At 64.0% G+C, this 452,399-nt stretch carries 445 protein-coding genes, 13 tRNA genes, 1 other RNA gene and 2 pseudogenes (2 of these 461 running past the window's edge); 208 read left to right on the forward strand and 253 right to left on the reverse strand.

Annotated elements, in window-relative coordinates; all coding sequences use genetic code 11:
* The 3 genes from LDL28_RS02890 to LDL28_RS02900 all read right to left on the reverse strand — a co-directional run.
* Window positions 1–835: the 5' end (the start) of a class I SAM-dependent DNA methyltransferase gene (locus LDL28_RS02890; protein WP_233057132.1), read on the reverse strand. It extends 902 nt beyond the left edge of the window; the window shows 835 of its 1,737 coding nt (coding positions 1–835); it begins with the start codon at window positions 833–835; its stop codon lies beyond the left edge, outside the window.
* Window positions 822–1,874 (reverse strand): AI-2E family transporter, encoded by a 1,053-nt coding sequence (locus LDL28_RS02895; RefSeq protein WP_255663187.1) that lies wholly within the window; start codon window positions 1,872–1,874, stop codon window positions 822–824. The genes LDL28_RS02890 and LDL28_RS02895 overlap by 14 nt, the downstream gene beginning before the upstream one ends.
* Window positions 1,875–1,971: 97 nt before the next feature.
* Window positions 1,972–3,123: a restriction endonuclease subunit S gene (locus tag LDL28_RS02900; protein ID WP_233057134.1), complete on the reverse strand. Its 1,152-nt coding sequence runs from the start codon at window positions 3,121–3,123 to the stop codon at window positions 1,972–1,974.
* 179 nt (window positions 3,124–3,302) lie between these two features.
* On the opposite strand from LDL28_RS02900, the gene LDL28_RS02905 reads away from it, so the two are divergent.
* Window positions 3,303–4,661, forward strand: coding sequence for an MATE family efflux transporter (locus tag LDL28_RS02905; RefSeq protein WP_233057135.1), 1,359 nt, complete (start codon window positions 3,303–3,305; stop codon window positions 4,659–4,661).
* Window positions 4,662–4,669: 8 nt separating this feature from the next.
* On the opposite strand, the gene LDL28_RS02910 is transcribed toward LDL28_RS02905, so the two are convergent.
* The 4 genes from LDL28_RS02910 to LDL28_RS02925 form a co-directional block, all read right to left on the reverse strand.
* Window positions 4,670–5,176 (reverse strand): hypothetical protein, encoded by a 507-nt coding sequence (locus tag LDL28_RS02910; protein ID WP_025813395.1) that lies wholly within the window; start codon window positions 5,174–5,176, stop codon window positions 4,670–4,672.
* Window positions 5,177–5,422: 246 nt separating this feature from the next.
* A complete protein-coding gene (serA, locus tag LDL28_RS02915; RefSeq protein ID WP_233057136.1) occupies window positions 5,423–6,688 on the reverse strand; it encodes a phosphoglycerate dehydrogenase in 1,266 nt (421 codons plus the stop codon).
* A gap of 86 nt (window positions 6,689–6,774) precedes the next feature.
* Window positions 6,775–7,590, reverse strand: a complete 816-nt coding sequence (locus LDL28_RS02920; protein WP_233057137.1) for an inositol monophosphatase family protein — start codon at window positions 7,588–7,590, stop codon at window positions 6,775–6,777.
* Window positions 7,590–8,093 (reverse strand): cytochrome c family protein, encoded by a 504-nt coding sequence (locus LDL28_RS02925; protein ID WP_233057138.1) that lies wholly within the window; start codon window positions 8,091–8,093, stop codon window positions 7,590–7,592. The genes LDL28_RS02920 and LDL28_RS02925 overlap by 1 nt, the downstream gene beginning before the upstream one ends.
* A 139-nt stretch (window positions 8,094–8,232) precedes the next feature.
* Here LDL28_RS02925 and LDL28_RS02930 point away from each other — a divergent pair, with 139 nt between their 5' ends.
* The 4 genes from LDL28_RS02930 (at window position 8,233) to smpB (ending at window position 11,329) form a co-directional block, all read left to right on the forward strand.
* Window positions 8,233–8,985, forward strand: a complete 753-nt coding sequence (locus LDL28_RS02930; RefSeq protein ID WP_233057139.1) for a 3-deoxy-manno-octulosonate cytidylyltransferase — start codon at window positions 8,233–8,235, stop codon at window positions 8,983–8,985.
* The gene (locus tag LDL28_RS02935) at window positions 8,982–9,827 is read left to right on the forward strand and encodes a prephenate dehydratase (RefSeq protein WP_233057140.1); all 846 of its coding nucleotides are present in this window, start codon (window positions 8,982–8,984) and stop codon (window positions 9,825–9,827) included. The genes LDL28_RS02930 and LDL28_RS02935 overlap by 4 nt, the downstream gene beginning before the upstream one ends.
* 124 nt (window positions 9,828–9,951) lie before the next feature.
* Window positions 9,952–10,830, forward strand: a complete 879-nt coding sequence (gene dapA, locus LDL28_RS02940) for a 4-hydroxy-tetrahydrodipicolinate synthase (RefSeq protein ID WP_233057141.1) — start codon at window positions 9,952–9,954, stop codon at window positions 10,828–10,830.
* A gap of 4 nt (window positions 10,831–10,834) precedes the next feature.
* Window positions 10,835–11,329: an SsrA-binding protein SmpB gene (gene smpB / locus LDL28_RS02945; RefSeq protein ID WP_102323604.1), complete on the forward strand. Its 495-nt coding sequence runs from the start codon at window positions 10,835–10,837 to the stop codon at window positions 11,327–11,329.
* Between the two features lie 278 nt (window positions 11,330–11,607).
* On the opposite strand, the gene LDL28_RS15655 is transcribed toward smpB, so the two are convergent.
* Window positions 11,608–12,294, reverse strand: a complete 687-nt coding sequence (locus tag LDL28_RS15655) for a cold-shock protein (RefSeq protein ID WP_305069280.1) — start codon at window positions 12,292–12,294, stop codon at window positions 11,608–11,610.
* A 376-nt stretch (window positions 12,295–12,670) separates the two neighbouring features.
* Here LDL28_RS15655 and LDL28_RS02960 point away from each other — a divergent pair, with 376 nt between their 5' ends.
* Window positions 12,671–13,402, forward strand: coding sequence for a TetR/AcrR family transcriptional regulator (locus LDL28_RS02960; RefSeq protein WP_233057142.1), 732 nt, complete (start codon window positions 12,671–12,673; stop codon window positions 13,400–13,402).
* On the opposite strand, the gene recG is transcribed toward LDL28_RS02960, so the two are convergent.
* Window positions 13,341–15,503 (reverse strand): ATP-dependent DNA helicase RecG, encoded by a 2,163-nt coding sequence (gene recG / locus LDL28_RS02965; RefSeq protein ID WP_233059165.1) that lies wholly within the window; start codon window positions 15,501–15,503, stop codon window positions 13,341–13,343. The two genes, LDL28_RS02960 and recG, sit on opposite strands and share 62 nt — an antisense overlap.
* Window positions 15,504–15,604: 101 nt before the next feature.
* Between recG and LDL28_RS02970 the strand changes: the two genes are divergently transcribed.
* Both LDL28_RS02970 and mfd read left to right on the forward strand, forming a co-directional pair.
* On the forward strand, window positions 15,605–15,916 hold the full coding sequence (locus LDL28_RS02970) for a succinate dehydrogenase assembly factor 2 (RefSeq protein WP_025812949.1): 312 nt from the start codon (window positions 15,605–15,607) through the stop codon (window positions 15,914–15,916).
* Window positions 15,913–19,395 (forward strand): transcription-repair coupling factor, encoded by a 3,483-nt coding sequence (gene mfd / locus LDL28_RS02975; protein WP_233057143.1) that lies wholly within the window; start codon window positions 15,913–15,915, stop codon window positions 19,393–19,395. Before LDL28_RS02970 ends, mfd begins: the two co-directional genes overlap by 4 nt.
* Before the next feature lie 99 nt (window positions 19,396–19,494).
* Here the strand turns inward: mfd and LDL28_RS02980 are convergent, their stop codons facing one another.
* Window positions 19,495–20,433, reverse strand: coding sequence for a hypothetical protein (locus tag LDL28_RS02980; protein ID WP_233057144.1), 939 nt, complete (start codon window positions 20,431–20,433; stop codon window positions 19,495–19,497).
* An 88-nt stretch (window positions 20,434–20,521) separates the two neighbouring features.
* Here LDL28_RS02980 and LDL28_RS02985 point away from each other — a divergent pair, with 88 nt between their 5' ends.
* A complete protein-coding gene (locus LDL28_RS02985) occupies window positions 20,522–21,493 on the forward strand; it encodes a bile acid:sodium symporter family protein (RefSeq protein ID WP_233057145.1) in 972 nt (323 codons plus the stop codon).
* A gap of 169 nt (window positions 21,494–21,662) precedes the next feature.
* The gene (locus tag LDL28_RS02990; protein ID WP_233057146.1) at window positions 21,663–23,096 is read left to right on the forward strand and encodes a pyridoxal-dependent decarboxylase; all 1,434 of its coding nucleotides are present in this window, start codon (window positions 21,663–21,665) and stop codon (window positions 23,094–23,096) included.
* Between the two features lie 15 nt (window positions 23,097–23,111).
* On the opposite strand, the gene LDL28_RS02995 is transcribed toward LDL28_RS02990, so the two are convergent.
* The 3 genes from LDL28_RS02995 to LDL28_RS03005 form a co-directional block, all read right to left on the reverse strand.
* Window positions 23,112–25,004 carry a cobaltochelatase CobT-related protein gene (locus LDL28_RS02995; RefSeq protein ID WP_233057147.1) on the reverse strand — a complete coding sequence of 631 codons (1,893 nt, stop codon included), beginning with the start codon at window positions 25,002–25,004 and terminating at the stop codon, window positions 23,112–23,114.
* Window positions 25,005–25,024: 20 nt separating this feature from the next.
* The gene (gene cobS / locus LDL28_RS03000; RefSeq protein WP_233057148.1) at window positions 25,025–26,050 is read right to left on the reverse strand and encodes a cobaltochelatase subunit CobS; all 1,026 of its coding nucleotides are present in this window, start codon (window positions 26,048–26,050) and stop codon (window positions 25,025–25,027) included.
* 131 nt (window positions 26,051–26,181) lie between these two features.
* The gene (locus LDL28_RS03005; RefSeq protein WP_233057149.1) at window positions 26,182–26,802 is read right to left on the reverse strand and encodes a J domain-containing protein; all 621 of its coding nucleotides are present in this window, start codon (window positions 26,800–26,802) and stop codon (window positions 26,182–26,184) included.
* 79 nt (window positions 26,803–26,881) lie between these two features.
* On the opposite strand from LDL28_RS03005, the gene LDL28_RS03010 reads away from it, so the two are divergent.
* Window positions 26,882–27,196, forward strand: a complete 315-nt coding sequence (locus tag LDL28_RS03010; RefSeq protein WP_233057150.1) for a BolA family transcriptional regulator — start codon at window positions 26,882–26,884, stop codon at window positions 27,194–27,196.
* Window positions 27,193–27,819: an outer membrane lipoprotein carrier protein LolA gene (locus LDL28_RS03015; protein ID WP_233057151.1), complete on the forward strand. Its 627-nt coding sequence runs from the start codon at window positions 27,193–27,195 to the stop codon at window positions 27,817–27,819. Before LDL28_RS03010 ends, LDL28_RS03015 begins: the two co-directional genes overlap by 4 nt.
* A 21-nt stretch (window positions 27,820–27,840) precedes the next feature.
* On the opposite strand, the gene lipB is transcribed toward LDL28_RS03015, so the two are convergent.
* Window positions 27,841–28,533: a lipoyl(octanoyl) transferase LipB gene (gene lipB / locus LDL28_RS03020; protein WP_233057152.1), complete on the reverse strand. Its 693-nt coding sequence runs from the start codon at window positions 28,531–28,533 to the stop codon at window positions 27,841–27,843.
* A gap of 60 nt (window positions 28,534–28,593) precedes the next feature.
* Between lipB and LDL28_RS03025 the strand changes: the two genes are divergently transcribed.
* From LDL28_RS03025 to moaA, 5 genes are all read left to right on the forward strand, one after another.
* Window positions 28,594–28,679, forward strand: a tRNA-Leu gene (locus tag LDL28_RS03025).
* Window positions 28,680–29,133: 454 nt separating this feature from the next.
* On the forward strand, window positions 29,134–30,003 hold the full coding sequence (gene galU, locus LDL28_RS03030) for a UTP--glucose-1-phosphate uridylyltransferase GalU (RefSeq protein ID WP_233057153.1): 870 nt from the start codon (window positions 29,134–29,136) through the stop codon (window positions 30,001–30,003).
* Window positions 30,000–31,409 (forward strand): phosphoglucomutase/phosphomannomutase PgmG, encoded by a 1,410-nt coding sequence (pgmG, locus tag LDL28_RS03035; protein WP_233057154.1) that lies wholly within the window; start codon window positions 30,000–30,002, stop codon window positions 31,407–31,409. The genes galU and pgmG overlap by 4 nt, the downstream gene beginning before the upstream one ends.
* Before the next feature lie 141 nt (window positions 31,410–31,550).
* Window positions 31,551–31,733 (forward strand): DUF3553 domain-containing protein, encoded by a 183-nt coding sequence (locus LDL28_RS03040; RefSeq protein ID WP_233057155.1) that lies wholly within the window; start codon window positions 31,551–31,553, stop codon window positions 31,731–31,733.
* A gap of 9 nt (window positions 31,734–31,742) precedes the next feature.
* Window positions 31,743–32,762 (forward strand): GTP 3',8-cyclase MoaA, encoded by a 1,020-nt coding sequence (gene moaA / locus LDL28_RS03045; protein ID WP_233057156.1) that lies wholly within the window; start codon window positions 31,743–31,745, stop codon window positions 32,760–32,762.
* On the opposite strand, the gene LDL28_RS03050 is transcribed toward moaA, so the two are convergent.
* The gene (locus LDL28_RS03050; RefSeq protein ID WP_233057157.1) at window positions 32,759–33,628 is read right to left on the reverse strand and encodes a methyltransferase domain-containing protein; all 870 of its coding nucleotides are present in this window, start codon (window positions 33,626–33,628) and stop codon (window positions 32,759–32,761) included. The genes moaA and LDL28_RS03050 overlap by 4 nt on opposite strands.
* 56 nt (window positions 33,629–33,684) lie before the next feature.
* Here LDL28_RS03050 and LDL28_RS03055 point away from each other — a divergent pair, with 56 nt between their 5' ends.
* The 5 genes from LDL28_RS03055 (at window position 33,685) to LDL28_RS03075 (ending at window position 37,164) form a co-directional block, all read left to right on the forward strand.
* On the forward strand, window positions 33,685–34,452 hold the full coding sequence (locus tag LDL28_RS03055) for a ComF family protein (protein WP_233057158.1): 768 nt from the start codon (window positions 33,685–33,687) through the stop codon (window positions 34,450–34,452).
* 70 nt (window positions 34,453–34,522) lie between these two features.
* Window positions 34,523–34,783, forward strand: coding sequence for a glutaredoxin 3 (grxC, locus tag LDL28_RS03060; protein WP_233057159.1), 261 nt, complete (start codon window positions 34,523–34,525; stop codon window positions 34,781–34,783).
* 22 nt (window positions 34,784–34,805) lie between these two features.
* Window positions 34,806–35,267, forward strand: a complete 462-nt coding sequence (locus LDL28_RS03065) for a DUF1178 family protein (RefSeq protein ID WP_233057160.1) — start codon at window positions 34,806–34,808, stop codon at window positions 35,265–35,267.
* Between the two features lie 69 nt (window positions 35,268–35,336).
* A complete protein-coding gene (locus tag LDL28_RS03070; protein WP_233057161.1) occupies window positions 35,337–35,876 on the forward strand; it encodes a DUF2147 domain-containing protein in 540 nt (179 codons plus the stop codon).
* Window positions 35,877–35,934: 58 nt separating this feature from the next.
* Window positions 35,935–37,164 carry a lactonase family protein gene (locus tag LDL28_RS03075; protein ID WP_233057162.1) on the forward strand — a complete coding sequence of 410 codons (1,230 nt, stop codon included), beginning with the start codon at window positions 35,935–35,937 and terminating at the stop codon, window positions 37,162–37,164.
* Window positions 37,165–37,239: 75 nt separating this feature from the next.
* Here the strand turns inward: LDL28_RS03075 and ubiG are convergent, their stop codons facing one another.
* A complete protein-coding gene (ubiG, locus tag LDL28_RS03080) occupies window positions 37,240–37,989 on the reverse strand; it encodes a bifunctional 2-polyprenyl-6-hydroxyphenol methylase/3-demethylubiquinol 3-O-methyltransferase UbiG (protein WP_233059166.1) in 750 nt (249 codons plus the stop codon).
* Between the two features lie 155 nt (window positions 37,990–38,144).
* On the opposite strand from ubiG, the gene LDL28_RS03085 reads away from it, so the two are divergent.
* From LDL28_RS03085 to prfA, 6 genes are all read left to right on the forward strand, one after another.
* A complete protein-coding gene (locus LDL28_RS03085; protein ID WP_233059167.1) occupies window positions 38,145–39,398 on the forward strand; it encodes an aspartate kinase in 1,254 nt (417 codons plus the stop codon).
* Between the two features lie 47 nt (window positions 39,399–39,445).
* The gene (locus LDL28_RS03090) at window positions 39,446–40,495 is read left to right on the forward strand and encodes an NAD(P)H-dependent flavin oxidoreductase (RefSeq protein ID WP_370636358.1); all 1,050 of its coding nucleotides are present in this window, start codon (window positions 39,446–39,448) and stop codon (window positions 40,493–40,495) included.
* On the forward strand, window positions 40,492–41,577 hold the full coding sequence (locus tag LDL28_RS03095; protein ID WP_233057164.1) for a helix-turn-helix domain-containing protein: 1,086 nt from the start codon (window positions 40,492–40,494) through the stop codon (window positions 41,575–41,577). The genes LDL28_RS03090 and LDL28_RS03095 overlap by 4 nt, the downstream gene beginning before the upstream one ends.
* 129 nt (window positions 41,578–41,706) lie before the next feature.
* Entirely contained in the window at window positions 41,707–42,867 is a 1,161-nt protein-coding gene (gene ispG / locus LDL28_RS03100) for a flavodoxin-dependent (E)-4-hydroxy-3-methylbut-2-enyl-diphosphate synthase (protein ID WP_233057165.1), read from the forward strand.
* Between the two features lie 83 nt (window positions 42,868–42,950).
* Window positions 42,951–44,207, forward strand: coding sequence for a histidine--tRNA ligase (gene hisS / locus LDL28_RS03105; protein WP_233057166.1), 1,257 nt, complete (start codon window positions 42,951–42,953; stop codon window positions 44,205–44,207).
* 2 nt (window positions 44,208–44,209) lie between these two features.
* Complete coding sequence (gene prfA / locus LDL28_RS03110; RefSeq protein ID WP_233057167.1) at window positions 44,210–45,271, forward strand: peptide chain release factor 1; 1,062 nt, start codon at window positions 44,210–44,212, stop codon at window positions 45,269–45,271.
* Between the two features lie 21 nt (window positions 45,272–45,292).
* Here the strand turns inward: prfA and LDL28_RS03115 are convergent, their stop codons facing one another.
* On the reverse strand, window positions 45,293–45,757 hold the full coding sequence (locus LDL28_RS03115) for a hypothetical protein (protein WP_233057168.1): 465 nt from the start codon (window positions 45,755–45,757) through the stop codon (window positions 45,293–45,295).
* Between the two features lie 31 nt (window positions 45,758–45,788).
* Between LDL28_RS03115 and prmC the strand changes: the two genes are divergently transcribed.
* Both prmC and LDL28_RS03125 read left to right on the forward strand, forming a co-directional pair.
* Window positions 45,789–46,652, forward strand: a complete 864-nt coding sequence (gene prmC / locus LDL28_RS03120) for a peptide chain release factor N(5)-glutamine methyltransferase (RefSeq protein ID WP_233057169.1) — start codon at window positions 45,789–45,791, stop codon at window positions 46,650–46,652.
* Window positions 46,653–46,932: 280 nt separating this feature from the next.
* Complete coding sequence (locus tag LDL28_RS03125) at window positions 46,933–47,490, forward strand: DUF4167 domain-containing protein (RefSeq protein ID WP_233057170.1); 558 nt, start codon at window positions 46,933–46,935, stop codon at window positions 47,488–47,490.
* A gap of 104 nt (window positions 47,491–47,594) precedes the next feature.
* Here the strand turns inward: LDL28_RS03125 and LDL28_RS03130 are convergent, their stop codons facing one another.
* A complete protein-coding gene (locus tag LDL28_RS03130) occupies window positions 47,595–47,852 on the reverse strand; it encodes a hypothetical protein (RefSeq protein ID WP_233057171.1) in 258 nt (85 codons plus the stop codon).
* Between the two features lie 32 nt (window positions 47,853–47,884).
* On the reverse strand, window positions 47,885–49,171 hold the full coding sequence (locus LDL28_RS03135) for an adenosylmethionine--8-amino-7-oxononanoate transaminase (protein WP_233057172.1): 1,287 nt from the start codon (window positions 49,169–49,171) through the stop codon (window positions 47,885–47,887).
* A gap of 61 nt (window positions 49,172–49,232) precedes the next feature.
* Here LDL28_RS03135 and LDL28_RS03140 point away from each other — a divergent pair, with 61 nt between their 5' ends.
* From LDL28_RS03140 to bioD, 3 genes are read left to right on the forward strand one after another with little or no spacing between them, the layout of a single operon-like run.
* Window positions 49,233–50,423, forward strand: a complete 1,191-nt coding sequence (locus LDL28_RS03140) for an 8-amino-7-oxononanoate synthase (protein WP_233057173.1) — start codon at window positions 49,233–49,235, stop codon at window positions 50,421–50,423.
* 2 nt (window positions 50,424–50,425) lie between these two features.
* Complete coding sequence (locus LDL28_RS03145) at window positions 50,426–51,085, forward strand: alpha/beta fold hydrolase (protein WP_233059168.1); 660 nt, start codon at window positions 50,426–50,428, stop codon at window positions 51,083–51,085.
* Window positions 51,082–52,491 carry a dethiobiotin synthase gene (gene bioD, locus LDL28_RS03150; protein ID WP_233057174.1) on the forward strand — a complete coding sequence of 470 codons (1,410 nt, stop codon included), beginning with the start codon at window positions 51,082–51,084 and terminating at the stop codon, window positions 52,489–52,491. Before LDL28_RS03145 ends, bioD begins: the two co-directional genes overlap by 4 nt.
* Here bioD and lexA read toward each other — a convergent pair.
* Both lexA and glp read right to left on the reverse strand, forming a co-directional pair.
* Window positions 52,485–53,162: a transcriptional repressor LexA gene (gene lexA / locus LDL28_RS03155; RefSeq protein WP_233057175.1), complete on the reverse strand. Its 678-nt coding sequence runs from the start codon at window positions 53,160–53,162 to the stop codon at window positions 52,485–52,487. The two genes, bioD and lexA, sit on opposite strands and share 7 nt — an antisense overlap.
* Window positions 53,163–53,279: 117 nt before the next feature.
* A complete protein-coding gene (gene glp / locus LDL28_RS03160) occupies window positions 53,280–54,488 on the reverse strand; it encodes a gephyrin-like molybdotransferase Glp (protein WP_233057176.1) in 1,209 nt (402 codons plus the stop codon).
* A 158-nt stretch (window positions 54,489–54,646) separates the two neighbouring features.
* On the opposite strand from glp, the gene rpmG reads away from it, so the two are divergent.
* On the forward strand, window positions 54,647–54,814 hold the full coding sequence (gene rpmG / locus LDL28_RS03165) for a 50S ribosomal protein L33 (RefSeq protein ID WP_025813389.1): 168 nt from the start codon (window positions 54,647–54,649) through the stop codon (window positions 54,812–54,814).
* Between the two features lie 82 nt (window positions 54,815–54,896).
* On the opposite strand, the gene LDL28_RS03170 is transcribed toward rpmG, so the two are convergent.
* Window positions 54,897–55,226 carry a septum formation initiator family protein gene (locus LDL28_RS03170; protein ID WP_233057177.1) on the reverse strand — a complete coding sequence of 110 codons (330 nt, stop codon included), beginning with the start codon at window positions 55,224–55,226 and terminating at the stop codon, window positions 54,897–54,899.
* 71 nt (window positions 55,227–55,297) lie between these two features.
* Window positions 55,298–56,578, reverse strand: coding sequence for a phosphopyruvate hydratase (gene eno, locus LDL28_RS03175; protein ID WP_233057178.1), 1,281 nt, complete (start codon window positions 56,576–56,578; stop codon window positions 55,298–55,300).
* A gap of 140 nt (window positions 56,579–56,718) precedes the next feature.
* Here eno and LDL28_RS03180 point away from each other — a divergent pair, with 140 nt between their 5' ends.
* Complete coding sequence (locus tag LDL28_RS03180) at window positions 56,719–57,204, forward strand: DUF3429 domain-containing protein (protein ID WP_233057179.1); 486 nt, start codon at window positions 56,719–56,721, stop codon at window positions 57,202–57,204.
* An 88-nt stretch (window positions 57,205–57,292) separates the two neighbouring features.
* On the opposite strand, the gene LDL28_RS03185 is transcribed toward LDL28_RS03180, so the two are convergent.
* The 5 genes from LDL28_RS03185 to LDL28_RS03205 form a co-directional block, all read right to left on the reverse strand.
* Window positions 57,293–59,614: a molybdopterin cofactor-binding domain-containing protein gene (locus tag LDL28_RS03185; RefSeq protein ID WP_233057180.1), complete on the reverse strand. Its 2,322-nt coding sequence runs from the start codon at window positions 59,612–59,614 to the stop codon at window positions 57,293–57,295.
* Window positions 59,607–60,080, reverse strand: coding sequence for a (2Fe-2S)-binding protein (locus LDL28_RS03190; protein WP_233057181.1), 474 nt, complete (start codon window positions 60,078–60,080; stop codon window positions 59,607–59,609). Before LDL28_RS03190 ends, LDL28_RS03185 begins: the two co-directional genes overlap by 8 nt.
* Window positions 60,081–60,101: 21 nt before the next feature.
* Complete coding sequence (locus tag LDL28_RS03195) at window positions 60,102–61,430, reverse strand: c-type cytochrome (protein WP_233057182.1); 1,329 nt, start codon at window positions 61,428–61,430, stop codon at window positions 60,102–60,104.
* Between the two features lie 378 nt (window positions 61,431–61,808).
* On the reverse strand, window positions 61,809–64,199 hold the full coding sequence (locus tag LDL28_RS03200; protein WP_233057183.1) for a glucose/quinate/shikimate family membrane-bound PQQ-dependent dehydrogenase: 2,391 nt from the start codon (window positions 64,197–64,199) through the stop codon (window positions 61,809–61,811).
* A gap of 140 nt (window positions 64,200–64,339) precedes the next feature.
* Window positions 64,340–65,824, reverse strand: coding sequence for a mannitol dehydrogenase family protein (locus LDL28_RS03205; protein WP_370636217.1), 1,485 nt, complete (start codon window positions 65,822–65,824; stop codon window positions 64,340–64,342).
* A gap of 251 nt (window positions 65,825–66,075) precedes the next feature.
* On the opposite strand from LDL28_RS03205, the gene LDL28_RS03210 reads away from it, so the two are divergent.
* The 4 genes from LDL28_RS03210 to LDL28_RS03225 all read left to right on the forward strand — a co-directional run bounded on the left by LDL28_RS03210 (window position 66,076) and on the right by LDL28_RS03225 (window position 70,760).
* Entirely contained in the window at window positions 66,076–67,173 is a 1,098-nt protein-coding gene (locus LDL28_RS03210) for a glycosyltransferase family 4 protein (RefSeq protein ID WP_233057185.1), read from the forward strand.
* 57 nt (window positions 67,174–67,230) lie between these two features.
* The gene (locus LDL28_RS03215) at window positions 67,231–68,745 is read left to right on the forward strand and encodes a replicative DNA helicase (RefSeq protein ID WP_233057186.1); all 1,515 of its coding nucleotides are present in this window, start codon (window positions 67,231–67,233) and stop codon (window positions 68,743–68,745) included.
* A gap of 358 nt (window positions 68,746–69,103) precedes the next feature.
* Entirely contained in the window at window positions 69,104–70,615 is a 1,512-nt protein-coding gene (locus LDL28_RS03220; RefSeq protein ID WP_233057187.1) for a YifB family Mg chelatase-like AAA ATPase, read from the forward strand.
* A 70-nt stretch (window positions 70,616–70,685) separates the two neighbouring features.
* A tRNA-Val gene (locus tag LDL28_RS03225) sits at window positions 70,686–70,760 on the forward strand.
* Window positions 70,761–70,799: 39 nt separating this feature from the next.
* Here LDL28_RS03225 and LDL28_RS03230 read toward each other — a convergent pair.
* The 3 genes from LDL28_RS03230 to LDL28_RS03240 all read right to left on the reverse strand — a co-directional run bounded on the left by LDL28_RS03230 (window position 70,800) and on the right by LDL28_RS03240 (window position 74,188).
* Entirely contained in the window at window positions 70,800–71,183 is a 384-nt protein-coding gene (locus tag LDL28_RS03230; protein ID WP_233057188.1) for a hypothetical protein, read from the reverse strand.
* Window positions 71,184–71,297: 114 nt separating this feature from the next.
* The gene (locus LDL28_RS03235) at window positions 71,298–73,187 is read right to left on the reverse strand and encodes a hypothetical protein (protein ID WP_233057189.1); all 1,890 of its coding nucleotides are present in this window, start codon (window positions 73,185–73,187) and stop codon (window positions 71,298–71,300) included.
* 50 nt (window positions 73,188–73,237) lie between these two features.
* Window positions 73,238–74,188 carry a mitochondrial fission ELM1 family protein gene (locus tag LDL28_RS03240; RefSeq protein ID WP_233057190.1) on the reverse strand — a complete coding sequence of 317 codons (951 nt, stop codon included), beginning with the start codon at window positions 74,186–74,188 and terminating at the stop codon, window positions 73,238–73,240.
* Window positions 74,189–74,300: 112 nt separating this feature from the next.
* On the opposite strand from LDL28_RS03240, the gene LDL28_RS03245 reads away from it, so the two are divergent.
* The 3 genes from LDL28_RS03245 (at window position 74,301) to LDL28_RS03255 (ending at window position 76,633) form a co-directional block, all read left to right on the forward strand.
* Window positions 74,301–75,404, forward strand: coding sequence for a DEAD/DEAH box helicase (locus LDL28_RS03245; RefSeq protein WP_370636360.1), 1,104 nt, complete (start codon window positions 74,301–74,303; stop codon window positions 75,402–75,404).
* Between the two features lie 66 nt (window positions 75,405–75,470).
* On the forward strand, window positions 75,471–75,617 hold the full coding sequence (locus LDL28_RS03250; RefSeq protein WP_233057192.1) for a hypothetical protein: 147 nt from the start codon (window positions 75,471–75,473) through the stop codon (window positions 75,615–75,617).
* Window positions 75,614–76,633, forward strand: coding sequence for a succinylglutamate desuccinylase/aspartoacylase family protein (locus tag LDL28_RS03255; RefSeq protein WP_233057193.1), 1,020 nt, complete (start codon window positions 75,614–75,616; stop codon window positions 76,631–76,633). The genes LDL28_RS03250 and LDL28_RS03255 overlap by 4 nt, the downstream gene beginning before the upstream one ends.
* Window positions 76,634–76,683: 50 nt before the next feature.
* Here LDL28_RS03255 and glyA read toward each other — a convergent pair whose 3' ends face one another.
* Window positions 76,684–77,970, reverse strand: a complete 1,287-nt coding sequence (gene glyA / locus LDL28_RS03260; RefSeq protein ID WP_233057194.1) for a serine hydroxymethyltransferase — start codon at window positions 77,968–77,970, stop codon at window positions 76,684–76,686.
* 189 nt (window positions 77,971–78,159) lie between these two features.
* Between glyA and LDL28_RS03265 the strand changes: the two genes are divergently transcribed.
* The 3 genes from LDL28_RS03265 (at window position 78,160) to LDL28_RS03275 (ending at window position 81,656) form a co-directional block, all read left to right on the forward strand.
* Window positions 78,160–79,641: an amino acid permease gene (locus tag LDL28_RS03265; RefSeq protein WP_233057195.1), complete on the forward strand. Its 1,482-nt coding sequence runs from the start codon at window positions 78,160–78,162 to the stop codon at window positions 79,639–79,641.
* An 83-nt stretch (window positions 79,642–79,724) separates the two neighbouring features.
* Complete coding sequence (gene hemB, locus LDL28_RS03270) at window positions 79,725–80,717, forward strand: porphobilinogen synthase (RefSeq protein ID WP_233057196.1); 993 nt, start codon at window positions 79,725–79,727, stop codon at window positions 80,715–80,717.
* A 147-nt stretch (window positions 80,718–80,864) separates the two neighbouring features.
* Window positions 80,865–81,656, forward strand: coding sequence for an arginyltransferase (locus LDL28_RS03275; RefSeq protein ID WP_233057197.1), 792 nt, complete (start codon window positions 80,865–80,867; stop codon window positions 81,654–81,656).
* A gap of 3 nt (window positions 81,657–81,659) precedes the next feature.
* Here the strand turns inward: LDL28_RS03275 and parC are convergent, their stop codons facing one another.
* From parC to rpsB, 4 genes are all read right to left on the reverse strand, one after another.
* Window positions 81,660–83,876, reverse strand: coding sequence for a DNA topoisomerase IV subunit A (gene parC, locus LDL28_RS03280; protein ID WP_233057198.1), 2,217 nt, complete (start codon window positions 83,874–83,876; stop codon window positions 81,660–81,662).
* A 101-nt stretch (window positions 83,877–83,977) separates the two neighbouring features.
* Window positions 83,978–84,769 carry a DNA repair protein RecO gene (recO, locus tag LDL28_RS03285; protein ID WP_233057199.1) on the reverse strand — a complete coding sequence of 264 codons (792 nt, stop codon included), beginning with the start codon at window positions 84,767–84,769 and terminating at the stop codon, window positions 83,978–83,980.
* 46 nt (window positions 84,770–84,815) lie between these two features.
* Window positions 84,816–85,721 carry a translation elongation factor Ts gene (gene tsf / locus LDL28_RS03290; protein WP_233057200.1) on the reverse strand — a complete coding sequence of 302 codons (906 nt, stop codon included), beginning with the start codon at window positions 85,719–85,721 and terminating at the stop codon, window positions 84,816–84,818.
* 102 nt (window positions 85,722–85,823) lie between these two features.
* Window positions 85,824–86,609: a 30S ribosomal protein S2 gene (gene rpsB / locus LDL28_RS03295; protein WP_034959472.1), complete on the reverse strand. Its 786-nt coding sequence runs from the start codon at window positions 86,607–86,609 to the stop codon at window positions 85,824–85,826.
* Between the two features lie 283 nt (window positions 86,610–86,892).
* On the opposite strand from rpsB, the gene LDL28_RS03300 reads away from it, so the two are divergent.
* Window positions 86,893–87,324 (forward strand): OsmC family protein, encoded by a 432-nt coding sequence (locus LDL28_RS03300; protein WP_233057201.1) that lies wholly within the window; start codon window positions 86,893–86,895, stop codon window positions 87,322–87,324.
* A gap of 21 nt (window positions 87,325–87,345) precedes the next feature.
* Here LDL28_RS03300 and aroC read toward each other — a convergent pair whose 3' ends face one another.
* Both aroC and fabI read right to left on the reverse strand, forming a co-directional pair.
* A complete protein-coding gene (gene aroC, locus LDL28_RS03305) occupies window positions 87,346–88,422 on the reverse strand; it encodes a chorismate synthase (RefSeq protein WP_233057202.1) in 1,077 nt (358 codons plus the stop codon).
* Window positions 88,423–88,441: 19 nt separating this feature from the next.
* Window positions 88,442–89,281: an enoyl-ACP reductase FabI gene (gene fabI / locus LDL28_RS03310; RefSeq protein ID WP_233057203.1), complete on the reverse strand. Its 840-nt coding sequence runs from the start codon at window positions 89,279–89,281 to the stop codon at window positions 88,442–88,444.
* Window positions 89,282–89,494: 213 nt separating this feature from the next.
* Here fabI and pdxH point away from each other — a divergent pair, with 213 nt between their 5' ends.
* From pdxH to LDL28_RS03370, 12 genes are all read left to right on the forward strand, one after another.
* Window positions 89,495–90,100: a pyridoxamine 5'-phosphate oxidase gene (pdxH, locus tag LDL28_RS03315; RefSeq protein ID WP_233057204.1), complete on the forward strand. Its 606-nt coding sequence runs from the start codon at window positions 89,495–89,497 to the stop codon at window positions 90,098–90,100.
* 89 nt (window positions 90,101–90,189) lie between these two features.
* Window positions 90,190–91,074: a universal stress protein gene (locus tag LDL28_RS03320; RefSeq protein WP_233057205.1), complete on the forward strand. Its 885-nt coding sequence runs from the start codon at window positions 90,190–90,192 to the stop codon at window positions 91,072–91,074.
* Window positions 91,075–91,240: 166 nt separating this feature from the next.
* The gene (locus tag LDL28_RS03325) at window positions 91,241–91,933 is read left to right on the forward strand and encodes a phosphoadenylyl-sulfate reductase (protein WP_233057206.1); all 693 of its coding nucleotides are present in this window, start codon (window positions 91,241–91,243) and stop codon (window positions 91,931–91,933) included.
* 84 nt (window positions 91,934–92,017) lie between these two features.
* A complete protein-coding gene (cysD, locus tag LDL28_RS03330) occupies window positions 92,018–92,812 on the forward strand; it encodes a sulfate adenylyltransferase subunit CysD (RefSeq protein WP_025813855.1) in 795 nt (264 codons plus the stop codon).
* Window positions 92,813–92,837: 25 nt separating this feature from the next.
* A complete protein-coding gene (cysC, locus tag LDL28_RS03335; protein ID WP_233057207.1) occupies window positions 92,838–94,721 on the forward strand; it encodes an adenylyl-sulfate kinase in 1,884 nt (627 codons plus the stop codon).
* 145 nt (window positions 94,722–94,866) lie between these two features.
* The gene (locus LDL28_RS03340) at window positions 94,867–95,196 is read left to right on the forward strand and encodes a DUF2849 domain-containing protein (protein ID WP_233057208.1); all 330 of its coding nucleotides are present in this window, start codon (window positions 94,867–94,869) and stop codon (window positions 95,194–95,196) included.
* Window positions 95,186–96,874: a nitrite/sulfite reductase gene (locus LDL28_RS03345; protein WP_233057209.1), complete on the forward strand. Its 1,689-nt coding sequence runs from the start codon at window positions 95,186–95,188 to the stop codon at window positions 96,872–96,874. Before LDL28_RS03340 ends, LDL28_RS03345 begins: the two co-directional genes overlap by 11 nt.
* Window positions 96,861–97,349 (forward strand): DUF934 domain-containing protein, encoded by a 489-nt coding sequence (locus LDL28_RS03350; protein WP_233057210.1) that lies wholly within the window; start codon window positions 96,861–96,863, stop codon window positions 97,347–97,349. Before LDL28_RS03345 ends, LDL28_RS03350 begins: the two co-directional genes overlap by 14 nt.
* Window positions 97,350–97,517: 168 nt before the next feature.
* On the forward strand, window positions 97,518–98,828 hold the full coding sequence (locus LDL28_RS03355) for a 3-deoxy-D-manno-octulosonic acid transferase (protein WP_233057211.1): 1,311 nt from the start codon (window positions 97,518–97,520) through the stop codon (window positions 98,826–98,828).
* Window positions 98,828–99,817, forward strand: coding sequence for a tetraacyldisaccharide 4'-kinase (gene lpxK, locus LDL28_RS03360; protein ID WP_233057212.1), 990 nt, complete (start codon window positions 98,828–98,830; stop codon window positions 99,815–99,817). Before LDL28_RS03355 ends, lpxK begins: the two co-directional genes overlap by 1 nt.
* The gene (locus LDL28_RS03365) at window positions 99,814–100,746 is read left to right on the forward strand and encodes a lauroyl acyltransferase (RefSeq protein ID WP_233057213.1); all 933 of its coding nucleotides are present in this window, start codon (window positions 99,814–99,816) and stop codon (window positions 100,744–100,746) included. The genes lpxK and LDL28_RS03365 overlap by 4 nt, the downstream gene beginning before the upstream one ends.
* A 154-nt stretch (window positions 100,747–100,900) precedes the next feature.
* Window positions 100,901–101,251, forward strand: a complete 351-nt coding sequence (locus tag LDL28_RS03370) for a hypothetical protein (protein ID WP_370636218.1) — start codon at window positions 100,901–100,903, stop codon at window positions 101,249–101,251.
* 41 nt (window positions 101,252–101,292) lie between these two features.
* Here LDL28_RS03370 and LDL28_RS03375 read toward each other — a convergent pair whose 3' ends face one another.
* On the reverse strand, window positions 101,293–102,591 hold the full coding sequence (locus tag LDL28_RS03375; RefSeq protein WP_233057214.1) for a penicillin-binding protein activator: 1,299 nt from the start codon (window positions 102,589–102,591) through the stop codon (window positions 101,293–101,295).
* Window positions 102,592–102,656: 65 nt separating this feature from the next.
* On the opposite strand from LDL28_RS03375, the gene rsmI reads away from it, so the two are divergent.
* The gene (gene rsmI, locus LDL28_RS03380; RefSeq protein WP_233057215.1) at window positions 102,657–103,616 is read left to right on the forward strand and encodes a 16S rRNA (cytidine(1402)-2'-O)-methyltransferase; all 960 of its coding nucleotides are present in this window, start codon (window positions 102,657–102,659) and stop codon (window positions 103,614–103,616) included.
* 10 nt (window positions 103,617–103,626) lie between these two features.
* Here rsmI and LDL28_RS03385 read toward each other — a convergent pair whose 3' ends face one another.
* The 4 genes from LDL28_RS03385 to LDL28_RS03400 form a co-directional block, all read right to left on the reverse strand.
* The gene (locus tag LDL28_RS03385) at window positions 103,627–104,271 is read right to left on the reverse strand and encodes an outer membrane lipoprotein carrier protein LolA (protein ID WP_233057216.1); all 645 of its coding nucleotides are present in this window, start codon (window positions 104,269–104,271) and stop codon (window positions 103,627–103,629) included.
* Window positions 104,272–104,345: 74 nt separating this feature from the next.
* On the reverse strand, window positions 104,346–105,302 hold the full coding sequence (gene mbfA / locus LDL28_RS03390; protein ID WP_233057217.1) for an iron exporter MbfA: 957 nt from the start codon (window positions 105,300–105,302) through the stop codon (window positions 104,346–104,348).
* Between the two features lie 197 nt (window positions 105,303–105,499).
* Window positions 105,500–106,912 (reverse strand): glutamate--cysteine ligase, encoded by a 1,413-nt coding sequence (locus LDL28_RS03395; protein ID WP_233057218.1) that lies wholly within the window; start codon window positions 106,910–106,912, stop codon window positions 105,500–105,502.
* Window positions 106,913–106,992: 80 nt separating this feature from the next.
* Complete coding sequence (locus tag LDL28_RS03400; RefSeq protein ID WP_233057219.1) at window positions 106,993–107,733, reverse strand: 16S rRNA (uracil(1498)-N(3))-methyltransferase; 741 nt, start codon at window positions 107,731–107,733, stop codon at window positions 106,993–106,995.
* 174 nt (window positions 107,734–107,907) lie between these two features.
* Here LDL28_RS03400 and ubiA point away from each other — a divergent pair, with 174 nt between their 5' ends.
* The gene (ubiA, locus tag LDL28_RS03405; protein WP_233057220.1) at window positions 107,908–108,825 is read left to right on the forward strand and encodes a 4-hydroxybenzoate octaprenyltransferase; all 918 of its coding nucleotides are present in this window, start codon (window positions 107,908–107,910) and stop codon (window positions 108,823–108,825) included.
* Here ubiA and LDL28_RS03410 read toward each other — a convergent pair.
* Complete coding sequence (locus LDL28_RS03410) at window positions 108,815–109,564, reverse strand: dienelactone hydrolase family protein (protein WP_233057221.1); 750 nt, start codon at window positions 109,562–109,564, stop codon at window positions 108,815–108,817. The genes ubiA and LDL28_RS03410 overlap by 11 nt on opposite strands.
* A 205-nt stretch (window positions 109,565–109,769) precedes the next feature.
* Between LDL28_RS03410 and LDL28_RS03415 the strand changes: the two genes are divergently transcribed.
* Entirely contained in the window at window positions 109,770–111,113 is a 1,344-nt protein-coding gene (locus LDL28_RS03415) for a gluconate:H+ symporter (RefSeq protein ID WP_233057222.1), read from the forward strand.
* A gap of 12 nt (window positions 111,114–111,125) precedes the next feature.
* On the opposite strand, the gene LDL28_RS03420 is transcribed toward LDL28_RS03415, so the two are convergent.
* The 5 genes from LDL28_RS03420 to LDL28_RS03440 form a co-directional block, all read right to left on the reverse strand.
* Complete coding sequence (locus LDL28_RS03420) at window positions 111,126–111,725, reverse strand: nicotinamidase (RefSeq protein WP_233057223.1); 600 nt, start codon at window positions 111,723–111,725, stop codon at window positions 111,126–111,128.
* A 52-nt stretch (window positions 111,726–111,777) separates the two neighbouring features.
* On the reverse strand, window positions 111,778–113,211 hold the full coding sequence (gene der, locus LDL28_RS03425; RefSeq protein ID WP_233057224.1) for a ribosome biogenesis GTPase Der: 1,434 nt from the start codon (window positions 113,209–113,211) through the stop codon (window positions 111,778–111,780).
* A gap of 14 nt (window positions 113,212–113,225) precedes the next feature.
* Complete coding sequence (locus LDL28_RS03430) at window positions 113,226–114,599, reverse strand: PQQ-binding-like beta-propeller repeat protein (RefSeq protein WP_233057225.1); 1,374 nt, start codon at window positions 114,597–114,599, stop codon at window positions 113,226–113,228.
* A 25-nt stretch (window positions 114,600–114,624) separates the two neighbouring features.
* Window positions 114,625–115,320: a hypothetical protein gene (locus LDL28_RS03435; protein WP_233057226.1), complete on the reverse strand. Its 696-nt coding sequence runs from the start codon at window positions 115,318–115,320 to the stop codon at window positions 114,625–114,627.
* Between the two features lie 210 nt (window positions 115,321–115,530).
* Window positions 115,531–116,445, reverse strand: coding sequence for a glycosyltransferase family 9 protein (locus LDL28_RS03440; RefSeq protein WP_233057227.1), 915 nt, complete (start codon window positions 116,443–116,445; stop codon window positions 115,531–115,533).
* A gap of 86 nt (window positions 116,446–116,531) precedes the next feature.
* On the opposite strand from LDL28_RS03440, the gene LDL28_RS03445 reads away from it, so the two are divergent.
* From LDL28_RS03445 to LDL28_RS03455, 3 genes are all read left to right on the forward strand, one after another.
* Entirely contained in the window at window positions 116,532–117,365 is an 834-nt protein-coding gene (locus tag LDL28_RS03445; RefSeq protein ID WP_233057228.1) for a folate-binding protein YgfZ, read from the forward strand.
* Between the two features lie 72 nt (window positions 117,366–117,437).
* On the forward strand, window positions 117,438–117,854 hold the full coding sequence (gene hisI / locus LDL28_RS03450; RefSeq protein ID WP_233057229.1) for a phosphoribosyl-AMP cyclohydrolase: 417 nt from the start codon (window positions 117,438–117,440) through the stop codon (window positions 117,852–117,854).
* 8 nt (window positions 117,855–117,862) lie between these two features.
* The gene (locus LDL28_RS03455; RefSeq protein WP_233057230.1) at window positions 117,863–118,084 is read left to right on the forward strand and encodes a hypothetical protein; all 222 of its coding nucleotides are present in this window, start codon (window positions 117,863–117,865) and stop codon (window positions 118,082–118,084) included.
* On the opposite strand, the gene lpxB is transcribed toward LDL28_RS03455, so the two are convergent.
* From lpxB to rpmI, 6 genes are all read right to left on the reverse strand, one after another.
* Complete coding sequence (gene lpxB / locus LDL28_RS03460; protein WP_233057231.1) at window positions 118,044–119,243, reverse strand: lipid-A-disaccharide synthase; 1,200 nt, start codon at window positions 119,241–119,243, stop codon at window positions 118,044–118,046. The two genes, LDL28_RS03455 and lpxB, sit on opposite strands and share 41 nt — an antisense overlap.
* A 78-nt stretch (window positions 119,244–119,321) precedes the next feature.
* Window positions 119,322–120,374: a phosphate ABC transporter substrate-binding protein PstS gene (gene pstS / locus LDL28_RS03465; protein WP_233057232.1), complete on the reverse strand. Its 1,053-nt coding sequence runs from the start codon at window positions 120,372–120,374 to the stop codon at window positions 119,322–119,324.
* Complete coding sequence (pheT, locus tag LDL28_RS03470) at window positions 120,355–122,817, reverse strand: phenylalanine--tRNA ligase subunit beta (RefSeq protein ID WP_233057233.1); 2,463 nt, start codon at window positions 122,815–122,817, stop codon at window positions 120,355–120,357. The genes pstS and pheT overlap by 20 nt, the downstream gene beginning before the upstream one ends.
* A gap of 3 nt (window positions 122,818–122,820) precedes the next feature.
* Entirely contained in the window at window positions 122,821–123,891 is a 1,071-nt protein-coding gene (gene pheS, locus LDL28_RS03475; protein WP_233057234.1) for a phenylalanine--tRNA ligase subunit alpha, read from the reverse strand.
* A 203-nt stretch (window positions 123,892–124,094) separates the two neighbouring features.
* A complete protein-coding gene (gene rplT / locus LDL28_RS03480; RefSeq protein ID WP_025813127.1) occupies window positions 124,095–124,451 on the reverse strand; it encodes a 50S ribosomal protein L20 in 357 nt (118 codons plus the stop codon).
* 14 nt (window positions 124,452–124,465) lie between these two features.
* Window positions 124,466–124,669 (reverse strand): 50S ribosomal protein L35, encoded by a 204-nt coding sequence (rpmI, locus tag LDL28_RS03485; protein WP_007400447.1) that lies wholly within the window; start codon window positions 124,667–124,669, stop codon window positions 124,466–124,468.
* Window positions 124,670–124,895: 226 nt separating this feature from the next.
* Between rpmI and LDL28_RS03490 the strand changes: the two genes are divergently transcribed.
* Window positions 124,896–125,624 (forward strand): SDR family oxidoreductase, encoded by a 729-nt coding sequence (locus LDL28_RS03490; protein ID WP_233059170.1) that lies wholly within the window; start codon window positions 124,896–124,898, stop codon window positions 125,622–125,624.
* Between the two features lie 87 nt (window positions 125,625–125,711).
* Here the strand turns inward: LDL28_RS03490 and LDL28_RS03495 are convergent, their stop codons facing one another.
* Entirely contained in the window at window positions 125,712–126,203 is a 492-nt protein-coding gene (locus tag LDL28_RS03495) for a YaiI/YqxD family protein (RefSeq protein ID WP_233057235.1), read from the reverse strand.
* 314 nt (window positions 126,204–126,517) lie between these two features.
* On the opposite strand from LDL28_RS03495, the gene LDL28_RS03500 reads away from it, so the two are divergent.
* Window positions 126,518–126,724: a hypothetical protein gene (locus LDL28_RS03500; RefSeq protein WP_233057236.1), complete on the forward strand. Its 207-nt coding sequence runs from the start codon at window positions 126,518–126,520 to the stop codon at window positions 126,722–126,724.
* 413 nt (window positions 126,725–127,137) lie between these two features.
* On the opposite strand, the gene LDL28_RS03505 is transcribed toward LDL28_RS03500, so the two are convergent.
* Window positions 127,138–127,211, reverse strand: a tRNA-Gln gene (locus tag LDL28_RS03505).
* A 165-nt stretch (window positions 127,212–127,376) separates the two neighbouring features.
* Here LDL28_RS03505 and LDL28_RS03510 point away from each other — a divergent pair.
* Entirely contained in the window at window positions 127,377–128,507 is a 1,131-nt protein-coding gene (locus LDL28_RS03510) for a Ppx/GppA phosphatase family protein (RefSeq protein WP_233057237.1), read from the forward strand.
* Window positions 128,508–128,519: 12 nt separating this feature from the next.
* Complete coding sequence (locus LDL28_RS03515) at window positions 128,520–129,284, forward strand: RlmE family RNA methyltransferase (RefSeq protein ID WP_233057238.1); 765 nt, start codon at window positions 128,520–128,522, stop codon at window positions 129,282–129,284.
* A gap of 31 nt (window positions 129,285–129,315) precedes the next feature.
* On the opposite strand, the gene LDL28_RS03520 is transcribed toward LDL28_RS03515, so the two are convergent.
* Complete coding sequence (locus tag LDL28_RS03520) at window positions 129,316–130,227, reverse strand: ROK family protein (RefSeq protein ID WP_233057239.1); 912 nt, start codon at window positions 130,225–130,227, stop codon at window positions 129,316–129,318.
* A 120-nt stretch (window positions 130,228–130,347) separates the two neighbouring features.
* Here LDL28_RS03520 and LDL28_RS03525 point away from each other — a divergent pair, with 120 nt between their 5' ends.
* The 10 genes from LDL28_RS03525 (at window position 130,348) to LDL28_RS03570 (ending at window position 139,540) form a co-directional block, all read left to right on the forward strand.
* Window positions 130,348–130,632 (forward strand): sulfurtransferase TusA family protein, encoded by a 285-nt coding sequence (locus LDL28_RS03525; protein WP_233057240.1) that lies wholly within the window; start codon window positions 130,348–130,350, stop codon window positions 130,630–130,632.
* An 83-nt stretch (window positions 130,633–130,715) separates the two neighbouring features.
* Complete coding sequence (locus LDL28_RS03530; RefSeq protein WP_102323502.1) at window positions 130,716–130,946, forward strand: exodeoxyribonuclease VII small subunit; 231 nt, start codon at window positions 130,716–130,718, stop codon at window positions 130,944–130,946.
* Window positions 130,947–131,002: 56 nt separating this feature from the next.
* Entirely contained in the window at window positions 131,003–131,890 is an 888-nt protein-coding gene (locus LDL28_RS03535) for a polyprenyl synthetase family protein (RefSeq protein WP_233057241.1), read from the forward strand.
* A 5-nt stretch (window positions 131,891–131,895) separates the two neighbouring features.
* The gene (gene dxs, locus LDL28_RS03540) at window positions 131,896–133,887 is read left to right on the forward strand and encodes a 1-deoxy-D-xylulose-5-phosphate synthase (protein WP_233057242.1); all 1,992 of its coding nucleotides are present in this window, start codon (window positions 131,896–131,898) and stop codon (window positions 133,885–133,887) included.
* A 32-nt stretch (window positions 133,888–133,919) separates the two neighbouring features.
* The gene (locus LDL28_RS03545) at window positions 133,920–134,663 is read left to right on the forward strand and encodes a TlyA family RNA methyltransferase (RefSeq protein WP_233057243.1); all 744 of its coding nucleotides are present in this window, start codon (window positions 133,920–133,922) and stop codon (window positions 134,661–134,663) included.
* Window positions 134,664–134,768: 105 nt separating this feature from the next.
* The gene (gene rlmN, locus LDL28_RS03550) at window positions 134,769–136,010 is read left to right on the forward strand and encodes a 23S rRNA (adenine(2503)-C(2))-methyltransferase RlmN (protein ID WP_233059171.1); all 1,242 of its coding nucleotides are present in this window, start codon (window positions 134,769–134,771) and stop codon (window positions 136,008–136,010) included.
* 115 nt (window positions 136,011–136,125) lie between these two features.
* Entirely contained in the window at window positions 136,126–137,355 is a 1,230-nt protein-coding gene (locus LDL28_RS03555; RefSeq protein ID WP_233057244.1) for an argininosuccinate synthase, read from the forward strand.
* Between the two features lie 46 nt (window positions 137,356–137,401).
* Entirely contained in the window at window positions 137,402–137,899 is a 498-nt protein-coding gene (locus tag LDL28_RS03560; protein WP_233057245.1) for an FKBP-type peptidyl-prolyl cis-trans isomerase, read from the forward strand.
* 208 nt (window positions 137,900–138,107) lie between these two features.
* Window positions 138,108–139,103 carry a tryptophan--tRNA ligase gene (gene trpS / locus LDL28_RS03565; protein ID WP_233057246.1) on the forward strand — a complete coding sequence of 332 codons (996 nt, stop codon included), beginning with the start codon at window positions 138,108–138,110 and terminating at the stop codon, window positions 139,101–139,103.
* A 17-nt stretch (window positions 139,104–139,120) separates the two neighbouring features.
* Window positions 139,121–139,540, forward strand: coding sequence for a secondary thiamine-phosphate synthase enzyme YjbQ (locus LDL28_RS03570; protein ID WP_233059172.1), 420 nt, complete (start codon window positions 139,121–139,123; stop codon window positions 139,538–139,540).
* Between the two features lie 18 nt (window positions 139,541–139,558).
* Here LDL28_RS03570 and fghA read toward each other — a convergent pair whose 3' ends face one another.
* Both fghA and LDL28_RS03580 read right to left on the reverse strand, forming a co-directional pair.
* Window positions 139,559–140,419 (reverse strand): S-formylglutathione hydrolase, encoded by an 861-nt coding sequence (gene fghA / locus LDL28_RS03575; RefSeq protein ID WP_233057247.1) that lies wholly within the window; start codon window positions 140,417–140,419, stop codon window positions 139,559–139,561.
* Window positions 140,420–140,423: 4 nt separating this feature from the next.
* A complete protein-coding gene (locus LDL28_RS03580; protein WP_233057248.1) occupies window positions 140,424–141,539 on the reverse strand; it encodes an S-(hydroxymethyl)glutathione dehydrogenase/class III alcohol dehydrogenase in 1,116 nt (371 codons plus the stop codon).
* Window positions 141,540–141,790: 251 nt separating this feature from the next.
* Here LDL28_RS03580 and LDL28_RS03585 point away from each other — a divergent pair, with 251 nt between their 5' ends.
* From LDL28_RS03585 to LDL28_RS03595, 3 genes are all read left to right on the forward strand, one after another.
* Complete coding sequence (locus LDL28_RS03585) at window positions 141,791–142,666, forward strand: bestrophin family protein (protein ID WP_233057249.1); 876 nt, start codon at window positions 141,791–141,793, stop codon at window positions 142,664–142,666.
* Window positions 142,667–142,746: 80 nt separating this feature from the next.
* The gene (locus LDL28_RS03590) at window positions 142,747–143,343 is read left to right on the forward strand and encodes a CarD family transcriptional regulator (RefSeq protein WP_233057250.1); all 597 of its coding nucleotides are present in this window, start codon (window positions 142,747–142,749) and stop codon (window positions 143,341–143,343) included.
* 126 nt (window positions 143,344–143,469) lie between these two features.
* The gene (locus LDL28_RS03595; protein WP_233057251.1) at window positions 143,470–143,823 is read left to right on the forward strand and encodes a zinc ribbon domain-containing protein YjdM; all 354 of its coding nucleotides are present in this window, start codon (window positions 143,470–143,472) and stop codon (window positions 143,821–143,823) included.
* A 29-nt stretch (window positions 143,824–143,852) separates the two neighbouring features.
* Here the strand turns inward: LDL28_RS03595 and LDL28_RS03600 are convergent, their stop codons facing one another.
* Genes LDL28_RS03600 through LDL28_RS03610 form a run of 3 tightly spaced genes read right to left on the reverse strand, consistent with a single transcriptional unit; the run spans window position 143,853 to window position 151,253 of the window.
* Window positions 143,853–145,037 carry an MFS transporter gene (locus tag LDL28_RS03600; protein WP_233057252.1) on the reverse strand — a complete coding sequence of 395 codons (1,185 nt, stop codon included), beginning with the start codon at window positions 145,035–145,037 and terminating at the stop codon, window positions 143,853–143,855.
* Between the two features lie 49 nt (window positions 145,038–145,086).
* On the reverse strand, window positions 145,087–149,313 hold the full coding sequence (locus tag LDL28_RS03605) for a translocation/assembly module TamB domain-containing protein (protein WP_233057253.1): 4,227 nt from the start codon (window positions 149,311–149,313) through the stop codon (window positions 145,087–145,089).
* Complete coding sequence (locus tag LDL28_RS03610) at window positions 149,313–151,253, reverse strand: autotransporter assembly complex family protein (protein ID WP_233059173.1); 1,941 nt, start codon at window positions 151,251–151,253, stop codon at window positions 149,313–149,315. Before LDL28_RS03610 ends, LDL28_RS03605 begins: the two co-directional genes overlap by 1 nt.
* A gap of 471 nt (window positions 151,254–151,724) precedes the next feature.
* On the opposite strand from LDL28_RS03610, the gene miaB reads away from it, so the two are divergent.
* From miaB to LDL28_RS03640, 6 genes are all read left to right on the forward strand, one after another.
* Window positions 151,725–153,086, forward strand: a complete 1,362-nt coding sequence (miaB, locus tag LDL28_RS03615) for a tRNA (N6-isopentenyl adenosine(37)-C2)-methylthiotransferase MiaB (protein WP_233059174.1) — start codon at window positions 151,725–151,727, stop codon at window positions 153,084–153,086.
* Window positions 153,087–153,172: 86 nt separating this feature from the next.
* Entirely contained in the window at window positions 153,173–154,228 is a 1,056-nt protein-coding gene (locus LDL28_RS03620; RefSeq protein WP_370636361.1) for a PhoH family protein, read from the forward strand.
* 73 nt (window positions 154,229–154,301) lie between these two features.
* The gene (gene ybeY, locus LDL28_RS03625; RefSeq protein WP_233059175.1) at window positions 154,302–154,793 is read left to right on the forward strand and encodes an rRNA maturation RNase YbeY; all 492 of its coding nucleotides are present in this window, start codon (window positions 154,302–154,304) and stop codon (window positions 154,791–154,793) included.
* The gene (locus tag LDL28_RS03630) at window positions 154,790–155,698 is read left to right on the forward strand and encodes a hemolysin family protein (protein WP_233057255.1); all 909 of its coding nucleotides are present in this window, start codon (window positions 154,790–154,792) and stop codon (window positions 155,696–155,698) included. Before ybeY ends, LDL28_RS03630 begins: the two co-directional genes overlap by 4 nt.
* Before the next feature lie 138 nt (window positions 155,699–155,836).
* Window positions 155,837–156,460 (forward strand): thioredoxin domain-containing protein, encoded by a 624-nt coding sequence (locus LDL28_RS03635; RefSeq protein WP_233057256.1) that lies wholly within the window; start codon window positions 155,837–155,839, stop codon window positions 156,458–156,460.
* Between the two features lie 31 nt (window positions 156,461–156,491).
* The gene (locus LDL28_RS03640) at window positions 156,492–161,033 is read left to right on the forward strand and encodes an AAA family ATPase (RefSeq protein ID WP_233057257.1); all 4,542 of its coding nucleotides are present in this window, start codon (window positions 156,492–156,494) and stop codon (window positions 161,031–161,033) included.
* A gap of 45 nt (window positions 161,034–161,078) precedes the next feature.
* Here the strand turns inward: LDL28_RS03640 and LDL28_RS03645 are convergent, their stop codons facing one another.
* Window positions 161,079–162,596 (reverse strand): acetyl-CoA hydrolase/transferase family protein, encoded by a 1,518-nt coding sequence (locus LDL28_RS03645; RefSeq protein WP_233057258.1) that lies wholly within the window; start codon window positions 162,594–162,596, stop codon window positions 161,079–161,081.
* Window positions 162,597–163,249: 653 nt separating this feature from the next.
* On the opposite strand from LDL28_RS03645, the gene LDL28_RS03650 reads away from it, so the two are divergent.
* The 4 genes from LDL28_RS03650 to gltA all read left to right on the forward strand — a co-directional run bounded on the left by LDL28_RS03650 (window position 163,250) and on the right by gltA (window position 166,373).
* Window positions 163,250–163,939, forward strand: coding sequence for a metallophosphoesterase (locus LDL28_RS03650; protein WP_233059176.1), 690 nt, complete (start codon window positions 163,250–163,252; stop codon window positions 163,937–163,939).
* A 43-nt stretch (window positions 163,940–163,982) separates the two neighbouring features.
* The gene (locus tag LDL28_RS03655) at window positions 163,983–164,297 is read left to right on the forward strand and encodes a chorismate mutase (RefSeq protein ID WP_233057259.1); all 315 of its coding nucleotides are present in this window, start codon (window positions 163,983–163,985) and stop codon (window positions 164,295–164,297) included.
* 8 nt (window positions 164,298–164,305) lie between these two features.
* A complete protein-coding gene (locus LDL28_RS03660; RefSeq protein ID WP_233057260.1) occupies window positions 164,306–164,854 on the forward strand; it encodes a histidine phosphatase family protein in 549 nt (182 codons plus the stop codon).
* 220 nt (window positions 164,855–165,074) lie between these two features.
* On the forward strand, window positions 165,075–166,373 hold the full coding sequence (gene gltA / locus LDL28_RS03665; protein ID WP_233057261.1) for a citrate synthase: 1,299 nt from the start codon (window positions 165,075–165,077) through the stop codon (window positions 166,371–166,373).
* Between the two features lie 215 nt (window positions 166,374–166,588).
* Here gltA and LDL28_RS03670 read toward each other — a convergent pair whose 3' ends face one another.
* Window positions 166,589–166,852, reverse strand: coding sequence for a hypothetical protein (locus tag LDL28_RS03670; RefSeq protein WP_034959128.1), 264 nt, complete (start codon window positions 166,850–166,852; stop codon window positions 166,589–166,591).
* Window positions 166,853–167,078: 226 nt separating this feature from the next.
* Between LDL28_RS03670 and LDL28_RS03675 the strand changes: the two genes are divergently transcribed.
* On the forward strand, window positions 167,079–167,840 hold the full coding sequence (locus tag LDL28_RS03675; protein ID WP_116702581.1) for an orotate phosphoribosyltransferase: 762 nt from the start codon (window positions 167,079–167,081) through the stop codon (window positions 167,838–167,840).
* A gap of 15 nt (window positions 167,841–167,855) precedes the next feature.
* Window positions 167,856–168,713 carry a glutamate racemase gene (locus LDL28_RS03680; RefSeq protein WP_233057262.1) on the forward strand — a complete coding sequence of 286 codons (858 nt, stop codon included), beginning with the start codon at window positions 167,856–167,858 and terminating at the stop codon, window positions 168,711–168,713.
* 21 nt (window positions 168,714–168,734) lie between these two features.
* Here the strand turns inward: LDL28_RS03680 and LDL28_RS03685 are convergent, their stop codons facing one another.
* Window positions 168,735–169,739 carry a polyprenyl synthetase family protein gene (locus LDL28_RS03685; RefSeq protein WP_233057263.1) on the reverse strand — a complete coding sequence of 335 codons (1,005 nt, stop codon included), beginning with the start codon at window positions 169,737–169,739 and terminating at the stop codon, window positions 168,735–168,737.
* A 118-nt stretch (window positions 169,740–169,857) separates the two neighbouring features.
* Here LDL28_RS03685 and LDL28_RS03690 point away from each other — a divergent pair, with 118 nt between their 5' ends.
* Window positions 169,858–170,694 carry a methyltransferase gene (locus tag LDL28_RS03690; protein WP_233057264.1) on the forward strand — a complete coding sequence of 279 codons (837 nt, stop codon included), beginning with the start codon at window positions 169,858–169,860 and terminating at the stop codon, window positions 170,692–170,694.
* 20 nt (window positions 170,695–170,714) lie between these two features.
* Here LDL28_RS03690 and LDL28_RS03695 read toward each other — a convergent pair whose 3' ends face one another.
* The 7 genes from LDL28_RS03695 to uvrC all read right to left on the reverse strand — a co-directional run bounded on the left by LDL28_RS03695 (window position 170,715) and on the right by uvrC (window position 177,903).
* Window positions 170,715–171,722 carry a ribonucleotide-diphosphate reductase subunit beta gene (locus tag LDL28_RS03695; protein WP_233057265.1) on the reverse strand — a complete coding sequence of 336 codons (1,008 nt, stop codon included), beginning with the start codon at window positions 171,720–171,722 and terminating at the stop codon, window positions 170,715–170,717.
* Window positions 171,723–171,815: 93 nt separating this feature from the next.
* Window positions 171,816–173,675, reverse strand: coding sequence for a ribonucleoside-diphosphate reductase subunit alpha (locus LDL28_RS03700; protein WP_233057266.1), 1,860 nt, complete (start codon window positions 173,673–173,675; stop codon window positions 171,816–171,818).
* Between the two features lie 279 nt (window positions 173,676–173,954).
* Window positions 173,955–174,443: a molybdenum cofactor biosynthesis protein MoaE gene (locus LDL28_RS03705; RefSeq protein ID WP_233057267.1), complete on the reverse strand. Its 489-nt coding sequence runs from the start codon at window positions 174,441–174,443 to the stop codon at window positions 173,955–173,957.
* Window positions 174,444–174,448: 5 nt separating this feature from the next.
* Window positions 174,449–174,703 (reverse strand): molybdopterin converting factor subunit 1, encoded by a 255-nt coding sequence (gene moaD, locus LDL28_RS03710; protein ID WP_233057268.1) that lies wholly within the window; start codon window positions 174,701–174,703, stop codon window positions 174,449–174,451.
* A 49-nt stretch (window positions 174,704–174,752) separates the two neighbouring features.
* Window positions 174,753–175,274 carry a hypothetical protein gene (locus tag LDL28_RS03715; protein ID WP_233057269.1) on the reverse strand — a complete coding sequence of 174 codons (522 nt, stop codon included), beginning with the start codon at window positions 175,272–175,274 and terminating at the stop codon, window positions 174,753–174,755.
* Window positions 175,275–175,324: 50 nt separating this feature from the next.
* Window positions 175,325–175,924 carry a CDP-diacylglycerol--glycerol-3-phosphate 3-phosphatidyltransferase gene (gene pgsA / locus LDL28_RS03720; protein ID WP_233057270.1) on the reverse strand — a complete coding sequence of 200 codons (600 nt, stop codon included), beginning with the start codon at window positions 175,922–175,924 and terminating at the stop codon, window positions 175,325–175,327.
* A gap of 92 nt (window positions 175,925–176,016) precedes the next feature.
* Window positions 176,017–177,903 (reverse strand): excinuclease ABC subunit UvrC, encoded by a 1,887-nt coding sequence (uvrC, locus tag LDL28_RS03725; RefSeq protein WP_233057271.1) that lies wholly within the window; start codon window positions 177,901–177,903, stop codon window positions 176,017–176,019.
* Window positions 177,904–178,283: 380 nt separating this feature from the next.
* On the opposite strand from uvrC, the gene LDL28_RS03730 reads away from it, so the two are divergent.
* Window positions 178,284–179,078, forward strand: coding sequence for an exodeoxyribonuclease III (locus tag LDL28_RS03730; RefSeq protein WP_233057272.1), 795 nt, complete (start codon window positions 178,284–178,286; stop codon window positions 179,076–179,078).
* 86 nt (window positions 179,079–179,164) lie between these two features.
* Here the strand turns inward: LDL28_RS03730 and LDL28_RS03735 are convergent, their stop codons facing one another.
* A complete protein-coding gene (locus LDL28_RS03735; RefSeq protein ID WP_183479290.1) occupies window positions 179,165–179,884 on the reverse strand; it encodes a response regulator transcription factor in 720 nt (239 codons plus the stop codon).
* 205 nt (window positions 179,885–180,089) lie between these two features.
* On the opposite strand from LDL28_RS03735, the gene LDL28_RS03740 reads away from it, so the two are divergent.
* A complete protein-coding gene (locus LDL28_RS03740) occupies window positions 180,090–180,545 on the forward strand; it encodes a L,D-transpeptidase (protein WP_233057273.1) in 456 nt (151 codons plus the stop codon).
* Here LDL28_RS03740 and LDL28_RS03745 read toward each other — a convergent pair.
* From LDL28_RS03745 to LDL28_RS03790, 10 genes are all read right to left on the reverse strand, one after another.
* Window positions 180,532–182,382: a sodium:proton antiporter gene (locus tag LDL28_RS03745; protein ID WP_233057274.1), complete on the reverse strand. Its 1,851-nt coding sequence runs from the start codon at window positions 182,380–182,382 to the stop codon at window positions 180,532–180,534. The two genes, LDL28_RS03740 and LDL28_RS03745, sit on opposite strands and share 14 nt — an antisense overlap.
* 90 nt (window positions 182,383–182,472) lie before the next feature.
* Window positions 182,473–183,768 (reverse strand): RsmB/NOP family class I SAM-dependent RNA methyltransferase, encoded by a 1,296-nt coding sequence (locus LDL28_RS03750; protein WP_233057275.1) that lies wholly within the window; start codon window positions 183,766–183,768, stop codon window positions 182,473–182,475.
* 37 nt (window positions 183,769–183,805) lie between these two features.
* Window positions 183,806–185,308 (reverse strand): IMP dehydrogenase, encoded by a 1,503-nt coding sequence (gene guaB, locus LDL28_RS03755; protein WP_233057276.1) that lies wholly within the window; start codon window positions 185,306–185,308, stop codon window positions 183,806–183,808.
* 157 nt (window positions 185,309–185,465) lie between these two features.
* The gene (locus LDL28_RS03760) at window positions 185,466–186,251 is read right to left on the reverse strand and encodes an MBL fold metallo-hydrolase (RefSeq protein WP_233057277.1); all 786 of its coding nucleotides are present in this window, start codon (window positions 186,249–186,251) and stop codon (window positions 185,466–185,468) included.
* A gap of 4 nt (window positions 186,252–186,255) precedes the next feature.
* Window positions 186,256–187,053, reverse strand: a complete 798-nt coding sequence (locus LDL28_RS03765; RefSeq protein WP_233057278.1) for a TatD family hydrolase — start codon at window positions 187,051–187,053, stop codon at window positions 186,256–186,258.
* Window positions 187,050–188,588 carry a methionine--tRNA ligase gene (gene metG, locus LDL28_RS03770; protein ID WP_233057279.1) on the reverse strand — a complete coding sequence of 513 codons (1,539 nt, stop codon included), beginning with the start codon at window positions 188,586–188,588 and terminating at the stop codon, window positions 187,050–187,052. The genes LDL28_RS03765 and metG overlap by 4 nt, the downstream gene beginning before the upstream one ends.
* A complete protein-coding gene (locus tag LDL28_RS03775) occupies window positions 188,585–189,547 on the reverse strand; it encodes a DNA polymerase III subunit delta' (RefSeq protein ID WP_233057280.1) in 963 nt (320 codons plus the stop codon). The genes metG and LDL28_RS03775 overlap by 4 nt, the downstream gene beginning before the upstream one ends.
* Window positions 189,540–190,193 carry a dTMP kinase gene (gene tmk, locus LDL28_RS03780; RefSeq protein ID WP_233057281.1) on the reverse strand — a complete coding sequence of 218 codons (654 nt, stop codon included), beginning with the start codon at window positions 190,191–190,193 and terminating at the stop codon, window positions 189,540–189,542. Before tmk ends, LDL28_RS03775 begins: the two co-directional genes overlap by 8 nt.
* A gap of 3 nt (window positions 190,194–190,196) precedes the next feature.
* Window positions 190,197–191,420: a D-alanyl-D-alanine carboxypeptidase family protein gene (locus LDL28_RS03785; RefSeq protein ID WP_233057282.1), complete on the reverse strand. Its 1,224-nt coding sequence runs from the start codon at window positions 191,418–191,420 to the stop codon at window positions 190,197–190,199.
* A 60-nt stretch (window positions 191,421–191,480) separates the two neighbouring features.
* The gene (locus LDL28_RS03790) at window positions 191,481–192,482 is read right to left on the reverse strand and encodes a lytic transglycosylase domain-containing protein (protein ID WP_233057283.1); all 1,002 of its coding nucleotides are present in this window, start codon (window positions 192,480–192,482) and stop codon (window positions 191,481–191,483) included.
* 258 nt (window positions 192,483–192,740) lie between these two features.
* Here LDL28_RS03790 and LDL28_RS03795 point away from each other — a divergent pair, with 258 nt between their 5' ends.
* On the forward strand, window positions 192,741–193,319 hold the full coding sequence (locus tag LDL28_RS03795; RefSeq protein WP_233057284.1) for a DedA family protein: 579 nt from the start codon (window positions 192,741–192,743) through the stop codon (window positions 193,317–193,319).
* Complete coding sequence (locus LDL28_RS03800) at window positions 193,316–194,410, forward strand: D-alanine--D-alanine ligase (RefSeq protein WP_233057285.1); 1,095 nt, start codon at window positions 193,316–193,318, stop codon at window positions 194,408–194,410. The genes LDL28_RS03795 and LDL28_RS03800 overlap by 4 nt, the downstream gene beginning before the upstream one ends.
* Window positions 194,411–194,434: 24 nt before the next feature.
* Here LDL28_RS03800 and LDL28_RS03805 read toward each other — a convergent pair whose 3' ends face one another.
* Window positions 194,435–194,893: an MlaD family protein gene (locus tag LDL28_RS03805; RefSeq protein WP_025812534.1), complete on the reverse strand. Its 459-nt coding sequence runs from the start codon at window positions 194,891–194,893 to the stop codon at window positions 194,435–194,437.
* Window positions 194,894–195,016: 123 nt separating this feature from the next.
* On the opposite strand from LDL28_RS03805, the gene LDL28_RS03810 reads away from it, so the two are divergent.
* Window positions 195,017–195,856 carry an undecaprenyl-diphosphate phosphatase gene (locus LDL28_RS03810; protein WP_233057286.1) on the forward strand — a complete coding sequence of 280 codons (840 nt, stop codon included), beginning with the start codon at window positions 195,017–195,019 and terminating at the stop codon, window positions 195,854–195,856.
* Between the two features lie 34 nt (window positions 195,857–195,890).
* Here the strand turns inward: LDL28_RS03810 and LDL28_RS03815 are convergent, their stop codons facing one another.
* The gene (locus tag LDL28_RS03815; protein ID WP_233057287.1) at window positions 195,891–197,120 is read right to left on the reverse strand and encodes a mechanosensitive ion channel family protein; all 1,230 of its coding nucleotides are present in this window, start codon (window positions 197,118–197,120) and stop codon (window positions 195,891–195,893) included.
* Between the two features lie 178 nt (window positions 197,121–197,298).
* On the opposite strand from LDL28_RS03815, the gene LDL28_RS03820 reads away from it, so the two are divergent.
* Window positions 197,299–197,373: transfer RNA gene (locus LDL28_RS03820), tRNA-Met, on the forward strand.
* Window positions 197,374–197,709: 336 nt separating this feature from the next.
* Here the strand turns inward: LDL28_RS03820 and LDL28_RS03825 are convergent.
* Both LDL28_RS03825 and LDL28_RS03830 read right to left on the reverse strand, forming a co-directional pair.
* Window positions 197,710–198,474 carry a hypothetical protein gene (locus LDL28_RS03825; RefSeq protein ID WP_233057288.1) on the reverse strand — a complete coding sequence of 255 codons (765 nt, stop codon included), beginning with the start codon at window positions 198,472–198,474 and terminating at the stop codon, window positions 197,710–197,712.
* A 334-nt stretch (window positions 198,475–198,808) separates the two neighbouring features.
* Window positions 198,809–199,765, reverse strand: a complete 957-nt coding sequence (locus tag LDL28_RS03830; protein ID WP_233057289.1) for an alpha/beta hydrolase — start codon at window positions 199,763–199,765, stop codon at window positions 198,809–198,811.
* Window positions 199,766–200,169: 404 nt separating this feature from the next.
* Between LDL28_RS03830 and LDL28_RS03835 the strand changes: the two genes are divergently transcribed.
* Both LDL28_RS03835 and LDL28_RS03840 read left to right on the forward strand, forming a co-directional pair.
* Window positions 200,170–200,358 (forward strand): CsbD family protein, encoded by a 189-nt coding sequence (locus LDL28_RS03835; RefSeq protein WP_233057290.1) that lies wholly within the window; start codon window positions 200,170–200,172, stop codon window positions 200,356–200,358.
* Between the two features lie 114 nt (window positions 200,359–200,472).
* Entirely contained in the window at window positions 200,473–200,712 is a 240-nt protein-coding gene (locus tag LDL28_RS03840) for a hypothetical protein (protein ID WP_233057291.1), read from the forward strand.
* Between the two features lie 7 nt (window positions 200,713–200,719).
* Here LDL28_RS03840 and LDL28_RS03845 read toward each other — a convergent pair whose 3' ends face one another.
* Window positions 200,720–201,976 (reverse strand): DUF2075 domain-containing protein, encoded by a 1,257-nt coding sequence (locus LDL28_RS03845; RefSeq protein WP_233057292.1) that lies wholly within the window; start codon window positions 201,974–201,976, stop codon window positions 200,720–200,722.
* A gap of 162 nt (window positions 201,977–202,138) precedes the next feature.
* Here LDL28_RS03845 and LDL28_RS03850 point away from each other — a divergent pair, with 162 nt between their 5' ends.
* Window positions 202,139–202,390 carry a hypothetical protein gene (locus LDL28_RS03850; RefSeq protein WP_233057293.1) on the forward strand — a complete coding sequence of 84 codons (252 nt, stop codon included), beginning with the start codon at window positions 202,139–202,141 and terminating at the stop codon, window positions 202,388–202,390.
* An 87-nt stretch (window positions 202,391–202,477) separates the two neighbouring features.
* Here the strand turns inward: LDL28_RS03850 and LDL28_RS03855 are convergent, their stop codons facing one another.
* Window positions 202,478–202,693 carry a hypothetical protein gene (locus tag LDL28_RS03855; RefSeq protein ID WP_233057294.1) on the reverse strand — a complete coding sequence of 72 codons (216 nt, stop codon included), beginning with the start codon at window positions 202,691–202,693 and terminating at the stop codon, window positions 202,478–202,480.
* A gap of 170 nt (window positions 202,694–202,863) precedes the next feature.
* Here LDL28_RS03855 and LDL28_RS03860 point away from each other — a divergent pair, with 170 nt between their 5' ends.
* Window positions 202,864–203,541, forward strand: coding sequence for a PAQR family membrane homeostasis protein TrhA (locus tag LDL28_RS03860; protein WP_233057295.1), 678 nt, complete (start codon window positions 202,864–202,866; stop codon window positions 203,539–203,541).
* A 5-nt stretch (window positions 203,542–203,546) separates the two neighbouring features.
* Here the strand turns inward: LDL28_RS03860 and LDL28_RS03865 are convergent, their stop codons facing one another.
* A complete protein-coding gene (locus LDL28_RS03865) occupies window positions 203,547–204,977 on the reverse strand; it encodes a sugar porter family MFS transporter (protein WP_233057296.1) in 1,431 nt (476 codons plus the stop codon).
* A 148-nt stretch (window positions 204,978–205,125) separates the two neighbouring features.
* On the opposite strand from LDL28_RS03865, the gene LDL28_RS03870 reads away from it, so the two are divergent.
* Together LDL28_RS03870 and LDL28_RS03875 are read left to right on the forward strand one after the other, a co-directional pair.
* Entirely contained in the window at window positions 205,126–206,496 is a 1,371-nt protein-coding gene (locus LDL28_RS03870; RefSeq protein WP_233057297.1) for a DUF6056 family protein, read from the forward strand.
* A gap of 134 nt (window positions 206,497–206,630) precedes the next feature.
* A complete protein-coding gene (locus LDL28_RS03875) occupies window positions 206,631–206,819 on the forward strand; it encodes a hypothetical protein (RefSeq protein WP_233057298.1) in 189 nt (62 codons plus the stop codon).
* Window positions 206,820–206,972: 153 nt separating this feature from the next.
* Here the strand turns inward: LDL28_RS03875 and LDL28_RS03880 are convergent, their stop codons facing one another.
* From LDL28_RS03880 to LDL28_RS03895, 4 genes are all read right to left on the reverse strand, one after another.
* Window positions 206,973–207,269: a hypothetical protein gene (locus LDL28_RS03880; RefSeq protein ID WP_233057299.1), complete on the reverse strand. Its 297-nt coding sequence runs from the start codon at window positions 207,267–207,269 to the stop codon at window positions 206,973–206,975.
* Between the two features lie 98 nt (window positions 207,270–207,367).
* Window positions 207,368–208,402, reverse strand: a complete 1,035-nt coding sequence (gene adhP, locus LDL28_RS03885) for an alcohol dehydrogenase AdhP (protein WP_233057300.1) — start codon at window positions 208,400–208,402, stop codon at window positions 207,368–207,370.
* Between the two features lie 146 nt (window positions 208,403–208,548).
* The gene (gene metC / locus LDL28_RS03890) at window positions 208,549–209,808 is read right to left on the reverse strand and encodes a cystathionine beta-lyase (RefSeq protein WP_233057301.1); all 1,260 of its coding nucleotides are present in this window, start codon (window positions 209,806–209,808) and stop codon (window positions 208,549–208,551) included.
* Between the two features lie 15 nt (window positions 209,809–209,823).
* On the reverse strand, window positions 209,824–210,672 hold the full coding sequence (locus tag LDL28_RS03895; protein WP_233057302.1) for a sulfurtransferase: 849 nt from the start codon (window positions 210,670–210,672) through the stop codon (window positions 209,824–209,826).
* Window positions 210,673–210,789: 117 nt separating this feature from the next.
* Here LDL28_RS03895 and LDL28_RS03900 point away from each other — a divergent pair, with 117 nt between their 5' ends.
* Complete coding sequence (locus LDL28_RS03900; protein WP_233057303.1) at window positions 210,790–211,866, forward strand: AI-2E family transporter; 1,077 nt, start codon at window positions 210,790–210,792, stop codon at window positions 211,864–211,866.
* Window positions 211,863–212,576, forward strand: coding sequence for an endonuclease/exonuclease/phosphatase family protein (locus LDL28_RS03905; protein WP_233057304.1), 714 nt, complete (start codon window positions 211,863–211,865; stop codon window positions 212,574–212,576). Before LDL28_RS03900 ends, LDL28_RS03905 begins: the two co-directional genes overlap by 4 nt.
* On the opposite strand, the gene LDL28_RS03910 is transcribed toward LDL28_RS03905, so the two are convergent.
* A complete protein-coding gene (locus LDL28_RS03910) occupies window positions 212,567–213,985 on the reverse strand; it encodes a phospholipase D-like domain-containing protein (RefSeq protein WP_233057305.1) in 1,419 nt (472 codons plus the stop codon). The genes LDL28_RS03905 and LDL28_RS03910 overlap by 10 nt on opposite strands.
* A gap of 115 nt (window positions 213,986–214,100) precedes the next feature.
* Between LDL28_RS03910 and LDL28_RS03915 the strand changes: the two genes are divergently transcribed.
* The gene (locus LDL28_RS03915; RefSeq protein WP_370636221.1) at window positions 214,101–214,496 is read left to right on the forward strand and encodes a YraN family protein; all 396 of its coding nucleotides are present in this window, start codon (window positions 214,101–214,103) and stop codon (window positions 214,494–214,496) included.
* A 3-nt stretch (window positions 214,497–214,499) separates the two neighbouring features.
* Here LDL28_RS03915 and LDL28_RS03920 read toward each other — a convergent pair whose 3' ends face one another.
* From LDL28_RS03920 to purB, 10 genes are all read right to left on the reverse strand, one after another.
* Window positions 214,500–214,826 carry a hypothetical protein gene (locus tag LDL28_RS03920; RefSeq protein WP_233057306.1) on the reverse strand — a complete coding sequence of 109 codons (327 nt, stop codon included), beginning with the start codon at window positions 214,824–214,826 and terminating at the stop codon, window positions 214,500–214,502.
* Between the two features lie 143 nt (window positions 214,827–214,969).
* Window positions 214,970–215,305, reverse strand: a complete 336-nt coding sequence (grxD, locus tag LDL28_RS03925) for a Grx4 family monothiol glutaredoxin (protein ID WP_233057307.1) — start codon at window positions 215,303–215,305, stop codon at window positions 214,970–214,972.
* Between the two features lie 38 nt (window positions 215,306–215,343).
* Window positions 215,344–215,583 (reverse strand): BolA family protein, encoded by a 240-nt coding sequence (locus LDL28_RS03930; RefSeq protein ID WP_025812728.1) that lies wholly within the window; start codon window positions 215,581–215,583, stop codon window positions 215,344–215,346.
* An 18-nt stretch (window positions 215,584–215,601) separates the two neighbouring features.
* On the reverse strand, window positions 215,602–217,812 hold the full coding sequence (gene purL, locus LDL28_RS03935; RefSeq protein ID WP_233057308.1) for a phosphoribosylformylglycinamidine synthase subunit PurL: 2,211 nt from the start codon (window positions 217,810–217,812) through the stop codon (window positions 215,602–215,604).
* Window positions 217,809–218,513, reverse strand: a complete 705-nt coding sequence (gene purQ, locus LDL28_RS03940; RefSeq protein WP_233057309.1) for a phosphoribosylformylglycinamidine synthase subunit PurQ — start codon at window positions 218,511–218,513, stop codon at window positions 217,809–217,811. Before purQ ends, purL begins: the two co-directional genes overlap by 4 nt.
* On the reverse strand, window positions 218,510–218,896 hold the full coding sequence (locus LDL28_RS03945) for a Rap1a/Tai family immunity protein (RefSeq protein WP_233057310.1): 387 nt from the start codon (window positions 218,894–218,896) through the stop codon (window positions 218,510–218,512). The genes purQ and LDL28_RS03945 overlap by 4 nt, the downstream gene beginning before the upstream one ends.
* A complete protein-coding gene (gene purS, locus LDL28_RS03950) occupies window positions 218,893–219,135 on the reverse strand; it encodes a phosphoribosylformylglycinamidine synthase subunit PurS (protein ID WP_233057311.1) in 243 nt (80 codons plus the stop codon). Before purS ends, LDL28_RS03945 begins: the two co-directional genes overlap by 4 nt.
* Window positions 219,132–219,896, reverse strand: a complete 765-nt coding sequence (gene purC / locus LDL28_RS03955) for a phosphoribosylaminoimidazolesuccinocarboxamide synthase (RefSeq protein WP_025813963.1) — start codon at window positions 219,894–219,896, stop codon at window positions 219,132–219,134. The genes purS and purC overlap by 4 nt, the downstream gene beginning before the upstream one ends.
* 147 nt (window positions 219,897–220,043) lie before the next feature.
* Window positions 220,044–220,775 (reverse strand): NRDE family protein, encoded by a 732-nt coding sequence (locus LDL28_RS03960; protein ID WP_233057312.1) that lies wholly within the window; start codon window positions 220,773–220,775, stop codon window positions 220,044–220,046.
* A gap of 43 nt (window positions 220,776–220,818) precedes the next feature.
* Window positions 220,819–222,171 (reverse strand): adenylosuccinate lyase, encoded by a 1,353-nt coding sequence (purB, locus tag LDL28_RS03965; RefSeq protein WP_233057313.1) that lies wholly within the window; start codon window positions 222,169–222,171, stop codon window positions 220,819–220,821.
* A 221-nt stretch (window positions 222,172–222,392) separates the two neighbouring features.
* Here purB and LDL28_RS03970 point away from each other — a divergent pair, with 221 nt between their 5' ends.
* From LDL28_RS03970 to LDL28_RS03985, 4 genes are read left to right on the forward strand one after another with little or no spacing between them, the layout of a single operon-like run.
* Entirely contained in the window at window positions 222,393–222,995 is a 603-nt protein-coding gene (locus LDL28_RS03970) for a YjbE family putative metal transport protein (RefSeq protein ID WP_233057314.1), read from the forward strand.
* Entirely contained in the window at window positions 222,995–224,986 is a 1,992-nt protein-coding gene (locus tag LDL28_RS03975) for a lytic transglycosylase domain-containing protein (protein WP_233057315.1), read from the forward strand. Before LDL28_RS03970 ends, LDL28_RS03975 begins: the two co-directional genes overlap by 1 nt.
* A 5-nt stretch (window positions 224,987–224,991) precedes the next feature.
* Window positions 224,992–225,450, forward strand: a complete 459-nt coding sequence (locus LDL28_RS03980) for a phosphatidylglycerophosphatase A (protein WP_233059178.1) — start codon at window positions 224,992–224,994, stop codon at window positions 225,448–225,450.
* 34 nt (window positions 225,451–225,484) lie between these two features.
* The gene (locus LDL28_RS03985; RefSeq protein ID WP_233057316.1) at window positions 225,485–225,988 is read left to right on the forward strand and encodes a CinA family protein; all 504 of its coding nucleotides are present in this window, start codon (window positions 225,485–225,487) and stop codon (window positions 225,986–225,988) included.
* Between the two features lie 87 nt (window positions 225,989–226,075).
* On the opposite strand, the gene LDL28_RS03990 is transcribed toward LDL28_RS03985, so the two are convergent.
* The 13 genes from LDL28_RS03990 to LDL28_RS04050 all read right to left on the reverse strand — a co-directional run bounded on the left by LDL28_RS03990 (window position 226,076) and on the right by LDL28_RS04050 (window position 239,818).
* Window positions 226,076–226,357 (reverse strand): hypothetical protein, encoded by a 282-nt coding sequence (locus tag LDL28_RS03990; protein ID WP_233057317.1) that lies wholly within the window; start codon window positions 226,355–226,357, stop codon window positions 226,076–226,078.
* Between the two features lie 35 nt (window positions 226,358–226,392).
* Window positions 226,393–226,875, reverse strand: coding sequence for a type II toxin-antitoxin system RatA family toxin (locus LDL28_RS03995; protein ID WP_233057318.1), 483 nt, complete (start codon window positions 226,873–226,875; stop codon window positions 226,393–226,395).
* A complete protein-coding gene (lipA, locus tag LDL28_RS04000; protein ID WP_233057319.1) occupies window positions 226,875–227,867 on the reverse strand; it encodes a lipoyl synthase in 993 nt (330 codons plus the stop codon). The genes LDL28_RS03995 and lipA overlap by 1 nt, the downstream gene beginning before the upstream one ends.
* A gap of 107 nt (window positions 227,868–227,974) precedes the next feature.
* The gene (lpdA, locus tag LDL28_RS04005) at window positions 227,975–229,384 is read right to left on the reverse strand and encodes a dihydrolipoyl dehydrogenase (protein ID WP_233057320.1); all 1,410 of its coding nucleotides are present in this window, start codon (window positions 229,382–229,384) and stop codon (window positions 227,975–227,977) included.
* A gap of 13 nt (window positions 229,385–229,397) precedes the next feature.
* Complete coding sequence (locus LDL28_RS04010; protein WP_233057321.1) at window positions 229,398–230,672, reverse strand: pyruvate dehydrogenase complex dihydrolipoamide acetyltransferase; 1,275 nt, start codon at window positions 230,670–230,672, stop codon at window positions 229,398–229,400.
* Between the two features lie 11 nt (window positions 230,673–230,683).
* Window positions 230,684–232,039, reverse strand: coding sequence for a pyruvate dehydrogenase complex E1 component subunit beta (locus tag LDL28_RS04015; protein ID WP_233059179.1), 1,356 nt, complete (start codon window positions 232,037–232,039; stop codon window positions 230,684–230,686).
* Between the two features lie 6 nt (window positions 232,040–232,045).
* Window positions 232,046–233,005: a pyruvate dehydrogenase (acetyl-transferring) E1 component subunit alpha gene (gene pdhA, locus LDL28_RS04020; protein WP_233059180.1), complete on the reverse strand. Its 960-nt coding sequence runs from the start codon at window positions 233,003–233,005 to the stop codon at window positions 232,046–232,048.
* 117 nt (window positions 233,006–233,122) lie between these two features.
* Complete coding sequence (gene moaC, locus LDL28_RS04025; RefSeq protein ID WP_233057322.1) at window positions 233,123–233,614, reverse strand: cyclic pyranopterin monophosphate synthase MoaC; 492 nt, start codon at window positions 233,612–233,614, stop codon at window positions 233,123–233,125.
* The gene (gene trpC / locus LDL28_RS04030) at window positions 233,611–234,489 is read right to left on the reverse strand and encodes an indole-3-glycerol phosphate synthase TrpC (RefSeq protein ID WP_370636224.1); all 879 of its coding nucleotides are present in this window, start codon (window positions 234,487–234,489) and stop codon (window positions 233,611–233,613) included. The genes moaC and trpC overlap by 4 nt, the downstream gene beginning before the upstream one ends.
* A gap of 3 nt (window positions 234,490–234,492) precedes the next feature.
* Complete coding sequence (trpD, locus tag LDL28_RS04035; protein ID WP_233057323.1) at window positions 234,493–235,608, reverse strand: anthranilate phosphoribosyltransferase; 1,116 nt, start codon at window positions 235,606–235,608, stop codon at window positions 234,493–234,495.
* Between the two features lie 6 nt (window positions 235,609–235,614).
* A complete protein-coding gene (locus LDL28_RS04040; RefSeq protein ID WP_233057324.1) occupies window positions 235,615–236,211 on the reverse strand; it encodes an aminodeoxychorismate/anthranilate synthase component II in 597 nt (198 codons plus the stop codon).
* A gap of 101 nt (window positions 236,212–236,312) precedes the next feature.
* Entirely contained in the window at window positions 236,313–237,827 is a 1,515-nt protein-coding gene (gene trpE, locus LDL28_RS04045; RefSeq protein WP_233059182.1) for an anthranilate synthase component I, read from the reverse strand.
* Between the two features lie 56 nt (window positions 237,828–237,883).
* A complete protein-coding gene (locus LDL28_RS04050) occupies window positions 237,884–239,818 on the reverse strand; it encodes a peptidylprolyl isomerase (protein ID WP_233057325.1) in 1,935 nt (644 codons plus the stop codon).
* A 256-nt stretch (window positions 239,819–240,074) separates the two neighbouring features.
* Here LDL28_RS04050 and tpiA point away from each other — a divergent pair, with 256 nt between their 5' ends.
* The 4 genes and pseudogenes from tpiA (at window position 240,075) to kdsA (ending at window position 243,759) form a co-directional block, all read left to right on the forward strand.
* Window positions 240,075–240,818 (forward strand): triose-phosphate isomerase, encoded by a 744-nt coding sequence (tpiA, locus tag LDL28_RS04055; protein WP_233057326.1) that lies wholly within the window; start codon window positions 240,075–240,077, stop codon window positions 240,816–240,818.
* Between the two features lie 37 nt (window positions 240,819–240,855).
* Window positions 240,856–241,186: pseudogene (gene secG, locus LDL28_RS04060) on the forward strand (preprotein translocase subunit SecG); the annotation flags it as partial.
* Between the two features lie 92 nt (window positions 241,187–241,278).
* Window positions 241,279–242,910 (forward strand): CTP synthase, encoded by a 1,632-nt coding sequence (locus LDL28_RS04065; protein WP_233057328.1) that lies wholly within the window; start codon window positions 241,279–241,281, stop codon window positions 242,908–242,910.
* Entirely contained in the window at window positions 242,911–243,759 is an 849-nt protein-coding gene (gene kdsA, locus LDL28_RS04070) for a 3-deoxy-8-phosphooctulonate synthase (RefSeq protein ID WP_233057329.1), read from the forward strand.
* Window positions 243,760–243,785: 26 nt separating this feature from the next.
* Here kdsA and LDL28_RS04075 read toward each other — a convergent pair whose 3' ends face one another.
* Together LDL28_RS04075 and LDL28_RS04080 are read right to left on the reverse strand one after the other, a co-directional pair.
* A complete protein-coding gene (locus tag LDL28_RS04075; protein ID WP_233057330.1) occupies window positions 243,786–244,868 on the reverse strand; it encodes a glycosyltransferase family 4 protein in 1,083 nt (360 codons plus the stop codon).
* 60 nt (window positions 244,869–244,928) lie between these two features.
* Entirely contained in the window at window positions 244,929–246,089 is a 1,161-nt protein-coding gene (locus tag LDL28_RS04080; protein WP_233057331.1) for a hypothetical protein, read from the reverse strand.
* Between the two features lie 384 nt (window positions 246,090–246,473).
* Between LDL28_RS04080 and sodC the strand changes: the two genes are divergently transcribed.
* Window positions 246,474–247,004: a superoxide dismutase[Cu-Zn] gene (gene sodC / locus LDL28_RS04085; RefSeq protein WP_233057332.1), complete on the forward strand. Its 531-nt coding sequence runs from the start codon at window positions 246,474–246,476 to the stop codon at window positions 247,002–247,004.
* Window positions 247,005–247,141: 137 nt separating this feature from the next.
* On the opposite strand, the gene LDL28_RS04090 is transcribed toward sodC, so the two are convergent.
* The 13 genes from LDL28_RS04090 to LDL28_RS04150 all read right to left on the reverse strand — a co-directional run bounded on the left by LDL28_RS04090 (window position 247,142) and on the right by LDL28_RS04150 (window position 258,985).
* Entirely contained in the window at window positions 247,142–248,920 is a 1,779-nt protein-coding gene (locus tag LDL28_RS04090) for an AMP-binding protein (RefSeq protein ID WP_233057333.1), read from the reverse strand.
* 14 nt (window positions 248,921–248,934) lie between these two features.
* A complete protein-coding gene (locus LDL28_RS04095) occupies window positions 248,935–250,182 on the reverse strand; it encodes an MSMEG_0569 family flavin-dependent oxidoreductase (RefSeq protein ID WP_233057334.1) in 1,248 nt (415 codons plus the stop codon).
* Between the two features lie 16 nt (window positions 250,183–250,198).
* Window positions 250,199–250,486: an MSMEG_0570 family nitrogen starvation response protein gene (locus LDL28_RS04100; RefSeq protein WP_233057335.1), complete on the reverse strand. Its 288-nt coding sequence runs from the start codon at window positions 250,484–250,486 to the stop codon at window positions 250,199–250,201.
* Window positions 250,474–251,652, reverse strand: a complete 1,179-nt coding sequence (locus LDL28_RS04105; RefSeq protein WP_233057336.1) for an MSMEG_0565 family glycosyltransferase — start codon at window positions 251,650–251,652, stop codon at window positions 250,474–250,476. Before LDL28_RS04105 ends, LDL28_RS04100 begins: the two co-directional genes overlap by 13 nt.
* Window positions 251,649–252,623 (reverse strand): sll0787 family AIR synthase-like protein, encoded by a 975-nt coding sequence (locus tag LDL28_RS04110; RefSeq protein WP_233057337.1) that lies wholly within the window; start codon window positions 252,621–252,623, stop codon window positions 251,649–251,651. The genes LDL28_RS04105 and LDL28_RS04110 overlap by 4 nt, the downstream gene beginning before the upstream one ends.
* Complete coding sequence (locus tag LDL28_RS04115) at window positions 252,620–253,183, reverse strand: MSMEG_0567/Sll0786 family nitrogen starvation N-acetyltransferase (RefSeq protein ID WP_233057338.1); 564 nt, start codon at window positions 253,181–253,183, stop codon at window positions 252,620–252,622. The genes LDL28_RS04110 and LDL28_RS04115 overlap by 4 nt, the downstream gene beginning before the upstream one ends.
* The gene (locus LDL28_RS04120) at window positions 253,180–254,289 is read right to left on the reverse strand and encodes an MSMEG_0568 family radical SAM protein (RefSeq protein ID WP_233057339.1); all 1,110 of its coding nucleotides are present in this window, start codon (window positions 254,287–254,289) and stop codon (window positions 253,180–253,182) included. The genes LDL28_RS04115 and LDL28_RS04120 overlap by 4 nt, the downstream gene beginning before the upstream one ends.
* Window positions 254,286–255,260 (reverse strand): Nit6803 family nitrilase, encoded by a 975-nt coding sequence (locus tag LDL28_RS04125; RefSeq protein ID WP_233057340.1) that lies wholly within the window; start codon window positions 255,258–255,260, stop codon window positions 254,286–254,288. Before LDL28_RS04125 ends, LDL28_RS04120 begins: the two co-directional genes overlap by 4 nt.
* A 25-nt stretch (window positions 255,261–255,285) precedes the next feature.
* Window positions 255,286–255,768: an MSMEG_0572/Sll0783 family nitrogen starvation response protein gene (locus tag LDL28_RS04130; protein ID WP_233057341.1), complete on the reverse strand. Its 483-nt coding sequence runs from the start codon at window positions 255,766–255,768 to the stop codon at window positions 255,286–255,288.
* Window positions 255,769–256,107: 339 nt separating this feature from the next.
* Complete coding sequence (locus LDL28_RS04135; RefSeq protein ID WP_233057342.1) at window positions 256,108–257,511, reverse strand: PLP-dependent aminotransferase family protein; 1,404 nt, start codon at window positions 257,509–257,511, stop codon at window positions 256,108–256,110.
* A gap of 137 nt (window positions 257,512–257,648) precedes the next feature.
* Entirely contained in the window at window positions 257,649–257,999 is a 351-nt protein-coding gene (locus LDL28_RS04140; protein WP_233057343.1) for a response regulator, read from the reverse strand.
* Window positions 257,996–258,505 carry an NUDIX hydrolase gene (locus LDL28_RS04145; protein WP_233057344.1) on the reverse strand — a complete coding sequence of 170 codons (510 nt, stop codon included), beginning with the start codon at window positions 258,503–258,505 and terminating at the stop codon, window positions 257,996–257,998. The genes LDL28_RS04140 and LDL28_RS04145 overlap by 4 nt, the downstream gene beginning before the upstream one ends.
* A 96-nt stretch (window positions 258,506–258,601) precedes the next feature.
* The gene (locus tag LDL28_RS04150; RefSeq protein ID WP_233057345.1) at window positions 258,602–258,985 is read right to left on the reverse strand and encodes a hypothetical protein; all 384 of its coding nucleotides are present in this window, start codon (window positions 258,983–258,985) and stop codon (window positions 258,602–258,604) included.
* Between the two features lie 260 nt (window positions 258,986–259,245).
* Between LDL28_RS04150 and guaA the strand changes: the two genes are divergently transcribed.
* Window positions 259,246–260,850: a glutamine-hydrolyzing GMP synthase gene (gene guaA / locus LDL28_RS04155; RefSeq protein ID WP_305069281.1), complete on the forward strand. Its 1,605-nt coding sequence runs from the start codon at window positions 259,246–259,248 to the stop codon at window positions 260,848–260,850.
* 265 nt (window positions 260,851–261,115) lie between these two features.
* Here guaA and LDL28_RS04160 read toward each other — a convergent pair whose 3' ends face one another.
* Complete coding sequence (locus LDL28_RS04160) at window positions 261,116–262,579, reverse strand: glycosyltransferase family 39 protein (RefSeq protein ID WP_233057346.1); 1,464 nt, start codon at window positions 262,577–262,579, stop codon at window positions 261,116–261,118.
* Entirely contained in the window at window positions 262,576–263,046 is a 471-nt protein-coding gene (locus LDL28_RS04165; RefSeq protein WP_233057347.1) for an Lrp/AsnC family transcriptional regulator, read from the reverse strand. Before LDL28_RS04165 ends, LDL28_RS04160 begins: the two co-directional genes overlap by 4 nt.
* Window positions 263,047–263,186: 140 nt before the next feature.
* Between LDL28_RS04165 and trxB the strand changes: the two genes are divergently transcribed.
* Window positions 263,187–264,143, forward strand: coding sequence for a thioredoxin-disulfide reductase (gene trxB / locus LDL28_RS04170; protein WP_233057348.1), 957 nt, complete (start codon window positions 263,187–263,189; stop codon window positions 264,141–264,143).
* Window positions 264,144–264,248: 105 nt separating this feature from the next.
* Window positions 264,249–265,133, forward strand: a complete 885-nt coding sequence (locus LDL28_RS04175) for a LysR family transcriptional regulator (RefSeq protein ID WP_233057349.1) — start codon at window positions 264,249–264,251, stop codon at window positions 265,131–265,133.
* 82 nt (window positions 265,134–265,215) lie between these two features.
* Here the strand turns inward: LDL28_RS04175 and LDL28_RS04180 are convergent, their stop codons facing one another.
* The 4 genes from LDL28_RS04180 to LDL28_RS04195 form a co-directional block, all read right to left on the reverse strand.
* A complete protein-coding gene (locus LDL28_RS04180) occupies window positions 265,216–265,512 on the reverse strand; it encodes an integration host factor subunit beta (RefSeq protein ID WP_233057350.1) in 297 nt (98 codons plus the stop codon).
* 27 nt (window positions 265,513–265,539) lie between these two features.
* On the reverse strand, window positions 265,540–266,469 hold the full coding sequence (gene sppA, locus LDL28_RS04185) for a signal peptide peptidase SppA (protein ID WP_233057351.1): 930 nt from the start codon (window positions 266,467–266,469) through the stop codon (window positions 265,540–265,542).
* 65 nt (window positions 266,470–266,534) lie between these two features.
* The gene (locus LDL28_RS04190; protein ID WP_233057352.1) at window positions 266,535–266,993 is read right to left on the reverse strand and encodes a MucR family transcriptional regulator; all 459 of its coding nucleotides are present in this window, start codon (window positions 266,991–266,993) and stop codon (window positions 266,535–266,537) included.
* A gap of 188 nt (window positions 266,994–267,181) precedes the next feature.
* Window positions 267,182–267,592, reverse strand: coding sequence for a helix-turn-helix transcriptional regulator (locus LDL28_RS04195; RefSeq protein WP_233057353.1), 411 nt, complete (start codon window positions 267,590–267,592; stop codon window positions 267,182–267,184).
* Window positions 267,593–267,790: 198 nt separating this feature from the next.
* Between LDL28_RS04195 and LDL28_RS04200 the strand changes: the two genes are divergently transcribed.
* The 4 genes from LDL28_RS04200 (at window position 267,791) to guaD (ending at window position 273,536) form a co-directional block, all read left to right on the forward strand.
* A complete protein-coding gene (locus tag LDL28_RS04200) occupies window positions 267,791–268,579 on the forward strand; it encodes a sulfite exporter TauE/SafE family protein (protein WP_233057354.1) in 789 nt (262 codons plus the stop codon).
* 41 nt (window positions 268,580–268,620) lie between these two features.
* The gene (locus LDL28_RS04205; RefSeq protein WP_233057355.1) at window positions 268,621–269,844 is read left to right on the forward strand and encodes a UdgX family uracil-DNA binding protein; all 1,224 of its coding nucleotides are present in this window, start codon (window positions 268,621–268,623) and stop codon (window positions 269,842–269,844) included.
* A gap of 106 nt (window positions 269,845–269,950) precedes the next feature.
* Window positions 269,951–272,152: an FUSC family protein gene (locus LDL28_RS04210; protein WP_233057356.1), complete on the forward strand. Its 2,202-nt coding sequence runs from the start codon at window positions 269,951–269,953 to the stop codon at window positions 272,150–272,152.
* 43 nt (window positions 272,153–272,195) lie between these two features.
* Entirely contained in the window at window positions 272,196–273,536 is a 1,341-nt protein-coding gene (guaD, locus tag LDL28_RS04215; RefSeq protein WP_233057357.1) for a guanine deaminase, read from the forward strand.
* Window positions 273,537–273,561: 25 nt separating this feature from the next.
* On the opposite strand, the gene LDL28_RS04220 is transcribed toward guaD, so the two are convergent.
* A tRNA-Ser gene (locus LDL28_RS04220) sits at window positions 273,562–273,651 on the reverse strand.
* A 250-nt stretch (window positions 273,652–273,901) separates the two neighbouring features.
* Between LDL28_RS04220 and rplU the strand changes: the two genes are divergently transcribed.
* From rplU to proB, 4 genes are all read left to right on the forward strand, one after another.
* On the forward strand, window positions 273,902–274,216 hold the full coding sequence (rplU, locus tag LDL28_RS04225; protein WP_025812244.1) for a 50S ribosomal protein L21: 315 nt from the start codon (window positions 273,902–273,904) through the stop codon (window positions 274,214–274,216).
* A gap of 66 nt (window positions 274,217–274,282) precedes the next feature.
* Window positions 274,283–274,552, forward strand: coding sequence for a 50S ribosomal protein L27 (gene rpmA, locus LDL28_RS04230; protein WP_025812243.1), 270 nt, complete (start codon window positions 274,283–274,285; stop codon window positions 274,550–274,552).
* Window positions 274,553–274,707: 155 nt separating this feature from the next.
* Window positions 274,708–275,745 carry a GTPase ObgE gene (gene obgE, locus LDL28_RS04235; protein WP_233057358.1) on the forward strand — a complete coding sequence of 346 codons (1,038 nt, stop codon included), beginning with the start codon at window positions 274,708–274,710 and terminating at the stop codon, window positions 275,743–275,745.
* Window positions 275,742–276,893, forward strand: coding sequence for a glutamate 5-kinase (gene proB / locus LDL28_RS04240; protein WP_233057359.1), 1,152 nt, complete (start codon window positions 275,742–275,744; stop codon window positions 276,891–276,893). Before obgE ends, proB begins: the two co-directional genes overlap by 4 nt.
* 34 nt (window positions 276,894–276,927) lie before the next feature.
* Here the strand turns inward: proB and LDL28_RS04245 are convergent, their stop codons facing one another.
* The gene (locus LDL28_RS04245) at window positions 276,928–277,587 is read right to left on the reverse strand and encodes a hypothetical protein (protein ID WP_233057360.1); all 660 of its coding nucleotides are present in this window, start codon (window positions 277,585–277,587) and stop codon (window positions 276,928–276,930) included.
* 69 nt (window positions 277,588–277,656) lie between these two features.
* Window positions 277,657–277,932 (reverse strand): DUF2312 domain-containing protein, encoded by a 276-nt coding sequence (locus tag LDL28_RS04250; protein ID WP_010509284.1) that lies wholly within the window; start codon window positions 277,930–277,932, stop codon window positions 277,657–277,659.
* A gap of 251 nt (window positions 277,933–278,183) precedes the next feature.
* On the opposite strand from LDL28_RS04250, the gene zwf reads away from it, so the two are divergent.
* Together zwf and LDL28_RS04260 are read left to right on the forward strand one after the other, a co-directional pair.
* Window positions 278,184–279,665 carry a glucose-6-phosphate dehydrogenase gene (gene zwf, locus LDL28_RS04255; protein ID WP_233057361.1) on the forward strand — a complete coding sequence of 494 codons (1,482 nt, stop codon included), beginning with the start codon at window positions 278,184–278,186 and terminating at the stop codon, window positions 279,663–279,665.
* A gap of 8 nt (window positions 279,666–279,673) precedes the next feature.
* A complete protein-coding gene (locus tag LDL28_RS04260) occupies window positions 279,674–280,132 on the forward strand; it encodes a hypothetical protein (protein ID WP_233057362.1) in 459 nt (152 codons plus the stop codon).
* On the opposite strand, the gene LDL28_RS04265 is transcribed toward LDL28_RS04260, so the two are convergent.
* On the reverse strand, window positions 280,050–281,099 hold the full coding sequence (locus LDL28_RS04265; protein WP_233057363.1) for an alpha/beta hydrolase: 1,050 nt from the start codon (window positions 281,097–281,099) through the stop codon (window positions 280,050–280,052). The genes LDL28_RS04260 and LDL28_RS04265 overlap by 83 nt on opposite strands.
* A 171-nt stretch (window positions 281,100–281,270) precedes the next feature.
* On the opposite strand from LDL28_RS04265, the gene rnpB reads away from it, so the two are divergent.
* From rnpB to LDL28_RS04390, 25 genes are all read left to right on the forward strand, one after another.
* Window positions 281,271–281,684, forward strand: an RNA gene (rnpB, locus tag LDL28_RS04270) — RNase P RNA component class A.
* A 328-nt stretch (window positions 281,685–282,012) separates the two neighbouring features.
* A complete protein-coding gene (gene mraZ, locus LDL28_RS04275; protein WP_233057364.1) occupies window positions 282,013–282,486 on the forward strand; it encodes a division/cell wall cluster transcriptional repressor MraZ in 474 nt (157 codons plus the stop codon).
* The gene (gene rsmH / locus LDL28_RS04280) at window positions 282,483–283,478 is read left to right on the forward strand and encodes a 16S rRNA (cytosine(1402)-N(4))-methyltransferase RsmH (protein ID WP_233057365.1); all 996 of its coding nucleotides are present in this window, start codon (window positions 282,483–282,485) and stop codon (window positions 283,476–283,478) included. The genes mraZ and rsmH overlap by 4 nt, the downstream gene beginning before the upstream one ends.
* Window positions 283,475–284,233, forward strand: a complete 759-nt coding sequence (locus tag LDL28_RS04285; protein ID WP_233057366.1) for an ABC transporter permease — start codon at window positions 283,475–283,477, stop codon at window positions 284,231–284,233. The genes rsmH and LDL28_RS04285 overlap by 4 nt, the downstream gene beginning before the upstream one ends.
* 41 nt (window positions 284,234–284,274) lie before the next feature.
* The gene (locus LDL28_RS04290; RefSeq protein WP_370636227.1) at window positions 284,275–286,290 is read left to right on the forward strand and encodes a peptidoglycan D,D-transpeptidase FtsI family protein; all 2,016 of its coding nucleotides are present in this window, start codon (window positions 284,275–284,277) and stop codon (window positions 286,288–286,290) included.
* 5 nt (window positions 286,291–286,295) lie between these two features.
* Window positions 286,296–287,768, forward strand: a complete 1,473-nt coding sequence (locus LDL28_RS04295) for a UDP-N-acetylmuramoyl-L-alanyl-D-glutamate--2,6-diaminopimelate ligase (protein ID WP_233057367.1) — start codon at window positions 286,296–286,298, stop codon at window positions 287,766–287,768.
* Entirely contained in the window at window positions 287,765–289,159 is a 1,395-nt protein-coding gene (gene murF, locus LDL28_RS04300; protein WP_233057368.1) for a UDP-N-acetylmuramoyl-tripeptide--D-alanyl-D-alanine ligase, read from the forward strand. Before LDL28_RS04295 ends, murF begins: the two co-directional genes overlap by 4 nt.
* Window positions 289,159–290,250, forward strand: a complete 1,092-nt coding sequence (gene mraY / locus LDL28_RS04305) for a phospho-N-acetylmuramoyl-pentapeptide-transferase (RefSeq protein WP_233057369.1) — start codon at window positions 289,159–289,161, stop codon at window positions 290,248–290,250. The genes murF and mraY overlap by 1 nt, the downstream gene beginning before the upstream one ends.
* Window positions 290,247–291,647 carry a UDP-N-acetylmuramoyl-L-alanine--D-glutamate ligase gene (murD, locus tag LDL28_RS04310; RefSeq protein WP_233057370.1) on the forward strand — a complete coding sequence of 467 codons (1,401 nt, stop codon included), beginning with the start codon at window positions 290,247–290,249 and terminating at the stop codon, window positions 291,645–291,647. The genes mraY and murD overlap by 4 nt, the downstream gene beginning before the upstream one ends.
* A complete protein-coding gene (locus tag LDL28_RS04315) occupies window positions 291,644–292,810 on the forward strand; it encodes an FtsW/RodA/SpoVE family cell cycle protein (protein ID WP_233057371.1) in 1,167 nt (388 codons plus the stop codon). Before murD ends, LDL28_RS04315 begins: the two co-directional genes overlap by 4 nt.
* Window positions 292,807–293,922 carry an undecaprenyldiphospho-muramoylpentapeptide beta-N-acetylglucosaminyltransferase gene (murG, locus tag LDL28_RS04320; protein WP_233057372.1) on the forward strand — a complete coding sequence of 372 codons (1,116 nt, stop codon included), beginning with the start codon at window positions 292,807–292,809 and terminating at the stop codon, window positions 293,920–293,922. The genes LDL28_RS04315 and murG overlap by 4 nt, the downstream gene beginning before the upstream one ends.
* A 32-nt stretch (window positions 293,923–293,954) precedes the next feature.
* Window positions 293,955–295,403 (forward strand): UDP-N-acetylmuramate--L-alanine ligase, encoded by a 1,449-nt coding sequence (murC, locus tag LDL28_RS04325; protein WP_233057373.1) that lies wholly within the window; start codon window positions 293,955–293,957, stop codon window positions 295,401–295,403.
* Window positions 295,404–296,378 (forward strand): UDP-N-acetylmuramate dehydrogenase, encoded by a 975-nt coding sequence (gene murB / locus LDL28_RS04330; RefSeq protein ID WP_233057374.1) that lies wholly within the window; start codon window positions 295,404–295,406, stop codon window positions 296,376–296,378. It begins immediately after the preceding gene.
* Entirely contained in the window at window positions 296,375–297,316 is a 942-nt protein-coding gene (locus LDL28_RS04335; protein ID WP_233057375.1) for a D-alanine--D-alanine ligase, read from the forward strand. The genes murB and LDL28_RS04335 overlap by 4 nt, the downstream gene beginning before the upstream one ends.
* On the forward strand, window positions 297,313–298,245 hold the full coding sequence (locus LDL28_RS04340; RefSeq protein ID WP_233057376.1) for a cell division protein FtsQ/DivIB: 933 nt from the start codon (window positions 297,313–297,315) through the stop codon (window positions 298,243–298,245). Before LDL28_RS04335 ends, LDL28_RS04340 begins: the two co-directional genes overlap by 4 nt.
* Window positions 298,242–299,645, forward strand: coding sequence for a cell division protein FtsA (gene ftsA / locus LDL28_RS04345; RefSeq protein ID WP_233057377.1), 1,404 nt, complete (start codon window positions 298,242–298,244; stop codon window positions 299,643–299,645). Before LDL28_RS04340 ends, ftsA begins: the two co-directional genes overlap by 4 nt.
* Before the next feature lie 77 nt (window positions 299,646–299,722).
* Window positions 299,723–301,216: a cell division protein FtsZ gene (ftsZ, locus tag LDL28_RS04350; protein WP_233057378.1), complete on the forward strand. Its 1,494-nt coding sequence runs from the start codon at window positions 299,723–299,725 to the stop codon at window positions 301,214–301,216.
* Between the two features lie 161 nt (window positions 301,217–301,377).
* Complete coding sequence (gene lpxC, locus LDL28_RS04355; RefSeq protein WP_233057379.1) at window positions 301,378–302,346, forward strand: UDP-3-O-acyl-N-acetylglucosamine deacetylase; 969 nt, start codon at window positions 301,378–301,380, stop codon at window positions 302,344–302,346.
* Window positions 302,347–302,428: 82 nt separating this feature from the next.
* On the forward strand, window positions 302,429–303,313 hold the full coding sequence (locus tag LDL28_RS04360) for an outer membrane protein assembly factor BamD (RefSeq protein ID WP_233057380.1): 885 nt from the start codon (window positions 302,429–302,431) through the stop codon (window positions 303,311–303,313).
* Window positions 303,314–303,349: 36 nt separating this feature from the next.
* Window positions 303,350–305,071 carry a DNA repair protein RecN gene (recN, locus tag LDL28_RS04365; RefSeq protein ID WP_233057381.1) on the forward strand — a complete coding sequence of 574 codons (1,722 nt, stop codon included), beginning with the start codon at window positions 303,350–303,352 and terminating at the stop codon, window positions 305,069–305,071.
* Between the two features lie 53 nt (window positions 305,072–305,124).
* A complete protein-coding gene (gene ligA, locus LDL28_RS04370; RefSeq protein ID WP_233059185.1) occupies window positions 305,125–307,224 on the forward strand; it encodes an NAD-dependent DNA ligase LigA in 2,100 nt (699 codons plus the stop codon).
* Window positions 307,225–307,393: 169 nt separating this feature from the next.
* Complete coding sequence (locus LDL28_RS04375; protein ID WP_233057382.1) at window positions 307,394–308,524, forward strand: BMP family ABC transporter substrate-binding protein; 1,131 nt, start codon at window positions 307,394–307,396, stop codon at window positions 308,522–308,524.
* A gap of 19 nt (window positions 308,525–308,543) precedes the next feature.
* The gene (locus LDL28_RS04380; RefSeq protein ID WP_233059186.1) at window positions 308,544–310,103 is read left to right on the forward strand and encodes an ABC transporter ATP-binding protein; all 1,560 of its coding nucleotides are present in this window, start codon (window positions 308,544–308,546) and stop codon (window positions 310,101–310,103) included.
* Window positions 310,103–311,167, forward strand: a complete 1,065-nt coding sequence (locus LDL28_RS04385) for an ABC transporter permease (protein WP_233057383.1) — start codon at window positions 310,103–310,105, stop codon at window positions 311,165–311,167. Before LDL28_RS04380 ends, LDL28_RS04385 begins: the two co-directional genes overlap by 1 nt.
* Window positions 311,164–312,102, forward strand: a complete 939-nt coding sequence (locus LDL28_RS04390) for an ABC transporter permease (RefSeq protein WP_233057384.1) — start codon at window positions 311,164–311,166, stop codon at window positions 312,100–312,102. The genes LDL28_RS04385 and LDL28_RS04390 overlap by 4 nt, the downstream gene beginning before the upstream one ends.
* Window positions 312,103–312,121: 19 nt before the next feature.
* Here the strand turns inward: LDL28_RS04390 and LDL28_RS04395 are convergent, their stop codons facing one another.
* Window positions 312,122–313,207 (reverse strand): ABC transporter substrate-binding protein, encoded by a 1,086-nt coding sequence (locus LDL28_RS04395; RefSeq protein ID WP_233057385.1) that lies wholly within the window; start codon window positions 313,205–313,207, stop codon window positions 312,122–312,124.
* A gap of 141 nt (window positions 313,208–313,348) precedes the next feature.
* Here LDL28_RS04395 and LDL28_RS04400 point away from each other — a divergent pair.
* Window positions 313,349–313,424 (forward strand) — tRNA-Asn (locus tag LDL28_RS04400).
* A gap of 236 nt (window positions 313,425–313,660) precedes the next feature.
* On the opposite strand, the gene LDL28_RS04405 is transcribed toward LDL28_RS04400, so the two are convergent.
* Complete coding sequence (locus LDL28_RS04405; RefSeq protein ID WP_233057386.1) at window positions 313,661–314,185, reverse strand: heme-binding protein; 525 nt, start codon at window positions 314,183–314,185, stop codon at window positions 313,661–313,663.
* A 422-nt stretch (window positions 314,186–314,607) separates the two neighbouring features.
* On the opposite strand from LDL28_RS04405, the gene LDL28_RS04410 reads away from it, so the two are divergent.
* Window positions 314,608–315,834 (forward strand): cation:proton antiporter, encoded by a 1,227-nt coding sequence (locus LDL28_RS04410; RefSeq protein WP_233057387.1) that lies wholly within the window; start codon window positions 314,608–314,610, stop codon window positions 315,832–315,834.
* Between the two features lie 66 nt (window positions 315,835–315,900).
* On the opposite strand, the gene LDL28_RS04415 is transcribed toward LDL28_RS04410, so the two are convergent.
* Window positions 315,901–317,169, reverse strand: coding sequence for an MFS transporter (locus LDL28_RS04415; protein ID WP_233057388.1), 1,269 nt, complete (start codon window positions 317,167–317,169; stop codon window positions 315,901–315,903).
* Window positions 317,170–317,276: 107 nt separating this feature from the next.
* Here LDL28_RS04415 and LDL28_RS04420 point away from each other — a divergent pair, with 107 nt between their 5' ends.
* The 5 genes from LDL28_RS04420 to LDL28_RS04440 all read left to right on the forward strand — a co-directional run bounded on the left by LDL28_RS04420 (window position 317,277) and on the right by LDL28_RS04440 (window position 318,768).
* Window positions 317,277–317,642: a tRNA-binding protein gene (locus LDL28_RS04420; protein WP_233057389.1), complete on the forward strand. Its 366-nt coding sequence runs from the start codon at window positions 317,277–317,279 to the stop codon at window positions 317,640–317,642.
* On the forward strand, window positions 317,642–318,124 hold the full coding sequence (gene gpt, locus LDL28_RS04425) for a xanthine phosphoribosyltransferase (protein WP_233057390.1): 483 nt from the start codon (window positions 317,642–317,644) through the stop codon (window positions 318,122–318,124). Before LDL28_RS04420 ends, gpt begins: the two co-directional genes overlap by 1 nt.
* 135 nt (window positions 318,125–318,259) lie before the next feature.
* Window positions 318,260–318,336: transfer RNA gene (locus tag LDL28_RS04430), tRNA-Pro, on the forward strand.
* A gap of 22 nt (window positions 318,337–318,358) precedes the next feature.
* Complete coding sequence (locus tag LDL28_RS04435; protein WP_233057391.1) at window positions 318,359–318,664, forward strand: ETC complex I subunit; 306 nt, start codon at window positions 318,359–318,361, stop codon at window positions 318,662–318,664.
* Window positions 318,665–318,691: 27 nt separating this feature from the next.
* Window positions 318,692–318,768, forward strand: a tRNA-Arg gene (locus LDL28_RS04440).
* 309 nt (window positions 318,769–319,077) lie between these two features.
* Here the strand turns inward: LDL28_RS04440 and LDL28_RS04445 are convergent.
* Window positions 319,078–319,914: a hypothetical protein gene (locus LDL28_RS04445; protein ID WP_233057392.1), complete on the reverse strand. Its 837-nt coding sequence runs from the start codon at window positions 319,912–319,914 to the stop codon at window positions 319,078–319,080.
* Window positions 319,915–320,073: 159 nt separating this feature from the next.
* Here LDL28_RS04445 and LDL28_RS04450 point away from each other — a divergent pair, with 159 nt between their 5' ends.
* The gene (locus tag LDL28_RS04450) at window positions 320,074–320,529 is read left to right on the forward strand and encodes a hypothetical protein (RefSeq protein WP_233057393.1); all 456 of its coding nucleotides are present in this window, start codon (window positions 320,074–320,076) and stop codon (window positions 320,527–320,529) included.
* A 238-nt stretch (window positions 320,530–320,767) separates the two neighbouring features.
* Here LDL28_RS04450 and LDL28_RS04455 read toward each other — a convergent pair whose 3' ends face one another.
* Complete coding sequence (locus LDL28_RS04455) at window positions 320,768–322,159, reverse strand: lipopolysaccharide biosynthesis protein (RefSeq protein WP_233057394.1); 1,392 nt, start codon at window positions 322,157–322,159, stop codon at window positions 320,768–320,770.
* Window positions 322,160–322,294: 135 nt separating this feature from the next.
* A complete protein-coding gene (locus LDL28_RS04460) occupies window positions 322,295–323,581 on the reverse strand; it encodes an O-antigen ligase family protein (protein ID WP_233057395.1) in 1,287 nt (428 codons plus the stop codon).
* 275 nt (window positions 323,582–323,856) lie between these two features.
* On the opposite strand from LDL28_RS04460, the gene LDL28_RS04465 reads away from it, so the two are divergent.
* Window positions 323,857–324,543, forward strand: a complete 687-nt coding sequence (locus LDL28_RS04465) for a phosphoribosyltransferase (protein WP_233057396.1) — start codon at window positions 323,857–323,859, stop codon at window positions 324,541–324,543.
* An 86-nt stretch (window positions 324,544–324,629) separates the two neighbouring features.
* Here LDL28_RS04465 and LDL28_RS04470 read toward each other — a convergent pair whose 3' ends face one another.
* Together LDL28_RS04470 and LDL28_RS04475 are read right to left on the reverse strand one after the other, a co-directional pair.
* Complete coding sequence (locus tag LDL28_RS04470) at window positions 324,630–325,484, reverse strand: OBAP family protein (protein WP_233057397.1); 855 nt, start codon at window positions 325,482–325,484, stop codon at window positions 324,630–324,632.
* 277 nt (window positions 325,485–325,761) lie between these two features.
* On the reverse strand, window positions 325,762–326,265 hold the full coding sequence (locus tag LDL28_RS04475) for a ferritin-like domain-containing protein (RefSeq protein WP_233057398.1): 504 nt from the start codon (window positions 326,263–326,265) through the stop codon (window positions 325,762–325,764).
* Between the two features lie 616 nt (window positions 326,266–326,881).
* On the opposite strand from LDL28_RS04475, the gene LDL28_RS04480 reads away from it, so the two are divergent.
* From LDL28_RS04480 to LDL28_RS04495, 4 genes are read left to right on the forward strand one after another with little or no spacing between them, the layout of a single operon-like run.
* Window positions 326,882–327,388, forward strand: coding sequence for a (2Fe-2S)-binding protein (locus LDL28_RS04480; protein WP_233057399.1), 507 nt, complete (start codon window positions 326,882–326,884; stop codon window positions 327,386–327,388).
* On the forward strand, window positions 327,385–328,395 hold the full coding sequence (locus LDL28_RS04485; protein ID WP_233057400.1) for a xanthine dehydrogenase family protein subunit M: 1,011 nt from the start codon (window positions 327,385–327,387) through the stop codon (window positions 328,393–328,395). Before LDL28_RS04480 ends, LDL28_RS04485 begins: the two co-directional genes overlap by 4 nt.
* 12 nt (window positions 328,396–328,407) lie before the next feature.
* The gene (locus LDL28_RS04490) at window positions 328,408–330,642 is read left to right on the forward strand and encodes a xanthine dehydrogenase family protein molybdopterin-binding subunit (RefSeq protein ID WP_233057401.1); all 2,235 of its coding nucleotides are present in this window, start codon (window positions 328,408–328,410) and stop codon (window positions 330,640–330,642) included.
* Between the two features lie 34 nt (window positions 330,643–330,676).
* Window positions 330,677–331,288, forward strand: coding sequence for a cysteine hydrolase family protein (locus tag LDL28_RS04495; protein ID WP_233057402.1), 612 nt, complete (start codon window positions 330,677–330,679; stop codon window positions 331,286–331,288).
* Here the strand turns inward: LDL28_RS04495 and LDL28_RS04500 are convergent.
* The gene (locus LDL28_RS04500; RefSeq protein WP_233057403.1) at window positions 331,264–331,485 is read right to left on the reverse strand and encodes a hypothetical protein; all 222 of its coding nucleotides are present in this window, start codon (window positions 331,483–331,485) and stop codon (window positions 331,264–331,266) included. The two genes, LDL28_RS04495 and LDL28_RS04500, sit on opposite strands and share 25 nt — an antisense overlap.
* 171 nt (window positions 331,486–331,656) lie before the next feature.
* Here LDL28_RS04500 and LDL28_RS04505 point away from each other — a divergent pair, with 171 nt between their 5' ends.
* Window positions 331,657–331,983: a hypothetical protein gene (locus LDL28_RS04505; RefSeq protein ID WP_233057404.1), complete on the forward strand. Its 327-nt coding sequence runs from the start codon at window positions 331,657–331,659 to the stop codon at window positions 331,981–331,983.
* Between the two features lie 145 nt (window positions 331,984–332,128).
* Here the strand turns inward: LDL28_RS04505 and LDL28_RS04510 are convergent, their stop codons facing one another.
* On the reverse strand, window positions 332,129–333,787 hold the full coding sequence (locus LDL28_RS04510; protein ID WP_233057405.1) for a hypothetical protein: 1,659 nt from the start codon (window positions 333,785–333,787) through the stop codon (window positions 332,129–332,131).
* Window positions 333,788–333,938: 151 nt separating this feature from the next.
* Complete coding sequence (locus LDL28_RS04515) at window positions 333,939–334,175, reverse strand: phage major capsid protein (RefSeq protein ID WP_233057406.1); 237 nt, start codon at window positions 334,173–334,175, stop codon at window positions 333,939–333,941.
* 527 nt (window positions 334,176–334,702) lie between these two features.
* On the opposite strand from LDL28_RS04515, the gene LDL28_RS04520 reads away from it, so the two are divergent.
* On the forward strand, window positions 334,703–334,957 hold the full coding sequence (locus LDL28_RS04520; RefSeq protein WP_233057407.1) for a type II toxin-antitoxin system HicA family toxin: 255 nt from the start codon (window positions 334,703–334,705) through the stop codon (window positions 334,955–334,957).
* On the forward strand, window positions 334,954–335,286 hold the full coding sequence (locus tag LDL28_RS04525; RefSeq protein ID WP_233057408.1) for a type II toxin-antitoxin system HicB family antitoxin: 333 nt from the start codon (window positions 334,954–334,956) through the stop codon (window positions 335,284–335,286). Before LDL28_RS04520 ends, LDL28_RS04525 begins: the two co-directional genes overlap by 4 nt.
* 368 nt (window positions 335,287–335,654) lie before the next feature.
* Here the strand turns inward: LDL28_RS04525 and LDL28_RS04530 are convergent, their stop codons facing one another.
* The 7 genes and pseudogenes from LDL28_RS04530 to LDL28_RS04560 form a co-directional block, all read right to left on the reverse strand.
* Window positions 335,655–335,855, reverse strand: a complete 201-nt coding sequence (locus tag LDL28_RS04530) for a hypothetical protein (RefSeq protein ID WP_025811569.1) — start codon at window positions 335,853–335,855, stop codon at window positions 335,655–335,657.
* A gap of 1 nt (window position 335,856) precedes the next feature.
* Window positions 335,857–336,213, reverse strand: a complete 357-nt coding sequence (locus LDL28_RS04535; RefSeq protein ID WP_233057409.1) for a hypothetical protein — start codon at window positions 336,211–336,213, stop codon at window positions 335,857–335,859.
* Between the two features lie 11 nt (window positions 336,214–336,224).
* Complete coding sequence (locus tag LDL28_RS04540; protein WP_233057410.1) at window positions 336,225–336,569, reverse strand: hypothetical protein; 345 nt, start codon at window positions 336,567–336,569, stop codon at window positions 336,225–336,227.
* Window positions 336,556–336,906 (reverse strand): hypothetical protein, encoded by a 351-nt coding sequence (locus tag LDL28_RS04545; RefSeq protein WP_233059187.1) that lies wholly within the window; start codon window positions 336,904–336,906, stop codon window positions 336,556–336,558. Before LDL28_RS04545 ends, LDL28_RS04540 begins: the two co-directional genes overlap by 14 nt.
* 102 nt (window positions 336,907–337,008) lie before the next feature.
* Window positions 337,009–337,335 (reverse strand): annotated as a pseudogene (locus LDL28_RS15695) (cell wall hydrolase); the annotation flags it as partial.
* Window positions 337,293–337,667: a hypothetical protein gene (locus LDL28_RS04555; protein WP_233057411.1), complete on the reverse strand. Its 375-nt coding sequence runs from the start codon at window positions 337,665–337,667 to the stop codon at window positions 337,293–337,295. The pseudogene LDL28_RS15695 and the gene LDL28_RS04555, both read right to left, overlap by 43 nt.
* Window positions 337,667–337,978: a hypothetical protein gene (locus LDL28_RS04560; protein ID WP_233057412.1), complete on the reverse strand. Its 312-nt coding sequence runs from the start codon at window positions 337,976–337,978 to the stop codon at window positions 337,667–337,669. Before LDL28_RS04560 ends, LDL28_RS04555 begins: the two co-directional genes overlap by 1 nt.
* Before the next feature lie 79 nt (window positions 337,979–338,057).
* Between LDL28_RS04560 and LDL28_RS04565 the strand changes: the two genes are divergently transcribed.
* Both LDL28_RS04565 and LDL28_RS04570 read left to right on the forward strand, forming a co-directional pair.
* Window positions 338,058–338,357, forward strand: a complete 300-nt coding sequence (locus tag LDL28_RS04565) for a HigA family addiction module antitoxin (RefSeq protein ID WP_370636230.1) — start codon at window positions 338,058–338,060, stop codon at window positions 338,355–338,357.
* 29 nt (window positions 338,358–338,386) lie between these two features.
* Complete coding sequence (locus LDL28_RS04570) at window positions 338,387–338,818, forward strand: type II toxin-antitoxin system PemK/MazF family toxin (protein ID WP_025811563.1); 432 nt, start codon at window positions 338,387–338,389, stop codon at window positions 338,816–338,818.
* Between the two features lie 157 nt (window positions 338,819–338,975).
* Here LDL28_RS04570 and LDL28_RS04575 read toward each other — a convergent pair whose 3' ends face one another.
* A complete protein-coding gene (locus LDL28_RS04575) occupies window positions 338,976–339,242 on the reverse strand; it encodes a hypothetical protein (protein WP_233057414.1) in 267 nt (88 codons plus the stop codon).
* Window positions 339,239–340,075, reverse strand: a complete 837-nt coding sequence (locus LDL28_RS04580; RefSeq protein ID WP_233057415.1) for a phage antirepressor — start codon at window positions 340,073–340,075, stop codon at window positions 339,239–339,241. Before LDL28_RS04580 ends, LDL28_RS04575 begins: the two co-directional genes overlap by 4 nt.
* A 296-nt stretch (window positions 340,076–340,371) precedes the next feature.
* Here LDL28_RS04580 and LDL28_RS04585 point away from each other — a divergent pair, with 296 nt between their 5' ends.
* From LDL28_RS04585 to LDL28_RS04615, 7 genes are all read left to right on the forward strand, one after another.
* Window positions 340,372–340,743: an Arc family DNA-binding protein gene (locus LDL28_RS04585; RefSeq protein WP_233057416.1), complete on the forward strand. Its 372-nt coding sequence runs from the start codon at window positions 340,372–340,374 to the stop codon at window positions 340,741–340,743.
* A gap of 15 nt (window positions 340,744–340,758) precedes the next feature.
* Window positions 340,759–341,091 (forward strand): hypothetical protein, encoded by a 333-nt coding sequence (locus LDL28_RS04590; RefSeq protein ID WP_233057417.1) that lies wholly within the window; start codon window positions 340,759–340,761, stop codon window positions 341,089–341,091.
* 443 nt (window positions 341,092–341,534) lie between these two features.
* A complete protein-coding gene (locus tag LDL28_RS04595) occupies window positions 341,535–342,053 on the forward strand; it encodes a Panacea domain-containing protein (RefSeq protein WP_233057418.1) in 519 nt (172 codons plus the stop codon).
* A 15-nt stretch (window positions 342,054–342,068) separates the two neighbouring features.
* Window positions 342,069–342,491 carry a hypothetical protein gene (locus tag LDL28_RS04600; RefSeq protein ID WP_233057419.1) on the forward strand — a complete coding sequence of 141 codons (423 nt, stop codon included), beginning with the start codon at window positions 342,069–342,071 and terminating at the stop codon, window positions 342,489–342,491.
* A 335-nt stretch (window positions 342,492–342,826) separates the two neighbouring features.
* Window positions 342,827–343,090: a BrnT family toxin gene (locus LDL28_RS04605; protein WP_233057420.1), complete on the forward strand. Its 264-nt coding sequence runs from the start codon at window positions 342,827–342,829 to the stop codon at window positions 343,088–343,090.
* Between the two features lie 7 nt (window positions 343,091–343,097).
* Window positions 343,098–343,376, forward strand: a complete 279-nt coding sequence (locus LDL28_RS04610) for a BrnA antitoxin family protein (protein ID WP_233057421.1) — start codon at window positions 343,098–343,100, stop codon at window positions 343,374–343,376.
* A 12-nt stretch (window positions 343,377–343,388) separates the two neighbouring features.
* Complete coding sequence (locus LDL28_RS04615) at window positions 343,389–343,544, forward strand: hypothetical protein (protein ID WP_233057422.1); 156 nt, start codon at window positions 343,389–343,391, stop codon at window positions 343,542–343,544.
* A gap of 391 nt (window positions 343,545–343,935) precedes the next feature.
* Here the strand turns inward: LDL28_RS04615 and LDL28_RS04620 are convergent, their stop codons facing one another.
* On the reverse strand, window positions 343,936–346,506 hold the full coding sequence (locus LDL28_RS04620) for a hypothetical protein (protein ID WP_233057423.1): 2,571 nt from the start codon (window positions 346,504–346,506) through the stop codon (window positions 343,936–343,938).
* Window positions 346,499–347,710, reverse strand: coding sequence for a hypothetical protein (locus tag LDL28_RS04625; RefSeq protein WP_233057424.1), 1,212 nt, complete (start codon window positions 347,708–347,710; stop codon window positions 346,499–346,501). Before LDL28_RS04625 ends, LDL28_RS04620 begins: the two co-directional genes overlap by 8 nt.
* 279 nt (window positions 347,711–347,989) lie before the next feature.
* On the opposite strand from LDL28_RS04625, the gene LDL28_RS04630 reads away from it, so the two are divergent.
* Complete coding sequence (locus LDL28_RS04630; RefSeq protein WP_233057425.1) at window positions 347,990–348,256, forward strand: hypothetical protein; 267 nt, start codon at window positions 347,990–347,992, stop codon at window positions 348,254–348,256.
* 26 nt (window positions 348,257–348,282) lie between these two features.
* On the opposite strand, the gene LDL28_RS04635 is transcribed toward LDL28_RS04630, so the two are convergent.
* The 23 genes from LDL28_RS04635 to LDL28_RS04745 form a co-directional block, all read right to left on the reverse strand.
* On the reverse strand, window positions 348,283–351,105 hold the full coding sequence (locus LDL28_RS04635; RefSeq protein ID WP_233057426.1) for a transglycosylase SLT domain-containing protein: 2,823 nt from the start codon (window positions 351,103–351,105) through the stop codon (window positions 348,283–348,285).
* Window positions 351,105–351,704: a hypothetical protein gene (locus tag LDL28_RS04640; RefSeq protein ID WP_233057427.1), complete on the reverse strand. Its 600-nt coding sequence runs from the start codon at window positions 351,702–351,704 to the stop codon at window positions 351,105–351,107. Before LDL28_RS04640 ends, LDL28_RS04635 begins: the two co-directional genes overlap by 1 nt.
* A 1-nt stretch (window position 351,705) precedes the next feature.
* A complete protein-coding gene (locus LDL28_RS04645) occupies window positions 351,706–352,143 on the reverse strand; it encodes a hypothetical protein (RefSeq protein WP_233057428.1) in 438 nt (145 codons plus the stop codon).
* Between the two features lie 17 nt (window positions 352,144–352,160).
* The gene (locus LDL28_RS04650) at window positions 352,161–354,206 is read right to left on the reverse strand and encodes a hypothetical protein (RefSeq protein ID WP_233057429.1); all 2,046 of its coding nucleotides are present in this window, start codon (window positions 354,204–354,206) and stop codon (window positions 352,161–352,163) included.
* A 91-nt stretch (window positions 354,207–354,297) separates the two neighbouring features.
* On the reverse strand, window positions 354,298–356,001 hold the full coding sequence (locus LDL28_RS04655; RefSeq protein ID WP_233057430.1) for a hypothetical protein: 1,704 nt from the start codon (window positions 355,999–356,001) through the stop codon (window positions 354,298–354,300).
* Window positions 355,998–356,957 (reverse strand): hypothetical protein, encoded by a 960-nt coding sequence (locus LDL28_RS04660; protein ID WP_233057431.1) that lies wholly within the window; start codon window positions 356,955–356,957, stop codon window positions 355,998–356,000. The genes LDL28_RS04655 and LDL28_RS04660 overlap by 4 nt, the downstream gene beginning before the upstream one ends.
* A 10-nt stretch (window positions 356,958–356,967) precedes the next feature.
* Window positions 356,968–357,186, reverse strand: a complete 219-nt coding sequence (locus LDL28_RS04665; RefSeq protein ID WP_233057432.1) for a hypothetical protein — start codon at window positions 357,184–357,186, stop codon at window positions 356,968–356,970.
* A gap of 8 nt (window positions 357,187–357,194) precedes the next feature.
* Window positions 357,195–357,866: a hypothetical protein gene (locus tag LDL28_RS04670; RefSeq protein ID WP_233057433.1), complete on the reverse strand. Its 672-nt coding sequence runs from the start codon at window positions 357,864–357,866 to the stop codon at window positions 357,195–357,197.
* Window positions 357,867–357,879: 13 nt separating this feature from the next.
* A complete protein-coding gene (locus LDL28_RS04675) occupies window positions 357,880–358,932 on the reverse strand; it encodes a major capsid protein (protein WP_233057434.1) in 1,053 nt (350 codons plus the stop codon).
* 3 nt (window positions 358,933–358,935) lie between these two features.
* Window positions 358,936–359,637, reverse strand: coding sequence for a hypothetical protein (locus tag LDL28_RS04680; protein ID WP_233057435.1), 702 nt, complete (start codon window positions 359,635–359,637; stop codon window positions 358,936–358,938).
* Entirely contained in the window at window positions 359,630–359,932 is a 303-nt protein-coding gene (locus LDL28_RS04685; protein ID WP_233057436.1) for a hypothetical protein, read from the reverse strand. The genes LDL28_RS04680 and LDL28_RS04685 overlap by 8 nt, the downstream gene beginning before the upstream one ends.
* Complete coding sequence (locus LDL28_RS04690; RefSeq protein ID WP_233057437.1) at window positions 359,932–361,653, reverse strand: portal protein; 1,722 nt, start codon at window positions 361,651–361,653, stop codon at window positions 359,932–359,934. The genes LDL28_RS04685 and LDL28_RS04690 overlap by 1 nt, the downstream gene beginning before the upstream one ends.
* 1 nt (window position 361,654) lies before the next feature.
* A complete protein-coding gene (locus LDL28_RS04695) occupies window positions 361,655–361,798 on the reverse strand; it encodes a hypothetical protein (RefSeq protein WP_233057438.1) in 144 nt (47 codons plus the stop codon).
* A gap of 102 nt (window positions 361,799–361,900) precedes the next feature.
* Window positions 361,901–362,635, reverse strand: coding sequence for a hypothetical protein (locus tag LDL28_RS04700; protein WP_233057439.1), 735 nt, complete (start codon window positions 362,633–362,635; stop codon window positions 361,901–361,903).
* On the reverse strand, window positions 362,632–363,378 hold the full coding sequence (locus LDL28_RS04705) for a terminase large subunit domain-containing protein (protein ID WP_233057440.1): 747 nt from the start codon (window positions 363,376–363,378) through the stop codon (window positions 362,632–362,634). Before LDL28_RS04705 ends, LDL28_RS04700 begins: the two co-directional genes overlap by 4 nt.
* Entirely contained in the window at window positions 363,362–363,799 is a 438-nt protein-coding gene (locus LDL28_RS04710; RefSeq protein WP_233057441.1) for a terminase small subunit, read from the reverse strand. The genes LDL28_RS04705 and LDL28_RS04710 overlap by 17 nt, the downstream gene beginning before the upstream one ends.
* 6 nt (window positions 363,800–363,805) lie before the next feature.
* A complete protein-coding gene (locus LDL28_RS04715; RefSeq protein WP_233057442.1) occupies window positions 363,806–364,012 on the reverse strand; it encodes a hypothetical protein in 207 nt (68 codons plus the stop codon).
* Entirely contained in the window at window positions 364,009–364,356 is a 348-nt protein-coding gene (locus LDL28_RS04720; protein WP_183479117.1) for a winged helix-turn-helix domain-containing protein, read from the reverse strand. The genes LDL28_RS04715 and LDL28_RS04720 overlap by 4 nt, the downstream gene beginning before the upstream one ends.
* A 127-nt stretch (window positions 364,357–364,483) precedes the next feature.
* Window positions 364,484–365,971: a DnaB-like helicase C-terminal domain-containing protein gene (locus LDL28_RS04725; RefSeq protein ID WP_233057443.1), complete on the reverse strand. Its 1,488-nt coding sequence runs from the start codon at window positions 365,969–365,971 to the stop codon at window positions 364,484–364,486.
* Window positions 365,964–366,107 (reverse strand): hypothetical protein, encoded by a 144-nt coding sequence (locus tag LDL28_RS04730; protein WP_233057444.1) that lies wholly within the window; start codon window positions 366,105–366,107, stop codon window positions 365,964–365,966. The genes LDL28_RS04725 and LDL28_RS04730 overlap by 8 nt, the downstream gene beginning before the upstream one ends.
* Complete coding sequence (locus LDL28_RS04735; RefSeq protein WP_233057445.1) at window positions 366,077–366,883, reverse strand: hypothetical protein; 807 nt, start codon at window positions 366,881–366,883, stop codon at window positions 366,077–366,079. The genes LDL28_RS04730 and LDL28_RS04735 overlap by 31 nt, the downstream gene beginning before the upstream one ends.
* Entirely contained in the window at window positions 366,880–367,134 is a 255-nt protein-coding gene (locus LDL28_RS04740; protein ID WP_148299298.1) for a hypothetical protein, read from the reverse strand. The genes LDL28_RS04735 and LDL28_RS04740 overlap by 4 nt, the downstream gene beginning before the upstream one ends.
* Before the next feature lie 204 nt (window positions 367,135–367,338).
* Window positions 367,339–367,635 carry a hypothetical protein gene (locus tag LDL28_RS04745; protein ID WP_221228785.1) on the reverse strand — a complete coding sequence of 99 codons (297 nt, stop codon included), beginning with the start codon at window positions 367,633–367,635 and terminating at the stop codon, window positions 367,339–367,341.
* Between the two features lie 236 nt (window positions 367,636–367,871).
* Between LDL28_RS04745 and LDL28_RS04750 the strand changes: the two genes are divergently transcribed.
* Together LDL28_RS04750 and LDL28_RS04755 are read left to right on the forward strand one after the other, a co-directional pair.
* On the forward strand, window positions 367,872–368,018 hold the full coding sequence (locus LDL28_RS04750; protein ID WP_233057446.1) for a hypothetical protein: 147 nt from the start codon (window positions 367,872–367,874) through the stop codon (window positions 368,016–368,018).
* 57 nt (window positions 368,019–368,075) lie between these two features.
* A complete protein-coding gene (locus LDL28_RS04755; RefSeq protein WP_233057447.1) occupies window positions 368,076–368,489 on the forward strand; it encodes a hypothetical protein in 414 nt (137 codons plus the stop codon).
* Window positions 368,490–368,549: 60 nt separating this feature from the next.
* Here the strand turns inward: LDL28_RS04755 and LDL28_RS15700 are convergent, their stop codons facing one another.
* Window positions 368,550–368,795, reverse strand: a complete 246-nt coding sequence (locus tag LDL28_RS15700) for a transcriptional regulator (RefSeq protein WP_370636231.1) — start codon at window positions 368,793–368,795, stop codon at window positions 368,550–368,552.
* Between the two features lie 106 nt (window positions 368,796–368,901).
* On the opposite strand from LDL28_RS15700, the gene LDL28_RS04760 reads away from it, so the two are divergent.
* The 8 genes from LDL28_RS04760 to LDL28_RS04795 all read left to right on the forward strand — a co-directional run bounded on the left by LDL28_RS04760 (window position 368,902) and on the right by LDL28_RS04795 (window position 372,904).
* Complete coding sequence (locus tag LDL28_RS04760) at window positions 368,902–369,402, forward strand: helix-turn-helix transcriptional regulator (RefSeq protein ID WP_233057448.1); 501 nt, start codon at window positions 368,902–368,904, stop codon at window positions 369,400–369,402.
* 246 nt (window positions 369,403–369,648) lie between these two features.
* The gene (locus tag LDL28_RS04765) at window positions 369,649–369,789 is read left to right on the forward strand and encodes a hypothetical protein (protein ID WP_233057449.1); all 141 of its coding nucleotides are present in this window, start codon (window positions 369,649–369,651) and stop codon (window positions 369,787–369,789) included.
* Complete coding sequence (locus LDL28_RS04770) at window positions 369,786–370,367, forward strand: ORF6N domain-containing protein (protein ID WP_233057450.1); 582 nt, start codon at window positions 369,786–369,788, stop codon at window positions 370,365–370,367. Before LDL28_RS04765 ends, LDL28_RS04770 begins: the two co-directional genes overlap by 4 nt.
* A gap of 126 nt (window positions 370,368–370,493) precedes the next feature.
* The gene (locus LDL28_RS04775) at window positions 370,494–370,775 is read left to right on the forward strand and encodes a hypothetical protein (protein ID WP_233057451.1); all 282 of its coding nucleotides are present in this window, start codon (window positions 370,494–370,496) and stop codon (window positions 370,773–370,775) included.
* Window positions 370,772–371,950, forward strand: a complete 1,179-nt coding sequence (locus tag LDL28_RS04780; protein WP_233057452.1) for a hypothetical protein — start codon at window positions 370,772–370,774, stop codon at window positions 371,948–371,950. The genes LDL28_RS04775 and LDL28_RS04780 overlap by 4 nt, the downstream gene beginning before the upstream one ends.
* The gene (locus LDL28_RS04785) at window positions 371,947–372,210 is read left to right on the forward strand and encodes a hypothetical protein (RefSeq protein ID WP_233057453.1); all 264 of its coding nucleotides are present in this window, start codon (window positions 371,947–371,949) and stop codon (window positions 372,208–372,210) included. Before LDL28_RS04780 ends, LDL28_RS04785 begins: the two co-directional genes overlap by 4 nt.
* Window positions 372,210–372,686, forward strand: coding sequence for a hypothetical protein (locus tag LDL28_RS04790; protein WP_233057454.1), 477 nt, complete (start codon window positions 372,210–372,212; stop codon window positions 372,684–372,686). Before LDL28_RS04785 ends, LDL28_RS04790 begins: the two co-directional genes overlap by 1 nt.
* Window positions 372,683–372,904 carry a hypothetical protein gene (locus tag LDL28_RS04795; RefSeq protein WP_233057455.1) on the forward strand — a complete coding sequence of 74 codons (222 nt, stop codon included), beginning with the start codon at window positions 372,683–372,685 and terminating at the stop codon, window positions 372,902–372,904. Before LDL28_RS04790 ends, LDL28_RS04795 begins: the two co-directional genes overlap by 4 nt.
* On the opposite strand, the gene LDL28_RS04800 is transcribed toward LDL28_RS04795, so the two are convergent.
* A complete protein-coding gene (locus LDL28_RS04800) occupies window positions 372,882–373,070 on the reverse strand; it encodes a hypothetical protein (protein ID WP_233057456.1) in 189 nt (62 codons plus the stop codon). The genes LDL28_RS04795 and LDL28_RS04800 overlap by 23 nt on opposite strands.
* Window positions 373,071–373,099: 29 nt before the next feature.
* Here LDL28_RS04800 and LDL28_RS04805 point away from each other — a divergent pair, with 29 nt between their 5' ends.
* On the forward strand, window positions 373,100–374,158 hold the full coding sequence (locus LDL28_RS04805) for a site-specific integrase (RefSeq protein ID WP_233057457.1): 1,059 nt from the start codon (window positions 373,100–373,102) through the stop codon (window positions 374,156–374,158).
* Between the two features lie 66 nt (window positions 374,159–374,224).
* Window positions 374,225–374,314 (forward strand) — tRNA-Ser (locus LDL28_RS04810).
* 390 nt (window positions 374,315–374,704) lie between these two features.
* Here LDL28_RS04810 and LDL28_RS04815 read toward each other — a convergent pair.
* The 5 genes from LDL28_RS04815 to dnaE form a co-directional block, all read right to left on the reverse strand.
* Complete coding sequence (locus LDL28_RS04815; protein WP_233057458.1) at window positions 374,705–376,057, reverse strand: DEAD/DEAH box helicase; 1,353 nt, start codon at window positions 376,055–376,057, stop codon at window positions 374,705–374,707.
* A gap of 322 nt (window positions 376,058–376,379) precedes the next feature.
* The gene (locus LDL28_RS04820) at window positions 376,380–376,991 is read right to left on the reverse strand and encodes a nitroreductase family protein (protein WP_233057459.1); all 612 of its coding nucleotides are present in this window, start codon (window positions 376,989–376,991) and stop codon (window positions 376,380–376,382) included.
* Between the two features lie 27 nt (window positions 376,992–377,018).
* Entirely contained in the window at window positions 377,019–377,633 is a 615-nt protein-coding gene (metW, locus tag LDL28_RS04825) for a methionine biosynthesis protein MetW (protein WP_233057460.1), read from the reverse strand.
* A gap of 2 nt (window positions 377,634–377,635) precedes the next feature.
* On the reverse strand, window positions 377,636–378,799 hold the full coding sequence (locus LDL28_RS04830) for a homoserine O-acetyltransferase (protein WP_233057461.1): 1,164 nt from the start codon (window positions 378,797–378,799) through the stop codon (window positions 377,636–377,638).
* A gap of 145 nt (window positions 378,800–378,944) precedes the next feature.
* Window positions 378,945–382,379, reverse strand: coding sequence for a DNA polymerase III subunit alpha (gene dnaE / locus LDL28_RS04835; RefSeq protein ID WP_233057462.1), 3,435 nt, complete (start codon window positions 382,377–382,379; stop codon window positions 378,945–378,947).
* A 295-nt stretch (window positions 382,380–382,674) separates the two neighbouring features.
* On the opposite strand from dnaE, the gene LDL28_RS04840 reads away from it, so the two are divergent.
* Entirely contained in the window at window positions 382,675–383,523 is an 849-nt protein-coding gene (locus LDL28_RS04840) for a glycosyltransferase family 25 protein (RefSeq protein ID WP_233057463.1), read from the forward strand.
* A gap of 87 nt (window positions 383,524–383,610) precedes the next feature.
* Here LDL28_RS04840 and LDL28_RS04845 read toward each other — a convergent pair whose 3' ends face one another.
* The 27 genes from LDL28_RS04845 to LDL28_RS04975 form a co-directional block, all read right to left on the reverse strand.
* Window positions 383,611–384,324: an ABC transporter ATP-binding protein gene (locus LDL28_RS04845; protein ID WP_233057464.1), complete on the reverse strand. Its 714-nt coding sequence runs from the start codon at window positions 384,322–384,324 to the stop codon at window positions 383,611–383,613.
* Window positions 384,317–385,561 carry a lipoprotein-releasing ABC transporter permease subunit gene (locus LDL28_RS04850; protein WP_233057465.1) on the reverse strand — a complete coding sequence of 415 codons (1,245 nt, stop codon included), beginning with the start codon at window positions 385,559–385,561 and terminating at the stop codon, window positions 384,317–384,319. Before LDL28_RS04850 ends, LDL28_RS04845 begins: the two co-directional genes overlap by 8 nt.
* Window positions 385,561–386,883, reverse strand: a complete 1,323-nt coding sequence (gene proS, locus LDL28_RS04855) for a proline--tRNA ligase (protein WP_233057466.1) — start codon at window positions 386,881–386,883, stop codon at window positions 385,561–385,563. The genes LDL28_RS04850 and proS overlap by 1 nt, the downstream gene beginning before the upstream one ends.
* Window positions 386,884–387,190: 307 nt before the next feature.
* Window positions 387,191–388,834, reverse strand: coding sequence for a ribonuclease J (locus tag LDL28_RS04860; RefSeq protein ID WP_233057467.1), 1,644 nt, complete (start codon window positions 388,832–388,834; stop codon window positions 387,191–387,193).
* 317 nt (window positions 388,835–389,151) lie between these two features.
* A complete protein-coding gene (locus LDL28_RS04865) occupies window positions 389,152–389,946 on the reverse strand; it encodes a biotin--[acetyl-CoA-carboxylase] ligase (RefSeq protein WP_233057468.1) in 795 nt (264 codons plus the stop codon).
* Window positions 389,947–389,949: 3 nt separating this feature from the next.
* Window positions 389,950–391,374 carry an NADH-quinone oxidoreductase subunit NuoN gene (gene nuoN, locus LDL28_RS04870; protein ID WP_233057469.1) on the reverse strand — a complete coding sequence of 475 codons (1,425 nt, stop codon included), beginning with the start codon at window positions 391,372–391,374 and terminating at the stop codon, window positions 389,950–389,952.
* Window positions 391,375–391,400: 26 nt separating this feature from the next.
* Window positions 391,401–393,341 carry an NADH-quinone oxidoreductase subunit L gene (gene nuoL / locus LDL28_RS04875; RefSeq protein ID WP_233057470.1) on the reverse strand — a complete coding sequence of 647 codons (1,941 nt, stop codon included), beginning with the start codon at window positions 393,339–393,341 and terminating at the stop codon, window positions 391,401–391,403.
* 6 nt (window positions 393,342–393,347) lie between these two features.
* Entirely contained in the window at window positions 393,348–393,671 is a 324-nt protein-coding gene (gene nuoK, locus LDL28_RS04880) for an NADH-quinone oxidoreductase subunit NuoK (RefSeq protein ID WP_233057471.1), read from the reverse strand.
* A complete protein-coding gene (locus tag LDL28_RS04885; RefSeq protein WP_233057472.1) occupies window positions 393,664–394,437 on the reverse strand; it encodes an NADH-quinone oxidoreductase subunit J in 774 nt (257 codons plus the stop codon). Before LDL28_RS04885 ends, nuoK begins: the two co-directional genes overlap by 8 nt.
* Before the next feature lie 78 nt (window positions 394,438–394,515).
* Complete coding sequence (gene nuoI / locus LDL28_RS04890; protein WP_233057473.1) at window positions 394,516–395,004, reverse strand: NADH-quinone oxidoreductase subunit NuoI; 489 nt, start codon at window positions 395,002–395,004, stop codon at window positions 394,516–394,518.
* Window positions 395,004–396,026 carry an NADH-quinone oxidoreductase subunit NuoH gene (gene nuoH, locus LDL28_RS04895; RefSeq protein ID WP_233057474.1) on the reverse strand — a complete coding sequence of 341 codons (1,023 nt, stop codon included), beginning with the start codon at window positions 396,024–396,026 and terminating at the stop codon, window positions 395,004–395,006. The genes nuoI and nuoH overlap by 1 nt, the downstream gene beginning before the upstream one ends.
* A 4-nt stretch (window positions 396,027–396,030) precedes the next feature.
* Window positions 396,031–398,097 (reverse strand): NADH-quinone oxidoreductase subunit NuoG, encoded by a 2,067-nt coding sequence (gene nuoG / locus LDL28_RS04900; RefSeq protein ID WP_233057475.1) that lies wholly within the window; start codon window positions 398,095–398,097, stop codon window positions 396,031–396,033.
* A 5-nt stretch (window positions 398,098–398,102) separates the two neighbouring features.
* Window positions 398,103–399,428: an NADH-quinone oxidoreductase subunit NuoF gene (nuoF, locus tag LDL28_RS04905; RefSeq protein WP_233057476.1), complete on the reverse strand. Its 1,326-nt coding sequence runs from the start codon at window positions 399,426–399,428 to the stop codon at window positions 398,103–398,105.
* Between the two features lie 4 nt (window positions 399,429–399,432).
* Window positions 399,433–400,083 (reverse strand): NAD(P)H-dependent oxidoreductase subunit E, encoded by a 651-nt coding sequence (locus LDL28_RS04910; protein WP_233057477.1) that lies wholly within the window; start codon window positions 400,081–400,083, stop codon window positions 399,433–399,435.
* A gap of 5 nt (window positions 400,084–400,088) precedes the next feature.
* Window positions 400,089–401,351, reverse strand: a complete 1,263-nt coding sequence (locus LDL28_RS04915) for an NADH-quinone oxidoreductase subunit D (protein WP_233057478.1) — start codon at window positions 401,349–401,351, stop codon at window positions 400,089–400,091.
* Window positions 401,352–401,358: 7 nt separating this feature from the next.
* Complete coding sequence (locus tag LDL28_RS04920; RefSeq protein WP_233059189.1) at window positions 401,359–401,994, reverse strand: NADH-quinone oxidoreductase subunit C; 636 nt, start codon at window positions 401,992–401,994, stop codon at window positions 401,359–401,361.
* 31 nt (window positions 401,995–402,025) lie between these two features.
* On the reverse strand, window positions 402,026–402,604 hold the full coding sequence (locus tag LDL28_RS04925; protein WP_233057479.1) for an NADH-quinone oxidoreductase subunit B family protein: 579 nt from the start codon (window positions 402,602–402,604) through the stop codon (window positions 402,026–402,028).
* A 23-nt stretch (window positions 402,605–402,627) separates the two neighbouring features.
* Window positions 402,628–402,993 carry an NADH-quinone oxidoreductase subunit A gene (locus LDL28_RS04930; RefSeq protein WP_233057480.1) on the reverse strand — a complete coding sequence of 122 codons (366 nt, stop codon included), beginning with the start codon at window positions 402,991–402,993 and terminating at the stop codon, window positions 402,628–402,630.
* A 278-nt stretch (window positions 402,994–403,271) separates the two neighbouring features.
* Window positions 403,272–403,348, reverse strand: a tRNA-Asp gene (locus LDL28_RS04935).
* Window positions 403,349–403,390: 42 nt separating this feature from the next.
* Window positions 403,391–403,465 (reverse strand) — tRNA-Val (locus tag LDL28_RS04940).
* A gap of 77 nt (window positions 403,466–403,542) precedes the next feature.
* Entirely contained in the window at window positions 403,543–403,830 is a 288-nt protein-coding gene (locus tag LDL28_RS04945) for an HU family DNA-binding protein (protein ID WP_025812342.1), read from the reverse strand.
* Window positions 403,831–404,011: 181 nt separating this feature from the next.
* The gene (lon, locus tag LDL28_RS04950) at window positions 404,012–406,498 is read right to left on the reverse strand and encodes an endopeptidase La (protein ID WP_233057481.1); all 2,487 of its coding nucleotides are present in this window, start codon (window positions 406,496–406,498) and stop codon (window positions 404,012–404,014) included.
* Between the two features lie 158 nt (window positions 406,499–406,656).
* Window positions 406,657–407,916 (reverse strand): ATP-dependent Clp protease ATP-binding subunit ClpX, encoded by a 1,260-nt coding sequence (clpX, locus tag LDL28_RS04955; RefSeq protein WP_183479083.1) that lies wholly within the window; start codon window positions 407,914–407,916, stop codon window positions 406,657–406,659.
* A 130-nt stretch (window positions 407,917–408,046) separates the two neighbouring features.
* Window positions 408,047–408,682, reverse strand: a complete 636-nt coding sequence (locus LDL28_RS04960) for an ATP-dependent Clp protease proteolytic subunit (protein WP_233059190.1) — start codon at window positions 408,680–408,682, stop codon at window positions 408,047–408,049.
* 267 nt (window positions 408,683–408,949) lie between these two features.
* Window positions 408,950–410,287 (reverse strand): trigger factor, encoded by a 1,338-nt coding sequence (gene tig, locus LDL28_RS04965; RefSeq protein WP_233057482.1) that lies wholly within the window; start codon window positions 410,285–410,287, stop codon window positions 408,950–408,952.
* A 96-nt stretch (window positions 410,288–410,383) separates the two neighbouring features.
* A tRNA-Leu gene (locus LDL28_RS04970) sits at window positions 410,384–410,468 on the reverse strand.
* Window positions 410,469–410,548: 80 nt separating this feature from the next.
* Entirely contained in the window at window positions 410,549–412,012 is a 1,464-nt protein-coding gene (locus tag LDL28_RS04975; RefSeq protein WP_233057483.1) for an NAD(P)H-hydrate dehydratase, read from the reverse strand.
* A 132-nt stretch (window positions 412,013–412,144) separates the two neighbouring features.
* On the opposite strand from LDL28_RS04975, the gene LDL28_RS04980 reads away from it, so the two are divergent.
* The 3 genes from LDL28_RS04980 (at window position 412,145) to LDL28_RS04990 (ending at window position 415,689) form a co-directional block, all read left to right on the forward strand.
* Window positions 412,145–412,597, forward strand: a complete 453-nt coding sequence (locus LDL28_RS04980) for a CopD family protein (RefSeq protein ID WP_233057484.1) — start codon at window positions 412,145–412,147, stop codon at window positions 412,595–412,597.
* Between the two features lie 230 nt (window positions 412,598–412,827).
* Window positions 412,828–414,387: a DEAD/DEAH box helicase gene (locus LDL28_RS04985; RefSeq protein ID WP_233057485.1), complete on the forward strand. Its 1,560-nt coding sequence runs from the start codon at window positions 412,828–412,830 to the stop codon at window positions 414,385–414,387.
* Window positions 414,388–414,414: 27 nt separating this feature from the next.
* The gene (locus tag LDL28_RS04990) at window positions 414,415–415,689 is read left to right on the forward strand and encodes a class I SAM-dependent RNA methyltransferase (RefSeq protein ID WP_233057486.1); all 1,275 of its coding nucleotides are present in this window, start codon (window positions 414,415–414,417) and stop codon (window positions 415,687–415,689) included.
* Between the two features lie 21 nt (window positions 415,690–415,710).
* Here LDL28_RS04990 and LDL28_RS04995 read toward each other — a convergent pair whose 3' ends face one another.
* From LDL28_RS04995 to LDL28_RS05035, 9 genes are all read right to left on the reverse strand, one after another.
* Entirely contained in the window at window positions 415,711–416,088 is a 378-nt protein-coding gene (locus LDL28_RS04995; RefSeq protein WP_233057487.1) for an iron-sulfur cluster assembly accessory protein, read from the reverse strand.
* Between the two features lie 21 nt (window positions 416,089–416,109).
* Complete coding sequence (locus LDL28_RS05000; protein WP_233059191.1) at window positions 416,110–416,571, reverse strand: SUF system Fe-S cluster assembly protein; 462 nt, start codon at window positions 416,569–416,571, stop codon at window positions 416,110–416,112.
* A gap of 7 nt (window positions 416,572–416,578) precedes the next feature.
* A complete protein-coding gene (gene sufU / locus LDL28_RS05005) occupies window positions 416,579–417,007 on the reverse strand; it encodes a Fe-S cluster assembly sulfur transfer protein SufU (protein WP_233057488.1) in 429 nt (142 codons plus the stop codon).
* Between the two features lie 7 nt (window positions 417,008–417,014).
* Window positions 417,015–418,268 (reverse strand): aminotransferase class V-fold PLP-dependent enzyme, encoded by a 1,254-nt coding sequence (locus LDL28_RS05010; RefSeq protein WP_370636363.1) that lies wholly within the window; start codon window positions 418,266–418,268, stop codon window positions 417,015–417,017.
* Complete coding sequence (gene sufD / locus LDL28_RS05015) at window positions 418,265–419,536, reverse strand: Fe-S cluster assembly protein SufD (protein ID WP_233057489.1); 1,272 nt, start codon at window positions 419,534–419,536, stop codon at window positions 418,265–418,267. Before sufD ends, LDL28_RS05010 begins: the two co-directional genes overlap by 4 nt.
* Complete coding sequence (gene sufC / locus LDL28_RS05020) at window positions 419,533–420,306, reverse strand: Fe-S cluster assembly ATPase SufC (RefSeq protein ID WP_233057490.1); 774 nt, start codon at window positions 420,304–420,306, stop codon at window positions 419,533–419,535. Before sufC ends, sufD begins: the two co-directional genes overlap by 4 nt.
* A gap of 15 nt (window positions 420,307–420,321) precedes the next feature.
* Window positions 420,322–421,812 carry a Fe-S cluster assembly protein SufB gene (sufB, locus tag LDL28_RS05025; RefSeq protein WP_233057491.1) on the reverse strand — a complete coding sequence of 497 codons (1,491 nt, stop codon included), beginning with the start codon at window positions 421,810–421,812 and terminating at the stop codon, window positions 420,322–420,324.
* Between the two features lie 22 nt (window positions 421,813–421,834).
* The gene (locus tag LDL28_RS05030; RefSeq protein ID WP_233057492.1) at window positions 421,835–422,296 is read right to left on the reverse strand and encodes an SUF system Fe-S cluster assembly regulator; all 462 of its coding nucleotides are present in this window, start codon (window positions 422,294–422,296) and stop codon (window positions 421,835–421,837) included.
* Between the two features lie 122 nt (window positions 422,297–422,418).
* A complete protein-coding gene (locus LDL28_RS05035) occupies window positions 422,419–423,714 on the reverse strand; it encodes a DUF445 domain-containing protein (protein WP_233057493.1) in 1,296 nt (431 codons plus the stop codon).
* Window positions 423,715–423,867: 153 nt separating this feature from the next.
* On the opposite strand from LDL28_RS05035, the gene LDL28_RS05040 reads away from it, so the two are divergent.
* Both LDL28_RS05040 and LDL28_RS05045 read left to right on the forward strand, forming a co-directional pair.
* A complete protein-coding gene (locus LDL28_RS05040) occupies window positions 423,868–426,672 on the forward strand; it encodes a phosphoenolpyruvate carboxylase (protein WP_233057494.1) in 2,805 nt (934 codons plus the stop codon).
* The gene (locus tag LDL28_RS05045; RefSeq protein WP_233057495.1) at window positions 426,653–427,525 is read left to right on the forward strand and encodes an MBL fold metallo-hydrolase; all 873 of its coding nucleotides are present in this window, start codon (window positions 426,653–426,655) and stop codon (window positions 427,523–427,525) included. The genes LDL28_RS05040 and LDL28_RS05045 overlap by 20 nt, the downstream gene beginning before the upstream one ends.
* Before the next feature lie 218 nt (window positions 427,526–427,743).
* Here LDL28_RS05045 and fusA read toward each other — a convergent pair whose 3' ends face one another.
* The 4 genes from fusA to LDL28_RS05065 all read right to left on the reverse strand — a co-directional run bounded on the left by fusA (window position 427,744) and on the right by LDL28_RS05065 (window position 432,724).
* A complete protein-coding gene (gene fusA, locus LDL28_RS05050; RefSeq protein ID WP_233057496.1) occupies window positions 427,744–429,831 on the reverse strand; it encodes an elongation factor G in 2,088 nt (695 codons plus the stop codon).
* 211 nt (window positions 429,832–430,042) lie between these two features.
* The gene (gene rpmB, locus LDL28_RS05055) at window positions 430,043–430,342 is read right to left on the reverse strand and encodes a 50S ribosomal protein L28 (protein WP_025812517.1); all 300 of its coding nucleotides are present in this window, start codon (window positions 430,340–430,342) and stop codon (window positions 430,043–430,045) included.
* A gap of 178 nt (window positions 430,343–430,520) precedes the next feature.
* Window positions 430,521–430,787 carry a hypothetical protein gene (locus LDL28_RS05060; protein WP_025812516.1) on the reverse strand — a complete coding sequence of 89 codons (267 nt, stop codon included), beginning with the start codon at window positions 430,785–430,787 and terminating at the stop codon, window positions 430,521–430,523.
* Window positions 430,788–430,885: 98 nt separating this feature from the next.
* The gene (locus LDL28_RS05065) at window positions 430,886–432,724 is read right to left on the reverse strand and encodes an ABC transporter ATP-binding protein/permease (RefSeq protein ID WP_305069310.1); all 1,839 of its coding nucleotides are present in this window, start codon (window positions 432,722–432,724) and stop codon (window positions 430,886–430,888) included.
* Window positions 432,725–432,836: 112 nt separating this feature from the next.
* Between LDL28_RS05065 and LDL28_RS05070 the strand changes: the two genes are divergently transcribed.
* From LDL28_RS05070 to LDL28_RS05080, 3 genes are all read left to right on the forward strand, one after another.
* On the forward strand, window positions 432,837–433,688 hold the full coding sequence (locus LDL28_RS05070) for an NUDIX hydrolase family protein (protein WP_233057498.1): 852 nt from the start codon (window positions 432,837–432,839) through the stop codon (window positions 433,686–433,688).
* 64 nt (window positions 433,689–433,752) lie between these two features.
* A complete protein-coding gene (locus tag LDL28_RS05075) occupies window positions 433,753–435,837 on the forward strand; it encodes a S9 family peptidase (RefSeq protein WP_233057499.1) in 2,085 nt (694 codons plus the stop codon).
* 59 nt (window positions 435,838–435,896) lie between these two features.
* The gene (locus LDL28_RS05080; protein WP_233057500.1) at window positions 435,897–437,051 is read left to right on the forward strand and encodes an AI-2E family transporter; all 1,155 of its coding nucleotides are present in this window, start codon (window positions 435,897–435,899) and stop codon (window positions 437,049–437,051) included.
* A gap of 78 nt (window positions 437,052–437,129) precedes the next feature.
* Here the strand turns inward: LDL28_RS05080 and LDL28_RS05085 are convergent.
* The 7 genes from LDL28_RS05085 to LDL28_RS05115 all read right to left on the reverse strand — a co-directional run bounded on the left by LDL28_RS05085 (window position 437,130) and on the right by LDL28_RS05115 (window position 441,577).
* Window positions 437,130–437,203, reverse strand: a tRNA-Pro gene (locus tag LDL28_RS05085).
* An 85-nt stretch (window positions 437,204–437,288) separates the two neighbouring features.
* Window positions 437,289–437,936 (reverse strand): MerR family transcriptional regulator, encoded by a 648-nt coding sequence (locus LDL28_RS05090; RefSeq protein WP_233057501.1) that lies wholly within the window; start codon window positions 437,934–437,936, stop codon window positions 437,289–437,291.
* On the reverse strand, window positions 437,933–438,259 hold the full coding sequence (locus LDL28_RS05095; RefSeq protein WP_233057502.1) for an integration host factor subunit alpha: 327 nt from the start codon (window positions 438,257–438,259) through the stop codon (window positions 437,933–437,935). The genes LDL28_RS05090 and LDL28_RS05095 overlap by 4 nt, the downstream gene beginning before the upstream one ends.
* A gap of 100 nt (window positions 438,260–438,359) precedes the next feature.
* Window positions 438,360–439,331: a beta-ketoacyl-ACP synthase III gene (locus LDL28_RS05100; RefSeq protein ID WP_233057503.1), complete on the reverse strand. Its 972-nt coding sequence runs from the start codon at window positions 439,329–439,331 to the stop codon at window positions 438,360–438,362.
* An 83-nt stretch (window positions 439,332–439,414) separates the two neighbouring features.
* A complete protein-coding gene (gene plsX / locus LDL28_RS05105; RefSeq protein WP_233057504.1) occupies window positions 439,415–440,506 on the reverse strand; it encodes a phosphate acyltransferase PlsX in 1,092 nt (363 codons plus the stop codon).
* Window positions 440,507–440,671: 165 nt separating this feature from the next.
* Complete coding sequence (gene rpmF, locus LDL28_RS05110; RefSeq protein ID WP_003620805.1) at window positions 440,672–440,875, reverse strand: 50S ribosomal protein L32; 204 nt, start codon at window positions 440,873–440,875, stop codon at window positions 440,672–440,674.
* A 171-nt stretch (window positions 440,876–441,046) separates the two neighbouring features.
* Window positions 441,047–441,577 (reverse strand): DUF177 domain-containing protein, encoded by a 531-nt coding sequence (locus LDL28_RS05115; protein WP_233057505.1) that lies wholly within the window; start codon window positions 441,575–441,577, stop codon window positions 441,047–441,049.
* A gap of 183 nt (window positions 441,578–441,760) precedes the next feature.
* Here LDL28_RS05115 and LDL28_RS05120 point away from each other — a divergent pair, with 183 nt between their 5' ends.
* Window positions 441,761–442,330, forward strand: a complete 570-nt coding sequence (locus LDL28_RS05120; RefSeq protein WP_233057506.1) for an outer membrane protein assembly factor BamE — start codon at window positions 441,761–441,763, stop codon at window positions 442,328–442,330.
* A 20-nt stretch (window positions 442,331–442,350) separates the two neighbouring features.
* Here the strand turns inward: LDL28_RS05120 and LDL28_RS05125 are convergent, their stop codons facing one another.
* Window positions 442,351–443,742, reverse strand: coding sequence for a HAMP domain-containing sensor histidine kinase (locus LDL28_RS05125; protein WP_233057507.1), 1,392 nt, complete (start codon window positions 443,740–443,742; stop codon window positions 442,351–442,353).
* Window positions 443,743–443,829: 87 nt separating this feature from the next.
* A complete protein-coding gene (rpsU, locus tag LDL28_RS05130) occupies window positions 443,830–444,033 on the reverse strand; it encodes a 30S ribosomal protein S21 (protein ID WP_010506446.1) in 204 nt (67 codons plus the stop codon).
* 237 nt (window positions 444,034–444,270) lie between these two features.
* On the opposite strand from rpsU, the gene def reads away from it, so the two are divergent.
* The 4 genes from def to LDL28_RS05150 are packed head-to-tail and all read left to right on the forward strand — an operon-like array spanning window position 444,271 to window position 446,709.
* On the forward strand, window positions 444,271–444,801 hold the full coding sequence (def, locus tag LDL28_RS05135; protein WP_233057508.1) for a peptide deformylase: 531 nt from the start codon (window positions 444,271–444,273) through the stop codon (window positions 444,799–444,801).
* Complete coding sequence (locus LDL28_RS05140; RefSeq protein ID WP_233057509.1) at window positions 444,798–445,421, forward strand: COQ9 family protein; 624 nt, start codon at window positions 444,798–444,800, stop codon at window positions 445,419–445,421. Before def ends, LDL28_RS05140 begins: the two co-directional genes overlap by 4 nt.
* Window positions 445,422–445,429: 8 nt before the next feature.
* Window positions 445,430–445,975 (forward strand): MarR family transcriptional regulator, encoded by a 546-nt coding sequence (locus tag LDL28_RS05145; RefSeq protein WP_233057510.1) that lies wholly within the window; start codon window positions 445,430–445,432, stop codon window positions 445,973–445,975.
* The gene (locus tag LDL28_RS05150) at window positions 445,972–446,709 is read left to right on the forward strand and encodes a response regulator (protein ID WP_233057511.1); all 738 of its coding nucleotides are present in this window, start codon (window positions 445,972–445,974) and stop codon (window positions 446,707–446,709) included. Before LDL28_RS05145 ends, LDL28_RS05150 begins: the two co-directional genes overlap by 4 nt.
* A 143-nt stretch (window positions 446,710–446,852) precedes the next feature.
* Here LDL28_RS05150 and leuB read toward each other — a convergent pair whose 3' ends face one another.
* The 8 genes from leuB to ffh form a co-directional block, all read right to left on the reverse strand.
* Window positions 446,853–447,971, reverse strand: a complete 1,119-nt coding sequence (leuB, locus tag LDL28_RS05155; RefSeq protein ID WP_233057512.1) for a 3-isopropylmalate dehydrogenase — start codon at window positions 447,969–447,971, stop codon at window positions 446,853–446,855.
* A 75-nt stretch (window positions 447,972–448,046) separates the two neighbouring features.
* The gene (gene leuD, locus LDL28_RS05160) at window positions 448,047–448,670 is read right to left on the reverse strand and encodes a 3-isopropylmalate dehydratase small subunit (RefSeq protein ID WP_233057513.1); all 624 of its coding nucleotides are present in this window, start codon (window positions 448,668–448,670) and stop codon (window positions 448,047–448,049) included.
* A 1-nt stretch (window position 448,671) separates the two neighbouring features.
* A complete protein-coding gene (gene leuC, locus LDL28_RS05165) occupies window positions 448,672–450,075 on the reverse strand; it encodes a 3-isopropylmalate dehydratase large subunit (RefSeq protein ID WP_233057514.1) in 1,404 nt (467 codons plus the stop codon).
* A gap of 136 nt (window positions 450,076–450,211) precedes the next feature.
* Entirely contained in the window at window positions 450,212–450,604 is a 393-nt protein-coding gene (gene rplS / locus LDL28_RS05170) for a 50S ribosomal protein L19 (protein WP_233057515.1), read from the reverse strand.
* A gap of 31 nt (window positions 450,605–450,635) precedes the next feature.
* Window positions 450,636–451,382, reverse strand: a complete 747-nt coding sequence (gene trmD, locus LDL28_RS05175; RefSeq protein WP_233057516.1) for a tRNA (guanosine(37)-N1)-methyltransferase TrmD — start codon at window positions 451,380–451,382, stop codon at window positions 450,636–450,638.
* Complete coding sequence (gene rimM, locus LDL28_RS05180) at window positions 451,379–451,930, reverse strand: ribosome maturation factor RimM (protein ID WP_233057517.1); 552 nt, start codon at window positions 451,928–451,930, stop codon at window positions 451,379–451,381. The genes trmD and rimM overlap by 4 nt, the downstream gene beginning before the upstream one ends.
* Window positions 451,931–451,972: 42 nt before the next feature.
* Window positions 451,973–452,317, reverse strand: a complete 345-nt coding sequence (gene rpsP, locus LDL28_RS05185) for a 30S ribosomal protein S16 (RefSeq protein WP_183479040.1) — start codon at window positions 452,315–452,317, stop codon at window positions 451,973–451,975.
* 55 nt (window positions 452,318–452,372) lie between these two features.
* Window positions 452,373–452,399, reverse strand: the final stretch of a protein-coding gene (gene ffh, locus LDL28_RS05190) for a signal recognition particle protein (protein WP_233057518.1). Its footprint extends 1,368 nt past the window's final position; only the last 27 of its 1,395 coding nucleotides appear in the window; the start codon falls outside the window, past its right edge — the gene reads right to left on this strand; its stop codon occupies window positions 452,373–452,375.

A 452,399-nucleotide genomic window follows, 5' to 3' on the forward strand; every position in this document is an offset into this window, starting at 1 on the left:
GCAGCCCGGCGGCGAACCGCCCGGCGGGGCCCCGAGCATGTTCCGCCCGTATCGCATCGCGGATATGACGCCAGTCCAGCCCGAAAGGGGGATTGGCCAGCATGCGGGCGAAGCGTCGCCCCTTATGCCCATCGGCCAGCAGGGTATCGCCCTGTGCGATGTCCTGCGGCTTCTGCCCGCGCAGCAGCAGGTCGGCGCGGCACAGGGCGCATGACTGCTGGCCGAGTTCCTGCCCGAACAGGCGCACCGCCATACCGCGCGCATGCAACCTGTCCGCCGCCCGCCCCAGCAATGCGCCGGTACCGGCGGCGGGATCATACAGGTCGTGCCGCGTACCCGCCGCATCGGGCGCGAAGACGAGATCGGCCATGAGGTCCGCAACCTCCGGCGGGGTGTAATGCGCGCCGGTTCCCCGGCTTTGGGTGAAGTGGTGGACCAGTTCCTCGAACAAAAGCGCCATGGCCTCACTGCCGTAATGCGCGGGGGCCAGATCCAGCGCCGCGAAATGTGCGACCACCCCCTCCAGCACACCCGTGCGCGCCAGGCGGCGGGCCAAGGGCAGGGCCTCAAGCTGGGTCATGATGCTCCGCACGGGCGCGGGCAGGCGGGCCAGCAGCGCCTCGAAGGCCGCGAGCCCGTCGGGGGCTAGATGAACCGCCGCCAGTGTCAGCGCGGGGCGGACACGGGCCTGTTCCATCCGGCGCAGCACGGTAAAGGCCAGAATCACCGGCCCGTATTCCGCCGGCTGGACACGCCCACGCAACAGATCCGCAATGCGCCAGATGGCGGTGGAAGACAGCACGCTGGCGGGCGGCGTGGCGTCAGCGCGTGGCACGTTCTTCTTCCGCCGCCGTGCGCCACAGCGAAAGGGCGACCGCGATCACCGCCGGCCCGATGAACAGCCCCAGCAGGCCAAATACATGCAGCCCCCCCAGAATGGCCGTCAGCACCGCCAGAAACGGAATGCTGGTACTGCCGCTGATCAGCTTGGGCCGGACAAAATGATCCCCCACGCCATAGGCAATGGTGCCGATCACCCCGACAATGATGGCCTGCGTCACACCCGTGGTCGCGAATGTCATGACGACGGTGGCGCAGAGCAGGATCGGCCCGCAGAAGGGAATGACACTGACCACCGCCGTAAGCAGCGTAAGCAGGGCAGGGTGGGGCGTGCCGGCAATGAAGTAGCCAACCCCCACCAGCACGCCCTGACCCAGCCCGACCAGCACCAGCCCCGCGACCGTGCCGCGCACCGCCCCGACGGTGTTATGGATGACATCACGCGCACGGTCGCCCAGGAAGCGGCGGCCCACGGCGCGGATGTCCGATACCAGCGTCCGTGACGCGGCGAGGTAGAAATAGACGGACATCGTGGCGATGACGAAGGTTTCCGTCATTTCCATAAGCCGGTGTGGCAGGGCCCGCCCATCACTGGCCGCGAACATGCGCGAGGCGACGCCGGTCCAGTGCCGCAGCGCATCGGGGTCGGACAGGTAGCGTTGCCACAGTGCTGAAAGACGCGGGCCAATGCGGGGAATTTCCCCGACCTGCGGCGAGACGGGAATCCCGTCATGCAATGCCCCGCGCCCCCATGCCATGAGCGAGGGCACTTCCATCCCCGCCCGTACCGCCATGGCGATCATGGGCACGGCCAGCAGGGCGAAAATTCCCGATGCGATCAGCCCCGCCGCCAGCCTGTCGCCCATGCCGCGCTCACCCAGCCGGTCATAAAGGGGATAGGTCGTGATGCTCAGGATCCCGCCCCATACAAAGGCAAACAGGAATGACTGTTCAATCCATGCGGAAAACAGCAGGACCGCACATACGAATATAAAGGTCCCGATATACTGGGTCCGGCTCCGGTTTTCTTCCATATAGCTGCCCTGTTCCTTTCTGGTATGCGACACGTCACTCACCGCCCGTTATGGCAGAAGGGCGTAAAGAGCCGGTATAGAAGATGGCCCTGCGGGCTCACCTGGGCAAATAGCCGTTCATGGCGGCCCGTCGAACGGCCATCCGGTATTCACGCAGCAACGCCGCCATGCGCGCGCGTTCGCGATCCTGCGCCGCCATGCGTTCCAGCCGCGCGCCCACGGCCCGCGCCACCGCGTGCTGGGTGGCCAGCGGCGGCAGATACAGGTCCAGCGATGCAAGGCTCGCGGTATCAAGTTCGGGAAACACGCTTCCCCCCGCGCGGCGGCGCAGTTCCGCCGCCGCCGCATGGAGCGCAAGGGCGGCGTAACGCAGGTCCACCTCCCGCCCGCGCGGCACAAGCGCCTTGCACCCCTGGCTGACCGCAAGCGCACTGGCCCCCATGCCGACACGCCCCACCGGCGCGCGGGTGGAGATGACCAGCGCCCCGGCGGCAACCCGCGTGGCCCGGCAGGCGGCCAGCCCCGCGAATGACAGGCCACGCGCGCCATGGCGCACCCACGCGGGCGGCCCCGCAGGCAGGTCCGCGGGCGTGATCCAGCTTACCTCGTCCCCCCAGTAATCGGGGCGAGACGTGGAGGGCGTGCCCCCGCCGGTAATGGTGAATACGCTGCCAAGTGGCCGGACGCACCCCGCCCCGCCATGCGAAAGGGCATGCAGGATTTCCGAATGCCCCAGTTCCCGGGCCAGTCGCGCCTGATGGGCCAGTTCATCAAGCTGCCGGTCGATCCGGGACAGGGCAGGGTCCAGCTTATGGGCGATCATCCGCTGGCGGTCGGGTGGGGGGCAGGGCACCGGCAGGCTGTTCATGCGCGCGCGGACCAGCTTGGGCCGGGTCGTGGCGTCCACATCGGGCGCATAGCTGACCGTATTGAGCGCGTGCGCCAGAAAGCGGCCATCCACCCCCGGGCGCGGGCGCAGCACATGCACATGGTTGCCGGCCCATAGCGGCCCATCATGAAAAAACGCGACATCGCGCATCGGGTCGAGAAAGGGGGCCCCGTCTTCGCCCAGCAGGACAAGCGGCCCGTCGAACAGGGCCTGATCCACATGGCCCACGACACCGCTGGCCCCGTGATAGGGTACCGGCCCCGGACGCCGCGCGCGCTGGGCGCGGTTAAGCGGCACGCGACGGGCATCGAGACACTCCACAAGTGCGCCAAGCGGGACGAGGGGCCAGCACGCGGTCATGCCCCCTTTTACGCAGGCGCGCGCCTGCGGTCGAGTGGAACCGCAACGAAGTGACCCGGCCCTGACTGGCCGCGCGCGATGAAGTAGTATAAACCCCTGCACGCAACGCATCCACGCCCTGCCGGCACGGGATGCCTTGTCATGGCTCCATGCCGGGCCATGGGTAACAACAGGGTTTCATGACGCCTCCAATCAAACCGTTCCGGTCCGAATTCAGCTCTCTTCTCGCCATTGCCGGACCGATGGGACTGTCACAGTTCGCCCAGATGCTGATGGGCCTGACCGATGATGTACTGCTGGGCGGGCTGGGCGCCACGGCGCTGGCCATTGGCGGCCTGGCCACCGGCACGTTCTTCACGCTTACGGCCATCCTTGCCGCCGTGATCGAGGCGGGGGGCATATTGCTGGCGCAGGCGCGCGGGCGGCAGGACCATGCCAGCCTTGGCACCATCATCACCTCCATGCTGGTGGTGGCCGTGCTGTTATGCGTGCCGGAGCTGTACTGTCTCGCCCATGTGGACACGCTGCTGGCGTGGATGGATGAGCCCGAGGCGATTCGCGCGCCGGTCAGCGATTTCATCCGCATCCTGATGTGGGCCGTCCCGCCCGCGCTGCTGGGGCAGGGGATCCTGACCACGGCGCTGCCGGTCATGGGGGCGCAGGGCATACTCATGCGCGTCATGCCGGTCATCGCGGTGGTCAATGGCGTGTTCAACGCAACGCTCATCCATGGCTGGTTCGGACTGCCCGCGCTGGGGCTGCACGGATCCGCCATCGCCACGGTCATTACGTTGTGGTGCATCCCGGCCATCATGCTCGCCTTCATGGCGCGCAGGCCGGAATTGCGCACGGCCCTGCGCCCACGCGCCCATGACTGGGGGCACACGCTCCGGCTGCTGCGCACCGGCCTGCCCATGCTGGCGGCCGCTATGGCGGAGGTCACGCTGTTCCAGGCCAACAGCCTGGAGGCCGCGCGCCTTGGCAACAGCGCGCTGGCGGCGTTCCAGATCATGCTGGGCATCGGCATGCAGTGCTTCGTGCTGTACCTGGCGCTGGGGCAGGCCTGTAACATCCGCATCGGGTACTGGACGGGGCGGGGCGATCCCGCCATGGTCCGCCGCACCGCGGGGGCGGGCATGGTGCTGGGCATCATGCTGGCATGCGTGGCCACGATGGTATTGGCGCTGGGGCGTTATTCCATTATCGGCTTCTATCTCGACATGGCGCTGCCCGATAATGCCGCCGCGATACGCATGGCGCTGGGGCTGATGCTGGTGGGTGCCGCGTTCCAGATACCCGACGCGATACAGGTCGTGGCCACCGGCATCCTGCGCGGGCAGGGGGACACGGCCATCCCGATGGTGCTGGCCGTCCTCGGCTACTGGGGCGTGGGATTTCCCACCGGGGTGTACCTGGCGTTCCATCGCGCCATGGGGCCATCGGGGCTGTGGTGCGGCATCGGGATCGGGCTGGTTACGGTGTTCATGCTGCATGGCACACGGATCGTATGGCGCATGCGCCGCCAGGCCGCGCGGTAACCGCGCGGTTACAGGCGATTATGCATTTCCTCGCGGATGGTATTGCATTTCTTGGTAAACACGCCCGCCTGTGACGCGGTCATGAAATTGATCAGGAAAGCCCCGAGCAGCGAGCAGAAGGACAGGATGATCAGGAACCGCCCCATAAGGGAGATTTCGCCGCTGTAATGTTCGGCGGAGTACCACAGCAGCCCCAGGCTCAGCACCGCGCCGATGACGCCAAGCACGCCGGTTGAACGGATGAGAGACTCTTCTTCCCGGATGAAGGTGGACGATTCCTGCCACAGCATGAACAGTTTGCGGTCCATTTCCTGCACGGCCGCCGCGTAGGCCTCGGCCTCATCCGGGTGCTGGTGTTCGGTGCCGCCCCGGTGCAGTTCAAGTTCCTGCCGGGCCTTGGCGAAAACGCGCCTGCGTTCCTTGATCGCAGGCAGGCTGATATCGACAAAGCTGAGAATGGCGACATTCAGACCCGCCGAAAGCTGGATCACCGCCTGGAAATCACCCCAGATCACTGGTTGCCCCCGTAAAGGCCCACATCACCGCACACTGTAGAAAACCCTGTAAAATTAACCATTCCCGGCCTGCATGCCGGTGCATTGCGAACCATGGAACATAACGGCATGCCTGCTTCCAGCCCTAGCATGAAGCGCCATGGATGGCCATGTTCCCACGCCCGCGCAGCATCCGGCGGGATGCAGGACAAAAAAGGGGGCATGCCCATCGACATGCCCCCTTTTTCCTACGCCGTGTAAAGCTGCTTACACCTGCTTGTAGAGCAGGCGGGCGCGCAGCGTGCCCTTGAGTTCACGCAGGCGGTCAAGGATGCGGTTGTCCTTTTCCACATCGCGGCCGGTATCGGCCTCGACCACCACATAACCCAGTTCCCCCGCTGTCTGGAGGTACTGCGCGGTGATGTTGCAGGACTCCGAGGAGAAGATTTCGTTAATCTGGAGCATGATGCCCGGCACGTTCCGGTGCACATGCATAAAGCGCGTGCCGTGCGGGTTTTCGGGCAACTGCACGGTGGGGAAGTTCACGGCACCCAGCGTGGAGCCGATATCGGAATATTCCACCAGCTTGCGCGCCACTTCCACGCCGATGCGCTCCTGCGCTTCCGCCGTGGAACCACCGATATGCGGGCTGAGAATGACGTTATCAAGGCCACGCAGCGGGGTTTCCAGCGCCTCGCCCGCCTGCTTCGGTTCCTTGGGGAACACGTCGATCGCAGCCCCCAGCAGGTGGCCGTCCTTGATCGCCGCCGCCAGCGCGTCGAGATCCACCACATTGCCGCGCGCGTTGTTGATGAGGAAGGAGCCCTTCTTCATCGCGCGGATCTGGGCTTCCCCGATCATGCCCTTGGTCTCGGGCGTCTGGGGCACGTGCAGGCTGACCACATCGCTCTGGCCCAGCAGGTGCTCCAGCGTATCGACCGGCGTGGCGTTGCCGTGAACCAGCTTGTCAATCACATCGTAATAGAACACGCGCATGCCGAAGGCTTCCGCCAGCACGGAAAGCTGCGAGCCAATGGAGCCATACCCCACGATGCCCAGCGTCTTGCCGCGCACTTCCCAGCTATTGGTGGCGGATTTCTTCCACACACCGGCATGGCATTCCTCGGATTTGGGGAAGATGCGGCGCATCAGCATCACGATCTCACCCATGACCAGTTCGGCCACGGAGCGCGTGTTGCTGTACGGCGCGTTGAACACGGGAATACCCGCTTCCCGCGCGGCGCCCAGGTCAACCTGGTTGGTGCCGATGCAGAAACAGCCGATGGCGATCAGGCGGTCGGCCTGCTCAATCACTTCGCGCGTCAACTGCGTGCGTGAGCGGATCCCCACGATATGCACGCCTTCCAGCGCCTTTTGCAGGGCTTCGCCTTCCAGCGCCGTTTTCAGGCGTGTGACATTCTCGTATCCGTTTTCCTTGAGCAGGTTGACGGCGCTGTCATGAATGCCTTCAAGCAGCAGGATACGGATCTTGTCCTTGGGAAGGGAAAGGTGGCCGTTGGAATGACTGGTCATATCGTACGCTCCCGCTCTGTACGGTCAAGGTGGCTCGTCCCTATCCGATCGCCCGCGCCATCGCTAGAGAAAATGTGAATACGCATTTAGCCCGCGAGACCGGGCGCGGCAAGCAGGGCGCTCACGCGGGGGAGAAGCCTCCCGTCGCCCAGCGCCAGAACGGTGCCATCCCCATCGGCGCGCAGAGGCTGGCCCGCCCAGTCGGTCATGGAGCCGCCAGCCCCCTCGACCACCGGCACAAGCGCTGCCCAGTCCCATATTTTCATGGTGCATTCGGCAATGATGTCGATCTGCCCCAGCGCCAGCAGCCCGTAGCCGTAGCAGTCACCGCCCCAGCTTGTACGCTTGACCGCGCCCGCCAGCGCGTCAAAGCCGGGCCGGTGCGGCGCATCGAGTATTTCCGGCGCGGTGCACGACAGTTCGGCGCGCGCCACATCACCACAGCGCCGCGTACCCGCCCGCCCCGCAAGGGCGGAAACATAGCGCGTCGGCTCCCCACGCAGGCCGATCCACCGCTCCCCCGTGACCGGCTGGTCGATCACGCCAAGCAGGGGCACGTCCTCATGCAGCAGGGCGATCAGCGTGCCGAAGGTCGGGCGTCCGGTCAGGAAGGCGCGCGTGCCATCCACCGGGTCGATCACCCAGCGATAGGGGCTTTCACCGCCTTCAAGGCCGAATTCCTCCCCCATTATGCCAAAACCGGGCAGGCGTTCGGACAGCACGGCCCGAATCGCGCGTTCCGCCGTACGGTCGGCCATGGTCACGGGGCTGCTGTCGCCCTTGTCATCCGCCGCAATGCCACGGCGAAAAAACGGCAGCACGACCGTCCGCGCCACATCGGCCGCCGCCATGGCGGCCTCCAGCACGTCGTCACGCGCGAAACCGGCGGGCAGGTCGGGCATCAGGGCGTGTCCTCATGCAGGGAGCGCAGATAGGCGATCACGTCCGCCCGTTCCGTTTCCGACGCGATGCCCGAAAAGGACATCTTGGTACCCGGCGCGTAATCGGACGGACCCGCAAGCCATGTGGACAGGGTCGTGTTGGTCCATGTCTCGTCCCTGTGCGCCTTCAGCGCCTCGGAGAATTCGTAGCCCGGAATATCCCCCACATGCGTACCGAACACACCAAACAGGTCCGGCCCGATAATGGCGGGGCCATGCGGCGCGAGGCTGTGGCACATGGTGCACTGCCGCTCGGCAATGGCGCGGCCCTTTTCCACGCTGGCCTTCGCCACCAGATCATCGATGGAAGCACCCGCCGGCGCCGCCGGATGGGGAATGGCCACCCCGGGCCTGGCCGGCAGCGGTTCGGGCACCGCCGTATGGGCGACACCCCAGCTTGTCCCTACCGCCAGCGCGGCAATGAGGCAGGCCGCCCCGATCTGGTTAAGGCTGGCACTGTTCATGGAATTTCGGTGTCCTTCCCATACGGTTGCATGAAAACCGCTCCTTACCTAGACTGCCGCGCGCCCTGTGTGAAGCATGCCGGGCGGCGGACGGCCCCTGCCACCGCCACAGATTACGGATGGCCCAGACCCAGATCCCATGAAGCCCATTGTTCTGATTCCGGCCCGGATGGCCTCGACCCGGCTGCCGGGAAAACCGCTTGCCGACATAGCCGGGCGCCCGATGATCGTGCATGTGCTCGACCACGCGCGCGCCGCCGGTGTCGGCCCCGTGGCGGTCGCCACGGCCGAGCAGGAAATCGCCACCGTCGTACAGCGCGCGGGGGGTACCGCCATCCTGACCGAACCGGACCTGCCCTCGGGCTCCGACCGCATCTGGCACGCGCTCCAGAAACTGGACCCCGCGGGCGCGTATGATACGGTCATCAACCTTCAGGGCGACCTGCCCGGCGTGGACCCCGCCTGCCTGCGCGCGGTGCTGCGCCCGCTGGCTGACAGCACCATCGACATCGCAACCCTTGTCGCCCCCGTACGGGACAGGGCCGAGGCCATGGCGGAGTCCGTGGTCAAGGCCGCCTGCGCCTTCGGCCATGACGCGGCGGGGGAGATGGCGGATACAGCCCGCGCGCTCTATTTTTCACGCATGCCCATACCATGGGGGCACGGGCCGCTATGGCACCATGTGGGCATATACGCCTATCGCCGCGCGGCCCTTGCCCGCTTTGTCGGCCTGCCTGAAAGTGACCTGGAAAAACGTGAAAAACTTGAACAGCTCCGCGCGCTGGAGGCGGGCATGACCATAGGCTGCGCACGCATCCCCAGCGCGCCGTTCGGCGTGGACACACCGGCCGACCTTGAACGCGCCCGCGCCGTGCCGGGAGCCGTGGCATGAGTGGCACGGGCATCATCGCCTTTCAGGGCAGGCCCGGCGCGTATTCGGATCTGGCGTGCCGGCAGGCCCGCCCCGGCTGGACCACCCTGCCATGCCAGACCTTCGGGCAGGCCATCGCCGCCGTGCATGACGGCCGCGCCGAACTGGCCATGCTGGCATGCGAGAACAGCCTGGCGGGCCGCGTGCCCGACATCCACGCCCTGCTGCCGCAGGCGGGGCTGTTCATCGTGGGCGAACATTTCCAGCGCGTGGAACACTGCCTGCTGGGCGTTCCGGGCAGCACGCTGGCGGATGCGCGGCGGGTGCATACCCACCCGGTCGCGATGGCGCAGGTGCGTGGCATCATTGCCGAGCTGGGGCTGGAGCCGGTGGTGGAGTTCGATACCGCTGGCGCCGCGGAAATGGTGCGGGCGTGGAACCGCAGGGAGGATGTGGCCGTGGCCTCCGCCCTGGCGGCGGAACTCAACGGCCTTGAAATCCTGCGCCGCAATGTGGAAGACGCGGACCACAACACCACGCGCTTTTATATCGCATCGCGCAGGCCGACCGAACTGCCCCCGCCCGCGCCGGGGTTCCTGACCACGCTGCTGTTCCGTGTCAACAACCAGCCCGGCGCGCTATATAAGGCGCTGGGCGGGTTCGCCACCACGGGCGTGAACATGACCCGGCTGGAAAGCTACATGCTGGAGGGATCGTTCTCGGCCACGCAGTTCCTGATGGATGTGGAAGGCCACCCCGAAGCGCCGCCCCTGGCCGAGGCGCTGCGTGAACTTTCATTTTTTTCGGAACAGCAGGAGATACTGGGCGTCTATCCCGGCTCCCCCTTCCGGCGCGGAACCTGAACGGGCGGGCGGCCGGATTTTGCCCCCTGTGCCGCAGCCTGTATAAGTACCATATATAAGCATTAAGCATGTGCTGCCCCCCGGCACATGCGTAGCAGGACACACGATCCAGGTGGAAACAAGCATGTTCAAGGGTTCCATTACCGCCCTTATCACCCCCATGAACGAGGACGGATCACTGGATCTGCCCTCCATGAGCCGCTTTATCGACTGGCAGGTCCAGCAGGGCACATCCGCCGTGGTCCCGGTCGGCACCACGGGCGAAAGCCCGACACTGACACATGATGAACATGAAAAAGTGGTGGAGTTCACCATAAAATCGGTGGCGGGGCGCGTGCCGGTCATAGCCGGGGCGGGCTCCAACAGCACCGCCGAGGCCGTGGCGATGGCGAAGCGGGCGGAACAGGCCGGGGCGTCTGGCGTGCTGGTCGTAACCCCCTATTACAACAAGCCGACACAGGAAGGGGTTTACCGCCATTTCATGGCCGTGGCCGACGCCATCGGCATTCCCCTTATCCTGTACAATATTCCCGGCCGGTCCGTTATCGACATCTCGGTCGAGACGATGGCGCGCCTGGCCCTGCACCCCAACATCATCGGGGTTAAGGATTCCACGGCCAACCTGCTGCGCCCGCTGCTGGTGCGCCGGGCGGTGAAGAAGCCCTTCAACCAGATATCGGGGGAGGACGGCACCGCCGTCTCGTTCCTTGCCGCCGGGGGGGATGGCTGCATCAGCGTCACCGCCAATGTCGCCCCGGCGCTATGCGCGCAGGTGCAGCAGAGCTGGACGGATGGCCGCACGATGGAGGCCATGGAACTACAGGACCGCCTGCTGCCGCTGCACGACGCCCTGTTCTGTGAAAGCAATCCCGTGCCGGTCAAGTTCGCTGCAAGCGTGCTGGGCCTTATGGGCGAGACATGCCGCCTGCCGCTGGCGCCGCTCAGCGATGCGGGACGGGAAAAGGTAAAGGCCGCGCTCTCCGCCGTCGGGCTGCTGGACTGAACCCATGGCAGCCAGGAACAAGGGTAGCGGCATGATTTCGACAGGAATCGCCGCGCAGAACCGCAAAGGCCGGTTCAATTACACCATCGTCGAAACGGTGGAGGCCGGGCTGGTGCTGAAGGGGCCTGAGGTCAAGAGCCTGCGCATGGGCCGCGCCACCATAAACGAGGCCTATGCCGGGGAGCGCAATGGCGAACTATGGCTGATCAACAGCTATATTCCCGAATATCAGGGCGGCGTGCTGTCCCGATTCGAGCCACGCGCGCCGCGCAAGCTGCTGCTGCATAAAAAACAGGTGGATAAACTGCTGGGCGAGGTCGCGCGTGATGGCGTGACACTTGTGCCGCTGGACATCCACTTCAACAGCCGTGGCCTGGCGAAGCTGACACTCGGCGTGGGCGAGGGGCGCAAGAAAGCCGATAAACGCCACGCGATCGCCGAGCGCGACTGGCAACGCGACAAGGCCCGCCTGCTACGCAATCGTGGCCGCGAGGATTGACCCGCAAGCGGCCACCTGAAAAGCCCGCCCGGTGGACAGCCTGCAAATCATAAGCACGCCTACAGGAAACGCCGCATTTTGAAAAAAGAAGGAGAGGGGACGCCATCGGTTCTCCGCGACCTCTCGCGCCAGATTTCGGAACATCGCGCTGTCCCGCTCTCCATTTTGGCAAGCAGGCAATAAAAAACAGGGCTATCCCAGCGGGAACAGCCCTGTTCTTACATCCGTTCATCCTTCCCCACCGCGCCCCACAGGGCGCAATGGGTCGGGGCGGAAAATCAGTCCACCGACAGGGCGGCTGCTTCGGGGCCTTTCTGGCCCTCGACAACCTGCACGTTTGCCGTCTGGCCTTCGGTCAGGCCGGACAGGCCCGAACGCTCCAGCGCGGAAGCGTGGACGAAAATGTCCTTGCCACCGTTTTCCGGCGTGATGAAACCGAAGCCCTTGGTGGCGTTGTACCACTTGACCGTGCCGCGCATGTCCTGCGCATGCGACAGGTCCGGGGCCGGGCGACCGGAGCGGGAGAAACCGCCGCGCGGGCCGGGCGCGGCCGCGCCGAAGCCACCACCACGGGGACGCTCGGGCTGGGCCGTGCTTTCGTCAACGGAAAGGACGGCTGCGACCTGACGACCTTTGGGCCCCTGGCCGATCTGCACCACCAGCGTGGTTCCCGGCGCGACCGTGGCATGCCCGGTCGGGTTCAGGGCGTTGGCGTGCAGGAACACGTCACCCGATCCGTCGGACAGCTCGACAAAGCCGAAGCCCTTCTCGCTATTGAACCACTTTACAGTGGCGCCAATCTCCGGGCCGGATGCGACGATCTGGGGACCAGCGCCTCCGCCACCAAAGGAACGGCGGGGCGGCGGGGCGCCGCGATCACCAAATGAAGGCGATGACATGAAATCATCGTCAAATCCGCCGCGGCGCGGGGAGCGGGAGCTGCGGTCGGTCCTGTTACTTCTCAACGGTCGTAATCCCGAGGTCTAGGTGGCGGATATCCCCTGCGGGAACACCACCGAATGAAAGCACGTTTGCAGGATGGAGATCAGCCTTTCTGGCGCTCACCGTGGTTTAGGCGGCCCGGCTCAGGATAACATTCTCCGTCCTGCGGTGACCCTAGCATAAATCGCATCGGCATCAACAACACCAAAGCATATTCCCGCCTTTGGTTGCACAAGAATTCTCGCATATGAACAGTTTTGTGAGCGCGCGGGCACACCGGCATGGCGGCGAAAAGCTGCAAATTAAATTCAGGAATTATTCTTGCATTTCGCCGCCGGCGCACATTATGGGGGGAACGCCCTGCGTCACATGCTCCCTAGCTGATAAGAATATCGTGCAATGTCTGATACATCGCCCCCCCGCCGTGGTCGTGGTCGCCCGCCCAAGACAGCCCGCGCGCCCGAGGGCACGCGCGGCATGCTGGTCCGGGCGGGCGTGGAGCTGCTGACGGAAAAAGGCTTTTCCTCCACCCGCGTGGATGACGTGCTGAACGCGACCGGAATTTCAAAGGGCTCGTTTTACGCCTGCTTCGACAGCAAGCAGGCGTTCGGTCGCATCCTGATCGAGAGTTATGCCAGCCATTTCAACGCCCGGATCGACCGCTGCCTGGGCGATGGCACGCTTCCGCCGCTGCGCAGGCTGCTCAATTTCGTCCATGACGCCCGCGACGGCATGCAGCGCCACGCATTCCGCCGGGGGTGCCTGATCGGCAATCTCGGCCATGAAGTCGATATTCTGCCCGAATCGTTCAATGTCCTGCTCTGCGCGATTCTGAACGGCTGGGAACGCCGCGTGACCGATTGCCTGCTGGAGGTGTACGGCACCACGCCGGACCATGGGCAAAAGCAGCTCTGTGCCCAGCTCGCACGCTATTTCTGGATCGGGTGGGAAGGCGCGGTGCTGCGCGCGCGGGTGGAACACGGGCCTGCGGCGCTCGACCTGTTCGCAACCTTCTTTTTCGCGCAGGCGGCAACCCTGCTGGGGGTGGCTTCGCCCGATCCGGGCGGCACTATCCCGCCCGTATCGCCCGAACCGCCTGCGCGCGTGAAAACAGATCCAGCAGCAGGCTGATTGCGGGCCTGCGCGCGCGCAGCGCGGGCGGGGCGTCGCGCGCGGGAGTATCCACGATCCGCCGGGCGTCCTGCGCGGCGAGGCGCAGCAGCATATCCACATGCAGCGGGCTGGCCAGCCGCAGGTCCGGCATGCCGGACTGCCTGCGCCCGGTCAGGTCGCCCCCGCCGCGCAGGCGGAAATCCTCATCGGCGATGAGAAAGCCGTCATCCGTTTCACGCAGCAGCGCCAGCCTGCGCCGGGCGGTCTGGCCCAGCGCGCTGTCATGCAGCAAAAGGCAGTAGGATTCAGCCCGTCCCCGCCCCACGCGCCCACGGAGCTGGTGCAACTGGGCCAGGCCAAAACGCTCGGCATGTTCGATAATCATGACCGTGGCGTCGGGTATGTCCACGCCTACCTCGATCACCGTCGTCGCCACGAGAATACGGGTCTTTCCCGCCGCGAAATCGGCAATGGCCTGTTCACGCACCGCGATGTCCTGCTGCCCGTGGGCAAGCCCCACCTGCGCGGGACCAAAATGCGCGGCCAGCGCGGCGTACCGGGCCTCGGCCGCGGCGATGTCGGTGGTCTCGCTCTCACTCACCAGCGGGCAGACCCAGAAAATCCGCGCGCCGCGCGCCAGCGCGCGTTCCATGCCCACCAGCAGATCCCCCATGGCTGACAGCGCATGGAGCGAGGTCCGCACCGGCTTGCGCCCGGCGGGCTTCACGTCCAGCCGACTGACCAGCATGTCCCCCCACTGCGTCAGCAGCAGGCTGCGCGGAATGGGGGTCGCGGTCATGACCAGCACGTCCGTCCGGGGGCCTTTTTCACCCAGCATGGCGCGCTGCTCCACGCCAAAGCGGTGCTGCTCGTCAATCACCGCCAGCGCCAGATCGGCAAACACCACGCGCTCCTGAAACAGGGCATGCGTGCCGATGACCAGCCGGGCCGTGCCATCGGCTATCATGGCCAGTGCCTCGCGCCGGGCCTTGCCCTTCACGCTGCCGCTCAGGAACGCGACCGGCACGGGGGAAAGCCGGGTGAAGGTGGCCAGGTGCTGGCGCGCGAGGATCTCGGTCGGTGCCATCAGGGCCGCCTGATGCCCGGCCTCCACCGCGCCCAGCATGGCCAGAAGCGCCACCAGTGTCTTGCCCGCCCCCACGTCCCCCTGCAAAAGCCGGGTCATCTGCCTTGGCGCGGCAAGATCGGCGTCGATTTCCGCCAGCGCGCGAATCTGCGCCGTGGTCGGTTCATGCCCGAAGCGCGACAGGGCGACGCCACGCAGGCTGCCATCGGCCACGATGGCCCGCCCTGGCCGCAGCCGGTTCAGCCTGCGCGCCTGCGCCATGGACACCTGCTGGGCCAGCAGGTCGTCACAGGCCAGCCGCGCCCGCGCCCGTTCCGACGCGGCCACCAGTGCCGCGCCCTCCAGCAGTTCGGGAAAATCACATGGCCGGTGCAGCGTGCGCAGCGCCTGCTCGAAACCCGGCCACTTGCGCGCCGCCAGCACGCTTGCATCCTGCCATTCGGGCAGGTCGGGAAAAATATCGAACGCCGCCCTGATGGCCGCACGCACCTGACCGGGGAACAGCCCCGCCGTCAGCGGCCAGACGGGATCAAGCAGCGGGATTTCACCCGCGCGCGCGGCGGGGACGAGATAATCGGGGTGGGCCATGTTCAGCCGGTCGCCAAAACGCTCCAGCATGCCCGATACGCATATTTCCTGCCCTGTCTCCAGCCTGCGGGCCTGATGGGGGGAGAAAAAGACCAGTTCGGCCTCCGCCGTGCCATCGCTGACCTGTACCCGCCATGGCCGCCTGCCGCGCGCCCCGCCGGGCGCGGGGGGCACGATGCGCGTGATCGTGACGTGAAGCGTGCATACGCGCCCCGTTTCCGCCGCGCGCAGGGTGGGGCGGTAACGCCGGTCCACCACGGATTCCGGCAGGTGGAACAGAAGGTCGATCACACGCGGGCCGGAAGCCGCGCGCGCCAGCAGCCGCGCCGTGGCGGGTCTGACCCCGTTCAGGCTTTCAATACCGGCCAGCAGCGGGGCAAGAACGGTCGGGGCGGGCAGGGTGGTCGTATCGGGCACGCGGTGGTTTATCCTGCGGGGTAGCATCTGTGTCATAGGGTGGTCATACGGGCTGACAGATGCCCGCATGAGGGCTATAGGACACCTGCGTTACGGAACAAAACACAACCATTACGGGGTGGAACGCAATGGAAGCCATGACTCCTGATCTCTCGCGCCTGGATACACGGCGGCGGCGGATATATTACCGCGCCACGCATCGTGGCACACATGAAACGGACGTGCTGATCGGCGGGTTCGTCGCCCCCCGGCTCGAAACCATGACGGATGCCCAGCTTGACGCGCTGGAGGAAGTGATGGACCTGCCCGATGCCGACCTGGCGGACTGGCTGAGCGGCCGCCGCCCCGTACCGCCCGGACTTGATACGCCCATGATGCGTGAAATCATGGCCGACGCCACCGACCCCGCGCGTCTTGCGGCGATCCGGGGCGGAAGATGAACGATACGGCGGGATTCTCGCTGGCGCCCGGCGCGCCGGTGCCCGTATGGGGCGTGCCCGACGGGTATGACGCCTTCCTTCTGGCCCGCCGGATGGATGAGCATGACGGGCCCGTGCTGCATGTCTGCCGCGATGACGCGGGCATGGCGCGCATCGCGGACCTGCTGGGCTTTGTCGCGCCAAAGGCGGAAATCCTGCGTTTTCCCGGCTGGGACTGCCTGCCGTATGATCGTGTCTCCCCCAACCCCGCCATCGTGGCGGAACGGGTGGCGACCCTGACCCGCCTGCTTGAAAAAAGCACGGCGCCGCGCATCGTGCTGACCACGGTCAGCGGGCTGGTGCAGCGCGTGGCCCCGCGCGCGGCGTTCGCGGGGCAGTCGATAACGATAAAGACGGGCGAAAGCCTGGATGCGCCGTTCCTTATGGAACTGCTGGTCGCCCACGGCTACAACCGCACCGATACGGTGATGGACCAAGGCGAGTTCGCCACACGTGGCGGCATTTTCGATATTTTTCCCGCAGGTGAGGGCGAGCCGGTACGCCTCGACCTGTTTGGCGACGAGGTGGAGAACATCCGCCGCTTCGACCCCGGCACCCAGCTTTCCACCGCGAAGATCAACAGCCTGACCATGCGGCCCGTGGCTGACTTCAGCCTTGATCCCGCCTCCATATCGCGCTTTCGCACCGGCTGGCGCGACCTGTTCGGCCCCGCCGCCGCCAGTGACCCGCTGTACCAGCACATATCCGAGGGACGGCGCCACGCGGGGATGGAACACTGGCTGCCCCTGTTCCATGAACATATGGAAACGCTGGTGGACTACCTGCCCGGCGTTTCCATCTCGCTCGCCAACCAGGCGCAGGAAGTGCTGGCCGCCCGGCTGGAAATGATCGCGGACCACTTCGACGCCCGCAAACAGCCCACGCGGGAGGGGGAGGTACCCTACCGCCCGCTGCCGCCGCATCTCATGTATCTCGACCGCAAGGGGTGGGATGCGATGATCAGCGGCAAGAAAGCGGTGGTGTTCATGCCCTTTGCCCAGCCCGATGGCGCGCCGGGCATGGACGCGGGCGGCAGGCCCGGCCAGATGTTCGCCAAGACCGTGACCGAGGGGCGTGAAAACGTCTTCCCCATGCTGCATGCGCGGGTGGATGAGTGGGCGCAGACCGGCCGGCGCGTCTATGTCACGGCATGGAGCCGGGGATCGTGCGAGCGTATTGGCGTGCTGCTGCGCGAATACCGCCTGCCGGTGCAGACCTTCGCCACATGGGACGAAGCCCGCAAGATGCGCCCCGGCACGGTGGGCCTGCTGACATTGGGTCTGGACCGGGGCTTCGTGGCCGATAACGTCGCCTTCGTGTCCGAACAGGACCTGCTGGGTGAGCGGATTTCGCGCCCGCCGCGCCGCCGCAAGAAGGCCGACCAGTTCATTTCCGAAGCATCCGAAATCGCGGAAGGCGACCTGATCGTCCATCAGGATTATGGCATCGGCCGTTATGACGGGCTTGAAACCATTGGCGTCGGCGCCGCGCCGCATGACTGCCTGCGCCTGATCTATGACGGCAACGAGAAGCTGTTCCTGCCGGTCGAGAATATCGAACTGCTCAGCCGCTTCGGCTCGGATCAGGCGCATGTGGCGCTGGACCGGCTGGGCGGCACCTCATGGCAGTCGCGCAAGGCGAAGATGAAGCAGCGCATCCGCGACATGGCGGGTGAACTGATCCGCACCGCCGCCGCGCGCGCGCTGCGCGAAGCCCCGGCGCTGACACCCGAAGACGGGATGTGGGACGAATTCTGCGCCCGCTTCCCCTTCATCGAGACCGAGGACCAGTCCCGCGCCATCTCGGATGTGCTCGATGACATGGCTTCGGGCAAGCCGATGGACCGGCTGGTCTGCGGCGATGTCGGCTTTGGCAAGACGGAAGTCGCCCTGCGCGCGGCGTTCGTCGCCGCCATGTCCGGCGCGCAGGTGGCGGTGGTGGTGCCGACAACGCTTCTGGCGCGCCAGCACTACCGTACTTTTTCGGCGCGCTTCGCCGGGCTTCCTGTCAACGTGGCGCAGCTTTCGCGCATGGTCACGGGCAAGGAGGCCACCGCCGTGCGCAAGGGGCTGGCCGATGGCACGGTCAATATCGTGATCGGCACCCATGCGCTGCTGGCCAAGACGGTCAAATTCGCTGATCTCGGGCTGCTGATCGTGGATGAGGAGCAGCATTTCGGCGTGGCGCACAAGGAAAAGCTCAAGGCGCTGCGTGAAGACGTGCATGTCCTGACCCTGTCCGCCACGCCGCTGCCGCGCACGCTGCAACTCGCCCTGACCGGGGTGCGGGAAATGAGCCTGATCGCAACGCCGCCCACCGACCGGCTGGCGGTACGCACCTTCATCATGCCGTTCGACAGCGTGGTGATACGTGAAGCGATCCAGCGCGAGCGTTTCCGTGGCGGGCAGGTGTTCTGTGTCGTGCCCCGGATCGAGGATCTGGACCGCATGGCCGCGCGCCTGGCCGAGATCGTGCCCGACGCCCGGCTGGTGCAGGCCCATGGTCGCCTGACACCCACCGAGCTGGAACGGGTCATGACCGAATTCAGCGATGGCAAATATGACATCCTGCTGTCCACCAACATTGTGGAAAGCGGGCTGGACATGCCTGCGGTCAACACGCTCATCATCCACCGGGCCGACATGTTCGGGCTGGGGCAGCTCTACCAGTTGCGCGGACGGGTCGGGCGCGGCAAGCAGCGTGGCTATGCCTACCTGACATGGCCGCAAACCCACGTGCTTTCGGCCGCGGCGCAGAAGCGGCTGGAAGTGATGCAGACGCTCGATACGCTGGGCGCGGGATTCACGCTGGCGTCACATGACCTGGACCTGCGCGGCGCGGGCAACCTGCTGGGCGATGAACAGTCCGGCCATATCCGTGAGGTCGGCATCGAACTCTACCAGCAGATGCTGGAGGATGCGGTCGCGGACCTGCGCACCGAAAAGGGACGGCGCAGGCTGCAGGATCGCGACTGGACGCCCAACATCATCCTGGGCCTGCCGGTGCTGATACCCGATACCTACGTGACCGACCTGCCGGTGCGCCTGAGCCTGTACCGGCGCATCGCGGCACTGGCCAACGACGCCGAGGTCGAGGCGATGGAAGCCGAACTGGTGGACCGCTTCGGCACCATGCCCGATGAGGTCCGCAACCTGCTGGACGTGGTCACGCTGAAGCGCATGTGCCGCGCGGCGGGGGTGGAACGGCTGGAAGCCGGCCCCAAGGGCATGGTCATCCAGTTCCGGGGCAACACCTTCGCCAACCCGGCGGGGCTGGTGGCGTGGATCGCCCGGCAGAAGGAAGCCAATGTCCGCCTGCGTCCCGACCATAAGCTGGCCATCATACGCGAAATGACCAATGCCCAGCGCATAACCCAGGCGCGCAGGGTGCTGACGGCACTGGTCGGGCTGGCGCGGGAGGATGCGGGCATTCCGGCCTGAAAACCGTCCACGCGGCCGTTCCGTGGCCTGGGAAAACACACGGACGGCGGGCCTTACGGCCCGTCATCCCATCAGGGCATGCTCCGTCGCGAATGCGCCCTAATGAATGGGTAGCGGGATGTGGTTGACGGTCATCACGCCGCCTTCCCAGCTTACATCCCACGACGTACCGCCCGATGCCGACTTGTGGCCAAACAGCTTGGCCAGGATCAGCGCCGCACTGGCCCGTGTCTGGCCCGCATTGCGCAAGGTGTCGATCACGGCGTCGAGGTTCTGCACCAGTATGTGGCCGGTGGCGGAAGATGCATCGGTATGGCCGGTCAGGTTGGCGTCGCCATTGCCGGTAATCTGCATGGCCCCGCGCTGGGCCGTCAGGGCCGAGACATGCAGCGGCACCATCACGTTTTCCGGTGGGCGGCCGGTTATGGCTTCGGCCAGCGGTACGAGCGAACTGCTGGGCACCGCCGCCCTGGCCGTCGCCTGTTGCGGCAGGGCGCTGACCAGCAGCGTATTGCGTGATCCGGTTATGCCGACACCCTGTGTCTCCAGCGTTACGGTTGCCGGTGCGCTATCGCTCTTCGCCCCCGCCAGATGCAGGTGCGCGCGCCGGAAGGACAGCCGCGTCTCCCCATTGGTCAGCAGGCCGCCCTGCCACGTCAGGTCGTAGCTGCCCCCCGCGCGCAGCCCGTCCATGATCGGCGCGGCGGCGGAGGCGAAATAGGCCTGTTCACATCCCTCGGAATGATGCCCCGTCATGACCGCGAGCAGGACGAGGGAGGCGACATCCTCCATATCCCGCAGGGCCTGCTGCCCCATGCCCGTGCCGCTGGCCGCGATATCGGTGGCGTGGAAGGTCTGGTTGGTCCTGCCGCCCGCCAGCGCCAGATCATATCCCTGCCCGGAAAGAACACTGCCGCCATGGGGCTGGCTGCTCCCGGTAACCTGCACCCTTGCGCAGGTCTCGGGCAGGGCGGTGGCCTTTGCCGCCCCCATGCAGGACAGGGTAGCGAGAACGGTGGTTATGAATAATTTCTTCATGTGCCTTACACGTTGGCGTGATTATGCCCGCGACGCAATCGGGCATACTACTTCCGTCCCATGATAATACAGCCCGAGCCCGCTGCCCATGCTGCGCAAGATTGATACTTTCCTGCTCTGCCTGCTGGCCACCGTGGTACTGGCCAGCGTGTCGCCATGCCGGGGGGTGGGGGTTAATCTGTTCAATACCCTCGCCATTATCATGATCGCGAACATGTTCTTCCTTCAGGGCGCGCGGCTGTCGCGCCGCGCGGTGGCGGAAGGGGTCACGCACTGGCGCATCCATCTCGCCATCCTGTCATGCACTTTCGTCATGTTCCCGCTGCTGGGCATGGGGCTGCACCGGCTGCTGCCGGGCATGCTGGACAGCGCCATGTGGACGGGAATCCTGTTCCTGTGCTGCCTGCCTTCCACGGTGCAGTCCTCCATCGCCTTTACCTCCATCGCGCGGGGCAACGTGGCGGCGGCCATCTGTTCGGCCACGCTTTCCAACATACTGGGCATTTTCCTTACCCCCCTGCTGGTGGGGCTCCTGTTCAACCGCAGTGCCGGGGGCGGCGGGGGCGGCATCCTGCCCATCGTGCTGCAACTGCTCGTCCCCTTCATCGCCGGGCAGGTCGCGCAGCCATGGATTGGCGGATGGGCCCAGCGACACAGGAAACTGCTGGCCTTTTCCGATCGCGGGTCGATCCTTGTCGTGGTGTACACCGCCTTCAGCGAGGCCGTGACCCAGGGCCTGTGGCACCGCCTGCCACCCGCGCAGATCGGCCGTGTGGTGGTGATGGATACGGGCGTGCTGGTCCTTGCGCTGGGGCTGGCCTATCTGCTGGCGCGCGTGGGCGGCTTTGGCCGCGCCGACCGGATCGCCATACTTTTCTGCGGGTCGAAGAAATCGCTGGCCTCTGGCGTGCCGATCGCCAGCGTGCTGTTCTCGCCTTCCGATATCGGGCTGATCGTGATGCCGCTCATGATCTATCATCAGGTACAGCTTTTCGTATGCGCGACCCTGGCCCGGCGCTTCGCCACGCAGGCGGAGAAGCAGATACCGGCTGAACCCTGACCATGACGGTCGGGGCCAGAACACATGCCGTGTCGCGGGCCCCGTGGATTTTGAAATGGCCTTCATGTCGATCGCCCCTCGCATACAGTGGCATGGCCCGGTATGTAGGCACTAGACAGGCCGCATGGTGTGCCCAGGGGCATGACAACTGCATGAATGGTGGAGAAAGATGACAGGACTGGATCCGGACAACTGGGATACGCTGCGGGCCCTGGGCCACCAGATGGTGGATGACATGATCGACCGCCTGTCCACCCTGCGCGAGCGTCCCGTCTGGCAGCCCATGCCCACGCCCCTGCGTGAGGAACTGCGCACCGGCCTGCCCCATGACCCCACCCCGCCCGCGGAGCTGTACGCCCGCTTCCGTAAACTGGTGGAGCCGTATTCCACCGGCAACGTGCATCCCGGCTTCATGGGCTGGGTGCATGGCGGCGGCACGGCGGTCGGCATGCTGTCCGAGCTGCTGGTGGGCGGCCTGAACGCCAATTGCGGGGGGCGTGACCATGCCCCCATTGAGGTCGAGCGCGAAGTGATCCGCTGGGCGGCCGAAATGTGCGGCTTCCCCGCCGAGACATCGGGCCTGCTGGTCACCGGCTCCTCCATGGCGAACATGATCGCGGTCATTACCGCCAGCCGCGCCGTGCCGGACGGGCTGGACATGCGCGCCAGCGGCGTGGGCACGCGCAGGCTGGTGGGATACGCCGCCGCAACCGCCCATGGCTGCATCTCGCGTGCGTTCGACCTGACCGGTCTGGGCACGGACAGCCTGCGCGTGATTCCGGTTGATGACAGGAACCGCATGGTCCTGCCGGAACTGGAGCGTGCGATCGCGCGCGATCGCGCGGCCGGGCTGGAACCGTTCATGGTGATCGGCACGGCGGGCACGGTGGATACCGGCGCGATCGACGACCTGGACGCGCTGGCGGACATCGCGGCGCGGGAAGGCATCTGGTTCCATGTCGATGGCGCGTTCGGCGCGCTGGCCATGCTGTCCGACACGTTGCGGCCCATGCTGCGCGGTCTGGACCGGGCCGACAGCGTGGCGTTTGACTTCCATAAATGGGCGCAGGTCCAGTATGACGCGGGCTGTATCCTTGTCCGCCGGCCCGGCGCGCAGGCCGCCGCCTTCGCCCAGTCCCGCGCCTATCTCGCCCGCGAGGACCGTGGCCTCGCCACCAACGCGCCATGGTATTGCGACCTCGGCCCCGACCTGTCGCGCGGTTTCCGCGCACTGAAGGTGTGGATGACGCTGGGCACGTACGGTGCGGACGGCATGGGCCGGATGATCGCAAATTGCTGCGCCATAGCACAACACCTGGCCCGGCGGGTGGAAGCCAGCCCCCGGCTGGAACTCCTTGCCCCCGTCACGCTGAATATCGTGTGCTTCCGTATCATCGCGCCGGTGGCGGATCTCGACCACTTCAATGGGGAGGTGGTGAAAGACCTGCATGAAAGCGGGGTCGCCGCTCCTTCCACCACCATCATCAACGGGCACAAGGCGGTGCGCGCGGCCATTGTCAACCACCGCACCACCAACGCGGATGTGGACCGGATGCTCGAAGCCCTGCTGGAACTGGCCGATCGCAGGCTGGTGCCCGCCTGATGCGGGCAGGGGGGATTACCGCCCCCCGCGCCGGGTGGCGGCTTCCTCCCCGAACAGTTCGGAGAGTTTTTTCATCATGGTGCCGCCCAGCTCCTCGGGGTCGGTAATGGTCACGGCGCGGCGGTAGTAGCGTGTCACGTCATGGCCGATGCCGATGGCCAGAAGCTCGGTGCTGGTGCGCGTCTCGATATGGGCGATCACCTCGCGCAGGTGATTTTCCAGATAGGAACCCTGATTGACGGATAACGTGCTGTCATCCACCGGCGCGCCATCGGAAATCACCATCAGGATACGCCGCCCCTCCACACGCGCGGCCAGACGCCGCTGCGCCCAGAGCAGGGCTTCCCCATCAATGTTTTCCTTGAGCAGTCCCTCCCGCAGCATCAGCCCGAGGTTGCGCCGGGCGCGACGCCACGGCATGTCCGCCGCCTTGTAAATGATATGGCGCAGGTCGTTCAGCCTGCCGGGATTGGCGGGCTTGCCCGCTTCCACCCATGCCTCGCGGCTCCGGCCGCCCTTCCACGCCCGCGTGGTGAAGCCCAGCACCTCCACCTTCACCGCGCAGCGTTCCAGCGTGCGGGCAAGGATGTCGCCACACATCGCGGCGACCGAGATGGGCCGCCCGCGCATGGATCCCGAATTGTCGATCAGCAGGGTAACGACCGTATCGCGGAATTCCGTGTCCCGCTCACGTTTGTACGAAAGCGAAAGCATGGGATTGACCACGATGCGCGACAGGCGCCCGGCATCGAGCATGCCTTCCTCCAGGTCGAATTCCCATGCGCGCGTCTGCTGCGCCATAAGCTTGCGCTGCAACCTGTTGGCCAGTTTGGATACGACGCCCTGCATGCTTACAAGCTGCTGGTCCAGCGTCTGGCGCAGGCGGTACAGTTCCTCCGCGTCACACAGATCCTCGGCGGCGATCTCCTCGTCAAACACGGTGGTGAAGGCGTGATAGACGGGGGTAAAGTCTTCCTCCGGCGCGGTTTCCTCGGCCGGGCCGCCTGCTTCTTCCGATCCGCTGGCCGCGCCGCCCTGTTCGCCATCCTCCGGTTCGTCATCACCGGCCCCCACGCCCTGGGACATCTGCATGGGCAGGGCGTTCTCATCCTCCTCCGGGCCATCATCCTGCGGCTCGGGGGTGGTGTCGTCGGTCTGGTCCTCGTCCTCGGTGGTGGTGGTGTCGGCCTCGGTCGTGCCGTCATCCGCCTCTTCCTCGGGCAGGACGTCCTGCGGCAGCAGGTCGCAGGCCATGAGCAGGCGACGCGCGGCCTGTGCAAACTCCTTCTGGCTGTCCTGCCGCGCCACCATTTCATCCAGCGCGCGTCCCGCCGCGGGGGGCAGGGTCTTTTCCCACCCGGCCATGAGGTCGCGCATGGCGGCCGGCACAGGGTGGCCGGACATGCGCGCGCGCGCCAGCAGGCCGAGTGCGAGCGGGGTTGGCAGCCGGTCATGGCCCGGCAGGCGGTCCAGCCCCAGATCCGCGCATTCCTGCGCCAGACGGGCATCAAGATTGGCCGCGACACCGGCCATGTGCCGCGCGCCCAGGCTTTCCACCCGGGCCTGTTCCAGCACGTCATAGACTTCACGCGCCTCGCCCACGGGGGGGCGGACACTTTCATGCAGCCCTTCGTCATGGTGGCGCAGGCGCAGGGCGGCGGCATCCGCGGCGCCGCGCATGCGGGTCATCTCCGCCGCCGTCATCTGGCGTGCGGGATGGGGCAGGCGGACATGCGTGCCGGTAACGGACACCCCCGACGGCACGGGACCGTTGAGGAATGAGACCTCCGTCTGCGCCTGCCCGCCCAGCGCGCGCACGGCGCCCACGGTCGCGCGCTTGAACCGCTCGGCCATGCGGGCTTCGTTCTCGGCCGCCGGGGAGGGGTTTTTTTTCCTGTTCTCTCGCATACCTGGCCCGTGCCCTGCCATCAGCCCCTGGGCGCCAGCGGGCTGGTATTGAAACAGCGCTGGTAATATTCCGCCACGGTGGGGCGTTCCGCCTCATCGCATTTGTTGAGGAAGGTAACGCGGAAGGCGAAGGCGAGATCATTAAAAATACGGAAGTTCTCGGCCCAGCTAATCACCGTGCGTGGTGACATGACGGTCGAGATATCGCCCGCGATAAAACCCGAACGGGTCAGGTCCGCCAGCGCGACCATGCTTTCGACGCACCTGCGCCCGGCTTCGTCTTTGGTGGGGTCGATATTCATGCGCGCGAGCACGATGGCGGTTTCCTGCGCATGCGGCAGGTAGTTGAGCGTGGTCACGATGTTCCAGCGGTCCATCTGGCCCTGATTGATCTGCTGGGTGCCGTGGTACAGCCCGGTCGTATCCCCCAGCCCGACGGTGTTGGCCGTGGCGAACAGGCGGAAGAAGGGATGCGGGCGGATGACGCGGTTCTGGTCCAGCAGGGTCAGGTGGCCTTCCACCTCCAGCACGCGCTGGATCACGAACATCACATCGGGACGACCGGCGTCATATTCGTCAAACACCAGCGCGCAGGGGTGCTGCAGGCCCCATGGCAGCAGGCCCTCGCGGAATTCGGTGATCTGCTTGCCATCCTTCAGCACGATCGCGTCCTTGCCGATCAGGTCGATGCGCGAGATGTGGCTGTCGAGGTTGATGCGCACGCTGGGCCAGTTCAGCCGCGCGGCCACCTGCTCGATATGCGAGGACTTGCCCGTGCCATGATAGCCCTGGACCATGACGCGACGGTTGAAGGCGAACCCGGCGAGGATGGCCAGCGTGGTGTCGTGATCGAACTTGTAGGCCGGGTCGATCTCGGGCACATGGTCGGTCCGCACCGAAAAGGCGGGCACCTGCATGTCGCTGTCGATACCGAAGACCTCACGCGCGGACACGACAAGATCGGGGGCCGAAACAGCCGAGATGGCGGGTAATGGCGTGCCGTTGGCATCCACTGCGGCGGTAGTCAGGTCAGCGGGTTCGTTCATCTGCTTTCTTGTCCGTCACTTCGTCTGTTCTGGCCCGCCATGGCGGCGCGGCGCGCGCCCGGTCGGGCCGTGAGTATAGGTAGGTACGCAACGATCTGCCAATCCGTGCCCTGCCCGGCGTCTGCCCCAGGTCAGGCGCTGCGGGCCATGCCGTCGCGCTGGCGGGTGCCCACAAGATGCGCGCGCACGGTGGTGTAGGCGATATTGATGCCCTTGAACCGCTCCTCCGCCTTGCGGTCGCCGCCATTGGCGTCGGGGTGATGCTGGCGGGCCAGATCCTTGTAACGCGCCTTGAGTTCATCCAGTGACACGGGCCAGCCCAGATCAAGCACGCCCAACGGATATTTGAGCGCGTCTGGCGCTTCGGCGCGGCGGTCGGCCTGCTGGCGGCGGGCGCTGGCGCGCGCGCGCGCCGCCCCCTTGAGCAGCTCGAGCGGGTCGAGCACTTCCTCCTCGCTGAAGGCCTGGGCGGCATTGCCCTGTCCCAGTTTCCATGATGGCCGGTTCCATGACACGTCGGCGCGGATATGCGCCTCGATCTGGCCCGGCGACATGCCGCGATAATAGTCCCAGCGGGAATTGTACTCGCGTACGTGTTCGAGGCAGAACCAGAAATACGAGTTCAGCGCATCACGCGAACGCGGAGCGCGGTAACCCGCGGGCTGGCCGCAGTCATGCATGTCACAGCAACGATCCGGCGCGTCGGGATCGGGGTCAAAGGCGCGGTGGCGGGTGTTCCTTCTCTTCATCATAATCGTTATGTGCGCCTGTTCATGCTTCGTGCAAGAGCGAAGCTGTGCAATGAATGATCCTGCCATCATGGAGCCGTCAATGAAACAGCAGACAACCGGCCGGGCCGGACGGATCGAAAGCATCATACGCGAACACCTCGCCCCCGTGGAACTCCATATCCACGATGACAGCGCCCGCCACGCGCACCACGTCCATGTGCGCGACAACGGCGTGCAGGCGGGGGAAAGCCATTACAACGTGCTGGTCGTCAGCCCCGCCTTCGCCGGGGTGAACCGCGTGCAGCGCTCCCGCACGGTGCATGACCTGCTGGCCGCCGAGTTCGCCGGGGGGCTGCATGCCCTTTCGCTCGTGCTGCGCACGCCTGAGGAACAGGCCCGGATCGCCGCCGCATGAAGCCGGGCTTTCCCTTCGCCACGCGGCGGCTGATGATGGGGGGGCTGCTAACCCTGCTGGCCGCGTGCGCCGGCGTGCCCACGCGTGAGACGCTGGACCAGCATGGCGAGATCGAGCGGGTTGAAACCTATCTCAACACCGCGCGCGGGCTGAAGGCCAGTTTTGTGCAGACATGGCCCGATGGCGGCAAGGGGCAGGGTATCATGCGTTATGACCCGGGCCGCCTGCGGCTGGACTACACCACGCCGGGGCCCATGAAGCTGGTGGCCGCCAACGGGCACCTGCTGTTCGTGGACCACCGGCGCGAATCGGTAACGCGCATGTCGCTCGGCCGCCAGCCGCTGGGCCTGTTGCTGAACCAGCCGGTGCATCTGTCCGGCCAGATCGTGGTGACGGCCGTGCAGCACGGGACCAACAGCCTCCAGGTCTCGCTGGCGCGGGCGGATAGCGCGTCGCAGGGCATCCTGACCCTCGGCTTTTCGGATATCGGGGGCAAACTGTCGCTGCTGGTGATCGAGATGACGGATGTGGAGCGCCAGCATATCCGCCTTGACCTGACGGATACGGCGGCAGGCGGCGAAAGCTGGCCTGACGCACTATTTACCCTTTCCCCCACCGACTGAGCGCCCGACCGGCGCGCGGGGTCAGGCCCGCGCGCCGGGAATCGGGCCAAAACATTCCGGCCATGTGGCGGCAAGGGCGGCGTCCACCGCGTCCATGTCCACCTGCCTGCCCAGCTTCGCCAGGCTGGTCACGCCGTATTCGCTGATGCCGCAGGGAACGATCCCGCCAAAATCGCTCAGGTCCGGATTCACGTTGATCGCGATTCCATGCCAGCTTACCCAGCGTGAAACCCGCACCCCGAGGGCCGCGATCTTTTCCTCCCGGCCCGTGGCGGGATCGACCACCCACACGCCAATACGCTCCGCGCGGCGCTCTCCCGTCACCCCGAAGCGCGCGAGCGTGCGGATCAGCCATTCCTCCAGCGTGTGCACATAGGCCCGCAGGTCACGCGCGGGGGAAAGGCCATGCGCCTGCGCCAGATCAAGCATGACATAGGCCACCCGCTGCCCCGGCCCGTGATAGGTCCACTGCCCGCCACGCCCCGCCGGATAGGTCGGATAGCCGCGCGGATTGAACAGATCCGAGTCCCGTGCCGACGTCCCGGCGGTATAGGTGGGCGGATGTTCCAAAAGCCACACGCGCTCGGGGTGGGTGCCCGCCCGGATTCCGTGGGCCTGGGCCTCCATTTCCGCCAGCGCGGCGGGGTAGGGGACCAGATCCGGCGCCCTGTTCCATAAAAACTTGTTTTCGGTCATTGCCCGCTCGTCATCCATCGGTTATACGCCCCTTCATAGTCATGACGGTATCGCCCAGTCGATCATCGTTGTCACGTTGCGGCCATGGCGGAATGGTAGACGCGCAAGCTTGAGGTGCTTGTGGGGGCAACCCCGTGGAAGTTCGAGTCTTCTTGGCCGCACCAGTTTTTTCAAAAAAATCCGGATACAAACGGAAACAGCCCCCCGGGGGCTGCGTTCGTGCGTTCATGCCATGGCAATGCGCCATGGCGGCGCCCGGCCCGTGCCGGGCGGGCTGACCGGGGGCGCTGGCGGATGTCATAAAAAGGTCATATTATCTTCGCACTGAACTGCTGTAGATATTTCGTTACCACAGGATTTTCGCAGACCATTCTTCAACCCGCGCGCCATGGGGCAAGGTTACAAAAAATGTCGGCTTCCCCCGCGCACTGGCATGGCAAGAGAAACGTGATTTAAATCATATCCGGTCATGATCCCCTGTTATGACCATGATAAAATGCGCTATTTTTCATTACCATCTGGCAACACGCCACGATCCGGTTTCAATATGAGCTCCGGCGCCTGGTTGGTATGGTCCGTATGGCCTGTTCCTGATTCGTACGTTGAGGTAGATAATTAGTGATTAAGCCCCTTAAAAAAGCCGTATTGCCGGTTGCCGGTCTGGGAACACGCTTTCTCCCCGCGACGAAGTCGATGCCCAAGGAAATGCTTCCGGTCGTCGATCGCCCGCTGATCCAATATGCAATCGACGAGGCGCGTGAGGCCGGGATCGAGGAATTCTGCCTTGTATCCAGCCGGGGCAAGGACTCCCTGATCGATTATTTCGACATCTGCCACGAACTTGAAGACACGCTGAAGGCCCGCAACAAGACATCCGCGCTCAAGGCGCTGGAGGCCACCCGCGTCGTCCCCGGTTCCATGATGTCCGTCCGCCAGCAGGAACCGCTGGGGCTGGGCCACGCCATCTGGTGTGCGCGCGAGTTCATCGGTGATGACCCGTTCGCCATCCTGCTGCCCGATGACATCGTGCTGAGCAAGACCGCCTGCATCGCCCAGCTTGCGCAGGTATATAACCAGACGGGCGGCAACGTGCTGGCCGTGACCGAGGTGCCGCGCGAGCAGACCAGCAGCTACGGCATTCTGGATATCGGTTCGGATGACGGCAGGATGGTCGAGGTCAAGGGGCTGGTCGAAAAGCCCGACCCCGAAGATGCCCCCTCCAACCTGTCCGTCATCGGTCGCTACGTACTGACGGCGGATGTGCTCAAATACCTTGCCCGGCTGGAAAAGGGCGCGGGCGGCGAGATCCAGTTGACGGACGCCATGGCCAAGACCATCGGCGAGGTCCCGTTCCACGGGTACCGCTACGAAGGCAAACGCTTCGACTGCGGCAGCAAGATCGGCTTTCTGGAGGCACAGATCGCCTTTGCGCTGGAACGCCCGGACCTGGCGGCCGACGTGCGGGGATTCCTGCAAAAATATAAATGACCTTCACCCACCGCTTCGACCCGACCAGCCTGCGCGAATACGACATTCGTGGCATTGTCGGTAAAACGCTTACGGCGGATGATGCCTTCGCCATAGGCCGTACCTTCGGCAGTATCGTGGCGCGGGCCGGGGGGCGGCGCATCGTCGTCGGTTATGACGGACGCCTGTCCTCCCCCATGCTGGAACGCGCGCTGGTATCCGGCGCGATGGCATCGGGCATGGAGGTGCTGCGCGCGGGATGCGGCCCGACGCCGATGCTGTATTTCGCATCCGCCGAACTGGGGGCGGATGGCGCGGTCATGGTAACGGGCAGCCACAACCCGCCCGACCATAACGGCTTCAAGATGATGCTGGCCAACCGGCCATTTTCTGGCGAGCAGATCCGCCATCTGGGCCAGATGGCCGCAAGTGGTGACGTGGTGGCGGAAAAAACGGGCACCGTGCGTGACGTGGATGTCCGACCCGCCTATGTGGATCGCCTGCTGCGCGATTATGACGGAACAGGCCGCCCGCTCAACGTGGTGTGGGATAACGGCAATGGCGCGGCGGGGGATATCGTGTCCCTGCTGGTGCAAAGACTGCCGGGCAGGCACCGCGTGCTCAATGCGCGCATTGATGGCGGCTTTCCCGCCCACCATCCCGACCCGACGGTGCCCGCCAACCTTCAGCAGCTTATCGCCGCCGTGCGCGCGGACGGGGCCGATCTGGGCATTGCCTTTGACGGGGATGCCGACCGCATCGGCGTGGTGGACAATACCGGCGGCATCCTGTGGGGGGATCAACTGCTGGTCGTGCTGGCGCGCGATGTCCTGCGCGACCACCCCGGCGCCACCGTGATTGCCGACATCAAGGCAAGCCAGACCCTGTTCGATGAAATTGACCGCGCGGGTGGCCGACCGCTCATGTGGAAGACGGGCCATTCGCTGATCAAGACAAAAATGGCGGAAACCGGCGCACTACTGGCTGGCGAGATGACGGGGCATGTTTTCTTCGCCGATAAATGGTACGGCTTTGACGACGCGCTTTACGCCGCGCTCCGGCTGCTGGAAATCGTCTCGCGCCTTGATGGTCCCCTGTCCGATGTCCGCCTTGCGCTGCCCGAAACCCTTTCCACCCCGGAACTGCGTTTCGAATGCGCCGACACCCGCAAGTTTGACGTGATTGCCGAAGTCGCGGCCCGGCTGGAAAAAAGCGGGGCGACGGTTTCACGCATCGACGGGGTGCGTGTCGCCACACCGGATGGATGGTGGCTGCTGCGCGCCTCCAACACGCAGGCGGTTCTTGTGGCGCGGGTGGAAGGGAAAACCCATGCCGGGCTGGAACGGCTGAAGGTGGAACTCTGTGCCCAACTGGAACAATCCGGCGTGCGCGCCCCGGATTTCGCGGCCATGGGGGCAGCCCCGTAAAAGGCACCGCATGCCATATTTTCCAATCTGGGGCCGCGCTCCATCCATTTTTTTGTTGAATAGCTCACAGGGGGGTTTAATAAACCCTTCTCCGGTCCGATATGCCAGACAGGACCACATTGCAGGACCATTGCAGCATTAATGGCGACTCTTCCCTTTCGTTCCTTTCTCGTGCCGGGGCAATTTGTCCGCCACCCCGACCATCCGGAATGGGGGGAGGGACAGGTCCAGTCCGCCATAGGCGAACGGGTCACGGTCACCTTTACCCATGCGGGCAAGATGCTGATTGACGCGACGGTCGTGCAACTGACCGTGCTGTCATAGGGGGCCGGCATGCAGATTTCCCCGCTTCCCGATTCCTATGGCCGCCTGCTGACCTACCTGCGCGTATCGGTCACCGACCGGTGCGACATGCGCTGCCTCTACTGCATGGCGGAGGAGATGACCTTCCTGCCCAAGGCGGAAATCCTGTCCTTTGACGAGCTTGAACGGCTGTGCGCCACGTTTATCCGCCATGGCGTGCGCCGCCTGCGGGTGACGGGGGGCGAGCCGCTGGTCCGGCGCGATGTCATGACCTTTTTCCGCGCCATGGGCGGCTGGCTCAACCGGCCCGAAGGCCAGGCGGGGCTGGATGAACTCACCCTGACCACCAATGGCAGCAGGCTGGCCGAATTCGCGGCCGAACTGTACGCATGCGGGGTCCGCCGCATCAATGTCAGCCTTGATTCGCTCGATCCCGCCCGCTTCGCCCGCATTACGCGGCGGGGGAACCTGACCCGTACGCTCGAGGGGATCCGGGCCGCGCGGGAGGCGGGCCTGGCCATACGCATCAATACGGTGGCCATGGCCGGGCTGAACGATGATGAATTCAACACCATGATCGCCTGGTGTGGCGAGATCGGCGCGGATCTGTGCCTGATCGAGACCATGCCCATGGGTGAAACGGGCGAGGACAGGACGGACCGTTACCTGCCGTTAATGGATGTGCGCCGCCAGTTGTCCCAGCGCTGGACGCTGGAGCCGGTCGATTTCCGCACCGGCGGCCCCGCGCGCTATGCCCGCGTTGCCGAGACCGGACGCCGGATCGGCTTCATCACCCCCATGACCCATAATTTCTGTGAAAGCTGCAACCGCGTGCGCCTGTCCTGCACGGGCCGGCTTTACACCTGCCTTGGCCATGAGGGCGCGACCGACCTGCGCGAACCCCTGCGTGCGGGCGCGGATGACAGCGCCATGATGGACCACGTCCGCGCCGCCATCCTGCGCAAGCCGCGGGGTCACGATTTCCTGATCGGGCGCGACGCGAATGACCCGGCCCGGGTAACCCGCCATATGAATGTCACGGGTGGCTAGGTCGGCTGCGGGCCGCGCAGCACATCTTCCAGGCTCACATCGAACTGTCCCGGCCGCAGGGGTTGCGGCTGTGTGGGGGCGGGGGACCAGCCCGTCATGACGGCGATATGCAGGTCCTGCGCAATGGCGTCATCCCCATCGCGCGGCAGGCGGCTCATGGCATCGGCTATCAGGGCGGGGGGGGTCATGGCGCGCGTGCGCTGGCACAGCGCGTTCGTCTCACCCGCATGGCGCAGGTCGGCCAGCAGGCCCATGGGGGTCCGATAGGACAGATGGATCACATCCCCATCCGCCACCGGCAGCGCGAATCCCGCGCGTTGCAGCAGGGATGCACAGTCCCGCAACCCCGGAAAGGGCGAGACGCGTGGCGAAACCCCGCCATGCAGGGCCATCTCGGCCTCCATCAACGCCTGCCGCAGGCCCGCCAGCGTCGGCAGCACCGGCATGCAGGCCAGAAACAGCCCATCGGGCACCAGGACGCGCCGCACCTGCGCCAGCAGTCCCGGCAGGTCATTGACCCAGTGCAGCGACAGGCAGGCCACCACAAGATCGAAACTATGGGGTGCGAAGGGCAGCCATTCCCCGTCCATGCATACGGCCGGTCCGCTGTCGCGTGCGCAGATGCGCGGCGACAGGTCACCCGCCACCGTGTCGATGCCGCGCGCGCGCAGCAGGGGCGCGACCACGCCACGCCCGCCAATATCCAGCGCGGTGCCAAAAACCCGCGTCACGTCATCCAGCCGCTCAAGCAGGCGGCTGGCGGCTTCCTCCAGCACGGGCTGGACCTGATCGAGGTCCGGCGCGGCCCGGTCGCGGTGCAGGCGAACGATCCGCCGGTCGAATATCTGCGGCACTTCCATGCTCATACCCCGTGGTGTGCCCGCGCGCGGCAGCCATGCCAACCCCACGATCGTGTGAACACATGAGCCAGCGCACCTTACCCCCATGGTGGCGGCGCGTGGGGGCGCGGATACTCGATGCGCTGTTTCCGCCTCACTGCCTTGGTTGTGGCGCGGCGGTGACACAACCGGGCCACCTCTGCGCGTCATGCGTAAGCCAGTTGCAGTTCATCACTGCGCCATGCTGCCGTCGCTGTGCACGACCCTTTACATCGCATGCGGCAGGCGGCGCCACCATGACCTGCGCACCCTGCGCCGAAAACCCGCCGCCATGGCGGGAGGGCAGGGCGGCCATGGTTTATGACGAAATGCCACGCCGCCTGATCCTGCCGCTGAAATATGCCGACCGCACGGAAAACGTACAGCTTCTGGCACGTTATCTGGCGATCGCGGCGGCGGATATGATCGACACCGACCGTCTGCTCGTACCCGTGCCGCTGCACCGGCGGCGGCTGTTTACCCGCCGCTACAACCAGGCGGCCCTGCTGGCGCGCGCGCTGGGCCGGATGACCGGGGCCGGGGTGCTGATCGACGCCCTGGAGCGTCCGCGCGCCACGCCGCCGCTGGAAGGGGCGGGACGGGAACGGCGGCAGGCCCTGATGCGCGGCGCGATCGGCGTACGGGCCGGCAGGGCGCGGGCGGTTGCGGGGCGGCATGTGATCGTGGTGGATGATGTCATGACCACCGGGGCCACGCTGGCGGCCTGTACCCACAGCCTGCTGGCGGCGGGGGCGGCGCGGGTCGATGTCATTGCGGTGGCGCGTGCCTGTGGCCAGCAGGAACAACAATAGGATAAGCTGGACGCAATGCTCCGTTGCACGCAAGTTGGAACGGATAGACCACCAGCCAAGTGAAGGTTCAATGCCTGCGATCGACATCTACACCCAGCCCGGCTGTCCTTACTGCATCCGCGCCGTGCGCCTGCTGATGCAAAAGGACGTGCCGTTCAATGAGATCAATGCCCCGCATGGCAGCCCCGAACGCGCGGACTCGATCCGCCGCTCCGGTGGCCGCACCACCGTGCCGCAGATTTTCATCGACGGCACCCCCATCGGTGGCTGCGACGACCTGATGGCGCTTGAACGCACGGGCAGGCTCGACGCCCTGCTGGGCAAGAACTGACAGGGCAACACGCGGAGAGGGCATGATCCGGTATCAGCTACGCTGTGGCGCAGGGCACGAATTCGAAGGGTGGTTCCCCGGCAGCGGGGCGTTCGAACGCCAGGCCGAAAACAACCTGCTGACCTGCCCGCAATGCGGCGGTGGGGATATCACGCGCGCGCTCATGGCGCCGGCGGTCCATACCAGCGCCGCACCCGCGCCCGCACGGGAAACGCCGCCCCCACCGCCCGCCACGCCACCCGGCCATGCGCCCGGGGGAGTGCCCGACGCCATGATCGCTCTGTTACAGAAAATGCGTGAGACGGTGGAAAAACATTGCGATGATGTGGGCGACCGCTTCGCCACTGAAGCCCTGAGCATGCATCGGGGGGAAAGTGAAGCCCGCGCCATTTATGGCAGCATGACGGAACAGGAGTATTCCGAACTGGATGAGGAAGGGGTGGAAGTCCATTCCATACCGTGGGTCCGCCGGGCCGACAGCTAGAGGGAACACGCAGGCGTACACGGCGCGGACAGCCGCCGGACCACGCGCCATGTCGGGGAGCGATTTGAGATGCAGGACAGCAAGAGGAACAACGGGACACCGGGGCGCGCAGGTCGCCCTACGCCACGCAGGCCGGCACGGGTGGCGACACATGTGGCGGCCATGTTGTGCGCCGTGGCGGTGGCCGTGGGCGCTGGCATGCCGCATGCCCATGCCCAGAGCCAGAACGCCAGCACGCAGCCCGACGTGATCGGGCGGTGGATGACCAAGGATCGTGACGGCGTGTTCGAGATCACCCGTTGCGGGCAGGAACTGTGCGGGAAGCTGGCGGGCCTGCGCTATACGACCGAAATGCCGCGCGACAAGCGGGGCGAGCCGGAATGCAACCTGCCCATGTTGAACGGGTTTACGCCCGATTCCGATTCGCCCGGACACTGGAACGGTCGCGTGACCGACCCCGATACCGGCCATGTCTACCATGCCAAGCTATGGGTTTCCCAGGGTGGCGACCTGAAGCTGCGTGGTTTCGTGGGCGTGCCTTTATTTGGTGAAACCGAAACCTGGACCCGCTATACCGGCACGATTGGCCCCGCGTGCAAGCTGCCCTGACGGCCCGCCAAGCATTTCAATCCGACTGGCTTTAACTGACTGGGATCGCCTTTTTTCCATGAGCTGCAATATTTCGCGCCGCACGTTCACCACGGCGCTGGCCGCCACCGGCCTGCCTGTCCTGTCCCGGCGCGCCATGGCCGAGGCTCCGGCCAAACCCCGGATCATCTGCTATATCGGGGGCTATACCCAGCATGGACCGCCCGGCGGCGCGGGCAACGGGCAGGGCATTTCGGTATTCGAAATGAACCCCGACACCAGCAGCCTTTCGCCGCTCATGACCTATGTGGACATAGCCAGCCCGTCCTTTCTGGTCATGTCGGCGGATTTCAGGCATCTCTACGCACTCAGTGAAATCAATGATTTCAACGCGAACGGGGAAGGGTGCGTCACGGCGTTTTCCGTCAACCGTTCCAGCGGGGAGCTGACCAAGCTCAACGTCGTACGCTCGGGCGGGGCGATCCCGGCGCATCTGAGTGTCCATGCTTCGGGCAAATACGTGCTGGTGGCCAATTACATGGGTGGTACGGTGGGCGTGCTGCCCATCCATGCCGATGGCAGCCTGGGCGACCCGACCGATGTGGTGCACAACACCGGCCCGCGCATGCCTGACCGCGCCAGCGACAACCCGCCGGGCAATTTCGCCATAAGCGACCACTCGTCCTCGCACGTCCACATGGTCAATTCCGACCCGTCGGGCCGCTTCGTCCTGGCCTGTGACGCCGGGCTGGACCGGGTATATGTCTGGACGCTGGACATTCATACCGGCCGCCTCATACCGGCCAAGATCCCCTTCATCAACATGACGCCCGGCTCGGCGCCGCGTCATTTCGCCTTCAATGAAAAAGGCACGGTGATCTATATCCTGGGGGAACAGGATTCGAAGGTCGTCGCCGCCACCTTCAACCCGCAGACGGGCGAGATCGTGCCCCAGCAGACCGTCAGCACCGTGACGCCACATTTCCGTGGCAGCACGCTGGCGGCGGGCATCCTGCTCTCACCCAACGGGAAATACCTGTATGTCTCGAACCGGCTGGGTGATTCGCTGGCCAGTTTCCATGTGAATGACGACGGCACGCTCAACCTGGTGGACGAGATCTGGATGCATGCCGATTACGGGCGCTCCATGATGTTCGACCCCAGCGGCAATTTCCTGTTCTGCGCCAACCAGCGCAGCGATTCGGTCACGTCCTTCCGCGTCAACGCCCAGACCGGCGTGCTGGACTTCACATGGAATTTCACCCCCGTGGGCAGCCCGACCACGTTCGCGTTCATGAACACGATCTGACGCCGCCCCGTTCCCGCGCCTGCCTTTAGGGGCGCGCGGGAACGGGCAGTCAGCGGTTGGGAGGGCGCCCCCCCGTCAGTCGCGCACCAACGCCGCGATGTAGTTCACCGCCATGTCACGGCTCTCCCGCCAGCCGCCAAGGCCGGGCACCATTCCCGCCACATCGGTAATGCGCAGGCCGGACCGGGCCGCGTACTGCCCCAGTTCGGCGGGCGTTATGAACTTGCGCCAGTCATGCGTGCCGACAGGCAGCAGGCGCAGCACGTATTCCGCCCCGATCTTGGCCATGGCCATGGAACGCCACGTGCGGTTCATGGTCGAGACCACCATTACCCCACCGGGGCGCAGCATGCCCCCCAGCATGTGCAGGAAGGCCGCCGGGTCGGTGACGTGCTCGATCACCTCCAGCGCGGAAATCGCGTCAAAGCGCGCATTTTCGGCCACCAGTTCCTCCGCGCTGCCACAGCGGTAGGCCAGCGGCCCGGCGGATGCGGGCAGGGGGTGCTGGCGCAGGTGCAGCCTGCCCGCCGTAATCGCCGCCTGGGACGCATCCAGCCCGGTCACGTCGAATCCCGCCCGGGCGAACGCCTCACTCGCCAGTCCCGCGCCACAGCCGATATCGAGCAGCGTGCGGCGCGCGCCATCGGGGCCGTGGGGGGCGGGCAGGTGGCGCAGGCTCCAGCCCGTGCGCAGGTCATTCATGGCATGCAGGGGGCGCATCGGCCCGGCCGGATCCCACCACCGGGCGGCCAGATCGCTGAAATGGGCGATCTCGTCCGGGGCGACCGAATCTGCCGACACAACGGGCGAATCGTGATGCTGCATGAGTGCACCGCCTTTCATTTGGCTTTCTCCCGCTGGACGCGGAAGCTGGGGGGATGTATGTGACGCGGCTTGCGCATAACCGCAATGCCCCGGATCGGCCTGTCGGTCGATCATGGGGCAAGCTGAAGCCCGAGCATGATGGAGCCGTTATCCCGATGTCCCCTACCGTACCGCGGATCGTGATGAAATTCGGCGGCACTTCCGTCGCCGATCTTGACCGGATTCGGGCCGTGGCGGAAAAAGTCCGGAAACAGGTCGAGGCCGGGTGCGAGGTGGCCGTGGTCGTCTCCGCCATGTCCGGCGTGACGAACCGCCTTGTCGGCTACTGCCGCGATCTTTCCCCCCGGCATGATGAACGCGAATACGACACCGTTGTCGCCACGGGCGAGCAGGTGACCAGCGGCCTGCTGGCGATCGCGCTGCAGAACCTGGGCGTCAGCGCCCGGTCCTGGCTGGGCTGGCAGATCCCGCTGCGCACGGATGACGCGCACGGCAAGGCCCGCATCGAATCCATCGACGGCACGGCGCTGATCGCCAGCATGCAGGCGGGGGAAGTGCCGGTATGCGCCGGTTTCCAGGGCATTGGCCCGGACGGGCGGATCACGACACTGGGCCGTGGGGGGTCCGATACCTCGGCCGTGGCGCTGGCGGCGGCGCTGAAGGCAGATCGCTGTGATATCTACACGGACGTGGACGGAATCTATACAACCGACCCCCGTATTGTTACCAAGGCACGCAAGCTGCACAGGATTACCTACGAGGAGATGCTCGAACTCGCATCCGTAGGGGCCAAGGTGCTCCAGACCCGTAGTGTGGAACTGGCCATGAAGGAGCGCGTGCGCGTGCAGGTGCTGTCCAGTTTCAATGATGGTCCGGCACCATCCGAAGGGCATCTGCCCGGTTCATTAGTCGTGGATGAGGACGAAATCGTGGAACAGGAACAGGTCGCCGGAATTGCCTACTCCCGGGACGAGGCGAAGCTTTCCGTCCGCCGGGTTCCCGACCGCCCCGGCATTGCCGCGGCGGTGTTCGGCCCGCTGTCGGACGCGAACGTGAATGTGGACATGATCGTCCAGAGCACGGGCGATGACGGCATGACCAACATGACCTTCACGGTCAGCAAGAACGACCTCGCGCGCGCCATCGCGGCGCTGGACGCGCACCGCGCCACCATCCAGTATGGCGAACTGCTGACTGATAACGATGTGGTGAAGATAAGCGTGGTCGGCGTGGGCATGCGCTCGCACGCGGGTGTCGCCAGCACGATGTTCCGCACGCTGGCCGAGCGCAACATCAACGTGCAGGTCATCTCCACCAGCGAGATCAAGGTTTCGGTGCTGATCGCCGCCGAATATACCGAACTCGCGGTGCGCGCCCTGCATACCGCCTATGGCCTCGATGCGGCGTGAGCGGACCTGACATGACATCTCCCGGCACATCCGACATCACGGCGGCCATGGCCGACCCCGCCCGCCGGGCCGAGGCCCGCGCCCGGCTCGACCATCTGTGGGGTCGGGGCACGCGCTTCCTTGGCAGTGAATACGCGCTTCTGGCCGGGGCGATGTCATGGGTCAGCGAGCGCCATCTCGTCTCGGCCATTTCCAACGCCGGCGGCTTTGGCGTGCTGGCCTGCGGCGCGATGGAGCCGGACCGCCTGGCCGAGGAAATCGCCGCCACCCAGGCCCTGACCTCGCGCCCCTTCGGCGTCAACCTGATCACCATGCACCCCCGTCTTGATGACCTCGTGCGCGTCTGCCTCGATGCGGGCATTACCCATGTGGTGCTGGCGGGCGGCATTCCTCCCGGCCCGGTGATCCGCGCCCTCAGGGAAGGCGGGGCGAAAGTCATCGCGTTCGCCCCCGCGCTGGTGCTGGCCAAGCGGCTGGTCCGCCTGGGTGTTGATGCGCTGGTGATCGAGGGATCGGAAGCGGGCGGGCATGTCGGCCCGGTTTCCCTGACCGTGCTGGCGCAGGAAATCCTGCCGCATATCCATGATGTGCCGGTCTTCGTCGCGGGCGGGCTGGGGCGGGGGGATGCGATCGTGTCCTATCTCGAACTCGGCGCGTCCGGCGCGCAGTTGGGCACGCGCTTCGCCGCCTCGCGCGAGAGTATCGCGCATGAACGCTTCAAGAAGGCGTTTATCCGCGCCAACGCGCGCGACGCCGTAACGTCCGTCCAGCTTGACGATCGTTTTCCCGTCATTCCCGTGCGCGGGCTCAACAACGCGGGCACGCGCGACTTCCTGCGCCATCAGGCCGAGACACTGCGCCGCTTTCAGGCCGGTGAACTGACCAGGGAAGCGGCCCAGCTCGACATCGAGCATTTCTGGGCCGGTTCCCTGCGCCGCGCCGTGATCGATGGCGATGTGGAGAACGGTTCCGTCATGGCGGGGCAGTCGGTCGGCATGATCACGGCCGAGCAGCCGGTTGGCGAAATCATAAAGGAACTGGTCGATCAGGCCATTGACGCCCTGATCCGGCAGGAGGAGAGGGCACGCTACGGATGAGCGACGGCAAGCGCATGTTCCGCCCCAACCCCGCGACAGCGGCCGCCCCCGAACCCGGCAAGGCACCGGCCCCATCGGTCGGTGACGAACTGCGCGCGAAGCGGGAGGAAATGGGCTGGAAACTGCCCGATGTCGCGGCGTGGCTGCGCATCCGCCTGTCCTATCTGGAAGCACTGGAAGGCGACCGCCCCAGCGAGATGCCCGGCAGTGCGTATGCCGTGGGCTTCCTGCGCACCTACGCCAAGGCCCTGGGCCTGAATCCGGAGCCCCTTGTCGAACGTTTCAAGGTTGAAAGCCGGGGGGCGTTCACCAGGCGCGCCGAACTTTCCTTTCCCGTGCCGCTGCCCGATCGCGGGTTGCCGACGGGCGTGCTGCTGTTATGCGGAATTGTCGTTCTGGTAGGCGCCTATGTGGGCTGCTACCGGCTGACCGGGTCGCCCGGCATGGACCACGACGCTCCGGCCCGCCTGACGCTGCCGGGGCTTTCATCGGCCACGACGGCGTCACCGCAGGTGGCCTCCGTCCTGCCCCCCGCCGATGAACAGCCGGTCCCGCCGCCGCAGCCCCTGCCGCCGCAGGAGCGTGAGGCGCTGACCGGCGCGCCCGCCGCACCACCCCCGACACCCGCGCCCGCGCCGCTTTCACCCCCGCCCTTGCCCCCGCTGGAAAAGATGGGGGAAGACCACGTTCCCGCCGCTGCCCCCCCTGAGGCCGCACCCACGGACAGCGTGACGCTGACCGCAAGCGCCACGACATGGGTGCAGGTGCGCAAGCCCGGTGGCCCGGTGCTGTATGACCATGTCCTCCAGCCAGGTGAGACATGGCAGACCCCGCCGGGACTGGCCGGGCTGGAACTTACGGTGGGTAATGCCGGTGGGCTGACTCTTTCCGCCGCAGGGGTTACAACACAACCGCTGGGCCGCAATGGGGAGGTCAGGCGCAACATCGCGTTAAGCCCGCAGGCGGTGGCCGATGGCTCCGTGCTGCGCGCGCAGGCCGCGCCGGTCACGCCACCTGCACCCGTAACGGGAAATGGCAATAATCCGCCATCGCCCCTCCCGTCGCATGTTGATCCGGAGTAGAATGGTCTTCTCTGGCATGGTCCACTCCGGGGCGCATGCCAAAAACGGCATGGAACAGACCCCGGATCACGCCGCGCCCCGCCAAAGCGGGCCGGAGCCGAAACCGCCGCCTTATCTGGAGGGCACAGAATGAGCAGCTATCGTCCTTATCAGCACATCGAACGCCGCAAGTCGCGGCAGATCCATGTCGGCAATGTGCCGGTCGGGGGGGACGCCCCGGTTTCGGTCCAGACCATGACCAACACGCTGACGACAGACGCCCAGGCCACGATCGACCAGATCCGCCGCGCCGAGATGGCGGGCGTGGATATCGTGCGCGTGTCCTGCCCCGATGAGGAAAGCACCGCGGCGCTGGCCGAAATCGTGCGGGAAGTGAACGTGCCCATCGTGGCCGACATCCACTTCCACTACAAACGCGCCATCGAGGCCGCGAAGGCCGGGGCCGCGTGCCTGCGCATCAATCCCGGCAACATCGGCAGCGCCGAACGCGTGCGTGAGGTCGTCAACGCCGCGAAGGACCATAACTGCTCCATCCGCATCGGCGTGAACGCCGGTTCGCTGGAAAAGCACCTGCTGGAAAAATACGGTGAACCCAACCCCGACGCGCTGGTGGAAAGCGCGCTGGAGCATGCCAAGATCCTTGAAGACCATGACTTTCATGAATTCAAGATCAGCGTAAAGGCGTCGGACGTGTTCCTTGCGGTCGCGGCCTACCAGCAACTGGCGGATGTATGCGACCACCCGCTGCATATCGGCATTACCGAGGCGGGCAGCAAGCGCGCGGGCACGGTCAAGTCCTCCATCGGGCTTGGCAACCTCCTGTGGGCGGGCGTGGGCGACACCATGCGCGTCTCGCTTTCGGCCGAGCCGGAGGAAGAAGTGCTGGTCGGCTGGGACATCCTCAAGTCACTGGGGCTGCGCCACCGTGGCGTGAAGATCATTTCCTGCCCGTCCTGCGCGCGTCAGGGCTTCAACGTGATCCAGACCGTGCAGACGCTGGAAGACCGGCTGGCCCATATCAAGACGCCGCTGACGCTTTCCATCATCGGATGCGTGGTGAACGGCCCGGGTGAGGCGCTCATGACCGATATCGGCGTGACCGGCGGCGGATCCGGCCGCCACATGGTCTATGCCGCGGGCAAGCAGGACCACACCATGCCGGCGGGCGACATGATCGAGCATATCGTCGATCTGGTTGAAAAGAAGGCCGCCGCGCTTCAGGCCGAGGACGCCACCAGCACCCCGGCCCAGGAAATGGCCCGCGAGGCCACCATGTCCCCCGCGGACTGAAACACGCGGCGCGCGGCAGAATGCGCGCCATCTACCGGCCCGCCGGTGCGGGCGGGCCGGATCCAGTGCAGGAATTTCGCGTAGTGAGCAGCATACAGCCCGTTCGTGGCACCCATGACCTGATCGGTGAGGATCGCCGGCGCTTTGCCCATGTTGTGGAGACGGCGCGCCGCATTGTCAGCCTGTACGGGTTTGATGAATGGTCGACCCCTGTTTTTGAGGATACGCGGGTCTTTTCACGCTCACTGGGCGATACGTCCGATGTCGTCTCCAAGGAAATGTACACCTTCGAGGACCGGGGCGGCGAATCCCTGACCCTGCGCCCCGAGGGTACGGCGGCCATCTGCCGGGCGCTGGTAACCAACGGGCTAACGCAGTCGCTGCCGCAGAAGGTTTTCTACGCCGGCCCCATGTTCCGCTACGAACGCCCGCAGAAGGGGCGCTACCGCCAGTTCCACCAGATCGGCGCGGAACTGCTGGGGGCCGCCGAGCCGCTGGCCGATGCCGAAGTCATCACCATGGGCCGTGACGTGCTGCGCGCGCTGGGGATCGAGGGCGAGACCGTGCTTGAACTCAACACGCTGGGGGACGCTGCCAGCCGCGACGCCTGGCGCAGCGCGCTCGTTGCCTATTTCAGCGCGCACCGGGCCGACCTTTCAGCCGATAGTCAGGCCCGGCTGGAGCGCAACCCCCTGCGCATCCTTGACAGCAAGGATGAAAAGGACCGCGCGCTGGTGGCCAACGCCCCCATGATCGCGCAGTACCTGACGCCCGAAGCCCTGCAGTTCTGGGACGGGCTGCGCCGCACGCTCGACCTCATGGGGGTGCGGTTCAGGGAAAATCCGCGCATCGTGCGCGGGCTGGATTATTACGGGCACACCGCCTTCGAATTCGTGACCAGCCGCCTTGGCGCGCAGGGCACGGTGCTGGCCGGTGGCCGGTATGACGGTCTGGTGGCTGAAATGGGCGGGCCCAAAACCCCCGCGATCGGCTGGGCCGGGGGGATCGAGCGGCTGTCCATGCTGCTGGACGCCGCCCCGCCCGAACCGCGCCCCGTCGCACTCGTGCCCATGGGCGACGAGGCGCAGGCCGCCACCATTACCGTGCTGCAGGCGCTGCGCGGCGCGGGCATCCGGGCGGAGACGGCCTATCGCGGCAACATGAAGCGCCGGATGGAGCGCGCCAACCGCATGAACGCCACCCATGCCATCGTGATCGGCAGTGACGAGATCGCGCGTGGCGTGGTGCAGGCCAAGGATCTGGATAGCGGGCAACAGACCGAGGTGCCAATGGAAGGCATCGCGGCCTTCCTTCTGGCCGGAACGCCCGAAAGAGGCTGAACGTGACACAGTTTGACGACCGCCTTGACCGCATCGTCGCGCGTTGCGAGGAGCTTCAGGCCCTTCTGGCGGATGGGCTGTCGGGGGCGGAATTCAGCCAGGCATCACGCGAATACGCGGAACTGGAACCGATCGTGGCCCGCGTGGGCGCGCTGCGCATGGCCGAACAGGCGGAACATGACGCCAGCCAGATGCTCCATGACCCCGAAATGCGTGAACTGGCGCAGGCCGAGCTGGACACGCTGCGCACCCGGATTCCCACCCTGCGCCATGACATCCGCCTTGCCATGCTGCCGCGTGACGAAGCGGATGAACGCAGCGCCATACTTGAAATCCGCCCCGCCGCCGGTGGCGACGAAGCGGGCCTGTTCGCGGCCGAACTGTTCGGCGCCTATCAACGCTATGCCGACCAGCGCGGCTGGCGTTTCGAGATACTGGAATATGACCAGTCGGAACTGGGTGGCCTGCGCGAAGGGATCGCCAGCATTACCGGGCGCGGCGTGTTCGCGCGGCTGAAATACGAATCCGGCGTGCATCGGGTCCAGCGCGTGCCCGCGACCGAAAGCCAGGGGCGCATCCATACCTCCACCGTAACCGTGGCCGTCCTGCCCGAAGCGGAGGAAGTGGATGTACAAGTGAACGAGACCGACCTGCGCATCGATGTCTACCGCGCATCCGGCGCGGGGGGGCAGCATGTCAACAAGACCGAAAGCGCCGTGCGCATCACCCATCTGCCCACCAACATCGTGGTGGCGATGCAGGAAGAAAAAAGCCAGCACAAGAACCGCGCCAAGGCCATGAAGATCCTGCGTGCGCGGCTGTATGAACGCAACCGCGCCGCAGCCCATGAAAGCCGTGCCGCCGACCGCCGCGCGCAGGTCGGCACCGGCGACCGCTCCGAGCGCATCCGTACCTATAACTTCCCGCAGGGCCGGGTCACGGACCACCGCATCGGCCTGACGCTGTACAAGATCGACCGGGTGATGGCGGGTGAGCTGGACGAATTTGTCGATGCGCTGACACAGGAAGAACAGGCCGCCCTGCTGGCCGCGGATGACATCTAGCCAGCACGCCGCCCTTATTCATTACGACGTGGGCGGCGCGCAGAGCGTGCTGGGGCCGGGGTGACGTTCCGCCACCTCCGGGTCATCGGGATCGGCAAGGTAGAACTGGGTGAAGTTCCGCGCGCCCAGGGCGACCAGATGATGCCCGTCGGGCTCATGCAGCACGCCCTCGCCACTGACCTGATGGATTTCAACCTTTCCACCGGGGCGGCGGATGGTGATTTCCCCGCACAGGGCGTAGCTGTGGGTTGTCCGCCCCATCGCGGTCTCGATACGGGTGGTCTGGCTGGCGTGATCCTGATCGAGGCGGAACGTCGCGACAAGCTGCTCATCCACGTACAGCCGCGATACTTCCGAAACCTCATCGGGGCTGCATCCGTCTTCCACCTCGAAAGAGCCGGCAAGGGCAGGGGTGGCGCTTCCCACGCACAGCAGCGCGGCGCACAGGGTCCGCGCAAGGCGGGATGAGAGGGCAGACGTTTGCATGATTCCAAGATATGAAGGGAAAGCGGCCCCGATGAAAGATGTCATGACACCCGCACCCACAAATTTGCGCCAGATCCTGCTTGCCGCCACATCCCGCCTGCGTGAGGCCGGGATCGATGCCCCACAGCGCGAGGCCCGCCTGCTGGCCGCGCACGCCGCCGGGACCGACCTGGCCGGCCTGCTGCGCATCGACACGCTGCCCGCCCCGGCGATTGATGCCTTTACCCATGCGCTCGCGCGCCGCCTGCGCCATGAACCGATGGCCTATATTACCGGACGGGCCGGTTTCTGGTCGCTCGACCTGGAAGTCTCTCCCCACACCCTGATCCCGCGCGCCGATACCGAAACCCTGATCGAAGCCGTGCTGGACCATCTGCCCGATCACGACGCCCCACTGCGCGTGCTGGACATCGGCACCGGCACGGGCTGCCTCATGCTGGCGGTGCTGGCGGAATATCCACGGGCCTGGGCAATCGGGACCGACCTTGCGCCACAGGCCGCGGGCCTGGCCGCGCGTAACGCCATTCGTAACGGACTGGGCGCGCGCTGCGCCACATTATGCTGCAACTGGGCCGATGCGCTCACGGAGCCGTTCGATCTTGTACTGAGCAACCCGCCCTACATCCCGCATGGCGACCTGGCCGGGCTCATGCCCGATGTGGTGAACCACGAACCCGCCCGGGCGCTGGATGGGGGGCAGGACGGGCTGGTCGCCTATCGCGCGCTGGCTGACGTATTGCCCGATCTCCTGGCGCCGGGTGGAATCGCGGTGCTGGAACTGGGGATAGGGCAGGGGGACAGTGTATCGGGGCTCATGCGCGCGGCCGGGCTGGAAGTGGCGGAAATACGCCCCGATCTGGGGGGAATAGGGCGCGCGCTGGTCGTGAAAAAATAATTTGGCAGAAAGAACGGTGCGGGCTATATTGGGGAAGTGCAGGGCAGACGGAAGGCGGATTAATGGCCGTTCCACTCCCGCGCGATCGATCCCGATTGCAAAATAGAAAAACTGGCAAAATGAACCATGATGGTTCCGCCGTGGTTCAGGGATCCGTGTCCGGTGTTGCGCCGGGCCACCAACAGGCAACAGACGGGACGGGCAGACCGCCCCACGGTCCAGGGCAGCGCCAGCGACCGGCAACAGGAAAGTGCTGCGACAGCTTATGAACATGAAACGCATGCGAGGCCGTCACCATCGTTCGGGCGGCAGCAATGGCGGAAGCGTACGCCATAATAATGGCCAGATCCCGTTGAACCGCAACCATGTCTTTGACAGTAATGGGCCTGACCTGCGTGTACGCGGCACAGCGCAGCAACTGTTTGAAAAATATCTCCAGCTTGGCCGCGACGCCAGCAGCACCGGCGATCGCGTCATGGCGGAAGCCTACTTCCAGCATGCCGAACATTACTTCCGCATACTGAACGCCATGACCCAGGCGGCACAGCAGAGCCAGCAGGAACGCCAGGAGCGCATGGCCCCCCGCCAGCAGCAGCCGCGCCCCGCCGATAACCGCCAGCCCTTCGACACCACGCCGGATGACGCGACGGAACAGCCTGCCATCGCGCAGCAGCAGCCCGCCGTCGAACCCGAAGAGACCGCGCCCCAGCCCAGCGTGGCCGAAGCGCCGCCAGAACCCGCTGCCGCAGCCCCCGCGCCGCGCCCGCCCCGCATGCCGCGCCGCCGGACCAAGCCCCCGGTCGAGAAGAAAGAAGAACTGGAATCCTCCCCGTCCTGAAACGGGGCCGACCCCGCCCTGTTACCGGGGCGGGGAAGAACTGGTCACGCGCGGATGGGCCTGAACTGCCTGATTGCGGCATGTTCCGCCAGCCGGACGGGCCTTTAGGTGGGATCGTCCACCAGCCGCCAGACCTTACGGGCACGGCCATCGCGGGCATCAGGCGCGTCCTCTACCGTAACCAGTCCCTGATTACGCAGCGCCTGCAGGGCCAGCCGGGCATGGTAGGTGCCCAGTTCGGGAAAGAGATCACCGATTTCCCGAACCGATCGCGCCTTTCCATCCGACAGGATTTTCAGCACGATCTGTCGCTTGCTGTCATGATTGGTCATGCGCCAGGATCGATGCTGAAAGAAAGTCATACTTTTTCTATACCAGTTCCGTCCCTAATGGCCTAGCGCCGATGCACCGGATCGGGCGCGGATTGCGACAGAACCGTGTGAATGGCCGTGGTCAAGCGCGTCAATTCGGATGGCGTTATGGTAAAGGCCGGGGTCAGGTACACAACATTGCGAAATGGTCGTACCCACACGCCCTGTGCGATCAGCGCGCTTTTAAGGGCGTTCATGTCCCCCACGCGCTCCAGTTCCACCACCCCGATCGCGCCCATGACGCGCACATCCACCACATTCGGCAGTTCGCGGCAGGATTCGAGTTCGGCCCGCATCTGCTGTGCGATACGCCCCACCTGTTCCAGGCGGGGTTCACGCGCGAACAGGTCGAGCGAGGCATTGGCGCTGGCGCAGGCCAGCGCGTTGGCCATGAAGGTCGGCCCATGCATAAGCGCATGCAGCGGGTTATCCGACAGGAAGGCCTCGAACACATGCCGGCGGGCAACCGTCGCCGCCAGCGCCATCGTTCCCCCGGTCAGCGCCTTGGACAGGGTGATGATGTCGGGCACGATCCCGGCCTGCTCACAGGCGAACATGGTGCCGGTGCGGCCAAAGCCGGTAAAAATCTCATCCAGTATCAGCAGCACGCCGTGCCGGTCCGCAAGGTCGCGCAGCCTGCGCAGGACATCGGGCGAATGGAACAGCATGCCGCCCGCGCCCTGCACCAGGGGCTCGACAATAATGGCGGCGATCCTGTTGCCCGACTGCTCCAGCAGGGTATCAAGCGCGTGCGCGCGGGCATCATCGACCGGCAGGTCCGCAATGAAATGTTCCGGCAGCGCGCCCTGATACAGGCTGTGCATCCCTTCCTCCGGGTCGCACACGGCCATGGAGGCCATCGTATCGCCATGGTAGCCGCCACGGAAGGCGACCAGCCTTGTCCGCCCCGCCTGACCACGGTTGAGCCAGTACTGGATGGCCATTTTCATCGCGACCTCAACTGCGACGGAACCGGAATCGGTAAAAAATACCCGCTCCAGATCACCGGGCAGCATGCTGGCCAGCCGCGTGGCCAGTGTCAGCGCGGGTTCGTTGACCAGACCGCCAAACATGACATGGGGCATACGCTCCAGTTGGGCTGCCACCGCCGCGCGGATATGCGGATGGTTATAGCCATGGCAGGCCGTCCACCACGATGCGATGCCATCCACCAGTTCCGACCCGTCGGCCAGCGTGATGGTGCACCCGCGCGTACTTTCAGCGGGCAGGGGCGGCAGGGCCGTGCGCATCTGGCTGTAGGGGAGCCAGACATGGTTCATGCCCTGTTCCAGCCAGTCGGGTCCACACATGGGCTGTCTCCGTCATATTGCGTTGGCGGGATTGACCGGGGCGGCATGCTCCGGCAGGAGAATGCGCTTCATGGCCCGTTTCGATCCGATTTTCCAGACCGCGCTACACCAGATGGCGCAGCTTCATACCCGGCGCGTGCTGCGGCCGGTGCGCCATGTGGGCGCGGCCATGGTTGTGCGCGATGGCCGGGAACTGGTCAATTTCTCTTCCAATGATTATCTGGGCCTGTCCCACCATCCGCTCCTTGCCGCCCGCGCCGCACAGTGGTTGCATGAGGCGGGGACCGGCGCGGGCGCGTCGCGCCTTGTCACCGGCACCAGCGCGCAGCATATGGCCGTGGAAAAACGGCTGGCCACGTTCAAGGGGACCGAGGCGGCCCTGCTGCTGGCCAGTGGCTGGCAGGCCAATGCCTCGGTTCTGGCGGCGTTGCTCAAACTTGCGGCGGAGCAGGGTACGCGCCCCCTTGTGTTTACCGACCGGCTGAACCACGCCAGCCTGCACCATGGCTGCATGGCGGCTGGTGTGCGCCAGATCCGTTTCCGCCATAACGACCTTGCCCATCTGGACAGCCTGCTGGCGCAGCATGCGGCGCAACCGGGAATGCGGGTGATCGTGACCGAAAGCGTGTTCAGCATGGACGGCGACCGCACCGACATCGGCAGGCTCTGCGCCATCGCCCGCGCACATGGCGCATTTACCTATGTGGATGAAGCCCATGCCACCGGCGTGCTGGGACCGCAGGGCCGTGGCCTGTGCGCGGGGCATGAGGTGGACCTTGTGATGGGCACGTTCAGCAAGGCGCTGGGCGGCTTCGGGGCGTTCGTCGCCGGATCGCGGGCGCTGTGCGACTGGCTGGTCAATGCCTGTTCGGGCTTCGTGTTCACCACCGCGCCGCCACCGGCGGTACTGGGCGCGATGGATGCCGCCGTGGAACTGCTGCCCACGCTCGACGCCGAACGCGCGCGGCTGGCCCGTAATGCGGACCATATCCGCAGTACGGTACGCGCGTGTGGCCTGTCGCCCGATCCCTCGACCACGCAGATCGTCCCGGTCGTGATGGGGGAGGCCGCCCGCGCGCTGGCTTTCGCGGCCAGCCTTGAAGACCACGGCATCCTCGCCACCGCCATCCGCCCCCCGACCGTGCCGCCCAACGCCAGCCGCATCCGCCTTGCGCTGAGTGCGGCGCATACCGATGCCATGATCGACCAGCTTGCCACCGCCATTCCCGCCGCCCTGCGGGCGTGCCCGTGACCATGCCCGCCGCGCTGCCCATCGCGTTCGTACATGGCTGGGCCTTTGACCACACCTTCTGGCAGGCGACACGCACGGCCCTTGGGCCATGGCGCACGCAGGCGCTCGATTTCGGCTTTTTCAGCGCACGGGCGGACATGGTCCTGCCTGATCGGCCCTATATCGGGGTTGGCCACTCGCTTGGCGCCCTGTGGCTCCTGCGCCATCACGGCCCGCTATGCCGGGGGCTGCTCCTGTTCAACGGGTTCAGCCGGTTCGGGGCCGCGCCCGGTTTTCCCGACGGGATCCCCCGGCGCGTGATCGAACGCATGCGGCAGGGCCTGCTGCGCGCGCCTGAAGGGCTGCTGCACAGTTTCCGCCAGCGCGCGGGCATTGAATCACCACTCCCCCCCCATATTGAAAGCACGCGACTGGAAGCGGGCCTGCGGGCCCTGATGGATATGGATTGCACGAATGACCTGAGCGGGGCGGCATGCCCCGTACAGGCCGTTGCCGGAACGCAGGACGCCATAGCGCCGCCCGCCCTGACACGGGCCAGTTTCCCGGCAGGGGGCGGGACACCGATCCACTGGCTGGAAGGGGGGCACCTGCTGCCGCTTACCCACCCCGGGACCTGTGCCCGCATTATCAGGACCATGAGCCAACGGATCACCGCACCATGACGCGCAAGGACCACATCGCCGCCCGTTTCGACGCGGCGCAGGATTATGAGCAGGCCGCCCGCGTCCAGCGCATCGCCGCCGCCGAACTGGCGCGCCGCATAGCCGCCTGCCACGCGCCAGACGCCCCGCTGCGCATTCTGGAAACAGGCTGCGGCACCGGCTTCCTGACCCGGGAATTACGGCGGCTTTTTCCCCACGCGCATATCACCGCCACCGACATCGCACCGCGCATGCTGGAACGTCTGGCGCGCCGGATGCCCCATGACAGCCGGCTTGTCCTGCACCCCATGGATGCCGAAGCGCCGGACCTGACCGGCCCGTTCGACCTGATCTGCTCCAGCCTGGCCATGCAATGGTTCGGGCAACGCGCGCGCACCCTGCGCCTTCTGGCGTCACGTCTGGCGCCGGGCGGGCGGATGGCGTTCGCGACACTTGGCGCGGACAGCTTCCGGCAATGGCGCGCGGCCTATGCGCGTGCGGGGCTGGCGTGCCCCATGCCCGCCTATCCCACGCTCGACACCCTTCAGGGTGAATGGCCGACCTGCGGCGCGGGGCTGTGGCAGGAGGCGGAGATTGTGGATGTTCCGGCTTCCCCGCTGGATTTCGTGCGCGAGCTACGCACCATAGGCGCCACCCATACCGACCACCCCCCCGCCACGGGCGGCCAGTTGCGCCGGGTGCTGACAGCGGCGCGGACGGAAGGGCCGCTGGCCATTTCCTACCATGTCGCCTATGGCGTGTTCCGCCGTTCCCTCTGGCCCGGCCTGTTCGTGACCGGCACGGATACGGATGTGGGCAAGACCGTCAGCGCCGCCGCGCTGGTGCGTGCCCTGGGGGCGGCGTACTGGAAACCGCTGCAAAGCGGAACGGACGACGCCCCTTCCGACAGCGCGACGCTGCGCCATCTGTTGGGGCAGGGGGACGGGCCGATCTATCCGCCCGCCGCGACGTTCGGGGCCTCGCTCTCCCCCGAGGATGCGGCCCGTCACGTCCATGCCCGCATCGATCCGGCCAGCATAACCATGCCCCCCCATGACGCGGCGCGGGGTCCACTGGTGGTGGAAGGGGCCGGGGGGGTGTTCGTGCCAATTGCCCGGGATTACCTGATGATCGACCTCATGGTCCGTCTGGCCCTGCCTGTGGTGCTGGTGGCCCGCAGCCAGCTCGGCACCATCAACCATACCCTGCTCAGCCTTGCCGCACTGCGTGCACGCGGCCTGCGGGTGGCGGGGGTGATCCTGAACGGCCCCCCCGAACCCATCGGGCGCGCGGCCATCGAACGCCATGGCCGGGTCCGTATTCTGGCCCAGTTTCCACCACTCGCCCCCATGGGGCCGGACGCGGTGGCCAGCCTGGCGGCCCGCCTGCCATCATGGGATGACATTGTCGGGCCACAGGTTCAGTAACGCCGGATCAGCCCGGCCAGCGTGCCCTGGATGCTGACCCGCCGCGCGGGCAGGACACGGGTTTCATACCGGCTGTTGGCCGGGATCAGCGCAATGTCATCGCCCTCATGGCGCAGGCGCTTGAGCGTGACTTCCTGCCCGTCGATCAGGGCCACCACGATCTGGCCATCATTGGCCTGCCGCTGGTCACGGATGATGACCGTATCGCCATCGAGTATCCCGGCTTCCTCCATCGAATCCCCACTGACCTCCAGTGCGTAATGGCCACTGGCCCGGCCCAGCATATCCGCCGGAACGGTAATATGGGTGGTCGCGGTATTGATCGCCTCGATCGGGGCGCCGGCCGCGATACGGCCCACGAATGGCAGTTCGACCAGTTTCGCCAGCATCGCGGCGGGGGGTGTCTGTGGGGGTGTGGGAAGCGAATCGGTGGGCTTGCGCACGGGCGGTGGCTCGATATCGGGCAGGCGCAGGATTTCAAGCGCACGGGCGCGATGGTGACGGCGGTGGAGGAAGCCCCGTTCCTCCAGCGCGGAAATGAGCCGGTGGATGCCGGATTTTGAACGCAGGCCCAGCGCATCCTTCATTTCATCGAAAGACGGGGAAAAACCCGTGCTGCGCAGATGGCCGTCGATAAACAGCAAAAGCTCATGTTGTTTTTTTGTAAGCATGGCACATGTCCTTTTGCCGCGGGCAGTCTGCCGGACCTGAAATGTGATGGAACAAACCCAAAACCTGCCTTCATGTTCTATATTGGTTCCATACACCCCGTCAACCGGCATTAGCGCCTATGCCTGAAGCTGATCCAGACGGATGATGTCGCAGCTCTCCCCCGCCCGGGCCGGGGGCGCGTGGGGCGCGCGCACCACCAGCGCCTGGCTTTGCGCCAGTACGTGCAGCATGGCCGAGTCCTGAACGGGAAAGGGGTTCGCCACCAGCCGCCCCCGTGCATCATGGCTCAGGCTGGCGCGCATGTAATCCATGCGCCGGTCATTTTCGGGCAGATCCCTGCCCAGCACGGCCTGCGTGGGAGACTCGACCGCTGTCTCCAGCCCCGCCATGCGCCGCAGGGCCGGAAGCACGAACACCACCGTACAGACAAAAGCCGCCACCGGGTTGCCCGGCAGGCCAAGAAACGGCAGGCGGCCCAGATGGCCGAACATAAGCGGACGGCCCGGCCGGATGGCGATTTTCCAGAAATCCGTCTTCAGCCCGACCTGTTCCAGCCCCCGCCGCACAAGGTCATGGCTGCCCACGCTCGCGCCGCCGGTGGTCATGAGCATATCCACGCCATCCACCATACGCTCAAGACCGGCAAGATCGGCCATGTCATCGCGCAGCACCGGCAGCACCACTGGTTGTGCGCCCGCCATGCGCAGCAGGGCCGCCAGCATGGGCGTGCTGGAATTGGCGATCTGCCCCGGCCCGGCCCCGCTGCCGGGCAGGAGCAGTTCATCACCCGTGGCGGCAATGGCCACGCGCGGGCGGCGCGTCACCTGCAACCATGCGTGGTTCGCCCCCGCCGCAAGGCCGATGTCGCGCGCGGACAGCCTGCGGCCCGCGGGAATGACCGTTTTCCCCGCCGTGAAGTCCTGCCCCTTACGGCGCACATAGGTTCCGGGCGCCAGCACGTGGCCTGTCGTGACGGTCGTTCCCTCGGCCCGCACGTTTTCCTGTATCAGCACCGCATCGGCGCCCGCAGGCATGACACTGCCGGTAAACACGCGCGCGCACTGGCCTGGCCCGATGGTAACGGCGGCGGGATGGCCGGCCGGAGCCTCGGCAATGCAGGTGAGTGTGGTGCCCGCCCCCGCCAGGTCGATCGCGCGCACGGCGTAGCCATCCATGGACGAGACATCCGCCGGGGGATTGGACAGGCGCGCCACGACCGGCGCGGCGGTGACACGGCCGCAGGCATCCGTCAGGGCCACGACCTCCGCCGGGAGGGGGGAAACCCCGTCGAGAATCCGCTCGCGCGCTTCCGAGACACTCAACATCGTGCAATGCACTCCTTTTTTACCCGTTCCGTACGAATTTAAGCAGAAAAATGAAACTGGGTGCTTGACCTAGGCCTTGTGTATGCGCATTTTCCGCCAACTTGAACCACTGCCGCACCTGAATGTTCCAGCAGCGGCGGAGCAGTGCTGAGGATATCATGGCAAAGACCAACACCATTCAGATCAAGCTCGTTTCCACGGCGGATACCGGCTACTTCTATGTCACCAAGAAGAATGCCCGTGCCCAGACCGGCAAGATGGAAATGCGCAAGTACGACCCCGTTGCGCGCAAGCACGTGACCTTCCGCGAAGCGAAGATCAAATAACCTTCCGCTCCGGCGGATACGAAAAAACCCCGGCGGAAACGACCGGGGTTTTTTCGTATCCGCATGATCGGGCGGGGCAGGGTCAGTAAAGATGGTCATGCTCGGCATAGGGCACGACAATCTCGTCCTGCCGGGCGAGATTCTGCATGGTGCGCGCACGTTCATCAAGCAGGTCGGCATCAAGCGCGCCTTCCTTCAGGCCGCGCACGCGACGTAGCCAGACATCCTGTTCCGTCTGGGCGTCCTTCTGCGCGGAACGGGCTTCGTCCATCAGGTGCAGTTGCGCCGCGTAGCTGTGCAGCCCATGCTCGCCCCGCATGACGTTCCAGCCAAAATAGGCCGTAAGCCCGATAAACAGGGCAGGGGGCAACGTCGCCCGCACCACACGCCTTACAAACCTGCCAAATCGCATATCGTCCTACCCCCGCCACGCACCACCATCATCGTGGCCGGACGGGACCAGCCCGCCCGGCCAGAACCACATCACCCGTTCTTCAGGATGGTACGCCCGGCATAGCGGGCCGCCGTGGCCAGCTCGTTTTCAATACGGATCAACTGGTTGTATTTCGCGGTGCGGTCCGAACGCGACAGCGAGCCGGTCTTGATCTGCCCGCAATTCGTCGCCACAGCCAGATCGGCGATGGTGCTGTCTTCCGTCTCGCCCGAACGGTGGCTCATGACGGCGGTGTAGCCCGCGTGCTGGGCCATCTGCACCGCTTCGAGCGTTTCGCTCAGCGTGCCGATCTGGTTGACCTTGACCAGCAGCGAATTGGCCACACCCGCCTTGATGCCCCGGCGCAGGCGGTCGGGGTTGGTCACGAACAGGTCGTCACCCACCAGTTGCAGCTTGCCGCCCAGGTTGGCGGTCAGTTCCGCCCAGCCTTCCCAGTCGTCTTCCGCCAGTCCGTCCTCGATCGAGACGATGGGATAGCGCGCCGCGAGATCGGCCAGATAGGCGATCATGCCCGCGGCATCCAGCGTCTTGCCTTCGCCCTTCAGGTCGTAACGTCCGTCCCTGTAGAACTCGGTCGCGGCGCAATCGAGGGCGAAGGTCACGTCATCTCCGGGTTTGTAGCCAGCGGCCTCGACCGCGCGCATCATGAAGCCCAGCGCCTCATCGGCCGATTTGAGCGCCGGGGCAAAGCCGCCTTCATCGCCCACATTGGTGTTGTAACCCGCGCCGGACAGGCTTTTCTTGAGCTGGGCGAAGATTTCCGATCCCATGCGGATCGCATCCGTGACGGTGGGCGCGCCAACGGGCTGGATCATGAATTCCTGAATATCGATGGGATTGTCGGCATGTTCGCCACCGTTGATGATATTCATCATCGGCACGGGCAGGGTGCGGGCATAGACACCGCCGACATAGCGGTACAGCGGGGTCTGCAATTCCTGTGCCGAGGCCTTGGCCACCGCCAGCGACACGCCCAGAATCGCATTGGCGCCCAGCCGGGCCTTGTTGGGGGTGCCGTCCAGGTCGATCATCGCTTCGTCGATCGCGACCTGATCGGTGGATTCCACGCCCTGCAGCACTTCCAGAATCTCATGCTCGACATGGCTTGCCGCCTTGAGCACGCCCTTGCCGCCAAAGCGCCTGGGGTCGCCATCGCGCAGTTCCACCGCCTCATGCGCGCCGGTGGAGGCGCCAGAGGGAACCGCCGCGCGGCCTTTCGCGCCGGAGGCCAGCTCCACGTCCACCTCGATGGTCGGATTGCCACGGCTGTCCAGTATTTCACGGGCGATGATATCGATAATGGCGCTCATGATATCTGTTTCCTCAGATTTGACATTATGGGGATAGGGCATACCACCGGCATGCACATCATGTCCCACGATAACAGATGCCGCGTATCATGCCAGAGTGCGCTATGAACACCACGACCTTGTAACAGGAGAGTCCCGCCGTGAAACGCCTGCCGCTGCTGGCCATCGTAACCGCCCTGGCCAGCCTCCTGCCGCTGATCGGGTGCACATGCGCAATCGTGTTCCTGACCCCCGACTACACCCCGCGCCTGCTTACGGCGGCGGTGGGCTATGGCGCGGTCATGCTGTCCTTTCTGGGGGCGGTGCACTGGGGGCTGGCGCTGGAACGGCCCGACATCATCCCCGCGGGCGGCACCACGCGCCTGACCAACCTGCGCCTGACCATGGGCGGCCTGCCCGCCTTTATCGGGTGGGTGGGCCTGTGCGCGGCCACCGTGCACGAACTGGCGGGGCTGATGATCCTGATCGCGGGATTCGGCGCCACGGCCGTGGTCGAGCGCATGGCGTGGAAACGCGGGGCCATGCCGCGCGGCTACATGACATTGCAGTGGTTCGTCGTCTGCCTGAGCGAGGTCTGTTTCCTGGCCATACTCGCGGCCTGCCTGGGCATGCGGCCCGGCCATTAACCTGCCATTCAAACGGTACAGGCCGCCCCATAAAAAAACCCGGCATGACGGGCATGCCGGGTTTCCTTCAGCTTCAGGCCGGAACCCTCTAGCTGTTCTGGAGCGCGCGCAGCACATCCGCCGGGCGCACCGGCATATGGCGCAGGCGCACGCCCACCGCGTTGAAGATGGCGTTGCCGATCGCGGGGCCGACCACCGTCGTTCCCGGTTCACCAAGGCCCATCGGCTTTTCGGTGCTGGGCAGGAACTCGATATCCATTTCCGGCGTGTCGGCAATGCGCAGCGGGGTATAGGTGTTCAGGTTGCGGTCAACCGGCAGGCCGTTCACGATTTCCGTGTTTTCAAACAGGACCATGCTCAGCCCCCACAGCGCCGCACCCTCCGTCTGGGCCTTCGCCCCATCAGGATCGACCACGGTGCCGGCATCGACCACGATGGTCAGCTTTTCACACCGGACCACGCCCGTGGCACGGTCAACATGGACCTGCGCGCAGCAGGCGATCCATGTCGGCATGCCGCGTTCCTGCCCCGCCGTGGTGGCCAGCCCCAGCGCGGTATCCTTGGGCAATGTCGTCTTGCCCCAGTTCACCTTTTCCATAAGCCGGCGCACAACGGCGGCCTGACGCAGCGCGCCGCCAACGGAATCGGGAGCCTGCCCCTTGTTGCGGCCCTGCGCCGTCAGCAGGTCAAGGCGGAACTGGGCCGGATCCTTCTTCTGCCGGTGGGCCACTTCATCAAGGAAACATTCGACCCCCCAACTGGTCCAGCCGGGACTGACCGAACGCAGCCAGCCGGGGCGGAACGTCTTTTCCGCCAGGTCATTGCGCAGTGCGCGCACGCGGAAGGCCCCGACCTCGTACCAGTGGTCGCCACCGGCGATGGCGAACTGGTCGTAGGGCTTGTCGTCCACGCCCTTTTCCATGAAGGCCGCCGCCATCACGCCTGTCGGCCAGCCCGCCGCCGCCTGATAGTCCATGGCGGTGATCCTGTCGCTGCCATCGAACGCCATGCGGACACGCTGGACCGAAGGGGAGCGGAAGGAATCGAACTGCATGTCATCCGAGCGGGTCAGGACCAGCTTGACCGGCTTGCCCCCCAGCGCCTTGGAGGCGAGGGCGGCGGGGATCATGTAATCCCCGTTAAGGCGGCGGCCGAACCCGCCGCCCAGCAGGTAGCTGCGCAGGATGATCTTGGATTCAGGCACATCAAGCGCCTTGGCCAGCGTGGGCAGGATCAGGCTCTGCCACTGGTTGCCGGCATGGATCTCGTAAACGCCATCCTTCTCGAAGGCGAGGGCGTTGGTCGGCTCCAGCTGGTAATGCAGCACGGACGCGCAGGTATATTCCTGGTCCATGACGGTATGCGCGCCGGAAAACGCCTGATCCACGCCATCATCGTTGAATATGAAAACGCCGCCGTCCCTGTTGTTGATCAGCGCGCGGCCACGGTCCTGGATGTCGCGCTCGGATGTGCGCGCGGTCTCGCCCGCGTTCCATTCCACCTTCAGCGCATCCGCCGCGCGGATGGCCGCGCTGTAGCTGCTGGCCAGCACCACCACCCAGCCCTGCACGGTTTCGGACGGATCATCGATCAGCAGGTAGCGGACGTAACCCTTGACCTTGCGGGCATCCGTATCATCAACCGAACGGACCTTTGACCCGTAGCGGGTGGGCGGCATCTTGGGGCGGGCATACAGCATGCCCTCCACCCTGGCGTCGATACCGTAAATGGCCGTGCCATTGGTCTTGGCCGGAATGTCCAGCGCCTTGAGTTCGGCATTGCCGATCAGCCTGCGCTCGCTGGCGGGCTTGAGCGGCAGTTTGGCCATTTCCTCGGGCGTGAAGGTGTGGGACGGATGCCCCTTGGCCACGATGTCGCCAAAGCTGATCTGCCTGTCGCCCGCGCTGACGATGCTGTTGGCAACGGTGCATTTATCCGCCGTGGTGCCCAGCAGGCGGGCTGCTTCCTCCACCAGCGCCATGCGCGTCGCCGCGCCGGCCTGGCGGAAGATGTCCCATGTCATCCAGACCGACCAGCTTCCGCCGGTGACCATGAGACCCCATTTGGGGTCGGTATCGACATAGTTGATGCGGACCTTGCTCCAGTCGGCTTCCATCTCATCGGCGATGATCCGGGCAAGGGCGGTGCCGATATGCTGGCCCATCTCCGCGCGGATGATGTTGACCGTGATCTCCCCATCCGGGGCGATGGCGCACCAGATGGTCGGCTCGAACGCGCCATCGCCGGGCAGCGCCTGGTCGAGGGGGAAAACCTGGTTGGCGGCAGCCGGGCGTGCGAATCCGAACATGACCCCCGCGCCAAGCGAGGTGACAAGGAAGCCGCGACGGGACAGGGAAGCCTGCTCACGGCGTCCGTCCTTACCCAGTCGGAAGCGGTTCAATCTACCCATTTGATACATCTCCGCGTGCGTTGGCAGCGGCCTTCTTGATGGCCTCCCGAATGCGGACATAGGTCATGCAGCGGCACAGGCTGCCCGCCATGACGGCATCGATTTCCTCATCCGTGGGCGCGGGGTAATCCTTCAGCAGGCTTATGGCCTGCATGATCTGGCCGGACTGGCAGTAGCCGCATTGCGGCACCTGAAGCTCCCGCCATGCCTGCTGGACCGGGTGGTTCCCCTCCGGGTCGATCCCCTCGATGGTGGTGATGTCCGCGCCCTCGGCGGCGCTGATGGGGGTCACGCATGACCGTGTGGCCCGGCCACCGATATGCACGGTGCAGGCGCCGCACATGCCGATGCCACAGCCGAACTTGGTTCCGGTCAGGCCGACTTCGTCACGGATGACCCATAGCAGGGGGGTATCGGCCGGTACGTCAACGGTTATGTCGCGTCCATTGAGGCGAAAGGTCGTCATGTTCTAGCTCCGTCTTTCAGCTCAATGGGACGACGCGACAGGCGAGGCGGGCAGGGTCTTGCGCACCTCGGCCGCCTTCTTTTCCAGATCGGTCCATGGCGGCAGGGTCGTGCGCGTGGCGCGCAGGTAGGCCGCAAGGCGGGCCAGATCGGCATCGGACAGGGAATGGTAGAAACTGGGCATGGAAACTGTGGAAATACCTTCTGTGGTGCCAATTCCGCGCAGGACGACCTGGAACAGGTTGGTCGGTTCATCCAGCCACAGCGCATTATTCAGGGCCAGTTCGGGGCGGCCTTCGACCGGCTGCGGGCCTGAATTGGCGTGGCAGGCGGCGCAGGCCCCGGCGTAAAGCCGCGCGTTCGGGTTGGTCTGCGGCCCGACCAGATCCTTCATGGATGCGTTCATGGCCCAGGCGATGGCCCTGGGATCCTGACCGACGCGGCTGGATGCATGGTCGATATCGGCCAGGTAGTGCGCGATGGCGTGCACATCGGATTCCGGCAGTTCGCTCAGGCCGCCATGCACCACGGGCGACATCGGGCCTGCCGCGCTGCCATGCAGCGGGGCGGAACCGAAGCGCAGGTATTTGAAGAACTCGTCCTCGGTCCAGACAACGGGGGTCGGGTTATGCGCGTTGAGCGGGGGGGCGATCCAGTTGTCAATCGTCGAGCCATCATACGCGGCGCTGCTCTTTTCTGCGCCCATGGCGTTGCGGGGGGTGTGACAGGCGGCGCAATGGCTCAGCCCTTCGGCCAGATAGGCGCCGCGGTTCCACTCGGCGTCATGCGCCGGGTCGTTCTTCAGCAGCCCTTCCTGAAGGAACAGGAGTTTCCACCCCGCCTGCGCCATGCGGATGTTGAACGGGAAGCCCACCGTGTTCTCACGCTTGACCGAATGGACGGGCTGGCGCGTCATGAGGAAGGCATAGACATCATTGATGTCCTGGTCCGTCATGTGCGTGAAGTGATCGAACGGGAAGGCCGGGAAAAGATGCGCGCCGTCACGCGACACGCCCTTGCGCATGGCGCGCATGAAGGCGGCCTGGGACCAGCGCCCGATGCCCGTTTCCGGATCCGGCGTGATGTTGGAGGAGAAGATGGCGCCGAAGGGCGTGTCCATCTTGTAGTCACCAGCCAGTTCGATACCGCGCCTGCCATCCGTGCGGGTATGGCATTCAGCGCAGTAGCCGCCAGCGGCCAGCACGCGGCCGTGCTCAACCTGGGCCGCGGTGAAGGTGGAAGGTGGCGGTGGGGCAACCGGCGCGATGGCCGGATACCACGCATAGGCCAGGAACCCGACGCCACCGGCGACACCGATCCCCACAATCGCTGCTGCAATACGTTTAATCACGATGTTCTCGCGGTTGTGAAAGTCATCATATCACCCCGTATAATCCGCCCGGTTCTGGTCCGGTATGGCAGGAAACACAGCAGGCAGCGCATCGTTGCACAGCCCGCGAAGCACCGGACCTGCCGGATGTCGGGAACATCGGCGCCACGGCGGAAACTCAGTATTACTGTTTCCTAATCAAGCCGTTCGGGCGCGCGTAAGATGAAAGCTATGATAAGACTTATTCGGTTTTGCACTGAATGCCAGCTTAAGGCTGCAAAACCTTGAATAGCTGCGTCGTAAACACCGGTATTACGGCAGCGTCTATATTTAACCGGATATAGATATTGACGGCATTGTCAATCCGGGGAAGGAAAAATCCTTCCCCGGCAGGCCGGCTCAGTTCTGGTCGGCCAGGGTGTAGGCGACCACGTAGTCACCCATTTTCGTGCCGAACGACCCATGGCCACCATCGGCGGTCACGATGAACTGCCTTCCATCCACCGCATAGGTCATGGGGGTGGACTGGCCACCGGCGGGCAGGCGGTCCTGCCACAGTTCACGCCCGGTCGTGACGTCATAGGCGCGGATGTAATAATCCAGCGTCGAGGTCAGGAACGCCACGCCACCAGCCGTGGTAAGCGGGCCGCCAAGGCTGGGCACGCCCATCTTGATCGGCAGGGGCAGCGGCGCGCTGTCGCGGATCGTCCCGTTGCGGTGCTTCCACACGATCGTATTGGTGCGCAGGTCGATACCCGACATATAGCCCCACGCAGGCTGCTTGCACGGCAGGCCGAACGGCGAGAGGAACGGATGCAGGTCCACGCCATAAGGCACGCCAAACTGCGGCTGCAACCCGCTCTCGCTGCCCGAGGCCAGGGACTTATCCGGTGTGGCCGGATTGTTCGGGCCACGCGGGATCAGCCTTGATACGAACGGAATGGCGATGGGATTGGCAATCGCGATCTGACGTTCGGGATCGACGGCCAGACCACCCCATTCGAACATGCCCAGATTCCCGGGGAACACGAGCGTACCCTGCAGGGAAGGCGGCGTGAACGGGCCATCATAGCGCAGGCGGTGGAACATGATGCGGCAGATCAACTGGTCATACATCGTGCCGCCCCACATGTCGGCATCGGTCAGGTTGTTCTTCGGGCGGAAAGTCAGCTCCGAGAAAGGCTGCGTGGGCGAAAGATGGTCACCCGGCGCCGCCCCCTGCGGCACGGGGCGCTCGGGGGCCGGCACGACAAGCTGGCCATTGCGGCGGTCAAGCACGAAGATGTTGCCGGTCTTGGCCGGGGCATACAGCGTGGGAATGACCTCGCCCGCGGCGTTGCGGATATCGACAAGGCTGGGCTGGGCCGGAATGTCCATGTCCCACAGGTCGTGATGCACGGTCTGGTAGCTCCACACCAGTTTGCCGGTGGACGCGTTCAGCGCCACGATCGCGCTGGCGTAGCGTTCGGCGTCCGCGCCCCGGTTGCCCCCCCAGATATCGGGCGTCTGTACGCCCATGGGCAGGTAAACCAGATCCAGCTTCGCGTCATATGACGCCGTAATCCATGAATTGGGTGAATTGGGCACGAAGCTGTGGTGTTCGGACGGCATCTCGTTCGGGTCGGGATTGCCGGGGTCGAACGCCCATTTCAGCGCGCCGGTATGGACATCGAACCCGCGCGTGACGCCCGAGGGTTCATGCGTGGAATAGTTATCGGTCACCGCGCCGGACACGATCACGGTCGTATCGGTCACCACCGGGGGAGACGTCGGTTCATAAAAGCCCGGCGTACGGACCGTCATGCCATCCTTCAGGTCCAGCACGCCGTTCTGGCCAAAGCCGGCGCAGCGCTCGCCGCTCTGCGCATCGAGCGCGAACAGGCGGCCGTCATTGGTGGGCAGGAAGATGCGGCGCGCGCAATCGGTCGGTGCGGGCGCGCCATCCACCGCCGTCAGCGCATCGGGTTTTGTCTCGTGATAGGAAACGCCACGGCATGTCACATGCTGGAAGGTCGGGTTGTACTGCAGCTTCGGATCGAACTTCCACCGCTGCCTGCCCGTCTTCGCATCCAGCGCGAACAGGATCTGATGGGGGGAGCAGAGATAGAGCGTATCGCGGATCTTGATGGGGGTGACCTCATCGGTTATTTCCCCGGGGTCGTTCGGGCCGCGCAGATCGCCCGTGCGGAAGGTCCAGGCCACCTTCAGCCTGCCGACATTGCCGGTATTGATCTGCCGGAGCGGGGAGAAACGATCCCCGAACTGGGTGCGGCCATAGGCCTGCCAGTCATCATCGGGCATCTGCCCCGCATCGCCCGGGGTGGGCGCGTTCTGCGCCACGGGCGGCAGGTTGCCCGCGATATCCTGCGGGTCGCGGGTCATAGCGAAAATGACCACGATGACGGCGGCGGCGATCGCGCCCAGCAGGAGTGCGCGCGCGCCCATTCCCGCCGGTTGCAGGTGGCGCGTGACCCACGGCAGCGCCAGCACGACGCCAATGGGCACAAGAATATCGCCACGCGGGGCCAGCGCCCAGAAATCCAGCCCGACCTCGTGCACGGCCCAGACCATCGTGCCAAGCAGCAGCGCCGCGTAAACCGTCAGCGCCGACGCCTGCCGCCGCGCCAGCAGCCATGCCGTAACCAGCAGCAGAAAACCCGCCACCACGTAATAGAAGGACCCGCCAATCAGGCACAGCCATAGCCCGCCACCCAGCAGGTAAATACCTGAAAGGGCGCAGACAGCTATGGCAGCGGCCAGAAGGGGTGCCGAGCGTATGAGGCTATTCATAAGTTTTCCTGATTACAGCAATACAGTCCGAACATTCATCTATGAATGAACGTGCGAGATGCGCTCAGGTCAACCCCAGCTTTATGAATAAAGCGTGTAAATTACCGTTCGGCGGGCCGGAATATGTCTTTGCGCATGTGTTACGGGCCGGATATGACCTGCGCCAGCGTCGCGCGCGTGCCCCTGTCACGGATGGACTGCCGCAGGCGGACATAGGTCGCGACAAATCCGGGACTGGCCTGCAGGTCCCACCCGGCGAAGGCGCTCATCTCCAGCGCGTCCTCCAGGCGGGGGGAGGCCGCGTTCCTGCGGTCCTCATCCGTCAGATGAGGTTCGACAATGGTGTAGGGCTGCCCGCTGTCATCATGCCCGCGCAGGTATTCGGCGTAACAGGCCACGACGAAGGCAACGCGTATCGGGCTGCGGCCATGCGCCAGCACGCCCATGGCCGTGCTCTTGATGAACATGGGCAGCTTGGATGTGCTGTCGGATGCGATGCGCAGCAACTGGTCGCTAATGGCCCGGTTACGGAAGCGATGCAGCACGCGCCTGCCATATTCCGTCAGCGCCATGCCCGGCGGGGCGAGCAGCAGCGGCTCCGCGTCAAAGCCGAGATACTGCTCCACCAGCGTGACCTCGTGCAGGTCCGCCATGATTTCACTGACAATACGATAACCCGACAGCACGCCCGACAGGCCCAGCAGGGAGTGGGAGGCATTGAGCATATGCAGCTTCACCGCCTCATAGGGCTGGACGTTGTCGGTAAACTGCACGCCCACGGCATCAAGTTCCGGGCGGCCGGCGCAGAATTTATCCTCCACCACCCACTGGATGAAATCCTCGCAAAACACGGGTATGCGGTCATCCAGTCCGCTTTCCGCGTCCAGGCGGCGGATGTCGTCGGGGTGGACGGCGGGGGTGATGCGATCGACCATGGTGCAGGGGAAGGTGACGTTTTCCTCGATCCACCGCGCCAGGCCGGCATCGCGCGCGCGCGCCCAGGTCAGGAAGGCGGTACGCGCCACATGGCCGTTCTGGGGCAGGTTGTCACACGACAGGATCGTAAAGGGGCCTGCGCCGCTTTCACGCCGCCTGCGCAGGGCTTCGGTCACAAGCCCGAACACGGTGTGCGGGACGTCGCGCTTCAGATCCTCGGCAATGACGGGATGGTCCAGGGGGAAGACGCCATTTTCATCAACATAATAACCGCCTTCGGTCACGGTCATGCTGACAATGCGGATTGCCGGGTCGGCCAGCCGCGCGATGGTGGCCGCACGGTCGGACGGGGCATACATATATTCGGTGATCGAGCCGATCACGCGCACCACGTTGGGGGCGTCCGGCGCGCATTCAGTCAGGGAATACAGGCCGTCCTGCGCCGCCATATCCCGGGCTTTCGTGGCTTCGGCCTCGTTTTCCATAAGGCCGATGCCCAGCAGACCCCAGCCCGACTGGCCGGGACGCGCCAGCACGCGGTCCATGTACACCGCCTGATGGGCGCGGTGGAAATTGCCCATGCTGATATGGGCGATACCGGGTGTCACCTTGCCGCGTTCGTAGGCAGGCACCACAATATTGGGGGACAGATGGTGCAGGGTCGTATTATTGATTGCGGTCATGACCATTTTCCATGGAAGGTATTTCCTGACGCGTAATCACAAACATACACCGGCACAACCCGTGAATGGCGCGCCCCTGCCGCAAGCCTGCCTCGGGGCTGGGCCGAAAAAAAGGGGACTGGCGGATGTATGGGCGCTATTCGGTTTTCTAATACACAAAACTGCCCTATGAACCGTTTTCACCGTTGCCCATCAGTGTGCCGGTTCTGAAAATGACGGCATGGGGAAGTCCCTGCCGTTCCTGTCGTTGGTAATGTATGCGTATCCTCTATCTCATCAACAGCCTGAACGGGGGCGGGGCCGAACGGCCGCTACCCGCCATAATCGGGACATTGCGCGCCTGTGGGCACGAAGTCCGGGTCGTGGCGCTGGCGCGCAAGGCGGGTAACGCCATCGCCTGGCTGGAAGCCGCCGGAATCGACTATCATATCCTCGAAGACCGTGACCCCGAACGCTTCGCCACGCTGGGGCAGCTCCTGCGCTACGTGCGCGCCAACCGGCCGGACCTGCTGTGGACATCGCTTACGCGCGCAACGCTGCTGGGGCAGGTGATTGGCGGCCTGCTGCGCATTCCGGTGGTAAGCTGGCAGCATAACGAGTTCCTTAAACCCGCCAACCGCTTCCTGCTGCGCCAGACACGCAACCTGAGCGCGTTCTGGATAGCCGATTCCGAATTCGTGGCCCGCATCACCCAGCGCCAGCTTGGCATAGCGCCCGAGCGTATCCTCACATGGCCATTATTCGTCGCCAGCGCCGACAGTCCCGCCGCCACCGCGTGGGCCGGACAGACGGATACGGTATTCGAGATCGGCACGCTGGGGCGCCTGGAACCGGCGAAGAACATGGAACTGGCCATCCGCGCGATGGGCGTGATCCGGCAACGGATGCCCGAAGCGCGAATCCGCCTGTCCATCTGCGGTAGCGGATCGCTCATGCACGGCCTGCGCAAGCTGGCGGCGGAGCAGGAGGCGGACGTGAATTTCGAAGGGTTCCAGCGCGACCCGCTGGCGTTCTGCCACAAGCTGCATGTGTATGTGCAGTCCTCGCGGTTCGAGGGGCTGTGCATCGCCGTGCATGAGGCCATGCAGACCGGGCTGCCGGTCATCGCGACCCCCGTGGGGGCCATTCCCGACATCATCCGCGATGGGGAAAACGGCTTTCTCCTGCGCACCGCAACGCCCGAGGCGCTGGCGGACCGGATCCTGTACCTGTACGCCCGCCCCGAACTCTGCGCCCGTATCGGCCACAGGGCGCGCGATGACATATTGCGGCGCTATAACACCGACACGGTGCATGAAAAGGCCATGGCCATCATCCACCGCGCCGAAGCCCTGGTGCATACGCGCCGTTCCTGAGGGCAGCGGCACGACAACCCCCTTCCGGTAGCGCGGGGGGATCGGGTAGAAGGGGGTGTGAATACGATCCAGAATCCCCCCGCAGAGTCCCCGCAAAAGGACTCCCTTCTCGGTGTATCGCAGCGCATGCCGCCCGCCAATGTGCAGGCGGAGCAGGCACTGCTGGGCGCGCTGCTGACCAATAACCGCGCCTATGACCGCGTATCGGACTTCCTGACCGGCGCGCATTTCGCCGATGAAACCAATGGCCGCATCTATGACGCCATTTCCCGCCGTATCGAGGCCGGGCAACTGGCCGACCCGGTGACATTGCGGGCCGAATTCGAGAATACCGGCGTGCTGGACGCGGTGGGCGGCACCGGCTACCTGGCCCGGCTGCTCACCTCCATGGTCGGCATCATCAACGCCGCCGATTACGGCCGGGTGATCCATGATGCGTGGATCAGGCGGCAGTTGATCGATATCGGGCAGGATGTGGTCAACAACGCCTTTGGCGCACGGCCCGACCTCGACGGTCCCGACCAGATCGCCGCGAGCGAGGAGGCCCTGTTCCGCCTGGCGACGGAAAAGGGGCAGGACGGGGGCTTCCTGTCCTTTGACCGTGCGCTGGCCGAAGCGCTGGACATTGCCCATCAGGCCTTCACCCGCACGGGCGATGTGGTGGGCCTGACCACGGGACTGCGGGATCTGGACAAGAAAACCGGCGGGCTGCATCCGTCGGATCTGCTGATCCTGGCGGGGCGTCCGGCCATGGGCAAGACGGCGCTGGCCACCAAGATCGCCTTTTGCGCCGCACGCGCACTGATGGAGGAAGCCCGCGAGGCGCCGGAAGATAACAGGCCAAAGGGTTCGGTCGCCATTTTCTCGCTTGAAATGTCAGCCGAGCAGTTGGCCACCCGTATCCTGTCCGAGCAGGCCAGCGTATCGGGCGAGAAAATTCGCCGTGGCGATCTGGGGCAGAAGGAATTCGACCGCTTCGTGCAGGTCAGCCGGGAACTGGCGCAACTGCCGCTGCATATTGACGACACACCGGCCATCTCGCTCTCGGCCATGCGCACGCGCTGCCGCCGGCTGGCCCGCACGAAGGGGCTGAGCCTTGTGGTGGTCGATTACCTCCAGCTCATGCGGCCATCGGTGGGGAGCAGGGCGGAAAACCGCGTGCTGGAAATTTCCATGATCACGCAGGGCCTCAAGGCGCTGGCCAAGGAACTGTCGGTTCCGGTCATCGCGCTGTCCCAGCTTTCGCGTCAGGTCGAGAGCAGGGAAGACAAGCGGCCCATGCTGTCGGACCTGCGTGAATCCGGCTCGATCGAGCAGGACGCGGATGCGGTCATGTTCGTCTATCGCGACCAGTACTACCTCCAGCAGCGCCAGCCCAAGGAAACATCCTTCGATTCAACGGATAAATACCAGACCGCGATGGAGGAGTGGCAGCGCAAGATGGATCTGGCGCATAACCGCGCGGAACTGATTCTGGAAAAACAGCGTCACGGGCCGACAGGGACGGTGCACCTGTTCTTCGAAGGCGAGTTCACGCGCTTTGCCGACCTCGACATGGTGCACGACGTATAGGTTTTTCAAATCGCGGCGGACCATCAGGAAACAGATCTCCGAAACGGTCTTTACAGAAAACCTGTAAGTTACATGCGGCAGGGCGGCACAGGCATGTGGCGCATCGGCCACGGTCCTGAAATGACGCCCCCGGCCAATACCGTTGTGCAGATTTGTGCACAGCGGATGGGACGGGTGGCAGGAACGAAGGGCGGGTCATGCGCCCCCTTTCCCGCACCTCCAAAAGTTTTATAAGAAATATTATGCCAACAAATTAGGGGCTGCGTGGCCACGGCCGCCGTAATCCACGCGGCTGGCGCGTGCATCATGCCCATGCGCCATCATGGCCAAACCCGTCCGTATCCGGCATCATCGCGTCATGACTGATACGGCGCTTGCATCCATCTCCGGTTTTGCCTTTTCCGGCATCGAAGCCGTTCCTGTCAAAATCGAGGTCCAGCTTGCCGTGGGTCTCCCGTCATTCCTGATCGTCGGCCTGCCGGACAAGGCCGTCAATGAATCGCGTGAGCGCGTGCGCGCGGCCCTGTCCGCCATGGGCCTGGCGCTGCCCGCCAAGCGCATCGTGGTCAATCTGGTGCCCGCCAACCTCATGAAGGAAGGCTCGCATTTCGATCTTCCCATCGCCCTGGCGCTGCTTATGGTCATGGGCCTGTTGCCGGGCGATCTGGCGCAACGTTACGCGGCGCTGGGTGAACTTTCGCTCGATGGTGGCGTCAACCCGGTCTGTGGCGTGCTGCCCGCGGCCATAACGGCGGCGGCCCAGTCGCTGGGGCTGATCTGCCCGGCGGATCAGGGCGTCGAGGCCCGCTGGGCCAGCGAGGAGATGGATATCCTTGCCATCCGCTGCCTGCCCGCGCTCCTGAACCATTTCCGTGGCCAGCAGGTGATCGAGCCGGTTGAACTCCCGCCCCGCATCGCGCCCGACCTGACCACCCTGCCCGATCTGGCGGATATCCGCGGCATGGAAACCGGCCGCCGCGCACTGGAAATCGCGGCGGCCGGACGCCATTCGCTTTTGATGATCGGCCCGCCAGGTGCTGGAAAATCCATGCTGGCCGCACGCCTGCCGGGGATCCTGCCGGACCTGACGACGGCGGAAATGCTGGAAATAAGCCGGATTCACAGCATTGGTGGCCTGCTGAAGGATGGCCAGCCCGTCCACCGGCCACCGTTTCGCGACCCGCACCATTCCTGCAGCCCGGCGGCCCTGAGCGGTGGCGGCCCGCGCGCGCGACCGGGTGAGGTCAGCCTTGCGCATCGGGGCGTGCTGTTTTTGGATGAACTGCCCGAATTCGCCCGCTCCGCGCTGGAAACCCTGCGCCAGCCGATGGAAACCGGTGCCATATCCATCGCCCGCGCCGCCGCCCATGTCACCTACCCTGCCCGCTTCCAGCTTGTTGCCGCCATGAACCCGTGCAAATGCGGCTATCTGGGTGACGCGGCACAGGAATGCCGCAAGGCCCCACGCTGTGGGGAGGATTATCAGGCCCGCCTGTCCGGCCCGCTGCTGGACCGGCTGGACATGGCGGTGCATGTCGAACCCATGCCGCTGACCCGCATCGCGGAACTTCACGGCGGTGAATCCAGCGCCAGCGTGGCGCAACGGGTCATGGCGGCGGTGGAACGCCAGCGTGCACGACAGGGCGCGCCACGCAATGCCGAAGCCCCGATCGACGCCTTTCGCATCACCGCGCAGGCACGGGATTTTGCCGTGCAGGCGGCGGAAAAGCTGCGTCTTTCGGCCCGTGGCTTTACCCGCCTGCTGCGCGTGGGCCGCACCATAGCCGACCTGTCGGCGGCACAGGACGTGGAACGCGGCCATATTGCCGAGGCATTGGCCTACCGCCTGCGCCGTGTGGGTGTAAAATAGCGTGGGATATGGATTTTTCCCCCTTGCGCGCCCTGCCCCGCTGGACTAATAAGACCCCACCGAAGCGGATGGGTGCGTAGCTCAGCGGTAGAGCATCGCCTTCACACGGCGGGGGTCACAGGTTCAATCCCTGTCGCACCCACCATCCGGTCTCTCCCCTTACAAAACCTACCTGTTCCGGCCATCATGCCGGAAGCTGGCTCAGAGCGTCACGACACCGGACGTAGGACAGCTTGTCCTGAAACAGGAACAGCACGTAGTAATCCAGTGTCCGCCGCCGTTTACGGGTGGGATTGGTGTAGAACGGAAACACGTCGAACGGTCCGTCATATCCCTCCGGCACCGGGTTCGAAGCACTTATGCAGCGGATACGGAACAGCGGCGCATAGACCGTTGCATCCGAATCCGTACGCCTTACGTGAAAGAGGTTCCGGCGGAATTTGCGCAGCCGGTCGGGCAGGATGAAGATCATGTTCTGCTCGATGAAATTGCCGGGCGGGTTCCGGTCGCGCAGGTATTTCATGTCTTCCGGCATATCACAGAAGAAATTGGTGTCCTGTACGATCATGGTGCGCTCAGGCTCCCTGTCAGCGGCGGGCGTTCGCGCAACCGGACCCTCCGCCAGAATGCGCCCCGGGCCGGATTCATTACATCGATGCCATGGGCATAGCACCCAAAAAGCTCAGAATCCGAACATATGATCGGCTGAAAACCGTCCGTCCCGTTCCATCATGCGGCCATGATAGCCAAACAGGCGACATGTCGTGTCACGGATGATGACATAGGCCCCCTCGCCCGCGCGTTGCAGGGCCGCCACCCCGAAGATCCTGTGCGGCCATATGGCACGGGAACCTGACAGGGGGATGGCGATTTTCTCCCGCGCCATCACCGTGCCATCGGCGGCATGCAGATAGAGCGATGTATCCGAATGCGCGCACCATGCGGCGGACGCCGGATAGATGAGGGTGCAGAAACTGAACGGTTCGGCAATCGCCGCCGTCAGGAAAAGCCGGGTGGACAGGCCCGGCGGCGGGCCGACATAGGATTGCGGCTCACCACGATAGGTCATGACGGTATTGAAAATATGCGCGCCGAAGCTGGTTTCCGCCACGTGGCCGGTCTCCCGGTCCTCGTAGCGGATCAGGGCATGCAGCCAGCCATCGGCCTGCCCGCCCGCGCGGAAGTCATAGACCAGTTCCCCATGGCCCGCCGTGGTCACGAGTTCACTTGCATCGCACAGCGTCGCGTGATCGCGCGGCAGGCACCCCATGAAATGCGATCCGGCGCTTTTCCCCTCCGCATCGAAGCAGTCTATGCGCGTCGGCAGGGTTTCGAGGCTTTCGGCCATGGGTGATGGCAGGACAAGCGTGCGGTAACGCGCGGGATCCGGCACCGGAAACGGCAGCAGGTAACCCCGCCCGAAAAAACGCGAATCCAGCTTCTCGATACCCGGATCAGGCCGCAGGTCGGCGCGCTGCACGTTCAGGTGGGCAATACGGGTGCGGGTGCGCTGCGTAATCTCGTAGCGCGGGCGCACCACATGGCCACCGGCGCGCAGTTCGATCTGCTCCGGCCATGCCAGGTCGGGCATGATCTCCCCCACATGCACGGCCACGGTCTCATAGGGGGCAAGCGGCCGGGCAAGGGGCACATGCCGCTCGCTCCCCATGCGGTTGAAACTTATGGCGCCCGGTGCGACAGGCAGGGCGTGGCTGTTCTGGAGCCACAGCACCACGTCCTCCCCCGGGCCGGGAGCCGGCAGGTTGGCATACCGCGCGGCGGGCCACGCATTGGCGTCGTGCGTGACCGACAGGCTGGGGTTATCGCCCCGCCCGCGTGTTTCCAGTGCGTATTTGACCACGTCATGCCCCGCGATTCCCGTCGCGTGGATGAACAGTTGCCCGGTAAATTCAGGCAGGCCGAAGCGCTGGCGTATTTCCGCGCTGTCAAGGATGATGGCCTGCCCCGCGCGGGGAACCGCCTGTTCCCACGTATGCAGCACCTGCCCGGACTGATCGTACAGCCGCAGCCAGAACCGCACATTGTCCGCGCCGTAGCGTGACCAGTAATTGGCAGATACCAGACGGGTGGAGAATTCCGCCGTATCCCGGAAAAAAGCGAGATTGGTGCCGAAATTCAGCCCATCAAGATAGGTATGCGCAACGGACAGCATGCTGTCGGGCAGGCGCACCTGCGCCAGCGTGCGCAGGTCGCTGCCCACAGGCAGCAGGCCCGACAGCCGGTTTTCCATCACCGCATGGCTGAAATCCAGCGCCCATACGGTCTTGGCATCCGCCCGGGGCAGGTCGGCCAGCGCCAGCAGGCTCCATTCGCCACAGGGTTGCCCCACCTTAAGCGAATCATGGGTGTAAATACCCGTAACCCTGATGCCGGCAGGCAGCAGCGCCAGGGCCGTCTGCGCGATCCCGTGCGGGTCATAAATGGCGACCGGGCCGCCCTTTGCCAGTTCCGTGGCGAGGATGGCCAGTTTTTCCGCGGCCCATGGATGGGTCAGGGCCTTATAGGCCATATTGCCGCCGGTTCGCGGGTCAAAGGTTCGAATGCCAAGCATGAAGCCTGTTCTATTCCACTCCGCGCATAAGTGGGAGCGTTATTGTGCCGTTACGCAAGGCCAAGGCACCGCCGCACCGCCTGTGCCGCGATTTCGGTATCATCCAGCGGCATGACCGGCCATGTCTCCAGCCGCCCGGCAAAGGGCCGGATGCGGCCCGCCTGTGTCAGGTCATGCAGGAAATGCCCGATGCGCCGCGACCGGCCCGGCAGTGACGCCACCATGACCGGGGCGGACGTCGCCACGGCTTCCGACACCATGGAAACGCTGTCCATCGTCACCACGATCGCATCCGCGCAGGCCAGCAGGCCGAGATAGGGGTTGAGGCCGGTCTGGTCCCATACCCATGCCCCCAGCCCCGCCAGCGCATGGTGCAGTTCGGCGCTGACCGCCGGGTCGGTCCGGCGTGAAGGCGTCAGGGCCAGCCCCACGCGGTCGCGGCGCATCATGGTGGCCAGCCCGGCGGCAAGCGCTGCCCCCTCCGCCCGGCCCAGCCGAAAACGCCCATTGCCCCCACCCACAAGCACCGCCACCAGCGGGCGTGGCAGATGGGCAAGAGCAGGCGCCCATTCCCGCCGGGCCTGTTCAAGCAGGTGCGGGGTTACGCCATGCAGCGCGGTACGGGTCAGGATGACATTGGGGCCACCAATCCGGTCATGCCGGTTGGCGATGACCAGATCAAACCGCGCGGGCGACAGGCGTGGGTTCTGCACCTGTATCACCCGCGCGCCCCGCCGCTTCAGCGCCGCCCCCACCGCGCCCCCGCCGCCGCCGATGCTGATGACGGGGTGGTCGCGGTAATCGGCGGGCAGGTCCAGCGGCCGCACCGCCCGCAACGGCGCGGGCCACCAGGCGGCGGGCACATGCCGCCATATCCCTTTGGGAACCAGCGCGTGCAGATGGGGTTCCAGCCCGACGCGGCGGGCCAGCCCGAAGGTCTGGGAGCGCATGCCGGCAAGGTCTGCCGCGATGACGGCCGCGGGGCCTGAAGGGTGGGTCATCCGCCCATCTGGCGGGGGTATGGAACGCACGTCAATGCCCTCGCCCCTTTTGTCCACGGCCCAGCCGCGCTATGGGGCAGCGATGAGCGAGACAGAACCGACATTTTCCGGCATGGGGCTGGACGGCCGCGTGGCAGCCGCCCTGACACGCATGGGCCTGTCCAGCCCATCGCAGATCCAGCAGGCGGTCATTCCCGCCGTGCTGTCCGGTCGCGATGTGGAAGCGCGCGCGGGCACCGGCAGCGGCAAGACGGTGGCTTTCGCCGCCCCCCTCCTTTCCGCGCTCATGCAGGGTGTGGAGACGGACAATTCGCGCATCCGCTGCCTTATCCTGTCGCCCACGCGCGAACTGGCGGGGCAGATAGCGGGCGTGCTGCGGGGGCTTGCGCGCGGCAGCGGGCTGCGCGTGCTTCAGGCGACCGGCGGCGCGCCGCGCGCGGCACAGGTCCGGACGCTGGCGGATGGCGTGGCGATCGTGGTGGGCACGCCGGGGCGCGTGACCGACCTTGCGCGCGGGGGTGAGATGGACCTGTCAGCCACCACCCGGTTCGTGCTGGATGAAGCCGACCGCATGCTCGATCCCGGCTTCGCGGAGGAAATGCTCGCCCTCGCCGCCATCCTGCCCCCCCGGCATCAGACCCTGCTGTTTTCCGCCACCATGCCCCCGGCCATGAGCGCGCTTGCGGCGCAACTGCTGCACCGGCCCGTGCGCATCAGTATCGAGGTGGAACACGCGCCCGCGCCCCGCATCGCGCAATACGCCATTTTCGTGCCCATGCGGCACAAGACCGAGGCCACGCTGGCCTGCCTGCGCCATTACGGCATGCAGCGGGTGATGGTGTTCGTGCGCACCCGGCAGGAAGCGGACGGCATCGCGCGCGCCATTTCCACGCTGACCCCGGCCGTGGCCATTCATGGCGACCATTCGCAGGCGCGGCGTGAACGCATGCTGCGCGACTTCCGTCAGGGCCGCATGGGGGTTCTGGTGGCGACCGATGTGATGGCGCGCGGAATCGATATCGATGATATCTCTCTGGTCATCAACCACGACATTCCCACCATGCCCGAAGCCTATGTGCACCGGATCGGCCGCACCGCGCGCGCGGGCCGGCGCGGGGTGGCGGTGGCCCTGTGCGCGCCGGAGGAACGCCACGCGCTGAAGGAAATCGAACGCCTGACGGGCCAGCGCATCCGCATCGCGCCGCTGCCGGAATAACCTCCGAAAGCCCGGACGGCCGGGCGTTGCGCTACGGCCTTCATAAAGTCCGGTCATATCTCCGTCATGCGCGGCCGTTTGTCATGTCCCGCCCCGCCCGATGCCCTTGCCGTGGGGGGCAGGCTGGATAAACTGCTGTTCATGAAGATCGTGGATGTCATGCATCCGCAGGGGCAGGCCCCCTGCGGACCAAAGGGATTGCCCGTGGCATGACATGCGGGCCGATGGACAAACGCCTGCCGGTGCGTGTGGCGCGCCCGACCCGTTTCCTTGACCGCCTGCCGCCCCCGCCCCCGGCCCTGCCGCGCTGGAAGATCGGCATCACCCCGCCCGATCTCTCCCCATGGATCAGGGGGAATTGCGGCATCCCCGGCGTCATGCATTACGAGGGACGTGGCCCCGGCCCGCATACCGTATGTGTCAGCCTGATCCACGGCAACGAATTCGCCGGTGCTATGGTGCTGGACAGGTTGCTGCGGGAGCGCGTGCGCCCCCGCCGCGGGCGGCTTTCGTTTATTTTCGCCAATCCGGAAGCGATGCACCTGTTCGATCCCCGCGACCCCACGCGCGCGCGCTGCGTGGATGAGGACATGAACCGTGTCTGGTCCCCCGCCATGCTTGATGGCGGACGGAATTCGCATGAACTCGACCGGGCGCGCGTGCTGCTGCCGGTGATCCTGACGGCGGACAGGCTGCTGGACCTGCATTCCATGCTGTGGCCGGGCGACCCGCTGCTCCTGTCCGGCCAGTCGGGTCCGGGGCGGATGATGGCGCGCGGCATACGCGGGGTTGGCATCAGTGTGGCCGATGGCGGGCACCGGAACGGGTGCAGGCTGATCGACCATCCCCACTTCAGCGCGACCGCGACCTCCGCCGCCGCCTGCCTGCTGGAGGCGGGCCAGCACTGGCGCAGGGAAACCGTCGCCCGCGCCATGCAGGCGGTCCTGTCCCTGATCGGGCCATGCTGCGGGTTGCCGGTCCGGGCCGAAGGGCCGCTCCCGCGGCGGCATATGGTGGTGACGGATGTGGTCACCGCCCGTACGGGCATGTTCCGGTTTGTCGCCCCCTTCCGTGGCGGGGCGGTGCTGCCTGCGGGCGGGACACTGGTGGCCCATGACGGCAATGATGAAATCCGCACGCCTTATGACCACTGCATGCTGGTCATGCCCAACCTCCGCCCCGCGCGCGGGCACACGGCGGTCAGGTTCGCCCGCGCCGTCCCCCCCTGAAAGCGACGGCCCGGCCCCGGGTCAGTAACCGGGGCCGGGCCGCTGGCGCATCAGGCGTAGATGGGGAAGCGCGCGCACAGCGCCTTGACACGCTGGTGGACGGCCTGCTCGGTGGTGGGGCAGCCTTCCTCACCGCTTTTGGCGAGCGCGGTCAGCACTTCGTCGATCATGAGACCGACTTCCCTGAACTCTGCCGCGCCAAAGCCGCGCGCCGTCGCCGCCGGGCTGCCCAGACGGATGCCTGATGTGATGGCGGGCTTTTCGGGGTCGAAGGGAATGGCGTTCTTGTTGGCGGTGATCCCCGCGCGCTCAAGGCTGCGCTCGGCCGCGCGGCCCGTCACGCCCTTGGGCCGCAGGTCAACCAGCAGAAGATGGCAGTCCGTCCCGCCGGTCACGATGTCAAAACCGCTGCCGACCAGCGTTTCGGCCAGGATACGGGCATTGCTGGCCACGGCTTCCTGATAGGCGCGGAAGTCGGGGCGCAGGGCCTCACCGAACGCGACGGCCTTGGCGGCGATCACATGCATGAGCGGACCGCCCTGCAGGCCGGGGAATACGGCGGAATGGATCTTTTTGGCCAGAGCCGCGTCATTGGTCAGGATCAGCCCGCCACGCGGCCCGCGCAGGGTCTTGTGCGTGGTGGAGGTCACGACATGGGCATGCCCGATGGGCGAAGGATACAGCCCCGCGGCCACCAGCCCGGCGAAATGGGCCATGTCGACCATCAGGTAGGCCCCGACCTCATCGGCAATGGCGCGGAAGCGCGCGAAGTCGATGATGCGGGGATAGGCCGAGCCCCCTGCCACGATCAGCTTCGGCTTCTCGGCGCGGGCCAGGCGCTCCATTTCCTCATAGTCCAGCAGGCCGTCTTCCTTCCGCACGCCGTACTGGACCGCGTTGAACCACTTGCCCGAATAATTGGGGGCCGCGCCATGGGTCAGGTGGCCACCGGCGGCAAGGCTCATGCCCATCACCGTATCACCGGGGCTGACCATGGCCATGAAGGCCGCCTGATTGGCGTTGGCGCCGGAATGGGGCTGCACGTTGGCGAATTCGGCGCCGAACATCTTCTTCACGCGCTCGATGGCAAGGGTCTCGACCTTGTCCACTTCCACGCAGCCACCATAATAGCGGCGGCCGGGATAGCCTTCGGCGTATTTGTTGGTCAGAACGCTGCCCTGCGCTGCCATGACGGCGGCCGAGACCATGTTCTCGCTGGCGATCAGTTCGATCCCGTCGCGCTGACGCTCCAGTTCCGCGCCGATAATCGCGGCGACATCGGGGTCGGCTTCGGTCAGTGGGGCGCGGAAAAACTGCTTCAGGTCAGTCTGGCTCATATGGTCCGGCACCGTTATGATTCTCCATTCATTGGATCAACTGCCATGTCCGGCTTGGCACGCGGAAATGACACGTATGGAAACAGGCCTGCTATGTGCGCCATATCGTGGTGGTTAGACAACGCCAAAATGACGGAGACCGCCTGATTTGACTGCTGTTCCCTTCCCCGGCCCCATAGGGAGGCCCGCATGAGCGCAAACGGAACCACGGGCCTTGCGCGCGCATTGCTGCGCAGGCTGCCCGTCACCGCCCCGGCGGAGGATACCGGGCTGAAGCGCGTGCTGGGCGCGGGCAGTCTCATGGCGCTGGGGGTGGGGGCGACGATCGGGGCCGGGCTGTTCTCGCTTACGGGCATCGCGGCGGGCAGCAATGCCGGTCCCGCCGTGGTCATATCCTTCGCGCTGGCCGCCGTGGCGTGCGCGTTCGCCGGGCTGTGCTATGGCGAGCTGGCGGGAATGCTGCCATCGGCGGGCAGCGCCTATGTCTATGCCTACGCCACGCTGGGTGAACTGGCGGGCTGGGTCATCGGCTGGGATCTGGTGCTGGAATACACGGTGGGCGCATCGGCGGTGTCGGTAAGCTGGGCGCGCTACATGCGCTCCCTGCTTGATGGATGGGGCATCCACCTCCCGCCCCGGCTCATGGCCTCCCCCTTCGAGGTGGTGGGCCTGCACGATGGCGTGCCCGTGCACGGGCTGGCCAACCTGCCCGCCGTGTTCATCATCATGGCGCTGTCGCTGCTGCTCATGCGCGGCATTTCGGAATCGGCGCGGATGAACGCGGTTGTCGTCGTGATCAAGCTTACGGTCATCGCCGCCGTCATCGGGTGTGGCCTGCCCTATATCAGGGTGGAAAACTATACCCCCTTCATCCCGCCCAATACGGGCACGTTCGGGCAGTATGGCGTCTCGGGCATCCTGCGCGCGGCGGGGACGGTGTTCTTCGCCTATCTGGGGTTTGACGCGGTCTCGACCGTGGCGCAGGAAACCCGCAATCCGGGCCGGGACATGCCCATCGGCCTCATGGGCAGCCTTGCGATCTGCACGGGGGTCTATATCGCCTTTTCCTTCGTGCTGACGGGACTGGTCAACTATCATGACATGATCGGCGACGCCGCCCCCGTGGCCACCGCCATCGACCATACGCCCTTTGGCTGGCTGAAGCCCCTGGTCAAGCTGGGGGTCATATGCGGGTTCCTGTCGGTCATCCTGGTGATGCTGCTGGGGCAGAGCCGGATTTTCTTCGCCATGGCGCGCGACGGGCTGCTGCCGCCCCTGTTCGGTCGCGTCCATGCGGGCTGGGGCACGCCGGTTGCGTGTCACCTGTTCTTCATGGCGACAACCGGCGTGCTGGCCGCCTTCCTGCCCATCGAACAACTGGCGCATATGACATCCATCGGCACGCTGCTCGCCTTTGTCATTGTCTGCGTGGGCGTGATGGTGCTGCGCGTGCGCGAACCCGACCGCCCACGCGTGTTCCGCGTGCCGGGCGGCATGGTCATTCCCGTCGCGGGTATCGTGAGCTGCCTTGTCATGATGGTCTCGCTCGACGGGCTGACCTGGCTGCGGCTGGTGGGGTGGCTGGCGGTGGGCATGGTGGTCTATGCCACCTACGGCCTGCGGCACAGCCGGCTGGGCCGGATCATACCTGCCATGCGGCGCGAACCCTGACCGCGCCGCATTACCGCATCATAATTTGGCATCGTGTGCCGGCGGGATCATAGTCGGCCCCTTTCTGGTTGGAGTTGGATTGGATGAGCATCGGTCAGTTTCCCCATGTACGGCTGCGGCGTAACCGGCACGACCGGTTCACCCGGCGGCTGGTATCCGAAAATACGCTTTCGACCGATAACCTGATCTGGCCCGTTTTCGTGACCGAGGGCACGGACTCGATTACCGACGTGGCCTCCATGCCCGGCGTGCGGCGCGTCAGTCTCGACCGGCTGGCGGCGCATGTGGAACCGGCCGCCCGGCTCGATATTCCCGCCATCGCCCTGTTCCCCATAACCCCCACCGAACTACGTGATGAAAGTGGCACGGAAGCCACCAATCCCGACAACCTCATGTGCCGCGCGGCCCGCCTGCTGAAAACGGAATTTCCTGAAATCGGCCTGATCGGTGACGTCGCCCTCGACCCCTATACCAGCCATGGCCATGACGGGCTGATCGAGGATGATTACGTGATCAATGACCCGTCCGTCGATATTCTGGTCACGCAGGCCGTGAACCAGGCGGCGGCGGGAATCGACATCATCGCGCCATCCGACATGATGGACGGGCGCGTGCGCGCCATCCGCACGGCACTCGACACCGATGGCCTGACCAACACCCGCATCATGTCCTACGCCGCCAAATACGCCAGCGCCTTCTACGGTCCGTTCCGTGACGCGCTGGGATCGGGCGGCTTGCTGAAGGGCGACAAGAAAACCTACCAGATGGACCCCGCCAACAGCGACGAGGCCCTGCGCGAGGTCGCCCTTGACCTGCAGGAAGGGGCCGACATGGTCATGGTCAAGCCCGGCATGCCGTATCTCGATGTAATCCAGCGCGTGCGGCAGACATTCTCGGTCCCGACCTTCGCCTATCAGGTCTCGGGGGAATACGCGATGCTCATGGCCGCCATCCAGAATGGCTGGCTGGACCGGGAGCGCGCCATCATGGAAAGCCTCATGTCCTTCCGCCGCGCGGGCGCCAATGGCGTGCTGACCTATTTCGCCCCCGAGGCGGCGCGCCTGCTACGCGCGTGATCCGGTCCTGAACCCGCGCGAAAGCATGCGGTCATGGCCGGATAGTTGATGCCTGCAACAGGAAGAATATGGTATTCATTGGATACGGGCGGCCCATATCTTCCTGTTCGCGGGCCGCCGCTTCCCGTTTCCGGCTGGTGAGAGCGCATGACATATACATCGCCACGGCATCCGCAGCTATTCTATACCACCGCGCCCATGCCCTGCCCCTACCTGCCGGGGCATATGGAACGCAAGGTCGTGACCGAAATCGGTGGCCTGGAAGCCGCGTCGTTCCACAACCGCCTCTCACGCGCGGGGTTCCGCCGCAGCCACACCATTGCCTATGCCCCGGTCTGCGCCAACTGCACGGCCTGCACGCCCATCCGCCTGCCGGTGGAGCGATTCAGCCCCAGCCGCACGCAGCAGCGCGTCTGGCGCCGCAATGCCGGGCTGCATGGCTTTCCCGTCCCCCCGCGCGCCACGCCGGAACAGTTCAGGCTGTTCAGCGCCTACCAGCACACCCGCCATGATGGCGGCGACATGGCCTCCATGACCTTTCCCGGTTACCGGGCGATGATCGAGGATACGCCGGTCGAAACCTTCATGATCGAGTTCCGCGACGATAACGGCAGCCTTGCCTGCGTCGCGCTGGTGGACCAGCTTGATGACGGGCTTTCCGCCGTTTACGATTTCTATGACCCGACATTGCAGCGCCAGTCTCTGGGCACGTTCGCCGTCATGCATCTGGTCGAATATACACGCTCGCTGGGCCTGCCCTATCTGTACCTGGGCTACTGGATCAGTGAAAGCCGGAAGATGGCCTACAAGGCGCGTTTCCGCCCCGCCCAGATCATGACACGCGGTGTGTGGCATGACCTGGATCTGACGGAGTACGGCAGGAATCAGGCCCGCCAGAGCGCTTTTCTACCCGATGGACTGTTCCCCGCGCCGCAGTAACCCCTAGCCGCGTGGCTTGCGGGTTGCCCATGTCGGGGCTGTCCTGCCCATATCGGCGCGTTTTCCCATATAGTCGCGCAGATCGGCAAAGGCGCGGTTACGTGCCGGGTCGGGCCACGCCACGCCGTCCGCCGCGGTAAAGACCACCGCGTCACGCAGGCCGCCTTCCTTGTATTTCTGCAAGATCACGCCAAGGCCACGCCCCATTTCGGGCAACTGGTTCAGGGGGAAGACCAGCATGCGCCGGTTCTGGCCGATGACAAGCACATGGTCACCCACCGCCGGATGGCAGATCAGCGCGCTTTCCGCTTCCTTCAGGTTGAGCACCTGCTTGCCGGTGCGCTTTTCCGCCGTCATGGCCGTTTCCGCCACGACCATGCCCCGCCCGCTGGTCGAGGCCAGCAGGCGCTTGCGGGTGTCATCGACCGGGAACATCGTAATGATGTCCTCATCGTTCGACAGGTCGATCATGAGCCGCAGCGGCTGGCCATCGCCCCGCCCACGCGGCAGATCCCCCACACGCAGCGTAAAGGCCCGGCCATCGGTCGCGAACACGCACAGCCGGTCATTGCTGTAACATTCGACCGACAGGCCCGGCGCATCCCCTTCCTTGAACTTCACATTCTGCAAATCCTGCCCGTGGCCACGCACGGTGCGGATCCAGCCCTTTTCCGACAGGATCACCGTTACCGGATCACGTTCGACCGGCAGGGCGGCCTCCACGTCGATTTCGACGGGCGCATCCGCCAGCATGCTGCGGCGCCTGCCCAACGCGCCGCCACCGAATGTTTTCTGGATATCCTTGATCTCGGACGCAATGCGTTTCCACCGCAGCCCTTCCTGATCCAGCAATCCCTGCAACGCCTGCTTTTCCGCGCTCAGCGCCGCATGTTCCTTGCGAATCTCCATTTCCTCCAGCCTTCGCAGACTGCGAAGCCGCATGTTCAGCACCGAATCGGCCTGGAGTTCCGTCAGGCTGAACGCGGCCATAAGGGCGGCCTTGGCATCGTCCTCCTCGCGGACAATGCGGATCACCTCGTCAAGGTTGAGGTAGACGGCAAGGAAACCCTCAAGAATTTCCAGCCGCCGGTTCACCGCCACCAGCCGGTTGGCGCTGCGGCGCACCAGTACCTCATGGCGGTGATCGAGCCATGCCTGCAGCACGTCCTTCAGGCCACGCACACCGGGCACCTGATCGGCCCCCAGCACGTTCATGTTCAGGCCGAAGCGGCTTTCAAACTGGGTGGCGCGGAACAGGGTTTCCATCAGCACCGCAGGCTCGATCCCGCGCGATTTCGGTTCAAGCACCAGCCGGATGTCGGTGGTGCTTTCATCGCGTATATCGGCCAGAAGCGGCAGTTTCTTCTGTTCCATGAGATCGGCCACCTGCTCGATCAGGCGGGATTTCTGCACCTGATACGGGATCTCGGTCACCACGATCTGCCAGGTGCCAAAACGGCCCTGCTCGACCTCCCATTTCGAACGGATGCGAAAGGAACCGCGCCCCGTCTCATAGGCGCGGGCTATGGCGTCGCCATCTTCCACGATACTGCCGCCGGTGGGAAAGTCCGGCCCCGGCATATGCTGGAGCAGTTCCGCCGTGGTGGTGGACGGTTTGCGGATCAGGGCCAGCGCGGCCGAACAGATTTCGCCCACGTTATGGGGAGGGATGCTCGTCGCCATGCCCACGGCAATGCCCGCGGCCCCATTGGCCAGCAGGTTGGGAAACGCGGCGGGCAGCACGACCGGCTCCTGTTCCTCACCATCATAGGTGGGGCGGAAATCAACGCTGTCCTCGTCAATGCCCTCAAGCAGGGCCTTGGCGACGGTTGTCAGGCGGGATTCGGTGTACCGCATGGCCGCCGCGTTATCGCCATCGATCGAACCGAAATTCCCCTGCCCCTCGACCAGCGGGTAGCGCACGGCAAAATCCTGCGCCAGCCGCACCAGCGCCTCATATACGGAGGCATCGCCATGGGGATGGTATTTACCGATCACGTCGCCCACCACGCGGGCGCATTTCTTGAACCCGGCGGAAGGGTCAAGCTTGAGCTGCTGCATCGCGTATATCATGCGCCGGTGCACGGGCTTCAGCCCGTCACGCACATCGGGCAGCGAGCGCGACATGATGGTTGACATGGCATAGGCCAGATAGCGTTCGCTCAGCGCGTCGGCCAGCTTGGTGTCTTCAATATGTCCGGCTGATGTATCCACAGGCATGCGATCTTCCTCCCGCAGGTGAACAGATAGCGAAACTTTGGGCTTTGTCCAATGGTTGTCTTGCTGGGTATTTCACCAGATCGCCCGAGGCAGGCTTTTCCTCAGCCAGACGATGGGGGCGCCGTCTCCGCCGCCCCGTCCGGCGGGGCCATATCGGCCAGACGCGCGATCCTGTCCGCCAGCCTGACGCGTGCTTCGGGCAGGGGCCGGTGGCGCTGGCCGAATGCGTCACGTCGCAGGAAGTGACCGGACAGGCACAGCCCATCATACCAGTCCTTCGGCGTGCCGGTCTGCCCGGGATGGAGTACGAAAGCAGGCAGCGGAAGCAGGCGCGCGCGCCATTCCCCCGCCCGCGCATCCGACACGGCGCGCCCGGTGCGCGGGGAAACCCAGGCCAGGTCATCCTGCCCGCCCCCCAGGGCACACCGGCCCAGATCCAGCCCGAAGCCCAGTTCGGACAATAGCAGGAGTTCCCAGCGCACGATCTCGGGCATGGCGGCGTCAAGCGCCCATTGCGGGTCAAGGCTGATCCGCGCCAGCAGGCTGGTCAGTCCCTGAAATATGGCGGGATGCGGTTCGCGCTCGGGCAGGCTGCCATCGGCCAGGGCGCACAGGGACGCCAGCATGGCCAGCGGCAGGGGATGGTCGAGCAGCCGCGCGCCCGAGGCGTGGACCGTCTCGGCCGTCATGCCGCCAAGCTGTTCCGACAGCCGCGCGGTCCAGCGCGCCCGCACCAGATTGCCCGTCTGCCACACCGCACGCCCCCGGCGCGAGGAGCCGCCACGCGCCAGCCCGTGATAGAGCCCGTACTCACCCGTGAGCACATGCACGATCGCGCTGCCTTCCCCATATGGGGTGGCGGAAAGCACAAGGGCGGGTGCCTCCCATTCCATCAGGAAGCACCCGCCCTTGCGGAAAACCCGGAAACCGGCAACAGGATCAGTTGCCGGCCGCCTTCGCCACCTCGGCGGCAAAGTCGTTTTCTTCCTTCTCGATGCCTTCACCAAGCTGGAAGCGATCAAAGCCGGTCAGCTTCGCGCCCGCCTTCTTCACGATCGCACGCACGCGGCTTTCGCCGTCATGCACCCAGACCTGTTCCAGCAGCACGACTTCTTCATAGAACTTGCGGATACGGCCATCGACCATCTTCTCGATGATGGCTTCCGGCTTGCCCGAAGCACGCGCCTGCTCCACCAGCACCGCGCGCTCACGCTCAAGCGCCTGCGGGTCGACACTGTCCACATCCAGCGCGGCCGGACGGGTCGCGGCCACATGCATGCCGATCTGGCGGCCCAGCGTTTCCAGCGCATCGCTGGCGGTCGGGGCCTCGACGGCGGCCAGAACGCCAATCTTGCCCAGGCCGGGGCTGACGGCGGAATGCACGTAGGTCGCGACCACGCCCGAGGGCACGCTCAGCACGCGCGCACGGCGGATAGACATGTTCTCGCCAATGGTGGCGATCAGGTGCGTGAGTTCATCGGCAACGGTGCGGCCGCTTTTCAGCACGGCGGCCTTCAGCTTTTCCAGATCGTCGCCAACGTTCAGGGCCGCATGGGCCACTTCGGAAACGAAGTTCTGGAAATGCTCGTTACGGGCCACGAAGTCGGTCTCGGCATTGACTTCGACCATGGCGGCCTTGTTGTCAGCCTGTGCGACGCCAACCAGACCTTCCGCCGTGACGCGACCGGACTTCTTGGCCGCGGCCGAAAGGCCCTTCTTGCGCAGCCAGTCGATCGCGCCTTCAATGTTGCCCTCGGCTTCCTTGAGGGCCTTCTTGCAGTCCATCATGCCCGCGCCGGTCTTCTCGCGAAGTTCCTTGACGAGAGCTGCGGTAATTTCCGCCATTATCCTGATACTCCTCACGACAGGCGCACGCCCCGCCGGCTGGCAGGGCGTGTCCTTGCTGTGTCAGTCGCACGGCAGCGCGGGGCGCTGCGGTGCAGGGTGTTATTCCGCGCTTGCGGCGGCTTCCGTCACGGCTGTTTCCACCGCCGGGTCGATGGGCAGTTCCTCGGCCGCGCCGAAGTCCTCACCCGATGCGCCCAGCTCGGCGGAGATGCCGTCGAGCACGGCGGACGAAACCAGTTCGCAATACAGGGCAATGGCGCGGATCGCGTCATCATTGCCCGGGATCGGGAAGGTCACGCCACGCGGGTCGGAGTTGCTGTCCAGCACCGCCACGACCGGGATACCCAGCTTGTTGGCTTCCTCGACCGCCAGCTTTTCCTTGTTCGTGTCGATCACGAACAGGATGTCCGGCAGGCCGCCCATTTCCTTGATCCCGCCGAGCGAACGCTCCAGCTTCTCACGGTCGCGGGTGATGTCCAGGACTTCCTTCTTGGTCAGGCCCTGGGTGCCGTTTTCCAGCATTTCGTCAATGCCGCGCAGGCGCTTGATCGACCCGGTGATGGTCTTCCAGTTGGTCAGCATGCCGCCGAGCCAGCGATGGTTGACGTAATACTGGCCACAACGCTTGGCGGCTTCCGCCACCTGGTCGGCCGCCGCGCGCTTGGTGCCGACGAACAGCACGCGCCCGCCACCGGCCACGGTGTCACGGATCGCCTTGAGCGCACGGTCCAGCATGGGAACGGTCTGCTGCAGGTCGATGATGTGGACCTGGTTGCGCACACCGAACAGGAACGGCGCCATGCGCGGGTTCCAGCGACGGGTGTGATGACCGAAATGCACGCCCGCTTCGAGGAGCTGGCGCATGGTGAATTCTGGCATTGCCATATCGGCTTCAATCCTTTGTCTGGTTCATCCTCCGTGAAGCACGCCCGTTTCCGGACACCAGAGGTATTGGCTTCACGTGCGAATTGGCCCCACGCGCGGGGCCGTGGCGGGATATGGCTGTTTTTGGCGCGGATTGCAAGCGCCGTAATGAAGGGGGCGCGATCGTGATGCAACTTTCCCGCGCATGCCCGGTTGGCCTGCCGGGGAAGGTACTCCGGAAAACACGCTATCGCCGGGGTGCTGACCATCCCCCTGCCCTCAACGGATAAAGGACTGAGCTACAATGACAATCACGAAATACGGCACGGCGCACTGGTCTGGTGGACTGAAGGATGGCAAGGGCGAGGTCTCGACACAGAGCGGCGCGCTCGAGCAACAGCCCTACGGCTTCAACACCCGTTTTGAAGGCCGCCCCGGCACCAACCCCGAAGAACTGCTGGGCGCCGCCCATGCCGCCTGTTTCGTCATGGCGCTGTCCGGTATTCTGGGCGGGGCGGGGCTTACCGCCACATCGATGGAAGCCAAATCGGCGGTCGTGCTGGAAAAGCAGGGCGAGAGCTTCGCCATCACCAGCGCCCACCTGACACTGGACGCCGAAATTCCCAGCGCGACCGAAGAACAGTTCAATGAACTGGCGCAGAAGGCGAAGGCCGGTTGCCCGGTCTCGAAGCTGTTCAACGCCACGATCACGCTGGAAGCCCGGCTCCGGACCTGAATGAACGGACGGGACGGGGTGCTACAGGCTCCCCACCTGCCCCCGATGACGTAGCAGGTGATCGGCCAGCACGCAGGCCATCATCGCTTCCCCCACCGGCACGGCCCGGATGCCCACGCACGGGTCATGCCGCCCCTTGGTCATCACATCGACATTCTCCCCCGCCCGCGTGACGGAGGGAACCGGGGTCAGGATCGAACTGGTCGGCTTGACCGCGAAGCGCGCCACGACCGGCTGCCCCGTTGAAATCCCCCCCAGCACGCCACCCGCATGGTTGGACTCAAAACGGAGCGTGCCGTTTTCCATGCGCATCGGGTCGGCGTTTTCTTCCCCCGTCAGGCTGGCGGCGGCGAAGCCTTCACCAATTTCCACGCCCTTGACCGCGTTGATGCTCATCAGCGCCATGGCCAGATCGGAATCGAGCTTGCCATAAACCGGCGCGCCCAGACCGGCGGGCACGCCTTCGGCCACGATCTCGATCACCGCGCCGATGGAGGATCCTTTTTTACGGATATCGGCCAGATACTCTTCCCATACCGGCAGGATCTCCGCATCGGGACAGAAAAGCGCGTTGGTGCCGGCCAGATCCCAGTCCAGCCGGGCGCGGTCTATGGCGTGCGGGCCAACCTGCACCATCGCGCCGCGAATGCGCACGCCATCGCCCAGCACCCTGCGCGCCACGGCGCCCGCCGCCACGCGCATGGCCGTCTCGCGCGCCGAGGAACGCCCGCCGCCACGATAGTCGCGGATGCCGTATTTCATGTCATAGGCGACATCGGCGTGACCGGGCCGGTAGCGGGTGGCGATATCGCCATAATCGCGCGAACGCTGGTCGGTATTATGGATAAGCAGGGAGATGGGGGTGCCGGTTGTCCGCCCCTCGAACACACCGGACAGGATCTCGACCCGGTCGGCTTCCTGCCGCTGCGTGGTGAACTGGGACTGTCCGGGCCTGCGGCGGTCCAGCCAGGGCTGGATGTCCGCCGCGTCGAGTGCGATGCGCGGCGGGCAGCCGTCGATCACGCAGCCAATGGCCGGGCCATGGCTTTCCCCCCACGTGGTGACGCGGAACAGGTGGCCGAAGGTGTTATACGACATGAAGGCAGGCTTCCCGCGCTCAGTTACCCGCGACCGTGATGTCCGGCGCGGTGGGGTTTTTCATGCCGACGATATGGTAGCCGGAATCGACGTGATGGATTTCGCCCGTCACCCCGCCCGACAGGTCGGACAGCATGTACAGCCCGGCGCCGCCCACCTCTTCCAGCGAGACATTGCGCTCCAGCGGGGAGTTGTACTGGTTCCATTTCAGGATATAGCGGAAATCACCAATCCCGTTGGCCGCCAGCGTCATGACCGGACCGGCCGAGATGCCATTGACGCGGATGCCCTCCCCGCCAAGATCAACGGCCATATAGCGCACCGACGCCTCCAGCGCCGCCTTGGCCACGCCCATGACGTTGTAATGCGGCATGACCCGCTCCGCGCCAAGATAGGTCAGGGTCAGCAGCGAACCGCCGGGATTCATGATGCTGGCGGCGCGGCGGGCGACGGCGGTGAAGGAATAGCAGGAAATATCCAGCGCCTTCAGGAACGCCTCACGCGGGGTATCGACATAGCGCCCGCGCAGGAACTGCTTGTCGGCCCAGCCGATGGCGTGGACGAGGAAGTCGATCTTGCCCCATTCCTTTTCAACGGCGGCGAAGGTCGCGTCGATGGCGGCGTCATCGCTCACGTCACAGGGCAGCACCAGTGTCGATCCCACCGATTGCGCCAGCGGGCGCACGCGCTTGCCCAGCGCCTCGCCCTGATAGGTGAAGGCGAGCTCACCCCCCTGTTCGGCCACGGCGCGCGCGATGCCCCACGCGATCGAGCGGTCATTCGCAACCCCCATGACAAGTCCCCGCTTCCCTTTCATCAGTGTTCCGTTGGCGGAGATTGTGGGCGCGCCGTCTGACATGCTGGTTTCCTCAATAAGTTTAAGTGACGAATGAAATTTTGGCCTCGTGGTTGCACAAGCCGCCGTTTCGGACAAGATGCCGATTACCGTAATTGTAGCGAATATTCGCCACGCGGTAACTTACCTTATGTTTCCATATGTTTCGTATGGCGGCTCCGACGGGCTTCCGCGCGGCCGGTTACGAGACAGACAGCCATGCGGAACCTGACGTTCATGACCCTTCCCCTTATCAACCCCGATGCGGACCCGTTCGACCTGTTCGATGCATGGATGCGTGATGCGAGCGCACATGAACCCAACGACCCGAACGCCATGGCGCTGGCCACGGCCACAGCGGATGGCAGGCCCTCGGTCCGGATGATCCTGCTCAAGGGGGCGGACCGGCGCGGCTTCGTGTTCTACACCAACCTGAACAGCCGCAAGGCCGATGACCTCAGGGCCAACCCCCATGCGGCGCTGCTGTTCCACTGGAAGAGCATCCGCCGCCAGATCCGGATAGAAGGCCCGGTCGAACCCGTCACCACGGCCGAGGCCGATGCCTATTTCGCCAGCCGCAGCCGCATATCGCGCCTTGGCGCCATTGCCTCCAACCAGTCCCACCCGATGCCGGACCGCGCCGTGTTCGAAAAGGCGATCGCGGATCTGGAGGCCCGTTACCCCGACCCCGACGCCTTCATCCCGCGCCCCGCCAACTGGACCGGCTTTCGTGTCGTGCCGCAGCATTTCGAATTCTGGCACGACCGGCCCTATCGCCTGCATGACCGGGTGGTGTGGGACCGGCGGGGCGAAAGCTGGGACGCGCAGCGGCTTTATCCGTAAATCCAGAACTTAACGCGGCCTGATCCGTTTTCGAAAACCAGGGGCTGGCTGTCCACCGGCCCCGATGGACGAAAGATGGAGGTGTCCTGATGTGCGTGCGGAGCATATTGCTGCCACTTGGTAGTACGAACCACGCGGAAAGCGCGCTGGACGTGGGTGGTCAGATCGCACGCATGTTCGATGCGCATCTCACTGTCCTGCATGTAGGTACCGACATGCAGGAAATCGGCCCCCTGATGGGAGAAGGCCTGTCGGGCGCGATGATGGAGGACATGATCAGCGCGGCGCTGAAGGAAAGCGCCACCCACCTCAAGGACGTGCGCAGGCTGTTCCATGATTTCACCCGTGATGCGCATATTCCCGTCCTGACAGGCGACGCTCCGCTCGCGCCCCCCGACGCGCCGCGTGGCCCGACCGCCAGCTTCCTGGCCCATAAGGGGCATACCCGCAGCGTCGTGGCCTTTCAGGCGCGGCTTTCGGATATAGTGGTCGTGCGGCAACCGGATCCGGAAGGCGATGTCGCCTCCTCCGACACACTGCACGCGGTGCTGTTTGAAAGTGGTCGCGGCGTCATCATCGTACCGCCCGACGCGCCCGCCAGCCTCGGGCGGCGCATCTGCATCGGCTGGAACGGCACGTCCGAGGCGGCGTCCGCCATCCATCACGCCATGCCGCTGATCCGCCGCGCTGAAGCCGTCCAGATCCTGTACAGCCCCGCCTATCAGCGCCCCGGCCCGAATGCCCGGCATGTGGGGGCCTATCTGGCATTGCACGGCGTCGACGCCACTATTCACAAATTTGGGAGTGATTACCGCCCGGTGGGTGAGGACATGATGGCCGCGGCCCATGATTTCGGGGCCGATATGGTGGTGATGGGCGCTTATTCCCACTCCCGCCTGCGGCAGATGATCCTGGGCGGGGTGACACGGCATGTGCTGGAAAACAGTGATCTTGCCGTGCTCATGAGCCGCTGACCCGTCCCGCTCCGCCCGTTGCGCGCGCCGTGTAGGGTACATGCCCGCAATATGCGGATAAAAGTGTATGAATGTGGCACCATCCCTTGATTTTACGCCCGGTGGGGATTAGGTGTGCGGGGAAAGAACGCCGTAACCTAGTGTAAAATCCGGTGTGGGGAAGATTATGCGCATCAACGCGGATATTGTGGCTGAACTGAAGCAGGCGGGCGAGAACGCATCCGAAGTGCTTCGTGTCGCCCTGACGCGGCTGCGCGGGCGTATCGCGCTTGTATCCTCCTTCGGGGCGGAATCCGCCGTCATGCTGGCGCTGGCGGCGGAAATCGACCCCGCCGTGCCTGTCCTGTTCCTTGAAACGGGCCAGCATTTCCCCGAAACGCTGGCTTACCGGCAGGAACTGGCCCGCGTGCTGGGCCTGAGCGATGTGCGCGACCTGCACCCCGCACCCCGCCAGATCGAAAAACGCGACCCGGAGGGCCAGCTCTGGGCCTTCGACCCCGATGCCTGCTGCGCGCTGCGCAAGGTCGAACCGCTGGATGAGGCGATCATTCCCTTCGATGCCTGGATCACGGGGCGCAAGCGCTCGCAGGCCGCGACACGGCAGAACCTGCCCGTCGTCGAGGAAGCCGGCCAGGGGAAGATCAAGATCAACCCCCTCATCACCTGGACCCCGCGCGCGCTCGATGCGGAAATGACGCGCCGCAACCTGCCACGCCACCCGTTGACACTGCGGGGGTACCCCTCCATCGGGTGTGCGCCGTGCACCCGCCCGGTGGGCGAAGGCGAGGATCCGCGCCAGGGACGCTGGGCCGGACAATCCAAGACGGAATGTGGTATCCATGTTCGCGAGATAGGCTGAAACCGGTTTCACCTCTTTCATCGGCCCGGGCCGGGCCAAGTGTTTTTCCTGTTTTCTTTCCTGTTATGGAAGGTCTGTAATTCCATGGACGATCTCGACCAACTTGAGGCCCAGAGTATCTTCATCCTGCGTGAAGCCTACCGGAAGCTGAAGCCGCTGGCGATGCTGTGGTCGCTGGGCAAGGATTCCAATGTCATGATCTGGCTGGCGCGCAAGGCCTTCCTTGGCCGCGTCCCCTTCCCGGTCATGCATGTGGATACCGGCAAGAAATTCCCGGAAATGTACAAATTCCGCGATGAATATACCAAGAAATGGGATCTTGAGCTGCTGCTGGGCGACTGCCCGCCGGTTGAGGACATCGACCCCACCCTGCCGCCCGCCGCACGTTCCGCCGCGCGCAAGACCGCGGGCCTTGCCGCGATGATCGACAAATACAAGCTGGCGGGCGTGATCGCCGGGATCCGCCGCGACGAACAGGCCACCCGTGCGAAGGAACGCGTGTTCAGCCCCCGCGGCTCGGGCCACAAATGGGACGTGCGCAACCAGCCCCCCGAATTCTGGGACCAGTACGCCACCCCGCACGAAGCCGGGATGCATGTGCGTGTCCACCCGCTGCTTTCATGGCGCGAGATCGACATCTGGCGTTATATCGAGCGTGAGAACATCCCGCTGGTCGACCTGTATTTCGCCAAGGACGGCAAGCGGTACCGCTCGCTGGGGGATCAGGACATCACCAGCCCGGTCGAGAGCAACGCCGTAACGGTGGCGGAAGTGATCGCGGAGTTGGAAACATCCCGCACGTCCGAGCGCGCCGGTCGCGCCATGGACCATGAATCCGAGGATGCATTCGAACGCCTGCGCGTGGCCGGCTATCTCTGAGCGGACAGGACGGAGTTACAATACAATGAGTACAACGATCCCTGCCCCGCAGGAAGCCGCCACCCCCATCGTGATCGTGGGCCATGTCGATCACGGCAAGTCCACGCTGATCGGACGCCTGCTGTATGATACGGACAGCCTGCCCGAGGGGCGTGTCGCGCAGATTATCGAATCCAGCAAGAAGCGCGGCCTGACGATTGAATGGAGCTTCCTGCTCGACAGCCTCCAGATCGAACGTGATCAGGGCGTAACCGTTGATTCCACCCGCATTCCCTTCCGTCTGGGCGACCGGCAGTTCGTGATCGTGGACGCGCCGGGCCACCGGCAGTTCCTGCGCAACATGATCACCGGCGCGGCCGATGCCGAAGCCGCCGTTCTGGTCATTGACGCCAATGAAGGCGCGCAGGAGCAGACCCGCCGCCACGCCATGCTGCTGCGCCTGATCGGTATCCGCCACGTGATCGTGCTGATGAACAAGGTCGATATCCTCGACTACGACCAGCACAAGATCGAGACCGCCGAGCGCGAGGTGACCGAACTGCTGCGCCAGCTTGAAATCGAGCCGACCGTGTTCGTGCCCGCTTCCGCGCGTGAGGGTGACAACATCGCCAGCCGTTCGGACAAGATGGCATGGTACAAGGGCCCGACCCTGACCGAGGCGCTGGCCCAGGTACCCGCGCCCTCTTCGCGCGCGGACCTGCCGCTGCGCCTGCCGGTGCAGGATGTCTACCGCTTCGACACCAAGCGCGTGGTGGTGGGACGCATCGAGCGTGGCCGCATCCGCGTGGGCGACGAAGTGGTGGTTGGCACACATGGTGCGCGCGCACGCATCGCCACGATCGAAAGCTGGCACACAGCGCCGCAGGTCGCCGCCATTGCCGGGCAGTCCGTGGCCGTGACGCTGGAGCCGGACGTGATTCCCGATCGCGGGGATTTCCTGTTCCCGGCATCCGACGCGCCGCTGCGGGCCGCACGTATCCGCACGCGCCTGTTCTGGCTGCGCCAGGAACCGCTGCGCGTGGGTGAAAGCTTCAGGCTGCGCCTCGCCACGGCGGAACACCAGGTGACGGTCGCCGCCATCGACTCCGTTGTCCGGCTGGAAGACCTGACCGAACACCCCGCCGAGGAAGTGCCGCCCGAAGGCTTTGCCGAAATTACGCTGGCAGTCTCCGAGACCATGCTGTTCGACCCCTTCCTGCCCGGCACGGCGGATGGTCGCGGCGTGCTGGTTGACCGCAACCAGCAGATCGTGGGCGGCGCGCCGCTGGTCGGCGTGGCCGAAAGTGTCGCGGGCCGCAACGCCATCCACCCCACGGGCAGCACCGTTTCGCTGTGGGACCGCGCGCAGGCCCGGGGGCACCGTGGCGGCGTGTTCTGGATGACCGGCCTGCCGGGTGCTGGCAAGAGCACGCTGGCCCGCGCGGCGGAAAACCGCCTGTTTGCCCGTGGCGTCGATGTGTCGGTGCTGGATGGGGATACATTGCGCGCCGGGCTGTGTTCGGACCTTGGCTTTTCGGATGCGGACCGGCGTGAAAACGTCCGCCGCGCCGCGGCCGTGGCCCGGATCCTGGCGGAAAGCGGTCAGGTCGTGATCGTGGCGCTGATCTCACCCACCATCGCGGACCGTGAACTGGCCCGCCAGATCGTGGGGGACGGTTTTTACGAAATCTTCATCGACACCCCGCAGGCCACATGCGAACAGCGTGACCCCAAGGGGCTGTACGCGGCGGCGCGCGCGGGCAAGATTGCCGGTTTCACCGGCATCGACGCCCCGTACGAAGCCCCTGCCACCCCAGCCCTGCGGCTGGAGACGGCGCAGCGCGGCAGCGATGAAACCGCGACCCAGCTTGCGACCTTCATCGGGGATGCGATCCGCATCGACGGTGCGGCGGGGCGCGCGCGCTCCTGATCATGCGGGCCCGCCCCAGCCATGGGGCGGGCCACATGAAACCAGCGCCGGGTTGCGGGATGGACACCGGACACGCGGGTGCGGGCGGTGTATAGACCAGTCGCGGCAGAACAAGCCTGCCGCCTGAATAGGAAACGGTTCAGAAGTGGATGTCAGGAACAACCGCCGGGATTTGACCGGTACAAGCGTCATCACGGCCAACCGCCTGCTTGATGGCCGCATCGTCTGGCTGACCGGAACGGGATGGTCGGAAACGGTCAGCCATGCCCGCATCATTGATAACGCGGATGTGGAGGCGACCATAAAGCAGATCCGCGCCACACCCGATGCGCGGCGGGTCATCGGCATTTACGGCGTGCAGCTTGACCCCACGGCGGCTGGCGTCACCCCCCTGACAGTGCGCGAGCGCATCCGTGCCTTCGGGCCGAGCGTCCACCCTGAATTCGCTCCCGTGGAGACATCCGATGTCCACTAACACAGCGACCCTGCCGGTTGGACGGTATGCCTATGACCAGATTGACCGTACCTTCCTTTCCCAGCGCGTGGCCCAGTTCCGTGAGCAGGTGAACCGCCGCATCGCCGGGCACCTGACCGAAGACGAATTCAAGCCGCTGCGCCTCATGAACGGGCTGTACCTCCAGTTGCATGCCTACATGCTGCGCGTGGCCATTCCCTACGGCATGCTCGGCGCGGACCAGATGCGCGCGCTGGCGCATATCGCACGCACCTATGACCGTGATTACGGCCATTTCACCACGCGGCAGAACATGCAGTTCAACTGGATCCGGCTTGAGGACACGCCCGACATCCTTGAACGCCTGGCCGATGTGGACATGCACGCCATACAGACCAGCGGCAACTGCATCCGCAATGTCACCTGCGATGAATTCGCCGGGGCCGCCGCCGATGAACTGCTCGATCCGCGCATCCATGCCGAAATCCTGCGCCAGTGGTCCACGCTGCACCCGGAATTCGCGTTCCTGCCGCGCAAGTTCAAGATTGCGATCAGCGGCAGCCCGCAGGATCGCGTGGCCGCGCGTTTCCATGATATCGGGCTTGTCGCCCGGCCCGGTCCGCAGGGTCGGCCGGTATTTGACGTGTTCGTGGGCGGCGGGCTTGGCCGCACGCCCATCATCGGCGTGCTGCTGCGCGACAACCTGCCCGAGGAAGACCTTGTCGCCTACCTTGAGGCCATCGTGCGCGTCTATAACGCCTATGGCCGACGGGACAATATGTACAAGGCCCGCATCAAGATCCTTGTGCAGGCGCTCGGGGTCGAGACATTCCGTGAGAAGGTGGATGCCGAATTCGCGCTCATGAACCGGGCCGATTATCGGCTGGAACCCGATATCGTCGCGGGGATCCGCGCCCGGTTCGGGATTCCCGCCCTTGATGCCCCGGCCGATGCGGCGGACACGCTGGCGGCCGGGCGCAAGGCGGATCCGGCATTCGACCGCTGGGTACGCACCAACACCCACCCCCACCGGCATCCGGGCTTTACCAGCGTGGTGATTTCCATCAAGCCCGACGGCGGCATCCCCGGTGATGTCACGGCGGACCAGATGGATGTGATCGCGGACCTGGCCGATGGCTGGTCGTTTGGCGAAATCCGCGTCACCCACATGCAGAACGTGGTGCTGGGCCATGTGCGCAAGGACCGGCTGCACGAACTGTGGCGCAGGCTGGTCGCCGCCGGTCTGGGCACGCCCAATATCGGGCTGGTGGGCGACATCATCGCCTGCCCCGGTCTGGATTACTGCTCGCTGGCCAATGCGCGCTCCATTCCCATCGCGCAGAAACTGAGCGCACGCTTTGCCAGTCCTGAACTGCAGGAACGTATTGGCAGGCTGCACATCAACATCTCGGGCTGCATCAATGCCTGCGGGCATCACCATGCGGGCCATATCGGCATTCTGGGCGTGGACAAGCGGGGGGAGGAATTCTTCCAGCTCACGCTTGGCGGATCGGCTGGCAATGACGTGGCCATCGGGCAGATCATCGGCCCGGCCCTGCCGGAAGATGAAACGGTTGACGCCATCGCCCGGCTGATCGACGCCTATCTGGTGCTGCGGACCGAAGGCGAACAGTTTATCGACACATACCGGCGCCTCGGCGCCGCCAGCTTCAAGGATGCCGTCTATGCCTCTGCTTGAGAATGGCCGCATTACGGAAGATCGCTGGACGGAAGCCGTGGAGGGCGCGCCACTGCCCGATGGCGCGGTGATCGTCCCCCTTGAACGGCTTGAGGAAGGGCTGGCCCGCACGGGTCAGGCCCCGCTGGGCGTCGCCATTGGGCCGGATGTGGATGTGCGCCAGCTCCATCATGTCCTGCCCCGGCTGGAACTGGTGGCGGTAACGTTCACCACGTTCCGCGATGGCCGGGCCTTTACGCAGGCGCGTGCGCTGCGTGAGCATCTGTCCTTCACCGGGGAAATCCGCGCAACCGGCAAGCCCCTGCCCGACCAGTACGAGTTCATGCTGCGCTGTGGCATGACCACCGTGAAAACCGAACGGGCGGAAGATGTGTCGGTATGGCAGCAGGCGCATGAACGCTTTTCCATCGCCTACCAGCCTTCCATCCTGCATGAACGCAGGCAGGGCCTGGGCCTGCGCCGCTTTCTGGGCTGAAGGCCCCGCATCTCCCATCCCTTGCGCATGGCATGCCGCCCGGAACGCCCCGCCCCTGTGGCCCATGCGGGGGCGGGCGGGGTGGCAGGGAATGCATATCCTTTTCCGCCACCATGAGGCGTGTTACCGCAAGGTGATGCGCAACCCTGTTTTCCCGCCGGTACAGGCATGACCCACCCCGACCACCTGATGCAGCGCCTGTGCGGCGCCATTCTGGGGGCTGGATGGCGGGGGCTGGCCACGCTGCTGGCCCCGGCCCTGCGCCTTAACCTGTGGCGGCGGGTGCGCCGGGGCAAGGAGATCGCGGCATGCCTGCCGCAACGCCGTGGTTTTGCCCCGTGCAGGCGGCCTGCGGGCCGGTTGATCTGGCTTCATGCCGCAAGCGTGGGGGAGACGGTGGCGGTCATGCCGGTCATCGGGCAAATCCTCCACTCCAGTGCCGAACAGCATGTTCTGGTCACGACCGGCACCATTTCCGGCGCGGAAATCCTGCATGCGCGTCTGGCGGACCTGCCTGGCCATGAACGGGTCCATCATCAGTTCGCGCCGCTGGACGTGCCGCGCTGGGTCGCCCGGTTTCTGGACTTCTGGCGGCCCGATGTGGCCGCGCTGGTGGAAAGTGAACTCTGGCCCAACCTGATCGCCGCCTGCATGGCGCGGCATGTCCCGGTGGCGCTGCTCAGTGGCCGGATGTCGGACCGTTCGCTGGCGGGATGGCGGAAGGCCGCGTGCCTGCTGCGCCGGATGCTGTCCAGCCTTGCATGGGTCATGGCGCGCAGCAAGGAAGATGCCCGCCGCCTGGTGCACGGTGGCGCGGGCCGGATCGACCTGATCGCGGACCTGAAGGATGCAGCCGGCCCCCTGCCCTATGATCCGGCGGCGCTGGCCGAACTCCGCCAGTCCCTTGCCGGTCGGCCGGTCTGGGTCGCGGCTTCGACCCACCATGGCGAGGATGCGGAAATACTTCAGGCCGCGCACCTGATCCGGCAGGCGGTGCCCGATGCATTGACCATCATCATTCCCCGCCATCCCCAGCGGGGCAAAGAGATCGCGGACCTGTCCGGCGGACCTGTTCCCCGCCGTGCGGCAGGGCAGGTTCCCACGGTGCGGGATTCCGTATGGATCTGCGACACGCTGGGTGAGACCGGCCTGTTCTATGCCCTTGCCGCACCTGTCCTGCTGGGCAACAGCCTGCCGGGCTGCACGGGGGGCGGCCATAACCCGGTGGAACCCGCGCGCGCGGGCTGCGCGCTGGCCAGTGGCCCCGGAATTGATAATTTCCGCCAGGCTTATGCCCGGCTGGGCGATAGCGTGCGCCATGTCATGACAGCGCAGGATATCGCCCAGTGGGTTGTCTCCCTCATCGGGCACGCAGGCGCGCCTGCCGCCGCCGGAGATGCCGCCCGTCGCCATGTGCTACCCGACCCGGATATCGCGCGGCAGGTGGCGCAGGCCCTGATTACGCTGGGCGCGCCCTGATGCGCGCGCCCTCATTCTGGTGGCGCAGGCCCGGACATGCGGGGCTTGCGGCACGGCTGCTCTCGCCACTGGGCTTTCTTTACGCGGCGGGTACGGCCTATCGCCTTCGCCGCGCAGGGTGGCGGGCCTGCGTGCCCGTGCTGTGCTGCGGCAATATCGGCGCGGGGGGGTCCGGCAAGACGCCGGTGGTGCTGGATCTGGCGCAGCGCGCCATGGCACGCGGGCGCAGGCCCGCCATCCTCTCACGTGGGTACGGGGGCCACGCACCTGCGGGAACGCGGGTGAATCCCGCAACCCATACCCCCCGCGACGTAGGGGACGAGCCCCTGCTGCTGGCCCGTATCGCACCGTGCTACGTCGGGGCGGACCGCGCGGTTTCAGCCCGTAGGGCGATAGCCGATGGCGCGGACTGCCTGATTATGGATGATGGCTTCCAGAACCCGACCCTGCATCAGGACGCAAGCCTTGTCGTGGTGGACGGGTATGTGGGATTCGGCAATGGCCGTGTCCTTCCCGCCGGTCCCTTGCGCGAGCCGGTCGCCGCGGGGCTGGCGCGGGCTGGTGGCGTGGTCGTGATCGGCCCGGACCTGCACGGCATTGCCGCCACCTTGGGGGGCGACCCGCCATGCTTCACCGCCCGGTTGCGCGAGAATACGCACGATGTGCCAGCCGACCGGCCCGTCATCGCCTTTGCCGGGATCGGGCGTCCCGCCAAGTTTTTTGACGGGCTTGCCCGGTGTGGTCTCCGGCCGCGCCGCGGCCTCGCCTTTGCCGACCACCATGTCTATACCGCAGCGGAGTGCAGGCGACTATGCGCGCTGGCGGAGGAATGGGATGCCTGTCTCGTCACGACCGAGAAAGATGCCGTGCGCCTCCCCCCCGCCTTTCGCGCGCATGTCCATACGGTCGGCCTTCAACTGGAATGGACCCTTCCCACCATGCCCGAGCACATACTTGACCTGTGGCTGGGCAGGATGAAAGACGGATGACGGATAAACCTTCCCCCCGACCCACCCGGCGGATGCATGCCGAAGCGTTGCTGGTGCGTGGCCTCCTGTCCATATTCCGCCGCATCGGCCCGGTCCGGGCCTCGAACCTTGGTGGATGGCTGTGCCGCACCGTGGGGCCAAGGCTGCCGGTATCCCGTATTGCGGACGCCAACCTGCGCCGGGCCATGCCGGAACTTGATGCGGGGATGCGCCGCCGCGTAATCCGCGACATGTGGGACAATATCGGCCGCAACGCGGGGGAATTCCCGCATCTGTCCACCCTGCCCCGCAATCCGGCCAGCGGGCCGGGATGGGATGTGGTGGGGGAAGACTACCTCCGCGCGCAGGAAGCACGCGGCGGCCCCACCATTTTCGTATCCGGCCATATCGGCAACTGGGAAATGTTGCCCCCGGCGGTAGCGCGTTACGGGCTGCCCTTCTCATCCTTTTACCGTGCGCCGAACAATCCGCTGGTGGACCGTATCCTGCGCGACCTGCGCGATCAGGCCATGGGCCAGCCGGTGCCGCTGTTCGCCAAGGGGGCGCATGGCGCACGCGGGGCGCTGGCGCATATTCTCAGGGGCGGGCATCTGGGCATGCTCGTGGACCAGAAAATGAATGACGGCGTGGCGGCCCGGTTCTTCGGCCTGCCCGCCATGACGGCGGGGGCCATGGCGGCCATGGCGATCAAACTGCGCTGCCCGGTCATTCCCGGTTATGTCGAACGACTGGGACCGGCACGGCTACGTATTCATGTCCATCCCCCCCTCGACCTACCTGCGGGCGGCGACCGGGCGCAGGACCAGATGGAGCTGACCCAGATGGTCAATGACTGGCTTGAAAGCACGATACGCCAATATCCGGGCAGTTGGTTATGGATTCACCGCCGATGGAATGTGCAACTGCCCGAAATACTGCCTAAAAAGTAATCGTTTTTGTTTAAATTTATTGTTTTTTTGCCACAGGTCCCAATTTCTGCCTGTTTCTTCGGCTTTTCCTGTCGGATTTAGTTTGGCAAAGCAGCCATGCGCCAATAGCATATTCTTACATTGTCACGCCACGACAGGTCAGAGAGCCAATAAAATGAGCACGATGGAACAACGGGACTTCTCGAACAAAGTTGTATCCCTGCGGCAGGGTTTTCTTCCCCGTCACCGTGAATACCTGATGCGCTGGCTACAGGCTGGTGCGTGCATGGGCCTGTGTGATGCCGATATCACCAGCCATAATGAACATGACGAGCCCGATATCGAGCATGTCCTGGTCTGGGTGCGCGAAAACGCCAATCCGGCCTACATGATCCGGCCCGAAGGCATGGGCTGGATGCTGATCGACCAGATTCGCAATCACCCGCTGGCAACCTATCGCAGCTTTGAAGCGGCGCTTCACGCCATCCGTCCCGTCCTGGCCTGCGGCGCGACCGCCGCGGCCTGAATGGCCGCGAACGGTATTACGCTGCTCTCCCGGCTCCCTGCCTAATTGCCGTCGTGGCCCAGCTTACCGGCGGGGGGAGCCACCATGACACTGCCGCCGCTGGGCAGAATCTGGAACACGGCCAGGTCACGCCGCGTCTTTCCATCGTCCATCAGGCCAAAAACGCCATCTACCCCGCCAAAACCGTCGGGGCGGGTCAGCGCCTGCACCGAATAGCCATTGGCGCTGCCAGCGGGGCGGTTCTGGTCCAGCGTCTTCACCAGCGCCGCCGCATCATAGGTCAGATCCGCCAGCGGCGTGGGCATGTGGTGATAGGCAGCCATGAACTGCTGAATGAAGGCCTGGCGGCTGGCCGGATCGGGGGCGGCGTACCACGCGCCCTGCAACGCGGACAGCTTGCTGGCGAAAGCACCCCACAGCCCCGGCCCCATGATCTGCACATGCGCGCTGTCCACGTGCATCTGCCCCAGCGCATTGATGATCATGCCCAGTTGCAGCCCCGTATCCCCCAGCAGCAGCGCATCGAATGGCGCGGGCGGCATGTCCTGCGCGATGTTGAGCGGCGGCGGCAGCGTGGTGCTGTCCTGCGTGGCCTGCGGCAGGGGCGCGCCATCGGGGTTGATGGGGTCCAGCGCCTCGGATGCGGGCAGCGACTCGACAGTCTTGTTGGCCGCCTTTTCCGCCGGGTCGGCCTGCGGCACGGTGGCGGCGCGGCTGTCATAGGCGGACAGGGTGTTCAGGTTGGCCGTGATCGTGTTCTGCGTGCCGTCATGAAACATGATCTGGGGCGACTGTAGCCCGTATTCCCCGCAGATCTGCGCCAGCGCCTGCCCCAGTGCGTGACCGAGCCGGTTATCGGGCAGGAAGGCCGCGAAATGCTGCCTGCCCTTCTGGACGGCAAGCGCGACCATGCGGCGCACCTGCTGCTCCGGCGCGATGCCCAGCGTCCATACATCGGGCCGTGCGACCGACATGTCACTGGTGAACGCCAGCATGGGCACACTGACCGGCGCGGTTACGGCCGCGGCCTGCATCGTTTCATCAGCGGTCAGCGGGCCAAGGATCAGACCATCACCGGCGGCGATGGCGGCCTGCGCGGCGGCGGTTGCATTGCTGCCGGCGGCCGCAGTGTCATGCACGTCCAGTGTCGGGGCGGTGGGCGTGTTCATGGCCATGCGGGCCGCGACCAGCATTTCCTGCCCCAGCCCGGCATTGGCGCCGCTCAGCGGCAAAAGCACGCCCACATTGCGCCCCACCGGGGGGGCGGTGACATGCGGGGCCTTGCGGGTCGGGGTGGAGGCGCAGGCGCTCAGGGTGGCCAGGGCCAGCCCCGACAGCAATAAGCGCTTGCATGCACGACGTGGAGAGGCAGAATCAACATCCTGTCCTTGTATCCGGGTTCCGAATGTCTGACGCCTCATCTTCCTCGCCTTCAAAATCACACCATACGGTACATAGCGGAGAATGTACCGCCCGTCATGCCGGGAACGCGGATGAAACCGTTTCGGTTCAGCTTCGTGAGGGTGAACTCGTTCTCGTCGCCACGCCCATCGGCAATCTGGGTGACATGAGCCGCCGCGCGGTCGAAACGCTGGCGGCCGCCGATCTGGTGCTGTGCGAGGATACACGCACCAGCGCGCGCCTGCTGCGTGAATACGGCATCCACACCCGCACGCGCCCCCTGCATGACCATAACGAGGAACAGCAGATCCCCGCCCTGCTCGATGAACTTGCCGCGGGTCGGCGCATCGCCGTGATTTCGGATGCGGGCACGCCGCTCATGTCCGATCCCGGCTACCGGCTGGTGCGCGCCATCATCGCCGCGGGCGGCCGGGTCAGCGCGGTGCCGGGCGCCAATGCGGCGGTCATGGCGCTGACCCTGTCCGGCCTGCCGCCGCATCCCTTCATGTTCTCGGGATTCCTGCCCCCGCGTGAGGCGGCGCGGCGCGGCGTACTTTCACAACTGCATGCGGCGGAATGCGCGGGGCTGTCCGCCACCCTGATCTGGCATGAAGCCCCGCACAGGCTGGCGGAAATGCTGGCGAGCCTTGCCGCCGTCATGGGGGGCGCACGCCCGGCCGCCGTGGCACGCGAACTGACCAAACGCTTCGAGGAGGTACGGCGCGGCACCGTGGCCGAACTTGCCGCCCATTATGCCGAAAATCCGGCGCGGGGCGAGATTACCGTCGTGCTTGGCCCCCCGCTGCGTGATGACAGCACGGCCAATGACCTGGACAGCCAGTTGCGCGCGGCGTTGCAGACCCTGTCGGTCAAGGACGCGGCGGCGCTGGTGGCGGGCATTACCAGCCTGCCGCGCCGCACGGTCTATGCCCGCGCGCTGGAACTGGCGCGCGGCCCGTCATAGCCCCCGCAGTTCAGTGTTCGGGCAGGTCTGTATTGAACAGCGAATCCGGCGGCATTGCGCCGCCTGCGTGAATGTCGAGCAGATCGACCCGGGTGGTTTGCTCCTGCGCGTCCTGGATGATCCAGCCCCGCAGCAGCAGCGGGCTGTCATGGAACAGCAGGGTCAGGCTGCCATCACCGGGGGAATCGGTGCGTACCACCGTGATGTTCACCGCATTGCCGTCGCGTGACAGGCCGGTGACGGTCACATCACCCGAAAGCTGGAGATGCGGGCGCAGCAGCAACCCCAGCGGGGTCTTGTCCATGGGCATGGTGGTGGTCTGGTCGAGCTGGCTGTCATTGAACACGACCTGATCGTGATTGGCCACCAGCAGCAGCGGGCTGGGGGGATCGTACTGGAACCGCATGCGGCGATTCGTCCGGTCGATCCACGCGGTGCCGGTTGTCTGCCCGCCATCGGGCGCGGTCTGGCGGAAACGGGCCTTGAGCAGGCTGATCGCGTCCAGATGATGCTCCACGCGTTCCAGCAGGGCATGATCCTGATCGGACGCACCGACCGCCATCTGCTCCTGCGCCCCGGCGGCGGGGGCGCGCATGACGCCAGCGGACAGGCAGGCCAGCGCGCAGGCGGTGGCGACAGGGCGGAAAAATCTCATGACAGGGGGCAATCCATGCAGATGGTACCGGCCCAGTGGTGCCCCAACGGGCGTTCAAGATCAAGGCAGGCGGATCAGGAACTGCCGATCAGCACACCCGCGACAAAGACCAGCAGCCCCCCGATCACGATCTGCACCACGGCCGAGCCGAAGGGCGTTTCCTGATAGCGCCAGCGTATCCATGAAATCACGAACAGTTCGACCACCACCACGATCATCGCGGCGATCATCGCGGCCGAAAAATCATTGATCAGGAAGGGCAGCGTATGCCCGATCCCGCCCGCCGTGGTCATGAGACCGCAGATCAGCCCGCGCAGCAGCGGCGCCCCTCGGCCCGACAGCTTGCCGTCATCGGACAGCGCCTCGGCAAAGCCCATGGAAATCCCCGCCCCGACCGATGCCGCCATGCCCACCAGAAAGGCGTTCCAGGGCAGGTGCGTGGCGAAGGCGGCGGCGAAAACGGGGGCGAGCGTGGAAACCGAACCATCCATCAGCCCCACAAGGCCGGGCTGGACAATCTGGAGCACGAAACGGCGGCGCGCGCCTTCATCCTCGGTTTCGCGCTTGCCGTTGGGCAGGCGGTCGTGCTCGATGGCGCTGGCGGCCTGGCCGTGCTGGTCCTCCGCATGGGCCAGATCCCCGAGCAGCCTGCGCGTCGCCGCGTCCGCCGTGCGCAGCGCGGCCTGACGGTAGAAGCGCGCGGCGTCCATCTCCATCTGCCGGGCATGGCGGCGCACCGCCTCGATACCAAGCGCCTGCACCTGCCACGCGGGCTTGCGCACGATGAAATCAGCAATATCCTGCCGCCGGATCAGCGGGATATGGGAACCGAAACGCCGGGTGTACAGGTCGATGAGGGTACGGCGATGCGCATTCTCCTCCACCGTCATGTCGGTAAATATCTTGGCGGTATCAGGGTAGTTTTCCCTGATGGCATAGGCGAAATCCGCATAGATGCGCCCGTCCTCCTCCTCGTTGGAGATAGCGAGCGCGAGGATTTCCTGATCTGACAGGGACGAGAATTTACGCATAGTTCAGTTTATGCATAAATTCCCATGCCATCTCAATAATATTATATGGCCACAAATGATTCCTGATTGTGCCAGCCAAGTAAACAGATCGAAAATGATTATGCTTCTCGATCACATCACCCGGCAATGCATGCCCCTGCGGGACAGGCCGGAATTTTTTCTACCCCGTTTCTCCCGTACTACTTGAAGCAGTGGGATCAGACAGCCGCTTCGGTGAAAATATGGGTCACATCGCCCTGCCAGCGACCATGATAGGCGGCAAGCCAGCTTTCGGCCTGGGTGGGACCACCCGCCGCGATTTCATGCAGCGGGGCGAGATGGCGCGTCTCGTCCCGCCCCTGCGCATCATGCGCCGCGCGCGCGCGCAGGCCATCGGTGGCCAGCGCGATCATGCGCGCGGCCAGCGGGCGCAGGTTCCCCCGCCCCCATGGCGTATCCAGCCCGGTGCGCGGCACTTCGGCCCGTAGCGCGACATATTCATCCCACCCGTGTTCCAGCACCAGTTCCTCAGCAGCGTGCAGGGTGGCGTCGTCATAGAGAAGGCCCGTCCACAGGGCCGACTGCGCCAGCATCATGGCGGGCGATCCGGCATCCGCGCCGCGCATTTCAAGGAACTGCTTGAGCCGCACATCGGGGAACACGGTTGTCAGATGATCCTCGAAATCCCCGATCGTCGGGCGCTCGCCCTCCAGCCCCGGCGGGTTGCGCCCCTCCAGCCACGCACGGAAGGAACTGCCCGCCACGTCGATCATCCGCCCTTCGCGCGTGACGAAATACATCGGCACGTCCAGCAGCCACTCCACATAGGCGGCGAAGCTGAACCCGTCGTTCAGGAACTGGCGCGGCATGCCCGCCCGCGCGTTATCGGTATCCGTCCATACCCGCGCCCGGTTGGACATGAAGCCATTGGGACGCCCTTCATAGAACGGGGAACTGGCGAACAGCGCCGTCGCCACCGGCTGGAGGGCGAGGGAGACACGCATCTTGCGCGCCATGTCCGCCTCCGACCCGAAATCCAGATTGACCTGCACCGTGCAGGTGCGCAGCATCATGTCCAGCCCCAGCGTACCCACGCGGGGCATGTAGTCACGCATGATCGCGTAGCGGCTCTTGGGCATCCACGGAATGTCGGCGCGTGTGGCGGTGGGGTGAAAGCCCAGCGGCATGAACCCGATGCCCAGCGCGGCGCAGGCGGGGCGGATGGCGGCGAAGTGCCGGTCCATTTCGGCCGCCGTTTCATGCAGCGTGCGCAGCGGCGCGCCGGACAGTTCGAACTGCCCGCCCGGTTCCAGCGAAATGGAGCCGCCCTTCGCATCCGCCAGGCCCTTGAGGCCGATCAGCGCATCGCGGTCGATGATTTCTTCCCACCGCCTGCCGCCCTTTTCCGCCGCGAGGGCACGCAGCAGCGCCTCGATCCCCCGGGGCGCGTATGGAGGTGACGACCATGCCCTGCGCTGCGGTCCCGCCGCCTCGGGTCGCACAAAGCCGAATTTTTCATGTTCCGTGCCGATCCGCCATTCCGACCGGGGGCGAGCGCCCGCCGCGAGTATGCCGACCATCTGTTCAAATGATTCGATGACGTTTGAATTGTGCGCGCCGGGATTCGACATGGCGGGGGCAATATCCTCAGATGACAGTCAGATTAAGGCTGGCGACAGGCGGAAATGCATGCCGGAAAGGGGCTGGATACCTACAAGCCTGTACCACATACGGTGTCGAGACCAGCCCCGACAAGAGCAAGCGCCGCCGCCGCCGCCGTATCGGCCCGCAGCACGAGCGGCCCGAGCGACAGCGGACGTACGAACGCGCGCGTGCGCAGCATGTCGTGCTCACGCGGTGAAAACCCGCCTTCCGGGCCGATCAGCACGCTATCGCCCACCCTGGGTGCCGGGGGGCTCGCGTGGCGCGCGCTGCGCTCAAGGGCCGCGAACAGGGTTGTTCCTTCCGGCCATTGCGAAAGCAGGGTCGGGAGCGGAACCAGCGGGTCGATGCCCGGCACGTCCAGCCGCTCGCACTGTTCGGCGGCTTCACAGGCGATGCTTTCCAGCCGGGCGGCATTGAGCCGGTGGGTGTTGGTCCGCTCGGTCACGACGGGGCGAAAACGTGTCACCCCCAGTTCGGTGCCCATGCGGATGACCGTTTCCGTCGCATCACGCTTGAGGGGGGCGAACAGCAGGCACAGGCCGGCGGTCGCCGCAGGCGCCCGATTCCGCTCCACAAGCCGGATGCGGCAGTGGTCGCGGCGCAGATGCGCGATCACGCCCCGCCATGCGCCATCGCGCGCGTTGAAAACCTCCACTTCCGCCCCGGCCTGCTGGCGCATCACCGTGCCCAGGTAATGGGCCTGCCCCGGTGCGAGGTCGAGCAGCCCATCGGCCCCCATGGGGTCGATGTTCGCGGGTGGAATGAACAGTCGCGGGCAATCTCTCATGCCAGGCGGTAACCTTTCACAGTTTCATATGCTCCGGGCCCGTTATTGCTCCGGCCCAGCCTTGACCCGGCGGGGACTTCCGGCCCATCTGTTTCGCCATTAGCAGCCACGGGGCGTTGCGTCATCGGCAAACCCGGTCCCGCCCGCGCTATCAAGCAGTCAAGGAGTTGCGTCGTGAACCAGCCTGTTCCCCATACCGACATCCGGGTGGATGGCTGGATCGGCCGCCTGCCCGCCCGCCTGCGCCCCTATGCGCTGCTGGCCCGGCTGGACCGGCCCATCGGCACGTGGCTCCTGTTCCTGCCGGGGGTATGGGGCATCGTGCTGCCCGCGGGCGTGCCCGTGGGGCGGCGGATATTCCTGATCGCGCTGTTCGGCATCGGCAGTATCGTCATGCGGGCGGCGGGCTGCGTGGTCAATGACATGTGGGACCGCGACATCGACCGCCAGGTGGCCCGCACGGCGGGCCGGCCGCTGGCATCGGGCGCGCTGTCCATGCGCGAGGCGGCGCTGTTCCTGGCCGCGCTGCTGCTGATCGGGTTCAACATCCTCATGAACCTCAACACCCTATCGCAGGTGCTGGGCGCGTCCTCGCTCATACTGGTGGCGCTCTACCCGCTGGCGAAGCGGGTGACATGGTGGCCGCAACTGGTCATGGGGTTCACCTTCGGTTTCGGCGCGCCGCTGGGTTACGCGGCGGCGGCGGACCGGGTCGATGCCGCGCTGTGCGCGCTGTATGCCGCGACCGTGGTGTGGCAGCTCGGCTTCGATACCATATACGGCTTTCAGGACATGGAGGACGATGCCCGCATCGGCGTACGCTCCACCTCCCGCCTCATGGCCGGGCATGCGCGGCTGTTCGTGGGCACGTGTTATGCGCTCACCCTCGCGGGGCTGGCGGCGGCGGGGGGGGTGGCCCATGTGGGGTATGGATTCTGGCCCGCGCTGGTGCTTCCCGCCGTGCTGCTGGGCTGGCAGGTGCGCAGCCTGCATGAGAACGACCCCGCCACCTGCCTGCGCCTGTTCCGCTTCAACCGTGAAACGGGGCTGGCCATCGCCCTCGCCCTGCTGGCGGGTGGCCTTACGCGCTGAGATGCAGGATACGGCCCAGGAACCGGCGGGTCATATCCATGCCCAGCAGGAAAAGGGCCGGATCGAAACGCGGCCCCTCATCACGCAGGAAGGCGTGCTGGGCGTTGAATTCATGCCATTCATAGCGGGTGCCCGCCTGTTCCAGCGCCTCACGGATCATCTGCCGCCCCGCAAACGGGACATGCGGATCCTGCCGCCCCCACACCAGCATCGCCTCACCCCGTAGCGCCGCCACCCGCGCCAGCGTGTCGTCATGCTGGCCATGGCCGAGCGTGTGGGAATGGATATCGGTAGCGTAGAAACACACGCTTGCCCGCACACGGGAATCGAAAGCCGCGCGAAAGGCGAGATGCCCGCCAAGACAGACCCCCATCGTGGCCAACGCACCGGTGCAGTGCGGATAGGCCGCCAGCCAGTCCAGCGCCGCACGGGCGTCGTGATCATAGGCCGCCAGCGGTTTTTCATATTTCAGGAAATTGCCGCGATCCGTTCCCGGCCTGTCATACGCCAGAACGGTGCCGGGTGGTTCATATTCATGATACACCTCCGGCACGCACACGACGTAGCCCTGCCCCGCCAGCATCACCGCCAGCCTGCGGATCGGGGCCGTGACCTGATAGATTTCGGAAAAAAGGACAATTCCGGGAAAACGTCCCTCGATGGCGGGCCGATGGATATGCATCCGCATCATGCCCGAGGGCGTTGGGGTATCGGCCGTCTCATCGGAATGGATAATCATGGCTGTGATCCTGTTTCCTGACGCAAAGGCGCACGATAACAGCTTACGCGCGGCCTACCGAGGGGAACAGGCAGGAAAATGTGTAATATCAGGTCTGAAATATAGGGCGTTTTTGTTCAATTATTGCGCAAAAAACAGCTTCATGCGTTGACATATCCGTTCATCGACGTCCTGTATGGGGCATGAATTTGTTACAGAAACCATAATGTCATCGCTCTTTGCATTCTCCCTTGCCACGCTGGCGATCATCTCCGTCATCGTGCTGATCGCCCGGTTCAAGATCAACCCGTTTATCGTACTCTTCGCGGTATCGCTTGGGCTGGCGCTGTGTGCGGGCATGCCACCGCAGAAGGCCATCGCCTCGTTCGAGACGGGCGCGGGGCGCGTGCTGGGGCACGTGGCCACCGTGATCGCGCTGGGCACGATGCTGGGCAAGATGCTGGCGGAATCGGGCGGGGCGGACAGAATCGCCGTCACGATCACCCACCTGGCGGGCAGGAAACGCATTAGCTGGGCCATGATGGTCATCGGCCTGCTGGTCGGGCTGCCCGTGTTTTTTGAAGTCGGCTTCGTGCTGCTGATTCCGCTGGCCTTCACCCTGGCGCGGCGCAACAACGTGCCGCTGCTCATGCTGGCGCTGCCGCTGGGGGCCGCGCTGTCGGTCACGCACGCCATGATCCCGCCGCATCCGGCCACCCTGCTGGCCCTGTCGGCCTATCATGCGGATATCGGGCGCACGATCCTGTGGGGCATCATCATCGGCACGCCCGTGGCGGCGATCGCCGGGCCGGTTTACGCCCGCTTCATCGCGGGCCGCATCGGCCCCGTGCAGCGCAGCGCGCTGGAGGCGCAGTTCGTCAACCACGACATGCCCGAAAGCATGCCCGGCTTCGGGATCACGGTTCTGACCATCCTTTCGCCCGTGATCATGATGCTGGTTGGCTCGATGGGCGATTTCGTGGCCCCGGCCCATTCGACACTGAACAATGCGCTCCATTTCATCGGCAATACGGATATCGCCCTTGCGGTGGCGACGCTGCTGTCCTTTCAGGTGTTCGGCACGGCCCGTGGCTTCAACCGCGAGACGATCCTCAAATTCACCAATGACTGTCTCGCCCCCACCGCGCTGATCATGCTGCTGGTGGGTGCTGGCGGCGGGTTCGGGCAGGAACTGGTCGATAGCGGGGTGTCTTCCGCCATTACCAGCCTTGCCGTTGGGGCACATGTGCCCCTGCTGGTGCTGGCATGGCTGCTGGCCGTCGTGGTGCGGGTGGCGACCGGGTCGGCCACGGTCGCCATGAGCACGGCCGCGGGCATTGTCGGGCCGATCCTGCTGCGCACGCATTCGGCCTCACCCGAGCTTATGGTGATCGTGACCGGGGCAGGTTCGGTGGCCCTTGGCCCGCTGAATGACGCCGGGTTCTGGCAGATCAAGGAATATCTGGGCCTGTCCGTGGGGCAGACCATCAAGACATGGTCGGTCATCGAGACGCTGATAGCCGTGCTCGGGCTGGTCTTCGCGCTGCTGATCTCGCTGGTTATGGGATAGGTCGCGGCGGGGTCAGGCGCGTGGTTGCGGCCCGATCATGGGGCAGCCTGCCGTGCATTCGACCCCTTCCGCCGCCAGCGCGGCAAGAACCGTGTCAGGCGCCGCCTGCGCGCTACGGCAGGCATCGTGCAGCACAACCGTGCGAAAGCCCGCCCGCAGCGCGTCACGCGCGGTATGGGCCACGCAGTAATCCAGCGCGACACCGGCGATGAACACGCGCGTGATGCCCCGTTCCTTCAGCAGCCCTTCCAGCCCGGTCCGGTTCTGGCGGGCATTGTCCTCAAAGGCGGAGTAGCTGTCGATATCGGGGTGCATTCCCTTGCGCAGCACAAGCCCGATACGGGTCTGGTCCAGCGCGGGCGCAAATGCCGCCCCCGGCGTACCAGCCACGCAGTGAACCGGCCACTGGTTCTCTCCCGCCCCGAAGGAGACATGCCCCGCCGGATGCCAGTCCTGAGTGGCCACGACCAGCCCGAACGGCAGGCGCGAGAGCTGATTGACAAGCGGCACGAGCCCGTCCGCCCCCCGCACGGCCAATGCGCCGGTGGGGGGCAGGAAATCAACCTGCATGTCAATAATCAGCAGGGCGTCGGTCGGCGCTGGGGTAAGCATGGATCATCCTCGTGGCGGGGCGTCCACTCCCGCATGGGAAACGGATGCGTTTCTAGCGCTCTTTCGCGTAGGGGTTGCTGGACGCGCGCAGCAGCAGCCGGATGGGCGTGCCGGGCAGGTCGAACGTCTCGCGCAGCCCGTTGACCAGGTAACGCTGGTAATCTTCCGGCAACTGGTCGGTACGGGTGCCGAACAGGATGAAGGTCGGCGGCCGGGCCTTGGCCTGCGTGATATAGCGCAGCTTGAGCCTGCGCCCGTCCACCAGCGGCGGCGGATGGCGCGAGACCATCATCTCGAACCAGCGGTTGAGCGCGCCGGTGGGCACGCGGCGGTTCCAGACATCATACGCGCGGCGTACGGTCGGCAGCAGCCTGTTGATGCCCGCCCCCGTCATGGCGGAGAAGGAGACAACCGGAATGCCGCGCATCTGCGCCAGCGAGGTCTCGATCCGGTCACTGATGGCCTGCCGGGTTGCGGCCCGGTCCTCCACCGCGTCCCACTTGTTCAGCGCGAGAACGCAGCAGCGCCCCTCACGCTCGATCAGGCGGGCGATCTGGAGGTCCTGCTCATGCACGCCCAGCGTCGCATCCAGCACGAGGATGACGACCTCGGCCATCTTCAGCGCCTCGATCGAGGCGGAGACGGACATCTTCTCCAGTGTCTCGTCAATGCGGGCCTTGCGGCGCAGGCCCGCCGTATCGACAAGCTGGATCGGGCCTTCCCCGTCATTGAGCATGACGGCGATGGAATCGCGCGTCAGCCCCGGCTCGGGGCCGGTAATCATCCGTTCCTCGCCCAGCAGGCGGTTGAGCAGCGTGGACTTGCCCGCGTTGGGCCGCCCCACAATGGCCAGGCGCAGCGGGCCGGGGGGACGCACGTCCTCCGCCGCTTCAACCTCGCTTTCTGCCAGTATGCGGCGGTCGCGGCGGGTGAGCTTCTGTACGGGCGGCAGATCGGTTGGCGGCAGCCGGTCCACGATTTCGGACATGAGGTCGGCCACCCCCTCGCCATGTTCGGCGGAGATGGCCAGCGGCGTACCCAGCCCCAGCGAATACGCCTCCATCGCGGCGGCGGCCCCCTGCCTGCCTTCCGCCTTGTTGGCGATCAGCAGCACCGGGCGGCCCTGACGGCGCAGCCAGTTGGCGAAATGCTCATCCGCTGGCGTAATGCCGCTGCGCGCGTCAATGCAGAACAGGACCAGATCCGCGCCCGCCACGGCGGATTCAGAGGAAGCCCGCATACGCCCGTACAGCGTATCGGGTGCGGCTTCCTCCAGCCCGGCGGTGTCGATGATGCGGATGGCGCGCCCGCGCACGGTCGCCTGCCCTTCCTTGCGGTCGCGGGTGACGCCCGGCGTATCGGCCACCAGCGCCTGCCTGCGCCCGACCAGCCGGTTGAATATGGTTGATTTGCCGACATTCGGCCTGCCGGCGATCACGACAACCGGCAGCGCATCCACGGGCGCGGATGGAAAAGATGAACTCACTGCGGCAACTTTCTTTAACTATAGGCTCTAAGGTAGCCGTTATTGTCCATCAGCAACAGCAGATTATCGACCACGATGGGCGCCGTCGTAACCTGTGCCGGCAGGGCGTGGAGCGATTCGATATGCCCCTGTTCCGGGTCAAGGATGGCGACGCCGTTCTGGGGCATGCTGGAAATGAGCACCAGCTTGCCCCCCGCCAGGATGGGGCCGTTCCATACCACGCCGCGCTTCTGTTTGTCGGTATTTTCATACCGGCGCAACTGCGTGATCCAGCGCACATGGCCCGAAAGCCGGTCGAGACAGGCCACCTGCTCATCCATGGAAATGAGGAAGATCCAGTCACCGATCACTACCGGGGTGTTCTGGCCGGAAATCCCGCGCTCCCACAGCCTGCGGCCCGAACGCATGTCAATCGCGACCAGAACCGCGCCGGTGCTGATGGCGTAGGCCGTGCCATCGGTAATTACCGGCATGCCGTGCACGCAGGAGAAGTCGATCAGCGCCTGCTGCCCGTTGGTGCTGCCCAGCGTGTCGGCCCACACGACTTCCCCGCCTTCCGCGCGCAGGGCCACCAGATCGCCCGAGCCGAACCCCGCCAGCACGACCCCGTCGGCCACCGCCGGGGCGGGCTGGCCATATATGACCGTATCCGCCGAGGTGGCAGCATAGCTCCACAGGATATTGCCGTTTTCGGCGTCCACGCAGAACAGGTGCTCATCGATGGTGCCGAAAAACAGCCGTCCGTTGACCACCGTGGGCGCCGAGCGGCCGGGGGCCTGAATATTGACGCGCCATTTCAGCTTGCCATGGGCGGCGTCAACCGCCAGCGCCTGCCCCACGCCATCGACGATGTACAGCGTATCGCCATCCACCGTGATCCCGCCGCCAAGGTTGTTCGACAGCATCTTGCGTGGCTTGGGATTATATTCCCATAATTTGTGCATGCCCGGCCAGCGATAGGCCCGAACCACGCCCTGCGCGTCCGCCACGAAAATGCGGCCGTTCTGCACGACCGGCGTGGCCTGGATGATGCCGCGCCCGCTATCGCCCAGCGCGACATAGGACAGGAGTTCCGGCTCGGAATTACCGGCCCCGATGTCATGGCTCCACTGATGGCGCATCTGGCCACCCCAGGCGATGTTCACGCCCGCGTGGTCGGGATGAAGGCCCGATTGCGGCCACTCGTTCACCGCCACCGGCGCGGGCACGGTTACGGCCTGCGTCTCCTCGGGATCGACGGTAAGGCCCGCCGCCGTATGCAGCACGTCCGAACGCTGGCCGATGAGAAGCTGCGTCTTCTTCTTGCCCCCGCTACACGCCGCGAGCGCGGGAAGCAGCACCGCCCCCACGCCCATCAGCGCATGGCGGCGGCTTAGGACCGGTTTCATGTTCTTTGCGTCAATCCGCTTCAGACTAGCCATCCGTTCCGCCCCCCAGCATCTGCAGCATGGCCTCGGCGCGGCTGCGCACGCCATCGGCCACCCCCATATCCATGCTCAGGCGTTCATAACGGGCGCGGGCATCCGCTTCCCTGCCCGCGCGCAGGTCCAGCATGGCCTCGGCCTCGATCGCCTGCCCGCGCCATGGCTGGTCCGCCGCGTCCAGCACGGCCAGGCGGGAGCGAAGGGTCGCCGGATCGCCACTGTCGATCTGGTGCTGGACCCATAGCAGGCTGGCCAGCGCGGCAAGGACCGGATCGGTCGCACGGTCGCGCGCGACCTCATCCCACAGCGCGAGGGCGGCCGGCGTGTCGCCGCTACCGGCCAGCAGGGCGGCGCGCTCCATCCGCGCGAGGATGCGCAGCGGGGGCCGGGCCCTGCCGTCAAGCGCAGCAAGGGCCGCCAGCGCCCCCTTCTGCCGCGTGCCCAGTGGCGTTATCGCGCCGGGCATGTCGGGCGCGCGGGCGGCGTCATGCATGGCGGCGAAATAGGACGCGGAAACCGCCGCATCCGCCTTGTGCGCCCGCGAAAGGGAATACTGCCATCCACCCGCGCCGATACAGACCGCCGCCACCGCGACACCCGCAACCACCAGATAGCGCCGCGCCAGTGCCCGGATGCGCTCGGCACGGATTTCCTCATCGACTTCCGTGAAGATGTCGTCAGCCACGTTCCTGTCGTTCCCTGCTCGCTGGCGCGGTGCGTCATGCATCGCGCATCAAGATTGTCTGCCCCAGCATATCGGGCCTGAAACGGCACGGCAAACCGCCCCGCCCCGATTGCGGGCGTCCTGCCGCCATTGCGCCAGTCCGATCACATAGACCGGCCCGTTTGCCACCGCCAGCGGTAAGCGGGCGGGAAATGCAAAAAATTGGGGTTTTTATCGCGCGGCATCGCGCCATTCCCGCAGCAGTCCACCGGCCGCGCGCGTGACCTCGGCCACGCCCAGCCCCTCCATGGGGGCGTCACCGGGCGGACCGGGGGCGATAATGGCGCGCGCCCAGCGCCCCGAAGGCGCGTATTCCGACACCCGGCTGCGCCCGAACAGGCCAAGGGTGGGAATCCCGCTCGCCCCGGCCAGATGCATGAGCCCCGAATCATTGCCGATGAACAGGCTGCACCGCGCCAGCAGGGCCGCGACCTGCGACACCGACAGGTCACCCCCCGTATCGAGCGCATCGGGCAACAGCGCCAGAACCGGCGCGGCGCGCGCGCGCTCCGCTTCTCCCGGCCCGTACAGGACCACCGGACGTAGGCCGGGATTTTCCGCGCGCAGGGCGTTGAACACGGCCACGAACCGTTCCGCCGGCCAGATCTTGCCATCCCAGTTGGCGGTCGGCCCCAGCGCCACCCAGTCCGTGCCCGCCGCCAGCATGCGCTCCGCGCGCGCGCGTTCCGCCGCACTGGTCCACGTCACCGGCAGGGGCGGCGGATCAAGGTGGAGCAGCCCGCCGATATGGGCCACCCGCAACCCAGGCCTGCGCCCCCCGCGCATGACATGACGCCTGCCCACACGCAGGAAATAACTGACCACCGAACCGCGCAGGTCCACGCACAGATCCCATTTCCGCCCCCGGCACGCCCGCCACAGATCCAGCCAGTGCCGGTTATGCGGGCGCTTGACCATTTCCAGCGTGCGGACGCGGCGGGGCATGTGCGCGAACAGACCGGCGGCCACCGGCCCGCACGCAATGGTGAAGTCGGCCCGCGGGTAACGCCGCAGCAGCGCATCCAGCAGGCCGGTGGACAGGACGGCGTCACCCAGCCGGGTGGAGGTGATGAACAGGATATGCATTTTTTTACGGGGCCTGTCGGATTTCGCGGATGTACCCGCCCCTCTTAGCCCTTGCCTCGCGGCGCGGACATGGCCAGATTATGAATATGGCCAGAATTGCTCATCTTCCTGACCGCGCCGTACTGAGTGTATCCGGGGCGGATCGTGTGTCCTTCCTGCAGGGGCTGGTGTCAAACGACATGACGGCCGTCGCGCCCGGTACGGCGGTATGGACGGCCTTCCTGTCCGCACAGGGGAAATGGCTGGCCGACTTCTTTGTTTTTGCCGACCCCGAAGGCACGCGCCTGCTGCTGGACTGCGATGCCGGGCAGACCGACATGCTGCGCCAGCGCCTGTCGCGCTACCGCCTGCGCGCGCAGGTCGAGATTGGTGAAACCGGCTATGCCGTGCATGCCGCGTGGGGGGCGGACATCACCCCGCCCGAAGGCTACCCCGCCGCACTCGATCCGCGCCTGGCGCAGGCGGGCTGGCGCTTCCTGCTGGGGCACCCCGCCCCGTCGGCCGGCACGGATGATGTCGATTACGACCGCCACCGTCTGGCGCTTGGCCTGCCCGATGGCGTGCGTGACTGCGAAAGTGACAAAACCCTACTGCTGGAAGCCAATTTTGACCAGCTCAACGGCATTTCCTGGACCAAGGGCTGCTACATGGGCCAGGAACTGACCGCGCGCACGCGCTATCGCGGGCTGGTGCGCCGCCACCTGCTGCCGGTCACCGCGGCGCGCGAACTGCCCCCGCCGGGCACGCCCATCCTGTCCGGCACGGCCAGTGCGGGGGAAATGCGCTCCTCCCGCGATGGGGCGGGCATGGCGATGATCCGCACGGAACACATGCATTCCACGAACCTGACCGCCGGGGGGCATGCGCTGGACGTGCAGGTACCCCAATGGTTCACCCTGCCCGCCGCCAAGGCGCAATAGGGGCTGGACAGGCGCGCCCGTGGCGGGCATGTGCCCGGTCGGGCTTTCCCCTGTCTGTTCAAGGTAAAACACATGTCCTACACGCCGCCGGATCCGGCCACCCGTTCCGCCATGATCGGCCACATCAAATTCAATGCCGATGGCCTGATCACCGCCATCGCGCAGCAGCATGACAGTGGCGAGATCCTGATGCTCGCCTGGATGAATGCCGAAGCACTGGACGAAACCCTGCGCACGGGCCGGGTATGTTACTATTCCCGCAGCCGTGGCGGCCTGTGGCGCAAGGGAGAAACGTCGGGGCAGGTGCAGCATCTGGTGGATGCGCGCCTGGACTGTGACCGTGATGCGGTCCTGCTGCTTGTTGACCAGACCGGGGTTGCCTGCCACACGGGGCGGCGAAGCTGCTTTTACAATGCGCTGCGCCCCGAGGGGATTGTCGAAATCACGCAGCCGGACGTGGCGGCGGAAACGCTTTATGGCAAAGGCTAGAAAATTCAATGGCGCATGATGAAGAAAGACGCGAACAGATCGGCAAGCTCATCTGGATCGGGATCATGGTGGTGGGCACGCTGATCATGGGGTTCATCATGCTCCGCAACGAACTGCATGCCCTCGTCTCGGAAAACGAGGCCCCGCGCCCTGCCGTCACAACGCCCGCCACACCGGACATCCCGCAGGCTACGCCCCCCCGGCAGGATGCGACGCCAGCAAATCCATGACTTCCCGCGCCGCGGCAGTGGCCGGATCCTGACCCGGCCCGCGCAGGCTGGCGCGGATATGGCGGAAGCCGTCGCGTTGCAGGCGGCGGCAGGTTTCGTCCGTAAGCAATCGCTCCACGGTCGCGGCCAGGCGTTCGGGCGTGCAGTGTTCCTGTAACAGTTCTGGCACTAGCCTGTGGCCGGACAGCAGGTTCACCATGGCGACATAGGGCACGCGAATCAGCCGCCGCGCCATGGCCGCCGTCAATGGGTTGACCCGGTAGGTCACGGCCATCGGCACATCCGCGATGGCCAGTTCCAGCGTGGAGGTGCCGGATTTGGTCAGCGCGGCATCAGCCGCGGCGAAGGCATCATGCTTGTCGTGAATATCCGTGACGATAAGCGGCTGGACCGGCCATTTCGCCACACCTTTGCGCACGATATCGGCAATGACGGGCGCCACGGGCACAACCGGCACGATACCGGGCATGCTGCGTTGCAGGCAGGCCAGCATCCGCCCATAGACCGGCAGCAGGCGTGGCGCTTCGGAGCGGCGGCTGCCGGGCATGAGCACCAGCACGGGCGCTTCGTCCCCTATGCCATGGCGGGTGCGGAACGCCTGCCCCGATCCCTGATCCGCCCCGGACTGGATGACCGGATGGCCCACGAAGCGGGCCTCGATTCCATGGCGGCCAAAAAATTCCGGCTCGAAGGGCAGCAGGCAGAGCATCCGTTCCCACAACCCCGGGAATTCCCGCACCCGGTGTTCACGCCAGGCCCAGACCTGCGGCGCGACATAATGCAGGCGCGGAATGGAAAGCGGCGCGATCCGGCGCAGCAGGCGCAGGGTGAAACCGGGACTGTCGATGGTAATGACCAGATCGGGCCGCAGCCGGGTGATATTCCCGACCGCCTGATCCAGCCTGCGCGAGAGGGTCCGTATTCTGGGCAGCACTTCCAGCAGGCCCATGACCGCAAGGTCACGCAGTGGGAACAGGCTATGCAATCCCTGCGCGCGCATCTGTTCGCCCCCGATACCCGCAAACCGCAGGTCGGGCCGCATATGACGCAATGCCGCCATAAGACGACCACCCAGCACATCACCGCTGGCCTCCCCCGCCATGATCCAGATGGTCGGGCCGGAGGGAGGTGAAGGGGGTTGGGGGGAAGAACCTGTCATGCCTGACGGGCTTATCGTGTCAGTCGGGCCAGCGCAAATGACACCTGCCACAAACGCCGTGGAAATCACGCGGCCCCATCAACGCGCGTTCACCAGTTCCCGTATGCTGGCGCTGATGCTGTCGGGCAGCGGGACATAGCCCAATGCCAGCGCCGCGTCACCGCCGTGCTGCATGCTCCAGTCGAAAAACGCGCGTACGGCCCTGCCCTGCGCCGTCATGGCCCGATCCATGGGAACAAGCACATAGGTCGCGGCCATGATGGGCCATGCGCCCGCCCCTTCCCCATCCAGAACATCGGCCGAATGGGTGGCGTCCTGCGCCCAGCGGGCGGTGGTAACGGCAAGGCGGAAACTTTCCGGGTCCGCCGTGACCAGGTCACCATGCCGGTTGCGCAGTTCCACCATCGGCATGTGGTTGCCCGCCGCATAGGCGTATTCCAGATAGCCGATACTGCCTTCGGTATTGCGCACGGCGGCGGCCACGCCATCGTTCCCGCGCGCGCCTTCGCCCGCTGGCCATTCAATGGATGTCCCCCGCCCTTCCTCCGCCGCCCAGCGTGGGGAAACGCGCGAGAGATAGGAGGTGAACACAAAGGTCGTGCCCGACCCGTCAGCACGCCGCACCGGGGCCACCGGCATGGCGGGCAGGGTCATGTCCGGGTTTTCCGCCACAATGCGGGGGTCGTTCCACTGCGTGATGTCACCGGCGTACAGCCGCGCCAGCAGGTCGCCCGTCAGGTGCATGTGGCTGGTCTCGACACCCGGCAGGTTCACGACCAGCACGATCGCGCCCAGCACCGTGGGAAACTGGAGCAACCCGTTCTGCGCCAGTTGGGCCGCGTTCATCGGCGCGTCGGAGGCCCCGAAATCCACGGTGCGGGCCTTGACTTGATTCTGTCCCGCGCCGGAACCGATGGTCTGGTAGTTCAGGCGGATATCCGTGACATGGGATATCCCTTCCCCCCAGGCCCCGTAAATCGGCGCGCCAAAGCTGGAGCCCGCCCCGGTAATTTCGGTCGCGCCAGCCGGAAGGCTGGCGGTGCCCAACATTCCCAGCAGCCCGAGACCAACCGGCCCGCTGGCGCGCAGCACCCGATTGCCCCGGTGGCGGTCAGCCACGCAGGGTCGCATTGCAGCTTTTCTGCGCGGCGGCGAGAACGCGGTCACAGACAGCTTCAATTTCCGCATCGGTCAGGGTCCTGTCCATCGGCTGAAGGGTGATTTCAACGCCCAGTGATTTGTGCCCGGCCGGAACCTTGTCGCCTTCATAAACATCAAACAGGCTGACCGCGACAATCAGGTTACGCTCGGCGCCCCTTACCGCGCGGAGCAGCTTCTCCGCCGCCATGTCCGTGGCGACGACAAAGGCGAAATCCCGCTTCAGAGGCTGGAAGGCCGACAGCGCCGGGGGCGTCCTGCGCTTGCGCTTCGGCTCCGGCACCGCGTCCGGATACAGCGTGAACGCGCAGACCGGCACATCAATCCCGCGCTGCGCCAGCAGGGCCGGATGCAACTGCCCGAAATGCCCCAGCACCAGCTTCGGCCCCTGCCGGATCACGCCGGACCGGCCCGGATGGTAGTAAGGTGGCGCATCGGCCGTGATACTGCACCCTTCAAGCGCCGCCCCCATGACACCCAGCGCCGCCAGCGCGTCGGCCTTGGCCTGCCACAGATCGACCGGCTGCGCGGGCTGGCCGGGCAGACGGGCGGAATGACCACTGCGGATCCCGGCTGCGACCAGTTTCTGGCCATCGGCGTCAAAGGCGGGACCGACTTCAAACAGGCCCAGATCGGGATAGCCGCGCGCCACGTTGCTCCTGACCGCCGCCAGCAGGTTGACCAGCGGCGTGGGGCGCATCTGGTCCAGGTCGGCCGCGATGGGATTGAGCAGGTGCAGGTCAGCCGGAGCCTCCCCGAACGCGACGGCCTGATCCAGCGCGACGAAGGAAAAGCCCACCGTTTCCAGCAACCCGCGCGCGGCAAGCTGGCGGCGCAGGCTGGCGATACGGGCCTGCCGTGGGGTCAGCGCAGGCAGGGGCACCGCACCATGCACCGGCAGCGAGATGGCGGGCACGCTGTCCAGCCCGCGCAGGCGCAGGATTTCCTCGATCAGGTCCACTTCCGGGTCGATCGCCGCCGCCCCCTCCGCCGCCACCTGCGCGCGGGTGGGGGGCAGATCGGGCTGCTGGTCGAGCAGGAGCGGCGTTGCGATGTCATTGCGCCATGAGGGTACTCCCACCACGACATGACGGCTGTCCCGCTCACGCACCGTAAAACCAAGCCGCTCCAGCAGGTGAACGGCCTGATCCGACGCGACCGTAAGGCCGCCCAGTGTTTCCAGCCGCGCGAATTCCAGATGCGCCTGCCGCTGCCATGCGGGCTCCTGACCCGCCGAGACGACACTGCCCGCCTCACCGCCGCAGAGTTCAAGGATCATCCGCGTCGCGGCTTCCAGCGCGGCGGGCGGCAGGGCCTGGTCCACGCCACGCTCGAAACGCTGGCGGGCATCGGAATGCAGGTTATGCCGCCGCCCAGCCAGTGCGATGGCCACCGGATCGAACAGCGCGCATTCCACGAATACGTTGGTGGTCGTATCACTGACGCCGCTTTCCGCCCCGCCCATGATCCCGGCAAGCGACTGCACGCCCCGGCCATCGGCGATGACACAGTCATCCGGCGTCATGACATGCTCGCTGCCATCCAGCGCGGTGAAGGTCTCCCCCGCGCCACGGCAGATGGTCAGTTCAGAACCCATCAGCCTGTCCGCATCGAACACATGCAGCGGGCGGCCCAGATCAAAAGCGAAGAAATTGGTAATGTCCACCAGGACCGAAACCGGGCGCAGACCGATGGATTCCAGCCTGCGCTTCAGCCATTCCGGGCTTGGCCCGTTACGCACGTTACGGATGCTGCGCCCCAGAACCCACGGGCAGACCTCGGGGTAGGTGATGCGCCAGTTGATGGGGGTTTCAAACCGGCCTTCAACCGTTTCGGTCAGCCATGGCCGGAGTTCACCCAGACCCGCCGCCGCCAGATCGCGCGCGACACCGCGCACGGCCAGCGCGTCCCCACGGTTGGGCGTGATGGCGATGTCGATGACCGGATCATCCAGATCGGCGAACAGGGCATAGGACTGACCGGGCACCGTATCCTCGGGCAGTTCGGCAATGCCGTCGCTTTCCGCCCCCAGCCCAAGTTCGCGCAGGGAACACAGCATGCCGCCGCTTTCCTCCCCCCGCAGCTTACCCGCCTTGATGGTGATGCCGCTGGCGGGGATGAAGGTGCCCGGCGGCGCGAAGATCACATGCAGCCCCGTGCGTGCGTTTGGCGCGCCACAGACAACCTGCACCCGCTCGAACCCTTCGCCCGCATCGACCTGGCAGACGCGCAGGCGGTCGGCATTGGGGTGCTGGGCGGCTTCGATGATGCGGGCGGTACGGAAGGGGGCCAGCACGGCGCCCCGGTCCTCCACGCCTTCCACTTCCAGGCCGATGGTGTTCAGCGTGGCACAGATTTCTTCCAGCGTCGCCGAGGTCTCAAGGTGTTCGCGCAGCCATGACAGGGAGAACTTCATTGCTTACAGGCCTTCATGCAGCAGGGCGGGAGACAGGGGGGACGTGCCGTAGTGGCGCAGCCAGCGGACATCGCTTTCATAAAACGAGCGCAGGTCCGGGATGCCATGGCGCAGCATGGTCAGCCGCTCGACCCCCATGCCGAAGGCGAAGCCCTGCCATTCACGCGCGTCCAGCCCGCAATTGGCCAGCACGCGCGGATGAACCATGCCCGCACCCAGCACTTCCAGCCAGTCGCCCCCGGTGCCGATCTGGCCCGTCCTGCGCGACCAGCCGATGTCGATTTCCATCGACGGTTCGGTAAACGGGAAATAGGAGGCGCGGAAACGCACCGGCAGGTCCGGGATCTGGAAAAACGCCCGCAGGAAATCCGACAGGCAGCCCTTGAGGTGCCCGAGCGTGATGCCCTTCTCGATCACCAGCCCCTCACACTGATGGAACATGGGGGAATGCGTGGCGTCATGGTCGGCGCGATAGGTGCGGCCCGGCGCGATGATGCGAATCGGCGGCTCCTTGCCCAGCATGGTGCGGATCTGCACGCCCGATGTCTGGGTGCGCAGCACGCGCTCGGGCTGGCCCTCGACTTCGGCAGGCAGGTAGAACGTGTCCTGATCGGTGCGGGCGGGATGGTGCGCGGGCGTGTTCAGGGCCGAAAAATTGTGCCAGTCGCTCTCGATATCCGGACCTTCGGCAAGCTGGAAACCCATGGCGCCGAAAATGGCGGTCATTTCCTCGATGGTGCGGGTAATGGGGTGCAGCAGCCCGTCCGCCTGTGGCGCGCAGGGCAGGGTCACGTCCACGCGCTCGGCGGCAAGGCGGGCGTTGAGCGCCGCGGTTTCAAGTTCCTGACCGCGTGCTTCGACCATGCGGGAAAGCTCGTCACGCAGGCGGTTGAGCGCGCCGCCACGCTGGCGTCTCTCATCGGGTGTCATGCGCCCGAGTTCCTTGAGCAGCGCGGTCAGCCGGCCCGACTTGCCCAGCGTGCCAACGCGCACCGCGTCCCATGCACGCAGGTCGGTCGCGGCAGCGAGTGCCTGAACTGTCTGTTCCCTCAGGGTTTCGAGATCGTCACTCATAGCACCTCGCGCAGGCTCTTGCCGGGCGGGCTGGCGAAGACTGTCCACCGGCGCGACTGACCGGCGCGGGCCAGACCCGGCACATAAAACTGTGCCCGCCGCCAGCCAGAAAAGCGGCACGGGCATTGCATAAAAACAAAACGGGCCGCCCGTTCGGACGACCCGTTTCGTGGACCTGTCGCCACGCGGGCGTGGAACAGGGTTCAGGCCAGAGCGGCCTGGGCCTTCTTCACGATTTCGGCGAAGGTCGCCGCATCGTCAAAGGCAATGGCGGCGAGAACCTTGCGGTCGATCTCGATGCCAGCCTTGTCCAGACCGTTGATGAAGCGGCTGTAGGTCAGGCCATGCTCACGCACGGCGGCGTTGATGCGCTGGATCCACAGGGCGCGGAATTCACGCTTCTTGTTGCGGCGGTCACGGTAGGCATAGCGCAGCGCCTTTTCCAGGCGCTCCAGCGCAATGCGGTAATTGGTGGAGGAACGCCCCCGGAAACCCTTGGAGAGTTCGAGAACCTTCTTGTGGCGGGCGTGGCTGGTTACGCCGCGTTTCACACGTGCCATATCTCAGCTACTCCTTATGCCAGACCGTAGGGGGCCCACTGCTTTACAGTGCGGCCATCCATTTCCGTCAGCACCTGCGAACCACGGTTCGTGCGCTTCATCTTCTGCGAGCGGTTGATCAGGCCGTGGCGCTTGTTGCCGGGTCCTGCCAGCACCTTGCCGGTCGCGGTGATCTTGAACCGCTTCTTGACCGATGACTTGGTCTTCATCTTGGGCATTTTCTTCTCCTCGGTTTAACGTGTTGGCGCCCTGCCCTCCCATTATGCATGGAAAATCAGGCGCCACATTGCGGCCGGGCATGCCCTACAGGCCCGGACGCGCGAACACGCACGCTATAGACAACCCCGCAGGCGCGATCAAGCCCCTTCCCCGCCCGCATGCATTCTTTCCCGCCCGCACCGCGTACTGTAGGAGGAAAACACAAGACACATCGGGAGGACCATGATGACAAACCGCGTGGCATACATAACGGGCGGCAGCCGTGGCATCGGCGCGGGCATTGCCCGCGCGCTGGCGAAGGACGGGTATGATATCGCCATTTCCTATGTCCGCAACGCCCACGCCGCCGAGGAAACGCTGGATGCGGTCCGTGCGCTGGGCCGCCGCGCCCTTGCCATCCGCTGCGATGGCGAAGGCAACGGCAACCGCGCCGCCATACAGGAAGTCGTGCGCGAACTGGGCCGGATTGACGCATTGGTGTGCAATGCGGGGATCTATCCCTATGGCGACGTGACCGAGATGACGGACGAACAGGTTGATGGCGTGCTGGGGCTGAATGTCCGCGCCGTGATGATCGAGACCATCGAAGCCGCGCGCCACATGACGCAGGGCGGGCGGATCGTGCTGATCGGCTCAACCTTTGCCGACCGCTCGCCCTTCCCCGGCATTTCGCTTTATTCCGCGTCCAAATCGGCGCTGAACGGCTTTGCCCGCGGGGCCGCGCGCGACCTTGGCCCGCGCGGCATCACCATCAACGTGGTCCAGCCCGGCCCCATCGACACCGACATGAACCCGGCAACGGGTGCGGCGGCGGACCTGCTGCGCAGTTTCATGTGCCATAAGGAATATGGGAAAATCAGCGATGTCGCGGCTCTGGTGGCCTTCCTGGCCAGCCCGGCGGCGGGTTTCATCACCGGCGCGGCGCTGACGACCGATGGCGGTCTGGCCGCCTGACCCGCTTCCGTGCGGGCGGCGCGTATGCGCGCCCGCACACCCCCTCAGGACGCTTTTTGAACAGCCCCCGACCTCCACGCCATCCCGTTATTGGGGCGGCACAATGGGAAATGGCCGGTCGCGCCCCGCCGCCCGCTTGCGGGCACGGACCACGGCGGTATCCAGCGCGGAAAGAAACGTGGAGCGGTCCGCCCGCGTAAAACCACGCCCACCCTGCATGATCGCGCCGGTGGAACGTAGGTCCTCCATGAGGTTACGCATCGCGAGCGCCATGCCGATCGCGTCCTCATCCAGGATCCGCCCGCGCGGATCCAGCACGCAGGCCCCACGCGCCACGCAGCGCGCCGCAAGCGGAATATCGGCGGAGATGACGATGTCTGCCGCCGCCGCCCGCGTGGCAATCCAGTCATCCGCCACATCCATGCCCTGCGTCACCACGACACGCTCGATCAGCGGCGAGGACGGAAGCGCGATCATGCGGTTTGACACAACGAAAACATGCAGCCCATGACGCTGGGCCACCCGATAGGTCTCATCACGAACGGGGCAGGCATCCGCATCAATGAAAATTCGCGTCATGGCGTGCATCGCAGGGCGCGCGCCAGCAGGATACGGACCGGACCATCATAGCGGAAACACAACAGGCGAAAGGAACATGACAACATGCCCCTGTCCTATTCCGGGACCTGCGCGATTAGCAAGGGGGCGAGCATGTCGCCACCCCCCACCTGACCCTTTATGAAACATGCCCTCATGGCCTGAAATCATGCGCGCGCACCACTCCAGGCCATGAGCCGCAGGGTCAGGCGTAGAGGTCAACGCCGCTTTCGTCGGTCTGCGCGGTATCCCCACCCTGTGACGAGGAATTTGTCGAGCCACTGGTGGTTTCGGAAATGATGTCGCCGCTTGAATCCTTAACAATGGTGGTGATCGAACCGTCACTGTTGAAGACTTCACTCGTCGTCGTGCTGGAGGAGCTTGATCCCGTCGAGGATGAAGATGACGCGGACGATGAAGAGGATGAGCTGCTTGCGGAAGACGTATCAAACAGGCTGGCGAGAGAACTGCTGCCGAGGCTTGAAACAGAAGTGGACATCTGAAACTCCCTGATTAAAGTTGATCTGACAAAGTTAAAACATTGTTATGTCACGCTTCCGGTCTTTTTGTGTCAAGCGCGATTGGAATTTGTTTCATAAGTACACAAACAGCCACGGATCCAGAGAGGAATTCGACCATTTATTCAACGATTACTGTCGAATTCCAAAACCATCGTTACATTTTCATACATACGGCCCGATGCAATCCGAACGGCTTGCCGAAGGAGTCCATGCTAACCACAATTCGCAACCCTGGAGCGTAACACCTACGCGAACGCCCGGGAGATGGGCAGTCATCCGCAATGCCAGCCCTGATGGGAGCGATACCCCGGCACCAGCCTGAAACAGTTACGACATGCCAATCCGTAGCCGTTTTTCAGCCACTCTGGTCATCTGATTTTTAAAATGGGGAATTATGGCTGGGGGACCTGGATTCGAACCAGGGCTGACCGGGTCAGAGCCGGTAGTTCTACCGCTAAACTATCCCCCAGCAAGGAGAAAGCGGCGCGATGCGCTGCGGTGATCAGGCATATAGCCGCCGCCTCCGAAGCGCGCAACCCCCGATATGGCTTTTGTACAAACTTTCTCTTTTGGCTTGCGTTTTATGCAGAACACTCAACACAATAGGTAATACCTCGTCCGTCACCGGGTTTGGATGCACATGGTCCAGCAGACGCTCAGCGCGAAGACACGACAGCAGGGGTCCATGCCCCTCCTCCCCCCCGTGGCGCATCGCCGCGGCATACGCGCACCGCTTTATGCCGCCATTGACCTGGGCACCCATAACTGCCGGCTGCTCATCGCCCGCGCCGGTTCGCAGGGCCTGCGCGTGATCGACAGTTTCAGCCGCGCGGTCCGTCTTGGTGAAGGGTTGCACCGGACTGGCCAGCTGGCCGATCCGGCCATGGAACGTACCTTGACCGCCCTGCGGGCCTGTGTCGCGCGCATGGGGCTATATGACCTGCACGGCCACCGCGCCATCGCGACCGAAGCCTGCCGCCGGGCGGGAAATGGTCTCGATTTCCTCAGCCGCGTCCTGCACGAGACGGGACTGAACATCTCCATCATCTCGGCACGGGAGGAGGCGGAACTCGCACTCGCCGCCTGTACCTCACTATTGCAGGACAGCCGGGGCACGACGGGGCGCGGGCTACTGTTCGACATTGGCGGCGGCTCGACCGAGATCGCCTGGGCGCGAATCGACCGCCATGCCGGACGGCATGACCTGTCGGGTTATGTCAGCCTGCCCGTCGGCATCATGACACTGGGTGAGCGCGATGGCGCGGACATCTTTTCCGATACGGGCTATGCCGCCACCGTAGCCGAAATCAGCAGCGTCCTGCGCGGTTTTGATGATGTTCATTGCATCGCCCGTGAAATCGTGCGCCAGAACGTCATGCTGCTGGGCACCAGCGGCACGGTCACCACGCTGGCCAGCCTGGCGCTGGGTCAGGCGCGCTATGACCGCACCAGCATCGATGGCACCAGCCTGTCGGTGCCGCGCGCGCTGGGCATCATCGACAGCCTGCGCCGGACGGGCATGGACGGGCTGGTGCGCAATCCCGTCATCGGGCCGGAACGCGCGCGATACATCATGCCCGGCTGCGCCATATTCGAAGCGATCGTCACCACCTGGCCCCTGGCGGAGGTAACGGTGGCGGACCGGGGATTGCGCGACGGCCTGCTTTTACGCATGATCGGGGATCGTAAACGGCGTGGTGGCCTTTCCACCGCACCGTCTTCCCTCCCCTTATACAGCCGTATGGAGCACCGGGTCAGTTCCTGACCGCGTCCCGTCATGAAACAGCGTTCCCCCACCCGCATACCGGGCAAGGCCCGTACCAGCAGCCTGACCCCCGGAGATGGCGACACCAGCGCCGACGGGCGGGCCGTACAGGCCAACCGGACCAAGACCGTCACCGTCAGGAAGGCGCGCGGCCGCACCACCGCGCAACACCGCTGGCTGCAACGGCAGTTGAACGACCCCTACGTGCAGGCCGCGCAGAAACAGGGCTGGCGTTCACGCGCCGCCTTCAAGCTGATCGAACTTGATGACCGCTTCCATCTCATCCGCCCCGGCGCCCGTGTGGTGGATCTGGGGGCGGCCCCGGGGGGCTGGACACAGGTTGCGGTCAAGCGCGGGGCGGCGGAGGTCGCCGGTGTCGACCTGCTGCCCGTGGACCCGGTGCCCGGTGCCACCATTATCGAAGGGGATTTCAACGATCCGGCCATGCCCGACCGCCTGACCGAACTGCTGGGCGGCCGCGCGGATCTGGTCATGTCCGACATGGCGCCCAATACAACCGGACATGCCCCGACCGATCACCTGCGCATTATCGGCCTGACCGAACTGGCGCTGGATTTCGCCACGCGCATTCTCGCCCCCGGCGGGGCGTTTATCGCCAAGGTGTTCCAGGGCGGGTCGGAAAAACAGATGCTGCTGGAACTCAAAGCCCTGTTCACCCAGGTACGGCACGCCAAGCCACCGGCAAGCCGCAAGGAATCGAGTGAACTCTATGTCGTGGCGACAGGGTTCCGCGGCCGGGAAAACGGGGAAGGCTGACCCCCGCGCCCCCGGTCGCGTCCGGCACCCATCAGGCATTCGCGTGGAGATCGTCCCATAGCCATGCGGCGCCGCGCACGCCGGAGCTGTCGCCATGGCGGTTGCGCACGATGGGGGTGCGGCAGTCGGGTGTGATGATATAACGCCGCATGAGATGGGGCACGCGTTCGTACAGCGTATCAAGGTTGGACACGCCGCCGCCCAGCACAATCACGTCGGGATCCATGAAGTTGATCGCCATGGCGCATGCCCGCGCCATGCGGTCCATGTAACGGTCCAGCGCGCCGATTGCCGTAAGATCCCCGGCTTCCGCTTCCGCCTCGATATGGGCGGCGCTGAGATGGCCGGGGCCCTTCCAGTCCTGCGCCAGCGCCGAACCGCTGAGGAAACGCTCCATGCATCCCTCATTGCCGCAAAAACACTTGGGCATGGGGAATTCCTCAAGCCGGGGCCAGGGCAGCGGCGTATGCCCCCATTCCCCCGCGATGTGATTGCGCCCGATCAGCAGCTTGCGGTCAATCACGATCCCGGCGCCCATGCCGGTGCCGATGATCACGCCGAACACGCTGTGGAACCCCGCACCCGCCCCGTCGATCGCCTCGGACAGAGCGAAGCAGTTGGCGTCGTTCTCGATGCGGACCTCACGCCCCAGTGCTTCGGACATGTCACGGTTCAGGGGCTGGTTGTTCAGCCATGTGGCGTTGGCGTTCTTGATCACGCCGATATCGGGGCTGATGGAACCGGGAATCCCGATTCCGACCGTGCCCGTTCCGCCCAGTTCCTTATCCACACCCTGGATCAGGTCGCACATGGCCTGAATGGCCGCCGTATAGTTGCCGGGATTGATGATCCGCCGGCGGATCAGCTCGGCTCCATCCATGCCCAGTGCTGCGATCTCGATCTTGGTGCCGCCAAAATCTATTCCGATACGATAGGAGGCCATCCGGAGTCTTTCTTTCATCATGTTTTATCAATGGCACGTTTTCTTTTATGATCGTACCAGCATGGAACATCAAACCCTGTTGTCAGGGCATAGCTGCCCACCACGAGGAGACAAGTCCCCATGAGTGAAATCCTGCTAGACGCACGCGGGCTGACCTGTCCACTCCCCGTACTCAGGGCCAACCGCATGTTACGCGGCCTCGCGCCGGGGGAACGGCTGCGCGTCATGGCGACGGACCGGGCCTCGGTTGCGGATTTTCAGGCTTTCTGCCGCGAGACGGGCCATGCGCTGATCGCCTTCGGGGAGGAAGGCGGCACGCTCTCCTTCATCATCCGCCGCAGGCCCGAACCGCAGGCCGCGCGCCCGGCGGGCGATCCCCCCGCCCCTGATGTCAAACTGGCGTAAAACCAGTTGTCCCCTTGGCAGGATGCCCCACAAGGATGTAATGCGTCCGCCAGCTACGTTATTGCAGGAAGCACCGCGCACAGATGACCGATGACCTGACCAACCTTTCCTTCGAGGACGCACTGGCCGAGCTTGAGGCCATCGTGCGGCAGCTTGAGGTGGGCCAACTCAGGCTGGAGGACGCAATTACGTCCTATGAGCGTGGCGCGGCCCTGCGGCAGTACTGCCAGAAGAAACTGGACGAGGCGGAAGCCCGCGTCCAGGCGATTGTCCAGCGTGCCGATGGTACGCTGGAAGCAAAACCAATGGATTGATGCGCCAGATGAGCCAAACAACAGCAACCGCGTCCCAAACAGACGGTACGGATCGCATGGTCCGTCTGCGTGCATCCATGGCCGCGCGCGCCACGGCGATCGAAAACATGATCGACCGCCTTCTTCCCCGTGTCGAAGGGGGGGAAGCCCGCCTGATCGACGCCATGCGCTATGCGACGCTGGGCGGGGGCAAGCGCCTGCGCGGCTACCTGGTGGCCGAAGTCGCCAGCCTGTTCGGCGTCAGCCCCGAAGGGGCGGATCGTGTCGCGGCCTCGGTCGAGATGCTGCATGCCTATTCACTGGTGCATGACGACCTGCCCGCCATGGATGATGACGACCTGCGCCGTGGCCAGCCGTCCACCCACCGCAAGTTTGATGAAGCCACGGCCATCCTGGCGGGTGACGCGCTCCAGACGATGGCGTTCGATATCCTCGCCAACCCGCTGACGCACGCCAGCGCGGAAGTGCGCGTCAACCTGGTGCGCGCCCTGGCCGAAGCCTCGGGCGCCGCCGGCATGGTCGGTGGCCAGATGATCGACATGGAGGGCGAAGGCCGCGCCCTGTCGCTGGAGGAAGTCGCCCGCCTGCATGCGCTCAAGACCGGCTGCCTCATCCGCTATTCGGCTGAAGCCGGGGCCATCCTGGGCCAGGCGAGCGACGACGTGCGCAGGCGCATCTCCGCCTATGGCCGCGACCTTGGCGCTGCGTTCCAGATCGCCGATGACGTGCTGGACGCCACCGCCAGCGCCGAGGAACTGGGCAAGACGGCCGGCAAGGACGAAGCCGCGGGCAAGTCCACCTACGTCGCCCTGCTGGGCGTGGAAGGTGCCGCGAACGAGGCAAGGCGCGTCGCGGAACAGGCTGAATCCCATATCGACATATTTGGCCCCGAGGCTGATCGCCTGCGCGATCTGATCCGCTACGTGGTCGAGCGCAGGAACTGATTGACATGACCGACAGCAACACGCCTTCCGCGATTCCGACGCTCGGGCGCTATGCGCAGCTTGACCGCGTGCGTATGCCGCATGACCTGCGCAACCTTTCTGTGGAGCAGCTCCGGCAGCTTGCGGATGAACTGCGCTCGGAGACGATCGACGCGGTCTCCACCACCGGGGGGCACCTTGGGGCGTCGCTGGGCGTGGTTGAGCTGACCGTGGCGCTGCATGCCGTGTTCGACACCCCCGATGACCGCGTGATCTGGGATGTCGGCCACCAGGCCTATCCGCACAAGATCCTGACCGGGCGGCGCGAGCGGATCCGCACCCTGCGCCAGCCGGGCGGGCTTTCGGGCTTCACGCGCCGCAGCGAGAGCGAATACGACCCCTTCGGCGCGGCCCATTCCTCCACCTCCATTTCCGCGGGGCTCGGCATGGCCGTCGCCCACCACCTGCGCGCAGAGGAAGACCCCTCCTACCGTGAGCGCAACGTGATCGCGGTGATCGGGGACGGCTCGATCTCGGCAGGGATGGCGTACGAGGCGATGAACAACGCCTCGCATTGCGGGCCGGGCGCCGAACGCCTGATCGTGGTGCTCAACGATAACGAGATGTCCATCGCCCCGCCCGTGGGCGCGATGTCGAACTACCTGTCGCGGCTCATGTCCTCGCGCAAGTTCCTTGGCCTGCGCGAGCTTGCGGGCAAGATGGCCAAGCGCCTGCCGGGCCGGCTGGAACGCACCGCGAAGAAGGCGGATGAATACGCGCGCGGCATCATGACCGGCGGCACGCTGTTCGAGGAACTGGGCTTTTACTATGTCGGCCCCGTGAACGGGCATGACATGAACCAGCTTGTCCACATCCTGCGCAACCTGCGTGACGCGGAAGATGTCGGCCCCGTGCTGGTCCATGTGATTACCGAAAAGGGGCGTGGCTACACCCCGGCCGAATCGGCTGGCGACAAATACCACGCCGTGTCCAAATTCAACGTGGTGACGGGCGAGCAGAAAAAGGCCCCGCCCGGCCCGCCAAGCTATACCTCGGTCTTCGGGCGCGAACTGATCCGCCAGGCCGCGACGGACAACCGCATCGTCACCGTCACCGCCGCCATGCCCTCGGGCACGGGGCTGGACAAATTCGCCAAAGCCTATCCCGACCGCTTCTTCGATGTCGGCATTGCCGAGCAGCATGCCGTCACCTTCGCCGCCGGGATGGCGACGGAGGGGCTGCGCCCGTTCTGCGCCATCTACTCCACCTTCCTCCAGCGCGCCTATGACCAGGTGATGCATGACGTGGTGCTGCAGAAGCTGCCGGTGCGCTTCGCCATCGACCGCGCGGGGCTGGTGGGGGCCGATGGCGCGACCCATGCCGGGTCGTTCGACATCGCCTATCTTGGCTGCCTGCCGGGCATGACCATCATGGCGCCCAGCACGGAGCTGGAACTGCTGCACATGACCGCGACCTCCGTCGCGTTTGACGAAGGCCCGATCGCGCTGCGCTACCCGCGCGGCAACGGGCTGGGGCTTGACCTTCCGGCAGCGGGCGAGGTGCTGGAGATCGGGCGCGGGCGAATCGTGCGCGAGATGGCCCGCCAGTCAGGCCCCGAGCAGGGCGGCATCGCCATCCTCTCGCTCGGTCCACGGCTGGGGGAGGCGCTGAAGGCGGCGGACATGCTGGCCGCGCAGGGCCTGTCCCCCACGGTGGCCGACGCCCGCTTCGCCAAGCCGATCGACACCGCCCTGGTCGAGCAGCTTGCGCGCAACCACGCCGTGCTGATCACCATCGAGGAAGGGTCGGTGGGCGGCTTCGGCAGCTATGTCATGACACACCTGGCCCGGACCGGCCTGCTGGACCGCGTGCGCTTCCGCCCCATGACCCTGCCCGACCGCTTCATCGACCACAACACCCAGGCCGCACAGTACCATGAGGCCGGGCTGGATGCGCCCGCCATTGTCGCGACGGCGCTGTCCGCCCTTGGCGTGCCGCATTCGCGCCAGATGGCCTGAGCACGCTCCGTTCGGGAAAACAGGCACCGCGCATGGCAAAACGTCGCGTCGATCAGATGCTGGTGGACCGGGGGCTGGTGGAAACCCGCACCCGCGCGCAAGCGCTTATCATGGCCGGGCTGGTCCACACGCCCGACCGGCGCATCGCCAAGGCCGGTGAACAGATACCCGAGGATACGCCCCTGACCCTCAAGGGGCAGGACCATCCATGGGTGTCACGCGGCGGGATCAAGCTGGCGCACGGGCTGGAACATTTTGGCCTGTCGCCTGCGGGGCTGACCTGTCTCGATGTCGGGGCCTCCACCGGGGGCTTTACCGACGTGCTGCTGCATGAAGGCGCGGCCAGGGTCTATGCCGTCGATGTCGGCCATGGGCAGCTTGCATGGAAACTGCGCAGCAATACCGAACAGGTTGTCGTGCTGGAAAAGTGCAATGCCCGCGCACTGGACGCCACCCTCATTCCCGACCCCATACAGGCGCTGGTCTGTGACGCCAGCTTCATCGGGTTGCGTACGGTGCTGCCCGCGGGGCTGGAACTGTGCGCGCCGGGCGCGTGGGCCATTGCGCTGATCAAGCCGCAGTTCGAGGCCGGACGCGACGCCGTGGGGGCCAAGGGCGTCGTGCGCGACCCGGCAGTGCATGAATCCGTGTGCCAAATGATCCATGAATGGTGGTCGGGCCTGCCGGGCTGGAACGTGCTGGGCATCGACCCCAGCCCCATCACCGGGCCGGAAGGCAACAGGGAATTCCTGATCGCGGCGCGGAAGGAAGGCTGATCGGCGGTCGCATCCGCCATCGGGGTTGTGATACACAGGCGGGAACATGGGGAAGGACGCATCCCCTTCCCCTGAAATGACATGAAGAACATAGGCAGCACCGCGATGTCCGCAGCCCCCGCAAAACCGCCTTCCCCGCCACGCGACGGGACAGCGGCCTCGCTCCTGAATGATGAGGAACGCACGCGCATCCGCGCGAAATCCGCGCAGTTCGCCCCGCCCACCGCCGCCCTGTCCGATGGTCGGCGCGACCTTGTGGGCCTGTCGCGTGAGGAACTGACGGACATCATGGTGGAGATTGGTGAAAAACCATTCCGCACCAAGCAGTTGTGGCACTGGATCTACCATCAGGGCGCGACCGATTTCTCGCGCATGAGTTCCATCGCCCGCCCGTTGCAGGAAAAGCTGGCCGAACATTTTGTCGTCGGGCGCCCCGGCGTGGTGACGGAGCAGACATCGCAGGACGCGACGCGCAAGTTCCTGTTCCGCTTCCGCGACGGGCAGGAAGCCGAGACCGTGTACATCCCCGACCGGCAGGAAGACCGGGGGGCGGTGTGCATATCCTCGCAGGTGGGCTGCACGCTGTCGTGCACCTTCTGCCACACGGGCACGCAGGCGCTGGTGCGCAACCTGGGTGCCGCCGAGATCGTGGGGCAGTTCATGGCCGCGCGCGACAGCTACGGCGAATGGCCCAGCCCGAAGGGGGAAACCCCGCGCCTGCTTTCCACCATCGTGCTGATGGGCATGGGGGAGCCGCTGTACAATTACGATAACGTGGCCAAGGCCATGCGCATCATCATGGATGGCGAAGGGATCGGGCTTTCCCGCCGGCGCATCACGCTGTCCACTTCCGGCGTGGTGCCGATGATGGACCAGTGCGGCGCGGAACTGGGCATCAACCTGGCCGTCTCCCTGCATGCCGTACGCGACGACCTGCGTGACGAAATCGTGCCGCTCAACCGCAAATACCCCATTCGTGAGGTCATCGCCGCCTGCCGCCGTTACCCCGCCGCCAGCAATGCGCGCCGTATCACGTTCGAATACATCATGCTGCGCGGCGTCAATGACAGCGAGGCCGACGCCCGCGAACTGGTGCGCCTGATTTCGGGCATTCCGGCCAAGGTCAACCTGATCCCGTTCAACCCGTGGCCGGGCAGCAGCTACCGCCCCTCCACCCGCGAACAGCTTGAGCGGTTCGCGAAAATCGTGATGGATGCGGGCTTCGCCTCCCCCATCCGGATGCCGCGCGGGCGCGACATTCTGGCGGCGTGCGGGCAACTGCGCACCGAAAGCCAGCGCCTGCGCCGCAATGCGCGTGAGGATGCGCCCACCGATACGGTGGAATGACGTAAAAATCCGCCCTTCACTTCTGGTCGCGCGCGCCACGGGATGCTAGGAGGGCATGCCGCCGGCTTGCTGGCGAGATATTGTCAAAAGTTCTGTCGACAGGAGAGTTCTCCCCATGGCCGCCAAGGATGTCAGGAAGGTCGTGCTCGCGTATTCGGGCGGTCTTGATACTTCCGTGATTCTGCGCTGGTTGCAGACCACCTATAACTGCGAGGTCGTGACCTTTACGGCTGACCTTGGCCAGGGCGAGGAACTGGAACCCGCCCGCCGCAAGGCCGAAATGTTTGGCGTGAAGGAAATCTTTGTCGAGGACCTGCGCGAGACCTTCGTCAAGGACTTCGTCTTCCCCATGTTCCGCGCCAACGCGCTGTATGAGGGGCAGTACCTGCTGGGCACATCCATCGCCCGCCCGCTGATCGCCCAGCGCCAGATCGAGATTGCCGAACAGGTCGGCGCCGATGCCGTGGCCCATGGCGCCACCGGCAAGGGCAATGACCAGGTCCGTTTCGAGCTGGCCTATTACGCGCTCAAGCCCGACATCACCGTCATCGCGCCGTGGCGGGAATGGGATCTGACATCGCGCACGCGCCTGCTGGCCTTTGCCGAGGAACACCAGATCCCCATCGCCAAGGACAAGCGCGGCGAGGCGCCATTCTCGGTCGATGCGAACCTGCTGCATTCCTCCTCCGAGGGGAAGCTGCTGGAAGACCCGGCGGTCGGCCCGGACGAGATCGTGTTCCAGCGCACCATCTCCCCCGAGGCGGCGCCGGACAAGGCCACCGAAATCACCATCGATTTCGTATCCGGCGACCCGGTGGCGCTCAATGGTCAGGCGCTGTCACCCGCCACGCTGCTGGCCCGCCTGAACGACCTGGGGCGCGACAACGGCATCGGTCGCCTCGACCTGGTGGAAAACCGCTTCGTGGGCATGAAGTCGCGCGGCATCTACGAAACGCCGGGCGGCACGATCCTGCTGACCGCGCACCGCAGCATCGAGAGCATCACACTCGACCGCGAGGCCATGCACCTCAAGGACAGCCTGATGCCGCGCTATGCCGAGATCATCTATAACGGCCTGTGGTTCTCCCCCGAGCGGCGGATGCTCCAGGCGCTCATCGACCAGAGCCAGCATTCGGTCTCGGGCCGGGTGCGGCTCAAGCTGTACAAGGGCAATGTCATCTGCGTGGGTCGTGAAAGCCCCAACAGCCTGTATGATACCCGTGTCGTCACGTTCGAAGATGATGAAGGTGCTTACAACCAGGCCGATGCACAGGGCTTCATCCGTCTCAATGCGCTGCGTCTGCGACTGGGTGCGAAGATCGGCCGCCGTGGCGGCGCGCTCTGACCCTGCGTTCCTTCTTCCATCTTCCCCAACTTCTGGCCGAGGTGTCATGAAACGTTTTTCGCGTGTCATTCCCCTTCTTCTCGCTGCCTCCGTAGCCGTGCCACTGGCGGCATGCGGCGGCGCGAAACAGGATGAACAGCCGGATCTGACCCCCGCGCAGTTCATGGACAATGTGCGCAAGCAGCCCGGCGTGAAGACCCTGCCGGACGGGCTGGCGTACAAGGTCCTGAAATCCGGTCCGAAAGATGCGGCGCAGCCGACCGTTAACGACAGTGTCATGGTCATCTACGAAGGGCGGCTGCCTGATGGCGGCATCTTCGACAGTTCCGACCAGCACGGCCATGGCGCATATATGCAGATGCCGCTTGAAATGGTGATCAAGGGCTGGCAGGAAGCCGTACCCATGATGCATGTCGGCGATACGTGGATGCTGTATGTGCCGCCGGAACTGGGTTACGGGCATAAGTCCATGGGCATAATCCAGCCCGACAGCCCGCTTATTTTCAAGATCCAGCTTCTGGGTGTATCCCATTCCGGCCATTAGCCGTTCAAAAGCCATTCATCCCACGGGTGAATGGCTTTTTTTAATGCAGGCCATGCCCACAGGCGCATGAGCCTGTGGGGGATCAGGCCCCGTATGGGGGTTTTACGGGCGGGGTGACGGAAAGCCCGGACGCCGCGCCACAACTTATTGCCTGCCCCGACCGGCCCCATCTTGACCAGCAGGGGCAAAAAAACGGAAAACGCTTTTCATGCAACGCCTATTTTCCGGCATTCAGCCGACCGGTATCCCGCAGCTTGGCAATTATCTGGGTGCGATACGCAACTGGGTGGCCCTACAGCGCGATCATGAATGTATTTTCTGCCTGGTGGACATGCACGCCATCACCACATGGCAGGAACCCCAGGCCCTGCGCCAGCAGACACTGGCGCAGACCGCCGTCCTTCTGGCGTCGGGCATTGATGTGGAACGCCACATCCTGTTCAACCAGTCCGCCGTCAGCGCGCATGCGCGGCTGGGATGGATTTTCAACTGTGTCGCGCGCCTGGGCTGGCTGAACCGCATGACCCAGTTCAAGGACAAGGCTGGCAAGGACCGGGAGAAACATTCCGCCGGGCTGTATGTCTATCCCGACCTGATGGCGGCCGATATCCTGGCGTACAAGGCTACCGCCGTGCCGGTGGGCGACGACCAGAAGCAGCATCTTGAACTGACCAACGACATCGCCCAGAAATTCAACCACGATTACGGGACCGAATTCTTCCCGCAGGTCCAGGCCCTGATCCCGCCGCAGGGTGCGCGCGTGATGAGCCTGCGCGATGGCGGCAAGAAAATGTCCAAATCCGATCCCTCCGCCCAGAGCCGGATCGAGATGACCGACGACGCCGATGCCATCGCGCTCAAGATCAAGCGCGCCAAGAGCGATTCCGAACCCCTGCCCTCCGAGGAAGCAGGCCTTGAAAACCGGCCCGAGGCCCGCAATCTTGTCACCATCTACGCCACCCTGTCCGGTGAGAGCGTGGCGGATGTGCTGGCCCGTTTTGGGGGGCAGGGTTTCGGGCCGTTCAAGACGGCGCTGACCGAGGTGCTGGTCAATGCGATCAGCCCCATCGCATCGGAAACGGAACGCCTGCTGAAGGAACCCGGCTTCCTGTGTGACACGCTACGCGCGGGCGCGCGCCGCGCCAACGCCATAGCCGAACCCATCGTATCGGAAGCGGAAACGCTGGTGGGTTTCCTGAAATAAGCATGAAAGGCGGCGCCATGCGCCAGGAACTGCACAGCCTTCAGGTTGCGACCCATGGCCGGGGGCTGGTCTCCATAGACCGGCCGGTTCTGGGCTGGGTGCGGCAGAGCGGGATTGGAACCGGGCTGCTGACCCTGTGGTGCCGCCATACCTCCGCATCGCTTGCGGTGCAGGAAAATGCCGACCCCACGGTGCGGGAGGATATCGAACGCTATTTCGAAACCCTCGTGCCCGAGGAAAACGGCCGCTACATCCATGACGATGAAGGCCCGGACGACATGCCCGCCCACCTGCGCGCCATGCTGACCAACACGCAGCTTTCCATACCCGTGGCGGATGGTCGGCCCGTGCTGGGTACGTGGCAGGGGCTGTACCTGTTCGAACATCGCCGCCGCCCCCACCGGCGCGAGATCGTGCTGCACCTGATCGGTGCGTGATCCCGCGCCACGGCCGGGTCAGCCGCCGTTCAGGATGGCGGCATGGTGGGCGATATGATCGGCGATGAATGACTGGATGAACCAGTAGGAATGATCATATCTGGCATGCAGGCGTAGCGCCAGCTTCTGGCCCGCCTGCGCCGCCGCGTCCCTGAACAGTTCGGGGCGGAGCTGGTCGTGCAGGAACTGATCCGCCTCGCCCTGGTCGATCAGGATTTCCGTGGGGTGGGTATGGCCCGCCTGAAGCAGGCATGTCGCATCCTCACGCGCCCACGCGGCACGGTCGGAGCCCAGATAGGCACTGAACGCCTTCTCCCCCCACGGCACGGCGGCAGGGTGGCAGATGGGCGCGAATGCCGAGACGGATTTCCACGCCCGCGGGGCGCGCAGCGCATGCACCAGCGCACCATGCCCGCCCATTGAATGGCCCATTATGCCCCGCCGCGCGTCGTCAACCGCGAAGCTGGCCCGGATCAGTTCCGGCAGTTCGTGGCTGATATAGGTGCCCATGCGGTAATGCGCGCGCCACGGCTCACGCGTGGCGTCAAGGTAGAATCCCGCCCCGGTGCCCAGGTCATACGCCTCATCCTCCCCCTGCGCGCCCGCGCCACGGGGTGAGGTATCGGGGGCGACCAGCGCCAGACCATGCTCCGCCGCAAAGCGCACGGCATTGGATTTGATGAGGAACGTCTCCTCCGTGCAGGTCAGGCCGGCCAGTACGAACAGCACCGGCACCTTCTCCCCCGCCAGTGCGCGTTCGGGCAGGAACACGCCAAAGCACGCCTCCAGCCCCAGGGTGGTGGACGGGTGGCTGTAAAAGCCGACCCGCCCGCCGCAGCTTGCATGTTCCTCACGCGTGGTGATGGCTGTCGCGTTCATGTGCTCAGAACTCGACAACGGTGCGGATGCTTTCGCCCTTCGCCATCATGTCAAAACCTTCATTGATGCGCTCAAGCGGCAGCCTGTGGGTAATCAGGCTGTCGATGTCGATGCGGTTTTCCATGAACCAGTCCACGATTTTCGGCACATCGGTGCGTCCGCGCGCCCCACCGAAGGCCGATCCGATCCACCGCCGCCCGGTCACGAGCTGGAAGGGGCGCGTGCTGATTTCCTGCCCCGCGCCGGCAACCCCGATAATGGTGGAAACCCCCCAGCCACGATGGGCGCATTCCAGCGCCTGACGCATCAGCGTGGGATTGCCCACGCATTCGAAGGAATAATCCACCCCGCCGCCGGTCAGCTCCACAATATGGCCGACCAGATCGCCATCGGGGCCGAGGTCTTTGGGGTTGATGAAATCGGTCAGGCCGAATTTGCGGGCGATGGCCTCGCGCTCGGGGTTGATGTCGATGCCGATGATGCGGTCGGCCCCCACCATTTTCGCACCCTGGATGACATTCAGCCCGATACCGCCCAGACCGAACACCGCAACCGTGCTGCCCGCCTCCACCTTGGCGGTGAACAGCACCGCGCCGATTCCGGTGGTGACGCCGCAGCCGATGTAGAACACCTTGTCAAACGGGGCGTCGGGGCGGATCTTCGCCAGCGCGATTTCGGGCAGGACCGTATAATTCGCGAATGTGGAGCAGCCCATGTAGTGATGGATCGGCTGCCCCTTGAACGAGAAGCGCGACGTGCCATCGGGCATGAGCCCCTTGCCCTGCGTGCCGCGAATGGCGGTGCACAGGTTGGTCTTGCGCGACAGGCAGGATTTGCACTCCCGACATTCGGGCGTGTAGAGCGGGATCACGTGGTCGCCGGGGCGCAGGTGGCGCACGCCGGGGCCGACTTCCCTGACCACGCCCGCTCCTTCATGGCCCAGAATGGCGGGAAACAGCCCCTCCGGGTCCGCGCCGGACAGGGTGAACTTGTCGGTATGGCACAGGCCGGTGGCCTTGATTTCAACCAGAACTTCCCCTTCGCGGGGGCCTTCCAGCTGCACCGTCTCGATTTCAAGCGGTTTGCCGGCTTCAAAAGCCACGGCTGCCCTTACGTCCATAACCAGTCTTTCCTTAAATTGATCGCGGATCCATGGACCCATCCCGTTTCGTTACGATTAAGGGCATCGACGGGCATGCCGTCAATGCCATCAGTCCCTTACCCGCCCATGCGCGGGCGCGATGACGAATTTCGATGACAAATCATGCCACCCCGGGCGCGCATACCCGCAAGCCCGCGCGGATATGATATGCGACGAAAGGGTCCAGTTACGTTCACCCGTATGTTCAACCTCCTTGCCGGGAACCCCATATGGTCATTGATCGCAGAATTGGTTTGTGGATCCTGATACGTGAAAGCCTGCTTTCACTGGTGCTTTTATGCGCGTGGGACGTGATCGTGGTGGTCATGTTCCAGATCTTCCATCAGGACTGGATGGAACAGCCCACCCTGCCCGTCTCCCTGATCGGTTCGGCGCTGGTGCTGTTCATGAGCTTTCGCAACAACAGCGCCTATAACCGCTGGTGGGAAGGGCGGACCCTGTGGGGGGCGGTGACCAATAACAGCCGCTCCTTCGCCCGGCAGGCGGGCACGATCCTGCGCGGCTGCCCCGATCTGGCCCGCGCCATGGCGGCCTACCCCTACGCGCTGCGCGGGGCGCTGGCGCGGGTGGACGCGACCGATGACATCATGCGCCTGCTGCCGGACTCCATGAAGCCGGGACTTGAAGGCCGGGCGAACATTCCCGCCGCGATCCTGTTCGAGATCGGGCTGCGGGTGGACGCCGAATCCCGCAGGCTGGGCATCGACGGCGCATTGCAGGGGCAGATCGACCGTATCCTGTCGGACATGAGCAACGCGCAGGGCGGGCTGGAGCGCATCCGCAACACGCCGCTGGCCATCCAGTTCTCTGTCCTGCCCAAGGTGGTGGCGGTGGTCTTCTGCATTATCCTGCCGCTTTCCATGGTGCAGACGCTGGGGTGGATCACACCGCTAGGGTCGTCGCTGGTGGGGCTGCTGTTCGTCGCGCTGGACAAGATCGGCAATGACCTTCAGGATCCGTTCAGCATGACGCCCCATGGCATGCCCATGCTGACGATTTCCCGCAACATCGAGATCGACCTGCTCCAGTCCTGCGGCCTGCCCGCCCCCGCGCCGCTGGCGCCCGTACGGGGTGTGCAGGGCTGATATATCATTAATGGATGACGCCGCCCGATCCGGCGGGAAGGGATCAAGACAGAAGGGGGAATTTATGCTATATGCCCCCCATGAGCATGTTCAGAACTACCCAGAAGGGCACTGTGACCGATGCAATGGCCCGGACGGCCGCGGCGACCACGGCAGCCGAAGCAAAGTCCAGCAAGGCTGTAAAAGACGAGGATCCATTCCGTGAGGGCGATGCCATCGTCTACGCGGCGCACGGGGTCGGACGTGTTGACCGGATCGGTGTGGATGAAATTGCCGGAACCAAGCTGGAAATGATCCAGATCTCCTTTCCCGGCAACCAGATGACGCTGCGCATCCCCCTGTCCAAGGCGCGCAAGTCGGGCCTGCGCAAGATCGTCTCGCGCGAGATCGTGGACAAGGCCATGGCCATCATCAAGGGCAAGCCGCATGTCAGCCGTGGCATGTGGACGCGGCGCGCGGTGGCGTATCAGGAAAAGATCAATTCCGGTGATCTGGTCCAGATTGCCGAGGTCCTGCGCGACCTGCGCCGCAATGTCGACAGCCTGGACGGCAGCTTCAGCGAACGCAAGCTGTTCGAAGCCGCGCAGGAACGCTTCGTGGCGGAAGTGGCCGTGCTGGAAGGCAAGGAGCCGACGGAAGTGCTCGAAAAACTGACCGAGGTCATGAAGGCGGCCTGAACCCCCGCCTTCAGGCCCTTACCACCCCTACCCGCCCGCCGGCCCCTGTGCCGGCGGTTTTACTATGGGCATGGCCATTCCCCATGGAACCGGCCCCGGCGCGCCCGCGCGACAAAGAGGATACAAATGAACGCTGACCTGAAATGCCCCGCCTGCGGCTGCGCGCATGTCTATCCCGATGGCGGCAGCCTGTGGATCTGCCCCGAATGCGGCCATGAATGGAACCCGCAGGACAGCACCACCGCCACACCGGGCGATGACACTGTGGTGCGGGACGCCAACGGAAACGTGCTGGCCGATGGCGATACCGTAACCGTCATCAAGGATCTCAAGATCAAGGGGTCGTCGCTGGTCGTCAAGAGCGGGACCAAGGTGAAGAACATCCGCCTGACCGATGGCGGCGATGGGCATGACATCGCCTGCAAGATCAGCGGGATCGGCGCGATGAACCTGAAATCCGAGTTTGTCAGAAAGTCCTGAGGAACAGACCCACGCCCCCTGCGTCCCGCCTACTCCACCCGGGCGGCGCGTGGGGAGGGCGCCACCAGCATGATGGCGCCACCCGCAAGGGCCGCCACCATGGCCAGCGCGAACGGGCTGCGCGGACCGGCCACCCCCGCCAGCAGGCCCGAAAGCACGGCGCCGGAGCCTGCCGCGATATCAAAGAACACATCGAACAGCCCGATCGCGGAGCCCGAAAACCGCGCGGGCACCTGCCGCAGCACCGGCATGGCCAGCAACGGGTAGGTCAACGAATACCCCAGCCCCCCCAGGAAACTGCCCATCGCCGCCCCGACCGGCCCCGGCGCCAGCCAGATCATGGCCAGCCCCGCGGCTTCCGTCAGCATGATGATCATGACCATGGGCCGCACGTCATGCCGGTCCACATGCCTGCTACCCACAAGGCGGGCAAGCATGTGCCCCACGCCAAACGCCGCCAGCGCCCAGCCCCCCGCGTGCCAGCCCTCGGCCGCGTAAAAAATGACCAGAAAGGAGGAAATCGCGGCAAACCCGATGGCGGACAACCCCAGCGTCAGGCCCCACACCCATATGGGCCCGATCAGATCCGTCCAGCGCGCGGCGGCGTGGCTGCCATCGTGCGGCGCGGGCGAAGCGGGCAGCGACACGGTCAGCAGCGCGCCGCCCAGCGGGAGCGCCATGGCGACAAGGCAGACCATGAAAAACCCCGCATGCGCCTCGATCATGTCACCCAGCGCGGCCCCCATGCCCAGCCCCGCGAACATGGCGAACCCCACCCATGACATGGCGGCACCCGCCCGTGCGCGCCCCGCGATGATCACGGCCCATACACCACCGCCGGTCACCATCAGCCCCTCACCCAGCCCCATGAACAGACGGCCCGCCACAATCACAGCCTGCTGGGCCTGCGGGGGCAGAAAGGGCAGCAAGGCAAGGCTGTAGGCCAAGCCCGAACCCGCCGTGCACACCAGCCCCACCATGAGCGTATCGCGCCCGCCACGCCGGTCCGCCATCCGCCCCGCCCATGGCCGTGTCAGCAGGGTCGCGGCGGACTGGATGCCCATCACCACGCCGATAAGGGTGGTGCCGCTTGCAAAACGGGACTGGAATTCCAGCGGCAGGGCGGGCAGCGCCATTCCCATCGCCAGCATACCGCTGACAACCGCCAGCATGATGGGAAGCAGGCCGCCACGGGCCGTAACGTGAGAAATCATCGCGGGATCGTAACGCATTTCCCGCATGCGGGACAGGGTGCGGATATTTTCAGTACTTGAACTGGTACAGCAGGCCGATGCTGCTGCCCGGATCGTTTTCCGGCGTGGTAAAGCCGGTCACGTTGCCGCCGGTGCCTACGGTTGTATTGAATTTCAGCCGCTTGGTCAGGTCCACCTGCACCTGCGCCTGCGTGCCCGAACCCGATGTCGCCTGCTTGGCCCCCACATACACCCCGCGCATGACATATTTGCCCGCCTCGATCGCGCCGGTATCGTTGCCGCCCGACCCGTTGGAGGAACTGCTCATCTGCAACCGGTCGAGATGCAGCGTCTTGCGCACCATTCCCAGCGGATCGAACGCCGCCCCCCCGCTCAACGTCGCCACCGCCGCGGCGATGGACGCCATCTGCGTGGCCGACAGGGACTGCGAGTCCGTGCCGAACAGCAGGATGGCCAGGATCTGGTCCTGTGAAAGCGGCGGGGTGGAAGAAAACGTGATCTTGGGCGCGCTGGCGTAACCGCCCACGTTCAGCCGCGCCGTGCCGTCATTCGTGCTGCGTTCGGCCACGAAATCCAGTGTCGGGTCGATCGCATGGGTCACGCCCACGCCGTTGAAACCCACCTGCCCCTTGCTGAAATCCAGCGAGATGCCACCCAGTGAGAATCCCCCCTTCACCAGCGAGAACGCCCCCGTCACCACCGGCGCGGTGGCGGTGCCGCCCGCGTGGATGTGCCCGTGCATTTCCGTATTCAGCCCATGGCCGCGCACATAGAACTGCCCCGGTGAGCGCACATCCAGCCCCAGCCCCACCACGAGGGCGGCCGTATGGGCTTCCTGTTCCTCCTTTTTCGCGTCATCGGGGCGGATGACATCGAGATGGGCAACCGATGTGGGCAGCGAGTCCGGGATGTTGATGTCCACCCGCCTGAGCGTGATGTCGCCCGTCGCGTCAATCCGGCTGGCCAGCAGGCCCTTCACCGCCAGGTCACCATCCAGCGTGGTGGTGATGAGGTCACTGGCCAGCGGGCGGGCGTTGGCCGCGTGGATGCGCAAATCGATCGGCTGGCCGGGTTGCAGCACGCCATAGCTGCCCGATGCCGTAAGCGTGCCCTTGCCCGCCTGCGCGGTCAGGGTGGAGATTTCCAGCCTGTCCCCCTGCGCGTTGACCGTGCCGTGCAGGGCGGAGAGCTGCACGCCCTGCCCGAAATCATGGAACAGGCCGTTCGCCAGCATGAGCGTGCCGTTCAGGCGGGGGGCGCCCAACGTGCCGCGCATCCCTATGGCCACCTGAAGGTTCCCCCCCGCCTGCATGCCCTTTGCGCCCAGATAGGCGTTGGACACCGCAAGGTCCACGTTCCCGTCGGCCTGAAGGCTCATCTGCCCCGTCCTGTTGACGGGGGCGGTGCCGCGCAGGCCCAGGTTGACCTGTGGCCCGGCCTGAAGCCGCGCGTCCACCTGCGCCATGCCCGCCGTCAGGCTGGCGGTCGCATCCAGCGTGGCGGGGGCGAGGGATGAGGTATAATCCGTATGATATTTCAGATCCGTGCCATGCACGCTCACCCGCCCGGAGGGATTGCCCGTGGGGCCGGTCAGCCGTGCCTCGGCCGAGAGCGTGCCCTGCGCGTGCAGGCCGGGCATGAACGGCGCCAGCAGGTCGGGGGAAAGGCGGGTCATCACCGCATGCAGGTCCAGCAGGGGGCTGATCCGGCCATCCGCCTCGATACCGCCGGGCAGGCCATGCGGTGGGATCACGCTCAGGCGCAGGTGACTTACGCTGGTTTCCCTGCCGTAAGTGATGCTGGCAGGCGCATCAAGCCGGATCTGTTCGCCCCGCGCCAGCGCCACCAGCCGGTGTAAGGCAACGGAACGGGCGGGAACATTGGCCAGCAGCGCCGTATCAAGCGTGGCGTTGCCGGTCCATGGCGTATCGCCCCCGGCCTGCGCCGTGACATTCAGGGCGGAGACCGGCCCCTTCACCACGACATGCCCATGCCCCCCCATATCGCGAAAACGGGCGTCATCCACCACCAGGTCCAGATCGCTCACGGGGGCGCCGACAGGGTCGAGCACCCGGCCCCTGAGCACCAGCCGCCCGATCCGGGCCATGGCGGCGTTCAACGCGCTCTCGACATTCACCTCCAGCATGGCGGGAGCCGTCGCGGTGGCGCTCGTGCTGTGCAGCGCGGCCGAGAGGTGACCACTTACATCCTGCCCGGTCAGGTCGCGCAGGTCCGCCAGTCGCGTCATATGCAGATCCAGCATGCCCGACGGCACGACATGGCCCGCGGGCAGGGTCATGTCCGCCTTTCCCATCAGGCTTTTCCAGCTCAGATGGTCCACCAGCAGGTGGCGGCTGTTCGCCCCGTCACTTTCCAGACGGGCCGAAACCACCATGGGTTCACGGTCCAGCGTGCCGGAAATATCGAGCACGCCCTGCCTCACCTGCGGCAGGTGCTCCATGCGCAGGCTGGCCTGCATGTCGCCCGCCGCCGTATTGCTTGCGGCGATACTGGCCTGTGTCTTCACGCTGGCCATCAGGTCATTGACCGGCCCCGTCGCGCGCAGGTCCGCCTGCATGTGGCCATGCAGCGTGGGGGCCAGCACATGCAGGTCCGACAGGGCAAGATGGCCCGTGGCATCAACCTGAAGCGGCGTGCCGGTCACCAGACGGGTCGGGGCGGCGTCCAGATCCAGCGTCGCGCCCTCAAGCCTGAGCGCGGTAAAGGCCACCGTGGCGCCGCCATGCCTATCGGTGGTGATGCTGCCACCCGCGTTCAGGTGGCCCTTGTCCCCGATCAGGCCCACGGCGATGGGCAGGCCCCCATCAATTACGATATGGCTGTCCAGCCCGAAGCGGCCCGCCCGCCCATGGTCCGGCAGGGTCACATTCCCGTCCAGCCCGGCATGGCCATGCAGCCTTGTGCCCCCCGCGGCCGCCAGCGGGGCGAGATCGGGCAGGTCGGTATGGAAGGTGACGGCAAGGGACGGGACCGTCGTCACCTGCCCGGTCAGATGGGCCAGCGGGTGCGCCAGCGACACATCAACCGGGCCACCGGGCGCGTCCGGGTGCCAGACCAGATCCAGCGCCACCGGGTCGGCCGCAAACAGCGTGGGCTGCTGGCCGGGAATGCGCAGGCCGTTCACCACCGCATGGATGGTCGCGTGTTCAGCCTGGCCCTGACCTTGGCCCTGACCTTGGCCTTCGCCCCCCAGCCCCTCGGCCTCCAGATGCAGGGAGGAAAAACCGGCGTCGTTATAGGTCAGGCGGTCAATATCGAGCGCACCCTGCCCCGTGGGCTTGTTGATCGTGCCGCCCAGATGGGCCGCAAGCTTCGCGCCCTGCCAGCCTGTTCCGCCATCGGTCGCAAGGCTGGTGCTGCTTGCCGCGACATCCAGCGCCATATGGTGGTCCCCCAGCCCCACCTGCCCGTCGGCGCGGGCATGGATGGCCCCGGTGGCCAGCGCAAGGGCAAGCCGCGTGTTGTCACGCGCGCCGTTCAGGTCAAGCGAGAGATCCAGCGGCGCGAGCGCGTCAAGCCCGCTCAGGGTGGATATGAACCCGTCCGCCCCTTCACGCGCGCGCAGCGCGGCAAGGACATTTTTCCGGTCCAGCCGCAGGGTCAGGTCAACATGGCCGGGATGGTCCAGCCGGGACAGGTTCAGGGCGATATCGGCAGGCGGCAGGGTGGCCAGGGAAAAATGGTCAAGGACCGGCGCGATATCATCCAGCCGCGCATGGCCGTTCAGGCTGAACGCCGCCGGGACGCGGGCAATGGGCGCGCCCACCTCGATGCGCGCCACATGCGCCGCGCGGATGTCCACGGCCATATGGATACTGTCGCCGGAGTGTTTTTCCGGCTTCGGGGGATGGGCGGGGTCGTCCTCGCTCAGGCGCGGAATGGACAGCCGCGCCATGGACAGGTTGCTTATGACCGCATGCCGGGTCAGCAGCCGCAGGGGCGACCAGTCCAGTTGCAGTTCATCAATCGAAAGCCATGCCCCGCGATAGTCATCCAGTTCCAGGTGCCGGACATGCAGCGCATCGGGAAAGCGCCCGCCCAGCCCCGACAGGTGCACGCTGCCCCCCGTAAGCCCCGGCAGGCGGCGTTCGATCTCGCGCTGGCCCATGCCGGTATTGGCCGCGACCAGCACCATGCCCAGCGCGAGGGCGACAAGCCCCAGCGGAATCCCCAGCGCGAAGCCGATCGCGCGCAGCAGGGTGCGACGGCTGGAGCGGGGCTGCGGTGGCTGTGGCGTGGATGTCGGCTCAGGCATCAGAACGTTTCCCCCAGGCCGACATACAGTTCCCACTTGTCCCCGCGCGGGGGGCGGTTGAGCGGCACAGCCACATCCAGCCGCACCGGCCCGATGGGCGTGTAATAACGCGCCCCCGCCCCGGCCCCCACGCGTACGGTCCCGTGGAACGGTACGTGGTCGCCCGTGACCTGACCGGCGTCGATAAAGCCCACGGCCCCGAATTTCTGCAAGATGCGCTGGCGGTATTCAAACGACCCCGCATCCATGGACGTGCCACCGATGGCGTAGCGCGTGTTGGGAAACTGCGGCCCGACACCCTGGTAACGGTAGCCGCGCACCGTGGCGCTGCCACCGGCGTAAAGCCGCTGGTCGGGCGGGATGGCGAAGGTGGACGCCCCTTCCACATTGCCGACCGTGCCGCGCCAGGCCAGCACGCTGCGCCCCGGGCGCGACAGGCCGAGATGCGTGAGGTCGAAATAGGTCGAGACCGTGGCCTGCATGATGGTGAAGAACGATGTGCCATCGGTCAGCGAGGCCGAAGGCGTGATGTTCGCCCCGATGCGCACGCCGTGCGTGGCGGGGGTGATGGGGTTGTCCACCCCGGTACCGTCATAATTGGCCGAGAGCGGCAGCGATACGATGAAGTAGCTGTTGTTGTTACTCATCTGCTGGATCTGTTCCTGCTCGATCTGCCCGCCAAAGGACACGTTCCAGCGCCGGTTGACGTGGCGCACGATGCCGATGCGCGCCAGCAGCGCCGTCTGCCGGTAGGAATACAGCAACTGGCGAATCCCCTCGATGCGCGCGCTCATGTTCTGCTGGCGCGAACCGAAATCGGGTTTCATGAGGTCGGCATAGAAATCATAGCCCAGCCCCTGCTCCGCCGTGCCGCCCAGCCCGGTGATCAGCGCCGTGAGCTTCAGCCGCTCGGCATTGCCGAACAGGTTGTTATGCGACCATGTCACACCCGCGCGGCCACCCAGATCGGTCGAATACCCCCCTTCCGCCCCCACGCTGTGGCGCTTGCCCTCCCGAAAGGAGAAGTCGAGCGGCATGGTGCCATCGGGGGCGAGCGTATCGCCATGATTGACCTGCACATCGGAAAACAGCCCGGTGGAGGCGATGTCCTGCCGCGCGCGCTCGATGCGCGATGGCTGGTACAGCTCCCCCGGCGCAATGGTCAGGCGCTTCACGATATAGGCGGGATGCGTGCGTTGCAGCCCCGCGAAATCGAACGCCCCCAGATTGACCACCGGCCCGCGATGGACGGTATAGGCAATATCCAGCGTATGGCTGTCGGGCCGCAGCCAGGCCTGTGGCGTGCCGACATGCGCCAGGGCGTAACCTTCCTCCGTCAGGGCGGTCTGGAGCGTCACCCCCGCGCTCAGCACGCTTTCCGCCTGCGCGGGCATGCCCGGCTTCATGCTGAAGGCGGCGGTCTCGTCGGTGTTGAGGTGAACCGGGGCATCGCCCCTGTCCGGCACGAGGCTGACCGTGCCGATGGTGAACAGCACGCCGGGGGTGGCGGTGATGGTGATCTGCGCCTTGTGCCCCGCCGGAATCGACTGCATCCATTCCGGCAGGTCCGGGTCGCGCCCGTCATGCCCGCCACCGCCGTCGGATACGGAAATGGTGATGGCGCCCGCGTAATAGCCGTAGCTTTCCAGCGCGCTGATCAGGCGGGAATAGTCGTTATGGATGCGCCCGGTCAGCGCAAACGGACTGACCGCCTGCGTTTTCTGCAGGGAAAGCAGGTCGGACGAGGCACGCAGCGCCGCGTCCAGATCGGCGTTGCCGGTGGGGCGGATGGTGGTGACATAAGCCTGCGGGTCCGCCGCCCGTGCGCCCCCCGCCCATGTAAGGGCCATGGAAAACATCGTGACCGCGCACAGACTTATATAACCGGCACCGTGCCTGGCACGCGCGCTTGGGCGGCATGCCATGCGGAGATGACCCAATCCTGTCAAACGGCGCCGCCCCTGTTCCTGTCTTCCGTGCGGTTATGGTCCCACTTTGTTATGTCTGCCATTCCCGGCATGCATGATCAAACCGATATTAACGTCGTGTCCTTAATAAGTTGCGAATGTGGCGGGCCTGTGCCCGAACGGATGACATTATGTGGCAAACCGTATCCGCGCCGGGGATCACGACTTGACAACACCCCGGTCCCGGCGCGCATGATCGCATACGGCGGGAAGGGGTTGCCGCGCCCGGCATCCCCACCATACGGACCGGGAGCGCTGATGGGCGGACCATTTGTTCCTTGGCATATTGGCGGCAGGGCTCTTGACCGCACGCGCGGGAGCTACGATGTGTTGCGCCCGTTATCCGGGTTCATGCCCGTGATGATGCCCCCCGCGACGATGCCCAAGGATACCTGACCCGTGAACAGCCTGTCTCCCCTGCCCGGTGTGGCGCAGCCCGCGCCCATGACATCATCCGCGAAGGGGCTTCATGTCATAACATGGGGCTGCCAGATGAACGTGTACGACAGCGAGCGGATGAGCGATGTCCTGCGCCCGCTGGGTTACCGGGCCGTGGCCACGCCGGACGCGGCGGACATGATCATCCTCAACACCTGCCATATCCGTGACCGCGCGGCCGAAAAGGTCTTTTCCGAACTGGGCCGCCTGCGGCTGGTCAAGGAAGAACGCGCCACCCGTGGCATGGAAACGGTGCTGGCCGTGGCGGGCTGCGTGGCGCAGGCGGAAGGCCGGGAAATCCTGGCCCGCGCGCCCTATGTCGATATCGTGCTGGGACCACAGACCTATCACCGCCTGCCAGAAATGGTGGCGCGCGCCGCCCGCGCGGCCGGCGCGGTGATCGAGACGGACTTTCCCGTCGAGCAGAAATTCGACTTCCTGCCCACCGAACGCGTGGCGCCCGCCGGGGGCGCGGCCTTCCTGACCATTCAGGAAGGGTGTGACAAATTCTGCTCCTTCTGCGTCGTGCCCTATACGCGCGGGGCCGAAAGCAGCCGCCCCGCCGCCGCCGTGCTGGCCGAAGCCCGCAGGCTTGCGGCAGCGGGCGTGCGGGAGATCACGCTGCTGGGCCAGAACGTCAACGCCTATCATGGCGAAGGGCCGGATGGCGGCACATGGGGGCTGGCGCGCCTGGCCCGCGTGCTGGCCGATGACGTGGGCATGGAACGCATCCGCTACACCACGTCCCACCCGCGCGACATGGAGGATGACCTGATCGCGGCCCATGGTGACCTGCCCCAGCTCATGCCGTTCCTGCACCTGCCGGTGCAGTCCGGATCCGACCGGGTGCTGGCCGCCATGAACCGCGGGCACACGGCGGATGAATACCGCGTGCTGGTGGACCGCCTGCGCCGCGCGCGCCCCGATCTGGCGCTGTCGTCCGACTTCATCGTGGGCCATCCCGGCGAGACGGACGCGGACTTTGCCGACACGATGCGCCTGATCGGCGATATCGGTTTCGCGCAGGCCTATTCCTTCAAATATTCCTCCCGTCCCGGCACGCCCGCCGCCGGCGCGGGCGCGCAGGTGCCCGAAGACGTGAAAGATGCACGCCTGCAGGAACTTCAGGCCATCCTGCGCGTGCAGCAGGATACATTCAACGCCGCGACCGTGGGCCAGGTGACATCCGTGCTGTTTACCGGGCGCGGGCGCAAGCCGGGCCAGATTTCGGGCAAGAGCCCGTGGTTGCAGGCGGTGAATGTGGAAGGGCCGGACAGCCTGATCGGCCGGGTGGCCAATGTGGCCATCCGCCATACATACACCAACTCCCTTGGTGGTGTCCTGACAGAGGAGACAGACAGGGCTTGAGAGAACAGACACAATCCACGCTCCACGCCCCCCGCCGCACCGGCGGGCGACGTCCCCCCGCAGGCACGGCGGCGAACGATCGCACCGTGACCATGCAGTTCGAGGATAATGCGCTTCTGGCCCAGCTTGTGGGGGATCACGACCGTCATCTCCTGCACCTTGAACGTGGATTTGATGTCCGGCTGTCCTGCCGTGGCAACCGCATCGCCATCAGCGGCGCGGCCCAGCGGGTCGGACTGACGCAGGGTACGCTGGCCGAACTCTACCGCCGCGCCAGCGCGGGCCAGACGGTCGATACCGCCGCGGTCGATACCGCCATCCGCCTGGCGGCCCATGCCTTTTCAGCACCACCCGCCGCGACAGGGGACCTGCCCGCCATGCAAGATGTCCGCACGCCCGTCATTCCCGCCGCCCCCTCGCTTGCGGATCTGCCCAGCATCATGACCCGCCGTGGCCCCATCGTGCCGCGTTCGATCGGTCAGGGCCATTACATGGCCATGCTGGCCCGGCAGGAAATGGTGTTCGGCCTGGGCCCGGCGGGCACCGGCAAGACCTACCTTGCCGTGGCGCAGGCGGTGGCCATGCTCCAGGCCGGGCAGGTGGACCGGATCGTGCTGTCGCGCCCGGCGGTCGAAGCCGGTGAGCGGCTGGGCTTCCTGCCCGGCGACCTGAAGGAAAAGATCGACCCCTACCTGCGCCCGCTCTATGACGCGCTGCATGACATGATGCCGGGCGATCAGGTAATCCGCCGCATGGGCACGGGCGAGATCGAGGTCGCGCCCCTCGCCTTCATGCGCGGGCGCACGCTGGCGCACTGTTTTGTCATTCTGGACGAGGCGCAGAACACCACCCCCGCCCAGATGAAGATGTTCCTGACCCGCATGGGCGAGGGCACGCGCATGGTCATTACGGGCGATCTGAGCCAGGTTGACCTGCCGCGCGGCGTGACATCCGGCCTGCGGGAAGCCGTCGAGACACTGGACGGCCTGCCAGGGATCGGCATGATGCGCTTTGAATCACGTGACGTGGTGCGCCACCCGCTGGTGGCGCGTATAGTGGAGGCATACGATCAGCGTGCCGGGGCGCAACACCGCCCGCATCGCGCGCGATCGCAGCAGGAGAACAATGAAACCTCGAAGTAGCACAGGCTCCGCCCGGCATGGCGGGGTCGCGGATGCAGCGGGACGGGCCAGCACGCCCGCCCTTCCGGCCGGGATGGACGAACCCGATGTAACCGTGGCGGACAGGCGCTGGAACCGCGCCGTCCGCCACCCCGTCCGTCTGGTCACGCGCGCGGTGGACACCGCGCTGGCGGCCACCGGCTGCCATGGCCCGGTCACGGTCGTACTGGCGGATGACCGCACGGTGCGACAGATGAACTGGCGCCATCGCGGGCGCAACAGGGCCACCAATGTCCTGACATTCGAATACGCGCCCATGCAGGCGCGTGGCGGCGTGTGGGGCGGTGACATCATCATCGCGTTCGAGACGGTCCGGCGCGAGGCCCGTGCGGCCCGGCGCGACATGGCCGCCCATCTGGCGCACCTGGTCATTCACGGTGTCCTGCACCTGGCCGGGTACGACCACCACCACCCCGGCGAGGCGCGGGAGATGGAAATGCACGAAGCCCGCCTGCTGTCCGGCCTTGGCGTCGCCAATCCATGGAAGCAGGGCCGGATGGCGGGCATGCGGGAGAGACGGCCATGAGTCGCCCCGGCACGGATGCGGCGGACGGCGCGGAACCTCCGTCCGGATCGCGCGGCAAGGGATTGCTGTCACTGTTCAGCCGCAGGCGTGGCGAACAGGGACTGCGCCATTCCATTGCCGCGCTGGTCAAGGAAGCCGATGAGGCGGCGGAGGAAGGCGACCCCCGCTCATCCGAACTCGACCGGCAGGAGCGCGCCCTGCTGGCCAACGTGCTGCGCCTGCGCGGCATCACCGCCGATGATGTGATGATCCCGCGCGCCGACATCGTGGCGATGCCGGTCAGTATCAGCCTTGATGAGGCGCTGGCCATGATGCGGCGGGAAAACCATTCCCGCATGCCGGTCTATCGGGAGCAGCTCGATGACATCGTGGGCATGATCCATGTCAAGGATCTGATCGCCTATGTCGGCACGAGCGAGGCCTTCCGCATGGAACCGCTGCTGCGCCAGCCGCTGATGGTGGCGCCGCAGTTGCCGGTGCTCGACCTGCTGTTGCAGATGCGCCAGCGCCATGTGCATCTGGCGCTGGTGATCGATGAATATGGCGGGATTGACGGTCTCGTCACCATCGAGGACCTGATCGAGACGATCGTGGGCGACATCTCGGACGAGCATGACGAGCCCACCGTCAACATGATCCGCGAACGGCCCGACGGCACGCTGGATGTCGATGCCCGCACCCCCGTCGCCACGTTCGAGGAAAAGGTCGGCCCGATCCTGACCCGTGATGAACGTGAGGCCGAAATCGAGACCGTGGGCGGCCTTGTGTTCCGTCTTGCCGGGCACGTACCCACGCGGGGCGAGATCGTAACCCACGAAAGCGGCATGGTTTTCCGCATCCTGGATTCGGATGCCCGCCACATCCGCCATGTGCGCGTGCGCCTGCCGCCCAAGGAAAGCCCGTAACACCCCCACCCCACCGGGGGCGCGCCTGACAGGGCGCGCATCCCGGTGGACGGGTGGATTTACGCAGGCCGCCCGCCTCTTTACACTCGCGCCGCCGGGGATATGCCCCACCCTGATCATACCGGAGAGTTACCCGTCATGCCCATCAAACGCCGCACCCTGCTTGCCCTTGCCCCCGCGCTGCTGACTGGCGGCGGCCTGCTGTCCAGCCGGGCCATGGCGCAGGCGGCCGATCCGCGCATGTCGATCCGGGCGGCGGGCAACCCTTCGGCCAAGGTCCATGTCGAGGAATGGTTCTCCCTCACCTGCACGCATTGCGCGCGCTTCGCCGCCGAGGTCTTTCCCGAAATCCGCAGCAAACTGATCGACACCGGCAAGGTGTACTATATTTTCCGTGATTTCCCGCTGGATCAGGACGCGCTCACCGCCGCCATGGTGGCCCGCAGCCTGCCGCCCGAACGCTACGAGGCCTTCGTGCTCGCCCTGCTGTCCAGCCAGGACCGCTGGGCATTCGAGCAGGGCGTGGACCATATCGCGGAAATCGGGAAAATGGCGGCCCTTGCCGGCATGTCGCCCGACCAGTTCCAGCAGACCATCCATGACGAGACCCTGCGCCACGCCATCATGGAGCAGGAGGACCGGGCCCAGATGCAGTACAAGATCGACGGCACCCCCACCTTCCGCTTCAATGACAGGGAGCAGGTCTCGCAGGAACTGAGCTACGAGGAGTTTGCCAAAAAGGTCGAGGCGGCGGCCCGTTGATCCCCTCCCCACTGATCACGACCATAATGTCATGACCGCCCGTTTCGTCCGGCTGCGCATTGCCGGGTTCAAGAGTTTTGCCGACCCGGTCGCCGTGGACATCCTGCCCGGCCTGACCGGCATTGTCGGGCCGAATGGCTGCGGCAAGTCCAATGTGGTCGAAGCCCTGCGCTGGGTCATGGGGGAAACCAATGCCCGCTCCCTGCGCGGGGGCGAGATGGATGACCTGATCTTCGCGGGCACCACGGCGCGTGCGGCGCGCAACATGGCCGAAGTCACCCTGACGCTGGAGGGCGCGGCCACGGTCGCGCCCCCGCCCTTTCAGGGGCAGGACGAACTGCAGGTCTGCCGCCGGGCCGAACGCGGTGGCGGCAGCAACTACCGCATCAACAGCCGCACCATGCGCGGGCGCGACGTGCAGACCCTGTTTGCCGATCTGGCATCAGGCGCGCGGTCATCGGCCATGGTCAGCCAGGGGCGTGTCTCCGCGCTGGTCAATGCGCGGCCGGAGGAACGCCGCACCATTCTGGAAGAAGCCGCCGGCATTACCGGCCTGCATGGCCGCAGGCATGAAGCCGAGCTGAAACTGCGCGCGACCGAGGCCAATCTGGCCCGGGCGGAAGACCTGCGCCTCCAGCTTGAGGCCCGGCTGGGCGACCTGCACGAACAGGCGGAACAGGCGGGCCAGTACCGCGAACTCTCCCAGGGGCTGCGGGAGGCGGAAACCGCCCTGCTCGCGCTGCTGCACGCCCGCGCGCATAACGGGGTGGCGGAAAGCGAAACCGCCCTGCACACGGCCCGCACCGACCTCAGCACTGCCGAGGAGATGGCGGAAAGCGCCGTCATTGCGGATTATGAGGTCAACCAGACCCTGCCCCAGCTCCGCGCGCAACTGGACGGGCGGCGCACCGCGCTGGAGCGCTTCAAGGTCCGTGCGGAAACCATTGCCGATGAACTGGCCCACGCCGAATCCGCGCTGGCGCAGGCCAGCACCCGCCTTGCGGAATGCGAGGGCGCGCAGGCCGCCGCCCTGACCCGCCGGGACGACGCGCAGGCGATGCTCGCGGGTCTCGATGCCGAACAGGCCACCGTGGAGGAACGTCTGGCCGCCCTGCCCGCCCTCCGCGAAGCCGAACAGGCCCGATACGCGGCGCTGGCGCAGGCGGGTGCGGACCTGTCCGCCCGGGTGGAGCAGGCCACCACCACCCTGCGCGAAGCCCAGCTCCAGACCGCGCAGGCCCGCGACGTGCTGGAGACCGCCACCGCCGCGCATGGGCGCCTTGCCACCCAGCATGATGCGCTGGCGGAAGAAATCGCGGCGCTTGAGGCCGACATGCCCGGCGAAGCCACGATTGCCGAGCATGACGAACGTATCCGCCTGGGCGAACAGCAGGCCAGCGAAACCCGCGCCCTGCGCGAGGAAGCGACCCGCACCCATTCGGAGGCCGTCCTTCACGCCGGGCTGGCCCGCAACGCCGCCGTGGAAAGCCAGCGCCTGTACCAGCAGGCCACGCAGGACATCGCCGCGACACAGCACCGGCTGGAGGCGCTGGAGCGTGACGTGGCCACCCTGCGGGGCCATGTGGAAAAAGCGCGCGCCAGTCTGGTGCCCGAAGCCGAGCGCCAGCGCCTGGGCGCGGTGGTGGCGGAAACCGGGGACCGCCTGACCCATATCCGCGCCGAACTGGCCACGGCGGAAAAGGCCCGTGCCCAGACCACGCAGGCCGAGATACAGGCCAATGCCCGCCTGAAGGAAGCCCGTTCCACCCGACAGGCGGCCGAGGAAGCCCTGCGCGGCGCACGGGCCGCGCACACCCGCGCCAGCCAGGCGGCGGACACCCTGGCCACCAGCCTGGCGCAGTTGCGCGCGCAGGCCGTGCCCGATGCCGTCGTGCAACAGGCCATGACCCGGCGCAAGGATGCCGAACGCGCGCTTGAAACCGCGCGGGCGGCCATGACGGCGGCGGAAGCAGCCCTTGTAACCGCCACGGGCGCGGAAGAGGCCGGTTCGGCGCGGCTGGCGCAGGCACGCGCCAGCCTGTCCGGCCTGGAAGCGGAAGCCGATGGGCTGGCCCGCGCGCTGCAAAGCGATACGGAGCAGGCCCCCGCCCCCGGCCTGACGCTGGCCGAAAGCCTGCATGTGCCCGTCGGGCTGGAAACCGCTCTGGCCGTGGTGCTGGCGGACGGGCTGGACGCCACGGTTGGTGGCGCGGCCCCACGCGCATGGCACGACCTGCCGCCCGGAAGCCTGCCGCCCTTCCCCGCCGGCGCGATCACCCCGCTTGCCGCCCTGCTGGATGCCCCCCCGGCCCTGTCCCGCGCGCTTGGCGTGGCGGGCCTGCTGGAAGAGGGAATGGAGGGCGCGTCCCTTCAGCCCGCCCTTGCGCCGGGGCAGTGTCTGGTCACGCGCGATGGCGCGCTCTGGCGGTGGGACGGTTATACGCAGGCCCCCAACCTGCCCGGACGCGCCGCCCTGCGCCTGAAGCAACTGGGCCGCCTGCGCGAATTGTGGGCGGAACTGGAACGGGTGCGCGCCGGAATCCCCGCGCTGGAACACGACAGCGAAGCCACGGCCCATGCCCGCCAGCAGGCGGCGCGGGCGCTCGCACAATGTCGCGACGCGCGTGTTCAGGCGGAAAATACCCTTGAAACCTGCCGGGGCGAGGAAGCCACCCTTTCGCGCCAGCACGCCACCGTTGCCGCGCAGGTCAGCACCCTTGCCGTGCAGCACGACACCGCCCGCGCCGCCCTGACGGAAGCCGAAGCCGCCCTGACCCGCGCAACGGCGCACGAAGCCGCCCTGCCGGATCTGGCGCAACTGGCCCATGCCCAGCAGGTCGCGGTACAGGCGGCGGCACAGGAACAGAAACGCGAAAATCACCTGCGCGCCAGCCGCCAGCAGGCCGAAACCGCCACGGAGCAGGCCCGTCAGGCCATGCAGGCCACCCTGTCCAGCCATGGCGAGGCGGAAACCCGCCTGCAATCCATGCAGCCCGAACTGGCCCGGCTGGAAAACGACCGCGACACCCTGCGCGCGGAACTGGACACACGGCGCGACCACCTGGCCACGCTACCCCCACCCGATATTGCCGAAGCCGCGGCCCGTCAGGCCGACGGGGAAGCCAGCGCGGCCGAACAGGCCCTGAAGCACGCGCGCGCCGCCGCGGAAAAAGCCGTGGCGGATCTGGATCAGGCCCGCACGGCCCGCGCGGCGCTGGAACGGAAATCACGTGATACGGCCGCGCGGCTCGACGCCCGGCGCGCACGGATGGCCGACCTGTCCCACGCCGTGGAGCAGGCGCGCGAAGCGGTACGGGCCGCGCAGGCGCGCCTTGAGGCCCTGCCCGACGGCGCGGAACTGGAACAGGCGCTGGCTGCCCTGCGTGAACAGGCCGGGACGCTGCGCGAACAGGAACAGGAAGCGCGGGACAAACTCGCCCGCCTGCAGGCGGAAGACGCTGGCCTGCGCCAGCGCCAGACCACCGCCACGCAGGACCGGGCGCAATGGGCCGCCCGCGTGGAAGCCGCGACACTGGAAGCCGAGGCCGCGCAGGCCCGCCTGCACGGCGCGCGGACGGAGCATGAGCGGCTCGCGCCGCAGCCCGTGGCCGTACGCGCCCGGCGCGACGCCATCACCACGGAACTCGAACGCCACGCGGCGGATCACGATCTGGCCGCGCAGGCGCTGCAACAGGCGGAAACACGGCTGGGCGAACTGCAACAGGGCCGCCAGATGGCGGAAGAGACCCTGATCGCGGCGCGGGAGGCACTGGTCCGGGCCGAAGGCAGGCGCGAACAGGCGCAGCAGCTTCTGGCGCAGCTACAGGCGGAATCCACCCCGCCCGCGGGCATTGTGGCGTCCGACCTGAGCGTCGCCGCCGAGACCAGCCTGCGCCGCAAGGTCTCGCGCCTGACCCGCCAGCGCGACGAACTTGGCCCGGTCAACCTGCGGGCCGAGATCGAGGCGCAGGACGCGGCGGGCCGGATCGACACCATTTTGCATGAGCGCGATGAACTGCAATCCGCCATCGCCCGCCTGCGTGGCATGATCGGGCAGCTCAACCGCGAAGGGCGCGAGCGGCTCACGGCCACGTTTTCCCAGATCGACCAGCATTTCCAGTCGCTGTTCGCCCGCATGTTCAATGGCGGCCGTGCGCATCTGGGCATGATCGGCAATGATGACCCGCTACAGGCGGGGCTTGAAATCTATGCGCAGCCACCGGGCAAGAAGCTGGCCACGCTGTCGCTGCTGTCCGGCGGGGAACAGGCGCTGACGGCGCTTTCGCTCATTTTCGCGGTGTTCCGCTGCAATCCCGCGCCCGTATGCGTACTCGATGAGGTGGACGCCCCGCTGGATGACGCCAATGTAGGGCGGTTCTGTTCCCTGCTGGCCGACATGGTGGCCGAGGCGGGAACGCGCTTTCTGGTCGTCACCCACCACCAGTTGACCATGGCGCATATGGACCGGCTGTATGGCGTGACCATGCAGGAACGCGGGGTAAGCCGCGTACTCTCCGTCGATCTGGAACGCGCCACAGAAATGGTGGACCACGACCGCCCCGCCACGCCGTGAACCGCCATGCCCGTGCGGGCCGAAGCACGCACGGGCAACGTGGTATCAGGGCAGCATGCTGCCGGTTTCGATGAAGCGCTGGTGCCAGGACAGGGCCTCGGTCAGCAGGTGCGGAGACTGCTGGCCGAACGAACCCGCGCGGGCGCGCTTGAAATAATCCTGCAGCATCGGGCGGTAGTCCGGATGCGCACAGTTGGCGATGATGACTTCGGCGCGCTGCTTGGGGGACAGGCCACGCAGGTCGGCCAGGCCCTGCTCGGTCACGAGCACCTGCGAATCCTGCGTGATGTGATCGACATGCGACGCCATGGGCACGATGGCGGAAATCTTGCCGCCCTTGGCCGTGGAGGGCGTCATGAACACGGAAATATAGGCATTGCGGGCGAAATCACCCGAACCGCCGATCCCGTTCTGGATTTTGGAGCCCATGATCTGGGTCGAGTTCACATTGCCGTAAATATCCGATTCGATCAGGCCGTTCATGGCGATACAGCCCAGACGACGGATCAGGCCGGGGTGGTTGCTGATGTCCTGCGGGCGCAGGATGATCTTCTTCTGGAACTCCCGCATGCGGGAATTGAGCGACTCCGCCGCCTCGGGGCTGAGGGAGAACGCCGTGGCCGAGGCCACACGCATCTTGCCCGTTTCCAGCATGCCCAGCATGCCGTCCTGAATGACCTCGGTATAGGCAGTCAGGTCATTGAACGGACCTTCCTCGAGCCCGCCCATCACGGCGTTGGCCACGTTGCCCACGCCGGACTGGAGCGGCAGGAGCGAAGGCGGCAGGCGGCCCTTCTTCACTTCATGCTCGAAGAACTCCATGAGATGGCCCGCAATGCCGCGCGCGGTCTGGTCCGGGGGCGAGAACGGGGCGTTGCGGTCGGGGGCGTTGGTCTCGACAATGGCCACGATCTTGGCCGGATCGACCTTCAGCGACGTGCCGCCGATCCGGTCGTCGGGCCGCAGCAGCGGAATGGGCTGGCGGTGCGGCGGCAGGGCCGCGCCGTACCAGATGTCGTGCATGCCTTCGAGAGCCGGATCCTGCCAGCTATTGACCTCGATGATGACCTGCCTGGCGGTGTCCAGCCATGTCTTGCTGTTCCCCACGGAGGAGGACGGGACGATGCTGCCGTCCTCGCGGATGGCGGTGGCCTCGATGATGGCGGTGTCCATCTCGCCAAAGAAGCCGGCCCAGGCCATGGGGGCGACGTGGCTGAGATGCATGTCCAGATATTCGGTCTCGCCCGCGTTGATGCGCGCGCGCAGGCCGGGGTCGGAATTATAGGGCATGCGGAAGGAGACGCCGTTGGCCTTGGCCAGTGCGCCATCAAGCTCCGGCCCGGTGGAGGCCCCCGTCAGAAGCCGGATGCGGTAGTCGTTACCCTTGGCGTGCTCGCGCTCCATCAGCGCCGCCAGCGCCTGCGGCACGGCCTTGGGGTAACCGGCGCCCGTGAAGCCGCTGGTGCCGACCGTACTGCCGGGGCGGACAAGGGAGGCCGCCTGCTCGGCAGTAGTGATCTTGGCCCGGAGCGCCGCATTCCGGATTCGGGTGTGGTCGATCATGAACTTTCCCTCAAACTCTTATCGTTATGTCCGGACGGCCTGACCGCGCCGGATATGTCTTATGCCTCAGCCACGGTTCGGGGCGGGCGCCCACATGGTCGCCCCCTGATGCCCCGGTCCTGTCCGGCCAGCCCGGCCGCCACATACGGTGTGGGTATTCCCTTTGCACCTTATGCCCCGGCGCTGCGTTTCACTTCGGCATGACGCAAACATCTGTTCTCCGTCCTGTGGGCCACGTCACAACAAAAAAGTGTGACACCCCCCGCCCGGACTCCGGTCCACGCCTGCGCGTTGGCCCCGTCTGGGGGGCGGAAGATGTGAACGGTGTATTTTTGGTCTGTATTTTTGGCAATATGCTCCCTGCTCCCCCGGCGCCGTTACCCGGATGCAACCGTTTTGTGTCACTGACGACACATTATTGCCCGTCCCCTAGTGCATGGCGGCCAATCTTGTGAATAATAGGAGAGCAGACCCAGCAGGGGGCACCCACACGCGGCATCGCCATCAGGACAGGAGGGTTTTTTCGTTTGAGACGTCGATTTCCCTCTCACCGGCCTGTCATGGCGCGGGACGACAACCTCCCGCCGCCTGCGGAAAGGGAACCCGCCGTCACGCCCGGCCCCGTGCCGCCGCCACCTCCGCGCCATCCCCTCATGGACCTTCTGGCGGGCAGGCCATTGCGGGTGGTGGGCGATGTGCATGGGGATCTGCGCGCCTTCCGGCACGCCGCCGCGACCGACCGCTTTGTCATACAGCTTGGTGACCTGGTGGATTACGGGCCGGACAGCGCCGGGGCCTTCCGCCTCATGCAGCAACTGATCGACGAAGGGCGCGGCCTGTTCCTGCTGGGCAATCACGACCGCAAGCTGGCCCGCGCCCTGCAGGGCCGCAAGATGCGCCGCGACCCCCCGCTTATGGAAACGCTGGACCAGTTCATGGCCGAGGAGAACAGCGACGTGCGCCAGCGCGCGCTGGCCGACCTGGCGCACGCGCCCGCATGGATCGTGCTGGGGCAGTCCATATTCGTCCACGGGGGCTTTCATGTGCGCATGCTGGGTGAACTGCCGCCGCCGGGGCTGGGCACCGTAACCCCCCTGCTGTCGCGCGCCCTGTTCGGGGAAACGACGGGCCACATGCAAAAGGATGGCTACCCCGAACGGCGGCTGAACTGGGTCGATCACATTCCGATGGGATACACGGTCTATTGCGGGCATGACCGCCGCTCGACCGATGGGCGGCCATGGGTCAGGCCCGGCCGGATGGGCGGCAAGGCCATTTTTACCGATACCGGCGCGGGCAAGGGCGGCCATCTGGCATGGATCGACCTGCCGCCCGTCATATAAAGCCCGCCTTCCCTTACCCGCCCTTTCAGGAGAACCGACCCAGATGAACACCACCCCGGCCCCGTGTGACGCAGCGCAGCAGAAACTGGAGGAACTGCGCCGCAGTATCGACAATATCGACGCGGCCCTGATCTATATGCTGGCTGAACGCTTCCGCCACACCCAGGCGGTGGGAAAGCTCAAGGCCGCCCATGACATGCCGCCCGCCGACCCGGCGCGCGAGGCCCGGCAGGTCACGCGCCTGCGGCAACTGGCCGGGGCCGCGCAGCTTGACCCGGATTTCGCGGAAAAGTTCCTCGCCTTCATCATTCGCGAGGTCATCCGCCATCATGAAGCCTTCGCACGCGAAGGGCGCTGAGCCTGCCCATGTCCGCCATACCCGCAGGCTCCTATCCGCCCCGGCGGCTCGTACTGATGCGCCACGCGCAGGCGGCCCCCGCCCCGTTTGGGGAAATGGGGGCGCAGGCCGACCTTGCGCGCCCCCTTACCGCGCACGGGCGCGAACTGGCGGTACGGCAGGGCGCATGGCTGCGCGCGCGATGCTTCGCGCCGGAACTGGTCCTGGTCAGCCCCGCCGTGCGCACGCGCCAGACGCTGGCGGCCATCGGATCATTTTATGGCGATCACACGCCTGATATCCGATATGTGAACGCCCTGTACGACGCCACGGCGGAGACCATCCGCAACGAACTCCATGCGGTGCCGGATAAAATCCACAACATCATGATACTGGCCCATAACCCCGGCCTGCAGGCGCTGGTGGCCCACTGGGGGGCGCGCGCCTGCCCGCCCGCGCTGGAATCCGGCCTGATCCGGGGGTTTGCCCCGGCCTCGATCGCCTGTTTCACGACGGAGCAGCCGTGGAACGTGGCGACGGATGGTGAAATCCGCCTGCTGGACCTGTCTTGCCAATAATGTCATTGCCGCGATGCGGGTGGATGGATTGCCACGAGGGGGCTTCGTTCCTATCGTCACACGCGAGACCCGGGGGACAGCCGCGCAGGCGGAACCGGGTATATAAATTTTGGGCAGACTTACAAACTGTCGGTTGAACGACAGAGTGCCCGGAGGTTGGAGACATGTGCCACCCCGCCCCGACGCGCGGCGGGGATGGCACCCAGGAGGAGTGTTGTAGATGAGCGAGTCCGGAAAAACCGCCACAGTCTCGCTGGACGGCAAGGACATTTCATTGCCCATGCTGTCCGGCACGATGGGGCCGGATGTGATCGATATCCGCAAACTGCCGGCGCAGGCTGGCGTATTCACCTACGATCCCGGTTATGGCGAAACGGCGTCATGTTCCAGCAAGATCACCTTCATTGACGGTGAAAAGGGTGTCCTGCTGCATCGTGGCTACCCCATCGCGCAATTGGCCGAACAGGCCACCTTCATGGAAGTGGCCTATCTGCTGCTCAACGGTGAACTGCCGGACAAGGCGCAGTATGACGGGTTTGTAAACTCCATCAAGCACCACACCATGCTGCATGAGCAGATCCGTAATTTCTTCAACGGTTTCCGCCGCGATGCGCACCCCATGGCCATCCTGTGCGGCACGGTCGGCGCGCTGTCCTCCTTCTATCACGAAGGGCTGGACATCTCGAACGCGACAAGCCGCTACCAGTCGGCCATGCGCATCATCGCCAAGATCCCGACCATCGCGGCATGGGCCTACAAATACACGCAGGGCGAGCCCTTCATCTATCCGCGTAACGACCTGTCCTATGCGGAAAACTTCCTGTCCATGATGTTCGCGGTACCCAGCGAGCCGTACAAGATCAACCCGGTTCTGGCCCGTGCGATGGACCGCATCCTGATCCTGCATGCGGATCATGAGCAGAATGCCTCCACCTCCACCGTGCGCCTTGCCGGGTCCACCGGGGCCAATCCGTTTGCATGCATCTCCGCCGGTATCGCCGCGCTGTGGGGGCCCGCGCATGGCGGGGCCAACGAAGCGGTGCTGAAGATGCTGGCCGAAATCGGCCACAAGGACAACATCCCCGAGTTCATCGCCAAGGTGAAGGACAAGACCAGCGGCGTGCGCCTGATGGGCTTTGGTCACCGCGTGTACAAGAACTTCGACCCGCGCGCGAAGATCATGCAGGCTACCTGCCATGAGGTACTGGGCGAACTGGGCATCAAGGATGACCCGCTGCTGGATCTGGCGATCGAGCTGGAAAAGATCGCCATTAATGACGAATATTTCGTCAAGCGCAGCCTCTACCCGAATGTCGATTTCTATTCCGGCATCATCCTCAAGGCCATGGGCATTCCCACCAGCATGTTCACCGTGCTGTTCGCCGTGGCCCGCACCACGGGCTGGATCAGCCAGTGGAAGGAAATGATCGAGGAACCGGGCCAGCGTATCGGCCGTCCCCGCCAGCTTTATGTCGGCTCACCCGAACGCAACTTCACCCCGTTCGACAAGCGTGGCTGAGTAACCTGATGCCAGGCGGGGAATAAGTCCCCCGCCTGCACGGGTATATGACCCCGCTGGTGGAGCGGGCCTTACGCACCGCTCCATTACTTTCAGGGTATCTGGTTTTTTTCCGTAAAAGCCTTCAGTCAGTACGAAGGCAAGCGAACGGGAAAGCCCGTGTATTTACCGTGACATGAAAAATGGAAGCCATTGGGGCGACAATTATATGCCCCTTAATGCTGTTCCTCGCACTCGCACCCGTTCGTGGGGCCGGAGCGCCGCTGGATCACATGATGATCGATCCATTCCGATACCAGACGCCGGGCCTCGTTAAGCGAGGATTCGGGGTGGTGGATACGGTATAGGGTCGTGCAGGCGTGAAATGCCGACACATCACTGCTCCCGACGCCACGCAGTTCCTGGTAGGCTGTGATTACGGCGCGCTCACATTTGCGAGCGATGCGACTGTTTTCAGCAGACACGATGCGATGATCCATCAGTGAGAATGATTATCAATATTGTGATGTTAAAACGAATAACCCGTTTGGGCAAGGTAAACGTAACCTTACACGGCATTAACCCTGTCACGTTATATTTCCCTGCCTGCTTTTTTTCGCGTTTTTGGGTGCGGGGCGCGCAGACCGATGGATTTTCCCCTCCGTTGCGGTTAATCGTCTCTCCTGTCATTCGTAATATTGAATATCATTTGGCCGGAGATAGGGTATGCACGACGCCACGGGAAACGGGGCTGGACTTTCAACGGGTTCAACAGCGTGGGACCGCGATGCCGCATTGATGACGGCGCGCCTGCTGCTGGAAATCAAGGCCGTCAACTTCCGCCCCGATGATCCCTATACCCTGACATCCGGCTGGAAATCCCCGGTTTACATCGACTGCCGCCGTATCATCTTCTTCCCGCGCGCGCGGCAGAAGATCATGGAACTGGCGGTTGAGAAGATCGGTCGCCATGTCGGTTACGAAAGCATCGACGCCGTGGTGGGGGGGGAGACGGCGGGGATTCCCTTCGCCGCCTGGATTGCCGACCGCATGATGGCGCCCATGGCCTATGTGCGCAAAAAGCCCAAGGGTTTCGGCCGTAATGCCCAGATCGAAGGTGACGTGCCCGAAGGCATGCGCACCCTTCTGGTGGAAGACCTGACCACGGATGGTTCATCCAAGGTGCAGTTCGCCAAGGCCCTGCGCGCGGCCGGCGCGCTGGTGGACCATACATTCGTGGTCTTCTTCTATGGCGTGTTCCCCGGTGCGTACCGCACGCTGGCGGACATGAACATAAGCCTGCACGCCCTGTGCACATGGTGGGACGTGCTGGAAGCCTGCGCGGGCAAGCCCTATTTCTCGGAAAAGGATGCCGCCGAAGTCCGTCGCTTCCTTGAAGATCCCTGCGCATGGTCCGCGAAGCATGGCGGTGTCGGCAGCGCGGAAGAGGCGCTGGCGCTCAAGGCCAAGCGCGACGCGGGCGCCTGATCAGCCTGCCGGTTGATGCCGCGTATCCTTACTTTTGATTCCGGCATTGGCGGGCTGGGCGTGGTGGCACAGCTTCGCACGCTCCTGCCCGGCATGCCGGTTGACTACCTGGCGGACACCGCCGTCTTCCCCTATGGGGAGCAGCCCGATGCGCCGCTGCGTGCGCGGATTGTCCATCTGCTGGGCCGCGCCATTGACCGCCTGCGGCCCAGCGTGGTGGTCATTGGCTGCAATACGGCCAGCACCCTTGCGCTGGACAGCCTGCGCGCGGCCTATGATGTGCCTTTTGTCGGTTGCGTGCCGCCCATAAAATGGGCAGCGGACCATACCCGCACCGGCACGATCGGCCTGCTGGCCACCCGCGCGACAGTGCGCCGCCCCTACCTGAAAGATCTGCGCGCGCGTTTTGCGCCCGACTGCACGCTTCTGGCCTATGGCGCGCGCGGGCTGGCCGATATGGCGGAGGCCGCTTTCCGTGGCGTGCCGCCTGACCACAAACAATTAAGGGCGGAACTCGACGGCCTGTTTGGCCAGCCACGGGGTGGGGAAATCGACGTGGTGGGCATTGGCTGCACCCACTACACCTTCCTGCTCAACGCCATGCGTGAAATCGGGCCGCCAGACGTAACCTGGCTGGACCCGGCCCCGGCCGTTGCAAAACAGACCGCGCGCATTGTGGCTGAACTGAACGGGCCGGACGGCCCAGGCAGCCCGGACCAGCCGGAACGGGTATTTTTTACTGCCCTGCCGGATGATCCGGCCACCCTGCAACCCGGGCTGCACAGGCTGGGATATACCCAGAACGCCCCATGTCTGTTTGAACCGGACAGGACCAGCAGCCCCACATCGGTCACGACCGGCGCGGTTGAATAACCCGCAAAAGCGGACGCGGCTTCAGCGCAGCCGGTTGACCGTATAGCTGGCCGTATCCTGCAAAAGCTGACGCAGGCGGCTGGGCGGGAAGATGGACAGGGCCTCACACGCGGCCTGCGCGTAGTCCATGGCCCGGTCCAGGGTGATACGGATGGCGTCGGTTTTCTCGATCAGGCTCAGGGCATGGTCGAGATCGTCGGGTTCCTGTTCGCTTTTTTCGATCACGCGCTGCCAGAAGGCACGATCCTCGTCCGAACCGGCGGCATAGGCAGCCAGTACGGGCAGGGTGATCTTGCCTTCGCGGAAGTCATCGCCCACCGTCTTGCCCAGACGGGCCTGATCCGCCGCGTAATCCAGCGCGTCATCCACCAGTTGGAAAGCCATGCCCAGATTGGTGCCATAGGTCTCGAGCGCGTGTTCCACACGGGCATCACGCTCGGCCACGACGGCGCCCACACGGCACGCGGCGGCGAACAGGGCGGCGGTCTTGCCATGAATGACTTCGAGATACTGCTCGATCCGGGTGGACAGGTCATTCTGCGTGGACATCTGCAGCACCTCCCCTTCCGCGATCGTGGCGGAAGCGGAGGACAGGATGTTCATGACCTTGAGCGAACCGTCATCGGTCATGAGCTGGAACGACCGGGCGAACAGGAAGTCCCCCACCAGCACCGACGCCTTGTTCCCGAACACCGCGTTCGCGCTGGCCATGCCCCGGCGCAGGGAACTTTCGTCCACCACGTCATCATGCAGCAGCGTGGCCGTATGGATGAACTCCACGCACGCGGCCAGCGCCACATGGCGCTGGTGCGTGGCGTCGGGGCGGTAACCGCACAGCCGCGCGGAAGCCAGCGTCAGCAGCGGGCGCAGCCGTTTGCCGCCAGCCGCGACCAGGTGGGCCGCAAGCTGTGGAATGAGTGCGACCGGGCTGTCCATCCGCTCGACAATGGCGCGGTTACACGCGGCCATGTCATCAGCAAGATATTCCGCCAGATCGCGCAGGGCGACTTCTGATCCATCTGCCATCGGGCGGCGAGCCCCTTCGTCTTTCTGACTTGCCGTTTCGTCGGATTCCGGCAGACTAACTGCTAGGGCCAAAAGGTTACTCTCCCGGTTCCGAAAATATGAACATGGATACGAGTATATGGGCGGCGCTGGAATAACGGTCAAGCCAGAGCACACAGAGATACGACGCGGGGCAGACACGACATTACCGCCTGTGCCCGCGGGCCTGCCCCCGGTCACGACGGGCACCCTGCTGGGTGGAAAGGTGCTGTACCGGCAGTTTCGCACCGGAAACAGGACCGGACTGGAACCTGTTCTCATGGCTGCGTTCGTGCCCGCACGGTCCGGACAGACGGTAGTGGAAGGCGGATGTGGCGCCGGGGCCGGGCTGCTGTGCCTTGCGAATCGGGTGCCGGGACTTGCCGGAATCGGGGTGGAGCATGACCCCGCCAGCACGGCGCTCGCGCAGCATAATTTCGTGCTGAACGGGCGGCACAACCTGCGCGCGTGCACCAGCGCCATCCCTACCCTGCCCGATGACCCGGTGCTGTCCGGCCCGGGCATACGCCGGGTCGATCATGCCTTCGCCAACCCGCCATGGCATGGGCATGAGTCCTCGGCCTCCACCCACGCACGCCGTGATCTGGCCCGACGCCTGCCGCCAGGCGCGCTGGCGCAATGGATCCACGCCCTTGCCGCCCAGCTCCGCCACCACGGCACGCTGACACTGGCGCTGCCCGCCAGCCTGCTGGCCGCCGGGATCAAGGCCATGGAGGACGTTCCGCTTGGCCGGATCCGGATCTTCCCCTTCTGGCCCGCGCGCGACCGACCCGCGCGCATCGTGCTGCTACAGGGCTGCGCGAATGCACGGGCGGGCAGTGAACTGCTGCCCGGCCTTGTCCTGCATGAAGCCGATGGCCGCTTTACCCCCGCCGCCCGGCTGGTGCTGGAAAAGGGCGCGCCGCTCCTGCCCTGAAGCGGCACGCGCGGCGGACCTCAATCCGCAAAGGCTTCGTCCCACGTGCCGGTGGTGGAGGCGCGGCTGTATTCCGTCGCACGGTTTTCAAAGAAATTGGCATGCTCGACCGCATTGACCATTTCATCCACCCACGGCAGCGGATTGACCGCGATGTCATAGATGCCATCAAGCCCAAGCTGGCCAAGACGGCGGTTGGCGACAAAGCGGATGTATTCCTTGACCTGCATGGCGTTGAGTCCCTCGACCGGCCCCATCTCGAAAGACAGGTCGATGAAGGCGTCTTCATGTTCGACAATATCACGGCAGATCTGGGCAATGTCGTCGCGCAGCGCGTCGGTCCAGATTTCGGGGTTTTCATGCACGAACACCCGGAACAGCCGCGCCATCGAATCACAGTGCAGGGATTCGTCACGCACGGACCATGACACGATCTGCCCCATGCCCTTGAGCTTGTTGTGCCGGGGGAAGTTGAGCAGGATGGCGAAGGAGGCGAAAAGCTGGAGCCCTTCGGTAAACGCGCCAAACGCCGCCAGCGTGCGGGCGATCTGGTACTTATCTTTTACCGAGAACTGCTGCATGTAGTCATATTTATCCTTCATTTCCTTGTATTTAAGGAAAGCGGAATACTCGGTCTCCGGCATGCCGATGGTATCGAGCAGATGGCTGTACGCAGCGATGTGGATGGTCTCGATATTGGAAAAGGCCGAGAGCATCATCAGCACTTCGGTCGGTTTGAACACCTGGCTGTACTGCTTCATGTAGCAGTTGTTCACTTCCACATCCGCCTGGGTGAAGAAGCGGAAGATCTGCGTGACCAGATGCTGTTCGCCCTCGTTCAGGGTGCGGTGCCAGTCCTTCACGTCATCGGCCAGCGGCACTTCCTCGGGCAGCCAGTGGACGCGCTGCTGCGTCAGCCACGCATCATACGCCCATGGATAGCGGAACGGCTTGTAAACGGGGTTGGCGGTCAGCAGGCTGGAAGCCTGTTCGGTCTGGGCATCTGCGCCGGGGGCTTTATCGGTCATGGCCGTGCCTGTCCTGTACATTGCTATGCACTGTCCACCCCGAACGGGGCGGACAGCACAGAAAATAATACGTCAGAAGGAAAATGCCCTGCCTTACTGGCAGGCAAGGCATTCCTCGTAATCGGAAGAAGAAGTCGGGGCCGCGGGGGCCGCCGTGGCGGGCAGGTTGCCCTCATTGCGTGTCATGTCGCGCTTTTCTTGTCCGTCGCTGACCGCATCGGCACGCTGGATAGAAAGCGAACGGCAGTAATAGAGCGACTTCACCCCCCGCTTCCACGCCATGTAGTGAATCTGGTGCAGGTCACGCTTGTGCACGTCGGCGGGCAGGAAGATGTTGATCGACTGCGCCTGGCAGACGAAGGGCGCACGGTCGGCCGCATGTTCGATCACCCAGCGCTGGTCGAGTTCGAAGGCGGTCTTGAACACGTCCTTTTCCTGCTGGGTCAGGAAGTCCAGATGCTGGACGCTCCCCTTGTTCAGCGTGATGGAAGACCATATCTCGCTCGTATTCTGCCCCTTTTCGGTCAGCAGGCGGTCGAGATGGCGGTTGCGCACGGTGAACGAGCCGGACAGGGTCTTCTGCAGGAACACATTGGCGGCGATCGGCTCGATCCCGGGGCTGGCATTGCCCGCGATAATGGAAATCGACGCCGTGGGCGCGATGGCCATCTTGTTCGAGAACCGTTCCATCACGCCATAATCGGCGGCGTCGGGGCATGGGCCGCGCTCTTCCGCCAGCTTGCGTGACGCCGCATCCGCCTGTTCGCGGATATGCTTGAAAATCTTGCGGTTCCAGACCTTGGCCACCACACTTTCAAACGGCACGTTATTGGCCTGAAGGAAGGTATGGAAGCCCATCACCCCCAGCCCGACCGAACGTTCGCGCATGGCGGCGTAGCGCGCGCGCTCCATGTCGTCGGGCGCGCGGTCGATGAAGTCCTGCAGCACGTTGTCGAGGAACAGCATCACGTCCTCGATGAACTGCGGATTGTCCTTCCACTCGTCCCATGTCTCAAGGTTGAGCGACGACAGGCAGCACACCGCCGTGCGCTCGCGCCCGTGCTGGTCCATCCCGGTCGGCAGCGTGATTTCCGCGCACAGGTTGGAAGTCTTGACCTCCAGCCCCGCCAGCTTGTGGTGTTCGGGGCGCGCGTTGTTCACATGGTCGGAATAGATGATGTACGGCTCACCCTGCTCCATGCGTGCGGTCAGGATCCGGATCCACAGCGCGCGGGCCGAGATCTTGCGGATGACCGTCTTGTCCTTGGGTGAAAGCAGCGCCCATTCCGCATCATCCGCCACGGCGCGCATGAAGGCGTCGGGCACCAGCACGCCATGGTGCAGGTTGAGCGCCTTGCGGTTGGGGTCGCCGCCGGTGGGGCGGCGCAGTTCGATGAATTCCTCGATCTCGGGGTGCCAGACCGGCAGGTACACCGCCGCCGAGCCGCGACGCAGCGACCCCTGGCTTATGGCCAGCGTCAGGCTGTCCATGACCCGGATGAACGGGATCACGCCCGAGGTCTTGCCATTGCGGCCCACGTTCTCGCCAATCGAGCGCAGGTTGCCCCAGTAGGAGCCGATGCCGCCGCCCTTCGAGGCCAGCCAGACATTCTCGTTCCACAGATCCACGATGCCGCGCAGGCTGTCATTGGCTTCGTTCAGGAAGCACGAAATGGGCAGGCCGCGCGTCGTGCCGCCATTGGACAGCACGGGTGTCGCGGGCATGAACCAGTGACGGGAAATGTAGTCATACAGCCGCTGGGCATGGGCGGGGTTCGCCCCGTAATAGGAAGCCACACGACCGAACAGGTCCTGATAACTCTCCCCCGGCAGCAGATAGCGGTTATCAAGCGTGGCCTTGCCAAATGCCGTCAGCAGCGAATCGCGGGAATGGTCCACGCGTACAGGATGATGACCGGGCAACTGGACCACGTTATCCAGCATGTCAGACATTGTGGTACTGTCCTTTCCCTGGACGGTATCGTCCCCGCTGGCAGAACAATCAGACATGCCGCCGGATACGTCATCCAGGACCATATACTTTCTCCGTACTCGACTCATGCCAACCCGCAGGGTTTGTCGCGACCCTGGGAGGTTGGGGGAAGGTTTTACGATATGCCCCTATATATGGGCCATCCGACCCTGAAATGCACTACATAATGTGGTGGATAAAAATGTGGAGCGTTCTTCCGACTCAGCGGCCGACCTTGGTCAAGCAATGATTGCGGCAGATTATTTTTTAATTTCCGCCCCCGGCGGCGCCATGATTTCATCCCATCGCGCGGCGGCGGCATCGTCGTCCGCACGGGCCTCGACCCATGCGCTGCGCCCGGTGGCGAACACCTCACGCTTCCAGAACGGGGCACGCGTCTTGAGCCAGTCCATAACGAATTCAGTCGCATCGAAGGCCGCCCCCCGATGCGCCGACGCGCACAGCACCAGCACGATGGGCGTGCCCACCTCCAGCCGTCCCACCCGATGGATGACCGTGCAGCCCACCAGCCCGAATCGCTCACATGCCGATTCGGCGATCCGCCGCATCTGGGACTCGGTCATGCCGGGATAATGTTCCAGTTCCAGCGCCACCAGATCATTCCCCCCACGGACAATGCCGGTAAACGCCGCGACACCCCCCACCGTATCCTGCCCGCGCAGCAGCAGCGCGGTCTCGTGGGTGATGTCGAAAGGGTCGGGCTGAACGCGGATGGTGACGGGGGGCATATGTCTCAGCCCCCCGTAACCGGGGGGAAGAAGGCAATTTCATCATTGGCGGCGATGGGATCCGTAACCGTGGCGAAGCGCTGGTTGACGGCCACGCGAATCTGCTCCGGCCGGGCGAAGACCGCCCCGTATTCCCCGCCACGGGCGCGGAGCTGCGTAATCAGATCCTGTACGGAACGCGCGTTTTCCGGCAGGGCCACGCTCTCGTCAGAGCGACCCAGCCGGTCGCGCAACCATGCAAAATAGAGAATGTGCAGCATTCCGGTTCCCTCTCCCCTGTGGCCGACCATGACCGGCGGATACGCGCCATCAGTCGGCCCGCTGTTCCCGAACCGTGCCGTCCGGGCCGACCACGGTATTGGTGCCATCGCCATTGGGAACGACGATGGCCGCATCCGACACGCTCTTATGCGTCGCGGGCGCTGGTGAAGACAATGTGGAAACATGGGAATCCCGCCCAGGCAGGACAAGCTGCACGCCATCGTTGCCGATCTGCATCTCCCCCCCTGCCGGCAGGTCCGGCGCATCCAGGGGCGTGGGCGACCGGAAGGTGCCGGCATCCATGGCCAGCATCGCCTGCCCCGTGGCGGGAATGACCGGCCAGATGTTGCGCTCCTGCGGCATGATCGGCAGCACCTGCGGGGCCTGCCCCACCACGCGGCGCATGTTCTCCCCCTCCGCGCGCGGGGTGTTGGGCAGGCTGCCGGGCAGTTCGGTATTGTCAGACAGGATTTTGCCGAATCCCCCGCATCCGGCCAGCCCCGCCAGCAATAACAGCACCATCACGTTGCGCACCATGGCCCCCCTTACCGATCCGGTAATCGCGGGCATCATTCCCGCCACAGAGAGCAACCATGGCGGGCGTTAATTTTTCATGTAGGTCAGGAAGATAATTTCGTGGCGCCGGGATCGGTCGCGTTGACATGCCGCAGCCCGGTGGAAAGATAGTCCCACCCGGTGATGAGCGTCAGCGCCGCCGCGACCCACATCATCACCGCCCCCAGCGCATCAACCGGCAGCCAGCCCATGTGCAGCAGGACCGCCGTGCTGTCCCCCGCCAGCAGGAAGCCGATGGCCGTCATCTGGAATCCGGTTTTCCACTTCGCCAGTTTCGTGACCGGCAGCCCCACCCGTGTCGCGGCCAGATATTCCCGCAGGCCGCTGACCAGAATCTCACGCGAGAGAATGATGATGGCCGGATACAGGCAACCATAGGGCAGCCGCCCCAGCCCCGCCATGACCATGAGCGACGCGCCCACCAGCAGCTTGTCCGCGATCGGGTCGAGCATGCGCCCGAGATCCGAATTCTGGTTCCACGCCCGGGCGAGCTTTCCGTCCAGATAATCGGTAATTCCGGCCAGGATGAACAGCACGCAGGCCGCGCAGTCGGTCTGGGGCGTATGCAGGACAACCAGCCCCACGACAATGGGAACCACGACAATGCGGGACAGGGTCAGAAGATTGGGCAGGTCGGTAAGCATGTCTGTACAGCTATAACCAAGGATGGAGGAAAGTCGAAATACCGATAACGCCTGTCAGGCAGGTTCTGCGCTCACATCTGCATGACAGCCGTTCAGTCTCCTGTCCAGTCGGGGTGGAAATATCCGTATATGGCCCGCGCCATGTCGCGGTTGATGCCCGGCGCGCTTTCCAGTTCCCCCAGGCCCGCCTGCCGCACGCTGCGCGCCGAACCGAAATGGTTGAGCAGCGCGCGCTTGCGTGCCGGACCAACGCCGGGAATATCGTCCAGTTCCGAGCGCACCAGCGTTTTGGACCGCCCCGCGCGGTGCGTCGTGATGGCGAAGCGGTGAGCCTCGTCGCGCAGGCGCTGGAGATAGTACAGCACCGGATCACGCGGCGGGAGCTGGAAGGGCGGGCGATCAGCGGTATGAAACCACTCCCGCCCCGCGTCACGATCCGGCCCCTTGGCAATGGCCACCAGCGTCACGCCGGTCACGCCCAGATCGTCCAGCACCGCCCGCACGGCGGAATACTGCCCGGCCCCGCCGTCGATCAGCAGGATGTCGGGCCAGTCACCGGGACGGTTGCCTTCCTCGCGGTCACGCAGTGCGCGGCGAAAGCGCCGTTCCAGCACTTCGCGCATCATGGCGAAGTCATCGCCCGGCGTAACCGGCCCCTTGATGGCAAATTTGCGGTAGGCGCGTTTCTCGAACCCCTCCGGCCCGGCCACCACCATCACGCCATAGGCGTTGGCACCCATGATGTGACTGTTGTCATAGGTTTCGATTCGCGCGGGCGGCGCATCCAGCCCGAACAGGTCGGCCACCCCCTGGAGCAGGCGGGCCTGCCCCGCGCTTTCGGCCAGCCGGCGCTCCAGTGCTTCGCGCGCGTTGATTTCGGCATGGTCGATCACGCCGCGTTTTTCCCCGCGCCGTGGGTGGATGATCTCCACCTTGCGCCCCCGGCGCAGGCCCAGCGCCGCTGCCAGCACGTCGTGCTCGGGCAGGTCCTGATTGACCAGAACCTGCGGCGGGGGGGGCTTGTCGTCATAAAACTGGGCGATGAAGGCGGCGAGCACATCGGGGGCGTTCTCGTCGCGCGCATGACTGGGAAAAAAGGCGCGGTTGCCGTTGTTGCGTCCCGCGCGGACAAAAAAGACCTGGATGCACGACTGACCGGCAATCTGCCAGATGGCGATGATGTCCGCATCCGTCACGGTGGACGGATTGACCACGCTCGAATCCTGCTGCAACGCGGACAGCCCGCGTATGCGGTCACGGATGGCGGCGGCGCGCTCGAATTCCAGCGCCTCGGCCGCCTGTTCCATCTCACTGACCAGTTGCTCGCGCATATGCGGGTTCCTGCCCGCCAGAAAACCGCGCGCCTGATCGGCCAGCGCGGCATAGTCCTCGCGGCTGATCCGGTCCGCGCAGGGGGCCGAGCAGCGATGGATCTGGTGCAGCAGGCACGGACGCGCGCGACCGTGCATCTCGCTATCCGAACATGACCGCAGCAGGAAGGTGCGCTGGAGCAGGTTGAGCGTCTGGTTGACCGACCAGGCGGAAGCGAACGGCCCCCAGTAGGACGCGCCCTTGACCGGCTTGCCCCGGTGTTTGCTGATCTGGGGAAAATCATGCTTGTCCGTCAGCATGATCCATGGATAACTCTTATCGTCACGCAGCAGGATATTGTACCGCGGCTGCATGCGCTTGATATAGTTGGCCTCCAGCAGCAGGGCTTCGGCCTCGGTATGGGTGGTGACGATTTCCATGCCGCCGGTTTCGGACACCATCCGGCGCAGGCGTTCGGTCAGGCGGCTGACATGGGTGTAGGAGGTCACGCGCTTTTTCAGGTTCAGCGCCTTGCCCACATACAGCACGTCGCCCTTCGCCCCCAGCATCCGGTACACACCGGGGGACTGCGGCATGGTCTGGAGGGCATGGTGAATCGCCTCCACCCCCACGGGGCGAAGCGGAGGGGCTGAAATGGCGGTTGTCATGGATGGTAGCCGTTCATCCACCGATGATGTGGATAAGTCTGTGGAGCAGCAGCAGAAAAAAACGTGCGGATGGCGGTTTTCCTTTCCTCGACTTGGATTGCCCAAAAAAACATCATTAATGCTAACTTATTGATTTATAAAAATTATATCGGACAACCCACGGACCGAACCGGAAATCCTGTGCTCCCTTGGGCAAAACCGGCCCTGTCAACCCCACAAGTGGACAAATTGCGGCATTTCCGTGTTTCGGATGTCCGGTTTCCTTTTCACACGAAATATCAGACGCCTTTTACAATTCGTTCCTGTTTTTGTCTCGTACGCTCTGGCGGCGGCATAAAAAGAGTCTTGTCAGCCCGCGCCGGATCGGCAATGCACCCGATATGCGTATCATCACCTGGAATATCAATTCCCTTCGCCTGCGGATGCCCCTGCTCGACCGGCTGTGCCAGGATACGGCGCCCGACATGGTATGCCTGCAGGAAACCAAGGTGCCCGACGCCCTGTTTCCCATGGAATCGGTCCGGGCGCTGGGATTTGATCACGTCGTGTTCCGGGGCATGAAGGGGTATAACGGGGTCGCCATCCTGTCACGCCAGCCCGTAAGCATGCTGGAGGACGCACCCGACTGGTGCCAGCGTGGTGACTGCCGCCATATCGCCGTACGCCATGGCGCCGGGGCGGATGCGATTGATGTGCATGATTTCTACGTACCTGCTGGCGGCGATATTCCCGACCCGGTGGAAAACCCCAAATTCGCGCACAAGCTGGCCTTTATCGAGGAAGCGCGCCAGTGGTTCTCGGCCCGCGACATGCGGCGCACGGTGCTGGTGGGCGACCTGAACATCGCCCCGCTGGAACATGATGTGTGGAGTCACAAACAGCTCCTCAAGATCGTGAGCCACACCCCGCCGGAAACCGAGGGACTGCTGAAATGGCAGGACACCGGCTTTGTCGACGCCATGCGCCACTTCGTGCCCGCCAGTGAGAAGCTCTACACATGGTGGTCCTATCGCAACCGCGACTGGCGGGCGTCCGACCGTGGGCGGCGTCTGGACCATGTGTGGATCACGCCCGACCTGCAGCCCGCCCTGCGCGGCCTGAACGTGCTGCGGGACGCGCGTGACTGGGACAAGCCATCCGACCATGTGCCGGTCATAATTGATCTGGACGTGTAGGAAGCTGTTTCCAGACACCCCGGAAACAGACCGGGCCGCCCGTAAGCCGGGCGGCCCGTCAGATAACAGCCTGTAATCCGCAAGCGTCAGACCGGAAGCGTCTTGCCGCCTTCCGGGTCCAGGCGGTAGCCGCCCCCTTCCGTCACCAGCAGGGTCGCATTGGTGGGGTCGGGCTCGATCTTCTGGCGCAGGCGATAGATATGCGTCTCCAGCGTATGGGTGGTGACAGCCGCGTTGTAGCCCCAGACCTCGTTCAGCAGCACCTGGCGGGGCACGGGGCGGGTGCCGGCCCGGTACAGGAATTTCAGGATGGCGGCTTCCTTCTCCGTCAGGCGGATACGGCGGTTCTTGGCCGTTTCCTGTAACAGCTTGGCGGACGGGCGGAAGATATACGGCCCGATTGCGAAGACCGCATCCTCGCTGTTTTCAAAAATACGCATCTGCGCGCGCAGGCGGGCCAGAAGCTCCGCAATACGGAACGGCTTGGCGACATAATCATTCGCCCCGGCGTCCAGCCCACGCACCACATCGGTCTCATCGTCGGAGCCGGTCAGGATGATGATGGGAATCCGCTTGCCCTTGCGGCGCAGCTCGGCGCAGAAATCGCGCCCATCCCCGTCGGGCAGGGAAACATCCAGAATGATCGCGTCGAACCGGGCGCCCGGTGCCTGCAGTTTTTCCCAGGCCTCGGCGACGGAGCCGGCCTCGATCGCTTCAAATTCACCATCAACCTGTAGCTGTTCAACGAGCATTTGACGTAAAGTCTGATCGTCGTCCGCTATCAGTATGGGACGTGCTCCTGCCATCGAACCCTCTTTATCACTTTAATCCCGGCCCCTTATCGGACCAGTCTCTGTCTTGCCTGTTCATGTCCGGTTCCACAACCCGTGGCATGGCACCGTACATGGCCAGATCGGGCCGGAGATAACATAAATACGGCCCAACCCAGAGGAATTCATGATACGCGCAATTTTGCAAACGAATACAGGGCTGGATGCACAACTGCATTGCATGCGCGCAATTGTTCCGGTCATGATCGGAGCGGGCGGCATCAGAAATCAGAAAAACGAGGGCGATCATGCGACCCCCGCCGGTATTCTGCCCCTGCGGCGGGTTTTCTACCGTGCGGACCGCGTGGCATCACCAGTTTGTCAACTGCCGGTGGAACCCCTCTGCCCGCTGGATGGATGGTGCGACGACCCCACCCATCGCGACTACAACCGCCATGTCACCCTGCCCCATCCCGCGCGGCATGAGCGGTTATGGCGCGACGATCACGTTTATGACATTATCGTCGTGCTTGGCTATAATGATGGCCCTGTTCGCCCCGGCGCGGGGTCCGCCATATTCATGCACCTGCCCCCCACGGGTGGCGGCCCGACGGAAGGCTGCATCGCCATGGCCGAGCCCGAACTGCGCCGCCTGCTTGCGGCGGGGCTGGGGGAAATCGAGGTCAGGCCGGTATAGGGCTGTCCGCCACGGGGTGGGAAGCGCCTGCGGGCTGGGGCGGCATGAAGGTGACGATGATGTCGCCCGCCACCGGCTCGGTCTGCATCACGTCCTCGGCCGAGAAAATCCAGATCGCGGTGCCCTTGCGGATGGTCATGAACTGCATGCCCTGCCCCCCGTCCGGCCCCGCCTCGCCTTCCGGCTCCTCCACGATGGAACTGCCAAAGCGCCAGCCCCGTGCGTAGAGGGAGTCGATCAGTGAAAAATTCCAGCCCGGCTCCCCCAGCACCTTGCCGCGCGAATCCCGGCTCAGCCCATGGTACAGATCCAGCCGGGCCACGCCGGGGCTGACCTGGAACACGCGCTGACGCCCCAGATCGGGCGCCATGCGCGCGCAGACAAGACCGTTATAGATGGCGTCGGGCGTTGCGGCGATGAGATAGTCCGCCGGGCGTTCCTCAAGGCTTTCCTGCCCTTCGACCGACAGCAGCTCCGCATTCAGCACCGGCACGCCAAAACGCGCGGCCTTGTCCAGCGCCGGGGCGTAGGTGTCCACCAGCAGGACGGGTATGCCCCGGTCATGCAGCACGCGGGCAAGGTTGGTGGACCATGCGTTGGCCCCCATTATGGCCAAGGCCGGTTCATCGGACAGCGTCAGTCGCAGGGCGCGCGCCAGCGGGCGCAGTGAAAATCCATGCAGGATCATGGTCGATGCGATCAGGGCGAACACGGCGGGCGTGATCAGGTTGGCCCCAGGGTAGCCCGCTTCGTGCAACTGCAGGCCGACCACGCCCGACACGGCGGCGGCTACGATGCCACGCGGCGCGATCCAGCCCACGAACAGCCGCTCCTGCCACGACATGTTGGCCCCGATGGTGGACAGGAAAATGCCCAGCGGCCGCACGATGAACATGACCGTGAACGTAAGCGCCATGATGGACAGGGAAAGCTGCGACAGGACGGTGCGCTGCAAATCCGCCGTCAGCACCACGAACAGGCAGGACACCACGATCACCCCAAGGGATTCCTTGATGCGTTGCAGCTCCGCCATGCCGGTCACATGCAGGTTGGCCAGCGCCATGCCGAACACCGTGGCCGCCATCAGCCCCGCCCCCTGCATGACGAGGTTGCACACCGCCGCCACCCCCATGGCGAAGGCCAGGATCATGGGAATGCGCAGGATTTCGGGCAGCAGATCGCGTGAGGAGAGGAATTTGATCAGCACGGCGGGAAAGATGCCGCAGCCAATCGCGAACATGGTCGCGAACAGCAGGTGCGGCCCGATTTCCACCGCCGCGAGCGACAGGCCCGGACTGTGCGAGGGCTTGATGAGGAGACATTCCAGCACCAGCGTCGCCAGAATGGCGGCAATGGGATCGTTGACGATGGCTTCCCACCGCAGGAAAGCCGCGACCCGTGGCTGCAGCTTGGTATGGCGCAACAGCGGCAGCACCACCGTCGGCCCCGTCACGACCACGATCGCCCCGAACAGCCACGCCGTGCCCCAGCCCAGATGCCCGACATAATGCGCCGCGGCAGAACCCAGCACCCAGTTGATGGGCAGGGCCGCCGCCGTAAGCCGCAGCACCCCTTCGCCCGATTCACGCCATTGCCGCAGGTCGAGCGCAAGCCCGCCCTCGAACACGATAAAGGCCACGGCCATGGATACGAGCGGATGGAAATAAGGCCCGATCGCCGCCGCCGGATGGAACAGCCCCAGCCCCGGACCGTAAAACAGCCCGAGCGCGAACAGCAGCACGATGGCCGGAATCTGAAACCGCCACGCCACCCATTGGGCGGCAATGCCGCCCCCCAGTACACACAGAATTCCGATCGCAAGGTTTGTGGCCTGCATGCCCATGTCCCGCGTTGTTGCAAACACCCCCGCCGCCCTGCCAGCCTTGGCCATGCAGGTATGCGATATGATCGGGGCTGTTATTTTATATCAGGATTTCCGCTGCATGATGGCAGCAAAAAAACCATCCGTATGGTGTTGCCGGGGCGTGAGGCTGACCTGTCCATCGGCACTCAGGCCCGGTGGCAGGTCATCATGCACCGAATCGGGCGCAACCAGTGAAAAATCGGGATTGCGCGCCAGGAAGGCCGCGATCTGGTCCGTGTTTTCCTCCCGCAGGACGGAACAGGTGGCATAGACCATGCGCCCGCCGGGACGGACCAGTGTCGCGGCGCGATCCATGATGTCGGCCTGTTTCGCGCTCAGTTCCAGCAGGTCCTGCTCACGCAGGCGCAGGCGGGCGTCGGGGTTGCGCCGCCACGTGCCCGTGCCCGTGCAGGGCGCATCGACCAGCACACGGTCGAAACTGCCCGCGCGCCGCCGCGCCCAGCGGTCGCCCGTGACCAGCAGGTGGCGTTCGGCGTTATGGACACCAGCGCGGCGCAGGCGGCGCACCGCGCCCTCCAGCCGGGGTTCGGAAACATCACAGGCCACGATATGGCCCCGGTTTTCCATGGTCATGGCCATGCCCAGCGTCTTGCCCGCCGCCCCCGCGCAGTAGTCCAGAACCCGCATGCCCGGTCGCGCGCCCACGGCGGCGACGACAAGCTGGCTGCCTTCATCCTGTATCTCGATCAGCCCGCCACGAAACGCCGCGCTGGATGTGATGGGCTGGCGGCCCGCGACACGCAGGCCCCAGGGTGACAGGGTGGTATCGGTGGCATGGATGCCTTCCGCCTCCAGCGCCGCGCGCGCCATGGCGCGGTCCGACTTGAGCAGGTTGACACGCAGGTCGAGCGTGGCCTCGCCATCCATGGCGGCAAGCTCGGCTTCCACCGCATCCCCGAACGTGCGCTCCAGCCGGGGCAGCAGCCAGTCCGGCACTTCCAGCCGAACGGCGCGCGGCATGTCCGCACTGGTCACGGGCTGGCCCCGGAGCTGGTTGTACAGGCCCTGTTCGGGGCCGGTCAGGCCCAGCGGGGCATACCGCTCCCCTGTAAACAGGGTCTGCGGGTTTTCCTTTCCGTCCGGCTCCAGCGCCATCATGGCCAGCGCCAGCATGCGCGGCGTGACCGGCACGCCGGCGCGCGTGATCCACCACTCCAGCCGCCGCCAGTGGCGCAAAATGCGCCAGACCCGCGCCGATATGGCGCGGCGGTCGCCCCCGCCGATATAGCGCCGCTCCCTGAAAAAGGCGTTGGCCAGCGCATCGGCCGGACGCTGCGGCGTCGCCTCCATTGCGGCAAGCAGGTCAATGGCGGCGGAAAGCCGTGCGCTGGGTGTCATGGATTATGGAACCGTTACTGTCATGAAACCGGTAGGATCAGTCCTGCCGGTAGTTCGGGGCTTCGCGCGTGATGGAGACATCATGCACATGGCTTTCACGCAGGCCCGCGCCGGTAATACGGCGGAAGCGCGCGCGCTTTTGCAGGTCCGCCACCGTGGCGGAGCCGGTATAGCCCATACCGGCGCGCAGGCCGCCCACAAGCTGGTGGACCACCGCGCCCATGGCTCCCTTGTACGCCACGCGGCCCTCGATCCCTTCGGGGACCATCTTGTGGGTGTCCTTGATTTCCTGCTGGAAATAGCGGTCGGCCGATCCGCGCGCCATCGCGCCAAGGCTGCCCATGCCGCGATAGGACTTGTAGGTGCGGCCCTGATACAGGAACACCTCGCCCGGCGCTTCCTCGGTGCCGGCCAGCAGCGAGCCGATCATCACCACATCCGCCCCCGCGCCAATGGCCTTGACGATATCACCCGAGGTACGGATGCCGCCATCGGCAATGGCGGGCACATCGAGTTCATGGCACGCGGCGGAGGTTTCCATCACGGCGGAGAACTGCGGCACGCCCACCCCCGCCACCACGCGCGTGGTGCAGATGGAGCCGGGGCCGATCCCCACCTTCACGCAGTCCGCCCCGGCGTTGATCAGCGCATGGGCGGCTTCGGGTGTAGCAACGTTACCGGCGACGATCTGGATGTCGTTCTCGATCGCGCGCAGGCGTTCGATGGTTTTCAGCACGCCCGCCGAATGGCCATGCGCGGTATCGACCACCAGCACATCCACGCCCGCGGCCATGAGTTCGCGCGCACGCGCCACGCCGTCATCCCCCACGCCGGTCGCGGCGGCGCAGAGCAGGCGGCCGAGACTGTCCTTGTTGGCCTGCGGATACTGGACGGCGCGGTCCATGTCCTTGACGGTGATGAGGCCGATGCAGCGATCCTCGTCATCAATGACCAGCAGCTTCTCGATCCGGTGGCGGTGCAGGAGCTGGCGGGCCTGATCGCGGTCGGCGTTGTTGCGCACGGTCACGAGGTTCTCGCGCGTCATGAGTTCATAGACACGCTGCCCCGGATCGGTGGCGAAGCGGACATCGCGGTTGGTCAGGATGCCAACCAGCCGGTTGGTCTCGCGCTCCACGACCGGCAGGCCGCTTATGCCGTGGCGGGACATGATCGCGTTGACTTCGGCCAGCGTCTGGTCGGGATAGACCGTAACGGGATTGACCACCATGCCGGATTCGAAGCGCTTGACGCGACGGACCTGTTCGGCCTGCTGTTCGATCGTCAGGTTCTTGTGGATCACGCCCAGCCCGCCATTCTGGGCCATGGCGATGGCCATGCTGTCCTCGGTCACGGTATCCATGGCCGAGGAGACCAGCGGGATGTTCAGGGTGATCTTGCGGGTCAGCCGCGTCCGGGTCGATGTCTGCGACGGCAGGACGTTCGATTCGTCGGGCACGACCAGAACGTCGTCGAACGCCAGGGCTTCGCGGATTCGATCCTCGATGCGGGGGGTGGATGTATTTTTCGGGGTGGAAGACATGATGCAGGGGCCTCGTCAACAGATGGCGGCTTCCCCGCGCCTCGGGTCACCGACCGTTGGCGCACCCTCTTAGGGTGCGAACGGTGCGCTGGCAAGCATTACGCGCATGCTTCGCGTTTTATATGCCGGATTGGCCGTAATCCGGCCTGACAGGCGGTCAGGCATGAAGCCGCAATCCGTCATACGCGGGCTCGACCCCTTCGGGCAGGTTGGCCTGCATCCAGTCCCAGTCCATGTCCGGCCCCATATGGGTCAGCACGGTGCGGCGGGGTTTTATGATGTCGCGCCAGTAGAGTACCCGCTCCAGCCACCCGTGGGAGGAATGTTCCACGCGCTGGAAGCAGTCCACCAGCCATGTATCGACTCCACGCAGCGTATCGAGCGCCACATCGTCCAGCTCCACCACGTCGGTGCAGTACGCCATCGGGCCTATGCGCAGGCCCAGCGTCTCGGTCCAGCCATGGTGCTGGCTGAACAGGTCCACCGCCATGCCCGCCATGACCTGCCTGACCGGCAGGGTAACGGGATGGGCCTGAAGGATGGGGCGGATGATGCGTGGCGGGGTCCATGGGCGGAAGGCGTAGTCGAAGCGGACCGTGATCTCATCGAGCACCTCCGCCGTGCCATAGACCGGCAATGGCCCGTTGATGACGCGGTTGACCCCCCGCAGTTCATCAAGCCCTGCGATATGGTCGGCATGGGCGTGGGTGTACAGCACCGCGTCCACCCGGCTTATGCGCTGCGCCAAAAGTTGGGCACGCAGGTCCGGCCCCGTATCGACCAGCAGCATCCGCCCCGGCCCGTCATTTATGATGATGGACGAACGCGTGCGGCGGTTGCGGGGCTGGGCCGGATCGCACTCCCCCCAGTCTCCCGCCCCATCAGGGCCGCCGAGCATGGGCACGCCAGCGGATCCCCCGCAGCCAAGGACGATCATTTCCATGCCGTCAGGCCGCGTGGCTGAACAGGCGGGTGAAATTGCGCGTGGTCATCTCGGCAAAGGCCGCGTCTTCCATCCCGCGCAGTTCCGCCAGCACGCGGGCGGTATAGGCCACGTAACCGGGTTCATTACGCTTGCCACGCCGGGGCACGGGGGCAAGATAGGGCGAATCGGTTTCCACCAGCAGGCGGTCATCGGGCACGTCGCGGGCCACGTCCCGCACCGACTGCGCGCGGTTGAACGTCGCGATACCGGAAAAGCTGATATACCCCCCCAGTTCCAGCGCCCCGCGGGCCAGTTCCTGCCCGGAGGAAAAGCAGTGGATCAGGAACGGAAAAGCCCCGTTGCGTTCGCTCTCGTCACGCAGGATCGCCAGCATGTCGTCATCCGCCTCACGGGTGTGGATCACCAGCGGCAGGCCGGTCTGGCGCGCGGCGTCGATATGCACGCGAAAACTTTCCTGCTGTAGCGGGCGGACATCCTCCTGCCCATGGAAGTAATCCAGCCCGCTTTCACCCAGCCCCACCACGCGCGGGTCATCCGCCATGGCGACAAGCGTTGCGGCGTCGGGCAGGGTTTCCTCCGCCACATGGTCGGGATGGGTGCCGATGGTGCACCATACCCGCAGGTCGGGCCGGTCCAGTTCCGCCAGCCTTTTCTGCCGCGCCGCGCATGACAGCCGGGTTCCGACCGTGACCATGCCATCCACCCCGGCCTGCCGCGCGCGGTCCAGGATTTCGGGCAGTTCCTCATCGGAAAAATGGTCGAGATGACAGTGGGAATCAGTCAGTCCCGTACGGGTCATGTCGCCTCCGGTTCAACATAACGGGGGAAGACGCCCTGCGGGGCGGGCAGCACGCGGCCCGCCGGCAGGGGCGTGTCGAGGGCGGCGAGATCACGCTCATCGCTTTCCACGCCAAGCTGGGTCAGCATCCGGTCCATGCTGCCGGGCATGTAGGGCTGGAGCACGGTCGCGATGATGCGCAGGGCGTCGGCCAGCACGCGCAGCACGTCGCTCATGCGCGCGCTATCGGTCTTCTTCAGCTTCCACGGGGCCTGATGGTCGATATAAGCGTTGCACGCACGGATCACCTTCCACACTTCCTCCAGCGCGTCGGTCAGGGCCTGGCGGTCGATCTGCTCGTGCATGATCCCGGGCAGCAGGCTGGCCGGGGCCAGCAGGGCGGTGTCCTCCGCCGTGTGGGCGCCCTGCGCGGGCAGCACGCTGTCGCAGTTGCGCGCGATCTGCGACAGCGTGCGCTGGGCCAGATTGCCCAGGTCGTTCGCCAGTTCGACATTCATGCGCGAGACGATGGCCCGGCGGCTGAGGTCGCTGTCACCGCCAAAGGGCATTTCACGCATCAGGAAAAACCGGATCGGGTCCAGGCCGAAGGTATCCACAAGGTCACGCGGGTCCACCACATTGCCCAGCGACTTGCTCATCTTCTGGCCTTCGATGGTCCACCACCCGTGCGAAAACACGCGCTCGGGCAGTTCAAGCCCCGCCCCCATCAGCAGCGCGGGCCAGTAGATGGCATGGAAGCGCAGGATGTCCTTGCCGACCAGATGCAGGCTGGCGGGCCAGAAATCCCACCGCGCCGCCTTTTCATCCGGGTAGCCCACGGCAGAGAGGTAATTGGCCAGCGCATCAACCCAGACATACATCACATGCTTCGGGTCGCCCGGCACGGGAATGCCCCAGTTGAAGCTGGTGCGGCTGATGGACAGATCCCGCAGCCCCTGCCGCACGAAGCTTGCGACCTCGTTACGGCGGCTGGCGGGTTCGATAAAGCCGGGGCGGGTCTCATACAGTTCCAGCAGCCTGTCGCCAAAGGCGGAGAGACGGAAGAAATAGGACGGCTCCTTCACCCATTCCACGGCCGCCCCCGTGGGGGCCACCTTCTTGCCATCGGAGCCGGTGACCAGTTCATCCTCACCGTAGAAACATTCATCGCGCAGCGCGTACCAGCCTTCGTACGCGCCAAGGTAGATATGGCCGTTTTCCTCCAGCTTCTTCCACAGGGCGGATGCGCCCGCCGCGTGGCGGGGTTCGGTCGTGCGGATGAAATCATCGTACGAAACGGCCATCTTGTCGTACATGTCGCGAAAATCGGCGGCCACCCGGTCGGCAAAGGCGATGGGCTCCATGCCCGCCGCCTGGGCGGCCTGTTCCACCTTCTGGCCGTGTTCGTCCGTGCCAGTCAGGAAAAAGACATCGAACCCCGCCAGCCGCTTGAAGCGCGCAATCACGTCGGCTGCGACGGACGTATAGGCGTGGCCGATATGTGGCGCCCCGTTCACGTAATAGATTGGTGTGGTGACGTAGTAGCGCCGTGTCATGTTTCACTCACCCGCGCAAGCGCCGTTAAAACCGCCTGCTGCCTGTCCAGATTGAATTGTTCGGTTTCCGCGCGCAGCCGTACCATGTCCTGCCACAGCAGGGCCAGGCGGGCCGGGCGGAGATCACTCCCACGCGTCCGGGCCGCGTCGCGGGCCAGGTTACGTGTTTTTTCAGATATGGCATTACACAGCAGATCGAAAAAGACGGAAAAACCATTTTCCCGTTTCGTGACCTGCTCGGCAATGTCGTAGCCCGCGCCCGCATCCGCCTCGCCATTCATGACCTGGGCCACAAGGCGCGCGACCCCGGCCCCGTCACCATCAAGCAGCTCCAGCGCCTTGCCCGGCGCGCCACGGGCCAGCGGCAGGATGCTGTCCAGCCCCTGCGCATCCGGCGGCTGCGGCATGCGCGAGAGCATGGCGCGCATGGCCGTATCGTCCAGCGCGCCCAGCCCCAGCACCCGGCAGCGGCTGCGGATGGTGGGCAGCAGGCGCCCCGGTACGGAGGTGGTCAGGATCAGGATGGCGCGTTCGGGTGGTTCCTCAAGGATTTTGAGGATGGCGTTGGCCGCCGTGCGGTTCATGTATTCCGCGCCATCCACGATCACCACGCGCCAGCCGCCCTCGGCCGCCGTGCGGCGCAGGAAGGCGGAAATGGGGCGTATGTCGTCCCCCACGATCTCGCGCCGCAGGCGGTGGCGTTTTTCATCCACCCCACGCGCGATCACAAGCAGATCGGCATGCGTGCCCGCGCTGACCCGGCGGCCAACGGGGCTGTCATGGTCTTCCGCGCCCAGCAGCACGCGCGCCATCATGAAGGCCATGCTGGCCTTGCCAATCCCTTCCGGCCCCGTCAGCAGCCAGGCATGGTGCAGCCTGCCGGTGCGGATGACGGACAGGAATTCCCGCCACGCCACGTCATGGCCAGACAGGTGGCGGCAGGTGCGCGGATCAGGCATCAGCCCCCCTGCCCGCCATGGTCAGGTACGGAGCCAGCGCCGTGCGGATGGCCTGCTGCACGCTGTCCATCGGGCCGCTGGCATCCACGCGGTGGCAGCGGGCGGCGTCGCGGCGGGCGATGATATCAAACCCTTCGGCCACGCGGGCGTGGAAGGCCGGGTCCAGCGCCTCGTACCTGTCGGTGCGGGCACTGGCGCGCTGGTCCATGCGGGCCTGCGCGATAGCGGGGGGCACCTGCAGCACGAAGGTCAGGTCCGGTGCCACCGGGATCAGCGCGCGCAGGCGCTCGATCATGTCCAGCAGCGCCCAGTCCCCATGGCTCAGCCCATAACCCTGATAGGCTTCGGTCGAATCGATGAAGCGGTCACAGATCACGATTCGGCCCTGCGTGCGCGCGGGCAGGATACGCCGCTCCACATGGTCCGCGCGCGCGGCGAAATGCGCCAGCACCTCCGCCCGGGCCGACAGGTCATGACCGCCGAACAGCAGGAAATCCCGTAGCGCCTCGGCCCCCGGCGTACCGCCGGGTTCACGCGTCAGGTCCACGTCATGGCCCTGCGCGGCCAGGAACTGCGCCAGCAGGCGGGCCTGCGTGGACTTGCCCGCTCCCTCGCCCCCTTCAAACGTAATGAACAGGCCGGCCATGGCCTATCCGTGCCCCAGCTTCTGGCCCAGAACCGCCACCGCCCGGCCCATGACCCCAAGCCGGGACACGCTTGCGCCCGCCACGAGGGGAATGCGGATTTCAGCCAGTCCCGTATTGGAAATGACCACCTCCCCCAACTGCTGGCCCAGGGCCACGGGGGCGGGAACGGGACTGTCATACGCCATGCTTACGTGCACCCGGTTCTGCCAGCCATGCGGCAGGGTAAGGGTCACGTCACGGGTCGCCACCAGCGGCACGCTATGGGCCTGCCCCAGCCATACGGGCGCGTTGTCCATGACCGTACCCTTGTGGATGAGGGTCGCATTCTCGAAATTGACGAACGACCACTCGAACAGCCTTTCCCCCTCATTCGCGCGGACATTGCTGCTGGGCAGGCCGTTCAGCGCCATGACCACGCGGTTGCCACCGCGCTCGGCGCTGGCGCACAGGCCGAAGCCGCCCGCATCCGTGTGGCCGGTCTTGAGGCCGTCGGCAATGCCCTTCACCACCAGCGCATTGCGGTTTTCCTGAGATATCTTGTTGAACGTAAAACTCTTTTCCGAGAAGAAATGATAATATTCCGGGAAGTCATGGATCAGGTGCATGGCGATCGTCGCCACATCCCGCGCGGACATGTAATGCCCGTCCATCGGCCAGCCCGTAACATTCATGAAATGGCTGTTGGTCATGCCCATCTGGGCGGCCTGCGTGTTCATGAGGGTGACGAACTGGTCCTCGGACCCCGCCACCCCTTCCGCCAGCACGATGCACGCATCATTGCCCGACTGGATCACCATGCCCTGGATCAGTTCGGCCACGCTGACGGAACCATGCACCGGCACGAACATTTTCGACCCCTGCATCCGCCATGCCTTTTCACTGACGGGCAGCGTCTGCTCCAGCGTCAGCCTGCCCGCGCGCAGCATGCCGAACACGACATAGGCCGTCATCATCTTGGTCAGCGAGGATGGCGGCATCCGCTCATCCGCCGCTTTTTCCAGTATCACCTCGCCCGTGGTGTAATCGATGATGCAGGCCCAGCGCGCGACCGTGTCGATCGGGCCGATCAGGCTGTTCGCCGGGGTGGCGGCGACGGGCGGCGGCGCGCCCGCATCCGCATCGGCCGCCGGGGCGGGATGGCGACGGCGCGCGGCGGGGGCCGCCAGCGCCGTGGCGGATACAAGAAAGCTGGTGGCCCCAGCCAGAAGGAAACGTCGGGTGTACATTGTATCCTTGGTCCGGTAGTTACCGGCCGGGCGCGTGCCACGGGCCGGGTGACGGGGCCGTCACGCGATTTCGTTTCCCAGCAGGCCGACGGCCAGCGCATAGAAATCAGAGGGATTGTAGCGGCGGATCGCGGCAAAATTGCGATAGACCATGAAGGATTCCCCCCCCGGCCCATCCGGCCGCAGCACCGCGCCGGTCATGTCGGGCCGGGCGAACGGCGCGCCGCCCACCTGCTGCACGCCCATCTTCATCCACGCCCCCAGCGTACGGGTGCGGGCATGCCCCAGTTCGGATTGCGCCACGCTGTCCGGCACGCTGACCTGCTGGCCCCAGCTTTCGCCCCCCACCCAGCCCGAACCGGCCAGATAGGCGGCAATGGAGCCGAATATGTCGGGTATGGAATGCCAGATGTCGCGCCGTCCGTCGCCATCGATATCCACGGCGTATTTCAGGTAGGCGCTGGGCATGAACTGCGGCTGCCCCATGGCCCCGGCGTAGCTGCCGGTCATGCTTTCGGGGGAAATGTCGCCCGCGTTGAGGATGGCCAGCGCATGGAACAGTTCGCCCCGGAAGAACCTGGCCCGCCGCCCCTCATAGGCAAGGGTGCACAGCGCATCGACCACGCCGAAATTGCCGGTCAGCGTGCCATAGGCCGATTCCAGCCCCCATATGCCCATGACCGCGCCGGGAGAGACATCATAACGGGTCAGGACCTGCTGCTCCAGCACCGCGCGCTGGCGGGCGAAGGCGGCGCGCCCGTCATCCACCTTGCGCTGCGTCAGCACGCGCGCGCGGTACTGCGCCCATGTCAGGTGGAATTCCGGCTGGTTGCGGTCACGCTCGATCACCTTCTGGTTCGGCGCGGACAGCGCCAGCGCGCGCGTGACCCCGTCCGCCGTCAGGCCCTGCCGAATCGCCTCGCGCCGGACATTGGCGACAAAACCGGCGTAATCCCCGGCCGCATCCTGACCCCGCGCCGCAGGCGCGGGCAGCAGCCACGACGCGCCCGCCCCCGCAAAGGCGGTGGCGGCGGAGTGAAGGAGACGGCGACGGTCGAGCATATCCGATGCTGTGCCACGCCCTCCCGGTTCTTTCAATCACTGATCAGCGCATCCGGACGGACATGATACAATACGCGACATAATTTCCCGTTTGTGGCCATGGGCGAAGCATGTCACAAGGACGCCACCAGCAGTTCCCGCATCGGCCCGGTGGCCGATGTTTCCCCTGCCCGCCTGCCGGGCCGACCGAAGGGCTTGTACTTATCGTGGTTGCGGTTTTTCCTTCCCATCCCCAGCGGATGCGCTGAAACAGTCCGTATGCCCGTATCCCTGACGTCCGCACTGACCGCCGCCGGCGCCTCCCCCTTCGTGCAGGCCGTCGCGATCATCGTCGGCACCTTCATCCTGGAAGATGCCGCGACCATCATGACCGCCATGCAGGTGCGCACCGGCCATGTTGATATCATGGTCGCGCTGGTCGCGCTCTATATCGGCATCATCGTGGGGGACATGGGGCTGTACGGCATGGGCCGGCTGGGCGCGCTGTGGCCGCCCGCGCGGCGGTGGATCACCCTGCCCGGCGGCGCGCGGGAAGGGAAATGGTTCGATCGCAACGTGTTCCGCATCGTGTTCATCAGCCGGTTCGTGCCGGGCGCGCGCTTGCCGCTTTATACGGCATGTGGTTTCTTCCATGCCCGGTTCGGGCTGTTCTGCATCGCCGCGGTCCTGGCCACGCTGATCTGGACATCCCTGCTGTTTGTGGCATCCCTACAGGTGGGGCAGTTCCTGATCGACCATCTGGGAACATGGAAATGGGCGGGCATGGCCGGTTTCGTCCTGACCATTTTCCTGATCAGCCGCATGATCGCCCGTTTGCATGATAATGAGACCCGATGACCGACATGACCACCGCCGTTGACCGCAGGTCAGACACACGCACCGACACCCCCACGGTCTCGGCTTTCGAATTCTGGCCGGGCTGGATCTTCTATACCCCCATCGTGCTGTACTGGATCATCCTGGGGCTGCGGTACCGTGATTTCAGCCTGCCCACCGCCGCCAACCCGCGTATCGAGACCGGGGGACTGTGCGGCGAGAGCAAAAGCTCGATTCTGGACATGGCGGGCGATGTGGCGCGGGAATGGATCGCGCCCTATGCCGTGATCACCACCGGAAGCGACGACCTGCCGCGCGCCATGGCCGCGATGAAGGAGGCGGGGCTGTCCTTTCCCATCGTGCTCAAGCCCGATATCGGCTGCAACGGCACGGGCGTGCGCATCATGCGCGATGCCGAAAGCCTGCGCGCGGGGCTGGCCGCCTTTGGCCGCGATGTGGCCGTGATGCTCCAGCACCTGATCCCCTACGGGCATGAAGTGGGGCTGTTCTACATCCGCCACCCCGATGAGGCGGTGGGCCGCATCACCTCCCTGACCTACAAGGAAGTCCCCTGCCTTACGGGTGATGGCCATTCCACGGTGGAGGAACTGCTCCATGCCGACAGCCGCACCCGGCTTGTCCCGCACATCTACCTGCCCCGCCTGAAGCCGCGCCTGCATGAGGTCCCGGCGGCGGGCCAGTCGCTGCCGCTGGTCTTTGCGGGAAATCACTGCAAGGGCTCGATCTTCCATGACCGCGCCATCGACATAACCCCGGCACTTGAAGCGCGCGTCAACACGATCATGCGCGACATTCCCGATTTTCACTTCGGGCGGATCGACGCCAAGGCCCGCAGCCTCGCCGCCCTGCGCGAAGGCGAGGATTTCCAGATTATCGAGATCAACGGCGTCGGCTCCGAGGCCACCCATATATGGGATGCCCGCACCACGCTGCGCGCGGCCTACGCCACGCAGTTCATGCACTACCGCGAGACCTTCCGCATCGGGGCGAAAAAGCGGCGTGAAGGCTGGAAAAGCAGTGGGGCCATGGCCATGCTGCGAAGCTGGCTGCGCCAGCGCAGGCTCATGGCCAGCTACCCGCTGAATGACTGAGCGGACCGCCGCCCCACGGACAGCTCAGTTCGTGGGCAGGCCGCCATTGCCAAAGATATAGTTACTGATCTGCTGCTCAAGGCTGAGCGGTTCGCGCGTGTTGGTCACAACCGCGCCGGGGCCGAGCATGGCGGTGGCCCTGCCCGGCTGCACCAGCAGGGCGGTATCGGCCGTAAGCGTCGGGCTACCGATTGAAATACTTGTATCTTCAGGCAACGACAATGTACGGTCGAGCGTAAAGCCCACATTGGCCATATAGGTCACGGGGTCGAGCGTAATGGAGGTAACCCGGCCCACAGGCACGCCATCCATGGCGACATCCGCCCCGACATTCAGCCCATTGGCCGAAACGAAACGCGCCACGACAGGATAGCGGTCGTGACCGCCGCCGGTTTGCGATGCGCGGGCGTAAATACAGAACCCACCCGCAACCAGAAGGACAAGTCCGCTGGATATGATCGCGCCGCTTCTTTCCCTTGCCATACTGGCTCCCTGCCCGATACGGCTCCATACCATCCCGAAATCCGCCACAATGCGGAACAGGGTGGATCCGGCGCTATGCCGTGCCATATCCTTTCATCCTACTGCGTCATGGACAGGCGGACAATGACACTCCTTCAGGCTATCCTCATCGCCATCATTCAGGGCGCCACCGAACAGTTTCCCATAAGCAGCCTTGGCCACGCGGCCATCGTGCCCGCCATCCTGCACTGGTCCGTGGACCTGCATGGGGAAATGTTCCTGCCCCTGCTGGTCATGCTGCATCTGGGCACATGCGTGGCCCTGCTCATTTTTTTCTGGCGTGACTGGGTGGCGCTGTTCACCGGCGCCACGGGACGCTACGGCGCCACCTGCCAGATGGACAGCATCCGTATCCTCGCGCTGCTGATCGTGGCGACCATTCCGGCGGTGCTGGTTGGCGGACTATTCGAACACGCCATCCGCAACCTGTTCGGCACGGCCCGTTATGCCGCGGTCTTTCTGGCGCTGAACGGGGTCATGCTGCTGGTTGTGGACCAGATGCGCGACAGGCTGCTGCATGAAAGCGACCGTCCCCTCGCCTCGCTGGGCTTCGGGGAGGCGCTGGTGATCGGGCTGTTCCAGTGCCTGGCCTTCTTTCCCGGCCTGTCACGTTCGGGCGCGTGCATTGCCGGGGGCCTGCTGCACGGCCTGTCGCATGAAAATTCGGCACGGTTCGCCTTTCTCATGGCGCAGCCGGTCATTCTGGCGGCCACGGCGCTGGAAGCCCTCAAGCTGCGGCATGCCCCGCCACTTCCGGGGCAGATGCACGTCGCGGTCATCGCCGCTGTGGTGGCGGCCGTTGTGGCGCTGGTGTGCACCGGCCTGCTCATGCGCTATTTCCACGACCATGAAGACTGGGCGCTACGGCCATTCGGCTGGTACTGCATCGGCGCCGGAAGCCTTGCGTTCCTGTACCTGGCCTGAATTACCTGACCTGACACCGGCGGGCCATCAGGGGTCAGCCATGGCCCTGCCCGCCATCGGTGGCGGCCATGCCGCCCCCGCCCCCACCTGTTCGCGGCCCCGTATAGGCCCCCGGCGGTGGCCGCATGACGGGTGGCGACAGCATGCCCGGATCCCCCATCACATCCAGCCCGGACAGGGAGCCGACATGGGTCAGCCGGTCGCGCGGCAGGGCTTCGGGGCATTCATCGCGCAGGAAGGCGATGATCTGTTCACGTATCTCGCAGCGCAGATCCCAGCTCTGCATGGCCGAGCGTGCGCTTGCGATGACGCGGATGGTCATGACATGGGCATTGCAGTCGGCCACCTGCACGGCGAATTCCTTGCCGTCCCATAACGGCGCGGAATGCACGATCTCGCGCAGCCGTTCGCGGATCCGGTCCATGGGGGCCTGAAAATCCACATGAATGAAGACCACCCCGATCAGGGCGGCGGAATTATGCGTCCAGTTCTGGAACGGATTTTCCAGAAAATAGGAAATGGGCACGATATGCCGCCGCCAGTCCCACACCCGCAGCACGACGTAGGTGGAGGTGATTTCCTCCACCCAGGCCCAGTCACCATTGATGATGATCAGGTCTTCCATGCGGATCGGCTGCGTCATCGCGATCTGCACGCCCGCGAACAGGTTGGTCAGCAGCGGACGCGCCGCCAGACCGACAACCAGTGACGCCGCACCGGCGGAAGCGAACAGACTGAGCCCATACTGCCGCACGGGTTCGAATGTCATGAGTGAGGCCCCCACCGTGACCAACCCGATCAGCAGGTCCGTCGTGCGGCGCAGCACGCGCACCTGCGTCATATGCGTGCGCAGCAGGATATCGTCCTTGTCATCCTTGCCATTGATCCGGTTGAGGTAGGCGTCGGACAGGATGCGCGTGGCGACCAGCGCCGCATAACCCAGCATAAGAACGAACAGCACCACCACCGCATGGGTCGCGTCCTGCATGATGTCGCCCGGCAGGCCCGAGACCGGAAGGGCGGTACCCACGAACACGAGCACGAGCATGATGCGCGCCGGGCGCTGCATGGCCAGGGTGAACGAACGCACGAAGGCGCCGCGCCGGCTGCCCGGGATGCGAAGGATCAGTTTGGTGATGAACCGGCTGCACATTTCCGCCACCAGCCCCGCCACACAGAGCATGAGGACCGAGGACAGCAGGCCGGGTAACCAGCCGAACATATGCCGAAGGGTAGTCAAAAAGGTAAGGAATTCAGTTTTCACAAAGGATGCGCAGCCTTTTCCGGTTGTTTGCGGATTGTGTGGTGAGACCCCAGTAGTACCCCCTATCGGGAGGAAATGACAAATCCGGCACCTTTGCCGGACCTTTTGCGCCACATCCCCAAAACACGGGTTGACTTCCCGCCAGAGCACGGGTATCTCGCACACATCCTAACGCGATGGCGGTGTAGCTCAGCGGTAGAGCAGGGGAATCATAATCCCTTGGTCGGCGGTTCAAATCCGTCCACCGCTACCATCAGCGTTAGGATTGATTTTCCCACATAAATCAGATGCCTTCACGGCTCGTTGCGGTCCTTGTGCCGCTTCGGTTTGGCGCATCGTTTTCCCCTGCCTGGCAATCCTGTGTTCCAAACGGTATCGGGCGCCCTTCGTTGCGGTGCTGCGCGCCTGCCGGTTTCGAACGTCGCCATTTGCGAAGCGGGTATGGAAACTTATGCAGGAACTTCTGAAGTATGTTCTTCCGTTCCCCCGATGGAAGCAAAAGCCACATTCCATGTGGGGCTGCTCATCGCGTCGTGCCGTGATATGAAAACATATCGGCCCCCTCCCGCATCTGTGCGGTGAGTCGCTGTCAGGCCGGGGCAGTCCGGCGCATGATCCGGCGCAACCAGCTTCCGGCATGGGGGTTGCCGTAATGGAACAGGGCGGTGGCCCGGATTTTATCACGATCGCATGGTTCATTGGCGTGAATAATCCGATACCCCCAGAAGAAATATATATTCCCCGGCACCATGGATACTTTTGTATGTTTTATTTTTCCTGACAATATAAGTTTCTTCATAACCAACTGCGTTATTTTATTGTCGAGAAGGAGCTTGTCCATCAGGTTCCCGATATACGTTTTTCGTATTCTTCGCATCCTGGGCAGCATGATCAGGTCACCCTTTTGGCCCTCCGTGGGCATGATGACGGGCATCAGGGCCGTCAGCACAAAGGAATCGTAGTGAAACAGGAAAGCATGCTGCGCCCCGCTCCGACCGCTCAGGCAGCGTAAAACCTGATAAAATGACGATTCCGCAGCCACACGCCCTGTCCCCGCCTCGTACAGCTTCCGGCAGACCGCCTGAAATGCCGGTGCTTTCGACAGGGATTCCATGAACGTGCCCCGTGTATCGTCACGCCCGGAAAAAACGACGTATTCCCCGCCGGAATCAGCGACCTTACGTTCAATAAAACCACGTAGAAGCGCCAGATCCTCGGGATCAATACATTCGGTGGCGACACCATATCCCCGCCGGTTCATATCACTGATGATACGCGCCAATACAGTATCGGACAGGACCGGAAAAACAGGACGCACCACGCCGGATACGTCATTTGGCACATTCGACAGCATCGCGGTCACCTGATTACATCAAAATGTTGGATATCAGTCGAAAAATCATATCTGGATATGATAGTGGAAATCCACGGACGATGAGTATTTCAGGAAGCCAGTATACGACCAGTAGAGCGCAAACGCCGCCTGACTGATTTCGTTCCGTTTATGAAAGCGAATACAGAATTATCTTTTCCCCGACAGGGACAAACCAAAAACGCCCCGAATTCCAGATACGCGGCAGATCCGATGGCATAAAAAAGTAAACCCCCGGCATGGATATACCGGGGGTTTGCCACTTCAGGTCCCGTAGCCGGGCTGGAAACCGCTTCCGGCTACGGCTTCGTGTCCGTTACAGGCCCAATGTCCGCTTCAGGCCCGCGCAGTAATTATCCATGAACCGGCGTGACAGTTCAGCGTCGGGCACGAACATGTCGAACACATGATAGGCTCCCGGCACGACGGAAACCTCGGTGGGAACGCCGGACGCCATCAGGCGGCGGGCATAGTCCAGGTCCTCGCACAGGAACAGATCCATCGACCCCACCCCGATAAAGGTGGGAGGCAGGCCCGACAGATCCTTCGCCCGCGCGGCGGAGGCATAGGCAGGCGTATCGGGACCACCCGCCGATGCACCGAGATAGGCTTCCCATGCGAATTTGTTGGCCGAACGGGTCCAGACATATTCCCCGAAATCCGGCGCGGGATCGACCTTCGTCGCGGTCCGGTCATCCAGCATCGGGTAGATCAGCAACTGGTACGCAAGATGGTATTCCTTACGGTCCCGCGCCAGCAGCGACAGGGCGGCGCTCAGCCCGCCCCCCGCGCTTTCACCCGCGACCACAACCTTCTCCCGGTTGATCCCCAGCGGCTGTGCGTTTTCATGCACCCATTTCAGCACGGCGTAACAATCCTCGATCGCACCGGGATACCTGACCTCCGGCGCCAGGCGGTAATCGACCGAGACAATGACAAAGCCCATCCTGCGGGCCAGGACCTGACATTTGGGGTCATCGACTTCCGGATGGCCGGAAACAAGGCCGCCCCCATGAATATAGACCATGGCCGGGGCATTGGGGCGGCGTTCGCGCGGCCGGTAAATCATCACCCGCACATCCGGCGCGCCCGGGGGGCCGGGTATATATTCCTCCTGCGTTTCAACGTCGGGCAGCGGCCGCCCCTCGATCAGGCGCACGGACGTCAGGAAGATTTCACGCACTTCGGGCAGGGAACGCTCCGACAGTCCGTCAAATGAAGGCATCTTTTCCAGAATCGGCAGGAATTCAGGATTTACGACGTTTTTGGGCATGATGAATACGGTCCTCTTATATCAGAACGGACCCGTGGGCCGTTTCGATACACGGGAGCGTCCTGCACGCAGGCCCATACAACCATGATGGAAATCAAGTACATCCCACCATAAATGAATATAAAATATAAGCGCATACTATTTGTTTATCTATTATATTTGAAATATGCCTGAGTTTATAACATTTATAACAAATAAACATAAGAATATAAGCGGAATATTCGCCCCATTCACACCCAGGCCAACCTGATGCATCCCACCAGCGCGGAAAACCACACGGCCATGACAGCCCGCCCCCATAACGATCCGGGAGCGTATTAACTGTTGCGTTTCACCATGCATTATGCTGCTGTCTGACATGCACAGGAAGACGTGTTCCTTCTCATCCTTTCAGGGAATGTGACATGGATCGTTTCAAGATACTGCTTCGTGGTCGCACCAACGTGGTACTGGGCCAGCTTAAACAGGAAATCGGCCAGGCCACCGGCCTGCGTCGGCTGGAGCGCCGGGGTATCGTGCAGGAAATGCGCGGTTTTTCCCAAACGGCGCGCCTGCATCGCATGGCCGCGATGGAACAGGCGGAACAGGACTAGCCCCCCACGGACCACCCGTAATGCCCGATGCATAACCGCATCGCGCGCAGGGTGGTTGCCCCGATACCCGCAGCCCGTACGATGGCCTATCACCATCCAAGCGGGAATACGGCCATGACCATAGACCAGATTATCGACCTGCCCTTCACCACCGACGCCATGAAGGCCGCCGTGGAGCGGCGCATCATCCAGGCACCCGAACTCTCCGATCAGGAAAAACATGACCTGAGCGTGACGCTGGCGGGTCTCGACGCCCCTCGCCTCGCCACGCTGGTCGAGACCGTTCTGGGCCACGCCATTGAATCCGGGCCTGAAATCCTGCCCTATCTGAAGCGGATCGGCCAGCAGGGCTGAGACGCCGCTATGACGCGGCGGCCAGCACCGGGCGTGCTGCCTGCCGCGCCTTCCACAATACCGCCAGGCGGGCCCGCAGCCTGGCATCGCTGGCGTAGATATACAGCCCCCGGACGCCACGGGTCATGAGAACATTGATGGAATTGAGGATAATCCGCGCCATCACCGCCGGCGGGTTGTCCACACCGTCACGCCCGGTGAAGGCGGCCCGGTCCTCATACCGCGCGGGATCAATCACGATACGGTCCGTAGCGGGGTCATAGGTGACGGATGGCCCCAGGATGACACCGGCATAATTCAGGTCGAACCCCTGAATGGTGTAAACCGATCCCACCTCATCAATCGTATCCGCCCGCTCGGCCCACGGCAGCCGCGCCTGTGGCATGGCGCGATCCCAGCGCAGGTGAAAGCGCCCCTCCGTAATGAAGTGGTCCTGCCCGTTCAGGGTATAGGGATAGTCATAGGTCGCCAGCATCCGGCACATGCCGTATTGCGCATCACGCTGCCTTATGGCGTCGTACATAGTCCGCGCATCATCATAAATGCGGAAATCGAAGGACTGCGGCGCGGGTAGCGGGCGCAGGCATCCATCGCGCAGGGCGCGTATCCACGCCATGACATCCGCATGGGCGTGCATGCGGAACTGCTGGTCCAGCCTGCGGGTCACGACCGGATACCCCGCGACCAGCCGGGCCAGTGTCGCGTCATCCCACAGGCTTTTGAATTTGAGTACCTGCCGGGCATCGAACACGATCACGACCACATGGGCATGGCGGATGATTTCCGCCAGCTGGTTGTCCTGCCGGAAGCGGTTATAGGGGTCGCTGCGGGTCAGCAGCAGGTGCGCCTCATCCACCAGCACGATATCGGCGCGCCGGCCCGTGCCAGCCATCTGGTTGATGAAGGTTGTCGGGCGTTCAAAATCCTTCTTGCGCAGGCCGGGCTGGTCCTGGGCAATGTTGCGATACAGCTTGATCATTTCAGGGTGGTTCACCAGCACCCGGTTCTGGCTGCCATGCAGGGGATCATGCGGATCGTCCCCGCGCGCGGCGTGCTGGATGGCGGTGAACAGCGTATTGAGCAGCAGGCTTTTGCCGGTGCCCGCATCACCTTCGATAATGAACAGGGCATGCCCGTCGGCCCGATGGGCACGGCAGAATGCCAGCACCTCGTCCTTCAGCCGTGATTGCGCGGCTGTCAGCGCCATGGTGGGGGCAAGCCGGACCTGGGCGCTATCGGGACTGGACTGGGTGGGGTCGTGCATGTCTTTTTTTCCGTAAACCTGTCCGTAATACGGGATGGGACCGGAGCAGATATGTGAAATATGCCCTGGCGCCGTGCATCCCTATCGGTTTTCGTGCGCTCCTATACGTTATAACACGATGGCGCGCATTTTGCGTTCCACCAAGGACAGGATTGCCCCACCATGACCGACAAACCCACCGCCGCCGCCCGCGAACACCTGCACAGGCTGGCCGACAAGGGGCTGAAAGAGCCCAAGCTCCTGCAAAAGGAAGAAGTCATTGCGCTGGCCGTGCACGTGGCTGGCGAACATGGCCATGCATCCGAGCGCGAGCATGAGATTGCCAAAAAGGCCCAGCACAACCCCGAAGGTGTCACCGCCGCCGAAATCCAGGCCCTGTGCGCCCATGTAAAGGGCGAACGCACGGCCCGCTGATCCCCAAGGGCCGTGGGACAGGGGGCAACCCCCGTTCCGGGTGGAAAGACACGCGCCCATTACCCGGCCGGGGCCATGGGCGCGGTCTTACCACCGCATCTTGCTACCCGTGCGTTCCAGCAGGCCGCCAATAAAGGCCAGCAGCATGACGCCGCCCAGAAACACGCCCCATGCGGCCAGGAACCCGGCAATTCCGGCCAGCCCCAGGCCGATGACATGCCATGGCGCAAGGCTCACGCCCAGCAGGAAATGCCCCCCTGCCACCGCAGCCAGAACCCATATACACGGCCAGACCCCCCGCATGTTCCCCCCGTTTCCATTCGCGACGCAGCGTTTGCGGTCCCGATGTCATAACGGACTGCGGGCCGCATGGACAGGGGCCGGGGAAACGGGGCTTTTTTACATATAAGGAAACAGACTTATTCATGATACAGGACCGGACCGAAGGAAAAATAAGGGGTATTCCGGTCGGCATGACTATCCGCACACGTTTCCCCATCTACTCCGTGCCCGAACGGGCGACCGACCTGCTGGTGCATGTGGTGGGGGTTGTGGGGCTGGGGTACGGAATGCTCTGGCTGCTCCATACGGCCATGCGGTCGCATTCCGCGCTGGAAGCGGGGGTAACGGCGCTGTACTGCGGCGGTATCCTGGCGACATGCCTGTCCTCGGCCGCCTATAATTTCTGCCCGCCTTCCCGGCTCAAGGGCGGGTTGCAGCGGATCGACCAGTCCGTCATCTTCATCGCCATTGCCGCCACCTATACCCCGTTCATCCTGCTGGGGGGACACGGCGTGGCCAGCCTGTGGTTCTGCGGCCTGCTCTGGGCCATGGCGCTGATCGGGGTCACGGCCAAGATGTGCTTTTTCACATGGTCGCGCCGGTTCCATGTGGTGCCCTATCTGTGCGTGGCGTGGGTGTTCTTCCTCTGCCCCGATCCACGGGTCTGGATGCTGCCTTCCCCGGCCTTTTTCCTGCTGGTGCTGGGGCTGGTCTTCTACTGCATCGGGGTGGTGTTCTACATGCGTGAGAACATGCCCTTTTCCAACGCATTATGGCACGTCATGGTGGTGCTGGGCGCGGGCACGCACATGGCGGCCGTAGGCAGCATGCTGCTGCATTGCGGCCCCGGCCTGTCCGGCCGGGGCTGAGTCAGTCAGCGGCCGATTTCACGCAGCGGGCGTCCGGCCTCAAGATGCTGTTCGATCACTTCGAGCGGGACATTACGCGTCTCGGGCACCAGCAGCACGGTAAACAGCATGAACAGGATATTGAGCGCGCTGAACCCCGCGAATGTCCAGCCCGCGCCAGCCACCGCCACGATACTGAGGAATGTGTTGCTCACCCCCCAGTCCATGCCCCAGTTGGCCAGCGTGGAGCAGGCAACGCCAAAATCACGGCCCTCGATCGGCTGTATTTCCGAACACAGCGTCCATACCAGCGGGCCCGCGCCAATGCCGAACCCCGCCACGAACACCAGCAGCGCCACCATAAGGGAAGATGTAGCCCCCAGCCCCTGAAGGTGCATGCCCTCGATCACCGCCGCCACGGCCAGCGCCGCCGCCATGATGATGCAGCTTGCCGCCAGCAGCGGCCTGCGCCCCCAGCGTGAGACCATGTAAACGGCGACAACACCGATCACGGCATTGATAACCCCCACCAGCACGGTCGCCCACGCGGCGGCGGAGGTGCCGAAATGCGCCCCCTCCAGGATCTTTGGCGCGTAATACAGGACCACATTGATGCCGGTAAGCTGCTGCATGACCTGCAGCCCGATACCCAGCGCGACGGAGCGGCGGAAATACGGCTTACGCCGCAGCAGGGCAAACCCGCCGACAGGATGCCCCTCCCCCAGTTCGTGACGGATATTGTCCAGTTCCCTGTCCGCCACCGCCTCATCGCCACGCAGGCTGCGCAGCACCCGGCGCGCCTCCTCAAACCGGCCGCGCGCCGCCAGCCATGACGGGCTGGCGGGCAGGAACAGGCACCCCACGCATAGCAGCGCCGCCGGAATGACCGGCAACCCCACCATAAGCCGCCAGTGCCCGCCACCCGAAAAAATTCCCCCTGCCAGATAACCAAGCAGGATCCCGGCGGACTGGAGCATGGAGAAGGTGGACACCATGGTGCCCCGCATCATGCCCGTGGTCAGTTCGGAAATGTAAAGCGGGGCGGTGAAGGTGCAGATGCCAATGGCCATGCCGATCAGGAACCGCCCCAGCAGGATCTGTTCGATCAACCCGGCGGTGGCGCATAGCAGCGCCCCCACCGCGATCAGCAACGTCGCGGTGCCCAGTGTCAGCTTGCGCCCGAAACGGCGCGAGAACACCCCCGCCCCCAGCGAACCGAGCAGCGCGCCGATCATCAGCACCGACACGATCCATTCCTGCATGCGTGGCGAGGCATGGAAATCACGGCCGATAAAGCCCAGGGCCTCGGCGATCAGGCCCGTATCCAGCCCGACCAGCAGGCCGGCGGCGGCTGTGGTCAGGGCCGCACGGACCACCTGGGCGTTCCGGCCGGCCGGGGCGGTCGCGCTGGCGGGGGCATCCTTAAGGGAGGCGGATGAAGTCGCAGGCTGTAACACGTTACTCTAATCCCCTGGTCTGCGGCGCCATGTCGGGCCGGTCCGTCCGGTCAGGCTTATGCCATAGACGATGCTACAACCTCCCATCCATGACACAACCCCGCCACCGGACGGATGGGGACGCATTATTTTCCGTAGGGGCGCGGGCATGGTATGGCGTGAACCGGACCGGAAGGGGCTTGTGCATTCCATGAAACCACCCGCGCGTATCATCCCCCGCTTCATGCCGGGAGAATGGCCGGGCCTGGCGCTGTGTTCGGTTTTCCTGCTGTGGGCCAACCTGATCACCCCGCTCTGGGCGGATGATTACTGCCGGACCATGCCGCCCCATATCGGCACCATCGTGCGCATCGTATGGGGCAATTATAATTTCTGGACCGGGCGGTGGTTCACCACGCTCATCACCTTCCTGTTTCTCGACCTGCATCATTACGGCTCCCTGATCGCCTTCGCTGTGGTGAACACGGCGGTCTTCGTCTTCATGGTGCATGTGGTGGTGCATATGTGCCGCGACGCCGTGGGCGGCGCCCCGGCCCCCAGGGCAGGCGATGGGCTGGCGCAGTGCCTGCTGGTGTTTCTCATGCTGTGGTGGCTGCCGCGCACGATTGGCGAGGTCGCACTATGGAAAACCGGCGCCATTGGCTATCTGTGGCCCATGGCGGGGGAGATGTGGATACTGGCGCGCATCCTCGCACAGCGCACGCGTATGAATGCGGCGCAATATACCGCTGTTTTCCTGATCGCCACGTTTCTTGAGCCGCTTTCCGCGCTGCTCACGCTGGTACTGCTGGGAAACTGCGTACTAGCATGGAAGCACGCCCGCCCGGTTCCATGGGCGCTGCTGTGCAGCCATGGCGCGGGCACGCTGGTACTGGGGCTGGCGCCGGGCAATTATGTACGCATGCGCACCCTGCCCCCCAGCCCCCTGCCCGACCGGCTGGATGGCCTGCTGGGCAATATGGGCAGCCTGTTCGACCCGTTCTGGATTCCCTTCGTGCTGGTGATCGGAACGGGCCTGTTCATGGGCAGGCGGCAGCTTTCCCTACCGCGCCGCCTGCGGGCGGGCCATGGCTGGGTGTTCGCGGCCCTGGCCCTGGTTTACATGACATTCCTGCTCATGTTCCCCCGCGCGGCAATGGCGGCGCGGGTTTCCTATCCGGCCAGCGTGCTGCTTGCCTGCTATCTGACCTGCCTGCTGTTCATGTGCCCGCTGAACCCGGCCTTCCGGGCGGTGCTGGGCGTTTCCTGCGTGGGGCTGACCGCCATGCATCTGGCTATTGTCATTCCCGACCTGACCCGCCTGGCCCGCATAAGCCATGACTGGGTGGCCAGCACGCGCGCGCAGGTGGCGCGGGACCAGCCCGTGGTGCTGCCGCGCGTGACCATGGGACCACGGCACAAGCTGCTTTATGTGCGCAAGGACATCATATTCGTCGGGATCAACCCGGACCCGCACAGCATGCTGACCGCGTGCTTCGCACGGGCCATGGGGGCGTCCTCCGTCCGGTCGGTGCCCTGAGGCGGCGGGCACCCCGTACCACGCCGGTCCAAAATCAAGGGCGATGAGGGAGCGGCAGGCATGCAGGCCACCCGGTTGTCATGACAGGGTGCATCTTCCATCGTGGCGCACGGACGCAATCAGGAGATCATGACATGAGCCGCGAACCCAACGACACCATCCACGCCGCCCTCATCCACGCCGCGGCGATCCTGACCGCCGCGAAAAAGGATGTCATGGAAAAGGCCTCCCCCGATGAGGTGAAGAAGCATTTCAAGACCTTCCTGCACGCGATCGAAGGTGGCTGGCGCGAACATGAATCAGCGGATCACCATCATTCCTGACCCACTTCGGGAATGACATGAAAAAAGGGAGGCACATGTCGTGCCTCCCTTTTTTCATATGTGAACCTGTGCAAATTAAAGGCCGTTTGTTGGAAAAGCTTTTTCCAAAAATTTTTATTGGCTTTTATCAATCAGTTATCTTCAAAAAGCATCTTAGCGGTGGCCGGTAAAGAACTGGCTCATGTCGCCTTTTGTCTCGTGGCCCCATTTATCCAGCTTCCTGCCGGTTTTATTGCCCCAGTTCTTGGCGCTTCCGGCGGCCTGATCGGTCTTTTCGCCGGCCTCATGGGCTTTTTCACTGGTGGCGCGCCCGGTTTCATGGGCCTTGAGGCGTACCTCGCATTCCGCATGGTCGGTTACACCGTCACATGTATCGGCCATAACCGGTGTCAGCATCGCCATGTTCAGACCGACCGCACATAGCCCCGCCAGAATCACCGTTTTTTTCATGATATCCGTACCCGTCCTTCGTTCATGACACCGGCATGGCGGACAGGCCGCCATGCCATACCTGTAAAACAGAACGCCATAAAGGGGTTAGGGTTGCCTCAGGCCCCGTTGCGGAAGTCGAGAACGACACGCCCCTGCACGCGGCCATGCTCAAGATTGTCGAAAATGGTGTTGATGTTTTCCAGCCTGTCGGTGCTGACCACGGTCGAGACCTTGCCATCGGTGAAAAAGGACAGCGCCTCGATCATGTCGAGCCGGGTGCCGACAATCGACCCGCGCACGGTGGTGCCGTTCATCACCATATCAAAGATCGACAGCGGGAAGTCACCCGGCGGCAGGCCGTTGAGCACCACGGTCCCGCCACGGCGCGCATAGCCGATGGCCTGGCTGAACGCCTTGTCGGAAACAGCGGTGACCAGCACGCCATGCGTGCCGCCGGTCTGCTTCTGGATGTAGGCGACGGGATCGTCCTTCAGCGCATTCACGGTCACGCGCGCGCCCAGCTTGCGGGCTTCGGCCAGTTTTTCCTCACTGATGTCAACGGCGGCCACGTTCAGCCCCATGGCCACGGCATACTGGATGGCCATCTGCCCCAGCCCGCCCGCGCCCGAAATGGCGACCCATTCCCCCGCGCGCGTATCGGTCATCTTGAGGCCCTTGTACACCGTAAGCCCCGCGCACAGCACCGGGGCCGTGCGGATGGGGTCGATATCCTTGGGCAGGTGCGCGACATAGTTCGGGTCGGCCACCACATATTCGGCAAAGCAGCCGTTCACGGAATAGCCGGTATCCTCCTGCTCTGCGCAGAGCGTCTCCCACCCACCCAGGCAGTGTTCGCAATGCCCGCAGGCGGAATACAGCCACGGCACGCCCACCACATCGCCCGTCTTGACCCAACTGACATTGGAACCGACCTCGACCACGTGGCCGATCCCCTCATGCCCTGGGATAAAGGGCGGGTTGGGCTTGGTGGGCCAGTCACCGCGCGCGGCGTGCAGGTCGGTATGGCATACGCCGCAGGCATCGACCTTGACCAGAATCTGGTTCGGCCTGATCTGCGGAATATCGAGTTCCTCAATCGTCAGCGGCTTGCCGAATTCCCGCACCACCGCCGCCTTCATCTTTCCAGCCATCTTGCACCTTCAGTTCCAATATCATGGCCCTGCAACAGGGCCATCGTCCCCCGCCCGCCCGGGCGCCCCGCCATGGGGAACCGGGGGCCGGGTATCTCTTCAACATAACGTGTCCCATTCCCGCCCATGGGCGGCCTTGATCTACGTCAGGTTCCGGCACGCCCGCCACGGGCGGCAGCCATACGCCCAAGCCCGCGCTCCAGGTCGGCCACCAGGCTTTCGCCCGATTCCAGCCCGATGTGAAAGCGGCAGGCAGGCCCGCCCTGCGTGACCGAGGCGCATGAGCGCGAGATACTGCCCGTTGTGGGCAGCACAAGGCTTTCATACCCCCCCCACGACGCCCCGATACCGAACAGGGTCAGGCTGTCGATCATCGCGGCCATGTCCGTCTCGTCAAAGGCGGGATCGAACACGACCCCGAACAGTGACGACGCGCCGCGGAAATCACGCTTCCAGTTTTCATGCCCCGGGCAGGACGGAAGTGCGGGATGCAGCACGCGGCGCACCTCGGGCCGGTCGCGCAGCCACATCGCCACGGCGATGGCCGTCGCCGCCTGCCGCTCCTGCCGCACGCCCATGGTGTGCAGACCGCGCAGGGTCAGCCAGCAGTCATCCGGCCCGGCCGTCTGGCCCGTCTGGATGGCGGTGTCACGCAGCAGCCGCCAGTCCTGTTCCGACGCGACGCTCACCGCGCCGATAATCGTATCCGAATGGCCGGCCGGGTATTTCGTCAGCGCTTGCACCGATACATGCGCCCCCGCGGCAAAGGGATCGAACAGGCCGATCCCCCATGTATTGTCCACGATCAGGCGCGCGCCGATGCTGGCGGCAAGGCGGCCCAGCATGGGGATGTCCTGCACCTCGAACGAATGGCTGCCGGGGCTTTCGGCATAAATGACGCGGGTCGTGGGGCGGACCAGCGTACGCAGGTCATCTTCATCCGCCAGCGGGGGGAAATAGGTCACCTCCACCCCGAAACGGCGCAGCACCCTGTCCGCGAAGCGGCGGGTGGGGCCGTACACGGAATCGGACAGCAGGCAGTGATCGCCCGCGCTGACATAGGCCAGGAACGGCAACGCGCAACCCGCCAGCCCCGATGGCACGATCTGCGCGTATCTGCCGCCATCGATTTCGGCAATGGCCTGTTCCAGCCGGTGCTGCACCGGCGTGCCCATGGCGCCATAGATCAGTTCATCATCATACCGGCGCTGGCCGGCGGCATCCATCGCCTCAAGGCTGGAAAACAGCACGGTGGAGCCACGGGTAACCGGCGGGTTGACGAAAATGCCCGCCCCGCCTTCCGGCCTGTCGCGTCCGATCTGGACAAGCCGGGTGGACAGGTCGCGCCAGCCGCGCACCACGCTTTCCATCAGGGCCTCGGGCACTTCCGCCACGGGATTGGTCATGTCTGTCGTCCGTTCCTATGCGCCGGTCACGATGGGCGAACCCGGCGTGGACGCCCATTCAGCCCATGAACCGTCATAAACGGCGGCGGCCCCGGCTCCCATACCCACACTCGCCAGCCCCAGCGCGATCACGCAGGCTGTCATGCCGCTGCCGCATGAGCAGGTGACGGCGGTGGTGCCATTCACCCCAAGGGCGGTGAACATATCCTTCAGCGTATCGGCGGGCAGGAAGCGGCCGTTGTCATCAAGCAGTTCGGTATAGGGCAGGCTGCGCGCGCCCGGCATGTGACCCGAGCGCAGGCCCGGGCGGGGTTCGGGATCGCGGCCTTCAAAGCGGTTGCGGCTGCGCGCATCCAGGATCAGCCCCGCCATGTGCCCCTGCACGATGGCCAGCACGTCACCCTGCCCCCGCAGGCGGCTGTAGCTCGGGCGGCTGACGAAAGGCGCCGGGGCGGGCAGGTCCGGCCCGGTTTCCAGCGGCAGGCCCGCGCGTTTCCATGCGGGCAGGCCGCCATCGAGCACCTGCACCTGCCCGTGACCGAACAGGCTGGTGAGCCACCACCCGCGCGCCGCACAGGCCATGCCGTCCTGATCGTAGAACACAATGCGCCGGTCATTGGCCATGCCGCGCTCGCTGGCCAGCCGTGCGAAGCGGGCCTGCCCCGGTATCGTGTGGGGCAGAAGCGAGTCCGGGTCGGAAAACGTGTCGATGTCAAAGCGCACCGCATTCGCGATATGCGCGTTGGCGAAGCGCTGCTGCGGGTCGAAGCTCTGGCCGGGCAGCGCCATGCTGGCATCCAGCACGAGGATGTTATCGTGTTGCATGGCGCGGGCCAGATCACTGGCTGAGATCAGCGGATGCATACCTTCTCCCGGTCTGTAGGAACTGTCTGTGCGCCATAGGGTGCAGCATAGCGCGCGGGAACAAAAGTCCTGAACATTTGTCTTTTGTTTCCGCGTGGGAGGGGGTACGTCAGCCATATGGTCGAACGTATCATGATGGGCTTGATGCTGGGGGGGATCGCATTCGGCTGCGTCCTGATCCTGTATCCCTTTATCAGCGCGCTGTTATGGGCCGCGATCCTGACCTTTTCCACATGGCCGGTCTTCGTGCGGCTGCGCGCCAGCATGTCCCTGCTGCCCGCCGCGCTGGTCATGACGCTGCTGTGCGCGCTGGTGCTCGTGGTGCCGCTGGTCATCGTGGTGTCGAGCAGCATTGCCGATGTGCCGGCCACCTTGCAGTATGTTGTCGATACGGTGGGCGCGCTGCACCTGCCGCCCCTGCCCGCGCGGGTTGCGCATATTCCGCATTTTGGCCCCGAAATCGTGGATAAATGGCAGAAATGGTCGGCCGATGTGGGCAGCATAGACGAGGCGATCCGCCCCTATGCCGGGCGGATCGGGCAATCCGCGCTCAGCGCGATGATGCAGATGGCAAGCGGCATGGCGCATCTGGCCATGGCGCTGTTCATCTCCTTCTTTTTCTGGCTGGGCGGTGACGCGCTGGGCAATACCTTCGTGGCCGTGGTGCGCCGCATTGCCGGAGTCTATGCCGACCGGATACTGGGCATTGTGGGCCGCACCATCCGTGGCACGGTGTACGGCATTCTGGGCACCGCCATCATACAGGGGATCCTGACCGGCATCGGCTTCGCCATCGCGGGGATTTCAAGCCCCGTGCTGCTGGGGGCGATCACGGCGTTCATCGCGGTGCTGCCCATCGGCGCGCCGCTGATCTGGATTCCCGCCGCCGTGTTCCTGCTGCTGACCCACCACCCCGGCTGGGGCATCTTCCTGCTGCTTTATGGCACGATCATCATTTCCGGCGCGGACCATGTGATCCGCCCCATGTTCATCGCCCGCGGGGCCCAGATGCCCTACCTGCTGACGGTGCTGGGCGTGCTGGGCGGGGTGCTGACATTCGGGGGGCTGGGCATTTTCCTTGGTCCCGTCCTGATCGGGGTGGGCTATACGCTTACGGCCGAATTCGCGGCGGGTGACCCCCATGCCCTCGCCCCCTTGCCTGACGAAATGCGCGAGCCATTTATCGAACCATGACCCTGCCCCGCCCCTATCTCCGCTTGCCCTCCATCCACCCCCGGCAGGGCATGCCGCCGCAGATGGATCTCGCCCCGCCCGAACGCGACGGGGGGGCTCTCAAGGTCGTAAGCTGGAACCTGCTGCGCCGTATCGGGGCTACGGTGCGCGATGTCATCGACCTGATCCGCACCGAACGGCCCGACCTGCTGCTGATGCAGGAAGCAACGGTGGATATCGACACCCTGCCCACGCTGATCGGCGGTCATTACGCGCGTTCCCCCCTGCCCGGCCGCATCCATGGGCTGGCATGCTGGAGCCCGTGGCCCTATCACCGCCCCCCGCTGACCTGTACCCTGCCCGCGGGCACGCTGATCCGCCGGGTGGCGCAGATTGTGGAATGCCGGTCCCTTGTGGTGGCGAATGTCCATCTCTCGCACGGGCAGTTGCTCAACCGCCGGCAGTTGCGCCGCGTGGTCCAGATCCTGCCGCAGCAGGCCGCGATACTGGGGGATTTCAACCAGGTCGGTCCCGCCCTGATCCGGCATTTTCACGATGTGGGACCACGCGCGCCCACCCACCGCATGGCCGACATGCTGCCCATCCGCCTTGATCGCTGTCTGGTGCGGGGCCTGACATGCCTTGAGCGCCGTGTGATCGAGAACTATGCTTCCGACCACCGCCCCATATCGGTGCTGCTCAAGCCCTCTGGCGGCCGGGCCTACAGGTAAGGCAGCAGAAGCCGGGCGGCGGCATCACGCAGCTTGCGTGGGAAGGACCGCCGGTCCAGATCATGATGCGTCAGGCGCACATGGCGGTGCATGGCGATGAAGGCGTCAATCGAGGTGGCCAGCGTATCGTCATAGGATTCGAGATTGATCTCGAAATTCAGGCGCAGGCTGCGCACGTCCAGATTCGAACTGCCCACGAAGGACCAGTGCCGGTCCACCACCATGAGCTTGGAATGGTTGAACGGCGGTCGCGCCAGCCATATCCGGCACCCGGAGTCCAGAAAGCGCGGCAGGTTGGCCGCACGCGCCCAGTCCAGCAGCGTGTGGTTGCTATGCCATGGCACCACGATATCCACCTCGATCCCCCGCAGCGACGCCAGCGCCAGTTCGGTCAGGAACCTGTCATCAGGCAGGAAATATGGCGTCATGATCCGGATGCTGTGGCGCGCCAGCGTAAAGGCCTGGAGCATCGTATATTCGATCTTTTCCAGATCCAGATCCGGCCCCGCCGTCACGATACGGCTCAGGATCGACCCGTTGCCGACCTGGGAGGGGAAGAAAATGTCGGCCTTCAGTTCCTCACCGCGTGTGAAGGCCCAGTCCCGTGCGAAAGCCTCGCTCAACTGGTGGACGACCGGCCCCTGAAGTTCGAAATGCGTGTCCGACACCAGATGCCGGGGGTGGGAGGCCGCGATATTCTCCTCCCCTATGTTCAGGCCGCCCATGAAGCCGATGCGCCCGTCCACCACCAGTATTTTCTTGTGGTCGCGCATGTTGATGAACGGCATGCGCCACGGCAGCATGGAATGCATGAACCGCCCGATCGGCACACCGGCGCGACGGAGGATGCGCCCTACCCCGCAGTTGAAATAGCCCGACCCCACGCCATCCACCAGCACGCGCACCTGCGCGCCACGTTTATGCGCGGCGATAAGGGCGGCACAGAACTGCTGGCCGATACTGTCGGCGCGGAAGATGTAGGAACACATCAATACGCTGTGCTGCGCGCCGTTTATGGCGTCGAGCATGCGGGGATAGACCGTATCGCCATCATGCATGGGAATGACGGAATTGCCGCTGAGCAGGGGCCGGCTGGTCAGCTTGCTCACCATGGAGGCCAGCGGGGCGAAATCCCCTTCCTCCTCCCTGCGCCAGTGGGACGACATGGTGCGGCTGCGCCATGGGTGCTGCCCCACCATACGCCGCGCGCGCCGGTGCACGCGGTTGATGCCGAACATGGAATACAGGATGCCCCCGGTCAGCGGCATCAGCACGGTCACGCCGATCCACCCGATCGAGGCCCCGACATCGCGCTTGGTCAGCAGGACACGCACCATGACGACAGCAATGATGCACAGCCGCACCAGCAGCAGGGAAAAATCCCATATGGTGAAGGTATGGAAGATCATGCCACATATCCTACCCGGGACAGGCGCCGTTTACCCGGCCAGGAAATCATTTCTCCGCCTTTCTATATTCCAGCAGGCGTATTTTACACAGCAACATCCCGCCAGGGGAGGCACCTTGACCAAAGATGACGTGAGGATTCCATCGCGCCGGCAACGGCGTGGCAGGCGGGCCTTCAGTGACGGGCTGGCCGCCGAACACGCCGCGATTGCCCATCTGCGGGCACGGGGCTGGCAGGTCCTGCTGCACCGCGCCCGCACGCGCTGGGGGGAAGTAGATCTGGTGGCGCTGCACGGGGGCTGTCTGGTGTTCGTGGAGGTCAAGGCCCGCCCCTCGCTTCTGGGGGTGGGCGAGGCGATCCGTCCATCACAGATCAGCCGCATCATGAATGCCGCGCGGCACCTGTGCGCGACCAACCCGGACTGGGTTTATGACAGCATCCGCTTTGATGTCTGCGCCGTGCTGCCCGGCAATGCCATCGAATGGATACCCGACGCCTTCAGGCAGTTCTGAACCTCAGGTACGATGCCGGACGGGCGCGGTATGCGTATGGTGGGTAGCCGCGCCATGCGGGTGATAGACGATGGTGTGCACCATCGTCCGTCGCGTATGGGCGGGGGTTCCATGATGGGCCGCCAGCACGACGGGCGCGTGGCCGCTGCCGTGGTGATAGGCCACATGGCGCACCGGCGGCGGTGGCGCGATCAGCGCGCCCAGGGTCAGGCGGTCGGCCTCGCTCTCGGTCACGGGATGGGTCCGGGCATGGGCCGGGGTTGAGATGCTTCCGATCAGACCTGCGCCAAGCAGCAGCATTGTAGCAAAACGCAAGTCACCGTATCGCATCCGCATCCCCCCCATGATTCCTGAACCATGAGGAAGCTAGGCGAAAGAACGGCAACCGCGCAAGGGATGTTGTGCCCAAAATGCAAGCGGGCGGGACATTCCTGCCCCGCCCGCCCGTTAACCTGCCCTGCGGCGCCGCCCGATCAGGCGGCGGCGGTGGCGATGCCCTTTTCGGTCAGCAGCTTTTCCAGCTCACCGGTCTGGTACATTTCCGTCACGATATCGCAGCCGCCAATGAACTCGCCCTTGATGTAAAGCTGCGGCACGGTCGGCCAGTTGGAGAAATCCTTGATCCCCTGACGGAGTTCGGCATCTTCCAGCACGTTCGCGGTCTTGAACGGCACGCCCATGTGCTTGAGCACTTCCACCACGCGCGCGGAGAAACCGCACTGCGGGAAGTTGGCGTCACCCTTCATGTAAAGCATGACGGGGGTGGTATCGATCTGCGTCTGGATGCGCTGTGCGATTGTTTCAGCCATGAGTGTGTTTCCTGCGTTGGAAATAAGGGAAAATCCGTTCAGACCTGCTCGGGGGTCTGCGTCTGTAGCGCCAGTGCATGGAGCTTGCCGCCCATGTGCCCCTGTAGCGCATCATAAACCATCTGATGCTGCCGCACGCGCGACAGGCCACGAAAAGCCTCGCTCACCACGCTGCATGCGTAATGATCCCCGTCACCTGCCAGATCCTCGATCGTGATCTTCGCATCCGGCAGAGATTCGCGGATGTAGGTTTCGATTTCCTGTGCCGTCATTGCCATCTGGCTTCAAGCTCCTGCCTATCGGTCCATCAGTCGCGGAAAGAATTCGGAATGCACTGCGACCAGACGTTCCTTGGATATTGTAGACCCGTTGGGCAATGTCAAACCCTGCCCCCCTGACCGGCCCAGCCTGCGACAGGGTACACCGGCCCGTTCAGCCATGCCCGCAAGGGCCGTGCCATCACGCACCGCCACGATGTAGCGGGACTGGTCCTCACCAAACCAGAACGCCTCGGGCCGCATGCCTGACTGCGGGCTGTCCAGCACGCAGCCCGCCTGTCCCGCCATGACCATTTCGGCCACCGCGACCAGAACCCCGCCATCGGCCACGTCATGACACGCGACAATGGTGCCGCTGCCGATCAGCTCGCGTACGAAATCGCCATTGCGCCGCTCCGCCGCAAGGTCGAGCGTGGGCGGATCGCCATCCTGGCTGCCCAGGATTTCACGCAGCCAGATGGACTGGCCAAGCTGGCCCTTCGTCTCGCCCAGCAGCATGATGTCGCAGCCATCGGGCATTTCCAGACCGACCGCCAGACGCACATCCTCCAGCACGCCCAGGCCGCCAATGGCGGGGGTGGGCAGGATGGACTGCGAGGTGCCATCGGGCATGCGCGTCTCGTTATAAAGCGAGACATTCCCGCTCACGACCGGGAAGTCGAGCGCGCGGCAGGCTTCGCCCATCCCCGCGATGGCATCGACGAACTGGCCCATCACCTCGGGCTTTTCGGGGGAGCCGAAGTTGAGGTTATCCGTCACCGCCAGCGGGCGCGCGCCGGTTGCGGTAATGTTGCGCCAGGCTTCCGCCACGGCCTGGGCGCCGCCCAGCTTCGCATTGGCGCGGCAGTAGCGCGGCGTGCAGTCCGTGGTCAGCGCGAGGCCGAGATCCGTATCCTCCACCTTGACGATGGCGGCATCGGCGGCGCCGGGGCGGCGGACCGTCTGGCCACCGACCGTGCTGTCATACTGGTTGTACACCCATGCGCGTGAGGCGAGATCCGGGCAACCGATCAGCCGCATAAGCGCCTGCTCGGTGCCCACCGGGTCGATGATCGGCTCCAGCGGCAATGGTGGCTGCGCGGGTGCGGTCGGGCGGTGATAGACCGGGGCCTGGTCGGCCAGCGGGGCGAGCGGGATCTCCGCCTCGACCGCGCCCTTGTGGCGGATCACGATATTGCCGGTATCGGTCAGGTGGCCGATGACGGCAAAATCCAGTTCCCATTTGTCAAAAATGGCGCGCGCCTGTTCCGTGCGGTCCGGGCGCAGCACGATCAGCATGCGTTCCTGACTTTCGGACAGCATCATCTCATACGCGCTCATGCCGCGTTCGCGCTGGGGCACGTTGTCAAGATCGAGGTCGATGCCCACCCCGCCCTTGCCCGCCATTTCAACGGCGGATGAGGTCAGGCCCGCAGCACCCATGTCCTGAATGGCCACGATCGCATCGGTCGCCATCAGTTCGAGGCACGCCTCGATCAGCAGTTTCTCGACAAAGGGGTCGCCCACCTGCACGGTCGGGCGCTTGGCCAGCGCGTCTTCATCAAATTCCGATGAGGACATGGTGGCCCCATGGATTCCGTCACGCCCGGTCTTCGACCCCACGTAAATGACCGGGTTGCCAACTCCCGCCGCCGCCGAAAGGAAGATGCGGTCCTGCCGCGCGACGCCCACGGTCATGGCGTTGACCAGCGGGTTGCCGTCATAGGCGGGGTGGAAGTTGATCTCGCCGCCCACGGTCGGCACGCCCACGCAGTTGCCGTAGCCCCCCACGCCGCGCACCACGCCATCGACAATGCGGCGGGTCTGCGGGTTGTTGGGGTCGCCAAAGCGCAGCGCGTTCAGGTTGGCGACGGGGCGCGCGCCCATGGTGAACACATCGCGCAGGATGCCGCCCACGCCCGTCGCCGCACCCTGATAGGGCTCGATGAAGGAGGGGTGATTATGGCTTTCCATCTTGAAGATGGCGGCCAGCCCCTGCCCGATATCGACCACGCCCGCGTTCTCGCCGGGGCCATGGATCACCCATGGGGCGGTGGTGGGCAGCGTGCGCAGAAAGGCGCGGGATGATTTGTACGAGCAGTGTTCCGACCACATGACCGAAAAGATGCCCAGTTCCGTGAACGAGGGCGTGCGGCCCATGATCGACAGGACGTTGCCGTATTCTTCCGCTGTCAGGCCGAATTCGCGCGCCAGTGCCTCGTCAACGGGGCGCGGTAACTTTGCACTCATCCGACCAGAGCCTCCACAAGTCCCGTAAACAGGGGTTTACCATCCTCGCCCCCCATCAGCGGATCCACCAGATCCTCCGGGTGGGGCATCATGCCGCAGATGCGCAGGTTCTCGCTGAACACACCGGCAATGGCGTTCATGCTGCCATTGGGGTTGAGCGCGGGATCGCCCGCATCCATCCGCCCGTTCTCCGCCACGTAGCGGAAGGCGACGCGCCCGGTATCCTCCAGCGCGCGGATGGTCTCGGCCTCGGCGATGTAATTGCCATCACCATGCGCCATGGGGGTGCGGAAGACATCGCCGCGCGCCCAGTGGCGGGTAAAGGGCGTGTCATTGCGTTCGACCCGCAGGAAGCAGTCCTGCGACAGGAAGCGCAACGCCGCGTTACGCAGCAGCGCGCCGGGCAGAAGCTGGGCTTCCGTCAGGATCTGGAAGCCGTTGCACACACCCAGGATATGGCCGCCCTTATGCGCGAAATCGCGAATGGCGGCCATGATCGGCGCGTGCGCGGCCATGGCGCCACAGCGCAGGTAATCGCCATAGCTGAAACCACCGGGCAGCACCACCAGATCAAGCCCGGCGGGCAGCGCCGTATCCCGATGCCAGACCATGGCCGGGGCCTGTCCGGTCACGCCCCGCAGCGCGATCGCCATGTCGCGTTCGCGGTTGGTGCCGGGAAAAACTACGATCGCCGCCTTCATTTGCCGCCGCCACAGGGGTAGGAGTCATGCAGCGCGGTAAAGACGACCTCGCCTGCGGGGCGGTTCAGCCCGTCGCGATGCGCCTTCATCCAGCTTACCACCTTGCCGCGCATATCCGCCGTATCGACGGACGGCGCGATGCAGAAGGCGGCGACATCCCTGCTGTCCTTTTCCGCATTGCGTTCGAACAGGTGGGCAAGGGTCACGGAATCCGCGATGCCGGAAATATAGGCATCGCACAGCCCGGTGGAACCGGCCTTGGTGCACATGGCCCCAAGCCTGTTGCCATCAAGGCGCGAGACACGCTGCGCGGCGGCCTGGGCCACCGGCAGGGCCACGGCCATGGCGCCGGCCAGGGCGAGAAGGCGGGCAGCGCGGTTCATCCAACGACCTCCGTCACGAAATCCTCGATCACGAGGTTGGCCAGCAGCGCGCGCGCCATGGCGTCGGCCTGCGCGCGGGCGCGGGCGGGGTCGGTCTCGTCCACTTCCAGCTCGATCACGCGGCCAATGCGCACTTCGCCCACATTGCCGAAATCCAGCACATGCAGGGCATGTTCCACCGCCTTGCCCTGCGGGTCGAGCACGCCTTCCTTCAGCATGACGGTCACGCGCACCTTCATTGCATTACCTCCGGTCCCTTCATGTCGGAATTCGTGGCCTCGGGCAGGATACCCAGGCGCATCGCCACTTCCTGATATGCTTCCTCAACCTTGCCCATGTCCCTGCGGAAGCGGTCCTTGTCCATCTTCTCGCTGGTCTTGGCGTCCCACAGGCGGCAGTTATCGGGCGAGATTTCATCGGCCAGGACGATGCGCATGTTGTCGCCCTCGAACAGGCGCCCGAATTCCAGCTTGAAATCGACAAGGATGATGCCGACGCCCATGAACAGGCCGCACAGGAAATCGTTCACGCGCATGCTCAGCGCCACGATGTCTTCCATGTCATGCGGGCAGGCCCAGCCGAAGGCGGTGATGTGTTCCTCGCTCACCATCGGGTCGTTCAGGGCGTCGTTCTTGTAATAGAATTCGATGATCGGGCGCGGCAGGCGCGTGCCTTCCTGAATGCCCAGCCGCTTGGACAGGGAGCCCGCGGCCACGTTACGCACCACGACCTCAAGCGGGATGATCTCGACTTCCCGGATCAGCTGCTCGCGCATGTTGAGGCGGCGGATGAAATGGGTCGGAATCCCGATATCGTGCAGGCGCAGCATCAGGTGTTCGCTGATGCGGTTGTTCAGCACTCCCTTGCCGGTGATGATGCCCTTTTTCGCGCCGTTCCCGGCGCTGGCGTCATCCTTGAAATACTGCACGAGAGTACCGGGTTCTGGCCCCTCGAAAAGGATTTTGGCTTTTCCTTCGTAAAGCTGGCGGCGGCGGCCCATACTCATCCTTCACATAACGCTGTGGGGACGGGCCGGGAGCGGCCCCTCCCCTGATCTATGGGATCCGTTGTCGGCATGATCCCGAATAATGCGCATGCCATAGCAGCGTTCCGGCCGGGAAGATACCATTTACCTCGCCTGCCCGCTTCAGGCGTCCAGATTGACCGGATGGTAGCCCACGCGGTCGGGCGCGCCGGGGGCGAAAAACCATGACCGGCGGCCATCCCCCGCCCGCGCGACACCAATGGCCGACGAACTGCATGTACCAAAGCCGGAGCGCGGCGGGATGTTGATCTCGCTGCCCGCGGGCAGCGAACGGTCGGCCAGCAGGGTGGTCCACGCCGTCCATTCCGGCGGCACGGGGCGGATCGCCGCGCGGAATCGGGGCAGGTGCCGGTGGATGCGCGGCATGGCCATGTCATCGGGGTCGGTGGTGGCGACCATGTGCACGCCCGGCGCGAGACGTTCCACCTGTGGCTGGCCGTAGCCGGGACCGCGGATGAAGAAGGCGTCCGTCCGGTCCGCCACGATCATGTTGAACGAACGCCATGCGCCTGCGTCGATCGTGCCGATATGGCCGGCCGCCTCATTCGCGGTGGCGAAGCCTCCGGCCAGCAGCGGCAGCGCCCCGCGTGAGTTCTTGCCCGGCGCGGGGCCAAGGCTGCCCACCCGGTTCATGATCCCGGCCACCACGCCCGCGTCGTTCAGGGTCAGCCACGACCCGCCCGCCACACGGTCCTGCCCGCCGATGACCTGGGGCTGCCCGGCCCAGTGCCGCCCCGGCGGCAGCCAGGGGCGGTCGAGGCGTTCATCACGGTTGGCCGCCAGCAGCAGCGGCCATTCCTGATCCGGATCGTGAGAGATGACGACAGTACACACGCGCCAGTATCCTGCTGTTGTTTCCGTCAGGCCACGGGCCGGTTCAGCTCCGTGCGGGGCCCGTCTCGCCAAAGACGCGGATGAAGGTATGGTCAAGAGAGCGCAGATGCGATGCGCTGTCCATCGCCGCATCCAGCACCTCGGGGGGCACGCGGCCCGCCACTTCGGGGTCGGCCTCCAGATTTTCGCGGAAGGTCTTCGCATCCTTGTGGCCCAGCCGGGTCCATGTCGCCATCGCGTTGCGCTGGACGATGCGATAGGCGTCTTCACGCAGGATTCCGGCGCGCGCCAGCGCCAGCAGCACTTCGCCCGAATGCACGACGCCGCCCAGGCTGTCGATATTGGCCTGCATCTGGTCGGGATAGACAACCAGCTTTTCCATCATGCCCGCCAGGCGCATGAGCGCGAAGTCGAGACCGATCGTGCCATCGGGGCAGATGTTGCGCTCGACCGAGGAATGGCTGATGTCGCGCTCGTGCCACAGGGCCACGTTTTCCAGCGCGGGAATGACGTGCGAGCGCACAAGCCGCGCAAGGCCGGTCAGGTTTTCCGACAGGACCGGGTTGCGCTTGTGCGGCATGGCGGAGGAGCCCTTCTGCCCCTTGTGGAAGAACTCTTCCGCCTCACGTACTTCCGAACGCTGGAGATGGCGCACTTCAGTCGCGAGCCGTTCGATCCCGCTGGCGATGACCGCCAGCGCGCAGAAATAGGCCGCGTGCCGGTCACGCGGGATCACCTGGGTGGAGACATCCTCCGGCTTCAGGCCCAGCCTGCCGGCCACGTATTCCTCCACGCGCGGGTCGATATGCGCGTAGGTGCCGACCGCGCCCGAAATGGCGCAGACGGCCACCTCCTCACGCGCGCGGAGCAGGCGGGCGCGGTTGCGCGCGAATTCGGCATAATGCCCCGCCAGCTTCAGCCCGAAGGATGTCGGCTCGGCATGGATGGCGTGGCTGCGGCCGATGGTCAGGGTATATTTATGCTCGAACGCCCGGCGCTTCAGCGCCGCCAGCACGGCGTCCAGATCTTCCAAAAGCAGGTCGGTCGCCTGCACCATCTGCACCGACAGGCAGGTATCCAGCACATCGGACGACGTCATGCCCAGATGGACGAAGCGGCTGTCGGGGCCGATCTTCTCGGCCAGCCAGGTCAGGAAGGCGATGACGTCATGCCGGGTTTCGGCCTCGATCTCGTCAATACGGTCAAGGTCGGCCTGGGAGAACGCGGCCATCGCGGCATCGCCCTTTTCACGGATGGTCCGGGCGGATTCAGCGGGAATCGCGCCGTATTCCGCCATGGCCTCGCAGGCCAGGGCCTCGATCTCGAACCAGATGCGGTAGCGGTTCTCGGGCGACCAGATGGCGGCCATGACGGGGCGGGTATAGCGCGGTACCATGTTCTCGGGCTTCCTTAACTCAGCGACACAATCGGGATCAGGCCGCCTTCCTAACCAATTCTGTCGCGTGCGTCTTCCTTAATTCACGCCCGTTTCATCACGGGGCCGCCATCATCTGTCATCACGGGCGCGATTGCATGATGTGGGCAGAGAACGGCATAAAGAAGTCGTGAAGCCCCGGCCCGTTCACACTGCCCCACCAGTCAGGATCATACCCGCCCATGTCCGCCATTTTTTCACCCTCCGCCCTTTACGCGCTGGTTCAGGTCATCCTGATTGACGTCACACTCGCGGGGGATAACGCCGTCGTGGTGGGACTGGCGGTGCGCAACCTGCCCCACCGTTCGCGCCGAATCGCCATCCTGTGGGGGGTGCTGGGGGCGGCGCTGATCCGTATCTGCCTGGCGCTGGTCGCGGTCCGGCTGCTGGCCATTGTCGGGCTGACGCTGGCGGGGGGGCTGCTGCTGCTGTGGGTATGCTGGCGCATGTACCGCGAAATGCATGGCCCGGCCCATGCCGAAGATGGTACACAGGCCCCCGGATCGCTGCGCAGCGCCATTATCCGCATTATCGTGGCCGACCTGTCCATGAGCCTTGATAATGTCCTGGCGGTCGCGGGGGCGGCGGGGGAACATATGGGCGTGCTGGTAGCGGGGCTGGTCTTTTCGGTGGCGCTGATGGCCGTGGCGGCGGCGCTGATCGCACGGCTGCTGGAGCGGTACCGCTGGATTTCATGGATCGGGCTGCTGGTGGTGCTGTTCGTGGCGATTGAACTGATCGTAAAGGGTGGTGGCGAGGTCTGGACACATATGGGTGGCGCGTAATGATCCCGCGCGCCTGCCGGTGGCTGGGCAAGGCGGCGGGGCTGGCGCTGGCGGGGCAACTCGCCCTGCATGGCGCCCGCGCCACACCCGCGCCCCCTGCCCCGCCACCCGGGGCGCAGGGTGAGTGGCCCACACCGGCGCAGGCCGCCACCGGCAATGCCGATGACGACCCCATCGCGGCGAAACTGCTGGTGTACCTGCGCCTGCTCTCCCCCGTGGGTGGCAGTGCCGATGAATACGCGACCTTCCTGCACGAAAATCCGTCATGGCCGCAGCGCCCCATCCTGCTGGCCCGTTTCCAGCAGGCCCTTACGGCGGAACCGGATGACGCCACCGTCGCGCGGTTATGCCCGCTTCTGACGCTCAATGACGTGCCTGCGCTGCTACGGTGCAACAGCGTTACCCCCCGCCCGCCCCGGCTCAATGACTGGGCGCGCGATGTCTGGGTCCGCCGTGCCGACAACGCCACCGATGCGCAGGCGCTGCTTGCCGGTTTTGGCCCGGCGCTGGGGCGTGAGGATAACTGGCAGCGCTTCGACCGGCAGGAACGCGCGGGCATGGTGGAGGCGGCCAGCCGGCAGATCGCGCTGCTTGACCCCACGCAGCAGCCCATTGCCCGCGCCCGTCTGGCCTTGCGCCGCTATGACCCGCAGGCGGAAGGGACACTTGCCGCCGTGCCACCGGAACAGCAGGCCGATGCGGCGCTGCTGCTCGATCACCTGCGCTGGCTGCGCCATGCCCAGCAACCCGATGCGGCGCTGGCCCTGTGGCGCGAACGCGGGGTCGAGACCGAAAAACACCTCCCCCCCGCCACCGCCGCCCTGTTCTGGCGCGAACGCGACGGGCTGGCCCGTGACCTGCTTCAGGCCCGGCGGGCGGATGACGCGCTGTTCATGGCCGATGACACCGCCGACATCGGTTCGGCCAACCAGTATGACGCCCGCTTCCTGACCGGCTGGATCAGGGCTGAATACCTGAATGACGCGGAGCGCGCACAGGCCGATTTTGCCCCACTGGCGCAGGCGGTGCCCGTCCTTACACGCAGCCGGGGCCTGTTCTGGATGGGGCGCGCGCTGTGGGCGCGGGGGCGGCATGACGCGGCGCGGGCGCAATGGCGGCAGGCGGCACAACTGGCCAATACGTTTTACGGGCAGATGGCCATCGCGTGGCTGGCGGGCAACCGCGTGAACCAGTTGCTGGTGCCTGACCAGGCGGGCCGGCAGATCCGCGCCTTCCTGCTGCAACAGAAGGAACCTACCCCCACCGTAGCCGACGCCGTGCGCTTCGATACGGCGGAACTGGCCCGCGCCGCCGAAATCCTGGTGGCCTGGGGCGACCGGCATCACGCGCGTGATTTCATTCTGGCGCTGGACGCGCAGGATACCGGCGCGATGAAGCATGTGCTGGCCGCCCGCATGGCCACCCGGCTGGACATACCCGACGCCGCCGTGATGGTGGCCCGCCTGGCCGGGCGTGACGGGCTGACACTGGTGCGCGAAGGCTGGCCCCGCCCCTATACGCCGCCGCCCGGAATCCTGCCCGCCGACATGCAGCTGGCCGTGGCGCGGCAGGAAAGCGGATTTGACGCCAGCGTGGTCAGCCCGGCGCATGCCGTGGGCCTTATGCAGATGATGGTGCCCACGGCGCGCGAGGTGGCGCGCAAACTCGGGCTTACGGATGTGCATGTCAGCGCCACCACCCTGACCGACCCGCAACTGAACATGCGGCTTGGCGCGGCCTATCTGGCGGATATCGCGCAGCGTCTGGGCAGTGTCATCCCGTATGTGGCCGCCGCCTATAACGCCGGGCCGCACCGGGCCGACAACTGGCTGCTGACACTGGGTAACCCCGCGCGCGACACCCCGGCGCCCGACGCCATGCTGGACTGGATCGAGAGCATTCCCTTTGGGGAGACACGCAACTACGTTGAAAGGGTGGAGGAGAACATGGCCATTTATCAGGCGACTGATCCGGCGCTGGAGCAGAACTGATGGCGATGTCCCCTGCCCGTCTCATCGCCAGCTTCTGCGGCGCGGGCTTTGCGCCCCGCGCCCCCGGCACCGTGGGGTCGCTGAGCGCGCTGGTGGTGGGCCTGCCGCTGCTGGCGCATGGATCATGGATGGCGCTGGCCATTATCGTCTGCACGGTCGTGGGCTGGCGGGCGACGGATCTCGTCTCCCATGGCGAGGACCATGGCTGGATCGTGATTGACGAGGTGGCGGGCATGTGGCTGGCCATGTGCCCGCTCGCACCCCTGCCGCTGTCAGCACTCCGTTGGGCGGATATGCTGTGGCTGCTGCTTGCCTTCGCGCTGTTCCGCCTGTTCGACATTACCAAGCCCGGCCCGGTGGGCTGGTTCGACCGGCGGCATGACGCGCTGGGGATCATGGGCGACGACATTGTGGCGGGGCTCATGGCCGCGGCCATCCTGACCGGCATCCGTTTCCTTGCCTGAAGCGTTACCGCGCCAGAAATGGAGAACGTAGCAGATGTTGCCTGACACTTTTCTTGCCCACATGCCCGAGGCCCTGAAACGCCTGCACGCGGCGGGCTGTCGTATCGTCACGGCGGAGAGCTGTACCGGCGGACTACTGGCGGCGGCGCTGACCCATGCGGCCGGGTCGTCCGATGTGGTTGCCGGGGGCTTCGTCACCTATTCCAACAGCATGAAGCATCATACGCTGGGTATTTCCGGCACATTGCTGGAACGGCATGGCGCCGTCAGCCGCGAGGTCGCGGCCGCCATGGCCCAGGGGGCGCTGACACATACTCCCGACGCCACCCTGTCCATCGCCATTACCGGCATTGCCGGGCCGGGCGGGGGCACGCCGGACAAGCCGGTGGGGCTGGTATGGTTTGGCGTGGCGGGCGGTGGACAGGTTGACACCATATCCCATGTCTTTCCCGGCAAACGGGGGGAAGTGCGGGCACAGGCGGTGCGAACCGCCATGGCGCTGCTGCTGGACCATGCCGGACGGCTGGCGGCCGAATAGGCGGCTGCCTGATTGAAAAAAAGGCGACGCCCGGAAAGGTTTATTTTTTATCCATCACCTGTATTCGCCCGGCACCAGATGTGCTGCCTAATACCCCGCGACGGTGCTGCCTGTCATCGGCACACGGATCGGGCTGGATGTCTCGCCCGTGCCAGCCGCCTGCACGGCCTGGGGAGCCTGCTGCGGCGCAGCCTTTTGCGCCGCCGGCCGGGGTTTGAGCGAGGCTCGCGCATCTTGCAGGCTGCGGGCGTTCAGTTCCGCCGTTTCCGCATCACTGCCGGGGGCAGGCTGTGGCGCGGGAGCGGCGGAGGCATGCAGCATCGTCAATAGCACAAGGCCACCGGCAAAGGCGGGGATGAGTTTTTTCATGATGATGGTCTCGATCCGGTCTGGCGGGGGTGGGCTCAGGCGTTGCCTGCTTCAGCCGGACCGATCGGCTGGGGGACCGGCGTTCGCGGCTGCCCGTAAATATCGCGTGCGCGACGGATGAAGGCGGAAACCATAAGGCGCACGGCTTCGTTAAAGACCACGCCGATCGCGGCCTGCAACAGGCGCGAACGGAATTCGAAGTCCACGAAAAAATCCACCAGGCATCCACGCGCATCCGGCGTAAACGTCCATACATTGTTCAGATAGCGAAATGGCCCCTTTTCGTACGTGACGCGGATGGTGCCGGGGGCCTCGAGCTGAACGCGGCTGGTAAATGTCTCGCGGAAGGGACCGAACCCGATGGTCAGATCCGCGACAAGTTCGTTAGCCGTGCGCGTGCGCACGCGCGCGCTGGTACACCATGGCAGAAACTGGGGATATTTCCCCACGTCGGCCACCAGATCAAAAAGCTGATCGGGGGAATAGGCAATAAGCCGACGTTCGGCATGGGTAGGCATCACATACTCTCCATAGCGCCACGCTCCGTCCGCAGACGCTGTTCACGGGCGGCGCGCAGTTCCGCAAAATCAGAATCCGCATGATACGAAGACCGGGTAAGCGGGGAGGAACTGACCTGAAGAAAGCCCTTTACACGGGCCATGGCCGCGTAATCGGCAAATTCATCAGGCGTTACAAACCGGGCTACCGCAGCATGCTTGACCGTAGGCTGGAGATATTGCCCCAGCGTGATGAAATCAACGTCCGCTATCCGCAGGTCATCCATGACCTGAAGGATTTCGGCCCGTTCTTCCCCCAAACCAAGCATCAGTCCCGATTTCGTGAAGATGGACGGGTCCAGCCGCTTCGCATCATCAAGCAGGCGCAGCGACTGGTAATAGCGCGCACCGGGGCGGATGCCCGGATAGAGCCGGGGCACGGTCTCCAGATTATGGTTGAACACATCGGGCCGCGCACGGACCACCACCTCCAGCGCGCCGGGCTTGCGCAGGAAGTCAGGGGTCAGGATCTCGATGGTGGTGTCGGGCGCGCTGGCGCGTATGGCCCCGATCACCCGGGCGAAATGCTGCGCGCCCCCATCGGCCAGATCGTCACGATCCACCGAGGTAATGACCACATGGCGCAGCCCGAGCCGGGCCACCGCATCGGCCACCCGTTCCGGTTCATCGGGATCGAGCGCATGGGGCAGGCCGGTCGTGACATTGCAGAACGCGCAGGCGCGGGTGCAGATTTCGCCCATGATCATCATGGTCGCATGGCGCTGGGACCAACATTCCCCGATATTGGGGCAGGCCGCCTCCTCACACACCGTGACCAGCTTGTTGTCACGCATGAGCTTGCGTGTTTCATGGTAGGTCGGGTGACTGGGCGCGCGCACGCGGATCCAGTCAGGCTTGCGCGCGATCGGGTTATCGGGCCGGTGCGCCTTTTCCGGATGGCGCAGGGCGGGGTCCCCGTTTTTTCGGTGGTCGATCATCACACGCACAGACATGACATAAAATCCCTGCAAACAGGTCGATAGCCAGAAGTGTAACGCCTGCCGCACCGCGTCAAGCGTTCATACCCCCTTCCCCACGGGAACGGATCACAACCGCACGATCAGATATGCAACGCGCCGTCATACGCCGCCAGAACGGCCTCATGCATGGTTTCGGAGATGGTGGGATGGGGGAAGACCGTTTCCTTCAGTTCGGCCTCCGTCAGTTCGCCCGTGCGGGCAATGACATAGCCCTGGATCATTTCCGTCACTTCCGGCCCGACCATGTGCGCGCCCAGCAGTTCGCCGGTCGCCGCGTCGAATATGGTCTTCACCAGCCCTTCCGGCTCACCCATGGCGATGGCCTTGCCATTGCCGATGAAGGGGAAACGCCCGACACGGAGCTTGTAGCCCGCTTCCTTCGCGCGGGCTTCCGTCATCCCGACGGAGGCCACCTGCGGGCGGCAGTAGGTGCAGCCGGGAATATTGAGCGGATTGATCGGGTGGACCGTGCGCCCCGCGATCAGTTCGGCTACCAGCACGCCCTCATGGCTGGCCTTGTGGGCAAGCCAGGGCGCGCCCGCGATATCGCCGATGGCGTAAACCCCCTTCTCCCCCGTGCGGCAGTAGGGATCGACCTTGATGTGGGTGCCCGCCACCTCGATCGCGGTGCCTTCCAGCCCGATATTCTCGACATTGCCGACAATACCCACGGCGGAGATGACCCGCTCCACCGTGACCGGCTGCGTCTTCCCGCCTGCCGTGACATCGATGGTAACGTCGTTGTCGCCCTTCCTGATCGCACCCAGCTTCGCGCCGGTCAGGATCTTCATGCCCTGTTTTTCAAGGGCCTTGCGGACAAAGGTGCTGATCTCGACATCTTCCACCGGCAGGATGCGGTCGGCCACCTCCACAATCGTCACCTCGGCGCCCATGTTGCGGTAGAACGAGGCGAATTCCACCCCGATCGCGCCAGACCCGATCACCAGCAGGCTGCGCGGCAGGGCGGTCGGTGTCATGGCCTCGCGATAGGACCAGATCAGCCTGCCATCGGGCTCCAGGCCCGGCAGCACGCGCGCCCGCGCGCCCGTGGCCACGATAACGTCGGGCGCGGTCAGCACGGCGGTTTCCGCGCCATCGCGGCTGACCGAGACCTTGCGCTGCCCGCCCTGAACCCCCGCCAGCCTGCCAAAGCCGTTGATGACCGTGACCTTGTGCTTTTTGAGCAGGTGGCTCACCCCGGCGGAAAGCTGGGCCGAGACATCACGCGAGCGTTTGACGACCTTTGCAAAGTCGAAACGGACGTTATCCGCCGCGAACCCGAAGGCGTCGAGATCGTGCAGCAGGTGGTTGATTTCGGACGCGCGCAGCAGTGCCTTGGTCGGGATACAGCCCCAGTTGAGGCAGATGCCGCCAAGCTGGGCGGCCTCCACCACGGCGGTGCTCAGCCCGAGCTGGGCGGCGCGGATGGCCGCGACATAGCCACCCGGCCCCCCGCCGATAATGATGACATCAAATTGCGTGGTGCTCATCTGGACCATTTCCTCAGACCACAAGGCTCATCGGGTTTTCCACAACGGTGCGGAAGGCCGAAACCCATTCCGCCGCCAGCGCGCCATCCACCACGCGATGATCGACCGACAGGGTTACGGTCAGGACGGTGGCGATGGTGATCCCGTCATCCCTGACCACCGGCCTGCGCTCAGCCGCGGCAATGGCCAGGATCGCGGCCTGTGGCGGGTTGATGATGGCGGAGAAGGATTTCACCCCGTACATCCCCATATTGGAGATGGAGAAGGTGCCGCCCTGGAATTCCTCCGGCTTGAGCTTGCCCGCGCGCGCGCGCGCCACGAGATCGCGTGTTTCCAGGCTGATCTGGCGCAGGCTCTTGGTATCGGCCTGCCGCACGATGGGTGTGATCAGCCCATCGGGAATGGAGACGGCAACGGAAATATCCACGTCGTTGTAAACCAGCACCGCGTCTTCCGTGTAGGACACGTTGACTTTCGGCACCCGGCGCAGCGTGACCGCCACCGCCTTGATCAGCATGTCATTGACGGAAATCTTGTACGATCCCGGCCCATCCGCGGGTGAGGCCGCGTTCATCTGGCTGCGCAACGCCAGCAGCGCGTCCAGTTGCACATCCATTTCCACATAGAAATGCGGAATGGTGGACTTCGCTTCCGTCAGGCGGCGGGCAATGACCTTGCGCATGCTGGAATGGGGCACGCTTTCGTACCCGCCTGCCGCGACTGCCGCAACCGGGGCGGCCCGGGGCGCAGGCGCGGCGGCGGCGGCGGCGGGCGGAGCCTGCACCGCCTGTTCCACATCCCGGCGCACGATACGCCCGTTGGGGCCGCTGCCCTTCAGCGTGGCGAGATCAATCCCCTTCTGCGCTGCGATCCGGCGCGCCAGCGGGGATGCGAAAATCCGGCTTCCGCCCGGCGTGGCGGCAACCGGCGCGGCCGGGCTGGCCGCAACCGCCGGAGCGGGACTGGCAGACGCGGGGCTGGCTGTAGCTGCCGCGGCCTGGGCCGCCGGTGCAGCGGCTGGCGTGGGCGCATCGGGCACGCTTTCGCCCTGCGCCACCAGTATGGCGATCGGCGCGTTGACGGCCACGCCCTCCGTCCCCTCCGGGATCAGGATACGGCCCATGACGCCTTCGTCCACGGCCTCGACTTCCATCGTGGCCTTGTCCGTCTCGATTTCCGCGATCACGTCACCAGACGCGATGCTGTCGCCTTCCGCCTTCAGCCAGCGGGCCAGCTTGCCTTCCTTCATGGTGGGGGAAAGCGCCGGCATCAGGATGTTGATCGACATCGTGCGTTCCCTCACACAACCTGCCGGACGGCATTGATGATCCAGTCCGCATTGGGCAGGGCAAGTTTTTCAAGATTGGCGGCGAACGGCATCGGCACATCGGCGCCCGCCACGCGTACCGGCGGCGCGTCGAGGTAGTCGAAGGCATGTTCGATCACCTGCATGGCGACCTCCGCGCCGATACCGGCGAATGGCCAGCCTTCCTCCACACAGACAAGGCGGCTGGTCTTTTTCACGCTGTCCACCACGGTCCGGGTGTCAAGCGGGCGGATGGTGCGCAGGTTGATGACTTCCGCCTCGATCCCCTGCGCGGCCAGCTTTTCCGCCGCCTCAAGGGCGACGCCAACCATGATGGAGAAAGCCACGATGGTCACATCCCGGCCTTCACGCTCCACCTTGGCCGTGCCGATGGGCAGGATGAAATCCTCATCCACCGGGCAGGGGAAACGCTGGCCGTACAGAATTTCGTTTTCAAGGAAGATGACCGGGTTGGGGTCACGGATCGCGGCCCGCAGCAGGCCCTTCGCATCCGCCGCCGACCACGGCGCGACCACCTTCAGCCCCGGCACATGCCCGTACCAGCTTGCATAGCACTGCGAATGCTGCGCGCCCACGCGGGCGGCCGCGCCGTTGGGGCCACGGAACACGATGGGGCACGACATCTGCCCCCCCGACATATAGCGTGTCTTGGCCGCGGAATTGATGATCTGGTCAATGGCCTGCATGGCGAAGTTCATGGTCATGAACTCCACGATCGGTTTCAGCCCGGTCAGCGCCGCGCCGATGGCCATGCCGGTAAAGCCCTGTTCGGTAATGGGGGTGTCGATCACCCGCTTTTCCCCGAACTCGTCCAGCAACCCCTGCGAGATTTTATAGGCGCCCTGGTACTGCGCCACTTCCTCGCCAATCAGGAACACGTCTTCATCACGGCGCAGTTCGGCGGCCATGGCGTCGCGCAGGGCTTCACGCACCGTGATCTCCGTGCACTCGCCCCAGTCCCGTTCCGGCGGGGCGACGGCCGTGGTCCCGGTCGGGGCCGGCGCCGTGGGCGCGGCGGCGGCGGGGGGAGCGGAAGCGGTCTGCGCCTGCGCCGCCGGTGCGGCGGGCTGGGCGTCGGCGTCCTCATCCTGCGCCAGCAGGATGGCGATGGGGGTGTTGACGGCCACGTTCTCCGTCCCCTCGGGGATCAGGATACGGCCCATGACGCCTTCGTCCACGGCCTCGACTTCCATCGTGGCCTTGTCCGTCTCGATTTCCGCGATCACGTCGCCCGCGGCGACCGCATCCCCCGTCCTGCGCAGCCAGCGCGACATCTTGCCCTCCGTCATCGTGGGGGACAGGGCGGGCATAAGTATTTCTGTTGCCATCTTCAATCAGCTTTCCACCAGCACATCTGTCCACAGCTCCGACGGATCCGGCTCGGGGCTGGTCTGGGCGAAGGTCGCCGCGTCGGTCACGATGTCACGCACCTTGTCATCCATGGACTTCAATTCGCTCTCGGCCACGCCCAGTTCCAGCAGTTCGCGGCGCACGCGGTCGATCGGGTCATGGTTCTTGCGCATTTCGTCCACTTCGGCGCGCTGGCGGTACTTTGCCGGGTCCGACATGGAGTGACCGCGATACCGATAGGTCGCGACCTCCATCAGCACCGGCCCCTTGCCCGCGCGGCAATGGGCTATGGCCTCATGCGCCGCCGCGCGCACCGCGTTCACGTCCATGCCATCGACATGCATGCCGGGAATGCCCCACGGTTCGCCATTGCGCCACAGTTCCTTTGACGCGGAGGCCCGCTCCACGCTGGTGCCCATGCCGTAGCGGTTGTTTTCCAGCACGAACAGGCAGGGCAGCTTGTGAAGGGCGGCGAGGTTGAAGCTCTCGTAAACCTGCCCCTGATTGGACGCGCCTTCACCATAATAGGTGACCGAAACTTCGTCCGTGCCACGGTACTTGTTGGCGAAGGCCAGCCCGATCCCGAGCGAGACCTGCGCGCCGACAATGCCGTGCCCGCCATAGAAATGCTTCTCGGAGGAGAACATGTGCATGGAGCCGCCCTTGCCATGGGAATAGCCCCCCGCGCGCCCGGTCAGTTCCGCCATCACCCCGCGCGGGTCCATGCCGGCCGCCAGCATCTGCCCATGGTCACGATAGGAGGTGATGATCTTGTCCCCCTGCTTAAGCTCCGCCTGGATCCCGACCACAACCGCTTCCTGACCGATATAGAGGTGACAGAACCCCCCGATCAGCCCCATGCCGTACAACTGGCCCGCGCGTTCCTCGAACCGGCGGATCAGCACCATCTCGTAATAGGCCTGCTTCAGGTCGGCTTCGGTCATGGTCCGGCTGTTGTGGCCACCTGACAGGCCGGGATCTGTCTCGTTACTCATCGAAGGTCCTTGCTTCTTGTTGCCAGCACTGCGGCCGTTACGGGGTCGGAATATAGTCGCGTTCCGTCATGGCGGCGCCGCACGGTTATAAGTACCGGAAGCCCCGCCGGATTTGTGGATCACGTGTATCTGACAGATCTCCATGTCCCGCTCGACGGCCTTGCACATGTCATACAGCGTCAGGGCGGCGACGGAGGCGGCTGTCAGGGCTTCCATTTCCACGCCGGTCGGCCCGGTGGTACGGACCCGCGCCGTGATCTCCACCCCCAGCCCCGCCGCATCGGGCGCAAGATCCACCCGGACGGAGGAAATGGCCAGCGGATGGCACAGCGGGATCAGGTCCGATGTTTTCTTGGCCGCCATGATGCCCGCGATGCGCGCGGTGGCCAGCACATCCCCCTTGGGCATCTGGCCGGACAGGATCATGGCCAGCGTTTCGGGGCGCATCCTTACCAGCCCGTGCGCCACCGCCTCGCGCCGCGTATCGGGCTTGGCCGAGACATCGACCATGACCGCGTGCCCCGCCGCGTCCAGATGTGACAGGCGGGGCGATGTCATGACGCGGTTCCGGTGGCCACCGTGCCAAGCAGGGCATGCACGGCGGCGCCCACGTCTTCGTGCCGCAGCAGGCTCTCACCCACCAGGAAGCCCGACGCCCCCACCGCGTTGAGCCTGAGCACGTCCGCATGCGTGCGGATGCCGCTTTCGGACACGATGATCCGGTCCGGCGGCACCAGCGGGGCCAGATCCAGCGTGGTCTGGATATCGGTCTGCAATGTCTTGAGATTGCGGTTGTTGATCCCGATCAGCGAGGTATCGAGCGCCAGCGCGCGGTTCAGTTCCTGCTCGTCATGCACCTCGACCAGCACGTCCATGTCCAGCCCGCGCGCGATGTCGAGCAGTTCGGCCGCTTCCGCATCGGTCAGGATCGCCATGATGAGCAGGATGCAGTCCGCCCCGATCAGGCGGCTTTCATGCACCTGCCACGGGTCGATGATGAAATCCTTGCGCAGCAGCGGCAGCTTGCACGCCTCGCGCACACGGGTCAGGTCTTCCGCGCTGCCATGGAAACACGAGCCTTCGGTCAGGACCGAAATGCAGGCCGCCCCCGCCTTTTCGTATTCGGCGGCGATGACCGTGGGTTCGTAATCCGGACGCAGGATACCGGCGGAAGGCGAGGCCTTCTTGATTTCCGCGATCAGGCCGATCTGGTGGTCGGCGGTTTTCTGCTTGAGCGCCTGGCCAAAGCCGCGCGGGGGCGTGTTCACTTCCCGCGCGCGGGACGTGATTTCCTTCAGCGTCATGACTTTCGCGCGCTGCGCCACGTCCACCCGGGTCCGTGCACAGATGCGTTCCAGAACATCGGGGATGCCGTCGTCATCCACGGGCTGGACACTACCTGTCTGGGGGGAGGTCATTGGCGTGTCGTTCATTTTCTACCCTGTTACTCTGTTAGGCTCATCCGCCCGGAACTTCCGGACAGCCTCCAGCACGGCAAGCACCGCGCCACGATCGAGAACTTCAGCCGCGACGGCGATGTTCCCGCGCAGGGCGGCATAATCGATCCCGCCGCCCCGGATGATGGTGTCGCCCCGCCCCGCCACATGCAACGCGACCGCCACGTTGAGCAGCACGGTATCGCGGTAGGCGCCCCGCGCGCCTTCGGCCAGATGGCGCAGCGCGCGGGCGTTATGCGCGGGCGTGCCCCCGGCAATGGCGCTGATCGGCGCGCAGGCCAGTCCCGTCGCCGCCGGGTCGAGGGCCAGGGTGCGTATCTCCCCGCCCTCCAGCGCGCGGATATGGGTGGGACCGGCGAGGGTCACTTCATCGATGAACCGCCCCTCCCCGCACGCGCCGCTGACCGCCCAGACGCAACGCGACCCGGCTTCGCGCAGCGTCGTGGCCATGACCTCCAGCCACCGGGGCGAGAACACGCCCACAAGCTGCCGCGTGACCCCGGCGGGATTGCACAGCGGGCCGACAAGATTGAAAATGGTGCGAAACCCCAGCCCCCGCCGCACCGCGCCGACATGCCGCATGGCGGGGTGATGGTTGGTCGCGGCGAGGAACGTCACGCCATGGCTGTCCATCATCCGGTGGATGTGGGGGGTGTCCACCGGCAGCGGCACGTCGAGTTCCAGCAGGACATCCGTCGCCCCGGAGCGCGAAGACAGCGCCCTGTTGCCATGCTTGACCACCGGCACCCCAAGCGCCGCCAGCACGAAGGCCACGGCAGTGGAGACGTTGAGCGTGCCCAGCCCGTCACCGCCGGTGCCGCATACATCCACCGCATCCGCCGGCATGCCGGGCACCGCGACCATGCGCGCGCGCATGGCGCGTACGGCGGCATGCAGTTCGGTTACGCTCTCGCCACGCATATGCAGCGCGGTCAGGAACGCGGCCAGCAGTATTTCCCCCACCGCGCCATCCATGATCGACCCGAACGCCGCCCCCGCCATGGCGGGCGACAGGGGCTGCCGCGCCAGCAATGCCGCAAGGATTTCCCTGAACTCTGCCTGGCGGGCCGGGGCGGGGTCCGTACTGCTGTTCATGGCCGCTCAGGCAGCCTTGCACGGTGTGTTCCGGCCCCGCGCAAGGGACAGAAAATTGGCCATGATTTCATGACCGTATTCGGATGCGATGCTCTCGGGATGGAACTGTACGCCAAATATCGGCAGGCTGGCATGGCGCAGCCCCATGATCACCCCATCGGACGAACGGGCGGTGACGGCCAGCGTATCGGGCAGGGTGTCGGGATCAACGGTCAGGCTGTGGTAGCGGGTGGCGTTGAACGGGTCGGGCACACCGGCGAAAATGCCGGAGCCGTCATGATAGACCGGCGAGACCTTGCCATGCATGGGCACCGGCGCGCGCACCACCCGCCCCCCGAAAACCTGCCCGATGGCCTGATGGCCCAGACAGACGCCAAAGACCGGCACCCGGCCCGCCGCCTCGGCAATCAGGTCGCAGCAGATCCCGGCCTCATTGGGGGAACAGGGCCCCGGGGAGATGACAATGGCCTCGGGCCGCAGCGCAAGCGCGTCGGCTACGCTGATCGCATCATTGCGATAGACGTCGCACTTCTCCCCCAGATCCCCCAGGTAATGGACGAGGTTGAAGGTGAAGCTGTCATAATTATCGATCAGAAGGATCATGGTCGTATCATGGCTTTTCCGCTGGGCCGGGTCAAACCTTCAGGTCCGGCCCGGCATGTCGGACCGGACCTTATCATGTCCCCGCCCGCTATAAAATCGCCTTATCCGCCCTCACCCGTTGCAAATCGCACCGCTTCCTCCGCCGCGCGGAACAGGGCGCGGGCTTTCTGGCGGGTTTCCTCATATTCCGCATCGGGAATGCTGTCGGCCACCACGCCGCAGCCCGCCTGCACGTACATCCGGCCATCCTTCACCACCGCCATGCGCAGGCCGATGCAGGTGTCCATGTCCCCATCGGGGCCGAAATAGCCGATGCACCCGGCATAGGTGGCGCGCCGGGTCGGTTCCACCTCATCAATGATTTCCATGGCGCGAATCTTGGGCGCGCCGGTCAGCGTGCCGGCGGGGAAGCCGGACATCAGCGCATCGAGCGCCTCCAGCCCGGGGCGCAGCCGCCCCTCCACGTTCGAGGAAATGTGCATGACATGGCTGAACCGCTCGATCACGAACTGCTCAGTCACCCGGACCGACCCCATCTCGCACACCCGGCCCACATCGTTACGGCCAAGGTCGATCAGCATCAGGTGCTCGGCGCGTTCCTTGGGGTCGGCTAGCAGTTCAGCCTCCAGCGCCAGATCCTCGGCCACCGTGCCGCCGCGCGGGCGGGTGCCCGCCAACGGGCGGACCGTCATGGCGCCTTCGCGCAGCCGCACCAGTATCTCGGGGGACGAGCCGACAAGGCTGAACCCGTCAAGGTCCAGATAGAACAGGAACGGCGCGGGATTGATGCGCCGCAGCGCGCGGTACAGCGCGAAGGGCGGCAGGCTGAACGCGGCGCTGAAGCGCTGGCTCGGCACGATCTGGAACGCATCGCCCGCCGCGATATAGTCCTGCAGCCTGCGTACGATCGCACAGAATTCCTCACGCGACAGGTTGGACTGCGGTACGGGTGGCGCGATCTCCCCCCCCGTGCCGTCCGGCAGTTCCACGGGCGTGGACAGCGCCGCGCGGGCCTGTTGCAGGCGGTCCTGCGCCTCGTCCCACACCGTCTCGGGCGCGACACCGGCCCTGGGCCGCAGGGGGGCCGCCAGCAGCAGTTCGTCGCGCACCGTGTCGAATATGGCGAACAGGCCGGGACGGATCAGGATGCCTTCGGGCAGGTTCAGGTCATCGGCGGGCATGTCCGGCAGGCATTCGACCTGCCGGACCATGTCGTAACCCAGATAGCCGAACACGCCCCCCGTCATGGGCGGCATGCCGTCGGGCAGGGTCATGCGGCTTTCATGCAGGATGCGCCGCAGGGAAGTCAGTGGCGCATCGTCTTCCGCCACGAATTCATGCACCGCCGCGGCGGGGTCATGGCAGACGCTGGCGCTTCCGTTATGGCAGCGCCAGATCAGGTCTGGCAGCAGGCCGATCACGGAATAGCGCCCGCGTGAGGTGCCGCCTTCCACGCTTTCCAGCAGGAACGCGTTATGCCCGCCATTGCCACCCCCATGGCTGCGCGCCAGCCGCGACAGCCGCAGGAAAGCGGCCACGGGCGTCAGCAGGTCAGCGGGTTCGACGCGCCATGCGAGCGCGGCATCCCCCGCGCGCAGGGCGGCAAGGGCCTCCATGCGCTGGGCAGCATCAGGCTGCCGGAAGGAGGGGCGTATGCGCGATGCGTCTGCTGTCACTGTCCTGTTCCCGTGTTTTCTCTGCCCGCAACCTCGGCCATGACCGCGCGAATGGCGGAATTGTTCGGCCTGGGTTTGACAATGCCTTCCAGCGCATTGCCGTAACTCATTTCAATGTCATCACCCATCGACTGGGTCAGCCCGGCGCGGATCCGGTCATAAAGCGGCTGCTGTGACGCGCGGTCGGGGTGGGTGATCGCGGTCAGCGTCGCGACCACGTATCCGCCATCCGTCTCGACCATCACGCTCTGCGCCGGATGGTCGAGGCGGAAGATCAGGGCCGCGACCTCACGCGGGATTTCCGGCGCGGGCTGGACGGGCGAGATCGGCTGGCTGTGTTCCAGCCCGGAAATGGCCGGGCTGACCTGCGCGAGACCGCCCCGCTCCTTCGCCTGCGTATAGAAGCCGGTGGCCTGCTGGTCGGCCATATGGCGGCGTGCATCGGCCTGCCACGCGGCGGTGACGCGCGCCCCGGCCTCGGCCATGTCCAGGCCATGCGCCGCCGTCACGCCATCGACCGAGACGGCGTACCAGACCCCGTCGGGCCCCTGAAGCAGTTCGGGGCTTGCGCCCTTGGGCTGGGAAAAGATACGCCCGATGATCGCCTGCCGCGCCGCATCGCCACCCGGAATGGGGGCGGGCGTGCCGTCATGCGTCAGGCCGCCCTGATCCAGTTCACCCGATACCGCGACGGCCCCCAGATCGGCCGGGATGGACTCCAGCCCGCCCCCCGCGATCGCGTCCTGCAGTTTCTGCACCCGATCGCCCATCAGCGCCTGCGCGCGGGCATGGGCGACCTGATCGTGCAGGGCCTGTTTCACATCGTCGAAAGCCGTGCTGTGGGCGGGCGTGATGGCGGTGACGCGGAAGGTGACCCAGCCGCCCTCGCTCCGGACCGGTCCCTGCGTCACATCGGCGGGGGCCGCGAATATCTGCCGCGCCAGGTCAGCGGACGGCACGTCGCTCTGCCGGATCGCGGGCAGTTCCACGGCGGCGGCGTCCCTGCCTGCCGCCTTCTGCACCTGCGCCCAGCTTCCGCCATCCACCCACTGGGCGCGCAGGGCGGCCGCACGGTCCTGCGTCGGCACGGTCACGATCTGCACGGTACGCCGCTCGGGCGTATTGAACGTGCGGGACTGGGCCTGATAGGCGTCGCGCAACGCGGCGTCGGGGATGTCGAGCTGATGGCCGATCGTGTCCGCCGACAGCACGACAATGCGGGCATGGCGGTATTCAGGGGTCTGGAATTCCCACGGGTGGTTGGCGTAGTAGCGCGCAAGCTGCGCCCCGGTCGGGGTGGCGGTGACCGGCTGGCTTTCAAAGGGCACGCGCACCAGGTCGATGGTGCGGGTCTGGGCTTCGAAATCAAACAGGCGGCGGGTCATCACATCGGGCACGCCCACCCCATCACGAATCGGCTGGAGCAGCATGCGCGACGCCTGTTCCTGCCGGACGAGATCGACCAGCCTCCCTTCCGACATGCCGGTACGACGCAGGCGGTCGTTGAACAGGGCGCGATCGAAATGTCCGTCACGCCCCTTGAACGCGGGGATGGAGAATATCTCCTCCCGCACCGAGGAATCGGGCACGATCAGGCCATGCCGGTCGGCCGCCAGCGCGATTTCGGCCTGAAGCACCAGACGCTGGAGCACCTGCTGGGCCACCTGCTCACGCGTGGCGGGGGGGATCTGGGACGGATCGGGCAGATGCATGGACTGCGCGACCTGCGGCATCTCGGACTGCAGCGCGTTCTGGTAGGTCTGCAACAGGATGGTCTGGCTGCCCACACGGGCCACCACATCGGCGCGTTCCGTGCCGATGCCCATCAGCACATCGCCCACGCCCCAGCCGATGAAGGCGAGGAAAAACAGCCCGGCGACGATGCGTCCCACCCATGAATCGATAAACACGCGACACAGAAAAGATAGCATGAAAAACCTGCACCAGGACCAAGATAAAGGCGGACGGAAAATGGCATGCACGCAGCGCGCCCCTGCGGGGCTCCTGTTTTCCGGTCGCGCACCATACGGTCACGCTGGCGGTTTGACCAGCACTACCGTGCTTGCGCACCCGTTGTGCGCGTGGGCGGGTTGCAACGCCGGGGGCGGCATGGTGTAGGCTGCGCGCCCTGACAGCCATGCCCTGCATAACGCGACAACGCGGACAGACAGGGGCGGGAGTGGAAACATGAAGCAGATAATTGTTGGCAACTGGAAAATGAACGGCCTGAGCGCGGAGGCCGACGCCCTGGTGAACGGACTGGCCACGGCGCTGGGCGCCCTGCCCACACGGGCCGATGTGGTGGTCTGCCCCCCCTTCACGCAGCTTGCCCGGCTGGCCCCCGCCATAAAGCAGGCCGGGATCGCCCTGGGCGCGCAGGACTGCCATCAGGACAGGGCCGGCCCCCATACGGGTGACATTTCAGCCCCGATGCTGGTCGATCTGGGGGTGGAGTATGTCATCCTCGGCCATTCCGAACGCCGTGGCGAACATCATGAACTGGACGAGACGGTGCGTGAAAAGGCCGTCGCCGCCATGGCGGCGGGGCTGACGCCCATCGTCTGCGTGGGAGAGAACGCCGACCAGCGCGCCGCCGGCGAATCAGAGGAGACGGTGGGCTGGCAGATACAGGGCTCGCTGCCGCAGGGGTTCCGGGGCATCGTGGCCTATGAGCCGATATGGGCCATCGGCTCCGGCACGGCGGCGTCGCAGCAGGATATTGCCGATATGTCACGCTTCATCCGCGAGGAACTGGTGCGCCAGTTCGGGGAAGCTGGCAAAACGATCCGAATCCTTTATGGTGGGTCCGTCAACGAACGCAATGTCACCGATATCCTGCCTGTCGAACACGTGGACGGGGCGCTGGTGGGCAATGCCAGCCTGAAGGCCGAAACCTTCGCGCCGCTTGTCCGCGCCGCCCGACCGTCGTGATTGCCGCGCGGCCAGCGGGGATCAACTGGAAAGACGCATGATCACAGTTCTTCTTTTACTGCACCTGTTTGTCACCATCGCGCTGATCGGCACCATCCTGATCCAGCGCAGCGAGGGTGGCGGCCTTGGAATCGGTGGCTCGCAGGGCATGGGCTCCTTCATGTCCGGGCGCGGCACGGCAACGCTGCTCACGCGCTCCACCGCCGTGCTGGGCACGGCCTTCATGGTGCTGTCGCTCACGCTGGCGGTCATGAACCGCGGGGCCTCCACCGGCACCGGGCATGACATCCTGGCCCAGCCGCCCGCCCCCTCCAGCCCCGCTGGCGGCAACTGACCCGGCACCACCGCCGGGTCCAGGGTCAATGCCCCCGCACGTGGTGCCGGGGCATTTTTTATTTTTTCTATCACGCCGCATCGTAGCCTTTGCAGCGTGGGCGCAAGCAGTGTAGGAAGGCCATCCATGACGCGGTTTGTATTCATCACCGGCGGCGTGGTGTCCTCCCTCGGCAAAGGCATCGCTTCGGCTGCCCTTGCTGCCCTGCTTCAGGCCCGTGGTTATCGGGTCCGGATGCGCAAGCTTGATCCCTATCTGAATGTCGATCCGGGGACGATGAGCCCCTATCAGCACGGCGAGGTTTTCGTAACCGACGACGGCGCGGAAACGGATCTCGACCTTGGCCATTACGAGCGTTTTACCGGCGTGCACGCCACGCGGGCCGATAACGCCACCACGGGCCAGATCTATTCCGGCGTGATCGCGCGCGAACGGCGTGGCGACTATCTGGGCGCGACCGTGCAGGTCATTCCCCACATTACCGATTCGATCAAGGAAACGATCGTCGCGGATACCGACGAGGTGGATTTCGTGCTGGTCGAGATCGGCGGCACGGTGGGCGATATCGAGAGCCTTCCCTTCCTTGAATCCATCCGGCAGTTGCGTAACGACCTCGCACCCGGCCAGACCATGTTCATCCACCTTACCCTGCTGCCATGGATCGCGGCGGCGGGAGAGCTGAAGACCAAGCCAACGCAGCATTCCGTCAAGGAACTGCAGAATGTCGGCATCCAGCCGCAGATGCTCGTCTGCCGGTCGGACCGGGAAATTCCCGAGACCGAACGCCGCAAGATCGCAAGCTTCTGCAACGTGCGCCCCGAAGCCGTCATCGCCGCGCGCGACGTGGACACGATCTATGCCTGCCCCATCTCCTACCACCGCGAGGGCATGGACACCGAAGTGCTGCGCCATTTCGGCCTGCCCACCACGCCCGATCCCGACCTTTCGCGGTGGGAGAAGATCGTGGACGCCGTGCGCCGCCCGGACCGGGAAGTGCTGGTGACGGTGGTGGGCAAATACACCGCCCTGCTCGACAGCTACAAATCCCTGATCGAGGCGCTCCAGCACGGAGGCATCGCCAACCGCGCCCGCGTCCGGCTGAACTGGGTCGAGGCGGAAAGTTTCGAGAAATCGGACGACGCCGTGCAGTCGCTGGCCCATAGCGATGCGATCCTGGTGCCCGGCGGTTTTGGCGAACGTGGCTCGGAAGGCAAGATCCGCGCCGTGAAGTTCGCGCGTGAAAACAATATCCCGTTCATGGGCATCTGCTTTGGCATGCAGATGGCGGTTATCGAATGCGCGCGCAACCTTGCGGGCATTGCCGATGCGTCCTCGACCGAATTCGGGCCGACGGAACAGCCGCTGGTCGGTCTCATGACCGAATGGGCGCGGGGCAATGAACTGCTGCGCCGGCGCGAAGGCGGCGAAATGGGCGGCACCATGCGCCTTGGCGCCTACCCCGCCAAACTGGCGGAAGGGTCGCGCGCGGCGGAAGCCTATGGCCGCACCGAAATACGCGAACGCCACCGCCACCGTTATGAGGTCAATGTCCATTACCGCGAGCAGCTCGAAAAGACGGGCATGCGCTTTTCGGGCATGTCACCGGACGGCATCCTGCCCGAAGTCGTGGAATATCCCGATCACCCGTGGTTCATCGCGGTGCAGTATCATCCCGAACTGCTGTCCAAGCCATTCGATCCGCACCCGCTGTTCTCCGGTTTTATCGGGGCGGCCGTAGCCAAGGCGACCAAAAAGTAAATGGCGACCCACCGTGCTGTAACCATCGGCCCGCTTCAGGTTGGCAACCTCGCCCCTTTCGTACTGATCGCGGGGCCATGCCAGATTGAATCCGCCGCCCATGCCCTGGAAGTTGCTGATGCGCTGCATGGCATGGCAACCCGGCTTGGCATCGGGCTGATCTATAAAAGCTCGTTCGACAAGGCGAACCGCACCAGCGTCACGGGCGCGCGTGGCGTGGGCATGGCGCAGGGGCTGGATATTCTGGGCCAGGTGCGTGAACGCTTTGGCGTTCCCGTGCTGACGGATGTGCATCTGCCCGACCAATGCGCCGCCGTGGCCGAGACGGTGGATGTATTGCAGATCCCGGCCTTCCTGTGTCGCCAGACCGACCTGCTTCTGGCGGCGGGTGAGACGGGGGCCGCCATCAACATCAAGAAAGGGCAGTTCCTGGCCCCCTGGGACATGACGAATGTCGCAGCCAAGGTGGCGTCCACCGGCAATGAGCGGATCATGCTGTGCGAACGGGGCACGTCATTTGGCTACAACACACTGGTCAATGACATGCGCGCCCTGCCCATCATGGCGGGAACGGGGTACCCCGTGATCTATGACGCCACCCATTCCGTGCAGCAGCCCGGGGGGCTGGGTTCGGCATCGGGCGGGCAGCGGGTATTTGCCCCCATCCTGGCGCGCGCGGCGCTGGCGATCGGGGTTGCGGGCCTGTTCATCGAGACCCATCCCGACCCGGATCACGCCCCCAGCGACGGGGCGACCATGCTGCCGCTGGCCTGCATGGAAGACCTGCTGCGCAGCCTGGTCCGATACGATACCCTGACCAAACAGACCCCGCCGGACGAGATTATCTGACACACCTGCCGGCGGGGGCGATCATTCTACGGCTGGATGTCCGTCATGCGCCGCAGGATATCTCCCCCCGCCTGGGAAAAGGCATGCGGGCTGAAACGCCGCATGACCAGATCGCGCGCGGCGCGGCCCATATCCGCCAGCCGTTCCGGATGGCGCAGGATCATTTCCAGTGTGGTGGCCAGTTCCTGCGGGTGGTCGGGGTGTATTTTCCATCCTGTCACGCCCTGTTCAATGGAATGGTTCATCTCACCTACCGTGCTGCCCAGCACGGGTAGCCCCATGTTCATGGCCTCATGCGCGGCAATACAGAACCCTTCCCCGCGTGAAGGCTGGACATACAGATGGCAGGCCCGCAGAAACGCCGCCGTGTCATTCACGTAACCCGCGAAACGCACGTTCGTCAGGCCATGAAGCTGGCAGAATGCGTGCAGCCTTGCGTATTCACGCCCCTCCCCGGCTATTGTGACCTGATACTCCGGCAGTCCCTTCACCGCCCGGAGCAGGATAAGGGCCCGAAAGAGCGTATCGTACCCCTTGGTGGGATCGAGACGCCCCAGCGAGCCGATCCGCACGACCTCTCCCGGTTTCCATGCCGGGGCGGGCTGGATATCGGAGTGGGTACGGAAAATGGGCCAGCAGGCCAGTTGGCTGGATGGCAGGTCAAGCCGTTCGCCCGTAAGGTTGGTCACGTAATCGGAATCACCCACCCATAGCCGGGTCAGCTTTTTTGTCAGGCGTAGCAGGGTCAGGTTCGCCGGTTTCAAAAACGCGTTATGCTGCCAGCTTACAACCGGAATATCCTGCCATGCGCCGACAAGCTGCCCCAGCAGGGTCGCGCGTGTCAGGGATGTCCAGATATGGGTCGGCCGCACGGAGCGCACCCACCTGTCAAGTTCGTGCAGGACATGGCGGGAGGACGCTTTTTCCCCCGCCAGCACCACGCCGTCGATACCCGCCTTGCGCATCGCCTCCATGGCGCGGCCGTTGCGCCGGATCAGGGCGGCGACATGGACCTCATGCCCGTGCTGACGACAGACCTCAACAATAGCCGGAATAGGTAACGCGGCCCCTCCGCCCTCAAATGTATTGATAACATACGCAATACGCATACCTGTCTCCACCCGATCCCTTCAGGCCGTAGCGATCAAGCGCCATACCCCAACCCGCATTCAGGCCGCGAGCGCTTTATTGTGTGACAAAAAATGGACGATTTCCCGCGCGGCGCGACTGGCGGCACTTTGTGTGGGGACCGTATGGAACGTAGCCTGAAACGCCTCCTTCTGTCGCTGTGCATAGAACTGCTGCTGTTCCTGCGCCACGGCCAGCGCATGCGGCAGGGCGCTGACCCGGTCGATCACCTGCCCCATGTTCCAATGGGTATAATTGGGATTGCCCTGCCAGTCAGCCCCATGGGAATTGAGCAGAATGCATGGGCGCGGCTGATATATCCATTCATAGATCTGGCTGCTGGCATCCCCCAGATAGATATCGGCGGCGAGGGTATAGGACATATCCACGGAATACTGGCTTCCCGTATCAATGCGGATATGGGGCAGGTTACGCAGCCGTTCGGGGATCATCCGGCGCAGACGGATGCGGCGATGTTCGACCGACACATGCATTTTGCGACGGAACAGCATGACATGCGGGGCGAAAATAAGGTTGTAGTCGTCCTGCCCCGCGAACCATTCCAGCACATCCAGCCCCATGTCCCACCATGAAGACAGGATGGGATCGAAATGCGGGTTGTACAGAACGGTTGGCCGGTCATTATCGAAAAAGCGCCTGCGTACCGAAAAATCCACGGTATCGAATTTGGGATAACCGACAACCGCATGGCCTTCCGGCCGGATCAACCGTTTTTCCAGCATGCGGTCGCGCGTCTTGGCACCCGGTAGCAGAACCAGATCAAAAAACCGTGTCACGTTACGAAACCCGATGGACCGGTCACCCGCGCCATGGGGGAAATAGATCAGCTTGATATCCAGTCCGAAATGGCTTTTCAGCAGGGCCGAAGTCGTTTCCGGCACGACAAGCGCATCCAGCCCGGCGAACAGCCCCACATTTTCATGCAGGTTGGCGATCCGCTGGAATGGCAGGAAAGATCTGGCCACAACATTGATGGCCCGGGCCAGACGACCAATGCCGATATGCACAAAGCGTACGCGATCCGAACAGGACGCGATCGTCTTGCGCACATGGGCCTCCTGTTCCGCCGAGGAAGTCATGACCGTCACATCCTGCTCCAGCGCGACAAGTTCACAGATAATTGGTGCGGTATGTGAAATCTGGTGGATACAGTCGTGATTGAAAAGAAAGCCAATCTTCATACAGGAAACCTCACATCTCGAATTGTAACATGTTTTTTCCGAAAAATAATAGATGTGGGTTTATCCGCCCCCGCCCGGTTCCTTTCCTCTGTCGCCCGGTGAATTCTATCACCGTGGGTCACCGGGGACATGACAATTTCGCCCCAAGGCGTACACTACTGTTTATGCGGCAACGCGTGCATGGGCCAGAGGGTACTTTCCCTGCCCTGCCTTCCCGGCATTGGGGCGGGCTGGCCGCATGTCGGGTTCAGGTGTGGGGAATGGGGCCTCGGGTTAGCCTGCCATTATTGCGATCTTTTCTTAATTGCGACAGGATATCAGGGAGAACCATGCGCCATTTCCGGTGTTCATGACCTGAACCCGCGTCGAAAAAGGAAAATCCTTATGCCCTCGCCTCGCCTTAACCTGTTTGCCGCCCTGGTGCTCAGCCTTGCCCCTTTCTCCTCCATGGCGCATGCGGCCGATACTGCGGTGGGCAACCTGTTGGGCAGCGATGGGACCGCACGCGGAACCATTCATGTCACGGAAGCCCCGAAGGGCGTTCTGCTGCGCGTTGAGGCCAAAGGGCTGATCCCCGGCTGGCATGGCATCCATTTCCATGAAAAAGGGGATTGCGGGGCACCGAAGTTCACCAGCGCCGGTGCGCATGTGCATGCGACATCTCCCGTGGTGCATGGCCTGCTGAACCCGAATGCGAATGATGCCGGTGACCTGCCCAATATTTTTGTCGGAACGGATGGAGCGGCCACGGTGGAATTTTATTCCACACTGGTTTCCCTGAACGGAAAGGACGGTCGCCCGGCGCTGCTCGATGCCGATGGTTCGGCCCTTGTCATTCATGCCAATCCCGATGACTACCAGACCCAGCCCATCGGTGGCGCGGGGGACCGGGTTGCCTGCGCGGTGATCCGGTAAGGAGCTGGTTTAATAGAACTCATTTATAAGAAGTAATAAAAGTTTTTGGGTGCCGCCTTTTTTCAAAAAGGCGGCGTTTCCTGAAGCTTTTTGAAAAAAGCTTCACCAAAAACTTTCTTGATGATTCGCGCGATGTTTTAAGGGCAGGAAACCATCAGGTGCCTGCGCATGATCTTTCCGGATACGGTTGTGGGCAGGTGCCTGACGAAGCGGACCTCCCTGAGTCCGATCCATCGGCCAAGCGCCTGATTGACCCGCCCGATGATGTCTTCAGAAGAAAGTGTGCATTCCGCCCCGGAATCAGTCACCACATAGGCGACAGGCCGCTGCCCTCTCAGTTCGTCCGGAATTGCGACCACAGCACAGGCATGAACGGCCGGATGGGTGGCGATGATCCTTTCGATCTGCACGCCCGAAATCCGCCGTCCCGCAACCTTGATGACATCATCGGAGCGCCCGAGCATATGCACGGCGCGGCTGGCCTTGATCATGCCTTCGTCGAAGGTGCGATAATACTGTTTCGTTTCATCAAGATAGGCGGCAGGAACACGGATCGCTCCATCCTTCCATACGCCAGCCAGACAGCCGGGCGGCAGCGGCAGGGACAGGACAATCTCGCCGCACGGTTCACCCGGCGTGGACGGCACGATGGCCGGGCGGAATCCCGGCGCGGGCCGCCCGATATCGTTCATGAGCGGGACCGGCTCACGCTCGGGCAGGCCGAAGAAATGGGCGGTGATGCTCCACCCGGTTTCCGTCTGCCACCAGTGATTGACTACAGGTTTGCGGAAAAAGGATCGCGCCCAGTCCAGCAATGTCGGGTCCGCATACTCTCCGGCCACGAAAATGCGAGCCAGCGCAGGCAGGATCGCCCCTGACAGATGACGGCTTTCCTGCCGCATGAGGCGCATCTGGGTGGGCGTGGTGAACAGGCAGGTCACGGCGTGTTCGTGACAGAGCATGCGGATGGCGGAAGCGGATGCGCCCCCTTCCACAATCACGCTGGTGCACCCGCTGATCAGTGGCGCATAGACGCCGTAGGAATGACCGACAACCCAGCCCAGATCCGATGTCGTGAAAAAGGTATCACCGGGTTTGCAGCCATAGATCAGTTCCATGGACAGGGCGAGTGCTACGGCATGCCCGCCATTGTCGCGCACGATGCCTTTCGCATTGCCCGTCGTGCCGGAGGTATGAAGGATATAGAGGGGATCTTCGGAGCGGAGCATGATTGGCTCTGCCGGTGCGGACTGTTCCAGCATGCGAAAATCATGATCCCGTACCGGCTGAAGCGATGCCGGACAGGCTTCACGCTGCACGATCACGCAGGCCTGTGGCCTGTGCGTGACTCTGGCCAGTGCCTCATTCAGGGCAGGTGCGGATGGAATGGGCGTCTGCCCCTGAAAGCTGCAACTGGCAATGATGATGACTTTCGGGGCCACATCATCAATCCGGCGCGCCAGTTCGGGCCCGGCGTAGCCCGCAAAGACCACCACATGCACGGCCCCGATCCGCGCGCAGGCCAGCATGGCAATGGCCGTCTCGATCATGGTTGGCATGGCGATCAGGACCCGGTCGCCTTTCTCCACCCCCAGCGAGCGCAGGCCACCGGCAAACCCGGCCACCCTGCCCTGCAACTCCCTGTAGGTTACAACCTGACGTTCCTTGGTCGCGCAGGAATGCCAGATCAATGCCGCCTGCCCGCCGCGACCATTTTCAACATGCCGGTCGACGGCGTTATGGCAGGTGTTGAGCGTGGCGTCGGGAAACCAGTCATGCCAGCCATCCGCCCGCGTTTGGCACGCTGTCACAGGTGCCTGCTTCCATGTGACGCGCTGCGCCGCAGCCAGCCAGAACTGCTCTGGCTGATTCAACGCCGCATCGTACATCGCCTCGTATGTCATCCATGGAAGCATGGCGCTTACTCCGATCAGGCTACGGGCACATCTTTGCCGGTGATCTGGCTGGCCAGCCACGCGGCATCGCGCGAAACGCCTGAGAACCGTCCCGATCCCCAAGTGTGCAGCCATGGCAGACCGAGGAAGTAGAAGCCCGGCGCATCGGTCACGCCGCGATGCCAGACCGGCTTGCCCGCTCCGTTAAAGACGGGCACATCAATCCAGCGATAGCTCGGGCGGAAACCGATGCACCAGACGATCGACGTGATCCCGGCAGCCTTCAGATCCAGCGGCGTGTTGCTGCTATCGGGCTCCCACACAGGCACATAAGGAGCTTCGGTTGGAGCCGTGATCCCTTCACGGGCGATGTAGGCGTCGATGGATTTCTTGATGTCGGCATTTGTCCTGTCCGCATCATCAAGGTTTTCCGCAAGATCCGGCGCGAAGTGCGCCACTTCATCGCGGATTGTCTCCAGCGTGCCGTGCAGGCCCACGCCTTCCCTTGCAAACAGGCGCAGGTCAAGGTCATGGCCGCCATTTCGGCCCGTGACATAATGATTGGTCTTGTCGCGCGCACCGTCACGCAGGGGGTGATGATCCACCGTCAGGTCATAGAAGTGCATGTCCGCAAGCCAGTCCACAATGTCACGCCCACGGTAGAAGCGCGAGACGCGCGGGGCGGAGCCGACGCAGAGATGGACCCGGCGTTTTTCAAGGAACAGATCCTCGACAATCTGCGCACCGGACTGGCCGCTGCCCACGACCAGCACCGCACCCTCCGGCAACTGGGCCGCATTACGGTAATCCTGCGAGTGGACCTGATGGATGGCGGGGTCGATTGCACTGGCGTAACCGGGGATGACCGCGTCCTGATACGCACCTGATGCGATGACCACATGTTTCGCGTGCCAGACGTCACCACCCGCCACCACGCGGTAACCACCAGCTTCATGGCGCGTAATCGAGGTAACAGCCGTGTGCTCGCGCAGCGGCGGGCTGAAGGAGTCCACAAAACCCTTCACGTAATCGATGATTTCCTGCTTCACCATGAAGCCGTGCGGGTCTTTCCCTTTGTAGGGATGACCGGGGAGTTCGCACTGCCAGTTCGGTGTGACCAGGCAGAAATTGTCCCAGCGTTCATCGTCCCACGAATGGCAGGCGGTCTTTGCCTCAAAGACAATGTGCTCCACCTTCTCGCGGCAGAGGTACCAGCTCATGGACAGGCCGGCCTGCCCGCCGCCCACGATGATGACGGGGATGGTTTTTTCATTCTGTGTCATGGTTATTCTTTTCGTCTCAATAACTGAAAGACAGGATGCGCACCTGCGCATCGGACTGGTTCAGAAAAGGCGCACCGGCCTGCCTTATGGCCTGAAGCTGGCCAAGGGCGCGGCTGCACGGGAAGCCATAGCGCGCGCGAACCCGCTCACTGGCTGCCGTCAGGGCCGTGTCTGCTTTTTCAAGGAATTCCCGGATCCGGTACTCCTGACCGGGCATGAAGTGGTCCCGTATGACCAGCGAGGGGGAGTAACAGTCGGTCTCCTGCCCATCGGGCCAGCGCACGCGAAAGGTCATTTCGGGCATGATGACAAAACTCCAGAAACAGGGGCATCGGCGCGCGACAGGGCGGCCAGACGCCGATATGCGGGAAGGTGTCGAGCGGCGACGCTGCTCCAGTCGAAACGGCGGGCCGTTGCGGGGCCGCTGATGCGGAAACGGTCGCGATTTTTGACGCTCAGCGCGTCCCGCAAGGCCAGAAACAGGGTGTCGGGGCGCGTCAGGTCGCACCACAGCGCATCCGCCCGCGAAAGGTGCCCGGTAAAGGGGGCGATTTCCGGCACGATGACTGGCGTGCCACAAGCCAGCGCCTCCAGCGGGCACAGGCCAAACCCTTCGGTTATGGACGGATAGGCGAGCACATCCGCCTGCCGGTAGAAGGCAGGCATGTCCTCATCCGCAACCGGCCCGGTTATGGTGACATGACCGGCTGCACCGCTTTCGCGCAGGCGTGCCGCGAACAGGGTGCGGTAGGACGAATGATCCAGCAGCGAGGCCCCGCCCGCCACAACCAGATGCGCATCAGGCCGTTCGCGGCGCAGGGCCACAAACGCTTCCAGCAGGTGCAGCGTATTCTTGCGCCGCTCGATCCCGCCTACGGACAGGATCAGGCACTGGCCCGCAGGCAGGTGATACCGCGCCCGCAACGCGGCATCCCGCGCGCCTGGCATGGGCGAAAAGCGCACGGGATCGACCCCGTTGCCAACAACCGGGGCTTCACGGCCATGCTCGTTGCGCAGGATGCCTTCCCACAGCGTGCTGACGGTAAACAGTTCCGTCGCTGCCCTGATCCCCCGTTCCTGCCGCGCGGCAAGGACCGGGTGGGAGAAATGGTCGAGATGGTGGACCGTGCGGGCAAAGCCCGGTATTCGCCCTTCTTCCACCAGTTCGGCCAGTGCATTGGCGCTGATGGGGTCCTGTGCGTGCAGCACGTCAAATTGCTGCCCACGCAGTGCATCCCTGATCTCGGCAATGCGTCGTTCCACCAGTGTTGGCAGATCGGGCTCGGGCACGGCCGGGATGCAGTAGGTCGTACAACGGGGCGTGCGGAAGAAACCGGCCCCGGTCACATCCGGGGCGATCAGCGTCGCGTCGTGGCCTGCGTCACACAGGGCTTCCGCCAGCGCCATGCCATGCACCACGCCGCCGCGCGGATTGGTGGAGTGGGTCAGGATGCCGATGGACAGGCTCATGGCGCACACCCCATGAGCGGGACCTGCGCGAGATCCCAGAAGGTCTCTTTCGCGCCGTTCCACATAACGTCCAGCCGCTGCGTGCTGTCACACTGACCGATGACAGAAGCCGCAATGTCACGTCCATGAAACCGGGCCATGACCGCCTCAGCATCCTCGGGCCGGGCCGTCAGCAGGTAGCCGTAGCTGGGGAACGCGGACAGCCAGCGCTCCATCGGTGCATCGTCGGGGCGGGGAATGTCATCGAGCGTGATGGTCATGCCGATGCCCGAACATTCAGCCAGCATGAGGGCGGTGCCCAGCAGGCCAGCCATGCTGATGTCCTTGGCGGCGCGGCTCAGCCCGGCCTCGGCTATGCCGGGCAGCAGGTCGAGATCGCCCCGCAGGCGTGTCGCCTCCCCGGTGCCACACAGGGCTGAACTGGCGTCCCAGAACGGATGCGGGTCATGCCAGCGCCCGCGCAGGTCGATGGCGGCGATCAGGATCTCACCGGGACGGGCATCGAAACTGGTCAGCAGATGACGGGCACGGCCAAGGATCGCGACCGACAGCGAATTATGGGTACTGCGCCTGTTGGTATGGCCACCCACGACAGGCACGCCATAGGTGCGCGCACCGTCATGAAGGCCGGTCAGGATCATTGCCGCCGCTTCGGACGTATCGCTCCACAACGCATCGACCACGGCTACGGGACGACCGCCCATGGCTGCAATGTCGCTGACATTGACCATCACGCCGCAATACCCGGCGAACCACGGCATGGACCGCACGAAGCTGTCCTGAAACCCCTCGCTGGCCAGCAGGAGATAGCCATCGCCATCCGGGATCGCCGCGCAGTCATCGCCGAGGCGAATGGCCCCTCCCGCGTCATGGCCAAGGATAGCGGCTACCTGCGCAATATCCTGCTTGCCGGCCAGCGCGCGACCGTTGCGCAGGTGGTCAAGCATGTTGCTCAATGCGTGTGCCATCATGCCACCTGCCGGTTGCGGGGCTGTGGGCGCAGCAGCCATGTCTGGTCATGACCATGCGGCGGATAGCGCGACAGGTCAGCCTGCATGTCGTGATGCGGCAGGCCGTGCAGGGTTATGGTCCCAAGGCTTTTCCAGTGCAGGCGACGGAAGAACAGCACGTTCTGTTCCTGCACCTGCGCCAGGAACCGCGTGGCCCCAAGCCCGTGCGCCGTGCTGACCGCCATGCGGATGAGTTCCGCCCCGATCCGCCCCAGTTTGCGGTGGTCTTCATGGACGGCCAGACGGGAGCCACGCCAGACACCGGGTTCGGCTTCATGGATACGTACGGCACCGACGATCCGGTCCGGCATGCCCGCCATGCAACACGCGGTAATGATGGGAATGGCGGTCGCGTCGATCGCATCGCGGTCATCATCGGCGAACACCTGCTGTTCGGTGCAGAACACGTCGCGGCGCAGCGCGTGATAGCCCGCGCGTTCCCACGGCGTGCGGGCCAGACGCACGACATATTCCGTAGGGATGAACGGCCTGTCCTCCACGCCTTCGAGCATCGTGCTCATTGTTCGTAGGCCGAAAGCGAGGAACACGCACCGCACCGGCCGCACCCGGCCCGGATGTCGGTGGACTTCATGTTTGCCTCGCGCAACATCCGCCCAAGTGGTGCGAGCACGGACTTCATGAAATCACCAGAGGGTGGCGCATGATTTTCCAGCGGTGTGCCCGAGATAGGCACGAACGGCACCACGAAGGGATAGACCCCGAGCACAATCAGGCGTTCGGCCAGCGCCAGAATATCGCCCGCACTGTCACCAAGCCCCGCCAGAATATAGGTATTGACCTGCCCGCGCCCGAAGATCGGGGCGGCGGAGGCAAAAGCCTCCATGTAACGATCGACGCTGACCGTGGCCTTGCCGGGCATGATCTTCTCGCGCACCGCCTGAGTTGCGGCTTCGAGATGCATACCCAGGCTGTCGGCCCCGGCGTCGCGCAGGCGCTGGAACCAGCCGTGATCGCGCGGCGGCTCGCACTGGACCTGAAGCGGCAGATCCACTGCGGCCCGGATGGCACGGGCTGACTCGGCCAGCACGGCAGCACCCCGGTCCACCACATTGGGCGTGCCGGTGGTCAGCACCATGTCGCGCACGCCGTCCAGTTCAACGGCGGCTTTGGCGACCTCGGCCAGTAGTGCTGGCGTCTTGTAGGCAATGGTGCGATCGGCCTCCAGCGACTGGCCAATGGCGCAGAACTGGCAGGACGTGCGCCGGTCGGCATAGCGGATGCAGGTCTGGTGCACCGTGGTCGCCAACGTGTCGCGCCCGTGCAGCAGGGCGATTTTCCAGTACGGAATGCCCTCCGCCGTGCTCAGGCCATAAAAGCGCGGGGCGGCCGGGAAATGGATCGTGCCCAGTGTCTGCCCATCGCGTAGCAGCTTGCTCGCCCCGTTCCGGTCCGGCGGGCTGGCCTGAAACGGAGACCGCCGTGCGCCGGATGTATGGACCGGCACCATTACGGTCTGGCCCGCGATGGTGATCGTCTTGTGATCCGAAGGGCCGGCCCCGCCCTTGCGGGTCATGCCGCCGGTCTGTGCGCCGATCTGAAGCCCGAAGGATTGCAGGTCGGTAACAAGCTTGCGGTCGGAAAGCGTGCCGAGTGTCGGAACGGTCATGACGCGGCCTCATCTATGGATGTGGGAAACGGATCGGCTTCATCAACGTAATGAACGGTGCGGGCGGGCCGCCGGTCCTGAAGCAGGCTGAGCAGTTCGGGGCGTGCGTAATGCCCCACGGAATCCATCATCCGCTTGCGCTTGGTGATGAGCGCGAAGTCAAGATCGGCAATCACCATCCCCTCGCCTTCCGTCAGCGGTTCCCCCAGCAGCTTGCCTTCGGGTGAGACGATGGTCGTGAAGCACCCACCCCGCAGCGGCCCCTCCAGTGCAGGATCACCTGCTATTTCCTTGATCTGCTCTTCCGTCAGCAAACCCGTGGCGTTCACGACAAAGCAGCCGGATTCCAGCGCGTGATGCCGGATGGTGACTTCCATCTGGTCGGCGAATATCTGGCCGACCAGTGAGCCGGGGAACTGGGCGCAGTGGATTTCCTCATGCTGGGTCATCAGCGCGTAGCGGGCGAGCGGATTGTAATGCTCCCAGCAGGCCAGCGCCCCGATGCGCCCAGCAGCACTGTCCACCACTTTCAGCCCCGCGCCATCCCCCTGCCCCCAGACCATGCGTTCATGATAGGTGGGCGTGATCTTGCGGCGCTTGAGCAGGATTTCTCCCGTGGCGTCGAAAATGATCTGGGTGTTGTAGAGCGTGCCGAAATCCCGTTCATTCACGCCCAGCACCACGACCATGCCGGTGTCGCGCGCGGCCTCGGCCACCATGTCGGTAACCGGGCCGGGTATGACGACGGCGCGTTCGTAGAGCGCCAGATGTTCGCCACCAAAGCGGAAGGCGGGCTGGATGAACGAGAAATAGGGGTAGTACGGCACGAAGGTTTCGGGAAAGACTGCCAGTTTCACGCCTTTTCCGGCGGCGTCGCGGATGGCCTGACAGACTTTCCGGGCAGTACCCAGACCGTCGTCACCAAGGACGGGACTGATCTGGATGGCTGCGGCACGAACGATACGGGACATGGCTTGCGGTCCTTCCCGATAGTTCTCAGACGGTCCAGGTATCGAGGATGAAGGCATTGTCCCGGCGGGCAAGCAGGATCAGGTCCAGCACGTCCTGCGGATTGATGGGCGTGATACCGGGGATCAGGGACTGCTCGCCATGGCCGTAGAGCGCCTGTAGCGCGAAGCGGCAGGCATAGACCTTGCCGCCTTCCTCAAGGATCTTCGTGATCTGCCTGTTGCAGTTCATGTGCCCCGGAAAGGCTTCGTCACCCAGACGGGGAAAGCCACGCTGCACGCCAAGGGTGACGCCGGGACCATAGAGCAGGACGGAGGTCTCGAAGCCCTTGCGGATCAGGCGGGTTGCCTGCAGCAGATTGACGAAGCCGATCGAGCCCTCAAAGGCGACCGTATGGAAGGTGATGAGGGCTTTTTCGCCGGGTCTGGCTTTGACGTCCTCAAAAACCTTGTTTTCATAATCGACGAAGCAGTCGCCATCCCTGTGGGGGGCGTGTTCGACTTTCGGCATGGTCTTTCTCCCGTGTGGTGCGGTGTCCGGCGGGATGCCGGGGTGACCGCTCTGGCGGGAGGAAACGTGGCATGGGATATGTCGGCGGTAAAATTTTGTATGGAACTAACATGTGGTACAAACAGGGCAAATTAAGGAATACAAACCCTGTCGGCAGTGACATGGGCATACAATAAATCATGCCGCCCCACACAATCTACCCGTTTTTATATAAACATCTGTTTTTAAAAGGATTTGTTATCACGTATTCGTGAAAACATCCGTATCCTGTTTCCTGAAAAAAGGCATACGGACCTGTGAAATCAGTCTGGCGCACCGATTCCGGGCGTAACGGCAGGGTCAGACAATATCGGCAAACCCGGGGGAGCGTCTGTGTTGCAGGACCGACAGGACCCCGTGCAGGGATTCCTCAAGGCCCGTCGCATCCGGCGCGCTGCCCAGTGCGATGCGCGCACGCTGCGGCGGCTCGCCACTGATGGTGAACACATTGCTGGGCACCAGCGCCAGCCCCCGCCTGCGCGCATAGGCCACAAAATCCGTACTGCCCCACCAGTCCGGCAGTTTCAGCCAGACATGCGGGCCATCGGGGTTCATGCAGTGCCCTTCCCCCAGCACCCTGCGGGCAATGGACTGGCGCAGGCGCAGTTCCTTGCGGATGGCATGCAGGATCGTATGGGCCTGTTCCGTCTGCATCCACCGCGCCGTCAGCGCACTGAGAAGACCGGCATTGGTAAGCGCTATGGCCCGGATGGCCGCCGTCACCCGCCGGGTCATGTCGGCATTGGGCAGGGCGACATAGGCGGTACGCAGGCCCGGGCTCAGCGTCTTGGCGAGTGTGGCCACATAGCTGACACGACTGTGGTCAAGTGCTGCCAGCGCCGGCAGCGGGGTGTCCATAAGCAGGCTATAGGGATCATCTTCCGCAATATGCAGGTGATGCCGCTGGGCAACGGCAAGGATATCCTTGCGCCTTTGCAGCGACATCGTGGCCGTGGTGGGATTGTGAATGGTCGGGATGCAGTAAAGCAGCCGGGGATGGTGTTCGGCGCAGACCCGATCAAGCTGGTCAGGCATCATGCCTTCCATATCGCTATCCACGCCGACCAGAATAAGGTCGAACTGTGCCGCTATGGTCCGGATGCCGGGATAGGCGATGCGGTCGGTCACAATCACATCACCCGGCTGGGTATGTGTGCTGACAATGGCGGCCAGTGCGCTCTGGGCGCCGGGAGACACCAGAATTTCGTCCGTTCGCCGCTGGCCGATGACGGGTGCGATCCATTTCGCGCCAAGCTGGCGTTCCTCAACGGTGCCACCTGTCACGCGATAGGACATGAGACTGTTGAGATCCTGCTGTTTCAGGATGGCCGCAATATCGTTCTGGATGATGCGTTGCAGGGATGGCTCCTGCGGAATGGGCGGCAGGTTCATGGTCAGGTCAACCACGGCCGGACCGGTATGACGCCAGTGGCTCTGCCCCGCGCCGACACGGATAAAGGTGCCCCGGCCTACCGTCGCGTCGATCAGGCCACGCCGCCGGGCCTCGCTGAACGCACGCGTCACGGTCGTCAGATTGGTGCCCAGGTGCTCCGCGATCGTTCGCTGTGGAGGCAGCCTGTCGCCTTCCCGCAGGTCTCCCTTGCGGATGGAGTGCGCCAGGGCATCGGCCAGCGTCAGGTAAATCGCATTCGGGCTCCGGCTGATCTCTTCCTTCCAGTGAACCAGATAGGGATATGCGGACATGACAGAAGGATTCCATATATTCGACAAGAATCCATTCGATCATATCCCATACAATCAGTGCAATGATCCACGGCACGGATTATGAATGGAGTGAGGCAGCCCACCAGATGGAACCGGACAATGGGTAAGTCCATCATTCACCCTGCAAGCGGGAGCAACTGCCTGACCTGCTCCAGCAGGGTTTTCATGCGGAAGGGTTTTTCCAGCAGGGGCAGAGGAGCGTAACCCGCCAGCCGGTCCGGATCGCCGCTCATGACAATAACATGGCTCCCGTGCGCGCGGGCGGCGGCGATAAAGGCATCCGGCTCACCATCGGGCAGCGTCAGGTCCACCAGCACCAGCGAAAACGCCTGGCCGTCAATCTGTCGCATGGCATCCGTCACGCCCCCGCTTATGGTGGCGCGGACGCCGTGCGCTTCAAGCATGGTGGCGACCAGTTCCGCTATTGTCGCTTCATCCTCGACAATCAGGGCAGAAAACTGGGTCATGACAGCATGCTTTCGGTCCGGGGTTCGGGGGTGCTGCCGGGTGTGCGGGTCCGGGGCGCCGCCGGCCATGGGGCAATGCCCCGGTCGGACAGGGCCAGCGTGCCGAGTTCCAGCAGCCCGGGGCTGAAGGCGGAAGGGCTGGCACGTACCGCCGCCAAATCGAACCAGCCGACATCACAGGCGTCATCTCCCGCCGCAATCCGGGTCCAGCCATTGTCGTGGCATTTAACGGCGACGATCAGGTAATGGAAACGGATATCTCCGCCCTTATCCCGCTCGATCAGGTCAAAGGCGGTCAGCGTGCCTTCGGCATGGGTTTCAAAGCCGGTTTCCTCACGCAGTTCGCGCGCCGCCGCATCCAGGTAGCTTTCGCCATATTCGATGCGACCGCCGGGAAAACCCCATAAACCCTGATCGGGTGGATTGCGCCTGCAAACCAGCAGCATGCGTCCATCACGGACAATAATGGACAGAACGGCGCCTGCAAGTGTCATGTTACCAGACATGTAGCGACTATATCGGATCGTCGTCGCGCATCCATGCCTGTATCGGACGGAGGTGTTCCCGATTGCGTGAACACCGGCGCGACGGATGTTCCGGTTCTAGCGTTTCAGCACGATATGCGCCCGACAGCGCGGGGTGCCATAGGTGCCGACAATCGTCTCGCCATCCGGGTGGGCTTCGAACACCATGGGAAAGGGCGCGCCCGATGGCTGCTGGAGCAGGGCCTCGGCATGGTAGTGGGCATGATCCTTTTCCGGCACGCCACGCAGGGCGATCGAACCATCCGCCGGGGTGAAGGCGATGCGTTTCGACCCGATCTGGAAGGTGGAGGTATCACGCGTTTCGTCACATGTGCCCTGATCGGTCACGAGCCTGCCAGTCCACAGCCCGGTGGGATCATGCAGGGCGTCCGCCATGGCCGCGCAGGAAAAAAAACCGGCGAGACAGGCGGCAATCAGTGGTGGAAGGTGGCGTACGGTCATGAAGCAACCCTATAATCCGGCTGGAAGGTATTTTCAAAAGGTTCCGTCCGCGGGCGCGAACACCCCTTCCGGCCACGGCCTGCGGGTGTTTCCCGCACTTGGTGCGCAGCGGGTGCCGAGCCGGCACGGGCAGGAAATACCCTCCTGCCTCAAGGCTTATATTGTGCTATCCGGGTGCGAAAGACTATCCCACGCTTGCACCATGTTCCCGGCTCATGCAGGAAACCTGGTTTATCGATAATGCCGCGACCGAAAGACACATGATGAACGATACCGTGAATACAGCCTCCCCCCCGGCAGGGCTTGATGAAACCCTGCACGAGGATCGTATTCTGATCCTGGATTTCGGCAGCCAGGTTACCCAGTTGATTGCCCGGCGTGTGCGCGAAAGCGGGGTGTATTGCGAGATCTGGCCCTATTCCACCAACCCGGAAAAGATTCGCGCCTTCGCGCCAAAGGGGATCATCCTGTCCGGCAGCCCGGCCAGCGTGCTTGACGAGAACGCACCGGCCATACCGGAGGTGGTCTTCGCCCTGAATGTGCCCGTGCTGGGGATCTGCTACGGGCAGCAGGCCATGTGCCGCCAGCTTGGCGGCACGGTCGAGACGCATGAGCATCGTGAATTCGGGCGCGCGCATATCGATATCATCAAGGACTGCGCCCTGTTCCGCGGCACCTGGGCGCGGGGTGGGCGCGAACAGGTGTGGATGAGCCATGGCGACCGCGTGACGAAGCTGCCCCCCGGCTTTCAGGCCGTGGCGGTAAGCGAGGGCGCGCCCTTCGCCATCATCGCCGATGAAGGCCGCCGCCTGTATGGCGTGCAGTTCCACCCCGAGGTGGTGCATACCCCGCATGGCGCGACGCTGCTGCGCAACTTTACCCATGATGTGGCCGGTTGCCGGGGCACGTGGACCATGGCCGGTTTCCGCGACATGGAAATTGCCCGTATCCGCCAGCAGGTCGGCAAGGGGCGTGTGATCTGCGGGCTTTCCGGCGGGGTTGATTCCTCGGTCGCGGCTGTCCTGATCCATCAGGCCATCGGGGAGCAACTGACCTGTATTTTTGTCGATCCGGGTATCCTGCGCGCGGGTGAGGCTGACGAGGTCATTCGCACCTTCCGCGACCGTTTCAATATTCACCTGATCCATCGCGATGCCTCGGAACTGTTCCTGACGGCGCTGGAGGGGGTCAGCGACCCCGAAATCAAGCGCAAGACCATCGGCCGCCTGTTTATCGAGGTGTTCGAGGAAGAGGCCGCGAAGCTGGGCGGCGCCGAATTCCTGGCGCAGGGCACGCTGTATCCGGACGTGATCGAGAGCGTCAGCTTTACGGGCGGTCCCTCGGTCACCATCAAGTCGCACCACAATGTCGGCGGCCTGCCCGAGCGGATGAAGATGCAACTGGTCGAACCGCTGCGCGAACTGTTCAAGGACGAGGTCCGCGAACTTGGCCGTGAAATGGACATACCGGAGGCCATTGTCGGTCGCCACCCCTTCCCCGGTCCGGGGCTGGCCATCCGCATCCCCGGTGCGATCACGCGCGAAAAGCTGGATCTGCTGCGGCGGGTTGACTCCATCTTCCTTGAAGAAATCCGTACGGCCGGATTGTACGACGCCATCTGGCAGGCCTTCGCGGTCCTGCTGCCCGTACGCACGGTGGGCGTGATGGGGGATGGCCGCACATATGATTACGCCTGCGCCCTGCGCGCCGTCACCAGCACGGATGGCATGACGGCGGATATCTACCCGTTCGACATGTCCTTCCTTAACCGCGTGGCCGGTCGCATCGTCAACGAAGTGCGTGGCGTGAACCGTGTAACCTACGACATCACATCCAAGCCGCCGGGAACGATTGAGTGGGAATAGTTTTAAGTAAATAACGTAATTGGTTTTCTTCTTCGGGATGCATGTGCATGGCGCATGCATCCCGAAGGTTTTTTTAACCTGCCGGAATAGAATGTGCCGAAATCCGGGTCTTCAGGCGGCATGCGGAAGAATTCATTACATTCTTCACTCCATCAATTACTGCCCGCAATATTGCGCCCCCTGCATATTGTAAGGACGTTTCTGGTAAAGCTTTTTCCAAAAAGCTTCAGAAGAACCGCCCCCACCATCTGGTCCTGTTTCCTGCCTACCGTTCACCCGGCACGGGCAGACGGGCGATGGCAAGGCGCTGGGGTGTGGACAGGTCATCGCGCATATGCACGCGGTACAGATCGACAGTCTCCGCCGCCCGGCCATGTCGCCCGCGCACAAGCGTTCCGATCCGTTCGACTGATGTGAATACATCAGGCGCGAATGTGCGCCGGGGGTTACACACCATAATCCCATCGCCCGACACGCCATGGGGCAGGTCAAACACTGCCCAGCGCGGTTCCATTCCCACAACCACGTGCCGGGGCAGGACGGTGGCCAGTTCCGCTGCCGTGCCGTAATCACATGCCGCGACGAATTCCCCTGGCCGCGCTGTCGCGGCAATATGCGTGGCAAGTGCGCGCCACCCCGCCATCTGTCGCAGGGCCACATCCGTATGGGCGGATAAGGGAAGCGGGGCGAACAGCGCCTGTGCGTACACCAGCACGCCCACCGCCAGCCCGCCACCAACGGCCCACCGCCACCACCGCCATGCCACCAGCGCCGTGCCCGCCGCCAGCATGGGATAGATCACGACCGGCCAGTTCGCCTGCACCCGGTCGCCCACGGCATGCTGCACGAAAACGCATGCCGGCAGCACGATCATGCACACCAGCAGCGCCGCGCCGGGCACATGGCGCGCGCGCCGCAGCAGGCAGACCAGTCCCGCCATGAAAAAGGCGGCGATACCCGGCGTCATCAGGCCAAGCTGGCCCAGCAGCAGTTCGCTCAGAAACTGGATGGCGCGACCGGGGTGCCAATCCGCTGTGCGCCCGCCCTGCCGTACGAAACTGGCCCAGCCATGTGCCGCGTTCCACCACACCACTGGCGTTACACATAATGCCGCCAGACAGACGCCACCACCAAGAGCCGCCCACTGCCCGCGCATCCATCCACGCTGCCTGTACAGTTGCAGCCCAAGCCAGAGCGCGATACCGGCAACGGGAAGAACGGCGGTATATTTACTGTCACAGGCCAGTCCCGCAACCAGCCCGGCGACCAGCCACCACTGCCATCCCGCCCCCGCCACGATCCGTCCCATGGCCCATGACAGGGCGCATATGAAGAACAGTACCGGCGTATCCGGTGTTATCACAACAGACTGGATTGCCAGCGCCAGGGTCGCCTGCAGCAGCACACCGGCCCGCCACGCCTGACGCGGCGCGACACCGGGCAGGAGGTCACGCACCGCCCGTATCAGGAAAAAGGTCTGGCCAACCCCGCCCAGTACCCCGAACAGCCTGACGCCAAGCGCGTTATCGCCCGCGCACAGCATGCCCAGCCGGATCCACACCGCCACCATGGGCGGATGGTCGAGATAACCCGCGGCGGGTGCGAACGCCCACAGGCGATAATATGCCTCATCTGGCGAAAGTGGCAGGAAAGCCGCCACGGCCAGCCGCAGGCAGGCCAGCAGCGCAAGCAGATACAGCCACCCGCGTGGACTGTACCCATTACTCACACAGGCACGCCCGGGCGGTTGAGGCTGGTGCGGATGGTCTGCAATGTCTGCACGCGCACCACATGCGGGGCTTCCGTCAGTTGGCGGGTCAGCAGGTTCTCGTGCGTCGCATCCCGCGCCACGAGCCGGACAAGGAAATCCCCCCCGCCCCGGATCATGTGGCATTCACGCACTTCCGGCCAGGTCGAGACCTGGGCTTCGAACGCGGCAAGGATGGCCTCCTTCTGGCTGTCCAGCCCGATCAGGGCGAACAGCGTGATGGACCAGCCAAGCCGCGCGCCGTCCGTATCGGCATGGTAGCCACGGATGACATGGTCTTCCTCCAGACGCCGCATGCGGCGCAGGCAGGGCGGCGCGGATATGCCCACACGGCGGGCAAGCTCCACATTCGTCATGCGTCCGTCCAGCTGAAGTTCGGCCACAATACGACGATCAATCGCATCCAGATCAGCCATCCGCTCCGCCATGCACGTTCCATCTCTTGAAAACAGGCATCTGTCGCGCCTGTATGCCGCAATAATGATGCACTTCCTACTCCAACCCTTGCACGGACGCCAGTGGACGATCATACCAAAGGCAATTCTGACAATAGGGTTTTTCTGATCTCATGCCCCAGACCTGTTCTACCGATCTGCTTGTCATTGGCGCGGGCCCCGCCGGTTATACCGCCGCCATCTATGCGGCGCGCGCGGATCTTTCCCCCGTTCTCGTGGCCGGGCTCCAGCCCGGCGGCCAGCTCATGATCACGACCGATGTCGAGAACTATCCCGGCTTCGCCACCGGAATACAGGGGCCGGAACTGATGGAGCAGATGGCCGAACAGGCCCGCAATGTCGGCACGCGGCTCATGGATGACATAATCGTATCGTGTGACTTCACCCGAACGGACGGAACCGGGCGCTTCTACGCCACGGGCGATTCCGGCATGGTGTACGAAGCGCGCAGTGTCGTCATCGCAACCGGCGCGCAGGCGAAATGGCTTGGCATACCGGGCGAGGAGGAATTCCGCGGCTCCGGCGTCTCGGCCTGCGCCACGTGCGACGGCTTTTTCTACCGTGGCAAGCGCGTGGCCGTGATCGGCGGCGGCAACACCGCCGTGGAGGAGGCGCTGTACCTCACCCACCATGCCGCCCATGTAACCCTGATCCATCGCCGGGACACATTGCGCGCGGAACGGATCCTGCAGGACCGGCTGCATGCCAACCCCAAGGTCTCGGTCATCTGGAACAGTGAGGTCACGCGCATAACGGGCAGCGGCACGCCGCCTGTGGTGACGGGTGCTGACCTGCGTGACCGCGTAACGGGGGCTGAACGGCATATCGATGTGGACGGGGTGTTCGTTGCCATCGGCCACGCCCCCAACACCGCAATTTTCCGTGATGTGGTGGAGATCGACACGGATGGCTACATCGTCACGACACCGGGTAGCACACGCACCTCAGTGCCGGGAGTTTTCGCGGCGGGCGACGTGCAGGACAAGATCTATCGCCAGGCCGTAACCGCCGCCGGAACCGGCTGCATGGCCGCCCTGGAGGCCGAACGCTTCCTGGGTGCGTGCGTGTGAGGGACTGGAAGAGTCCTTGACCTGCATCAACATTTCCTTCACCACAACGGAAGTAGTGTCATAACATTTGGCGCGCCCTATCAGATAGCAAAGCGGAGTCAACGCGTGGACTGGGATAAACTCCGGATATTTCATGCCGTAGCCGAGGCGGGGTCCTTCACCCATGCCGGTGACGTGCTTAACCTGAGCCAGTCTGCAGTGTCGCGGCAGATCTCGGCGCTGGAAGAGGCCCTGCAGGTTCCCCTCTTCCACCGGCACGCCCGGGGGCTGATCCTGACGGAACAGGGTGAAACCCTGAACCAGACGGTTCGGGAAGTTTTCTCCAAGCTGGCCATGACGCAGTCCCTGCTGACGGAAAGCAAGGAAAAGGCGGCCGGGCGGCTACGGGTCACGACAACAACGGGCTTTGGCACCTGCTGGCTCACGCCACGGCTGCACCGGTTCATGGAAACCAACCCGGATATTTCGATCACCCTGATCCTGGAAGATAACGACCTCGATCTGGGCATGCGTGAAGCCGATGTCGCCGTACGCATGCATCCGCCGCGCCAGCCGGACCTGATCCAGCGGCACCTGGCCGACTTCCCGCTGCCTATCTATGCCTCCCAGTCATATCTGAACGACCACGGCACCCCCCGCACGCTTGAGGAGCTGAATGCCCACAAGCTGGTCCTGTTCGGGGGCTATCACCCGCCCGTGCCGCATATCAACTGGCTGGCCGAGACTGGCGTGCCTTCCGATGAGCGCCGCCCGGCCCGGCTGGAAGTCAACAGCCTCGCCGCCATGGCGGGTGCGATCGCGGCGGGCATCGGCATCGGGTCGATTCCGCTTTATGCGGCGTCGCAATACCCGAATCTGGTCAAGATCCTGCCGGAAGTGCCGCTGCCCACGGTCGATGCCTATTTCGTCTATCCCGAAGAGCTGCGCACATCCAAGCGCGTGGCCGTGTTCCGCGACTTCCTGCTGTCGGAAATCAACGCCCGGCACTGAGACAGGCGACAACTTCAACCACGCTGGTAAAAGCCAGCGTGGCGCCTGCCTGCCATTTTCTGCTTGGTGAAGCCGAAGGCGGTCAGTCCGTCCTGTCGGGCGACTGATTGACCCGTTCGCGCAATTCCTTGCCCGCCTTGAAAAACGGCACCACTTTTTCATCGACCGAGACGGTTTCCCCCGTCCTGGGGTTACGACCGGTACGGGCCTCGCGCTTCTTTACGGTAAAAGCCCCAAAGCCGCGCAGTTCCACCCGGTCCCCGCGCATCAGGGCATCGCTGATTTCAGCAAAGATGACCTGAACGATACGCTCCACCTCCCGAATGGGAAGATGGGGGCGGGCGGCGGCAAGCTCGGCGATCAGTTCCGATCTGGTCATCCTGTTCCCCTTGTTTATACAAGAAAATTAAAGTTTCCAGATCGCAACAGCCCCGTCAAGCGCACTGCTTTCCTTAATCAGAATTTCTGCACCTGGCACGGCGGATAACAGGCCGGTGATCCAGCGCCGCCAGTTCAGGCGCGTGGCTGTCGGGCCGATATCGGTCACCGGCGCATCTTCGGGCAAAAGGGCGGTTTTCAGCAGCCATCCGCGGGCATCCGCCAGGGAACCAAGCTGATCCACCAGTCCCAGCCCCAATGCCTGCTGCCCGGTATAGGGCCGACCATCGGCCAACTGGCGCACACGCTCCACCGGCATGTGTCGCCCATCGGCCACAACAGTGACAAAAAATCCATAAAGATCGGTTATGACGCCCTGCAACATCTCCCGCCCCTCGGGTGAAAGTGGCTGGACGACGGAAGGTTGCCCCTTCATCGGCCCGGAAACGAGTTCGTCAACATGCACCCCGACCCGGTCCAGCAGCCGCGAAACATCGGGGGACTGTAAAATCACGCCGATCGAGCCGGTCAGGGTGGAGCGATTGGCAAAAATACGGTTGGCCGGTACCGACACCATATACCCGGCCGAAGCCGCGACACTGCCCATGGACACGGCCACGGGCTTGCGCCGCGCGAAAGCGGCCACCGCGTCATGCAGCACCTCGCCACCCGTTACCGCGCCACCGGGGCTGTTCACTTCCAGCAGCAGGCCTTTGACCGTCCTGTCATCGGCGGCCTTGCGGATGGCATCGACATTATCCTGCTCATTGGCGGAAATTATTCCCGCCAGCCTGAGATGCACGAGATGCGGCTTCTGGCCCGTCCACCCCCCGCCATGGCTGCGGGCAATGGCGACGATGCAGGCCAGAACAAAAAATGCCACGGCACCTCCCCGCCAGAGCAGAAGCCGGCGGCGAAGTGATGCGGCATGCAGAACCATATCGGGGTCAGTATCCATAATAACGCAATATCATGAATACCCCCCACGACGAAGGCGCGACGGACGGCGCGCAGCCTCCGCCTTCATCCCCCCTTGCGGCGGCGACCCGGCCTGCCCGATGCGGGTTCGCCCGCGGAAGCGGCCGTGATCTTGCGCCCCAGCCCGATTTCCCGCGCCAGGCTGGAACGGCGCTCGGCATAATTGGGGGCAACCATGGGGTATTCGGCGGGCAGGCCCCAGCGTTCGCGGTACTGGTCGGGTGTCAGGCCATAAGCACTCTGCAGGTGGCGCTTGAGCATTTTCAGCTTTTTGCCATCTTCCAGGCAGACGATATAGTCGGGAAATACGGACCGTTTGACGGGCACGGCAGGCTGGAGCTTCTGCGGCGCTTCCGCTGGCTGCCCGACGGTGGTCAGCGCCTGATAGACATGACGTATCAGATCCGCGAGCGCATCGGCGGCGACAGTGTTATTTGAAACATGCGCCGACACGATCTGCGTCGTCAGTTCCAGACATGTAAAATCCTGCTCGGTATCAGACATACGTTGTTCCGTGTCTCTCTATCAACTGAAAGCCGCGACATATTCACGAACTGGCGGCACAGGACATATACGATAGCTTAAATAGACACAACACATGGGGCATGGATATTCCATGTCTATACGCCCATGACAGCCATTTTTATTATATAGAACGTTTAGTATTAAATACTCCCGCCCTGCAACGTCCTTCAGGCCTCCACGCGAATACGGGCGAAGCAGGCCGCCGCGACATTCCGCCCCGCCTGCGCGGGTGCGGCCACGGGTTTTTCACACAGCAGCGCGTTCAGATCCTCCACCCCGAAATCCGGGTTGCAGGCGGAACAGATCAGGCGGATTTTCATTTCCTCCATACTATCCCTGATGCTGTAAATGACCTGTCGCGCCTCCTTGCGGGTGGTAACAATCTCCGCCCGCCGCAGTTCCGCAAGCTGCTGGCTAAGCGTCGGTTGCCCGATGCCGGTCTCGGCCTCGATCTGGCCCACGCTCTTTTCGCCATCCAGCAGGCAGGCCAGCACCATAAGCCGCTGCGGCTGCGCCAGCAGGCGTAGCCGCAGCACGAGATTATCCGCGCTTTCGCGTGTTCTGGGCAGATTGGCCATGTATGCTCCCCCTTTGGTCCCTTGCCGGTGCCTGCGTACCATATCCCTGCCCCACGGGACAGCAGGACAGGACTTGATAAAATACATACATAATATATTAAATAGATAAACAATTAACTGCCCCAGACCTTGTTGCGCACAGGAACAGCCCCTTGATACACCCGCCCCCTGCCCCGGCCCGCCTGTTCATGACCCCGCATGCCTGACCTGGCTTCCATCCTGTCCGGCCTGTGCTGCGGGGGCGTTATCGGCTTTACGCTGGGACTGATCGGTGGGGGCGGCTCGATCCTGGCGGTGCCGCTCCTGCTTTACGGGGTGGGCCTGACCGACCCGCACCAGGCCATCGGCACCAGCGCCCTGGCCGTGACCATCAATGCGTTCTTCAGCCTTGCAAGCCATGCCCGGGCGGGGCGCGTGCGGTGGAAATGCGCCGCGCTGTTCGCCTGTTCGGGCATACTGGGCGCGGGGCTGGGCGCGAGCATGGGCAAGATCATCGACGGGCAGCGGCTCCTGTTCCTGTTCGCCCTGATCATGCTCGTGGTCGGCGCCCTCATGCTGCGGAGCAGCCGCCACTGTAACGACGCGGCGCATGGCCCCGAGCGCACGGCCCCGCTGCCCATTATCCTGTATGGGGTCGTGACCGGATTCTGTTCCGGTTTTTTCGGCATCGGCGGCGGGTTCCTGATCGTCCCGGCCCTGCTGGCGGCCACCGGCATGCCCATGCTCAACGCCGTGGGCACATCGCTGGTGGCGGTCTGCGCCTTCGGGCTGACCACCTCCGTCAGCTACGCCATGGCGGGCATGGTCGACCTGCCCATGGTGGGCCTGCTGGTCGCGGGCGGCGTGGCGGGCAGCATGGGCGGCACCACCGTGGCGCGGCATATGGGCAGGCGGCCCGAACGCCTGCGCATGTTTTTTGCCTGCCTGGTTTTTATTGTGGCATTCTACATGATGTGGCGCAGCATGCGGGCGATGGGCCTTGCCTGACTGGTGCTGGCCGCCAGCCATCACTGCCGGAATGACCACCCATGCCCCGAACCGTCATCACGCTCGCCCACCCCTTCGACTTCGCGGGATGGCGGATCGCCACGCGTGATCTTGCAGGCCGCCACGTGCCGCCGGATACGATCACATGGCAGGTCGCGCCCCCCGGCTCCACCCCACCCGCCCCCACACCGGACGAAAACCGCCAGCCGTTCTCCATCCCGCGCGATACGATGCAACTGGCCGCCGATGTGCTGCAATCCACGCTGCCGGACCGCTTCACCCTCGCCTACGGGCTGATCTACGCCCACGTTACCGGCACGCCACTCGACGCGGCCGACCTTGGCCGGATCAATGAAGCCGCCGAGACGGTCAGCGCGGAAACGCAGCATCTGCGCCAGAACCTGCCCACCTTCATGAAGCGTGAGGGCGAAGACAGCGAATGGCGCGGCACGCTGGACAGCCGGACCTACGCGCCCGAAAGCAATGCGCGCTTCATCACCTACCAGCTTTCGCTCGCCCCCTGGCGGCTTGTCCTGCCGGAGCGCGAGATATGCTGGAACGGCACGAGCCTGTTGCATGGCCCCCATGGCGCGCCCGCACCGCTGAGCTTTGGCAGCCTGCCGCCCCCCGCCCTGCCGCTGGTGACGGATCTGGACATCGAACGGATCACGTCCCTGCGCGCGGTGGCGCTGGCGGCCAGGACGTGCCTGATCTGCCCCATGGCCCGGCAGGCGACACAAACGGTCTTTGGCGAAGGGCGGCCCGGCGCGCGCATGATGTTCGTGGGGGAACAGCCCGGCGACCGGGAAGATCTGGCCGGTCGGCCCTTCGTCGGCCCGGCGGGCCAGCTTTTTGATCGCGCGCTGGAGGAAGCGGGCATCCGACGTGAGGATACGTATGTCACCAACACGGTCAAACATTTCAAATTCCAGCGCCGTGGCACGCGCCGCATCCATGAAAAGGCCGGTCGGGACGAAATCCGGGCCTGCGCCCCATGGCTCGCGGCCGAGCGGCGGATCCTGCGCCCGCAGGTGCTGGTCATGCTGGGGGCGACCGCCGCGTCCGCCCTGCTGGGCCGGACCGTCACGATCGGGCGGGAACGCTCGCGCGCCATCGAACTGGATGACGGCGCGACCGGGCTCGTCACCGTTCACCCGTCCTTTCTGCTGCGCCTGCCCGATGAGGCCGGACGGGCGCGGGAATATGCCCGTTTCGTCGCGGATCTGCGCCTTGCCGCAAGCCATGTCATGCCCGTAGGTACATGATCCGCCACGAGGAAAGCCGATGCCAGATATGCGCTCGCGACACCGTTACGTGATGCCAAGATGCGTTATTGATTAAGGTGCCCCTTGTCGCCGAAAGCCGTATATCGTGCCCGCAGACCTGCATCTTCTGCCTTCTTTCCTGAATCGAATTTTTAGTGGGAAGCATTTTCCCACCATCCGCGCCCCCGGCTATGGACGGATGAGTGGCCTGAAATGGCTTTACGCCCCCACGCCCGAAGCCCTGGGCTTCGCCATACGCACCACGGTGGCAGCCCTCATGGCGCTGACCATCGCAATGTGGATGGAACTTGATGACCCGCCATGGGCCGCCATGACCGTGTGGATCGTGGCGCAGGGCTCGCGTGGCGAAAGCCTGTCCAAGGCGCGATGGCGCCTGGTCGGCACCGCCATCGGCGCGATCAGCGCGGTCATTATCGTCTGTTCCTTTCCACAGGCGCCGTGGCTGTTCTTTCCCGCCATCAGCATGTGGATCGGGCTGTGCTGCATGTGCGCGACGCTGGTGCGCAACTTCCGCTCCTACGCGCTGGTGCTGTCGGGTTACACCTGCGCCATCATCGCCATGGCCGCCACGCGCCAGCCCGACAACATCTTCATGATCACCATGTCCCGCACATCCTATATCGTGCTGGGAATCACATGCGAGACACTGGTGGCGGTGCTGTTCGCCCATAACCTCGCCGCCTCCGCGCGCCGGAACATGCGCCAGAAAATCCAGCTGGCGCTAAGCAGCGCCACCGATGCCGTGGCCAACCTGCTGGCGGGGGACGACCAGGCCTTCATACGCTCGCGCGCGCTGTTCGGCACGATCCTGAGCATCAACGACCAGATCGAGTTCAGCGAAGTCGAGATGGGCCCCCACGGGCATGAAGGCGACCATGCGCGCGCGGCACTTGCCTCCGTCTCGGTCCTGCTGTCGCGCGGGCTGGGCATGATGGCGCGCATCAAGGCGCTGGAAACGCGCAACGAGCAGTTTACCGAAACTTCGCTCCTGACGCGCACCTTCCTGCTGGGCGTGCCGCCCCGGCTGGAAAACGACAGCGACATCGCGCACATCCTGCACGACCTTCAGGATCTGCGCGGGGTCTGCCGCCAGCGCATCATCGACGCCCTGACGCAGGAAATCGGCGCCACCCCGGGCGACACGGCGGAAATTGACGACCTGCTGAACTGCCGCATCCTGCATAACGCGCTGGATGAACTGCTGGGCGAACTCGAACTCGCCGTAAAGGAATTCGACGCCAGCCAGCACGAGATCCGGGGCGATCACTTCCATTTCCGCATAGAGGCGCACCGCGACTTCAAGGAAGCGGCCTATAACGGCATCCGCGCCGCCATCGCGATCGGCATGTCCGCGCTGATATGGGAAATAACGGCCTGGCCCAACGGTGTCGGCTTCATCACCATGGTCGCGGTCACATGCGGCCTGTTCGCCACGCGGGAGAACCCGGTGGTCGGCACCATGAGCTTCCTGCGCGGGGCCTGCTGGGCGGTGCTGGTTTCCGGGTTCCTGGTGCTCCTGTTCCTGCCGCGCCCGGCGGAATTCGAGATGCTGGCCGCCTGCCTCGCCCTGCCCATGATCGCGGGTGGGCTTGCCGCGCGCAATCCGGCCACGGCGGGGGCCGCCGCGTCCTATTCCCTGTTCCTGCCCAACCTCGTGGGGCCGGGCAACCAGACGCGCCTGAACGAGATCGCCTATTTCAACACCTCGTTCGCGCTGCTGTGCAGCATCGGCTTCGCCGTGCTGATCTTTCGCGCCGTACTGCCCTTCAACAATGATGAAGAACGCTGGCGCATGCGCAACCGTACCCTGCATGACCTGCGCCACCTGGCCGCCGCCCATCCCATGCCCGCCACCCAGTCATGGATCGGTCGCAACACGGACCGCTTCTCGCGCCTGATCCGCCATGCCGGGCCTACCCCCACTCCCACCATCGAGGCCTACCTGCAGGGCACGCTGTCGGCCATGACCATCGGGCTGAACATCATCCGCCTGCGCACCGTGCTGGAGCGCGGGCAACTGCCCGCCGCGGCCGAGCGGGCCATCGAACTGTTCATGAGCCGGATGTCCGAATTCAGCGGCCGTTACGGGCGCTTTGGCCGCACGGCGCGGGTGGCGCGCGGGGCCACGCGCAGCCTGCGCCGGCTGGAAGCGCGCGAGGGCAATATCACCTCCCGTATCGAGATCACGCGCGCCATTGCCTATCTGCTGGTCATTTCCTATGAACTGGGCGCAAACGCAGCCTTTCTGGATGCCTCCCAGCCCTATCGCGTCAGCGACGCCTCATAGCGCCGTGGCCTGACACGCGCAGGCCGGGGGGACGGAGCCGATCATGACCCTTGCCCCCCCGCCCGCCAGCGCCGCCCTGCGCGGCCATATCGTAACCTTCAGCGGCAATCCCTTCCTCATGCCGCCACACGATGCGCTGCGGGAGGAACCGGACGGGCTGGTCCTGATCCATGAAGGGCGCATTACCCATGCCGGCCCCTATGACAGCACCATCGCCCACCTGCCCGCGGGCATGCCGGTCACGGACCATCGCGGCTGCCTGATTTCAGCGGGCTTTGTGGACACGCATGTCCATTACCCGCAACTGCCCATGATCGCGGCCTATGGCGAACAGTTGCTGGAATGGCTGGAACGCTACACCTTCCCCACCGAGCGCCATTTCGCCGATGCCGGATACGCCACCACCATCGCGCGCCAGTTCCTGCGCACGCTGTTAAGCTGCGGCACGACCACGGCGGCGGTGTACTGCACGGTCCACCCGCAATCCGTTGATGCGTTCTTTACGGAATCGACCCGCCTCGGCACGCTCATGATCGCGGGCAAGGTGCTCATGGACCGTAACGCGCCCGATTACCTGCGCGACACCGCCCGGCAGGGCTATGACGAATCGCGGCGGCTGATCGAACGCTGGCACGGGCGCAACCGCCAGCATTATGCCGTGACCCCGCGCTTCGCCCCCACCAGCACGCCGGAGCAGCTTGAACTGGCGGGCGCGCTGCTTGGAACCGACGACACCCTGTTCATGCAGACCCACCTGGCGGAAAACCGGGACGAGGTGGCGTGGGTGAGCGAACTGTTTCCCGACAGCCGTTCCTATCTGGATGTTTACGACCGCGCCGGGCTGGTGCGCCCGCGCAGCGTGCTGGGCCACGGCATTTATGTGGACGAGACGGATCTGTGCCGCTGCCACGAAAGCGGGTGCGCGCTGGCGCACTGCCCCACGTCCAACCTGTTCCTGGGCAGCGGCGCTTTCCGCCTGCATGATGTCACATCCCCCCGCCGCCCCGTCCGCACGGGGCTGGGCACCGATGTGGGCGCGGGCACCAGCCTGTCCCATCTGCAGACAATGAACGAGGCCTACAAGATCGCCCGGATGAACGGCAACCGCCTGCACCCGGTCCAGGCCTTCTGGCTGGCCACGGCCGGGGGGGCGCATGCCCTGCATCTGGATGACAGGATCGGTACGATCGCGGCGGGCATGGATGCGGATCTGTGCATTCTCGACCCGCGCGCGACACCGCTTCAGGCCCTGCGCGCCGAAATGTGCGACAGCACGGCGGACCTGCTGTTCACGCTCATGATGCTGGGCGATGACCGCAGCATCCGCGCCACCTACGTCAACGGGCGCCTTGCCCATGAACAGGCGCGCGAAACAGCGATTTAAAGGGGGGATATCACCCGCGATGCAGTGGCGGAGAGGGTGGGATTCGAACCCACGGTACGCTTGCACGCACAACGGTTTTCGAGACCGCCCCGTTCGACCGCTCCGGCACCTCTCCATCTGCACGCGGTGATGCAGCGGCTTATAGGGGGGAGCGATAAGGGGCGCAAGGGGCTTTTTTGGCGCCATGCGGGTGGGCATAAAAATGTTGACCTTGCCCGCGCCACCCAGTAAAAGCCCGCATTCACCCCGCGCGGACGGGGGCGCCGCCGTAAATGGCGGCCAATATAAAAAGCGACTGGGCCGTGTCGCCTGCACCACGCCACGTGGCGCCGCACACGCCAAGAGATCGGAAAGACAGAAGAGACATGTTTGCAGTTATCCGTACCGGCGGGAAGCAGTACCGCGTTTCCAAGGATGCCGTCCTGAAGGTTGAAAAGCTGGAAGCCGAAGCCGGCGCCACGATCACATTCGATCAGGTTCTGGCCGTTGGCGGCGAAGGTGGCACGACCATCGGCGCGCCCACCGTGGCGGGCGCCACCGTGACCGCGACCGTGATTGCCCAGGACCGCCTGGCCAAGGTCATCATCTTCAAGAAGCGCCGCCGGCAGAACAGCCGCCGCAAGAATGGCCACCGCCAGCCGGTGACCGTGGTGCGCATCTCCGCGATCAACGCCGCCTGATCCCTGCCCCGGCCCGGAGCCGGACAGGTTCGATCAGAAAGATTTCAGTTTTAAGGAGTTCAGGCAATGGCACAAAAAAAGGCGGGCGGTTCGTCCCGTAACGGACGCGATAGCGCGGGACGTCGGCTTGGCGTCAAGAAGTTCGGCGGCGAAAGCGTCGTGGCTGGCAACATCATCGTCCGCCAGCGCGGCACGAAGATGAAGGCCGGCGTGAATGTTGGCGTCGGTCGCGACCACACCCTGTTTTCCCTGGTGGACGGGCAGGTGAAGTTCGAACGCCGCGCGGAAGGCCGTGTGCACGTTTCGGTGCAGAGCCTGCCGCTGGCGGCGGAATAAGGCACGCGCCTTATCCCGACGGGATTTCCCGAATTGAAGGGGGCGGTCATTCTGGCCGCCCCTTTTTCGTATGATACCGCACCCTGTTCTCTGGTATCATGCACGCACATGGCGCGCGCGTGCGCGCGTTCCGCGCCCCTACCGGATCGCAGGCAATGAAGTTTCTTGACCAGGCCAAAATCTATGTAAAATCCGGCGATGGCGGTGACGGTGTCGTCGCCTTCCGCCGGGAAAAATATATTGAATTTGGCGGTCCGGACGGCGGCAATGGCGGCCGGGGCGGGGATATTGTCTTTGAGGCGGTCGATAACCTCAACACCCTGATCGACTTCCGCTACACCCAGCATTTCCGCGCGCGCAAGGGCGGCAACGGCGCGGGCTCCGACCGCACCGGCGCGGCGGCGGAAACGGTTGTGATCAAGGTGCCGATCGGCACCCAGATTTTCGATGAAGACCGCGAGACCATGCTGGGCGACCTCGATACGGCGGGCATGCGCCTGCTGCTGTGCCGTGGTGGCGATGGCGGGCGGGGCAACGCCCATTTCAAGACCAGCACCAACCGCGCGCCCCGCCGGGCGGACAAGGGCTGGCCGGGGGAGGAACGCTGGGTCTGGCTGCGCCTGAAGCTGATTGCCGATGTGGGGCTGGTTGGCCTGCCCAATGCGGGCAAATCCACCTTTCTGTCCACCGTATCGGCGGCGAAGCCCAAGATCGCGGACTATCCCTTCACCACGCTGCACCCGCAGCTCGGGGTTGTCCGGCTGTCCATGACGGAAGAATTCGTCATCGCGGATATTCCCGGCCTGATCGAAGGCGCGCATGAGGGCAGCGGGCTGGGCGACCGCTTTCTGGGTCATGTCGAACGCTGCGCGGTGCTGCTGCACCTGATCGACGGAACGGCGGAGGATGTGGTCGAATCCTGGCGCACCATCCGCCATGAACTGTCCGAATATGGCGGCGGACTGGCGGACAAGCCCGAAATCATCGTGCTGAACAAGATCGACGCCCTCCTGCCCGAGGAAATGGAGGAACGCCGCACCGCCCTTGAACAGGCCAGCGGGCAGAAGGTCATGTGCATGTCCTCCGTCGCGCATCTCAATGTGGACACGGTGCTGCGCCAGCTACAGGATTACGTAACCCGCGACCGCGCCGAAAAGGCCGGACGGGAAAAAGGGGAGATCCCCGCGACATGACGGACCTCCCCCTTCCCTCCCTACGGGCGGCGCGGCGTGTCGTCATCAAGATCGGGAGCGCGCTGATCGTCGATCCGGCCCTGGCCGCCCCCCGGCAGGCATGGCTGGACAGTGTTTCGCAGGATATCGCGGCATTGCGCCAGCAGGGCACCGAGGTCGTGGTGGTGTCATCCGGCGCGGTCGCGCTGGCGCGGCACCATCTGGGGCTGACACGGCCCGTGCTGCGGCTGGAGGAAAAGCAGGCCGCGGCCTCGGTCGGGCAGATCCGGCTGGCGCAGGCCTGGACCGATGCCCTGTCGCAACGCGGCCTGACCGCCGCGCAACTACTGCTCACCCCTGATGATACCGAACACCGCACCCGCTACCTGAACGCCCGCGCGTCGCTCAACACGCTGCTGGCGCTGGGCTGCGTGCCCATCATCAACGAAAACGACGCCATCGCCACGACCGAAATCCGCTTTGGCGACAATGACCGCCTGGCCGCCCGCGTGGCGGAAATGATCAACGCGGACCAGCTTGTGCTGCTCTCCGACATTGATGGTCTTTATACCGCCGACCCCCGGAACAATCCCGACGCCCGGCACCTGCCGGTCGTCACCGCGCTGACGGAAAGCATCGAGGCCATGGGCGGCGCGCCCCCGCCGGGTTATTCCTCGGGCGGCATGCGGACCAAGCTTATGGCCGCGCGCATCGCCACGCAGGCGGGCTGCGCCATGGCCATCGCGCTGGGCAAGGGGCTGCACCCCCTCGCCCGCCTGCGCGATGGCGGGCGATGCACATGGTTCCTGCCCACGGCGGATGCCCGCTCGGCCCGCAAGAACTGGATCGCGGGCAGCCTGACCCCGGCGGGCCATGCCGTGATTGACGATGGCGCGGTCAAGGCGCTGGTTATGGGGTCATCCCTGCTGCCCGCGGGTGTCACCGCCATTGCGGGGAACTTCGACCGGGGCGACCTGATTGCCGTGCTGGACCGCCACGGGCAGAAAATTGCCTGCGGGCTGGCGGCCTACGCGGCGGATGAGGCGCGCAGGATCGCGGGCCACCAGTCGGACGAGATTGAATCCCTTCTGGGCTGGCAGGGCACCGATGAACTGATCCACCGTGACGATCTCGTCCTGCTGGCCCGCACGGAGCCCGCCACGACCTGACGGCGGATGCCCCGCCTGGCTTAGTCCGCCCGGCTTAGTCCGCGCGGGGCGGCCAGCGCAGGGTCGGCTCGGTGCGCGACCCGCGCTCGGGTGGCCATACGGATGCACGTACCGGGCGGTGCATGGGAGCAGGCGGCGCGTCCGCCCCCCTGCGGCTCCATTCGGACAGGCTGGGGGATGGCGCATCGACCCCATCCTCATCCCCGGCGCGCGCCTGTCCAGCCGGGTCGGGCCGGGGCGCAACGGGGTTACGCACCACATTACGTGGCGATGGTGGGGTCAGGGGGCGTTCGTCCCGGCCACGCACGGGTTCCGTGGCCATGGGGCGCGCGGGTGGGACGCGGTTCGGACGGCGTTCATAGGCGGGAATATCGCTCTGCGCCGCATCCGCCCCATATTCGGGGGCCAGCGGTGCGGCCGGGCGGGCGGGCGGCTCCGGTTCCCACACGGGAACATCCGGTGGCGTGGCCATATCCACCGGGGCGGCTGGCGGCGCGCTGCCCGGTCCCATCGCCATGACCCGCAACTGGGCCTGAAGTTCATCAAGCTGCACGGCCAGGTTATCAAGCCGCCCCTTTACGCCAAATACCGCGAAAGGCACCAGCAGCCACACCAGCGCGAACAGCAGGCCACCCACCACGAGCGCGGCCTGCGCCCAGGGCGGCATCCATTGTGGAAATAGGGACGACAGCATATCGCGCCACCACCTGAACTGAAGTTGACCCGGCGGCGCGCGACCCGGTACGGCCGCGCCGCCAGGGCGTTACATGCCAAGCGCGCGGCGGTAGATGTCAAGCAGGGTTTCCTGCTCCTCCACTTCCGCGGGTTCCTGCTTGCGCAGGCGGATGATCTGGCGAATCACCTTTACATCAAAGCCCGCGGACTTGGCTTCGGTAAAAATGTCCTTTATGTCGCCCGCAAGCGCCTTGCGCTCTTCCTCAAGCCGTTCGACGCGTTCAATGATGCTGCGCAGGCGGTCGGCTGCGATACCGCCGACCGCAGCGGACTTGTCTTCCGCCTCGAAATTGTCAGCATTCATGGCAGTTGTCTCCAGATATCGTGATTGTGCCGTTCCGCGCCCGTCGGACATATGAAGGGAATGTCACTAGGCGACAGGGTGGAACGGCGGGATTATCGCGCCGTTGCCCGATGGTCAATGCCAACTTGACAGCGTGAAGAAGCGGGCCGTAATCGGGACGGCAACCGGTATGCCGCTTTCATGTCATACCCAATAGGCCGCGTGCCTTCACCGGCGCGCAGGCACCAGATACAGGCAGGAGGCCGAGTTCCATGGCACATCTTCCCCCCGTTGACGCCTTTGATTACATCGTTTTTGGCGGAACGGGGGATCTGACCATGCGCAAGCTCCTGCCTGCGCTCTATTATCGCTACCGCGATGGGCAGATCCCCGATGAATCGCGCATTGTCGGCACGGCGCGCTCCCCCCTTTCACGCGCGGACTACCAGCAGCGCGCCCACGCGGCGCTGAGCACGCACGTCCAGCCCGACGCGCTGGATGACGCCACGGTCCAGCGTTTCCTGAACATGGTTTACTATGTCAGCCTCAACGGGGCGGAGGCCGACAGCAACTGGCCAGCCATCCGCGAACTGCTGGGCTCCGCGCCCGCCTCGCGCATCCGGGTCTATTACCTTGCGACCTCGCCCGCGCTGTATGGCCAGATCTGCGAGAACCTGAGCAGGCAGGAACTGATTACCGAACAGTCGCGCGTGGTGCTGGAAAAGCCGATCGGCACCGACCTCGCCAGCGCGGAAGCGATCAATGACAGCGTTGGCCGCCACTTCCCGGAAAATCATATTTTCCGCATTGACCATTACCTGGGCAAGGAAACGGTCCAGAACCTGATCGCGCTGCGCTTCGCCAATCCGGTGTTCGAGCGGCTGTGGTCGTGCGATGCGATCGACTATGTGCAGATCACGGCGGCCGAAACCGTGGGCGTGGAGGGGCGCGGCGCGTATTACGACCGCTCCGGCGCGCTGCGCGACATGATCCAGAACCACCTGCTGCAGGTGCTGTGCCTTGTGGCGATGGACCCGCCCGTATCGCTGGAAGCCGACAGCGTGCGCAATGAAAAGCTCAAGGTGCTGCACGCGCTCAAGCCCATCGCGGCGGATGACGTGGCCATCTATACCTCGCGCGGGCAGTACACGCGCGGCACCATCGGGGGCAAAACGGTGGGCGGCTACCTGGAGGACCTGGGCGAAGGGGTGACCAGCGAGACGGAAACCTTCGTGGCGCTGAAGGCCGAGATCCTGACATGGCGCTGGGGCAACGTGCCGTTCTACCTGCGTTCGGGCAAGCGCATGGCGGAAAAGTGCAGCGAGATCGTGATCCAGTTCAAATCCGCGCCGTGGTCGATCTTCAGCAACCGGCCCGAACCCAACCGGCTGATCATCCGCATCCAGCCCGATGAGGGGGTGATGCTGTGCGTGTCCACCAAGGATCCGACACCAACCGACAGCCTGACCCTGCGTGCCGCCGACATCAACATCGAATTCGAAAAAGCCTTCAACATCCGCTACCCCGATGCCTATGAGCGGCTGCTGCTCGATGTGGTACGCGGCGATCCGATCCTGTTCATCCGCCGTGACGAGGTCGCCGCCGCATGGCGCTGGATCGACCCCATCCTGCAGGGCTGGAAGGAAAACAAGGCCCCGCTCGAACCCTATGCCGCTGGCACGTGGGGACCGGAGGGCGCGCGCAACCTGCTCTCGCAATCGGGCCATCTGTGGCACGAGGACATGAAAAAATAACCGCCCATATGACCACCCCCCCCAACCCGCCCGCCGCGCCGCGCCTGACCCGCAGGCGCGCGCCGCTTACGCTGCGGCGGCGCATCCTGCGCCGCGTGTTCATGATCGTGCCGATGGCGGCCCTTGTCTTTCTTGTCGGGCGGATGGGCTGGCTGGATCAGGCGGCGGACAAGCTGACGTTTTCGCGCATGAGCTGGTTCGACAATACCGCGCTGGTCGAACATTTCCGCACTATCGTCACCCATAACGGCATGACATCGGACGCCGGGGACTGCCTGCTGTTCGTCCTGAACGGCAACGACCCGCCGGACGCCACCCGCATCGACGTGATGGAAAAACACTCCGGCGCCTGCCCCGGTGACCGCAACACCCTGCCCCACCTGTTCACGTTGCAGATCGACCGCCTGGGCCAGACCGCGCAGACGGACTGGCAGTCCCCGGGGCTGTTCCACCCCCTGCCCCGTTAGGCTTGCGCCCTTGCGGGTTTTCCCCCCGCAGCACGCGGCGCAGGGCCTGCGCGCCATACCGGATCGCGTGCCGCCCCGCCGGGAGGAAGGAATAGAAGTTCAGGAATCCATGCACGGTGCCGCGCCATGTCCGGGTCTCGGCCTGGCTGCCGGCCTGCTGCATGGCGGCGGCGTAGCCCGTGCCCTCATCATGCAGGGGGTCGCATTGCGCCAGCGCGATCACCGCGGGCGGCAGCCCCGCCAGCGAGGGGGCGAATATGGGCGCGAGTCGGGGGTCGCGCAGATCGGCGGGCGTGCGGATGTACTGCTCGGCATACCATTCCATAAGCCGGGTCGAGAGCATGTAGCCGCTGGCATAGGTCTGGCGTGATGGAACCGCCCGCTCCCCGTACAGCGACGGGTAGAACAGCAACTGCATGGTCAGTGCCGGCCCACCCCGGTCGCGCGCCCGCTGGCTGAGCACCGCCGCCAGCGTGCCGCCGGCGCTGTCGCCCGCCACCGCGATGGGACCGCCCCAGCGATGGGCCTCTCCCGCCAGCCATTGCAGCGCCTGCCAGCAATCCTCCACCGCATGGGGAAAGCGGTTTTCCGGCGCAAGACTGTAGGACAGGGACAGCACCGCCGCCCCCGACTGCCGCGCCAGCCTGCAACATATGCCGTGGTGGGAATTCAGCCCGCAATGCACATAGCCACCCCCATGCATGAACAGCACCACGCCATGCACCCGGCCATGGGGCACGTACAGCCGGGCAGGCCGCAGGCCGTCATGCCCCGGCACCCGGCAGTCGATCACGCGACGGACCTGCAATGCCGACAGGCCCATGGGAAAACATGGGCGGTCAAGCTTGCGCCGCAGATCCGCCAGCGTGTGGGGCTCCCCGGCGCGGCGGCGGTTGCCCCATTTCAAGCTGCCCAGCAGCGCGCGCGTCAACAGGCCGACTCCGGTCGGTGGTGCTGAATCCGGCATCAGGCGCGAACCCTGGCGGGACGTTCGGATGGACCGGCACCACCACATTGCCATAAGCCGGGCTTTTGACCCGGTATGTGGGCAGGAAATCGGACCGGAAAGGACACAATGGGGACCATGGGCACCAATTATAGCTTGACGCCCCCCCCATGCACCGCCAGTTTCCGCATGCCAGACGGTCGGACGGTCGCTGTCGCATGGTTCACCATGTGATGGAGGAAAGTCCGGGCTCCACGGAAAAACGGTGCCGGCTAACGGCCGGCGGGGGCGACCCCAGGGACAGTGCCACAGAAAACAGACCGCCCTCACGGCGGTGCCGGTAGCAATACGGGCAGTGTTGGGGGCAAGGGTGAAACGGTGCGGCAAGAGCGCACCGCATCCATGGTAACATGGATGGCAGGGTAAACCCCACCGGGAGCAAGACCGAATAGGAACGGCGGATGGGCCGCAAGGCGCCATCAGGGGTTTTTCCGCCCCGTCGTTCGGGTTGGTCGCGCCAGATGCGCCGCAAGGCCCATCGCAGAGGAATGACCGTCCCGTCCCTTCGGGGGCGGACAGAACCCGGCTTACAGACCGTCTGGTATTTTACCCCTATCCGCCCGTGCGGCAGCTATTGGCGGTCTGCCGCCAAAAGTTGTTTACAAGTATTAACATAAAGAACAAACCATAAACAGTCCACATTGCCGCCATATTGTGTCGTGATCGTGCGCTTTACCTGAACACACCGGAAACTGTGCTGAATAATAGCAGTTTCCAGCCATCTTTTGCGCATCTTTAATTGACCGCCCATGAAATCCCATGTTATCCCATTTCCCTACCGGGCAGAGGGTGGACGCCAGAATTCAGGCGCGACACCACGCTCTGGATACGGGCGGCTTCTGAAATTCGTGCCAGAGGGAGGGCATCGCGCAGCGTGAGTGTATTCCTGGGCACACACCAGAACCGGCTGGACGCGAAAGGACGGGTTTCCATTCCCTCCGCATTCCGCACGGCGCTGCGTGCCAGGGCCAAATCGGGCGAACCGCTGGCTATCCTGCGTCCGTCCCATCTGCATCCCTGCCTGGAGGCATGGCCCGCCGATGCTTTTGCCGCACTGACCCGCCCGCTGGATGAGATGGATATTTTTTCAGAAGACCACGACGACCTCGCCACCGCGCTCTACGCCGATGCCTATCCATTCGAAACCGACAGGGAAGGCCGCATTCTGCTGCCCGAGACCCTGCGCGCCCATGCGGGACTGACCGAGCAGGTCACGTTCATGGGGCTGGGCCGCACCTTCCAGATCTGGGATCCGCAGGCGGCCGAACAGCGCCGCGCCGCCGCCCGCGCCAGCGCGCGCCGCCTGACCGCGGGCCGCGGCCCCGCCAATGCGGGAGCCACGCCATGAACGCCCATTTCCCCCCGCACGACCCCGGCCATGTTCCCGTCATGCTGGCCGAGGTGATGGACTACCTCGCCCCGCGCGACGGTGGCCGGTATGTGGATGGCACGTTTGGCGGCGGGGGATATGCCCGCGCCATCCTCGCCGCCGCCGACTGCCGGTTATGGGGAATCGACCGCGACCCCGCCGCCATCGCCCGTGGCGATGCGCTGGCCGCCACCTGCCCCGATGGGCGGGGGGGATCCCGGCTGCGCCTGCTCCATGGCGGCTTCGGGGACATGGCGGCCCTGCTGGCGGAAGACGGCGTTACGACCGTGGATGGAATCGTGCTGGATCTGGGCGTGTCCTCCTACCAGATCGACGAGGCCGATCGCGGCTTCTCCTTTCGCATGGATGGCCCGCTGGACATGCGCATGGCCGATACCGGCCCCACGGCGGCCGATGTGGTCAACACCCTGCCCGAGGACGAACTGGCCGACATCATCTACCATTATGGCGAGGAACGCCTGTCGCGCCGGGTCGCGCGCGCCATCGTGGCCGCCCGCGCCGAATCCCCCCTGCTGCGCACGACGCAACTGGCCGATGTGGTGCGTTCGGTCGTGCGGCCCGACCGCTCCGGCATCGACCCCGCGACCCGCACGTTCCAGGGCCTGCGCATCCACGTCAACGACGAACTGGGCCAGATCCGGCGGGTGCTGGAGCAGGCTCCCGCCCTGCTCGCGCCCGGGGGGCGGCTGGTCGTCGTGTCCTTCCACTCGCTGGAGGACAGGCTGGTCAAGCAGGCCATGTCCAGCGCCGCCGGGCGTATGCCCGCACCCTCGCGCCATGACCCGCGGGCCATGACCGCACGCGCGGCGCCCACGCGCTTTACGCTCCTGACCGGCCGCCCCATCCGGCCCGGCCCGGCGGAAACCAGCCGCAACCCACGCGCCCGCAGCGCCAGGCTGCGTGCGATGGAATGCATCACCCCCCCTCCAGCATCGGAACCTGCCGCATGAGTCGGTTTGTCACGTTATTCTGCGCCATTGTGGCGGCGGTGTCTGGCCTGTTCCTGTATAACAAGAAGCAGCAGACCACCGCGCTGGACCACCAGATTGCCCAGATCGTGGAGCAGACGGAGCGCACCCGCTCGCAAACCGCCATGCTACGCGCCGAATGGGCCATGCTGAACCAGCCCGACCGACTGAGCGCCCTTGCCAGCCGCTACGACAAACCCCTGCAATCCGTCATGCCCGCGCAGTTCGTGCAGATGTCGGCGCTCGTCACGCACCTGCCCGCCATCGGCAGCGCGCCGAGCCACCCCGCGCCCGCGCCCCGTGCCGCGATGGTGGCGACACTGGCCGCCGACCATGTGCCGGCACCGGCTCCTGACACCACGGCCACATCCCAGCCCACGCGCGTAGCCGCCGCACCGTTCGCCATTGCTCCCGCGCCCCGTGCCGAACATGCGGTAATGGCCGTTCACCATGAAGCGCCTCCCGCCCGCGCGCTGGCGCAGAACGAGAGCCGGGTGCCCCCCGTCCATGCCACTCCGGCCGAGCATGTCCGCCCGCCCGAACGGGTCGCCACCGCCGAACCGGCCCCGCCCGCGCCGCTGCGTGACACGATCGTCCCCCCCGCTGCCAGCTACCATGCCCGAACGCCGGGCATAGCCGAAGCGGCGTGGCGCCCGGCGGTATCGCATATGGGCACCACATCGCTGGGCACGCCGCATATCGGCGCCCTGCCCCCACCTGTGCCGGTCAGCAACTGACCTGATTTTCCTTCCTACCGGCTTCCCGGCCCGGAACACGCATGAGCAACCCGATCCATGACCGACGCGACGGAGGCGAACAGGCTTCCTTCCCTATGGGGGGCGGCCTGCGCGCGCTCATGGCGCAGGACCGGATGCATGCGCGGCTGCTGGCGCTGGCCGGGATATTCTGCGTTCTTTTTTCGGCCATCAGCCTCAAGCTGACCCTGGCCACCATCATCCGGCCCATGCCGCCCCAGCAGCAGCAGATCGCGCCGCAGGTCCCCCCCATACCCAAAAGCGACCCGAAGGGCATGATCGCGGGGGACATCGCGCTGCCACAGGTGCACCGGGCCTCGGTCATCGACCGGAACGGACAGGTGCTGGCCATGTCGCTGCCGGTGGCGCAGGTCTATGCCAACCCGCTTGAAATGATCGACACCGCCGATGCGGCCCACAAGCTGAAAAAGGTGCTGCCCACCCTGAACGAGGAGGAAACGAAGCGCCGCCTGTCGCTGAACAAGCAGTTCGTCTATCTGGCGCGTGACATTTCCCCCGCGCAGGAACTGGCCATCAACAACCTTGGCATCCCCGGTGTCTATTTCGAACCGGGTGAGCGGCGTCGCTACCCCATGGGGCGGGTGGCCGCCCATATCCTTGGCGGCGTGGACATTGACGACCATGGCGTGGCCGGAATCGAGCGGTATTTCGACAGGCGTCTGGACGATGACCGCGCGCCGCTGCGCCTGTCGCTGGATGTGCGCGTGCAGAACGTGGTGCATGACGAACTGCAGTCCGCCATGGACACATTCCAGGCCATCGGGGCCTGCGCCATTGTCATGGACGTACATTCCGGCGAGATCATCAGCATGGTCAGCCTGCCGGATTACGACGCCAACGACTTTGGCCGGGCCGCGCCCGATTCACGCTTCAACCGCGCCGTCACCGGCATGTACGAGCCGGGTTCGACCTTCAAGCTCCAGACCACCGCCATGGCGTTGCAAGATGGCGTCGCCCATATATGGGACCGTTTTTCCAGCACGCCCATCAAGATCGGCCGTTTCACCATTTCGGACATGAAATCCGACCATTTCGATCCGTGGCTGTCGCTGCCCGAAGTCATGGCCTATTCCTCCAACCCGGCGGCGGCGCATATCGCGCTGGATGCCGGGGCCGCGCGCCAGCAGGACTGGCTGCGGCGGATGGGTTTTTTCGCGCGCGTGCCGATCGAACTGCCCGAGGCGGGGCGGCCTATCGTGCCCTCCGTGCATAACTGGGGCGTTTCCACCACCATGACGGTCGCCTTTGGCCATGGCATGGCGGAGCCACCGCTCTCGATCGTGCGCGGCACGGCGGCCACCGCCAATGGCGGTTTCCTGCTCAGACCGACACTGATCGCCCATGAAAGCGCGCCCGCCGGCAACGGAACGACGCCCGATGCAAACGCCACCGTTCCCCCCGATGCGGAGCGCCTGATCTCGGCCGCGAACTCGGACATCCTGCGTCGCATCCTGCGGCTGGATGTGGTCAAGGGCACGGGGCAGAAGGCGGAGTCCGTCGGTTATTATGTAGGCGGCAAGACCGGAACGGCGGAAAAGATCGGCCCGCATGGCGGCTACCTCAAGCATGTCAACGTCTCCGCCTTTACCGGCATTTTCCCCATGAACGCGCCGCATTACGCCATCTATGTCATGCTCGACAGCCCCAGGCCCACCGCGCAGACCCATGGCTGGACCACGGCGGGATGGAACGCCGCGCCCACGGCGGCGCAGATGATTACGCGCATCGCCCCGCTGATGGGCCTGTTCCCCGACACGCAGCATGAAGCGACGATCGAGGCGGATCTCGCCATTCCCATGCGTCCCGCCGTGCCGCGCGGCTACCGCGCGCTGGGGCCGGGTTACGACCCCGGTACCGAACATCTGCACGAACATGAGCATGAGCCGCCCGCGCCGTCCGCACGCCGCGCCCATGCCCCACATGGCGCGACGGACACCGCGCAGGTTCCGGCCCATACCCTTCATGTCCGCAACGATGACAGCCACCCGCCCGCGCAGCAGCCAAGCAACAGGGGATAAACACCATGCGTCTGCCTGAACTCCTGCGCCGCGCGGGCACGGATATAGCGCCGCCCGCCGCGACGGACCGCCTGGACATAACCGGCATTTCAGCCGACAGCCGCGCCATCCGCCCCGGCATGATCTTCGCGGCGCTGCGCGGCACCCATACCGATGGCAGGGACTACATCACGCAGGCCATCGCCGCCGGGGCCGCCGCCGTGCTGCTGGAGGCTGATCCGGCCTTTTCCCCGCCCGCGGTGGGGCCGGTCCTGTTCACACATGATGCACGGCGCGCGCTCAGCCTGATCGCACGCGCCCTGACCCCCCGCCTGCCATCGCGCATCGCCGCCGTGACCGGCACCAACGGCAAGACCAGCACAGTGGAATTCCTGCGCCAGATCTGGACCTTGCAGGGGTTGAAGGCGGGCACGATCGGCACGCTGGGCGCTGTCGCGCCCTGCCCCCTGCCCGATTGCGGCCCCGTGCTGACCACGCCGGACAGTGTCGGGCTCATGCGGCTGCTGGGAACCATGGCGCGGGCGGGTGTCGACCATGTGGCGATGGAAGCCTCATCCCACGGGCTGGAGCAGCGCAGGCTGGACGGGCTTACGCCCTATGCGGCGGGATTCAGTAACCTGACCCGCGACCATCTGGATTACCATGGCAGCAGCGAAGCCTATCGCGCGGCCAAACTGCGCCTGTTCGACACCATCCTGCCCGAAGGCGGCATCGCCGCCATCAATGCGGACATGGATGAGACGACCGGCGCGGCGCTGCGTGAAATCGCGCGGCGTCGCAACCTTGTCATGCGCACCACCGGCACCCGTGGCGAGACCCTGCGCCTGCTGGCGGCACGGCCGACACCGACCGGGCAGATCCTTGAACTCGTCACCCCTTCGGGCCGACACGAGGTCGTGGTGCCGCTGGCGGGCCGTTTCCAGGTCGATAACCTGCTGCTGGCCGCCGCCATGGCGGGCGTGGAGGATGAAGCGCCCGACCGCGCGGTCGGGCAGTTCGAACACCTGCACGGCGTACGGGGGCGGCTGGAACAGGTGGCCGTACTGCCCAACGGGGCGGCGGCCTATGTCGATTACGCCCATACGCCCGATGCGATCGAGCGCCTGCTCCAGTCGCTGCGCCCGCATACACGCGGCAGGCTGGTAATCGTGATGGGCGCGGGCGGCGACCGTGACCGGGGCAAGCGCCCCGTGATGGGGGAAACGGCCACCCGCCTGGCCGACCGGGTGATCGTGACGGATGACAACCCCCGCACGGAAACCCCCGCCGCGATCCGCGCGGAAATACTGGCCGCCGCCCCCCATGCGCTGGAGGTCGGGGACCGCCGCCACGCCATCGCCACGGGGCTGGACATGCTGGAAGAGGGTGACGTGCTGGTCGTGGCGGGAAAGGGCCATGAACAGGGACAGATTATCGGCCGCGAGAGCCTGCCATTTGACGACGCCACGGTCATCCGTGGCCTGACGGGGACTGAATGACACTGTTATGGAGCCGCGCGGACCTTCTGGCCGCGACATCGGGGCGTTTTCCGTCATCCACATCACATAATATCGCGGGTACGGGTGTCTCGATCGACACCCGCACGCTCAATGCGGGGGATGTCTTCATCGCCCTGCGGGGTGAACGCAGCAATGGCCATGAACATGTCGCCGCCGCCCTGCATTCTGGCGCCGCCGCCGTGGTGGTGCATGAACCCTGCGGCATTGATGACCCGCGCATCCTGCACGTGGCCGATACGCTCGACGCCCTGCGTGACATGGCCCGTTTCGCACGCGCGCGCTTCGCCGGGCGCGTGGTGGGGGTGACGGGCAGCGTGGGCAAGACATCGGTCAAGGACATGCTGCGCCATGCACTGCAGGCCTGCGGGGCGACGCATTACGCCGTGGCGTCCTACAACAACCACTGGGGCGTGCCGCTCACCCTTGCCCGCCTGCCCGCCGATGCCGCCTATTGCGTGAGCGAGATCGGGATGAACCATGTAGGCGAGATCCTGCCGCTGGCGCGCATGGTGCGCCCCGATGTGGCGGTGGTGACGACGGTCGCCTCCTCCCATCTCGGGCTTATGGGCAGCATCGACGCCATTGCGCGCGAAAAGGCGGAAATCCTGCGCGCGCTGCCCGCGGGGGGGACCGGCATCATTCCCGATGGCATTACGGGTGAGGACCATTTCGCGCGCAACGCCGCGCAGGCGGGCGCCACGCTATGGCGCGCGGGTCATAACGCGGACTGTCCCGTTTACGCAGGCGACGCTACGCATGACGCGCGGGGCAGCCGTTTTGAACTGCGCCTTCCGGGCTGGCGGGGCGTGGCGCACATCAACGCGCCGGGGCGGCACATGGCTGATAACGCGATGCTGGCGCTGGCGGCGGCTTATGCCTGCGGCGCGGATATGGACCACGCCGTGGCGGGTCTGGCCACGTTCGCCCCCGGCGCGGGACGGGGCGCGATGGCGCGTGTGATGCAGGACAAGGTTGCACTGCTGGATGAAAGCTATAATGCCTCTCCAGCTTCCGTGCGTGCGGCCCTTGACCTGCTTGGGCTTGTCGCCACCGGGCGGCGAGTCGCCGTGCTGGGTGACATGCTTGAACTGGGCACGTTCGCACGGCATGAACACCAAGCCCTTCTCCCTGCCCTCCGCGCGAACGCGGATATCGTCTTCTGTTGCGGCCCGAATATGAAAACACTTTTCGACACCCTGCCTTCTTCCCTACAGGGGGGGTGGACACCCGATTCCGAACAGCTTGCCCCCCTGGTGCGCGCGGCCCTGCGCGCGGGTGACACGGTCATGGTCAAGGGCAGCCATGGCAGCCGCATGCGCCATGTCGTCACGGCGCTGCAAACGGACGCCGCCCGGGTGGGACCGGCCTGATGCTGTATGACCTGTTCCAGCACCACACCGCCGCCCATACCTCCGTGCTCAACCTGTTCCGCTACATCACGTTCCGCTCCGGGGCCGCGTGCCTGACCGCGCTGCTGATCAGCCTGTGCCTGGGCAACCCGCTGATCGCGGAACTGCGCCGCATCCAGCGCGAGGGCCAGCCGATCCGCAAGCTGGGGCCGGAGCGGCACCTGGTGGAAAAGGTCGGCACCCCCACCATGGGCGGCGTGCTGATCCTGCTCTCGCTTTTCGGTTCGACGCTGCTGTGGGCCGACCTGCATAACGGGTTTGTCTGGGCGGTTATGCTGACCACGCTGGCGTTCGGCGCGGTGGGCTTTGCCGATGATTACCTGAAACTGTCGCGCCGCAATACCGATGGCGTTTCAAAGCGCATGCGGCTGGGCTGCGAATTCGGGGCCTCGCTGATCGGCGGGATCTGGCTGGAAAGCCTGATGCCGCCCGATCTGGCCAATCACCTCGCCTTTCCCTTCGTCAAGGATCTGCTGCTGCCCCTTGGCTACGCCTTTCCACTTTTCGCCATGATCACGATCACCGGGTTCGGCAACGCCGTGAACTTCACCGACGGGCTGGACGGGCTGGCCATCGTGCCGGTCATTATCGCGGCCCTTGTCTTCGCGCTGATTTCCTATCTGGTGGGCAACCACATCTTTGCCGACTACCTGCAACTGCACGCGGTGCCCGGCACGGGGGAGCTGGGGGTGTTCTGTTCGGCGCTGGTGGGGGCGGGGCTTGGCTTCCTGTGGTTCAACGCCCCGCCGGCGGCCGTGTTCATGGGGGATACGGGGTCGCTTGCGCTGGGCGGCGCGCTGGGCGCCGTGGCGGTGGCGGTCAAGCATGAACTGGTGCTGTGCATTGTCGGCGGCCTGTTCGTGGTGGAAACGTTTTCCGTCATCATCCAGGTGTTCTGGTACAAGCGCACCGGGCGGCGCGTGTTCCTGATGGCGCCGCTGCACCACCATTTCGAGAAAAAGGGCTGGGCTGAATCCAAGATCGTGATCCGCTTCTGGATCGTGTCCATCGTGCTGGGGCTGTGTGGTCTGGCCACGCTGAAACTGCGTTGAACGGCGTCTTTCCCCCCACCCTTTTCACCGGTTTCCACTATGGCGTGGTGGGGCTGGGCCGTAACGGCAACGCCGCCGTGGCGGCCCTGCTGGCCATGGGCGCCACCGTGCAGGCATGGGATGACCGCGAGACCACGCGCGCGGCGCTACCGGCCCATCCCCGGCTGAAGGTTGCGCCATTCACCACCATGCTCGGGCTGGCCGGACTGATCCTTTCCCCCGGCATTCCGCACCACCTGCCCACGCCCCACCCGCTGGCGACGATGGCGCGCGACGCGGGCGTGCCGATCCTGTCGGATGCGGAAATCCTGTTCCGCGCCGTGCGGGCGGCGGGCAGCCGCGCGCGTTTCGCGGGGGTCACCGGCACCAACGGCAAATCGACCACTACCGTGCTGCTGGCCCATATGCTGGCGGCCAGTGGCGTGCCGGTGGCGGCGGGCGGCAATCTCGGCCCCGCCGCCCTGTCGCTGCCGCTGCTGCCCGATGATGGCGTGTACGTGCTGGAAATGTCGTCCTACATGCTGGAACGGCTGGACCAGTTGCATTTCGATGCCGCCTGCCTGCTCAACCTGAGCGCCGACCATCTGGACCGCCATGGCGACATGGCGGGCTATGCCGCGGCCAAGCTGCATGTATTCGACCACCAGCACGCGGGCGACCTGGCGGTGCTGGGTGCCACCCTGCCCGACCTTACGGTCCTGCGCCGGCGGCTTGCGGCGACGGGCGCGGATATTGCCTGCATTAGCGGGGCGGAAACCGTGCAATGCGACCTGTACTGCACGCCGCATGCGCTACGCGACCATCACGGCGTCATTGCCGATCTGGGCGCGGTCCATGACCTGCCCGGCACCCATAACCGTGAAAACGCAGCCGCCGCCACGGCCATGGCGCTCCATCTGGGCATGCCACGCGGGGCGGTGGAACCGGCGCTTGTCTCCTTTGCCGCCCTGGACCACCGGCAGAAGCTTGTGGCCAGCATCGGGGGCATCCGCTTCATCAACGACAGCAAGGCCACCAATACGGATGCGGCCGCGCGCGCGCTGGCCTGCCATGACCGGATGATCTGGATCGCGGGCGGCACGGCCAAGGCGGGCGGGATCGAGGCGCTGGCCCCCTGTTTCGGGCGGATTGTGCTTGCGCTGCTGATCGGGCGCGACGCCCCGGAACTGGCCCGCACGCTGGCCCATTACGGCATTCCCCACCGCATCGTCCACACACTTGACCGCGCGGTGCCCGAGGCGCTGGAGGCGGCGCGCGCACTGGAGGCGGATGTAGTGATGCTCTCGCCCGCCTGCGCCAGCTTCGACCAGTTCAGCGGGTTCGAGGAACGTGGCGCGCGCTTTGCCGCCCTGGTGCGCGACCTTGCGGCCGGTCCGGGGGGAAGCGCGCCCGGATGAGCGGCATGTCGCGCATAAACACATCGCAGGCGGCGCGATGGTGGCGGAGCATCGACCGGGTCACGCTGATCTGCGTGGGGATCCTGATCGGGTTCGGCTATATCCTGATGCTCGCGGCCAGCCCGGCGGTCGCGGTGCGTATCGGCGCGTCGCGCGACATGTTCATTTTCAAGCAGGTCTGCTTCCTGATCCTGGCGGCCCTCATCGTTATCGCCACCTCCCTCCTGTCGCTGCGCGGCGTCAGGCTGGTGGGGTGGATCGGGTTCGTGCTGGCGCTGGGGGCCACGTTCCTGACCCTTGTGCATGGCATCGAGATCAAGGGCGCGCGGCGCTGGATCGCGTTGCCCATGATGTCGGTCCAGCCCTCGGAATTCCTCAAGCCCTGCTTTGCCGTGGTCACCGCGTGGCTGCTGACCCGGCGCCGGGGGCGAAAATATTTTCCCGGCCTGCTGGTCGCGTTCGGGCTGTTCGGGCTTGTGCTGCTGCTGCTCAAGTCGCAGCCCGATATCGGGATGCTCAGCGTCATCACCACCGTGTTCCTGACCCAGTTGTTCATTGACGGGCTGAGCCTGTTCCTGGTGGGCGCGGGCGCGGCCAGCATGGTCGCGGCGTTTATCGGGGCCTATATGGTGTTCCCGCATGTGCGCTCACGCGTCGAGCGGTTCCTGCACCCGGCGGTGGGCGACCATTACCAGATCGACACGGCCCTGCGGGCGTTCGGCAATGGCGGCCTGCTGGGGCGTGGCCCCGGTGAGGGCCGGGTGAAGGATCTTCTGCCCGACGCCCATGCCGACTTCGTATTCGCCGTGGCGGGGGAGGAATTCGGCATGCTGGTCTGCCTGTTCATCATCGGCGTCTTCGCCACGATGGTGATCCGCACGCTGCTCAAGCTGTTGCATGAGAACGACCCCTTCATCGCGGTGGCGACGGCCGGGCTCATGACGGGCTTCGGCCTTCAGGCCTTCGTCAACATGGGGTCCACCCTGCACCTGATCCCGACCAAGGGCATGACGCTGCCATTCATTTCCTATGGCGGGTCGTCAGCCATGTCGGTTGCGCTTACAATCGGCATGGTGCTGGCCCTGACCCGCAACCGGCTGGGCGAAGGCCGGTTCGGATCCTTCGGCACGCCCCCTTCCCCAACGCGGAAAGCATCATTATGACCCGTCACTGCATTGCTGTCGCGGCCGGAGGAACCGGTGGCCATTTCTTCCCGGCCGAGGCGCTGGCCTGCGAACTGGTGCGCCGGGGGCATGACATCATCCTCATGACCGACCGCCGCGCGGGCGTGCGCGAAAACGGCATCTTTGCCGGGCGGCAGCAGTTTGTCCTGCCCGGCGCCGGCATTGCCGGGCGTGGCCCCGTGCGCGCGGCGCGCGCGGCCATGGCGCTGGCGCGCGGCGCGATGCAGGCGCGTCGTATCCTGGGGCGTATCCGGCCCTGCGCCATTATCGGGTTTGGCGGCTACCCCTCCGTGCCGCCACTGCTGGGCGGGAGCCTGCTGCCGCGCGGCACCCGGCCGCTCCTGTTCGTGCATGAGGGCAATGCGGTGCTGGGCAAGGCCAACGGCTTCCTCGCCCCGCGCATGGACGCGATCGCCACGTCCTTTCCCGTCGTGGCGGGCGTGCCCGCGGCCACCCCCACCACACTGACCGGCATGCCGGTGCGCCCCGACATCACGGCGCTGGCGGGCGAAGGGTACAGCCCCTCCAACGGTGTGATCAACCTGCTGGTATGGGGTGGTTCGTTGGGCGCGCGCGTGTTCAGTGACGTGGTGCCCGCGGCCCTTGCCGCGCTGGCCCCAGCCCTGCGCGCGCGGCTTCAGGTAACGCAGCAGGCCCGGGCGGAGGATGTGGAGCGTGTGGCGGCGGCGTACAGGGCCGCAGGCATTCCCGCACGAATCGCCCCGTTCCTGAATGACGTGCCCGAGCGCCTGCGCACGGCGCATCTGGTCATTGGCCGGGCGGGGGGATCCTCGGTCGCGGAACTGACGGTGGCGGGCCGCCCGTCGCTGCTGGTGCCGCTTCCCATCGCCGCGCGCGACGAACAGGGGGCGAATGCCCGCGCACTGGTGGAAGCCGGGGCGGCGTGGATGATCCGCCAGCCCGATTTCACGACACCCGCCCTGACCGAACGCCTGACCACCCTGCTGGCTGACCGCGACCTGCTGGCCCGCACGGCGCGGGCCGCCGCCAGCCTTGGCCGCCCCGATGCCGCCGCCCGTCTGGCGGACATGATAGAAGCACGCTTGCCTGACCGGCCCCACACCGCTTAATTCCGCCTGCGCGAACACGGAGATCCGATTGCATGAGAGCCCTGCCCCTTTCCATTGGCACCATCCATTTTGTCGGCATCGGCGGAATCGGCATGTCCGGCATCGCCGAAGTGCTGCATATGCTTGGCTATGTGGTGCAGGGTTCCGACATTGCTGAAAACGCCAATGTCGTGCGCCTGCGCGCCGCCGGAATTCCGGTCACCATAGGCCATGACGCGGCGAACCTGGGCAATGCGCAGGTCGTGGTGACCTCCACCGCCGTGCAGCGTGACAACCCCGAGGTCGTGGCCGCCCGCGCGCGGCTGATCCCGGTCGTGCGCCGGGCGGAGATGCTGGCCGAGCTCATGCGCCTGCGCTGGTCGATCGCTGTGGGCGGCACGCATGGCAAGACCACCACGACCAGCCTCGTCGCCGCCGTGCTGGAAGCGGCGAAGCTGGACCCCACGGTCATCAACGGTGGCATCATCGAAGCCTACGGCACCAATACCCGCATGGGTTCAGGTGACTGGATGGTGGTCGAGGCCGATGAGAGCGACGGCTCGTTCCTGCGCCTGCCCTCCGTCATTACGGTCGTGACCAACATGGACCCCGAGCACCTGGACCACTGGGGCACGGAAGAGGCCATGCAGGCGGCGTATGACCAGTTCGTGTCCAACATCCCGTTCTATGGCTTCGCGGTGCTGTGCATCGACCATCCCGCCGTGCAGCAGATGATCCCGCGCCTGTCGGACCACCGGATCATCACCTACGGCTTCTCGCCCCAGGCGGATGTGCGGGCCGAAAAGGTCATTACCGACAAGCTGGGCGCCACGTTCGAGGTCGTGATCACCAGCCGCAACCGCAACCGTTCGCGCCGGGCGGGGCCGTTCCGCCTGCCCATGCTGGGCCACCATAACGTGCAGAACGCGCTGGCCGCCATCGCCGTCGGCACCGAGATGGAGATAGACGACGCCACCATCCGCTCCGCCTTCGCGGCCTTCCGGGGCGTCAAGCGCCGCTTCACCCGCACGGGGGAGACCGGCGGCATCACCATCATCGACGATTACGGCCACCACCCGGTGGAAATCGCCGCCGTGCTGAAGGCGGCGCGTCAGGCCGGGGCGGGCAACGTGATCGCGGTGGTGCAGCCGCACCGCTATTCGCGCCTCCAGACCCTGTTCAATGAATTCTGCACCTGCATGAACGATGCGGGCACGGTCATCATTGCCGATGTCTATGCCGCCGGTGAACAGCCGATCGACGGGATCGACCGCGACGCGCTGGTCGAGGGGCTGCGCGAACGCGGGCACCGTTCCGTCGTGCCGCTGCCGGGGCCGGAGCATCTGGCCGAAATGATCAACGCCATTGCCCGGCCGGGCGATTTTGTCGTCTGCCTTGGCGCGGGCAGCATCACCAACTGGGCGCAGGCGCTGCCCGCGCAACTGGCGGAGCTTCAGCCCGGCGCGCGCCCCGTGGCCACGCAGAAGGCGGATGCCCAGTAAATGAGCGAAACTGCCCCCGCACCTGCCCTGCCCCAATGGGCCGGGGTTCTGGATACGGATCCCTGCCGTCCCCGTGGCCGCCTGACCGCGCAGGCCCCGCTGGGCGCGCGCACGTGGTTCCGCGTGGGGGGGCCGGCGGAACTCCTGTTCCAGCCGGCCAGCGCGGAAGATCTGGCCCGCGTGCTGCGCTGCCTCCCGCTGGAGGTGCCGGTACTCGCACTCGGGGCCTGTTCGAACGTAATCGTGCGCGATGGCGGCATTGACGGGCTGGTCATCCGCCTTGCCCGTGGTTTTTCCACCATCACGCGCGACGGGAACGGGCTGATCGTGGGGGCGGCCTGCCTGGACGTGACCGTTGCCGAACATGCGGCCCAGGCCGGGCTGGGTGGGCTGGAATTCCTGGCGGGCATACCCGGCTCGATCGGGGGCGCGGTGGCCATGAACGCCGGGGCCTACGGGTCGGACATGGCCACGGTCATGGACTGGGTGGAGGTGGTGACGCGCGACGGCAGGCTGCTGCGCCTGCCCGCCGCGTCGCTGGATTTCAGCTACCGCCACGCCACCCTGCCCGCGCAGGCAGTGGTGGTGCGGGCGCGGCTGAACGCGAACGAAGCCCTGCCCGCCGCCATCCGCCAGCGTATCGAGGACATCCGCGCCGCGCGCGAGGCAGCCCAGCCCGTCCGCGCCCGCACCGGGGGGTCCACCTTCCGCAATCCCGCACCCGACGAATCCGAACGCAAGGCATGGGAACTGATCGACGCCGCCGGGTGCCGTGGCCTGAAGATCGGCGGCGCGCAGATGAGCGAGAAGCATTGCAATTTCATGCTCAACACGGGCAATGCCACCGCAGGCGACCTGGAACGGCTGGGGGAGACGGTGCGCCAGCGCGTGCATGACCATACCGCCGTCACACTGCGCTGGGAAATCCGGCGGATCGGTCGCCCGGCGGCTACTGGCAGGGAAGAAGACGCATGACACGCCGCAAGATTTCCGTCCTGATGGGCGGCCTCTCAGCCGAGCGCACGGTCAGCCTGAACAGCGGGCGCAACGTGGCCGAGGCCCTGCGCGGCCGGGGGCATGACGTGCGCTGCATCGACGCGGGCGAGGACCTGCTTTCCATCGTGCGCGACCTGCGCGATCACGCGCCCGATGTCGTGTTCAACGCCCTGCATGGCCGCTTTGGGGAAGACGGATCCATTCAGGGCGTGCTGGACTGGATGGGCATCGCCTATACCCATTCCGGTGTCCGGGCTTCGGCCACGGCCATGGACAAGGATGCGGCGCGCCGGGTCTTCGCCGCCGCCGGGCTGCCGGTGGCGACCGGGCTGCTCGTGACCCCCACCGAACTGGAAATGGCGGATCCGCTGCCCGCGCCCTATGTCGTCAAGCCGCTGAACGAGGGATCATCGGTCGGCGTCGCGATCATCCACCCCGCCAGCAACCGCCGGGCGGAGGTCGCGCGTTCATGGTCCTTCGGCACGCATGTACTGGCGGAGGAATACGTGCCCGGCCGTGAACTGACCGTGGGCGTGCTGGAAGACCGCGCGCTGACCGTAACCGACATAACACCCGCGGGCGGCGTTGCGGATTTTTATGACTATGAGGCCAAATACAGCACGGGCGGTTCGTGCCACCAGCTTCCCGCGCGGATCCACCCCACGGCCTTTGAACAGGCGCGTGAACTGGCGCTGGCCACCCACCGCGCGCTGGGCTGCCGGGGGGCCAGCCGCACGGATTTCCGTTACGATGACACAGCGGCCCCGGACGGCCCCGGCCGCCTTGTCATTCTGGAAACCAATACCCAGCCGGGCATGACGCCGACCTCCCTCCTGCCCGAGCAGGCCGCCGCATGCGGCATGGACTATGCCACCCTGTGCGAGTGGATGATCGACCACGCGACCTGCCGTACATGAAGCGACCGGCCGACAGCAGCCACCGTCCCTCCCGGCTCTCGATCTTCGTGCGCCGGCAGCGGCGACTGCTGCGTCCGTTTCTCGTGCTGCTGGTGCTGGCCGGATTCGTGGCCGCCGGCGTCCTGACGTTCCGGCATTTCGGCTCCGACCCGCGTTTCGCGCCGCTGCGCAACCGGATCATCAACATGCTGCCGTTGCGGATAACCGAGATCGACGTGACCGGCTGCGTGCTGACCAGCGAAGCCGCGCTGCAGGAGGCGCTGGGCGTGCGGACGGGGGATTTCATCCTCGGCTTTTCCATGACCGCCGCGCGCCAGCGTATCGACGCGCTGCCCTTCGTCGATCATTCCGTGGTGGAGCGGCACCTGCCGCACACCATCATCATCCACCTGTTCGAGCGGCGTCCCTTCGCGGTATGGCAGAATCACGGCCATTTCATGCTGATCGACCGTGAAGGCAACCAGGTGCGCGACCAGGGCATGACCGGCAAGGATGCCGAGGCCTTCATGCAACTGCCGCTGGTGGTCGGCCCGGACGCCAATACGGCGGCGGCGGCACTGATAGACGAACTTTCGGCGCAGCCCGAGGTGCGTGCCCATGTGGTGGCGGCGGCGCGCGTGGGCCAGCGCCGGTGGAACCTGACCCTGCGCAACGGCACCACCATCTTGCTGCCCGAAGGCCAGGAAGTCGCGGCCCTGAAGCGGCTTGCACAGATGCAGCAAAGTATAAGAATACTGGACCGGCCGGTTATCGCCATAGACATGCGCCTGCCTGATCGCCTGATCATACGTGAAAATCCGCCTGCCCCGCCGAATGATAACGACGGGGACAGGGGCGACACACCGCCACAGGCGGCCCCCACGGGGGATCAGGCGCCTGCCGCGCCATGGCTTTCCCCCGATACCGGTCCGATACGGAGGCGGGCATGACATATCCAGTGCCGGGAACGGTCCAGCCGACCCTTCCCGCAACACGCGCAACCACACCCACCGCCCCGGTGCCCGCCATTCGCGGCTCCGGCCTGCCAGCGCCCGTGCCCCGTTCACGCACGGCGGGCGCGCTGGTACCCACGGATGAACGCCCCCCCGCGCGCAGGCTGCGCACGGGCCCGTTCAGCGTGCTGGATATCGGTTCGACCAAGATCGTGTGCCTGATCGGGCGGGGGGAGCCGGATAACACGATCCGCATCCTCGGCCATGGCTGGCGGCGCTCGCACGGGGTGCGCTCGGGCGGGATCGTGGACCTGCGCGAGGCGGAAAGCGCCATCCGCGCCGCCGTGGCGCAGGCGGAGGACATGGCGACGGAACGCCGGGACTCGATTTTCGTCAACCTGTCATGCGGCCATCCGGAAAGCCGGCATATCAACGCGCGCTGGCCCATTGGCGGGCGCGAGATCACAAAGACCGATGTCAGCCGCATCATTGCCGAAGGCCGCCTGCGCGCCGTATCGGAAGGGCGGTCGGCCATCCATACCCTGCCGCTGGATTACGCGGTGGACGACACGCAGGAAGTGCTCGACCCGCGCGGGCATCTGTGTGACCTGCTATCCGCCCGGCTGCATGTGATTGACGCCAACACCACGGCCCTGCGCAACCTCGAGGCCGTCCTGTCGCGCGTGGAGCTCAAGATCGAGGGGATGGTCTCATCCCCTCTCGCCTCCGGCCTTGCGGTCATGAACGAGGACGAACGCAACCTTGGCGCCACGGTGGTGGACATGGGCGGCGGCACCACCTCGATCGGGGTGTTCGGGGAGGGGCGGCTGCTGCATACCTCCACGATTCCCGTGGGCGGCCTGCACATCACCCGCGACATCGCCCATGGGCTGTCCACGTCCATCGACAATGCCGAGCGGCTGAAGACCATGCATGGATCGGCCGAACTGCTGGGGGGGGACGACCATGATTCCATCCTGGTGCAGCTGATCGGTGACAACGACCATCATTATGTCAGAATTCCCCGTGCAAGAATTGTCTCGATCATACATCCGCGCGTGGAGGAAACATTGGAAATGGTAAGGGACAGGCTGGAAATGGCCGCCGTCGGCCCCGCGTCCGACGGCCGCGTGATCCTGACCGGCGGCGGCTCGCTACTGGAAGGGATCGGGCCGATGGCCGCGCGCATCCTGAACCGCCAGGTCCGGCTGGGCCGCCCGCGCCGCATTGTCGGCCTGCCCGAAAACGCGGCGACGTGGCCCATGTTCTCGACTTCCGCCGGGCTGCTGGCCTGGGCCGCCGGGGCCGCCGATGAAATGGGCGAACCCGACACGCGCGACGCCCGCCCCGCCGGTCTCGTGCGACGTTTTATGGATTTCATACGCGAAAGGGTATGACATTGTGCAGAAACCCTTTATTGTAATTTAGCCATTCGTATGCCAGCCCGCCTACCCCAATCCATCGGGAGCCAAGCATGACCCTCAACCTGACCATCCCGCAACAGAATCATTCCGATTTCACCCCCCGCATTACGGTGATCGGCGTTGGCGGTGGTGGGACCAATGCGGTGGACAACATGATCCATTCGCAGTTGCAGGGGGTGGAATTCGTTGTCGCCAACACCGATGCCCAGCAGCTCTCCCACAGCAGCGCCGACCGCCGCATCCAGCTTGGCCCGCACCTGACGCAGGGCCTTGGCGCGGGCGCGAAGCCGGAAATCGGCCGCGCCGCGGCGGAAGAGGCTTGCGACGAGCTGTCGCGCCATCTGGATGGCGCGCATATGGTGTTCATCACCGCGGGCATGGGCGGCGGCACCGGCACGGGGGCCGCGCCGGTCATCGCGCGCATGGCGCGTGAACGTGGCATCCTGACCGTGGGCGTCGTGACCAAGCCCTTCACGTTCGAAGGGGGGCGGCGCGCCAAATCGGCGGATGCGGGCATTGCCGAACTCCAGCAGTTCGTCGATACGCTGATCGTGATCCCGAACCAGAACCTGTTCCGGCTGGCCAATGAGCGCACAAGCTGGAAAGACGCGTTCAAGATGGCGGACAACGTGCTGTACATGGGTGTGCGCGGTGTCACCGACCTCATGATGGCGCCCGGCCTGGTCAATCTCGACTTTGCCGATATCCGCACCATCATGGCGGAAATGGGCAAGGCGATGATGGGCACGGGCGAGGCCGAGGGCGAAAACCGCGCCATCGCTGCCGCCGAGGACGCGATTTCCAACCCGCTGCTTGAAGATACGTCGATGGCGGGCGCGCAGGGCTTGCTCATCAACATCACGGGTGGCGAGGATCTGACCCTGTTCGAGGTGGATCAGGCCGCCAACCGCATCCGGGAGGAAGTGGCCGAAGACGCCAACATCATCTTCGGTTCCGCCATCGACACGGCGCTGAACGGGCGCATCCGCGTCTCCGTGGTGGCGACGGGCATCGACAACCCGCCCTCACGCGCCACGGCGCAGCCGCCCCAGCAGCCTGCCGAGGCCGTCGCCCCCGCCGCGACTCCGGCTGCCGCCCCGCAGGCCACGCCCCCCATGCCCGGCGCCACGGCAGCGGCCCAGCCCGCCACCGCCGCGACTCCGGCGGGACAGCCCGCTGCCACCGCCACGCCGCCGCAGCCGGCGCGCCCGGCGGCACCGCAGGCTCCCTCCCCCGATGCCGTGCCGCCGCAGGTGGCCCAGGCGCAGCGTGGATCGCCACGCTCCCCCCTGTTTACCGAAAGCGCGAAGGCCCCGGCACCCGAGCCACAGCAGCCCGCGCCGCGCAGCCTGTTCGGAATCGTGACCGGCGCGCTGCGCCGCCATTCCACCCCGCCACAGCCGGAAGCGGCGCCGCGCACCGAACCCTCCGTGCAGCAGCAGGCGCCGCAGCAGCCCCAGCCGGAACAGCCGGCGGGTGGCGCCCCCGCGGCCGATGACGGGGGGCTGGACATTCCGGCCTTCCTGCGTCGGCGCTCATCGTAACGAATGCGGGCGCGACCTGCTTTGGTGCGGGTCGCGGATCGTGGTATCCAATAGGTAACAATAGGCAATAATCCTTGACTGTCCGAATGGGCGACAACGCAGTAGCATTCACCATGCCACTTACTGCGCGTTCTCCCACTCTTCCGCCAAGGATACAGGCAATGGACGGCATGTTGCCGCAGACAGGCGCCCCCTACATGCCACAATCCCCCGATAGCGGGCAGATGCAGCATACCCTGCGCCAGCCGATCAGCAGCGTGGGCACGGGCCTTCATACGGGCGCACGCATTACCCTGCGCCTTTCACCCGCGCCGGAGAACACCGGAATCGTGTTCCGGCGCGAGGACAGGGGGGATCTGCCCCCCCTCGCCGCCCATTATGATACGGTGGTCGATACCCGGTTGAGTACGGTGCTGGCCCATGACCCGCAGGCCGACGCCAGCGCCCGGATCGCCACGGTGGAACACCTGATGGCGGCGCTGGCGGGATGCGGCATCGACAATGTCTTCATTGACGTCAATGGCCCCGAAATCCCGGTTTTTGATGGTTCCGCCGCTGAATTCGTCTTCCTGATCGAATGCGCGGGCATCCGGCCGCAGGCGGCCCCGCGCCGGAACATCTACATCAACCGGACCGTGCGGGTGGAAGATGGCGATGCCTATGCCGAACTCTCCCCCAGCAGGGAACCGGGGCTGCTGATCGATATTTCCATTGATTTCCCGGCCGCGGCCATTGGTCGGCAGCGCTACACCGCACGGATGGATAGCCGCCACTTCCACAAGCAGCTCAGCGCGGCCCGCACCTTCGTGCTGCAACCTGAAATCGAACACCTGCACGCCATCGGGCTGGCCCGTGGGGGGTCGCTGGACAACGCCATCGTCGTCAGTGGCGATCATGTCCTCAACCCGACGGGACTGCGCCACCCCGATGAGTTCGTGCGCCACAAGGTTCTCGACGCGATTGGCGACCTCCACCTGGCTGGCGGCATGATCCATGGCTATTTCCGGGGCCATAAATCGGGGCATACGCTCAATAACCGCCTGCTGCGCAAGCTGTTCTCCGATCAGGCGAACTGGCGCGAGATCCCGTCCGCCACACCGGCGCGCCTGCCGCACATCAAGGCCGCGTGATGGGAAGGGGCGAAATCCGCACGCGAAGACTTCACCCTCCCCCGGCACATGATATAAAGCTTCCGTAACTGGAAGAGCCGGCATGTTCGTACGCAGATCACGATATACCCCGCAGTCACTGCGCAATGCCCGCCATGCGGCCCGCTGGCTGGCGTTTGTGCCCGTCGCCTCCCTTCTGGCGGCATGTGGCAACAGCGCCAGCAGCATCAACGAACGCGCGCCCCGCGTCGGTTCGGCGGAAACACTGTACAATAACGGCGTGGATGCCCTGCGTTCCGACCGTTACCTGCTTTCGGTCAACCAGTTCGACACCCTGCAACGCAACTATCCCTATTCCCCTTACACGGCCAATGCGCAGCTTATGGAAGGCTACGCCAACTACCTGCTGAACAAATATCCCGAAGCCGTGCAGCAGCTTGACCGTTTTCTGGAACTGCACCCCACCAGCGGGGACGCCGCCTATGCCTTCTATCTGCGCGCGCTGTGCTATTACGAACAGGTCGCTGACGTGCAGCGCGACCAGCAGGGCACGGTGGAGGCCATGGACGCGCTGGAGGAAGTCATTACCCGCTTCCCCCAAAGCCCCTATTCACGCGATGCGCAGTTGAAGATCGACCTGTGCCGCGACCATCTGGCGGGCAAGGAAATGCTGGTGGGGCGCTACTACCAGCAGCAGAACGACTTTCCCGCCGCCGCCGGCCGCTACCAGCGCGTGGTGCAGGATTTCCAGACCACGAACCATGTGCCCGAGGCGCTGGAACGGCTGGTGGAGGTCTATCTGGACATGGGCCTGCTGGAACAGGCCCGCAAGACCGGCGCGGTGCTGGCCTATAACTACCCCAGCAGCAAATGGTACCACGATGCGTACGATCACCTGCGCGCGCACCATCTGCTCAAGGGGGTGGACGCCCCGGACCACAAGCAGGGCCGCAACATCTTCTCGCGGGCATGGCATTCGATTTTCTGATTTCCGCCAACGGCTTGTGCTGAACAGGAAACCTGCATGCTGACACAGCTCTCGATACGGGATGTGGTCCTGATCGAAAAACTGGATCTGGCCTTCCCCCCCGGCCTGACCGTGCTGACGGGGGAAACCGGGGCCGGAAAATCCATCCTGCTGGACAGTCTCGGCCTGGCGCTGGGGGAACGCGCCAGCGCGTCACTGGTGCGTGCGGGATGCGAGCAGGCCAGTGTCAGCGCCTGTTTCGAGATCAGCCCCACCCACCCGCTGCACCTGCTGTTAAGCGAACAGGGCATTGCGCTGGATGATGCGCACGAACCCATCCTGCTGCGCCGGGTCGTGACGGTCGATGGCCGTTCACGCGCCTATATCAATGACCAGCCGGTTGCCATCAGCCTGTTGCGGCGGGCGGCCACGCTGCTGGTGGAAATTCAGGGCCAGCACGAACAGATGGGGCTGGCCGATCAGGCCACGCATCTGGATCTGCTCGATGCCTTTGGCACCCCGCCCGACCTGCGCGGCCGCACGGCGGGGGCCTACCGCCAGTGGATCGAGGCCACGGCGGAACTGGCCGCCGCCCGCGCGGAAATGGAAAATGCCGCGCGGGAGGAAGACTGGCTGCGCCAGGCGGTGGATGACCTGGGCACGCTCGCCCCGCAGGAAGATGAGGAAGCCCAGCTTGCCGGGCTGCGTCAGGCCCTGCAGCAGGGGGAACGCCGGGCGGAGGCCATAGCCGCGGCACTGGCTGACCTGTCGCCGCGCGACCGGCGCTCCCCCGGGCCCGCATCCGCGCTGCGCAATGCCAGCCGCGCGCTGCAACGCCTGCTGCCCGCCCCCACCGACCTGAACCCCGAGGCCGTGGGCGCCACCGAACAGGCGGCGGCGCAGGAAGCGCTCAATGCGCTGGAACGGGCGGAAGAGGCGCTGGCCGAGGCTGAAAACCTGCTTTCCCGCCTCGCTTCGGACGCGCAGGCCGACCCGCGCCTGCTGGAACAGACGGAAGAGCGCCTGTTCGCCCTGCGCGCGGAAGCCCGCAAGCATGGCGTCTCCGTGCCGGAACTGCCGGGGCTGCTCGCCGCGTTCGCGGAACGGCTGGGCGCGCTCGATTCAGGCAATGCCCGCATCGATGCGCTGGAAAGGCGGGTGGCCGAAACCCGTGCCGGTTTCGAGGCCGTCGCCCTTGAACTGACCGCCGCGCGCGAAAAGGCGGCCCGCAGGCTGGAACAGGCCGTGATGGCGGAACTGAAGCCGCTCCGGCTGGAACGCGCCCGCTTTATCGTCGAGCTTGTCCCGCTGGAGGCGGAAGCGTGGAACGCGCGCGGCAAGGAGCAGGCCTCTTTCTTGATCGCGGCCAACCCCGGCCAGCCGCCGGGCCCGCTGGCCAAGGTGGCGTCGGGGGGGGAGCTATCGCGTCTCATGCTGGCGCTCAAGGTCGTGCTGGCGGGGCGTTCGGCCATTCCCACGCTGGTCTTTGATGAAGTGGATTCCGGCGTGGGCGGGGCCACCGCCAGCGCCATCGGGGAGCGGCTCTATACCGTGGGCCGCAGCGTGCAGGTACTGGTCGTCACCCACAGCCCGCAGGTCGCGGCGCGGGGGGACGCACATCTGCGCATAAGCAAGAGTGTCAGCCGTGGCCGGACGGAAACCCATGCCGCCCCGCTGGACACGCAGGCCCGGCGCGAGGAAATCGCCCGCATGCTCTCTGGTGACACCATTACCTCCGCCGCCCGTGCCGCGGCTGACAGCCTGCTGAAAGGGGACTGACATTGCCCCCCCGCCCGACGACTCCCCCCCCCGCCGAAGAAGAAGCCCGCCGCCTGCTGGCCGAACAGACTGCCGAGGAGACCGATGAAGCACAGGCCGCCCGCACGCTGGAGCAGCTTGCCCGGCTGCTGCGCCAACTGGATGCGGCCTACCATCAGGCGGATGCGCCGCTTGTCGATGATGCGACATATGACCGGCTGCGCACGCTCAATACCCTGCTGGAAAAGCGTTTCCCCGGCCTGCGCCGCGCCGACAGCCCGGCGCAGGACATTGGCGCGCCCGCTTCCGGCCCGTTCCGCCGCCACCGGCACATGGTGCCGATGCTCTCGCTCGACAACGTTTTCGGGCGGGAGGAATTCGATGCCTTCATCAACCGTATCGCCCGTTTCCTGGGCCTGACGGAGGCGCAGGCGCACGAACTGGCCTTTGTCGCGGAACCCAAGATCGATGGCCTGTCCATCAGCCTCACCTATGAACACGGCCGGTTCATCCGCGGCACCACGCGCGGTGACGGCACCGAAGGCGAGGACGTGACCGCCAACCTGCGCACGATGGACGACATTCCCGACCATCTGCCCGCCCCCTACCCTGATGTGATTGAAATACGCGGGGAGGTCTTCCTGTCCAAACAGGCGTTTCTGGAACTCAACGCGGCGCAGGAACGCGCGGGGGAAAAACCCTTCGCCAACCCGCGCAACGCCGCCGCCGGTTCCCTGCGCCAGCTTGACCCGGCCATTACCGCGAAACGCCCGCTCTCCCTGTTCGCCTATGCCGCCGGTTTTTGCAGCGCGCCACTGGCGGCGACCCATCATGACTATCTCAAACAGCTTGAGGCCTGGGGTCTGCGCGTCAATCCGCTAAGCCTGCGGGTGGGCAACGCGGCTGAAGCCGAAGCCTTCATGGCGCGGCTCGCACGCGGACGCTCGGCGCTGGATTACGACATTGACGGTGTGGTGTACAAGCTTGACGACCGCGCCCTGCAGGAACGTCTGGGCTTTGCCGGCCGCGCGCCGCGCTGGGCGGTGGCGTGGAAATTCCCCGCCGAACAGGCCATCACGCGGCTTGAAAAAATCGAGATCCAGGTCGGGCGCACCGGCGCGCTGACGCCGGTGGCACTTTTGCAGGCCGTCAATGTGGGCGGCGTGATCGTAACCCGCGCCAGCCTGCATAATGAAGACGAGATCACCCGCAAGGACATACGCGAGGGCGACCTTGTCCATGTCCAGCGCGCGGGCGACGTGATCCCGCAGGTGACGGGCGTGGTGCTGCCGCGCGATGTGGAACGCTCCCCGTATGTTTTCGAACATGTCTGTCCCATATGCGGGGCGCATGCCGAACGCCCGGAGGGCGAGGTGGTATGGCGCTGCTCCGGCGGGCTGACCTGCCCCGCGCAGGTGGTGGAGCGGCTGACCCATTTCGTCTCACGCGATGCATTCGACATCGACGGGCTGGGTGAGCGCACGATCGTGGAGTTCCACGAACTGGGCTGGCTGCGCACGCCTGCCGATATTTTCCGCCTTCATGTGCATGAAGCCGAAATCGCCGGACGGGATGGCTGGGGCAAGCTCTCGGCCCATAATCTGGTCACCGCCATCGAGGCGCGACGGACGATCGAACTGTCACGGCTGATCTACGCGCTGGGCATCCGCCGCATCGGCATCAACAACGCCCGCCTTCTGGCGCGGCATTACGGATCCCTGGCCAACTGGCGCCAGCAGATGGAGAAGGCCGCCATCATCGGCTCGGACGAGAGGCTGGAACTCGGCTCGATCACCGGCATCGGCACCGCCATTGCCGATGAACTGGTGGCCTTCTTCGCCGAGGAACATAACCGCGCAACGCTGGATGACCTGGACAGCGTGCTGGCGCGGGTCACGGATGAGGAAATGGTGGCCGAGGGCGCGCTGTCGGGCAAGACCATCGTCTTCACCGGCACGCTCGTCACCATGACCCGCCCCGAAGCCCGCGCGGTGGCCGAACGGCTGGGCGCGCGGGTGTCCGATAGCGTATCGAAAAAGACGGACATCGTGGTGCTGGGCGAAAAAGCCGGCTCCAAGGTCCGCAAGGCGGCCGAACTGGGCGTGACCACCATGGATGAAGCCGGCTGGCGCCTACTGGCGGGCATGCCGCCCATAACACCACGGCATGAATAACACTTCCATGCCGGGCCATGCCGCATGAGTGTGGCCTTGCATGTCCTTGTCGCGTAACGTTTACTACCATAACGAACCCATCACGAAGTAGCAGGAGCATCCGCACGGGACCGACACGTCATGTTGCCGCAACGGGGTGCGGCATGGATTATCAGGGGGATCATAGCTTATGACAGTTTCAGGGCCGCGGGGGCGGCTGCTGACAACACGCCGGAACATGCTGGGCATGGCCGGGGCGGCGGGTAGTGGCCTGCTGCTGCCACGCACCGGCAGGGCCGCGACCGGCCAGCCCGCATGGCGCAGGCCACTGGCGGAATCGGAGGCAGTCATCGCATTCGGCCATCCGGGGCCGATTACCGATGGCGGCTGGTCCATGGTGCATGACCGGGGCATGCGGGCCATACGCCGGACCTTTCCGCAGGTGCGCACCATTTATGTGGAAAGCGTGCCCTATTCCGCCGACGCCACGCGAATCTTCCGCCAGTTCGTGGCGGAAGGCGCGCAGATGGTCTTCTCCACATCAGAATATGGTGACTTCATGAAGGATGTCTCGGACCGTGCGCCCGATGTCGCCTTCATGGAATGTGACGGATCCACCCTGACCGGCAACCTGGGCTGGTATTACGTCGCGCACTGGTACGCCAGCTATGTCATCGGCATCGCGGCGGGGCTCATGACCCGCACCGGCAAGCTCGGCTTTCTGGGCTCCTTTCCCATCCCGTCCGTCTATGCCAGCGCCAACGCCACCCTGCTGGGCGCGCAGTCGATCAACCCGTCCATCACGATGCAGGCCATCACCACCAATTCATGGTTCGACCCGCAGGCCGCGACGCAGGGCGCAACCGCCCTGGCCGATAACGGGTGTGATTTCCTGTGCGGGATCATGGATGAACCGGCCTATCTGCGTGTGGCCACGCAGCGCGGGATCAAGGCGGCGATGTGGAATACCGGCATGCTCAGCTACGGGCCGCAGGCCTATGTCAGTTCCGTCACGCTGGATTTCGACGAATTCTACATCGCGCAGGTCCGCAGCCTGCTGGCGGGCGAATGGCAGCCCGAAGGCCGCTTCCTGACACTGGGCAGGGGCGTGGACCGCGATGCCTGGGGTCCGACCGTGCCGCAGGCCGTGGCCCGGCAGGCCGATGACATGCGCGCGCGCATGCTGGCGGGGTACACCCCGTTCAGCGGCCCCATTCACGACAATCACGGTCGCCTGCGCGTGCCTGCGGGCGTCACGCTGAGCGATGTGGACATCTATCACAGCGACTGGGCTGTGGCGGGAGTATCCGGTCTTGAATAAACCCACCAACCCGCCCGGCATGGCGCCGGGCACGCCGCCCATCCTGCAGTTGCGCGGCATCGCCAAGCTCTTTCCCGGCGTCGTGGCCAACAAGGACGTGGATCTGGATGTCTGGCCGGGCGAAATCCATGCCCTGCTGGGTGAAAACGGGGCGGGCAAGTCCACGCTGATGAATGTCGTAACCGGCATCTACCAGCCGGAGGAAGGCGAGATCATCCTGGATGGCTATGGCCAGACCTTCGCCTCCCCGCAGGATGCGATCCGCGCGGGCATCGGCATGGTGCATCAGCACTTCAAGCTGGTGGAAGCCTTTAGCGTGGCCGAAAACATCCATCTGGGCTGGGATGAGGCGCCCCGCATCGCGTCTCCCGCCGTCATGGAGGCCCGCACGCGCGAGATTTCGGAACGCTTCGGCTTTCCCGTCCGGCCCGATGCGCGCGTATGCGACCTGTCGGCCGGGGAGCAGCAGCGTGTCGAGATCCTGCGCGTTCTGGCGCGCAAGGCCCGCCTGCTGATCATGGATGAACCCACGGCCGTCCTGACACCGGAGGAGACGCAGGAACTCTTCCGCGCGCTGCGGGCCTTCCGGGCGCAGGGCAATGCCGTCATCATCATCAGCCATAAACTCGACGAGGTGATGGAGATTTCCGATCGGGTGAGCATCCTGCGGCGCGGGCGCAAGGTCGGCACGTTCAACACGGCGGAGTGCACGCCCTCCATGCTGGCCGCGACCATGGTGGGCCGTGACATTGTCCGGTGCAACATGCGCACCCGCCCCGACGGGGCGGCCCCGATCGCCCCCACCCCGATCATGCAGTTGCGCAATGTCACCGTGCGCGACGACCGGGGCGTGGATACATTGCGCGATGTCAGCCTTGACCTGCATGGCGGCGAGATTCTGGGCATCGCGGGTGTGGCCGGTAACGGACAGCGCGAACTGACGCATGTGCTGACCGGCCTCATGGCCCGCACATCGGGCGAGATCGTGCTTGATGGCAGCCTGGTCACCCGCGCGGATCCCGCCCTATTCGCCGCAGCGGGCGTGGGCCACATACCCGAGGACCGGCTGCGCAGCGCGCTGGCGCCCTCGCTGTCAATCACGACCAACATGGCGCTGCGCGAATATGCCCATCCCCCCATCGGGCGGCACGGGCTGTACGACGCCACCGCCGCCAGCGCGCTGGCGGGCGAGATCGCGGAGCTGGCGCAGGTCACCATTCCCGATTTCGCCATGCCGGTGCGCAACCTGTCGGGCGGTAACCAGCAGAGGCTGGTCGCCCGGCGGGAAATCCGCATCGCCAGCCGGGTTCTGGTCGCGGCCTATCCCGCGCGCGGGCTGGATATCGGGGCCATCGCCACCATGCTGGGCTACCTGACCGACCTGCGTGACCAGGGGGTGGCCGTCGTCTTCATTTCGGAGGATCTGGAAGACCTGCTGAATGTATCGGACCGGATCGGGGTCATGTTCCATGGCCGTCTCATGTCCGTCATCGAGGCCGAGGGGGCCGACATCGCCACAATCGGTATGCTTATGGGCGGGCGCGAACCGACCGACATGCAACCAGGAGCAGCACATTAATGGCCACACGTGCATTCCAGCGCCTGCCAACGGCGCCCGCGGGACGGATTCTCGCCCTCCGGCTGGTGGCGATCATCGTGTCACTGTTCATCATCGCCGGGGTGCTGGCGCTGGCCGGGCACAGCCCGCTCATGCTGGCGCAACTGATCGTGCGTTCCACACTGGGGTCGCGCTTCGGGCTGGAGGATCTGGCCCTGTTCATGTGCCCGCTGCTGCTGACCGGCGCCGCGGTAACCGTATGCGGCACGATCGGGCTATGGAATATCGGGGCGGAGGGCCAGTTCTATGCCGGCGCCATCGCCGCGACCGGCGTGGCGCTGGGGCTGCATGGCCCAGCGTCTGTCCTCCTGCCGCTCATGACCATCGCGGGGATTGTGGGGGGCATGGCGTGGATCGCGGTGCCGACGCTGGCGCGCGCCTATGCCGGGGTGAATGAGATCATCACCACCCTGCTGCTCAACTTCATTGCATCGCTCCTGACCTATTACCTGACCACCGGCCCGTGGCGGGACAGGATCAGCGGGGCGCAGGTCTCCACCCAGCGGCTGCCGGTTTCCATTCCCGAAATGTGGGGCATCGTGCACTGGGGCTTCCCGGTGGCCATTGTCATCGTGATCGGGCTGGCGCTGGTGCTGTCGCATACCCGGTGGGGCTATGAAATCCGTATTGGCGGGGCGAACCCGGAAGCCGCGCGCTATGCCGGGATTCCGGTGCAGTTGCGCATTATTTCGGTCATGCTGCTTTCGGGTGGTCTGGCGGGACTGGCCGGCATGTTTGAAGTCGCGGGCACGGTCCACCGCCTGCAGGGCGGAATGGCCAATAATTTCGGTTATCTGGGCATTGTGGTGGCGGTGCTGGCGCGGGGGTCGTGCCTGAACGTGATCCCGGCCGCCCTGCTTATGGCGCTCATCCTTGATTCCGGCATTGTCATGCAGACGCAGCAGCTTTCGGCCTCGGTCATTCTGGCCATTACCGGGCTGATCCTGTTCATGATCGCGATCGGGGATGAACTGGCCCATTACCGGCCGGTGGCCAAGGTGGCGGCGGAGGGAAAACTATCATGATCACATTGCTGACGGGCATGCTGGCCACCGCCGTACTGGCCGGTGGCGTACTCGCCCTTGCCGCGCTGGGGGAAGTCCTGGCCGAACGTGTGGGCGTGACCAACCTGGGCGTGGAAGGGCTTATGGCGCTGGGCGCGGTCACGGCGGTCATTACCGTGTTTTCCGTTCACTCCCCCTGGGTCGGGCTGCTGGCCGCCATCATGGTGGGGGCGCTGGGGGGGATGGTATTCGCCTTTGGCGCCGTGGTCATGCGGGCCAACCAGGTGCTGTGCGGGCTGGCGACCACCTTCATGGGGCTGGGTCTGTCCACCGCGCTGGGGCATAATTATGCGGGGCAGCCGGTGGATGCGATCTTCGGGCATGTCAATATCCCGCTGCTTTCCGCCATTCCGGTCATCGGTCCGGCGCTGTTCGGTCAGAACATCCTGATCGTACCGATATACGTGCTGCTGCCGCTGCTGGTACATTTCGTGATGTTCCGCACGCGCCACGGTCTGAACATGCGCGCGGTGGGGGAAAACCCGGCGGCGGCGGATGCGGCGGGCATACCCGTCATGGCCATGCGGTTCTGGTACGTCACCCTTGGCGGGGCTTTCGCGGGCATGGCGGGCGGCTACCTGACGCTGACCTATGTGCCGGTATGGTCCGAAGGCATGGTGGCGGGACGTGGCTGGATTGCGCTGGCGCTGGTTATCTTTGCGGGCTACCGGCCGGTTATCGTTACACTTTCAGCACTCCTGTTCGGGCTGGTCACGGCGCTGTCCTTTGTCGGGCAGGCACATAACTGGCCGATTGATCCCGCATTCCTGAACATGCTGCCCTATCTGGGCACGATGGCCTTCATAATCGTGCCCGTGGTCGTCTGGCACCGCATGCGGCGCATCATGGCGGCCCCGGCCGCGCTGGCGCAGCCCTATTATCGCGACGTGCGCTGACGCCCCGCCAAGCCCTGCATCACGGGCGGGCTCCCGGCCCGTGATGCAGGATATCGGCCGAGATATGGCGTGCGTAGCCCGCGGAATCGAGGCTGTCAGGGAACAGGCCCAGCAGTTTCAGTTCATCCACATAACGCGCGATCTGGATTTTCAGGTCGTTGCCGACGGGGCTTATGCCCAGTACCTCGTGGCGCATCATCTGCAGGATCGCATCCTGCCGCATGCCCGCCACCCGGCCGTCAAGCAGGGTCGCGGCCTCGGGCATATGCGCGGGTAGCCAGCGGGCGGCACTGGACAACGCCAGCACCAGCGCCACGGCGGCGGATGGCGTCTGTTGCAGTACGTCGGCCGAGATCCCCAGGGCAAGGTTGGTGCGGCGCGCATACAGGCCGTTCACGCTATTGACCAGCTCAACCAGATCCAGCGCCGGGTTGCCCAGCAACTGCCACGCCAGCGGATCGTGCAGCGCCACGGCATCGACACTTCCGGCCAGCAGGGCGTCATCGATCTGGTCAGGCGGCAGAATGACCCAGTTCGGGGCGGTATCGGGATTGAGGCCCTTGCACCGCAGGATGACGGAAAAGAACAGGCGATCGGCCATATCGGCATTCAGCACGGCAATCCGGTGCCCGACGAGATCCTCGATCTTGGCGATTCTGAGCCGGCGGCGCACCAGCAGGCGGAACGTGCCCGCCTGCAACCCCATGACAAGCCGGGCCGGCAGAACCACGTCCGCCTGAAAGGCCTGCAGCCATGACAGCAGGGGCGCCACCGCCGCCATGCACCGCCCGGCCTGAAGGTCGGCAATGGCGTCACGCCCTGTCAGCACCCCTTCGCGCAGGTGCACATCCAGCCGGTACTGCGAAAAGAAGTCCTGCCTGAGCGCCACATTATATAGGGTTGACGTCCCGGCATAAGGCCATGACAGGGTCAGGTCATGGGGTTCGCCATCCAGCAGGGCATCATCACGCCGGACGATACGGGCCTGCTGGCGGCTTTGCAGCCACTGCGCGCCCACCATGGCGCATCCTGCCGCCGCCAGCAGCGGCATAACCACGCGACGGCGCGGCAATAGCCGCTTTCCGCCCCTGTTCTCTTCTACCATCAGTTACGGTTTCTCCTGCCATGCGAAGGTGTTACCGTTCTTTTGCCCGGTATGGCCCCCCTTATTTCCCTTTTTGAAAAAAAGTTCAAAAGGGGGGTTTACGCCTCCCCATCCCTATGGCTATAAGCTGCTCAACGCTGATCCCGAATAGCTCAGTTGGTAGAGCAAGCGACTGTTAATCGCTGGGTCGTAGGTTCGAGTCCTACTTCGGGAGCCACCTTTCCTTAAAATAGAATACGGCACGACAAAGCCGATCGTTCAGGCTCCAATGCGATGCCCGCGATATGGGTACGGCAGCAGCCGGGCTGCCGTATATGATTTTCCATCTGATGGATTTATCCACGGCCATTGCCCGTTAGAGTAACGGGCATGGAAGCTTCTTGAAAAAAAGCTTCACCAAAAACGCCCTTATGATTTCCGGCATATTCCCCGGGCAGGCGTTTCACACCGCTTCTAATGGAAATCCGCCCTGAATTTCGTGACGGCGGCCTGTGCGCAGGCTTCGTCCTTTTCACCGCCCGGCGCGCCCGAGACACCAATACCGCCCAGCACGACATTATCGGATACGCGACGTAACGTGACCCCTCCCGGCACGAACAGTACCTCCGGAATGGTATTGAGCGCGCCATTGGCCGGGCCGGTCACCTTGGCCGCGATCAGTTCGCTGGTCGTATTCATGTTGAAGGCCAGACCGTAGGAATAGGCCGTATAAGCCTTGCGATAGGACACCGAGAGCGATTGCAGCGGCACGCTGTCTCCCTTGATCACGGCCTGCTGGTGGCCGGTCGTATCCACAACCGTAGCGGTAACGGAATAACCCTGCGCGGCACAGGCCCGCACGGCTTCTGAAGCCAGATGCCCGGCCGTGGACCAGTCCAGTTTCGCCATCGTGACGATGTGGCTCTGGGCGTGCGCATGGCTTCCCGCCACAAGCCCCGCAAGGACGATGGCATGACGTAATAACCGATGTGAGGACATCCCGGGCCATTCCCTGTTGTGGCGGTACATGATGCGGAACAGCCCTGAGCCTACGCAACCACAAAAGCCGTCTTTCCCGCCCTCCGCCGGTCACAATAAGGCGTGAACCTTCCCCTGTTCCATGAGATGTCGGGGACAGGAGGCAGAAATAACCGCGCGGCCTTGCAGCATAGGCCCGGAATCATGCGGGCGCGGGAATAAGCCCGGCCATGGCGCAAAACCCGGCCAGAAAACCCGCGTTACAGACCTTTCCCCACTGCGGGAACATCCATTCCGGGCCGATAAGACAGCAGCGCGGGAACAGCGACGAAGCAAGCGTAGCCTGCCATATATTGCATATATTATACAACTTAACAAAAATAAAATTTTGCTTCCAGATTTTTATATATCATATGTGCGGTATAAATAAGGAAGAATGCAATTTGTCAGACATTACGGCACTTGTTCTTGACATTGGCCTGTTTGTTATTTTCCCGTGGGGATTATGGCGGCTGTTGCGCCGGGCAATACCTATTGTCGTCCTGCCGATCCTGTTGGGGATCATACTGGCTGTCATGCATGCGCCGGTGCAGCAGTTCGGCATCCCGTCCGTTCTGGGCAACAATATAGGCTGGCTGGCCGTGCTGGTGCTCGCGTTCACCGCCGGGCTGGAAATGTGGCAGGATCCGGATGTCCACCCATCCGCCCATACCATCCCCACCCCGCCGCTGGGGCGGCTGCTGGGCGGCGCGCTGGTCGCCCTGGGGGGGCCGTTCCTGCTCGGGTCGGTCTGCGTCTATTATTTCCTCCTGCCGCTGCATGGGTGGCAGCCACCGCATGTCGGCCCCCTGATCGGGGCCATGTCCATCGGGCTGTGCATCGCCGTCAGCGCGCTGCCCGTGCTGATCGGGATCGTACGCGAACTGGACCCGGTCCAGCGTTCCATCGGACAGCTTGCGCTCAAGCTGGCCGTGGTGGATGACGCGGCCCTGTGGATCGGGCTGGTTGCGCTCCAGTTCATGGCGCGTGGCTCCGCCGCCCTGCATGGCTGGACCGGGCTGGAATTCGTGGCGGTCGCACTGCTGGTCGCGCTGGCCATAGCCAGCAACTGGGCAACCCGCCATATGCCCAATCCCCCCGCCTGCGGCATATGGGCGGCGGTGCCGATCTATCTGGCTGCGGGATCATGGGCGAGCATGCAGCTTGGGCTGCATGAACTGATCGGAGCCTATTTCGCCGGTGCGCTCATGCCGCCGCGCTGGGTGGCGCGCCTGCCGGTGGAACGGGTCGGGACGTTCTCGCTTATCTGGCTGGCGCCGATGTTTTTTGGCCATAGCGGCCTGCATATCAATGGCGATGCGCTGACATGGCCCTCGGTCACGGCCTCGCTGCTGCTGGTTGTCATTTCCGTACTGGCCAAGATGGGATCGGTCTATATCTTCCCGCCCGCGCCGAACCTGACACGGCGGCAGGCGCTTGGCATGGGCGCGCTCCTGCAATGCAAGGGACTGATGGAAATCGTGGCGGCCACCATCCTGCACGCGCAGGGCATGCTGTCGGATTTCGCCTTTGCCTCGCTCATGGTCCTGGCGGTGATCTCCACGGCGCTGACCGGCCCGCTGTTCCGCCTGCTGGCCCCCCGGACGGACGCAGGCCACGTCACCCCCTGAAGGAAAACAGGGGGTATGCCCGCTGCACGGCGGCTTTCACCCGTTCATGAATTTCCAGCCCCGCCGTTATTCCGGGGTAATGTCATCCAGCCGGTCCAGCTTCCATAAAGCGGGAAACATCCGTATCCACAGGGCAGTGACAACCAGCGTGCCGACACCGCCCAGCGCCACGGAGCCGACCGGCCCGACCAGGCTGGCGAGCATTCCGCTCTCGAACTCGCCAAGCTGGTTGGAGGAGCCAAGGAACAGCATGTTCACGGCGGAAACCCGCCCCCGCATACTGTCGGGCGTGCGCAGTTGCACCAGCGCCCCGCGCACCACCACACTGACCACGTCCGCACCGCCCAGAACAGCAAGCGCCACGATGGAAACCGCCATGGAGCGCGACAGGGCAAAAATAACGGTCGCCACCCCGAACAGGGCCACCGCCGCGAACATGCGCGACCCCGCGCGGTGGTTGAGCGGCCGCCACACCAGCAGGAGCGAGCACAGCACCGCCCCCACGGCCGGCGCGGCCCGGAGCAGGCCAAGCCCCAGCGGACCGGCATGCAGGATATCACTGGCATAGACCGGCAGCATGGCGGTCGCCCCGCCCAGCAGTACCGCGAACAGATCCAGGGAGATCGCGCCAAGCATATCGGGCCGGGCGCGCATGAAATGCATGACCTCCACAAAGGCCGCGCGTGAAAGCGGTGCGCGCGCACGCGGCGTGAAGGCCAGCCTGATGCGCAGCGTACCGATGCACGCACATGCGAAACCGGCAGCGCAGACAAGGTAACACACCCCCGCCCCCGCCCCGTACAGCAGCCCGCCCACCGATGGGCCGGTCACTGCCGCGGCCTGGAACAGGGAGGACGAGACCGCCGCCGCGCGCGGGAACACATGGGCGGGCACAAGCGCGGGCAGGAAGGTCTGCTGGCACGGCATCTCGAACGCACGCGCCGCGCCGAATATGATGACCAGGACATAGATCATCCACGGCGTTGTCCAGCCCCCCAGCGCGCCGATAGCCATGAACAGCGCCGCAACCGCCTCGATACACTGGCACGTCACCACAATGGCCTGCCGGTTGAAATGATCCGCCGCATGGCCCGCGGGCAGCAGCAGCCCGACCATGGGCAGGAACTGCGCCAGCCCCACCAGCGCCAGCGCCGTCGTGCTATGGGTCAGCGCATAGATTTGCCACCCCACGGCCACCGCCTGCACGCACGCCGAAAAGGACGAAGCCGTGCGCGCGGCCAGAAACGCCACAAGGCCCGGATTATGACGAAGGGAATCGGGCCGGACGGGTGGTTCGGTCCCGTTGGTGGCGGGCGAGAGGGGGGCGGAAGACATGATGTTCCCATCCTAGCAGCAGCCATGGCGGATTTCCTACGCTTCCCCGCCTGAAAATTACGTTCCCGCGTTTGCAAATCCGCCCCAACACGGGCAAAAGCTGTTCCATGACAGACCCCGCCCCGCATGCCACCGCCGCCACCCCGCAGGGGGACGCGCGTGACTGGCTCGATATCCGTGCCGGTACGGTCGTGGCGGCCCTGCCCGTGCCCGAGGGGCGAGCGCACGCCTTCTGGCTGACCATTGATTTCGGCCCCCATATCGGGACACGACATTCGGTGGCGCAGGTCAGTCGTCGGTATGGCCCCGCCCGGCTGATCGGGCGGCAGGTCTGCGCGGTCATCAACATCCCGCCCCGGCAGGTCGGAACCTTCCGCAGTGAAGTGCTGACGCTGGGCATGCCCGACAGTAATGGAGAAGCCATCCTGATCCGCCCGGATGGCCGTGTTCCCGATGGAGGAAAACTTTTCTGATGGCTACAAGCTACGCAACCGTAACATGGGACCAGCTGCACCGCGATGCCCGCCAACTGGCCAGCACGCTGATTACCCGTGGCCCCTTCAGGGGAATCGTGGCCATCACGCGCGGTGGCATGATCCCCGCCGCGATCATCGCCCGTGAACTGGACTGCCGCCTGATCGAGACCGTGTCCGTCGTAACCTACGATGAAGAGAAAATGGGCGAGCCCAACATGATCAAGAAGCCCGAGGTCGCCGGCAATGGCGAAGGCTTCGTGATCATTGATGACCTGGTGGATTCCGGCGTCACGGCGCAGCTTGTGCGCCAGATGCTGCCCAAGGCGGTATTCGCGTGCCTGTACGCCAAGCCCGCGGGCCGTCCCATCACGGATCTTTTCGTGGTTGAGGTGCCGCAGGACACATGGGTACTCTTCCCGTGGGACACCGCGCCGCTGTTCATTCCGCCGCTGGCCAGCAAATCGGCCGGGGAAGAGTGATCCACCCCTCAACACGAGGTGTTGTTTACCGCGCCCGCCAGCACGACTTGCCGCGGGCATGACGGGCGCGGTATTTTTTTGCAAGAATGTGCTTGCCAGCGCGGCAGTTGCCACATAGGTTCCCGCTCGTGGTCGCGGGGCGTGGCGCAGCCTGGTAGCGCGCGTGTTTTGGGTACACGAGGCCCCCGGTTCGAGTCCGGGCGCCCCGACCATATCCAGGGAGACGGAATGTTCATGCGAGCCCGGATTTACAGGAAAGCAAAGCCCTCCACCCAGTCAGGGCAGGCAGGCACCCACACATGGGTGCTGGAATATGGGCAGAACCGCCCCCGCCATGTCGATTCCCTCATGGGGTGGACCGGCAGCGCGGATACGCCCTCACAGGTGCGGCTCCAGTTCCCCGATCAGGACAGCGCGGTAGCCTACGCCACGGAGCAGGGCATCGCCTTCGATATCGAGATCCCTGCCCCCCGCATTCGCCGCGCCAAGGCCTATGCCGATAATTTCCGTTATGATCGTATCCAGAACTGGACGCATTAGGCCCCGTCTGGCACAACGACATGTCCCGCGCCCTTAGCTCAGTCGGATAGAGCAACAGCCTTCTAAGCTGTGGGTCGCTGGTTCGAATCCAGCAGGGCGCGCCAGTTTCCAATGGTTTAGCAGCTAAAAAGTTTGCACGGTCCGCCCCAACGGGCCCGTGCGGGCTGCGATGGAGACCACCTTCCCGGCCTCTATCGCGCCTACGGTCGTTCCCTTCAGGTTGCTTTCTGGACTTTTCCTTTTGAAAAGCCTGTTCAGGGAATATTCCGAAAATCATTGGAAAGTTTTTGGTCGCGATGCTCCCGTGAAGCCCCCTTATGCAAGGGTGGCGTTCGCCCTGCTGATCGCAGCATCCACCAAAGGAATTCCCGTCAACCAGATCAGTGGCATAGTCGCGCCACGCATCGCCCCACTCAGTCCACCCGTTTATAAACCACCCAGTTCCTCTGCCTCTGGACCGTGCTGAAGGTGGGCTGATAATGCGCGTGGATTTCCTGGTACACCATCTGCCGTATCCGCATGTTCTCCGCATCATCCGCGGGTTCATGTGTAAGGATATAGGCAGGTTTGCCTGAAAGGATTTTCCTGATTTCGTCCGCCTGATTCATGCCCGTTGCGTGCTCCTCCACCGTGCTGCTCAGATGATCGGGAAAAGGATGGGTCGTAAGCGGGCAGTATTTCGTAAAGTCATATACGATAGACGAACCACCATACACGAAAACACATCCGGCCGGATTGGAAACCGCAGCCACGACAGAGCGAAACCTGTGGGCGTTTCCTTGTGTATGGAGATGTTTCACAAGCAGGTTCTGCCCACGTATGGTGCCATAAACGACCAGAAGACAGAGCCAGATCTTACCCGCCCGCTGGTTCCATAATGTCGAGGCCGCGACCGCAAGCGGCGGGAGCATAGGCAGGGCGTAATGAAGATAACGCGTGCCCATAATGCACACGCCCCCGACGGCGGCGGCGGCCCACAGGTTCAGAAACAATGCGCAGCTTTTCTGCCTGTCATCGGCCATGGGAACACCCATGACGGCGCGCAGGGGAAAGCTCAGCAGCAGTGGCGCGGTCAGCCAGAACATCGTGATACCCGCCCGCGTGGCTGAAGGCAGGGGATTACGATGGAAAATCGAAAGAATATTTGCATACCACCAGTCATATCCGTGGCCCATGACCAGATAGGCCAGCCCGATGGCCGCTGTTGGCGCAATCGCTATGGCCACCCATGCCAGCGCGTGCAAGTACATGGCGCGCAGGGATGCGCCGGTTTTGTAAAGACAGTAAAGCAGAAAAAAACCAGCGAAAGCGCCCTCGAATATAACTGTATATTTTATCTGTATTGCAATGCCGAACAGGCACATGACCCTGCGCGCTGTTCGCGCAACGTCCTGCGGGCTGGAAAATCGATGGACAAGACCATCCACGACAAGCGCCATCGCCATGGCTACAAGGAGATTGTAAAAAACGGGAGACTGTCCCCCCTCTCCCCCTTCGAGCACTGTCCAGGCAATGTACAGCAAGGCGGCGACAAACGCCCCCGAAGCCGAGGCAATGGTTCTGGCCATGCCCATCAACACAACGCCTGTCAGCCAGACGCTAATGAGCGCGCCAATCCCGAACACCCAGACCCGGTACGGGCCAAACAGGTGAAAAAAAGCGTAAAGGACAAAAAGACCCAGTGGTTTCCTGTCCCATATATCGACAAAGGGAAGATCACCATGCAGCAGTCGGCCGCCTGCAAACAGGTAAAACCCCTCATCAGCGCCGATAAGTGGATTACCCAGGGCAACAAACCGCGTGACAATGGAGAAAAAAAGCAGCGCTATAATATATTTTTTTCGTGCATTTTCCGCGATAAGTAATTTAATCATTACACACATTCATTTAATCAAAAATTTCCGTATATATGCTGCACTTCGCATGCTCCCCGCAATACCGGGACCACAGCACCCTGACAGCCCGACGCAAAAGAACGCCATGGGTTCCGTTGAGGGATTCAATTCCGTCAAAAACAGTGGCCGGACACCACCCTGACCCCGGATTACCGTCCATCAGGGCCACCTGCCGCGATGGGGCTGCTGGCGCAAGAAGCCATATGCCCTATGGGCAGCCCTGCCCCGCCCCTTCCTTCACCCCTGTCGCAACTGGGCTCGATGCCGGGGCGAGCGGCTCGACCGGCCTGCGGCCAGGTGCCACGCGGCGAAACCAGGCGAAGACGGGACGCAGGCAGACACACAGCATGATCAGCGCCGCCACATCGGCCGCCGCCGCCGCCCCTTCCAGATGCCAGGCCCTTGTCATGCCATAGACCAGGGGCAGATAGGTCAGGGTGACGATAATCCGGCCCTTCAGCACCTGCGAAATTTGCCCCATCACCGTCAGCAACGGCTCCAGTGGCACCACACCCAGCCCCAGGATGGCGCTTCCCAGCATCAGCATGATCAGGTGGCGCCCCCCATGCCAGTGTACATGCAGCATCCATGTCAGCAGGATATTGCCCACCGCCACCGCCACCCCCATGAGCACGACCGAAAACCCGGCGATCATGCAGAACAGCTTGATCGTCACGCGCTTGATGCCATACCAGTCCTGCTTTTCACGCAGGCGGATGAATTCGGGGTAAAGTGCGGGCATCATAAGCTGCGCGGGTTTGGCGATCCCTTCGCCAATCTGGCGTGAAACGCGATAGACAGCCGCATCCGCCGGACCCAGAATACCACCCACAAGCAGGGTACCGAACTGGTTGAAGACCGAGCCGAGCACATTGTTGAAACTGGTGGAAAGCGTGAACCGCCAGATGCCTGGCGCATCCTCGGGCTTCAGCCGGGTAAACAGGCTGAACCGCAGGGAACCCCCGGCATGGCGCAGTTGCAGCAGGCCCAGCGTGGTGCCGCTTATGAACATCGTCACCTGCGTCGCGCTCCATACCAGCAGGTAGTAATCCAGCCCCATATGCCACATGAACCCGATGCCCGAGCCTATGGTACGGACCATGATGCCGGTCAGGTCGGTCAGCATTGTCAGCCAGAAGCAGTTACACAGGCGGAACACCCCCGCCGACCAGCTTATGTTCATGAACCACAGGGTCAGCATATAGGCGAAGGCCGCCCCCTGATCCGCCGCCGGCCACCCCATATAGGTGCCGAACAGCGCCACCCCCACCGTGCCGACAAGCCACCCGACCCCGCCGCTGATGTAATCCGCCCGTATGCAGAACGCCAGCACGCGGGAAAACTGCGCCCGCCTGCCATTGGTGAACGGGTCGGTGCCATAATGCAGCAGGGGTTGCCACGATTGCAGGTGCGTCGCGGCCGATACCGCCGTGCCGAAGGTGGTCACAAGCATGAGCACACCGAACTGCTGCAACCCCAATGCGCGCACCGCCCATGCGACATACACGAAACTGCAGATCGCATTCGTCGCCCGCCCGGCGATCAGGAAGCCGGTATTACCGAATATGCGCCTGAGCGCATCCCGTTCCTCAGTGGACATGGGTCATCACACGCGCAAAAACCCGTGCACGGGACAGAACCGGACACGTTCCTTTCAGGCAACAGGCGAAAACGATGGCGCAGGCTCCTCTTGCTAAAGCCGGATACGGTCATGACCGGCGGAGGGTGAACCGCTTCATCCGTCACGTCTTCCGCGCGGGCACTCTAATGCGGCGGTCCCCCCACGACTAGCCCCCTGCATCCCGTATTGCAACCGGCTGGCAACTGGTGAAGCCGCCAGCGCCCAGCCGATCACCATGAACATCCAGCCCGCACTCGGCTGGGTCAGGAATGAACTGCTGGACTGGACGGGCCAGAATATGACGCCACATGTCACCGCCAGCATCAGCCGCTGCGGGTCGCGCGCGGGCACGATCCCCGCGCATATCGGTCGCAGCCAGCACAGGGCCAGGGCCATAAACAGGATAAGTGCGGGCAGGCCCCCCATGGTTCCCACCAGCAGGTAATAGTTGTGCGGGTGCAGGTTACATCCACCTGCACCGCCATACGGCCCCTCCGCCACACCCAGCCATGGCAGGCCATGGAAATAGGCCGGATCCGGACAAGCGTGGCGAAAACCGTCAAAACCCAGCCCCAGCCATGGGTGGTGCTGGATCATGACACCCGCGCGGATGAACAGCATACCGTAAGGGCTCTGGGCGAACCCGCGCATGTGCATGATAAAATTCACGACCAGCTTGTGATAGGCCTGGGGCGCCAGAACCGGGGACAGCCCGATACCGATGGCCCCGAATATACCGACCACCACCAGCCCCCCCCGCAGGCGCGGCACCAGAATCCCGACAATCCCCATACCCGCCAGCAGGCAGAGCAGCGGCATGCGCTGGGCCACCAGCCCCATTGTCAGGACCAGCCCCAGCAACATGGCCGCCGCCATGACCCGCCCCCGCGCACCTTCACGCAGGGCAAGCCGTATGGCCTGGGGGAAAATTGCCGGCAGCGCGGTCATGACCAGCGCATGCCCGGCGCGGGGCGCCCATAACGGCCCCAGCAGCGCGCCATCCACCCAGCGGCCATACCCCATGAAATTACGGCCACACAGATACTGCTGCCAGCATCCGGCCACCAGCCACAGCGCGACCGCCCCGTAAACCCGGACCAGAACGCCACGCGTGCGCGGATCTGGCAGTACCCATATCTGAAGTGCGGCGACAAACAGGAAATACCGTACCAGACATAACGCCTGTACCAGCGCATGCCCGCTGCCCACCACCGCGGAAGACAGTACAAGATCCCCCCACAACAGGCCTGCCACGACAACCCATGCCTGATGCAGCCAGTTCCAGTCGCGGCACGCCACACAATGGGCGACAAACAGTACGGCCACCGCCGTCATGATGATTTCCGCCGGGGCCAGCGCGTACAGCAACAGCAGCGGCATCGGAATCACAAGCCCGGTCACAACCCGCCGCATCCATACTTCCGCCTGCCGCATCCCCTCCCCTTTCCAGTCCTGCCTGTCGCGTCTTGTCGTTGCGGTGGATATATCGCAGGCGGCCGCAAAACAAAACAGAAGGGAAACCGCCTTTCACAAGGCGCCGCAAGCCGCATGGCTGTGCACTCACCGGCCGGATCATCCATGCCGCTTCATGCCTGCCGTCCCCTTGACAGGACGCACCGCCACACGACAGGTCAACAGGGTTCGCCCCCATCATCCACCCATCGCGGAAATCATCCATGCCGACACTGTCCTACCACGCCGAATGGCGCCCGCATGCCCCGGCGGAGTTACCATCCTGCCATACCACCTCCTACCCGGCGCGGCTGAAGGATGGCTCCGCGCTGATCCTTCCCCTGCGCCCCCTTCCCGATGGAGACAGGGCGATCGCCCTTCTCATGTCCAACCAGACGGATTTTGCCGTTGAACGTGAAATCATCCGGCTGCTGACGGACACGGCGCGGGAACTGGCCCCGGAAGTGATTGTGGGGGTTCCGACCATGGGGCTGGCTTATGCGCGCCCCGTGGCGGAAAACCTGGGGTTCGACAGCTATGTCGCATTGGGGCATTCACGCAAATTCTGGTACGATGAAGAGCTTTCGGAACCACTGACGTCCTCCACCAGCCCGGACCGGAGCAAGCGGCTATATCTGGACCCCGCACTTGTGGAACGTGTGCGGGGCAAGCGTGTCCTGATCGTGGATGACGTGCTGAACACAGGCCGGACCGCGGCGGTCGCAACCCGGCTCATGCACAAGGTGCAGGCCGAGGTCACCGGCATCATGGCCGTCTTGACGGAAGGCTGGGCCTGGCAGGCCGAGTTGGGCAAAGTCGGACAGGACACGCCCGGCCTGGTTCACGCCCTGGGTCATATTCCCCTGTTTGAACGCGGCGCGGGGGGCTGGTATCCTGTCGCGGGCAGTTGATACGCTTTTCCCCCTGACCGGCTGAACGGATCCGGGGGCTGCATGATGCGGCCATGGGGGCACCTGTTCCCACAAGTATTCGGAAATTATCCCGGAATATTCCTTACCGGCATGTCAACAAGCTGTAATTGCATTGTCATGCCGTCCTGCCATGCATTCGCGCCCGCCACGACATGGGGTGTCGGTATATCCGCCCGGTTCTTTTGTTCGCTTGCGGTGGAAATACCGAAACGCCTGTCCCGGTCATCCAGAAGGGACTGCCGGACCTGACCATCTTTTGTAAAGCCCATCATGAGCTGGGGAATACCGAAGGGAAAATCATGGTCCCGGTCGATCTGCCAGGTGTGCCATGTTTTCCCGTAAGTGGTGACAAGGTCCGTCATGAATGCATGCTCACCGATATCGGGCACGCCGGGTGCTACAAGCATACCTGACTTCACCTCGTAATGATGGCTATGCCATAACTTCTTTTCATCTTCTGGAAGTGTTTTGAATATTCGTTCACTTACAATATATTCGATGCCAATCAGCTTGGCGTTTTTCTGGTTGGCTTCATAAATCACGCATTGATGGAAGTCTTCCGTAAGATGCGTGCAGAAATGATTGGCCTCGACCTGACGGCCCATGTCGTCCGCATAGAAATGAAATCCATTCAGATACTCACTCATGGCATCAATGGGTTTCTTTACCTGCAGGGTATCGGCGGCTGTGTCGAGTACATTGCTGCGCATTGATTTCGGGCGGCCGGGCACGGGCGTCAGGGGCTTGTCCGCCGCACGGGCGTTACGCCCGCCCATGGCCGCAAACGGGGCCGCGACAAGGCTTGCCGCGAATGTACGGTTGAAACAGCGGCGGCAGGTTAAGTTATGAAGGAATGACATCGTCCATCCTTTCAGACCATTTGAACCGTGCTTCGTGCCGTCTCCTGCCGCCAGATACACGCGACACCCCGCGCATGAATGTGCGGGACAAACGCGAGCGGGCTGAAAACGAGATGTGGACAGCATGCGCCAGAAGCGACAGGCCCGGGGCAACCGGGACTGGATCCCGGCGCCCCTGCCCCTCCTGACGTCACATGACCGGCTCACAGCGATGCCAGAACTCTCTCGTGCCCCCCGCGATATCGGCAAGTCGCATCGGGCTGAGTTCCGTCCGTCGCGTGCGCCTTACCTTTCCAGCGGGTGAGCCGTCCTGCGCGCCTCGAAGAACGCTCCGCCGTCAGGCGGCATGCTGGTTCACGCACCCTTCGGCAATGCGCGTCAGTTTCTGGTCGGCAGATTTTTCTTCCTCAAGCGTCTGCCTCAGCAAAGACGCGCAGTCGGCACGACCAAGCTGTGTGGCATAGGCGATAAGGCTGCCATAACGGGTTATTTCATAATGTTCGACAGCCTGGGCGGCCGAGAGCATGGCAGCGTCACAGACCTCGGGATCATCGCAGTCGCTGATGATGTCCTTCGCCTCGGCGAGAATTCCATCCATTGCCTGGCATGTTGCCCCTTTGACGGGTTGACCATGCATCTGGAATACCTGCTCCAGCCTGCGCACCTGCCCCTCCGTTTCCGTCAGATGCTGCTGGAAGGCAGCCTTCAGTTCCGGTTCAGACGCCTTTTCCGCCATGGTGGGCAGATTCTTGACGATCTGGTTTTCGGCATAATAGATGTCCTGAAGGGTATGCACGAACAGGTCATCCAGCGTCTTGATAGGTTTCGTGAACAAGCCCATTGGTTTTCTCCATTATTGAAGGAATATCTGTTACCTGACTGGCGTGGGGCATGCGGCAAACCGATCGCGGCACCCGGTATCCGGGATACGAAGTCAGGTATTTCGTGGCCCTGCGCGCCAGCCTTGGCGTGCTGCCCACAGCTACCGCCCCGGTTTGCCATTTTTCCATTCTTCTTTATTGATATTGGGACGGTCGTTCATCCAACCGACCTGTGACAAACTGCCCGGCATGAACGGGGTTTCAAGGTTTCAGGAAAAAAATACAGTCTTTCTGGAAATAGAAAACGCGACGGGAGCGAGCGGCATTTTATTCGCGTTTCCACATTAAAATCTTCCCGGTCATAATAACGGCAATATATTTGACTATGTAATTCAGGAAAATTGTGACGCAGGCAAACCATCCTGACTGTCCACACGGAACCATCGGGACAACCATGGCCAGACCGGGCCATCGGTGCCTATCCGTGCGACCCGATCCTCTGCCATCTTCCGTCACCTGAAAGAAAAAGGGTGCCTCGCGCATCCATTTTCGAACATGACGCGCAACCGGCAGTCTCCCAACTCTTTAATCCTGCGTTGGCCGCCGAGAGCCTGAAGCCAGCAGGAGTGATGTCTCATGAACAGTGCGTCCATGGTGGCTCCCTGTCGCCTCCGGATTAATGGACAGGATTATGCCGCTGACCTGCCGCCATCCGTCACGTTGCTGGACCTGCTACGCGAACGGCTCGACCTTACCGGCACAAAAAAGGGATGCGACCACGGACAATGCGGTGCGTGCACCGTGCTGGTCGGGGGAAAACGCGTCAAAAGCTGCCTCGTACTGGCGGTCTCGATACCCGACACCGCCGTCACGACCATTGAGGGCATCAGTCAGGATGGCCAGTTGCACCCGATGCAGCAGGCCTTCATCGACGCCGATGCCTTCCAGTGTGGTTACTGCACGCCAGGACAGATCATGTCCGCAATCGCGCTGCTGGAAGAAGGCCATGTCCGTTCCCGCGAAGAGATCCGCGAATTCATGAGCGGCAATCTCTGCCGCTGCGGTGCCTATAACGGCATTATCGACGCCATTGAGCAGGTCGCCGCGCAGCGGCATCGGGACAGTGCGGGAGAGGCCGCATGAGGAACTTTTCATATGCGCGGCCCGGCACGATCGATGAGGCATACCACGTTGCCGAGCGCACGCGCTTCCTTGCCGGCGGCACGAACCTGATCGACCTCATGAAATCGGATGTCGAGCGCCCCGCTCATGTAATCGACCTCAAATCCCTCGGCATGAACCGGATTGAAGAACAGCCCGGTGGCGGCCTGCGTCTTGGCGCGCTGGCGACCAACGCCGATACGGCCATGCATCCCCTGGTGACGGAACGCCATCCCCTTCTGGCCTCGGCCATTCTCGCGGGTGCCAGTGCGCAGATCCGGAACGTGGCGACCAATGGTGGCAATCTGAACCAGAGAACACGGTGCCATTACTTTTATGATCCCGACATGCCCTGCAACAAGCGCGCCCCCGGCGTCGGATGCGCCGCGCGCGGCGGTCGCAACCGGATCATGGCCGTGCTGGGAACGAGTGACGCATGTATCGCCACATTCCCGTCGGACATGTGCATCGCCCTCGCGGCGCTGCATGCGACGGTCAATCTGCACGGCCCGGAAGGCGCACGGTCGGTGCCCGTACGTGACTATCATTGCCTGCCCGGGAAGACACCGTGGATCGAGAACGTCCTGCAGTCCGGCGAAATCGTGACATCCATTGATCTGCCCGCCATTTCTTTCGAGGGGCATTACACATATCTCAAGATCCGCGACCGGCTTTCCTTCGCCTTCGCAATCGTTTCTGTTGCGGTTGGGCTGGAAATGGAAAGCGACGGCACCATTCGCTGCGGTCATGTTGCACTGGGCGGCGTGGGAACAAAGCCCTGGTGCGTGCCGGAGGCAGAGGCGCTGATGAAACACAGGCCGCCCTCGCATTCGCTTTTCCGGGACGTGGCCGAGCGTATCATGGAGGGCGCCGTCATGGATCGCGACAACGCCGCCAAGCTGAAGCTCGCGCCACGTGTGATCGAACGGGCGCTATGGCAGGCCGCCGAAGGCACGCCCCAGTCCCAGACCTGCAAGATTATCCGCTGAAGGAGGCGCACCGTGAACGTCGCGTCAACGAATATCGGGCAACCCGTCTCACGGATCGACGGGTTTGCCAAGGTGACCGGGCAGGCGAAATATGCCGCGGAACCTCATCCGCCAGGACTGGTGTACGGTGTTATCGTCAACAGTCAGATCACACGCGGCCGCATCGAAAACATCCACGACCATGCGGCACGCGCGGTTCCCGGCGTGATCGAGGTCATGACGCACCGCAATCGCCCGCATACGGCATTATTCGAAAAATCCTATGTGGATGATCTGGGCATACCGGGATCGCCCTACAAACCCCTGCATGACAGCAAAATTCGCTTCAACGGACAGCCCGTCGCCGTCGTCTTCGCGGAGACGTTCGAGGCGGCGCGTGAAGCGGCGATGCTGGTTCAGGTTGATTATGAACAGTGGCCCCATAACGCCGATTTCGAAGCCGCCCTGCAACAGAAATACATGCCCACGAAAACGCGCAGCAATTATGTTCCCCCCAGGTCAAGGGGAAACGCCTCCGAAGCCTATGCGCTGAGTGCGGTAAAGGCCGGGGGGCGCTTTCATCTTGCATCGGAACATCACAATCCGATGGAAATGCACGCCACGACCGTTATTGTCGAAAACGATGGCGCACTGACGGTCTGGGACAAGACACAGGGCTCCCAGGCGGTCCAGAGTTACCTGACGAAGGCCCTGTCCCTGCCCAGGGATCAGGTACGCGTTCGCAATCCCTACGTCGGGGGGGCGTTCGGCTCCGGTTTGCGGCCCCTGTACAATGTCTTCCTCGCCACCCTTGGCGCGAAAATGCTCAGACGCTCGTTACGCGTGAGCCTGACACGATCGCAGATGTTCACGCATGTTTTCAGGCCGGAAGCGGTCATGGACATAGCACTCGGCGCCAGTGCGGACGGAACGCTGCAGGCGATGATCGTCAAAGGTGTTACCGACACTTCACGCTTCGAACACAACATGGAAAATATCGTCATCTGGGGGCTGATCAATTACAAATGTCCCAATGCCGCAGCAGACTATGAAATAGCGCCACGGGACACTTACACCTCCAGCGATATGCGCGCGCCAGGTGCTGCAACCGGCGTTAATCTTTTTGAGATGGCAATAGATGAAATGGCCTGGGCCTGCAGGATGGACCCGCTGGCATTCCGGCTGCGCAATTACTCGGAAATCGACGCCATGCATGACATGCCGCTCACCAGCAAGGCTTTACGGGAGGCACTGTTGCTGGGCGCCGGGCATTTCGGCTGGCACGGGCGCCATCCCGTTCCCGGCACCATGCGCGACGGCAGGGAACTTATCGGCTGGGGAATGGCGACCGGCCTTTGGGACGCCATGTTCTCCCCTACCTCCGCCCGTGCCCGCCTGAGTTCCGACGGACGGCTCCATATCGCCACCGCCGCCGCGGATATCGGGACCGGCACTTACACCATTCTGGCCCAGACGGCTTCAGAAGCGTTCGGGATCCCGATCGACGGGATCGATATTGAACTGGGAGATTCCACTCTGCCGGAATGCCCGACCGAAGGCGGTTCATGGACGGCAGCCTCTGCGGGGGCCGCCGTCTGGCGTGCCTGCCGGAGCCTGCGTGAAAAATTCTTAAAGGCGCTTGCCAGAAATGAAAATATTCCGGACTGGGCAAAGCAGGATACCGTAACGCTGGAGGCTGGCGTCGTGCAGGGCATGCAGGGCAATGAAAGGCGCGTCCTTTCCCTTTCCGACGCCCTCTCCCTTATGGGACAGGACAGCCTCGAAGCCGAAGAAACCGCAAAACCGGGACTGTGGGGAAAGATCAGCCAGATGCGCAAAGCCCGTTTTACGCATAGCGCGGTCTTTTGCGAAGTACGCGTGGATCAGGAACTGGGCACCGTGCGCGTGACCCGCCTTGTCAATGCCGTGGCGGCGGGGCGCATCATGAACCCGAAAACCGCCGCCAGCCAGATACGCGGCGCCATGGTGATGGCGACGGGAATGGCGTTGCATGAGGACTCATTGATGGATGAGCGTGTCGGCCGTTTCATGAATCACAGTTTCGCGGAATATCATATTCCGACCCATGCCGACATTCCGGACATCGATGTTCTTTTTGTGGATGAACACGATGAGGAAGTCAGCCCGCTGGGGATCAAGGGCGTGGGTGAGATCGGTATGTGTGGCACGGCCGCCGCCATTGCCAACGCCATTTTCCACGCCACCGGAAAGCGGTATCGCAACATGCCAATAATGCCGGGCGCCTGAATAAAACCCGTTTCCGACTGGTGGAGAATCCCGGATGGATCTGGATAGCTTCCTTCAACATGGTCGGTGGCTTCACGTTTGCGTTGATATGCAAAGGATGTTTCGTGAAAAGACCCCATGGCAGGCCGCATGGATGCCCAGTATCCTTCCGAATATTGTCGATATTGTAACGCGGCATGCTGAAAATACTGTCTTTACCCGCTTTATTCCCCCCCAGCGCGCCGACGACGCATGCGGGGCATGGCGGGAGTATTACGAACACTGGCACCAGATGACACGAGCGGAAATTGACCCCGACCTTCTTGAACTCGTGCCTGAGTTGAAGGTGTTTTCTTTCCCGGACAAAGTATTTGATAAAAATAATTATTCCGCGTGGCGCGCAACGAAGTTCCGGGATTATGTCAGAAACCATGATCCCGCGGCGATTGTACTAACAGGTGGTGAAACAGATATCTGCGTTCTGTTCACCGCCCTGGAGGCCATAGACCGAGGGTACAGGACCATCATCATTTCTGATGCTGTTTACAGTTCCGTAGATGAAACGCATGATTCAACAATCAATTTTTATACAAAGCGTTTTACAAATCAGATTTTGACCATATCGACAAAGGAATTTAACCGTCAGGCACCGACCTCCGGCAGGTAGGGATCCTGTTCCTTTCCTGCTTTGGGTCTGATCCGCTCAAAAAAGTGCAGCCTCATCGTGTCCACACCCTTCGGAAGATTATGACGACATTTTCTTGAAGTATTGAGGAATGTATCGTGACGGTGATCAATATTGTGCTGATGCGCCACGCGGAAAAACCGGACGAAAAATTTCATGAAACCGGCATCGACGCTCATGGCCGGGACGATCCCTATTCATTGAGCAGACGGGGGTGGCGCCGCGCAAGGGAACTGGCCGGTTTCTTTGCCTTCCCGGGCAGCAGGACGCTACGGCTACCGATACCTGATCGCATTTTCGCCTCGGCTTTCCGGCCCGGTGGCGGCCATAGCCGGCGGCCGGAACAGACCGTGCAGCCACTTTCCGAACAACTGAACTGCCCCGTGGATCTGACCTGGGCGCTGCATCAGGAACAGGAATTCGGTGCCGTTCTTTCCACTATGGAAGGCACATCGCTGGTCTGCTGGCAGCATCAGGGCCTCGCCCCCCTGACGAGGGCGATTGTCGCACCGCAACAGTTCCCCGGGCTTCATGAATGGCCTTCTGGTTGTTACGACAGGATATGGTGGCTCCACCGAAGCCGCCGCACCATGGCATGGCGCATCACATCGTATCGCATGACCGGACCACCGGACTTCCTGCTACAGCCCGATGAAACCAACCGACTGCCCCCATAACACCCCCACACACCATGGTATTGCGCCAGTTCGGAAAGGATGCCGAACCGAAAGCCAACAGCATGATCGAGCGGTTTAACGGACGTATCGCGACCGAAGTGCCCCCAATATTACGTCTCCAGTCATACAGCGCCTGAGAACCGGCTCAGGGCTGCTTCGTGGGAACCGCCCACCACGTTCCCGTCTGAATTCCACCGCTATTCTTCATTACCTGATGAACGGAAGAATTCGTAAAAACTGATGGAGGTGTAGCCAACAGTACCTGATTGGCCGCGGTAGATGACGAAGAACATGCGCTCTTCCCCAAAGCGGTATAAATGCCGTTTTCGGTTGATCTGCCAAAATCTTCCGCCAGGCTGGCAATCCGGACATTACTGCATCCTCCGCCAAGGCTATATTTGGCGTTGAATGTAAATGCCGCGTTGAAGAGCATTCGTCCTTCAACCTGCCCCAGATATGCGGATACGGCCCCCCCTGAATCCACCATCATGACGGACGCTCCTGAGGCAGGCGTTCCGGATGATGCCCCGTTCTGGCCAAAGGTGCGTAGCGAGTTGACCGTAACCACAACGCCGGAAGCCGCTACTTCCAGACAGTTTACGGTGCTGTCACACGACAGCTTGCCGACCTGCACCCCTGTTGCTACGCCACTGGCGAAGCTGTTCGTGCCTGCGTAAAAATAGATCCCCGCTCTAGCCGGCAGAACAAATATGTTATCCAGAAACGGGCTGTCCACACGCCCGAGTTTTACGGCTTGGCTGTGAGCTTCCTGATAGGACATAACCGCATTCGCGCCGGACCAGTATGGCCATGCGTGAATGTTGTTGATGCGTGAGACATCCGCGTCGGCATCAATATTGACCGAATAATCAAAAAACTGCCCGTACAGCCCTTCAATAATTGTACGGCCTCCATTTACGGAATTCACGCCAGCAAGAACCCCGTCCATGAACAGGTTCCGCAGAAGCGTGTATCCTTCCACATTATGCAGATAGATAACGGGGGGATAGATAACGGGCGTCCAGGACGTTGCGTTGGCCGCTGGCGCTGTCTGGCCCGGCTGCCAGAATGCGATATCTCGTATCTGCGTGCCACGGGACTGTATATCGTGGACATACACCGGCGGGACGGTTGTTTCGTCAATATCGAACCATGTACCCAATGCGGCTGCTGGGCTCTGCGCGGAATAATTTTCCAGCCAACCCGCGCCCTGAAGAGTGACCGGGCATCCAATACTGATCTCGCTGTCGATCACATAATGACGCGGCAGGAAACGGACCGTACCGCCACCTGCTGCGCAGACGGTGGCCACGGCTTTCTGTATCCATGGCGCATCATCAGCACCATTGTTTCCTGCTCCCTTGAGATAGTCCGGCACAACCTCGTACAGCGTGGACAGGTATCCTGAAACATTGAAATTCCCGGATGTATCCATCGTAGCGATCCGGGCACCGCTACTGTTCCTGAACGGCAGCGTCGTGGAGGACAGGGAAATAGTCGCCGCCCCCACTGTCGCGTTGGTCAGGATCGGGGTTGTCAGGTTCTGGTTCGTAGACGTGTCGCCGCTTCTGTTGAGCTTGAGACCCTCTGCCCCTGTGGCGCGCGAGATTTCCTCTCCCATCGCGATACTGAGCGGTGAACCGTTATAGAGGAGCGCGGCCTGCCAGTCCTCAAGCGTCGGAACGTAACTTGTCGTCCATCTGGACGGCGGCACCGGTGAACGCGCCTGCGCGCTCATTGGCAGAAACAGGAGGAATGCCATGATGATACGTTTCATTTCTTCGGTCTCTCCGTCATCAGGCATGCCACGCGACGTAAGTCCTGCGGCCTGCACGTCATTCAGTGTATCCACAGGGCACGAAATGCGCGAGGACCGGGCCGACAGCCGCACCATCACCTACGATAAACCGGCCGGGGAGCATATCCTTGACCTGCCTGCCATCCCATTCCAGCATTCACAGCAGTATATTGGTCCTGTTGAGCGCCTGCAGGACCAACGCCGTGCGGAACGCGCGGTTTACGTCAATGGCCGGACGCCCCCAAGAAAGCAGCTGGTCGCCTGCATTGCGGTCCGCACGTTGGTCACGCCGCGCGGCGGTGACCTGCATGGAAATCAGGTTGGCAGCGGGATCGCCCGTCAGCCTGTCCACATCGATATTGGCAATGTGGACGATGCAACACCAGTCGCGCATGCGCAGAATTGCAGCATATTATGAAGCCTCGGGCCTATCCCTCACCCGCTTGCGCATTCATGACCGCCGCCATGCCTTCACCATCCGGGCTACACATCGGTCAAGACGACCGAGAGCTATTTGTCCGCCCCGAGGGCGGATGAGCTTGAGCAGGTGCTGCATGGCGGCACAAATTGGGGCACAGAGCCCGTATGAATGCAGTGGTTTTTGTGCGCGGTAACATCTAGACGGCGGCGGAATACCTAGCTAAACAGACGATATGGAGAGGTGGCCGAGCGGTTGAAGGCAGCGGTCTTGAAAATCTCCGCCACTCTCCGATAAAACCCATAATTTGTTTATTATCAATAAAATAGCGCGCGCCTTCGTTTCGCATGTGACGCCCTGTTTCTGCCTTTCCGCACAGCAGGTCGGCACAAAAAGCGGCACAGTCATCGACCATGATCACCTGCTAGATCACGGACGATTTCCGCATGCTGCACGACATGGTTTTTATTGAATATGATACCATATTACGGTATCAGTTATAGATGAAAGCCAAGCACCGTCGAACCCTCGAACTGATCTTCAAGCGACCTGTCTCTGGCAACGTTGCATGGAGCGACATTGAAGCCCTGTTCATCTCGCTGGGGGCCGAGGTGTCGGAACGGGAAGGCTCGCGCATTGGCGTAGTCCTGTTCGGGGAGATCAGAGTCTTTCATCGGCCCCACCCCAAGCCAGAGACGGATAAGGGGGCGGTGGCATCTGTACGGAAATGGCTGGAGCAGAACGGAGTAACGCCATGAATAACATGATGGAGATTGGCAGCCACCGGGCCGTCATCCAGTTTGACCCGGAAATCGGCATGTTCCGGGGCGAGTTCCTTGGCCTGAACGGCGGGGCGGACTTCTACGCGGACAGCGTGGAAGGACTACGCAAGGAAGGCGAGACCTCGCTGCGCGTGTTTCTGGAGATGTGCGAGGAAAAGGGAATCGAGCCCACAAAACGCTACTCAGGCAAATTTCAGGTCCGCCTGTCCCCGGATGTTCATGCCCGCGCTGCTGAGATCGCAGCCGCCCGTGGCGTAAGCCTGAATCGGCTTGTCCAAGATGCGTTGGAGCTTGTGGAGCAGTAAGTTCGCCTGACCAAGATCAGGGCTCTTTTCCAGTATTTTTGTGGGGAACAACAGAACGACAGGGCCTCAACGGGTTCCTGCCGTTTCTATTTCCGGCACCCTTTCCGCAAACAGAACAGCCGGTGAATCCAGCGCCAGATCATGGTGCAGGCGGCCCGAGGTTATCGAGTATGTAACGGCGATGATCTGCACGCTCTACGAAGTAGATCACCCATGCCAGAACGGACTGGGCTGCGATGATACCAAGCGCCACCCAGATCATTCCATCCGCCCCTGCCGCCAACAGTCACGCGCGAACGCGATGAGCAGATAACCCACCGCGCAGGCTGCCCCCAGCACAAAGCCGAGGGCCAATCCGGAATAGAAGTTCACGATGCCTGAATGGCCGCATTATCGGCCTTGCACTTGGCATAAATGGCCTCGATATCTGCGGCGGTCGGGCCGCCGGATGACGCGGTATCTTCCACCGCCGTCTTGATCGTGGTCCAGGCATCGGGACCGTATTTCTCGATCAGGCTGATAACGGTGCTCGCGCCGCTTACGATGGCGCTCAGTTCTGCTGCTTCCATGTCAATTGCTCCCCGTGGTTGTGGTGGTCTGCGCGGTGGACAGGGCCGATTGCAGCCCGGCCAGAGCGCTTTCGGCCGTGGCCAGTTCAGATGCCGTGACCGTATCGCCATTGGATACGGTGGTATCCAGCGTGGTCAGGGGCACCAGCGCGGCCGCCGAAGCCGTCTTGATGTCGGCCTTGACCGTGGCGTTCACACTGCCGGAGGCCAGATAGGCTTCCGCACCGGTAGCGGCCACATGATAGGCGCTCATGGTATCGAACGCGGCCTTGCGCAGATTGGTCTGGCCGGAGCAGGCCCCAAGGGCGGCCAACGAAAGAAGGGCCGCGCATGCCGTGATGCGGGATCGGTTGATCATGTCGGTTTTCCTCATGGAGTCGGCCACGCGCCGGGTACGAAGCACACCCAGCTATTCGTGGCGGTGCAGAGATAGATGCCGGACGCGGCGAAAATGATCTGGCCTGGCGCGCCGGTTGCCGTTGCCGAGTCTGGCGGGGTGCCGATCTGGACAGTTCCCTCGAACACGCCGGTCAGGGTTCCTGACGACTTTCCGGAATACTCGCTGCCGTCGCTGGAAAGTTTGGATGCGAAGGCATCCAGCGCCTCGGTAATCGGATCCGTTGCGTTCGAAATCGCCACAGCAGTCGCGCGTCGGGTCAGGTATTTCCCAGCGTCGAAGCGGTCTGGCCGCCGGATGGGGTCAGGCGTTCCCATTGGCCCCCTGCTCCGGCTGGCCCTTCTTGTTCAGGACCGGGATACCTGCAGAGGCTACAGCCTGTTTCGCTGCAGGCTTGTCAGCCACCGGCACGCGCACGGCGCTCTGCCCCGGCTTGAAGTGGTTCTCCGCCCAGCCGATATTCAGGCCGATGGTGGTCATGACCTGATAGACAACGGCCCACCGGCTGCCTGCATGCGGCGGCGGGACCATCGCGGCGGCGGCGCCACAGGCAATGATGAAGAGAGCCACGTACAGGTCATACTGTGCAGGCACATATTCCAGCATCATGGCGATGACAGCCCCGAGGCCGCCGAATTTCGCGGCTGTATTCATTTGCCGTCTCCATGCAGGCCGATCCGGTAGAAATCGTGATGGCCGATTGTCTTGATGAAAAACCGGGGGCTGGCCCACATCGGCCCCGTCCGTCAGGTCCACCAGTGTTCCCGCAACCAGCGACAGGGCCAGCTCATGCGCCACGCGGTATTGCGGGTCGGACTGGTTCAGGCAGGCCAGCCTGGCGGCATTGGGATCGCCGGGGTTCCAGCAGGAGAACTGCCACGGCGCGCGGCATACGGATATAATGTCCGTGCCCCACCAGCCGGGCCGTGCGGCCCGGTTGCCGATCACGTTCAGGACCGCCTGCATGCCGTGCGGGCCTTCCCCCCTCGCCTCGCCCCATGCGGTCATGGCGGACGTATCTATGGCGGTGGCGTCCAGCATCAGCCGAACACCCCGTGCCAGAGGTGGCAGACGCCACGCCATGCAGCATCCCCGATCTGCCCCCAGCCCAGCAGGCCGGTAATCAGGACAGCCCAGAACATCATCCGTTTGTCGCGGGCGGCCTCCCGTTCCTCGATGCGCCCCAGACGGGATGAAAGATCGTTGTCCCGATTGTCCTGCTTTTCCTGCAGGGCGCTGAACCGGTCGTTCATCTCCCGGCGTGTCTCGGCCGCGTTATCGTTGACCGCCTGCATCAGAAGCGCGTTCTGGTGCTTCATGTCGTCGCGCAGGTTGTCCTGCACGCCCTCCACACGGGCCACGCGCTCACGCACCACGGCGACCTCCTCGACCGTGGCATATCGGGGATCGGACATCAGTGGGATACCGCCTCACCGGACACGCCTGTCCACGCGCTGCCGTTCCACAGCACCAGCACGCCCTTGCTGCCGCTGCCGATATAGCAATCCGTGCAGCGGATCACCTGATCGCTGGATGCGGGCAGTTCGGCATAGGTGAAAGATGGTGGCGCATAAGCGGCCAGATCGGCCTGGGTGGCGATGCCACCGGCCTCGGGCGGGAAGTTCCCACCATCAAACAGCCCATGCTGTTCGGGCGATGTGGGCGCGGCATGCGCCTGCACCGTGGCAAGAAGGCTGGCGGCTGCCAGAAGGTGAAAAAAGCGCATGCCGTCCCCGAAACTGAATGGTCAGGATTTCGGGGTATGGGTGGTTTGTTAGTACGGTGTGGAGAGATGGAGAACTATCATGGCACTTGATATGCACCCGTCCCTCGCCGTAAGCGTCGGCGGCTGGATCAGGACGGAACTGGTTGAGCCCCACAGCCTGAAGATCAAGGATCTGGCCGAACATTTCAGGGTATCGCGGCAGGCACTGAGCGCCCTGCTGAACGGCCGCACCCACCTGTCCGCCGATATGGCGATCCGGTTTGAAAAGGCATTCGGCGTGAAGGCCGATACCCTGATGCGCATGCAGATGGCATGGAACATGACACATGGCCACACCCTTGATGATGGATTTTGTTCCATCACGGGCGATGGTAAATAGATCACCCAGCCCACTGATTTTAGCGAGTCATGCCCCTCAATTACCCTCCGCGCGTGGGAGATATTCTCCGATGCAATTATAATACCGGATTTGTCCCTCCAGAAATGGTCAAAGAGCGGTTGGTAGTCGTGGTCAATTCCCGATTGCCAAAAAGGGACAGACTTTGCTCAGTTGTGCCCTTAAGCACCACGCCCGCATGCTCGGGCGTGACCTATCAGGTAAAAATAGATATCGGACAAAGCCCTCCGGAGCCATTCCCTGGCCAGATCAAATGGGCGAAGGCTGACATGATGAGCGTTGTCAGTTACGACCGCCTGAACCTTCCCTATGACGGACGCTGCATCAAAACCGGCAGGCGTAAATACGTCCAGATTCGCATGCCTTTGGACCAGATGAAATTAATCAGAGAAGCGATTCTCGTGTCGCTCGATCTCGCCTACTTGATACCCGCGCTGAAGTGACCTACATTCTGTGTGCTTGCGGTAGCTTTCGGCGGTTACGTCATGGCTATGCGCCTCAAGTCCACCTTCGGGTGGCGGATGTGATAGCGATTCCAAGCTAGACCATTGACGGCCCCACCTTCCGAGGTGGGGCCTTTTTGATTCTAGCGATCAATCCTCAGGCTCGGCCTAACTGCCGGGCCCGCTCCAGCTTGATCCGCTGCACGTCATTCCACATCTGCATGATGCCATGCGCGGCAGACCGCAGGCTGCGTTCGCAGTTATCGGTATTAGCCCGGTCAGGCTCATGATAGATGCGGGTGCAGACGGCCAGCGCCTTACCCAACTCACCGGCGACTTCATTGGCAGACAGGGGCTGCGCATCTTCAAAGAAATCGGGCTTCTGCTGTTGGAAATCTGTAGCCTGTGCAATATCCTGCTTCATGTCGGTGTCACTCCCGAGCGATGCGCGAAAGGGCACGGGGTAGCCTTCTGGGCTAGTTCGGCCGCCAGCGTGGTGTCATCTTCCGGCACATCACCGATGATCGTCCTGATCTTCGCCAGCCCCTTCTGCGTAATCATCGGCTGGCCCACGCCTTCGACATAGCCGCTCCGCTTGACCTCGACGTTCTTGGACTCCATCAGCCCGGCCTTGATCTTGTCGGCATAGGCGCACTTGCGGCCCGTGACGCTGTGGGTATAGAGCCAGCCGAGTTCGATCAGGCGGTTGATGAACTTCCGCTCCGGCCACCCGCACTGCTGGGCCGCGGAACGCAGGTTATGGACACCTTCGAGGGATGCCAGTTTCTGCAGCGCCCCGGCCTGCGGAGCCAGTTTCGCAATTTCCTGATCCTTAGCCTCAAGCGCCTTCTGCTGTTCAAGCGCCAGTGTCAGGGCTTCGACCATGTTGGCCGGGGCTTTGATGGCTCCATAACCGCCAGTCTTGCGGATGGAAGGCAGAACCTCTTCAAACACCCAGCGCTCAAACTCTTCCGCCTCCGGCAGCTTGCTCTTGATGATGAGGCGAAGCACGTCGGGTTCGAAGAGGATGCGAACATTCTGCGTTCCGCCGGCCGTTTGAAGGGGGTGGCGTTTTACCACCCCCTTACAATGCAGTTTCATAGCATTGTTCGAATCGGCATATCCGAGGCGATCGCATACGTCCTTGCCGACGAACGCGGGTTCACTATCGACCAGAACAGTGCGGATTTCGTGGCCCTTGAATGCGAAGGGAATGATGCTGGATTTGTTGGTATCGAGTGTGTTATGTGTCGTCATAGCTGTTTTCCTTATTCAGCATGAGAGGCATCAGGGGAAGTCGCCAAACCGGACCCTGATGCCTTTTCTGTTTCCGCGATATTGCGGAGAATGCTTACGAATTCCTTGTTGATGCTCCGGTCATTATGAGCTGCTCGCACGCGCAAATAGCGCAACAGCGAACGGTCCATTCGGAATGTGATGCTTGCTGTTTCTGCCATATCTCCCTCTACACTCTGTGAGTGCAAGAATAATATACATTGCACTCACAGAATGCGCAAGTGGCGCTTTATGATAAAATCGGGTATTGGTCGAGAATGAACGATCAGCGCCGCTCATCCATTACCGTGAGGCTGGGAGAAGACCTGTTGCAAAGCATGCGGGAGGCAGCTGCTCGCAATGCCCACTCTACAAATGCAGAGATTGTGCAGCGTCTAGAAAACTCATTGGCATCTGGAAGATTTGACCTTCAGGGCATCTATTCGCAAGATTATGACGGTTTGCTCAAACCGGGGGAAAGGTCGCTGATTAACATCTGGCGTTCGTTGACCGATCCAGAAAAACAAGCTCTGGCAATTTTGTTATCCAAACTTGCACCAGAAAAATCTGATGATGATTTGCTTAATTTAAGTGAGACGCTTGGAAATGGTCCGAAAGTGAAGCGCAAACGCAGAAAGCTTTCAGAGTAGCGAAAAGGGGCCATCATGCAAGAAAAGACCCTGACTGGCCAAAGCGGCAAAGAATATCGCTTCGTTGCGATAGACCCCAAAGATGCTCCAGACAGGGCATGTCTGTTTCTGGTTCAGGACACGCAATCCAATTCTTCATCTGACCAGATGTATATTGCCCATGCCCGGCATGGCAGAGGATGGATAAAGTTTTACGGGGAAGTTCCGAATGGGCTAACCCCGTTCAATCGCCTCTTTTTATATGCTGGCACGAGTGGCGATCTGACTATTCCGTTCGGAGATATTCTTGGTGGAGGAACCGAATGGGTGCTGGGATATGAAATGCCACACGGGAGAAAGTGCCCTTGAGGAACTGATGGTCGGTGATCCGTTTCCTTCGCAATCAACTCCGCACTTTGTTCATCCGGCCTATCCCCTTCGCCTCAATGCCTGCCTCATTTCGCGCTATAATCGCCCAATCGAACAACTCGTGAGGGCAAGACTGAACGATAAGTTGCCGTCTTTAATCGACGCGCGGAGCGTCTGAAACCTCACGCTGTGATCGTGGGGTTGCAACTGATATCTCGCCACCCCATATGCATGCTCCAATGAGAATGTGGGAATAATTTCCTATTTTCTTGTGCACCTTGGTTCTTAGATGCAAAATTCACACGTAGGGGATATCCTTGGGTGTCTGAATGACGTTGTATGCACAGCATACCATGTGCTTGCGCATGCAGCGAATGAACACCGCCAACCTGAAACGCAGTTCTGCGGTTCGGGATTTTGGCGTCTAACATCGGGAGGGTAATATGTCTGGACCTTACCCCATAAAGGGGGTCGCTAACACAATCTTAGACCTCAGTTTCAACTGGGACACCCCTATTTCTCCGATGAAATTACAAAAACTGGTTTATCTATGTCACGGGTATTTTTTAGCTAGCACGGACAGGCCACTCATTCGAGAACGTTTTGAGGCATGGCAGTATGGGCCCGTTTCTCCAACACTGTATCAAGAATTCAAGAATTTTGGCGGTGATCCTATCACATGCATGGCAACAGAATTTTGTTTTGAAGACGGAGATGATTTCAATGACTTCGAATTTGTAACAGTACCTCCTGTAACAAACGATATACGAGCTGAAAAAATAATTAGTTTTGTTTGGAAGACATACAATAAATGGAGCGCACGAGAATTATCTGCATTAACGCATCAATCAGGTTGGGCATGGGATAAGGTTACCAGAAAACACCCTGATGAAAGACACATTGAAATATCGGATAGGCTTATAAAGAGAGATTTCGAAAGTTTAGTTACAAAGAATAATTGACTAGGGTTCTGTACAATGGCTGATGAAGAAGATGAAGGTGTTACATTGCATGCCGCAAAAAAACCAGAAACATCTTCAGCTGACCGTAAAGAACAACGTCAATTTCAAACAGAAGAAGATTCGCGCAGACATCGCAACCACCCAAACTCAGTCATGCTACCTTTTGGTAGGTCTTTTATTTCTTGGCATAGCGACAGCGGTGTAGCAATACTTGCTCTCATTATATTGTGCGTTTTGGTTGCCTTGTCAGGGGCAATAATATTATTGAGATCATTAACTGAAATAATATACGTATTTAGTGCAACATCATTAAACGAAACTTGGGTCTCCGATTTTCTAAAAATATTAGGGCAGGGAATAGTGGCGACAGCGGGCGCTGTTGTCGGAGCAGGAGGTGCGACGATTGCTAATCGCCTTCCTGAAAAAAAGGACAAATAGACACAATTTTACATCAGAAATTTGATATAGTTTTATTTGCATTGTGCCTTACTCCGAAGCCTTAGAACACCTGGCAGAAAAGATCTTCAAGCTGCACCACCCGTACCGACCATGGAGCGGTCAGACGATTGCGACAAAGCGTCAATTCGGAGCTGATTCCGTCATATCAGAAGATTACGCAACGCCCGCTGAGCAGGCGCATTTTCGTGCGCTGGCGCGGGAGCAGTTGGAAAGGCCGCTGTAAAATTTGACAGCGGAAGACCATTCGAATCGAACATACAAATTGTATCTACAATTAAATTGATCTCGCACCTTTTATCGTATATACAATCTGAATGAGATACGATTGGGACGAAGCCAAGCGCCTGAGCAATATCGAAAAGCATGGCGTGGACTTTGTCGCCGCTGAGGATTTCGCATGGGATGAGGCGCTCGTCACAGCCAGCCGCTCCTCGGATGAACCCCGCCTTGTCGCGCTGGCTCCAATCGGTCACCGCCCGCACGTTCTGGTATTCAGCATTGAAACCCGGATCGTACGCATCATCAGCCTGCGGAAAGCGAACAAAAGGGAGGTAGCATTCTATGTCTCGCAAAACTGACATCATTATGCCAACCGATGCGGAAGATGCCGTCATCAATCGGGGTATTGCCAAGGATGCGGATAATCCCGAACTGACGGATATGGACTTTGTCGCCATGTGTGCGTCAGCAGATTCTGTTCCCGACCTGGCCCGCACCCGACGCGTTCGTGGCCCCCAGAAAACCGCAACCAAAAAGCTGGTCTCCATGCGTCTGGACCCGGATCTTGTCGAGCGTCTGAAAGCTGACGGTCCCGGATGGCAGCGGCGTGCGAACGACATGCTCCGGCAGGCCGTGGGGTTATAAGCAATGGCAAGGATGACACTAAAGGAAATCCTGTCCCGGCCCGGCACAATTGACTGGGACAAGGTGAACGCCACCACAGAGGCCGACATTGACCGTCAGGCAAGGGAAGACGGCACGGATGACACAAGTCACCTGCTCCCGCTTACCGAGGCGCCATCTTCCCCTTAAAAAATTCCTTATTCCCCTGATACAAAATGAGATTGTCTAGACACGCATCGGATACGTGTGCCAGTTAAGACTCCCTCTCATCTGAAGGGAGGTCAGCATGATTAAGAAAATCGTCTTTCTGGCGCTGGCGATGCTGGCGGCCACAGTGACCAGCTATCCGACGATCAGCCACGCCTATCGGACATCTGACCCGGCTTCCCTTTTTGACCAGCGGTGAGGTGCGTTCTTGAAAAGGGTGGGTCACCACCCGCAATTCATATTGCAGATTTCATCTACATTGATGGCGCGCCCTATGCCGTCATCGAATGGAGGCCTGTGCCTGGTGGTAAACATCCAGAGATTCTTGTTCCCTTGGATGCTTCACAACTGACCGCCATTCCTGATCTTTTCATCAGTTCGCCCCCATCGCCTGATAGGGACTCCAGCTAGGCGACAGCCAGAACGACTGGTTATTCTCCCGCTGCACCCTGTCCTGATACCGTTGCAGATAGCCGGGGTTCATCATGTCCTGTAGTCGGTAATAGACCAGATACTGCATGGCGGCCTTGGCATAGAAGGTATTCAGGACTGCGGCCCGGGGGGTGACCATGGCCCACGGCACATCGTTCATGGCGAAGCGCAGGGCCTCGCTGGCAGCTTCCTGATTGCCGCCGGCAAAGCCCCGGTTCACGTATCCGTCACGGATGGATTTGAACATGTTGGCGGCATCATTCAGGTTGCCCATGGTCGGTCCTGCTGCTGTGGACAGCATTCCGCCGCCCATACGGTTGGCATCACCGAACAGGAAGTCCCCGAAAATTCCTGCGCCGCCACCCTGCGCCGCCGCTGCCATGACCAGCTTGGTATAGTCTGCCGGATTGTCCGCCGTGCGTGGCTCGCGCCCCTTGGCCAGTTCCTTCAGGGTCATTGCAAAATACCCGAGTGTCGTAGTGGTGGCAATCAGCCACGCCAGACCGGGAACGTCCGCGCCCTGCCTTACGCCCTGTAGAAATCCCCTCATATCACCCGTCACGTTGCCCGGCCCCATACGCATCAGTTCGCGCTTCATGCTGCGGGCCATGAAATTCAGGGTGTAAGCCTTGAACTGCATGATTGTCCGGGCAATCTCACCCGCAGCCGTGCCGCGCTGGGTGCCCCACGTGGCCATTGCCTGCGTACCTGCCGTGCCTTCCGACATGCCTTCGCGGATCTGGTCATTAATATAGGTACGCAGCTTGCGTTGCAGTTCTTCCTTAACCCACTCCGGCCTGGCATCAATGTGCGCAACCGCTTCATCGGACAGGTCGCCCATGTGGGCTGGCAGCACGTAGCTGCGACCATCTGCCGCGACCAGACTGCTTTTACGGATGGCCTGCCATTCAGCATTCTCGATCCCGTAACGACGCAGGGCGATCTGCATATGTCCCGGCAATCCCGAGAAATCACGATCCACCATCCGGGCAAGGTTGTTGCTGAGCATGAGCGCAGCCCCGCGCCTGATGGCGTCTGTCCAGTACTGCAGCCCGGTCAGGCGATGAAAACGGGCCACTGCGTCAGACAGCTTGCCCATATGCCCATCCTCCGCCTGAAAGCGGGACGCGATATCCCCCATCAGGGCGTCGTGACCCACGCCAAGCAGTTCGGCCACATGCTGGCTTTCTTTACCTTCGGGTAGAAGGCCGCGCACCAGCCTGCTGAAGCTCTCCATGATACCGATACCATTATGCCGGAGCATGCCCATCATTACCCCCACATCTGGCAAGGATGACATAAGGGTGCCGCCGAGCATCTGGACCTGATTAGCCATGCGCGTCATCTGCGATATCTTGGCCAGCGTGGTGTTGGATGGATGGTTGGCCATGCCGGTAATGGTATCGAATATCCGTTCATTCCAGTCCGTGCGCAGGGCCTTTACTGTTCTGTGGTCACCCCGTTCCTTCGCGCGGGCAATGGCGCGGTCGATCCAGTTCTTGCACATGACTTCGGGGTTCGTGCCAAAGCGGTTCATCAGTTCCGCGTTTTCCACTCCGCGCGCAATATCCGCCAAGACGGTATGCATGAGATTGGCCTGGCCAAAGCGATCCTGATAAGCCATCCATGACGTGGCATCCCTGAAATGCAGGATACGTTCCTGGCTGACCCTCTTGGCCATGTTTCCGGGGCCACGGAAGCCATCCGCTACACCCAGCCCGTTTCTGGTATCATGCACGCCTGTTGCAAGGTTCTCGTAAACCCCACGCAGCCATTCATCCACATTACCGGTCACGTCCGCAAAGGTATCCGGATCCAGCAACGGTTTGATGAAGGATGTCCATTCATCGGCCGTCGCGGCAGAAATCTTGTAGATATCATGGCTCTGGCGCGCGATGTAATTCTTGACCTTCCCGATCCATGCCCCGACCTTGTTCTGTCGCAGGCGCGCCTCTTCCTGATACCGGCGGAAGATGCGGGCCACCTTCTGCGCGGCGGGATTACGGGTATCAGGCGCACTGGCCGGGTCTTCAATCCGGTAGAGTTCGGTTGCCACGTCCTGATCGAATGCGTGATCCCCTCGCGTCGCGGCCTCAAGCACGCCAGCTTTTTTCAGGTCCGCCTCGATCCGGCCAAGTATTTCAGCCGATGCGCCCTTCATCGCTGCATCAACGGAATAGGCCAGACCGCGGGCATTCCCTTCCACCCCGGTCAGGGTCGCGCGGATATCCTGCACCTCATGCCCTGCCCGCACGGCATTATCCAGACCACGCGCGGCAGCGATATTGAAGGCAGCGGCACGCTTTTCGTTTATGTGAGCCAGACGCGCTTCATCCGCCAGATCCTTCCCGGCCTGCATGGCGGCATCACGTGGGGACATGCCTTCCCGCACAAGCCGTCTGATGCGGCCCTGCGCCCGTGAGAACAGATTGTACAGTTCGTCTTCGGACAAGGCGCGTCCGGCGGCGCGCGCTGCGGTTTCGAAACAGTGCCGGTATGCACCTTCAGCCATTGGTCATTTTTCCAATCATGCATGTGGCGGCGGCCTGCACGGCGCGTGCCATGCTTTCTATTTCCGCGTCGTTTTTATCGAGACCAGCCAATTCCGGGCTATGCTTGGCGTCGTCGCCAAGTTGTTCACGGATACGGGCAAGGTCGGCCTGCGCCTCGGAAAGCTGTTTCCCGGCTTCGGTTTCTGCTATAGTCGGCGCATCTTGCACTGTCTTGGCGGCAGCCCGGCGGGAAGCGGTGATTTCAGGGCTTTCCTCAATCTTGTTGCGACGGGCGGCATCCGAGAGTATATTCAGATTGCTCTGGCCTCGAGCGCTTGACAGGTCTGCCGAACCGGACGCCTCCTGCGGCGGATCACCAGATGAGGCCCCCGGTCCGGACGGGGGTGTGGCGGCGGGGTGCTCCGCCTGCCAGAGCAATTCCCTTTTGTTGAGATAGGCTCCCTTGAACCTGCCGGATGTTATGACCGTGTAGTGTCCATCAGGGTGCGGGCGCAACGAAGTGATAAGCGTGCCATGCGATTTGCGATTTAACGTGTTCGGCATCCGCTTGATGACGAACAGTTGCCCATCCTCGTTGCGGCGGATTTCGTTGGTGCCCTTCGCAATATCCTTTACGGCCGAAATAACATCAGGATACCCGGCGGCATGCAGTTCCGCCCCATGCTCGGCAGCAATATGCGCGCGGCCCATGCCTTTATGCGGGCCGGTATGAAACCCTTCCTCCAGGCGGATGGGAAGTGGTTCCACGCCCGGAATACCCTCGGGCACATGACCAACCGTAACCGGTTCGGAGATGGGTGTGTTGTCGAATTCACCCGCTGGGTCTTGCTGCCCTGCCCACCCATCCTGAATTGAAGGGGGCGGTTCTTCTGTCGGCTCCGCGCTTCGGGGATCAATCGCATCTGCAATCTGGCCAGCTTCGTTCGGCGTGCGTTCCACATGAGATGCAATGGCATCCCGCAGCATGGCGTCCGCCACATCCGGACCACCCGCCTCAACCCTATCGGCCACCGGGTTCGCCATTTCGTCCAGCGTCGGCGGCGCATTCAGATCTGGTATCGGATCGCCCGGCCTCCACCCAGACAACCTTGCCCCGGTAAGATGAAAGCCACCGCCAAGCAGCCCACCAAACGCAATGTTGGTCAGCATTTCCGCCATGGTCTGGTCATTATGCTCATCACGGCTGAGGTAATATTCGGGCACAGCGGCGGCGGCCGATCCGGCAGTAGCGGAAATTACCCCCTGCGCCGCCTTTCCCGACCAGCTCTGTTCAAATGCCGAACCAGCCCCACGCCATGCGGCACCGGCTGCCGTATCTCCCAGAGCGGCCCCAATGCGGGCTGCCCCCATTCCGGGGACATAGAATGACGCGGTGCTGAGGGGATCGATAAACTGAGGCAGGGAGCCTGCGGCCCATCGGCCCACGCTTCCCGGCGCACCACCCTCACCTCCATCAATCACGGCCTGCCGCACGGTCTGGATATGATGGGCGTCGTGCAGGTCCGCCGCGACGGTATCAGCTATGGGCCGGTCAAACTTCAGGCCGTCCATTCCATAACGGTCATTGGCTTCATCCGCGCTGAGCATCCGGGCGGATGGCGACCATGCTTCAGCCCTGTGCCGCACGAAATCCGCAAATTCGTTGACAGGTGCCTGGTCGATACCCTGAAGAAAGGCATTCCCAATGCTGTTCCCCATGCTGGATGGCAGGATATCCGTGCCAGCATTCTGGATCGCGTCATTCTGTAGCGGGCCACCGAAAGGGGCATCAACCATTACTTCGCTCCCTTCCGGCTGGCTTCCATCCGATCAAGGACGGTATCGCTATATGGATTGAGGCTGGAATAGTCCCCGCGCCGTATCCCTTCCATAGAGACGGATACAGGCTTACCGTCCTTCCTTATGACAGTGTACGGGATAGCTCCGTTGCGCGAAGGGATCTGGAGATACAGGTTTTGGGTCGCGTAATCCGGAACCCATTGTCCAAGGGATTTCGCCCCATACAGGGTGTATCGCTCCCGATCTTCGGTTGTCAGGTTCGCGTTGCCCGGAACGGGCGCCAGATCGCCCAGTTTCAGGTTGTCCAGCGCGGCCCGCGTCTCGGTCAGAACCTGAGACTTGGAGACCTGCCCCTTGGGGAAGCGTATCGTGCCGGATGTATCGTATTTGTTGTAAATCAGACCATTGACTGCATTGCTGATGGCGGTATGGGCAGTCTGACCATGCATGACGTAGAATGTGGCCAGCCGCTGAACTGCCTGATATGTGGCGCGATACTGCTGGTCACCCCCTGCCGTGTTCAGGGTGGTCAGATGATAGGCATTCAACCTATCCGCTATGGGGTCAGCATTCGCACCGGCCTGTAATTTTTTACCCTCCATCCCGGCTGATTTCTGCATGTCCTCCAGCTTCATTCCCATGGCTGCATGCATATCGGCTGATGCCTGAACCTGAGACGGTTCGGTCATATCTCCCATGACGCCATAGACCGGATCAAGCTTTCCATGCTGCACGGCTTCAGCCATGGCCTGTGGATAATAGTTCCCGTACTGCTGGCGGAGTTGAGCAAAGCGCGGGCGCAGATCCTCTCCGGATGGGACGCGGCTCAGCCCATCCGTAATGGTGGAGATCTGGCCGTTGGTCAGGATGCGCGGCTGCGCCACCCCCATGCGGGACTGGACTGTGCTGCTGGCACGGAACAGGTTCTGCTGTGCCTGCGCGATCTGGGCTGCATCACCCGACTGCTGCGCCTGTTGAGCCTGCTGCGTGGCTGCCTGAACTTCCGGGCTATTGGCCACATAGGTCACGGGATCATCATGCAGGGCTTTTTCATTGGCCTGCGCCATTGCCATATAGCGTGTCGCGATCTGCTGCCGGTGTTTATAATCCTGGGCATCAGTACCGGTCAGGTCAGTCACTTGACGCAATGTCTGGGCACGCTCGGCCGGGCTGGCATAGCGTGTGCCATTGTAGGCTAAGGATGCCTGCCGCGATGCGCTCAGGCTTTCCTTCATCTGCTGGGCCTGTTCTGGCGGAAACCACTGGTCTATTTCCTGATCGGTTGGGGCATCAGGAACATCGTTCCCATGCAGATAGGCATCATTCGCCCCGGCAAAGCGGTCCTTGATGTCGGCCATATGGGATGACGCGGTTGTCGCCCATATGGATTTGCCCTGCCGCATAAGTTCATAGCCATACGCCTTGGCTTCGTCATCATAGGGCGATGCGGCGATGCCCTGCGCCACCTTATCCCAGTCAGGAGGGGTGCGGGACGTTGGGCCGCTGGGTTCGGCCTGTGCCGCGCCCGCGCGGGAGACATAGTTTTTTGTTTCCATAAACGGGATCTGCGAAACGAAGTCGGCATCACTGAGAGCGCCCGAACGTGGGTCTCCGTATTGCTGTATCCACTTATCCACATTACCCGGACCGGCATTGTAGGCCGCACAGGCCAGTGTCTGGTTGCCGCCATACTTCTGGCATAGCTGGCCGAAATATATACGTCCGAGAGTGCGGTTGTAGCTGGGATCGTTCCGGAACCTGTTTTCATCCCATCCGAGGGAAGATTGCTGGGCCACCTGCCGGGCGGTATCGGGCATGAGCTGCGCTATACCAACTGCCCCTTTGCTGGACGTGAGCGGCTTGCCGTCCGTCCCCATCTGGTGGCCGCCACTTTCGTTGTGGACCATGCCCGAAAACGTATCATCCGGATTATTCCCTTTTGGAATGGCGTAGACGTTTCCGGATGACTGCCCCATAGCCGTGTAGTAGGCCATCTTGCCCTGCTGATGCCAGACGTGTGGCTGCAGGCTTTCGGTCAGTGCTGCATAGTCCTGCTGCTGCATGTTGGCGCGATTGGCATTTACGAAGTCCTGCGCGCCGATCGCATCGTTATCGGCCAGATGGGCCTGCGCGATTGTCTTGACGAATTTGGAATGGGCAGACAGCACGGCGGTGTGAGTAGCCACATCGTTCGGGTTAAAGCCTTGCTCCACCATCCGGTTGACCGTTGCGCGCTGCGCCTGCCCCCATCCCAGACTGAGCGCGCTCGGGTTTTTGTAGTCGCCTGCCGCAATCTGGATGCCATTATCAGCCTGTGCCTGCGCCTCCCTGTCAGACCATGCATCTTTTTGCTGGCCAACATGCGATAGCACCTGAGCATTGATCATCTGCTGGTAGCGCGTGCTATCCATCGTGAACTGACGGGACTGCGCCTCATTTGTCAGGGTGCCGGCGGCATCTTTCTGCGCCTGATCCAGTTGCTGCTGGACCTGCGGATAAGCCGAGACCGCCTGCTGCCCTTTCAGGTTCAGGAAGCCCGGATAATTCTCCTGATCGTCCGGATCGCCATACATGATCTTCTGCACAGCTGCCTGATGGATATTGTTGGCGGAATTGAGCGCGAGCATGTTGGTCTGCTGCGCCCGACGCTGGGCAATCTGCTGCAGATTGTCGGATGCCTGACCCATCCCCTCGCCAATGCGGGAGAACCCTTCGGCAATGTTGCTGCCGAACGCGCCGGGCCGGGCTTTGGCCTCAAGGTATCCATTGGGGATTTCGCCGGGCAGTTCGCCGCCCGGCGTGAAAACCGGCTCCGCCATCAGCCAACGCCCCCGGCATAGTTGGAATACCGCTGTGCCCAGTTATTCCACGACTGTCCGGCACTGCTGGTGCCGCTTCCCTCAAGCGCGCCCATGTCCTTCATGTCGTCCCACCTGTCCGCGAACTGGCTGGCGCCACCGATCAGGCTTCCGGCCGCTCCCATCGCGCCGCCAAATATGGCGGAACTGGCGGCCTTCCTGTCCGCCGCCGCCTCATTGTCGAAATTGACCACCTGATTGCGGTAATCGAGCGCGCGGGCGTTGGCGTTATACTGGATGCCAGCCACGTTCTGGCCCGTGGTCATGGCCGTGGCGTTCTGCACATCAAGAGCCGAGCCATTGTTCAGGGTGACGCCATTGGCCGCCATCTGCGCGCGTTGTGCGCCAAGCTGCTGCGCGCCTTGCTGGTAGGCCCTCTGGGCCGCCACATCGCCCTGATCCAGCGCGACATTGGCGTTATTCCCCGCCATGTTGGCGTTCTGCTGGGCAATGCGGGCTTCGTATCTGTCCTGACTGGCTTCGGATATGCCGCCAAGGATCGAACCTACACCGCCAAAGAGTGACCCGGCTGCACCCAGCCCGGCCGATGCGACCCCCATGTCATTCCCTTATCTCGGCACGGCAGAACAGTGCACCGCCAACGCCAACCGGCTCCGGGTCATGGATGGTGAACCCGAGCCAGCGCAGCCAGCGGATGGCCTGCACGTATTGGGCATCCACCCGGTTTGTTAGTACGGTGTGGGTGCGCCGCCATTCCTCCATCCAGCGCCGGGTTTCGCGCAGGAACAGTTTGCGGTGGTGGCCAAGGTGCATGGTGCCGATCATCCACGGGCAACCAATGGACGGGTCCAGCATCACCGGTTCGACCAGGCCGAACACGCCCAGCGGCCTGACATCATCCAGCATGACCGCGGCCATTGTGGAATGCGCGATGCTGTGGCGGATGGACATGGCGACCGGAAGGGGTGACGTACGCGCCACCTCCAGCCGGTCCGCAGGGCGCAGGATGGGCGCGATCAGGTCCGCGTCATCCGGCACGGCGGCGCGGACGGTAATCAGTTCCCGACCTCGACATCCACATCCAGACCCGTCACCGTGCAGGGCAACGGGTAATTCTGGAACACATCGATCTTGCCATACTGGTCCCAGTTCGCCGCAGGAATGACGAACTGCACGTCCGACGACAGGGTTCCGGATGTGGCCGCGCTCCCGACCGGTCGCGTGCGCGTGCCGCCGTCAGTCGAGACCTCGATGCCTGCCGTATTATAGAGCGTGGTGTAGATCTTGCTCACGCGCTTGCGGCGGCTGAACTGCGGCGGCTGACCAAGATCGAGCGGTAGAGATTGCAGGTGCGCCCTGATCGGCAGGCCCACCGTGATCGTGCTACCCGCCACCGGCAGGGCAACGGACCCGTTTGTCACGGTCAGTCCGGTATAGCCCTTGCCATCAATGCAGGCGGAAACGGTATCGCCCTCCAGATGGGACAGCCCCGACACCGTGCTGACGGGTGCGCCGGCATATTGCAGCCCGGCATCCACGAACCATGATTTCGTTATGTCGCTGTTGGCCGTGCCAAGCTGGCGCGTATGCAGCCGCTCGACATAGGCGACGGCGTTGCCGTTGATCGTGCGTTCAACCACGAAATAGGCGGTATCCTCGACAACCCCGTTCTCGGTTTCTTCAGGAACAACCGTAATGGCCCTGAACTTTCCGTTGGTCGTCGTGTGCTGGTGCCATGCCCATATCTGCTGTTCCTTCAGGTAGGTCAGGCCCAGCAGCGTCCCGTCCGAGCGGACGGCCCACACGATATTGAATGGGAACTGCGCGAACCGCCAATCGTCTATGGTGTATCCATAGAAAAGATGGTCAGCCAGAACCGAAAGGTCGGTGCCATTATAGACGGCGGCATAATAATCATACTGCAGGTCGCGGACATGACTGCCCTTGCTTTCAACGAACAGCACGTCCTGGTCGATGGGCAGCGGCAGGGTATCGGCCGCCCCCACGAACATCTGCGGCGTAACTGTCACATTCCCGGGCGTGATGACCTTGCCCGCATCGCCGCCACTTACTTTCCATACACTCCCCGCCGTGAAGATGATCAGATCCGCCATCGGCACGATATGCCTGATCTGGTTGACCTGCTGCGATGCGATGGTCGCCGTGATGGCGTCGTCATCCTTGACGGGATTGGCCACGTCCATGTTGGTATAGTTGCCCGAGCGCGTCATCCAGATGGTCTGCGGGTCGGATGCCGATCCCCCAAATACCCGACGCTGCTGGAAATAGGACACACAGGCCGGGTTATTGCCGCTGAACGGGTCTTCATGCGTGGGGGGACCGATCGCCGTATCCGGCTCATAATCGGCATCCTGAAAGGTCAGGTCGGTTGTCGAGCCGATCAGTCCATAGGAACCAGCATATTTGCGGTAGATGTTGTAATAATCCGCACCGGAAACAGCCGCCCAGTCAACGGTATTGTAGTTCCCGTACTCGGTGTAATAGCCGATATTGTAGTTCGTGACCGAGGCTGTGGCCGAGACATTGCTTTCACTGTTCAGCGCGATGGAGACCGCCGTCACCACATAATCATAGGTGACGGACGCAATGCCCGGCGTCGTGCCGGTATTCCCTGCGTTCCCGTTCGTGGCCACGGCGCTGACACCGGTAGGCGCCGCTATGCCCGCGGCGAACGAGATTTCGGAAAGCGTCCAGTCCGTCTCCCCGCCGCGCGAGAGATTATAGAGCGGATAGGAAGGATGGGCGATGGTCAGCACGTCCGCCGACTGCACCCAGCGGATGTTCCATACGTCAGCCGCCGCATAAGGTGTTGCAACTTCATATACGCTGCCATCGGTATTGGTCAGATACGCGCCATTGGAAATGAAGCGGATGTAGCCGCCCCCCATCTCCAGCACATAGGACTGCGTGTTATTGTAGATGAAGGGCACAAGCCGGGGCGGATTGGCCACATCCTTCACCGCGCCGATGAACTGCGTTCCGGACCGGTTGCTCGCCCCGCCCTGCACATGCACAAAGAAGTTGGTCAGTTCGCACGCGCCTGTCTGCCACTTTTCCATGTCGGATCGGAAGCGCAGCATGGGTGAAATGATGCCTGCCGCAAAAGCCGGTCGATAGAAAATTGCGGGCCTTGGTGCATTTGGAAGTGTCATGACGCCTTAACCCATCAGATTATTGCTTCGTGGGGGCAGCCCAGAAGGTATCCGTCTGAATTCCGCCGCTATGGGTCATAGTCTGTGATACAGACGAATTGGTAAGGAGAGAGGGCTCAGTCCCAAGAATAACTTCATTATATGGTGTCGTCTCTGCGGAACACGCTGAATTTCCATATGAAGTGTACAGGGAAGTTTGCGTAGAGCTACCGTAATCCTCTGTTAATGATGCTATCCTTACATTGCTGCATCCCCCCCCGGAAGCGGGGCTTCCGCTAAAAATAAAGGCCGCGTTGAAAAGCATTCGCCCTTCAACCTGCCCCATATACGCAGAAACGCTTCCTGATGGGTCCACCGTTAATATTGACGCGCCGTAAGCCGGAGATCCTGATGTCAAACCCTCCTGGCCAAAAGTGCGTAGCGAGTTGACCGTAACCACAACGCCGGAAGCCGCTACTTCCAGGCAATTTACGGTGCTGTCACACGACAGTTTCCCAACCTGCACCCCTGTTGCTACGCCACTGGCGATGCTGTTCGTTCCTGTGTAAAAATAAATCCCTGCGGCAGAGGGTAGAACAAATATGTTATCCAGAAACGGGCTGTCCACACGGCCGAGTTTCACGGTATGGCTGCTTGCCTCCTGATAGGACATAACCGCATTCGCGCCGGACCAGTATGGCCATGCGTGAATGTTGTTGATGCGTGAGACATCCTCATCCGCATCAATATTCACCGCATAGTCGAAAAACTGTCCATACAGCCCTTCGATGATGGTGCGGCCGCCATTGACGGAACTGATGCCTTCATAGACGCCATCCATGAACAGGTTTTCAAGGCGCGTGTATCCCTCGACATTGGACAGATAGACAACAGGAGGGTATGCGGCGGGCGTCCATGACGTTGCGCCGGATGCAGGCACGATCTGGCCCGGTTGCCAGAATGCGATATCGCGTATCTGCGCGCCGCGTGACTGGATATCGTGGACATACACAGGGCTGCTTGTCGTCTCATCAATATCGAACCATGTCCCGGTTGCCGAACTGATTGGACTGGAAGAATAATTTTCCATCCACCCGGAGCCCTGAAGTATGACAGGACACCCAATATTGATCTGGCTATCGATTACATAATGGCGTGGAAGCAGCCGCACCCTGCCACCGCCCGTTGCGCAGACGGCTGTGACAGCCTTCTGGATCCACGGCGCGTCATCAGTGCCATTGTTCCCTGCTCCCTTGAGGTAATCCGGCACGACCTCATAGAGGGTGGACAGATATCCGGAAATATTGAAGTTCCCAACGGCATCCATAACGCCAAGCTGCGTTCCAGTGCTGCTCAGAAAAGGCAGGGACGTGCCGGATTGTGTGATTTTGATAGCACCCACGGATGCATCCGTGAGAGTCTGTGCCGCTGTCGTGCCCCCGGTAATCGTGGGAGCATTCAGTGCCTGGTTGCTGGACGTTCCGCCACTGATCGCTGGTGTCGTCAGTGTCTGGTTGATGGATGTATCGCCTGACTTGTTGAGCTTGAGCCCCTCTATTGCTGTCGCTCGTGAAATTTCTTCCCCAAGCGCGGCACTGACTGATGCTCCATTGTAGAGCAGCGCAGCCTGCCAGTCCTGCAGTGACGGGACATAATTCTGCGTCCACCGGGCCGGAGAGACCGGTTCGCGGGCCTGCGCGACCATAGGTAGTAGCAGGACCACTGCCATCGCAATGCGTTTCATTGTTCGGTCTCTCCTTCGCCAGGGTCGTCACCCAGGGCGATTGCGGCATGGTATGGCCTGCGCCACCCGACAGGTGTTGCCCCGATGGACAGAATGCCGATGCGGCTGTCGGGCGTGGCCGCAGGGATGTACTGGCTGTCGCGATTTGCAATATCGCGCGGCATGAGGCCAGCGGCAGGAACGCCATTGAGCGTATCCGCAGGGGTCAGGTAAGCTGGCGCAGGGCTGGGCATAGCGCTATTGCCGACGATGAAACCGCCGGGGAATGTCTCGTTAACCTGCCGGATCGGATGCCATTCGTCGCGCAGCGCGGGCATTCCTCGCACCCTGATCCAATCTGGCACGTATTCGGCACTCTGCTGCTCAAGCACCTGATCGGCCTGCATGGCCTGCTGCAATGCCGCTGCTGCCATGCTGCGCATCTGGGCTGCTATCTCGCCACTTCCGGTTACGGCAATGGCGATTTCCGCCGCCAGCGCCCACGTGAATGCCTCGCGGAACTGCTGGCGCCAGTTGTCGATTGGCTGGGCGTTGGAGACGTACTGCACCTGCACGCTCGCATGATTGGTGCGGATGACGGGCCCGGTCGTATCCGTTCCGGCCGTCCCTACCCCTTCGCCAAACGGCAGACCGGTGCGGAATAGCGCATGTTGCGCCTCGCGGTCCATCGGGGGGCGGCGCGGTGCTATCGCGGGCAGCATCTTGTGCACCGTCACGCAGTCGGCTGGCCGCTGGAACTCGAACTGCCATTGCGGATCCGTGCTGGCCGCGCCGGTTCCGGTGGCAGTGACGCGACAGAAGCGCCACTGATAGGCCGAGAACAGCGTATCAAGGCACATCTGCCAGAATGCACCGCAGGCGGTTGCCTCAGCCGATCCATCCGTCAGGGACGTGATCGTGCTGCGCGTTCCCGCCCGCAACAGTGCCGCGTTGCACAGGTCGATCTGCGTGGTCACAGGCTGCGCCTTACTGGCCCTGCTTGTCGATCATCGCAGCGATGAAGCGGGGATCGGACGCGCTGATGCGCTGGCCGACCTGCTTCTGGTATTCTGCCATCTTCTTTTCGGCAGCCGCATCCAGCGGTTCCAGGTTGGAACTGGGGTTGCCGTCATACGCAATGATGGCCCCTGCTTCCTCGACCTTGCCGCCGATGTAGCTACGGATAAGAACCTTGTATTTCGCCATGGTGCGCCTCACGCCACGTAGTTGCGGGGATACGGGACGTTCGCGGGAACATCCAGGTTGATGCCGGCCGTGACTGTGCCCGCGTCAAGCGCTACGGACGCCGTGTAGGTCAGCCGCATGTAGCGGTACAGCGTGTTGGAGAACGCTGGCTTGGCACGCACGAGAAACGGCGTACGCTGGGTCAGCCCCGTCAGGTCGATGCTGGGGAACTCCTCAAGCGTGTCCCAGTCCACCCCGTCCTGCGAAATCTGTACGGCCACGTCCATCGTGGGTTCGGCGGGCGCTGCAATCGTGACCGTGGGCGCGGATGTGTATCCCGAACCACCGGCGGTGACCGTAATTCCGGTGACAACGCCGTTTTCCACCGTGGCCGTCGCTGTGGCCCCCGTCCCGCCGCCACCGGACAGGGTGACCGCTGGGGCGGTGGCATATCCCGAACCACCACTCGAAACGGCAATGGCGGTCACGGCTCCGGCGGTCTCGGTCGCGGTGGCAGTCGCTCCCGCGCTGTCCGCCACCGGCAGCGTGCCGCATTCGGCAAACACCTTGAACGGCCCAGTCGGGCCGAAATCGCGGTTCTGCGAGAAGTCGATAATGTTGGTCGAGGGCGTGGCGACACCTGCCGCAAGGGCGGTCAGGTCCTGCGCGTTGCTGAACAGCAGCAGTCCGTCAATAATCATCTGGGCGGTTTCCTTACTGGACCGTTTCTTCGGTGTTCAGGATCTGGTCGCAGGTGCGGATGGGGATGCCACGGAAGGCCGTGACCGGCTTGCCGTCCCATTCCAGCATCTGCAGCAGCACGTTGGTCTTGTTGAGCGCCTGCAGGTCCAGCGCCGTGCCGAGCGTTCGGTTGACGTAGATGGCCGGACGCCCCCATGACAGCGGCTGTCCGCCCGTCGCCTGCGTGGCCGTCTGCACGTTGGTGACGCCGCGCGGCATGGTGGGGATCTTGTGCACGGCGGCCACCAGCATCGAAATCAGGTTGGCCGCGCTGTCGCCGGTCAGGCTATCCACGTCGATGTTGGCGATGCGGACCACGTAACGCCAGTCACGCACGGTCAGGCCGCAATCCCATTTGTAGTGGGACTGGTATGCCTGATACGGGTTGCCGTTGGCGTCCAGAACCGGCGCATCGGTCGTCACGTCATTGCGCTGCAGTCCGGCAATGCGCCCCTTGGGGAAAATGCCAAACGCTGTGGTCGGGCCCCAGCAGGTCAGCCACATCGAGGTGTTGCTGGTTCCCCGTCCACCCGCGTCAATCACATTGACGGCGTTTGCGGCCTTTTCCGCGTCCACCGTGCTGTAGCGCGGCGCAAGCCCGGTGAAGGCCGGCAGGTCGCTCTGCTCGGTGCCGTAGAACAGCGTGCCCGCCATCTGCTGGTTCATGCCCTCGATGAAGGCCATGTCCTCAGACAGGCGGAAGGCGGCCACGTCACCCTCAAGGTTCGCCAGATCCTTATCGACCAGCGAGTAGGTTTCCAGCATACCGCAGCTATCAGTGATCTGCGCGGTCGTGCTCTTGGCGCGCGGCACACCGTAGTTGAGCATACGCCATGTGGCGGCCGGCAGGCCTGTGCGCACGGTCGTCTTGTTGCCCGTGGCGAGGTTGCCCTCCTTCCACAGCATGTCATCAAGGATTTCGTTGGTCTGGGACAGCAGGTTCACGATATCCGCGATCTCGCCGTCCTCGCGCCGCGCGGCCCAGTCGGCCAGCGTCAGGCAGGTGGTGCTGGAAATGGTTGCCACCGGTTATGCTCCTGCTTTTGCCGACTGGCCGTAAAGGCGCTGGGCAATGTCATCAAAACTGCTGCCACTGCGCTTTTCCGGCGCGGGCTTTCCTTTGTCGGGCGGTTCGGCCAGGCCCATCGCCTTGCCGATCTGCACGAAGGCACGGATGACGGTGGGGTTGTTGCCCGCGCCCGTCTCGGTCAGCGCCTGCACAAGATCCTTGCCGCCATAGGACTGGATCACGCGATCGGCCGCTGCCTTGGCTTCCGGGTTCAGGCCGGTGCCATCGGACAGCGTGCGGTCGGACAGGACTTCCTGCCGCCACTTCATCGCCTGTTCGTGCTGGGCCTGACCGGCCTGTTCAAGCTGCTGCTGGACGAACTGCAGGCCATGCTGCGTGATGGCGCTGAACTGCTCCTGCGTCAGCCCGGCTTCACGTGCTGCGGCCTCGTAGTCGCCCATCGCCTTTTCATCGACGCTGAAACCCTCGGGCGGCGTGAATTCGTATTTCTCCGGGACAGCATGCTTTTCAGGCGGCTTTTCCTGTTCGCCGCTTTCCGGCGCGCCCTCACTGTTCGGGGCTGCACCTTCGGTCGCCGCTGCGCCGGCAGGAGGCTGCGCCTCGGTCGTCGTACTTTCCGCGCCGCCACCCAGAATGGTATCGGTTGCGCCACCAGTAGGGGCATCAGCAGGCGCAGCAGCGCTTGTGGGTTCATCACTCATCCGCGTTCAGGCTCTCCATGAGGATCTTGCTCAGGATGCCTTCACCTGCGTTTGTTAGTACCGTGTGCAGCTTGATGCCGATATCGCGCTGGCCTTCGCGAAATGCCGTTGCCATCGGGTCGCCCGGCACGAATGAGCCGCCCATGAACTGCGTCTCGTTCAGGATACGCAGCAGCACGCGCCGGCCGCGCGGGTCGGATGCCACCCATGCAAGGTCAAACTGGTCAGTCGCGGCCCGGGCCTTGCGCCGCGTGCGCCGTTCGCGAACCTGTTCGGGATCGTGTGGGTCATACATCAGCCCCCTCCCCCGATGCCGGACATGATCGCCTGCAATGCGTTCTGGCCACCGCCCACGTCCGTGTCGGACAGGTTCTTCGCACCTGCCGCCATCTGCTGGGCCTGTTCGGCTGCGGCCTGCTGCTGCTGGGCATATTCGCGCTGCTGGCGCATCTGGGCCACGGCCTGCGGGTCACGCATGATCGCCTGATTGATGCTGAGCAGGTTGCCGTAGATGTCTACCGCCTGATCAAGATCCACGTTGTCCATCACACTCGGGTCCGCGCTGACCAGTCCGCCACAGAAGCGCACGAACTGTTCAATGCCCGTGGTCTCGGTCGCGCGCTGGGCCTGCGCCAGCACCGAGATGTAATTGACCTTGAGCGGCCCGGTGCCCATCTGCTGCGGTCGCACGGGCAACAGCCCGCCACGCTCCATGATGCCCAGCGTCACGTTGATGATCGGGTTCAGGGCCTCGTTGTGGAACCGCTCCAGCACCGGGCCGAGGGCCAGCAGCTTTTCCTGCTGGCGCACGTTGATCTCGGCCGCCGTGGGTGGCTGTGCCTGATCCATCTGGCTGACCATCAGGATCAGGTCATTCTTCAACGTGACGCGGATGGCCTCCTGAAATGCCTGGATGCGCTCGACCAGCGGCGCGATGTTGGGGCTGGTCTGGTACACCGGTCGCAGGCCAGCGCCATTTCCCATGGCGTTCAGCCCGGGAATGAAGTTGATACCGTTGGGGATAAGGCTGACCAGCCCGTTCTGCATCGCGGCATCGGCCTGCATCGGGGGGCGTGCGAACTTGTCCACCACTTCCGCGCATCGAAGCTGGGCAAGCTGCAGCGATTTCACATCGCCCAGCGCGTCCTCGGCAGGACCATGGCCATACGCGTCGTTGGATACGGCATGCCAGCGCGGGCAGATGAACGGCTTGTCGGGATAGCCCTCGACGCGCAGCACCGGTACGCTGGGATTGCCGTATTCGTAATACACACCGATATAGGGCGCGCCCCGCCAGCCGATCGCGCCGGGAACGCGGTCGAGGTTGGGCATTATGGCATGCACGACCGGGATTTCGCGTGTCAGCATGCGGCTGTCATACAGGCCCTGCACCGTGGGAGAGCAGTTCTCGTATCCGAACTTGCTGACCACCTGCCTGACGTTCTGCACATACTCGCGCACAAGCGTGTCGATCTCCATCCGCGCGTTCTGCATGATGAAGTATTCGCCAGCCGTGAGCGGGTAGAACCGCACCACATCCTCGTAATCCTGCTGGATGATGACAGCGCCCGTGCCGAAGCCTGCTATTTCCTCGTAAAGCTGGGCCATGGCGTTGTAGAAATTTCCGGTGGCGAACACGCGCTGCAGCCGCTTCTGTACGATGGCCAGCCACAGCTTTACGTCCGGGTCATCATTCAACTGGTCATTGTTGGTGGAAAGCTGGAACCAGTCACGCGCCGGGCTGGTGATGCCGGCCATCAGGAACGCTGCCAGATCCCCCACGCACTTGGTGGCCGTGCGGTCCACTATCTGCGTGCCCTTGGGCAGGCCGCGTGATCCCTGGTTGGGAAGCAGGTTGTTATACCGCCCCCGCGTGGGCATGATGTACCAAGTAATCTCACGCCATGTTTCCCGCCACGATGAGCGGTCCATGCGCATGAGAACGATCAGGCGGTCTATCTCATCACGGGTTTTCTGCTCGGGACTGGTATCGTCAGACGGTGCCGCGCGCGCCATGTCAGCCACCTAGCAATGTCTTGGGGGCGTTGGTGGCGGTCTGGCTCAGGCCGGAGGGCCCGGTCAGCATGGTTGACCCCATACCGCCCGCCATGCGCGCGGCCTGCGTGGTCGAGTTCTGCAGCCCTTGGACAGTATTGTTCACCGTCTGGCCCGCCATCGGTGCGGGCGTCGGGGTTACCACCTTCGGAGATTTGAAAATGCCCATGACAGCCCTGTGCGGGCCGTTTGTTAGTACCGTGTGGTATCAGGCGTATGGATCGTAGTCGCCCTGCACCGATGACCTGAAACCACCCTTCTCCAGATAGTTCGGCATGACCATCTCGATGCTGGGCAGCATCACGACCAGGTAGCGCGTGGCATCCATGAGATGGTCGTTCTTCTTGACGATCTTACCATGGTCATCGCGCCGGTAGATGCGATATTCAGCCAGCCATGACTGCTGCGTGCTGAACACCTTGAGCCGACCGGACGACATTCGGTCCAGCACTTCCATGATCCCGGCTTCCACACCGTTCTTCGCCGGGACCAATGTCAGTCCAAGGTCGATATAGTTCTGAAAAATCTGCTGACCATCCTTCTGGCCACGCCCGCGTGATGCCGGGTCTATGGTGCCATTCATCCACGCACCACGCGCCTTGATGGCCTCGGCATGCACGGCAGGCTCTGCCTGCCCGCGGTAATGTTCGCTGTAGAGGTATAGGGTATCACTGTCCCGATCATGCGCACCCCATATGGCTGCCGTCCGGTTCCAACCTACATCCAGTGCATAGGCGCGCGGCCAGAACGTGGGGATATCGAACGGAGCGCATACGATGTCGCTTTCCGGAACTGGATAGATGGCACCTGACCCGAGTTGTGGCACTCCCTTGGACCGCGCATCGCGCTGATACGGTGGCAGATCGCGCAGCAGGTCCGCCTTCTGTTCCGCACTCAGATGCGGCACGTCATCCCACGTGCAGGTGCCTACCCAACGGCTCAATCTTCACTCTCCGGCATCTTGCCATCCTCAAGGAACGACATGACCACATCAGACATGCCTTCCAACGGTGTAAAGGTCATGATCACCATGCCATCCGTGGTCATGGTCCGGATCAGGGCCTCGGTATAGACATCCATCGGCGGTTCTTCATCGAGCCACACAAGATCCTGTTCGGTACCCTCAAAACTTCCGCGCCCCTGCTGGTACGCCTTCATGCCCAGCACGGACCATCCGCCTGACTGGTGCCGGACCTGGATGGTATCGGCAAGATCGGCAACGCCCTGTTTCCACGTCACGCTGCCTATGTCATCGCCCGGCACCAATCCGGTCCCACTGAACTGCTTGGACTGCCCATTGCGCGACACACTTCCGAACAGCTTGGCCTGAATAATGTCGCGCGTCGTCTCGTTGGTCTTGCCCGCCGCCCACGCACGTATGGGGCGGTCAAACCGCCTGCCCTCCCACCAGTGCGGGTAACGTCCGGTCAGGTGTAGGGCAGTTTCATAGCCGCCCATCCCTTCCGTCTTGCCAACACGGTTGGCGGCCAGCATCAGCCGCTCGCGGTCCTTGAGCCCTGCACGGAAAAAGGCCATATGCTTCGGGTAGAGTTCCCGCCGCAATGGCCCATGATCCGGATAATAGGTAAACAGCTTGCGGCGCGACTGGCGATACCGCTTCTCCTCAAGGATCGCCAGCATCTCACGCTTTTCGTCCGCGCTGAGCAGGTCAAGATTGATCGCCACCACCCGCCTGCGCCATCAGCGCCTTGAGGCGCTTATCAAGCTGGTCATCCGGAACATCCGTCATGGCGACCTCACCAGAATGCTCAAGGTTGATTTTGTCACCATACTGTTTGGGCAGCAGTTTGGACAGGATCCATTTGCGCGCATCCACACGAACGCGGGCGGCTGACGCACTGTCGCTGTCGCGTGCCGTATCTGCAATCTCGATGATCTCATCCGCGTGTTTCTCAAGGCCACGTTCGCGCGCGCGCGCGTATCTCGCTGCAAAGCCATCGTGGTCAGTCTGGACCCAATGCCTCACCGCGCCTTGAGAAGGCATGCCTTCCAACGCACAGATTGCAGACAGACCTTCACCGTCTTCCAGACGCTCAAGGATTTCCTCAGCAATCTCCGGCGTATAAAGGCGATGCTTCGGCGCCATGACAGATCACCCCATCCCCACACGCTTGACCGCAGCCATATGTCCGATCCTGACGATCCGCTCGCGCATCTGCCCCACATTGGTGGCGATCTGCATGAACATCGGATCGCTGCGATGCATGGCCAGTTCCGCCGCTGCTTCCTCGGCATGCCGCAACCCGGCTACCATCTTCTCGTATGCGTCGTTCTCGCTATTGGTAACGCTGCGCCTCATCCCTGCTTCCTCACTGAAACGTAATACCCACATTCCCGCTCATTGCGGATTTCCACACGCCCCCGGCCATCCATGCCGATCATGCAGATGACCCCGCGCAATTTGCTGATCTTCTCGCGGATCACGCGGCCCGGATCGTCCGGCTCATCATCCGGGTCAGGCCACACCGCCTGCGTGATTGCATCCTGAGACTGGATCACTCCCTCCCGCCGCATCAGCTTTTCCATGATGCGGAACGGCACCCGCGCCAGCAGGACTTCACCACGCGGGCCGGACAGCACATGGCGACCAAGATCGAGCGAAAGTTTGCCGACATGGTAGATTTCGTCCTGCATTACTGACATGCCTGCGCTCCGAACAATATCTGGAAATGGCCACCTGCATTATTCTGTTCGTTCAACAGGTCAGCTTAAATAAACTTCTGCAGGCTGATTTTATTATATGGATACAGAAGTTGGTACGATTTTCTTCTTACCATGCCTCTGATCGCTCACCCGCACTCACATCACGGAACCACGTTGTGGGACCATCAAACAGCATGTCCACAATGCCTGTACGGCCACCCCGGTTTTTCAGCACGATGATCTCGGCTTTCCCGCGTGAGCGATCTAGCGCGTCACGAAACGCAACCCGGCGTTTTTCGTACACCGCATCCGTCTCGTTCGTGTTGCGCACCGGTTGCCCATCCGAGCCCATCCGCGTTTGCAGGACGTGTTCCTCACGGTAGAGCGCCATAACGCACCGGGCATCCTGTTCAATGGCGCCGGAATCCCGCAGATCGGACAGGACAGGCCGCCTGTCCTCCCTGTTTTCGGACTGTCGGTTGAGCTGTGACAAAGCGATAACGGGCACCTTCAGTTCCCGCGCCATGCGGGCGAGGTCTCCGCTGATCTCGGTCATTTCCAGCGTGCGATTGCCAGACCGGCGCGCCACCGTGGAACCGCGCAACAGACCCATGTAATCCACCACGATGAACTTCAACCCCCGCTTTGAACGCTTCAACTGCCGCGCACGGGCAAGCAACTGGGCCACGGTGATGCCTTCCCGGTCATCAATCGAAAGCGGAATGTCCTTTAACGCCATGGAGGCCTCAACCATCCGGCTCATGTCATGCTGACTGATCCGCTCCGGCGTTGCCACCCGGTCGTTCATGCCGGTCAGCACCATATCCAGCGGCATGCGGACCCTGGCCGCGATGACACGCCCCATCAACTCCTCGGCTGACATCTCGCCCGACCAGAAAAGACCCCGCCCGTTCAGTTGGGCCATCCGCACCGCCAGCGACAGCGCAAGCCCTGATTTGCCAATGCCGGGCCGAGCGGCAACAACATACATCGCGCCCGGACGAAAGCCGCGAATCCGGTTGTTCAGTTCCGCAAAGCCGGTATCCAGCCCGGACAGGAACTGTCCCGCCTGCCAATGGCTGTTCGTTTCTTCCATCAATGCCTGCCCGGCTGCAAACGCCGTGACGGTCGGCCTGCTGGCGTCAGTGCCCTTGGACAGGGCTTCCAGATGTTCCAATGCCTCGGTCAGGATGTCATCGGCCGTAGCTTCGGAATTGGCAGCCCGTGCCCGCATTTCGTCGGCATAGGACTGGATCGACCGCTTGACCCAGCAGGCGGCGACCGAACGCGCAGCCTCGCGGGCCATCCGCACGTCACCAGCGGAGAGGATACGAGGCAGGTTTTTCGCCTGCCACTCCGCACCCAGATATTCGTTCGACCGGATTTGCGGCGCGATGGTAACCGGCGAGACCTGCCGACCAGCCTTGATTTCACCCTGCACCAACCGGAACATCTCGGCCATGTCGGTGTGAAAGAAATGCTCCGGCTTCACCACGTCCGCCACGCTGTCATAGGCCGCGTTGTTCAGCAGGATTGACCCGATCACACAGGCTTCCGCCAGGGCGTTGGTCGGGGTTTCCTGCACCTTCGGCTCGAAATGCAGCACCTCAGCCATCGACCAGCGCCTTCAACGGGAAATGCTCCGGTCGGGGTGACAGGCCCTCGTAGCCATTTTTCGCCCATTGCCGGGCCGCGTCGTCGTAGGCTGCCCTGTCGTATTTCACCTCATCCGCCGCCGGTTCGGAAAGCACGCCATCATCCGCCCAGCGCTCGTTGTTGAGCCAGGTTGCGGGATGGGGGATGTAAGTCGGATCGGCCGACCACGGCGTTGCGGCGATGGCAGCCAGCAGCGTTTCGAGGCTGGTGCTGCCAAGGGCTTTGGCAAATGCCCGGCGCGCCTTGGGCTTGCCACCTTCCGCGGATAGGCTGCCCAGAACTGCTCGAATGCAGCCTCGTCCGGCTGGGGTTTGCTGGCATGGCGGGTTTTGGGTTTGGGGGCGGATGGCCGTTCAGCCTCGTCGAAAAATTCGTCCCCTGGCAAGGGGACTATAGGGGTATTTCTAGCTTCTAGCTTCTTGAGTTTATCCCCCGGCTTATCCTGACCCTTAACCGGGGGGTTAACCCCCTCCCCGTCATTTTCGGCATCATTATGGACCAGTGCGGGATTACCCCCCTTACGCCCATGTTCAGCCGAAATGTCAGAGTTTTCCTTGTCCCGCACCATGCGACGGGAGAAAATGAAGCCATCTTCATCGACGCTGAACACGCCATTTTCTTCGAGTTCGGCAAGCAGTTTTCTGACTTCCCGATCGCTTCCGTTTGTCAGTCCTGCAAGCTGTTTTTCACTGACTTTCCTACCGGAAATCTCGAAAAAACCGATGCGATCCGCAGCGTGCATGATGGCCAGCATCTCCATCCACAGGCCACGCGCGGCGTAGGAACACGACTTCAGGGCAAGATCATTCTGCCAGTCCTTCCACCAGAACTTGGACCAGCCATAACGCTTTTTGCGGGTGGGGCGGCTCATCGCTCATCCTCCGCAAAATCACAGAAATAACCCAGCACCTTGCCGGTCATGGCTGCTTCCTCACGCATCATCTGAAGATCCGGGGCTGATCGCGCCGCTGCGATAAAGGCGCGGGAAAGTTCCTGCCGCGCCATGAACATGCGGGCGAGATCGGCCTTGTGGCCGCCCTGCATGAGCATATCGCGCATGACGGGATCTTCGGGAGAATGGCGGCTATTATGGCCGCGTCGGGGCATGGGAATGACGTTCATGCGTGTATTCCGCGCTGGGCCCGGGAGATGTTGACCGCCCGGGAAACTTTATTGGGGATGATGGCGTCGTGTGCGTGGCCCCTCATCGGCGCGAGCGCCGGTGCCACAACTCGGCCCGCCATTTGGCAATTTCGGCATTGTGAATGTTGATGTGACAGATGGACCGCCAGCGAGCGGCCATCTTCAGGCAAAACCATTCCCAGATCATGCAGCCTCTTTCTTGAGCGCATCGAGACGTGCGCTTAGCAATTCGGCCTCAGCGATATGTCGTCGCTGTTCGGCCTCCAGGTGGGCCGCGAACCGGGCGCGCACGCGCAGCCATTCGCCTGCGGTGACACTCCTGATTTCGCGATAGATACAAGCGCGGACCCGCCGTTCCGTTAGGCCAAGAAGCCGCGCGGTATCGTGGATGGCCGCCTTCAGCCCGCACTTGGTCCTGCGGGCTTTCACGGCTTCCGTAACGATACTGGCGAATTCATTGACTGCGATTTCGGCTGTCATTTTTGCCCCTTGGACAAAATGCTCCACGCGCTTGGACGAAGTACTCCACGCCATTGGACAACTCCTGATGCAGAATTCCGGTTGTCGAGGCCGGAAGCAGCAACAGGACGAAGGAGCGTATGGAGGAAACTGAAAAACGGAACGATGCCGCGACGGGGCTGGATGCCCTGTCGCGCATCGATATGGCCCTGCTGGGACTGGCGCAACTGCGCGCCTAGGCCGGTGCGTATGAGTACGTGCAGGCCGCGAAGCTGTGTACGGCGCTGAGTGCTGCGATCCTGTCGCCCACCCTGCTGCCGGTCACCACCATTCCCATGGCGCCGGTCGTGAGCCAGCCGCTGAACCGGCTGATCCACGGGCTGCAGCATGTCGGGGTGGTTTAGGGAAGGTTGAGCGCAGGACATCAACGGAAACTCATCTGCGCGGGGCAGCCAGCCAGAATGACTCTGCCGCCCCGCTGTGCCACCATGTGGTTGCTCAAGCCCACCATGGAGGAACCTGTGGAAAAACGAATTGCTGACCTCGAAGCTAAGGTCGAAGCACTGATGGCGCGCAAAGAAACATACGACGCCGCCATAGAAATGGAGGTTGAGATTATCAATCGGCTGGTAGACATGGTTGCTTTGCTCATTTTCCATCAACCGCCTTCTGTGAAACGAGATGTGTTGAACGCATGGCGCATGACAGACGAAGCAAAAGGAGCAGAAAAGCCAGAAGAAGAAAAACCAGAATGGTACGATGCTTCTCTTGAGCATGTCCGGAAGACAATTCTGGATGCAGCAGCCCATTCGAAGTTAGCACTTCTGTCAGAGGCAGCGTCACGCGCGTTTTCGCCGCATCGGTTTCTGAGATAAAAATACCCCTGCCGCCTCTGATCGCGTCCGCATTTATTTCGGACCACATTTTGGGACGGCTCACCGCCCACTCTCCCCCTGCACAAGCTGCCCAGTGGCCCGCACAACCGTCACGCCATCGAACAGGTCCGGGCGGAGTTCTTCGCGGGGGATGCCGGTGGCCGCGTGAACACAATCTATCCGCGCCTCTGGTATCTTAGCTCGATACCTCCACCCAATGATGGACGGCGGGGCAATCCCAATGGCTTTCGCCAAAGCAGAGAGGCCGCCCGCTCTTGAAATCGCCTTATCGATTATATCAGTCATAATATTAGCCAATACCGCCTGAAAATCAGGGGATCAAGAAAATAAGTTAGCTAATTTTATTTTTTGGATTTCTGCTACGATATGCTCATCAAGGAGAGTTGGAAAAATGTCGATTGGCAGTCGTATGCGCGAAGCCAGATTAAAGCTTGGATTAGGACAAGCTGCCGTAGCGGCAGAGATAGGTGTCTCCATCCCTACGGTTAGCGAGTGGGAACGAGGGAAGAAATTGCCATCCGAGGATAAGTGGGAATCTATTGCAGCTTTTTTAAGAGCCCCCATGGAAGAAATATTTATTCTTGATGATGAGGAAAAATACAATAAGATAAAATACAGGAAAAAGAAACGAACGCGCCTGTATCCTTCCGATTCTATATCTAATGATTATTCATTCATTGCTAAAATGTTAGCAAATGCATGCGGCATACAACGAGATTTAGAGAATGAGCTTTTTGAAGAGCTTGAAAAAGAATATGGGGATAGCCTCAGCCCCCACATCAAGAAAATTATCAGTTTAATGAAAAACATTCAGGAATTCGGCAAAACCTTTACCGAAGAAGTCGCGATCAACGAAGCTCAAGAGAACGGGGAAGAAGACAAATTTGCATAATTTAACCATTGATTTTTATTAGCCTAATATGTTAGCTAATTCCATCACCTGCTGACGGAGCGGCTGAACCCACGGAAATCCCGTGGCCGATATACCTCCTGACGCTGGTGAGACACTCATTCTGAGTCGGGAGAGGCTTATATGTCAGGACGACACGGACGGATCGAGGGTGCGCGATTTCACTTTCGCCTACCGCCAGACCTCAAGCGGTGGCTTGAGGACCGCGCGGCAGGTCGGGTCCGGACCATGACCACTGAGCTGGTCGATATTCTTGAAAAGACACGCAGCGCCGAAAAGGATCTCACAAGTATTGAGACCCTTGGCAGGAAACAAACCTATCCTGCCGACGCGTCCCTTGCCCTCTGCCATGAAGGAGGTGCGGCATGAGCAACGTCACGATCAATGGGCGGCCGGTATCCATTCTGGAATATCGTGGGCAGCGCGTTATCACCTTCGCCATGGTTGATGCCCTGCACCAGCGGGCCGAGGACACGGCAGGACGTAATTTCCGCGCCAACCGAAAACGCTTCATCGAAGGCACGGATTTCTTCTCCGTTTGCGCCGACGAAATTCGTCGGGACAAAATTATGGAGATTTCCGCCAAAGCGCGCGGCGAAATCATCCTGCTGACCGAAAGCGGTTACCTGATGCTGGTGAAGTCCTTCACGGATGACCTGGCATGGACGGTGCAGCGCGAACTGGTCACCGGCTACTTTCGCGCGCCCCGGCAGCCGGAGCTGCCACGCAATACGCTGGCCACCATGGAACCGACCGAACTGAACGCCCGCATCGGCGCATGTCGGCAGGCTTCCCGCCAGTGGGGCAAGTCAGCCGGGGCGTGGGCATGGATGAAAGCGGGGCTGCCCCGAGACCGCCGCGGGAACTGCTCAGCATGGCCGAGAACGCGGTGCTGGATGCCGTGGACGGCATCAGGCCCGTACCGCCGGTGCAGCGCCGGATCATGATTATCGAGGATATGCAGGGCAGATCGGTCCCTACCCCGTTCCCCTGAGCCGTCCACCCTGAACAAGTAATAAATCCTGATTGGCTACCATTACCAGCCTGACACAAGTATTCAAGGAAATCGAAAAATGTCCGAAACCCTCTCACGCCCGAAGTGCGTCCAGACGCCTGCGCCTGCCGTTGTTGTGGAGGACCAGATTGACCGGGTTCTGGATCAGGCTGCACGCCCGGCTCCGGTTCAGCCCCCGGTTGACCTGCTTGCTTTTGCCACGCCGACACAGGTCGGGCGGCGGTTGGCATTGCTACAGAAAAAACTGGAAGAGCTCGAAAAAAACAAGCGTTTATGTTCACCTATCTATGATCGACACTATGAAGAGCGCGAGCATTTCTGGGCCTCATCCTCACAATGAAGCCTGAGAATCTGCATGATGTAACAGCAGTTCTCTGCGCGACGATCGATCCGCTCACCATGCTCGGAGATCACGAACTGGACCGAGAAAACGTAGCGAAATACACCCTTCAGGTGCAGCGCGGCGTTTACAATACAATCAGGTTCCTATGCGGTTTAGGCATCGATGCAGATGCGCTGGCACCAATGGATGTCCCTCATGAACTTGAACGCATTCTCGGCACGGAAGCCGAAGTCACGCCATCGGCCCTGCGCGATCTGGCCGATACGATGGAGCGGCAGTTTGTCGAGATCGGAAATGTCCCCGATGACGAGTGGCCTTTCGACAACGGCCCGCAGGTTCTCATAGACTATTGGGGCAATGTGACTGCCACACAGAAGCAGACCGTCCATTCGGCTGAAGATGTGGTCAGTCTGGCACGTATTGCCCGCACGATCGAAAATTCCACTGCTGAAGGCGACGAATGCCCCGCTTTGGACAACATCCACCGCATGCTGGTTTCGGCCATTCTGGATGGGCACCTGCCCTCCCCGGCTGGCCGGGATGCGTCGATCATAGCGAAGGCGACGGCGGCCACGGCATTCGGACGACATGTCGATGATGTGGCCCACCGTATCCCCGGCGATGATGCCGGCGACGCAGCCATGGCACAACTGGTGAACAGGCGGGAGGACATGCTGGATGACCTGATACGCTGCAAGCCGACTTCCCTGCAGGGCTTTTCTGCCGTGGCACAGGCCATCGTGGAGTCCGATCCCGGCGTGAAGGAAGGTGGTGAGCCGATATCCGACTCCAAACATCTGGCAGCTTTCGCACGCCATCTGGCCTCCATCGCTCCACAATCAGGCGTCAGCCCGGACATTGCCTTGATCAATGACTGCAATCGCGCCTGTGCGATTGTCGCGCAGCAAAACAGGCGGATTGAAGCAGCTCATACCACTGCTGAAGAAGCCGCCGCCGAAGCAGAAAACGAACAGTTTGAGGATGAGCGCTGCGCGCTGATGGAGCGGATCACGACACAGAAAGCCCATACACTGACGGGTAACGTCGCCCGGGCCCGTGCCATCCAGCTTTTTGCGGATGAACTTGTCACCCTTTGCGAACATAAGGACCACGCCAGAAACATGCTGGCCGCCCTCGCCCGCGACACGCTGGCTATGGGAGCCTCGGCATGAGCGATGATCTCGACAACATCTCGATCACGCCCCGCGGCATGGGGGTGCTGATTGCGGAACTGGGGGCAGCAGATAACGAAGCCGCATTCTGCCTGCGCCTGCAGGGCCACCTGCTAAGCATGGTCCGCAGCTACACACAGCAGGGCTACTCGGATAAAGAAATCGTCGGGTTCGTGCGGCAGATCGCCGATGACGCCACCTTCCGCCGCGATGAACTGCGGTCGATTGCCAACATCCATCACACGCCGGGCCATGCGTAATGTCTGCCCGCAAGCTCAACCGTCGCTACATGCCGCAGGACGATGCCCTGATCCGCTCCATGCGGGCGGAAGGCCGGACCTGGACGGATATCGGCAGGGTGTTCGGCGTGCATGGCACCTCCATTCACCAGCGCCTGATCCGCGTGTTGCAGGAAGACGACCCGCACCCCGATGCCGAAGGCCTGCGCGAGGCAGCACGCCGCAGGCAGGCAGCACAGCGGGAAGCCACCCCGCCCCGGCAGCCCCTCACCCTCCGCACGCGTGATGGCGCGTTCAGTATAGCAGCCCTGCAGATGCTCCACCACCAGCAGGCGGCAACAGCAGGCCATATCCGCGCCACCATGCAGGAAATCACGACATGGGCCCGCACCAACAGGTTGCCGCCCGCCTGCCGGGGCACGCTGACCCATATCAACGCATGGCGTGTGCGGGAAGGACTGCCGCCCTTCATGCTCCAGCAGGAGAAAATATCGTGACTGACCTTAGCATGGGCGATGAAGTGCCCCGCCCCGAATTCGAACCCGAGCCACATGCCTATGATCGCAAGGCACGCAACATCCCCATGACCAAACCCACGATCGCACAATCACTCCGCATGCTGGCCCGGTGCTGGGCCACATTGCACCCAAGCGCCACCATTGAGGAACGGCAATACCTCGCAGCACTCGTGGCTACGGAAATAGCGGGGCGATAGCGGCATGGACACCATCCCCCAGATCACGCAGCGGGTGCGTCTGGCCGATGTCGCGCGGATCACCACCCTTTCCACCCGTCAGGTCCAGAAACTGGCTGCAGCCGGACAGATACCGGGCGCGGCCAAGTTCGGCCGGATCTGGACGTTCGACCCCATCAAGATCCACGCATGGATCAATAATCAGGAGGCCAGCGTTTGTCAGGCCGCACCAACGCCAACATCTACCTTCGGAGTAAAACATATTGGGGGCGGGTCCAGATTGCCGGCCGCGAGCATAGAAGCAGCCTACGCACGACTGACCCGCGGGAAGCGCGCCGAAGGCTCAGGCAATGGAAGACGGAACTCGAACGCGAGGCGGTAACGGGCGACAGCGACCAGCTTTTTGAGGAAGCCGTCATCCGCTGGATTACCGAAGTGCTGGAAACCTCGGTCAAGGCCCAGACCATGCGACGTTACACCATCTCCATCCGTAGTCTGGAAGGAACATTCAAGGGCGTCCGTGTACGCGACATTACCACCCGCCTGATCTCCAATTTCGTATCGGGCCGGTCGGGCAGCGTGACCAACGCCACGATTCGCCGGGACCTGACCGCCCTGTCCCGCCTACTGTCGGCCTGCGTGGCGTGGGGCTGGATCACCAGCAATCCCGCCCTGTCCTTTGACCGTACGATCATCCGCGAACGGCGCGACCCGATTACACCGCCCTGCCCCGATTCGGTGGCGCGCATCAAAGCCGCCTGCCCGCCGGGAATGGCCGCGATTCTCAACCTGCTGGAACAGACCGGCATGCGGGAGAATGAAGCCGTGAACCTGACGGCTGACAATGTTGATCATGGCCGCCAGCAAATCCGACTGCTTCGCACCAAGACGAGTCGGCCCCGCACGATCGCATGGGTCACGCCTGGCGGAAACGCCACAGCACTACTGGAACAGACACCTCGCAGCGGCTTCCTGTTCCCGAACCGTGACGGCCAGCCTTACCGCAACGCGGCCTCGAACTACGGGCAGGTCATGCGCCGGGTCGCGGCACGCTGTGAGGTCAAGGGGATTCCCTTCACCCGCTTCCGCATCCATGACCTCCGCCACGCCTTTGCCATCCGCTGGCTCAAGACAGGTGGAGACATCTACCGTCTGAGCCGCCATCTGGGCCACACATCGGTCAAGACGACTGAAATCTATCTGTTCGCCCTGACGGCGGATGAACTGGACCGGGTACTGCATGTCGGCACAAAAGACGGCACAGAAGCCCCATGAATGTAGCGGTTTTTGTGCGGAGTAACATCTAGACGGCGGCGGAATACCTAGCTAAACAGACGATATGGAGAGGTGGCCGAGCGGTTGAAGGCAGCGGTCTTGAAAACCGCCGTGCGTGTGAGCGTACCGTGGGTTCGAATCCCACCCTCTCCGCCAAACTGACTCCCCCCATCCGGCATCAGTCTGTTTCAGAAGGCGTGGCTGTCTCCCCTTCTGTCGGCATTGCCTGCATCTGTCGTTCCTATTTTGTTTTATGGCGTTCCATCCCTTTGCGGGCACGCGACGATCAGGACATATCGGCCTGCAGATACTGGGGGATTGCCCTGCTGCCACACTGGCGGTCTGGATAAGGTATTGCCGTTTCGGCTTTTTCACCTACCACAGCCTTGATGCTATTTATAAAACAAAATGGCAACAGTTTGTACGGTATTAAATAACAAACAAATACAGAAAAAGTAAAAAAGCATCCGACCTGTATGGCCGGATGCTTTTCCAGTAAACCATCTCCGGGCTTCTTTCCGGCAATGCGAAAAGAAGCGTCATGGATCAGACCGCGCGGCGGTTACCCCCGCCCGAACGGCTGCCACCACCGGGGCGACCACCACCGGGTCGGCCACCGCGTGCGCCCGCGGGCGGGCGACCGCCACCTGCCGGACGGCCACCACCACCGGGGCGTCCGCCGCCGGGGCGACCTCCACCCCCGCCACCACGGCCACGACCACCGCCCAGAACCGGGGGCCGCATGGTTGAATTCTCAGCCGCTTCCGAATGGTAGGGATGCTCGGACACGACGGGGATGTTCTTGCCGATATTCTTTTCGATATCGCGCAGCCATGCCCGCTGTTCCGCATCGCATAGCGAGACGGCCCAGCCCTCACGCCCCGCACGCGCCGTACGGCCAATGCGGTGCACATAGCTTTCCGGCACGTTGGGCAGGTCGTAGTTGAACACGTGGGTCACGTCATCGACATCAATGCCACGGGCCGCGATGTCGGTCGCTACCAGCACCTTCACATTGCCCGAACGGAAGCCGGACATGGCCCGCTCACGCGCGCCCTGCGACTTGTTGCCGTGAATGGCCTCCGCCGTAATGCCGTGTTCGCTCAGGAAGGCCGCGACCTTGTTGGCCTCATGCTTCATCAGCGTGAACACCACGGCGCGTTCAACCTTGGGTGAATCGACCAGCAGCTTCAACGCCTCGCGCTTGTTGCCCGTATCGACAAACATCACGGCCTGACGGATACGGTCCACCGTGCTGGACGGCGGTGTCACCTGCACGGTGGCCGGGTCACGCAGCAGGCCATGCGCCAGGTCGGCGATGCTCTTGGGCATGGTGGCCGAGAACAGCAGGGTCTGCCGGTCGGTCGGAAGGGCGGCCACAATCTTGCGGATGTCGCGCACGAAACCCATGTCCAGCATGCGGTCCGCTTCATCAAGCACCAGCACTTCAAGCCCGGACAGGTCAACATGGCCCTGACCCATCAGGTCAAGCAGGCGGCCGGGGGCGGCCACGAGCACGTCCACGCCACGGCGCAGGGCCTCGATCTGGCGCCCCTGCCCCACGCCACCGAATACGACAGCGTAAGTGAAGCGCATGTGGCGGGCGTAGGATGCGAAGCTCTCCCCGATCTGGGATGCGAGTTCGCGCGTGGGCGCCAGCACCAGGGCGCGTGCGCCCTTCGGGTTGGCGCGTCCCTTCTCACGCAGCAGGCGGTCAAGGATGGGCAGCGCGAAAGCCGCGGTCTTGCCCGTGCCGGTCTGTGCCAGACCAAGCAGATCACGCCCTTCCAGCAGGTAAGGGATAGCCCCGGCCTGAATGGGGGTCGGGGTGGCGTAGCCTTCCTCGTCCAGAGCGCGCAGCAGCGGCTCCGCAAGATGAAGATCGGCAAACGTTGTCATGAATGGCGCCTCCTGGCGCGAAAAAACGGGGCCGCAGGCCGTGCGGCAGGCAGCATGCCCGGATAGCGAACCAACAGACATACCCGGCCCCGGACCCGTATTGGCCGGGGGCGCACAGTCTGCCGTCGCAAGGATATCATGTGAGAAATAAAGGCCGGTCCAGTCTGCGTTTCTGCGTGTTCCCCGCGTCAAGAACACGTGCAATCAAACCAGCAACAGGAACAGGCGCGGTCCGTTCCCAAGCGCGATGCTGTACTGCGTTGCGTGGGCAACCGCAAGCATTTTCACGCAGGCCACGCCATATTCCGTGTTTTCACCCCGTTCAGGCGGCAGGGAAACGGTCGGTCAGGATCACTTCACTCTCGGCCAGCTTGCCCACGCGCGGCAGGGCCGCCTCCGTCCCCTTGCCAATGACGACGAACATCGCCACCACATGGTTTTCGGGCAGGTTGATCAGCTTGCCCACGGCTTCATAATCAAAACCGTCCATCGGGCAGGACTGGTAGCCCATGTCCGTGGCCGCCAGCATCAGGGTCTGGGCCGCCAGGCCGCAACTGCGCATGGTCTCGTCCTGCTGGACCCATTCACGGCCTTCGTAATAGTTTCGTATCATCCCGGCCATGTGCTGTTTCACATCCTCGGGCGCGCCTTCGAAATAGCGCGCGGGATTGTCCTTCCACGCATCACGGTCGGCACAGATCACGACCAGAGCGGAGGCATCGGTCACATGGGGCTGATCCCACGCCACCTTGCGCAGTTCACGCCGCAGTTCCGCATCCCTGACCACCACGAAACGGCAATGCTGGATATTGAACGCGGATGGCGCCAGCCGCGCGGCCGAGAGCATGGCGTGCAGTTCGGCATCGCTGATCCGGTGGTCCGGGTCATAGGCGCGTATGGCGCGCCGGTTCCGGATCGCCTCAAGAGTATCCATTATCGCATCTCCCCGCCGTGGCGTTTTTTATGTCCGTCGGGTGTCCTTGCGCCGCAACAGAAACAGCGCCTGTTCACCAAACAGGTTGGCCAGCCGGATCGAGCGCCGCCACGGTGCGCGTTCGCCGTCTTCATCCACAGCCATCCATTGCTGGACAACATAACCCTCATCCCGGCACAGCGTCAAAAAGTCGAGGATCGTGCAGGGGTGGATGTTGGGCGTATCGTACCACGGCGTATTCCACACCGTGGTCATGGGCATGCGCCCGCGCAGGAGCATCTGCACGCGCAGCCGCCAGTGCCCGAAATTGGGAAAGGACACGATGGCGTAGCGCCCGATACGCAGCATCTGGCGCAGCACCTCACGCGGGCGCTCCACGGCCTGGAGCGTGCGCTGCAGCACCACGTAATCGAATGCGTTGTCGGGATAATGCGCAAGGTCATGGTCCGCGTCGCCATGCATGACCGGCAGGCCATGGGCGACCGCGCGCGTCACTTCCTTCATGTCGATCTCGATGCCACGGGCGTCGCACCCGCTGTTGCGGAACAGGTAGTCCAGCAGCGCGCCGTCGCCACTGCCCACATCCAGCACGCGTGTCCGGGGCCGGATCATTCCGGCGATCAGCCTTTGGTCAAGGCGCATGGTCAGGCAATCCCGGCATGTTCGGCGGCTCCGGCCAGGAAGCCACGGATGGTGCGGTCAAAATCCGGCTCGTCAAGCAGGAAGGCGTCATGGCCCTTGTCACTGTCGATCTCGACAAAGGACACATTCGCCGCCACCCGGTTGAGCGCACGCGCCACCAGCCGCGCCTGCGACGTGGGGAACAGCCAGTCGGAGGAAAAGGAGATGATGCAGAACCGCGTGCGCGTACCGGCAAACGGACGCGACATGTCGCCATCATGCTCCGCGCCCAGATCGAAATAATCCATGGCGCGTGTGATGGTCAGGTAGGAATTGGCGTCAAAGCGCCGCACGAAGGAGGAGCCCTGATGGCGCAGGTAGCTTTCCACCTCGAACATCTCGCCAAACAGGGCGCCCGGCACCCCGCCCCGCCCCGGTTCCTGACGCACGCGGCGACCGAATTTGCGCGTAAGGGCCGCTTCGGACATGTAGGTGATGTGCGCCATCATGCGCGCGACCGCGAGCCCACGGGCCGGCACCTCGTTACATTCCCAGTAACGGCCGCCATGCCATTGCGGGTCGGCGAAGATGGCCTGGCGGCTGACCTCGTTGAATGCGATATTCTGGGCCGAGTGGAAGGGAGAGGTCGCGATCGGCATGGCCGCGAACACGCAGCCGGGATACGTCGCGGTCCATTCCAGCACCTGCATGCCCCCCATGGAGCCGCCCACCACGGCCAGAAGCCGGTCAATGCCCATATGGTCGATCAGCAGTTTCTGGGCGCGCACCATGTCGCGGATGGTGATGGCGGGGAAAGCGGTGCCCCATGGCTCCTCCGTCCCGTCCTCGCGCCGGTGCAGGCTGCGCGGGCCGGTTGACCCCATGCACCCGCCCAGCACGTTGACGCAGATGACAAAAAACCTGTCCGTGTCGATGGGCAGCCCGGGGCCGACCATGCGGTTCCACCAGCCGGGCTTGCCTGTCAGCGGATGGGGGTCGGCCACGTACTGGTCACCCGTCAGCGCGTGGCAGACAAGGATGGCGTTGTCCCGCCTGTCGGATAGCGTGCCGTAGGTGCGATAGGCCACATCCACCGGCGCCAGATGGAATCCACAATCCAGACGTAATCCGTCCGGAAAGGTCACATGCTGGTGCGACAGGTTATTGACTGAAACGGTCTGGTCCATTCTGTATCCGGCATTGCGTCGACAGGGACGATGAAAACGACAGGCCCGTGACCGGCCCGCTGCGCGGACCGCCTGCCGGTACAGCGTATGACATTACAGGCTTATACATGCAAGGTTCATGGCCATATCATCCAGTTCCACCGCCTCAGAACTGCTCTACCCTACCCACGCCCTCGATCGCCTTGATCATCTGCGCCACGCGCGGGGTTACGCGGTACCGCTCGGCCAGGGTCAGTTCCACATCGCGTGTCTCGGCCACGGATGGCAGCAGGATAACCCGCCCGCGCCCGCCGCCATTGCCGTGCAGCACATCGCGGATCGGCTCAAGGGCCGCCGCCTGATCGAACCAGATGCGCAGTTCCGCCGCCGCCTCCGCCGCCGCCTGTTCCAGCTCCATCACATCGGACGCGGTAATGCGCAGGGCCTCGCCTTCCAGCTTCAGGTCCGCACTCACCACCACGGCGTTGCCTGCCGCGAGGATTTCACGCGAGCGGGACAGCACCTCCGAAAAGAAGGTGACTTCACACCCGCCACTGGCGTCGGACAGGCGCACCCATGCCATCTTGTTGCCGGTGCGTGTGGGGCGCTCCTTGCGGTCCACCACGCAGCCCGCGATCTTGACCCGGCCGATCCCGGCCTGCGCCGCCGCTTCCAGCCCCGTGGCGCGCACAACGCCCAGCCTGCGCATGAGCGGGCCATAGGAATCGAGCGGGTGGCCGGTCAGGTGGAAGCCTATGGCGTCGGCTTCCATGTTCAGCCGCTCGAATTCAGGCCAGTCCGCCGTGCGGGGCAGGCGTAGCGGTTCACGCTGTGCCGGTCCGCCCCCCCCACCGCCAAACAGGCCGATCTGGCCGCTGGCGGCTTCCTGTGCATTGGCCTGCGCGCGGCGCATCACGGTTTCCGCCGCGCCGCAGGCCTGCGCCCGGTTGGGCAGGATCGTGTCGAACGCGCCCGCGCGGGCAAGGTTTTCAAGCTGCATCTTGTTGACCTGCCGCGAGTCAAGCCGGGCGGCCAGATCCTCAAGGTCGGTAAACGGCCTGTCGCCGCGCCGGGCGACAAGGCTTTCCATCGCGCCCAAACCCACCTTCTTGACCGCGGCCAGTGCGTAGCGGATGCCGTAGGTTACGCCATCGGGCAGTTTTTCAACTGTGAAATCAGGTCCGGAGGCATTGATGTCGGGCGGCAGCACGCGAATGCCCAGCCGCTCGGCCTCCTGCCGCAGGGCGGCCAGCTTGTCCGTTTTTTCCCGTGCCAGCGACATGCACGCGGCAAGGAAGGCGACGGGGTGGTTCGCCTTCATCCACGCGGTCTGGTACGACACCAGCGCGTAGGCGGCGGCATGGGATTTGTTGAACCCGTAATCCGCGAACTTGGCCATGAGGTCGAACACCTCGGCCGCCTTCTCGCTCCCGATCCCGCGCTTCGTCGCCCCTTCGGTAAAGATTTCGCGCTGGCGGTCCATCTCGGCGCGGATTTTCTTGCCCATGGCGCGCCGCAGCAGGTCCGCCCCGCCCAGGCTGTAGCCCGCCATTTTCTGGGCGATCTGCATCACCTGTTCCTGATAGACCATGATGCCATAGGTCTCTTCGAGGATATCGCGGATTTCCTCGTGCGGGGGCTCCCATGCCTCGCCATGCTTGCGGCGGCAGTAATCGGGAATATTGGCCATGGGGCCGGGGCGGTACAGCGCCACGGCGGCGATCAGGTCCTCCAGCCGGGTCGGGCGCATCTGCTTGAGGACATCGCGCATCCCCGCCCCTTCGAACTGGAACACGCCGCCGGTATCGCCACGCGCCAGCATGTCGTATGTCAGGGCATCATCCAGCGGCAGGGCCGACAGATCCACCTCTATGCCCATGCCATGCAGGAATTTCACGGCGCGTTGCAAGATGGTAAGCGTGGTAAGGCCAAGGAAGTCGAATTTGACCAGTCCCGCCTGCTCCACGAACTTCATGTTGTACTGCGTGACCAGCATCTCGCTTTTCGGGTCACGGTACAGCGGCACCAGTTCCACCAGTTCGCGGTCACCGATCACCACGCCCGCGGCATGCGTGCTGGCGTGGCGGAACAGGCCCTCAAGCTGCTGGCCGATTTCCAGCAGGCGGCGGATGGCTTCGTCCTCGTCGCGCATTTCCTGCAGGCGCGGCTCCCCCTCGATCGCGGCCTTGAGCGTGACCGGCTGCGCGGGGTTGTTGGGGATCAGTTCCGCCACGCGGTTGACCATGCCATAGGGCAGGCCCAGCACGCGCCCCACGTCGCGCACGGCGGCGCGGGCCTGCAGCTTACCGAACGTGATAATCTGGGCCACGCGGTCCGGCCCGTATTCCTGCCGGACATAGCGGATCACCTCATCACGCCGGTCCTGACAGAAATCAATATCGAAATCCGGCATCGACACGCGTTCGGGGTTCAGGAACCGTTCGAACAGCAGGTTGAAGGGAATGGGGTCGATATCGGTAATGGTCAGCGCCCACGCGGCCAGCGAACCCGCGCCCGAGCCACGCCCCGGCCCCACGGGAATGTCATGCGCCTTGGCCCACTGGATGAAGTCGGCCACGATCATGAAATAACCGGGGAAGCCCATCTGCGCGATGATGTCGAGTTCAAAGGCCAGGCGTTCCTCGTACTTTTTACGGGTCTCCTCATCCACCTTCATGCGTGACAGGCGGTGGCCAAGGCCGGTGATGGCCATGTTCCGCAGGGTTTCGTCCTCGGTCCTGCCTTTCTGCACCTTGGGGCACATGGGCAGCAGCGGCTTGCGCGTTTCCACCTGCACGGCGCAGCGCCGCGCGATTTCCAGCGTATTGTCACAGGCTTCGGGCAGGTCGGCGAAGAGTTCGCGCATCACCTCCGGCGGCTTGAACCAGTGTTCGGGGGTGACGCGCCAGCGATCGCGCTCGGCCATGGTACGGCCCTGCGCGATGCACAGCAGCGCGTCATGCGCCTCGTACATATCCGGCCGGGGGAAGAAACATTCATTCGTGGCCACCAGCGGCAGGCCCATGCGGTCGGCCATGGCGATCATGCCCGGCTCCACCGCCTGCTCGGCCGCGCGGCCGTGGCGGTGCAGTTCAACCGCCATGTTGGTCCCATATGCCTCATGCAGCCGGGCCATCAGGCGGGTGGCTTCCGGCTCCTGCCCTTCGGCCAGCATGTTGAACAGTGGGCCCCGGCTGCCGCCCGTCAGCAAAAACAGGCCGCCCGCATGTTGGCACAGCAGGTCGAGGCTTACCGTCGGCTCATCCGTCTCATGCTGCAGAAAGCCCGCGGAGGACAGGATCTGGAGATTGGCCAGCCCCTGCGCGTCGCGCGCCAGCAGCACGACCGGCTCGGCCGGGGTGCCGGGCTTGTCGCTACGCGCCGGCAGGGCGACCTGGCAGCCGATGATGGGCTGCACGCCCTTCTTGCCGCAATATTGCGAGAATTCCAGCGCCCCGAACATGTTGCCCGTATCGGTGATCGCGACGGCGGGCATGTGCATGTCATGCGCCAGCGCCACCAGTTCGGGCACGCGGATGGCGCCCTGGCTGAGGGAATAGGCGGAATGGACGCGCAGGTGAATGAAATCGGCATGGGACATGTCGGCACTCTACCCTACTGACAGCCCGATTTACACCATCCCCGACATGTTCCGGCGGGGCATCCGATGCCACGGGATATGGCCTGGCGAAGGATTCCATGATACGTACAGCCCATGTTGCGGCCTTTGTGCGGGAAGCCTTACAATAGTGCTGGCTTCAGCTTTAGATACCCGTGATGAATCGGCAATACATACCTGTTTTTGCAATGACAGCACTGATATTGTGTGGTAAAGCTCGTTCACATATAGATCTTATGCAATATTATTTCATAGTGTATAATTGAACTAAACAACAATGAATAACAAAAAAAACTATAAGGAATATACTTTCCCACCAATTATTATTATCAGCCTGCCGCGCGCTGTAGAACGCCGACGGACATTAACGCTACAACTTACCTGCCTTGGGCTGGATTTTGAATTCTGGGACGCGGTTGATGCCCTTGACCTGACCGACCGCGATTACGAGATCTATAATAGCCGTAGACGCCGGATTTTCATGGGCAAGGATCTCTATTCGGGGGAAATAGCCTGCCTGCTGTCGCATAAAAAAGCCATACAGCGGATCGCGACCGAGGACACGCCGTGTATCGTGCTGGAAGACGACGTCCTTCTTTCCCCTGACTGGCCCCATGTCGTACGCGCCCTGATGGCCCGGCGCGACAAATGGGAATTCGTGCGTTTTTTTGGTGATGAGAAACACGCCACCCGCCGGCAGCGCAAACTTGTCCCGCTGGGGCGCGATTACTGGCTGACCCGGATTTCCACAACACCCGGCGGGGCCCATGCCTATCTGATCAGCCCGTCTGGTGCGCGCAAAATCCTGCGTTGCCTGCATTACACGGCCACCCCGATCGACACATTGATGGGACAGCCTTGGAAAACCGGCCTTGGCGCCCTGAGCGTCTGGCCCGGAGTGGCGCGGGAGAACGACAAATTCCCCTCCTATATCGGTAATGCCCGTTTTGCCAGCACGCCCACCACCACGGGACTGGAACGCGCGCTGTATTTCGCGGCCAATCCTGGCCTGCGGCTGGTGGAAAACATACTCAAGCGCGGGTTTTATTACGGCCACGCATTACCCGACCTGTGGCGCAGACCCGAACCGGAGGCTGAAGCCTCCCACGCACCGGCACGCCCCTGATTCGCCTGAACCGAACGTCCCTCTCCCGTCCTGCCCGCAGCGATCGGATGATGGAGGCAACACCGTAGACCGCGGGTGATCAGGCCGTCACCCCGCGCCCCGTGCGTCTTCCAACGGTACGACCTGCCCATCGCGCAGGGTCACAACACGGTCCATCCGTCGCGCAAGGTCCATGTTATGGGTCGCGATCAGGGCTGCGACGCCATGCGCCCGCACGGTGCCCAGCAGCGCGTCGAACACAGCATCGGACGTATGGACATCCAGATTGCCCGTCGGCTCATCGGCCAGCAGCACATGGGGCTGGTTGGCCAGCGCGCGCGCAATGGCCACGCGCTGCTTCTCGCCGCCGGACAGCTTGCCGGGCAGGTGCTCCAGCCTGTGCTCCAGCCCGAACGCGCCCAGCAGCTCATCCGCCCGCGCACGGGCGTTGCGCCGCGCGACGCCCGCGATCATCTGCGGCAGCATGACGTTTTCCCGCGCGCTGAATTCCGCCAGCAGGTGATGGAACTGGTACACGAACCCGATCCGGTCACGCCGGAGCTGTGTGCGCTCCCGATCCGCCAGCGCGCCCGCGTCCTGTCCCGCCAGCAGGACGCACCCGGCATCCGGTTTTTCCAACAGCCCGGCCAGATGCAGGAGCGTGGACTTGCCCGTGCCCGAAGGGGCGACCAGCGCCACGATCTCACCCGGATGGAGGGTAAGGTCCGCCCCGCGCAGCACATCGAGCGTTTCCTCGCCGCTGATATAGCGCCGCGCCACGCCATCAAGGCGCAGCGGGGGCGCGTTGACCACCTCATTCATGGCGCAGGGCCTCCACCGGGTCGGTTCTGGCGGCCCGCCATGATGGGTAGAGCGTGGCCAGCAGCGAGAGCGCAAGCGCCATCGCGATCACCTCCGCCACCTGCGACCAGATCAGCTTGGCGGGCAGGTGTTCAAGATAATACACCTCGGCATTGAACAGGTCCGTGCCGGTGATGCGCTGCAGGACCTGACGGATATGCTCGATATTCAGGCAGAACACGATTCCCAGCCCCGTGCCCACCACGGTGCCCGTCACCCCGACCGACGCCCCGCACATGAGGAAGATGCGCATGATCGCGCCCCGCGTGGCCCCCAGCGTGCGCAGCACGGCGATATCGGCGCTCTTGTCCTTGACCATCATGATCAGCGAGGAAATCACATTGAACGCGGCGACAAGGATGATCAGCGTCAGGATCAGGAACATCACGTTCTGTTCCACCTGCACCGCGCCGAAAAAGGCGTTGTTGCTCTGCGTCCAGTCCATGACGCGGACATCGCCGTTCATGGCCTTTTCAATGGCCTGACGGACCGGGATGACATTTTCCGCATCCCGGGTCATGACCTGCACCTGCGTGACCTGTCCGGGCAACTGGAAATAGACCTGTGCGGCATGCAGGGGCAGGAAGACGTAACCGGCATTGTAGTCGTTCACCCCGGCATCAAAAATCCCCACCACACGGTAGGCGCGCACGCGCGGCATGGTGCCAAAGGCCGTCGCCGCCCCCTGGGGCGAAACAAGGGTCAGCCTGCCGCCCACGGTCAGCCCCGCGCGTTCGGCCAGCGTGGTGCCGACGATGATGGTGTCGTCATCGCCAAAATCATCCATGGAGCCCGCGACAAGGTTGTCACTAACCTCATGCAGGCCGATCAGGTCATGACGGGTCATGCCCCGCACCAGCCCGCCCGCGTTGTAATTGCCCGAATTGAGCAGCACCTGCGATTCCACCAGGGGCGCCGCCGAGACCACGCCGGGCACGCCGCGCACGCGGGCCGCCACATCATCATAATCGCTGATGGTGCGGGAAATGCCGTACACGCTCAGATCCCCGTTCAGGCCAAGGATACGCCCCAGCAGATCGGCCTTGAACCCGTTCATGACCGACATGACGATGATGAGTGTTGCGACGCCAAGCGCGATCCCCACAAGCGAGAAGATCGCGATGACGGAAACGAAGCGTTCCCCGCGCCGGGCATGCAGGTAGCGCCCGGCGACCATCCGCTCAAAGGGGCCGAACATCAGCCCGGTGTTTTCATGACAAGGGCCAGGGCGCCTTCGGGCGTATCCTCGGTGCGCTCACCCGTGCGGCGGTTCTTGATCTCGACCTTGCCATCCTTCGCCCCGCGCGGGCCGACAATCAACTGCCACGGGTGCCCCATCAGGTCCGCATCGGCAAACTTCGCGCCGGCGCGTTCCGCGCGGTCATCGTATAGGAAATGCTCCGGGGCGGCGGCGTACAGCTTCTCGCACATGGCGTCACATACGCTGTCGCCACTCTTGAGGTTGATGATCACAGCGCGGAAGGGGGCGACGGATTCGGGCCAGATGATGCCGTTTTCATCATGGCTGGCCTCGATAATGGCGGCGACGAGACGCGAGACGCCAATGCCGTAAGACCCCATTTCCGGGAATAGCGGCGCGCCATCCGGCCCGCTGACCGTGATGTCCATGGACTCGGTATATTTGCGCCCGAAATGGAAGATGTGCCCGACCTCGATGCCCCGTCCCTCGCGCTGGCGCGCGGCGGGAACCTGCGCCCATGCGGCGGTGTCGTGCTTTTCATCGGTGGCGGCGTAGAACGAGGTCATGCGCGTGAAGAACTGCTCCAGCGACTGGCGGTCGGCAATATCCACATCCTGCCCCAGCCAGTCCTGCTCCTCCAGCGCGCTGTCAAAGAACACGCCACTTTCCCCCGTGGGGGCGAGGATCAGGAATTCATGGCTCAGCTCGCCCCCGATCGGCCCCGTATCGGCCAGCATCGGGATGGCGCGCACGCCCAGACGCTGGAACGTGCGCAGATAGGCCAGCATCATCCGCCGGTAGGTATCGACCGAGGAGTCATAGTCCAGATCGAAACTGTAGGCGTCCTTCATGTAGAATTCGCGCCCGCGCATCACGCCAAAACGGGGGCGCACCTCGTCACGGAACTTCCACTGGATGTGATAGAGAACCTGCGGCAGTTCCTTGTAGGACTTGATGACCTGGCCGAACAGGTCGGTAATCATTTCCTCATTGGTCGGTCCATACAGCATGTCACGCTCATGGCGGTCACGGATGCGCAGCATTTCCGGGCCATAGGCGTCATAACGCCCCGACCGCTTCCACAGCTCGGCGGACTGGAGGGTGGGCATCAGCAGTTCCTGCGCGCCCACGGCGTTCTGTTCCTGGCGCACGATTTCCGCGATATTCTGCAAGACCCGCCATCCGGCCGGCAGCCAGGCGTAGATGCCCGCGGCAGTCTGGCGGATCAGGCCCGCACGCAGCATGAGCCGGTGCGAGGTAATCTGGGCCTCGGCCGGATTTTCCTTGAGGGTAGGCAGAAAACTGCGGGACAGACGCATATCCGTATGAACCTTGAAGTAGGGGAACCAGTGATGCGACGGACCCTAGACCAATCGGAACCCGCGTGGAATGGGGCATGTGCGCCCCCCACATTCCCGCCACACCAAAGCGTGATGGCTTCCCGCCCCCATGGTGTAAACATCCGCGTGAGGGGGAGTAGCCGCCCCACCGTGGCAGGGCTAATGTGCGCGGGCAAATCTGGTTGCGTAAAAGACGCCGGGTTTAGGGAAAACGTACCAAATAAAAATGGCAGGAAACGGTCAGCCGCTTCCTGCCATAATCATTTCCGGCCCCTGTGCGCCGTGGTCAGACGCGCAGCAGGTGCACATCCACCAGCGGGCGCTTTTGCAGCTTGCGGCCCAGCGCCCGGCGCAGGGCGGTTTTCGCGGCCTCGCGGAAGGTCGCGTCGTTCGCGCGCAGTTCATCGGGAATTTCATCCAGCGCATTGCCGAATTCTTCCGTGATGCGCAGGGTTTCGGGGTCTTCCATATCCAGCAGGCCGGGCGCGCTGACCTTCGGGTCACCGATCAGGTAACCTTCATCGTCCACGGCAAAACTGCCCAGCACCATGCCATTGAACAGCATGCGCCGCCGGGCCGACAGCACACCCCCGTTCATGGGCAGGATACGGCCGCCATCCAGCACCAGCCGCCCGGTCGGCGCGGTATCGCCCACCTCCACGCCATTGGCGCGGATATCAAGGATGTCACCATCCTCCAGCAGGACCGGCTCGATATCGAGTTCCTGCGCAATGGCGGCATTGGCGGTCAGGTGACGCCACTCACCATGCACGGGAATGAGAAAGCGCGGACGCACAAGGTCATACAGCATGCGCACATCGCCACCCGTGGCGTGGCCCGATACATGCACCAGATGATCCTTGTCCGTAATCACCTGCACGCCACGACGGGTCAGGTTGTCCTGCACCTGGATCACCGCCTGCTCGTTGCCGGGGATCATGCGGCTGCTGTAGATGACCGTATCGTTTTCACCCAGCGAGATGTTGGGGTGGGTGTCGGACGCAATGCGCGACAGGGCGGAACGCGGTTCACCCTGGCTACCCGTCACGATCAGGAGGATCTGGTCCTCATGAACGGAATTCGCCTCCTGTTCGGACAGGAAGGGCGGCACGTCGGACAGATAACCGCATTCGCGCGCCGCGACCTCCAGGTTGCGCAGGCTGCGCCCCACCACGGCCACCTTGCGACCCGCCGCATGCGCGGCCTTGGCCAGCGTTTCCACACGCGCCACGTTACTGGCGAAGCACGTCACCGCGATCCGCCCCTCAAGCGAGGCGATCAGGCGGGTCATTTCGCGCCGCACATCCGCTTCCGACGCGGAAGGCCCCTCGGTCCGGACATTGGTGCTGTCACACACCATGGCCAGCACACCCTCGCGCCCCAGCGCGGCGAAGGTTTCAAGGTCGGTTGGCGGCCCCACCTGCGGGTTGGGGTCGATCTTCCAGTCGCCTGTATGGATGATGATACCCTGCGGCGTGCGCAGCACCAGCGACTGCGACTCGGGCACCGAATGGGTCACGGAAATGAAGCGCAGGTCGAACGGACCAACGGTAAACGCACTGCCCGGCGCCACGACATGGATCGGCACCTGCTGGAGCAACTGCGCCTCGCCCAGCTTGCGCCGCAGCACGGCGGCGGCGAACGGCGTCACGTAAACCGGACAGCCCAGTTGCGGCCACAGATGGGCGATGGCGCCCAGATGGTCCTCATGCGCATGGGTGACGACAAGCCCGGCCAGCGCCTTTTTGCGTTCGGCGATGAAGACCGGATCCGGCAGGAGAATCTCCGCCTCCGGCGTGTCGTTGCCGCTGAAGCCGATACCGCAGTCAACCGCAAGCCATGCCTCTCCCTGCCGGTAGAGGTTGAGGTTCATGCCAATTTCGCCTGTTCCGCCCAGCGGAAGGAATGAAACGCCTGTTATATCATTCATCAAGAAGTCCTGTTTCTATTGAGATGCTTTGAGATGGATTCGAAAAAATGGACGCGGAACGCCTGCTCCGTGTCGAATGGCATGCCCTGTTGTCAGCCCATTCAGGCCAGTAATCCCGTTCGTCGCCAGCCCGTTGCCGACATGTGGCCTGACCTGCACGGTGGACCCGGCTCACTTCCCCATGCCCCACCGGATGGATCGGATGGCTGGAAATGGCGTTCAACACCACGCAGGCTTTCAGGCCGACGCTACTAATTCTTGCACGGGATTATCATGTAATCCCGCGAACTTAAATCTCTTTCCTCGGTCCGCCCCGATTATTCTTGTCCCACAGGGGACAGCAGCACTTCCCCCGTTACGACACGCCGCAGGCCGGATGGCGTTTGCAGCAGCAGGATGCCATCGTCGGCCAGACCATAAAAATGACCACTGAACTGCTGGTTTCCCGCCCTTACGCCAATAGGTGTGCCAACCGGATGCGCGCGTTCCAGCCATGCGGTACGGATCGCGTCAAATCCACTGGTAGCGTAACGAAGCAGCCATGTATCCAGTTCCTGCAGCAAAGCCCGGGCCATCACGGGCGCAGCCGGAACGTCAGGCCCATAATCCGCCAGGCAGGCCAGTTCACGGCCCGCGATCAGCGGGGCCTGCCGCAGGTTGGCGCCAATCCCGATCACCTGCCACGCCACATCCGCCGTGGTCCCGGTCTCGATCAGGATACCCGCCATCTTGCGGCCCGCCAGCAGCAGGTCATTAGGCCATTTGAGTTCCAGCATTTCATCCGTGGGCAGGAAACGGGCCACGGAGTCATACAGCGCCAGTCCGGCAATGAAGGGCCACAGCCCCACGGGCACGCTCGTCCCCTGCCCTGTCAGCATGATGGACAGGGCGAGATTGCCCCCCGGGTCGGCCCATTCACGCCCCCGGCTGCCGCGTCCGGCTGTCTGTTCCAGTGCGAGGATCGCGACACCATTCGCGCCCTCCCCCGCTTCCAGCCGGGTCTTGCACAGGTCGGAAGTTGATCCCAGCCGGTCATGCACTTCCAGCCGCCATGCATCCCCGCATGCGCGGGGAAGCAGGATGGCGGAGGAAGCGGCCGGGATATCTGGCATATGTTACCTGAACAGGGCGGCGGCCGCAGCCTGCGCCGCCGTGGAGACGGGGCCAAGCCCGACCATGAAGAACACGGTCACCAGCCCCATCCCGACCGATACGAACGAAACGGAAACAGGCGAACGGTCCAGCGCGGGAGCCGCCGCATCAAAGAACATGACCTTGACGATACGGATATAATAATACGCCCCGATCACGCTGCTGATGATACCGATCGCCGCCAGCCCGTAAAGCTGCGCATTGATCGCGGAATAGAACACCATGAGCTTGCCGAAGAAGCCCGCCAGCGGCGGCGCGCCCGCCATGCTGAACATGAACACCGCCATGGCCAGCGCCATGCCGGGGTCCGTACGCCCCAGCCCCGCCAGGTCGCTGATGCGCGAGACCTCGCGCCCCTTGCGGCGCATGGCGACAATACCGGCAAAGGCGCCGACATTCATGAACAGGTAGGTCACAAGATAGACCAGCGTGCCCCGCGTGCCCTCAGCCGTACCCGCGGCCATGCCGATCATGGCGTACCCCATATGCCCGATGGAGGAATAGGCCATGAGCCGCTTGATGTTCACCTGAGGAATGGCGGCCAGCGAACCGAACACCATGGACGCGGCGGACACCACCTCGATCAGCAGCTGCCATTGCGGCGTCATGCTGCCAAACGGTCCGGCCATGACCCGCAGCAGCACGGCGAAGGCCGCGATCTTGGGCGCACCGGCCATGTAGGAGGTAACCGGTGTCGGCGCCCCCTGGTAGACATCGGGCGTCCACATATGGAACGGCACCATGGACAGCTTGAAGCACAGCCCCACCAGCACGAACACGATGCCAACCATCAGCCCGGCGGGCAGCACGGCGCTACCGCGCACGGCCTGCTGCAACCCGGCATATTCCAGCGTTCCGGCAAAGCCGTAAGCCAGCGAAATACCATAAAGCAGGATGCCCGACGCCAGCGACCCAAGCACGAAATACTTGAGCCCCGCCTCCGCCGCCGTAACCCGGTCCCGTGCGAAGGCGCACAGGATGTAGATGGACAGCGAGGAAAGTTCCAGCCCGACAAACAGCGTCATGAGGTTGCCGGAGGAGGCCATGATCATGGTCCCCAGCGTGGAGAACAGGATCAGGATCGGGAATTCGAACTTGTCGATCTCCATTTCCCGCGCATAGCCCACGCTCAGCACCAGTGACAGCGCCGCACCGCTCAGGCTCAGCACCTTCATGAAGCGGGCAAAACCGTCATTGACAAAAACATGGCCGTAGCCGGTGCCATCAGGCGACATGACGACAAGGATGCCCGTGACGACAAAGGCCAGCAGCGTCATCATCGCACAGGAGAAGAAAGCCTGCCCGCGCTTTTGCATCACCCCGGCAAGCAGGATGGCCAGCCCGGACAGGGCCAGCACGATTTCGGGCAGAGCAAGTGTCCAGTTCATTGGTAGTGGCCCTGACATCCTTGGGGTTAGCGGGAAAACAGCATGGTGGACAGCAGAACCACCAGGCCGATCAACATGGAAAAGGCATAAACCGCGATGGAGCCCGTCTGGATCCGCACGGCCTGCCCGGCCGTACCGGACGTAAGGCGGGCCAGCCCTTCGGGTATGCCCTCGACCACACCTTCATCCGCGCCTTTCCACAGCACACGCGCCAGCGCGCGGTAGGGGCGCACGATCACGGCGTCATACAGCTCATCGAAATACCACTTGTTCAACAGGAACAGGTACACCGGGCGCAGGCTGCGGGCCATTGCCGCCGGGATACCGGGGCTTGCGATGTAGCATACATAAGCCACCCCGATGCCCAGAACGGCGGCAATGGTCGGCACCAGCGCGATAAGCCCCGGTGTCTGTTCAAGCCGGGCAATCACGTCGTGACCGGGAATGCTGGCGATCGCCCCATTCCAGAACGCGGCCTGATGCGCACCGATATACAGCGGCTCCAGCGCCACACCCGCCACAACCGCGCCAAAGGACAGCAGGACGACCGGCAGCATCATGGATGGCGGGCTTTCATGCGCGCCCTCATACAGATGTTCATCACGGGGTTTGCCATGGAAGACCAGGAAGATCAGCCGCCAGCTATACAGCGCGGTCAGGAAGGCGGTAAGGCACCCCATGACCCAGCCGTAATGCCCCATGGCGCTATCGGACATCCACGCGGCTTCCAGGATCGCATCCTTCGACCAGTAACCCGCAAACGGGAAGATACCGGCCAGGGCAAGACTGCCGATCCACATGCCCGCATAGGTCAGCGGGATCTTGCGCCACAGCCCGCCCATGCGGAACATGTTCTGCTCGTCATGCACGGCATGGATCACACAGCCCGCCCCCAGGAACAGCAGCGCCTTGAAAAAGGCATGCGTGGTCAGGTGGAACATGGAAGCCTGATAGGCCCCGACCCCGACCGCCACGAACATGTAGCCAAGCTGCGAACAGGTGGAATAGGCGATGCTGCGCTTGATGTCCGGCTGTACCAGCCCGACAGTGGCGGCGAAGAAGCTGGTGGTGCCACCGATCAGCACGATCAGGTCGCGCGTGACGGGCGCCAGTTCCACCAGCGGCGACATCCGCACCATAAGGAAGACACCGGCCGTGACCATCGTGGCCGCATGGATCAGGGCGGAAACCGGGGTAGGCCCTTCCATCGCATCCGGCAGCCAGGTGTGCAGGAACAGCTGGGCCGACTTACCCATCGCGCCGATAAACAGCAGTGTCGCGATCACCTCCAGCAGCGGATGCGTACCGAACAGATGGAACGTATCATTCACATGCGCGGGGATGTCGGCAAAAATGTCATCGTAGGACACGCTGCCGAAACGGATGAAGATGAGCGAAATGCCGACAAGGAAAAACAGGTCCGCCACGCGGTTGACGACAAACGCCTTGATTGCCGCCTGCGCTGCGGAAGGACGGTCATACCAGTAGCCGATCAGCAGGTAACTGGCGAGACCAACCCCTTCCCACCCGAAAAAGAGCTGGAGCAGGTTGTCCGACGTCACCAGCATGAGCATCGCGAACGTGAACAGCGACAGGTAGGAGAAGAACCGGTACACCGGCGCGCTCTCATGCGCCATGTAGCCAACGCTGTACACATGGACCAGCAGCGAGACCACGGTCACCATGGCCACCAGACTGACCGACAGCGCATCCATGCGCAGTTGCCAGTCCGCCGTAAAGCCCGCCGCGTGGATCCACTCGGCCACGGGCACGATGACCGTGTTCATGCCGCCACCCATCTCGAAGCCCAGCACACCGATCGCCGACAGCGCCGCACAGGTCATGAGCCCGATGGTGGTCAGTCGTGCCGCGCCGTCACCCATCAGGTGGCCAAAGCCACCGGCGACGAGGAACCCGATAAGGGGCGCGAACACCGCCACCTCGAACAGGAGGGATGCCATCTGCATTTTCCCTTACCCCTTCATCATCGTAATGTCGTCGACTTCGATCGAGCCGCGATTACGGAAATAGACCGTGACAATAGCCAGCCCGATGGCGGATTCCGCCGCCGCGATGGTCAGCACGAACAGGGTCATCACCTGCCCCGACAGATCGCCGGTCGCCGCTGAAAACGCCACGAAATTGATATTGGCCGAAAGCAGGATCAGCTCGATCGACATCAGGATGATGATGACGTTCTTGCGGTTCAGGAAAATGCCGAACACCCCCAGAACCAGCAGGATCGCGCCCACACTCAGGTATGGCGCAAGGCCAATCCCCTCAATCGCGTTATCCATTGTCCTGTCCTTTCGTCCCGTCCACCGGCGCCACAACCACCAGGGCGGTCTGTCTTTCTTCCGCCGCCTCGCACTGGCGCCAGGCCTCGGTCCCGTAGGTTCCGGGCACGGCCGCCACATCGTAGGAGTCACGTGGGCGCAGGAAGCCACCCTGGGCCGCGACCCCGGCACCCAGCGGCACCTGCAACATTTCAAGGGAATCCTGCGGCACACGATCGTGCTGGCGGTCGATGTTCTGCCTGCGTCCCGTGGGCCGGTCGCGCAGGGTCAGCACGATCGCACCGATCATGGCCACCAGCAGGACAAGGGCACATGCCTGGAACAGGAAAATATAGTGGGTATAGATCACGTCACCCAGGGCAGCGGTATTGGTCCGCGTGGGGGATGAGGGCACAAGATGCCTGATCTGCCCGATATTGCCCGCGACCCGCCAGTGAGCGAACGCCATGAGCAGTTCCACCAGCAGCACGCCACCAACCGCCGCCCCGATGGGGGCGTAACGCTGCATGCCCTCGCGCATCTGCGCGAAGCGGACATCCAGCATCATGACGACGAACAGGAAAAGAACCGCGACCGCGCCGACATAGACGATGATCAGCGTCATGGCCAGGAATTCGGCCCCCGCGATCAGGAACAGTCCCGCCGCATTGAAAAACGCCAGTATGAGGAACAGCACCGAATGCACCGGGTTACGGGCACACACCACCATGGTGGCGGACAGAACCAGAACCGCCGCGAAAACATAAAAGACGATTTGGGTCATCATGGGTGAGCTTCCTGCCGCATGGATGTTTCCTCCTGCTGGCATGGCGGCCACGGCCTGCGCCGGGGCGGCCGTGCAATGTCAGCGGTATGGGGCATCAAGCTCGAGCCTGCGGGCGAGAACGCTTTCCCAGCGGTCGCCATTGGCCAGGAGCTTGTCCTTGTTGTACATAAGTTCTTCGCGGGTTTCGGTCGCGAATTCATAATTCGGCCCTTCGACAATCGCATCGACCGGGCAGGCTTCCTCGCACAGGCCGCAATAGATGCACTTGGTCATATCAATGTCGTAGCGCGTGGTGCGGCGTGAGCCGTCATCGCGCGGTTCGGCCTCGATGGTTATGGCTTCCGCCGGGCACGTCGCCTCGCACAGCTTGCACGCAATGCAGCGTTCTTCCCCGTTGGGGTAGCGCCGCAGCGCATGCTCCCCACGGAAGCGGGGCGAAAGCACACCCTTTTCATACGGGTAGTTGATCGTGACCTTTGGCTTGAACATCGCCCGAAATGTCACGCTCATGCCCGCCACCAGTTCGGACAGGAGCATGGAGCGGGCGGTTTTGCTTAACTTTCCCATTAACCTGCTCCTCCGGGCAGAAGGCCCGTAACCATCAGGAATCCCGCGCTCAGCACCATCCACGCCAGCGAGAAAGGCAGGAACACCTTCCAGCCCAGCCGCATGAGCTGGTCATAACGGAAGCGGGGGAATGTCGCGCGGACCCAGATGAACACAAACAGGCAGAACAGGATCTTGGCGATCAGCCACAGCGGCCCCGGTATCCACGTCAGGGGTGCGATCCCCAGCGGCGGCAGCCACCCCCCGAGGAACAGGATGCTGACCATGCCCGACATAAGGAACATGTTCGCGTATTCACCCAGAAAGAACAGGCCGAACGCAAGTGCCGAATATTCGACGAAAAAGCCCGCGACCAGTTCACTCTCACCTTCGGGCAGATCGAACGGAGCACGGTTCGTCTCGGCCAGCGCGGAGATGAAAAACACGATGAACATGGGGAACATGGGCAGACAGAACCAGACGTGGCGCTGCGCCAGCACAATGTCGTTCAGGTTCAGGCTTCCCACCGCCAGCAGGACCGACACGATCACCAGACCGATCGAGACCTCGTAGGACACCATCTGCGCGGCTGAACGCAGCCCGCCCAGAAAGGCGTATTTGGAATTGGACGCCCAGCCCGCGATCAGCATGCCGTAAACACCCAGCGACGAAATCGCCAGCAGGTACAGGATACCCACATTGATATTGGCGATCGCCAGCCCGTTACCCGTCGGGATGACCGCCCAGGCGATCATGGCCAGCGAGAAGGTCAGGAACGGTGCGAACAGGAACAGCATCCGGTTCGCGCCCGATGGGATGACCGTCTCCTTCGTCAGCATCTTGATCGCGTCGGCAAAGGCCTGCAGCACGCCGAACGGGCCGTTCACATTCGGCCCCTTGCGCAACTGCATGGCGGCCATCACCTTGCGTTCCGCCAGTGTAAGATACGCCACGCCCAGCAACAGGGGCGCGAGCACCGCCAGTGATTCAAGCACGATCAGCAGGAGCTGGCCGATAAGGGTGTGAAAAAAGAAATAAGCCATCTACCTACTCCGCAGCCTCAATGGCGGGGTGCACGTAAACCCCCGAACAGGTTTCCATGGTCGGGCTTGCACGGCACACGGCATGGGTCAGGTAATAATCGGCAATGACCGGCCGGAACGGCGCGTTCGATACCGGAACCTTGCCCGCCTGCGGGGAAGCGGTATCCGACGTGCCATGGCGGTTCCACTCCGCCTGCCCGAATACGGGATTGGCCTGCACCAGGCGCGCGCGCAGGGCCTCCAGCGTGTCATAAGGCAGCTTGCGGCCCGCGACTTCGGAAAAGGCCCGCAGGATACGCCAGTCTTCCCGGGCGTCTCCCGGGGGCATGACGGCGCGGAACGCCTGCTGCACCCGGCCCTCGGTATTGGTGTAAGTGCCGGGCTTTTCGGCATAAAGCGTGCCCGGCAGGATCACATCCGCCCGCGCCGCACCCGCATCGCCATGATGGCCCTGATAGACCACAAAGGTCTTCGGCCCGATCTGGTCGGTCGGGAACTCATCCGCGCCCAGCAGCCACAGCACATCCACCCCGCCCTTGAGCATGCCCGCCACGTCGCGACCCTTCGGGCCGGGCAGGAAACCAAGGTCCAGCCCCGCCACGCGGCTGGCGGCCACATGCAGGACATTGAAACCGTGCCAGTCCGGGGTGATTGCGCCCACCTGCGCCGCCAGCTCCCAGCACGCGCGCGCTATGGCCTGTCCGTCGGGACGGGTCAGCGCGCCATGCCCCACGATGATCATCGGCTTTTTCGCCTTGGCCAGCACATCGGCGAACGGCAGCTTGCCAGCGGCCAGGGCCGCCAGCGTGTCCGGCCCGTTCCCCAGCACCTCGGCCGCATAGGTCGGGTCGGCATTGGGCGCGCCGATCATGGCGATGGGAAAGCCGCCGCGCCCGGCCGCCAGATAACGCTTGCGGATGCGGGCATTGAGCACGGGCGCTTCCTGCCGGGGGATCGACCCCACGATCAGCAGGGCATCCGCCTCCTCAATCCCGGTGATGCCGGTATTGAAGGTGTAGAAATCGCGGCGGGACGTATCGTATTTCGCCCCGTCCTGCCGGCAGTCGATGTTGCCGGACCCCAATGTCTCCATGAGATCCTTCAGCGCCATCATGCTCTCGGCATCGCACATGTCGCCCGCGATCGCACCGATACGCTGGCCCGGCACATCCTTCAGCCGGGTTGCGATGGTGGCGAAGGCGTCCTGCCAGCTTGCGGGCTGGAGCTTGCCATCCACCCGCACCCATGGGCGGTCAAGGCGGCGACGGCGGAAACCGTCAACGACAAAGCGCCCCTTGTCGGCCAGCCATTCCTCATTCACCTCGTCATTGATGCGCGGCACGATACGCAGCACGCTTGCGCCGCGCGCATGCATGACGATGTTTGTGCCGACCGCATCGCATACGTCGATGGAGTCCGTACGCTTCAGTTCCCATGACCGCGCCGTGAACGCATAAGGCTGCGAGGTCAGCGCCCCGACGGGACAGACATCGATCAGGTTGCCCGACAGTTCGGAGGTCAGCGCCTTTTCGACATAGTTGGTGATTTCAAGGTTTTCACCCCGCGAGACACCACCCAGCTCCGGCACGCCCGCGATCTCGGTCGAAAAACGGATGCAGCGCGTGCACTGGATGCAGCGCGTCATCACGGTCTTTACCAGCGGACCAAGATACTTATCCGTGACCGCGCGTTTGTTCTCACGGTAGCGGGAATGGTCGGCGCCATACCCGAAGGCCTGGTCCTGCAGATCGCATTCACCACCCTGATCGCAGATCGGGCAATCGAGCGGATGGTTGATCAGCAGGAACTCCATCACCGCGCGGCGGGCGCGACGCACCACCTCGGTATCGGTGAAGATCTGCATGCCATCATTTACCGGGAACCCGCACGACGCGACCGGCTTGCGCCCGCCCGCGACCTCTACCAGGCACATCCGGCAGTTACCCGCCACCGAGAGGCGCTCATGATAGCAGAAACGCGGGATTTCCTTGCCTGCGGCCTCACATGCCTGCAGGGCGCTGGAACCTGGGGGAACCTCTACCGAGATACCGTCAACGGTTACTTTCACCACTGTTCCTACTCCGCAGCTTCAACCATGCCAGCCGGCACCTGCACGCTCCGGCCACTGCCATGCGCCACCTTGTAGGCGCGGATGCGCTCTTCCATCACCGGGCGGAAACGACGGATCAGCCCCTGGATCGGCCAGGCCGCCGCATCACCCAGCGCGCAGATGGTGTGCCCCTCCACCTGACGGGTCACCTGCTCGAGCATGTCGATTTCCTCGATCTCGGCGCGGCCTTCGACCATGCGGTCCATAATCCGCATCATCCAGCCGGTACCTTCGCGGCACGGGGTGCACTGCCCGCAGCTTTCATGCTTGAAGAACTTGGAGAACCGCGCGATGGCCGCGATGATGTCCGTGGACTTGTCCATCACGATCATGCATCCGGTGCCAAGGCCGGAACCTTCGGCGCGCAGGCTGTCATAATCCATCAGCACCGTATCGCAGACCGAACGCGGCAACATGGGCACCGAACAGCCACCGGGGATGACCGCCAGCAGGTTATCCCACCCGCCGCGCACGCCACCGCCATGCTTTTCGATGATTTCCTTCATCGGAACGCCAAGTTCTTCTTCAAACACGCAGGGCGTGTTCACATGGCCCGATATGGCCATGAGCTTGCTGCCCGCATTGTTGGGGCGCCCCAGCCCGGCGAACCATGCCGCGCCGCGACGCAGGATGGTGGCGGCAACCGCGATGCTTTCCACATTGTTGACCGTAGTGGGACAACCATACAGGCCCATCGCCGCGGGAAAGGGCGGCTTCATGCGCGGCTGGCCCTTCTTGCCCTCAAGGCTTTCCAGCAGGGCCGTTTCCTCGCCGCAGATATACGCACCCGCGCCGCGATGGATGTAGAAATCGAAATCCCACCCCGAACCGCAGGCGTTCTTGCCGATCAGGCCCGCGGCATAGGCTTCGTCAATCGCGACCTGGAGATGTTCGGCCTCGTTATAGAACTCACCGCGGATATAGACATAGGCCGCATGCGCGCCCATGGCGAAGGAAGCGATCAGCGCGCTTTCCACCAGCTTGTGCGGGTCATGGCGCAGGATTTCGCGGTCCTTGCAGGTACCCGGCTCCGACTCATCACCATTGATGACGAGGTAATGCGGCCGACCATCGTTCTTTTTGGGCATGAACGACCATTTGACGCCGGTGGGAAAGCCTGCCCCGCCACGCCCACGCAACCCGGAAGCCTTCATCTCGTTAATGATGGCATCAGGCCCACGGGCCAGAATGGCGGCCGTATTGTCCCAGTCGCCGCGTGCGCGCGCACCCGCCAGTTTCCAGTCGTTCTGACCATACAGGTTGGTAAAGATGCGGTCCTTGTCCTGAAGCATGATCCTACCCCTGCCCCTGCGGCTTCTGCGCCGCGTCACCGACCAGCACCTTGCGCCCACCCGCCGGGGCCGACGTCATGCGTCCGGTGGTGGAGCCGGCCGGGGGCCGTTCACCGCGACGCAGCGCCTCGATCAGTTCGTGGGTGCGCGGACCGTCGAGATCCTCGTAATAATCATTGTCAACCTGCAGGACCGGCGCATTGGCGCAGGCGCCAAGGCATTCGACCTCGGTCAGGGTGAACAGGCCGTCCTTGCTGGTTTCACCAAAATTGCTGATGCCCGTGGCGGCCTTGCAGGCGGCGGTGACATCATCGGAGCCACGCAGCCAGCATGACGTGGTGGTGCATACCTGCAGATGGTAGCGGCCAATCGGCTGGGTATTGAACATGAAATAGAAGGTCGCGACCTCATAAACACGGATCGGCGCCACCTCAAGCCGCGCCGCCACGACATCCATGGCAATACGGGGCACCCACGCACTTCCCGTGGTACGCCCCATCTGGTTCTGCACCACATAGAGCAGCGGCAGCGTGCCGCTCGCCTTGCGCTCGGGCGGATACTTGGCAAGGATCGTAGCGATCTGCCGTTCGCTTTCCTCGTCAAATGCGAAATGGGTCGGTTCCACGCCCTGGGGCGCGTCGGACTGGACGGACATTTTGGTCACCTGTCAATCTCGCCAAACACCAGATCAAGTGATCCGATAATGGCTACGGCATCAGCCAGCATGTGCCGACGCGACATTTCGTCGATTGCCTGGAGATGGGCAAAACCCGTGGGCCGGATCTTGCAGCGGTACGGCCGGTTACTGCCATCGGCCACCAGATACACGCCAAACTCCCCCTTGGGGGTTTCGACCGTGGTGTAAGTGGCGCCCGGCGGCACGTGATAGCCTTCGGTAAAGAGCTTGAAGTGATGGATCAGCGCTTCCATGGAGCGTTTCATCTCACGGCGTGGCGGTGGCGAGATCTTGTGATCCTGCACCTTCACCGGGCCGGGGCGAATCTGCTCCAGGCACTGGTTGATGATGCGCACGCTCTCACGCAGTTCCGCCACACGGATCAGGTAACGGTCATAGCAGTCGCCCTGCCGCCCCACCGGTACGTTGAACTGCACCTTGTCGTAATTGTCATATGGCTGGCTGCGCCGCAGGTCCCATGGCACGCCCGATGCGCGCAGGCAGGGACCGCTGAAGCCCCAGGCCAGCGCCTGTTCGGTGGTGAACACGCCGATACCGACTGTGCGCTGTTTCCAGATGCGATTGCCCGTCAGCAGCGATTCCAGATCGTCGATCCACTGGGGGAAAGTGCGCGCCCAGTCGGCAATACGCTCCTCCAGCCCGGCGGGCAGATCGCGTGCGACACCACCGGGACGGAAGTAGTTGGCATGAAAGCGCGCGCCGCATACGGCCTCGTAAAACTCCATCAGTTTTTCGCGCTCTTCATATCCCCACAGCGCCGGTGTCAGCGCACCGCAATCCAGCCCCAGCGCCGTCACGTTAAGGATATGGTTCAGGATGCGGGTGATCTCGGCGAACATGACCCGGATCCAGCGGGCGCGATCCGGGGCCTCGATACCCAGCAGCTTTTCAACCGCCAGCGCGAAGGCATGCTCCTCACACATCGGGGAGACATAATCGAGCCGGTCAAAATACGGCAGCGCCTTCGGGTACGTCTTGTACTCGATCAGCTTTTCCGTGCCGCGATGCAACAGGCCGACATGCGGAATGGCGCGGGCGACGACTTCGCCCTCCATTTCCAGCACCAGCCGGAGCACACCATGCGCGGATGGGTGCTGCGGGCCGAAATTGACCGCGTGGGAGTCGATCTCCACCACATGCCGCTTTACTTCGCCCTTGTCGTCCTCCGGCAGGAGTGAATCCGGAACAGCCACATCGCTGCGAAGGGTTACGTCGCTATCGCTCATCTGTCGCCTATCCCTGCCGTTTCAAATTCTGGCGGTCCGCATGCGCCTTTTCGTCGCCGGGCAGCGTCAGGATACCTTCCCAGGGCGATTCAAAATCGAAATTACGGAAATCCTGCACCAGATCGACCGGCTCATAGACAACCTGCCGCCGCTCCTCGTCATAACGCATTTCGACATACCCGGTCAGGGGGAAGTCCTTGCGCAGCGGGTACCCCTCGAACCCGTAATCCGTCAGGATGCGGCGCAGGTCGGGCTGGTCGGTGAACAGGATGCCGAACATGTCGTAGCATTCCCGCTCCCACCACGTGGCGGCGGGCCAGAGCCGGTGCATGGACGGCACGGGGCTGGTCTCATCCGTTGTCACGATCACGCGGATGCGGTGGTTATGGGTGACGGACAGCAGGTTGTAGACCACGTCGAACCGTTCGGCACGGTCGGGAAAGTCCACGCCGCATACATCCATGACCTGTTCACAGGCGTAACGCGGGTCGTCACGCAGCATGAGCATGAGCGCCGCAAGCCGGTCGCGCGTGGTCTGCACCACCAGTTCGCCCTTTTCAATACCGGCGGAAATGATGCCCGGAACCGTGGTGGACAGACGGAAGGCGATAACCCCCAGCCCACCGGACACCACGCCCGGCATGGCCGCCGCCGCTACGGGAGCATTTTGTGGATCAGCCACGGCGTATTGTCCCTGTCCTGCGAATTTTCTTCTGCAATTGCAGAATTCCATAAATCAGCGCCTCGGCCGTCGGGGGGCAGCCGGGCACGTACACATCAACCGGCACGATCCGGTCGCAGCCGCGCACCACGGAATAGGAATAATGATAATACCCGCCGCCATTGGCGCAGGATCCCATGGAAATAACCCAGCGCGGTTCGGCCATCTGATCGTAAACCCGGCGCAGGGCGGGTGCCATCTTGTTGGTCAGCGTACCCGCCACGATCATGACATCCGACTGGCGGGGCGACCCGCGCGGGATGATCCCCATGCGGTCCAGATCGTAGCGCGGCATGTAGGCGTGAATCATTTCCACCGCGCAGCACGCCAGCCCGAAGGACATGGGCCACAGGCTTCCGGTGCGCCCCCAGTTCACCAATTTATCAAGATTGGCGACCACAAAGCCCTTTTCGGTAATTTCCCCGGTAATGCCCTTGATTACCGCATCCTGTTCCGCCCCCGGCGGCAGCATTTCGCGGTTCCAGGCAATGCTGTCAGCGGGCCGGTCCGGCCCGGATATGTCATGGCCCATTGGTGCGCCTCCCCTTGTCATGTTCAATCCCAGTCCAGCGCGCCCTTGCTCCATTCATAGATGAAGCCAACCACCAGAACACCCAGAAAGCCCATCATGGACAGGAATCCGAACCACCCGATCCGTGACAGACTGAGCGCCCATGGAAAAAGGAATGCAACCTCGAGATCGAAAATGATGAAAAGAATTGCAACCAGATAGAACCGCACGTCAAACTGATGACGTGCGTCGTCAAATGCCTCGAAACCACATTCATATGCGGACGTTTTCTCGGCATAGGGCTTCTGATGGCCGAACAGCAGCGAACTGCCCAGCATCGCGCCTGCGATCACCACTGCGATGCACCCGAATATCAGCACGGGTAAATAATCAGCGATAACGGAATGCATGTTCCGTGTTCCCAACCTGTTAATGCGCCACTCAGTGTCTTTATCGACTCAATGTCTGGCACGGGAGATGCTAGACCCTACACCCCGCAGGGAACAGTTGGTTAGGCATGTTATTTTAGGAACATTACTGTGAGGTAAGGTACAGGACCAAAACGGTCAATATTTGATAAACAAGAGTTTACCGCCATTTTTTACTTCATTTTTTCGTGTATAGTGCACAAAAAAAAGCACCAGACCTGCGTATCAGGAATGGCGCGAAAGAAAATGAATTCGGAATATGGCGCGAGTGACGGGGCTCGAACCCGCGACCTCCGGCGTGACAGGCCGGCGCTCTAACCAACTGAGCTACACCCGCATGGTGCTGTCCCCTACCCCCATGAAGGGAGCGGGAAGAATATGGTGGGCGATGACGGGATCGAACCGCCGACCCTCTCGGTGTAAACGAGACGCTCTACCGCTGAGCTAATCGCCCGCGACCCTACTAGGCGATTGTAAAAAAAGGGGCAACCCATAAAATGGATTACCCCCTTTTTTTGGAAAGAAGCAGTCTTACTTGCTGACGGCTTCTTTCAGGTTCTTGCCGGGCTTGAAGCGCACGGATGTGGAAGCCGGAATGTCCAGCGGCTCGCCAGTGCGGGGGTTACGCCCCTTGGCCGCCTTGCGGGTCGCCGTCACGAAGGTACCGAAACCGACCAGACGGACTTCCTGCTTGCTTGCCAGCGCCTTTTCAATCGCACCGAAAACCGCATCAACCACTTCGCTGGCCTTTGCCTTGGCCAGATCGGCTTCCTCGGCTACCGCAGCGACGAGTTCCTGCTTGTTAAGTGGCTTCTCCATTTTACGCCTTTCTTTGTACTGTGCGCCCACGCAATCGTTTAAAAGTCGCGCCGCATTTCTGCACGCACTATGCCGCTGTTTTTTCTCACGTCAACCAACAGAATTAGAGGAATGACAGAGATATCTGTCATTCCTCTCCTTCATGTCACATTTGCGACGCTACCCCGTGCCCCATTATCGCCTAATGCGTCAATGCGGGCGTTGCCGTGCTTTCGGTGCCGGTGGGGGTGACGGGTTCCGTCCACTCGATCGGTTCGGGCTTTTCCACCAGCGCCTGGCCGATCACCTCATCCACATGTGAAACCGGCAGGATGGTCAGCGCCCCCTTCACCGCGTCGGGAATGTCGATCAGGTCCTTCTCGTTATCCTTGGGGATGAAGATGGTGGTCAGCCCCGCACGATGGGCCGCCAGCAGCTTTTCCTTCAGCCCGCCAATCGGCAGGACACGGCCACGCAGCGTAATCTCGCCCGTCATGCCCACATCCCTGCGCACGGGAATGCCCGTCATCACGCTGACCAGCGATGTCGCCATGGCGATACCGGCGGACGGCCCATCCTTGGGCGTGGCACCTTCGGGCACATGCACGTGCAGGTCGCGCTTTTCAAACAGGTCGGGGCTGATGCCGAATGTCACCGCGCGGCTGCGCACGTAGGACAGGGCGGCCGCGACACTCTCCTTCATCACGTCCCCGAGCTTGCCCGTCAGCTTGATGTTCCCCTTGCCGGGCACCATCACACTTTCGATGGTCAGGATTTCACCGCCGACCTCGGTCCAGGCCAGCCCGGTCACGACTCCGACCATGTCTTCCGACTCGGTCTCGCCATGGCGGAAGCGTTTCACCCCTGCGTATTTCTCAAGGTTCTCGGCCGTGATTTCCACGGTCTTGGCCTTGCCGGTCACGATTTCGGTCACGGCCTTGCGGGCCAGCGTCGCGATTTCGCGCTCCAGGTTACGCACGCCCGCCTCACGCGTGTAGCTGCGTATCAGCTCGCGCAGGGCATCGTCCGTGACGGACCACTCACCGGGCTTGAGATTGTTCGCCGCCGTCTGCTTGGACAGCAGGTGCCGCTTCGCGATCTCGACCTTCTCATCTTCCGTGTAGCCGGACAGGCGGATGATCTCCATGCGGTCCAGCAGTGGCTGGGGCATGTTCAGGCTGTTGGCCGTGGTGATGAACATCACATCCGACAGGTCGTAATCCACCTCCAGATAGTGATCCCCGAACGTGGCGTTCTGCTCGGGATCCAGCACTTCCAGCAGCGCGGATGACGGATCGCCACGCCAGTCGGCGCCGAGCTTGTCGATCTCATCGAGCAGGAACAGCGGATTCGATGTTTTCGCCTTCTTCATGCCCTGGATGATCTTGCCCGGCATGGAGCCGATATAGGTGCGGCGATGCCCCCTGATCTCGGCCTCGTCACGCATGCCACCAAGCGACATGCGGACATACTGCCGTCCCGTCGCCTTGGCGATGGAGCGCGCCAGCGAGGTCTTGCCCACGCCCGGCGGCCCCACGAGGCACAGGATCGGGCCCTTGAGTTTCTGCGCGCGACTCTGCACGGCCAGATACTCGATAATCCGCTCCTTGACCTTCTCCAGCCCGTAATGATCCTTGTCCAGCACCTCCTGCGCCTCGGACAGGTCATGACGCACCTTGGAGCGCTTCTTCCACGGAATGGCCAGAATCCAGTCGAGATAGTTGCGCACCACCGTCGACTCCGCCGACATCGGGCTCATGCTCCGCAGCTTCTTCAGCTCGGCCACCGCCTTCTCGCGCGCTTCCTTGCTCAGCTTGGTCTTGGCGATCTTTTCCTCAAGCTCGGCGGTCTCGTCCTTGCCTTCCTCGCCTTCGCCCAGTTCCTTCTGGATCGCCTTGAGCTGCTCGTTCAGGTAGTACTCGCGCTGCGTCTTTTCCATCTGCCGCTTGACGCGGTTGCGGATGCGCTTTTCGACCTGAAGCACGCCGATCTCGGCTTCCATATGCGCGAAAACGCGCTCCAGCCGGGCATTCACATCCTGAATTTCAAGGATTTCCTGCTTTTCCGGAATCTTCAGGTTCAGGTGGCTGGCAATGGTGTCGGCCAGCTTGGACAGATCATCGATCTGGTTGAGCGAGACCAGCACCTCCGGCGCGATCTTCTTGTTCAGCTTGATATACTGCTCGAACTGCCCGATCAGTGTGCGGCCGATCGCCTCGGCTTCCTTGCCGTCGGTTTCCTGCTCCGGCACGTCCGCGATCTCGGCCTCGAAATGGCCATCGACCTCGTGCAGCGCGGTGATATGGGCGCGCCTGCCACCTTCGACCAGAACCTTGACCGTCCCGTCCGGCAGCTTGAGGAGCTGCAGAATGGTGGAGACCGTACCGTAGCGATAGATATCGTCCGGCGTGGGGTCATCCTGGGCGGCGTTTTTCTGGGCGACGAGCAGGATCTGCTTGTCGCTGCGCGTTACGGCTTCCAGCGCGCGCACCGATTTTTCCCGCCCGACGAACAGCGGCACGATCATGTGGGGGAACACGACGATATCCCGCAGGGGCAGCACGGCGATCGTGTCATGCCCGCTAGTGACATCTTCGGGTTCACGGGTCGCGGGAACCGGAGTCCCCGCCGTATTTTCGAGAGATTCCGTCCCTTCGGGAACGGGTGTCAGTCTGTCAGTGTCAGACATTTTTTTGACCTCCTGATGGACGATCCCGGATGGACACCCGCTCTGCGGCCTGCCCATCCGTTGCGCCGCATATGCGACAACCTACAGCTTCATGTTGTCACGACGCCCCGCCACCACAACCCCGGTGATGGCAGTTTGCGCGAACCGGAACTGCCGACCTAGGCGGACTGCTCGGTCGGCTGGTTCTTGCCATAGACGTAAACGGGCTGCGCCTTGCCTTCCGCCACTTCTTTGTTGACCACCACTTCCTCGACATTCTTCAGGCCCGGCAGGTCGAACATGGTCAGGAGCAGGATGCTTTCCAGAATGGCGCGCAGGCCGCGCGCGCCGGTACGCCGCGCAATCGCGCGCTGGGCGACCTGGCGCAATGCATCCTCGGTAAAGGTAAGCTGCACGTCTTCCATCTGGAACAGGCGCGCGTACTGCTTGACCAGCGCGTTCTTGGGCTTGGTAAGGATCTCGATCAGGGCCGCCTCATCCAGATCCTCAAGCGTGGCGACAACCGGCAGGCGCCCGATGAATTCCGGGATCAGGCCGAATTTCAGCAGATCCTCGGGCTCCACGTCCCGCAGCACCGCACCCGTGCGGCGTTCATCGGGGGACTGGACATCCGCCCCGAAGCCAATGCCCGACCCCTTGCCGCGCGCACTGATGATCTTGTCGAGTCCGGCAAAGGCGCCACCGCAGATGAACAGCATATTGGTGGTGTCCACCTGCAGGAATTCCTGCTGCGGATGCTTGCGCCCGCCCTGCGGCGGCACGGACGCGACGGTGCCTTCCATGATCTTCAGCAGCGCCTGCTGCACACCCTCCCCACTCACGTCGCGCGTGATGGAGGGGTTGTCCGACTTGCGGGAGATCTTGTCGATCTCATCGATGTAGACAATGCCGCGCTGGGCTTTTTCCACATTGTAATCAGCGGCCTGAAGCAGCTTGAGGATGATGTTCTCGACATCCTCGCCCACGTAGCCCGCCTCTGTCAGCGTGGTGGCGTCAGCCATGGTGAAGGGCACATCGAGGATGCGCGCAAGGGTCTGGGCCAGCAGGGTCTTGCCCGAACCCGTCGGCCCGATCAGCATGATGTTGGATTTCGCAATCTCGACATCGTTGTTCTTCTGCGCATGCGCGAGGCGCTTGTAGTGGTTATGCACCGCCACCGACAGCACCTTTTTCGCATGGCTCTGCCCGATGACGTAATCATCCAGAATCTTGCAGATTTCCCGCGGCGTAGGCACCCCATCGCGCGATTTGACCAGATGCGTCTTGTGCTCCTCACGGATGATATCCATGCACAGCTCGACGCATTCATCGCAAATGAACACGGTGGGACCGGCGATCAGTTTGCGGACCTCGTGCTGCGACTTGCCGCAGAACGAGCAGTAAAGCGTATTTTTGGAATCGCCGGATTTGTTGTTCATAACCGCTCCTATTCCCGCAGGGGGAACTTCTCCATACCTTGCAGCCGGACTGCACCATCCCGGCACGCCGCAGGTGACCTGACCCATACGGGCGGGGAGCGCGCCTGCGCACGCCCTCCCCTGTTATCGGCTATTCCGCCGGTTTGGATGCCGTGTTGCGGCGGACGACTTCATCCACAATGCCGAACGCCTGCGCTTCTTCCGCCGACATATAGCTGTCACGTTCCAGCTTCTGCTCGATTTCCTCAAGCGTGCGGCCGGTATGCTCCTTGTAGATCTCGTTCAGGCGCTGGCGGATCGTCAGGATTTCCTGCGCCTGAATCTCGATATCGCTGGCCTGCCCCTGCGCCCCGCCCGAAGGCTGGTGCACCATCACGCGCGCGTTCGGCAGGGCGAAGCGCCGCCCCTTTTCACCGCCAGCCAGCAGCAGCGACCCCATGGAGGCCGCCTGCCCGATACACACCGTGCTGACGGGGCAGCGGATGTACTGCATGGTATCGTAAATCGCGAGTCCAGCCGACACCACGCCACCGGGGCTGTTGATGTAGAACGATATTTCCTTGCTGGGGTTGACGCTTTCCAGATAAAGCAACTGGGCCGACACCACAGCGGACACCTGGTCATAGACCGGCCCGGTCAGAAAGATGATCCGTTCCTGCAGAAGGCGGGAATAGATGTCGAATGCCCGTTCCCCGCGGGAGGTCTGTTCAACCACCATCGGTACCAGAGCGTTATTGAAGATCTCTACGGGATCCCGATCCCTCATAGCCATATTCCCGATCCTGAAAAGCAAGGGGCCGTTCCGCCTCCCTTACCCGGCGCGCACACGCACGGGCAGTTATGGATGCGGCCGGTCCCTTCCCGGTTACTTATGACAAAATAGAGACAAACACGCCAGATACCACCCCATTCCTGTCTTTTTACCGGAAACGGGCTCCACAATCTGCGTGTCGCTGCCCTGCCCGCAAACACATACGGCGCACGGAAGTCCCCTTCCGTGCGCCGTATGGGCCATCCATACCGTGTGAACGGATCAGACGTCGGCTTCCGGCATTTCCGCCAGTTCTTCAGGTGTCACGGTCTTGTCATCGACCTTGGCCAGCTCGACAATGTAGTCGATGACCTTGTTTTCGAAGATCGGACCGCGCAGGCCATCAGCCGCCTGCGGATTCTTGCTGAAGAATTCGAACACGGCCTGTTCCTGGCCGGGGTAGCGCATCGCCTCGGCGCGGACGGCCTGCATCATCTCGTCGGGCGTGACGGTGATGGTGTTGGCGCGACCGATCTCGGCCAGCAGCAGGCCCAGCTTCACACGACGGTCGGCAATGCGGCGATAGTCGGCGCGCAGCGTGTCGTCGTCCTTTTCCTTGTCTTCCACATCAAGGCGCCCGGCCTTGCGGTCTTCCTCAATGCGGTTCCAGATCTGCTCGAACTCGGACTCGACCATGCCCGGAGGGGCCTGGAAATCCGTCTTTTCAGCCAGCTTGTCCAGCAGTTCGCGCTTCAGGCGCAGGCGGGAAAGCTGGTCGTATTCCTGCGTCACCTGCTTGGTGATCAGTTCACGTACCTGCTCCAGCCCCTCGAATCCGAGCTTCTTGGCCAGGTCATCGTCAATCTTGGCGTCGATCGGGCGCTTGAGTTCCTTCACCTTGATGTCGAAGGTCGCTTCCTTGCCCGCCAGATGCTCCGCGCCGTAATCGGCGGGGAAGGTGACGGTGATCATTTTTTCGTCACCGGCCTTCATGCCCTCGATCTGCTCGGCGAAACCGGGGATGAATCCGGCGCCGCCCAGCTCGACATTCACATCGTCGGCCGAACCACCCTCGAACGCGGTGCCATCCACCTTGCCCACGAAGTCCACCACCACGACATCGCCATTGGCGGCGGGGCGGTCTTCCTCGATCTTCTCGAACTCACGCTGGCGGCTGGCGATTTCCTGCAGCGCCTTGTCCACGGTCTCGGCGTTCACTTCGGCCTTGAGGCGCTCAAGCGACAGGGTGGACAGGTCCGGAATCGTGATTTCGGGCAGAACCTCGAATTCGACGGTGAACTTCAGGTCGTCCTTGCTGTCCGGCTCACCGCCGGACACGACATCGACCTTGGGCTGCATGGCGGGACGCAGGCCGCGTTCGTCCAGCAGGCCACGGGTCGCCTCGCTGACAACCTGCTCCATGACCTCGCCCTGAACGGCTTCGCCATAACGCTGCTGCAGGATGCTCATGGGCACCTTGCCGGGGCGGAAACCCGGCAGCTTCATGGTCTGTCCAACTTCTTTCAGGCGCGCGGTGCGCTTGCTCTCGATTCCCGCCGCCGGCACCGTAACGGTAAACCCGCGCTTCAGGCCCTCGGAAAGCGTTTCAGTAACCTGCATCTGCCAGGCCATCCTCTCGGTCAGTAACGTGTCAAAGAACGCAAGAGGCCGCTCGGGCCACCGCGCCTGCTCGCATAACGCGACTTGCCGGGATCTTGGTACGGGCGGAGGGACTTGAACCCCCACGACTTGCGTCACCAGAACCTAAATCTGGCGTGTCTGCCAATTCCACCACGCCCGCACTGTGCCCAGGCTGTAAGCGCGCGGCTTTAGCGCACGATGGGCCACGGGGCAAGATCCCACGGGAAACGAATGCCGTTTTCAGGCGAAAACTTTTTGCGCCATCGCCTCCGCCCGCGCCCGCGCGGCCCCCACATGCAGGTCGAACGCTTCGGCCACAGGCCAGTCCCCGGCATGAAGGGCGGCGTCCCCATGCAGCCACACCCCCGCGCAGGCGGCGTCCCACCGGGGCATGCCCGCCGCCAGCAGCGCCGCGATGATGCCCGTCAGCGTATCGCCCGAACCCGCGGTTCCCAGCATGGGGGTCGCATGGTCGTTAATGGCCACGCGCCCATCGGGGGCGGCGATGATGGTATCGGGGCCCTTCAGCACCGTCACCGCGCCGGTTCGGGCCGCCGCCTGCCGGGCGGCCGCGAGCCGGTCCACCCCCGGTTTGCCGAACACGCGCGAGAACTCCCCTATATGCGGTGTGATGATGGCGGCCCCGCGCAGCCGCTCCGGCTGGTCCGCCGCCAGGGTGAAGGCCCCCGCATCCGCGATCACGTCGCGCCCCGCGCGCACCAGCACCGGCAGGCTCGCCGCGACTTCCTCCACCGACAGGCCGGGACCGCACACCCATACATGGCGGCGCGAATCCTTCAGCAGTTCATCAAGCGGCCCGGAATCCACGATCAGGCCCGGCGGCGCGGTCATGCGGTAATCCGGCGCGCTGTCGCCCGCCGCCAGCCGCACCAGCCCCGCGCCCGCCGCCCGCGCGCCCGCGGCGGACAGGCGCGCCGCCCCCGGCATCTCGCGCCCGCCGCATATGCTCACGATCCCACGGCTGTATTTATAGCTGTCCACCCCGCAGGCCGGCGTGCGCCACAGGCCCGGCTCGTTACGCCATGTCCGAATCGGCTGGGACTCCACCACGCCTTCCGGAATGCCGATATCCGCCAGCACGGTACGCCCGCACAGGGTGCGTCCGGGCAGGAGCAGGTGCCCCGGCTTGAGGCGGCAGAACGTTACCGTCAGTTCCGCCTGCGGCGCGTACCCACGCACCGCACCCGTCGCCCCGTCCACGCCGGTGGGCATGTCGATGGCGACCACACGGCGCGCGGCCCCCAGCACGCTGGCCACGTCCGGCCCGATGTCCCGGCTCAGCCCCGCGCCGAACAGCGCATCCACCACCAGATCGAATCGGGCGACGCTCTGGGGCGTGAAGGGCACGACGGGGCCGCGCCACAGCGCCGCCGCCCGCGCGGCATCCCCGCCGGGATGCGGGGCGGCCAGGGCGGCGATGGAAACCGGCCAGCCTTCTTCCGCCAGCCTTCGGGCGGTCACGTAGCCATCACCGCCGTTATTGCCGGGGCCGCACAGCACCAGCACCCGGCAGGGGCGCGTATGCCGCCGGATGGCGCGGGCGACGGCGCGGCCCGCGTTTTCCATCAGGACCGTGACGCTGATGCCGCGCGCCGCCGCCGCGTCGATCCGCCCCATCTCCGCCGGGTCGGGCAGCATGAAGCGCGCGTGGATGGTGGCCTGTTCTGGTTCGGCTATGGACATTTCCCTCCCCTTTCCAACAACTTTGACTGCGAAAACCGCCTTGCGCATGATAGAGGAAACAGGAAAACGGGCATGGCGCGCCTGCCAGCGTCCCCTGTCCCTGATTTATCCATACCCCGGCAAGGAGGCCTCGTGTCCCACCCCATAGTCTGGAGCCTTGTGCTCGCACTCCACATTACCGGCATGACGGCATGGGTCGGCGGCATGATCTATGCGGCCTTCGTACTCAAGCCCAGCCTCGGGCTGCTTGACGCGACACAGCGCGCCTCGATCCACCTGCAGACGCTGAGCCGCTTCTTCCGCATCGTATGGCATACCATGCCTACGGTGCTGGTTACGGGCTGGCTCCTGATTTTTCATTATGGCGGGTTTGCGGTCATGCCATGGCAGATCAACGTCATGCAGCTTTTCGGGCTGATCATGGCGGGGATTTTCGCGCGCATCTATTTCGGCCCCTACCAGAAGGCCCGCCGCGCCATCCGCCCGCAGCCCGGCGTGTTCGACTCGATCCGTTCGCTGATCGTGCTCAATACCGGGCTGGGCGTCCTGACCATTATCGCGGCCTGCCTGGCCCATCCTTTCTGAATTTCTGGCCCCCGCCCGGAATTACGGGACTGAACGCTCACGCCCCCTTGATTTCCATTGCAAAGGTGGATAGGCACAGGGAATGTGGCGCATGAGGGGTCTGTCCCCGTCATGTCACATTCCCCTTCCCTGCATTGCTGCAGGTACATCAGGGACGGCAGCCTGATACAGCGCGACACGGTGGCAATCGGACGGGGCCATATCCATCTGCTGATATGTTCGAGAGTAATTTGAGCGCCAAAAAAACTTCCTCCGCCCCCGCACGTTCCGCAAAGACGGCGGCAGCCGCAGTTCCCGCCGCCAGCATCGACGGGGCCGCCTCCAGTGACACGCCAGCAGAAACAGCCAGCCCGGAACAGGCCCAGCCCCTGTTTTCCGAACTCGGCCTGTCCCAACCCATCCAGCAGGCCATAGATGAGATGGGATACCGTCATCCCACCCCCATCCAGGCCCAGGCCATTCCCTATGTGCTGATGGGGCGCGACGTTCTGGGCGTGGCCCAGACGGGCACCGGCAAGACCGCGTCCTTCACCCTGCCCATGCTTGAGATTCTGTCCGGCTCCCGCGCCCGCGCGCGCATGCCGCGTTCGCTGATTCTGGAGCCGACGCGTGAACTCGCCCTGCAGGTGGCGGAGAATTTTGTCGATTACGGCAAATACCTCAAGCTGACGCACGCGCTGCTGATCGGCGGCGAAAGCATGGCCGAGCAGAAGGAAGTGCTCAACCGGGGCGTTGACGTGCTGATCGCCACCCCCGGCCGCCTGATCGACCTGTTCGAACGCGGCGGGCTGCTGCTGACACAGACGCGCCTGCTGGTGATCGATGAGGCGGACCGCATGCTCGATATGGGATTCATTCCCGATATCGAGAAGATCGTGAGCATGCTCTCCCCGCTACGCCAGACCATGTTCTTCTCGGCCACGATGGCGCCGGAAATCCGGCGGCTGGCCGATATGTTCCTGAGCAACCCGAAGGAAATCACGGTCAGCCGCCCTTCCTCCGTCGCCACCACCATCGAGACCGGCCTTGCGATCGTGGATGCCCATGACAAGCGCCGCGCCCTGCGCAAGATGCTGCGTGGGGCCGACATGCAGAACGCCATCGTGTTCTGCAACCGCAAGCGCGATGTGGATGTTCTGTGCAAATCACTGATCAAGCATGGTTTTTCCGCAGGCGCCCTGCATGGTGACCTGCCGCAGTCCACACGGTTCGCCACCCTTGAGGCGTTCAAGACCGGAAGCCTGCAGATCCTGGTCTGTTCGGACATCGCGGCGCGTGGCATCGACATTGGCGGCCTGTCGCATGTCTTCAATTTCGACCTGCCCTTCCATGCCGAGGATTATGTCCACCGCATCGGCCGCACCGGCCGTGCGGGCCGCACCGGGCATGCCTACAGCCTGGCCACCCCCGATGAGGAAGGTCTGGCGCAGGCGATCGAGAAGCTGACTGGCAAGCCCATCCCCCGAATCGAGGTCAATGGCGTGGATAATCAGGACTGGTCCGCTGAACCGCGCGCCGCTGGCGGCCGGCGCAAGTCCCGTCATGACAGCGCGGCACAGCGTGGCGCGGCTCCGGCGGCACCGCAGGCAACACCTGCCACCCCTGCCGCGCCTGCCGAAAAGCCACCCCGCAAAAGCCGCAAGTCCGATACGGCGGCTGCGCCCTCACGGCGCGATTCCGGGCTGCTGCCAGCCGCGCCCGAACATGGCATCGTCGGGTTTGGCGAGGATATTCCGGCCTTCATGCAGCTTCCGCGCCGTGAGAAGACCGTCATCCCGGCGGATGAATAAGCCGTCCGTCCTTCAAGCGATCGTATAATGGAAAACGCAGTGGCCGAGGCCATCCGGGTGGTGGCGCTCGGCAATGATGGGGATGGCGTGGCCCAGACCCCACAGGGGCGGGTGTTCATACCGGGCACCTTACCGGGGGATGAAGTCCTACTAGCTGGCGGAAATGGCGTTCATGCCGCGCTGGAGCAGGTTGTCTCCCCCGGTCCCGACCGGGTGGCGCCGCCGTGCCACCTGTCCGGTACCTGTGGCGGATGCCGCCTTCAGCACATGGCCCTGCCCGCGATCGCGGCATGGAAAACCGCCCGCGTGGTCGAGGCGCTGCAACGCACCGGATTCGCGACCATTCCCGCCCCGGCAACCCACCAGGTCGCACCCTATGGCAGGCGGCGCGTTGACCTGGCCTTTCGCCGTGTGGACAGGCGGATTGTCCTTGGCCTCCACCGCCGTCGCGGCGATGTGGTGGACATGACCCAGTGCACGGTGCTGGACCCCGCACTCTTCGCGCTGCTTGCACCACTACGGCAGATGCTGCATTCGCTGCCAGCGGTGCATGCGGGGGGTGACCTCCAGATCAACCTGCTCGATAGCGGGCCTGACCTGCTGATTACGCTGGATGGCACGCCAGACGCCAATGACCGGCGGATTCTGGCCCAGTTCGGCAAAAATCACGGCATACCGCGCATTTCCCTGCGCGCCCAGCCGCCGGAAACGCTGGCACTGACCGGGCCGGTCTTTCATCATTTTGACACTGCGCGCGTTGTTCCCCCGCCCGGCGCCTTCCTTCAGGTGGCGCGTGATGGGGAAGCCGCGATCAAGACCGCGGTTCTGGCTGGCCTGCCGCGCAAGGGGCTGAAGGCTGGCATCATCGAATTATACGCAGGCTGCGGCACCCTGTCCTTCGCACTGGCGGAACATGCCAAGGTCAATGCCTATGAAGGGGATCGCGCGGCTTTCGCATGCCTGAAGCAGGCCAGCGGGGGCACCCGGGTCCTGCCCGCGCTGCGGGATCTCAACCGCCAGCCTGTCATGGCGGCCGACCTGGCCAAGGCGGCTACGGTCGTACTGGACCCACCCCATGCCGGCGCGGGGGCGCAGATGGCGCAGATCGTGGCGGGCAGGCCCCGGCATGTCATTTATATCAGTTGCAACCCCGTGGCACTCCAGCGCGATCTCACCCCACTCCGGCAGGCAGGCTACCGGCTGGAGAGCCTGACGGTCATTGACCAGTTCCTGTGGTCGGCGGAGGTGGAGTCCGTATGCGTGCTGACCCTGCCCGGCACGACACGGCACGCCAGACGCTAGGTTGCGCTGGTGCTTCCATGCTCAGACATGGAAGCTCTCACCGCAACCACAGCGGCCTTTTTCATTGGGGTTGGTGAAGGTAAAGCCCGCCTCAAGCTCCTTGACCTCATAATCCATGACCGAGCCGATCAGGAACAGGGTCGCCTTGCGGTCGACAAGCAGGGTTACCCCCTTGTCCGTCACCACCTCATCACCGGGGCCGGAGTGTTCGACAAAGGTCATGTCATAGGCATTGCCGGAGCACCCCTTGGTCGAAACACCAATGCGCAGCAGGTGCCCCGCATGGTTGGTCCGGTACAGGGTCTCCAGCCGTTGCGCCGCGCGGTCGGTCAGTGACAGGAGCGGCGGCAGCGCACGGCGGGCGGGGGCCTTGGTGGTCACGGTATTCTGTTCGGTCATGGCACGTTCCCCTTGCTGGGTTCAGAACATGTTCAGGGCGAGGCGCGCGTCTTCACTCATGCGCGACATATCCCATGGCGGTTCCCACACGATTTCCACCGTCGCGCTGGTGACCGTATCGAGCTTTTCCACGGCCTCCTTCACCTGCAGGGGCAGTTCCTGCGCGCTGGGGCAATTGGGGGCCGTCAGGGTCATTTCAACCTTGACCGACCCGTCATCATGCAGGTCAATGGCGTAAATCAGCCCAAGTTCATAAATATTGACCGGAATTTCAGGGTCATACACGGTCGCGATCGCCTCGATGACGGCATCTTCATCCGGCGCGGTGGCCTGTGTACTGCCTTCCGGCGGCTTTTCGCCATCGGGCGTCCAGGTCGATACGGGTTCGGTCCGGGCCACGGGCGTATCCTCGGCCTCAAGGGAGAAAGGTCCGGCTCCCTGTGCCATGCCGATGGCGGGCTCTACCTGATTTTTCTCTTCCATGAGGCTTTCACCTGTCCCTGTCATCATTGAGCATCTCAATCAGTGCCGTCCATGGCAGCATGGCGCAGCGGATACGGGAACGGTGCCGGTGCAGGGGGGCGAACGCCGAAAGTTCGCCCAGTCCCTCCGGGGCCGTGCCCGTTTCCACCGCCGCCGCGAGATCGGCATGGATCTGCCTGATCCGTGCCGGTTCCTGCCCCGTCACCCCCTCCGCCATCAGATCGGCGGAGGCGGCACAAATGGCGCAGCCCCGGGTTTCATGCCGTATCCGGTCGATACGTCCCTGCGCATCAACTACCGCATGAAGGTGAACCCGGTCCCCGCATAGCGGATTCGTCCCCTGCCCCTGCGCGTTCGCTTCCGCCAGCGCGCCTGCGAAATGGGGGGCTTTGGCGCGCTGCAGTACAACGGTGCGGTACAGATCGTCCTGAGTCATCACACCGTCAGACAAAGAAACCGCGTATCTGCACCAGTGTCGCGGCCAGCATGTCTATTTCCTCTGGCGTGGTGTAGATGCCAAAGCTGGCCCGCGCGGTGGCCGAGACCCCCAGCCTGCGCATGAGCGGCTCGGCGCAGTGATGCCCCGCCCGTACCGCAATGCCGTTACGGTCCAGAAGCGTCGCGATGTCATGCGGATGAACATCCGCCATGGTGAACGAAATGACCCCGCCACGTTCCGGCGCGGTTCCGATCACCTTCAGCCCGTTCACCTGCCCCAGCGCATCGAGCGCGTGGGCGGTCAGGGCCTCCTCATGCGCGCCGATCCGGTCGAAGCCGATGGATTCGATATAGCTGATGGCCGCACCCAGCCCGATGGTCTCGATAATGGCGGGCGTCCCGGCTTCGAACTTGTGCGGCACGGGCGCCCAGGTCGACTGCGCGAAGGACACGGTGGAAATCATGTCCCCGCCCCCCAGGAAGGGCGGCATCTCATCCAGTATCTCGCGCCGTGCCCACAGCACGCCAATACCGGTCGGGCCATACAGCTTGTGGCCGGTCAGCACATAGAAATCCGCATCCAGTTCGCGCACGTTCACCCGACGGTGGACGGCAAGCTGGCTGCCATCGAACAGGACCTTGGCGCCAGCGGCATGCGCCATGTCGGCAATGGCCCGCGCATCCGTGATCGTGCCCAGCACGTTGGACATATGCGTGATCGCGACCAGCGCCACCTTGCCATCGGACAGGTTGCGCCCAAGGGCTTCCATGTCCAGCGCGCCATCATCGGTAACGGGGGTCACGCGCAGTTCGATCCCCGCGCGGTCACGCAGCATCTGCCAGGGCACGATATTGGCGTGATGCTCCATTTCCGAGATCAGTACCACCTGCCCCGGCCGGAGCAGCGCGCCATAGGAATGCGCGACCAGGTTGATGGCTTCGGTGCTGTTACGGGTGAAAATGATTTCTTCGCGCGCCGACGCCCCCAGAAAACCCGCGACCTGATCGCGCACACCCTCATACGCCTCGGTCGTGCGCTCGCTCATCCAGTACAGGCCACGGTGGATATTGGCGTACTGGGTGCGCATGGTGTCGGCCATGCAGTCAATGACCTGCCGGGGTTTCTGCGCGGAGGCCGCGCTGTCCAGAAACACCAGATCCCTGCCATGCACCTTCTGCGACAGGATCGGAAAATCCGCCCGGACGTGCCGGAGGCTTCCGGCGGCATCGGCGGCCCGTGTCACGATCTGGTCCATCATGCCGCCCCCCGCTTCCACCATGCTTCCACGGCAAGGTTGAGGCTGTCCTTCAGCCGCTGGTCATCGATCTCGTCCACCACATCATGCAGGAATGCGCGGATCAGCATGGAGCGCGCGACATCATCCGGGATGCCACGGCTGCGCAGGTAGAAAAGCTGGTCATCATCCAGCGCGCCCACAGTGGCGCCGTGGCTGCATTTCACGTCATCGGCGTAGATTTCAAGCTCGGGCTTGGCGTCGATTTCCGCGCCATCCGACAGGAGCAGCGCCTGGTTCATCTGGTAGCCATCGGTCTTCTGGGCAATCCGTTCCACAAGGATCTTGCCCTGAAACACCCCGCGCGCCTGATCGGACAGGACATTCTTGACCGTCTGGCGCGAGACGCAACCGGGTGCGGCATGGGTGATCACGCTGGTCAGATCCCCGTGCTGGCGGCCCGCCAGAAGCTGCGCGCCATTGACATGCACATGCGCGCCCGGCCGCGATAGCGCGGCATGCACTTCATGCCGCGACAGGCTCCCCCCCAGCGTAAGCGTGAAGCTGTCGTACACGCCCTCCGCCGCGACGGTTACGTGGCTTACGGCAAGATGCACCGCCAGCCCGCCTTCCGCCTGGATACGGGCATGGGACAGATAGCCCTTATCCGCCACCGCAATGTCATGGAGCGGATTATGCAGGTAATACCCCTGCCCGACGGCGGCATCCAGCACGGCCAGCCTGCCACCCTTTTCCACCACGATGCGATGGCGCGGATGAAACGAGACCGGCGCGTCATCCGCCGTAAGCCCGATGCTGACCAGCAGCAGGCAACCGGCATCCACCCCCGCGGGTACGACCAGTTCCAGCCCGTCATGCGCCATGAGGGTGTTCAGCGCGGTCGTGACATCGCCCGCCGGGTCGATCCCGTCTTCCCCTGCCCCGCCAGCAAAGCCCGAAACCCGTATATCGGCAGGCAGGCGCGACCGGGTGGCATCGAAATGGCCGTTGACGAACACGGCGCGGTTCGCCCCCGCGCCCAGACCGGAAATGGTCTCGACCTCGGCCAGGAGCGTATCGATCCTGTGCCCGTCCACATCCCGTGGGGCGGGGGCGAAAGGCACATCGGCCAGCATGCGCAGGGTCGTGTATTTCCACGCCTCCACCCCGGCGCGCGGCAGGCCCGCGCGGCGCAGGAAGTCCGCGGCCTTGCGCTGCCCCGCGCCCGCTTTTGCATCACCCCGGTCGAGAAAGGCGCCGGCATTGACCCCGACCGGTGTCAGCGCGTTCACGCGGCTTCCGCCAGGAAGCGCGCGTAACCCTGCGCTTCAAGCTGCTTGGCCAGTTCGGGGCCACCGCTGTGGATGATGCGCCCCTTCGCCATGACGTGAATGCGGTCGGGCACGATATAGTCCAGCAGGCGCTGGTGGTGCGTGATGACCAGCGCCGAGAAATCCGGCCCGCGCAGGGAATTGACGCCTTCGGCCACGATGCGCAGCGCGTCGATGTCCAGCCCGCTATCCGTCTCGTCCAGAATGGCGAAGGATGGCTGGAGCATGCGCATTTGCAGCACTTCGTTGCGCTTCTTCTCACCACCGGAGAAGCCGACATTCACGTTGCGCTTGAGCATCTCGTCCGACATGGAAAGATGCTTGGTCTCCTTGCGCACGGCCTTGAGAAAGGCCACGGCATCCAGTTCTTCCTGCCCGCGCGCGCGCCGCACGGCGTTGACCGCGGTGCGCAGGAAGTTGGCGTTGTTCACGCCCGGCAGTTCAACCGGGGCCTGAAAGGCAAGGAACAGGCCCAGCGCCGCGCGTTCCTCGGGCTCCAGCGCCAGCAGGTCCTGCCCCTTGAAAGTGGCGCCCCCACCCGTGACCTCATAATCCTCCCGCCCGGCAAGGACGTAGGACAGGGTCGATTTGCCCGACCCGTTCGGCCCCATGATCGCGTGGACTTCGCCCGCCGGGATCTGAAGATCGACGCCGCGCAGGATTTCCTTGTGTGTCCCACCGTCCGAAATACGGGCGCACAGGCCATCAATGCTTACGAATTGCTTGCTCACGTTTCCCAATCCCTGTTAGCCCACGCTGCCTTCAAGGCTGATCTGCAGGAGCTTCTGCGCCTCGACGGCGAATTCCATCGGCAATTCCTTGAGAACGTCCTTGCAGAAGCCATTCACGATCAGGCCCACCGCGTCTTCTTCCGACAGGCCGCGCTGGCGGCAATAGAACAGCTGGTCTTCCGATATCTTGGAGGTCGTCGCCTCATGCTCCACACGCGCGGACATGTTGCGGCTTTCGATATACGGCACCGTATGCGCCCCGCACTGGTCGCCTATCAGCAGGCTGTCGCACTGCGTGAAGTTGCGGCTGCCCGACGCCTTGGGCATCATCCGCACCAGCCCGCGATAGGTACTGTCGGAATGACCGGCGCTGATGGTCTTGGCGATGATGGTCGAGCGCGTGTTGCGCCCGATATGGATCATCTTGGTACCCGTATCGGCCTGCTGGTGGTTGTTGGTCACGGCGACGGAATAGAACTCACCCACCGACCCTTCGCCCTGAAGGATGCATGACGGGTATTTCCATGTAATGGCCGAGCCGGTTTCCACCTGCGTCCATGAAATCTTGGAGCGCGCGCCGCGGCAGGCGCCGCGCTTGGTCACGAAGTTATAGATGCCGCCGCGCCCGTTCTCATCGCCGGGGTACCAGTTCTGCACCGTGGAATACTTGATGGAGGCGTCATCCATCGCCACCAGTTCGACCACGGCGGCATGAAGCTGGTTTTCATCGCGCATCGGCGCGGTGCAGCCCTCCAGATAGGAGACGGAGGCCCCGTCCTCCACCACGATCAGCGTGCGCTCGAACTGCCCGGTATTGCGGGCGTTGATGCGGAAATAGGTGGACAGTTCCATCGGGCAGCGCACGCCCCTGGGCACGTAAACGAACGAACCGTCGGTAAAGACCGCCGCGTTCAGGGCGGCGTAGAAATTATCCGTGACCGGCACCACGCTGCCCAGGTATTTGCGCACCAGATCGGGGTGGTCGCGCACCGCCTCCGAAATCGGGCAGAAGATCACGCCCGCTTCCTGCAATGTCTTGCGGAAGGTGGTGGCGACCGAAACGCTGTCGAACACCGCGTCAACGGCGACGGGCGGCCGGGCTTCCTGCCCCTCCGGCAGTTCCACGCCCGCCAGCATCGCCTGTTCGTGCAGGGGGATGCCCAGCTTCTCGTACGTACGCAGCAGTTCGGGATCGACCTCGTCCAGCGACTTGGGGCCGGGCTTGCTGCGTGGCGCGGCGTAGTAATGCACGTCCTGATAGTCAATGGGGGGGTAATGGACCTTGGCCCATGTCGGCTCGCGCATTTCCAGCCATGAACGATAGGCCTTGAGCCGCCATTCCAGCAGCCACTGGGGTTCGTTCTTGCGGCTGGAAATCAGACGGATCGTATCTTCGTTCAGGCCCTTGGGCGCGATATCCATCTCGATATCGGTCTCGAATCCCCATTTATAGGTATTCTGACCCAGGGTTTCGACCGTCTTGCGGGTTTCAGCTACTGCCGGCATGGCTCTCTCCTCAACTCCGTGTTCAGGCCGTGACTTCGCGGGCGATGAACATGGATGGCGTGCTCATGGTTTCCAGCCTGTCGGTAACGGTATGGTTCTTCATATCCGCCAGCGTGATGGTGGACAGGGCGTTGCGGATGGCGGAATTGACCACATCCCACTGCTCCCCCAGTCCGCAGGTGGAGCGGGCGTCGCAATCCCCGCCATCCACGCAGGTGGTGAGCGAGATCGGGCCGTCTATGGCCTGGATCACGGTCGCGATCGAGATCTCCTCCAGCGGGGAGGCCAGCCTGTAGCCGCCACGCGCACCGCGCTGGGAGATCACGACACCCTGCGTTGCCAGAATCTTGAGCACCTTGGCCACCGTCGGTTCAGGAATGCCCGTCGAACGGGAGAGGACAGGCGAGGTCGTGACCCCTTCCTTCTGTCCCAGCCGGACCAGAGCCACCACGGCATAATCGGTCAGTTTCGACAGTTTCAGCATTCCGTTCTCCCGTACGTCCGGCCCGGTTTTTTAATTGGACCGAAACAGTACTGTTTCCTGAAGTCTCCAGATGGGCTACCTGCGCTTCGTCGTCAAGTCCTATCGTACGATACCGGCATACCCTACCCGATCCCGGTTCCGAATATGAGCTGTAATAGCACGGACAGGCCGCACCCGGCCAGAAAACCAACCAGTGTTCCATTAAGCCGGATATACTGGAGATCCTTGCCTACCCTCAGTTCCAGCCTGTTGCTCAGGCTGTCCGCGTCCCACCCATTCACCACCGAGTAAATAAAACGCGACATCCGCTCGCGCAGGAAGGGCAGGCTCCCCATGATCATGCCGCGCGCGCCGTCATTGATGCGCTTGCGCATGGTGGCGTCGTGATACATCTGCTCGGACAGGCGGTGCAGCGCGTCGCGCACGATGGAGGCGGCCCAGCTCGTCTCCCCCTTGCGCATGTCTTCCTCGATCATGCGGCGCAGGCGGCGCCAGACCTCGCCGCTCCATCCACGCACGCTGTCATGCGTGAGCACGCCCATCACCGCGTCGGTAATCTCGCGCCTGCGCTCACTGTCCTGTTCGATACGGTCGATCTCGGAGCGGACCCAGGTGGTGAACCCCTCGCGCAGTTCCGAATTTTCCGGGTCGATGCGGTCGAGTTCCTGACTGGCCGCCAGCAGCACCTTGGTGGCGATCGAACCGCCAATGGCCCAGCCCAGCATGCGGCCGCCCTGTTCGCGCACGCGGTCCTCGATCATCGCGCGCAGGGCCGGTTCCTTGGCCTTGAGCCCTTCCTTCAGCCGGACGAGCAGGAAGGACAGCACCTCCTGGTGGCAGTCCCCCTCCACCATCGCGCGCAGGCTGCGGGTCACGACCGGCGCGATCTCTTCCCCCCCCAGCAGGACGGGCAGTATCCGGGCGATGGCGAGACTCGCGCGCCCGTCCTCCAGCCGGTCCAGCACGTGCGGCACGGAGCCCAGCACCGCGCGGTTGACCATCTCCGCCGTTTCCGGTTCCTGGAGGATGTTGCCGAAGATGGAGGGCAGGTCGATGCGGGTGAAGGCGGCCACCACCTCCTTTTCCGTGAAGACATTGGTGGAGACGAACCGCCCCAGCGCCTGCGCCAGCCGTTCCTTCTGCGCGGGCAGGATGGCGGTATGCGGAATCGGCAGGCCCATCGGCCTGCGGAACAGGGCGGTGACGGCGAACCAGTCCGCGAGCCCGCCCACGACGCCCGCCTTCGTGCCCGAACGCAGGATTTCCAGCCAGGGCCGGTCCGCCAGCCAGCCCATCTGCGGCAGGGCGTAGCCCGCCACCGTCAGCACCGCCATGCCGCCCAGCAGCCCGGTCGCGGAGCGTTTGTAACGCAGCAGTACCCGCCGCGCATCCTGATCCGACTGTGCAATCCCGTTCATGACATCAGTGATACCATTGTCTTGCCTCCAGCCCAAGCAGCACGCGCCGCCCACCCCAAATAGCCGTGAATATGATACACGAGACATTGCGGCCCGCACCTGAACATGTGATTTGGGAGGGGCCATGACGAATTTTTACAACAGGACTACACGATGACCGAAGCCGCCGCGCGGAATGTGTCCGATCTGCTCCAGCAGGCCGAGCGACTGATAGCCAGCCACGACGAGACTGCATCCGGCAGCCCCGTCATGACGCTGGCGCGCCAGATCGGCCGGCAGATGGGCTGCGGCGCCCTGCCGATGGATCAGGTCGAGGATATCGTACGCCTGCTGCGTGACAGGGCGTTTGCCGGGCGTGCGCACCATATCGCCACCTATCTCGATGGCCCGGACGAAAAAACCGTGGCCACGCGCATGGGCACGGTCGCGCGCCGGATCGTGCAGCCCGACCCTGATGACAGCCCGGTGCCGATCGCCCGTTTCCGCGCCGCCATCGAGCGCAGCCGCTTCGCCGCCGTCTTTACCGCGCACCCCACCTTCGCGCTGGCCAACCCGGTCTATGACGCGCTGGCCGAACTGGCCTCGGCCAATCCCGCCGAACCGCCCGCCCATGTGCCCAGCTTCCTGACGCATCGCCGCGCGGGACCGCCGACGCTGGATGAGGAATTCAGCCTGGCCACCCAGGCCATCCTGCGCGGCCGCACGGCGCTGGACAAGCTGAACACCATCCTCCTGTCGGAAGCGCGCACGCATTGGCCCCAGCTCTGGTTCACGCTGGCCCCGCGCCCCATCATCATGACAAGCTGGGTCGGTTACGACACCGATGGCCGCACCGACATCGGCTGGTGGGACACGCTGCGCCTGCGCCTGCGCATGAAGCAGCTCCAGCTTTCCCGCCTGCATGACCAGATCGAGCCGGTCACGGCCTGCTGCAACGACCTGCACAACCGCGTCCGGACCGCGCTGGACGCCGTGGGCGAACAGATTGCCGCCTGTCCCTCCGGTCCCGACCCCGAAGCGGTATCGCGCTTTGCCGATGTGCTGATCAACCGCAGCGCCGAAGCGCTGACCAGCACCAACGACCTGAGCGCCACATTCGGTGAGGCTATCGACGCCGCATCGGCGGAGGACAAGATGACCCTGGCGGTCGCGCGCGCGGGTTTCATGGCGCATGGCCTGTCCGCCGCGCATACGCATACGCGGCTCAATGCGACGCAGCTTCACAACATCGCGCGCCAGCGGCTCAACATTACCGACAGCCCGGACGTGCCGGCCCAGCGCCGCGCCCTGATCAGCCGCATGAACGAGGCGCTGGATACGGTCGAACCGATCGAGATCGACTTCGGCTCCCTGCTCATGGAACAGGCCAGCGCCGGGCGGCTCATGATGACGGTGCGCCAGATCCTGCGCCATATCGACCGCACCAGCCCCATCCGCTTCCTGATCGCCGAGACCGAGACCGGCTACACGCTGCTGACCGCGCTGTGGCTGGCGCGCCTGTACGGCATTGACGACATGATCGAGATCTCGCCGCTGTTCGAGACGCAGGACGCGCTGGAAAATGGCGAACAGATCATCGAGGAAGCCCTGCGCTCCCCCCACTGGCGCGCCTACCTGCAGCGCACGCGCAAGCTCAGCCTCCAGTTCGGCTTTTCCGATTCCGGGCGTTATGTCGGGCAGCTTGCCGCCACCTATCTGATCGAACGGCTGCGCATCAAGGTATGCGACCTGCTGCGCAAGTGGGATCTCGCCTTCGTCGAGGTGATCCTGTTCGATACGCATGGCGAGAGCATCGGCCGCGGGGCCCACCCCTACCGGCTGGCCGACCGTTTCGACTATCTCTCCCCGCCGCATGCCCGCGCCCGCTTCGCGCGCGCCGGTATCCAGATGCGGGAGGAAACCGCCTTCCAGGGCGGGGATGGCTACCTCCTGTTCGGGACGCAGACGCTGGCGGACGCAACGGTCAGCATCATTGCCGAACACGCCTTCGCCGCGACATCGCTCGACCGCGACCCGGTTTATGACGAACCGGATTTCTCGGCCGATTTCTTCTCCACCATCGCCAACGGCATGACCGGGCTGGTGGAAGACCCCGGCTACGCGGCGCTGCTCGGCGCATTCGGGCCGTCGCTTATCGACAAGACCGGCTCACGCCCGTCGGCGCGGCAGAGCGACGCCGGCTCCACCGTTACCCGCATCAAGCATCCCAGCCAGTTGCGGGCCATCCCCAACAACGCCATCCTGCAACAGCTTGCATGGTGTGCGAACACCCTGCAGGGGCTGGGCACCGCGGCCGCCCGGCACCCCGAGACGTTCGAGAGGTACCTGGCCGAAAGCCCGCGCTTCCGCCGGGCGATGGATTTCGCCGCCCACGGACTGTCCCATTCCGACCACGGGGTGCTGCGCGGCGTGATCCACCTGCTGGATCCCGACCTGTGGCTTGAACGCGCCACCGCGCAGAAGGACCCGGCCCGGCAGGAATCGTGCCTGCTGCTCATGCACGGGCTGGAAAACCTGGATTTCTGGGCCAGCACGCAGGCCATGTTCCGCCGCATCCAGTCGGACCACCTGGCCCTGCGCCGCGCCTGGCCCGAAGCCCCGCGCATGCAACCCGACGAATTGCTGCTGCATGCCATCCGCATCGCGATCATCGAGCATATCTGGCTGCTTTCCACCCGCATCCCGTATTTCTCGCCCCGCCATGCCTTCTCGCGCGATGTGCTGACGCTGAAGGTCCTGTGCCTTGACATCCCCGCAGTGCTGACCGAACTGGAGCAGATATTCCCCTACCGCTCGGATGGCGGTTTCGACCTCGACTTCCACGAACCGCATGGCCCCCGTCAGGAAGGGACATACAGCCGTGAATACACCGATATTTTCGAGCCGATGCAGCGCCTGTTCCAGACCGTGCGTGAAATCAGCACGGGTGTGATGCACCATGTCGGCGCCTTTGGCTGAGGTCGCGCAGCCCACACGCAACGGGTGGCGGGTCAGTGAGCCGCCACCGCCCTATGACGTGCCCCTGCCGGAAACGCCCACCATAAGGCGGGTCGTGGCGAACAACCCCGGCCCGATGACCGGCAATGGCACCAATAGCTGGGTGGTCGAGCATGCCGATGGATGCGTGATCATCGACCCCGGCAGCGAGGCGCCCGAACATCTTGACGCACTGGTCCATGCAACGGGGGGCCGTCCCGTCACGCATATCATCCTGACGCATACCCACCGTGATCACCTTGAGGGCGCGCGGCCACTCGGGGCACGGCTGGGCGTGCCCGTATGCGGGTTTTACCAGAGCGAGGAACCCGCATTCACGCCCGATATCGGCCTGCGCGATGGCGATATGATCGCAGGGCTGCGCGTGCTGTACACGCCCGGCCATGCCAGCGACCATATCTGCCTCGAGACGCCGGAAGGGATCATTTTCACCGGCGACCATATCATGGGCTGGTCCACGACCATGGTGCCTCCCGCCCCCTACGGGTCGGTCCGGCAGTTTCTGGACAGCATGGATTACCTGCGGGCTCGCGACAGCCACCTGCTGCTTTCCGCCCATGGCCCGGCCATCACCCGGGTGACGGAGTGCATTGACGGGCTGGTCGCCCATCGCCATGCGCGTGAAAAGAGCATCATGGCCCTCCTTCCCGCCCATCCGTGCACGCTGGACGAAATCCTGGACAGCATGTACCACAAGCTCCGCCCCGACCTGCGGCGCGCGGCGCGGCTGAACCTGCATGCCCATCTGGAAAAACTGCACGAGGATGGACGGGTCAGCCTGCGCGACGACAGGTGGATGAAGATCGCGCCCTGATCCCCCTGCCCAGGCTGGTGGAGTGTTCATGAAGTCCGTGCGCGAACGGGCAACTGACTGATAAAAATAAAAGTTTCCGGGCGCCGCCTTTTTTCGAAAAAAGGCGGCGTTTTCCTGCGAGAACGCCACCGCCCCGCCATCCACCAATCCACGCCCGCCATAAAAAAACCGGCCCCTCACAGGGCCGGTTTTCTTCAGGCGCTCTCTTTCGAGAAAGATCAGGCGGACTTCGCCATGATCTCTTCCGCAACGTTGCGGGGCACCGGATCGTAGTGATGGAACTGCATCGTGAAGGAGGCGCGGCCCTTCGTCATCGAACGCAGGTGCGAGATGTAGCCGAACATTTCCTTCAGCGGCACCTGCGCACGCACCATAACGGTCGAACCCGAGCTTTCCTGGCTCTGGATCATGCCACGGCGGCGGTTCAGGTCACCCACCACGTCACCCACGTGATCGTTCGGGGTGGTGACTTCCACGTCCATGATCGGCTCAAGAATGACCGGACCGGCCTTCTTCATGCCTTCACGGAAGCAGGCCTTCGCCGCGATTTCAAACGCCAGGGCCGAGGAGTCGACATCATGGTACTTGCCGTCCTGCAGCGTGAACTTGAAGTCCACCGTGGGGAAGCCCGCCAGCACGCCGGTCGTGGCCTGCGCGATGATGCCCTTTTCCACCGCCGGGATGTATTCCTTCGGCACCGTGCCGCCGACGACCTTGTTCTCGAAGGAGATTCCTTCGTTACGCTCGACCGGCGTGAACTCGATCTTCACTTCCGCGAACTGGCCCGACCCACCGGACTGCTTCTTGTGGGTGTAGGTTTCCACATGCGTCTGGGTGATCGTTTCACGATATGCGACCTGCGGGGCGCCGATATTCGCGTCCACGCCATATTCACGGCGCAGGCGGTCGATGATGATGTCGAGATGCAGCTCGCCCATGCCCGACAGGATGGTCTGGCCGGTTTCCTGATCGGTCTTCAGGCGCAGGGAGGGATCTTCACCCGACAGCTTCTGCAGCGCCAGCGTCATCTTCTCGACGCCGTCCTTGGTCTTCGGCTCGACCGAGATGTCGATGACCGGGATCGGGAAGGTCATGCGTTCCAGGACCACCGGATCGGCCGGATCGGCCAGCGTGTCACCCGTCTGGCTGTCCTTCAGGCCGACGAAGGCCGCGATGTCACCGGCATGGACTTCGGACAGTTCCTCGCGCTTGTCGGCGTGCATCTGGTAGATGCGGCCGATGCGCTCCTTGTGGCCCTTGGTCGTGTTCAGCACGGTGTCGCCCGTCTTCAGCACGCCGCGATAGACGCGCACGAAGGTCAGGGTGCCGTATTTGTCGTTGATGATCTTGAAGGCGAGACCAGCGAACTTGCCATCCGGGTCAACCGGGATGATCGGCAGCTTCTTCTCGTCGACTTCCTCGTCTTCCGGCGGGGCGATGCGGATGCCTTCCACGTCGTTCGGCGCGGGCAGGAAGTCGATGACGGCGTCGAGCAGCGGCTGCACGCCCTTGTTCTTGAACGCCGTGCCGCACAGGACGGGACGGAACTCACCGGAGATGGTGCCCTTCTTGATGCAGCGCTTCAGGGTCGCGACATCGACATCACCCTTGTCGAAGTATTCTTCCATCGCCGCGTCATCCACCGCCAGCGCGGTGTCGAGCAGGTTCTGGCGGGCTTCCTGCGCCTTTTCCAGCAGGTCGGCGGGAATTTCCTCATCATGGAACTTCGCGCCCAGCTCGCCGCCTTCCCAGACGATGGCCTTCATCTCGATCAGGTCCACCACGCCGACGAAGTTTTCCTCGGCGCCGATGGGAAGCTGCAGCGGGATGGCGATGATGTCCAGCTTCTCCTTCAGCGTGTCGAACGCGCGGTAGAAGTCGGCGCCGGTGCGGTCCAGCTTGTTGATGAAGATGATGCGCGGCACGTTGTACCGGTCCGCCAGACGCCAGTTGGTCTCGGACTGCGGCTGCACGCCGGCCACGCCTTCGATGATGAAGACCGCGCCATCAAGCACGCGCAGCGAGCGGTTGACTTCGATGTTGAAGTCGATGTGGCCCGGGGTGTCGATGATGTTGATGCGGTGCCCGGCCCATTCGCACGTCACGGCGGCGGACGTGATGGTGATGCCGCGCTCGCGCTCCTGCGCCATGTAATCGGTGGTGGTGTTGCCTTCGTGCACCTCCCCGATCTTGTGCGACACACCCGTGTAATACAGGATGCGCTCGGTCGTGGTGGTCTTGCCGGCATCAATATGCGCGGTAATACCGATATTGCGAATCAGGGACAGATCAGACTTGGCGGACACGGGATTACCTCCACAAGACAACACGGGCGCGAAGGGGGAACTGCCCCTTTCGCGCCTGCCGGAACCGTAAGCTGCTTCCGCCCTCAGTCTTTTTCAACCCGGACGACGCAGACCGGCACAGCGGAACAATGCGCCAGACATCAGTCAGGCTTTTACAGCGCCGGGCCACCGGCCCGCCCGGATGGGGCGGGGCGGCACGGCCCGTGGCGCATCAGGCTACGGCGGCCTTCTTTTCCTGAACGCGCAGGATGCGACGCTTCACCGTCAGGGCTTCGGGCGGCAGCTTGCGGTTCGGGGTGGACAGCAGGAACGCGTCCAGCCCGCCATTGTGCTCAACCGTGCGGATGCCGTTGGTGGTCATGCGCAGGGGCACCGCCGTACCAAGGATATCGGACAGCAGCGAAGTTTCCTGCAGGTTGGGCAGGAAGCGGCGGCGGGACTTGTTGTTGGCGTGGCTGACGTTGTTTCCGGTCAGCACGCCCTTGCCTGTGATCTGGCAGCGGCGAGACATTCTATCATCCTCGGATATAACTGTGGCCGAGGCATAAATGCCCGGCAAGGATCGTCTTGATTAGGCGCGGCTTATCGCCAAACCGCCGCCAACAGTCAAGGTGCATAAGCGTGATTCGGCATTTTTTGTCCCGGAAAGGGCGGGAACCACCCTATTTTATCCCCTTCCCGTCCCCGCGTCAGCCCGCCTTGCGGTCCTGATCGGGGTGCAGTTCACCGGCCTGCACGCTGTGCAGCGCATTTTCCAGCATGGCCTGCATCGTCTCGCGGCCCATGGTGCGCGACAGCAGGCCAAGCGAGCCGCCCAGCAGCGCGGATGCGATGGCCACGGGGGGCAGGTTCTCCCCGATCATGTATTCGATGGCCTTGTCCACCACCGCGCCGCAATGGCTCAGTTCGGGTGGGATGCCTTCGGCTTCGGGGGGCTGGTTGTTCGTTTCCGTCATCTTACGGCTCCTTGTGGTCGTCTGGCTGATATGGGCCTGCCTGCTGTCCCTTACCAGTACGGCGCGGATATGAAACCGGTAACAAGTGCTCGTGAACCCTACAGGGCGGCGTCCTCCTCCGCCTGGGCGGCCCACATCCGCGCATAGTGGCCGCCGCGTTCCAGCAGGGCGCGATGGGAACCGCGCTCCAGTATGCGGCCCTGTCCCATCACGAGGATTTCATCGACATCCACGATGGTGGACAGCCGGTGCGCGATGATGAGGGTGGTGCGGTTGGCCGCGACCGTGTGCAGCGCGGACTGGATTTCCTGCTCGGTGCGGGTGTCGAGCGCGCTTGTCGCCTCATCGAGCAGCAGCACGCGGGGGTTTTTCAGGATGGTGCGCGCGATGGCCACGCGCTGCTTCTCCCCGCCGGACAGCTTCAGGCCGCGTTCGCCCACGCGGGTGGCGTAGCCTTCGGGCAGGGAGATGATGAAGTCATGGATGCAGGCCAGTCGCGCCGCCTGCTCGATCTCGGCCTGCGTGGCGCCCAGGCGGCCATAGGCGATGTTGTAGCCGATCGTGTCATTGAACAGGATGGTGTCCTGCGGCACCACGCCCACCGCCCCGCGCAGCGATGCCTGCGCGCAGTCACGGATATCGTGCCCGTCGATCAGGATGCGGCCCGATGTCACATCATAGAACCGGAACAGAAGGCGGCTGATGGTGGACTTGCCCGCGCCGGTGGGGCCGACAATGGCCATCCGGCGCCCGGCGGGCGCATGGAAGCTGATCCCGCGCAGGATCTCACGGTCGGGATGATAGCTGAAATGCACGTTCTCGAAGCGGATATCGGCGGCGGGCGCCTCATCCAGCCGTGCGGGAAGGGAAATGGCCCCCGGGGCGTCGGTAATATCCGCCTGTTCGTCCATCAGGGCGAACATATGCTCCAGATCCACCAGCGAATTGCGCAGCGAGGAATACACGCTGCCCAGGAAATTCAGCGGCAGGTAAAGCTGCATGAGATAGGTGTTGACCAGCACGAAGCGGCCCATCGTCATATGCCCGACCTCGACATCGCGCCCGGCCATGAGCATGACGGCGATCAGGGCCACGGCGATGATCGCGGCCTGCCCGAAATTCAGCCCGTTGAGTGAGATCTGGGTGCGTACGGCGGCGCGTTCGTAGCGGCGCTGGGCGTCCTCGTAACGCTGGCGCTCGTGTTCCTCGTTATTGAAGTATTTCACGGTCTCGTAGTTGAGCAGGCTGTCCAGCGCCTTCCAGCTCGCCTCGCTGTTGATGTCGTTCATCCGCCGCCGCAACCCGATCCGCCACGACGTGAACCCGATGGTGAACACCACATAGGCGACCACCGCCACCAGCATCACGATGGCGTAGCGCCAGTCGAACAGCCGCCAGATCACCCCGATGACCATCAGCGCCTCGATCATGGTGGGTACCACGTTGAACACGCCCACGCGCAACACGGTCTCGATCGCTTCCGTGCCGCGCGCGATCGCCTGGGTCACGCTGCCGGACTGGCGGTTGAGGTGAAAGCGCAGGGAAAGCTGGTGCATGTGCGTGAAGCTGCGCATGGCCGCGATCCGGCTGATACGGTAGCGCAGCGGGGCGAACAGGGCGTCACGCAGTTCCCCCAGGGCGGCCGCGGCCATGCGCAGCAGCCCGTATCCCACGATCAGCATGAGCGGCGTCATCACGGCCTTGCCAACTGCCGGCTGCAGGGCGTCGATCACCCGGCTGTAGGCATAGGGCACGCCAATCGTGGCGACCTTGGCCAGGATCAGCAGCACGCATGCCGCAACCACCCGCAGGCGCGCGCGTGGGTCATTATGGGGCCAGAGATAGGGTAACAGGCCACGCAGGGTCGCGGCGGCGGAACGCTCCGGCCTGTCGTGCCGGGCCTTTTCGGTAACTGCCATGTGCATGCCATGCGGCATCAGCCCCGCGTTTTGCAACCCATATTCCCCTGCCCCCGCATGCCCTGCGCAGGATTGTCAGCATCCGGGACAGCCGGTATGCCACCCATGGCCCGAAGGACAGGGATGGATCATGTCACACAGCCTTGAAGGTTTCTTTCGTCATATCACCGCCTGCAACACGGCGGTCCTGCCCGGTGGGCGGCTGGAATTCCGCCTGGGCCAGCAGGCGGCGGGCTGGGTGCAGCCCGCCCTGCTGCCGGTCCTGCTACGCCATGGCATGAGCGTGGCGGGCACGACCGTCACCCTGTCCGACCCCGCGCGGCTGGAGCGGATCGGGGCGGACATGGCGGCGGAAGGGGTCTATCGCTCCCACTACGAACTGTTCGATGTCCGGACCGACATGGCCGCGCCGCCGGTCGCCCGGATAGACCGTGGCGCGCTGCCGCTGTTCGGTCTCATGGCGGCGGGCGTGCATCTGAACGGGGTGGTCCGCCGCCCGGACGGGCTGCACCTGTGGGTGGCCCGCCGCGCCATGACCAAGCGCCTCGACCCCGGCAAGCTGGACCACCTGGTGGCCGGCGGCATTCCGGCGGGGCATACCGTCCTCCAGACGCTGGCCAAGGAAGCGGCGGAAGAAGCCAGCCTGCCCGGGGAACTGGTGCGCAGGGCCCGCCCCACGGCGGATATATGTTACGCGCTTGACAGGCCGGAGGGATTGCGCCGGGATGTGCTGCACTGTTTCGAACTGGACCTGCCGCCCGATTTCGTGCCCGTGCCCGCCGATGGGGAGGTGGAGGAATTCCGCCTGATCCCCCTGCGGGACGCCTACAGGCTGGTGCGCGAGACCGATGAGTTCAAATTCAACGTCAACCTTGTCCTGATCGACCTGTTCCTGCGCACCGGCATGATTGACGCCGCCAGCCCCGACGGCCAGCGCCTGCGCCGTGGCCTGACCGGCTGGCACATACCCCACCCCACCTGACCCGACCCCATCCGGCGGGCACGCAGCCCCCGCCAAGCCCGCCCCACCGCGGAAGGACCATGCGATGACGCTCCCCCCCATCCCCCGCAAGATACCCCGCACCATCACGCAGTTCGGCCGCACGCGGCAGGACGAATATGCGTGGATGAAGGACGACAACTGGCAGAACGTGCTGCGCGACCCGTCCGTGCTCCAGCCCGATATCGCCGCGCATCTGCGGGCGGAAAACGCCTATACCGCCGCCATCCTGTCCGGCACCGAGGAAACGCAGGCCCGCCTTGTGGCGGAAATGAAGGGCCGCATACAGCCCGATGAAACCTACCCCGCCGTGCCGCACGGGCCGTTCCTGTACCAGACCGGCTACACCGCCGGCGCGCAGTATCCGGTCTATGCACGCTATCGGGCCACCAGCCCGCAGGCCATGCAGGTGCTGCTGGATGTGAACGCGGCGGCACGGGGACATGACTATTACGCCGTCGCCACCGCCAGCCACAGCCCGGACCACACGCTCTTCGCCCATGCGGAGGATACGCAGGGTTCGGAAATCTACCGTATCCGCATCCGCCGCATCGAGGAGAAGGCCGGGACGCTGCCGCCGGTTGAAAACTGTAGCGGCGCTTTCGTCTTCTCGCCCGACAGCCAGTACCTGTTCTGGGTCTGGCGCGACGAACATGGCCGCCCGGCGCGCGTCTATCGCCGCCGTATCGGGGAGGAAGCGGATACGCTGGTCTATGAGGAAGCGGATCCTGGCTTTTTCGTCAGTGTCGAGGCCACGCGCTCGGGCGGCTGGATCATCATTTCCAGCGGCAATCATGACACGTCCGAATCCTGGCTGATCCCCGGGCACGACCCGCAGGCCCCGGCGGTCTGCGCCGCCGGGCGGCAGACGGGGCTGATATATGGCCTCCACCATCAGGGCGATTATTTCATCATCCTGACCAATGCCGACGGCGCGCGGGACTTCAAGCTCATGACCACGCCCGATACGGCCCCCGCCCGCGCCAACTGGCGCGATCTGGTGGGCCATGAGCCGGGGCGTTACATGACCGACTGCGTGGTGTGGTCGGGCCATCTGGCATGGCGGGAGCGTCGCAACGCCAATACGCGCATCGTCATCCGTGACCTGCACGGCGCCACCCATGCACTGGAACCCGATGAAGCCGCCTATGACCTGACCTTCGCCAGCGGCTACGAATACGACACGACCGAACTGCGCTATATCTACCAGTCCCCTACCACCCCGCGCGAATGGCATGCCTATGACATGGCCACGCGGGCGGACCGACTGCTCATGCAGCAGACCGTGCCATCGGGCCATGACCCGGCGCAGTACCGCTGCTGGCGGCTTATGGCGCAGGCCCCCGATGGGGAACAGGTGCCCGTGACCGTGCTGGGCCGGAAGGATACCCCCATTGATGGCTCCGCCCCGCTGCTGCTGTATGGCTACGGCGCGTATGGCCATGCTATCGACCCGGTATTTTCCACCCGTGTGCTCAGCCTGGTGGACCGGGGCTGGTTTTACGCCATTGCCCATGTGCGCGGCGGATCGGAAAAGGGGTGGGACTGGTTCCTGGGCGGGCGGGGACGCAACAAGCCCAATACGTTCAGTGATTTCATCGCCTGCGCCGTATCGCTGACCGACGCGGGCTTCGGCGCCCCCGGTCGCATCGTGGCGGATGGGCGCTCCGCTGGCGGCATGGTGATGGGTGCGATCGCCAACATGCGGCCCGAGCTGTTCGCCGGTATCGTGGCGGTCGTGCCGTTCGTGGATGAACTGAACACCATGTCCGACGCCTCCCTGCCGCTGACGCCGCCGGAATGGCCCGAATGGGGCAACCCGCTGGAAGATGCGCAGGCCTATGACCTGATTGCCAGCTATGCCGCCTATGAACAGGTGGGGCCGCGCGCCTATCCGGCCATCCTGGCCATGGGCGGCCTGACGGACCCGCGCGTGACCTATTGGGAACCGGCGAAATGGGTGGCCCGCCTGCGCGAGCACACCCGCTCGGACCGACCCGTCATGCTGCGCACGAACATGGAAGCCGGACACCGGGGGGCCACGGGGCGCTTCGATTCCCTGAAGGAAGCGGCCCTGATTCATGCTTTCGCCCTATGGGCCATTGAAACCGCAACGCCAACACGGGATTAATGGCCTTGCAGGCACGTTCCCGTTACCGTCCGCACAGAGTTGAGCCCGTTTCCAGAGGAATGATCATGACGGATCCCCACAACGCGGATCAGGATCGTCCGTACCCGCCCCTGGGGGGGGAGAAGGTCGATCCCTTATCCACGATGCGTACTTTCCGTTCATTCCAGGAAACCCGGCGCACCCAGCGGATGGCGCGCGCGGCGCTGGCGCTGTTTTTTGTCCTGCTGGCGCTGTACACGGTCCGGGGCTTCCTGCCATCGCTGATCTGGGGCTGTATTTTCGCCATCGCCTCATGGCCGCTTTATGTCCGCGCGCGGCTGCGGTGGCATTCGCGCACGCAGCAGGCCCTGCTGCCGCTGCTGTTCACGCTTGTCATCGCCCTTATCTTCCTCGGGCCGCTGGCGCTTTTCGCCCTTGAGGCCGGGCGTGAGGCCGAAGGCGTGCTCAGGCTGCTCAACGACGCCCGCCATTCCGGCATTCCCCTCCCGCAATGGACCGCCCGCCTGCCCTATGGCCGCGTGGCCATCCAGACATGGTGGGACGAACACCTGAGGGATCCGGCCGATGTCTCCGCCCTGCTCGGCACCCTCAACATCGGGCGCGGGGTGCAGGTCACGCAGCAGGTGGGCACGCAGGTGCTGCATCGGGTGCTGCTGTTCGCCTTTGCCATCCTGACCCTGTTTTTCCTGCTCAAGGATGGTGATTCCGTCATCCGCCAGTCGCTTAATGTCTCCCGCCGTGCCTTTGGCAAACGTGGTGAACGGATCGCGCTGCAGATCATCGCCTCGGTCCACGGGTCGGTATCGGGGCTGGTTCTGGTGGGAATCGGTGAAGGGATGCTGATGGGCGTGACCTACCTGCTGGCGGGCGCGCCGCATCCCTTCCTGTTCGGGGTGGTGACCGCCATTGCCGCGATGATCCCTTTCTGCGCCATTATCGCCATTACCGCCGTCGCCCTGCTGGTGCTGATCAATACCGGCGCGATGCTGACGGCCATGGCCATCATATTGCTGGGGATTGCCGTGATCCTGCTGGCGGACCATCTGGTGCGTCCCGCCGTGATCGGGGGCTCGACGCAGCTTCCCTTCCTGTGGGTGCTGACGGGCATACTGGGGGGCGCTGAAAGCTGGAGCCTGCTGGGGCTGTTCATGGGCCCGGCCATCATGGCGGTGCTGCACATGCTGTGGCTGAACTGGAGCCGGGCGCGCGAATAGCAGGCATAAAAAAAGCATCCCGGACAGGATGCTTTGCTAAACTCTGATTGAAAAAGGCTTTTATCGCAGACAGGGATATCGGGCAGGCGGGATTCGAACCCACGACCCCCAGTCCCCCAGACTGATGCGCTACCAGGCTGCGCTACTGCCCGCCTGTCTGCGATGGGCAGGGTGTAGCAGCCTCACGGGGGGACCGCAAGGCATGTTCTGAACCAAACCCGAAAAAAAACTGATGAATCAGACCGGCACCATGGCGCGCAGGGCCTGCAGCTCCACCAGCACGCCGCGCAGGTTGTCGCGCAACGCCGCATTTTCCGCCTGAAGGCGCTCAAGCTCGATCATCACGACCTGCTCCAGCGGCTGTTCCGCCTCATCGTCGCTGGCCTGTCCTTCCCCCTTTTCATCCAGCGCCGCCTGTATGGCCGACGCGGCGGTCGCGGCGAAGGATTCGATCTCATCCTCCACCTGTGTATGGACAACCACGTCCTCCACCACGACATCCGGCCCGGCCACGGATTCGATCCGTTCGGGTTGCGGGGCTTCCGGCGGGGGAGAAGTCTCATGAGACCGCACGGGGGCGGCTTCGGCTGGCAGGGCGTCGGCACCGCCGCCCAGCACCGCCTGCGCTTCCGCCACGGACAGTTTGCGGACATAGAGCAGGTCCGCGATCCGCCGCAGCACGGCAACATCATGCGGCCGGTAATAACGCCGCCCCCCCTGCCCGCGCAGCGGGGCAAGCTGGGGGAAACGTGTCTCCCACATGCGCATGACATGCTGGGCCAGACCGAGTTCACGCGCCACATCGTAAATGGGCAGGCCATCCATGCCCGTTACGCCGTAACCGTCCTGCCGGTCGGCATCAGCCGGATCGTACTGCGCGTTCATTCCCCATCATCTCCTTCCGGCTGGTCCGCATCGGCGGCCTGCCCGTTGACATGGGCACGAAGTAGCTGGCTGGGGCGAAAGACCAGAACGGAACGCGGCAGAATCGGCACTTCCACGCCCGTTTTCGGATTACGGCCCGTACGCTGCCCCTTCTGCCGGACGGAGAACGTGCCGAATCCACTGATTTTCAGGGTATCGCCGGCCTCAAGCGTCCGTGCCATCCGCTCCAGAATATCTTCCAGAATATCGGCGGATTCATGGCGGGACAGGCCGACCTGATCATATATCTGTTCTGCCAGAGTGGCGCGCGTCACTGTGCTCATACGTAAACGTTATGCATCAGTGTGTTCATCGTCAATTGAATGTCGTGGATGAAAAGCCGGTTTCATCCACCATTCATTGCAATGTTGCACCGAAACGACATTAGAGCCGGACCAGCGCGGCCCCCCATGTCAGCCCGCCACCCAGTGCTTCGAGCAGGACAAGGTCACCCTTGCGGATGCGCCCGTCCCGCACGGCCTCGTTCATGGCCAGCGGGATGGAGGCCGCCGAGGTATTGGCATGCCGGTCCACCGTAATCACCACGCGTTCCGGCGGCAGGGACAGCTTGCGGGCCACACCGTCAATAATGCGCAGGTTGGCCTGGTGCGGCACCAGCCAGTTCACATCGGCATGGGTCAGGTTGTTGGCGGCCAGCGCCTCATCAACCGAAGAAGACAGCTTGCCCACCGCATGGCGGAATACTTCGCGCCCCAGCATGCGCAGGTGCGCGGGCCTGTCGTGCCGGCCGGTCGCGCCATCCACATAAAGCAGGTCGCCATACTGGCCATCGGAATGCAGATGCGTTGACAGGATCCCCGCCGCACCATCCGCGGGCTCCGCCGCGGTCAGGAACACCGCCCCCGCGCCATCGCCAAACAGCACGCAGGTGCCCCGGTCGGACCAGTCAAGAATGCGTGAATAGACTTCGCTGCCGATGACCAGCGCGGATCGGGCCTGCCCGCAGCGAATCAGCGAATCGGCCATGGACAGGGCATAGATGAACCCCGAACACGCGGCCGCCAGGTCGAACCCGAAGCCCGATGTCACGCCAAGCTCCGCCTGCACCCGCACCGCCGTGGAGGGAAAGGCCTGGTCCGGCGTGCTGGTGGCGACGATGATGGCATCCACATCGGCGGGCGTGGCCCCCGCGTAGTCCAGCGCCTGGCGTGCGGCCCGCGTGGCCATGGAGACGGCGGTGTCGTTTTCCCCCGCTATATGCCGCTGGGCGATGCCGGTGCGGCCACGAATCCATTCATCCGATGTATCGAGCCGGGAGGCGAGTTCATCATTTGTAACGATCCGCTCAGGCAGATAACCGCCAAACCCGGACAGAAGCGAGCGTTTCGCCATCATGCCTGTTTTTCCACCACTCTCATCTCACATACACAGGTGGAGGCATGCACCGCGGCCTGCCCGCCCTACCGGATGTCACTGGGTCAGGATGCAGGAACCGTCTGCGGCTGATCCGGGTTCGCCTTGACGGATGTCAGGCTTTCCATGCGGGCCAGACGCTCACGAATCCCGTCGTTGAAGCGGTGCGTGACCATATCCATCGCCACATCGACCGCCGCCGCGAACCCTTCCGCATCGGTCCCGCCATGCGACTTGACTACGACCCCGTTCAGTCCGACGAACACCGCGCCGTTATAGCGGCGTGGATCGAGCCATTCCTTCATGCGCTCCAGACCGGGGCGGACAAGCAGATAGCCGATCCGGCCCAGAAGGCTGGAAGTAAAGACCTGCCGCAGGAGGGTGAACGCCATTTTCAGCGCGCCCTCCCCGGTTTTCAGGGCCACATTGCCGGTAAACCCGTCGGTCACCACCACATCGGTGGTGCCCGCCGTGATGTCGTGCCCTTCCACGAAACCGTGGAACTGCCTGCCCAGCGAACTGCCCCGCAGCACTTCCGCCGCCTGCCGGAGCCGGTCGTCGCCCTTCAGCTCCTCCGACCCGACATTGAGCAGCCCGATGGTGGGCGCGGGCAGTCCCAGCACCGCCTTGGCGAAGGCTTCGCCCATTACGGCGAATTCGACAAGGTTGCGCCAGTCGCACGCCACGTTGGCCCCGAGGTCAAGCATGACCACATCCCCCCGCGTGGTGGGGCTGATGGCCGCCATGGCGGGGCGGGTGATGCCGGGCAGCGTCTTGACCACGATCTTGGCCAGCGCCAGCATCGCCCCGCTGTTGCCAGCGGACACGACGCCCTGCGCCTCGCCCTGCGCCACGGCATCCATGGCCAGCCGCATGGACGAGTCGCGCACCCGCAACGCGGCGGTCGGCTTCATGTCCATGGAAATGGCCGAACGGGCCGGACGGATTGTACAGATGGCGGCCGCGCGCGGATGGCGGCTCAGGAGACCGGACAATTTCGCCTCGTCCCCGACCAGAAGGATTCTGGCCGAAGGATGTCGGTCCGCCGCAATCGCCAGTCCGGCCACCACAACTTCCGGACCGCCATCTCCCCCCATGCCATCAATGGCAAGGGTGTAAGACCCAGTCTCGGAAAAGGAGGAACCTGTCTCGCTCATGCTCGTCTTGTGCCGGGTAAGAAAGAAACGCGCAAGATCAGGATATACACTTTGAAATGACCATATCCCCGCGCATCCCGGGCTGGACGCCCCTGGGGGCGCCCGCCGGCGCGACCCCTGTGGATCGCGCCGTTACCGGGTCATGACGCCATTGGCGTGCTGTTATCAGGCGCGGACCGCCGTCTTCAGCGCCTTGCCGGCGGACGCGACTTCGCGCCCGTCATAATGTCCGCAGTGGCTGCAGACGTGGTGCGGGCGCTTGAGCTCACCGCAGTTGGAGCATTCCGCGTGCGCCTGGACAGGCAGCGCAGCGTGGCTGCGACGCATGCCACGACGGGACGGCGAGGTTTTTCTCTTGGGTACAGCCATGGGCCCGGGCCCCTCCGATCTGGATCACAACCGGCAGGCACACCCTCGTGGCGATACACCGGTCAGTTATCAATAATTGAGGGGGGCGCTCTAGCAGACCATTTACACTTGCGCAAGGGATGATGCGCATGATGTCTGGTGAGTTTCCCCCTCCTCGGCCTCTTCCTTGCGTCAGTTCCGCTTTTTTTTCAACTCGGCCAGGGCGGAAAAAGGCTGCCTGCGTCCGGTTTCCTCGGGCGCGGTTTCTTCCGGCGCCATCAGTTCCGGCGGAATCCTGCTGCCCGGCTTGTGCGGATACGGATCCAGGGCGAGGGAAAGTTCTTCCGTCGCCAGTTCGCCCAGGTCGATGCTGTCGCGTTCATACGGCACCTCATCAACGGTGAAGGGGTCGATTTCGTCTTCCTCGCGGAAGCGTTCAGCGGGGATGCAGCGCACGGTGAACGATTCCGCCAGCACATCCTCGAACGCCTCAAGGCTTATGACACATTCCTGCGTCACATGCGCGGTCAGCCACCCTTCGGCCAGCACTTCCCCCCCGCGCCCCGGCTTGAGCCGGTAGCGGCAGGACAGGTTGCGCAGCCCCACGATCCCAAGCCGCTTCACCAGCTTGCGGCATTCCGCCTCCGATGCCTCGACCACGGTTTCCAAGCCCTTGGCCGGGATGCGCCCCACGGCCATGGGACGGGAAAATTCTGCATCCATGCGTCATACTCCTGCGCGTGTATTCGGGGCCATGCCCGTTGGGGCCTGATGGCGATATTGCGCTGCCCTGCGTGTTTTTCCACCGGCGGGGCGATCTGCGATTGACTTCATTTACCCAATCGGGCACCGGAAAGACGAACCGCGTCATGCGCCATGCCCTTATTGCAGGATATTTTCCGGACCATGAGGTCACCCCAGGTCAAGCAGCCCCGCTCCCGTTCATTACGCCTGTTTTCATGCGCTGTCATCGGGGCGGCGGTCGGGCTGTCGGGCTGCGCGCTGTTCAAGCCGTCCGTCGTGCAACGCGGCTCGCTGGTGGAACCGGATGATTACAACAAGCTCAAGACCGGGCAGAGCACACGCACGGATGTGATGGACGCCCTGGGCTCCCCCACCGCGCACGCCACGTTTGACGACAATACGTGGGTCTATGTCTCCATGACCCAGGTGCTGGCCCCCATAAGCTTCCCGCGCATACGCAAGCAGGAATCGGTGGTGCTGACATTCGATCAGGACGGCATCCTGCGCAACATGCGCGTCCTGCACAAGAACGACGCCCGCTATGTCAGCATGGCGTCGGGCAGCACGCCCACGCCGGGCACCAAGATCAACGTCATGCAGCAGATTCTGGGCAATGTGGGCCGCTACAACCCGCTCAGCCAGATGAGCAGCACCTATGGCGGCAGCACCGGCCCGATGAACAGCATGAACGGCGGGCCGGGCCATGGGGGACAGGGTAACTCCCTGCCCTGATCCACGGGCCGCCTGAGCGCCTATTCCGGCAGGATAATCCTTACCCGCGCGCCCCCCAGTGGCCCCGTCTCCAGCGCGATGTGGCCACCATGGGCGTGAATGATGTCACGCGCGATGGCGAGACCAAGGCCGGTGCCCCCTTCCTTTCCGCTTTCGAACGGGCGGAACACGCTTTCACGCCGGGATTCCTCCACCCCGCACCCGTTGTCATCCACGTACAGGATGACCTGCCCGCGTGCGCGTTCGGCTGAAAGTTCCACGCGGCCGGCATGGTTGCGCGCGTTTTCCACCACATTGTTCAAAACGCGGCGCAGCGCGTTGCTGCGGCCGGTAATGGCCAGACCGGGCGGCACGACCATGCCGATGGTGACATCCGCGCCCATACGGCGCTGGGTGGCCCCGATCTCCTCGAACATCTCCTCCACCCGGATCGCCACGGGAACCTCGGCCCCTTCGCCACGGGCGAAGGACAGATACGCCTCGATCATGCGTTCCATTTCCGCGATATCCCCGATCATGTCGGCAATATCGGGCTGAAGGCTGGCGGCCTCGATCATGCCCGCGCGCGGGAACATGGCCAGTGAGAGCCGCAGCCGGGTCAGCGGCGTGCGCAGGTCGTGCGACACACCGGCCAGAACGGTGGTGCGCTGCTCCACGAAACGGTTGATCCGGTCGCGCATGCGGTTGAAGGCGACGGCGGCCTTGCGTATTTCCTGCGCGCCTTCGGGCACGATGGGTACCGTGTCGCGCCCCAGCCCGAACAGTTCCGCCGCCCGCGCCAGCCGCCTTATGGCGCGCACCTGATTGCGCATGACCAGCGCCGCGATCACGAACAGCACCAGCGCGCTGCCCGACGCCCATGCCACGAACAGCCAGACCGGCGCCACGTCCAGCCGCTTGCGCAGCGCCACGACCTGGAGAATGCCGCCGGGCACCTGCACCAGGATCACCATGTGCCGGTGCGGCCGCTTCCAGTCCACAAGGGTAGGCCACGGCACGTTATCGCGCAGGTCGCGCACCAGATAATCGTCGATGGGGCCAAGCACATGGTTGGTGCCGCTTTTCTGCAGGCTGGCCCCTTCGCGCCATGTCATGACCAGATCCGCGCGCCTGCCCATGTCGTCGAGTATCCATTGCCGGTCCATGGGCGAAGGGTAGCGTTCGAGCATGTCCAGCGTCATGGAAATGGTGGTGACCATGTTGCCCGACAGGCGCCGGGAGACGATCTGGAGATAATTGCCGTAAAACAGTTCCAGGCAGATGGCCTGTGTCACCAGCAGGGGAATGAACCCGATCAGCAGCATCCGCCCCAGCAGGGAACGCGGCAGGATGCGCCGGACCAGACGCTCACGTATCCTGCGCCACCCCTGCGGGGCGGGTGGCGTCTTTTCGGCACCATGGGGGGCGTTCATGCTTTCCCTTTCGGACGCAAAAAAACCGGCTCCCTTGCAGAAGCCGGTTCTTTGCGGGTCAGACCCATATTCCGATAGCGCGCGGGCTTAGAAGCCTTCACGCTCCAGGCGCTTGCGCTCCATCTTGCGGGCGCGGCGCACGGCTTCAGCGGCCTCGCGCGCCTTGCGCTCGGACGGCTTTTCGTAATGACGGCGCAGCTTCATTTCGCGGAAGATGCCTTCACGCTGCATTTTTTTCTTGAGGGCCTTGAGGGCCTGATCAACATTGTTGTCACGAACGAGAACCTGCACTGGGTCATCAACTCCTGGTCGGCCATCCGGTATGGGCGGCGCATGAAACTGAAACTTGGGGAACATCCGCCCGAGGCTATTCCCTTCGTGCGATTCCCAAACGGGCCGCAGCTATATCACACTCCCCCGCGGCAACACAAATCATTCCCGCATATCGGCGCAAAGGAATTTTCATGCGCCTTTCGCCCCCCGGCTGGCATGGACCGCGCCCGTAACAGAGATAAAGGTTTTTCCCGCATGACGCTGCTCAAGATCGCCCGGATGGGCCACCCGGTCCTGCTCCAGCCCGCACAGCCGGTGGCGGACCCGCTGACCCCGTCCATCCGGACCCTGGTGGCCGACATGATCGAAACCATGCTGGATGCCGGTGGCGTCGGACTGGCCGCGCCACAGGTGCACCAGGGCCTGCGGCTGTTCGTGTACCATATCCCCGCGGCCCGCCGTACGGATGCGGAGTCTCCCGCCTGCCCGCCATCCGCCCTGATCAACCCGGTCGTGGAACCCGTTGATGATGAAATGGTGGATAGGATGGAAGGCTGCCTGTCCATTCCGGGCCTGCGCGGCTGGGTGCCCCGGTACGAGCGTGTCGCCTATAAGGGGATGAATGAGCACGGTCAGGAAATCCATGGCATTGCATCGGGCTTTCTGGCCAATGTATTCCAGCATGAATACGACCACCTGAACGGGATCCTGTACCCCATGCGGATGACGGATCTGGCCCGGATGGGATTTGATACGGAAATGGCACGTTACGGAGAACCCGCATGAATCTTTCAGTTCTGGTCGCCGCCGCAACGTCCGCGCTCCAGCCCCCCGCCCTTGCGCATTCACCGCAAAGTGATGCGCTGCTGCGCCGGTTCCTGGCCGATCCGCGCGCGGGGCAACAGCCCTGGACGCTTGCGCTGCTGAAGCAGTGCGTGAGCGCGGATGCGGACATCCTGTTCCCCGGCGGGATGGCCCAGGTGGCGGAAGCCTGCTTCGACCTTATGGACCGGGAGATGCTGGCCGCGACGGACCAGTTCCGCAGCCGCAAGATCAGCCGCCGCGTCCGGGCCGCCATCGTGTTCCGGCTGGACCATGCCGCCCCCCATCGGGGCGCCATACGGCAGGCGCTTGCCGTCCTGCTGGTGCCGACCCATGGCCGGGTCCTCGCCCGCGCGCTGGGCCGGAGCGTGAACGCGATATGGCAGGCGGCGGGCGACACCTCCACCGGCTTTACCTACGTGACCAAGCGCATCACGCTGAGCGGGGTCTATATCTCCACCCTCCTGTTCTGGCTGACGCGTGGCGGCAACCCGGCATCGGTTGAGGAATTCCTGGATCGCCGCCTGGCCGAAGTCGGGCGCGTCACCCGCCTGCGCAACCGCCTGACCGGCCGCATCGCCTGAACACCAAAGTGACCGTTCCCACCCGCCCGTCCCCCACCCGCCACACGCCCGCAGGCGCGGGGGTTGAACTGCTGTTCCTGCGCGATGAGGACATGCGGCAGGCGCAGGAACTGCTCATGCTGGCCTGCCGGGCCTTTACGGGGATGATTGACGACAGCCTGCACGAATACGGCCTGGGGCACGCGCATCACCGCATCATGCAGGTGGTGGCCCTTCAGCCCGGCATCGCCGTGGGTGCGCTGCTGGAGACGCTGGGCATCACCAAGCAGAGCATGAGCCGCGTGCTGGGCGAACTGCTGGCCATGGGCCTCATACGGCACGAAACCGCGCCCGAAGACAGGCGGCGGCGGCGGCTTTACCTCAGCCCACGCGGGGCGGAGATTGAAAACCGGCTGTTTTCCCTGCAACGTGAGGTCCTGCTGCGGGTCTATCGCAAGGCGGGCGGCAAGGCGGTTGATGGTTTCCGCCGGGTCATGCGGGGGCTGATAGACGAATCGGATGCCGCCGGCATATCCACCGAAGCCCACCATTCTCCAGACCGGAGCTCCACATGATCCAGACAGCCTGCGACACATCCCTGCCCCATGACAGCATGATCGTGGACGCGCATGTGGTGGTGGTGGATGACGACCCCCGGCTGCGTCGCCTGCTGCAACGTTACCTGAGCGAACAGGGCTTTCGCGTCAGCGCCGCGTCTTCCGCGCAGGAGGCGCGTCAGGTGCTGGGCTTCATGCAACCCGATGCGCTGGTCCTCGACATTACCATGCCGGGGGAAAACGGGCTGGAACTGACACGCGAATTACGGCGTGAGAAACTGCATTTCCCCATCCTGCTACTGACCGCGCGGGGCGAGCCGGAAGACCGGATCATCGGGCTCGAGGCCGGGGCGGACGATTATCTGGCCAAGCCGTTCGAACCACGCGAACTGCTGCTGCGGCTCAAGGCCCACCTGCGCCACTTCGTCCCGCCCGCGCCCAGCAACAACCTGCGCATCGTGCGGATGGGCGATCTGGAATTCGACCCGGTGCGGGGCCTCCTGTCCAATGCGGAGGGAGTCGTACACCTGACAGGGGGCGAGTCGGCCCTGCTTTCGGTTCTGGCGCGCCACCCAAACGAAATCCTCTCACGCACCGATATCGCCGCCACGCTGGATATGGAGGAAATCGGGGAACGCGCCGTAGATGTGCAGGTGACGCGCCTGCGCCGCCGGATCGAGCCGGACCCGCGCGAGCCGCGCTACCTGCAGACCGTGCGGGGCAAGGGCTACGTGCTCAAGCCCGGCCTTTGAGACATTTCTTCAAGCTAACTGGCTGACAAAAAAACTTCCTTACAGCGCCACGGACTGCCGGAACCGGCCTTCAGGAATCGGAACGGGCTGGCATGACGACCATACCAGCCCGTTTCCTGTCAGCCATATTCGCGCGCGGCGGTTCAGGCCGCGGTGTTCAGGCGCTCAAGTTCGGCCAGCACGGCGCTGCCCATACCATCGGTGTTCACTTCCGTCCGGCCCGCGCTCATGATGTCGGGCGTACGCAGGCCCTTGTCCAGCACATTGGAAACAGCCGTTTCAACCAGCGCCGCCTCCGCCTGCATATCGAAGGAATAGCGGAGCAGCATGGCGAAGGAGAGAATCTGCGCCAGCGGATTGGCCTTGCCCTGCCCGGCGATATCGGGCGCGCTGCCATGGATCGGCTCATACAGCGCGGGCAGGCGGCCGTCCTCGCCCCGCGCCCCCAGCGTGGCGGAAGGCAGCATGCCCAGACTGCCGGTCAGCATCGACGCCAGATCGGACAGCAGGTCGCCAAACAGGTTGCCGGTCACGATCACATCGAACTGGCGCGGGTTGCGCACCATCTGCATCGCGCAGTTATCGGCCAGCATGTGGGTCAGTTCGACATCCGCGTATTCACGCGCATGCAGGTCGGTCACGACCTCCTTCCACAACAGGCCGCTTTCCATCACGTTGCATTTTTCAACCGAACACACCCGGTTGTCACGCTTGCGGGCCAGATCAAAGGCGACGCGGGCCACGCGCTCGATTTCCGCCGTGGTATAGACTTCGGTATTGATGCCACGGCGCGAGCCATCGGGCAGGGTCTCGATACCGCGCGGCGTGCCGAAATAGATGCCGCCCACCGTCTCACGCACGATCATGATGTCCAGGCCGCGCACCACATCGGGCTTGAGCGTGCTGGCGTCCACCAGCGAATCGAACACCTTGGCCGGGCGCAGGTTGGCGAACAGGCCAAGTTCCTGCCGCAGCTTGAGAATCGCAATCTCCGGCCTGCGGTCAAACCCGGCGGATGCCCATTTCGGATCCCCGACCGAGCCGAACAGAACCGCATCCGCCGCCCGCGCCGCGTCGATCACTTCCTGCGTGATGGGTTGGCCATGCACCGCCAGCGACGCACCGCCCACAAGATCCTCGCTCACATCAAAGCGGATACCGCGCGCCTGCGCCATCCAGTCCATGATGCGCCGGACCTCGCGCATGATTTCAGGCCCGATGCCATCGCCTGGCAGGACAAGGAGCTTCTTGGGTGCGGACATGAGGTTTCCCATCCGGATAATCTGGTTGTTGAATGATCTGTCCCGTAATGCGGGCGGCGATCGCCGCCCGGTTCCCTAATCCAGAACGATACGGGGAATCCACGGCTGCGCCTGCGCGCGTTCCGTCTCAAAGGTCTCGATCGCGTTTTCATGCTGCAGGGTCTGGCCGATGTCATCCAGCCCTTCCAGCAGCAGTTTCCTGCGCAGGGGATCGACCGTGAAGGGCACTTCGCTGCCATCGGGCCGGATCACCACCTGCCGGGGCAGGTCGATCGTAAGGCGTGCGTTACTACCCAGACGGGAATCGGCCATCAGCTGTTCACACACCGCGCGTGGCAGCACGATGGGCAGGATACCGTTCTTGAAACAGTTGTTATGGAAAATATCGGCGAAGGAGGGCGCGATCACGCAACGGATCCCGAAATCCAGCAGCGCCCAGGGCGCATGTTCGCGCGATGAACCACACCCCAGATTATCGAATGTGATCAGGATTTCCGCCTTGCGGTACGGCTCCTGATTCAGCACGAAATCCGGGTTTTCCGAGCCATCGGGCCGATAGCGCATGCTGTCGAAGGCATTGACGCCAAGGCCCGAGCGCTTGGTGGTTTTCAGGAACCGCGCCGGGATGATCTTGTCGGTGTCAATATTCTCTTCGGGCAGGGCGGCCGCAATGCCGGTAAGAACGGTGAATTTATCCATCTCAGATCAGCTCCCGCACATCAGTCAGGGTTCCGGTCACGGCGGCGGCCGCCGCCATGGCGGGGGACAGCAGGTGCGTGCGCCCGCCGGGGCCCTGCCTGCCCTCGAAATTACGATTGGACGTCGATGCACAGCGCTGCCCCGGCGTCAGCCGGTCGGGGTTCATGCCAAGGCACATGGAACACCCGGCTTCACGCCACTCGAACCCGGCATCGAGGAACACCTTGTCCAGCCCTTCCTCTTCCGCCTGCGCCTTCACGATGCCCGATCCGGGCACGATCATCGCGCGCACGCCGTCCGCTACCTTCCGCCCGGCGGCGATTGCCGCGGCGGCGCGCAGATCCTCGATCCGGCTGTTGGTGCATGACCCGATGAACACGACATCAACCGGCGTGCCCGCGATCTTCTGCCCCGCTTCCAGCCCCATGTAGTCCAGCATGCGCTGCATCTGCTTGCGGCGCGAGGGATCGGTCTCCGCCGCCGGGTCGGGTACGTTGCCGGTCACGGGAATGACGGTTTCGGGGCTGGTGCCCCATGTCAGGACCGGGGAAATGTCTTCCGCGCGCAGTTCCACCACACGGTCGTAATGCGCGCCTTCATCGGCGGCCAGGGTGCGCCAGTAGGCGACGGCTTCGTCAAACGCAGCACCTTTCGGCGCGAACGGGCGGCCCCGGACATATTCGAACGTGGTTTCATCAGGGGCGACCAGCCCGGCGCGGGCACCGGCCTCAATCGACATGTTGCACACCGTCATGCGGCCCGCCATGTCCAGGTCGCGGATGGCCGAACCGGCGAATTCAATCACATGCCCGGTGCCGCCCGCCGTGCCGATATGGCCGATGATGGCCAGCATGATGTCCTTGGCCGTCACGCCGGGACCGACCTGGCCCTCGACCACCACCTTCATGTTCCTTGCCGGTTTTTGCAGGATGGTCTGGGTCGCCATCACATGCTCGACCTCGGACGTGCCGATGCCGAAGGCCAGCGCGCCCAGCGCGCCATGGGTGGAGGTATGGCTGTCACCGCACACGATGGTCATGCCCGGCAGGGAAATGCCCTGCTCCGGCCCGACCACGTGCACGATGCCCTGCCGCGCCGAAAGCAGGGGGAAATACGGCACGCCGAATTCCTTCACGTTCCGCTCCAGTGTTTCGATCTGGTTGCGGCTTTCGGCCTCCGCGATCGGCTGGGTGCGGTCGGATGTGGGAACGTTGTGGTCAACCACGGCGATTGTCGCATCGGGGTGACGCAGGCGGCGACCGCTCAGGCGCAGCCCCTCGAAGGCCTGCGGGCTTGTGACTTCATGCACAAGATGGCGGTCGATATAGAGAATGGCCGTCTTGTCCGGGAGTGTTTCGACTACATGGCTGTCCCATATCTTGTCGAACAATGTACGCGGGGCCATTCTATTTTCCTCTCCCGGACGGAAACAGGCCGCCATCACGCACGGGACAGGCACGCGACACGCAGCCATCAATTCTCAGGCAAAAACGCTTTGCCCGCCCCCGCCATGGGCGGGAAACGGGCAAAGGATGGGCATATTACTCGGCGGCGGCGACAGGTGCGGCCACCGTCTCGCGCTTGCGCTCGGCAATACGGGCGGACTTGCCGCGACGGCCACGCAGGTAATACAGCTTCGCACGGCGGACGACACCACGGCGCACGACCTTGATCTCGGCGATGGTGGGGGAATACAGCGGGAACACACGCTCCACGCCTTCACCGTTGGAAATCTTGCGCACGGTGAAGTTGCTGTTCAGGCCCTTGTTGGAGCGTGCGATCACCACGCCTTCATAGGCCTGCACGCGCTTGCGGGTGCCTTCGACCACCTCGACGCCGACGCGCACGGTGTCACCCGGTGCGAATTCCGGCACCGCGCGGATGGCTGTCAGGCGGGCAATTTCTTCCGCCTCGTACTTCTGGATGATGTTCATGATCCGGTCCTCGTTCGATAGGATTTCATGTTCAGTTCAGCCGGTCCGCATCGGCACACGGGCCTGCGGTCCGGGGAATGTCTTGACCTGCGCCCGCCCGGTAGGCAGCCCACAGATCCGGCCGACGCGCCTGCGTCACCGTCTCGGACGCCGCGCGTCGCCACCGGGCGATCGCGGCATGATGACCGGACAGCAGGACCTCGGGCACGTCGCGCCCGTCCCATTGTGCCGGCTTGGTATAAAGCGGATATTCAAGCAGGCCATCGGCAAAGCTTTCCTCCACCGCGCTTTCGCCCGATCCCATCACGCCCGGCAGCAGCCGCACGCAGGCATCGAGCAGCACGGTGGCCGCCACTTCCCCACCCGACAGGATGTAATCCCCGATCGAGACCTGTTCGGCGCCCGTGGCTTCGAGCACGCGCTCATCCACCCCTTCGTAACGCCCGCACAGCACCACCACGCCGGGACCGGCCGCATACCGGCGGACATCCGCCTGCGTCAGCCGCCGCCCGCGCGGGGTGGGATACACCAGCGGTCGCCCCGCAAGGCTGGTATCAGCCACCGCGGCGGCCACGACATCGGGGCGCATGACCATTCCGGCCCCGCCGCCAAATGGCGTGTCATCCACCACGCGGTGCCGCCCCAGCCCGTAGGCGCGCATGTCCCGCGCGTCGAGCGACCAGATGCCCCGTTCCAGCGCACGCCCGGCCAGCGACTGCCCCAGCGTGCCGGGGAACATGTCCGGAAACAGCGTCAGCGCCGTTGCCTGCCATGTCATGGTCCGTCCCCCTGCCCTGCGGCGCCGGGAAAGCATTCGACCGGAACCTCGATCTCATCGGGAACGCAGACCGTAATCCGCCCGCCCCGCACATCCACCACCGGCACGCAGGCCTGGGTGAACGGCAGCAGGAGATGCCCGCCCGCGCCTTCGATTTCGAGGCTGGTGCCCGCGCCGTAATCATGTACGGCGGCCACGCGGCCGATCACCCGCTCCATCCCCTGCTCGCGCGCTTCCAGCCCGACCAGATCGGCGAAGTAGAATTCGTCCTGATCCGGCTCGGGCAGGCTGGCGCGCGGCACGTACAGCTTGCGGTTGACCATCTGCTGCGCGGCCTCGCGGCTCTCAATGGCGTTGCCCCGCGCATCGCACAGCCGTGCGACGCCGTTGCCCTGCCAAGACAGCCGCCACGGGCGGCCCAGGTCATCGACCAGCCCGTCATAGGTGGCCAGATCTTCCGCCACGGCGGTATAGCTGTGCACATGCACGAGCCCCCGCACGCCATGCGGACGACCTACCACACCCATCAGGACATGATCGTGGTTCATGGGATGACGGCCCTGCCTTTCCTGCCTGTCTTACCGCGTCACTTACGCCGCGGCTGCGGCGGCAGCGGCAGCGGCACGTTCCTGCGCGCGCTTCTTGGGCGCGGACTTCTTGGGCTGCTCGTTCCAGGTCGGCTTGGGCGCCAGGCCCGCGTTGCCGAGGAAGCGGGCCACGCGGTCGGTCGGCTGCGCGCCGTTGGACAGCCAGTGGCTGATGCGCTCGGCAACCAGACGCACGCGGTCGGCGTGGTCGGAGGGCAGCATCGGGTTGTAGGAACCGACGCGCTCGATGAAGCGGCCATCACGCGGGGAGCGGCTGTCCGCCACGACAATGTGGTAGTAGGGACGCTTTTTCGCACCGGCGCGGGCGAGACGGATCTTGAGGCTCATTTAAGACTTCTCCAGACAGTAAAAAGACAAAGAAAAACGGGAACGACGTTCAGGCTCAGCCAAAAGGCGGACGCCCGCCGCC

The sequence above is a fragment of the Komagataeibacter sp. FNDCR2 genome (genome assembly GCF_021295395.1).
Taxonomy (GTDB): Bacteria; Pseudomonadota; Alphaproteobacteria; order Acetobacterales; family Acetobacteraceae; genus Komagataeibacter.

Bases quoted from the DNA above. Each gene is read 5' to 3' on its own strand.
- LDL28_RS02895 (WP_255663187.1), bottom strand. From the start codon at position 1,874: ATGGAAGAAAACCGGAGCCGGACCCAGTATATCGGGACCTTTATATTC.
- LDL28_RS02900 (WP_233057134.1), bottom strand. From the start codon at position 3,123: ATGACCGCGTGCTGGCCCCTCGTCCCGCTTGGCGCACTTGTGGAGTGT.
- LDL28_RS02905 (WP_233057135.1), top strand. From the start codon at position 3,303: ATGACGCCTCCAATCAAACCGTTCCGGTCCGAATTCAGCTCTCTTCTC.
- serA (WP_233057136.1), bottom strand. From the start codon at position 6,688: ATGACCAGTCATTCCAACGGCCACCTTTCCCTTCCCAAGGACAAGATC.
- LDL28_RS02920 (WP_233057137.1), bottom strand. From the start codon at position 7,590: ATGCCCGACCTGCCCGCCGGTTTCGCGCGTGACGACGTGCTGGAGGCC.
- LDL28_RS02925 (WP_233057138.1), bottom strand. From the start codon at position 8,093: ATGAACAGTGCCAGCCTTAACCAGATCGGGGCGGCCTGCCTCATTGCC.
- LDL28_RS02930 (WP_233057139.1), top strand. From the start codon at position 8,233: ATGAAGCCCATTGTTCTGATTCCGGCCCGGATGGCCTCGACCCGGCTG.
- LDL28_RS02935 (WP_233057140.1), top strand. From the start codon at position 8,982: ATGAGTGGCACGGGCATCATCGCCTTTCAGGGCAGGCCCGGCGCGTAT.
- dapA (WP_233057141.1), top strand. From the start codon at position 9,952: ATGTTCAAGGGTTCCATTACCGCCCTTATCACCCCCATGAACGAGGAC.
- smpB (WP_102323604.1), top strand. From the start codon at position 10,835: ATGGCAGCCAGGAACAAGGGTAGCGGCATGATTTCGACAGGAATCGCC.
- LDL28_RS02960 (WP_233057142.1), top strand. From the start codon at position 12,671: ATGTCTGATACATCGCCCCCCCGCCGTGGTCGTGGTCGCCCGCCCAAG.
- recG (WP_233059165.1), bottom strand. From the start codon at position 15,503: ATGCTACCCCGCAGGATAAACCACCGCGTGCCCGATACGACCACCCTG.
- LDL28_RS02970 (WP_025812949.1), top strand. From the start codon at position 15,605: ATGGAAGCCATGACTCCTGATCTCTCGCGCCTGGATACACGGCGGCGG.
- mfd (WP_233057143.1), top strand. From the start codon at position 15,913: ATGAACGATACGGCGGGATTCTCGCTGGCGCCCGGCGCGCCGGTGCCC.
- LDL28_RS02980 (WP_233057144.1), bottom strand. From the start codon at position 20,433: ATGAAGAAATTATTCATAACCACCGTTCTCGCTACCCTGTCCTGCATG.
- LDL28_RS02985 (WP_233057145.1), top strand. From the start codon at position 20,522: ATGCTGCGCAAGATTGATACTTTCCTGCTCTGCCTGCTGGCCACCGTG.
- LDL28_RS02990 (WP_233057146.1), top strand. From the start codon at position 21,663: ATGACAGGACTGGATCCGGACAACTGGGATACGCTGCGGGCCCTGGGC.
- LDL28_RS02995 (WP_233057147.1), bottom strand. From the start codon at position 25,004: ATGCGAGAGAACAGGAAAAAAAACCCCTCCCCGGCGGCCGAGAACGAA.
- cobS (WP_233057148.1), bottom strand. From the start codon at position 26,050: ATGAACGAACCCGCTGACCTGACTACCGCCGCAGTGGATGCCAACGGC.
- LDL28_RS03005 (WP_233057149.1), bottom strand. From the start codon at position 26,802: ATGATGAAGAGAAGGAACACCCGCCACCGCGCCTTTGACCCCGATCCC.
- LDL28_RS03010 (WP_233057150.1), top strand. From the start codon at position 26,882: ATGAAACAGCAGACAACCGGCCGGGCCGGACGGATCGAAAGCATCATA.
- LDL28_RS03015 (WP_233057151.1), top strand. From the start codon at position 27,193: ATGAAGCCGGGCTTTCCCTTCGCCACGCGGCGGCTGATGATGGGGGGG.
- lipB (WP_233057152.1), bottom strand. From the start codon at position 28,533: ATGGATGACGAGCGGGCAATGACCGAAAACAAGTTTTTATGGAACAGG.
- pgmG (WP_233057154.1), top strand. From the start codon at position 30,000: ATGACCTTCACCCACCGCTTCGACCCGACCAGCCTGCGCGAATACGAC.
- LDL28_RS03040 (WP_233057155.1), top strand. From the start codon at position 31,551: ATGGCGACTCTTCCCTTTCGTTCCTTTCTCGTGCCGGGGCAATTTGTC.
- moaA (WP_233057156.1), top strand. From the start codon at position 31,743: ATGCAGATTTCCCCGCTTCCCGATTCCTATGGCCGCCTGCTGACCTAC.
- LDL28_RS03050 (WP_233057157.1), bottom strand. From the start codon at position 33,628: ATGAGCATGGAAGTGCCGCAGATATTCGACCGGCGGATCGTTCGCCTG.
- LDL28_RS03055 (WP_233057158.1), top strand. From the start codon at position 33,685: ATGAGCCAGCGCACCTTACCCCCATGGTGGCGGCGCGTGGGGGCGCGG.
- grxC (WP_233057159.1), top strand. From the start codon at position 34,523: ATGCCTGCGATCGACATCTACACCCAGCCCGGCTGTCCTTACTGCATC.
- LDL28_RS03065 (WP_233057160.1), top strand. From the start codon at position 34,806: ATGATCCGGTATCAGCTACGCTGTGGCGCAGGGCACGAATTCGAAGGG.
- LDL28_RS03070 (WP_233057161.1), top strand. From the start codon at position 35,337: ATGCAGGACAGCAAGAGGAACAACGGGACACCGGGGCGCGCAGGTCGC.
- LDL28_RS03075 (WP_233057162.1), top strand. From the start codon at position 35,935: ATGAGCTGCAATATTTCGCGCCGCACGTTCACCACGGCGCTGGCCGCC.
- ubiG (WP_233059166.1), bottom strand. From the start codon at position 37,989: ATGCAGCATCACGATTCGCCCGTTGTGTCGGCAGATTCGGTCGCCCCG.
- LDL28_RS03085 (WP_233059167.1), top strand. From the start codon at position 38,145: ATGTCCCCTACCGTACCGCGGATCGTGATGAAATTCGGCGGCACTTCC.
- LDL28_RS03090 (WP_370636358.1), top strand. From the start codon at position 39,446: ATGGCCGACCCCGCCCGCCGGGCCGAGGCCCGCGCCCGGCTCGACCAT.
- LDL28_RS03095 (WP_233057164.1), top strand. From the start codon at position 40,492: ATGAGCGACGGCAAGCGCATGTTCCGCCCCAACCCCGCGACAGCGGCC.
- ispG (WP_233057165.1), top strand. From the start codon at position 41,707: ATGAGCAGCTATCGTCCTTATCAGCACATCGAACGCCGCAAGTCGCGG.
- LDL28_RS03115 (WP_233057168.1), bottom strand. From the start codon at position 45,757: ATGCAAACGTCTGCCCTCTCATCCCGCCTTGCGCGGACCCTGTGCGCC.
- prmC (WP_233057169.1), top strand. From the start codon at position 45,789: ATGAAAGATGTCATGACACCCGCACCCACAAATTTGCGCCAGATCCTG.
- LDL28_RS03125 (WP_233057170.1), top strand. From the start codon at position 46,933: ATGCGAGGCCGTCACCATCGTTCGGGCGGCAGCAATGGCGGAAGCGTA.
- LDL28_RS03130 (WP_233057171.1), bottom strand. From the start codon at position 47,852: ATGACTTTCTTTCAGCATCGATCCTGGCGCATGACCAATCATGACAGC.
- LDL28_RS03135 (WP_233057172.1), bottom strand. From the start codon at position 49,171: ATGTGTGGACCCGACTGGCTGGAACAGGGCATGAACCATGTCTGGCTC.
- LDL28_RS03140 (WP_233057173.1), top strand. From the start codon at position 49,233: ATGCGCTTCATGGCCCGTTTCGATCCGATTTTCCAGACCGCGCTACAC.
- LDL28_RS03145 (WP_233059168.1), top strand. From the start codon at position 50,426: ATGCCCGCCGCGCTGCCCATCGCGTTCGTACATGGCTGGGCCTTTGAC.
- bioD (WP_233057174.1), top strand. From the start codon at position 51,082: ATGACGCGCAAGGACCACATCGCCGCCCGTTTCGACGCGGCGCAGGAT.
- lexA (WP_233057175.1), bottom strand. From the start codon at position 53,162: ATGCTTACAAAAAAACAACATGAGCTTTTGCTGTTTATCGACGGCCAT.
- glp (WP_233057176.1), bottom strand. From the start codon at position 54,488: ATGTTGAGTGTCTCGGAAGCGCGCGAGCGGATTCTCGACGGGGTTTCC.
- rpmG (WP_025813389.1), top strand. From the start codon at position 54,647: ATGGCAAAGACCAACACCATTCAGATCAAGCTCGTTTCCACGGCGGAT.
- LDL28_RS03170 (WP_233057177.1), bottom strand. From the start codon at position 55,226: ATGCGATTTGGCAGGTTTGTAAGGCGTGTGGTGCGGGCGACGTTGCCC.
- eno (WP_233057178.1), bottom strand. From the start codon at position 56,578: ATGAGCGCCATTATCGATATCATCGCCCGTGAAATACTGGACAGCCGT.
- LDL28_RS03185 (WP_233057180.1), bottom strand. From the start codon at position 59,614: ATGGGTAGATTGAACCGCTTCCGACTGGGTAAGGACGGACGCCGTGAG.
- LDL28_RS03190 (WP_233057181.1), bottom strand. From the start codon at position 60,080: ATGACGACCTTTCGCCTCAATGGACGCGACATAACCGTTGACGTACCG.
- LDL28_RS03200 (WP_233057183.1), bottom strand. From the start codon at position 64,199: ATGAATAGCCTCATACGCTCGGCACCCCTTCTGGCCGCTGCCATAGCT.
- LDL28_RS03205 (WP_370636217.1), bottom strand. From the start codon at position 65,824: ATGGTCATGACCGCAATCAATAATACGACCCTGCACCATCTGTCCCCC.
- LDL28_RS03210 (WP_233057185.1), top strand. From the start codon at position 66,076: ATGCGTATCCTCTATCTCATCAACAGCCTGAACGGGGGCGGGGCCGAA.
- LDL28_RS03220 (WP_233057187.1), top strand. From the start codon at position 69,104: ATGACTGATACGGCGCTTGCATCCATCTCCGGTTTTGCCTTTTCCGGC.
- LDL28_RS03230 (WP_233057188.1), bottom strand. From the start codon at position 71,183: ATGATCGTACAGGACACCAATTTCTTCTGTGATATGCCGGAAGACATG.
- LDL28_RS03235 (WP_233057189.1), bottom strand. From the start codon at position 73,187: ATGCTTGGCATTCGAACCTTTGACCCGCGAACCGGCGGCAATATGGCC.
- LDL28_RS03240 (WP_233057190.1), bottom strand. From the start codon at position 74,188: ATGACCCACCCTTCAGGCCCCGCGGCCGTCATCGCGGCAGACCTTGCC.
- LDL28_RS03245 (WP_370636360.1), top strand. From the start codon at position 74,301: ATGGGGCTGGACGGCCGCGTGGCAGCCGCCCTGACACGCATGGGCCTG.
- LDL28_RS03250 (WP_233057192.1), top strand. From the start codon at position 75,471: ATGCGCGGCCGTTTGTCATGTCCCGCCCCGCCCGATGCCCTTGCCGTG.
- LDL28_RS03255 (WP_233057193.1), top strand. From the start codon at position 75,614: ATGACATGCGGGCCGATGGACAAACGCCTGCCGGTGCGTGTGGCGCGC.
- glyA (WP_233057194.1), bottom strand. From the start codon at position 77,970: ATGAGCCAGACTGACCTGAAGCAGTTTTTCCGCGCCCCACTGACCGAA.
- LDL28_RS03265 (WP_233057195.1), top strand. From the start codon at position 78,160: ATGAGCGCAAACGGAACCACGGGCCTTGCGCGCGCATTGCTGCGCAGG.
- hemB (WP_233057196.1), top strand. From the start codon at position 79,725: ATGAGCATCGGTCAGTTTCCCCATGTACGGCTGCGGCGTAACCGGCAC.
- LDL28_RS03275 (WP_233057197.1), top strand. From the start codon at position 80,865: ATGACATATACATCGCCACGGCATCCGCAGCTATTCTATACCACCGCG.
- parC (WP_233057198.1), bottom strand. From the start codon at position 83,876: ATGCCTGTGGATACATCAGCCGGACATATTGAAGACACCAAGCTGGCC.
- recO (WP_233057199.1), bottom strand. From the start codon at position 84,769: ATGGAATGGGAGGCACCCGCCCTTGTGCTTTCCGCCACCCCATATGGG.
- tsf (WP_233057200.1), bottom strand. From the start codon at position 85,721: ATGGCGGAAATTACCGCAGCTCTCGTCAAGGAACTTCGCGAGAAGACC.
- rpsB (WP_034959472.1), bottom strand. From the start codon at position 86,609: ATGGCAATGCCAGAATTCACCATGCGCCAGCTCCTCGAAGCGGGCGTG.
- LDL28_RS03300 (WP_233057201.1), top strand. From the start codon at position 86,893: ATGACAATCACGAAATACGGCACGGCGCACTGGTCTGGTGGACTGAAG.
- aroC (WP_233057202.1), bottom strand. From the start codon at position 88,422: ATGTCGTATAACACCTTCGGCCACCTGTTCCGCGTCACCACGTGGGGG.
- fabI (WP_233057203.1), bottom strand. From the start codon at position 89,281: ATGTCAGACGGCGCGCCCACAATCTCCGCCAACGGAACACTGATGAAA.
- pdxH (WP_233057204.1), top strand. From the start codon at position 89,495: ATGACCCTTCCCCTTATCAACCCCGATGCGGACCCGTTCGACCTGTTC.
- LDL28_RS03320 (WP_233057205.1), top strand. From the start codon at position 90,190: ATGTGCGTGCGGAGCATATTGCTGCCACTTGGTAGTACGAACCACGCG.
- LDL28_RS03325 (WP_233057206.1), top strand. From the start codon at position 91,241: ATGCGCATCAACGCGGATATTGTGGCTGAACTGAAGCAGGCGGGCGAG.
- cysD (WP_025813855.1), top strand. From the start codon at position 92,018: ATGGACGATCTCGACCAACTTGAGGCCCAGAGTATCTTCATCCTGCGT.
- cysC (WP_233057207.1), top strand. From the start codon at position 92,838: ATGAGTACAACGATCCCTGCCCCGCAGGAAGCCGCCACCCCCATCGTG.
- LDL28_RS03345 (WP_233057209.1), top strand. From the start codon at position 95,186: ATGTCCACTAACACAGCGACCCTGCCGGTTGGACGGTATGCCTATGAC.
- LDL28_RS03350 (WP_233057210.1), top strand. From the start codon at position 96,861: ATGCCTCTGCTTGAGAATGGCCGCATTACGGAAGATCGCTGGACGGAA.
- LDL28_RS03355 (WP_233057211.1), top strand. From the start codon at position 97,518: ATGACCCACCCCGACCACCTGATGCAGCGCCTGTGCGGCGCCATTCTG.
- lpxK (WP_233057212.1), top strand. From the start codon at position 98,828: ATGCGCGCGCCCTCATTCTGGTGGCGCAGGCCCGGACATGCGGGGCTT.
- LDL28_RS03365 (WP_233057213.1), top strand. From the start codon at position 99,814: ATGACGGATAAACCTTCCCCCCGACCCACCCGGCGGATGCATGCCGAA.
- LDL28_RS03370 (WP_370636218.1), top strand. From the start codon at position 100,901: ATGAGCACGATGGAACAACGGGACTTCTCGAACAAAGTTGTATCCCTG.
- rsmI (WP_233057215.1), top strand. From the start codon at position 102,657: ATGTCTGACGCCTCATCTTCCTCGCCTTCAAAATCACACCATACGGTA.
- LDL28_RS03385 (WP_233057216.1), bottom strand. From the start codon at position 104,271: ATGAGATTTTTCCGCCCTGTCGCCACCGCCTGCGCGCTGGCCTGCCTG.
- mbfA (WP_233057217.1), bottom strand. From the start codon at position 105,302: ATGCGTAAATTCTCGTCCCTGTCAGATCAGGAAATCCTCGCGCTCGCT.
- LDL28_RS03395 (WP_233057218.1), bottom strand. From the start codon at position 106,912: ATGTCGAATCCCGGCGCGCACAATTCAAACGTCATCGAATCATTTGAA.
- LDL28_RS03400 (WP_233057219.1), bottom strand. From the start codon at position 107,733: ATGAGAGATTGCCCGCGACTGTTCATTCCACCCGCGAACATCGACCCC.
- LDL28_RS03410 (WP_233057221.1), bottom strand. From the start codon at position 109,564: ATGATTATCCATTCCGATGAGACGGCCGATACCCCAACGCCCTCGGGC.
- LDL28_RS03415 (WP_233057222.1), top strand. From the start codon at position 109,770: ATGTCATCGCTCTTTGCATTCTCCCTTGCCACGCTGGCGATCATCTCC.
- LDL28_RS03420 (WP_233057223.1), bottom strand. From the start codon at position 111,725: ATGCTTACCCCAGCGCCGACCGACGCCCTGCTGATTATTGACATGCAG.
- LDL28_RS03430 (WP_233057225.1), bottom strand. From the start codon at position 114,599: ATGAAACCGGTCCTAAGCCGCCGCCATGCGCTGATGGGCGTGGGGGCG.
- LDL28_RS03440 (WP_233057227.1), bottom strand. From the start codon at position 116,445: ATGCATATCCTGTTCATCACCTCCACCCGGCTGGGTGACGCCGTCCTG.
- LDL28_RS03445 (WP_233057228.1), top strand. From the start codon at position 116,532: ATGGCCAGAATTGCTCATCTTCCTGACCGCGCCGTACTGAGTGTATCC.
- hisI (WP_233057229.1), top strand. From the start codon at position 117,438: ATGTCCTACACGCCGCCGGATCCGGCCACCCGTTCCGCCATGATCGGC.
- LDL28_RS03455 (WP_233057230.1), top strand. From the start codon at position 117,863: ATGGCGCATGATGAAGAAAGACGCGAACAGATCGGCAAGCTCATCTGG.
- lpxB (WP_233057231.1), bottom strand. From the start codon at position 119,243: ATGACAGGTTCTTCCCCCCAACCCCCTTCACCTCCCTCCGGCCCGACC.
- pstS (WP_233057232.1), bottom strand. From the start codon at position 120,374: ATGCGACCCTGCGTGGCTGACCGCCACCGGGGCAATCGGGTGCTGCGC.
- pheT (WP_233057233.1), bottom strand. From the start codon at position 122,817: ATGAAGTTCTCCCTGTCATGGCTGCGCGAACACCTTGAGACCTCGGCG.
- pheS (WP_233057234.1), bottom strand. From the start codon at position 123,891: ATGAGTGACGATCTCGAAACCCTGAGGGAACAGACAGTTCAGGCACTC.
- rplT (WP_025813127.1), bottom strand. From the start codon at position 124,451: ATGGCACGTGTGAAACGCGGCGTAACCAGCCACGCCCGCCACAAGAAG.
- rpmI (WP_007400447.1), bottom strand. From the start codon at position 124,669: ATGCCCAAGATGAAGACCAAGTCATCGGTCAAGAAGCGGTTCAAGATC.
- LDL28_RS03490 (WP_233059170.1), top strand. From the start codon at position 124,896: ATGACAAACCGCGTGGCATACATAACGGGCGGCAGCCGTGGCATCGGC.
- LDL28_RS03495 (WP_233057235.1), bottom strand. From the start codon at position 126,203: ATGACGCGAATTTTCATTGATGCGGATGCCTGCCCCGTTCGTGATGAG.
- LDL28_RS03500 (WP_233057236.1), top strand. From the start codon at position 126,518: ATGATGTCGCCGCTTGAATCCTTAACAATGGTGGTGATCGAACCGTCA.
- LDL28_RS03510 (WP_233057237.1), top strand. From the start codon at position 127,377: ATGCACATGGTCCAGCAGACGCTCAGCGCGAAGACACGACAGCAGGGG.
- LDL28_RS03515 (WP_233057238.1), top strand. From the start codon at position 128,520: ATGAAACAGCGTTCCCCCACCCGCATACCGGGCAAGGCCCGTACCAGC.
- LDL28_RS03520 (WP_233057239.1), bottom strand. From the start codon at position 130,227: ATGGCCTCCTATCGTATCGGAATAGATTTTGGCGGCACCAAGATCGAG.
- LDL28_RS03525 (WP_233057240.1), top strand. From the start codon at position 130,348: ATGAGTGAAATCCTGCTAGACGCACGCGGGCTGACCTGTCCACTCCCC.
- LDL28_RS03530 (WP_102323502.1), top strand. From the start codon at position 130,716: ATGACCGATGACCTGACCAACCTTTCCTTCGAGGACGCACTGGCCGAG.
- LDL28_RS03535 (WP_233057241.1), top strand. From the start codon at position 131,003: ATGGTCCGTCTGCGTGCATCCATGGCCGCGCGCGCCACGGCGATCGAA.
- dxs (WP_233057242.1), top strand. From the start codon at position 131,896: ATGACCGACAGCAACACGCCTTCCGCGATTCCGACGCTCGGGCGCTAT.
- LDL28_RS03545 (WP_233057243.1), top strand. From the start codon at position 133,920: ATGGCAAAACGTCGCGTCGATCAGATGCTGGTGGACCGGGGGCTGGTG.
- rlmN (WP_233059171.1), top strand. From the start codon at position 134,769: ATGTCCGCAGCCCCCGCAAAACCGCCTTCCCCGCCACGCGACGGGACA.
- LDL28_RS03555 (WP_233057244.1), top strand. From the start codon at position 136,126: ATGGCCGCCAAGGATGTCAGGAAGGTCGTGCTCGCGTATTCGGGCGGT.
- LDL28_RS03560 (WP_233057245.1), top strand. From the start codon at position 137,402: ATGAAACGTTTTTCGCGTGTCATTCCCCTTCTTCTCGCTGCCTCCGTA.
- trpS (WP_233057246.1), top strand. From the start codon at position 138,108: ATGCAACGCCTATTTTCCGGCATTCAGCCGACCGGTATCCCGCAGCTT.
- LDL28_RS03570 (WP_233059172.1), top strand. From the start codon at position 139,121: ATGCGCCAGGAACTGCACAGCCTTCAGGTTGCGACCCATGGCCGGGGG.
- fghA (WP_233057247.1), bottom strand. From the start codon at position 140,419: ATGAACGCGACAGCCATCACCACGCGTGAGGAACATGCAAGCTGCGGC.
- LDL28_RS03580 (WP_233057248.1), bottom strand. From the start codon at position 141,539: ATGGACGTAAGGGCAGCCGTGGCTTTTGAAGCCGGCAAACCGCTTGAA.
- LDL28_RS03585 (WP_233057249.1), top strand. From the start codon at position 141,791: ATGGTCATTGATCGCAGAATTGGTTTGTGGATCCTGATACGTGAAAGC.
- LDL28_RS03590 (WP_233057250.1), top strand. From the start codon at position 142,747: ATGAGCATGTTCAGAACTACCCAGAAGGGCACTGTGACCGATGCAATG.
- LDL28_RS03595 (WP_233057251.1), top strand. From the start codon at position 143,470: ATGAACGCTGACCTGAAATGCCCCGCCTGCGGCTGCGCGCATGTCTAT.
- LDL28_RS03600 (WP_233057252.1), bottom strand. From the start codon at position 145,037: ATGATTTCTCACGTTACGGCCCGTGGCGGCCTGCTTCCCATCATGCTG.
- LDL28_RS03605 (WP_233057253.1), bottom strand. From the start codon at position 149,313: ATGCCTGAGCCGACATCCACGCCACAGCCACCGCAGCCCCGCTCCAGC.
- miaB (WP_233059174.1), top strand. From the start codon at position 151,725: ATGACATCATCCGCGAAGGGGCTTCATGTCATAACATGGGGCTGCCAG.
- ybeY (WP_233059175.1), top strand. From the start codon at position 154,302: ATGGACGAACCCGATGTAACCGTGGCGGACAGGCGCTGGAACCGCGCC.
- LDL28_RS03630 (WP_233057255.1), top strand. From the start codon at position 154,790: ATGAGTCGCCCCGGCACGGATGCGGCGGACGGCGCGGAACCTCCGTCC.
- LDL28_RS03635 (WP_233057256.1), top strand. From the start codon at position 155,837: ATGCCCATCAAACGCCGCACCCTGCTTGCCCTTGCCCCCGCGCTGCTG.
- LDL28_RS03640 (WP_233057257.1), top strand. From the start codon at position 156,492: ATGACCGCCCGTTTCGTCCGGCTGCGCATTGCCGGGTTCAAGAGTTTT.
- LDL28_RS03645 (WP_233057258.1), bottom strand. From the start codon at position 162,596: ATGATCGACCACACCCGAATCCGGAATGCGGCGCTCCGGGCCAAGATC.
- LDL28_RS03650 (WP_233059176.1), top strand. From the start codon at position 163,250: ATGGACCTTCTGGCGGGCAGGCCATTGCGGGTGGTGGGCGATGTGCAT.
- LDL28_RS03655 (WP_233057259.1), top strand. From the start codon at position 163,983: ATGAACACCACCCCGGCCCCGTGTGACGCAGCGCAGCAGAAACTGGAG.
- LDL28_RS03660 (WP_233057260.1), top strand. From the start codon at position 164,306: ATGTCCGCCATACCCGCAGGCTCCTATCCGCCCCGGCGGCTCGTACTG.
- gltA (WP_233057261.1), top strand. From the start codon at position 165,075: ATGAGCGAGTCCGGAAAAACCGCCACAGTCTCGCTGGACGGCAAGGAC.
- LDL28_RS03670 (WP_034959128.1), bottom strand. From the start codon at position 166,852: ATGGATCATCGCATCGTGTCTGCTGAAAACAGTCGCATCGCTCGCAAA.
- LDL28_RS03675 (WP_116702581.1), top strand. From the start codon at position 167,079: ATGCACGACGCCACGGGAAACGGGGCTGGACTTTCAACGGGTTCAACA.
- LDL28_RS03680 (WP_233057262.1), top strand. From the start codon at position 167,856: ATGCCGCGTATCCTTACTTTTGATTCCGGCATTGGCGGGCTGGGCGTG.
- LDL28_RS03685 (WP_233057263.1), bottom strand. From the start codon at position 169,739: ATGGCAGATGGATCAGAAGTCGCCCTGCGCGATCTGGCGGAATATCTT.
- LDL28_RS03690 (WP_233057264.1), top strand. From the start codon at position 169,858: ATGGGCGGCGCTGGAATAACGGTCAAGCCAGAGCACACAGAGATACGA.
- LDL28_RS03695 (WP_233057265.1), bottom strand. From the start codon at position 171,722: ATGACCGATAAAGCCCCCGGCGCAGATGCCCAGACCGAACAGGCTTCC.
- LDL28_RS03700 (WP_233057266.1), bottom strand. From the start codon at position 173,675: ATGTCTGACATGCTGGATAACGTGGTCCAGTTGCCCGGTCATCATCCT.
- LDL28_RS03705 (WP_233057267.1), bottom strand. From the start codon at position 174,443: ATGCCCCCCGTCACCATCCGCGTTCAGCCCGACCCTTTCGACATCACC.
- moaD (WP_233057268.1), bottom strand. From the start codon at position 174,703: ATGCTGCACATTCTCTATTTTGCATGGTTGCGCGACCGGCTGGGTCGC.
- LDL28_RS03715 (WP_233057269.1), bottom strand. From the start codon at position 175,274: ATGCCCGCGATTACCGGATCGGTAAGGGGGGCCATGGTGCGCAACGTG.
- pgsA (WP_233057270.1), bottom strand. From the start codon at position 175,924: ATGCTTACCGACCTGCCCAATCTTCTGACCCTGTCCCGCATTGTCGTG.
- uvrC (WP_233057271.1), bottom strand. From the start codon at position 177,903: ATGACAACCGCCATTTCAGCCCCTCCGCTTCGCCCCGTGGGGGTGGAG.
- LDL28_RS03730 (WP_233057272.1), top strand. From the start codon at position 178,284: ATGCGTATCATCACCTGGAATATCAATTCCCTTCGCCTGCGGATGCCC.
- LDL28_RS03735 (WP_183479290.1), bottom strand. From the start codon at position 179,884: ATGGCAGGAGCACGTCCCATACTGATAGCGGACGACGATCAGACTTTA.
- LDL28_RS03740 (WP_233057273.1), top strand. From the start codon at position 180,090: ATGCGCGCAATTGTTCCGGTCATGATCGGAGCGGGCGGCATCAGAAAT.
- LDL28_RS03745 (WP_233057274.1), bottom strand. From the start codon at position 182,382: ATGCAGGCCACAAACCTTGCGATCGGAATTCTGTGTGTACTGGGGGGC.
- LDL28_RS03750 (WP_233057275.1), bottom strand. From the start codon at position 183,768: ATGACACCCAGCGCACGGCTTTCCGCCGCCATTGACCTGCTTGCCGCA.
- guaB (WP_233057276.1), bottom strand. From the start codon at position 185,308: ATGTCTTCCACCCCGAAAAATACATCCACCCCCCGCATCGAGGATCGA.
- LDL28_RS03760 (WP_233057277.1), bottom strand. From the start codon at position 186,251: ATGGAAATGATCGTCCTTGGCTGCGGGGGATCCGCTGGCGTGCCCATG.
- LDL28_RS03765 (WP_233057278.1), bottom strand. From the start codon at position 187,053: ATGACCCGTACGGGACTGACTGATTCCCACTGTCATCTCGACCATTTT.
- metG (WP_233057279.1), bottom strand. From the start codon at position 188,588: ATGACACGGCGCTACTACGTCACCACACCAATCTATTACGTGAACGGG.
- LDL28_RS03775 (WP_233057280.1), bottom strand. From the start codon at position 189,547: ATGCCTGATCCGCGCACCTGCCGCCACCTGTCTGGCCATGACGTGGCG.
- tmk (WP_233057281.1), bottom strand. From the start codon at position 190,193: ATGGCCGGCCTGTTCATTACGTTTGAAGGGGGCGAGGGAGCGGGCAAG.
- LDL28_RS03785 (WP_233057282.1), bottom strand. From the start codon at position 191,420: ATGTACACCCGACGTTTCCTTCTGGCTGGGGCCACCAGCTTTCTTGTA.
- LDL28_RS03790 (WP_233057283.1), bottom strand. From the start codon at position 192,482: ATGCTCGACCGTCGCCGTCTCCTTCACTCCGCCGCCACCGCCTTTGCG.
- LDL28_RS03795 (WP_233057284.1), top strand. From the start codon at position 192,741: ATGCCCGTATCCCTGACGTCCGCACTGACCGCCGCCGGCGCCTCCCCC.
- LDL28_RS03800 (WP_233057285.1), top strand. From the start codon at position 193,316: ATGACCGACATGACCACCGCCGTTGACCGCAGGTCAGACACACGCACC.
- LDL28_RS03805 (WP_025812534.1), bottom strand. From the start codon at position 194,893: ATGGCAAGGGAAAGAAGCGGCGCGATCATATCCAGCGGACTTGTCCTT.
- LDL28_RS03810 (WP_233057286.1), top strand. From the start codon at position 195,017: ATGACACTCCTTCAGGCTATCCTCATCGCCATCATTCAGGGCGCCACC.
- LDL28_RS03825 (WP_233057288.1), bottom strand. From the start codon at position 198,474: ATGCTGTCGAATGTGCCAAATGACGTATCCGGCGTGGTGCGTCCTGTT.
- LDL28_RS03830 (WP_233057289.1), bottom strand. From the start codon at position 199,765: ATGCCCAAAAACGTCGTAAATCCTGAATTCCTGCCGATTCTGGAAAAG.
- LDL28_RS03835 (WP_233057290.1), top strand. From the start codon at position 200,170: ATGGATCGTTTCAAGATACTGCTTCGTGGTCGCACCAACGTGGTACTG.
- LDL28_RS03840 (WP_233057291.1), top strand. From the start codon at position 200,473: ATGACCATAGACCAGATTATCGACCTGCCCTTCACCACCGACGCCATG.
- LDL28_RS03845 (WP_233057292.1), bottom strand. From the start codon at position 201,976: ATGCACGACCCCACCCAGTCCAGTCCCGATAGCGCCCAGGTCCGGCTT.
- LDL28_RS03850 (WP_233057293.1), top strand. From the start codon at position 202,139: ATGACCGACAAACCCACCGCCGCCGCCCGCGAACACCTGCACAGGCTG.
- LDL28_RS03855 (WP_233057294.1), bottom strand. From the start codon at position 202,693: ATGCGGGGGGTCTGGCCGTGTATATGGGTTCTGGCTGCGGTGGCAGGG.
- LDL28_RS03860 (WP_233057295.1), top strand. From the start codon at position 202,864: ATGACTATCCGCACACGTTTCCCCATCTACTCCGTGCCCGAACGGGCG.
- LDL28_RS03870 (WP_233057297.1), top strand. From the start codon at position 205,126: ATGGTATGGCGTGAACCGGACCGGAAGGGGCTTGTGCATTCCATGAAA.
- LDL28_RS03875 (WP_233057298.1), top strand. From the start codon at position 206,631: ATGAGCCGCGAACCCAACGACACCATCCACGCCGCCCTCATCCACGCC.
- LDL28_RS03880 (WP_233057299.1), bottom strand. From the start codon at position 207,269: ATGAAAAAAACGGTGATTCTGGCGGGGCTATGTGCGGTCGGTCTGAAC.
- adhP (WP_233057300.1), bottom strand. From the start codon at position 208,402: ATGGCTGGAAAGATGAAGGCGGCGGTGGTGCGGGAATTCGGCAAGCCG.
- metC (WP_233057301.1), bottom strand. From the start codon at position 209,808: ATGACCAATCCCGTGGCGGAAGTGCCCGAGGCCCTGATGGAAAGCGTG.
- LDL28_RS03895 (WP_233057302.1), bottom strand. From the start codon at position 210,672: ATGCATCCGCTGATCTCAGCCAGTGATCTGGCCCGCGCCATGCAACAC.
- LDL28_RS03900 (WP_233057303.1), top strand. From the start codon at position 210,790: ATGGTCGAACGTATCATGATGGGCTTGATGCTGGGGGGGATCGCATTC.
- LDL28_RS03905 (WP_233057304.1), top strand. From the start codon at position 211,863: ATGACCCTGCCCCGCCCCTATCTCCGCTTGCCCTCCATCCACCCCCGG.
- LDL28_RS03910 (WP_233057305.1), bottom strand. From the start codon at position 213,985: ATGATCTTCCATACCTTCACCATATGGGATTTTTCCCTGCTGCTGGTG.
- LDL28_RS03920 (WP_233057306.1), bottom strand. From the start codon at position 214,826: ATGCGATACGGTGACTTGCGTTTTGCTACAATGCTGCTGCTTGGCGCA.
- grxD (WP_233057307.1), bottom strand. From the start codon at position 215,305: ATGGCTGAAACAATCGCACAGCGCATCCAGACGCAGATCGATACCACC.
- LDL28_RS03930 (WP_025812728.1), bottom strand. From the start codon at position 215,583: ATGGCAATGACGGCACAGGAAATCGAAACCTACATCCGCGAATCTCTG.
- purL (WP_233057308.1), bottom strand. From the start codon at position 217,812: ATGAGTGCAAAGTTACCGCGCCCCGTTGACGAGGCACTGGCGCGCGAA.
- purQ (WP_233057309.1), bottom strand. From the start codon at position 218,513: ATGAAGGCGGCGATCGTAGTTTTTCCCGGCACCAACCGCGAACGCGAC.
- LDL28_RS03945 (WP_233057310.1), bottom strand. From the start codon at position 218,896: ATGAACCGCGCTGCCCGCCTTCTCGCCCTGGCCGGCGCCATGGCCGTG.
- purS (WP_233057311.1), bottom strand. From the start codon at position 219,135: ATGAAGGTGCGCGTGACCGTCATGCTGAAGGAAGGCGTGCTCGACCCG.
- purC (WP_025813963.1), bottom strand. From the start codon at position 219,896: ATGGGCCGCCGCCGCCAGCTTTACGAAGGAAAAGCCAAAATCCTTTTC.
- purB (WP_233057313.1), bottom strand. From the start codon at position 222,171: ATGGTACCGCGCTATACCCGCCCCGTCATGGCCGCCATCTGGTCGCCC.
- LDL28_RS03970 (WP_233057314.1), top strand. From the start codon at position 222,393: ATGTCCGCCATTTTTTCACCCTCCGCCCTTTACGCGCTGGTTCAGGTC.
- LDL28_RS03975 (WP_233057315.1), top strand. From the start codon at position 222,995: ATGATCCCGCGCGCCTGCCGGTGGCTGGGCAAGGCGGCGGGGCTGGCG.
- LDL28_RS03980 (WP_233059178.1), top strand. From the start codon at position 224,992: ATGTCCCCTGCCCGTCTCATCGCCAGCTTCTGCGGCGCGGGCTTTGCG.
- LDL28_RS03985 (WP_233057316.1), top strand. From the start codon at position 225,485: ATGTTGCCTGACACTTTTCTTGCCCACATGCCCGAGGCCCTGAAACGC.
- LDL28_RS03990 (WP_233057317.1), bottom strand. From the start codon at position 226,357: ATGAAAAAACTCATCCCCGCCTTTGCCGGTGGCCTTGTGCTATTGACG.
- LDL28_RS03995 (WP_233057318.1), bottom strand. From the start codon at position 226,875: ATGCCTACCCATGCCGAACGTCGGCTTATTGCCTATTCCCCCGATCAG.
- lipA (WP_233057319.1), bottom strand. From the start codon at position 227,867: ATGTCTGTGCGTGTGATGATCGACCACCGAAAAAACGGGGACCCCGCC.
- lpdA (WP_233057320.1), bottom strand. From the start codon at position 229,384: ATGAGCACCACGCAATTTGATGTCATCATTATCGGCGGGGGGCCGGGT.
- LDL28_RS04010 (WP_233057321.1), bottom strand. From the start codon at position 230,672: ATGTCGATCAACATCCTGATGCCGGCGCTTTCCCCCACCATGAAGGAA.
- LDL28_RS04015 (WP_233059179.1), bottom strand. From the start codon at position 232,039: ATGGCAACAGAAATACTTATGCCCGCCCTGTCCCCCACGATGACGGAG.
- pdhA (WP_233059180.1), bottom strand. From the start codon at position 233,005: ATGACCGAAGCCGACCTGAAGCAGGCCTATTACGAGATGGTGCTGATC.
- moaC (WP_233057322.1), bottom strand. From the start codon at position 233,614: ATGACATCGCCCCGCCTGTCACATCTGGACGCGGCGGGGCACGCGGTC.
- trpC (WP_370636224.1), bottom strand. From the start codon at position 234,489: ATGAACGACACGCCAATGACCTCCCCCCAGACAGGTAGTGTCCAGCCC.
- trpD (WP_233057323.1), bottom strand. From the start codon at position 235,608: ATGAACAGCAGTACGGACCCCGCCCCGGCCCGCCAGGCAGAGTTCAGG.
- LDL28_RS04040 (WP_233057324.1), bottom strand. From the start codon at position 236,211: ATGATCCTTCTGATCGATAATTATGACAGCTTCACCTTCAACCTCGTC.
- trpE (WP_233059182.1), bottom strand. From the start codon at position 237,827: ATGGAGGCCCTTGCCGCCCTGCGCGCGGGGGATGCCGCGCTCGCATGG.
- LDL28_RS04050 (WP_233057325.1), bottom strand. From the start codon at position 239,818: ATGCTATCTTTTCTGTGTCGCGTGTTTATCGATTCATGGGTGGGACGC.
- tpiA (WP_233057326.1), top strand. From the start codon at position 240,075: ATGAAGCAGATAATTGTTGGCAACTGGAAAATGAACGGCCTGAGCGCG.
- LDL28_RS04065 (WP_233057328.1), top strand. From the start codon at position 241,279: ATGACGCGGTTTGTATTCATCACCGGCGGCGTGGTGTCCTCCCTCGGC.
- kdsA (WP_233057329.1), top strand. From the start codon at position 242,911: ATGGCGACCCACCGTGCTGTAACCATCGGCCCGCTTCAGGTTGGCAAC.
- LDL28_RS04075 (WP_233057330.1), bottom strand. From the start codon at position 244,868: ATGCGTATTGCGTATGTTATCAATACATTTGAGGGCGGAGGGGCCGCG.
- LDL28_RS04080 (WP_233057331.1), bottom strand. From the start codon at position 246,089: ATGAAGATTGGCTTTCTTTTCAATCACGACTGTATCCACCAGATTTCA.
- sodC (WP_233057332.1), top strand. From the start codon at position 246,474: ATGCCCTCGCCTCGCCTTAACCTGTTTGCCGCCCTGGTGCTCAGCCTT.
- LDL28_RS04090 (WP_233057333.1), bottom strand. From the start codon at position 248,920: ATGCTTCCATGGATGACATACGAGGCGATGTACGATGCGGCGTTGAAT.
- LDL28_RS04095 (WP_233057334.1), bottom strand. From the start codon at position 250,182: ATGACACAGAATGAAAAAACCATCCCCGTCATCATCGTGGGCGGCGGG.
- LDL28_RS04100 (WP_233057335.1), bottom strand. From the start codon at position 250,486: ATGCCCGAAATGACCTTTCGCGTGCGCTGGCCCGATGGGCAGGAGACC.
- LDL28_RS04105 (WP_233057336.1), bottom strand. From the start codon at position 251,652: ATGAGCCTGTCCATCGGCATCCTGACCCACTCCACCAATCCGCGCGGC.
- LDL28_RS04110 (WP_233057337.1), bottom strand. From the start codon at position 252,623: ATGATGGCACACGCATTGAGCAACATGCTTGACCACCTGCGCAACGGT.
- LDL28_RS04115 (WP_233057338.1), bottom strand. From the start codon at position 253,183: ATGAGCACGATGCTCGAAGGCGTGGAGGACAGGCCGTTCATCCCTACG.
- LDL28_RS04120 (WP_233057339.1), bottom strand. From the start codon at position 254,289: ATGACCGTTCCGACACTCGGCACGCTTTCCGACCGCAAGCTTGTTACC.
- LDL28_RS04125 (WP_233057340.1), bottom strand. From the start codon at position 255,260: ATGTCCCGTATCGTTCGTGCCGCAGCCATCCAGATCAGTCCCGTCCTT.
- LDL28_RS04130 (WP_233057341.1), bottom strand. From the start codon at position 255,768: ATGCCGAAAGTCGAACACGCCCCCCACAGGGATGGCGACTGCTTCGTC.
- LDL28_RS04135 (WP_233057342.1), bottom strand. From the start codon at position 257,511: ATGTCCGCATATCCCTATCTGGTTCACTGGAAGGAAGAGATCAGCCGG.
- LDL28_RS04140 (WP_233057343.1), bottom strand. From the start codon at position 257,999: ATGACCCAGTTTTCTGCCCTGATTGTCGAGGATGAAGCGACAATAGCG.
- LDL28_RS04145 (WP_233057344.1), bottom strand. From the start codon at position 258,505: ATGTCTGGTAACATGACACTTGCAGGCGCCGTTCTGTCCATTATTGTC.
- LDL28_RS04150 (WP_233057345.1), bottom strand. From the start codon at position 258,985: ATGACCGTACGCCACCTTCCACCACTGATTGCCGCCTGTCTCGCCGGT.
- guaA (WP_305069281.1), top strand. From the start codon at position 259,246: ATGATGAACGATACCGTGAATACAGCCTCCCCCCCGGCAGGGCTTGAT.
- LDL28_RS04165 (WP_233057347.1), bottom strand. From the start codon at position 263,046: ATGGCGGAGCGGATGGCTGATCTGGATGCGATTGATCGTCGTATTGTG.
- trxB (WP_233057348.1), top strand. From the start codon at position 263,187: ATGCCCCAGACCTGTTCTACCGATCTGCTTGTCATTGGCGCGGGCCCC.
- LDL28_RS04180 (WP_233057350.1), bottom strand. From the start codon at position 265,512: ATGACCAGATCGGAACTGATCGCCGAGCTTGCCGCCGCCCGCCCCCAT.
- sppA (WP_233057351.1), bottom strand. From the start codon at position 266,469: ATGGATACTGACCCCGATATGGTTCTGCATGCCGCATCACTTCGCCGC.
- LDL28_RS04190 (WP_233057352.1), bottom strand. From the start codon at position 266,993: ATGTCTGATACCGAGCAGGATTTTACATGTCTGGAACTGACGACGCAG.
- LDL28_RS04195 (WP_233057353.1), bottom strand. From the start codon at position 267,592: ATGGCCAATCTGCCCAGAACACGCGAAAGCGCGGATAATCTCGTGCTG.
- LDL28_RS04200 (WP_233057354.1), top strand. From the start codon at position 267,791: ATGCCTGACCTGGCTTCCATCCTGTCCGGCCTGTGCTGCGGGGGCGTT.
- LDL28_RS04205 (WP_233057355.1), top strand. From the start codon at position 268,621: ATGCCCCGAACCGTCATCACGCTCGCCCACCCCTTCGACTTCGCGGGA.
- guaD (WP_233057357.1), top strand. From the start codon at position 272,196: ATGACCCTTGCCCCCCCGCCCGCCAGCGCCGCCCTGCGCGGCCATATC.
- rplU (WP_025812244.1), top strand. From the start codon at position 273,902: ATGTTTGCAGTTATCCGTACCGGCGGGAAGCAGTACCGCGTTTCCAAG.
- rpmA (WP_025812243.1), top strand. From the start codon at position 274,283: ATGGCACAAAAAAAGGCGGGCGGTTCGTCCCGTAACGGACGCGATAGC.
- obgE (WP_233057358.1), top strand. From the start codon at position 274,708: ATGAAGTTTCTTGACCAGGCCAAAATCTATGTAAAATCCGGCGATGGC.
- proB (WP_233057359.1), top strand. From the start codon at position 275,742: ATGACGGACCTCCCCCTTCCCTCCCTACGGGCGGCGCGGCGTGTCGTC.
- LDL28_RS04245 (WP_233057360.1), bottom strand. From the start codon at position 277,587: ATGCTGTCGTCCCTATTTCCACAATGGATGCCGCCCTGGGCGCAGGCC.
- LDL28_RS04250 (WP_010509284.1), bottom strand. From the start codon at position 277,932: ATGAATGCTGACAATTTCGAGGCGGAAGACAAGTCCGCTGCGGTCGGC.
- zwf (WP_233057361.1), top strand. From the start codon at position 278,184: ATGGCACATCTTCCCCCCGTTGACGCCTTTGATTACATCGTTTTTGGC.
- LDL28_RS04260 (WP_233057362.1), top strand. From the start codon at position 279,674: ATGACCACCCCCCCCAACCCGCCCGCCGCGCCGCGCCTGACCCGCAGG.
- LDL28_RS04265 (WP_233057363.1), bottom strand. From the start codon at position 281,099: ATGCCGGATTCAGCACCACCGACCGGAGTCGGCCTGTTGACGCGCGCG.
- rsmH (WP_233057365.1), top strand. From the start codon at position 282,483: ATGAACGCCCATTTCCCCCCGCACGACCCCGGCCATGTTCCCGTCATG.
- LDL28_RS04285 (WP_233057366.1), top strand. From the start codon at position 283,475: ATGAGTCGGTTTGTCACGTTATTCTGCGCCATTGTGGCGGCGGTGTCT.
- LDL28_RS04290 (WP_370636227.1), top strand. From the start codon at position 284,275: ATGAGCAACCCGATCCATGACCGACGCGACGGAGGCGAACAGGCTTCC.
- LDL28_RS04295 (WP_233057367.1), top strand. From the start codon at position 286,296: ATGCGTCTGCCTGAACTCCTGCGCCGCGCGGGCACGGATATAGCGCCG.
- murF (WP_233057368.1), top strand. From the start codon at position 287,765: ATGACACTGTTATGGAGCCGCGCGGACCTTCTGGCCGCGACATCGGGG.
- mraY (WP_233057369.1), top strand. From the start codon at position 289,159: ATGCTGTATGACCTGTTCCAGCACCACACCGCCGCCCATACCTCCGTG.
- LDL28_RS04315 (WP_233057371.1), top strand. From the start codon at position 291,644: ATGAGCGGCATGTCGCGCATAAACACATCGCAGGCGGCGCGATGGTGG.
- murG (WP_233057372.1), top strand. From the start codon at position 292,807: ATGACCCGTCACTGCATTGCTGTCGCGGCCGGAGGAACCGGTGGCCAT.
- murC (WP_233057373.1), top strand. From the start codon at position 293,955: ATGAGAGCCCTGCCCCTTTCCATTGGCACCATCCATTTTGTCGGCATC.
- murB (WP_233057374.1), top strand. From the start codon at position 295,404: ATGAGCGAAACTGCCCCCGCACCTGCCCTGCCCCAATGGGCCGGGGTT.
- LDL28_RS04335 (WP_233057375.1), top strand. From the start codon at position 296,375: ATGACACGCCGCAAGATTTCCGTCCTGATGGGCGGCCTCTCAGCCGAG.
- LDL28_RS04340 (WP_233057376.1), top strand. From the start codon at position 297,313: ATGAAGCGACCGGCCGACAGCAGCCACCGTCCCTCCCGGCTCTCGATC.
- ftsA (WP_233057377.1), top strand. From the start codon at position 298,242: ATGACATATCCAGTGCCGGGAACGGTCCAGCCGACCCTTCCCGCAACA.
- ftsZ (WP_233057378.1), top strand. From the start codon at position 299,723: ATGACCCTCAACCTGACCATCCCGCAACAGAATCATTCCGATTTCACC.
- lpxC (WP_233057379.1), top strand. From the start codon at position 301,378: ATGGACGGCATGTTGCCGCAGACAGGCGCCCCCTACATGCCACAATCC.
- LDL28_RS04360 (WP_233057380.1), top strand. From the start codon at position 302,429: ATGTTCGTACGCAGATCACGATATACCCCGCAGTCACTGCGCAATGCC.
- recN (WP_233057381.1), top strand. From the start codon at position 303,350: ATGCTGACACAGCTCTCGATACGGGATGTGGTCCTGATCGAAAAACTG.
- LDL28_RS04375 (WP_233057382.1), top strand. From the start codon at position 307,394: ATGACAGTTTCAGGGCCGCGGGGGCGGCTGCTGACAACACGCCGGAAC.
- LDL28_RS04380 (WP_233059186.1), top strand. From the start codon at position 308,544: ATGGCGCCGGGCACGCCGCCCATCCTGCAGTTGCGCGGCATCGCCAAG.
- LDL28_RS04385 (WP_233057383.1), top strand. From the start codon at position 310,103: ATGGCCACACGTGCATTCCAGCGCCTGCCAACGGCGCCCGCGGGACGG.
- LDL28_RS04390 (WP_233057384.1), top strand. From the start codon at position 311,164: ATGATCACATTGCTGACGGGCATGCTGGCCACCGCCGTACTGGCCGGT.
- LDL28_RS04395 (WP_233057385.1), bottom strand. From the start codon at position 313,207: ATGGTAGAAGAGAACAGGGGCGGAAAGCGGCTATTGCCGCGCCGTCGC.
- LDL28_RS04405 (WP_233057386.1), bottom strand. From the start codon at position 314,185: ATGTCCTCACATCGGTTATTACGTCATGCCATCGTCCTTGCGGGGCTT.
- LDL28_RS04415 (WP_233057388.1), bottom strand. From the start codon at position 317,169: ATGTCTTCCGCCCCCCTCTCGCCCGCCACCAACGGGACCGAACCACCC.
- LDL28_RS04420 (WP_233057389.1), top strand. From the start codon at position 317,277: ATGACAGACCCCGCCCCGCATGCCACCGCCGCCACCCCGCAGGGGGAC.
- gpt (WP_233057390.1), top strand. From the start codon at position 317,642: ATGGCTACAAGCTACGCAACCGTAACATGGGACCAGCTGCACCGCGAT.
- LDL28_RS04435 (WP_233057391.1), top strand. From the start codon at position 318,359: ATGCGAGCCCGGATTTACAGGAAAGCAAAGCCCTCCACCCAGTCAGGG.
- LDL28_RS04445 (WP_233057392.1), bottom strand. From the start codon at position 319,914: ATGTACTTGCACGCGCTGGCATGGGTGGCCATAGCGATTGCGCCAACA.
- LDL28_RS04450 (WP_233057393.1), top strand. From the start codon at position 320,074: ATGGACAAGACCATCCACGACAAGCGCCATCGCCATGGCTACAAGGAG.
- LDL28_RS04455 (WP_233057394.1), bottom strand. From the start codon at position 322,159: ATGTCCACTGAGGAACGGGATGCGCTCAGGCGCATATTCGGTAATACC.
- LDL28_RS04465 (WP_233057396.1), top strand. From the start codon at position 323,857: ATGCCGACACTGTCCTACCACGCCGAATGGCGCCCGCATGCCCCGGCG.
- LDL28_RS04475 (WP_233057398.1), bottom strand. From the start codon at position 326,265: ATGGGCTTGTTCACGAAACCTATCAAGACGCTGGATGACCTGTTCGTG.
- LDL28_RS04480 (WP_233057399.1), top strand. From the start codon at position 326,882: ATGAACAGTGCGTCCATGGTGGCTCCCTGTCGCCTCCGGATTAATGGA.
- LDL28_RS04485 (WP_233057400.1), top strand. From the start codon at position 327,385: ATGAGGAACTTTTCATATGCGCGGCCCGGCACGATCGATGAGGCATAC.
- LDL28_RS04495 (WP_233057402.1), top strand. From the start codon at position 330,677: ATGGATCTGGATAGCTTCCTTCAACATGGTCGGTGGCTTCACGTTTGC.
- LDL28_RS04500 (WP_233057403.1), bottom strand. From the start codon at position 331,485: ATGAGCGTCGATGCCGGTTTCATGAAATTTTTCGTCCGGTTTTTCCGC.
- LDL28_RS04510 (WP_233057405.1), bottom strand. From the start codon at position 333,787: ATGCCTGATGACGGAGAGACCGAAGAAATGAAACGTATCATCATGGCA.
- LDL28_RS04515 (WP_233057406.1), bottom strand. From the start codon at position 334,175: ATGCGCGACTGGTGTTGCATCGTCCACATTGCCAATATCGATGTGGAC.
- LDL28_RS04520 (WP_233057407.1), top strand. From the start codon at position 334,703: ATGAAAGCCAAGCACCGTCGAACCCTCGAACTGATCTTCAAGCGACCT.
- LDL28_RS04525 (WP_233057408.1), top strand. From the start codon at position 334,954: ATGAATAACATGATGGAGATTGGCAGCCACCGGGCCGTCATCCAGTTT.
- LDL28_RS04530 (WP_025811569.1), bottom strand. From the start codon at position 335,855: ATGGAAGCAGCAGAACTGAGCGCCATCGTAAGCGGCGCGAGCACCGTT.
- LDL28_RS04535 (WP_233057409.1), bottom strand. From the start codon at position 336,213: ATGATCAACCGATCCCGCATCACGGCATGCGCGGCCCTTCTTTCGTTG.
- LDL28_RS04540 (WP_233057410.1), bottom strand. From the start codon at position 336,569: ATGGGAACGCCTGACCCCATCCGGCGGCCAGACCGCTTCGACGCTGGG.
- LDL28_RS04545 (WP_233059187.1), bottom strand. From the start codon at position 336,906: ATGAATACAGCCGCGAAATTCGGCGGCCTCGGGGCTGTCATCGCCATG.
- LDL28_RS04555 (WP_233057411.1), bottom strand. From the start codon at position 337,667: ATGTCCGATCCCCGATATGCCACGGTCGAGGAGGTCGCCGTGGTGCGT.
- LDL28_RS04560 (WP_233057412.1), bottom strand. From the start codon at position 337,978: ATGCGCTTTTTTCACCTTCTGGCAGCCGCCAGCCTTCTTGCCACGGTG.
- LDL28_RS04565 (WP_370636230.1), top strand. From the start codon at position 338,058: ATGGCACTTGATATGCACCCGTCCCTCGCCGTAAGCGTCGGCGGCTGG.
- LDL28_RS04570 (WP_025811563.1), top strand. From the start codon at position 338,387: ATGCCCCTCAATTACCCTCCGCGCGTGGGAGATATTCTCCGATGCAAT.
- LDL28_RS04575 (WP_233057414.1), bottom strand. From the start codon at position 339,242: ATGAAGCAGGATATTGCACAGGCTACAGATTTCCAACAGCAGAAGCCC.
- LDL28_RS04580 (WP_233057415.1), bottom strand. From the start codon at position 340,075: ATGACGACACATAACACACTCGATACCAACAAATCCAGCATCATTCCC.
- LDL28_RS04585 (WP_233057416.1), top strand. From the start codon at position 340,372: ATGAACGATCAGCGCCGCTCATCCATTACCGTGAGGCTGGGAGAAGAC.
- LDL28_RS04590 (WP_233057417.1), top strand. From the start codon at position 340,759: ATGCAAGAAAAGACCCTGACTGGCCAAAGCGGCAAAGAATATCGCTTC.
- LDL28_RS04595 (WP_233057418.1), top strand. From the start codon at position 341,535: ATGTCTGGACCTTACCCCATAAAGGGGGTCGCTAACACAATCTTAGAC.
- LDL28_RS04600 (WP_233057419.1), top strand. From the start codon at position 342,069: ATGGCTGATGAAGAAGATGAAGGTGTTACATTGCATGCCGCAAAAAAA.
- LDL28_RS04605 (WP_233057420.1), top strand. From the start codon at position 342,827: ATGAGATACGATTGGGACGAAGCCAAGCGCCTGAGCAATATCGAAAAG.
- LDL28_RS04610 (WP_233057421.1), top strand. From the start codon at position 343,098: ATGCCAACCGATGCGGAAGATGCCGTCATCAATCGGGGTATTGCCAAG.
- LDL28_RS04615 (WP_233057422.1), top strand. From the start codon at position 343,389: ATGACACTAAAGGAAATCCTGTCCCGGCCCGGCACAATTGACTGGGAC.
- LDL28_RS04620 (WP_233057423.1), bottom strand. From the start codon at position 346,506: ATGGCTGAAGGTGCATACCGGCACTGTTTCGAAACCGCAGCGCGCGCC.
- LDL28_RS04630 (WP_233057425.1), top strand. From the start codon at position 347,990: ATGATGGGCGTCGTGCAGGTCCGCCGCGACGGTATCAGCTATGGGCCG.
- LDL28_RS04635 (WP_233057426.1), bottom strand. From the start codon at position 351,105: ATGGCGGAGCCGGTTTTCACGCCGGGCGGCGAACTGCCCGGCGAAATC.
- LDL28_RS04640 (WP_233057427.1), bottom strand. From the start codon at position 351,704: ATGGGGGTCGCATCGGCCGGGCTGGGTGCAGCCGGGTCACTCTTTGGC.
- LDL28_RS04650 (WP_233057429.1), bottom strand. From the start codon at position 354,206: ATGCTGCGCTTCCGATCCGACATGGAAAAGTGGCAGACAGGCGCGTGC.
- LDL28_RS04655 (WP_233057430.1), bottom strand. From the start codon at position 356,001: ATGAAACGCATTGCGATGGCAGTGGTCCTGCTACTACCTATGGTCGCG.
- LDL28_RS04665 (WP_233057432.1), bottom strand. From the start codon at position 357,186: ATGGCGAAATACAAGGTTCTTATCCGTAGCTACATCGGCGGCAAGGTC.
- LDL28_RS04670 (WP_233057433.1), bottom strand. From the start codon at position 357,866: ATGATTATTGACGGACTGCTGCTGTTCAGCAACGCGCAGGACCTGACC.
- LDL28_RS04680 (WP_233057435.1), bottom strand. From the start codon at position 359,637: ATGAGTGATGAACCCACAAGCGCTGCTGCGCCTGCTGATGCCCCTACT.
- LDL28_RS04685 (WP_233057436.1), bottom strand. From the start codon at position 359,932: ATGTATGACCCACACGATCCCGAACAGGTTCGCGAACGGCGCACGCGG.
- LDL28_RS04690 (WP_233057437.1), bottom strand. From the start codon at position 361,653: ATGGCGCGCGCGGCACCGTCTGACGATACCAGTCCCGAGCAGAAAACC.
- LDL28_RS04710 (WP_233057441.1), bottom strand. From the start codon at position 363,799: ATGGCGCCGAAGCATCGCCTTTATACGCCGGAGATTGCTGAGGAAATC.
- LDL28_RS04715 (WP_233057442.1), bottom strand. From the start codon at position 364,012: ATGAGGCGCAGCGTTACCAATAGCGAGAACGACGCATACGAGAAGATG.
- LDL28_RS04720 (WP_183479117.1), bottom strand. From the start codon at position 364,356: ATGTCAGTAATGCAGGACGAAATCTACCATGTCGGCAAACTTTCGCTC.
- LDL28_RS04725 (WP_233057443.1), bottom strand. From the start codon at position 365,971: ATGGCTGAGGTGCTGCATTTCGAGCCGAAGGTGCAGGAAACCCCGACC.
- LDL28_RS04735 (WP_233057445.1), bottom strand. From the start codon at position 366,883: ATGAGCCGCCCCACCCGCAAAAAGCGTTATGGCTGGTCCAAGTTCTGG.
- LDL28_RS04740 (WP_148299298.1), bottom strand. From the start codon at position 367,134: ATGAACGTCATTCCCATGCCCCGACGCGGCCATAATAGCCGCCATTCT.
- LDL28_RS04745 (WP_221228785.1), bottom strand. From the start codon at position 367,635: ATGACAGCCGAAATCGCAGTCAATGAATTCGCCAGTATCGTTACGGAA.
- LDL28_RS04755 (WP_233057447.1), top strand. From the start codon at position 368,076: ATGACTCTGCCGCCCCGCTGTGCCACCATGTGGTTGCTCAAGCCCACC.
- LDL28_RS15700 (WP_370636231.1), bottom strand. From the start codon at position 368,795: ATGACTGATATAATCGATAAGGCGATTTCAAGAGCGGGCGGCCTCTCT.
- LDL28_RS04760 (WP_233057448.1), top strand. From the start codon at position 368,902: ATGTCGATTGGCAGTCGTATGCGCGAAGCCAGATTAAAGCTTGGATTA.
- LDL28_RS04765 (WP_233057449.1), top strand. From the start codon at position 369,649: ATGACCACTGAGCTGGTCGATATTCTTGAAAAGACACGCAGCGCCGAA.
- LDL28_RS04770 (WP_233057450.1), top strand. From the start codon at position 369,786: ATGAGCAACGTCACGATCAATGGGCGGCCGGTATCCATTCTGGAATAT.
- LDL28_RS04775 (WP_233057451.1), top strand. From the start codon at position 370,494: ATGTCCGAAACCCTCTCACGCCCGAAGTGCGTCCAGACGCCTGCGCCT.
- LDL28_RS04780 (WP_233057452.1), top strand. From the start codon at position 370,772: ATGAAGCCTGAGAATCTGCATGATGTAACAGCAGTTCTCTGCGCGACG.
- LDL28_RS04785 (WP_233057453.1), top strand. From the start codon at position 371,947: ATGAGCGATGATCTCGACAACATCTCGATCACGCCCCGCGGCATGGGG.
- LDL28_RS04790 (WP_233057454.1), top strand. From the start codon at position 372,210: ATGTCTGCCCGCAAGCTCAACCGTCGCTACATGCCGCAGGACGATGCC.
- LDL28_RS04815 (WP_233057458.1), bottom strand. From the start codon at position 376,057: ATGACAACGTTTGCCGATCTTCATCTTGCGGAGCCGCTGCTGCGCGCT.
- LDL28_RS04820 (WP_233057459.1), bottom strand. From the start codon at position 376,991: ATGGATACTCTTGAGGCGATCCGGAACCGGCGCGCCATACGCGCCTAT.
- metW (WP_233057460.1), bottom strand. From the start codon at position 377,633: ATGCGCCTTGACCAAAGGCTGATCGCCGGAATGATCCGGCCCCGGACA.
- LDL28_RS04830 (WP_233057461.1), bottom strand. From the start codon at position 378,799: ATGGACCAGACCGTTTCAGTCAATAACCTGTCGCACCAGCATGTGACC.
- dnaE (WP_233057462.1), bottom strand. From the start codon at position 382,379: ATGTCCCATGCCGATTTCATTCACCTGCGCGTCCATTCCGCCTATTCC.
- LDL28_RS04840 (WP_233057463.1), top strand. From the start codon at position 382,675: ATGAATAACAAAAAAAACTATAAGGAATATACTTTCCCACCAATTATT.
- LDL28_RS04845 (WP_233057464.1), bottom strand. From the start codon at position 384,324: ATGAATGAGGTGGTCAACGCGCCCCCGCTGCGCCTTGATGGCGTGGCG.
- LDL28_RS04850 (WP_233057465.1), bottom strand. From the start codon at position 385,561: ATGTTCGGCCCCTTTGAGCGGATGGTCGCCGGGCGCTACCTGCATGCC.
- proS (WP_233057466.1), bottom strand. From the start codon at position 386,883: ATGCGTCTGTCCCGCAGTTTTCTGCCTACCCTCAAGGAAAATCCGGCC.
- LDL28_RS04860 (WP_233057467.1), bottom strand. From the start codon at position 388,834: ATGAATGATATAACAGGCGTTTCATTCCTTCCGCTGGGCGGAACAGGC.
- LDL28_RS04865 (WP_233057468.1), bottom strand. From the start codon at position 389,946: ATGCCAGATATCCCGGCCGCTTCCTCCGCCATCCTGCTTCCCCGCGCA.
- nuoN (WP_233057469.1), bottom strand. From the start codon at position 391,374: ATGAACTGGACACTTGCTCTGCCCGAAATCGTGCTGGCCCTGTCCGGG.
- nuoL (WP_233057470.1), bottom strand. From the start codon at position 393,341: ATGCAGATGGCATCCCTCCTGTTCGAGGTGGCGGTGTTCGCGCCCCTT.
- nuoK (WP_233057471.1), bottom strand. From the start codon at position 393,671: ATGGATAACGCGATTGAGGGGATTGGCCTTGCGCCATACCTGAGTGTG.
- LDL28_RS04885 (WP_233057472.1), bottom strand. From the start codon at position 394,437: ATGATGACCCAAATCGTCTTTTATGTTTTCGCGGCGGTTCTGGTTCTG.
- nuoI (WP_233057473.1), bottom strand. From the start codon at position 395,004: ATGGGAAAGTTAAGCAAAACCGCCCGCTCCATGCTCCTGTCCGAACTG.
- nuoH (WP_233057474.1), bottom strand. From the start codon at position 396,026: ATGGCTTATTTCTTTTTTCACACCCTTATCGGCCAGCTCCTGCTGATC.
- nuoF (WP_233057476.1), bottom strand. From the start codon at position 399,428: ATGCTTCAGGACAAGGACCGCATCTTTACCAACCTGTATGGTCAGAAC.
- LDL28_RS04910 (WP_233057477.1), bottom strand. From the start codon at position 400,083: ATGTCCGTCCAGTCCGACGCGCCCCAGGGCGTGGAACCGACCCATTTC.
- LDL28_RS04915 (WP_233057478.1), bottom strand. From the start codon at position 401,351: ATGAGCGATAGCGACGTAACCCTTCGCAGCGATGTGGCTGTTCCGGAT.
- LDL28_RS04920 (WP_233059189.1), bottom strand. From the start codon at position 401,994: ATGCCGGGCGTGGTGTCCGGTGGGCTGGGGGTTATCGCCTTCCGTCTG.
- LDL28_RS04925 (WP_233057479.1), bottom strand. From the start codon at position 402,604: ATGGGCCATGACATATCCGGGCCGGACCGGCCCGCTGACAGCATTGCC.
- LDL28_RS04930 (WP_233057480.1), bottom strand. From the start codon at position 402,993: ATGCATTCCGTTATCGCTGATTATTTACCCGTGCTGATATTCGGGTGC.
- LDL28_RS04945 (WP_025812342.1), bottom strand. From the start codon at position 403,830: ATGGAGAAGCCACTTAACAAGCAGGAACTCGTCGCTGCGGTAGCCGAG.
- lon (WP_233057481.1), bottom strand. From the start codon at position 406,498: ATGTCTGACACTGACAGACTGACACCCGTTCCCGAAGGGACGGAATCT.
- clpX (WP_183479083.1), bottom strand. From the start codon at position 407,916: ATGAACAACAAATCCGGCGATTCCAAAAATACGCTTTACTGCTCGTTC.
- LDL28_RS04960 (WP_233059190.1), bottom strand. From the start codon at position 408,682: ATGAGGGATCGGGATCCCGTAGAGATCTTCAATAACGCTCTGGTACCG.
- tig (WP_233057482.1), bottom strand. From the start codon at position 410,287: ATGCAGGTTACTGAAACGCTTTCCGAGGGCCTGAAGCGCGGGTTTACC.
- LDL28_RS04975 (WP_233057483.1), bottom strand. From the start codon at position 412,012: ATGTCCATAGCCGAACCAGAACAGGCCACCATCCACGCGCGCTTCATG.
- LDL28_RS04990 (WP_233057486.1), top strand. From the start codon at position 414,415: ATGGAAAACGCAGTGGCCGAGGCCATCCGGGTGGTGGCGCTCGGCAAT.
- LDL28_RS04995 (WP_233057487.1), bottom strand. From the start codon at position 416,088: ATGACCGAACAGAATACCGTGACCACCAAGGCCCCCGCCCGCCGTGCG.
- LDL28_RS05000 (WP_233059191.1), bottom strand. From the start codon at position 416,571: ATGGAAGAGAAAAATCAGGTAGAGCCCGCCATCGGCATGGCACAGGGA.
- sufU (WP_233057488.1), bottom strand. From the start codon at position 417,007: ATGACTCAGGACGATCTGTACCGCACCGTTGTACTGCAGCGCGCCAAA.
- LDL28_RS05010 (WP_370636363.1), bottom strand. From the start codon at position 418,268: ATGATGGACCAGATCGTGACACGGGCCGCCGATGCCGCCGGAAGCCTC.
- sufB (WP_233057491.1), bottom strand. From the start codon at position 421,812: ATGCCGGCAGTAGCTGAAACCCGCAAGACGGTCGAAACCCTGGGTCAG.
- LDL28_RS05030 (WP_233057492.1), bottom strand. From the start codon at position 422,296: ATGCTGAAACTGTCGAAACTGACCGATTATGCCGTGGTGGCTCTGGTC.
- LDL28_RS05035 (WP_233057493.1), bottom strand. From the start codon at position 423,714: ATGAACGGGATTGCACAGTCGGATCAGGATGCGCGGCGGGTACTGCTG.
- LDL28_RS05040 (WP_233057494.1), top strand. From the start codon at position 423,868: ATGACCGAAGCCGCCGCGCGGAATGTGTCCGATCTGCTCCAGCAGGCC.
- LDL28_RS05045 (WP_233057495.1), top strand. From the start codon at position 426,653: ATGTCGGCGCCTTTGGCTGAGGTCGCGCAGCCCACACGCAACGGGTGG.
- rpmB (WP_025812517.1), bottom strand. From the start codon at position 430,342: ATGTCTCGCCGCTGCCAGATCACAGGCAAGGGCGTGCTGACCGGAAAC.
- LDL28_RS05060 (WP_025812516.1), bottom strand. From the start codon at position 430,787: ATGACGGAAACGAACAACCAGCCCCCCGAAGCCGAAGGCATCCCACCC.
- LDL28_RS05065 (WP_305069310.1), bottom strand. From the start codon at position 432,724: ATGCCGCATGGCATGCACATGGCAGTTACCGAAAAGGCCCGGCACGAC.
- LDL28_RS05070 (WP_233057498.1), top strand. From the start codon at position 432,837: ATGTCACACAGCCTTGAAGGTTTCTTTCGTCATATCACCGCCTGCAAC.
- LDL28_RS05075 (WP_233057499.1), top strand. From the start codon at position 433,753: ATGACGCTCCCCCCCATCCCCCGCAAGATACCCCGCACCATCACGCAG.
- LDL28_RS05080 (WP_233057500.1), top strand. From the start codon at position 435,897: ATGATCATGACGGATCCCCACAACGCGGATCAGGATCGTCCGTACCCG.
- LDL28_RS05090 (WP_233057501.1), bottom strand. From the start codon at position 437,936: ATGAACGCGCAGTACGATCCGGCTGATGCCGACCGGCAGGACGGTTAC.
- LDL28_RS05095 (WP_233057502.1), bottom strand. From the start codon at position 438,259: ATGAGCACAGTGACGCGCGCCACTCTGGCAGAACAGATATATGATCAG.
- LDL28_RS05100 (WP_233057503.1), bottom strand. From the start codon at position 439,331: ATGATGGCGAAACGCTCGCTTCTGTCCGGGTTTGGCGGTTATCTGCCT.
- plsX (WP_233057504.1), bottom strand. From the start codon at position 440,506: ATGAGCGAGACAGGTTCCTCCTTTTCCGAGACTGGGTCTTACACCCTT.
- rpmF (WP_003620805.1), bottom strand. From the start codon at position 440,875: ATGGCTGTACCCAAGAGAAAAACCTCGCCGTCCCGTCGTGGCATGCGT.
- LDL28_RS05115 (WP_233057505.1), bottom strand. From the start codon at position 441,577: ATGGATGCAGAATTTTCCCGTCCCATGGCCGTGGGGCGCATCCCGGCC.
- LDL28_RS05120 (WP_233057506.1), top strand. From the start codon at position 441,761: ATGAGGTCACCCCAGGTCAAGCAGCCCCGCTCCCGTTCATTACGCCTG.
- LDL28_RS05125 (WP_233057507.1), bottom strand. From the start codon at position 443,742: ATGAACGCCCCCCATGGTGCCGAAAAGACGCCACCCGCCCCGCAGGGG.
- def (WP_233057508.1), top strand. From the start codon at position 444,271: ATGACGCTGCTCAAGATCGCCCGGATGGGCCACCCGGTCCTGCTCCAG.
- LDL28_RS05140 (WP_233057509.1), top strand. From the start codon at position 444,798: ATGAATCTTTCAGTTCTGGTCGCCGCCGCAACGTCCGCGCTCCAGCCC.
- LDL28_RS05150 (WP_233057511.1), top strand. From the start codon at position 445,972: ATGATCCAGACAGCCTGCGACACATCCCTGCCCCATGACAGCATGATC.
- leuB (WP_233057512.1), bottom strand. From the start codon at position 447,971: ATGTCCGCACCCAAGAAGCTCCTTGTCCTGCCAGGCGATGGCATCGGG.
- leuD (WP_233057513.1), bottom strand. From the start codon at position 448,670: ATGGATAAATTCACCGTTCTTACCGGCATTGCGGCCGCCCTGCCCGAA.
- leuC (WP_233057514.1), bottom strand. From the start codon at position 450,075: ATGGCCCCGCGTACATTGTTCGACAAGATATGGGACAGCCATGTAGTC.
- rplS (WP_233057515.1), bottom strand. From the start codon at position 450,604: ATGAACATCATCCAGAAGTACGAGGCGGAAGAAATTGCCCGCCTGACA.
- trmD (WP_233057516.1), bottom strand. From the start codon at position 451,382: ATGACATGGCAGGCAACGGCGCTGACGCTGTTTCCGGACATGTTCCCC.
- rimM (WP_233057517.1), bottom strand. From the start codon at position 451,930: ATGAACCACGATCATGTCCTGATGGGTGTGGTAGGTCGTCCGCATGGC.
- rpsP (WP_183479040.1), bottom strand. From the start codon at position 452,317: ATGAGCCTCAAGATCCGTCTCGCCCGCGCCGGTGCGAAAAAGCGTCCC.